Origin of the sequence: Lysinibacillus sp. 1 U-2021 (assembly GCF_029916965.1) — a bacterium.
Taxonomy (GTDB): Bacteria; Bacillota; Bacilli; order Bacillales_A; family Planococcaceae; genus Lysinibacillus; species Lysinibacillus capsici.
This window is the reverse complement of record NZ_CP123966.1, coordinates 1,153,432-1,614,804: the sequence shown is the minus strand read 5'-3', so window position 1 is coordinate 1,614,804 and position 461,373 is coordinate 1,153,432. Positions and strand designations below refer to the sequence as shown.

Sequence of the window (461,373 nt, the reverse complement as noted above, 5' to 3'; positions counted from 1 at the left end):
TTGGCAAAATATCACAAGAATAACGATGCCAACGTACAAATTGAACATTTGGGAATGTTTCATTATATAAAGGTTCATCTTTTTCTTCCATAAAAATAAGTGTTTGATATACATTGTTCTGCATATAATAAGATGAGTCTAATTCTGGATACGGATATTTAAGAGTATCTAAGCTTTCAGCTACCATACGATGATCGCCAACTGAGGCAATCATCCGTTTATCATCTAAAAACACTACCGGTTCGTTACGCGCCTCACCAAAGGCAATAATTTTAGCTAGTTCATCTTTCGCAATCCCATTTGTATAGACAACCTCACCTTTATAGACAACATATTGGCCATTGAAGGTAACATACGTATCGATCTCTAATTCTTCTAGCAATGACTCAATCATAAATGGTGCTCGACCAGTAGCAATCGCCAATTCATAACCATTACGTCGTGCTGTCAAAAGTGCCTCTTTTGCAGATGAAGGTAACTTTTTTTCACTGTTATAGAGAGTACCATCGACATCAAAAAATAAAATTTTGTTCATTCTATTAACCCTTTCCATAAATATTATCCTTTCAAGCTAAATGACTTTACATAGACAATAATTTTAATTATAATGATCCTAAGGAGTGATGTGCCATGCTGAAGAAACTCAAACGGAAATTGTTGAAGCAACTTCGCGGCGTACTCGGAAAAAAATCAATTGCCTAACATTTGCCCTTCATTATTTGAAGGGCTTTTCTTTATTTTAGAGGAAGTGCGTGATAATATAAAGGAAATGCATTTATTTGGCTATACGCAACCACTGTCTCACTACTTCCTATACAATTTTATAACATAGTGCACATCTGAAGCATTGAGATACAAGTATTACAAACGTACATTTCTTCAATAAAAGAAATTCGTTGTTTTCTTGTAGCACGTGTGTGGTAGTAGTCAAAGGTGCAAGAAAATTGTACGCAATTAAAGGAGAGCAAACTATGATTTACAAAGTTTATTATCAAGAAAATGCAAATGAGATTCCAGTTCGCGAAAATACTAAAAGTCTATACCTAGAAGCTACTTCAGAACGTGAAGTACGTGAAAAGCTAAAAGACCGAAACTACAACATCGAGTTCATTCAACTGCTTGAGGGTAACTACTTAGAGTACGAACAAGCAAGCCCGAACTTCGTCTTGGAGGAAATTTAACAAACATGAAGTTTGTTAAAAATGACCAAGCAGCTGTTTTCGCGCTCGGCGGACTGGGCGAAATCGGCAAAAACACTTATGGCGTTCAATTTCAAGATGAAATTATCTTAATTGACGCCGGTATTAAATTTCCAGAAGACGACTTACTCGGCATTGACTATGTTATTCCTGATTACACGTACTTAGTACGTAATGTCGATAAAATTAAAGGACTTTTTATTACCCATGGACATGAGGATCATATTGGGGGTATTCCATACCTTTTACGTCAAGTAAATATTCCTGTCTACGGTGGTAAGCTTGCACTTGGCTTATTACGTAATAAATTAGAAGAACATGGCTTGCTACGTACAACAAAACTCATTGAAATTAAAGAAGAGGATGTTATTAAATTCAGAAAAACATCTGTTAGCTTCTTTAGAACAACACATAGTATTCCTGATGCTTATGGAATTGTTGTTAAAACACCACCTGGTAATATCGTTCACACAGGTGACTTTAAATTTGACTTTACACCAGTGGGTGAACCAGCCAACCTAACAAAGATGGCTGAAATTGGACGTGATGGCGTACTTTGCTTACTATCTGATAGTACGAACGCTGAAAAGCCTAATTTCACAATGTCAGAGCGCACAGTTGGAAAAAGTATCGATGAGATTTTCCGTAAGGTGGATAGCCGTATTATATTTGCTACCTTTGCATCAAATATTCACCGTTTACAGCAAGCCACAGACGCAGCCGTAAAATACGGAAGAAAGATTGCTGTCTTTGGTCGCTCAATGGACAATGCTATTACGATTGGTCGTGAGCTAGGTTACATTACTGCTCCAAAGGATACATTTATTGATGCTCAAAGCATCAATCGACTTCCTGCAAACGAAGTGATGATTTTATGTACAGGCTCTCAAGGTGAACCAATGGCTGCCTTGTCACGTATTGCCAACGGGACACATCGTCAAATTCAAATACAGCCTGGCGATACAGTTATCTTTTCTTCTTCACCAGTACCAGGTAATACCGTGAGTGTTAATAAAATCATTAATTTATTGTTCCGTGCAGGTGCAGAAGTCATTCATGGTGCATTAAACAACATTCATACATCTGGTCACGGATCTCAAGAAGAACAAAAACTGATGCTTCGTTTAATGAAGCCTAAGTTCTTTATGCCTATCCATGGTGAATTCCGTATGTTAAAAATGCATACACATTTAGCTGAAGATTGCGATGTTCCACTAGACAATACATTTGTTATGGAAAATGGTGATGTTCTAGCACTAAGTGCCAATGAAGCACATGTAGCTGGGCGTATTCCTTCAGGAGATGTTTACATTGATGGCAATGGTATTGGCGATATCGGTAATATCGTGTTACGTGATCGTCGTATTCTTTCTGAAGAAGGTCTAGTGATTGTAGTTGTAAGTGTTGATATGGAAAACCAAAAAATTGTTTCTGGCCCTGACATCATCTCACGTGGATTTGTCTACATGCGTGAATCAGGTACGATGATCAACGAGGCACAAAAAATGCTAAACCGTCATCTGAATGAAACAATTCAAAGCAAAACTCCTCAATGGACAGAATTGAAGAATGAAATTACAGACGTTTTGGGACCTTATCTATTTGAAAAAACAAAACGTCGTCCAATGATCTTACCGATTATTATGGAGGTTTAACCTCGTAAAAAGAAACTATGTAAAATTTACATAGTTTCTTTTTTATTTTTGAAACCTCCTTTTTATTTTTGCGTATATAGTAATAACAACATCAAAAAGGAGCGTTTTTATGCTAGATAAAATTCTTCATTCCTTATTCAATAGTAAATCCAAACGCCATTATTCTTCATCAAGTAGCCGTAGTAGGTATTCAAAGCGACATAATTATTATGGTCACAAGCATTATAAGCGTAGCTCTCGTAAAAGCTCACGCAGTTTTTTCAGCTCTATGAGTTTCTTTAGTAGCTAATGTGGTGGAAACGACTTTCCGAAAAAAGTTTTGACCAGGCTGTGGAACTTTACATAGCAGAGCATCCCGATTTTTCTTTTAAAAAATTTCTTGGCTATGGCTCATATGGTCGTACGTATTTAATTGAAGATTGCTCATCAGCAAGTCTATTTGTTTTAAAATGCTTGCGCCCCAAACATCGTCACCACCAGAAAACCATTCATAAATTTCAACAAGAAATTCACATACTCCAGCAACTTTCATTGTCCTATGTTCCTACCATCCATTCAGCAGGAACAATTTCAGACAGCCCATTTTTTATCATGGACTATGTTAATGGGCAAACTTTTGAGCAGCTTATTTTTCAGAACGGTGCCAAATTTACAATCGCTCAATCCCTTGCTATTACAAAGCAACTATTAGAACAAATTGTACAGTTACACAATTATGGTATTGTACATCGAGATTTACGTATTCCAAATATATTGTTAGTGGGTCAACAATTGCATATTATTGACTTTGGTCTAGCTACCACTTATCAAAAGCAAATCGATATCTCTACGATTGAAAATCCAAAACGTGCTGAAAATCATATAAGCGATCTTTATTTTGTCGGCCATTTTTTATTATTTTTACTATACTCAGACTACAAGCCAAGCAAGAAAAAAGAGAAAGCTTGGCAGCAGGAATTAAAATTACCAATCGAAGTCCAAGATTTTCTAGAGCGCTTATTATGGATTCAAGAACCCTTCGCAAGTGCTTTAGAGGCCTTGCAATCTATGCCCCCATTCATAGATAAAAACCATTAAAAATAGAATTGTTCACCGCCAATCGTGAACAATTCTATCCTAGAGTTCAAATATTAAAGTATTTTGCAGTTACATATGCAATCCAATGATACGCTGGGTCTACACGTAGATTTTCAATTAGCCCCTTAATGATTGCTTTACCATAAGTAGGATTTTCTATTTCTTGCTTTAACAACTCAATGGATTCTTTTTCTATAGAATCCTCAGTATGATTTATATTTTGCTCCAACAATTGTAGTAAAGCATCTTTTGACACGTCTTGCTCACACGGCTTTGCAATAAACGGCACAAGATCTGCTGTAATAAATGGAATGGTTGTATGATGGGCAATAATATCTGTCTTTTCTGCTAAAGATTTAGCTAATTGCTCTAAATCAAGTGGCATATCTGAAAAAATAAAAAGCTCAGCATAGCTCTTCATAAATCCTTTTATGCAGTACATTACATCATATTTCATTTCTTGTAATTGATCCTGATAAAGCTGCTCAAGCATATAGAGAATTGATTTCGACATTTCTGCTTCATACGCTGTTATTTTATGAAATAGCTCTTTTTTTGTTAAAAAGACCTTTTCATTAAAGAATACACGTGCGGATGCGGAATGGTCTTTGAATGCTTGAAAAATGCTTTTATAAAATTCAACCAAAACAGTTTCTTTGTTATACGTTCCTCTGACTACTTGGTCAACATCTGTAATAAACTGCTGTAAATAGTAATCAACCATTGATATTACAAGCTCATCTTTGGTTTTGAAAGATAAATAAAATGCACCTTTAGAAATCCCGCAGCGTTCTGTAATTTGTTGTACTGACGTAGCTTCAAAACCCTGTTCAGAAAACAGTTCTAACGCTTTCTCCATAATTAATTGCTTTTTTAACATATTTTTAACTCTCTCCTAATGCATTTCGTTGACAAATGACCGATTAGTCATTAGTATAAATAATTGAATTTAGATAGTCAATAAAGGGTAGGTGTGAAGGTGAAAGGTTTAGTTAATTTCGTATTAAAGAACAAATTGGCAGTGTGGTTATTAACAATTATCATCACTGTCTCTGGTATTTATTCGGGTACACGGATGAAAATGGAATCGATACCCGATATTTCGATCCCGTATTTAATTGTCATGGGCGTATATCCTGGCGCAACGCCTGAACAAGTCATGAATGATCTTTCCATTCCGTTCGAAAAATCCATAGAAAGTTTAGAAGATGTGAAGGCTGTTTACTCAACTTCCTCTTCCAACGTAGCACAAGTTCAAGTGGAATACGACTATGGAATTGATATGGATGAGAAAAAACGACAATTAGAAGCAGCTTTAGATAATCTTAAACTACCTGAAGGTGCTCAAGAGCCTACTATTATGGCAATCAGCATGAACATGATGCCTGTAGTCGCTTTATCTGTAAGTAGCTCTAAGGAAGATATTGTTGATTTAACTTCAACAGTTGAAGATGTTTTACTGCCTAAAATCGAAAAGATTGATGGTGTTGCATCCGCTACCATCACAGGTCAGCATATTGAACAAGTATCGTTTAAATATGATGAAGAAAAAATGGCAGCACTTGGTTTAACAGAGGATACTGTTAAACAAATGATTCAAGCAAGTGATATGTCACTGTCACTTGGTTTATATCAATTTACTGTCGGGGAACAAGCAGTCTCAGTAGACGGTAAGGTAAAATCAGTGGATGAACTGAAAGACTTATTAATTCCAGTTACACCTTCAGCTACGAATCCTTCACCTTTCGTTCGTCTAGGTGATATTGCAAAAATTGAAGTAGAAGGTAAAGTGCAATCTGTTTCACGTACAAATGGTCAAGATGCCATTGCTATTCAAATCGTTAAAGGCCAAGATGCGAATACCGTAACAGTTGTTAATGCAGTAAAAGACCTTATGAAGGATGAGGAAAAACGATTAGACGGCTTAAACGTAGAGATCTCTCTTGACCAAGGTGCCCCAATAGAAGATTCTGTATTTACAATGATCGAAAAAGCAGTCTTTGGTGGCGCAATTGCCGTATTAATCATTTTACTATTCTTACGTGATTTCAAATCAACGATTATTTCAATTATTTCTATCCCAGTTTCTATCTTCATGGCATTACTCCTATTAAACTGGATGGATATCACATTAAACATCATGACCCTCGGCGCGATTACCGTCGCAATCGGTCGTGTTATCGATGACTCAATCGTAGTTGTAGAAAATATTTACCGACGAATTCACTTAAAACAAGAAAAACTTACAGGTCGTGCCCTAATTCGTGAAGCAACAATTGAAATGTTCAAACCAATTCTTTCTTCAACATTGGTAACGGTCGCTGTATTCGCTCCTCTTATTTTCGTAGGTGGTATGGTAGGCGAATTATTCATGCCATTTGCCCTTACAATGACATTTGCATTAGGTGCATCATTATTAGTTGCGATCACAATCGTACCTGCTTTATCTCACTTCTTATTCCGTAAAAAGTTATACGGTGAGAAGACTGAAAGCCAACATAAAGAAGTTGGTAAACTTGCTATCTGGTACAAAGGTGTCTTAGAAAAAGTATTAAATCACAAAATTATTACATCTGTCCTTGCGATTCTTTTACTTGTTGGCTCTCTTGCATTAACACCACTTATTGGTTTTAGTTTTATGGGCTCACAAGAAGAAAAAGTTATGTACTTAACGTATACGCCTGCAACGGGAGAACTGGCTGACGAAACGGCAGCTAATGTTGAAAAAGTAGAAAAAGAATTAATGAAACGTAAAGATGTTGATATTTTACAAGTTTCCATTACAGATGCGAACAATGTCGATCCATCAGCAATGATGATGGGTGGAGGTGCTGGCGGTGCCTTAATGTACCTTATCTTTGATCCGGATATGGAAGACTTCCCTAAAGCTCGTGAAGAGGTTGAAGACTATGTATTTAACATCGGGCAATCAGGAGAATGGAAGTCTCAAAACTTCTCTTCTATGTCGATGTCATCAAACGAAGTCAGCTATACACTGTATAGTGATGATTTAGATAAACTTCGAGATGCTGTGAAACAAGTAGAAGGCGCTCTAAAAGAAGTGGATGGCTTAGAAGATATTAAATCTGATAATGAAGATCCATATGTAGAGCATGTGCTAAAAGTTGAACAAAAAAATGTCCTTCAATACGGGCTAACGACAGCTCAAATCGTGATGGCATTAAATTCAAATACATCACAAGAAGTATTAACTACCGTGAAAAACGATGGTAAAGATATCGATGTCATCGTTCAACGAGATGCTAAAGCAGCTGCGACTTCACTTGATGATGTCTTAGCCACTGAAATTAAAACAGCATTGGGTACAACAATGACTATCGGAGAACTAATAGATGTTGAGGAAGGTACAACACTTAACTCATTATCTCGTTCAAAAGGTGAATATTTCGCAACAGTATCTGGAACGATTATCGGTGACGATATTTCAAAAGCCACTACTGCTGCTGATAAAAAAATTGATAAATTAGATTTACAAAAAGGTGTAACACTTGGTGTTGCTGGTGTTGCTGCTGATATGCAAGAAACATTCACTAAGCTTGGTATTGCGATGTTAGCAGCCATTGCCATTGTTTACTTCATTCTAGTGGTAACATTCGGAGAAGGTTTAGCTCCATTCGCTATTCTTTTCTCACTACCATTCGCAGTAATTGGTGCATTCATTGGATTATTCGTTACAGGGCAAACTATTTCTGTATCTGTCATGATGGGTCTATTGATGTTGATTGGTATCGTCGTCACAAATGCCATCGTATTAGTTGACCGTATCATTCATATGGAATATGATGGTCTTTCCATGCGTGAGGCGATCCTTGAAGCAGGAGCAACACGTTTACGTCCTATCCTGATGACAGCCATCGCTACAATTGGTGCTATGATTCCAATGGCACTTGGTACTGGCGGTAGTGGATTAATTTCCAAAGACTTAGCTATTACTGTAATTGGCGGTTTATTATCTTCTACCCTATTAACACTTGTTGTTGTACCAATTGTTTATGAAATGCTATCTAAAATGTTAAAGAAAAACCGTAAAGATATTGAAGAAAATTAATAAAAAAAACAACCACTCATGCAATCTTTGCGTGAGTGGTTGTTTTTATCCTAATCTTTTTATTGATTTTCTATTACTACAAAAACTTCCTTGCTTTCCACACCTGTATTTGATACAGCCTTAATGCCGTATGTATAGCTATGTTTAGTAAGAGCTGACTTGTCCACAAATTTAGTGAGGCCATCCATATTATAAACAACATCCACGATATTTCGAGGGTCATCATAAGAACCTTCTTTGTTTCCTGTAAAACGATAAATGACATACTTGCGTGGCTGTGGTTCATTTTCGTCTATAATCTCTATCTTGCGACCTGCCGCTTCCTTCGTCACTTGCACAAAAGTCGGTACGTTCGGCACTGTGTCATCATCCCAAGTTGTTTCGGGTGTCAGTGCTGTGTAATTATACAATTGTTGACTAACAATCGTTGCATAGCCTAGTTTATTGTTTTGAAAGCTTCTTAAGGAGAAATGCATTTGCCCCTCAGCAGCTACCTTTTCCGAACGATTCGCTAGTATTTGACTTGGTAACTCCATTTTATTTTTCCATGCTGCATCACTATCATTGCCAACTTTGTAATCAGCAAGCCCAATGTATAGATGCACAGGGTGTGTTGTTGCGTAGGTTTGCACTTCATGGCTCCACCAATCTAGCAGCGTTCCATATTTCGCAACAGATAATGTTCTTGACCAATAAATCTGTGGTGTAATGTAATCAATTGTGCCATTTTGAATCCATGTTCTGACGTCTGCATATAAATCATCGTAATTATTAACACCAGCCCTTGTATCGCTTCCTGTTTTATCTAGCGATTTATTGCGCCATACACCAAATGGTGAAATACCAAATTGAACATATGGTTTTGTGTCTTTAATGGCCGTGTAAAGATTTTCTACAAGACGGTTGACATTATCTCGTCGCCAATCCTCCACCTTTTTAAAGGAAGCACCATAGTTTTTAAAAGCTGCTTGATCTGGAAAAACTTCATTAGCAATTTTATATGGATAAAAATAATCATCCATATGCACTGCGTCAATATCATAATTACCTACTAGCTCTCTTACTACTTCAACTAAATAGTCTTGAACTTCTGGTAAACCAGGATTTAAATAATATTGCTTACCATATTTGATAACCCAGTTTGGATGTGTTCTAGCCACATTATCAGCAGCAAGGTCTGTCAGTTTTTGTCCAGACATTGTTACACGATAAGGATTCATCCAAGCATGCAGCTCCATACCCCGTTTATGACTTTCCTCTATCATGATCGCAAGAGGATCGTAGCCTGGATTTGTGCCTTGCTTTTTGCCTGTTATGTAAGATGACCATGGCGCTAGATCAGAGGCATACATTGCATCATTTGTTGGTCTTACTTGATAAATAACAGTATTGAATTTATTGGCTTTTAGTTGATCCAATGTTTGGCGTGTCCAAGTCGTGTACTGCTCCTTCGTCATACCTGCTTTCATATCAAGATTAAGAACGGTTGAAATCCAGACAGCCCTCATTTCCCTTTTTGGCTGTGTCGTGCTTGCCAAAGCAGTCTTTGTAGGGATTGTCGATAGACATAACACAAAAATCATCGCGACTAAAGTTAATATTCTCCATTTACTATTTTTCTTTCTCATATTTCCTCCATTTGCTATTTTTCTATTTTAGTATATGACAAGTACTCGCTATATGCACGTCTCCAAAGCAACTTTATCGGAATCAATGAAGCAGATAATTAGTTTCAACTCTAACAAACGTTCCCGATAGATTCAAAATATGTATACTAACCATTAAAAACTACTGAAAAGGCGATGAATCGTACTTTTCCTTTAAAGAAATCGATAAATATGTCATTTTATTAGATGAATTTCACAATTTCCATATTTTTAAAATTCAACCTAGTTTTTGCTTCATTCCTTCTTTACGCAAAGATGAACTTTATGCTACAATCAACACAACTTATATAGAACGGAGGGTATTCCCAATGACAGCATCAATTAGACTACGATTTCATCTTACTAATTAAATATGTGTACGCTTTGCCTGCTGTGCAAGGGAAATGGAATTAGGTCTAGTCTGTTTTAGGAATACTTGAAAAGAGGGGGCTTCTACTCCCCTCTTTTTTTGTGTTGTCTTTTACTTTCCACACAGGCACTACTGTTAGAAAGGGATGACGAAATTGGAACATTGGAAACGTAACACAATACTTTTTTTAAGTAGTCAAACGATTTCACTTTTTGGCTCTGCTCTTGTGCAATATGCCATTACATGGTATATCACACTTACAACACAATCAGGCAGCATGATGACCATCGCGATCATTTGTGGCTTTTTACCAACCTTCTTCTTAGCACCTATTGCTGGTGTCTGGGCAGATCGCTATAACCGTAAATGGCTTATTATTTTAGCAGATGGAATGATTGCCTTATCTACGCTAATTCTAGCTATTTTATTTTTAATAGGCTATGATGAGCTCTGGCTACTATTTGTAATATCAGCCGTACGCGCAGTTGGTGCAGGTATTCAAACACCAGCAGTGGGCGCAATTTTGCCACAATTTGTGCCTGAAGAGCATTTAATGAAGGTTAATGGTGCAAATAGTAGTATTCAAGCCTTCATCATGATTCTTGCACCTATGGCAAGTGGTGCATTATTAACGATGGCTTCTATTGAATCCATTTTCTTTATTGATGTGACAACAGCGGCTATTGCCATCGCTATCTTCTTATTATTTCTGCATATCCCTGCACATGCAAAAGCTAATCAGCCACAAACAACAGGCTATTTTAGTGATATGAAACAAGGCTTCATCTATATTAAAGAGCATGCTTTCTTGAAACAATTATTCTTGTTCTTTGCCTTTTTCATGCTGCTTGCTGCACCTGCTGCCTTTTTAACGCCTTTACAAGTTACACGAACTTTTGGCAATGATGTATGGCGTTTGACTGCCATCGAAATGGCCTTTGCCATTGGGATGTTAATCGGTGGTATCGCAATCGCAACATGGGGTGGCTTTAAAAATAAAGTGCATACGATGACATTATCTGCTTTGTTATTTGGTCTTTGTACAATGGCTCTCGGCGTCATTCCTATTTTTTGGTTGTACCTCGGAATCATGGCCATTACTGGCATAGCCATGCCAATCTTTAATACACCTGCAACGGTGTTATTACAAGAAAAAGTGGAAAGTGACTATATGGGAAGAGTATTTGGCATTCTTAGTATGATATCTACCTCTATGATGCCTTTAGGAATGCTAATTTTCGGGCCAATTGCTGATATTATTGCTATTGAGTGGCTACTCATCGGTACAGGATTATTACTCTTCATCCAAGGATTTTTCCTTCTGGGCAGTAAAGTCTTATTAAAAGCTGGTAAACCTACTGCTGAGCATGTTGACTCGCTAGAAAAAAAGTGAAGATTTTATTTCAAGAAAATTGTTAATAAAAAATAACATTTAAATTTAGCCTATACACAATCTCAAACGAATCTTGACGTTAAAAAAGCCTTGCTTTATGCAGGGCTTTTTCCATCTTTATTTATGTCTTGGGAATAATTTTTTGTGCTTTAGCATCTTGCTTCCCACAATATCTGAATTATAATTATTTGCTTTAAAATTTAAATGGTCATGAAGATCTCTTCCAATACGCAACAACTTCGGTATCCAAAAATTTTAGATGTTGCCCTTAAAGGAATTTAAAGATATGTATTAGGAAATAGGACGCTTAGAATTTATCTGTACATTTTTCACCATAACTTATTTAAAATACGCACTTTAATCTAATTGAACTAAATATAATAACGATGAATAGGACGTCCTACGTTTCCATATTGTATATCTACTTTTAATAGTTTCTGCTTTTCTAAAAAGTCTAGATAGCGTCTAGCTGTAACACGTGCTGTACCTATATAAGCTGATACCTCCTCCGCTGATACTGCCTCGCCACTTTTTTTTATATATGCAAGTACCTTATCTAAGGTAGCTCGATTAAACCCTTTGGGGAGTTCTTCTATAAGAATGGCATCCATTCCTGTTGTTTCTACTACAATTTGTTCAGGAAGACGTTGTTGCATTAAATGATCGACATCATGCTGAGTTAAATCTTGCATGCCGCTTATTTTCCTTCTATAGCTTTGATAATTTTTTAAAGTCTGCTCAATCCGCTCAAACGTAAAGGGCTTCATAATATAATCATAGACACCTAAGTGTAATATTCGCTGCACAGTGGGCATATCATTCGCAGCTGTTACAGCAATAACATCAACATGAAGATGCTCTTCTCGTATTTTCCCTAACGTAATAATGCCATCCTGCTCTGGCATAAAAATGTCCATAAAGACAAGCTCTGGGGTTAATTGTTTAATTTTTTGAATTCCCTCAATTCCATTGCTAGCATAGCCAACTAACGAAAAACCTTTGATTTGTTCAATAAATTGTCTGTTCACTTCTCGTACCATTGGATCATCTTCAATCAATAAGACACTTATTACATCCATCTATACTTCTCCTAACTCAAATAAAATTAAGAAACTGGTTCCTTTCATAAATTCACTTGTTACTTCAATATCTCCATTGCCTTTTCTTACAATTTCATAGACTAAATGCAAGCCAATGCCTCGATTTTCACTAGCCTTTGACGAAAATCCATTTTCAAACATACGCTCCTGCACCTCTTTGGTCATGCCAATCCCGTTATCGGTAACTGCAATCGCTAAGACGCCATCATGCTCGTCTACAGAGATGGCTACATATTTATCTTCCTTAGAAAGTACATTTAAAGCCTCAAAAGCATTTTCAATTAAATTGCCAAACAACACAACAAAATCATGATGATCTAATAGAGGTGGAAAGCGTTTAAAATGACTTTTCCGATCAATTTCAACCTCGATACCCAGTTCTTTTCCATAACTTACTTTACTTAATAACAAACCTGAAATATTTTCATTATGAAAGCGTTCATTTAAAAACTTCGTCAATGAGGCTTCATTTTCAGTAGTAACAGTAACATATTCAAGTGCTTGCTTTGTATGTCCCAATTGCAGTAGTCCCGCAATCGTATGAATCTTATTTTTATGCTCATGGGTTTGTACACGTAATGCTTGAACAAAGGCCTTTACACCTGTTACTTCCTCCGCAAGCTTTTTCACAGCTGTTAAATCTTTAAACATAGCAACTGCACCAACTAGCTCTCCATTCACAATAATAGGTACACGATTACTTAAGATACTATGATGATTAATGTAAAGCTCTTGATCATAAACAGGTGTTGCTGTTTCAACAATTTCAGGCAGACGGGTATCAGGCAAAACGTCATAAATCTTTTGTCCAATACATTCCTCTATTTTCCTAGTAACACCTAAAATATCGGCCGCTTTTTCATTAAAAATGGTGATATTCATTTCCTTATCTACCGCTATTATTCCCTCATGCATAGCATTAAAGGTTTCTGTTCTTTCCACATACATTTTTGCAATTTCATGAGGTTCAAGCCCAAACATTTGTTTTTTTATATGTCGTCCTAGTGTATAGGCACCGAAAATACTGAAAATCAGTGATATAACAATAGTTATCATAATTTCTCGCTCATAACTTTGTAACATTTCCAGAAAATCTGGTAATGAATAGCCAACGACTACAATGCCCACTTGTTCCCTTTTATCATTAATAATTGGCACGAAAGCCCGTATCATAACACCCGATTCTCCACGTGCCTTTGATACATAATAATGTTCACTAAATGCGGCGTTTAAATCCTGGGACTCACTGCGTTTTCCTATTTCCTTACTTACTGGGTGTGATAGTTTAATACGCTCCATATTCATTACAACAATATACTCGGCCTTATGAATCACTCTAATGCCATCTACAATTTTATTAATATTTTTTGCAGATTCTTTTATATTGGCATTTTCCAGATGTACACTAAGCTCTGGTACATTTGATACAGTTCTTGCCACAAGCATTGCTCGCTGTCCAAAATCTTTTTCCTGTTCAGATAATAGGTTACCGAGTAAAAAAATACCACCTAGTAAAAAGGAGAGTGCAATGATTAAAAATGTCACTAACAGTATTTTGCCGTTCACAGGCATTTTCATCATTAAAAAATTCCTTCCTTTCAAATTTGCATTCTCGTAATCAGTGGCACACATATTTAGTTTTAAGATTATCTGCAAAAAAATCTTTTGACAACATATTTAGTCTATCTAAGTAGCAGAAAATATTGAATTTAATGAACAATATTATAAACTGATAATTTAAAAAGAACTTAATTATCACTCTATGTTTTTGTATTATAACAATAATTAATTAACTATAGCGTACCATAACAGATTTAGTTATTGATATTACTATATTTATATGTAAATGTAAGTAAATGTACTTAATGAACGATATGTTTCTTATTTTCTAAATCTCTTTTTTAAAGAAATATTCGCTATGATACTTTTAGTGAAAGCGATATCAAAGAGAAAATTTAGAAAAGAGGTAGCAAAAAATGAAATTACTGAAAAATTTGACTGTTCAGGTTATAGTGGCTATCATACTTGGGATTATTGTCGGAGCCATTTTCCCCGAGTTCGGTGCCAGCTTGAAAATCTTAGCAGATTTATTCATCAAATTAATTAAAATGTTAATTGCTCCTATTATTTTCCTAACAGTTGTTATTGGAATCGGCAGTATGGGAGATATGAAAAAGGTCGGGAAAATCGGAGGTAAGGCATTGCTTTACTTCGAAATAGTTTCCACAATTGCATTAGCAATCGGAATTGCTGTTGCTTTAATCGTAAGTCCTGGTACAGGCTTGGATACATCAGGTGCATCTGATGCTGATATTTCAAAATATACAACTGCTGCAGCTGAATCTGAGCAAGGCTTGGGTGCCTTCATTTCTAGTATTATTCCAGAAAATGTAGTTGGTGCATTGGCAACTGGTCAATTATTACCAGTCCTATTCTCTGCTGTTTTATTTGGCTTAGCAGCTGCCTCAATCGGTGCACCCGCAAAACCAGTCATCACATTCTTTGAGCAAGTAGCAGAGATATTCTTCAAAATCGTAAGTATGGTTATGAAAATATCACCAATCGGAGCTTTTGGTGCAATGGCCTATACAATTGGAAATTTTGGTTTAAAATCTTTAGGTAATCTAGGTTTATTAATGGCTGCCGTATATATAACAATGTTTTTATTTGTTGTCTTTATTTTAGGTGCCATTGCAAAGTTCTTTGGATTCAACATCTTTAAATTTATCGCTTATATCAAAGATGAGATTTTCTTAGTAATTGGGACTTCCTCTTCTGAATCAGCACTGCCATCTATGATGCGAAAGCTTGAGAACTATGGTTGCTCGAAGCAGGTTGTAGGTTTAGTCGTTCCTACAGGGTACTCCTTCAATCTAGATGGGACTTCCATCTACCTGTCCATGGCTGCATTGTTTATCGCACAAGCATATGGAATGGAACTAACTTGGATTCAAATCATTACACTGCTCGGAATTTTAATGATTACTTCTAAAGGTGCAGCAGGTGTAACAGGATCAGGATTTATTACATTAGCAGCAACTTTGGCTGCCTTCCCAATGATACCAGTGGAAGGAATAGCGCTGTTAATCGGTGTAGATCGCTTTATGTCTGAGGCTCGAGCTGTTACAAATTTAATTGGTAATGGCGTAGCTTGTGTTGTCGTGTCAAAATCTGAAAAAGAGTTTGACACAGCTATGGAAGAACGTGCACTTCAGGGAAAGACCACTATATCTTCCTAAGAAAAATGGTAGAAATGATAGCCATCTCTGTTTCACTATACTCATTATCATTCGAGTAAAAGCTATGTCCTTATGGATTGATGCTGACAACAAACAATTAGCTTACACTATCACCCAAAATAAAATGTTTACACTCTAGTAAAAAAGTGAAAGTTAATAGTAAGAGGTGATAGTGAATGAATGATAAAAAACAGGCAAAAACACGTAATACGAATAACCCTGATGTATTAGATACAGATAAAGAAAGCATTTTTGATAAACACGAGGACATGAAAACAGTAGATCCAATACCTGTCGAAGAATTGAATGAAAAAGTGAAAGATGAACAACATAAAACCAAAACGAAGGATTCCTCTGCAACAGATAAGCGCTATCCATAATGTGAACGCTGCAAAAATGAATAAATATAAAAAGTCGACCTAATTCATAATTATGGGTCGACTTTTTTATATACTATTTGTTAAAGGGGGTAAATCATGAGTAAAATACCAATTATGAAAACGGAAAGGTTACTATTGAGACCTATTACACATGGGGATTTAGAAGCAATGTATGACTACTCTTCCAGTGAAAATGTGGCGCGTTATGTGACATGGCAAGCACACACGAGCTTAGAGGATACAAAGGCTTTTATGGCATTAATTTTTAATGGCTATCAGCAAGGTAATTTGATGTTATGGGGTATTGAATATGCAGGCACAATTATTGGAACGATTGATATTGTGACGATTAATGACACCCATAAATACGCGGAAATTGGCTATGTGCTTTCTGAGGATTTTTGGAATAAGGGGTTCACAACAGAAGCAACAAAAAAACTCATTGACTTCGGTTTTAATGAATTAGATTTAGTACGTATCCAAGCACGATGCTTTGAAGAAAACATTGGCTCACAAAAGGTTATGGAGAAGTCAGGTATGCAGTTTGAAGGGTTATTACGGAAAAGTATGCTTGTTAAGGGACAATACCAACATGTAAAAATGTACGCTATCACTGATGATGATTATAGGAACCTCTAGAAAATAAAGCCTTGCTACGATTTGCAAGGCTTTATCATTACAACCATCTTTCCAAACAGTATATCTTCTTAGCTGTGGCATCTATCCTTACTCGTTTGCCTATCGCAATTGGATGCATAGGATGTGTATGACAAATATCCACCTCTGCTAATATAGGAATCTTTATTCCATCCAACTGTTCAAGTAGAATATGATATGGCTGTCGACCCGTTCCTAAATCATCGTAGCATTCATGTTTCCCCAAAATAATCCCACTAACTTTGTTAAAGACACCATGCAATTTTAGCATTGCAAAATTCTTTTCAACAACAGCAGCATTTTTTAAGCAGTCCTCCACTAATAAAATATCACCTTCCACAATTTTAGGGAAATACGGCGTACCAATAAATCCATACATGGCATTGGCATTCCCGCCAATTAACCTTCCTTCAGCAACCCCATCCTGAATCGCTAACCATTCATTCTTCTTGAGTTTTTTATCCACTGTCTTCTCTAGCCAATTAACAGGTTCATCCGACCAATAAGAAGGCATTGGAATTTCGTATGGTAATGCTTGAGGCTTAAAGAAATAATGCTCAAAAAATTTGAAGGTATCATTTACTAATGGTTCAAACTCACCAAAGGAAGGTACGAGGGCTGGACCATAAAAAGTTGAGATTCCCGTCTTTGCATAAAGTGCCAGTAGAACGGCCGTTGCATCCGAATAACCTACGACCATTTTGGGATGTTGACGAAAAGCCTCATAATCAATATAAGGTAGCATGCTATTAGCATTGGTGCCCCCTATCGTAGACATAATCATATCCACATTTGGATTACGTAATAACTCATTCAATTCTTCTGCTCTTTCTTTTGGCGAACCTGAACGATAATAATCAGTTTTACCAGTTAAAGAACCTGTCACGATTTGAAAATTTTTATTCTCGAGAAATGCTTTAGCACGTTCATATCGTTCCAAAGCCGTCACCGTTGCTGGGGAGGACGGGGAATAAATGCCGATGTTTATTTTTGAAGTCATACGGTAGTTCCTTTCCCAATCAATAGTTTTGACATGTAGTATTCATTAATATATTGTCCATCTACATACAGCGAAGCCCGCTTCGTTCCTTCGATATCAAAGCCCATTTTCTTATACAAAGCAACACCAGCCTCATTATTTTCCATGACGGTTAATTCTAGACGATGTACACCATTCACTATTGCCCAATTTTCTACGTGTTGAAATAAAGCTGTTCCAATTTTTCTTCCTCTATAGTCACTATGTATGCCTATGACAAGATAAGCACGGTGAGCAATTCTTGACGGCTCATTGCCTTGTACAATTAAGTACGCCACAACCTGCTCATCCATTTCAGCTATGAACAAAGCTGAGTGGTGACTATGATATAACTTGTCTATATACTCTCCAAATGGCTTAGGTGCTAAATTGCGCTCACCTGGTCCAAATAACATAAAATTTGATGCCTCTGCATTTGCCATAACAGCTATAATTCGTTCACTGTCATGTCGGGTTGCTTCTCGTATGATCATGTTGAACACGCTCTCCTTCTAAAATATAGTCACTTCAATGCTCAATTCTTTTGTATTGTTTGTTCAACCAACTCTACTTTTAAAACTTGTACACTACTACTTGGAGCAATTACACGTATCTCATCACCCAGTGTTAGTTTTGCTGGAATTCTCATACTTTTCTTCGTCCCTTCTAGTAGGTTTGAATTTTAGCTACTAGTTTTTCATCTCTAAAATGGAGTGTCTCAGTATCTATGAGTGTGTATGCTTGTAATGTGGGATGATTTTCTATCCAGCGATCAAATGCCCACCTTCTCTCTTGATTATTATAATGGGGACAATAGGTACCTGATAATAACCCTAAGCCATTCCATTCCTCAAAACCATCATATGTATTTTCACTATAGCATTTTTCAAACCAACACATTGCCCCAGCACTGATGCCAGCTAATATAATCCCTTTTTGATAAGCTTCCTTTAACAATTTATCAAAACCATATTCTCGCCACTTTTCAAGAAGATAACCTGTATTCCCTCCACCCACATAGATAATATGCTGCGCTAGTACTTTTTCTCGAATGCTTCTATCATGCATATCTTTTTGCAAGATATGGGTTGCATCACAATGATGGAATGCTGCATAAAACTTCTCGATATACCCTTGTGCATCATTACTTGCTGTGGGAATAAAACAAATTTTAACTCGTTCATTTTTCTGCGTTTGTCGTAAAATGTACTCATCGATAAATGAAGGGTTCTGCTGAGAAAACCCACCACCTGATAGGGCGATGATTTGTCTTATCGATTCATTATTTTTACTTAATTCATAGACAGCTTGTTCCTGCCCAAATCTTTCTAACATCTGTACATTCTTCATTCCTAATTTTTCGAGCAAGCGACATGATGCCTTGTTCGCTGTTTGTGTTTCTGCCACAATAGATTCTATATTCAGATAATTCAAACCATCCTGAATTACCTGCGTGAGCACTTCAAAAGCTAACCCCTTCCCCCAAAACTGAGGTAAAAATTGATAGGAAAGCTCATATAACTCCTTATCATGGTATTCATCGATCGAGACAAGACCTATAAATTCACCTGTCTCCTTTAAAGTAATATATAAATATGTATTAGGGAATGGCGCTTCTAGCATGCCTTTAAAAGATGCTTCTATATAGCTGTTTGATGGAACACCACCGAGATAAGTTCGAACTTGTTTATTAGAGTAGAGTTTTTGTATATCTGTAAAATGCTCTGGTTGTAATTGTTCGATTACACAATTAGTTGACATGATTTTCATTACATCTAGCCCCCTTCTTTATGTCAAAGTTTAATCGAACTCTCTCGATGAAATCAAATATTCTTTCCAATTTTTATTAAAAATAGAATAAAAAGTAGTGACCAGCATGAATTGCTGTATCACTACCTGCATTATTGCCCGTATTGTTCAAGTAATCGTTGCGTGTTGGTCGATTGTTCGAGTACCTTTTTCTCTTTTGCCCAATAAACCAAATATTGTGCATCATCCACACGAAAAACCATTTGCTGTAACTCTTCATCAAGTTCAGAACTAATAGCCACTTTTAATATTTCTACCTCATAAAGAGGCTTATCCTTCATTTTATAAACGATATGATATACAGGCTTTTCTTCAAAAATAGTTCTTTCCTTTTTGGAAAGCTTCCTTACATGACTTAAAGGATATTTCTCAATAAAGTCTTGTGCTTCATCGCCTGTAGCATGAAATAGTGATTGATCTCCTTGGAATAATTCAATGTCGTCAATTTCTGTGGCATGATCTAGAACAAAAGAAATTGCTTCATCTTCACTTTTTTCTCTATTTTGCATAATAAAAGCACCAATTAATAAAATACCAGCGAATATAATAAGTCTCCATCTGCGTTTCGTCATTTGCTCTTACCCGTTCAAGGCCTTTTTAACAAAGCGATTTATATCAACATCAGCGCCTATAACAAGCATAATATCTCCTAATAAAATCTTGTCACTCGCCTGTGGAGATACGATAATATCAGCCCCACGCTTAATTCCTACAATGTTGATGCCATATTTAGCGCGAATATCTAAATCCATTATGGAATAGCCAGCAATTGCATCATTAGCCTTTAATTCCATAATGGAGTGTTCATCTGATAGCTCTAAATAATCTAAAACAGTATTCGACAACATATTATTAGCAATACGAATACCCATATCTCGCTCAGGATGGACGACAAAATCTGCGCCAATTTTACGTAAAACCTTTTCATGGTAATCGTTTTGAGCTTTTACTGTAATTTGCTCAACACCAATTTCCTTCAAAATGATTGTTGTTAATATACTTGCTTGAATATCTTCCCCAATTGCTACAATCACGTGCTCAAAATTACGTATACCTAACGAATTCAACACCGATTCATCGGTTGAATCTGCAATAACAGCTTGTGTGGCAATGGAAGCAAACTCATCCACACGCTCTGAAGAATGATCAATGGCCATTACCTGTGCGCCCTGACTCATTAATTCACGAACAATACTGCCTCCAAAACGTCCAAGCCCTATGACTGCAAACTCTTTTTTCATCATAAAAATCCCTCCGAAAACTACTATACCACCATTGTAGCCTATTCTCTGCGATATGTATTGTCAAAACAAGAGTCAATTCGTCAATGGTGGACAACAAAAAAGACGAGGACCTTAATCCCCGTCTTCAACATATCATTATTATTCTGCGTTACGCATCTCATCTAGCACGCGGTTTACTCGCTTTTCTAGCATTTTCATACCACTACCACCAGCTTGCATATGACGCAGCTGACCATCTTTATCGAACACAAAATATGCTGGAACATATTGGTTTTCAAAAGCATCTGTTAGCTTCATTTCACTATCTACAAAGATTGGTTGCACAATATCATGCTCTGCTGCTACTGCTTTAATTGTGTCTAAATCAGTATCTGCCTCAGAACGTGGCATATGTACTGCTACAACGTTTAATTCATCTTTATATTGATCGCGGAAATTGTTCACATCTGGCATTGCTTCTTTACATAAATGACAGCTTACTGACCAGAAGTGGATTAATGTTGGTTTTTTGCCTACTAATTCTGCTTTCGTTACTTCACCATTTAACCAAGTCGTTGCGCCAACTAATTCAGGCATTTGTTCACGAAGTTTCATAAAAATCCTCCTCTAAAAGATCGTTTGTCTTCAAATATTTAGATAACGGTATAAAAACTCTTTCCCAAAACAAAAATTCAGTTAAAAGTCCCCACAAACTTGTCGTGGGGACTTTTAATTTTTCGCATAATCCTCTATTTAAATTATAGAGTTGCTTGGCCTGGACGCCAGTTAGCTGGGCAAAGACCACCAGTTTGTAGTGCTTGAAGTACACGTAGTGTTTCATCAACATCACGGCCGATGTTGTTATCAAATACTGTTTGGTATTTTAATTCGCCTTCTGGGTTGATGATGAATAAACCACGTAACGCGATACCTTCTTCTTCAATTAATACACCATATTCTTTAGATACTTGATGGTTTGTATCAGCTGCTAATGGGTATTTTAATTCACCAAGACCATTTTGCGTACGGTCTGTGTTAATCCATGCTAAGTGTGTATGGATTGTGTCAGTAGAAACACCGATTACTTCTGCATCTAAGTCTTCGAACTCGTCATAACGATCGCTCATTGCAGTGATTTCAGTTGGACATACAAATGTAAAGTCCATTGGGTAGAAGAAAAGAACTGTCCATTTATCTTGTGCTTTAATATCTTCTAGTGATACTTTACCAAATGATTTGTCTGAAAGTACTGCTTCCATTGTAAAGTCAGGTGCTTGTTTACCTACCATGCGTTCTGCCATAATAAATCCCTCCGAATAAATATGTAGTTTATATATTCCATTCGCACTAGCGAACTCGTCTTCTACGATAGCAGAGTAACCGCAGTTTTTCAAACAAGTAAACTCCGCCCGTTTGGATGATTGAAATGGATTGACAAAAATTCGTCAAATCCATAACTGGAATTATTGCTACTGTCTATCTACAAGCTATTTTTGACAATAATATTCTACACTATTCAAAATTTTTCTCACTTTCATTTATACCCCATTTTTCAACTTTTTATAGCTATTTTTTTCACGAAAAACGATTGCAAATTTTTTATTATTATGTATAATTGTAATGGTTTTAGTAAACTAAAAGTTTCGTTAAAGTAAACTTCATATTTCAAAAGTTTATCATTGCTAAACTTCTCTTAGGAGGGAAAAGATGCAAATAGGAGCAAAAATTAAAGCGCTTCGTTTAAAAAAAGGTCTTACCCAAGAGGAACTTGGAGAACGTACAGATTTAAGTAAAGGTTATATTTCCCAATTAGAACGTGATCTAAACTCACCTTCAATTGAAACATTATTTTCAATATTAGAAGTTTTAGGGTCGAGACCCAAAGACTTTTTTGATGATGAATCACCTGAACAGAAGGTTGTTTATACAGAGGAAGATCAATCTACCTATACAGATGAAGAAAAAAAATATGAAATTCAATGGCTGATTCCTACTTCGAATGAAAAAGAAATGGAACCCATTTTCTTAACCTTTGCTGCAGATGGCGAGTTCAAACAGTTTGAGCCTTCGCTCTCTGAAACATTTATTTATGTGGTTAAAGGGCGTATTCGTCTCGTATTAGGGAATGAACAGTATATCGCAAGTGAAGGCAATGCACTTTACTATGACGCGACAGACCATCATCAGATTTTTAATGCACATGATGATGAAACAAAAATTTTACTTGTCGCAACAGATTCTTATTTATAGCTTAAGGAGGCGCATCCATGACAACCAATTCAATTATCCGCTTTGAAAATGTTTCAAAGTCATATAGCGACGGTACCGTCGTTTTAAAAAATATCAATTTGGAGCTTGAAAAAGGGAAGTTTTATACACTCCTTGGTCCATCAGGTTGTGGTAAAACAACCATTTTACGAATTATTGCAGGATTTACAGAACCTACAACAGGAAATGTATTTTTCCATGATAAAAAGATTAATGCAGTTCCTGCCAATGAACGTCAAGTAAATACTGTTTTTCAGGATTATGCGCTGTTCCCTCATTTAAATGTGTTTGAAAATGTCGCATTTGGCCTACGTATTAAAAAGCTTCCTGAAAAGGACATAAAAGAGCGTGTAGCTGAAGCCTTAAAGTTTGTCAATTTAGCAGGCTATGGTAACCGCGAAATATCTGAAATGTCTGGTGGACAACGACAACGTGTCGCGATTGCACGTGCCATTGTCAATGACCCTGAAGTAATTTTACTGGATGAGCCACTTTCAGCTTTAGACTTAAAGCTACGTACAGAAATGCAATATGAGCTACGTGAATTACAGCAACGTCTTGGCAAAACATTTGTTTTTGTTACACATGATCAAGAAGAAGCACTTGCTATGAGTGATGAAATTTTTGTCTTAAGTGAAGGCCAAATTCAGCAGTCAGGTACACCCGTGGATATTTATGATGAACCGATTAACCGCTTCGTTGCTGACTTTATAGGTGAATCCAATATTGTACCTGGCGTGATGATTGAGGATTTCAAGGTTGAATTTGCTGGCAAAGTTTTCGAATGTGTCGACCAAGGGATGAAGCAAAATGAAAAAATAGATATTGTCATTCGTCCAGAAGATTTAGAAATGACAACAATTGATAAAGGCAAACTTGTGGTAAAAGTGGATACACAATTATTCCGAGGGGTACATTATGAATTATCCACATACGATAAAGATGGTAATGAGTGGCTAGTCCATTCATTGAAGAAAGCAGAAGTAGGGACTGAGATTGGCTTAGACTTTGATCCTGAGGCAATTCACGTAATGCGCTTAAACGAAACAGAGGAAGAGTTTGATAAACGATTAGAATCGTATGGAGACGATGAAGATGCAAACTAAAACATCGAAATCAGCGTTATTTCCATATGTGTTATGGATTGCCTTTTTCGTTATCGCGCCAATTGCACTCGTTGTTTATTATTCCCTGCTTGATTTACATGGCAACTTTACGCTCGATAACTACAAAGCGTTCTTCTCTTCTGTTTACTTAAAGATGACTTTGAGCTCGTTTTGGTATGCATTTTTAATTACATTCTTTACACTATTAATTTCATACCCAACTGCCTATTTTTTAACGAAGACCAAGCATAAACAACTTTGGCTTCTACTTATTATTATTCCTTCATGGATTAATCTTTTGTTAAAAACATATGCCTTTATCGGCATCTTTGGGTTATACGGGCCTATTAATGCATTTATCGAAGTATTTGGCTTCGATCCAAAGCAAATGCTCTTTACTGATATTAGCTTTGTCTTTGTGTCGGTCTATATTTTTATTCCATTTATGATTTTACCGATCTTCAATTCTTTAGATCGTTTAAACCCAACGCTCATTTATGCAGCACGGGATTTGGGTGCTTCGGCTTTTACAACCTTCCGCCGTGTTGTTTTACCATTGACAATGGATGGCGTTAAATCTGGTATTCAAGTTGTCTTTATCCCTGCCCTATCCCTGTTCATGATTACTCGCTTAATTGCAGGGAACCGTGTCATTACTCTAGGCACAGCGATTGAACAGCAATTCCTTGTGACACAAAACTGGGGTATGGGTTCCACTATTGCTGTATTCTTAATTTTATTCATGGTGATTATCATGCTAATTACGGGACAAAAGGATAAAGGAGGTCGCGTACGATGAACAAACTATCTGCTTCAGCCAAAGTCTATTTAACAATTGTTTTTATCGTTCTCTATGCTCCAATTTTCTATTTAATCTTTTACTCGTTTAATAGTGGCGGCTCCATGAATAATTTTGAATCCTTTACTTTGGAGCATTATCAAGCTGTTTTTGAAGATTCGCGTCTTCTTGTTATATTAATAAATACGGTCATCGTGGCATTACTTTCTGCTCTCATTTCTACTATTATTGGTACGCTAGGAGCAATTGGAATTGTGACGGTTAAGGATTCTAAGATGCGTAATACTTTATTATCCTTAAACAATGTCTTAATCGTCAGCCCAGACGTAATTATCGGGGCTAGCTTTTTAATTTTATTTACAATGGTAGGTATTAAACTGGGCTTTGCATCTGTTTTATTAGCACATGTTGCATTTAGTGTACCGATTGTTGTATTAATGGTTTTACCAAAGCTACTAGAAATGAATAACTCATTAATCGATGCAGCATTAGATTTAGGGGCAACGAAAAAGGACGTTATGATGCGTGTCATTCTTCCTTATATTCAGCCAGGGATTTTTGCAGGCTTCTTCCTTGCCCTTACGTATTCATTAGATGATTTTGCCGTGACATTCTTTGTAACAGGTAATGGCTTTAGTACTCTATCCGTAGAAATTTATTCAATGGCCCGCGCAGGAATTTCTCTAACAGTGAATGCAATTTCAGGTTTAGTATTCTTCGTTACGGTTTTAGTTGTTGTTGGTTATTATTTCATGACAAGTCGTACGAGTAAAAGAATGGAGGGGCAACGATGAAGTCACTAATTCAAGCTACCATCGCCATCCTTGTCGTTTCAGCCCTTTTATTCTATGCGGCTGATGCCTTAAGTGCGGGTGGCGGTAAAAGTGGAAAAGACACGTTAACCATCTTTAACTGGGGAGAATATATTGATCCTGATTTGTTAAAAGAATTTGAAAAAGAAACAGGCATTCATGTCATCTATGAAACATTCGATTCCAATGAAGCTATGATGACAAAGATTCAGCAAGGCGGAACAGCCTACGATATTGCTGTCCCTTCTGAATATATGATTGAGAAGATGAAGGAAGAAGAATTATTGATTCCTTTAGATAAAACGAAAATCCCTAATTTTAAAAATATTGATCCTTACTTTTTAGATTTACCATTCGATGCTAACAATAAATATTCTGTCCCTTATTTTTGGGGAACAGTAGGTATTGTCTACAATCCAAGCCTTGTTGGAGACTTAGACTTCTCCTCTTGGGATGATTTATGGGACCCTTCTTTAAAGCGAAAAGTCTTTTTAGTAGATGGTGCGCGCGAAGTCATTGGGATGGGCTTAAACAGTCTTGGCTATTCTCTGAATTCACTAGATAATCAGGAACTTCGTGAAGCTACTGACAAACTAATCACCCTTGCACCAAATGTAAAAGCAATCATTGGAGATGAAATTACACCATTAATGATCAATAATGAAGCAACCGTTGCCCTTACGTGGTCTGGCCAAGCAGCTGACATGATGTATGAAAATGAAGAGTTAGACTTTGCTGTACCTGAGGAAGGCTCAAACTTATGGTTTGATAATATGGTCATCCCAAAGACATCGAAGAATATTGATGGTGCCCACGCCTTTATAAACTTCATGCTAAGTGCTGAATCAGGTGCTCAAAATGCCGATTTTGTAGGCTATTCTACGCCTAATCTTGCAGCTATGGACTTAATGGACGAAGAAGTTGTTTCTGACGAACGCTACTATCCTTCTGAAGAACAACGCGATACATTAGAGGTCTACAAAAACTTAGGACCTGATTATTTAGGGAAATACAACGAATTATTTTTAGAATTTAAAATGGGTATCCGATAATTCAACTAGCGAATTGACTTTTACATCAATTCGCTAGTTTTTTTCTCTGCTTATTTAACTGACTATTAAATAAGAACATTTTCAATTGACTATTTGCATTATTATATTTAGAAAATATTTTGTCTGAATTTTAATAGATTTTCACATCAGTATTCTTGTGATATTCCTTCTGATGCGCTATAACATCGCTACAATTTATAGCCATGCTTTATGCCATTACAGACAGACTCTCACATTTTTTAATTCTCACTTTATAAGAGAAGTCCATAGATTGTTGTTGCTTTACTAATTTATCCCCATAGCTTCTTTTCCCCTCAATTTTTATGACTAACATCTATTATTTCTTCATGCATAGGTGCGCGGATGAAAACTTTTGTGGAAAACCATTCTAAATATAGAACCAGTACGATAATCTTAACTATTAGCCAAGCAATAATTCTTTATGATAGACTGTACTATATTTGATTACAAAAAGGGGGTTCATTCGATGACCCAGCAGAAGTCCAATAAGGCGGCTTTGTATATTTTAATGTTTAATATGTTTATCGCAATGGGAAGTATTGGCATTATTATTCCTGTCATGCCAGAGTATTTAAAAATATTTGGTGCAGCAGGACAAGTTCTAGGTATGCTAATCGCAACGTTCGCCTTAGCTCAATTCGTATTTTCTCCTATTGCTGGGAATCTTTCAGATCAGTACGGACGAAAAAATTTAATTATTTTCGGTCTTATCGTAACAGGTCTTGCACAAATCGGATTTGGCCTTGCTACAGATGTATGGATGCTCTTTTTAGCACGATTTTTAGGTGGTCTAGGTTCCGCATTTGTTGCACCTCCTATTATGGCTTTTGTCGCTGACGTCACAACCTATGAAGAACGTGGGAAAGGTATGGGGATGTTGGGTGCCGCTATGTCTCTTGGCTTTATGATTGGACCTGGTATTGGTGGCTTTTTAGCAAAGGTAAGCTTACATTTCCCATTTTTCACAGCTGGAGCTGCAGCCATTGTAGCATCTATTTTATCTTACTTTTTATTACCTTCTACCAAACCAAACACTGCGCAACAGAAACAAAAGCAAGACAATCTGGCGAAGCAAATGGCTCGTTCCATACATATGCCTTATTTTGTTATGCTCATAATTATGCTGGTGTTCTCGTTTGGAATTGCAAATTTCCAAACGACATTGTCATTATTTGTGACAGAAAAGTTTAATTACACACCTGTAGATATAGCGATTATATTAGTTGTTGGTGGTGCTTTTGGAGTAGTAGTACAAATGTTTATTATTACACCACTGTTCAATCGTTATGGTGAAATGAAAGTAGTACTAGTAAATTTATTTATTGCATCCGTTGCTATTTTCTTAATATTATTTGTTTCTGGCTTTGCCCTTATTTTAGTTGTAGCAACAATTTTCTCTACAGCAACGACATTAATTCGTCCAGCTGTTAATACACTCATCTCAAAGCTTGCAGAGAAAGAGCAGGGATTTGCTGCGGGCTTGAATAATGCCTATATGAGCCTCGGAAATATGATTGGACCCGCTTTGGCAGGTTTATTATTTGACTGGAATATGAATAGCCCATATATTTTCGGTTCTATCATATTATTAGCCTGTTTCTTCCTTGCGCTCATCTGGACAGTGAAAAAAGCACCTCATTTAATGCATCCCGATACAAAATAGTCTGAAAAATCATTGACTATTTTTAGCAGTATGGTACATTATTGTTGATTCACAAAATTGAATGATTTTAACCACTAGGGGAGTCTTTAAAAGGCTGAGACGTATATGGTAATATACGGACCCTTTGAACCTGATCTAGTTCACACTAGCGGAGGGAAGTGGCGCTACTTGCTGTTGTCACTATATACACGCAAGGCCGCTTCCTATTGTTTAAAGGGGGTGGCCTTTTTATTTTTCCTCACGAACTTTACCAAAAGGAGTGAACTTTATGTCAATTCGTAAATTAACAGTCATGGCTTTATTAGTAGCCGTTGCTGTTGCAGGCTCTACTTTCGTATCCATCCCAACAGGCATCGCACGTGCTTACCCCGTTCAGCATGCGATTAATGTGATAGGAGCCATTATACTTGGGCCTGTACCAACTGTTATAGTTGCCTTTGTCACTGCCATCATTCGTATCCTTACTGGAACAGGCTCTCTACTAGCTATCCCTGGTAGTATCATCGGTGCGGTCTGTGCTGCTCTTGCCTATAAATATAGCAATAAAATGTGGTTAGCTGGTATCGGAGAGGTTATCGGAACGGGCATTCTGGCTTCACTTATTGCCGTCCCTTATGCAAAATTATTCATGGGAACATCTGTAGCAGCATTCTTCTTCCTACCAGCCTTTTTAACATCAAGTACGATCGGTGCTATTTTAGGTGTAATGGTTGCGAGTAGCTTGCGTAAAACAGAGCTCGTAAAGAGATTTAATTCTTCTCTTTATTAAGAGGTATTGGATTATGAGCATTCATTGAGCTGCGGGCAGTCCAATTTGGAGCGCCTTTCTCCTCCTTATGAGAAAAAGAGTCCACTTTGTAGATCATCTTCCCCTCTCTACAAAGGGGATAACTCTCTATTTCAAGCAACATAAAAAAAGCAGTGCAAAACTATTCGAGTTTGCACTGCTTCCTCTATTTAAGATCGTTTTTTCATGCCTTTTAACAACTGTGCTACATTTGTATCTTCTGCTTGTATAGTTTTTTCCTCAACCAGCGGCTCTTTTCTCTTCACATTCGTTAGGAAATTCCAACCAAAGCGTCTTATGGTAATATCAATAAAGAAAAGAAGCATACTTGCTAAGAGTAGCCATGTGGCAATATTTTGCCGATCTGCTCCTTTTGTCGTAAAGTCACGGAAAACATCTTGTGGTTCCTTTAAAACAGTGCCTCCTGTTCGTTTAGTTAACTCTTCTATCAGTTGGTTATTTACAGGGAGTAGTTCGTATTCAGCACTATAAGGAACACTTAGCCCTGCCTGATAAATGGCCTTCTTTTCATCTGCTACACGGAAGAAAATTAATCCAGGTTCAGCTTGTACTACAGCTCGAACTTGGGATGCGGAAATGGTTTCAAGTTGTGTTTCTAGCTCCTCCCCTGCCTCATTTACCGCTACAATATCTAAAAATGCAGCTTCATTTGTAGGGTCTGTAATCATAAAGGAACCATCTGCTTCCAATCTTACATCATAGGCTACATCATTGTAGCTTGGTAGCATCTGAGAAATAAGTGTTTGCCAAAATGCTCCCCAATTCTGCCATCTTGCCCAATCTCCTGTCCATTTACCCGTTGAATCAGATGTAAAGGCAAATGTTTTACCAAGACCATATTGCCACTGCGCTAACACAGGATCTTCCTTCTCGCTTTCTGCTACAACAGTAGCCCCCTGTTTTGCCGTTGTCCCAATATATGCATTCATTTGTGGGACCCCATTTGCAAACAGCGAGTTCCATCCTGCTGCATTATAAATTGCTGGATAGAATGGATTGTCCTCAATATAGGTGCGGGAAATCATAGCTGTTTCACGAGATAAAATAGACGGAATGGTTTGCTCATCTATGACATCATAGAAACGTCCACTACCCATGTCACTAAGCGCTTCTAATAAGTTCGCATCAGCATCTTGTCCAATCGCTACTGTCGATAAGGTTATACCATTTTCTTTTCCTTCAGTAATTAAATCCTCATAATTCCCTGCCTGTGATTGCCCATCTGTTAAGAGAATAATATGCTTACGTTGGAGCTTTAAATCAGCAAGGTTCTCGTAGGCTTTAGCTAATGAACTATAGATTTCTGTTCCCCCACCAGGTGTTACTGATAAAATAGTATCCACAGCCTCTTCTTTACTGCTAAGAGGCCCTGTCTCTATAATCTCCCAAGGACGATCATCAAAGGCAATGAATCCTAATGTATCCTCGTCTCGCAACATCTCAACAGAACGTGCCGCTGCTTCCTTAGCAAGCTCAAGCTTCGAGCCTTGCATACTGCCAGAACGGTCAAGTACAATCACTAACCCTAAGGAAGGTAATTGCTCTTTGCCCTTAATTTCCATTTCCACTGGCAATAAGGTTTCAATCGGTGTTTTAAAATAGCCGCCTAGACCAAAACTATTTTCTCCACCCACCATTGTAAAACCAACCCCAAAGTTTTTGACTGCTTGCTCAATAACACTCATTTTTGCTTCACCCACTAAATGACCTGGCACATTTTCGAAAATAATAGCATTATATTGCAAATAGCTGGACAGTTCATTTGGTAGACTGTCGGGCGCTACAACATCATAGGCAATGGATTGACTACCAAGTGCTGCTGCGATGGGTGAAGCTGTTTCATAACCATTAACGATTAATAAATGTGGTTCACTTTGAACCATTGTGACACTAGTTAACTTATTGTTTTCAAAAATGGCATCCTGACCAACTTGAACAACGGCTTCATATTTTACAAGTCCTTCAGCTGTTGCTGCATGTTTATAGGTAAACACATTCGTGCCTTCAGTCAGCTCAACTGCCTCTTTATGAATAAGCTCATCATTTTCATATAGTAATAGCTCGCCTTGGCCTGCTGATGTTGCATGTATGTCTGTCACTAATTGTTGTTGCTCTCCAACGTAAGCAACCTGAGGGGATACAAAGCTTTTTAGTGATACATCATTGACAACTGGTTGACTAAAAGGCTTAATATCCACACTAATATTAGAGCCTTTCAACTTCGTAGCAAATTCTAAAGCATCGCCCTTTGTCTCATTACCATCTGTTAATAGCACAAGACGAGTTGCTTTTTTAGGATCTATAATCCCTGAAGCAAGCTGTAGACTTTGTTCTATATTTGTTTGATCGGTAGCTTTAATTTCAGTTAGTTTCGGTACTTCCTTTAATGTTTTAGATAAAATGGCCTCTGTTTGTAAAGTAGAGGAAAATGAATAAATGCCCGCAAGCTGTGGTTCTTTTTTTGATTGGAGGCTCTCCTGTATAAACTGAACCATCTCATCTTCCGTACCATTCATAGAAGCAGAACGGTCTACTAAATAAATAATTTGTTCTTCTTTGATTGGTAATAATAGATATGGACCTGCGAGTGCAAAAACTAAACAGCCTGCTGCCACTATGCGAATAGTAAGTACAACAATATGACTTCTTTTAAGTCGCTGTCGCTCATGAAAGTATGTCCATCCAAAATACAAGAATAATGGAAGGAGTAACAACAATACTAACGGCATATCAATTCGTAAATCCACGACGTCGTTGCACCTCCCACTCTGAAACAAGCAATAGTAAAATAATTACAATTAGCCAAGGCACGAAAGAGGTCATCGACACTTCTTCCTTTCCATTGTCTGAAATATCACCTAATGTAAAACTTGTTCCTTGTTCAATGACACGTTCTTGTGCTTGCAATTGGACAATCAATTGTTTTTCCTCATTATTTGAGCGTACCATATAAATGCCTGGCTGTTTGGGCGCAGTTAGCATCCCCTTCGTAACAGACGAAAGAAACTCGTCTTCTTGCGAATAAACATTCCAGTCTCCTTGCGCTAAAGCAACTGCACGTTGTTCATTGGGTGAAAAAATCCCAAGTGACCCAACTGATTCTGTTAGCTGCTGCTCTGTACTCCATAGAAATAGTGGGAATGATGGATGTAAAGGCCAATCTGTATCAGCAATATCGGCTAAAACAACGATATCTCCTTTTGGGGAGCGTTGGATGAACGGCTCTTCTCCAACAGAAGCAATCGTTTCATAGTCCGCAAAGCCAGGATAAACAGCACTAACATAAACATCCTTTAGTTCACTAAAGGCAAATAATGCATCACTTCTAGTGCTTACCGTCCCATTCGCATCTACTTTTTCTGCATCATCACGACCAAATAATACGAGGGGATTGTCCATCTTTTCCAATAAGGCTGATTGGTTTGTGATTATGGTAGCATCTTGATTGTCAGCTACTTGCAAGGAAGGGACGATTTTTACGCCACTACTAACTGTTTGAAAACCTTTCTGTATCAGTTGATGCAAGCCTTGATCAACAATAATTTTTGACGTAGTCGTTTGTAGTAAAACTGTTTGTTGATTGTCTATGTCATAATCATCATTTGCATCAATAATAGCTGTCATGGATTTTGCTAAAGGCAAATCTTTAAATGTTTTCGTAATGGCTTCATTTGGAGGCACAACGACACTTTCTGCTACCAGCTCCTCACCCTCTGCATTATTCAATGCGAGTGTTACCTTTTGCTCGGTATTTGTATCATTATGGAGTTGTACAAGTGCCAGCGTAGCTTGTCCATCTGTCGTAGCAGCAAAGCGGGTGATAGCGATATTTGTTAAGTCTTTTGTAGCACCTCTTACTAGCCATTTCACAGAATCCTTGTCCATCGGTAATTGCTTTTTATCAAGTGTATCTGTAAAAACATAGATAGAAGTTGGTGTATCGCCCACAAATGCCTGTGCTACATCCAGCGCCTTATTCATTTCAGCAGTTTCATAGGTTATTTGTAAATCTTGAATAGCTTTTTTTATTTCACTCGTGTTTGTTTCTTGCTGTAAAACAGCTTTTGGTGCAGCACCAGTTGTAATTAATGTGACAGGTCGACCATTCAATTCATTCATCAAGTTCAGCATTTCCTGTTTATGAGCGTCAAAGGTTGATTGCTCTTTACCTGCCAGCATTGTGGCTGAAGTATCTACAATAAATATGGTTTGTGCACCAACAATGGTTGATTTTTTTATATAAGGATTCATCAATGCCAAAACAAGTAGCACTAAAGCAAGAAGCTGTAAATATAGTAGGGCATTTTTTTGTAGATGCTTTAAATAAGGCGATACTCGCGTTTCCTGCATAATCTCCGACCAAAAAAGCGTCGAAGAAACTGTTTGATCTGTATATTTTTTTCGAAAGAAATAATAAAGTAGGACAATGACCGGGATGATGGCCGTCCAGCTAAATATAATTTGACTAAAGCCCAATACGGCTCACCTCACCTAATCCAATGTGCTTTTAATAATTGCTGGAAAATCGCATGTTGCAATCCATCTTCCACTTTCAATTGTAATTTTCGAACACCAAAGCGACGGCAAATGGCTTCAAATTCTTCTTCATGTAGTATGCGTCTTGCATGGTAGGACTCTAATACTTTAGAGGACATCGTCACATTCACATCATTACCTGTTTCACGATCAAGGAGACGTACATCACCCGAATAATTTGGTGACAGTTCTTCTTGCGTTACAATTTGCAAAATGCGAACATCTCCAGCATAGCGTGGTAGCCTTTTTAATAGCTGTTCCCATTCCTCAATTGGCTCTAATCCATCTGTAACAATGAATAATACGGTACTATCTTTAGGTAAAGCTTTAAGTGCATCCTTGGCAAAACGATTAGAGTAATTAGCTTCCTCTATATCTGTTACTAGCTGTAAAAAAGCTCGGCGATACATGGTACCCTTCCGTCGAAATGGTGGCTTCACTTCATCTTGGACAAAAGAAAAAGATAGACGATCATCTCGACCTAATACCATTAGACCGAGGGAGGCCACAATTTGACGAGCAAATAACCACTTAGCATGTTGCCCCATCGATTTGGTAGCATCTAGTAGAATATGTACACGCATCTCTTGCTCATCTAAAAACCTTTTTATAAAGTATTTATCTGTACGAGCAAAGACGTTCCAATCCACTTGGCGTACATCATCTCCTAAATGGTATTCTCGAAAATCCGAGAAATCAAGGGATGCCCCGAAGCGTTGAGAACGGTGCGAGCCCTTATGTTGCCCGCGTAGTTTGGAGGCCGTCGCTACTTGAAAGCGACTGATTTTCGCTAACCAGTCTTCGGGCAATAAGTATTTTGCTGTCACTTGCTAATACCTTGCTGAACTTTTTCTAAAATAACATCAATCACATCGTCTGCTGTTTTTCCTGAAGCCTCCCCTTCATAATTCAACAGCATGCGATGACGTAAAACAGGCTTAGCAACAGATTTAATATCCGCTACAGAAACATGAAAACGACCATTCATTAAAGCTCTTGCCTTTGCCAATTTGATTAAGCTCTGCAAACCACGTGGACCACTGCCATACATTGCATATTGTTTAACCTCATCAAGCGCATCTGTTCTCTCAGGATGCGTAGCCACTACTAGATCAGTTGCATACTCTAGCATTTCATCAGCAACCATCACTTCCTTTACCATTTGCTGAGCTTGAATGAGAGCATCTGTATCCATCTGTTTCTGTAAACCAATTTCCTGGGCACCTGTCGTTCGCTTCATAATTTCCATAAGTTCGCTTTTTTCTGGATAGGGTACAAGAATTTTACAAAGGAAACGGTCCATCTGTGCTTCTGGTAATGGGTATGTTCCTTCCATTTCAATAGGGTTTTGAGTTGCCAACACGAAAAATGGTCTCGCCATTTTTTTTGTATCCCCTAATATGGTTACCGTTTTTTCTCCCATTGCTTCCAACAAGGCACTTTGGGTTTTGGGTGTTGCGCGATTTATCTCATCAGCCAATACCATTTGACTAAAGATTGGCCCAGGTTGAAAGGTAAATTGCTGCTTCCCATCGGGTGTACGTTCAATCATGCTCGTACCTGTTATATCTGCTGGCATAAGATCTGGTGTAAATTGAATACGTGAAAACGACAGATCCAGTACCTCTGAAATGGTACGAATTAACATCGTTTTTCCTAAACCAGGTAAACCTTCTAACAATGCATGACCATCCGCTAATACTGCATACAGGGTATAATCAATTGCTTCTTCCTGTCCAACAATGAAGCGATGAATTTCTTCTTTAACTTGCTGTAATTTCGTACTCATATCTACATACTGTTGCTCTGTAAAGGCCATTTCTTTTCCTCCTACTGCGACTCAATTGACGTGAAATAAGATTGCACGACATTTTGTAAATCCTTCGGTAATTGTAAGCGCTCTGAACTCTCTAAATAGCTGTCTTTATAAGAGCCAATTACTTCTTCATAAGGTCGAATAGAACCTTTTGTTATCGGACCATTTCCTTGTTGCTCAGATACATGGGAACCATCTCCTAATGCGCCACCATCTACTGATGTCTCACTTGCCCCACCTATTCGATTCGGTGTCGTTAGCAAATTCCGACCGCCTTGGCCACTTCCTGCTCCTTGACCACCTTGTCCCTGACCTTGGCCTTGGCCCTGTCCTTGACCCTGTCCCTGTCCTTGGCCTTGACCTTGGCCTTGGCCTTGTCCCTGGCCTTGGCCTTGTCCCTGTCCTTGACCTTGTCCCTGCCCTTGACCATTGCTCTGGCTACTACCATTTTGCTGTTGAGAACCACTTTGAGCATTAGTTTGACTAGACTGGCTTTGTTGATTACTAGGTTGGGAATTACCAGATGACTGTTGACTGTTTTGATTGTGGCTGCTGGCATTATTGGCACTCGCAATTGCATTTTGTAAGGAGTTACTTGCTGGTTTACCAAGTTTACTCATAGCAGTTTGTGTGGCATTTGCATTTTCTGTCAGCCCTTGCTGCATTTGGGCAAGCTCTTTTAGCTGCTCAACCTCTTCCTTCGATAATCCTTGGCCTTCTGTTGTGCCATCTTGACTAGCCGTTTGTTTATCCTTTAATTGCTGCTCCTTTAATGCTAGCTCCTTTTGCTTTTTGACAACTTCTCGTAAAGCTTCTTCTGCTGTTTCAGCCTCTTTTAAAGTATTTTGAAGTTCTTGCAATTGCTCCTTTACTTCTTTTGTTTCCGCCTTCTTCTCTAATTCAGCAACTTCCTTCTTCATATCTTCGATAACTGCTTGCTCCTTTTCAACCTCTATTGCTTCAATTTGCGTAGCTGCTGGGAACATATAAAGAATGGCTAGTACAACTGTTGTAATAAATAATCCGATAAACGCCTTTGGACGAAATAGATTTTTCTTTCGAGCCTTAAAGTCTGCGAAAGCTTTTTCAGCATTTTGGATAGCTTTCGATAATAATGATTGAACAAGAGGATCCTGATCATCTTTAAATGATAAAGCTGTCACTAATTCATTATGTGAGAAATAATGATCCAGTTTATGCAATGCCTCTTTCTCTTTGACCCGTTCCCACCAAATATAAGCAATGGTTGCAATAATAACGGTAATAAAGGCTCCTAATGCTATTTGGCGATAATATGGCCAGACAAATAGTCGGGAAATAAGTACGAGAGAAGCACTCGAAAGCAATGCCAAAAACAAACCGTATTGTGCAATGGGAATGCTTCTTTCAAGAGTTAATCTCGATTTTGCACGCTGAATATATTTTCGTAATTGCTTACGACGCTCCATACCAATTCCTCCTCATCGGTTACTTTTCATGTTGGCACGCAATTTTTTAATCGCAATCGTTAAACAAAGCACAATGATGAATACATAAGCAATTAAATAAGTAATCCATACAGGTAGTTCTACTCCCGAAAGCTCTGCTAATGCATCCCCCATCTCTGGAGAAATAAGTGTCAGCATCAAGGCACCTGGATTAATAGATGCCCAGAAATAGGTCATAAAGGAGGCACCTGTTCCAATGGCATTGCCCATTTGATGAAAGGCCATTGTTAAAAAGAAGAAGAATGCTGTAATACCTCCTAAGAAAATGATTGAGCCGTATGTGGCAATCATGGCAACAATAGTCCTCTTAGTAATCGTAGAAAACATCACGCCTATACTACCTATTGCTACTACAGTGACTAAATAAAATAAAAATATAGAAATAAGCTGTGAAGGCGACACACCACCGAATAGAAACACTAGACTGTATAGTGGTAATCCTGCTACCAGCATCAATACTAGAAATGCTACGGAGGATAGTAATTTTCCAATAACAATTTGTGTAGAACTTTGTGTCGTTGTTAATAAAATATTTAATGTTTGCTTTTCGCGCTCACTACTGATAGCACCTGCAGTCAAACTTGGTGTAATGAAAAGAACTAATGCCATTTGCAAGATGGTTAGCACAGCAAACATCATAAAGCTTGTCTCTGGTCTAAAGAAGCCTCTGCCAGTAAATTCAGTTGTAAGCAATAAAAACCCTGCAATGAAAATACACAGTACAGCTAAATAAAACATTAAACCTGAAAAGCTTTTAAAAGAACGGAAGCGTAACTTCAATTCTTTAACAAGTACTGGATTATAAAATCTTTCCATCATTGATTGTCCGCTCCCTTCGTAATCGCCATAAAGACATCCTCTAAATCCTTCTCTTCTTCACTTAATGCATAGATTGGTAAATCTGTAAGCATAGCTTTTTTTAGCAATGCCACCTGCTCAGCATCTGTTCCTCGATAGTTAAAGGCTATTTCTAAACGACTTTCAATGACATCAATTGATGAAATATGCGGATCTTCCTCTAAAAACGCTCGTACTGCATCCAATTGATCTGTCACTTTTAATACAATACGCTTTTCTCCTTGTAGCTGGGCCTGAATCGCGGCTACATTTCCATGTGCAATTAATTTACCATTATCAATAACACCGATTTCATCACACATCTCAGCAAGTTCAGGCAAAATATGCGACGAAATTAAAATTGTTTTTCCCATAGACTTTAAATTTCGTAAAATATCTCGCATTTCCACACGAGCACGTGGATCTAGTCCTGAAGCAGGTTCATCTAGAATCAGTACCTTTGGATCATGGATAAGTGCACGAGCTAAACATAAGCGTTGCTTCATACCACGTGATAATAAATCAACATATTCATAGCGTTTACTTGATAAATTCACTAGTTCTAATAATTGTGGAATTAACACTTGACGCTCTGCTAATTGGATACCGTAGCTCGCTCCATAAAAATCTAAATATTCATCTACTTTTAACTGATCATATACACCAAAGAAATCGGGCATATAACCAATTTGCTTTCGAACTTCTTTAGGTTCCTTCACAACACTTTTGCCATTTATCAGAGCATCTCCTGAAGTCGGTGACAATAGGGTCGCTAAAATAGAGAATGTCGTTGATTTCCCTGCTCCATTTGCGCCAACAAATCCAAATACAACGCCTTCTTCTAAAGATAAGTTTAAATGATCTAATGCTGTAAAGGAGCCGTATCGTTTCGTTAAATCACGAATTTCAATCATTATTTTGCCACTCCTTTCAGCTCTATGTCTGGTAATTTCGTTTGTTCTCCTGATGGATCGGGACCATATTTGATTTCAATTCGAAGCTCTCCATCTTGATTAAAGTATGTTGAAACCTTGTCTGTAAACACTTGCTTTGTATCGACTAAAGGCTCATATATATTCGTTTCATTATTCCAAATGGATAGCTGCATACGTGAGACATCCTTATTAGAAATTGTCAGCTCATTAAGTGATTCAACGGCATCCATAAATTGATCTGGCATGGTCATCGTTACTTCGTACAACCCTTCAGATAGGTACCATTTATTCAATTCTTCCTCGATCTTTTCATAATAGCCATTTACTGATAGTGGCTCTACTGAATACGAGAAGTTATTACGCTTCATTGTAAATGGACCTGTTAGCTCAACTTTTCCTTTAAATGGTTGAACAAGCATCGTAATTGGTGACATATTGGCACTTGTTTCTAATTCAACTCCTACCACCGCTTGATCTGTCCAAGCTGTAAGTATTGGTTGGTTATCCTTTTCTACAAGCGGCAATGCTAAAGTTTTCATTCGTTCAATCCGCATTGGGTCTACCTCATCCTTTTTCGATGGGTAACTATAATTATAATTATTGAAAATAGATGGTTTTTGAAGAACCGTTGTTTTCAGTTCCTTATTTACCTGTAATGTTCCGTTTGCTTCAATATCACCTAGTTTTACTTCTTTCACACCCGAGATTAATGTGACATCTTTTAATGCAAACGGGAAATTATTTTTAACTGTTCCTGTTAGTTTTTCATTTTTCAGTGTTATATCTATATCCATCTTCCCGATATTTTGTGCTGATGTTTTTCCACCAAAGGATTGCACAGACCAGTAGCTTAAATCACGTAATGTTAGTGTTGAACCGCTAGCATTTTCTTTTATATAAGAAGATTCATGTAATGGCCCCATCGTGCCTGTGAAGTTATTATAATTTCTTAATGCAACGGCAGTTGTATTTTGGTCAGCATTGACCACAAAATCCCCACTGCGATTCGTTAGAATGGACTCTACATAATAGCCATTTACACTATTGTCTTCATTTACTTTATAGAATGCAGATTGTTGAACTTGTGGCTGTACAATACGATCCTTCGCTCCGACAATAAAGAGAACAATGGAAAGAACAACAGAGATGGACGGTATTATCCACCATGCATGCTCACGCTTGTCCGCTTTTTTCAAGATAAAATAAAGGATTGGCCCGATTATTAAAATATAAAGAATAATGACAATTAGCATATAGCTCACTGATACTTCGAAAGATGGAAATAGTTCATTAATGTTACGAAGCTCATAAGATATTTGATCGAGAGGAGATTGTCCCTGTCTCATCATTCCTTGCTGTGAAATACTTTGAATATTCATCACTTTGGCTAAAAGTGCTCCATAGCCGTCCATAGAAGCAAGTGGTTGATCACCTAAAGAGAAGGTTGTTTGAATCACTTCCCCGCTACCCACTTTTTTCTTTGCTGCTAACACTGCATTATTTTCTGTTAGTACAGGTAAACTTCCTTCACTACTAGTAGCTGCGTAAACTGAAATCGGCTGTGTAAAAATGCCGCCACCTGACAATTTAGTTAAAGCTTCTGCAGAAATCGCAGTCGTTTCTTGTGATAATGACAAAGGTAAATACTCTTTAAAAATCCCTGCTGTAGCATTGATTTGGTCAGCAGCACCTAGAAGTAAGGTACCACCATCCTGTACCCATTTTAGTAATGCTTCTTGTTGTTTCGGTGTTAAATCAGCAATAGCCACTTCATCTACAACAATGACATTGGCCATCGCAAGTCCCTGCGAGTCTTCTGGAAGTGTATAATCTTTTAATTGATTGATATTAAATACTTCCACATTACTTTGAGCTACAAATGTTGATAAACGTAATAGTGCTGAAAGTCGATCACTTTTATCTGTTAATGTATAAATGAATGTTGATGAGGGATCTAAAAAATTTGATTGCAGACGTTTAGTTCCCTTATAGGCAATCTTTTTTCCTTTTTCAATGTTTCCCTCATAAAAGGCAAATAAATCTGTGTCCGAGTAACTATAGTCAGCTAAACCATCAAGATAGAAAGTAAATGTCTTTTCCTCTCCTGCTGCTATATCTATTGGAACGACAAGGGCTGAAGCTGCCTCATAAGAATTTGATGAATTAATCGCCATATCTCCTGAGAAGTCAGCTCCATTATTTTTCACTGTAACTTGAAGTGGTACTACTGATTGATATTTCGCTTTACCAGAAACACCAGCTGTTGCTTTCACCTCTAGTGTAGCAGCAGCACTCGCCTGAGTTGTAGGCAAGATAAAGCTCATTACAAGCATGACTAGTAAGGTCAGTGCCGTCCATTTTGTCTTTTTCAAAAGCTCAACCCCTTTTTATGTAAATAGATGGTTACATAATTATACGATTTATATTGCATTTTGTTCCATTTCTTATGTTATCTTCATTAATATTCATAAACTCTTAAGAATTCTACAATGCAAAAAGGCAACTCCAAAACAACCTAGAGCTGCCTGATATTCTATTTAGTATAATCAAACAAACATCGTGCATGATCCTGCACTACTTCAACAAATGCCTCTACTTGTCTTAATTCAAAAGAGGATTCATAACCAATTAGCCAAGTATCGCGTGTAAGACCAAACTCTTTTTCATCATTTGATAGAGGAATTTTATGAATGGCATCATGGTCATTTAATGTAATAGAAGGTAAGATCGCATAACCGATCCCATTTAAAGCCATTTGCTTACAAATTTCAATTTGATCCACTAAAATTTGTTTTCTTGGATTTGAAGCAAAATGCTGCTGCCACCATTGTTGAATTTCTTGATAATAGTTGGAATCACTCTTATATTGAATAAATGGACGGTCTGTCTTTAACACATCTTCAATTGTTTTAACCTCTTTGTCCACCAAATAAAGAGTATCTCTGAAAAGGTGGATCTTTTCTCCTTTCCAGTCAACTTGGCCTCGTACAATACCTACATGTGCCTCGCCCTCATAAAGAGCTTTCACAATTTCAGAACTCCATCCCGTCATCAGTGATATTTTAGCCTCTGGATATTTGGACACAAAATCCTGCAAGATTTTTGGTAGCCAGTTCTGCCCAACAATGGATGCGCAAGCAATTTTCAATGTCCCGTTTACTTTTGTCGTTAAGGATTGAATCGTTTCAAAAATTTCTTCCTTTTTGGCTAGCATTTCCTTTGCATAAGCAATAACTTGTTCACCAGCAGGTGTCGCTGTTAAACCTTTTTGTGAGCGAATAAATAATTGTGCACCCCAGTCTTTCTCAATCGTTTGTAATCGTTGTGAAAGGGCTGGTTGGGATAAAAATAGACGTTCTGCTGCTTTCCGCATATTGCGTTCTTCAGCTAAGATTTTTAAAATTTCTGCCTCTGTTGCCATCAATCTGTAAACCTCCAATACAAGCAAAGAGGGCCTCATGATTTTCATCTGAGTTCCCTCTTAAGCTACTACTCTTTTTGATAAATATATTTTTTCAATTGCTTTAAAATAACACGTCTTGTTAATATCCCTGCGAATGTACCATCTTCGTCCACTACACATAAAAAGGCGTGGTTAATAACTAAATCCAAAGCACGCTGGAAAGTATCCGTCAGCTTTAATACAGCGATCTCTTTTTCCATAATAGAGTCAACCTTAATATCAGGTAGCTTTTCATATTCAATATGCTCAAGTCCAAGAATCGATTCGGTAATCATTTTCATGCTAAGTAAACCTTGAAGTCGATATTTCAAATCTAATACAGGTATGGACGAGTACCCTGTACGTGTTAGTACAAGGAGTGCATGTTCCGCACTATTTCCACTTTGTACATGCGCAACTTTTTCAGAGGAAATGATAAAATCACTAATTGGCATTGCTAATAAGTCTTTGCTGTTAGTTGAAATCATGAACTTCTTCTCCTTTTCTGTCCTCACTGTGTAGAACAGTCCTTCCCTTTCATCATATCACAACTTTTCTATGTATGACCATGACCAGGCCGAGAAGAGTTTTCATGAACAATGAATTATTTTAGCCTTTACAGCAAAAACTTAGAATATCTTCATCCAGTCAAGTTTTTCACGACCGAATGAAGATGGTTCTTAACTAATAGCCAGCCTTACTCCAGTAGTAAAAAATCATGATCCCTAAAAAAAGTAAAAAAATTGCATAGACCCAAACAATTGGGTTCAACATCGTTGCATATTCTTCAACCGTTTCTGAAATAGGGGTATCATTTTCAGATTTCCGTTCAGAAGTCATTTTAGCTATTTTTAACGTATAGACAAACGAAATAGCAGAAATGATCACAATGGCAATAATTGCTGGTATTAACCACATACCCATCGGCAAAACTCCTTTCTTTACCCTTAGTATGCGTCAACCCAGCTATTCGTTATGCAAACATTTTTAGAATGGATATTGATTGAGCCACTGCCCACCATCCAAAGTTACACATTCTCCATTCATATAACTTGCTTTGTTAGACATCATAAATGTAGCTAAATCAGCAATTTCTTCTGGTGTTCCTATTCGGCCTAGTGGAACAGAATCTAGTGTACGAGCTGCCGCTGCTTCTGATTCCCAAAGCTTATCGGCTCCACCAGTACGCTCGATTGGACCTGGTGCAATAGCATTAACCCGAATCCCATACTGTTTCCCCCACTCAACAGCTAGCGTTCTCGTCAATGATAGTACCCCTGCTTTTGCTGCAGCAGAATGGATCACACCTGCTCCTGCATTCCAAGCATACGTCGCTACCATATTTAATATAGATCCTTTGATCTTATGTTCAATCCAATACTTGCCTACTACTGAAGAGCAATAAAATGTACCATTTAATACAATATCTACGACAGCCTTCCAGCCGTTCGGTGATAAATCTTCTGCACGTACAATAAAGTTACCTGCTGCATTATTCACAAGCCCATCAACTTGACCAAATTTTTCAATAGCAAATGCGAGCATAGCCTCAGCATGCTCAGGTACTCGTACATCCATTTGGAATGTCTCAATTGAGGGGCCAGCCTCCGCTATAAATTTCTTTGCCTCTGCTAATCGTTCTTCGTTACGACCTGTTATGACAACATTAGCTCCCTCAGTCACGAACTGCTTTGCCATATACAGCCCCATGCCACTTGATCCACCCGTAATAATAATCGTCTTTCCTTGCAACATTCCATTTCCCCCTTTGTTAAAAATGAATGATGATTCACTAAAAGTTTACTATATATTCTCGGATATGTCATATTAATTCTATAGAATGCGAGTTTATTTTCTAAGAAAATATAAAAGAGCCATTCATTCGATTGAATAGCTCTCCAGTATCATTAAAACTCATACGTATAGGCAATTTTATATAGCTCCATTATCTCTTCTAAAGTGGGTATCTTCGGATTGTTACCAGGGCTTCCACTTGCAAGTGCATCCTCAGCCATTTTAGGAATGGCCTGATAGTAAGCATGCTCCTCGATTCCCCACTGCTTTAAATTGCCAATTTTCATATACTGACACATATCTTTAATGGACGTAATAGCAAGCTGCGCAAGCTCCTCTTGCGATAGACGTTCTTTTGTTTTATTAAAAAATTGTCCTAAATCTGCCAATCGATCTATACAAGCGTCTTTTGAATAGTCTAGTACAGCTGGTAAAAGCATCGCATTGGAGATGCCATGTGGTACGTGGAAAAGTGCCCCAATCGGACGAGACATTCCATGTACAAGGGCAACAGAAGCATTTGAAAATGACAGCCCTGCCTGCATCGAACCCAACGACATCGCTTCCCTAGCATCAACATCATCTCCATGTTCATAAACCCTTACGATGTTATTCACAATTAATTCCATAGCAGATAAGGCGAGCACATTCGAATAAGGGTGAGCTAAACGCGATAAATAGCTCTCAATGGCATGGCTCAATGCATCTATTCCAGTTGCTGCGGTAATTGCTGGAGGTGAAGTAATGGTTAATATAGGATCAACAATCGCTATAGTGGGCATAAAAGCTGGTTGCTTAATCATCATTTTCACATCACTTTTTGTATTGGTAATAACAGTGGCATCTGTTGCTTCAGAGCCTGTACCTGCTGTTGTTGGTATCGCAATGTGTGGAATTGGTGCATTAGCTGCAACCTTTGCCATTTTCATATAATCTCCTATGTAGCCGCCATTTGTAGCCACTACTGCAATCGCCTTCGCCGTATCAATACAGCTACCACCACCAACAGAAATAATGACATCACAGTTTTCTTTCTGTAAAAGCTGCAATCCCTCTGCTACATACGTATCATCTGGCTCAGTTGTCACCCCTATATATGAAACGACGTCTATCCCTTGGGTCTTTAACAGTGTATGGCATTTCTTGATAAGGCCTAAACTGTCCATAATTGGATCACTAATGATTAATGCCTTTGAACCTAGTTTTTTCGCATACTCTCCTACTTCTTCAAATGAATCTCGACCATATACAATCGTACCTGGTGAATGAACAGTAAAGATGGTTTTTGTTTGAATCATATTTTCCCTCCTAAGCTATTGAGCTGTATAGCCACCATCTAATAGAATGGCCTGGCCGGTTAACCCCTTTGCTACATCACTTGCTAAATATAATGCAAGTCCTGTAATTTCTGAGACATCAAGTAAACGTTTTTGCGGTACAAGTGGATATAACACTTGTTCAAGAACTTCTTCCACTTGAATTCCCCGTGTTTGTGCTAAATCCATAAACTGATTACGTACTAATTCCGTGTCAACATACCCTGGACAAATAGCATTTACCGTAATTCCCTCTGTCGCCACCTCTAGTGCCGTTACCTTAGTAAGCCCAATCACACCATGCTTTGCTGCATTATATCCTGCCTTCCCAGCAAACCCAATGACGCCATTGATGGAGGCCATATTGATAATACGACCAAATTGATTCTTCTTCATATGTGGTAACGCATACTTCATCGCCACAAAGGGAGCAACGACCATCACTTTTTGCATTGACTCAAAAATTTCTGTCTTAAAATCCTCAATAAGCGACACATGTTGAAATCCTGCATTATTGATTAAAATATCTAAGGTTGAGAATTTATGAATCGTAAAATCAATGGCTTCTCTTATGGCTTGTTCTTCTGTCACATCACATATATAGGAAGTTAAAGAGGGGTATTGTGCGACGGCTTCCTCAAGAAGCTGTTCATTTTTATCTGTTATTACAACATTAGCCTCTTGCTCAGCAAATGCTTGTGCCATAGCAAGACCAATACCACGAGCTGCCCCTGTAATAAAAACCGTTTTTCCTTGCATACTTCATCCCTCCTACATCCCTAATGAGAATAATATGATTGCAAGTATTGTACCTATGATAGGGATAATAACCGTCAAGGCTCCAAATGGCATATATGCATCCTTATGCTTTTCATTACATACTGAATTGATGGTTGTCACCACATATCCTCCGTGTGGCAATGAATCTAGCGAACCAGATGCTATAGCGATTGTCCGATGCAACGCTTCTGTATCTACACCCATCTCGATATAATGCGGTGCTAGTAAGGGCATTGCAATTGTTTGTCCCCCTGATGCTGAACCTGTTAAACCAGCAATAACCGCAATGGCTAAGGCTCCTCCAATTAGCGGACTGCCAGGGATATTGGTCATTACATCAACAGTTGCAACAAAGGATGGTGTTGCTTTTACTACCCCGCCAAAACCGACAACAGCCGCCGTATTTGCAATGGCAATAATAGCACCCATTGCACCTGCTGCTAATGTTGCACCAACTGACTTTGCATATTTGTAACTCACTAAATAAGCCACGATACAGCCACTAGTTAAGGCTACAATTAAAGCAGAGGTTCCAAGTGAATCATGGAAAATATAAGAAATGACTAAAACAACTAATAATGGTACAAGACTCAAAAGGGGACTCGGTAGCTTACGTGTTGCATCAGCTACTGGATCGGTAGAGCGCTCAATGAAAACTTCCCCCTTGTTAACAGCGCGTTTAATCATCCAATTCAGCCAAAGCGAGCCACCAACGGCCATAAAAATAGCCACGACAATACTAACTTGCCAACCTGCATATGGAGTTGTACCAAGATATGGAATTGGTATCCAATTTTGAATCTCAGGTGAGCCTGCTGATGTCATCGTAAATGTGACAGAACCTAGGCCCAGTGCAGCAGGAATAAAACGTCGTGGAAAGTTTGCTTGTTTAAATAAACTAATAGCCATTGGATAAACAGAAAAGGCTACGATAAAAACTGAAACACCACCATATGTGAGTACTGCTGCAGCTAAAACTACAGCATATGTGGCATATTTCACCCCTATTTTTTCTACAATCCATTTTGAGACACTATCTGCAGCGCCTGTATCCTCCATGACTTTACCGAAAATGGCACCCGCCATGAACATTAAATACCATGAACCAACAAATCCGGTGAACCCATCCATATAGCTCGTTAGAAAGTTTGCCTGATCTTTATCAGCTGTTTGAGGAAAAAATGCAAGACCGTTTGTTAAGGCTGCTAACAGCGCAGTTAACGGTGCTGAAATAAGTAGATTTACACCCTTCATTGTTAAATAAACTAATAATGCTAAACTACCAAAAAGACCAATATACGCTAACATTTACACCCCACCCATCCCCTTTTTTAGAAAAAGAGCTGTATAACTCTACAGCTCTAGGTTTTATTAGTCGTTATTGCTTGGGAATGCAAATGTGGATGCTGAAGAGGCATTACCAGCCATCCAACGCTCTGAAATTGTTTTAGTTTTTGTGAAGAATCGTGCTTGGTCTGGACCAAACATATGCCCCTCACCAAAACGAGAGCCTTTAAAGCCTGCAAAGTTATGGTAGCCAACAGGAATTGGAATTGGTACATTGACACCAACCATGCCAACATCAATTTCTGTTGTAAATTTTCGAGCTGCTAATCCATCATTCGTAAAGATTGTGACACCATTACCTAGCTCATGCTTATTTATTAGTGTAATAGCTTCCTCTAAGGAATCTACACGAACAACATTGCGAGCTGGACCAAATATTTCTTGCTCGTAAACTTCCATGCCTGGTTTTACATGATCTAATAATGTAGGCCCTACATAAAACCCTTTAGACTCTTTGACAATATCAAGTTCTCGTCCGTCACAAATTACTGAAGCTCCTTCGGCTTCCCCTCGATCAATTGCAGTAAGAATTGCTTCTTTTGATTGTTGAGAAATAACAGGGCCAAAATCTGAATCAGGATTTGTATAAGGGCCAACCTTCAGATTCGCGATTTTTTCCTTCAGAATCTCCACGAGACGATCTGCAGTATCCTTTCCTACAGGCATAATGGTAGATATCGCCATACAACGTTGTGAGGCTGCCCCATATGCTGCTCCAATAAAGGCATTGGCTACCTGTTCAAGGTCGGCATCAGGCATTACAACCATATTATTTTTACCCCCACCAAGCGCTGTAACACGCTTTCCATATTTTGATCCAGTTTCATAAATATATTTTGCAACTGGTGTTGATCCAACAAATGAAATCGCTTGCACAGCTGGGTTTTCTAAAAGTTCATTGACCGCATCTTTATCACCATTGATTACTGTCCAAATACCATCAGGCAATCCCGCCTTCTTCCAAAGCTCACTAACATACAATGCTGTCATTGGCACACGCTCTGATGCCTTTAAAACAACCGCATTTCCTACAGCAATGGCCATACTCGTTTGTGCTAGAGGCACCATGATAGGGAAGTTAAATGGAGAAATTGCTGCCACAATCCCTAATGGATATTTTGCAGAATAAGCATTTATTTGACCTCCAACATTTACAGAGTATTCTCCCTTCATTAAGTGTGGTGCACCAATGGCTAAGTCAACAGATTCAAGTCCTCGTGTAATTTCACCTTTAGCATCTTCAATCGTTTTACCGCTTTCAGTACAAATGATTTTTAATAGTTCCTCCATATTTTCAGTGATAAGGTTACGGAACTTTAGTACAATTTCTGCACGCTTAGCCACTGAAGTATCACGCCAAGCTGGAAATGCTGCTTGAGCTTGCTCGATTGCATCTTGTGTTTCTTCTATTGTTGCAAGGGGTACCTTAGCAATGACTTCACCTGTTGTTGGGTTAAATACCGAACCGAATCGGCCACTTTTTCCTTCAACCAATTTGCCACCAATAAAATGTGTTAATGTTTTAACCTCTTGTGCTGTTGTCATATCCATTTCCTCCTCTTAAAATTGTTCTAGTTTACATGTTTCCTTTAAGCTTAAATAAGCTGCAGACATATCTTTTTCTCCATAGCCCTGCTGAGCAATTTCACTATAAAGATCCACTAACTTTTCGCCGATTCGCAGCGATACGCCTGCTTCATCCGCCATTTCCTTAGCTAACTTCAAATCCTTTAATAGTAGATTTGTCGAAAAGCCTGGCTCATAATTATCATTTTTCATATATTCCAAATAATTACGTTCATAAATACGGCTTTGCCCATAACTATTGTTTAATACTTCATAGAGCGTGTCTGCCTGAATACCCATTTTTTCGCCAAGTACAATCGTTTCAGCGACTGCCTCTGTGTAAAAGCCAATCATTAAGTTATTGAGTAATTTAATTCGCGTTCCTATACTTGAAGATGTGCCCAAATGATAAATATTTTTACCGACTATTCTGAATATTTCGCTAGCACTTATATAATCATCTGTGTCACCACCAACCATAATAGTTAATGTCGCATTGATAGCCCCTATGACACCCCCACTGACAGGTGCTCCCAAATAACGTAATCCCGAAGCTATAGCTTCTGTATGTAACGTATCATTCAATTCGGGATTAACAGTACTAAAATCAATCAGTAGGCACCCTTTCTTTGCATGTTGTAAAATTCCTTGCTCTGACTGATAAACCCATTCTACAACCTGAGGGGTAGGCAAGCTTGTCATAATAACATCACATTGCTTCGCGATATCCAGAGCTGTCTCAAGGGCGAAACCACCTGCAGCTGTGAATTGTTCCATTGCTTTCGTATTCGTATCGAAACCATATACCTGATAATCTGCTTTTAATAAGTTAATAGCCATCGGTAAACCCATATTTCCTAAGCCAATAAAGCCTAATTTTTCCTTCATTGTGACCTCCCCATTCCTTGAAAATACAACAGAAAACTTGATGATCTACTAGCCAACTTTCATTTTTTAAAGTAACATTAATAACGAGATAATCTCATTGACTGCAGTCATTGACTTCGGTCATTTAAATCATAATCAATCGAAATCCATCTCGTCAATTAAAAAACTAATATTTTCAGAATATTTTTTACAAAAGATATTTTACAATATTTTATATAGGAGGTATTAGCTGCTAATGGAAACGCTCACAAGCAGACAGAAAAAGGCATTAGAAACACGTGAAAAATTATTGAAAACTTCTTTAGCTTTATTTAACAAGCATGGTTATGAACATGTTTCTGTTGAACAAATTACGAAGGCATGTAATGTTTCAAAGGGGACATTTTATACACATTTTCCATCTAAATATGATGTTATTTTAGAAAAATTTAAGGAGCTTGATAATTTTTATCGTACAGTTGAAAAAAATATTGATTCCACATTACCAGCAAGTGAAAAAATACTATTAGTGTATCAAGAGCAAATGAACTATTTAACAAATATTGTGGGAAAGGATTTATTACGTACAGTGTATACGGCTGCTATGACAAACCAAGTAGAACAGGATCATTATTTAATCAATCCACAACGTAAGATTTTTCAGATAATGAACACATATATCGAGGAAGGTATTCAACAAGGAGAATTTAGACAAGATGTTTCTGCTACTACCATACAAACACTTATTCAGCGCTGTATGCGTGCCAATGTCTATGATTGGTTAATACATAGTGAAGACTTTGACCTAGCCTCTGAGATGGGGCAATTTACAGCAATTGTCTTAAACGGTCTTAAAAACGGCAAATAAAAAAGTAGCACTTCATCTATTTTGTGATGAAAGTGCTACCGTTTTCTAGCTTACAAAATATTGTTGTACAATTGTTTCAACTGGTAATGGTTTATTATACAAATAGCCTTGCCCTTTTTGACAACGATGGCGTTTGAGAAAATCGACTTGTATTGGTTCTTCAATTCCCTCAGCAATGACCTCTAATCCTAAATTATGAGACATCGAAATGATGGCTTTTATGATGGCTTCATTTTTATCATCCTTTGCTATATCTGCAATAAATGACTGATCAATTTTAATAATATCAATCGGATAACGCTTGAGATAACTTAATGAGGAATAGCCTGTCCCAAAATCATCCACAGACACATAAACACCTAATTGCTTCAGTTCTGTAAGAATCGAAAATGTTTCATGAACATTTGTCATAGAACTTTCAGTAATTTCTACTTCTAACAATTCAGGTGGTACACCATATGTCTTTAAAGCTGTTTTAATTTTTCGGGCAAAATTTTCTTTTCTAAACTGTTTTGGGGATATATTGACTGCAATCCGTACAGGACGATATCCCTTCGATTGCCATTCTTTTTGGTAACGGCATACCTCATCAATAATCCAATCACCGATTTCAATAATCAACCCTGAGGCTTCCGCAATAGGAATAAATTGTGCTGGTGAGACAAAACCAAATTTACGGTTATTCCATCGTAATAATGCTTCAAAGCTATCGATGCTATTATTTGCTAAATCCATTTGCGGTTGAAGATGGAGACTTAGCTCATTAAATTCAATTGCTCGACGTAAATGTGCCTCCATCAATGCTTCGTTTGGAAAAATGGCCGTCATATCTTCACGGTAGTAGCGGTAATGTGAACGACCATGTTCTTTGACAGAAAATAAAGCTTTATCTGCTTTCCGTACAAGTGTCTCGATATCTTTACCATCTGCTGGGCTAAGTGAAATCCCAATCGATACGCTAATAAAATATTCCTGTCCATCTATCATAAATGGCTGTTTTAATACGTCCATAATCAAGTTTGCAGTTCGTTCAATTTTTTGGATGGTTGCATCTTTTAGCACAAAAATAAACTCGTCACTATTATATCGATATAGCGAACACTTTGAGTAGCAAAGCTCCCGTAACCTATGACTAAACATACGCATCAAATCATCTCCCTTGCTCTCTCCAAGGGATTCATTAAACTTTTTAAAACGGTCAATGTCAACTAAAATAAGAGCTGCTTGCTTATGCTCTTGCTTTTTATCATTTAAATGCTGTAGCCAATGCTCCTTAAAAGCTTTTCGATTCCAAATACCTGTTAATTCATCCATTAGTGCTAGGTAATAGAATGCTTCATGATCATTCATAAATGAATTAGCATCTTTAACAAATAGGTGGACACCCACAACTTCACCATTATAATAGGTTGGATGCGTTCTTAAATAAAAGGGCTCCTTACTTAGTAAATCACCTTTCAATAAGCATTTAGGCATGCCAAACGCTGAACCTTCGATTGTTTTGGTAAATAATAGTTTAAATTCATTGAGATATTTACTTTCTAGTAATGAAAAAATATCTAGTCCAATTAGACTGTTCTGCTCTCTCGATAGTGTAGCAGTAGCAGCAATATTTTGATGAATTATTCGACCTTGTAAATCTGTCGTTAACACTGGACTTATATGTTGTTCAATGAACTGTAAATAGGGATTTTCTTCAAATGATGTCGCTCGAAGAATAATGGCAACTATTGATTCAGAAAAGTGCTGAACATGAAGCACAAATGTTTTCTCTTGAAGACCGTTACCTAATTTAAGAGTATGCTGTTTATTGATTTCTTCAATTAGAAATCCCGACAATTGCAGCCAGCATTGCTTAGTAAAAAAGTTCTCAGCGTTTTTGGCTGTTATATCCTCCAACTCAATCATTGACGATAGCTTTTCATTAAATTCAACGACCTCAAACACTGTCTTATCAACTTGTCTCAAACAAATGATTGCATCAAATGGATTTAGTTGCATGAGCTGTTGATATTCTGCAAATGGCGCTACATTTTCTCTACATTTTTTCATTCTATCCCTCACTAAGTAGCGTGTTTGCTCTATTCTTCGTCTAGCGTAGGCTTTAATGCATCCTTCAAGAAAATTTCCTGGCTATTTAATGGATCTTCGCTACGATCAAACTCTTTATAATGATACTTACCATTAGAGTCTTGAATACGGGCTTTGGCAGTATCCATTAATTGTGCATTCATTATGTCAATAATACGAGTTTTTGCTTCACTTGCATATACAGGGAATAAAATTTCTACACGTTTAATCATATTGCGTGTCATCATATCCGCAGAGGATAAATATACTTTATTTTCCCCATTATGATGGAACCAATAAATACGAGAGTGCTCAAGGAAACGACCAACAATACTTGTTACGGTAATGTTTTCACTAATACCTGGGATTCCTGGTCTAATACAGCATATACCACGAATAATAAGTTCGACCTTTACACCAGCAATTGATGCCTCATAAAGCTTCATCATTAAATCTTTGTCTGTCAATGAATTCATTTTTGCACGAATAAAACCATTTCCATATTTTTTATGACAGGCAATTTCCTCATCCATTAAACGAATAAATTCATCTCGTATATCAAATGGAGCAACGACTAAATGATTAAAGGTTGGCTTTTCTGTATAGCCACTTAAGTAGTTAAAGAAATTTGTCGCATCAATGCCAAACTCTTTATCTGTCGTTATTATGCCCATATCCGTATAGATTTTTGCAGTAGCATCATTATAATTTCCTGTACCCAAGTGGACAAAACGTTCAATTTTGCCGTTACGACGACTAACGACTAGCGTGATTTTTGAGTGTGTTTTTAAATTATTCATCCCATAAATCACAAGACAACCTGCTTGTTCTAATTGTTTTGCCCAGTGCACATTGTTTTCTTCATCGAAGCGAGCCTTTAGCTCCACTAATACCGTTACTTGTTTACCGTTTTCAGCGGCAAGCTTTAACGCTTGAATAATCGGTGAATTCCCACTTACTCGATATAATGTCTGTTTTATAGCCAGCACATTCGGGTTGACAGCGGCCTCAGAAATAAAATCAACAATAGGGGCAAAAGATTCATATGGATGATGGAAAAATATATCCTGTTGAAGTGCTTTTTCAAAAATATTTTCGTCAGACTGTAAATCTAAAGGTGGCTGTGGGATAAAGCTTTCATATTCTAAATGCTCACGACCTACTGAAATACCTTTCACAAAAGAGAACATAAACGTTAAATCCAAAGGACCATCAATATGGAATACATCAGATTCTTCTATTTCGAATTCATCTAGTAAGTATTGCAGCACTTCCTCGTTCATTTCTCCAACTCGAACTTCTAAACGGCTTCCTAGACCCCATTTTCGCTTTTTCAGCTCTTTTTCGATCTCCACAAGAAGATCTCGAGCCCCTTCTTCATGGATAGTTAAATCTGCATTTCTTGTTAAGCGGAAGGCTTGTGCTGATTTTACGCTATAGCCATAAAACAGCTTTTCAATATGCGCTACTATCACATCCTCCAATAAAACTACAACTGTCTTTCCTTCTTCGGACGGTACTTTTATATAGCGATCTAACACAGATGGAACCTGGACAATCGCCACTTTTTCACGACTTTCAAGATCTGACTCATCCTGCTCTAACAGCACTAGTAAATTCAAAGTTTTACCAAGTAAAGTTGGGAAAGGACGATAGGCATCCACTGCAACAGGTGTTAAAACAGGGAAGATAGTTTCTGCAAACATTTCATTGATAAATGATTTTTGCTTGCTATTTAAATCTTTCATATCCGCAATATGTACATTTTGTTGAGGTAGTAAATCATAGATTAAATGTCTATATACCTCAGTTTGTCGTCGCACTAATGCTTGTGTGCGTTCTGCTATTTTGGCCAACTGTTCCTTCGGCGTTAAGCCAGATTTGTTTTCAGGCTTATGAAAACCAGCACGTACCTGATCCTGTAAGCCTGCCACACGTACCATAAAAAATTCATCTAGATTGGAACTAAATATAGCTAAAAATTTTAAACGCTCGAGCAGAGGATTATTAATATCCTCTGCTTCCTCTAGCACTCGCTCATTAAAGGCAAGCCAGCTTAATTCACGATTATTATAATATTGAGGCTTTGCAATTTCCTCTAACAATAGATTGTAGTTTTCGGAAAATTCTTCCCCATGTAGCTCGTTTTTCGTTACTTCAGTTGTCATCCATTGTTCCACCCTTCTTCAATAAAATTGATCTTCATTGGGATTTTTAATGCACGTTCTAAATGCTTTCTATGTCGATTGGCTTGATACTTTTCAGCCGCGGCATTTTTTTTTACATAAATATTAAGCTGAACATGATCTTCTTCGGTGTGCATTTCAATAGCATGTACTATGTTGCGTTTTGAAACATTTAATGCATAGACAAATTTTAATAGCGCTCCGAAATCTCTTATTTTACGAAGTTCCTCCCGACTCATCCATGTAGCAAATGGAGCAGCAAATCGTTCGAAATAATCTTTATTTTTATAAGAGGCAAGAAGTGCTAGTTTTACTCGTTCTAAATGATTTAAACCATCAATAGATTGATTCGCAATTAAATAAAAAGTATGTTGGCTTGAAGAGCTTAATTCGATATACTCTCCTATATTAAAAACCTTCGCCGCTTTTGCCAATAAATGCAAATCATCTGGATGATATTGCAAATAGCCTAAATGACAACATTCACGATACAATTGGTCTGCTAAATGCATTAAATAATCTACTTCCATTTCACTCCGACCATACTGCCGTGCTAAGCTTCTAGCATTTCCTTCAAAGACATTATATTTATCAAATGCCTGCGTATCTGTTTGCAAAATCCGTTCAATAATGAGTCCCTCACGTAAACCTCGCTTTGTCAGTTGGAAAGTCTCACTACCAACTACCTCCATCAACACTTTAAATACCTCTAATGCGGGAACAATGATATCTGCACGGTCCGATGAGAGACCATCCAATTGTTTCAATTCCTGAAAGCTTAATTGCCCTAAAAATAAGCTTAAATCATCCAAATTTTCCTTTGTCATTTCATAACCATGAACGCTGGCAATAGGGTAATCATGCTTTTGCTGATGTATTTGAGCAATATTCCGCGCACTACCACCAATTGCGATAATAGGTAGCGCAACATTTTTTATCCAAGGGAGTGTTTGGAACTGCTCTTTGACAAAGGTAAGAAGCTCTTTTTTCTCACTACTATTGATAATGTCACCTTTTACAAAACGTTGCTTTAAAGAAACTGTCCCAAAAGGAAAACTATGTGATTGCTGAATTTCTTTATTTTCAAACAGCGTAATTTCGGTACTACCCCCACCGATATCGATCGTTACGGCCGATTTCGTACCCATGGAGTAGGCAACAGCAACGTAGCCAAAATAGGCTTCTTCCTCTTCTGATAAAAGCTCTATTTGGATACCAGTCCGTTCTTTCATTTCCTCTATAATTTTGTCTCGATTAGTGGCTTGTCGAATAGCCGCAGTCGCCGCAGCTTTTACATCTGTTACTTCAAAATCCTCAAGCATGGCTTTAAATGTTAATAAAGTTTCTGATAACACTTGAATACCTTCATCAGACATCTCTCCTGAGGGCTGTAAATATGTACGCAATCGTGCTACCGTTTTAATATTTCCAAGCTCACGAAGTCCCTCTTCATTAGCATATTGATATAATACTAATCGGATCGTATTGGAGCCGATATCAATAATAGCTGTTTTTAATTCATTCAAATAATCACATCCTTCAAGCATCTACCATTTATTTTGTTCATATTATTTGGACATATACAAAAAATCGGACCCTCTTAATTCAGGCATCCGACTTTACTTTCATTTATTTATACTTGCAGGATACCCATTATTAAAATTGAGAAGTATCAAGCCATGGTGATTACAGAATAAGTTGGTCAACACGTAAAATGAGCTCTGCAATTTCTGGCTTACTTATTTGATCCTCAGCCCCTACTTGATCACCTTTATGACGAAGGTCATCTGTAATTAGACTTGAAAAAATGATAACAGGAAGCTTTTGAAGATCGGGATGCTCTTTGATTTTTCGTGTTAAATGATGGCCATCCATTTGTGGCATTTCAATATCCGTTACCACCAATTGAATATGCTCAGCTATGTCACTACCACTCTTTGCAATTCCCTCTAAATATTCATAAGCATCGCGGCCATTTTCAAAGAATTCAACATTGTCATAACCAGCTTCACTCATTGTATCGAACAGTAATTTACGTAATAACGGTGAATCTTCTGCAATTAAAATTCGCTTTCCAGATCGCTCACGTTTACCGAGCTTTTTAACAGATTCCACACTAATTCCTGATGCAGGATTGATATCCACCATAATTCTTTCGAAATCTAATAATAGAATCATTTGCTCATTCTGTTTAATCACTCCGATTACTTGCGATGTACCTCCCTGATACATATCTGAAGGCTTTTCAATTTGATTCCAAGAAATACGATGAATTTGTGTTACATTATCTACATGGAAAACGACACGTTGTTTATTAAATTCTGCTACAATATATTTTTGTTGTGGATTACGCTCAGCACCTTGAATCCCTAATACTCGTAGCATATCTACAACAGGTAATACCTCACCTCGTAATTGAATGATTCCTTCTACATGCGGGTGCGCGTGTGGGATAAACGTTACTGGGATCGGTTGAATAATTTCTTTTACTTTAATAACATTGATGCCGAATTTATTGTTTGCTACTTCAAATTCAACAATCTCTAGCTCATTTGTGCCACTTTCTAATAATATTCCTTTATGTTCCAATGCAACCCCGCTCCTTTCTCTACATCTGTTTATAATTCAATTGTATCATAGGCAATACATTTCTCCTACTTGCTATTTCCATTTTTATCATTAACTTTTAGATGTACCAATAGACCAACGACAGTCATAACGATCAACGTTGATAATGCTACACGACTAGCAATAGTACCATAATCCTTCATCCACAATGTAACCGTTCCATATATGGCTGGACCAATAATGGATGAAACTTTACCTGAAAAAGCAAACAACCCAAAAAATTGTCCACGTTTCTCATTCGGTGATAATTCAATAATATAGGTCCGAGATGTCACCCACATTGAGCCAAGTGATATACCAAATAGACTACCAGCAAGCCAGAACATCCATTGTGCTGAAGCAAAAACAGCGAATATCAAAGCAACAATCATAATAAGGGCAACAATTGTAATGGCACGTTTAGCGCCTATTGATTTCGTAATATACCCAAAGGCAAGTGACCCAATGATTGTTGAGACAGTAGAGACCAAATAAAGAACGATAAATTGGCCAGAACTAAAGCCAACAATTGTTGTCGCATAAACAGCCATCATAGCAATCGTTGTAGCAATGGCATCATTTAGAAAGAAATAAGCAATCATAAAGGTAAAGATTGCTTTATATTGCTTCATATCTTTAAATGTTTGAATGATTTCTTTATAACCATCTAAAAACTTTAAGGACTTCCGTTGTGACTTTGGGATCGGTGTATCTTTATTAATTAAGAATAATGGCAATGAAAAGAGTAAATACAGAATGGCTGTTGGAATAAACGCCCGATGAAAATCGCTGTTACCAACATACAAGTAAACAAGTAATCCAAAAAGTGTACCAAGATACCCAATTGCAACACCATACCCTGAAATGAGGGGCATCTCTTCTTTTGTTCCTAGATCGCCCATCATAGAATCATAAAATACTAAACTTGAATTAAAGAAAAATTTTGCTATGACAAAACTTGCAACTACCAAAAATAAACTAAGAGGCACACCAGAGTAATTGACAGTGGTTTGTACATTCGCAAATATTCCCATCATAAACGTAAACACAATAGATATGGAAGCAAACCATACAATAAATCTCTTTTTATAACCTGTGTTATCAATCCACACACCGAAAAGTGGTGAAAAGATAACGAGCAACAAGCTTGCAATGGCATTTGCATAAGATATAAAGGTGCTCGCAACTTGTTGCATGACTTCATTTGTTCCTAAAACCTCATCCATGTAAAAGGGAAAAAATATTGTATTTATATTTGAAGAAAAAATTGTATTCGCAAAATCATAAAATGCCCATGAAAGTATCGGTAATGATAAATAAATGGCTAATTGACTTCGATGTTGTACGTCTATAGCTGTACTCTTCTTCATAAAACCCTCCTCTCCATTCTCTATAATAAACAATTAATTTCTCTCTGAAATAAAAAATACCTTTTTTTAAAGAAAATTAATATTATTTACAATATAACAGTAAATTCACTGAAAAATAACTGCCAAATGGTCGATAATTGAACACTTGTTTTCTGTGTAAAATCAAAAAAGGTATTCAAGCCCCTCGCTTGAATACCTTTTTATCATTCTATATCTATTGTCACCCATTCAGAGGACCATTGCTCAATCGCTTTTAACACGGGTGCAATAGCATACCCCTTTTCCGTCAGTTCATACTCAATGACAACTGGTGTTGATGGAATTACTGTACGTAGCACTATTTGCTCAGTCTCTAACTCCTTTAAACGTTCTGTTAATACACGACTACTAATATTCAGCTGATTTTTAATAGTCGAATACCTTTGCGGACCATCTAGTAGCTGATAAATAAGTAGTGTATTCCAACGATGATTTAATATCATGAGTGCTTTTTCAAATCGTGGACAAATATTTTTTTGATCCAAATCACTTACCCCCTTTGTATATTAGTTCCTATTTAACAGTATATCACTTTTTTAAAAAGTCTGTTCTAAAAATACATTAAGTTACTTGACAAAAGTTGTTTTTAAAAATAAACTAAGTTACGAATTGTAAGCAAAAAAGAAAAGGAGTTACTTTATTATGCAAAATATTGGTTCAACAATTTTACGTATCGTTCTAGGCGTTATTTTTGCAGTGCATGGTTTCCAAAAATTTCAAGGTGGTATTAGCTATACAGCTGACTTCTTTGAAAGCCTAGGTATACCAGGATTTATGGCGTATATCGTGGCAATTATTGAATTAGTAGGTGGAATTGCAATTATTTTAGGTTTAGCAACAAGAATATTTGGTGCTTTATTAACCATTACAATGATTGTGGCGATCTTTACAGCAAAACTTAGCATCGGCTTTATCGGGGCAGATGGATTGGCTGGTTATGAATTAGATTTAGCTTTAGGTGCAATAGCTCTTTACTTTGCTCTCGCAGGCGCATCAAACTTCTCACTGGATTCTCAACTTTTCGGGAAAGAGTAAAACAAAAAAACCTGAAGGTCTTCCATTTAAGGAGTCTTCAGGTTTCCTATTCATATTCGCATCGAGAATTATTTATAATACTTTAAGAGTGCTTGTGTACCATTATCACCATAGCCTGCTGCGATTAATTTCTCATACATTTCATAGGCTAATGCAAGTCCTGGTAATGTGATGCCCATTTTGTTTGACTCATCTAAAGCTATTTTCATATCCTTTACAAAATGTTTAATATAAAAGCCTGGTGCAAAATCTTCTTTTATCATACGTGGGGCTAAATTGCTTAAAGACCATGAACCTGCTGCACCTGAAGAGATCGATTGTAATACGGTCGGTAAATCTAATCCTGCCTTTAGTCCATAAGCTAGTGATTCACACACGCCAATCATACCAGAGGCAATGACAATTTGATTGCACATCTTTGCATGCTGCCCAGCTCCTGCTTCACCCTGATAAATTATATTTTCACCAAATTGCTTCATAATGGGCAATACCTTGTCGTATGTGTCCTGATCGCCACCCATCATGATAGACAAAGTGCCATTTTGTGCACCAATATCCCCACCTGAAACAGGGGCGTCTAAAGCCTCTACACCAATGGATTGAGCATGCATATAAATTTTCTTTGCTAAAGATGGCTCTGAAGTCGTCATATCAATGACAATGTTGCCTTGTTCTGCTGTTTGGAAGAGGCCATTTCCCCCAAAATATACTTCCTCTACATCTGAAGGATAACCAACCATTGTAAAGGCAATTTCATGATTTTTAAATGCTTCAGCAGGTGAGCTTGCCCATGAAGCCCCTAGAGCAACAAGAGGCTCTGCTTTTTCTTGCGTACGAGTATAGACGGTTACTTCATGACCATTTTTTAATAAATGCTTAATAATACTAGCACCCATTACTCCAGTTCCAATAAATGCAATACGTTTCTTTGTCATATGTACATGCTCCTTTGTTTTAGAATGTGTGTACTCTCCGTGGGAGTCCAACTCTCTATCTTTTCAGTTTAGGTGAATGAATGGAATAATTCAAACTCTTCCCACAACTTGTACTAAAATTTATATGTAGGGCATATATACCGAATAAGCAAAAAAAGAGAGCAAGTGATTGGGGGATCACTGCTCTAAAGGGGGAAATGAGAATGTTGCTGTGTTCATAGTAAGTTATTCCCCATTGAAATGCATTTTAAACATATATGTTAAAATGTTTTTTACTCTGAATACTGGAACAATCTTTTTTAGTTTTCTTGGTCTTTTTCTTCTTCAAATGCCATCTGTCTATAATAAGTATTCATTAACTGATCTAATCTGCGACTCAGTTGAATGGTTTTTGCATTTTGTAACCCGTTTTCTACACCTGAGCGAATCATCATCTCACGAGTTTGTTCCATTTGTTTCAAGAGTAGATTGACCATTCATACAACCCTCCACACACAAATAATCATACCATTATTATACATTTATATTTCATTTCTTACAGCATTAACTTACGACAATGTTCGACAAATTAACTTCTAGGTGTTTCAGTATAAGTATAGATAATTCGCCCATTTTGCTTGGCCTCACCTCTGAAATGTTTAAATAATGGGTGTTTTACAAGAATTTCACGAAATTCGTAAAATTCTTCCTTTTGAATTTCAATACTTTCCCTTTCCCCATTTTGTAATTGTTTAAGCATATTTTCGTATTTTTCCATGAACTTTATTCCTCTCTTTGCCTCATTTGTGTAATAAATTATGAATTATTTAAAAAAAGCTTTACGTTTACCAATTTTTCATGCAAACTGTATATTATTAGTCGATGAAGGAGCTGACTGTCTGTGAAAATAGCTGAAGTTGGAAATATTATCGAGTTTAAAAATGGTCTCCAAGGTATTGTAGAAAAGGTAAATGAAAATTCGGTGATCGTTAATTTAACATATATGGAGAATTTTGATTCCCTTGAAATTGAAGAAAAAACGGTCGTCAATCATAAACGATATAAAATTTTATATACTAATGAAGCTTAATAGTCTGAATAGTCCCTATTTGTCTTAATAGATGATAAGGGACTATTTTTTTGATAAGATTAAGGTATGGAGGTCGAATATGCTAACAAATTCGAAACAAACAATACTATTTCTCCTTTCTTTATTATTCGTTTATGGCATGCTTGCTTTTACCTTTGCTAACCAAGCTGTATTTTGGTACATGTATGCATTCACTTTACTAGTATGTATTGCCATTGCCATTTTAGCTGGCTCCATTGAAGATCAATTACCTACATGGCAATTTTTACTCTTCGGTATTGGATACGGTACCATCACATATGGTATTATTCGCTTTGGTTACTGGCTCGCTCCATATATTAATAATAACTTAGTACAATCCGTTCAAAAATTTTTAGCAAGCTACGGACCACAAAATATTTGGCACTATGTTTTACTCGTATTTATCGTCGCCATAGGTGAAGAATTATTTTGGCGTGGTTATATCCAACAACAGTTAAAACGTTTTATGCGTCCTCCGCTGGCTGTCATAGTTACCGCAGTATTATGTGCTGTATCAATTGCCCTTAGCGGATTTATGCTTGGTGTCATTGCTGCATTGGTAACAAGCATTGTTTGGGGCTTCTTATATGAATGGCGTAAAAGTATGCCACTTGTTATTGTAGCTCATGTCGTTTTTGTACTATTATTATTTTTAGTGTTGCCTTTAACATCATAACATTAATATTTGGAAACATTTTATCTTTACTAACGTTTAATTTAGAAAAGGAGGGTTTTTTATGCAAAAAAAATTAATTTCTATTCTTGCATTATTACTAACAGCCGTATTAGTTGTAGGTTGTAATACATCTGATAAAACAGGGGATTCAGATGCTCAACAAAATGAGCCATCAAATACTGCTGCCGATCAAAAACCATCTGGAGATGATACAGCAGGTGAATCAAACGAGGAAGAAGAAGAGACACCTGCATCCAATGAAACAAATACAGAGGATGCTTCTAAACAGCCTCAACAAGATGTAAAATACGTCCAAAATGGTGTAGATAAAACAGAAAAGGCAACTGAATCAGCAAGTGTTGATCAAAGCTATAAACTACAACAGCTTCCTGGATTTACACTGACACAAGAAGAGCCTGGTAAAGACATGTTAGTGTCCAATGATGATGACGAAGTGTTTATGCGTATTGAAACAATTGAAGCTTCACAATCAAGCTTTGAAGAAGTAAAAACAACTATGCAAGATTATATGAACGCAGTAGGTGAAACAGTAGCTCTAACTGCTGAGGAATTAGCAGCATTCAAAGACGTTCAAAATATCGAGGGTTATGTTGTGGACTTCGACACTGAGAAAGTAATTGGAGTCGTCCTTGAGAAAGATGGTCTCATTACAAAATTAACTATTCATGATAATGATGAACAGGATTTAACAGATGCTATGCTTAATATGGCAGCGACTATATCTAAAAAATAATAAAATGCTAAGGACGATAGACAAAGTCTATCGTCCTTCTATTTGATCATAAAAAAGTTGTCTCAAATCAATGAGACAACTTTTTTAATAAGATAGGTCCTTTATAGAAAGACCAATTTTCTTCAATAACGTAATCGCTTGTTCTTTTTCTTCTGGGGATAGTACACTCATTAATTCATGCAAATGCTGTTCATGTTTTGGGAACAGCTCTCCCATAAAAGCTTCACCTTCAGGGGTGATTTCTGCATACGTAACACGACGATCAGCAGGACAAGATACTCTTAATAAGTAACCTCTCTTCTCCAGCTTATCGATGACATACGTAATAGACCCACTGGCTAACAAAATTTTATTGCCAATTTGCTGTAATGGCTGTCTTCCTTTATGATAGAGAAGTTCTAGAACAGCAAATTCAGTTGGGTTTAAACCATTATCCTGAAATAATTGATGTGTTGTTTCATTAATTGCTTTTAGTGCACGTGATAATACAATATATAATTTTAAAGATTGTTTTAGATCTTCTGACGGCATATTCTTTTCCTCTCACTTCGCTCTTTATACATGACATTATAGCGACATTAGAAAAGCATTGTCAAAAGCAATATATGATTTAGAAGGTTTTGTTGTCCATTATGGAACCATTTTTACTTTCTTTATGTTACTAAATAAGCAGAATCCTTTGTGGATACTTCCATTGTATCCATCTGATTAAATGTGTAAATTGGAAACTGCAGATGGAAGCATGTCCCCTTCTGTAGTTCACTACTAACGCCAATTACACCTTCATGTTCTTCAATTACCTTTTTCACGAAAGCAAGGCCCAGTCCTGTCCCTGTTGATTTTGTCGTGTAAAAAGGCTGGAATAGGTTTTGAAGTGTCGTGCTGTCCATACCAACACCTTCATCTTTTATCATCAGTTCGACAATCGCACAGTCATTTGTTGCCATTTCGACGGTAATCGTACCACCATTATTCATGGATTCCATTGCATTTTTAATTAAATTCATCAGCACTTGCTTTAGTCGATTCTCGTTGCCACCAATATAGACTTGAGTAGAGGTTGAAATATACTGAATCATAATATTTTTCATGAGTGCATCTGGTAGCATAAACTCAATGACTTGCTTTACAATATGATCCAGTTCTAATAATTCCACTTTCATCGTTGTTGGCTTAGATAATACTAATAATTCGGATAAAATTTGCTCCATCCGTTGAAGCTCACTGTCAATAACAGAGAGATACATGCGTGATTCATCATCAGCATTTAACTTTAGTAATTCAGTAAAACCCTTTAAAGAGGTTAATGGGTTACGTATTTCATGTGCAATGCTCGCAGCCATCTGTCCAACCACGTTTAATGCTTGCTGATGCTCAACTTTATGCTGAAGTTGCTTTTTCTCTGTTTCATCATTAATTACAGTGACAATAATATTATTGTATTCGTCAAAAATACTTGAAATTTCATAATAGCAAGTTCTGCTCACTTGTGTTTCATCGACTACATGAATGCTTGCATGTTTTTCACCCATTAACTTAGAAAGGTAGGATGTAATTTGCCCTTTTTTTAATGTAAATGAATCAAATATATGCTGATGTGCTTTATGAAGGAGCTGTGAATTTTCAACTTTCAGAAACATTTCGGCATATTTATTAAGCCCAAGAATAATACCGCTAGCGTCACTAACAATAACAGCATAAGGTAAGTAATCGTAGGCATTAAAAGATTGCGCTCTTTCATGTGCTTGGCTAACATATAATTTATGGGCAACATCATCATTTAATGTTGAAATTTGCGCAACAATTTCCTCTGTATTGGGATCGTAAAAACATTTGAAAGATAACATTTCGTATTCATTTCCAACTGTGCGAATATTGAAAATTTCCTCTGAACGTAAATCATTCTGTAACTGTTTGACGAACTTAGTCCATTTAAAATTAGATGGCTCGTCCATAGCTAAATAGCCAATATAGGTTAAATTAAGATTGAAAAGTTTGATAGCAGCCTCATTGACGTTCAAAATTTTCCCTGCTTTATTGAGTATAAGTGTTGGTGACGAAGTACTTTTCATAAGATTTCCAAAACATTGATTAATATCATTTTGCTTCAACTTTCTCACCGAACCTTTCAAAAGAGTAAAAAACCTCTAAAATCGAATTTTGAGCCTTTACTATACTTTATGACAGCACGATTCTATTATTACAAAATTTAGTAAATTTAAGTATTTTAAATTATTTCACGAACCGTTCACAAAATAAATAGGTAAAAAGAATTATATTGTATGTCAGATACTTGACTGATACAATAGGATGTTGAAAGGAAGATTATCGCATGAATACTATTTTAACTACTTTGAATGCAAAGTATATTCACACAAATTTAGCATTGCGTTATTTAAAAGGTGCAGCTTTACCGGAGTTTAATCCAATTATAGCAGAGTATACTATTAAAGACCCTGCTTTTAATATTGTATCAGATTTATTCCAAAAAAAACCTGATATTGTTGGATTTAGTTGCTATATCTGGAACATCGAAGAAACCATACACGTTATCAAGATGTTAAAAACTGTCTGTCCAAATGTTAAAATTCTGCTCGGGGGGCCTGAGGTATCTTATGATTGCCACCATTGGTTACGTCGAATACCTGAGGTAGACTTCATTGTAATGGGTGAAGGTGAAACCTCATTTAAACAATTACTGCGCTACTTCCATGGTGAAATATTGTTAGAAGATGTTCCTGGTATTTGTTATTTAGAGGACGAGAAAGTTAAGATTCACGCTATGCCTCCTAAAATTGATTTACGCGAATTACCAAGTCCTTTTCGTTTTGAGGAGGATCTTCCCTATCTAGGAAAGCGAATTCAATATATTGAAACGAGCCGAGGCTGCCCATTTAGCTGCCAATTCTGTTTATCTTCTATTGAAGTTGGCGTCCGATACTTTAACCGTGAAAAAATAAAAGAGGATATTCGTTTCTTAATGGATAATGGAGCTCGTACAATTAAATTTGTGGATCGCACCTTCAACATCAGTCGTAGCTATGCAATGGAAATGTTCCAATTTTTAATCGATGAACACAAACCAGGTGTTGTATTCCAGTTTGAAATCACGGCTGATATAATGCGCCCTGAAGTCATCCAATTCTTAAATGATAATGCACCAAAAGGTTTGTTCCGATTCGAAATAGGTGTTCAATCTACGAACGATTTAACAAATACCCTTGTAAAACGCCGTCAAAACTTTGAAAAACTAAAGCGAACAGTAACTATGGTAAAAGATGGCGGAAAAATAGATCAACATTTAGATTTAATTGCTGGTTTACCAGAGGAAGATTACGCTAGTTTTCGTCAAACATTTAATGACGTTTTTGCAATGCGGCCAGAGGAATTACAGCTTGGATTTTTGAAACTTTTACGCGGCACTGGACTTCGATTAGAAGCCGAAAAGTTTGGCTATACCTATGTGGATCTATCTCCTTACGAAATCTTCTCAAATAATGTTCTAACATTTGATGATATCGTTCGCATTAAACATGCAGAGGATGTTCTTGAAAAGTATTGGAATGATCACCGTATGGATCATACGATTGAATACTTGGTTACAGAGGTCTTTGATACACCATTTGATTTCTTCCAAAACTTCGGAACATATTGGGAAACAAAAGGTTGGTCTCGTATTGGCCATCAGCTAGAGGATTTATTCCGTCGTTTATTAATGTTTTTAGAAACGATTGATGATGTGAATTTAAACATTGTCCAGAGTTTAATGCAACTTGATTATTTAATGGCTCAGCAGTTCCAACCACGGAAGCTATGGTGGAATGAGCGTCCTACAGAAGAGCAACAAAAAGCCCTTTATCACGCTTTACGAGAAGATCCAGCTATCGCAGGCGAGGAATTTGCTAACTTTAAGTTAACAGAAAAAGAATTGTTTAAGCATACCTTGATTATCCCTCATGCTCTTGACTACCAAGAGTTCGCAAATGGCAAAATTGTACAAAAAAATGGCTATCTGTTAACCTATTTCCGACATGGTCAAGCACCTTACTTTGCAACAATCTACTCAAACTAATAAGAAACGCTAGTCCTGTTATAACTATCAGGACTAGCTTTTTTTATTACTTAAACGATTCTTAAATCCTCATAGTAACAGTAACTACTACTAAATTTATTCCTTCTGCGCTTCATTCTTTTGGTTAGTTAAGTACTCATAGCCTTTCTTACAAATCTAGGTCAAATTCCTTAAACAAAGATTGATAAAACTTTGTAAAAAATGCCCAAAAAACAATCTATCCAATCAGGAAATAAAAGTTTAAATTTTTTGAATATTTTATGACAAGATATTAATTTTTACTTTTATATGAGGTTTACGATGGAATTATTCCTTACTTAATGCCTCACATACTTTAAAAATTTAACCAATGATTACTCGTTCCTTCGGATAGTGGAAGCCTGATTTCTTTCCTCTTCCGCCACCCCCAAGAGTATAAAGGAATGATATTAATCCAACTCGACCAATAAACATTAAAATAATGATAATGATTTTACCAACCACTGATAAATCAGATGTTATGCCTAATGACATACCACATGTACCGAACGCTGAAGTAATTTCAAAAATAATTTGAATAAGAGATGCTTGTGGCTCTGTTATAAGCAAGATAAGGGTTGCAACTAATACCATGAAAAAGGCTAATAAAATTACAACAAATGATCGGAAAACATCAATCAAATGAATTTCTCGTCCAAATACTTGAATATCCTCTCTACCTCTAGCAAAGGTAATTAAGAATAAAATGGCCAAAGCAAAAGTTGTGGTACGAATACCTCCACCAACTGAGCTTGGGGAAGAGCCAATGAACATCAGGAAGCTCATGAATATATCTGTAGCTTCACTAAAAGTCGTGACATCGTAAGTTGTCAGTCCAGCTGATCTCGTTGATACGGAATGGAACATTGCTGAAAATAATGCCTCATGCCAAGACATTTCCTTAAAAGAATGGAATGATTCAAGTAGTAAAATGACAAGCGCACCAACTATGAATAAAATAGCGTATGTTGAAGTAGTGATTTTAGTAAATAAACTAAAACGGAAATTCTCGCGTCGATTAAGCAAAAAAGTTTTCAATTCAATTAACACCGGAAATCCAATAGCACCTAATACAATGAGTACCATGGTAACCATCTGTACAAAATAATCATCATGGAATGGGAGTAAGCTCATTCCCGTTATATCGAATCCACCATTTGTCGTAGCAGAAATAGAGGCAAAAATTCCATGTAAAAAGGCTTCTTCTAAAGTATCAAAATAATTGGTAAAATGTAGCGTTAAAATAATGGTACCCGTTAATTCAATGCCAAATAAAATTTTTAAAATTTCGCGGATTAATTTAACAACACCAGAGACACTGTACTGGTTATGATCAATCATGATTAACTGACGCTCACGCATGCCTATTTTTTTCCCAACAAGCAGCCACACAAAGGTACCAAGTGACATAATACCAATGGCGCCTAACTGTAAAATAACAAGAATCATTACAAGCCCAAAGGTAGTATAGGTTTCCGAAATATTAATGGTTGTTAACCCAGTAACACTTACTGCACTTACTGCTGTAAACAAGCTATCTAAAAAAGAGACTTTTACACCTTCTTGATGAACGCCTGGAAGCCGTAATAACAGGAAGGAAATCGCTATTGCTATAAAATAATAAGAAACAAGTACCTGAAATGGTGTGACTAGTTTATTTGATGATTTTTTCCAAGGCACTTTAACAACTCCTCCCACATATGATGCCCAACTAGATAGATTATAGTATAGAAAAAATACATAAAAAAAGAAAGAGGAATAGTGATAACTATTCCTCCAACGTTCATCTACTTATTTTTTCTTTCTTACACCGACTAAATAGCCGACAAAAGCAATACCTACTAGGACAATCCAGAATGTTAACTCCCATGCCGTGGAATGTGGAAATTCTTTAGGCAATATTCCCACCTTCTCATGTGCCAATGTTAAGACAACTAACTTCACACCTACCCAGCCAACGATTAGAAATGCCGCTGTTTCAAGTGAAGGGTAATCATTTAATATTTTTACAAACCATTGGGCCGCAAACCGCATCATAATGACACCAATAAATCCGCCAAGGAGCATCACAATGAACTGACCGCCATTGATGCCACCAATATCAAATTCACCTAAGTGTGGCAAAGTGACGGCAATTGCAACGGCTGCTAGCATCGAATCAATAGCAAATGCTATATCGGCCGCCTCTACCTTTAGTACTGTTAACCAGAAACCAGAACCCTTTTTTCCACCATTTTCGGTTGCTGCTTCTTCTTCATCTTTATGTTTTCGTAAATCATATATATTTTTCGCAGACATAAATAATAGATAAGCTGCACCGACCGCTTGTATTTGCCAATAATTTACTAAAACTGTAATAACAAATAATGCGGAGAATCGGAATATCAATGCTCCAAATAGTCCATAAAATAATGCCTTTTTTTGCTGCTCTTGTGGTAAATGCTTCACCATAACAGCCATTACTACCGCGTTATCAGCTGCTAGTAATCCCTCTAATACAACAAGGACAATTAACACCCAGCCATATTGTAATAAAATCGCTTCCATTCTAGTGCCTCCTCTAAGCTCTCTATACCCTCAATGACCCTGTCATTCAAGTATAAAAGAAAAAAACCCCTGCCCTAATTCAGGCAAAGGTCTCGCTAAGTAAATTCGTACCCTTTCTATTTATGGTACTTCAATCTACACGTCATACGTATAGAGCCATTCACTATCACACCCGATGGTTGTACCATGTCTTGACGAATGTGAAACCAGGGAAAGTTAATTACCTGTTAGCTACTCCCCTTTGACAAATTGTCGAAGGTATCTTCTTTCAAATATTATAGCACTATCATTTACAACTGACAAAAATATCTATATGTTTTTTTCGTTACTTAATCTGAATTTGATAGCTCTTCTCTTCCTTATGTGCTAAATAAAACTCAATCATTTTTGGCATCGTCTGTAAAAAATCAGGGCATGTAATACCACCTTTTTGTAAGATATGATGTGCTTCAGTCGTATCAAATGAGGCATTCCATGTTAAATAATCTAATGTTTCTTGTTCGACACCTAATTTTTTTCGAATAAATGGAATCTGCAATGAAAGCTTAGCCAATGTAAATGGTAAACGTCCTTTTGGATAAGAATTTGTAACTAGTTTCACCATTGTACGGTATACCTCCTGTACAGGGTGAGGATTAGGATCAGTTAAATGAAGTGTCTTCCCTTCTGCACTCTGTTCACTAACCAAAAAAGTAGAAGCATTTATAATATAATCAACCGGCACTACATTAATAGTTGATGTAGTTTGACCAATATACGGAATAAAAGGTAAACCCTTTAAACGTTCAACTAAGTTTAAGAAGAAATAAGGACCATCAAATTTAATGGTTTCACCAGTTTGGGAATGACCACGAACAATTCCAGGTCTAATTATTGTCAACGGTATTTCCGATTTTAAATCTTCTACTCTGTGCTCAGCCTCATATTTTGTTTCCTCATAGTGGTTTTTAAATGCTCTTGGTCGAATTAATTCATTTTCACGCAGTACGCCCTCACGTGTACCAGCCACATAGGCAGTGCTGAAATACATATAGCGCTGTAAATTTGGTAAGGTGCGAACAAAATCATTTACCATTGTTGTACCATGAACATTTACCTTCCAGGCAATATCACGTGGTACAGCTAAATCATAGATTGCAGCTAAATGCCAAAACACTTCAATTTGCGGTACAATTTCTTTAAGGATTTGATTTTCTAATCCAAGGTTTGGTAGTGTAATATCGCCTTCCACAATGCGAATCGAACAGTCAGGAAAATCCTCTAATATTTTATTTTTTTCTTTATATGCCTTTATGGTTTCACCTGCCAATACGATTGCAATGACTTGTTGTGCTTGTTTCTTTTGAAGTAATGCTCGTATTAGTTGACTTGAAATGAAACCAGGAAAACCTGTAAAAAAATGAACCTTCATCTCCCATTCCCCCTTGAACCTAGTGCAACTTTCTTGTTTCTTTATCCATTAAACTGTAAATGATCGGTACAATATACAGCGTCAGTAAAGTAGAGGTCACAAGCCCTCCGATAACAGCAATCCCCATTGGCTGATTCATCTCGGTACCTTCTCCAATACCCAGTGCAAGTGGTAATAGCCCTAAAATAGTTGTTAAGGCTGTCATTAAAATTGGACGAAGTCGATCTTGGGTAGCAAGTAAAATTGCCTCATAAGCTGGCATGCCCATTGCCTTTTGCTGATTAATATAATCTACCAACACAATACCATTATTTACGACTATTCCTACTAGCACTAAGATACCGATAACTGAGGTTACACCAATTAAAGTATTTGTTAGGAACATAGCTATCGCTACACCAATGATCATTAATGGGACAGTAAACATGATAACAAACGGAAATTTAAATGACTCAAATTGAGCTGCCATCACAATATATACAAGCACGATTGCTAGCATCACAGCTAGTAACATATCATCAATTGCACTATCATAGAGCTCTCTGTCCCCGCTGAATACAACTTGAGTAGTAGTTGGTAAACTAACTTGTTCTAATGCTTGATCTACTTTTGCAGAGATTCCTCCCAACGATTCCTTTGTTTCATAATCTACAAAAAAGGCCACTGCTGCTGCTTGATCAGAACGACGAATGGATACTGGCCCCTCTTGTATAGAAACAGTAGCCACTTCCTCTAATTTTACAAATAATCCTGCTGGCGAACGCAGCTGCATGGCTTTTAAAGCATCTATACTCGTATTAAATGACTGCCCAAAACCTGTATAAACGGGTAATACTGCGCCGTCATCAGTAATCAATTGGGACGTTAATTGACCTTTTGTCATTTGATTTACAGTTTGAGCGATTTGTGCTGGAGCAAAACCATAGTCTTTTGCTTTTTCACGATTAACCTCAATTTGAATCTCTTGAACAGTATTATCTAAATCCGTAGAGACATTTGTCACTTGCTGAATCGCTAGTAGTTCCTGCTGCACTTTCTTAACAGTTTGCTGTAGCCTCTGTTCATCGGAATCTGTTAAACGGAATGTTAAAGTGTGTGGTGACGATCCTGTAGCTGTCGATACATTAAATGTAATTTCAGCTTGCTCTTCAAGCTCTCCCTGTATATCTTGTTCTAGCTCTTCTACAAATTTGAAAATGGAACGTTGCCTTTCTGCTAATGGGACAAGCTTTACATATATCTCAGCTTGGTTGGCGCTAGTTTGTCCACGTGCTTGGGATTGTTGTGTACCGCCAATTAAACTAACATACACATCTACATCCTTTTCCTGCTTTAAACGTTCCTCAATTTGCTTAACAATCTTTTCTGTTTCTGATACAGCGACACCTTTTTCAAGATTGACACTTATAGAGGTGAACCCCTCATCTGTAGGCGGTAAAAATTCAGTACCTATTCTAGTCAGTCCAAACAAAGAAAGACTAAAGCAAACCACTGTAAAAAGCAGTATAAGCATTCGATGCTTTAGTACCCATACAATTGACGCCTTGTAATGCCTATAAAAACGTGATTTACTGCGTTGTACATAAAAATTATTGTTTTTCATTTTTAAAAGTCGACTTGCTAGCATCGGAACGACTGTAAGCGCAACTACTAAAGATGCAATTAAGCTGAATGAGATTGTTAAGGCAAACTCTGTAAATATTTGACCAATCAATCCTTCGATGAACATAACAGGAATGAATACTGCTATTGTGGTTAAAGTGGAAGCTGTAATGGCAAGGGCTACTTCCTTTGTTCCTTCCTTTGCTGCAGTTATCGGGTCTTTTTCTAGTCCTAGATGTCTTTCTATATTCTCAATAACGACTATGGCATTATCCACAAGCATACCAATTCCAAGTGCCAGAGCACCTAATGTCATAATATTGAGGGAAAAATCCGCAAAAAACATCAAAACAAATGTGACAATAACGGAGTAAGGAATCGCAATACCAATAATGATCGGACTCTTTACACTACGTAAAAAAACAAATAGGATGAACATCGCAAATAATCCACCTAAAAGTAAGGAAGAGCCAATATTACTAATCGCTAAATCCACATAATTACCTTGATCAATTAAAATATCTGCTGTGATACCTTTATACTGATCTTTCTTTAGTAATGTCTCTAAGGCCTTCTGGAAATCCTTAGAAACCTCTGCCGTATTTGCACCAGATTCCTGTAATACAGACATAAGAACTGCTGGAAGCTCATTTGCTCGTGTTGTGGTAATAGATTGTTGTTCTGTCCTCTTAACGGTTGCAAGATCACCAATGGTTAATGATTTGCCCGTTAAAGGGTCCACCGAAACAATTAAATTGGCAATGCTCTCCGGAGAAGATAATGTGCTAACTATACGTGTTGTTAGCATTTTGCCAGCATCTGTTGAAACAGGCTCACCAGGAAGAGACACATTATTCGCTTGAACTATTTGCATCACGTCTGTCTGAGTCAAGCCTTTTTCAACTAGCTTTGCTTCATCCAATTCTATTTGGATTTCATCAATCAATTTGCCAGAAACATTCACACTGGCAACACCCACTGTCCGTAGCAGTTCCTTCTCTAAGTGCTCTGCTAATACACGTACATCTACTTGATTATTTTCCGCACGTAAAGACAGCTGAATAATAGGAAATTGAGACGGATCAAATTTTAGGAAACTAGGCTTGCCAGCATCATTAGGCAATGGGGTCATATCAATTCGCTGTAAAATATCAAGTTGGACAACATCCATATTTGTGGACCAGTTGAACTCAAGCACAATTAAATTGGAGCCTTCCTGGGAGGTTGACTGGATTTTTTTGATACCAGGTAAGGTGGCAAGTGTAGCCTCTAATGGCTTCGTTATCTTTTCATTTACCTCCGTCGGGCTTGCCCCAGGATAAGAGGTGACAACCACTCCAATAGGTGGATTTAACTCTGGAATTAACGTAATCGGTATTTTTAATAAAGATACACCGCCTAGTATGATGACAAAAAGCATAGTAACAATCGTAAAGACAGGTCTTTTAATAGAAAAATGACTAATATTCATATAAACAAACTCCTTTTCTACCTCTTCCTTTCTATGATAGCCGAAAAGGAGATTATTTTATAAATAAGCTCCCGTTATTGAGATACTATCTCTAAGGAAACTTATATTTCCTAATAATGTATATATTCTACAAACAGTGTCATTTTTCCTTGCAAAAAAACACGAATCGCAAAATTGTCGATTCGTGTTTTATAATTATAAAAGGCTATAAAGTTTAATGCTTTCGTTTTTATCTGCAAACCAACGCATAGCGAACTCATTTTCAAATAGGAAAACAAGATTGTCAAAACGGTCTTTTACAAGCATTGATCGACCTGATGACATTGATTCTTTGACATCCTCTTCATTTTCAATCCAGCGTGCGATTTTCGAACCAATTGGCTCCATTTTTACTTCCACATTGTATTCATTTTTCATACGATGTTCAAATACTTCAAATTGTAATTGACCAACTGCTCCAAGTATAACTTCCTCTGTATGCAGCGTTTTATAGTATTGAATAGCACCCTCTTGCACTAATTGTAAAATCCCTTTATGGAATTGCTTTGATTTCATAACGTTCTTCGCCGTGACACGGACGAATAATTCTGGTGTAAACTGTGGTAATTTTTCAAATTGGAATGTTTTCTTGCCACCTACAACAGTGTCTCCAATTTGGTATGTTCCTGTATCGTACAAACCAATAATATCACCAGCAACTGCTTCATCTACTGTCTCACGATCGTCTGCAAGGAACTGTGTAGATTGTGTGACTTTAAATGACTTCCCTGTACGAGATAACGTCATATTCATTCCACGTTCAAATTTACCAGAAACAATACGTACAAAGGCAATACGATCACGGTGTGCTGGATTCATATTGGCCTGAATCTTGAAAATAAAACCTGAAAACTCATCATGCTCCACAGGATCAATAAACTGCTCATCTTCAGTAATTCTTGGCTGCGGCGTCGGAGCGAATTGTAAATAGGTTTCCAGGAAAGTTTGAACACCAAAGTTCGTTAATGCTGAACCAAAGAATACAGGTGTTAATTCCCCACGACGAATTTTTTCCTCAGAATATGCATTTCCCGCTTCATCTAAAAGTAAAATATCGTCCATTGCTTGTGAATAATAAGAAGTCACCTTCATTGGATGCTCCACAGCAAGCTCCCCATTGTCGTCAATTGGTAAGAAACGTTCCGCTTCATCTGTACGGAATTGCTCAATGCGTTTATTGTAACGATCATAAATACCAAGGAACTCTTTACCCATACCGATTGGCCAGTTCATAGGATATGCATTGATACCTAATACCTCTTCAAGCTCTTCGATCAATTCAAGCGGCTCTTTCCCTTGACGGTCTAACTTATTAATAAATGTAAAAATAGGAATACCACGCATTTTACAAACCTTAAATAGCTTTAAAGTCTGTGCCTCGATCCCTTTGGCAGCATCCACTACCATGACAGCACTATCTACAGCCATCAATGTACGATATGTGTCTTCCGAGAAATCTTGGTGACCAGGGGTATCCAAAATATTCACACGAGAGCCGTTATAATCGAATTGCATGACAGATGAAGTAACCGAAATCCCACGTTGTTTTTCGATCTCCATCCAGTCCGATGTTGCAAATTTACCTGTTTTTTTCCCTTTTACTGTACCTGCATCTCGAATGGCACCACCAAAAAGTAAAAGCTTTTCTGTAATCGTCGTTTTCCCAGCATCAGGGTGACTGATAATGGCAAAAGTACGACGCGATAGTATATCTTTTTCTAAATTTGAATTCATCTCGTCATTCTCCTTTTTTCATACTTAATAATAATAAAAGAAGACTTGCCTTTCGTACAACCTTTTTACATGAAATCTCAAAAAAGAAAACCCTTTAGTTACAACTAAAAGGGTTTCCTAAGAATTTAGCTTTCATCACACGAATTTTAATCGGCCTGCTTCTATCGCAATTTCTGCATCACTATGTGGAAATTTGGTATTTTCGATAATTTGATAATCCTCATGGCCTTTACCAGCAAAAATAATCATGTCACCCGGTTCAGCAATTTCAATCGCATGGCGCACTGCCTCTGCACGATCTCCAATACAAGCATAATTATCATGAAGCATACCTTTAGCAAGGTCGCCTGTAATACTATCGTAGTCTTCATAGCGTGGATCATCTGTCGTTAAAATGACATATTCCGCAGCAGACGCTTTTTCAGCCATGGCAGGACGCTTCGATTTATCACGATTGCCACCTGTTCCAACTAAGAAAATCAACTTGCCCTTTTTATAAGGTTGCGCTGCTTCAATTGCCTTTTCAATTGCATCTGGAGTATGGGCATAATCAATAAAAATCTGCACAGGTAGATCTGAACATACTTTCTCCATACGACCCTTGACTGGCGGTAGTTGCTCAATTTGTTCAATAATGGACTCCATTGAATAGCCCCTACCATAAAACGCAATCATGGCTGCCAATACATTATAAATATTAAATTCCCCAAGCAGATTCATTTTTACACGATAAATTCCTTCAGGCATTTCCACATCAAATGATGTCATATAGTCGTGATATTCACAGTTAATGGCACGGAAATCAGCATTTTCATTTTTTAAACCATATGTCCACACTGGAAATGGTGTCATTGCAGCATATCGCTCTGCCCAAGCATCGTCAGCATTCAATACAACAAATTTATTTTTTTCTAAATCTTGTCCAAGTTGGGAAAATAATAAACCTTTTGCATGCCCATATTCCTCCATCGTACCATGGAAATCAAGATGATCGTGCGTTAGATTCGTAAAAATAGCGATATCATAATCGACACCTGCTAAACGTCCAAGTGCTAACCCGTGTGATGAAACTTCCATTGTCATTAATCGACAGCCTTCCATTTTTGCACGGAAAATCATTTGTTGTGTCGATAACGCATCACTCGTTGTATTAGCTGATTCATATAAAATTCCATTTAAATTAAAGCCAATTGTGCCGGTTAAAGCTGATTTCTCGCCCATACCATGCATGATATTTTGAATAATTCCTGTTACGGATGTTTTACCATTCGTTCCTGTTACACCAATCATTGTTATGTCCTTAGAAGGATAATCAAAGAACTTCGCAGCTAGTAAACCTACTGCACGATCTGTATCTTTCACAATGACTTGTGCAATCGTCTCTCCTAGCGGTAATTCTCGCTCCGTCACAACAATTGTTGCGCCACCATCTACAGCCTTTTGTGCATAATCATGCCCATCTACTGTATAACCTTTGATACAAACAAACATGCTATTTGGTTGCACACTTCTTGAATCTACTACGATATCGCTAACCTGATCAGGCAGCACGCCAATTATTTTTTTCAAAGGTAATGCGCTTAACAATTCCTCTGCATACATTTCATAGTCCTCCAATCAATCTCTACACTCATGTCATCATTTTTAATAATCGACAAAAAACGACAATATGAAATCCCCCACGTTCTATTGAACTTATTTTACTACTTATTTCATAATAAATAAAATGCCTCTCTTGTATTTTTTCAACGAAAACGCTTTCATTTTGAAGAAAAAATCATGTTTTCTTTAAATTTTTAATTATAATCACCAATCGGCATTTTTCGACATAACGAGAAAGGGTTATTTAGAGAACAATTGTCTATGCATCTTAAGCTTATAGTTACAATGGAGGTATCTTCTGATACCTCCATTGCTAAGCTATTTCATAATTGAGCGCACAATTTTCACTTTCTGTTTATATGGCGGGAATAGCACATTTGTCTCCAGCTTGGAAGATTTTTTCAAGATAGATTTCGGATGAGTAAAGTTTTCAAAGCTTGCTTTGCCATGGTATGCTTTCACACCTGATGGACCTACACCACCAAATGGTAAATGTAAATTCCCAACATGTGTGATAGTGTCGTTAATACATCCCCCACCAAATGGTAATTCTTCTAAAAAGTATTGCATGGCTTTTTCATGTTCTGAGAAGAAGTATGCCGCTAAAGGCTTCGGTAATTGCCGGATTTGATGAATAGCAAGTGGCAAATCATTATACATCATAACAGGTAAGATAGGACCAAATAGTTCTTCCTGCATGGATGGACTTGTCCATTTTACATATTCAACGATTGTAGGTTCAATATATAAATCATCCCGATCTATTCGTCCACCATATGTAATGGCATCACGTTCTTCCACAATTATTTGCTGTAAACGATCAAATTGTTTTAAATTGACGATACGTCCATAATCAGGGCTTTTTAAAGGATTTTTGCCATAAAATGAACGGATTGTTTCTTTTAATATTTTCATAAAACGATCATAAACATCTTTGTGTACAAGCAGATAATCAGGGGCCACACATGTCTGACCAGTATTAGTAAATTTACCCCATACAATCCGCTTTGCCGCTACCTCTAGATTTGCTGTTTGATCGACAATTGCTGGACTTTTGCCACCAAGCTCTAAAGCAACTGGTGTCAAACGTTCTGCAGCAGCTTTTGCTACTACTTTACCAACGGCTACACTACCTGTAAAAAAGATATAATCGAAAGAAGCATGAATAAGAGCCGTAACCTCTTCCTTTTCACCTTCCACAACACGTACATATGAAGACGGGAATGTTTCCTCAATGATTTTTTTCACAATGGCTGCTGTGTGTACAGAGGTTTCTGATGGTTTGACGATTGCTGTGTTTCCTCCAACTATAGCACCAATTAGTGGCTCCATTACAAGTTGGAATGGATAATTAAATGGCCCGATAATTAATGTTACGCCATAGGGCTCACGAACAATAAAGCTCTTGCCCATTTGATATTGTATCGGTGTTTTGACTGCTTCTGGTTCCATCCATTCTTCTACATGTTTTACCATATATGAAATACTATCTAATACAATGCCAATTTCTGTTGCATACGCTTCAAATTCACTTTTACGAAGGTCTACGTAAAGCGCATTCAATATTTCCTTCTCATATTTTAAAATTGATGTTTTTAATTTCTTTAATTGCTCTTTTCTAAATTTCACACTTTTTGTAGCACGGGAAAAATAAAATTGACGTTGCTCTGTAATCATATTTTCCACATCTTGTGACGTAAAATTCATCAATAAAGCACCCCTTTTTTAAAATGGCATACATAGTTTTTTCATTTTGAAACAAACTATCTTTGTCTATACGATACAACATCGAGAGGCAAAAATCCTCTTTCTACATCGAGGGGGTGAAATAGCAATATGTGAAATGAAATGTTTTAGTTTTTTCATCTCGGGAAATATACAACTACATATTAAAACCGAAACGGGGGCGTAGATGAATGACAACAACAACAGGAACATGGTGGGAGTCCATTTTTTCTGGACCATTATCGCATGGAATTTGTGAAGAAAAAATATTGCTATTGCAAGATGAGGCTTTCTTATATCTCTCTACAATACCTGTGGAGAATGAAGAAATTCCAGAAGGAAATTAAAAAATAACGCATTATAGGATGCCCCTATAATGCGTTTTCATTTATTCTAATTAACAATGCATACTTGTTGCAACTGATCTAATTGTGCTTTAAGTCTACTGATGGCCTCTTCTTCAATCGCAAAGCCGCCCTCTTCCAAACGTATAATTTGTTTATCTACAATGTAAACAGAATTAGTAATGGATGTGGCTCCTAATACAGCTAACACTGGCTTTAATGCATATTCCAATGCTAACAAATGACTGATCGAACCGCCTACAGCAATGGGGAGTATAGCCTTTTCGAGCAAGGCTTTTTGCGGCAGTAGATCCAAGTAAGTCTTCAAAATCCCTGTATAGGATGCTTTATAAATTGGTGTAAGGATAACTATAAAATCTGCTTCCTTAACATGCTCATTTTCAGACTGTATTTGCTTACTAGAAAAATTCGCTGTTACTAAATCTGTAGCTGGGAGCTCATGTATATAATTTGAGTGAACCTCTACTCCTTGTGCAATGAAATGATTCTCCACCTTTTCATGAATGGCGGTAACTCTAGAATTTTTCGAATTACTTCCATTAATAATGACTGCTTTTGTCATCTTGCCCACTCCTTTTATCAATATTATAAAAAAGGCCCCTACTCTACAAATTGATGAAACATCATTTTGTAAAATAGAAGCCTCTAGATGTCTAGTTAACTTAAAATTCCTAGTATTCTTATAAAATTAATTTATCATGAATTTCTAGAATGTCAACAGCTTTTTATTGGTGTATTGCTTTCCCAAACACAGCTTTAGCTACATCTCCAATATGCTCTGATACAGTAGGATGTGGAAAAATCATTTTTGCAAGTGATCGAGCTGTACCACCAGCATTTTTTGTTGCTAATAGGGCATTAAGCATTTCTGTTGCACCATCAGCTACTACGCAAGCCCCTAAAATTTCCCCATTATCCTTCGATGAAATTAGCTTCACAAAGCCTTCCGTATTCCCCTCCATTAATGCCTTTGGATTTGTTTGTAGTGGCATTTTCGTCACCATGTACGGTGCTTTGACTTGCTCTTCTAGTAAACCAAATGTAGCAATTTCAGGGTTTGTATAAACACAACGTGGAATGCTTGATTGATCAATTGGTATTGGTTGATTTCCTACAATATAATCGACAACGTAAATTCCTTCAGCACTGGCAGAATGTGCAAGTTGATAACCACCCACTAAGTCACCAATCGCATAAATATTCGGCAGGCTTGTTTCAAAATGCTCATTGACAGCGATTAATCGACCATCAAAAGCTAATCCTAGTTGCTCAGCAATTTCTATATTGGGACGACGTCCAGTTGCAAATAAAAGGTTTTCATATGTATAAGATCCTTTAGATGTATGAATGCTATTACCTTCAAATTTTTCAAATTGAAAATCTGTCACAAGTTCAATACCAAGTTTCTTCATCTTTTCTCGAATCAGCGGTCTTGCATCCGCCTCTTCCGTTTGTAAAATATCCTCGCTATGATTAAGCACTGTTACCTTTGTACCAAGTGGTGCTAAACTAAACGCCATTTCAATGGCAATTACGCCCCCGCCAATGATTGTTAGCTGGGCTGGAAGCTTGTCTATCTCAAAAAATGTGTCCGTCGTATAGTAGGTGGATGTCTCTAACCCTTCGAATCGTGGAACAAAGGGTTTACTACCTGTCGCTAAAATTATATCTGATGCCATTATCGTCTCATTCCCGATAGTTATCGTTAAGTCCTTTACGATTGAAGCTTCACCACGATATAAAGTTATATGATTATCGATAATATATTGCTCAATGTTTGTTAGTAGTTCATGAATAATTGTATCTTTCCGTTGCATTAGTCGAGGAAAATTAATTTCCACTTTAGGCACTTCTATTCCCCAGCTATTCCCTCTTTTTATTTCCTGCACAAGTTTACTATGCTCCAATAAAATCTTTGATGGAATGCAGCCAACATTATAGCAGGCTCCTCCCAATTTATCTCGTTCGATGAGTGCTACTTTTTTGCCATTCTTGGCGGCATGTATGGCAGCCACATAGCCACCTGGTCCCGCCCCAATAATAGCAATATCAAAATTTTCCATAATTTTCACCTCATGTACCACCATATCATTTGCAAATTTTGAATGCAATGACAGACATAGTAAAAGCCTTTCATTACAACGAAAGGCCTTTTGACTTATTTGTTAACGTTTATGAGCATACGTTTCTCTTTCGCAGGTATGAGGCTTACTCTCCGTGGGTATTCGCTTCTCTTTCGTGAGTATTCGACGCTCATTGATTTAATAAATATTTCGCTGCCAAAATCGTTGTTGAGCAATGGCAGCTACAAACTTTTTCGGAAAATCTTTATTACCTGTAGCTAAAATGATTCCCGGCCCTACATTGGCATTCGACATATTAAAGAAGGTTGTGCCAGATGCAGCAAATCCTATAGGCTTAAAGTGACGATATGCTTCATTTATATAATTGACGATATAAGTATTGAATTTCGCCTGATTACTTGCCTTTACTCCAACAACATATAACGAGTCAAATAATACAGCATCGGTTGTAATAAATGTGTCAGTAGCCGTTAATTGCACACCATTATTCCCTATTACCACACCTAGTCGATCAGAGATTATGCTATAGCGCACACCTTGTCTTGTTAAATATTTCAATACTTCCCCGACTTCATTTGCATCAAAGCCATCACCAATTAAAACGCCTACTTTCAGCGTATAAGGCAATTTAACGGTATTGGCTTGGCTCAGTGCAGGTGAAGAGGCCGTTACCTTAGACTGCTCACCATTAGGTCGATTAACACCAACGTTGTCTGCTACTGTGGTAGCCATTACTTTATCCACATGAACAAACATATCCACTACTTGCTGTCGAACAGATTTACTTTTCACTTTTCCTACTTCGAAGCTAAAGGCATCGATAATGTGTTGTTTTTCAGGTGGAGACATGCTGTTCCAAAATAGCCTTGCTTGTGAAAAGTGATCGTCAAAGGATTTACTCCGCGCTCTCGTAATTCTTCCCTCAACCTTTTCCTCGTAATGAACATATCCGCCTTCTCTTGCAGTAGAGGTGGCTGGTGTATTATTTGCTAATGAATTTTTATGATAGCTTACCCTGCCTAAATTAATGGTCTGTCGACTAAAGCCATTACGTTGATTGTTATGCACGGGGCAAATCGGGCGATTAATAGGAATTTCAGCAAAATTCGGTCCACCTAATCGAATCAATTGTGTATCTAAATAGGAGAACAATCGACCTTGTAGTAGAGGATCATTGGTAAAATCTATGCCAGGCACAACATTACCTGGATGAAAGGCAACTTGCTCTGTTTCAGCAAAGACATTATCCACATTGCGATTTAAGGTCATCTTTCCAATTTTCTTCACAGGTACTAGTTCCTCCGGCCAAAGCTTAGTCGCATCTAAAATATCAAAATCAAATTTAAATTCATCCTCAGGCTCTAGTATCTGTATGCCTAACTCAAACTCTGGATAATCTCCAATTTCGATGGCTTCCCATAAATCTCTTCGTTGAAAATCTGGATCCTTCCCTGCAATTATTTGGGCTTCATCCCAAACAAGAGAATGCACTCCTAGCACAGGCTTCCAATGAAATTTCACAAATCTTGATCTTCCCTTATCATTGACGAAACGGAATGTATGCACACCGAAACCTTCCATCATACGAAAGCTTCGAGGAATGGCACGGTCAGACATTACCCACATTACCATATGTGCAATTTCCTGATTACTGGCTACAAAATCCCAAAAAGTATCGTGTGCGGAGGCTGCTTGTGGCATTTCATTATGAGGCTCAGGCTTTACGGCATGAATTAAATCGGGAAACTTAATGGCATCCTGAATAAAAAATACAGGGATGTTATTACCAACTAAATCATAATTCCCCTCATCCGTATAAAATTTTGTGGCAAACCCACGTACATCACGAGCTGTGTCCATTGAACCTAAGCTCCCTACCACTGTCGAAAATCTGACAAAAACAGGTGTCTTCTTTTTCGGATCCTGCAAAAATTTTGCCTTCGTATATTCCGACATGGATTCATATAATTCAAACTCGCCATGTGCTGCAAAACCTCTGGCATGTACAACACGCTCTGGAATACGCTCATGATCAAAATGGGTAATTTTTTCTCTAAGATGAAAATCCTCCATAATTGTCGGACCACGAACACCTGCCTTTAACGAATCCTCATCATTGGACACCCTTAGTCCCTGATTCGTTGTCATTTTCGTACCCTCATTCTCGACACGAAACTGCTCTAATTGATGATCCTTTGGGTTTCCTTCTACATTTTTGGATTGATTCGACTTTGAGTTATCCACGCAATCCCCTTTCATACATGTACTAATTTCGCTCCATATACACTATATGTTTTGGAAAAAGAAACATGCCTTCCTTTCGACGAAGCATTATGGAAAGATAAAAACAGGCTTCTATTTGTTAATAGAAAACCTGCTCAATCTTAAAATATGTATCGTATCATTTCATGTATGTTACAGTATGGGTTGTCACGGCTCTCTGTCTCTCGGAGTGCCATCATATCTGTGCAATTTTTAATTGCTACCTCATGTCGTAATGCAATAGGGGCTATGATGGATTCATCAGCCTTATGCCGGAAATAACGACTCACACCAAGGTGCTGTTCCATTTTGTCATTGAGGACAGCACGGGGATATTTTTCTGTACTATCGACTTCCTCAAAATGCAAGAGTAACCACAATTCAAATGCTTCATTTGTATACGCAATATGAATACTTTTTTCCTCACAAAATTGATTTACTTCCTCTAGTTGCTTTTCAGTTAGATCATCCTTATCAAATACAATCCAAACTTCATCAAAGTATTGGTAGCTGGAATCTCGATAAGCATGTTGGGCAAGCTTGATCGCTGAACGTTTAACGTTTTTTATTTTGACGCTAACCATCTTAGAGCGCTTTAAAATACGCATTTGTTCAAAATAGATGCGTTCTGTTTCACCTTCACAATAAATTAAAATAGTTTTACGCAGTGTTCGGCTCCCTTGTTGACGTACTCTCACTGCTCAGATACCTCCGCTTCTTCTAAGTATTGTTCAGATAAATACTCATTAATGACAGGCGTTGCACCAAATTCCCCTTTCATATAGCGTTTCGCATAAGAAAGATCTCCACGTTTCTTTTGTAAATCTGCAAAATCAAATAAGGAATATAGTTCCGATTCATTTTTAAAGCTTTTATTAACAAACCAAATTTGATCGGCGCGTAGTGGCTGATCAAGTAATTCTATTTCATGACTTGTCACGACAAATTGATTACTGCTATTGCGTTTGCTATTCATAATGGCCATTAAAAACTCACAAATCGATACATGGAAGGCTGTGTCGAATTCGTCTATAAAAATGGTTTTTCCTTTATTATAAGCATCCACCATCACACAGGCTAAATGTAGCATTCGCACGGTGCCCTTAGAATCCATTGTCCAATTAATTGTTTTTGTCCCTATCGGTGCACCTGCTTCATCAAATGATAAATAATGTAGATCAATATCTACTTCTTGAATCACCTCAGGCGAATCAAATTCATAGCCAATTGTATTTTTCTCTCTGCGTTCCACACGTCTAGCCGTGACATCTTGAATGGAGAGGTCTGCAATTTTTAGCAGTTTGATCACTTCCTTTTTAAAGGGCTCCTCTTCAAGTTTACGAATAAGGGGATGACTTGATAACCGATTTGCTTCATCTAGGAAAAGAATTTTATGTAAAAACCAATCGAATATCTTTAAAGCGTCTGGATCATTAAAAACATGTAATACGGATAGAAAGGCTGTATTATTACGTGTATATTTTGTCAATTCCTGTGAAGCTGTTTGAAATGTCTCATAAGAATATTCTGTACCATCCCATTGTCTGACAAATAGCTCTTCCTTCAGTGACTTGTTCGTTTTCACAAGACGTTCATAGAGAACTTGAGAAGCATTATACTGTATTTCATAATCATATAAAGCTCCGTCCAAAAAAAGCGATATCATAAACTCTGTTGGTTTGTCTTGCTGACTTCCTAACTTAAACGGTTGATAGGGTAGACGTAACTGCTTTACATTATTTAAGTTTTCAAAATTAAAAAGCAAGGAACGTAATACTTTAATAGCCGTAAACAGATTAGATTTTCCGCTTCCATTTGGACCAAAAATAAATGCGCTTTTTACAAGACGAAGTGTATCAAACTGAATTGTATGGGTATCCTTCCATTTTCGTAGGCGACTTCCAGCTACCATTGAAAACAACGTATCATCTTTATAACTTAAACAATTCTTTACTCTAAAATCTACAAGCATATGTAAGCCTCCGTCCACAACCATTTCTTTAATGAATTATTATACTATAGACATAGAAAAAGACATATTACGCAATGTAATATGTCTTATTACTTTATTGTCCCTTTATCCACTTTTTTGTTGAATTTCTGCTAATGATTCATTTTGTAGCGCATGCAATGTACGTTCAATGCCTTCTGCAAAAGAAATTTTAGGCTTCCAACCAATTGCATTGGCTAACTTATTATTATTTAAAAACGAATGCTCAATATCCCCTTCTCGTGCTGGAGCATATTGAATTTCAAGTGGATGGTTTAAGTGTTGGAGCAGTAAGATGACCTGGTGAATAGACCAAGCCTCATTAGTGGATACATTATACGTGCCTTGTAAACGTGCAGATACACCTGCGTATATAGCATCAGCAATATCGTCTACATAAATAAAATCTCGCGTTTGTTCACCATCACCATAAATTGTAAATGGTTTACCTGCCATACTACTTTTTAACATACTTGGAATCACAGCTGCTTCACCTTGCATTTGCTGTCTTGGCCCGAAAACATTGGCAAATCTATAAATAAGAACGGGCAAACGATAATCTTTTTGCCATTTCTCACAGTAGGTTTCGCCAATGCTCTTGTTTAATCCGTACATAGATATTGGTTCACAGACATCTGATTCCTCTAATGGAGGATAGTGACTATCCCCGTAAACAGCTGCTGAGGAGGCAAAGACAAAGTGCTGTACCTTATACTTCGATGATAAAAAAAGCATTTGGCTAAGTCCAACTATATTTGTCAAAATATCCTTTACTGGCTCCTGGATAGATTGCTGCACGCTCGTTTGCGCTGCACAATGGACGACCACATCAAAGTTTATTTCCTTAAAGAGATGCTCGCAAACCTCATCCTCAACATTTAAAAGATAGGATTTATGCTCAAAGTCAACATTCCGTAGATGCCCTGTACTTAAATTATCAATAATATAAACCGTTGCACCTTCTTCAAAAAAACGCCTACCTACTGCACTGCCAATAAAACCATAGCCGCCTGTCACTAATACATTCATCCTATCGCCCCCAAAAACAATATGATGATTTATATGCAGTAATTACTAAAAATATGCAAGAAACTTATTTACTGGTAATTTTTCTCAAATTCTTTTTGCTAGATTGCTTCATTCCATAAGGATCTATTTTGAGCTACATAAAAAGCATGTTTGAAGGTTACTTCAAACATGCCCTAGCTATCTATTTTTAAGCTGGATTAATTTCTAATTCAACCGTTACTTTAATATCTTTCCCAACAAGGACTCCACCAGTTTCTAATGCCGCATTCCAAGTTAGACCAAAGTCTTCACGATTAATTGTTGTTTCAGCTTCAAAGCCGTATACTTCTTGACCCCATGGATTTGTGCCTTTCCCATTAAATTCTGTATCAAATGTTACTGATTTTGTAACGTCTTTAATTGTTAAATCACCAGTTACTGCATATTCATCGCCTGCTTTTTTAGCAATGTTTGTAGATTTAAACGTAATCGTTGGATATTTTTCGGCATCAAAGAAATCTGCTGCTTTTAAATGATTATCGCGATCTTCACTACGTGTATTTATGCTCGCTGGATCAATTGTAAAACTAATAGTAGCAGTTGTTAAATCTGCAAGATCTGCTGCTTCGATATCTGCTGAGTAATTGTCAAATACACCCTTAACTTTTGATACCATCATGTGTTTTACTTGAAAGTTAATTGCTGAGTGTCCTAAATCAATGTTCCATTTTGCCATTATAAATTCCTCCAATTGGTTGATTTTATCTCGATTTCGAGATATATTTTAAAATATGAAGCAACTACATCTTTTATGTTACCCAAAATTGGATAGGATAAACATTTGTAGTTACTTATTTGTTTACATCTTAGCTTATGAAAAGTTTTTAATTACTTTCTGTAACCTAATATATATTAATAATTTAGTTACGTCAAGTAATTAAAAATAAATTTTTAAAACATAAAAAAAGATGTCCGAGTCATCGGTACATCCCTCTCTATGTAATAAAAAGAATATCACCAATATTTGATAATATTTAAGCGTAGCAATAAATTATTTTGCAAAAACCTCAAAAATACCAATCATGATAAGTAGCCACCCTGATATTGCTGTAGAATGCTTGCCAATAAACGTTTTTGCTAGTAAAGAGCCACATCTACTTCCCACTCCAACTGTGATAAAGGAAAATACGCCGATGGAAATGACTGTCCAAAGGGCTGAGATGCCATTTGCGCCTATTGCAATACCTCCTGCTAAACAGTTCGCTGACAAGACAAAGCCAAGTGCCATTGCTTCTCTTGTTGAGATCACTAGATTTTTATCTTCATCAAATAATTCGGGATTTCCTGCTATCCGCTGATTAGAAAAATTATTGGACATCAAAGTCCATAGACCAATCACACACAGTAGTAAACTCCCTAGTAAATTGGCAGTATGCGGTGAAATATACTCAACAACTGTGCTACCAGCTGTTACTGCGACATATGTGACAATCATCGACATAATAGCAATCACAGCATTTGATAAAATTGGAATTTTAACTTGTTTAACTCCATAGGCTAGACCAATCCCCAAGTTATCTAAATTCGCAGCAATTCCTATTAAGATAATTGTAATCCAATGCATACTATGCCTCCTCAAATTTCCGACTCCATTTTCACCTATCGTATGTCAATAATAAAAAAATTAATGGGCACAACGAAGTTTAGTTGATTATGTTCCATCTTTTTAACACGGTATGACTAAACCATCAATTTGACAAAAGTGACAACTTGTTTATAGAATTAAGTTGTTACTTGTTAATATTTATACGTTTATGTAAGAAATAATAGAAAGGAGATGTACTATGAAACTCATCAAGTTATTGAAAATAGGCATAGCATTTATATGCCTTATTGTGTTAACTGCATGTGGTTCGGAAAATGAGGACACAAAGAATACGGATAAAGGTGAAATCAATTTAGCATATGTTGAATGGGATACTGAGGTTGCATCTACACATGTAGTAGGACAAGTACTAGAAGATTTAGGATATAAGGTAACACTGACACCTTTAGACAATGGGATCATGTGGGAAGCACTTGCAAACGGAGAGGTCGATGGTATGGTATCTGCTTGGTTGCCACAAACACATGCCCCACAAGTAGAAAAATACAACAATAAGATAGAGAACTTAGGAGAAAACCTAACTGGTGCTAAGATTGGTTTGGTTGTACCAAGTTATATGGATGTCGATTCTATTGAAGATTTAACAACCCAAGCTAATCAAACCATTACAGGCATTGAACCAGGAGCTAATATGATGGCTACGACAGAAAATGCCTATAAGGAATATAAGAATCTGGAAGGTTGGAATGTATTGACCTCGTCTGCTGGTGCAATGACCGCAGCCCTCAGTCAAGCTATCTCTAATAATGAAGAAATCATCATCACGGGCTGGTCACCACACTGGATCTTTAATGCCTATGATTTAAAATACTTAGATGACCCCAAAGGTTTGTATGGAACAGAAGAATATATTGGCACTTTTACGCGGAATGGTTTCAAAGAGGATGCCCCTGAAGCCTATAGTGTCCTTGACCGTTTCAACTGGAGTGCTGAAGATATAGAAAGTGTAATGTTTGATATAATGGAAGGCATGAGTGCCACAGATGCTGCGAAAAAATGGATTGCTAACAATCAAGATAAAGTAGCCGAATGGACGAAAGATGTACAAGCATAAAAAGAGAACCCATTTACTACTCATTAGTAAATAGATTCAGATTGTAGACGGCTCATTCTATAATAGAATGAGCCGTCTACATTTTTTAACGTTCCCAAAAATGAGGGGGGGTTCAGGAGCGTAATTATGAACTAGCAAACTTCTGGAGAAAAGTAGCTAAAGTTCATCCTCTCTACACTGTATTGTAGAACAAGGAATATTCTTTATATGATAATGATAATCATTATCATATTGATTGTCAACATTCATAAAAATGATTTTTTCATTTATCAGTAGCTATCTTCCATTTTTTGGAAAATAAAACATTCCTGGTTGGCTGCTTGCTTTCCTTTGTGAGATCGCCTTCTCCGCAACCGTGTACTGAACCTCTACAGTAGATTTTTACGACCAATATCATGCATTACATACAGAGAGACGACCTTGACCTCTCACCATGCCAAAAGCTTTTGAATAGGAAATTTAAAATAGGAAGCTGCTACCTATAAGATACTGGCAGCAGCTTCCTAGCTAAAATTAAAAGCATATAGTAAAGAATTTATAGATTATTGAACTATTTCAGGGTGAAAACCATCTTTTTGGAAGTAATCCTTATGTGACCAAATATTTAATTTTGCATTCTGAGCTTTTTGTTGAATAGCTCCAAATGCATCTTCAAATGTATTGTTTGGCTTATGAATATAACGTACAACTGCAAGCCCTTCGTTTAATAAAGATTCCTGTAATAAGACATCATCTACAAACACGTAGGCTAGAAGGCGATCATAATTGTCTGTTTCTGGTCCAACATCATAGACAGCTTCAATTTTATTAGCCCTTTCCAATAAATTGATCGTATACTCTTTTGCTTCTTCCGCATATGGCTGAGCGCCACCTTTATTGTAATTCATTTCAGGAGTATCCACCATTAATAGACGAATTTTTCGTTTCTCACCATTAATTGTCGCCTGAATCGTATCCCCATCATATGCTTTAATATAGTCTATCTCAAAGCGTTTATTACCTGTTTTTTCTTCCACTTGTTCAATGGTAATAGTACCTTGCTGATCTGTAACTGATTTAGTATCTTGATCTTCCGCAGGTGATCTGCCAAATATCATGTACAATGCTACAGCCAAAATAATCGTACCACTTGTTATTAATGTTTTTATGTCTTGCATTTTCATGTAGTAGGCCCCTCACAACTAATCATCATTGCTTATACTTACGATTCGTATAAGTTGTGCACCTCATCATCAAGAAGATGACAAGTTACACGATGTTTCTATTGTAAAATATCAAGCTACTACATTCAAGCTATCATCTATTCACAGCTACCCAATGATTAGGAGTAACCTCTACTAGTTGACTATTTTCTACCTCATAACGTATTTTCACATCTTCTGCATGTTCAGCTTCATTATATTTCTGCTTCTCTATTGCAGGATCTGGAATAGGAATAGAACGTAATAATGCACGTGTATATGGATGTTGTGGGTTAGCGTATAGCTCTTCACTTTCTGCCAGTTCTACAATCTTTCCACCATACATGACGGCTACACGATCGCTGATATGCTTTACCATGGATAAATCATGGGCAATAAATAAATACGTCAATCCAAGCTTTTGTTGTAATTCTTTTAATAAATCAACAATCTGCCTTTGAATGGAAACATCCAGTGCCGATAAGGGTTCATCACAAACAATAAAGTTTGGCTCAACCGCCAATGCTCTCGCAATACCAATTCGTTGACGCTGACCTCCTGAAAATTCATGAGGATAACGCATGGCATGCTCTTTTTTCAAACCAACAAGTTCAAGCAATTCCTCTACCCGTTGTCGCCTCTCCTCATGTGTCTTCACCAGACCATGAATATCTAGAGCCTCGCCAATAATGTCTAAGATTTTTTTGCGAGGATTTAACGATGAATAGGGGTCTTGGAAAATAATTTGCATATGGCGACGCATTGCCTTTAGCTGTTTTTTCGATAGCCTTGTTACAGGTATCCCTTGATAGAGAACCTCTCCATTTGTAGGTTGATGAAGTTGAAGAATCGTCCTACCTGTAGTCGATTTACCTGAACCAGATTCACCAACCAAGCCCAATGTTTCACCAGGATATATATAGAACGATAAATCATTCACTGCTTTTAACGTTTGACCACGACCTAATGGAAATTCTTTGGATAGATGGGTCACTTCTATTAACGGCTTATGTCGATCGATACCTGGCTGAATAGTAGCAATCTCTTTTGGCTGCTTTTTCTCATGCAGTTTTGGTAAGGCATTCAATAATTTCTGGGTATACGGATGTTGGGCATTTGCAAAAATTTCTTCTGTTGTGCCCTGTTCAACTATTTCTCCTTCTTTCATCACTATGATGCGATCACACATACCTGCAACAACGCCTAAATCGTGTGTAATTAAAATAATAGACGTTCCCATTTTCTTTTGCATATCGCGCATCAATTTTAGGATTTGAGCTTGAATAGTAACGTCCAGTGCTGTTGTTGGCTCATCTGCAATAAGCAGTGAGGGATTACAAGCAAGCGCCATAGCAATCATTACGCGTTGACGCATACCACCTGAAAATTCATGAGGGTATTGTCGATACCGTTCTTCTGCATCTCTAATACCAACCAGTTTTAATAATTCTATTGTTTGTTGATAGGCTTCGGTTTTTGACATTGACTGATGCTTGATTAAACTTTCAACCACTTGATCACCTATTCGAATAGTAGGGTTTGTGGATGTCATCGGATCTTGGAAAATCATACTAATATCTTGTCCACGTATCCCTTCCATTTGTTTTTCATTAAATTCAGTGAGTTCTTGCCCCTTAAACACAATTGAGCCAGATTTCAAAAATGAAGGTGGCGATGGTAATAAACGCATAATGGAGCGAGCCGTTACACTTTTCCCGCTTCCAGACTCTCCCACAATTCCTAGTGTTTCACCTTTATTTAAATGGAGGCTAACGTCCTTAACTGCTTCAAATTCTGTCTCCCCTGTGATAAAGGATACGCGAAGATTATTGATTTCTAAAAGCTTTTCACTCATTCGACCCATCCTTTTTAAAATTTGTGATTGACTTACTTTCAAGTATAATCCATACTTTACAATACTGATAGGAATTATACAATATAATGCTGAATATTTTATTTACGTTTGGAGGAAATGCATGGTTACTTCAAAAAATCATTTAAAACCCGAGAAATTTATTTTCTTTTCTACGGTTTATCAAAAACTAATGCATCAAAAGCCTTATCATCTACTTCTTTTTCTTTTTAGTATTTTAGTTCACCCTTTTACATACTTTATCTATCGGAAAAGGAAACTTTCAAACACTTATGATCAGGCTTTTGCATTGCGTAGTCAGTACTATATAGAGCATGGATTGGTTGCCCAGTGGCAAAAGGAATTTGAGCAACAAGAAATAGCAAAAGCTACATTTTTTAAAGAGGCTGTATTGGAATCACAAATTCAGCTCACAGCCAAGCACTTAGCTCAAAGGAAGCTTCAGCAGCAAGTGGATCAGGATTTACAAAAAGAGGACATACAACAACTATCCTATGCCCAATTTTTTAATCAGCAACTAACTAACAAACGTTTTGTGGCTCTTACCTTTCTACCAGCTGTTTTATTTTATGTAGTACTTATCTTATTTGCGAATCCATTTCTGCAATTTATCATTGAACGTATTTTACAAAGCTTCATTGTGATTGTTGGTGTGGCTACATTAGTGTTTACCATTTTATATTTATCACCTTTTGATCCAGCAAGAAACATACTCGGAGTTGAAGCAACACCTGTGCAAATAGAAAACTTTAATCGCATTCATGGTTTGGATCAACCTTATTTATCACAGCTATGGAACGCATTATCCGGTCTATTTACATTTGATTTAGGTACATCCTTTGCAGGTAAAGAAGATATCACACATAGCATTGCTACAAAATTTCCTGTCACTCTTGAAATTGCCGTATTGTCGTTGCTAATGGCTATTGCTATTGCCATTCCAGTCGGGATTATTTCAGCTGTTCGTCCAAACTCATATTTGGATTACACATTTATGTTCATTGCTTTAATTGGCTTATCCATCCCAAGCTTTTGGCAAGGTTTAATTTTTATTTTGACATTTGCTCTAAAGCTACAATGGTTTCCAGCTACCTATAATCCTCATAATTGGCTATCGCTCATCATGCCAATTGTCGTCTTAGGAACATCCATTACGGCATCTATTGCTAGGATGACAAGGTCAAGTATGCTTGAGGTGATTCATGAGGATTACATTATTACAGCAAAAGCTAAGGGCTTAAATGAATTCAAAGTGATTTCAAAACATGCCATTCGTAATGCTATGATTCCGATTATTACGGTGATTGGACTTCTTTTTGGAGGTATGTTGGGAGGCGCATCTGTAACAGAAAAGGTATTCAACATTAGTGGGATTGGTAGCTATATCGTCGATAAACAATTTATCCCTGATATTCCGGCCATTCTTGGCGGCGTTGTTTATATCGCCATCACCATTTCGATTGTCAATTTATTCATTGATATCATGTATGCCTTTTTTGATCCACGCATTCGCTCGAAAATGAAGAAGTCTTAAAGGAGGATCACCTGTGAAAAACATCTTACATGTCAAACTACTCTTGAAGATTACACAGGAATATGTCAATTCTCATTTTACTTTTGTCTTTTCCTTACTGTTTTCTTTACTATTTCTAGCCTATAGCTATAATTTTTCCAGCAATAGCTGGCGACCAGTGGTTCTGCTTCTTTTTGTTATTTATGCCATTATTACGGCATATGTTGCCTTCGTCAATTTACGAATTAAAAGGGATTTAGCAACGCATGGTGCCATTCAAAATAATACTCGAATGTTTGGCTATCCCCTTTTAATAACGATACTGTCAGGCAATATTTTTTCGACATCCTTTGCATTTATGCTTGTGTCAAAAAGAAAGACTGCAGAATATACTTTTGCTGCCTATGCCTTTATAACACAGCTATTTATCTTAGGTATTGCAGCATTGAATTTATTTAAGCCATATGTAACAGATACGTTTTTACTAGCAATGAGCGTTTTCCTAGTACTCTCGCTTCTTTATATCGTGATGGCCATTTTATGTACAAAGTATGTTACAGCAACTGAGGCACCTAAATGGATGCTTATTCCAGGTATTGTCCTCCTATTGGCGACTTTCACTGGTAATCTATTTGCGACTTTACTAGGATATAGCCTCATCCAAAAGGCTCGAAAAGCAAATCCATCTTCTATTGAGAAATGGCAAAAAATATGGGAGAAGATTTTACGCAATACAATGGCTGTTTTCGGCTTATTCTTCATTATTTTCATGTTCTCGTTATCCGTGACAAGCTCTTGGACTTTCGACTATGATTTCGCTACTGAAAATAATTATGGAGCATTGCTACAAACACCGACATTAGAATATCCACTAGGCACAGATAATTATGGTCGAGATTTATTTTCTCGTATTGTGTTTGGGGCACAAATATCATTAATCGTCGGATTTTTCTCCACGATTATCCCCGCAGTTATTGGGGGCGCATTAGGAGCATTTTCAGGCTATTATGGTAAATCCACTGATAATATCATCATGCGAAGTCTCGATATTTTATATGCCATTCCTGGGATATTGTTAGCCATTGCTATTATTGCTGCATTTGGTGCTAATACGGTAAATCTAATTATTGCACTTAGTGTTGGAGCCATTCCAACCTATGCCCGTACAATGCGGGCAAATGTTATGCAGCTTGCTAATTATGAGTTTGTAGAATCGGCTAGAGCTTTAGGTGCATCTGATGCAGCTATTATTTTCAAGCACATTGTCCCCAATTCTTTAGCACCAATGATTGTGAAAGCAACATTAACGATTGGCGGAGCTGTTATTTCAACAAGTAGCTTGAGTTTTTTAGGGCTTGGTATTGAGCCACATATTCCCGAATGGGGCAATATTTTAAAAGTTGGTAGTACGTACCTGGAAACACATTCATATGTCGCTATTTTCCCAGGTCTTTGTATTATGCTTCTTGTCCTCTCCTTTAATTTCTTAGGAGATGGTTTACGAGATGCTTTAGATCCAAAAACAAATTAATCGGAGGTAACTATGAAGAAATTACTTGTATTTTTATTCGTTGCAGTACTAGCTTTGGCTGGCTGTGTACAAACAAAAACTGACGTAGAAGGCGGTAAAGATTCAAAAGATAGTGACAAGAGCAATGACAAAATTGCCATTGAAGTATTAGGAATGGCAGCTTCTGAAGAAGACATGAACATTGTACGTGACCAATTAGTAAAAAATGGTTTTGATGTAAAGCTAAATATTCAACCAGATTACGGTTCTTTCTCTGCTCAAAAAGAAGCAGGTAACTATGACCTTGCTCTTTCAAGCTGGACGACAGTTACAGGGAACCCTGATTATGCTGTTCGTGGTTTATTTAAAACTGGCGGTGACTACAGTGTGGTGGCAGATTCAAAACTAGATGCGCTGATTGATGAAGCGAGCACATTGACTGGTGAAGAAGCAGCAGCTAAATATAAAGATTTAGAACAATTATTAGTATTCGATCAAGCTTATATTGCACCTTTATATATTTCCAATAAGTACCAAGGTATCTACTCTGAACTTGTAAACCCTAAAACAGTACTTTTACCAAAATCTCGTGCACAGGTCTGGGAAAAAATAGAATTTAATGATACATCTAAAAATGCAACAGAACCTTTAATTTTACACCAAACAATCAATTCTCTTACTTCACTAGACCCGATCAAAGGGAATGATGGTTCAATCAACACATTAAACACAAATATGTATGTTCGTCTTGTTAACTTAACAGACACTGATGAAGTTGTGTCAGATGGTTCATTATCTTATAACCATGTAATGGCTGAAGGTAATCAAGAATATTACTTCCTTTTACGCGATGATATTAATTTTGCAGCAGTGAAAGATGGTGCAGCTGTTGATACAGGTGAATTAGTGTCAGCTGAAGATGTAGTCTTCTCATTAAACCGTGCGAAAGACGCTAATTCAGTACCAGATCATCGTACTTACAGCATTCATGAAAACATTGAAACAGTCGAAATCGTTTCTGATTTAACTGAATTACAAAATAAAAAAGTAGCAGGCTCTGAGCAATCCGTTTTAGAAGCATTATCACAAAATCTACCTGCTTCTGTAGCGCAATTAGCAAAAGATAAAGGTGCTGTTAATAATGCAGCAGGTGCATACCAAGTTGTTAAAATTACAACACCTACACCTTTCCCACAAGTATTAAACTATTTAGCCCACCAATCTGGTGGTATCGTATCTGAAAAACAAGTAACAAGTATTAATACGTATGATGTGGCTAACTACAACCCTGACAAGGACATTGCCTATGGTGATCAAGCTACTGTAACGGAAGGTTCAGCTACATTCAATAACCAATTATATGCAAGTGGTCCTTACATTTTAGTGAATAAAAATGATTATGAAGCACAGTTTGTGAAAAATCCTGCTTATCGAGCTGGCAGCGAATATGAGCCAAAAATTGCTAAAATCAATGTCCGTTTTATCTCTGATGTCGATAGCGCCCTATCTGCATTACGTAATGGTGAAATTCATGTTCTACAAACAGTACCAGAAACAAAACTGGATATTGTTAAATCAGATGCTAAACTAACATTAAATACGGCAGATAGTAATGCTGTGTCGTACCTACAAATGAATACATCTGGCCGTGCGGTGTCTGATTCAGCAGATTTACGTAAAGCAATTCTATACTCTATTAACCAAGATGAATTCATTAGCTATTATCAAGGCAATAAAAAACCAGCTGTATCCACAGTTTCTCCATTAATTGATACAGGTTTAAAACTTGAAGCAGACAGCGAAAAAGTAAAAGAATTTGTAAAAGCATATAATGATCATAAGTAATACAAAAAAGAGCCTTCTCAAAAAATTTGAGAAGGCTCTTTTTTAATGGAAGAAACTCATTTTATATTTCATTATGTGATTTTGGCTTTGGCCCTAGCTCTTCAGGTTCGATATCAGCAAATGTTTCGCCTTCCTCTTCTAAATCACGCATACGATGTGCAATACGTGAAGCCGCTGAAGCTGCTATACTAGCAACCAAATCATCTAAGAACGTGTTGACATGATGTCCAGGTTCTGTATCTAGTTTTTTGATAATCCCTATTTTTTGCTTGTCTAAGTGACCAAAAGTGGTAACGGCAATGCTGCCATATGTAAATACAGATCCTAGTGCAATTGTTTCGTCTACACCAAATAAACCTTCATCTGATTCGATAATTTGTTGTAGTGGTGAAGATAATAACTTCTTCTCTGCTAATTCATCTAATTCAATTCCTACTAATAAAGCATGTTGCACTTCTCGCTTACGTAATACACGTTCAACAGAATGAACACAATGCTCTAGTGTTAAACCTTCATTATAGGTTTTTTGCATTTCGTAAACAATTTCAGCGATATCCTCTATCGCTACACCTCTACGATTTAACGCGGCTTGAGCTGCCTTTGCTACTTCGTCAGAGTGCACACGAATACTTTTATTATGCATAATTAACCCTCATTTCGATTTTTATTGCTAGTATAATGCTAGCCCAACCTATTATACCTTTACTTACGTAATATGGTACAATTTTGTTACAAACACAAGAAGGAGTGTCATCATTGGATAAGGGAACAGTACAGGATTTAACATTTTACAGTGAGTCATTACAGGAAGAATTACAGCTCTATATTTATGTTCCTGCAAATTATTCTCCACTATATAAATACAATATTTTAATCGCATCAGACGGTAAAGATTATTTCCAGCTTGGTGGTATTACCAAGCTAGCTGATGAACTGATTGATGACTATGAAATCGAAAATTTAATTATTGCATTTGTTCCTTACAAAGACATAAAAGATCGACGTCATAAATATATCCCGAGCGGTGAGCAACATGAAGCCTATCTTCGCTTTTTAGCACATGAGCTAGTGCCGTATTTAGATCAGGAGTATGCCACTTACCAAATGGGTATGAGTCGTGGAGTGATTGGTGACTCTATGGCTGCTACTGCTTCCTTAATGGCTGCTTTAAAATATCCAAGTATCTTTGGCAAAGTCATACTACAATCCCCTTATGTAGATGAGGATGTATTAAAGGCTGTGGAAAATTTTAAAGATCCAGGATCTATTTCTATCTACCATATCGTCGGCAAAGGCGAAGATCAGGTTGTGACAATGGATAAAACCATCAAAGATTTTTTAACACCTAATCGTCAATTGCATGATCTCATGATAAATAAAGGGTTTACTACATTTTATGACGAGTTTGATGGCAATCATACATGGAAATATTGGAAACCAGACCTTCGTCGTGCATTAATTGAAAATTTCAATTAATATTAGGCGATTCAAATTACGAAAACTGAAATTTCTGTTATACTTAATGAGAAAAATTGTTTATTTTCGGGAGGTAATGGACTATGAAGTACGGTATTGTGGCATTTCCATCAAAAAAATTGCAAGATTTAGCGAATACTTATCGCAAACGATACGATCCTCATTATGCAAAGATTACACCGCATATGACATTAAAAGACAGCTTCGATGCGTCTGAAGAAGAGATTCAAACCATCGTCAAGCAATTAGATGAATTTGCTGCTAAATATGCACCTTTAAACATTCATGCATCTCGCATTAGTTCGTTTTTCCCTACAACAAATGCGATTTACTTCCGCATTGAACCAACAGAACAATTAGCAGCATTTCAACATGAACTTCAAGAAAAAATCCCTTATGGGGAAATGAAGCATGTATTTGTTCCACACATTACAATCGCTCAAAAAATGTCAGATTCAGAGCATGATGATATTTTTGGTCAATTACGCATGACAGGCGTTGATGAAAAAGATACAATTGATCGCATTCATCTTTTATATCAATTAGAAGATGGTTCATGGACAACTTACGAAACATTCCGTTTGTCTGGAGCTGAGTGATTGTTGTATAACGTTAAAATTGTTGAAACAAAGCAAGAACACGATGATGCCTTTGCTATTCGCAAAAAAGTATTTGTTGAAGAGCAAGGTGTTCCGCTTCATCTAGAATGTGATGCTGAGGATGCAACTGCAACACATTTCATTATGTATGATAACGATGAGCCTGTAGGTGCAGCACGTTTACGCAGTATTGACAACAATACAGCTAAAATTGAGCGTGTTTGTATTTTACAATCTCAACGCGGCAAAAAATTAGGCGCGTTAATCATGAAGGAAATGGAGAAGCATGCCATTTCCATCAATAAAAAAACCTTAAAACTTCATGCACAAAGCTATGCAATTCCCTTTTACGAAAAGCTAGGCTTTACAGTTACCTCACCTGAGTTTATGGATGCAGGTATTCCCCACCGTGCTATGGAGAAAAATATTTAATGAAAGGGTGTTACGATATTTATAATGTCGTAACACCCCTTTTTTATGAGACGAATTCGCTTGCCACCATTTATCTACTCTATCGTAACAAGCTGCATTGCCAAGTAGATATGCCATGCGCTACTTCATCATTCTAGTGATTTTATCGAAATCTAGTGATGCTCCATCTTGAATAATAGATTGTACTAATTTATCTTCTAACTCTTGCGTAATCGATCTGTTAGATATTTTAGCAACACGTCGTACAATTTTTCTTACTTGTTTTTCACTGGTAAAATCCGCATGTTGAATGGCATTGGCTAATGCGAAGATTTCATCCATCGATACACCTGTTTTTTGCTCAATCGAATTAAAAAACGAGCGATGCATGTTTTCCCTCCTATCATTAAAACTCAAAATGACCTTGCGTCTTGCACGAAACATTTCGCAAATGGTGGAGGCCTTAACTTTATTTAGAATTTCCTAAATAAAAGCTAAAGCCTTTATTATGTTCATCAAATTAGATGTAAGTAGCGCCAACAATAATTAATAGAATGAATAGTACAACAATTAGAACAAATGTAGAACCATAACCATAGTTGTTGTTGCCTCCAGAGTATCCTCCGCAGTAGCTATTGTTCCACCCACCAACGTTATTTCCGTACGGTTGTGAGCCCCAGCCTTGGTATCCCATAAAAGCACCCCTCCCTTCTACAACCTATAATATGTTTCGGTCGTAAAAATGGGAGGGGTATTCGTCTAGTCAATATTCCCTTTTGGTCTAAATATTAAGGCACCAATAAAGCCGAACACAATAGCAGCACTGATTCCTGAGCTTGTTACTTCGAACATGCCTGTTAATACGCCAACAAGTCCATGTTTTTCTGCCTCTGCCAAAGCACCATGTGTTAATGAATTCCCGAAGGATGTAATGGGCACTGTCGCCCCTGCTCCAGCAAAATTAATTAATGGCTCGTATAAGCCCATACCATCCAAAATCGCACCTACAACCACTAACGTACTTAGTGTATGGCCCGGTGTTAAATTACCAACATCCATTAATAATTGGCCTATGACACAAATAATGCCTCCAACAATAAATGCAAATACAAAAGTCATAACCATGTTTTTTGCCTCATTTCATCGTAATTTCTATCGCATGTGCTGTACATGGAATCGTCTCGCCTTGCTGATAGGATAGCGGAGATAATAACGCCCCCGTTGCTACTAGTAAAACTCGCTTATAGCTCCCTGCACGCATTTGTTGAATAACATAACTAAAAAAAACAGCTGCCGAACAGCCTGCTCCACTTGCACCAGATTGGAATGCTTCATCCTGTCCATAAAATTCAGCACCTGCATCACGTAATAATGAGAGCTCTTCATTTTTTACGCCATTTTCCACAAGCATACCTTTCAATAGCTTTAAGCCAAGCTGTCCCAAATCGCCTGTTAAAATTAAATCGTAATGATAAATTTTTTGATTTCTCTGTTGTAAATGAGATTGAATCGTCTGGAAAGCAGCAGGTGCCATTGCAGCACCCATATGGAAAGGATCATCCATACCATAGTCAACAGACTTGCCAATTGTTGCCGCTTCTATAGAAGGATATTCCTCGCGATGCTTCCCAATTAACGCATAACCAGCAGCAGTTACAGTCCACTGGGCTGTTTGCGGTTTTTGAGCGCCATAATTGATGGGGTAACGAAATTGGCGTTCAATTGCATTATGTTGACTAGAGGCACCTGCTAATGAAAAATTAGCAGCACCTAACTCAGTTAACAGACATGCAATAATGACTGAAGATACGGAAGTGGCACATGCAGAGAATAGTCCAATAAAAGGGATTTCTAAATCCCTAGCGGCAAAATTAGTTGGTGTCATTTGATTGACTAAATCTCCGCCCATTAAATAATTGATATCACCTTTTTGCACGCCCATTTTTTTCATAGCGTATTCACAAGCTTCTTCAATCATTTTGCGATGACCCTGTTCATTTGTTTTCATTTGCCAACGTTCATCATCATAAACGGAGTCAAAATACTGACTAAAAACACTCCGATTTTCTAAAGGACCCGCTACCACTCCACCAGCTAAAAGAGAGGGTTTCGATTGAAATACAATTACCATGAAACCACTCCTATCGTTACGAGGATATATTTAATGAGCGCTACAAAAAATGCTGACACTACGCCAAATAAAACAACTGATCCTGCTAATTTAAATAAATTTCCGCCAACTCCCAAGACTAGCCCTTCAGAACGATGCTCGATAGCTGCCGAAATAACAGCATTCCCAAAGCCTGTTACTGGAACTGCCGATCCAGCCCCAGCAAATTGACCAATTCTTTTATAAAGGCCAAGACCTGTTAATATCATGGCGAAAAATACCATCGTTGCAACAGTTGGATTTCCTGCTGTTGCCTCTGTAAAATTGAAGAAAATAATATAAAAAAGAGACACAGCTTGACCAATTGCACAAATAAAACCGCCAACGAAAAAGGCTTTTGCTACATTCTTTAAATAAGGGGGCTTTGGTGTAACATTTTGCTCTAACTGTTGATATTGCTCTTTTTCCATTTATGTCTCCTCCTTTGCAAGCTCTTTTAGTTCTGTAATTTTATCGCTTAATTTATTATCTTCCATCTGATCCTTTTTTATTTTATTGGCTTCATAAAAAATTTTGTAATCAGCGGAGACAAACACATCTTTGTTTGGATATTTCTCTTCAAATTTCTTTTGCAATTTTTTCTCTAACTTAGTTTTTTTCCACTTTTCCCATGGTTTAATTTGTACTGCAATAAGCATACTATCGTCATATTGGATAACCGTTGAGCGATCAACATAGTCTTCTTCTTTTATAAGGGTTTCGACTTCACTTTCATTTTGTGGAGACCCATAGACGATAAATTTTTCCTTTTCAGCACAACCATTTAACAGCGATAAAACAACTAAGAGAGGTAACGTCATTCCTAGTAGCCTCAAGTTTTACCCTCCTTTTCTTTACAGTTTCTCCACACATAAAAAAACTATTCATTCAAAGAAATACACAAAAGCCCGAGTCCAGTTTTCAAAAGTACATATTGTAGAAGTAGTAACAAGGAAAGGGGGTGACAATATGGGTTGTGGTAAGCCAACAAATCCTATTGGACCAATCCATTCAGCAGGCTGCGTTTGTGACGTAGTTCGCGCTATTTTAGATATTCAAAATCAAGCGGTGCGAGATGAGTGTTCTCCATGTACAGCAAACTGTTTCTTAGAGCCACTAGGCGGGATTGTTAGTCCTGCTCGCTCACAAGCAGATACACGTGTTTTCATGTTAATTACAAAAGATGGTACTCCTTTCAAAGCATTCTTTAACTCTCCAACAGCAGATCCTTGTATTTGTACATCCGTATTCTTCCGCGTAGAAGATATGTTTGATGAATGCTGTGCTACTTTACGTGTTTTAGAGCCTTTATGTACATTTGACTCTAGTGAAAGTACAGTAGACTTACTAAGCAAAGATGGTTGTTGTATCAACATGAAGAAAATCTGTAAAGTAGATGACTGGAGCTCAACAGATAGCTGTATTACTGTGGATTTATCTTGCTTCTGCGCTGTACAATGTATCGCTGATGTTGACTTAGGGATTTGTGACTAATTCTTTCACCTTTGACACACACACATAAAAAAAGTGTACAGCATCCTCTGCTGTACACTTTTTTTATAAAGTTGGCAATTTTCTTCCGCGCCAAAGTATTTGCTGTATATCTTCAAAATGAATGATTTCCTGTATTTTTAATTCTAATGATGTGAGCATTAAAGAATCATTCTGTACATCTGAAGCTGTCCCAGTTAATTTTCTACCATCCTTTAAACAAACTAATAATGGCTGATAGGCTCTCTGACGAAATGGTTTTTCTAAAAACTGGAGCTGTTTCAGTAAATAAGGATCTATTTGTACTTCATCCACTGCCTCTTTTTTTTCTTCAGCTATTTGCTCATCGAACATAGTGTCCTTTACATAGACAGATGTACTTTCATCCAAATCAAGTTCATGTAACACCTTAGAAATATTTAAAAAATATGATGGTGATTTTATAAACAAGCGTGGTTCTTGATCCACTTTACTCACTTCCCTTTTTTCCATACAATATGCGAAAGTAAGCAAATTGGTTCTTAGCCTATTTGGCTTAAGAAAACTGTCGCTAAGCCCAAATAAATTAAAATACTTGTAATATCATTTAATGTAGTAATAAAGGGTCCTGATGCAACAGCAGGGTCAATTTTTAGTCGATGCATTAACAATGGAATAAATGAACCAGCTAATGTTGCCACTAAAATAGAACCACAAAGCGCTGCCCCTACTAACATACCTAGGACAAGTTCATGTTTCCAAAAATAAACGATCCCAATAACAATTAATCCACAAACAATGCCTGACATTAAGCCAGTACCTGCTTCACGTAATAGTAACTTCAATTTACTATGTTCTTCTACATCACCTGTTGCAATCCCTCTAATGGCCACGGCCAATGCCTGTGTTCCACTATTACCTGAAGTTCCTGAGATTAATGGAATAAAGACAGCTAGTAAGGCAACCTTATCTAAAGTATCCTCAAATTGCCCCATTAGGTTAGCTGTTAACATACCTAGAAACAGTAGAACTACTAGCCAAGGCAAACGTTTTTTAGCCGCTTGGAATGGTGTTACATCAAATTTATCCATATCCGAAATACCGGCTAATTTAGAGTAATCCTCAGAAGCCTCTTCATCAATAACATCAATAATATCATCAACCGTGATAATACCAAGTAATTCTCCTTTATCATCAATAACAGGTGTCGCTAAGAAATTATAATCCTTCATAATTTGCGCGACTTCTTCTTGGTCATCGCCTACATGTACCATCACGACACGTTCATTCATAATGGAACGAATAAGTGTATCCTCATCAGCAATGATTAAATCTCGTAACGATATCACACCCGTCAGACGATGTTCTTCATCCACTACAAAAATATAATAAACAGTTTCAGCATCTGGTGCCTCTTTACGCAAAATGGCCATAGCTGAACGAACTGTTGAATTTTCTGGTATAGCGACATATTCAGTGGTCATGATAGAGCCAGCAGTATATTCATCGTAGCTTAGTAGCTCATTAATATCTTCTGCCGCTTCTTCATCCATCATTTCTAAATAGCTTTCGCGCTGTGCTGTATCCAGTTCATTTAAGACATCTGCCGCATCATCCGCGTACATATGAGATAGCATTTCTGCACCGTATGATGGATCCATTTCAGCAAGATATGCTTTATACTCATCATCTTCAATATCGATTGCCTCAAAAATATCAGCCATTTCTGTTGGAGACAAGAACGAATAGATGATTTTCCTTATATCAGGTTCCACCTTTTCATAAAACGTTGCCTGATCATATGGATGAAGTTCTAAAAACTCATCACGGAATGCGTCAATATTATGTGCTTCTAGCATTTCTCGTAGATGTGCCTCATCAAATTGCACATCATCCTTTTCATTTCTTTCCTCTATCATGCTTGTCCCCTCCTTCCGAGCTTTCAATCATTTTACGGGCAATACCTGCCGTAAATCTACCTTCTATATAATAGAGTGTAATGTACCTTTTCTGCAAACTCTTTTTTAAGTTATATTTATGAGCAATTGGGCAGATTTTTATAAAATTCAATATTACGCCTAAAATCATGACGATTCTATTTTACTATACCTTACCTTTGTCACGTTGTTATGAAAAAGGTGTAAATAATCTACTTCTCTAGCAAACCCCAGGATAATTTTCGTTGACACGCAGATAAACGATACGTCCTATTTTCCCCAATGTGTCGACCATACGACCTGTGATGTTAAGAATTTCCCTCGTGAAGAAATACGCAGTTTAACCTAAATCAAAAAATGATAAGGAGATGCTCGATTGCGCGAACACCTCCTTTTATCAAAAATTTATGCTGAAGATTCCTTCAGTAATCTTTGCATGTCTTCATTTAGCATACTTGTAAAGTGTAATGGCACACTTGTTAAAGGATGTTCCATACTTAAAGATACACAATGTAATGCTTGTCGATCAATTTGAAGACGACTACCACCATAAAGGTCATCCCCCACAAGTGGATGTCCAAGATGCGACATGTGCACGCGAATTTGATGTGTACGCCCTGTATGCAGTTGAAGTCGTACATATGTCATTGGTTCAGCACCCAGTGAAAAACGCTTCAGAACCTTTACATCCGTATGTGCATATTGCCCATCTTCTCGTACTTCTCTTTCAATAATACTAGCTTCTTTACGACCAATCGGAGCTATAATCGATTGAAAGTTTTGTTCGATATGTCCATGTACAATGGCTTCATATTGTCTTGAAATCTCTCTCTTACGCTGAGCAAGCCCTGTTAAATGATGAATATGAGCATGCTTAGCTATGCATAGTAAACCTGATGTATCTCGGTCTAGCCTTGTAACAATATGAGCCGTAGAGGCCAATCCTTGTTGCTGAAAATAGCCACAAACTAAATTTGCAATGCTGTTGGTTGGATGCTCTCGTGAGGGTATCGTACTTTGATGAGCTGGTTTGTTGAGCACTAAGATGGCATCGTCTTCATATACAATGGTCAACTCACCATGCTCGATAGCAAGCCCTTCACTTTTTTCTTCAGGAGGAAACGTTACTCTCACACAATCTCCAACTTGCAGGATATGTCTTACATTACGTTCGACATCATTCACAGTCAACATGCCACCATCAAACTTAATAGCTGTTAGAGCTCGCTTAGAAATACGCCACTCTTGAAGAGCCTCTCGTAATAATTGGCCATTTTTCTTCGCCTCAAATTGTAATGTAAATCTTGTATCCACGTTATTCATTTGCAACAAATGATTCATGCACTCGCTCCCAAAATGGGAATGGTCGGAAACGGGCAAAACGTACTCTTTCATTTGCTACATTAAACGCAATGGCTTTGACATCACCTTGCGTAATTTGCAAGTGATCAACAGTCATATTAAAATTTTGTTCATTTACAGGACGCAATACACAATGATGGTGTGCTGGTAAGATTAATGGCGATCCTACTGTCCTGAAAACGCGGTTATTAATTGAGGCAATTTCAGTGACTTGGAGTGCCGCTAGTGTAGGATGTATGATGGCTCCACCTAGAGCTTTATTATAAGCCGTACTACCCGAGGGAGTGGATACACAAAGACCATCACCACGGAAACGCTCAAATTGATTGCCATTTAACTCTACATCCATCACAAGTGTAACATCTGGCGATTTGACGGTTGCTTCGTTTAAAGCCAGATACGTATTTGATTCGGCATTATGATGCTCTACCCTTACTTCCAGCAGTGGATATTCCACAACATTAAAATCCTTCTTAGCAATGGACAAAACTAATTTTTCTAATTCAGATGGTTTCCAATCCGCATAAAATCCTAAATGCCCTGTATGGATACCAACGAAGGCTACCTGATCTAATAAATGGGAGTATCGATGAAAGGCATGCAATAGTGTGCCATCTCCTCCAATCGAAACAACAATTTCTGGCGTCTCTTCATCATAGGTCAAGCCAAAATCCTGTAAATAGGTTTTAGCAAGTTCCATCAGCTCGTTGGATTGTGCATCTCTACGTGATTGAATCGAAAATTTCATTGTGCGTCACGCTCCTTCTCCGTTAGTAAATTAGGATTCGATGCTTCTTTATATTCGCTAAAGTAGGCCTGTGCCTCTTGAATTTCACTACGAATGGATGACATTTCTTCATCCAACCGAAATGCTGCCTCGGCAGCACTTTGCAAGCGATTCTTAATTTCTTCTGGGAACATGCCCTTATATTTATAATTTAAAGAATGCTCTATTGAAGCCCAGAAATTCATGGCTAGTGTACGAATTTGTATTTCCGCTAATACTACTTTTTTTCCTTGAATTGTTTCAACAGGATACTCCACTATCATATGGTAGGAGCGATAACCACTAGGCTTATTATGTGTAATATAATCGCGTTCTTCCACTACACGCATATCTTTTCGCTGACGAATTAGCTCAGTTACCGTTGAAATATCATCAACAAATTGACACATAATCCGAAGGCCAGCAATATCACCAAGTTCATCACCAAGTTGTTTAGAAGGCTCAAAAGCTAGTCCTTTTTCTAACGTTTTGTCATATATACTTGCTAAAGGCTTGACACGTCCTGTGACAAATTCAATTGGCGAATTGGCATTAACAATACCAAATTGCGAACGCATGCCCTTTAATTTTACTTTTAATTCGTCTACTGCTTGTTTATAAGGACTTAAAAAAATTTCCCATTGTCCCATTGTAAAAACCTCCCGACAATCGGTATCGAACACCACCGTCTGTTCGTTTTGTCTTTCTATTCAGCGAGAATAGCCTTGAAGTGTTGTTCCACTGCTTGGACAAATTCTGCCCCATAATTGTAATTTCCTTCAATATTATACACGAGCATTTCTAATTCCTCGTAGAAATTTGTCAGTTCGATCACTTCTTCACCTATTCGTAGCAATGGATTTTTCCCTTTTTGTAAAATATGTACAAGATTCTCCCAACTACTCGGTGGAAAACGCAAGTAATGATAGTCTTCACCTGCATCAAGTAAATAAATGAATGCAAAATCATCTGAATCTGCAATGAGTTGTCCAGCAGGTTTTAACTGTAAATTTACTTCATTGTCGTTTAAACTAAAATGAAGTTGATCTTGTTCAAAATTCGATGTATCTATTGTATAAATTTTACGCACATGCGGTTCCCCTTTTCGTTGTACTCTTCCTCTTATTTTAGCACACAGGGTAAATAGTTGCAGTGTGTAAATATTAATTCGAGCGAAACAACGGATGAAAAATAAAAAATAAATAGGTGACTATAAATGACACAAGAAATTGAAATTGAATTTAAAAATCTATTAACAAAACAACAATACGAGCAATTATTACAAGAGTTCCACATTAGTCAAAATGCTATTCATCGTCAAACAAATCATTATTTTGACACACCTAATCAAGCAATTCGCAACCTACAAAGTGGTCTTCGTATTAGACAAATTGGTGATTATTTCGAATGCACGCTCAAAGAAAAAAACGCCGAGCATGCTCACCTTGAAACGACGGATGAAATAACAGCAAGAGAGGCACAACAAATGTTAGATGGCAATGGATTTTATGCTCAAGAGGTAACTAAAAGATTAGCTCTTTATAACATTCCTTTAGAACAATTGCATGTATTTGGTTCTCTCACTACAGATCGTGTCGAAATCCCCTACAAAGAGGGACTTCTCGTTTTTGATCATTCTTTCTATTTGCAGTGCGACGATTATGAGGTAGAATATGAAGCAAAAGATGCAATAAAAGGAAATATAATTTTCGACGAATTTTTACAACAATATGGTATTGATAAGCAACCAACTGATAAAAAAATTGCCCGTTTTATGAAGGCACTAAAAGCACAAAATTTATAAAAGTAGAAAAAGGAAGGTGTCTGACTCCTTGGATATTCAATCATTCAAATCTTTATTAGAAATTCGGGCATTGCAAACACTTGGATCTAGCGAAAGTTCACCCACAGACAATGAGTCTATTTTTTCTGACATGATTAACGAATTATTAGGAGAAACTTCGACAGCAAGTAATGCTAAATTATCAAGCTTGCTTGCTACAGGAACAGCAAATAATTCAAATTTCGTCAACAAATTGGCTACTTTGGAGCAAAATCCAGTAGAATCATTACTTTACAAAGGCTCTAATGCTGTGTTTATACCTGAATCAGTCAAACAAGCTTTAGCAAACACATATGCTAATAACAAACTTGATTCCTATGTTTCAGACGATGTAATAGGCTCTACAGCATATGCCAATTCACTAGCAGGATCAAATGAGTATACTGCCATTATTGAAAAAGCAGCAGCTACTTATCAGATACCCGCGAAGCTTATTGCGGCGGTTATTAAACAAGAATCTAATTTTAATCCAACTGTAGTAAGCCATGCGGGGGCGCAAGGTTTAATGCAACTCATGCCCAAAACAGCACAATATTTGGGTGTGACTGACGCTTTTGATCCAGAGCAGAATATTATGGCTGGTGCAAAATATTTGCGGCAAATGCTAGATAAGTTTAATAATGACCCTTCACTAGCATTAGCAGCTTATAATGCTGGTGCATCTCGTGTTACGAAATATGGAGGAATCCCTCCTTTCAAAGAAACACAGAATTATGTCAAAAAAGTGATGAATTACTTTACAGTGTAATCGCATCTTTCCCGTTATCTATGTCATTTCCAACAAATTTCACCCATAGTGGTGAAATTTGTGCTTTTGTAGCGAACAGCAATTCGAAAGAGCTCTTTGTTTGTGTTAACGAAAAGACGTTGATAGAATGAAGGTAGTCACAAGAATTTCACAATTTGATGAGGATGAAGTATACAAAATGGTACTTTACGATATAAAGAATTAAAGGAGCATATAACTTATGAGTCGAAAATACACTGTTCCTTATGAGGAGCTGGGAGCTGAAAAACTGTCAGAACTCATTCATGCGTTCTATAAAAGAGTTGCTCAGCATCCTGATCTTATTCCAATCTTTCCAAAGGATTTAACAGAAACAGCCCGTAAACAAATTCAATTTCAAACACAGTATTTAGGGGGACCAAATCTTTTTACTGAGGAGCATGGTCATCCGATGATGCGTGCACGTCACATGAATTTTCCTATTACACCTGACCGCGCTCAAGCTTGGCTAGAGTGTATGTCAGAAGCAATGGATGAGGTAGGTTTGGAAGGGAAGTTCCGTGAAACTTATTATCAACGTTTAGTATTAACAGCTCATCACATGGTTAATACGCCAAATGACGATGAGGGGGAATTGTTACGTGAATAATATTCAAATGTTGCAAGAGCCAACGCCAACGATTTCTACTGCAAACAAGCCAATTGAATTGTATATTTTCGTAGATCCACTCTGCCCTGAAGCTTTCAGTATGCAAGCAACTCTTCGTAAATTACAGCTTGAATACAACCATTACTTCACATGGCGCTTTGTTTTAAGTACAGAACTTACTTCTTTAAATTGCTTAAGTAAACGTGTCAAAGGCTGTATTTCAGGAATCGAACTTGATATTAATCACCCTGTTTTACCTTCTATCGCTATTAAAGCAGCTGAATTGCAGGGGAAACGTGCAGGTGCACGTTATTTATCGAAACTACAAGAATACGTATTATTAAGTCATCAAGATGTAAACTCCTATGCAACGCTTTTAAAAATAGCTGAGGATGTTCAACTCGATATGAATGAGTTTACTGTTGACTTTGGTTCAAAAGAGGCAGCACGTGCTTTCCAATGCGATTTATATATTAAACGCGAAATGGACGTAGATGAAGTACCAAGTATCGTATTTTTCAATGAATGTATTGAAGATGAGGGACTAAAAGTTAGTGGTAGCTATTCCTATGAAGTTTATGAACATATTTTACAAGAAATGCTGAACGAACAGCTTGTCCGTCAGCCTTTACCATCAATAGAGGACTTATTTTCTAAATTCCATACTCTTTCTACAAATGAAATAGCTTTTATCTATTCATTAACAGAGCAAGCAGCAGAGCGTGAATTAAAGAAACGCATGCTGCAACAAAAGATCGAACGAATCCAGACTACTCACGCTACGTTATGGCGTCTTAAATAATAAAATAAACAAAAGGGACTCCAATCATCATGATGGAGTCCCTTTTTCAAGCTAACGCAAAATACAAAGAAGCGCCTCTATCCTCGACCGATAGAGACGCTTCTTTTTCACAAAGGGGATGGGAGAAATGTTCACGTTCAAACAAAGGGGTGTATGTTTGTTTTGTGATTTATTTCACAAGAATTACTCTATCATGGAATAATATATTTAGCAATGAAACCAATACTAGATTCACAAATTTGTCAAATAGAAAGCGATTACAAACAGTATTTTTCCAAGATGCACACTTTTAAACTATTTAGAAATCAAAAAAAAACATTATTCTTTCCTTCTAATTTATGCGGTTAATAAAAAGAATTGGGCTATAGGAATGTTCCTATAGCCCAATCAATTAGTTATTTAACAATAATTTTTCTAATTCATTTAAACGTTCTTCAAATACTTTACATGCATCTTCAATTGGCTTAGCTACGTTCATATCAACGCCTGCTGCCTTTAAAACCTCAATAGGGAAATCAGAGCATCCCGCTTTTAAGAAGTTATTAATATAACGTTCTACAGCTGGTGCACCCTCCTCTAAAATTTGTTTACTCAATGCTGTAGCGGCTGATTTACCAGTCGCATACTGATAAACATAGTAATTATAGTAGAAGTGTGGAATACGAGCCCATTCTAAGCCTATTTCCTCATCTACCACCATATCATCACCGAAGTACTTTTTGTTTAATTCATAGTAAACTTCTGTTAAACGATCTGCTGTCAAGGATTCACCGTTCTTATCCATCTGATGAATAAGGTGTTCGAACTCTGCAAACATTGTTTGTCTGAATACCGTACTTCTGAAGCCATCTAGCCAATGGTTTAATAAGTATATTTTTTGTTGTGGATCATCAATTGTTTTCAGTAAATAGTCATTTAATAGCTCTTCATTGCAAGTAGAAGCGACCTCTGCCACAAAAATAGAGTAGTCTCCATAAACAAATGGCTGGTTGTTGCGTGAATAATAACTATGAACACTATGGCCAAATTCATGTGCTAATGTAAATAGATTGTTCACATTATCCTGCCAATTCATTAAAATATACGGATTCGTACCATAGGCGCCTGAAGAATAGGCTCCACTACGCTTTCCTTTATTCTCTAAAACATCGACCCAGCGATTATCCAGTCCATTTTGAACGATGCTTTGATATTCCTCCCCTAATGGAGCTAAAGCCTTTACTAAAATATCTTTCGCTTCATCATAAGAGACCTTCATTTCCACCTCTTTAACTAGTGGCGCAAATAAATCCCACATATGCAATTCGTCTACACCCAATAATTTCTTACGCAACGAAATATAACGTTGCATAGCTGGTAAATGCTTATGAATTGTTTCCACCAGCTGATCATAGACATTTTCAGGAATGAAGTTATTAGACATGGCAGCGTGGCGTGCAGATTCATAATGACGAATTCGAGCACTTACATTATGCTTCTTTACATTACCAGTTAGCGTAGCTGAGAACGTATTTTTAAACTTGCCATATGTTTCGTACATAGCCTTAAATGCGCCTTCACGTACAGAGCGATCCTTGCTCTCTAAAAACTTGATATAATTACCATGCGTAAGTTGTACTTCTTCTCCCTCTTCATTTTTCACATGAGGGAATACCATATCGGCATTGTTTAACATGCTGAATGTATTCGAAGCTGTACCTGTCACCTCAGACATTTGCGCTAGCAATGCCTCCTGTTCGGCTGGTAATACATGTGGACGTGCCATTGTAATTTCTTTTAAAGATTGCTTATATAGTTGTAGGTCTTGATTTTCTGTTAAGTAGCGTTCAATCGTTTCTTCACTTAATGACAGAATTTCTGGCGTTAAATAGGAAAGGCCAGCTGAGATACTCGTTGCCAATGTTTGAATACGGCTGTTCATATCTTGATAAAAGCTATTTGTCGTATCTTGATCATAGCGCATATGAGCATATGTGTAGAGCTTCATTGCACGTTCATATATATGATCATGATACTGTAAAGCTGCTAATAATGCCTCTGCCCCATTATTTAAAGTACCTGCATAGCTAGGTGCTTGTTTAGCAAGCTCTGCAACCTCCTTCAATTCCTCTTCCCAAGCTGCATCTGTTGCAAAGATGTCTTCTAAGCGCCATGTTAATTCTTCTGGTACTTCTTTTCGAACCAAAACCTGATTACTGTTACTAGCCATATATGCCAGCCCCCTTTATATGTGCTTTTTTCCTTTTACTCTCATATTTTCTCAGTATATTGTGGCAATTGCAAATAAATGTACATAGACTTGCTCACAATTATCTAGTAAACCATCCTCATGATGCATACCCTTAAGAAGATACCCATAATTTTGAATAGCCCTGAGTGCTTGTTCGGTTACTTCGAGCTGATGCTTACATAAAAAGTTTTCCATCTGCCCCTTTGTTAATTCAAATGGAAGACGTCCTAATTGTTTACTAAAATAAAACAGCATTATTTGCCACTCGCTCGTAAACAAAGGGATAGCTGCTCCTTCTTTCACTGGAATACCAATGTATGGTGGCAGAGCAGTAAGAGAAAGATTTAATTCATAGCAATTACGTAAAAATGGATCTTGTGCCCCCTTCTTGCTATGTAAAAGACGACTATGCGCAAATTGCCTACAAGTCTGTTTATAGAGCTGCCAATAGCGTTGAAATTCTTCTGGGGTAATACGTTGAGGTCTATAAAAAGGGAAATGTTGTAGATCGACCGAAATTTTCTGTACTTTACCTATGAAAGTATGCCCATGAACATGAAGAAGATTCGTCCAATAAACAAACTGGGCTGTCACCGGGTTGTACGTCAATAAATAGGGTAAATCCGTTGTCGTTATAAACGCTTTTTGCAAGAGTGGAGAGATTCTAATTTTTCTGATGCCGTTGACAGCTTCTTTGCCTTGCGGAGTTTGAAAAAGCCAAATTGCTTGTATATCGTTTCTTTCATAGCCCATTGTTCGTTGGTGCCATTTTTCATGAGAGATAGTACTACATTGAAATTCAACTGCAAACTGCTCCTTATCGAGTGTAACAAGCAAATCTGGGCGCTGAGAAAGCTCCTTTAAATATGGTTCTAGTTTCACCTGATGTCCATGCTTTTGGAGCCACTCATATAATTGCACTTTACCTTGTAAATGTATTTTAGATTCACCTTCTGCGAACAGCTGTGAACATTGATTTTTTGTGAAGTGAGCAAAGTGGGGAATATTATAGTTACCTATTTTCAATTGAACTTTTTCTAAACATTGAGGGCAATAAAATTTCATTTGCCGCCTATATCGCTGTAAAGCTTTCCTCGTATATTGATATGGGAGAAATAGTTGCTGTTGATTGTTATAGGCAATCAGCATAGTATCAGCTCCTTTTTAGCCAACTATAATAGAATGGATTTTCACTAACAAAAATAAAGCACCTTTTTCTTGAAATTTTAAAAATGCGCTCTTATTCAAGCTCTTTGATGCTGAAAACATAAAAAAGGACTGTAGCGAAACTCGATTCATTTACGAGTTTCACTACAGTCTAAAATAATTAGTGTTTCATTGCCTATGCAAAGTATTTTCGAACTGTTTCAAAGCAATTGAATTCCATAATCTTTTCACCGTACTCCTCTAGACGATGAATTGTAAAATTGGATGGTGTTAAAAATTCCTTGATAACTGCATTTCTATCATGACGATTTAAATCCTCATCTGCGTTTCCGAAATCAACAACTAGATAGTACCAATTTTCATATTTGAATAATGAGGAATCCACTAATTCGTCTGTCATTCGTTTTGCGACAGGGATTAACTCATCAATATCTTTAAATTTATAAACATAAATGTCTGTATCCATAAATAATTCTGACTCATCCATGTCACCAAATTGAGTTAGTTGGCTAAGAAGATCCTCTCCAACTTCATCGAATGGTGCAAACATATCTTTGTGTTCATCAAAATTCGAATGACCATCTAATGTTTCACCGTCTTTTAAAATATGTGCACGTGTGACAATGATTTCTAAGCCTACTTCAGATGCATTGATATGAATCCAAATCGGACCCTCTACATCAAAATAATCCTCCGTGTTTACTTCATCAATCATATCCCAAAAAAGTTGTTCACCCTTTGCTCGATTGTACCAAATTTCTTCACGACTATAGCCGCGATCCTCTATATCATTGTACGTAATAAAGAGCTTGAGTGTATTTTCATTTACACGTTCGATGTCCACTAGACCTCATCTCCCTTCACTGTCATATGTCGAAAAACAGTTTGTTTCATTAGTATGCTTTTATTCTTTGTTTTTAACCTTCATACTGCATTTGTTTTTCAACCTTTGACCACACTACAGTAAAACCATCGAGTAACTGTCAACATGAATTTTTGTGTTCACAGTTGTCTCTAACTCTATTGTATGCTGTTCTGTCATAAAATGAAAAGGATATACACCGTTTCACAGAAGATATTTGAATTATTGAAATTGTAGTAAACTATTTAACTTAAATCAAGTTTAACATACTTTTACGGAAATATATGACTTTTCCCTATTAATTATTATACTTCATATAGAAGGTTTTACAGAAGTAAAACATAAAAAAAAGATGTCACAACATGTATTCCACATCTGTAACATCTATTACATATATTATTCAGAATAGAAAGGTTTAATTCACCATTCGTTGCGCTTCTTGTAATTGATATGCTCGAACTTTTCGAGGTAAGAAACGACGAATTTCATCTTCATTGTAGCCAACCTGCAGACGTTTTTCATCTAAAATGATTGGTCTACGTAGTAAGCCAGGATATTCCTGAATTAACTCATATAAACGTTGTAATGGTAAGCTTTCAACGTCCACATTTAATTTTTGGAATATTTTGGAACGAGTGGAAATAATTTCATCAGTTCCGTCTTCTGTCATACGTAAAATTTTTTTTATTTCACTTATGCTAAGCGGTTCAGAAAATATATTACGTTCTGTATATGGAATTTCGTGCTCCTCTAACCAAGCTTTCGCTTTACGACAAGAGGTACAACTTGGTGATGTAAATAGGGTTACGATCATTCTGACACATCCTTTCATTTCAAAATTATTATCTATAAACCAGAACCAATGTGTTAAATTAGAATTAATGTAATGTAAAATACACAGTACCATTATACAGTACTCCGCTGTATTTGAATATAGTTCCAATAAAAAAAATCTGAAACTATCCATAAATATTCTGTCTATTTATACAGCTTTCAAATATGGTGTATTTTCTTCAAACTTATGTGCTACTACTACCATTCCCATTTTTAAAGCATTTTAAACATCTAAACAGATAGCTCAGTTGTTCTCATTTAAGAAAAATAATCGAGAAAATTGTCAATCCCACGTGTACATCTAAACAATTTTTTAATAAAAAATTATAAATTTATAACAAAATTACATAACAAAAAAAGCATATAATTTTTTCTAGAAAAAAAACACCGTCAAAAGTCTGACTTTACACAAAGGAATCTTTATAATATAATTCTTTGCAATCAAATCAATTTGAACAATTTAAATTGAGAAAAACGCTGACGAAGAGTAGTACATATGCTAATTCACGTATAGAGAGTCTGTGGTTGCTGTAAACAGATCGTGGATGCATGTGGAATGGACTTCCGAGTTAGCTTTGTGAACGCTACTTGAAGCTATTAGCAAAGCTCGTCCCTTCACGTTACGAAGCTGAGTGGCCTTTTTAGGCAAGCTGGGTGGTACCGCGGATTCAAACATCATTCGTCCCTTCATTAGAAAAAATCTAATGAGGACGCATGATGTTTTTTTGTCTTCATCACCAAGTGGAAAGGTGAAAACAACGCTGTGACACAAGTTACAGCAATTGAATTCGAGGAGGAATTTTTAATGACAACTATTTTTTCTGGCGTACAGCCTACAGGTATCGTAACATTAGGGAACTATTTAGGAGCATTCAAGCAGTTCCCGGCACTACAAGATGAAGGAAACGCTATTTATTGTATCGTTGATCAACATGCCATCACTGTTGCACAAGATCCGAAAGAATTACGAGAAAGTATTCGTAAGCTTGCTGCTACCTATATTGCTACTGGCATTGACCCTAAAAAATCGACATTATTTATCCAATCAGAGGTGCCAGCGCATGCTCAGGCAGGATGGATGTTACAATGTGTTGCGTCTATCGGTGAGCTAGAACGTATGACACAATTCAAAGATAAATCACATGGTAAGGAAAGCGTATCTGCTGCTCTGTTAACATATCCACCGCTAATGGCTGCAGACATTCTACTTTATAACACAAATATTGTCCCTGTCGGCGATGATCAAAAGCAGCATATTGAGCTAACTCGTGACCTTGCAGAACGCTTTAACAAACGCTTTGGCGATGTTTTAACAATTCCAGAAATTCAATTACCTAAAGCAGGCGCACGCATTAAATCCTTACAAGAGCCAACAAAGAAAATGAGTAAATCAGATCCAAATACGAAAGCAACAATCCGTTTATTAGATACTGCGAAAGATATTGAGAAAAAAATTAAATCAGCTGTAACTGACTCTGATGGCATCGTTGCATTTGATGTGGAAAATAAACCAGGTGTTTCAAATTTATTGACAATCGAATCAGCTATTTCAGGGGTAGCCATTGAAGATTTAGTCAAAAAATATGAGGGAATTGGTTATGGTGGATTCAAGCAGGGTGTAGCAACAGCAGTAATTGAACACCTAACACCTATTCAAGAGAAATTCTATCATCTAGTAGAATCATCAGAATTAGATGTCATTCTAGATGAAGGTGCTGAAAAGGCGAATGCGATTGCTAGTGCTACATTAAAACGTATGGAAGATGCTATGGGTCTTGGTCGCGCACGTCGCTAAACTTACGGCTTGTCTGAGGATCGATCAAAGCCCAAATCAAGCACAACTGCGCAGATGATGATACAGGCTCCTACCGCCATATAAAATTCTGTTGTTTGAAAAATAAATTTGAAAACAACCTTCCATGAATAACCTAGTGTGCGGTAATTTAAATACAATATGAGATTCCCTACAGAGAGGATCATTAAGCCATAACTTACTAAAAATAAAAAGAGACGAAACATAGTAATGGCATCCTTTCTATTTCTTCTTACTTATCATTTATTCACAAAACTATAAAAAAAGACGTCAGCCATTTAAATTTGGCTGACGTTTTTTTATGTTTATCTATTATGCTTCATATTTTTTGAATAGAAGACTTGCATTATGACCACCAAAACCAAGAGAATTACTCATTGCATATTGAATATTTGCTTCTCTTGCTTCGTTTGGAACATAGTCTAAATCACATTCAGGATCAGGATCTTTTAAATTGATTGTAGGTGGTAAAATCCCTTCTTTAAGGGCTAATGCTGTGAAAATAGCTTCCACACCACCCGCTGCTCCTAATAAGTGACCCGTCATAGATTTAGTTGAGCTCATCGCAAGGTTATACGCATGATCACCAAAAGCAGTTTTCACAGCTTGTGTTTCGAATAAATCGTTATATGGCGTACTTGTACCATGGGCATTGATATAGTCAACTTGTGAAGGCTCTACGCCACCATCTGTTAACGCTTGCGTCATCGCACGTGCTGCACCTTCACCCTCTGGAGCTGGAGCCGTAATGTGATGCGCATCCCCAGTTGCACCATAACCTAAAACTTCAGCATAGATTTTGGCACCACGAGCTTTTGCATGTTCATATTCTTCTAATATGACAATACCCGCTCCTTCTCCGATAATAAAGCCATCTCGGTTTTTATCGAATGGGCGACATGCTGCTTGTGGATCTTGATTTAATGATAGTGCTGTATTGGCACAAAAACCTGCAACCGCCATTGTTACGATTGGTGATTCAGCACCACCAGAAATCATAACATCAGCGTCTCCACGCTCAATTACTTTAAAGGCATCACCAATAGAGTTTGTGCCTGAAGCACATGCCGTTACAGAACAAGAATTAATCCCCTTTGCACCAAAGTGTATAGAGACTTGGCCCGATGCCATATCAGGAATCATCATTGGGATAAAGAAAGGACTAACACGTCTTGCGCCACGCTCTTGGAATGTTAAAAATTGTTGTTCATATGTTTCCATTCCACCGATACCAGAACCAATCCATACACCTGCACGTGGAGCTAGCTCTTCATCAATTGTTAGCTGTGCATCTTCCATTGCCATAATAGAAGCCGCTAATGCGTATTGTGTGAAACGATCCATTTTACGTGCTTCTTTACGATCAATGTATTTTTCAATATCAAAGTCCTTTACTTCTGCGGCGATTTTTGCGACAAAAAGATCTTTATTTAAACGTGTCAGCTCACCAATGCCAGATTTACCAGCTTTAATGTTTGCCCATGTTTCTTCGATGCTATTTCCTAGTGGTGTAACTGCGCCAATTCCTGTAATTACTACTCGTCTTTTACTCATTGTCTTACTCCCCTCAAGCATTTTTCCTACTTATTTTCCCCATCTCATGGCTACGGCACCCCATGTTAAGCCGCCACCAAAACCTACAAGGACTAATAAATCATCCTCTTTAATCTTACCTGCTTCGAGCTCATCTACCAAGGAAATACCAATAGATGCTGCTGAAGTATTTCCATATTTATGAATCGTTTTTGACATTTTTTCTGGTGGTAGCTCTAACCGCTCACGTGCAGATTCCATAATACGTATATTTGCCTGATGTGGCACTAGGAAATCAACGTCTTCTTTTGTTAAACCCGCTTTCTCTAATACATTAACAGCCGATTCACCCATTTGTCGAACAGCAAATTTAAACACTTCACGACCATTCATCGCAATTGTATCTTGCTTCGTTAAATAAAGATTCTTTCCGCCTGTACCATCTGCACCAAGTTCGAAGGATAGAATACCTCTACCTTCAGAGACTTGCCCAATGATAGCTGCACTGGCACCATCGCCAAATAATACAGCTGTATTGCGATCTTCCCAATCAACGACTTTCGACAGCTTTTCAACACCTACTACTAAGACATATTTATAAGCATTTGCCTCAACAAAGTGCTTTGCTGTCACTAAACTATATATAAATCCTGCACATGCTGCTGCTTGATCCATTGCTGCAGCATTAACTGCTCCGATTTGTTCCTGAATCATACAAGCTACACTTGGAAAAGTTTGATCCTGCGTGACAGTTGCTACAAGAATTAAACCAATTTCCTCAGGCGTAATCCCCGCATTTGCAATAGCTTCTTTTGCAGCAGCTACTGCCAAATCTGAAGTTTCCTGATCATCTGCCGCAAAATGACGTTCTTCAATGCCTGTTCGAGTACGAATCCATTCATCAGAAGTATCCATGATTTTTTCCAAATCAAAATTTGTAACGACCTTCTCAGGAACATATTTGCCTATTCCTATAATACCAGCGTTCATATAGCAACCCCTCAGCTTTCTTACTATCAATTATTAGTAACTGGTCATAATTATAACGCATATAAAAGGAATGACGCAAGATGATTTAAAATTTATGCGGCTGAGGGTAGTGTTCTTTGCATATAGAAGTGAAGAATTTTATGGAATGAGGTTATTCTGTTTAGAGCTTTATCTATCGTATTTTGTTGAGCTTGTTCATTATTTTTCAAAGCACCTTGCATCATGTATGAGCGGTGTTCTTCCCTTTTGGAGCGCTTTTCACCCGCTTAGGAGCGCATTCCCCTATTTCAGAGCTGTTCCTAAATACTTTACATTACTAAACATAAAATACTAAATCTCATATTTGTTGTGACAAAATCGCCATGTTTCACATAAATGGTTCATTTTTTTTTGATTTATGTTATGATATGATAATGAATATGAGTAAAACCTTATGATGAAAAAAGTTCGGTTGAGGTGAAATTAATGCAATATATCGTAACGTTCATATGGTCATTCCTACTAGTTTCTATGTTAAACTACGTAGTCAGCTCTGTACTTGGTGTACCATTTGATTTCAAAACTGGGGCAATCGTTTCTGTTGTATTCTCCATCCTTATCTTTATTATTGGAGCAATCATTCCAAACGACCCTACACCAGAAGCTGCAGACCATCATTAATTCAGCTAGAAAAAACCTGTTCAGCTTCATGCCGAACAGGTTTTTTCTGTTATTTTTCCACAACACATTGACCCTCATGCATTTTCACATGCAATGTCTCCCCTGGTAAAACTTCTCCGCGTAATAGTTCTTTAGCAACGGCTGTTTCGATATGTCGCTGTACAAAGCGTTTTAGTGGTCTTGCTCCAAATTGGGCATCTGCACCTTGCTCTACTACCCAATCAATGACTTCTTGCTCGACAGATAAAGTAATTTCTTGCTCTGCGACACGTTTAATCAATTGCTCCACATACTTCCAGGCAATCGCAGTAAAATGTTTAGTAGATAATGCATGGAAGAAGATGATATCATCCATTCTGTTTAATAGCTCAGGTTTAAAATGTTGTCGTAGGGCTGACATGACTAAGTCCTCCACAGCCGCATCATTTTCCTTTGCCTCCATTAAATAACTCGATCCGATATTCGAAGTTAAAATGACTACTGTATTTGTAAAATTCACCATTCGTCCCTGACTATCTGTAATGCGCCCATCATCTAAAATTTGCAATAAAATGTTCGCCACATCAGGATGAGCTTTTTCAATCTCGTCTAGTAGCACCACAGAATAAGGATTTCGGCGAACTGCTTCCGTTAGTTGTCCACCTTCCTCATAGCCCACATAGCCTGGAGGAGCCCCAACAAGTCGAGACACACTATGTTTCTCCATGTATTCACTCATATCAATCCGAATAAAGTGATCTTCTGAATCAAATAACTGTGCAGCAAGTGCCTTGGCAAGTTCTGTTTTACCCACACCAGTTGGACCTAAAAATAAAAAGCTACCAATAGGTCGGTGTGGATCTTTGATACCTGCACGTGCACGCCATACCGCTTCTGTCACTAATTGAACTGCTGTATCTTGTCCAACCACACGTTCATGTAATGTATCCTTTAAACGTAATAATTTTTCACGCTCACCCTCTACTAATTTTGTTACAGGGATTCCTGTCCAACGTGAAACAATTGCTGCGATTTCATCTGCTGTTACCTCTTCACGTAAAATACGAGATTCTGCACCGTTCTCTAATTCCTTTTCAAGTACCTGAATATCTTTTTCAAGTGTTGGAATTTTACCATGACGTAATTCAGCAGCTTTATTTAAATCATATTTACTTTCTGCCTCATCTAGATCACGACGATATTTATCCAATGTTTCACGTTTTTTCTGAATATCGTGTAGTTTTTCTTTTTCTGCTTCCCATTGTTGTCGCATGCCCTTAGATGACTCTTTTAACTTTGTTAATTCTTCGCGTAATTGCTCCAGACGTTTTTTACTTGCCTCGTCCTTTTCCTTACGCAATGCCTGTTCCTCAATTTCAAGCTGCATAATACGACGTGTGACTGCGTCTAATTCCTGTGGCATTGAATCAATTTCTGTACGAATCATTGCACAAGCCTCATCAATTAAATCAATGGCCTTATCAGGTAAAAATCGTTCTGTAATATAGCGATTGGATAGCTCTGCTGCCGCAACAATTGCTCTGTCATGAATACGTACTGCGTGATGTAATTCAAAGCGTTCCTTTAAACCACGTAAAATGGATACCGTATCCTCTATAGATGGCTCACGCACTAGTACTTGCTGGAATCGACGTTCTAAGGCAGGATCCTTTTCAATATACATACGATATTCGTCTAAGGTAGTAGCACCAATACAGTGTAATTCACCACGTGCTAGCATAGGTTTTAGCATATTTCCTGCATCCATAGCGCCATCTGTTTTTCCTGCGCCTACGATCGTATGAATTTCATCAATAAATAGAATGATTTGTCCTTCTGATTCTTTTACTTCTTTTAGCACACCTTTTAAGCGTTCTTCAAATTGTCCACGATAACTTGCACCAGCGATTAACGCACTCATATCTAATTCATATAATACACATTCCTTCAAGCCTTCTGGTACATCACCTTTAACAATACGCTGTGCTAAACCTTCCACAATTGCCGTTTTACCAACTCCTGGTTCACCGATTAATACAGGATTATTTTTTGTTTTACGTGTTAGAATACGAATTACATTTCGAATTTCTTCATCACGCCCGATAACAGGATCCATCTTGCCGTTTTTTACTTCTTCAATTAAATTGCGTCCAAATTGTTCTAATGGTTTTTTATTGTCTGTTTGTTGAAATTGCATAGCTAGCACTCCTTTTTTTCATATTTCTCATTATTTATATACCCATTCTTATTCATTAGAAAAAAGTTTGACCTTTTTTGACTAACTTTATTTTACATCACTCGACAATGCTTAGCAAAGAAATCGCCCTAAAATTTTTTCACTTATTATGGAAGTTTACGTTATAATAATGGTATGTTTCTATGTTTTAGTATCGAAATCCACTATCCTTTTGTAATAATCGCCATTTATTACAAAAAGAAAGCGATGTGTTGGAGATATGGTTTTAATGGATAATATGTTTGAAAAAATTAAAGATCTTTTTCAAAACCACGGTGTTTTTATCAAAGTGAATAAAGGAAATAAAATTTTTCTAGAGGGTGAACGGGCAAAAGAAATTTATTACATCCAATCAGGAGTTATTTCGATTAGCCAAGAATCCGAGACGGGTAAGGAATTAACCATTCGTATTTGTGGCCCTGACAGCATAATAGGAGAAGGTTCGTTATTTTGTAATCTCGTCTATAATTCGATGACTGCCAAAGTTTTAGAACCCTCTACGTTGTATGTTTTGAGTCGTAAATCTTTGGAGCATTTATTAGAAGAGCAGCCGACAGTTATGGTGGAATACATGAAGTGGCTACAAACAGAAAACTTAAAGCATCAGAGTCGTTTGCGCGATTTAGTGTTAAACGGTAAAAAAGGTGCTCTATTTTCAACGCTCATTCGGCTGTCCAATACGTATGGTAAACCTGTAGAAAATGACTCGATTTTTATTGATTTTCAGCTAACAAATACAGAAATTGCAAATTTGTGTGCGACAAGTCGGGAAATGATTAATCGTATGCTGAATGATTTAAAAAAACATGAGATTATCACTTTTGATAAAGGATTTATTACCATTCATGATTTACAATTTTTAAAAAATGAAATTGCCTGTGAAAATTGTCCATTACAAATATGCCGTATCGATTAGTTTCGTTACAAGCAAAAACCCTGCTTATTTTTCAATAAGCAGGGTTTTAAATAAGCCATTTTAACGTACGCCCAATGCCATTTTGGCATAGCGTGACATTTTATCTTTCGACCACGGTGGATTCCATACAATATTAACATTTGTACTTTTTACTTCAGGAAGTTCACCTAACGCTGTATTCACTTGATCCACAATGACTGGACCAAGTGGGCAGCCCATAGAAGTTAGTGTCATCGTAACAGTTGCAACACCTTCATCATCTAATTCCACATCATATACTAAACCTAAGTTGACGATATCAATGCCAAGCTCAGGATCAATTACGTTTTCTAAAGCACCTAACATGCTATCTTTCATATCCTGATCCATTTGTATTTCTCCTTCCATCATAGTGTTAACCTTATCATAGCAGATGCATCCTGTTATGCCAAATGCTGTGCAAGCCATGCTGTAGCTGCTAGCATACCGTCACGCGGTACAGCATGTCCAGCCCTTTTGTTCACCATAAACTTTAAATATTCAGGGTTTGCTTCATAGTATTCCCGTAATGTTTCATAAAATTTATACGTTTCGTGAAACGGAACTGTTTTATCTAATTCTCCATGCCAAAAGAACACAGGGCGACCCGCGAATTTTTCTGGTGTTAAACTGACATCATATTTAGCAAGGGCTTCATTAATTTTTTCAACGTCTTTCTCTGACATTGGCCAATTAACTCCACTTTTAGAAAATTGTTGCAATTGGTATTCACCCAGTTTAATAAAACCAGGTGCACCCATGCATATTGCAGCAGTTTGTATCCAATCATAAAGTTTCAGACAGCCTGATGTCACGATGCCACCCATTGAAGTGCCTCCTATGCCAATTTTATGACTAGCTAATAAATTTTTATTCTTTAATTCATCATATAATTGTTGTACTTCATGAATAGAATTTAAAACAATGTCCCAAAAATTTAAATTCATTTGCATTTCCGTTAGGCCTTCGCTACGTTCACCATGAAATTTTGCATCTGGCAATAGGACACGCACCCCTTCATGCACCAATTGGTATGCATAGTGTAAGTTATGTTCTTTTGCACTCATAAAGCCATGTAAAAAAATGACTACCGGGGTTTCTTCATTCATATTGTCTGTATGTATATGTAATAAAGGAATATTTCCCCACACTTCTTTTTCTACAAACATTATTGTCACTCCCAACTATTCTCTCATCTTTATGTTAGCAAACTTTTTTCACTGTGACAAAATTTTGACGAATGTAAGACAAAGAGATACTATTCAAACTATAGGAAAGGGGCAACGAGCTATGAAACCGCATTTAATCGTATTAGACTTAGATGGAACTTTATTAACAGATCAACAGCAAATTTCTGCAAAAACGAAAAAAACATTATTGCAGGCTAAGGAACAAGGGCATCAAGTGATGATTGCGACGGGACGTCCATACCGTGCAAGCGATCTTTATTATCATGAACTTGGGCTCACTACACCCATTGTTAATTTTAATGGCGCATATGTGCATCATCCTAAAAATGTCTCTTGGCAACATATGCACACACCAATTGATTTAAGTGTCGTACATGATGTCGTTGATTCTATTAACAGTTATGAATACGAAAATATTATCGCTGAGGTAAAAGATGATATTTATGTCCACACAGAAGACGATCGTATTTTAAATATTTTTAATATGGGTAATCCAAAAATTACACTTGGGGATTTATACACACACCTCCTGGATAATCCCACAAGTTTATTAATTCAGGCAAATGAAGCGAATTCAGTTATTATACGTGATCATTTGCAGGCTGTGCACGCAGAAGTCATTGAACATCGTCGATGGGGCGCGCCACTTCATATTATTGAAATTGTGCGTCGCGGCTTAAATAAAGCTGTGGGTATTGCACATGTGGCAAAAGATTTAGGTATTCCTCGTGAGCGCATCATCGCATTTGGTGATGAAGACAATGATTTAGAAATGATTGAATATGCTGGACTTGGTGTAGCGATGGGGAACGGTATTTCAAGTCTTAAAAACATTGCCAATGAAATTACGACAACGAATAATGATGATGGAATTGCAAAAATACTCATTGAACGCTTGAAATTATCATAGTTAAGTAGTAAGTTCAAGTTAACATTCCATTTTTACCAGTTTAACTTTATTCAGTGGTACCCCTTCTATTTATCTAAAGTGAGTATCTACTGAAGAAAGTTAAAAAGCTTTAAAAGTAAGTTGAAATTAGGGGGACAAGAGAATGAAGATTTTTACGGATAGTGGATGTGATCTACCAAAATCTTACTATGAAGAAAATGATGTCGTGCTACTCCCTTTACGAGTGCAATTGAACAACAAAGAATATGAAGATGTGATTTCAATTGATTCCAAAGAGATCTATGATGCAATACGCCAAGGTGCTCAGCCAAAAACATCACAAGTGTCACCTGAGCTCTTTTTGAAGCATTTTGAGGAGTTAGCCAAAAATGATGAAGAAGGTATTTATATCGCGTTTTCATCAGAATTATCAGGCACATATAGTACTGCTCAAATGATTCGCAATCAGGTACTTGAGCAGTATCCTTCCTTAAAATTAGTCATTATCGACTCTAAATGCGCATCACTAGGACATGGCCTTGTCGTGGAAGAAGCTGTTCGACTGCGAAATATAGGAGTATCTCTAGAAGATATGGCCTCTAAAATAAATACCCTTGCACCTCAGGTTGAGCATTTATTTACAGTAGAAGACTTAGATTACCTTGCAAAAGGTGGTCGTGTATCAAAAGCAAGTGCATTTTTAGGCGGTCTTCTTAGCATTAAGCCTATTTTAAATGTAGAAGATGGCAAACTTGTACCGATTGAGAAGTCGCGCGGTCGAAAAAAAGCACTTAATCGTATGTTAGATTTAATGCAGGAGCGTGGTGGCAGCTTTACAAATAAAATTGTAGGTATTAGCCATAGTGACGACGCTGCCTTTGCGAATGAAGCAAAAGCCTCTATACAGGAGCGTTTTTCACCCCAAGCTGTGCAAATTACCATGATAGGTTCCGCGATCGGCTCACATGTCGGACCTGGCACTATTGCGATTTTCTTCACAAATAAAAGCTTTGAAGGTTAATAAAAAGCATGCTAGGATGTCTCCTGGCATGCTTTTTTGTCGTGTTATTATTAGTGGACGTCTTGCTCCTGACGACGAACTTTCCCTCGTTTAATGATGATGACAACAAAGCCAATAAAGATCACCCATACTAAGCCAAGAGCCACCATATAAGGCGTGTTTAAGCCTTCATCATTGCGAACTTGATAAATTTCAACCATTTCTCGGTCTAAAATAACAGGATAGACTTCTTTTTCATTTATGCGAACTTTTTCCTCATGTAAAATACCGTTCAGCATCTTCCCTTCACCAAGTTGTTCAGGTGTTAAGTCGACGCGTTGTGTTTTACCAGTATTATTAACCATGATTACCCACTTTTCTTCGTCAGAAGAACGTGTAAAGACAAGAAGGCCATTTTCATTTGTAATGACTTCAAAATCACCATTACGTAAAGTAGCTGATTGATTACGTAAAGATTGAACATTTTTAATATAATCAATCAGTTCTTCGTCTGTTTTAAAGTTATAAAGCTGGTGTGTATCTGGTTTTGCTTCCCCATTCATAGCAATTTCTGTCCCGTATTGTACGACAGGAATTCCTGGTAGCATAAATAAAGCACCCATCGCCATTTTTAAGCGGGTAGGTGGGAACATATTTTCATTAGCAGAGTCAAATGTAAAACGATGAGTTTCAAGTGAATCCACCATAATTTGTGTCGGTTTTTCTCCTGTGAAAGGTTCCATTAATTTTGAAGAATCCATATCCACGTTTTTAAATATATTACGATAGATATCTGCCGTTACAGGTGAGAAAGTTGCATCAAAATCAGCATCGCTTTCTTCATTTGCTATCACATAAAGTGATGTTTTTGTCTCTTTTAATGCAGCTATTACTGCATTGATAAACGCTGTATCAGCCCCTGCGATATTTGTTAAACGAATACCACCGATGTCATATGTAGAAACAAATTCAGTTACTGCTTGAATAAGTGCTTCTTGCACATCCTTATTCGATAAATCCCACTGTACTTGTCCATCATTGGTAGATGCAATCCAATCCGCTTTCGATGCATCCTTTGCCCACTCATGATTTGGACTCACATTTGTAAGTGGAAAATCCACCATAATGGACATATTTTTAGCTTTGTAGGCCTCTACAATACTTTGGAATTCTTCCGTTGTTCCAAAATGACGTTCAATTGTAGTATAACTTGTGGGCATTGATCCATCATACTTCTCTGTAGAAAAAATAGGCCCAATGGAAACAATTGTATAGCCCATCTCACCGATAAATTTCAGTTTATCCTGTAAACCTGTAAAATCGCCCCCCGCAAATTTCGAAGGATCCTGCGTATTTGTATCAAAATCGTTTGTGCCCGAGCCATTAAAGAAACGGTCAACGAGTAAATCATAGATGCTTTCTTCTGCTATTGTTCTAGTCGCTGATTCATCCGCATGTGCTACTGGTATAGTACTTACGAATGAAGTTGCTAATAAAAGTGATGCAGCCGTCGCACTTATCCACTTCTTAAATTTCACTGTTATTCCCTCTCTTTCAAACCAATCAACGTCATTTTACCAAATAACTCTGTCACGTCGCTATCTTTTCCAAAGATTTTGCGTAAAAGCGAATAAATTACGACAAAAAGGTGTCAATTCCGTCTTCCGTTTTCGTTTACAAAATAAAAGCCGTGAAGCAACTACTTCACGACTTTTAAATCATTATGCTAAGAAATCTTGACCCATTGGCAGTTTGAATCCTAGGAACAAAGTGATTAATAGGAATACTGCAAATAAAATCCAAAACATAGCTGTTGGTTTATTTTTCTTTTGACGCACTAATACCATTTCCATCATGCCAATTACAAGTATGCCACCTAAGAACTTAAATCCGTAAAGCATACCTTTACCATAGTCCATTGCCTCGATAAATAATGCCCCACCTGTGATGATTATTAGTACATAAAACAGACGTAATGTCATATGTAAGCCTTTTGATTGCTTGCCCATTAGTGCCGCAATTAAAAAGATGACAATACCTACTACCCACGTAGTAATATGCAAATGCGTTTGGCTAGTTAAAAAACTCATGTTTGTCCCCCTCATTCTTTTTCTATCAAACTCTATCCTACCATGCGATGGAAAGGGTTTCAAATATTACAATAGTGTTCACACAATTTACATCATTTAAAACTTGGAATCCTTGCATCTCATAGTTTTTACTTCTGTTACTATGCCTTAAAGCAGTAAAAAAACCCGCGGAGTATAGACTCTCGCGGATTGATATCATCATTATTCAAAATGGTTGACTAAAGTACCAATTCCTTGAATAGATACTTTTACTGTATCTCCAGCTTTTAAGAATTGCGGCGGGTTCATCCCTTTGCCAACACCAGCTGGCGTACCTGTTAAAATCACATCTCCTGGCTCTAATGTTACATGCTGAGATAGGATGGATACTAACGTTTCAACAGAGAACATCATATCTTTCGTAGAGCCATTTTGACGTACTTCATCATTGACCTTTGTCACTACTGTTAAGTCTTGTGGATTTGGGATCTCATCCTTTGTCACAAGGTATGGTCCAAGAGGGCAAGTACCATCCAAGCTTTTACCCAAGAAGAATTGTTTATGTTTCTCTTGTAAATCACGAGCTGTTACATCATTGGCAATTGTATAACCAAATACGTAATCAAACGCTAAGTTTTTAGGAATGTTTTTGCCACGTTTACCAATAACAATAGCTAGCTCACCTTCATAATCCATTTTTGAAGAAAGATCTGCATGAATGGAAATTGTTTGTCCATCTGCAGCAATTGCAGTTGGTGATTTTGTGAATACCATTAAATCCGTTGGTGCTGCCTCTGCGCCCATTTCCTTTGCATGTTCATCATAGTTTTTACCAATACACATAATATTTTTAGGGGTACGTGGAATTGGTGAAAGCCATTCGATCTCTGTAAATTCACGTTTAAAACTATTAGCATTATCTGATTTTTCTGCTGCTTCTACTAATTTACGAATCTGTTCCACAAAATCAAAGCCTAAAGCAATGCCATCCACGATTGAACTTGAAAAAGAAGGGAGAACTTGAAGTTCACTTTGAATAGCGAGTACATCCCATACCGCTTCTTCTTTTTTTACTTTTGGTCCAAAGCTTACATGTCCACCTAATTTGAATGATAAAATTTTCATGATTGAAAGAGCTCCTTCTTTTTTCTACATAATACAACAATATGATAGAAATTACCTCATTTTTGCGACAACATTTTTATAAGTTGTTATATCTTCATAAAATATGCATGTAAAGAGGAATATATTAACGCACTTCTATTTTTTGCTTATATGTTAATTTACGCCATATTGTCTCTAACGGCCCTTGTTTCCACTTAGATAACCAAATTTCTGCTATGATCATTTGCACAACAATAATGCCGACAGCAATTAATACCCCTGTTTCTACACTTACTTTACCATACCAACCAAAGCCAAATTGGTAGAATAAACAAGTACCTATAATAGATTGAAGAATATACATCGTTAAGGACATGCGTCCGATTTTAGCAAAAGGACTAAGTAGTTTTGGCATTATTGGCACTAAGCAAAGTAACACAATGACCCCAATATAGCCCACCGATAGAACTGGGCCCCCTATGTATACCTTTAAATAATCTAGTAAATATGTTCTTGTAAACATAATAGATAAGCTTTTTATACCAATACCGATGACCAATCCAGCAATTGCAAACGTCAGCCAGAGCCACTTCAATTCTTTAGCCCGTTCTACTAAACGCCATTTAGAGGCAGCGGCACCTATTAACATATACGGTAAAATCGTGAACAGTGCAACAAACCACATCTCGATGCCTGCCTGCGTCGATAAATCTGTTAAGCGTTGCATAAAGGCATCTACCCAGTTTCCTGTCCCATAAGCCGTGATGGCCTTCTCTACTGAAACGATATCTAAGTAATCATCTACTTTTGTGTTAAAATTTACAATCCCTACTACAAAGAGCATAAAAGCTTGCATCAAGCCATTAATAATTAAAGCACTCGCTAATAGCCAGATGGGACTCAATCGTAGTAAAAGCACTAAGAAAACGCCACAAAATGCATACATCATTAATATGTCGCCCCACCAAATTAGCACAGCATGGATAAAACCAAAGGCAAACAGGATGGACAGTCTACGAAGCCCCAGCGTATAAAAGTTTTGGTCACGACTTTGTGCCTTTTGCCACTGCATGGCTAGCCCATAACCAAATAGCATGGCAAAAAGCGGGTAAAAGCTACCTTGCACATAAATATCAATATTTTTCTGCCAAACAATATCCGATGGGGTTGTAAACCATGATGCCAAATCAATATGCGGCATTGGCAAATAAAAGGTATACATATTTACAAGTAAGATACCTACTAAACTAATACCTCGTAAAATATCTAATGTTGCTATGCGTTCCTGCAACATTGTTGGTTTTAACTCCACAAAATAGCCTCCTCTTAACTAGCAGCTATGGTGAAAGCAGGGCAAGAAAAAACTTTGCCCTACTTTGCCCGTAACAAGTTCTTTATGCATGTATTGTCTGTTCATTATCGAATAAAAATAATACTTTATCGCTCACCTTGATGTGTAAAATAGATTCAATGGCTTCGCTATAAACACGAAGCTGTACGGCATAACGACCTAGTATTTCCTTTGACAGGGCTGGCTCCTGCGCAAAATGAGATTGTATATGATCCGTTTTATAATCCAACAAGACCCAATTACCGTATTCATCCTCAAATAGGCAGTCAATGATCCCTTGCACAATTTGAGCATCACCATCTTCATCGATTCTACTAATTGTAAACGGCATTTCTCTACGTATCTGCCTTGCGCGTTGAAAGCGTTGCCCTATTTCTGTCTCAAAAAAACGATAAATTTTCGTCTGCGGAACTACTTTGCCCTCCGCCTCTGTTAAAAGCTGTCTTGCCACTAAATCCTCCACAAAGTCCCCTACAGCATCGATATGACTAAAGCCATATTGAGGAACATGCTGCATCACTGTGTGCACAGCTGTACCAATTTCAGCACCAGTTAGCTGTTGCTCCTGTAAAAAAGCGGGTCGAGGTGCAATGGACGAAGCCTTTTGCTTGATAGGAGAGGCAAAATAAAATTCAGGTTCCTCCTGGCGCTGTAAATTTTCTAATCGCTTTATTTCACTAACAGATGTTTTAGAGCGCTTTCTTGTAGATTTTTGATAGACATACTGCGCTTGAAAGCGGGTAGTGATTTCAGCCAGCAAGTCCTCATCCTCTTGCATCGCAAGCACTTGCTGTACTTCATCGCCCATCGCCTCTATCTCATATGAATAATGCTTTGTATCGATGGCTTGAACCCACCAATGTGATTGATCCTCCACTTCTTTATAAGATGTGCTTGCTACTGCTGCAAAATCTCCATGTCTTGCTACTGCTGGGCCAACCCAGTCCAAATAGCTATTAGCTCTTGCACGTAAATATTCTTGAAGCGGTGCATCCATTGGTAAACTTTGGGCGTCCTGCCAGTTGTCGCGTGTTTTCTCCCAGTTCTTCACTGAGCCTACTAAAATCAAACGCTCCTTCGCACGAGTCATCGCAACATATAAGACACGCATTTCTTCTGCACGCATCTCCAGTTCTTTTTTCTCCTTCAATGCTAAAAACGGTAACGATGTATAGGTGATACGATTTTCGGGATCAATGGCCTTAACAGCTAGTCCAAAATCTTGATCAAACAAATAGGGCTGATGAAAATCCATTTTATTAAACGGACGTCCCATTCCTGCAACAAAGACGACTGGATATTCTAAACCCTTGGAAGAGTGGATTGTCACCAGACGTACTACATCGTCCTTTTCGCCAATTGATTTGGCAGTACCTAAATCATCGCCACGCGTACGCATACGATCAATAAAGCGTAAAAAACGGAATAGTCCACGAAATGCCGTTTTTTCATACATTAACGCACGATCATGTAATACGCGTAGATTTGCTTGACGCTGTTTGCCATTCGGCATTGCCCCAACCATTTCATAATAATGTGTATCTAAATAAATTTTCCAAATTAAATCTGATAATGATCCACGACGTGCTAAATCACGCCAATTTTCAAAGGCCAGCATAAAGCGTTGCAACTTCTCAAATGTAGTGGTTTGCACACCATGTCCTTCACTACGAATAAATTGTCGTAAAGCATCATAAAAAGGTACCTTTTGATCGGCTAAACGAATTTTCGCCAGCTCATTTTCCGTTAAACCAACAAACGGTGCGCGCAGTACAGAGGCTAAGGGGATATCCTGATAGGGATTATCGACTACCTTCAGGACATTTAACATAATCATTACTTCAAGTGCGTCAAAATAGCCTTTAGAGGATTCTGCATAGAGTGGAATCCCTGCCAGCTTAAATTCCTCCACTAAGTCTGTTGACCATGTCATCGAACGCATTAAAATCACAATATCACTATACTTTAATGGGCGCTCTGTTTTTGTTTTCGTATCGTATACGGTTGTTCCATCTTCCATCATCTGACGTATACGATCGATAATAAATCGTGCCTCGTATTGTGATTTTTTTAATTCCTCTAGCTCCGTTGCCTCATTACCTAGTTCTTCCAGTTCTTCTGGTGTTTCCTCTTCCTGTGGTGGATGCAATATGACCAGCTCAACAGGTATTTCTTTATCATCATAGGGCGCAGCCGGCTTTAGTGACGCATTGTCATCATACAAAATCTCACCAACACGCTCACCCATAATTTGTGCAAAAACGTAGTTTGTAGCATTTAATACTTCTTTTCGACTTCGGAAGTTAGCGTTTAAATCAATTCGCATCCCCGTTACATCAGGTGACTCCAAGTATTCACTATATTTTCTCATAAAAAGCTTTGGCTCAGCTAATCGGAAACGGTAAATACTTTGTTTAACATCCCCAACCATAAAAAGGTTGCCATCTTGTTCTTCACCCGTTTTGACAAGCTGTAAGATGGTTTCCTGTAGCATATTGGTATCCTGATATTCATCCACAAGTACTTCTTTAAAACGCTTTTTCATATCTAGCGCAACCGGTGATGGATGAAGTGCACCATCTATCTCTACCGTTAAAATTTGAAGTGCATAATGCTCTAAATCTGAAAAGTCAATGATTCCCCGTTCTAACTTGGCTAGTCGAAATTGTTCACTAAATGTAGTGGTCAATCCAACTAGCGTAGTAATGGTCGGTGCCATTAACCTTATTTCCTCAAGTAGCCGTGCAGGCGTACGAACAAAATATGTCTCCTTGATTTTATTCATCATTTTTTTGGCTGCTTCTCGTTTTTTCTTCGCGAGCTCCTGTAGCTCTACATTAACTAGTGCATCCTTCGATACCCGCTTTAAGGTAGACCATTTTACCGTTGCAAAATAATCAAATAGCGCCTGCCATGTCCCACTTTGACTAATGCGAATACCTTCCTGAATCATAGCAAAATCTACCTCTGCCGTTTCTGCATAGGGTGCAGGTCCATCTGGCTGTAATGTAATTGCGCGCATTTCAGAAATTAACATAAACGCCTCTTCCAGGCTATGACGTACGGTTAATTTGACATATTGAGATAGCTCTAAATCATCGATTGTCACTTCCTCAGCTAATTCATATGCTTTCGGCAGGCTCCAAAGCCATTTTTGAGGCTCAGCATGGACACGAGACGTATCATAAAGTTTACTAATCAGCGTTTCGATGGCTTGATCATCACGATCTGAGGTAAAGCTATCGACAAGACGATAGATGGCTTGTACGTGAGCCTCATCCTCAGCATCGTAGGCATCTTCTAAAACTTCTGCTAAAACATCATCTCGCAATAATGCTATTTCTGCTTCATTGGCAATACGGAAGCCTGGGTCTATATCAAGTAAGTACGCATATTGCTTCACAATTGCTAAACAGAAGGAATGTAGCGTAGAAATTTGTGCTTTATTCACAAGACTTAGCTGCCGTCTTAAATGATTAGATGTTGGATTTTCTGCTATCGCCTTTTCTAATGCCTCAGACATACGATGGCGCATTTCAGCGGCTGAGGCATTTGTAAAGGTCACTACCAATAGTTCATCTACATTGATCGGGTTTTCAGTAGCAATGACTTTTTCAATCATACGATTGATCAGAACCGCTGTTTTCCCCGACCCTGCTGCAGCCGAAACGAGTGTATCTTGACCGCTAGCATAAATAGCCTTCCACTGATCGTCTGTCCATGTGACATCTACTGGCTTAACAGGAATTGTTTGTACCATGCTATTCTATCTCCTTCCGAATTTTATCGACAATATCATTCGGCTTTGCTTGCATTAATTGACGATAGTTTTGTTTACCATCTGATGGATCAAACTGGCAAACCGCAGCAAATTGACAATAATCACATGCCGTTTTGGCTTTTAATTTATAGGGGCTAATGGCCGTATCACCAGATAAGATACCATTCCCTGCCTCCTGATGTTTACGACGAACAAAATGCTGCAACTTTTTCATATCATTGACAGGAACTATACGCGATTGTGACTCAGACGGTGTCCCATCTTTTTTCATATAGACAGGAATGATTTTTGAATGTCCGCTACTTTCTTCCAATTGCTCGTCCATCGATAAAATCGCTTCAGCATTTTCAGATAGCAAACCTTTCATTTTATACTGCTTTAAACGATCCTCTTCTACTTCACTGTCCGTCAAATCTTTATCCAGCTTCAGCATCGGATTATGGACATGGACATACAGTACCCCTGCTGGCTCTGCTTCACCTGATAGCCAGTATGAACTATTTTCCATTGCCACATCTAAATACGTTAGGACCTGTAAGGATAATCCGTAATAAACCTCATTTAAATCAAGGTCACGAGCTGAGGATTTATAGTCGACAATCCGCAAATAAGAGCGGTCATCTATCGTTGCACTATCCACTCTATCAATACGTCCACGCATAAACATTTTCTTGCCACCAGTCAAATCAATCTCTAGTGGTGGTAGCTGTTCATGTTGTCCAGGACCAAACGACGCCTCAATTGCAATTGGTTTGAAGTGTGATACATTTGCATGCTGTGTCAGTGCTGTCATTGTACGCTCAACAATTCGAATTAGCTTACGCTGAATATAGCGATAGCGGGCACTGGATAATAGGATTTGATGGGAAAAGACTGGAACAATTTGTTCTACTGCTTGACGTGCTAATTGTTTAATTTGCTTTGTTGTTAAACGAATCCAAGATAATTGCTGACGATGTGTTTCCTCTGTAATCCACTTTAATGCCTCATGGAATAAGTCACCCATTGCAAACGTTTCTAGACGATACTCAGCTCGCTCTTCTAGACGTAGGCCATACGTAGTGAAATGAGAAAAAGGACATCTGAAGTATTTCTCAATTCGCGACACACTGGATGTTAGCTTCTGACCATATAATTCCTGTGTAATATAGGTTTCAAGTGGCTCAGCCTCATTTTTATGGGTAATTGGATAAAGTACGCGGTCGAAAATGAGTGCCCAATAAGGATCTTGTTTATAAAATCTTTGTAAAGCTAGCCATTCTGGAGCTAGTTCACGGCTATGTTCAGCTTGACGTAGCTGTACCATTAGATGTGCCAATGCAGTCCTTGGATGGCGTAAATATGGTAAAACATCTCCATCTAGTAATTCAATCGGGTCGATTACCACTCGTTCTATTGATACACCACTTAATAACCCAGCCTTTTTGTCATTTCCTATTATTTTCTTCATATAAAGTGAGGCTAGGAGTGCCTTGCCTTCCTCATCCGCCGTGGGATAGGTCATATACAATTTGTTAGATGGCGTTGTAATAGCACGATAGAACAAGAAATTTTCCTGTAATAAACGATTAGTAGAGGTAGGGGCAAGTTCATAGCCAATTTGACTAAACCATTCACGTTCGATATCTGACAACAAGCCCTCATACTCCATCCGAGTTGGATAAACACCATCATTCATTCCTATTACAAAAGCGACTTTGATATTGGATAAACGAGCTAAATCAACAGTAGCCACCATTACTTCATCAAGGGTTGGCGGAATTCTTGAAAATTCTAATGTATCAAAGCCTTCATCAAGAATTTTGGCTGCTTGCTCTACAGACATCTCCTGCTCACCAAACATATAAACGAATTGGTCCAGAACAGCAATCCATTCATTCCAAGCTTGTTCATGTTCACTTGCAGCTAATGCGTCACCTCGCTCTAGCTCACGGTCTTTCATGGCTTGTAGTTTATCATATACCTGTAATGACTCTATAAGTTCAAATAAAGCAGTCGCAATATCCCTGCCATTCTTGGCGCTATCAAGTTTGTCTTGTAAAAGTTTTAGAGGTTGGCGAATTTCATCTCGAATGGCCTCGATTTCTGCCTGCATTGCACGCTCTTCATCTGTTTGTACACGCGAATGGAATTCTAGACCTCGATATTTTTTATAAAACCAACGTGCCTCCTCAAACCATCGTTCACCATAGATGCCTTGTGCCAAGCAATAATTTTCTAATCGATCTGCTCGCTCACGCCAAATTGTTAGCTCCGCTTGTAATGGGAAAAACAAATCGGTTTTAACACTACGGAAAACTGGCTCATATTTCCAATTTGAGGTCATAACCTCCAAGGCTGAACGACTTAGCTCTATTAATGGATGATGTAGCATTGTTTTTTTTGTATTTGTAAAAATAGGAATTTCATATTGTTGGAAAATACTTGTAATAAGTGGATCATAGAGATCTGCTTGTCTATACAAAAGTACGATATCCTGATAGCGAAAACCGTCTTCTCTTGTCAGTTTTGTTATTTCCCGGGCAATCGCATGTATCTCTGCTCGACGATTGGATGCTTCAAGCACGGTTACATCTCCTGAAGTTTTTTTCGTTTGGGGCTCCAAATCAGCAAATTTTGCCTCCACATGCTGTAAATCTTTAGAATGAAATCTTTGAGTGTTATAAAAATGTAATGGTAATTCAACATCAATGCCCTCTTCTTTTGCCATATCATGAAGACGTTGATTCGTTAAGGCTGCTTCATGGAATAAAGCTTGTTCATCAAAGGCTTCATCCATATGATCAAAGGGAAGGACGACAGTTACTTGCTTCGTTACCTTCAACAATTCACGAACCAGTTCTAACTCTCGCACAGTGAAAGCGGTGAAACCATCAATATAAATGGTCGCTTGCTTCATCGTTTCTGCATATTTCAGGTGCTCCGTTAAAATCGGATAATAGCCCTCGCTGTCAACATACGTCGTACCAAGTCGTTCCTCTAGTGCCTGCAAAACAACATGTAAATCATTCGCTTTCGCCTGCAATGTATTTGGTGCATCTATAGCCTTTAACGATTCCGTTACCTCTGCCAAGACTGAGCTATTGACGCTATAGCGACTAAATTCTCTTAAAAGGGTTTCAATTTCCTCCGTAAAGCCACGTTTTCCTGCTGCTTGTCGAAATAAGGAAAACTCGCTTTTTTGTTCCTCCAAAAGCTTACGAATAAGCATTCGATAGCCATAGCCATTTACTTCTTTACGAGCAATACCTCCTGTTTCCTGTAAAACCAACCATGCTAAACGTTTAAACGTCATCACCTGTGCTCGAATCAAGCCTTGTAAACCATGCTTATTTGTCAGCTCATATTCCGTAGAATAAGACATTTGGTCAGGCACTATCATGAAAATCGGATGCCCCAATGGATCAGTCTTTAATTGCTCAACAATTTCCTGATGAATAAATGCCGATTTCCCTGTTCCCGAACGTCCTGAAACAATACGCAATGTCATTTGCTTTCCCCCTCCTCATTAACTTGCTGTTGCGAGTGTCTCTTTTAATGAAATAAAGATTTATACTTTTATTTGAGCGATTCTTTCACTGAATTGATTACTTCTCATCTATTTTGGAGCGGCTTCTCCAGACTATTGATCGCTTCTCATCTATGGTGAAGCAGTTTTCCCAGCCTACTAAAAACAACATAAATCATCTATCTTAAATTCTATCGAAAAAAACTAGTAAATACTATCTATCAACCTTCACCTACCTATAAAAAGGTTAATTTATTACACAAAAAAGCAGCCTCTTCAGATAATGAAAGAGGCTACAAATTTTTACTAACTGGCATGGTGATCCTGCTTTTTCGTCAAATTTCGCGCTTGCTTTAAATCTCTTTCTACACGGGCATTCAAACGCTTCTCTATCAACTTTCCAACCCACCATAAAATAACAATGGCCACAGCTGCAATTATCAATCTCACTGGGCTTGTCAAAAGCGATTTTAAATCATAGCCCAATACACTCATACCTAAAATCATGACAAACTTTCCTGCAAGCAAAACGATTAAGTAAAATTTTTTATGGATATGTGACAATCCCGCTACAATATTGACAATCACAGATGGTGTAAAAGGGAAGCAGAGGAGGACAAAAAGAGGGCTGATGCCATTCATATCCACCCATTTAATAAGCTTCTGTACTTTTTTACTACCTGTTAAAAATTTTAATCTTGGATGTTTGCCAAAATGACGCACAAGTAAGAAAACTGCATAGGAGCCAGCTACAGAGCCTAGCCAAGATAATAGAAATCCTAGCCATAAGCCGAATGCACTGGCATTCGCCACAACGAATACGACTAATGGTAGGAATGGTAAAAACGCCTCTAAAAACGGGAGCAGTAAACCAATGATTGGGCCGAACGTTCGATACTGTGCCGCAACCTGTTCAATATTTTCTACAGTAAACCATTCATTCAATATCGACACCTCTATTTATACTGTAAAATTAAATGAAAAATTGTTAACCCTTCTGAAGTATTGCGATATTCATGGGGTTGATGCCCTGAGAATACTAGTGTATCCCCTTCATCTAGTAATTCATGCATGTCTCCAGCAGAAATAACTGCTTGTCCTTTAATAACCATTACAGTTTCCTCTACCCCTTCTGTATGGGCTTCACTCCTACTAACTGCCCCTGGCTCCATTTCAACCTTATAAAACTCCCAGCCTCGCTCTGGATTATACGGAATTATAGAGTAAACACGATAGCGTCCCTCATCCTCATCGACATGTGGTACATCTTTACTGCTATAACGCATGTAATGGGCAGTTGGCGGCTGTAATAATGAAGAGAATGACATACGCATACCCGCTGCAATTTTCCAAATTGTTGAAACAGTCGGATTGGCCTCCCCTTTTTCGATTTGTGCAAGCTGTGCTTTACTGACACCTGTCGCTTTGGCCACATCATCGAGACTTAAATGACGTTGCTGTCTAATTTTCTTTAATTGAAATGCTAAATTTCGACTCATTTGTTCCATCTTTACTCACCAATTTCTATTGTTTATTTTATCAGACATATGTATACTTTAATAAACACCAAGAACTATCAAACAATTCCATCAATAGTATACATGGAAATTATCAAGAAAGGATGACCTATTTATGACAAGTACAACAGAGCTTCAACATGATGACACAACAAGCTCTTCCAATGACAGTTTTTTACAAGGCGTGAAAGATTGCGTGCCTACATTACTCGGTTATATTAGTATAGGACTTGCATTTGGGGTTGTAGGTTCCGCTTCAGGGTTATCTGTCCTTGAAATCGCGCTATTAACGATACTGATTTACGCAGGTTCTGCACAATTTATTTTTTGTGCACTACTTTTAACAAGTAGCCCTGCCTCTGCTATCATTGTAACCATTTTCGTAGTGAATCTACGCCATTTATTAATGAGTTTAACATTAGCACCTCACTTTACGCGCTACTCCATGCTTAGAAATGTTGGCTTTGGTACATTATTAACGGATGAAACCTTTGGTGTAGCCGTAACAAAGCAAATGCAAACAGGTAAATTATATGGTAAATGGATGGATGGGTTAAATATAACAGCCTATATCTTTTGGATTCTTTCCTGTGTTACGGGTGCCTTTTTAGGACAGTGGGTAGCAAATCCGGAAAAATGGGGTTTAGATTTTGCCTTGGTTGCCATGTTTGTTGCACTTTTAGTTTTGCAATTGAGCAGTGTTGGTAAAAGTAGAATCATGCATTATATCAAGTTAATTGGCTATATGGCGGTTATTATGTACGGTCTTTCTTATGTAGTCCCTTCACATGTGGCTGTACTACTGGCAACTGTGATTGTCGCAACAATTGGGGTGGTGACAGATAAATGACAACAACTTCTTATATGGTCTGGCTTATTATCGGCTGCGCACTTGTAACATGGCTACCGCGTGTCATTCCATTTATTTTTGTGCGTAGTGTAACACTACCTGATGTTGTGCTAAAATGGCTTAGTTTTATTCCTGTTTGTATATTAAGTGCTCTTGTCATTGAAAATTTAATAGATACTGAAAGCGGCAAAGTAGTGACACTTGATTGGCCAGTCTTTATTACATTTGTTCCTACTCTTATTATTGCCCTTGTCACAAAAAGCTTATCGATTACAGTAGTTGCAGGAGTAATCATTATGGCAGCCGTGCGATTTTTCATGTAAAAAGGTCAGTCCTATTGCCTGGACTGACCTTTCCTTATTTATTCATTTTACTTGCTAGCCAAAAGCCTACTGTTAATGAAAATGCATCGATAACGAAAATAATAGGTGGGGATGTATAGCCTGCATATACAGAGGCAGCAATAAGTGCAATGGCTAATAATAATGCAACATAGCGGTTATAGGTAATTCTAGTGAATAGTAATACCAATAAAGCTGGTATGAATAATGCTAGCATCATCTTCCCAAAAACGTCCATTATACTTCCCTCGGCTCAGCTAATAATAAGCCAATACGGTAATGATCATTGCTATAAATCACATGTTGTGTTAAACGTAATTCATTGTTTCTGTCTAAAACCTCTAGACGACAATGAGCTGCATTTAATTGCAGTGCTTCGTATAACTCATTTTCTGTAAAAATTGACACACCATTTACTTTGCGGATACATTCTCCTGCAAGTAAGCCCATCTTCTCAGCAGGTGAATCAGGAAGAACGGCTGCAATAATAGCACCCTTCGTACTTGGCGCAACTGCATAATGATCTGTTTTTTCCTGTTGTGCAAAGTAGATAGCAATTATAATCCGGATAACTACACCAACAGCAAGTGTAATGAAGCCAATCACTGGCTCAAAATATGCAGCCAATCCTCCTATTAAAATAAGCTGTCCAAGTAAAAAGACAGGTCGGCCAATTTTTGGATACATGTAAGCTGGTAATTCCTTTCTTGTCAGTTTAGTAAAGCCAATGACAAGTGGAAATAACACAAGTGCAAAGCTATTATGACCTATCGTAAACTGTGGCCAATATGGGAATATAGCCGAAATCGCATCACCAGGAATAACAAAGAAAATAGGTAATACCCATACATTTTTTGACCGATAGACAATTGCCTGCATACCCCGCTTCGTTTTCTCAATACAAGGTGTTGTAACCTTCATCGCCATACGTCGAATTAATAGCCCTTCTGCAATAACACAAAGGCCCGCAAGAATGGTAATTGTCACAATTGCGCCACTCTCTAAATGGACAGCCTCTACCGAAATTTTCCACCAGGAAAATGACCAATTGTAATAGGACATACCCCATATTGCAAGTGTGGCAATCCCCATTGTCAAAATAGGCGACATTGCATTCATGACAAACAAGATAAGTGCTACTATAGAAACTGCCGTTAAAATGATTAAAAATTCCTTTGGGACAGTTAGACCTGCTCCAATACTAATGATAGAAATAATCAGTGCATAGAGCCACCCATCTTTCCATTGTCCGATTAGCTCCGTCCAGCCCCAAATAATACGTCTATTAAAATATTTACGCTCCTGTTTTACTCGACGATAACCTAAAATAATAGCAAATATTATGAGTATATACAGTAATGGGTTGAGTAAAAAGCGGCCAATCGCTGTTACAATTTCTATTAATATCTCACTAACCATACGAACACCCGCCATTTCTATCTTGAATACTATGAATTTATTGTATCAAAGGACTACACGCTTGCGTAGTACAAACTCATAGAAAGCTTTGTATTATAGTATTTTTGTTCTGTCAGCAAGTTTTATTGGTCAATCGTATGCAGTAAAAAACTAGTGGCCATTTGGAATTGTTGATCATTTTGACGATCGGCTTTAAAATCCTTTAACGTTTCGTTTAAACTATTAAAGAAAGTCGTGTCCATATAAAATTCGTCCTCTGCTAGCTTTAATTTTTTCTGTTTACGATAAAGATTAACGGCTTCTGCGGTTGTTTCATCCAGATAGCCATCTAAACGATCGATTTGATAGCCTAGTTTCTGCAAGGCGTTTTGTGAATAGGAAATCTCTTCACTCATATCGCCCACTTTAAACTTACCTGTTAGTGGATGAAGTTGAAAAGCAAATAATTCATTTTGTTCGATCATTAAACTGGCTTCAATGCCCTGCCCATGAATCCATTCACGTTTTGGTGTTAGCCATTTGTTGGTTGATAATTTAAGCTCCCCGCCATTGGAAAGCTCCCAAGATTCTTGTACAGTCCCTTTTCCAAAGCTCTTAACTCCAACAAGTGAAGCGCGTCCCCAGCCTTTTAAAGCACCGCTCAATACTTCACTAGCAGATGCACTCCCTTGATTTTGCAAAACAACAATTGGAATTTTATTCATCGTTTCTATATATTTTTCATCAAAGCCTTTTGTTTGCGTTTTTAATGGTTCCATAGCACCTTCCGCATTTTGCATATATGCAAATACTTTGCCATTGTCCAATACTGTGCTCAGTAGCGCTGCGACGCTATGTAAATAACCACCTGGATTATCCCGTACATCGATGACAATTCCTTCCACATCTTTACGAAGTAATTTACTCGTTTCTGCCACCCATTCATTGGCGGTTTTTTCACCGAATAATGAGATCACTACATAGCCAATGGCTGTATCTTCTACCTTCACTACCTCACTAGTTACCGTTTTATTAGATATTGCTGCGCGCTCCATCGTCATCTTAATATGCTTATCTTCACTTGGACGATAGACAACAATGGTTACTTTCGTTCCCTTTTCACCTTGAATTAAATGCATTAATTCACTCATTGTTTTCCCATCTATCCGTACCCCATCAACTTGTACAATTTCATCGAGTGAACGCATGCCCGCTTTCTCTGCTGGTGACGAACGAACAGGTGACACAACGATAAACTTCCCTTTATTTTCTGTTAGTTCAATACCGATGCCTACCCGTTCCTCCGCTAGCATTTGCCGATGTTGCTCAGCCTCTTCCTTGGAGTAATACGTGCTATAAGGATCTTTAATGGCATCAGCCATCCCACGAAGAGCCCCCTCCACCAATGCATCCTTTTTTGTACTGTATACTGATTTTTCTTCAATGATTGTCATAGCCTCACCAATAGTATCAACCTCCGTAACAGGCTCCTTTTTATCGCCAATATTAAACCAATCAAAGTAAATACCACTGCCCACCACCAAACTACTAAGTAGGACTCCGACACCGGCTGTTAATTTGCGCAAATCTTCCCTCCTCCGTCTCTTTTACTGTATGACTCTATTTTTTCAAACATACAAAATTACCTTTCAAATTTGTTAAGAGAGAATATTTCACTTTACACATGCATGTTGGTTGTTGATTCGCATGGATATACCTTGGTTCATGAAAAATAAAAAAATCTGCTCGTTTCCACTATAGAAAACGAACAGATTTTTTATCAATCAATCTAGTGCATCTACATAATCATTTAACATATCCACGTCCATTGGTCCTCTGATGGCGCGTTGAATGAGACCCTTGGAATCAATAAAATAAGTGGTTGGAATCGTGATGACTTGATAATTCAAGCCAGCTTCATTGTCTGGGTCCAATAAAATAGGGAACGTTAGCTCGAAGCTATCTCTAAATGTCATCACTGTGTCCACTTTGGCATCAGCAGTCACATCACGTTCAGCTTCTGTTAAATTGACCGCTATAATTTCAACGTTTTTCTCTTTTGCATACTCATCATAGAAGCTTTGCATATGCGGCATTTCCGCCTTACAAGGTGGGCACCATGTCGCCCAGAAATTTAAAACGACTTTTTTTCCACGAAGATCACTTAACGTGATATCTTCCCCATCTAAGCTTGTTAAGGTGAAATCAGGCGGTATATCGCCTTTGCTTAAGCCGGTTTCTAGCTCCTCCATATCCTTACCTAGAGCCGATTTATCTATGGCACGTTCTTCGTCAATTTGTTGTTTTACATATGTACCAATCATCGCAACCACTAATAGCACAACGACCAGCAGTCCAATATTTTTTTTCATTTCTTACCTCCCACATTGATTCGTTCATGCTGTATAGTTAAGCCCAAACAAAGTAGTATGACACTGACACCTACAGCTGTTTGCCCTATACCAAGCGGCTGTAAGATAGCCACGATCAAATAGCTAATTGTATAGAGTATGAGAGCTTGTTTCACCGCTACTAATCTCCATAATATGACGAGCGTGACTACACTTAGCACAGCTAATGTTATAACTTCACTCGATGTGTTGTTGTCATTAAGTAGCACAGCAAGCATTTGATAAATGGATTGTGTTAGAATAATAGCCCAGCTACCAGCTACCATCTCTTGTTCCTCAAGCTGTATACTCTGTCGCTTTCTCAATATTTGCAAAGATGCTACGATGACACCGAGAAGAACACCCATTGTTCCGCCATTAAAATAAAGCAATGTAATTGGATTGTTTACTACTGTTTTGAAATCTGTCACAAGCAAACTTAACTTCCAAACAATAATAAAGGTGAAAATGGCATCACTATATAGCTCAGACCACTTTTTAGAAAATTGTAAGCGCAAGATAAGCCACACAATGAAAAAAGTAATTAGTAAAGCGACTGCAGTAGCTGGTAAAGTTAATGTTCGGATTGAGTACCACTCTGTATTTATCAATTCAACGAATCCTCCTCCGAAAGCATAGCATAGAACCTTTTTAAAAAAAGACTATTTCACACTGTTTTAAGAAAATCTTCAGAAATAACAATAATAAAAATACCCCACTAAGTATATATTCATCATAACATTATTTAGAATCTTATAATAGCGATGAAACTTTCAATCGAATATTTCGCAAAATGAGAAAAGGGAGGAGTTATACTTTCAAAGCGACTTAATTACTTGGGGAGTAAAAAGAACCTTATTAAATAACAAATAAGCTGATGTTGCCTATTAATTGGCTATTACTTATTCAAAAAGGGTTTATTGCCTATTAATGGGTAGACCTATAAGTGTGAATGGTGAAACATTCGATGAAATATTAAAAGCTATACACTAGAAAATGCTAGTGTATAGCTTTTATGCTTACAACGGAATATATTTCAGTGGATTTACACTGCCGACTGCTTGTCCTTTCCAAGGACCGATATGCACTTCAAAGTGTAAGTGTGGGCCAGTAGAGCGACCTGTACTACCCATGGCTGCAATTTGCTGACCTTGTGTTACTTCTTGTCCTACACTAACATTAAATGCACTTAAATGTGCATAAACAGTTGTGTAAATTTGTCCATCGATAGAGTGCGTCAGAATGACAACATTACCATACGAACTAAGTGGTGCTGCGTAAGAAACTACGCCATCTGCTGCTGCCCATATTGGTGTTCCTGTTGCATTTGCAAGGTCGACACCATAATGGAATTCAGGACCTGCTCCAAGATTTCGCCAACCATATGGTGATGTTAAGCGACCATTTGTTGGTTTAATCCAAGTTCCGTTTGATTGAGGCGCATGGACTGTACCACCAGATGATCCGCCATCATTGTTAGCAGCAGCTGCTGCCGCGGCCGCTGCAGCTGCTTTACGTTTCGCCTCTTGCTGACGCGCAATTTCAGCCAAACGATTTTGTTCAGCAATAATTTGATCTTGCAATTCCTGACTTACTTCCAAAGCCTCTGAGTATTCTTTTTCAAGTAATACCTTTTCTGATTTCAGCTTTTCTTGCTCTTTTTCTAATTGGTCGACTAGTTTATTTTTCTCAGTTTTTTGACTATCTAATGATGCTTTTAATCGTTCAAGCTCAGCTTTTTTACCCTCTAAGTTTTTACGTTTCTCTTCTACAATTTGCTTTTGCTCTTCTAATTTTTGTTTATCATCTTTTTGATCTTGAATAATTTGACGATCCGCTTCCAATAATGCATTAACTGCAGAGAAACGATCAATAAAGTCTACAAAACTATTAGAGCCTAGCAATACATCTAAATAACTAACAGAGCCCCCAGCTTGAATGGCACGTGCACGTTCTTGTAACAATAAATCGCGCTCTTCAATTTTATGCAAAAGCTCTTCAATAGAAGCTTCTAACTTTTTAATTTCCTCATTTGTTGCCCGAATATCTGCTTGTACTTTTTTAATATTACTATTAGTTTTGTCGATTTCAGCGTTCAATGCCTGAATTTGATCTAAGATTTGTTGTTGCTTTTCTTGATTAGCTGTAATTGCATTTGATTTATTGCTGATAGATGAATTTAACTGATTCTTCTTTGTCTCAACTTGTTTCTTTTCTTCTTTTAAATCCGATAGACTTGTTGCATATGCTGATGGAGTTTGGATAAAAAGAATTAGAGCAGATGCTACTGCAAGTGTTTTTAATGTGTTTTTCGCCTTACTTTTCACCGATTGAACTCCCCTTCGACTATTCTTTTCTTTTTCACAAATATCCGTTGTCCCTAAATTTTTAAAAACTTACGTACTGACATGAAACTTCCCCAAATACCGATCAGTACACCAATGAGTAACAGAAGACCGCTTACCTGATACACAAGTGGAGAAAAATCTAGTAATTGAACAAGCTCTCCTTGTAAACGTGGTGCAATAATTTTATATATATTGTGGTAAAGGGTTGTGACAACCGCAATCGGAATAATTGAACCTAAAATTCCAAGCCACATACCTTCTAATAAGAATGGGATACGCACGAATGAATTTGTAGCCCCTACAAGTTTCATAATTTCTATTTCATCACGACGAGCTATAATCGTTATACGAATTGTATTCGAAATTAAGAAAATTGCTGTAAATAATAACCCTAAAATAAGTACGATTCCTACATTACGACTAATATTTAAGAAGTTAAATAGTTTTTCAACTTTTCCTTCGCCATACATTACATCATATGTATACTCATATTTATCAATGGTTTTCGCAACTTTTGCTGTTTGCTGTGGATCAGCGGCTTTTACATAAATAACGTTACGTAAAGGGTTACTCTGTTCAAATAGTTTAAAATCATCACCGAAGTCTTTTACTAGCTTGGTTAACTCATCTTCCTTAGTGGAATACGTCATCTCGGAGACACCAGGCAATTTTTTGACTTTTTCGATGAGTGCTTTTTCCGCAGCTTCATCTGCTGTTTCATCAATTAACACTTTAATTTCGACATCGTTTTCTAAATCCGTTGCTACTTTATTTAAATTCATCATAATAAGCGCAAAAACACCTACTAGAATGAGCGTAACGGTAACGGCACTGACAGAGGCAATGGTCATCCAGCTATTTCGACCAAGTGATTTGATACTTTCCCGGAAGTGGCGCTTTACTGTACTAAATTTCATAGCCGTATTCACCTCCGTGTTCATCACGGACAATTAAGCCGCCTTCAATTGCAATAACACGACGACGAATCGTATTTACAATTTCACGGTTGTGGGTTGCCATTACAATCGTTGTCCCACGTGCATTAATTTCCTCAAATAAATTCATAATTTCCCATGATGTTTCAGGGTCAAGGTTCCCTGTAGGTTCATCTGCAATCACAACTTTTGGAACATTGACGATTGAACGAGCAATCGATACACGTTGCTGCTCTCCACCTGAAAGTTCATTTGGAAACATTCTCGCTTTATGCTTCAATCCAACTAGTTCTAGCACTTCCATAACCCGACGGCGGATTTCATCAGGCTTTTCCTCTATTACTTCAAGCGCAAACGCTACATTCTCATAAACATTTAAACGAGGTAGCAATTTGAAATCTTGGAAAACTACACCAAGTTGACGGCGCAAAAAAGGGACCTTCTTATTCTTTAAAGTTGCTAAATCAATACCATTTACAATTATTTGTCCTGATGTTGCTTTTTCTTCACGGTACATCAATTTAATAAATGTGGATTTCCCTGCCCCACTTGGGCCAACTACATACACAAATTCGCCTTGCTTTATATTAACGGAAATACCATTTGTCGCAACAACACCGTTTGGGTATTTCTTTGTCACATTTTTCATTTCTATCATGATTAAACCACCTAAAACTCTCATCTATGTAAGAGGTATTTCTTTTACTATTATAGCACTCTATTTCTGTTTTTTTATTACAGTTTCATTTCAATCCGTGGCAGTTCCTTCTATTTCATTCTTTCCTTGCCATTATCCTTAAGAATATGACAAAAATAAAACAAGATTCGCCTCTATATGCTAGGTCGAATCCTGTTTGAAAAGAAAAAGCATTCAAGCTTTAACTTGAATGCTCCTACTGTTAAATTTGTTGTTCATCTGTTGTTGTGTAGCGCACTAAAACAGCACCAGTTTTCGATTCACCTTCGATAAATAGGCGATTCGCATTTTCAACTTCTTTGTCGAAACGGACTACTTTGGATAAGAATTGATCTTGCGACTCTATTTTAGAAACATCCTGGATCCCCACATCCACTTTACCGAAATTCGTTACGACTTTACCGCTCAATGAAATTGTTCGTGGGACATACAATTCTACTGCCCCAGCAACTGTTTGCGCTTTAATTTTTGAAGAATTTGTCGAGCATGTTGTGACGACTACATGTCCATTGACAGACTTAGCTTCAACTTCATCCAATGCACCATCCAAATAAACACGTCCATTCAATGTTTCAGCCTCTAAATCCTTACCTCGAACATTCGTTAATTCAATGGAACCATTAGAAGAATCCACTTCAGCTTTTCCAAAATTAAACTTCGTTCCTTTAATGGCACCGTTTAACGTTTTCACTTTTAATTCTTCAAATTCTGTATCCTGTAATGAAACACTACCATTCATTAGACGAACAGATAATTTTTCAAGTTTATCCTTTGGTACTAGCACCTTCACATTCACTTGAACAAGCTTTAATTGGCTCAAAATACGAAGTGATTGCTCTTCCTCTTTCACAACAAATTGCTCTAAGAAGTGATTACGAGTTTCTTCTTCACTTTCGTTCATCAAAGGTGCCTTTACCTTGCAAATCACCTGAATCGTTTCTCCTTCACTGGATTCCAATGAGAAGTTACCATTAGGTAGTTCAGCGATAATATTGTCCACTTTGGCAGCAGCCACTTCTTCTGTATGGGTAAATTCAATTTTATCTCCAAATGGAGAAGCTACATCAAATTCCTTTACCTTTTTAACAGCCGTATTCATCATATCCATAAAAAGAGAACCGATTTGTGTTAAATCCTTACGAAAATCTTGCATTTCATCTTGGAAGTATTTCATAAAATCATCTTTTTTCTTGTCACCATCTTTTGATTTTTCTTCAAATAATGGCTCTTTTTCACTTGAAAAGGATTGCGTCTCTTTCGACACATCATTCATAACATGTTGAGTAGACTTGCCAGGTTGCTCTAATGCTTCTAATAATGTAATCGCCTCTTGTGCCGAAATTGTTCCTTTTTCTACAAGTTCTAAAATTCGTTGACGTTCATTTTGCATAAATAAATAGCCTCCCTCAGTTCGTTATACTATTTATACGATTCATCATGTGAAAAGTTTCACTGCAAAATTGAATAAATGGGGTCTTTTCATTCCAACATCGTCAGGCTTTTACCTATGAAGATTTTATTGCTCGTTTTTTAGATTAGTTGGATCACTTCTAACCTTTATTTGAGCGGGTTCTTCCCATTTTGGATTATTTTCAATCTGGATTGAGCGACTTTCTCCAATTTCCGATCACCTTTCAATCCAGATTAATCATTTCAGTTCGAATGTAAAATCCTTAAGATTTAGAAGCTTCTGCTAGCAATGCATCCATTCTCATACGATCACGTTCCAGAATTGGTTTTAAGTATTTGCCTGTATAGGAGCCAGCTACTTCTACTACCTCTTCAGGTGTACCAGTTGCAACAATCGTACCACCTTTGTCTCCACCTTCTGGACCTAAGTCAATGATATAATCAGCTGTTTTAATCACATCTAAGTTATGCTCAATAACTAATACCGAATCACCGTTTTCAACAAGTCGCTGCAACACGACAAGTAAACGAGCAATATCATCGGCATGTAATCCTGTTGTTGGTTCATCTAAAATATAAAAGGATTTCCCTGTTGAGCGTCGGTGTAATTCAGAGGCTAGTTTTACACGCTGTGCCTCACCACCCGATAAGGTTGTGGCTGGTTGCCCTAATTTCATATAGCCCAACCCAACATCAACAATCGTTTGTAGCTTACGCTGGATCTTTGGAATATTTTCAAAAAACACTACTGCATTCTCAATCGTCATATCGAGAATATCTGCAATACTCTTATCTTTATACTTCACTTCAAGTGTTTCACGGTTATAACGTTTGCCGTGACATACTTCACATGGTACATAAACATCAGGAAGGAAATGCATCTCAATTTTAATAATGCCGTCACCACGACATGCTTCACAGCGACCGCCCTTGACATTAAAGCTAAAGCGTCCTTTTTTATAGCCTCGTACCTTTGCTTCATTTGTTGCTGCAAAAACATCGCGAATATCGTCAAAAACACCTGTATAAGTTGCTGGATTTGAACGAGGTGTACGCCCAATTGGCGATTGGTCAATATCGATTACTTTTTCAAGCTCATCGATACCTGTCACTTCTTTATGCTCGCCAGGCTTAACCTTTGAACGATTGAGCTTCTGTGCCAAAGATTTATATAAAATTTCATTTATCAGTGTAGATTTCCCTGAACCAGACACGCCTGTCACTGCTACAAATAAGCCTAGTGGAACGTCTACTTTAACATTGCGTAAGTTATTTTCCTTGGCACCTTTAATAGACAGCTTTCGACCATTTGGTTGGCGTCTTTCTATTGGTAAAGGAATAAACTTTCTACCGCTTAAATATTGTCCAGTTAAGGATTTTGCATTATTCATAACTTCCTGCGGTGTTCCTGCTGCCACAATTTGACCGCCATGGACGCCTGCTCCAGGTCCTACATCGATGAGATAATCTGCTGCAAGCATCGTATCTTCATCATGCTCTACCACAATTAGCGTATTCCCAATGTCACGCATATTTTGTAACGTGCTAATCAGCCGATCATTATCACGCTGATGCAAACCAATCGAAGGCTCATCTAAAATATAGAGAACTCCCGTTAATCGTGAACCAATTTGCGTAGCAAGGCGAATACGTTGTGCCTCTCCACCAGATAATGTGCCTGCTGCACGACTCAATGTTAAATAGTCTAAACCAACATTCACAAGGAAGCCCAATCGTTCTTCGATTTCTCGTAAAACTAATCGAGCAATTTGCATATCCTTTTCAGTGAGATCAAGCTCTTTGAAGAATGTGTCTGCTTCCTGAATCGAATATTGTGTAACCTCACCGATATGTTTATCAGCTACTTTCACTGCTAGCGTTTCAGGCTTTAAACGATACCCTTTACATGAAGGGCAAGCCTGCTGTGCCATGTATTTTTCCATCTGCTCACGAACATAATCGGATGTCGTCTCTTTAAAACGTCGCTCAACATTGCGCACGACACCCTCAAATTCAATCATTTGATCTCGCACATTGCCAAACTCATTTTCATAATGGAAGTGTATCTTGTCTTTTCCAGAGCCATATAAAATCTTGTCCATTTTTTCCTTTGGCAAATCCTTCACAGGCATGTCCATTGGAATATCGTAATGATCACATACAGCTTTTAGTAATTGTGGGTAGTACTGCGAACTAGTTGGCTCCCATGGTGCGATGGCATGCTCTAACAAGGAACGATCCCAATCAGGCACCACTAAATCTAAATCCACCTCTTGTGTTGAACCTAAGCCATCACAACTTGGACAAGCACCAAACGGACTATTAAATGAAAACATACGAGGCTCTAACTCACCAATAGAAAAACCACATAATGGGCAGGCATGATGCTCACTAAATAGTAACTCTTCATGTTCCATCACATCGACAAGCACACGTCCATCCGCTAGACGTAAAGCCGTTTCTAAAGAATCACTCAGACGAGCAGCCATCCCTTCCTTCATAACAACACGGTCGACTACTACTTCGATGGAATGCTTTTTATTTTTATCAAGTTCGATAGCATCATCTAAATCACGCAATTCTCCATCAATTCGTACACGAACAAACCCCTGCTTTTTTAAATCTTCTAGCAGTTTAACATGGGTACCCTTACGTCCAGAAACCATTGGTGCAAGGAGCTGCATCTTAGTTCTCTCAGGATAGGTTAATAAACGATCCACCATTTGCTCAATTGTTTGTGAAGTGATTTCTATACCATGATTTGGACAGATTGGTTTACCAATGCGGGCATAAAGTAAACGTAGGTAATCATAGATTTCCGTTACCGTACCGACAGTAGATCGTGGGTTACGACTTGTCGTTTTTTGATCAATGGAAATAGCAGGCGATAAACCTTCTATCGCATCGACATCTGGCTTATCCATTTGTCCAAGAAATTGACGGGCATAGGCGGAAAGGGACTCAACGTAACGACGCTGGCCCTCCGCATAAATTGTGTCAAATGCTAAAGAAGACTTTCCGGAGCCCGATAATCCTGTTAAAACGACTAATTGGTCACGCGGAATTGTGACATTAATATTTTTTAAATTATGAGCACGTGCACCTTGCACGACGATTTCAGTATTTTTCACAAGTCATTCACCCTTCTACCTTCAATTCAAATATTGTATCTCGTAACTCAGCCGCACGTTCAAAATCAAGCGCTTTTGCTGCTTCCTTCATTTCGACTTCTAGAGAAGCCAAGAGCTGTTCTCTTTCCGCCTTTGTCAGCTTTTTGCCTTTTGTGGCCTTTGTTACATAGGATTCCTCTTCTTCTGCTACTTGTGTTGCGCGAATCACATCTGGGATTTTCTTAATGATCGTTTGAGGTGTTATGCCATGCTCCTCGTTATAAGCCATTTGTAACGCACGACGACGTTTCGTTTCATCAATTGCCTTTTTCATCGAGTCTGTTACATGGTCTGCATACATAATGACATGACCATTCGCGTTACGAGCAGCACGACCAATGGTTTGAATCAATGAACGCTCTGAACGTAAAAATCCTTCTTTATCAGCATCTAAAATGGCCACAAGGGACACTTCAGGAATATCAAGACCTTCACGCAATAAATTAATACCAATTAGCACATCATACGTTCCTTTGCGTAGCTCACGGATAATTTCAATACGCTCTAGTGTCTTAATTTCTGAATGTAGGTATTCTACTTTTAAGCCCATTTCCTTCAAGTAAGCCGATAAATCCTCAGACATTTTCTTCGTTAGCGTTGTCACTAAAACTCGCTCATCTCGCGCAATTCGATCTTGTATTTCATCAATTAAATTATCGATTTGCCCTTCGATAGGACGTACATCAATTAATGGATCTAATAATCCAGTTGGTCGGATAATTTGCTCTACCATTTCTGGTGTATGCTCCAGCTCATATGGACCAGGTGTGGCTGATACATAAATTGCTTGATGTACACGATTTTCATACTCTTCAAAACGCAAAGGACGGTTATCAAGTGCTGATGGCAAGCGGAAGCCGTGTTCTACGAGCACACCTTTACGCGCTTGGTCACCATTGTACATTCCTCGAACCTGTGGAAGTGTTACGTGACTTTCATCAACCACGAGTAAAAAATCTTCTGGGAAGTAATCTAGCAACGTATATGGAGTAGCACCTGCTTCACGCAATGTTAAATGACGTGAATAGTTTTCAATCCCAGAGCAAAAGCCCATTTCACGCATCATCTCTAAGTCATAACGTGTACGTTGTTCTAAACGTTGTGCCTCTAGTAATTTATCTTCTGCACGTAATAATGCAAGTCGTTCCTCTAATTCTTTTTCAATATTTTCAATCGCTTTACGCATTTTCTCTTCTCGTGTAACGAAGTGGGATGCTGGGAAAATAGCAACATGCTCTCGATCCGATAAAATCTCTCCCGTTAGTGCATCTACCTCACGGATACGATCGATTTCATCCCCAAAAAATTCCACACGAATACAATGCTCATCACGAGAGGCTGGGAAGATTTCCACTACATCTCCACGTACCCGAAATGTTCCGCGAGTAAAACTAACATCATTTCGCTCATACTGAACGTCTACAAGCTTGCGTAATAGCTGATTACGTTCAATTTCCATACCTGTACGAATGGAAACAACCATTTCTCGATATTCTTCGGGAGAACCTAAACCATAAATGCAGGACACAGATGCAATAATAATGACATCCTCACGCTCAAACAATGCAGAAGTAGCAGAGTGACGCAGCTTATCAATTTCATCGTTAATACTAGAGTCTTTTTCTATATAGGTATCTGTCTGCGGTACATAAGCTTCTGGTTGGTAGTAATCATAGTAGCTGACAAAATATTCAACAGCGTTATTCGGGAAGAATTCTTTAAATTCACTATACAACTGGCCAGCTAGTGTTTTATTGTGTGCCATGATTAGTGTTGGTTTTTTGACTTGCTGGATGACATTCGAAATGGTAAACGTCTTACCTGTTCCAGTAGCACCAAGCAATGTTTGATGACGTTTGCCTGCTTTCACACCCTCCACTAATTCCGCAATGGCCTGTGGCTGATCCCCGTTAGGCTGATATGGCGCTTGTAAATCAAATGTTTGCACTCATGTCCCCGTCCTTTCCTTCCAATTTGTACATATATTTTAGCATAGCAATATTAAAATTTCGAACATTTAACGAACGAATGTTTGTAAAAATTTTTTTCATCTCTAAAATTTTTATTACATAATAATAAGGTCCATTTAACTTGTTACTCTTATAATAGCCGTTTTATTAGATTTTCAAGCTTCATCGATGGATGAGATTTCCTTTTTGCTTCATGTGTAGCTCATACTCTCTCAGGAGCCTGGCTCTCCTCCTTTTATGAGCGGATTCTACTTTATCGGAGCGCTTTCGCTTTTTTATAAACAGAGGCTCAAACTTTTTGAATGACTTTCCTCATTCTATAAGCAAAACCACTTCTTCTAATCAAAACATACACTCTTTATATCCACTGCAACTATTTTCAAAAGCAAAAAAATCCCACTCTCCAATAGATATGGAGAGCGGGTTCGTCAATAGGATTCTTCTTCTGTTTGGAGTAAGGAAGTTAGTTCGGATGCGTATTGATAAAATGCGTTTTCATCTTTTTCATCGAGTGCTCTATCAATCAGAACCATGAGCTGCTCTTGCCGATGCATACGCTGGATACGATTTAAAAATAAATCTAAATAAATCTCGTTTAATAATTTCTCTGCCTCATCAACTTTTTTCGACTGACCAACGGCTTTCAGAAAATCGGTATACGAATAATATTTATCCAACGATCTCACCTCGATCCTTTTCTAAATTATATGAAAATTGAAATTAAAAAGCAATGCTTACGATTCGAAAATATCTTAGATTAGCTATTAATCAATTGATATTTAGAGCAAATTCTCTAGGCATTTCGTGCTTTTATGAACGATTTTCAACTATTTCATCCAATTTAAGAAAGTCATATTCTGTTTTACACTACCGTTATCACTAGAAAAAAGGAGGCACTCCCTATATGACAACTAACTTTGTAAACGGCTACTTAATGTCATTCAATACTTATTTGCTGCAACCTATTCAGCATGAATCCAAAGTCTTCACGCATGTTATTGATAAGCATAATGAGCTGATTGTTACACGCAAACCGATGCATGTCCTTCGAAAATCCTGTCTCTCATTAGGATCTACCTATGAAGCCGCAAAACAATCGGCTAAACGTTTTTTCGGCAATCAACACAAGCTACCAATCGTCGTGGCCTTTGATTACGGTTATCCCTGTATTTTTCTGCCAACTTATTCTCCCAGCTCCATTCATAATATATGGATAGGGCTTCATGCAATTATTAATATTACACCTAGTGAAATGGGGTGTATTGTAACGTTAAAAAATAATAAACAAATCGAACTACCTATTCGATATGCTTCCATTAGTAAACAATTTCTTAACGCTTCTATGCTGTATAAATATTACATGAGTGAACGAAAACAGCTTAGCCAAGATGCACCCTATCACCCACCCTTTTAACAAAAATTCCCCAAGAGCATCTCACTCTTGGGGAATTTGGGTATTAATTTATTTTTGAACGTAAATAGGCATTAATAAATGGATCTAAATCGCCATCCATCACTGCACCCACATTACCTGTTTCTTCATTTGTACGATGATCCTTCACCATTGAGTATGGGTGGAAGACATACGAACGAATTTGGGAGCCCCAGCCTATTTCTTTTTGTTCACCACGTATTTCATCTAATTGTGCCTGCTGTTTATCAAGTTCTAATTGATATAGCTTCCCTTTTAACATCGTCATCGCTTTTTCACGGTTTTTAATCTGGGAGCGCTCAGCTTGACATTGTACGATCGTACCAGTAGGAATATGCGTAATACGAACGGCAGAATCTGTCGTATTAATATGCTGACCACCTGCACCTGTAGCACGATACGTATCAATTTTTAAATCCTCTGTACGAATATCGATTTCAATATTGTCGTCAAACTCTGGCATAACATCACAGGAAACAAAAGACGTATGACGGCGGCCCGACGAATCGAATGGAGAAATACGTACTAGACGATGCACACCCTTTTCCGCTTGTAAATAACCGAAAGCATTGTGACCTTTAATCGACAATGTTACAGATTTAATTCCGGCTTCATCTCCTGGTAGATAGTCCACTGTTTCCACTTTAAATCCACGCTTCTCAGCCCATCGTGTATACATACGTAATAGCATTGAACCCCAGTCCTGTGATTCCGTACCACCAGCACCAGGATGCAGCTCTAAAATGGCATTGTTTTGATCGTATGGGCCACTTAGCAGTAATTGAAGCTCAAAATCAGCCATCTTTTGTTGGAATTCTGCTAGTTCTTTGCCTAGTTCTTCTTGTAATTCTTCGTCTGGTTCTTCACGTAAAAGTTCCAGTGTCATATCTAAATTTTCATGTGTTTCCACTAAATCTTTATATTCATTGACAATAGCTTTTAAGCCATTTCCTTCATTGATAATCACCTGAGCACCCTGCTGATCATCCCAAAAGCCTGGCTCTAGCATCATTTCATCTAGCTCCTGAATACGTGCCTCTTTGTTCTCTAAGTCAAAGAGACCCCCTAAAGTCCGCCAATTTTTTGGCTGTAGTGTCTAACACATTGCGTACATCTGCTAATTCAATCATCGTTAAATCCTCCGAACGTTAGTCATGGAGCTAACACTTTATTCATAAAGCCCCGTATCTTTTTATTATAACGTTTTTAGAAACGAAAACATACTATATAGCAGATGTTTTGTGCAATTAAGTCAACTATCCTGCGTCTCGTCCTCAAACATATTTTTGGCAAGACGTTGAAATACTTTCACACGGTCATACTGAACAAGTAAATATTTTGTTCGTTTCTCTAGTCTATATTTTAATAAAAAAGCTCTTTGTATCCGAGACTCTAACGCATTCACACTGACATCCACAATAAATTCCTTGCCATTCATAAAAGTAACCTTTGTCATCTTTTTATCCACAGCGACATAGTCATCTATATGATGGACAGCGAACCAGATACAGTCAGGATGTAGAGGAGACCTACTAGGGAACCATAAAATATTACAACGTTCGTGCACGACAATAGGATTTTTATTAAGCTTGCCTAGGATCATTTTTGAACCATCGAACGCTCCTCTTAAACTAGAACCAAAATAACGCAGATTAAAGTCCAATAATTTCGTTGGTGGTAGCGTAGATATATACTCATTATTTTTCTCAAACACCTGCGTACATAAATTTCCAAAGGAATCATACACAGGCATATACATCATTGTTTCACTATTCATAATATCTTTTTTATGCATCTATAGTCCCCCTTCATACATTTTATGTTGCTTCCAGTCAAAATAAAAAGGAATATACTAATCTACATTCCCGCTATTTTCAATGAGTAAGATTGCTTAAAAATTCCAATCTTCCTTAAGACTTAGTCTCACAATCAAAAATTCAGGATAATAATAGGATAAATAACTTGTACTAAATACCTATTATTACAGCTATTGTATACCCATATTTTTCAATTGTCTATAAATTCTGACTTTTTATACTAAAATTTCTTCATTTTTGAGTTATTTTAAAAAAGAAAAAATCACTTCAACACGTAGTTAAAATGATTTTTTCACCTAGATATTATTGAGCTGTGCCATGACAGTTTTTAAATTTCTTGCCGCTACCACATGGACATAAATCATTACGGCCAATGTTTTCAGCTTTACGTACTGGTTGCTTTTTCGGCGCAGAGCCACCTTCTTCTTTTGGATTAACAGCCTGCCCCTTCGCCACCTCTTCACGCTCCAGATTATTGCGGATTTCTGCTTTCATCGCATATTTCGCAACATCCTCGCGAATAGAGGCTACCATATCCTCAAACATTGCAAAGCCCTCTTGTTGATATTCACGAAGAGGATCGTTTTGACCATAAGCACGCAGATGGATACCTTGACGTAGTTGATCCATTGCATCAATATGATCAATCCATTTTGTATCGATTGATCGTAATAAAATAACCTTTTCAAACTCACGCATACGCTCTGGTGTCAGTTCTGCCTCTTTTTCATCATAACGAACATGAACAGCATCAGAGATTAACTGATTAATATCTTCAGCAGACTTGCCTTGGAAATCAGATACTTTAAGTTGACCTTCCTCTAAAAGATTAGCCGCTACAAAGTCTTCAATAGCCTTTAGGTTCCAATCCTTCTGTTCACCTTGAGTATACAGGCTAACAACATTATCGATTGTTTCTTGAATCATAGACTCAACAAGCACACGCATATTTTCTGTTTCAAGCACATCATAACGCTCTTTATAAATAATCTCACGTTGCTGACGTAATACATCGTCATATTGTAATAATCGTTTACGCGCATCAAAGTTATTACCTTCGACACGTTTCTGCGCTGATTCTACAGCTCTCGACACAACTTTAGATTGCAATGGCTGGGAATCATCCATACCTAACCGCATCATCATCGACTTCATATTATCAGAGCCAAAACGACGCATTAAATCATCCTCTAGGGATAGGTAGAATTGTGTAACCCCTGGATTCCCTTGACGACCAGAACGTCCACGAAGCTGATTATCAATACGACGTGATTCATGTCGCTCTGTACCGATTACCGCTAAACCGCCAATTTCAAGTACTCCTTCGCCAGGTTTAATATCTGTACCACGTCCAGCCATGTTTGTTGCAATTGTCACTGCACCCTTTGTACCAGCGTTCGCAATGATTTCAGCTTCTCGTTCATGGTTTTTCGCATTTAATACATTATGAGGAATTTTATGTTTATCCAATAATTTAGAAATGATTTCAGACGTTTCAATAGCAACTGTACCAACAAGAACAGGTTGACCAGCTCTATGACGCTCTGCGATATCAGCAGCAACTGCTTTATATTTCCCTTCCATCGTTGCAAAAATCAAGTCAGCACGATCATCACGAGCAATCGGTTTATTCGTCGGAATAGCGACAACATTCATATTGTAAATATTACGGAATTCCTCTTCCTCTGTTTTCGCTGTACCTGTCATCCCTGCAAGCTTTTGATACATGCGGAAGTAGTTTTGGAAGGTAATGGTCGCCATAGTCATCGATTCATTTTGAATCTCAACGCCTTCTTTAGCTTCAATTGCTTGGTGTAAGCCATCAGAATAACGACGACCCTTCATCAAACGACCAGTAAAGCCATCAACAATCACAATTTCGCCATCCTGCACAACATAATCGACATCATTATGCATACTAACATGCGCCTTTAATGATTGATTGATCGCATGATTTAAACGAACATGTGTCAAATCAAATAGATTATCGATGCCAAATGCTTTTTCTGCCTTTTCCACACCTGCATCTGTTAATGTAACACCTTTTGTTGACTCTTCATACGTATAGTCTGTCTCTGCATTTAACATACGTACAAACGCATTAGACTGTTTATAAAGCTGTGCTGATTTCCCAGCTTGACCCGAAATAATTAATGGCGTACGCGCTTCATCAATTAAGATCGAGTCCACCTCATCAATGACAGCATAGTGTAATGGACGTTGGACACGTTCCTCTTTGTAAAGCACCATGTTATCACGTAAGTAGTCAAATCCTAGTTCATTGTTTGTACTATACGTAATATCAGCCTCATATGCAGTTCGTTTTTCATCTTTTGAAAGGCTATTCAGATTAAGCCCAACAGATAAGCCTAAGAAATTATAAAGTTGTCCCATTTCAGCAGCATCACGACTCGCTAGGTATTCGTTGACTGTTACAACATGTACACCTTTACCAGTGATGGCATTTAAATAAACAGCCATTGTCGCTGTTAAAGTTTTACCTTCCCCGGTTTTCATCTCTGCGATATTCCCCTCATCAAGAGCAGCAGCCCCCATGATTTGAACGCGGAATGGGTACATCTCTAATACACGTTTTGCCGCTTCTCTACAAACAGCAAAAGCTTCGGCACGAATCGACTCTAAATGCTCACCCTCAGCATAACGCTTTTTAAATTCATCTGTTTTCGCTTGTAATTGATCATCTGAAAGCTGTTCCATTTGAGAAGCGAAACGCTCAACTTGGTCAGCGATTTTTTCTAATTTTTTTAGCTCACGTTTATTGAAATCAAATAATTTATTTAATAGGTTTGCCATGAATGTTTTTCACTTCCTATATAGATTCAACTTTCATTTTACCATTGTGTAACAGTTTCATGCAAACTGTCACCCCAGCTACATATGATTGTCATACCAAAAAAAGGCCCTCGCCATCGCGAGAGCCTTCGTCATCATGAAGTTTTAAGTTGTTTCAATTAAGCCATATTTTCCATCTTTACGTTTATATACAATATTTGTGCCGTTCGATTCAGCATCGGTAAAGACATAGAAATCATGTCCAAGCATATTCATTTGTAGAACTGCCTCTTCTTGATCCATCGGTTTTAAATCAAATTGCTTTGTACGAACAATTGAGTATTCTTCTTCCTCTGACACAGCATCAGCGGCTGCTTGAGTAGTAGCAAAATAAAGGCCTGCACCTTCACGCTCGCGGAATTTACGGTTTACTTTTGTTTTATGCTTGCGGATCTGACGCTCTAATTTATCAACAATTAGATCAACAGCAGCATACATATCATTATGACGCTCTTCAGCACGAAGAGTTAGGTTTTTCATTGGAATAGTGACTTCCACTTTCGTTTGTTTGTCATTGTAAACCTTTAAATTGACATTAGCGTTGGCATTAACATCTTCGTTAAAATAGCGTTCAACTTTATCGATTTTGTTCTCAACATACTCTCGAATAGCTGGAGTTACCTCAATATTTTCACCACGAATGTTAAAGTTTAACATGTAAACTCCTCCTTTATAACTGCTATACTATCTATTTCTACACAAGTGTGTGAAATTCCTCTAAAATCATTCTTTTTTTTACAAAAATTTTTATAAATTATTATTTTGTTTTTTCGCTTCTGCTGCTTCCTTTTTTCGTCGAAGCTTTAGTTCTTCAACAATCAAATCTTCCACGGGTCCTTGATTATTAAAATAGATGCCATATTGCTTGCCACTCCCAAATGGACGACTCCAAATCACTTCTCCATAAGCACGAACTTCTTGTGTATCAAGCACAAAATGGATATCTAATGGAGGAGGATTTATACCTAAATCCACTTCCGTAAACATCTTTAATCCACGTGGACTTATATCCAACAAGTCAGCCATAGCCGTTTGTCCATGATTGACCTTTCCATTCTCATAAATAGCAAAAGTTATTTGAATAGGCTCCTTAAATTTAAATCGGAAACCTTCTTGACGCTTAAAGATCATATTCCCACCCCAGTACTCTTTTAAACATGTTTATTGCTTTGATTATGCCATGATACCCAACTAACAGCCACAGGGAATAAGTAACATATTTTACCTTTGAATAGCCTAATTTATGACTATTTCATGATAATAACGATTTAACAAAAAAGAGACCATCACTTTCGATGGTCTCTAATTGTGTCTAAATTTGTCCGCTGTTTCCTTGACCAAATTGCTGTTGTCGATTAATGCGAATTACTTCCTTCCACGTATCGCGAAATTCCGTCACAAATCCTTCCACTTCTTCAATAATGGCTACATCATTTTGAATGTTGGCTTCTACTAAACGATGATTCATATATTCGTAAAGAGGTAGCATTTGTTTTGAAATCTCAATATCCATATTGAGTGTAGACATTAGTTCACTAATAATCGCCTGAGCTTTTTGAATGTTTGTATTTTTCTCTTGAATATTCTTATCTTGGATAGCTTGTTTCGCCTTATGCAAGAATTTCAAGCATCCATTATAAAGCATTAATGTCAGTTCGCCAGGTGAAGCTGTAGTCACACTATTTTGTTTATACGCGTTTTGTGCTGTTAAATTTGCTGCCAATAAAGGACAACTCCTTTGAAAGGTTACTTATTTACTAGTTTAAACCATTTTACGAAGAAAAGCTATTTACGTCTCAGCGTAATTTTGTCTGGTTTTTGAATTGTAAGATCACAATTCACTCCTTTTAAAATCCATGACATCTGCCATTCAGCTAGCAACTACTACCACGTTGATTGAAGATAAACGATTAATTTTTTTTGTCATAATACATGCCATCCATTACGCGAACATTTGAGTAAGGATTATAATATTGCTGTTCACTTTTCTTCGTTTTTTGTAGGTTTGCCATGTCTTGTTTAACTGCATCCATTACATCTGCTAAACGCTTTTTAATACCATTATCTAATTCTAGCAATGTTCGATGAATATGATTTTGTTCATCAAAATGAAATCCCTCATCCATTATGCCTTTAATAATCATACCACGCTTGTCCAACATGTTATTAATAGTGTTGATATATTCATCACGGTCTTCACCTTTAGGAGTTTCACCCAAATGCTTAAATAAATTTGCTGATGCTTGCAATAGTTGATCTATTTGCTGCATATTTTTCCCCTACCTTAATTAGAAGCCTCCGCCTTGCATAAACATACTAGACTGTTGATTTGCTTTGTTTATTGCTTGCTCCATAGCAGCGAATTGTTTCCAATATCGTTTTTCTATGTTTTCTAATTTCACTTTCCAAGCAGCAATTCTATCATCCACACCAATTAAGCTTTTACCGATTGAGTAATTTTGCTCTGTCATTGTTGTTTTACCAGCTTTTTTCTCAATTGTGGCTACAGAATTTTTAATGGACCCACGGAGCTTTTGGACAATCCCACCATTACCATTTTCTAAGGATTTTGTGAAAGTATCGGATACTGCTTGTGGATCTGCCGTAATTGCTGCACGTAATTTTTCTTCATCGATTTCTAATTTACCGCCTTCAAGATAGGATTTTGTAGTAGTTATACCCATCTCAGATAAAGTATCGAATAAGGCATTATTACTTCCACCCTTTTCATACATAATGCCACGCATACTTGACAATGCATTTCGTACAATTGGATCACTTCGAAGCATACCGCTTTTCGCTTTTTCTTCCCATTTCTCAATATCTTTTTCTTCCATATCAGCTTTTTGCTCTTCTGTTAACGGTAAGAAATCACGATATTTCTTCTCAGATGTTAAACTATTTAACGAAGCAACTAGACCATTATATGTTTCTACAAACTTTTTAATTTTATCTATCATTGCATCAGCATCTGTAGTGGCTGTCAATGTAATAGGTTTACTATCTGAATATTTATCTTTTAAAGTAACATTAAAGCCATTAATATCAAATGTATTTGAGCTACGTGTGATTTCAGCACCATTCACAGTTAATTTTGCATCTTGTCCACCTTTAGCTAATACATTTGCATAATTCGGGTCACTAGGATCGCTTGAGGTAAACCCTAATTTAGAAAATAATTCTTGACCAGTTTCTAGATATGCACTTACCCCCTCATGGTCACCATACTTGACACCTTTACCAGTCGCTTGTGTTGTCAACGAAAATTGCCCAGTCGCTTCATCGTAGAAAGCATTTAATCCAGTATCTTTATTTAACCCTGCGACAACACTTTCAATAGTGTCAGATGTTTTAAAGGTTTTTGTCACTTCTTTCATGCTACCATCATTTTGTAGCACCTTCATTTTTATATCAATTTTTCCATTTGCATCACCAGTAACACCAAGGCTTTTTAGAGTAGTTGTTTTTGCCCGATTTGATTCTGCCACTAGCCCTACTCTATTACCTGCCGTTGCGAGTTGATCGATTTTATCAATTTGTAAAGTACCAGATGCAGATGTGTTAGCAGTGACAGAAACAGCATCATGTGAAGAAGTCGCACTTTTTTTATAAAAATCTCGTTGTAACGTCATTTCATCTAATAAAAACTTATCAAATGATGCTAATTGTTTATTTACATCTCGATAAGCATCACGTTGCCATTCATATTTTTGCTTCTGTTGATACAGTTTATTTAACGGTGCCTTCTCTGCAGACATTAACTTTTCTACCAGACTGTCAATATCCATTCCTGAAGCTAATCCACCAATTCTTGTAACCATTATAAAAACCTCCAATATTTTCTATATTTTTTCGTCTATAATCATCCCTGCAAGTTTTTTCATTTCGTAAAAAGCATCAAGTAATTTTTCAGGAGGAATCTCTTTAATTACTTCCTCCGTCTCAGAGTTAACTAAACGTACGAAATACTTATTTAATCCTTCGTGTAATACAAATTTAGACTGTTTATGATCTAAATTTAAAAATTCACCAATAGAATCAATCGCTTTTTCAATATTTTCTTTTGTAACTTTTCTTGCGCCAGTCTCTTGTTGTTGATCTTGCTTCAAAACATCTGTTATTTGTTGAATCGGCTCTGCTGAATTCTGTTCAACATTACTTTGTGACACTGTCGAGATAGTTTTCATAGATGTATCTAAATTTTGAGTATTGATACGCATAATTACCTCCCATTTACTTTCATCTTAGTTACAATTAGTATCGGCTAAAAGATTGATAATTTCATAGTGATATTAGAAAATCAAGGAAAAATGGCTATTTTAGCTCTGTCTGCTATCACAGTTAGTAGAATAAAACATGCCATTACCTAAACAAAAAATGTCTCAAAATTATTTTGAGACATTTTTTCCTAATTTATTATTGATTGAACATCTTGAATAATCTTATCTATAGTAGATTGAACCTCATTAATGGTATTTTTACATACTCCCACATAAATTTTACATTTCGGTTCAGTCCCTGATGGTCTTATACATATCCAAGAGCCATCTTGTAATATATATTTTATGACGTCAGCCTTCGGTAGATGGAGTGGCTTTGTCGTACCATTTAGATAGGAGATACCCTTACTGTAATCCTCCATTGCAACAACAGGAGTATTACCAATTTCCTCGTATGGTGATATGCTAAGACGATTCATTATGCTCTTCATTTTTAATTGCCCATCCAAACCATCATATGTAAATGTTAATAATTTTTCACCGAAATAGCCAAATTGCTGATATAGGTGATTTAGTACCTCTATTAATGTTTGATTCTGTTTTTGGTAATATGATGCCATCTCTGCGGTTAGAAGTGCAATCTGCACTGCATCTTTATCCCTGACAAAACTTGCCGCTAAATATCCATAGCTTTCTTCGTAGCCAAATAAAAATGAATACTCACCAGTTGTCTCAAATTCTTCAATTTTCTCAGCTATAAACTTAAATCCAGTAAGCGTATTTATCGTTTGAACATTAAAACTTTTGGCGATTGCTGTCCCTAACTCAGATGTTACAATGGTTTTTAATATAACACCATTTTCAGGTAGTGTCCCCTCAAGTTTTCCTTTAGTAAGAATATAGTTTAATAAAAGTGCTCCTAGTTGATTACCTGTCAATAGCTGGTAATTGCCCTTCGTTGAAATTGCTACACCTAAACGATCTGCATCAGGGTCTGTCGCAAGGATTAGATGAGCACCGACTTGTTTGCCAAGAGTAATTCCCATTTCAAACGCTAACGCTTCTTCAGGGTTTGGATAACTCACCGTTGGAAAATTACCATCTTGTATAGCTTGTTCATTTACAATATGGACATTAGTGAACCCTGCTTCTGCTAATGCACGCTTTGTTGGTTCTAGACCTGCACCATGTAAAGGTGTATAAACTACGTTTAGATCTGCATTTTCATTCTTTTTCTTTACTAGTGTCTTTAAAGCTTCATTGTATGCATTATCTAAATCCTCTAAGATTTCTATGCAGAATTTCGATTCAAGTAACTCTTTTTTTGTAAAGGAGTGAATTGTAAATATATCATCCACCCTTTTCATATGTTCTATAATCTCATTAGCAAACTTTGGTGTTAGTTGTGCTCCATCCTGACCATACACTTTAAATCCATTATATTCTTTAGGATTATGACTTGCTGTAATAACTACCCCTGCATAAGCTGTTAAATAACGAACAGCAAAACTTAGCTCAGGGGTAGGTCTACTTTCTCGGAAAACATAGCTTTTAATACCATGTGTAGCTAAAACGCCAGCTGTCTCATATGCAAATTCTTTAGAAAAATGACGCGTATCATAAGCTATGACCACACCATTTTTTTTTGCAAGATCGCCTTGATCTTCAATTTGCCTGGCCAAACCTTCCGCAACTAATCGAATCGTATGAACGTTAATACGATTTGTTCCAGCTCCTAGTTTTCCTCTCATACCACCTGTTCCAAACGGAATATATTGATAAAAATGATCCTTTATCAATTGGTCATCATTAATAATCTTACTTAACTCTTCTTGATAACTACAATTAGCTTTGTGTAACCATTCCTCATATAATTCCTTATGCACGTACCTTCACCATATCTTCCTTTAATAACTCTAGCATTTTCTCTTTATATGCCTCCACACCTGGCTGATCGTATGGATTAACCTCTAGTAAGTTAGCACTAATCACACACGCCTTCATAAAGAACATCATTAAATAGCCAACATGATAAGCATCTAATTTTGGTAGTTCAATACGTATTACTGGTACGCCACCTTCTTCATGTGCTAATGCAACACCATCTTTAGAAGTTGAATTTATACTATTCATTGAACGCCCTGCTAAATAATTGAGACCATCTATATTATCTACTGAAAAAGGAATTTCAATATCGCCTTCGATAGTGTCAAAATGAATAAGCGTCTCAAACATAATTCGACTTCCATCCTGAATAAATTGCCCGATGGCATGTAAATCAGATGAATAATTTACAGTTGAAGGATATAATCCTTTGTGTTCCTTCCCTTCACTTTCCCCAAATAACTGTTTCCACCATTCATGTAATTTATTTAGTCTAGGTTCAAATGAAGCAAGAAGTTCAACAGAATAACCTTGTTTATATAAAGCATAGCGATTCCAAGCATAATCAATCGCACTATTCGATTCACTTGAAAAGTCCAACTCCGCTTGTCGTCCCCCACGAACAAATGCCTCTATATCAATGCCTGCAACAGCAATTGGTAGTAAGCCAACTGGAGTAAATACTGAATAACGTCCTCCTACATCAGACGGAATAACAAATTGGCGATATCCTTCTTTGTTTGCAATTTTCTTCAAAATACCTTTTTCAGCATCAGTTGTCACAATAATTCGCTTACGGGCTTCTTTTCCATATCGTTTATCCATGTATTTTTTCACAACTCGAAATGTTAAGGCTGGCTCCATCGTAGAACCTGACTTTGAAATAACATTGACATAAACTTCTTTCGTATCTAAATATGTTAATAATTGGTTTAAGTATGCACCGCTCATATTATTTCCAGCATATAAAATTTCAACATCATTTTTTGTAGTGAAGTAGGGTGTTAGCGCATCAATTACTGCACGTGCACCAAGAAATGAACCTCCTACACCAATAATTAGGAAAATTTTCGCTTCAGAAATTACTTGATTTGCAACATTTTGAATGGCAAAAAGCTCTTGCACTGTAACAGGATTGTAATGCTTCATACTCGGGCAATCAGTATTTTTCATTCTAGGAAACTCACTTAATGGCTGAAAATAGATCATCTTGTCATCTCCTGTTAAACAGCTTACCATTTTAAAGTAAGCTGAATGTAGTACTACTTATTTCGGCTGATTTAGTAATTCTTTAATATTCGACACAATAATTGCTAAATCTTCTATTGTCATTTGAGGATGGATCGGTAAAGTTAAGGCCTTTTCATACCAATTTTCTGCAATTGGACATAGGCCACGTTCGTAACCTAACTTTTGGTAATAGGGATGCCAATAAACAGGAATGTAATGTACATGTACCCCTATATTCATGGATCTCATTTTTCCGAAAATTTCCTTACGCGATTCCTTTTCAAGCTGAATCATATACAAATGCCATCCTGAATTCGTTTCGTGTAGTTGTTGAGGAACGACAATTCTATTCTCATCTTGAAAAGCTTCTGTATAAAAATCTGCAATTTCACGACGTTTTTGGATAAATGCGTCAATTTTCGTCAATTGCGACAAGCCAAGTGCCGCTTGTAAATCCGTCATTCGATAATTATAACCAAGGTCTGTCATTTCATAATACCAATCACCTTGTTCAGATGAATACTCCGTTTGCTCGATACCATGACTGCGGAATAATTGTAGTTTTTTATAATACTCTTTGTTATTCGTTACGATGATTCCACCCTCAGTTGTGGTAATTGGTTTAACAGGATGAAAACTGAACATGGTCATATCTGCTTGTATTCCAACTTTTTTTCCTTTATATTCAGCGCCAAGGGAATGAGCACCATCTTCAATAACAACTAAGTTATGCTCTCTCGCGATGGCATTGATTGCGTCTAAATCAGCAGGCTGACCTGTAAAATCTATAGGAATGATTGCCTTTGTTTTGGATGATATCTTTTTTCTAATTTCGGTCGGATCAATATTGTATGTACGGGCATCAATATCGGCAAAAACTACAGTTCCTCCCATATAACGTACACAATTCGCACTTGCCGCAAAAGTAATGGGCGATGTAATGACTTCATCCCCTTCACCTATTCCAGCTGCGTAACAAGCTGCATGGAGGGCTGCCGTTCCATTACAAAATGCCACTGCATATTGAGCACCAACATAATTAGCAATTGCTTGTTCAAACTCTTTTATTTTAGGGCCTTGTGTTAAAAAAGGAGAACGCAATGTTTCAATTACCATTTGAATGTCTTCTTCATCTATAGATTGGCGACCGTAGGAGAGAAATTCATTGCGCTTTTTCATAGTAATAACTCCCAACTTAAAGGCGTTCCTTTTTTCACATCTTGATTAATGTGCTTACCAATGATCAAATCATAGTATTTTGTCGGCAATCCTAGGCCAGGTCTTATATTTCTCACATTTTCTTTGGTTAGTAGGTCCCCTGCATTTAAATTTTCACTTATATACAACGAGCGTCTAAATTTTGTAGAATCCTTTTCAGCATCTGTTGGTCCATATTGTACTTGTCCCAAGCTTTGCCATGCTCGCTCTGTTTCTTCTACTAGCATTTTTAGCTCATGGGGTTCCATTGAAAAGGCTGAATCGACACCGCCATCAGAACGAGAAGTTGTAAAATGTTTTTCTATTACAGTTGCACCAAGAGTAACTGCTGCCACTGATACACCCACACCCAACGTGTGATCTGATAAACCAATTTCAGTTCCAAATAATTCTCTCATATGGGGAATGGTAACTAGATTAGAGTTTGCAGGAGTAGCAGGGTAAGTACTTGTACATTTTAATAGTACAATTTGTTGATTCCCTTCAGCTCTTGCAGCACCAACTGCTTCATCTAGTTCTCCTGCTGTTGCCATACCTGTAGAAATAATAATAGGTTTTCCAGTTCGAGCAACTTTTCGAATTAAAGGTATATCCACATTCTCAAAAGAGGCAATTTTATAAGCCGGTACGTTTAAAGTTTCTAAAAAGTCAACAGCTGTTTCATCAAAGGGTGAACTAAATGCTAGTAGACCATGTTCTTTTGCACGATTAAAAATTGCCTCATGCCATTCCCAAGGGGTGTAAGCTTCTTTATATAAATTATAAAGAGAATTTCCCTTCCAAATATTTTCATCATCTTGAATATAAAATTCCCCTGTATGGACATCTAATGTAATCGTATCTGGTGTATATGTTTGTAGCTTTAATGCATCTACACCTGCTTCTGCCGCTAGATCTACTAAGTGCAATGCTCGCTCTAACGATTGATTATGATTGCCGGACATTTCTGCAATGATAAAAGGTTTGACATGCTTCCCAATTTCCTTATTTCCAATTTTAATCATGCTAACAACTCCATTATTTGTGATAACCAAGCATTTGGTTGTGGTGCTGCTGTTAATTGTAGACTAATATTTCCCAGCTTCTTTACATTCACGTCTCGTAAACCCTTTAGTAGGTTTCTATACTTTTCTACAGTCACATCTTCATGCCATCCTAGATTTATTACTGCGCCTAGTTGTGCAGCATAGGTAGTAGTAATGAGTTGGTTAGCAGCAACAATCGTACTAGAGGAAGGGAGTCCCACATAGCAACGTTCCCACATAGTTCCACCACCAGCACCTATGCAAAAATCTGCCTGCTGCATAAGCTGTGCCATATAAGATATTTGACAATGATATTGATAATTACGCTCATTGCAAATTTCCTTGATTTCCCCTTTATGTACATTCCCGTTCCCAACAACGATATCTATTTGAGCAAATGAGTAATCTTCTAGCGCAATTAAAATTTTCATTGTCTCATTTGTTGGATCAGTTCCCCCCATAAATACAAGTAGACGTTTAATATTATTATGGCGCTGTGACATTTGGTTTCGAGCCATTAAAAACTCTTCACGCATAATTAAGTACTTTGGTCCAAGTAATTTCACACAATGGTTCGGGACAAGTCCATCGTAACGACTTTCAAAATCAGGGACAACATTTTGATCAAGTAATAAGTCACAATCGTGAGTTCTTGCTAAATCATCAATGATCATTATTTTTTTCGTATATTGTCGAATATACTTCTCCCAATCAATATTCAATTCATAATGATCAACTATATAAAGATCAGCTTCTTCTGCACTCGAAATCAACCCAAAGCCCTGCTGTGCAACATAATTGATTAAATTGCCTGCAAGAGGTTCCATCCAAAATTGAACGTAAAAACCTAGTTCTTTCAATTTGTGAGCAATTGTCAAGCATCGCATTACATGACCGCTTCCAATTGCAAATGATGAATCTGTACGAATTATTATTTTTTTCATTAAATCACCGGCTTTTGTTCAATATGTGCATTTAATGCAGCAACCTCAGGTGTTTCTCTTAAATATTGAATCACCTTTGAGCTAGACACTAGCGAGTCGTCAAAATGATTTGCTATAGCTGAAACTAATTGATAGTCTTCATATGTATCTAATGTGATACGCAGTTCTGGTGCAATACGATTTGAAGGTACCTGATATGTAACTGAATTGAACTTTTCAGCATGTTCATACGCAAAATATGTTACATGTTCACGATGTCTAGGTTCTTTACCAACTTTATGAATATGTAATAATGCTTCATAAGATAGCAGTTCAACCGCTAAGCCACGAGGAGGATTTCCATCTAGTAACACGATATCTTTCTGCTCTTTTTTCATTAGAGAGACCATCTCACTTGCCATTTCGTAATCAACAAATGGGCAATCTGATGTCACACGCATTACATATTCAGGTTTATACATGTTAGCGCATTGCACATAACGATCTAATACATCATCTTCTGAGCCACGGTAATAAGCTACCCCATATCTTTCACACCAATGTGCAATAGCATCATCTTGGGGTAAATCACTTGTGGCAACGATTACTTCACTTATCCCCTCAATTGCACGACAACGCTCTATATCATATGTAAGGACCTCCACATCGCCAAGTTTCTTTAAAATCTTTCCTGGCAAACGAGATGAGCCCATTCTTGCTTGAATAATCACGATTGTTTTCATGACATCACCTCTGGAATATACTTTTTATATTTAGTGCCAACTTCTAGCCAGCGATTTTTTGTCATTTCGTATACATAAACATCATGCCATTTATTATTTTTGCATATATGTTGTTCAAAAACTCCAACAAGACGCGCCCCCTGTTTTAAATGAAGCTTTTGTACGCCTACATTTATATCCATTACTTCACCAATTAACTTTTCTAAACCAAGCTCTGTAAATGCATAATTGTACATGTATGCTCCTAAAAAGCCTGCAAGCATTGCATATTTCATATCACCAATATAAAAATTCCAGGCTCCACGTTTATGTCTCCAATCGATGTCAGTGATTGAAATAAAGCCTATAATGTCACCTTTATATTCCATTAACCAGTAAAAACCTTTTTGATCAGCCCGAATGGTATTCAACCATTTCTTTTGATTTTCTAAACTATATTCAATATCTGTATACATATAGCGAGTTATATCTTCTCGTGTACGCCAATCTAAAATTTGCTGAAGATGTTGCTCTTCAATTGGTATCCATTTCATATAATGATTACTTCCCTTGTAAATGATGTTAAAAAGCTTTGACCATCCCATACTCCTGTAAATTCCAAAGCTTTACCAATCGGAACTATGCGATCGATTCCTCTAGTTGTAATAGCATCCACTAAATTTTCAAGTTCCTCACGTTCAAAACCAAAATAAGCAATTGTTTGATCTTTATCTATTAGTACACCTGCTAAATCTTTCAGTGTCTCTACAGTATATTCGTAAAACATTCCGCCGCCGCAATGACGTTCACGGACATCTGCTGGCACATCAGCTAGCTTTACACGTGAAAAATAAAGTCCATTTTCCAAATTACCTACAACACTTTCAGTTGCAAGTACGAGACTAGTAGTGTATTTCAACACTTGTGTTGCTGCCATTAATTCATATTGCTTTTGCTGAATTTTTTGTGCGAACACTGTCCAAAACTTATTGATTGCTTCTTGGTTATCACCACTCCAGACGATTAATCTTGGAGAAGAACACGCCATTTGATCAAACCAAAAAACATCATTATAAAACTGCTCTACAAGATTGTCTAATTCCTTCTCATTTAACTTAGAGATTATCTCACTATTTAAAACAGCCAATGAGAATCGGTCTGGAAAAGTAAGTTCATTTGCTAAGGGTGCTAGTGGTACACTGCGGATAGCAGAAATCGTTACATCTCCACCCCAAATGACACGTGTCTGACAAGCAGAACTTAAGACGGCTGTTGCATTTTCCTCATGCCCATATGTACATATTATCGTCTGCTGAGCAATTTTTTGAAATTCAGGACGAGTTAACTCCTCTATAATTATTTGCAAAAGCACGTTTAAGCCCTTTTGCTCCTTACTAGAAATTCGAATGATGTTTCGATTGCCTGCTAACAACGACAACATCCAAGAATAAACAAAAATTGTATCAACATTCGATGGCGCAATATGAAACACAGTTCCTCGCGCCCTTACTTTCTTTTGTGCAGCCCCTTGTTCAAATGCAGCTTGCATTTCCTTGATATTTGCCTTTCGAAGCCAGTAACCTAATGCTACAATTTCAGGCAATTCTCTTATACGAAGAAAACGTTTGGATAGAGCCTGTGTAAATGCCACTACCTCTTGGTCAAAAGGTTTATTTGGTTTATAAAAGGAAAGCTGTTCCATAGCAGACTCAAATGCAATATTTTCTGGCCAAAATAGATTCATCGCTTAGTCCCTCCTTGAAAAGTATCACTACAGCCCCGGAGCTCCGCCTTTGGAATTCTCCCTGCTACAGAGAAATATTTCCCTTTCCAACCACAAAGGCAATCATCTTCCCCATGAATGGTACCTAGATCTTCTGTCAGCAATGAATGGCCCGGATAGCTTTTGGGTAGCTCACTTAACACCTGAATAAGCCCCTGTTCTCCATAAGGAATTGGCTCAAATGTAATGGGGTTACGAATAATAATATCTGCATAGCTAGGTGTATGAAGATGCCCCATACTACACTCAACAAAAATGGATCCAACTTGTTCGACCATTCCGTAATAATTATGTACCTCTCGAATGCCTAACTGCTCATGTAGTAAGCGATTAAATGTAGAGGAATCAACCGCTTCATCCTTCAGCTTCTTCCAGCCACCACCGTGAATTAAAATACTGTCTCCACAGTCAATCTTTATGTCGCTTGCTATTACTTCTTTATAGACATACTGCCAAATCATAAACGTAAAGCCGAACAATAAAATTTTTTGCCCCGCAAACTCCTTTAAAAATGCCTGTAAGCCCACAATATCTAAGCTCATATCATCATTTAATGCATAAAAATGCTTACGACCAAAATTGGAGAAGCCTAAAATGCCAGCACCACGAGCACTAAATGATTTACGATCTTTTAGCACTGATTTCGTATCTAAAATAATCATCGGTAAACGTTTACTGCCAAGCAAAGGTTTCATCACTTCAACCAATATTTTAGTTTGTGCAACAGAAGTTTCTTTGTCTAAGTAGATTTTAGACACCTGTTGCCCCGTTGTACCACTTGAAGTCAGTACTTTTACGATTTCTTCTTGTGAAATCGACTTTAACTCTAAAAGCTTAAATACTTGCACCGGTAAGTAAGGTACTTCTTCTAAAGTGTCAACTTGTTGTACAGCATCACTTTTTTCTAGCATCGCCTTATATTCTTGGCAATTGTCCATATGCCATTTTGTTAATGCATTAAGTTTATCTAATAGCTGCGCTGATTTTTGCTGTCGTTCCAAATGATATGGGGCAATCATAAACAGCTCTCCTTTAATTTCATATAATCTGTCTTACCATTAGCCAAGCGAGGAATTTCTAATATGACCACCTTATAAGCTGACCTATGCAATTTATATAGTCGTTCAAGGTTTTCTTTGACATGGCCCATCTGTTCTTCTTTTTCAATTACCACCACTAACTTATCATCGTTACCAGTACATGCTATTGGTGCTTGAATGACTGCCTCTAACTTCTTCTCTACATCATCTAAATTAATCCTTAATCCAAATAACTTAATAAAACGTTTCATTCGTCCTGTAATAGTAAAATACCCTTCATTATCAACAGTTGCAGTATCTCCCGTATATAGTATGCCGGATAGTTCATCCCCTAATGATAAATCTTCTAAGCATTCCGCATATCCCATCATTACATTAGCACCTTTATAGATAAGCTCACTCGTCTCACTATCTATAGTCAAGTTTCCACCTGGTATGGCAATACCAATCGAACCTAATTTAGTAAGTACACGTTCATGGGGAATATAAGACATGCGAGGTGATGCCTCTGTTTGCCCATACATGACAAAAAACCGCTTATTATTTTGCTGTGCATATTCACCAAAAACTTTTACTAATTTTTCATTTAGTCGTCCACCAGCTTGCGTGAGCGTCTTTAAATACGGTAAATCCATTTTCATAAAACCAATACGTTGAAGCATCTGATACGTAAAAGGAACACCTGCAAGTGAAGTAGCTTTATGCTCACGAACTTCCTCCCAAAATGACTTCTCCATTACACTTTCTTCAGATAATATTAACGCTGCTCCCGCTAATAGATGACTGTTCACAATTGACATCCCATACGAATAAGACAATGGTAAGTTCATAACAGCACGCTCATTCTCATCGATGGCTAAATATTCAATAATTGATTGTGCATTTGAACGTATATTACCGTAAGATAATCGAACAAATTTTTGACTTCCTGTTGTACCAGATGTGCTAAGTAAGATTGCTAGGTCCGGATGAATATGAATAGTCTTTTCTTTTATTCTAACTAATTGGTTTTGGTAAGTTTCATAACTTTTAAAACTATTCAATCCGACAATCCATTTGGGTTGAAATGTCTCTACTATGTTTTCTAACAATTCCTGATTAATATCTGAAGCAAGTAGCATAACAGCATGTTTGCTATTTATCGCTGATATATAAGCTGCTAAAATATCGATTGTATTTTGACATAAAATTAACACCATCTCTTTTTGTTCACTATTAAACTCAACTTTAGGAATTTCATTGTATGCAAAAGTTTGTTCATCTGTAATAATTGCTAATTCAGTACCTTCTAAATTAAAAAAACTCATATACTCGCTCCTTTCAAAGAAAAAAGCATGGCTAAATAACCATGCCTCCATCCACTCCGATGACTTGTCCAGTGACATAAGAAGACAAATCTGATAATAAAAACGATATCACATTTGCAACTTCCTCTACCTGTCCAAATCGGCGCATCTTTATGTCATTAAGTACTTTTTCTTTACGTTCACCTTCATAATGGGCTGTTAAATCTGTTTCAATAAAGCCAGGTGCTACTGCGTTGACACGAATGTTTTTTGGAGCCCATTCTTTAGCAGCTGATTTTGTAAGTCCCACAACTGCTGCTTTACTTGCTGAATACGCCGCACTCCCTGCTGCCCCGTTCATGCCAATAATTGAACTAATATTAACGATTGCACTCGAATCATTTTTTGTCATTAACTTTGCTGAGTATTGCATTTGTTGTAAAACAGCTGTGACATTAACACTCAACATATTTTGGATTTTTTCTGTTTTTACCATACCAAGTAACCCTTCATCCATAACACCAGCATTGTTAACTAAGCCATCAAGGCGCCCAAATTGCAGTTTTATATCCTTAATAGCTTGTTTCATTCCTACCTCGTCTGTCACATCATAAAGAACTATATAGGGCTCACATCTTGTTTCACGGATAAGTGCAACTGTTTTTTGCAAACTTTCTTCTGTACGACCATGCAATATAACTTGAGCTCCTTTTTTCGCTAAAGTAATAGCTGTTGCTTGTCCAATTCCACGGCTAGCACCTGTCACTAAAATAATTTTATCTTTTAGCATGAACTCACCCGCTTAAAATTTAATATCATATTTGGATAAAATCTCTTTTACTTTTGCAAATGAGCTCATATCAAGTACATCGTCTGTATCTAACATAATGTTAAATTGCTCTTCGATTTCAGCTACTAGCGCCATATGTGCGATAGAGTCCCATTGTGAGATTGTGTTATAAGTTAATTCATCAACTACTTCAGTTTCATTTATTTCTAATACTTCTTTAAAGACTGTTTTTAATTTTTTTTCATTACTCATCGTTCCATATTCCTCCAAATACTTTTCTTTCCTTATTAAATTATTCGATAGTAGTCTTTGTGTAATGAATAATTCTCCTTCTATGTTATTAGAGATAATATCCAAATTAGTACTACTATCTATATAATTTGGATTAACATTACAAGCCTTCTCAATTAGTTTTTTTGCTTTCTCTTGATCTTTATGAACTATTAATGCACCCAAATTATTTAATACAACAAAATTATCTGGTTGTAATTGGATTATTTCATTCCAATGATTAAATGCCTCTTCTTTTTTCCCATCATTATTTTTTATGATGCCTTGATAAAAGTAATATTCAATCAGGGATTGTTCCTCTAAAGAGTTTTCTTTTGTATTAATTTTATTTAAATAGTTTTCTGCCTCTGCTTCATTTCCTTTAAATAATTCGAAAATTCCCAACGCTAAGTAAACCTCTTCTTGAGAATTTCCTAAATTTAATATCCACTCAAATTTTTTGGAATCATATTGTTTTAATGTTGAAAGGGTTTTTAAATGAAGTTCCTTTTTCCTAGCACTAACACTTTGTGAATGAACTCGATATTGTAATAAAACCTTTTTAAGTGGATATATCTTCATTCCCTCTAACATAAAATCCAAGCCAATTTGATAATCATCAATTAATTCAAGAAAATCTTCTTTAACAAATAAATCCTGTCTGTTTCTAATTGCCATTGTAGCTCCTAGACAGTAATTTCTTTTCAATTGATAAAGAAATGCATTATCTACATTAATACTAGCAGGTAAACAGTAATACTCTCCCGTTTGTTGATCATTCTCATTAATAATTTCTGCTTCACTAATGACAACCCCTACATCTTCAAACTTTTGAAAAATATTTGTAACTTCCCTTACACGATTTTTAAATGTAATATCATCAGCGGCTGTAAATATAATAATCTCACCAGTTGAAAATTGGAGAGCCCTTTTTAAAGCTTTCGCTGGTCCTAAATTATTTTCATTCACTAATAATTTAACAAAATCATATTTGTCAGTATAATGTTGTGCAATTTGAACACTACCATCATTACTACCATCATCAACTAATATTATTTCGACTTTATCAGGATTAACAATGCTATTCAACACACTCTTTATCGCCTTTTCTATATATCTTATATTATTATAAAAAGGCATCACAAATGAAACTTCTATCCGTTCTGGTGAAATATTAATAATAATTCTCCCCTAACTTATATCCGTTATTCTCCAACCACCCAAATATTTCATCGACATATGTGCTTAAGACTAAAATAAAAACATCACTAGTAGAAATTTTAAGCAATTCACTAGGTTGATTGATCAACTTATCCATAAATTTTGTGTCCTTTTTTTCGGGATTAGAATCAATAAAAAACTCAATATCCTCTTTAACTAAATGAACATTATTTTTACAGTATTCCCCTGTCCCCCAAACAATCACTTTTTTATTTTTATAATCTATATGACTAAAATCCAGAGGTAATAAAACTCGCTTTATAAAAATTAGCCATCTTTCTAACTTTTGCTTATGTACATCTTTTATAAAAAAGTTTGATTGAGTATACTTTTCAATCATTTGTTCAACACTAGTAATCATTATATCTGGCATATAGCCGGCATTTTTATCATGCAATCGGTGTATGGCAATATTTTCATCCAAATATAAAAACCTACATTCTTTCGAGAACCTTAAATATATATCCATATCTTCACATCTTAAATTTTCATCATAAAGACCATATTTGTCGAAACATTCCTTTCTAAATAATACGGTCCATGTTGACATATGTGGTAGTATATCGTATAAGTGATCATGAATATTTCCAGAAATATATTTGGCTTTTTCTGAGAATTTTGTACATTTAGTTAAATCAACTTCAGTTAATGCTTTCTTCTCTGCGTGTACATAGTAGCCATCTGCATATGCAATATCAAAATTTGGTTCATTTTCTAAAGCATTTACTAATAACTCTATGGCATTTTCGAATAAGAAATCATCTGATGCAAACGTTTTAATATACTTCCCTTTTGCTTTTTTAATCCCTAAATTGAAATTTTTACTAATTCCTTCATTATCTTTATTTATATACTGAAATGATGGGAAACGCTCTACTAGTTTTGATTGTAGACCCAAAATTTTAGCGTGTGTATTATCTTTTGAACCGTCATTATATAAAATCAACTCAATGTTTCGGTATGTTTGGTTCATAATACTTTCTAAACATTCTTCAATATAAGTTTCATGATTATAAGCAGAAATTATTAAACTTATCAATGGTTGATCGTTCATTTTTTTTCCTCTCTTTTGCTCCATTTAATTACTAGTGATTGATATTTTAATAAGGAATCTGGATGATATCCCTCTAAATTAAAGATTTCATATACCTCTCGATTAACTTTACATTCACCAGTTTTTATAAATCCAAAGCGCTTATTAATCGATTTCATCTTTTCATTATCTAATTTTGTACGAGTTATTAACTGATGAATTTTCAATTTTTCAAATGCATATTTGATAATTAATAATTCTGCTTCTAAAACATATGGCTTTCTTAATGATTTATCTTCATCTACAATAAGTCGCCCTTTTTCAGCCTTATCACTTGTTATATCATATAGAGCAGTTGTTCCTATAATGTCTTTCGTTTCTTTACATTCAATAATCCAGTAAAAATCATTTTCTCTAGCAAAATATCCTTTTTCCCATTCAATTTGCGTTTCAATAGTTGAGGCAAATCCTTGATTTAGAAAATATTGACCTCTACCAGAATTTCTTAATTGAATTACTTTATCTCTATCTGCAAATGTATAAGGTCTTAGATTTACAATTTCACCTTCTAGAAAAACTTGGTGCATTCCCTCTCCACCTTTTGAATATTTAATTTAACTTATTAGAATTTGTAATTATTAGTTATTTTAATTATAGCTGTAATTTCTTCATGAGTATGGACTGGCGAAATTGGAAGACTTACAATATTTTCATGAATATCTTCTGTAACTTCTAACTTTAAATTATTAAATTCCTTGTAGGCCTTTTGTTTGTGTGGCGGAATTGGATAATGAATTAATGTTTCTACACCATTTTCTTTCATATACTTAATAAACTTAGAACGCTCTTTCACAAGTATTGGAAACACATGCCAAACGTTTTCATTACTTTTACTTGAAGCTGGTAATGTTACGAGTGGATTGTTTATTTCTTCTAAATATATAGTAGCAAGTTTATTTCTAATAAGATTGTCTTCATCCAAGTCTTTTAGCTTAAGTATTAAGAAAGCAGCTTGTATTTCGTCTAATCGATTATTATATCCTTGATATAAATTTTCATACTTCACAAATGACCCGTAATTCCTTAGTGCAATAAGTTTTTTAGCAAAATTAACATCATCTGTTGTAATTGCGCCAGCATCCCCTAAAGCACCTAAATTTTTTCCTGGGTAAAAGCTAAATGCAGCTGCATTTCCAAAACTCCCAGCTTTTCGACCATTTATTGCTGCACCATGAGCTTGGGCCGCATCTTCAAACAATTTCAAAGCATTTTTTTCACAAAAGTCTTTAATTTCTTCAATTTCAGTTACGATTCTCCCATACAAATGTACTACCATAACAGCTTTCGTTTTATTTGTAATAGCAAGTTTAATATTTGCTAATGTAATATTAAATGTACGAGCATCTGGTTCTACGAATACTGGTGTTGCACCTACTTGAGTAATTGCCAATATAGTTGCGATATAAGTATTAGCTGGAACAATTACCTCATCACCAGGTCCAATATCGTATGCTCTTAATATTAATTTTAAAGCATCCAACCCATTGCTCACACCTATACAATGCTTTGCTCCACAATACTTTGCAAACTTATCTTCAAATTCTTCAACCATACTACCGTTAATATACCAACCACTTTCTAAAAACGTTTGTAACAAATCATGAAATTCTTTTTCATATTTAAGGTTAATACTTTTTAAATCTAAAAATTTAATCATTTTTTTCATCCTTAACTGTTCCTAAAAAGTCCTGATAATTGCGAATATAATCATCTTCATGATATTCTTGATCAGCTAGTACTAAAAAAATACAATTATCGCTAAAATCAAACATTTTATGCCAAATTTTATTTTTACATAATAACATTTGATTAGGTGCATTCATTTCATATATTGTTTGATTTTCACCATCATCCAATAAAACTTTACAGCTTCCATTCAAACAGAGAAACGCTTGATTTAATATTTTGTGTGCGTGAAATCCTCTCGCTTTATCATCCCTTAAATTATATAGGTAATAAACTCGCTTCACTTCAAACGGAATTTCCTTCAAGTTCTCTATTACAACTAGGCTTCCTCTTTCATCACTTATATCTTTAAGTTCAACAAAACAATTATTCATTTAATCCCTCTTTATATTTTATTAAATACCAATCGATTGTTTCTTCTAACGCTTTTTCAAAGGCTATTTGAGGCTTCCAGTTTAATTCTCGTTGAATTTTTGCAGAGTCGATTGCATAACGATAATCATGACCAAAACGGTCAGCTACAAATTTAATTTGATTACGATAAGATACATCCTTAGGTACTCTTTCATCTAAAATGTCACAAATAGTATGAACTAGATGTAAATTCTTTTTTTCATTATGACCACCTATTAAGTATGTCTCTCCAACTTTGCCCTGATGTAAAACTGCATTAATTGCTGTACAATGATCTATAACAAATAACCAATCTCGAACATTATCTCCATCCCCGTAAATCGGTAGATCTAATCCTTTTAAAGCATTATAAATAATTTTTGGAATTAATTTTTCTTTATTTTGAAATGGTCCAAAATTATTGGAACAGTTTGTAGTAATCACATTCATTCCATAAGTATGATAATAACTTCTCACAAGTAAATCGGATGCTGCCTTACTAGCACTATATGGACTATTAGGTAGATATTTTGAAGCCTCAGTAAAATAACCTTCCTCTCCGAGAGTCCCATATACCTCATCTGTTGAAATATGAATAAAACGTGAATTGCGATATTCCTCTTTTATTTCAAATGGCTCAATAAACCATTCTTTATATGCTTGTTGTAATAGGTTAAGTGTTCCCATAATATTAGTTTCGGCAAAAATACAGGGATTTTCAATCGAATTATCAACATGTGATTCAGCGGCGAAATGGATAATGGTATCTATTTCATGTTCAATCATAACCTTTTCTATTATGTCCTGATCACAAATGTTAGCCTTCAAAAATTTATAATTTTTATACTGTTCTAATTCTTGAATATTTGAATAATCGCTAGCATATGTTAAATTATCAATATTTATAACAAAATATTCAGGATACTTCTCGATAATATATTTTAAAAAATTTGCCCCAATAAACCCTGCTCCACCTGTTACTAAAATTTTTTTCATATTTTAATCACCTTTTTTCAGCTGCAATTTCTAATAAATACTGTCCATAAAGAGATTTTTTCAACTCTTCTCCCAATCGAATTAAGTGCTCTCTTGAAATATACCCTTGCCTATATGCAATTTCTTCAATACAAGCTATTTTGAAGCCTTGTCTCATTTCAATTGTCTCAACAAATGATGATGCACTTAGTAATGATTCAAATGTACCCGTGTCCAACCAAGCAAATCCTCTTCCTAATAGTTCAACATTTAAACGTTTCTCATCTAAATATAAGTTATTTAAATCAGTAATTTCTAACTCCCTTCTACTAGAAGGCTTAAGCAATTTAGCTTTTTCTATAACATCATTACTATAAAGATATAAGCCAGTAACTGCATAATTAGATTTTGGATATTCTGGCTTTTCTTCTAGAGATTTCACTTTAAAGCTATCGTCAAATTCAACAACACCAAAACGTTCAGGATCTCTTACTTGGTAGCCAAATACTGTAGCTCCAGTGTTATTTGCCACTGCATTTTTTAGTATTTCAGATAAACCTTGTCCGAAAAAAATATTATCCCCTAATATTAGGGCTACATCATCGTTACCGATAAACTCTTCACCTAAAATAAAAGCTTGTGGCAAACCGTCAGGATTTTCTTGTATCTTATATTCAATATTCAACCCCAACTTTGCTCCATTAGATAGAATACTCTCAAATAGTGGAATATCCCTTGGAGTAGAAATAATTAAAATATCTCTTATTCCTGCTAACATCAAAACAGACATAGAATAATAAATCATAGGTTTATCATAAACAGGTAAAATTTGTTTTGAAATAGCTGATGTTAGAGGATATAATCTAGTTCCTTGACCACCTGCTAATATAATTCCTTTCATTATTATATACTTCCTCTCTTATGCATTTTATGTAATATCAGATATGAATTTTAAATTTATTTCAGAAAATGATTTCTTTAATTCTTTGTTAATAGCTAACATATATTTTTCACGTAACATTTCTTTTTCTAAATAACTTTCAACTTTAAATCTAAATTCTTCTATATTCGAAAAAACTGAATAAGGGTTATTACTTAATGATTTTTTTGGATCATACATAAAAGTTAGTTTATTTCCCATCAATACTTCAAAATAGGCTGTAGATTTTGCTGAAATTACAATATTAAAATCATTCACTATATCACTAACAAATTTTTCTTTAATTAAAATAAAATCAATCTTTTCTTTGAATTCACTTTTGGTTTCTGGATGAGGTTTAATATAGACATTTTGTACACCCATAAATTCTTTTAATAAAATTGCACATTCTATTAATAATTCACAATCTTTTTCGTTCTTATTTAATATAACCAACAAGTTATTTCTTTCAGATAGTTCATATTTAAATTTCTCAACTTTTTTGTACTTTAAATTACCAACTACCTTAATATTTTGATTGCCATTCATCCACATTTGTAGGTTCTTCTTCCATTTTTCTCCCCAGACTAATCTATATTTAGATGGTGGATGTAAATAGTAAATTTCCTCCCATGGTGTAATATTTTCAAAAGCACTTTTATCTTCATAAAACCCATGTTGCATAGAACAAGTAATAATATTATGGCGATTAAGCAGCGAGGCTAAAATATATTCATCTCTAAAATAATCTAGTATAAATATACTTTTTTTCACATTTAATATTTTTTTTAATAGGTCTTCATAAAGATAAATTAGAGAAATTGCATGTTTTATATGATTTGTTAACCATATTTTGATTTCATCCGACATATTAAAATCACATTCTTTTAAAATTGATGAAATTATCTCATACCAACAAATTTTATCAAATTCGTAATTTTCGATATTAAACTCTAAAATCATCTTCTCCCCATCTAAATTTCCCATACTAACATAATCATCATAAAACACTAATCTCGTAACATTCTTACACCCTAATTCAGTTACAAATTCATCCATTAAACGAATGTGATCGTATCTTTTATACATTAATGATGATACTAATATATCACCACTTCCAATTAAAACGAATTTTAACTTTTTAGGCATCAATATTTCATACAATTTTGTATTATATTTATTGACTAAAAACCAACATAAATGATTTATTTCGGTTTTCATTAAATCCCCAATTAAAATCCCTTTAACATTAAATTTATTTAATTTTACAACCAAAGTTTTATTTAATTCTTGAATATTATATTTTTGATATTCCTTTAAAAATAGATCTCTTTTTATTTCCATAAAAAGCCCTAAATAATATTCAGGATCTTCATAGAGATCCCAGACTGTAATCACATTTTCAAAATCACTCAGTAGGGGGTCCTTTTTTATATCTTCATGAAATTGGCTAAATACCACAATCATTGTTGAATTAGGATTTAATTCATTTAAGATAGTGGGAGAAGACAACATTATTGATTTTACATCACCTTTAGACAAATAGTCTCTATCAACAAATTCTAAAAAAAAATTCTTCATTATAGGAAACTCTTTGATAAAATTAATATAAGCAGAGCCATATCCCCAACCTATAAATCTTTCTATTGTAGACACTTTTAATGCTCCCATTCTATTATTAATTTCAATTACACAAACAAATAGGATAAGTAATTATTTCTTCCTTATCTTGTTGTAAATTTCAAAATTAATTAGTGCCTCATCGGCACTTAATAACTGACTGGAACTTGTATTATTTAGTAAAAAACTTTTAAGTTGCATATATATCCCCGGCTTAAATTCCCTATCAAACCGATCTTCTAACTCTATTTCTTCTATTGAAACTGAACCAATCTTTTGTACATGCAATTTCTCAAACGGTCTAAATATATATCTATTTTTTGCAGTTAGAAGTTCTAATTTCCAACTTCCAGGAGCTTTCCAATTTGCATGATATGAAAATAAAATATTCTTTTCAGTAATCCCACATCCAGTATAAATACAACCACTAGGATGCCAATCAGTTTGACCTTGCAAATAACAACTAATTTCTTTAGGTTTTCCTCCAAAATAGAATGCTGTATCTAATACATGGGTAGAATTTATAACAAACCAGTTTTCGAGTTGAAACTTTGTCTTATTAGATTTTTCGAGTAAATGTCCCCATTCTGTAAACTCAAATATAAATGATGTAAGTCCTCCATCGTCTAATATTCTTTTTCTTGCTTCTAGTACCGATGAATAAAATCTTCTATTATAAGCAATATACACATTAACATCTTTATTTTTTGCGATTGTTGCAATTCTCCTAATACCGTCCTGTGTTATAGCTCCAGGTTTTTCCAACAATATATTCTTTACACCTTGCTCAAGTAAAAAAATTGCATTCTCTTCTAAACTTTCTACTGTTGTTGCTATTATTGCATGGGTAGGAGTTGGATGATTAAAAAAACAGTTTTCTAATCCACCTTTTTCTACTTTTATCTTTAGTTCATTTTCAAAAGTTCTAGCACTTTCTTCTCCTCGTCCAATTACTCGAAAAGAAATATTCAATGCTTGTAATACTTTCGTATACTCTCTTGACATGTAACCTGACCCTACTAATAAAACCGACATTATGTTATTATCCCTTCTCTTCCATTTAGAAAACTATTGAATGCTGTTAATAACATTATATGTTCATCGACTGCTGTTTTAAAATCTACCAAATCACAATTTCCACGGTGACATAATTGCAAATAAACTTTATTAGTCAGATTACTTTGATAGTACAATTTAAATTCCATTTCCTCTCCGTTTACTTTGCATTTTTCTTGTACCTCAAAGATTTCAATTTTATAATTATTGCTAGTTATTCTTATTTGATATGGTTCTGTACTATTTGATTCTGATGTTAAAACCAATGTATTTAAATTTGGAGTTATCATCTTCAAAGTTCCCGTGAACTCTATATAACCGTCTCTTTTATTTTGGGACAAATCATTATCTAGTAATGTGGTATCTACATGAACAACAGTTTCATTTATCAAATATAAAAAGAAATCAAGAAAATGAATTGCGTTTGAAGCTAAATTCCATTGTCCTCCAGAAAGTTCAAAATGGATATTTTTCTCAAATTTTAATAAGGACTTTAACTCTTGATAATTTGGCCACATCCTTTTTACACAATTGACATATGCTTTTGTTTTAGTATTATTCAATAATTGTTTAGCTTCTTCATACTCACAAATATGCGGAAATAAAAACTTTTCTAGTAGAAGATAATTAACTTCTGCATGATTTAAGAGTTCACGTAAAACATCTAATCTTTGTTTAGAATTTGTTGAAATTATAACAAACTCTAAAATTCTAGGTAATTCAGATATATTATTTAATGCCTTTAATAATTTATTATCATGATTCACTTCATTAAAACGTTCTACACTTGCTTCTAATGATTGTTTTGAAGGATCTACAATATAAAGTGATACATCTTCCTTTAATTGTGCTAATGCTTGTAAATGTCTACTTCCTAATTGGCCAGCACCTATTATAGCTATATTTTTTTTCACAATGCTTATCCTTTCTATTTGAAACTACATTTTCCTCAAGAGAAGTAGATTCATAAACATCATCGATATGTAAAATTGTTTTTAGAAATACTACTTTAAATATTCAGTTAAAGTAGTTATAAATATCCCTGTATTAAATCAATAATTTCGGTTCATTTATGCTGAAGGCTATTTACTATATCCTCTTTGCTTTTAAAAGTATTATTCCACCAGCAAACTCTTTATCATCTTGTAAGAAATTCTTCATAATATCTCGAATATTGATTCTTATAAACGGTTATAGTCATCTTCAATTCTAATAATATCGTCCTCGCCAAAATATGTTCCTAACTGAATTTCTGAAATAGTTAATAGCTCATTTTCAGATAAATTTTTAATTCGGTGCTTGCATCCTTTAGGTATAAAAATATAGCTGCCTGCGCTTACTTCACGAATGCTTTCTTCTATGGTTATCTTACCTTGACCTTTTATTATGATCCAGTGTTCTTCTCGCTTTTTGTGAAATTGTAAACTTAATTGTTGACCAGGAAATACTTGGATAATTTTAGCCCGCACAAATTCACTCAAAAATACAGTTTTATAAAACCCCCAAGGTCTATTGAAAATTTCGAAAGATTTCATTTTTAATTCTATATCTTTAAATCTTTCTACAATATTTATCTTCTTTCCTTCTAACAAAAAATCATGAAATTGTGCTTTAGTTATGATATTCTTCAAAATAAATTTCTTATCAACAACCGGTAAAAAATCTATTTTCTCTGATTTAAATTTCTCTACAATTTCAACAAAAGTTGCTGTAGTTAATAAATATTCAAACGATAAATTAATAACTTCTTTAACTGTAGATGATATATCTTTACCTGCTATTAAAGCTCTACGTATATCTCCATCTGTCATTGTTCCAACTACAGTGTGGTCTTCTAAAATAATAATAAAGCCTTGCTTGTTTTCTTCAATTTTTTTCATTGCGTCCAATAAACTTTGCTCAACTTGTATTACATATTTGTCTATCGTCAATTTTCTCATTCCCTTGAATCTAATAGGTATTCGATAGCTTCTCTAACCGCACCATGCCCACCAGTACAATCAATTACATAATGGACCTCTCTCTTTACTTGCTCTATAGCATCCGCTACCGCAAAACTATAACCGACCTGTTTTAAAAGTGGTAAATCATTTAGATCATCACCTATATATGCAACTTCATCCATCGTTAATTGATATTTTTGTAATAGTTCATTCATAGCAGCTACTTTATCTTTACATCCTAAAAATACTTCGTCTATTTTTAATTTTTCAGCCCTTTTTGCAACGATTTGTGATTCTTCACCTGTTAAGATGGCTGTAATAATTCCCTTTTCTTTTAGGAGAGAAAAGCCCATACCATCTTTTGTATTAAACTTTTTCATCACATCTCCGTCCTCTGTATAATACATACCCGCATCTGTTAAAACACCATCACAATCAGTTGCAAATAGCTTAATTTTTTCCAAATCCGCCACTTTTCTCGTTCTTTTTTCAAGGAGCTTTTCGACAATTATCCAGTCTGTAGGTTCGTCAATTTCAAAATATGTTTCCTCCGGCATCTCATAAACCCCAATATTACCTGATAATCTATTTTTCGATTCTAGTAATAATAATGTTTTGGTAATATAAAATGCACCATTTTCTACAAAATATCCTTCAAAGTCTTGACGTCTTGGACGTGCCGATGGATTATAATTAATCGGTTGTCCTTCTTTCGACCATATAAAACGTTTTTGATTGACAACTGTCAATAAGCTATCTATTTCATCATCAACATACTTTTGAAATGCTTCATCTAAATGCTTACTTTCTGTTAACGGACTTGTTGCTTGCAAAAGAACAATTGTGTCACTTATTACTCTATTAGCGAACTCTAACATGACAGATTCAGTGGAAGCAGTATCAGTAGCTGTTTCAATAGAGCGATTTATCAGTTGTAATTTACCAAGATGTTCTTTATCATATTTGAAAACTACATCTTTAATCACTTCACTATCAGTTGATACATACACTTCATCAATCCATTTACAATTTACTGCTGCATCAATAGTCCAGTAAACTAAAGGACGCCCGTTAATTAACTTTATATTTTTTAAAGTGATTGATTTACTTCCTCCGCGGACAGGAATAATTGCTACTGTTTTAATAACATCACCTCATATCCAATCTATTGAATTACTTTTTTTATTTTTGCAGGAATACCTGCTACAACGGAAAAATCAGGAACATTTTGTGTAACAACACTTCCAGCAGCTACAACAGCATTTTTTCCCACAGTTACTCCTGGTAAAATAATCACATTTGCTCCTAACCATGCACCGCTTTTTATAATGATATCTCCTCCCACTTGATATCCCTGATCAAATATCGGTATGGATATATCATTAAATTCATGATTTTCTGTATGCATTTGGACACCTGAAGCAATTAAAACTTTGTCCTCAATAGTTATTCGATTATTTCCAGCTACAATATAACTTCCTGGTCTAATATATACATTTTTCCCCAAAGAAATCTTTGAACAACCTATTACTACTGCACCATGTCTAACTTCAGCATTTTCACCGAAATGATAAAATTTCTTCTCACATATTTTTCTTGCAAGTATTGGTGAATACATTAAGAAATAAGTAGAAATTATATCTGGTCCTAATCTATCTGCCTTATAAGACCATATAACTCTTTTATAAATTTCTCGAATAATTTTAAACACCATTTTTTGCCCCCACCTATTATACTTGAGGCTTGAACTTCAGTTTTTCTTTTTGTACTAATTCAATCTCTAAAACTTCACTCTTTTTGTACGTTAATGCCTCTTTTACATTTTTTAAAGATTTTACTAGCGTTTCAAGCTCTAAAGGTTCTAAAGATGCACCATGATCAGTACCTTTCCAAGTTTTATCAATAGTAAAGTGACGTTCAATCCATTCCGCCCCCAATGTGTAAGCAGCAATGTCAATAGCTGTACCTAAATGATGTCCAGAAAAACCAATTGCTTTCACTTTGTCTTTATATTTTTCTTGTAATCTCGTTAACTCCAATAAACAAATATCCTTATATGGTACTGGATATCCTGAAGTACAATTATAAATAACTACATCTTTATTACGATTTTCTTTCGTAAAAAATTCTACCATTCGTTCAATTTCTTCATAATTCGTCATACCTGTTGAGATATGAATTTCACCATTATAATTGTCACACAACCACTTTAATAATTCATAATGATTGTTCATTGCTGAAGGGATTTTAATCAACTTTGGATTTAAAGATGCAATCTCCTTTGCAGAAGTCATATCCCATACAGACGTAGAATATTCAATTCCCTTCGACTCACAATATTCCTTTAACTCCAGGTGTTGCTCTATTGTAAGTTCCAAATATTCACGGTGCTCACCATATGTTTCCCCATAAGAATTAATTGGATTTGGATGAGGTGCGTTATACTGTTCTTCAGATAAAAGCTCCTTATTATTTCGCTTTTGAAATTTAGCTACATTAGCCCCTGCTCTTATTGCCTCATCAATTAGTTGCTTTGCTATTTCCATTTCACCTTTATGATTGCATCCTATTTCAGCAATTACTTTAATATTTTCCATTTTCATTCTCCTAATTTAATTATCAAAAAATTATCAACCGACCATAGAATCTAACAATTATTATTAATACCATCTTATATTAAGATGAATATCTATTTAAGATCAAAAGATGCTTTCCCATTAAGTTAATGTTCGGTCTAGAATCTTCTTACACGTATATTTTCTATAAACGTACCACTTCATTTTTCTAGAGAAGCCGCCGTTATTGCCAACAACACTATTAGTTTGCAAAATATAACATTGCAGAATCTTTTAGTTCAAGCAATCTTTCTTTAATTTTTAAATATCTATTTTCTTCTATTTTATATTTATCTAGTTCTTGGATAGCTATTTCAGTACATTTCTCAATTGAGGTTAGCAAATTAGTCTCTTCTATTGATAAATTAAAATAATCCATCAGTTCTTTATTATCAATATTCCTTTTCAACTCTAATAGAGTGCTTCGAACCATTCTATACAACTTCAATAGCATATTTATACGAATATCTAAATCTGCATTTAACATAGTAGACAATGTTAAATCTGTTTTGAATTGTTCCACTCTTGCTAATGGATGGTTAAACATTTTACCATTTTGCTTTTCAATATAATTTTTTCCTTTCTCTCCTTGTTTGCAAATAAAATTATCTATGGTAATAATATCCCCTAGTAAAGTTAATCTTGTGAGGATATAGCGGTGAGGATACAAATGTAAAAATCCATTGTTAGGTTTTAGTAGTTGTTGATTCAAATCCTGAAAGTCTATTAAATCATTATTAAATATAACACCCGAAATATAGAAATTAGAAAACGCTATATTTTCCATAGTCTCCTTTCCCTCGATATATTTGTTTCTAGCATACTGAATATATGGTCTGTTTTCTTGATCAAGTACCCCACCTAAAATAGCAGATATATTTGGTGTATCATCTATTATTTTTTTGATAGTAGAAATAGTAGAAATACATATTATATCTTCATCGCTTATTAATAAAGAAAATTTACCTTTAGCCCTTTCTAATACTCGAACAATATTTCTTACTGCTCCTATGTTTTCTTGATTTTTAAAATACTTAATCCTAGGGTCTTTCAAATCCTTTATTACTGAGTATGTATTATCCTCTGAATTATTATCAGAAACTACAATCTCAATATCATCATCAATACAATCTAAAACGTTTAATAGAGTATTTTTTAGAATTTGTGCCCTATTATATGTTGGTATACATATACTTAACTTTATAGATTCCTCATTCATTTATTTCACATCCCCTAAAGAATTGAATAATTTCCAATGCCATATACTCTATCATTTCTTCAGTTAGCCCTGGATAAACCCCTACCAAAAATGTATTATTAACAATCCTATCTGTATTTTCCAACTCACCAACAACTCTATATTCAATGTCTTTAAAAGCTGGTTGTTTCATTATATTTCCAGCAAACAACATTCTAGTTTGAATCCCCTTGCTTTCAAGGTGATTCACAATTTCATTTCTCTTAACTTTCACATCATCCTTTATTGTCATAATAAAACCAAACCAACTAGGATTTGTATTTGGAGTGGCTTCTGGTAATATAACATAATCCTCTATTTCTTTTAATTTTTCTTTTAATAAATTAAAATTATTATTTCGCTTTGTAATAAAGTTAGGTAGTTTCTCTAACTGTTGAACTCCAATGGCAGCCTGCATATCCGTAACCTTCAAATTATAACCTAAATGAGAATATGTATATTTATGATCATAACCATCTGGGAGGTCACCTAGTTGCCAATCAAAACGTTTATTACATGTATTATCGCATCCAGAAGGACACCAACAATCTCTTCCCCAATCTCTAAATGATTCAATTATTACTTTCAATTTAGGGTCATTTGTATAAAGTGCCCCTCCTTCCCCCATGGTAATATGATGAGGCGGATAAAAACTTGAAGTTCCAATATGTCCATGTGTTCCGGTATACTTCCCGGCATATTTTGCACCTAATGCATCACAGTTATCTTCAATCACCCATAAATTGTATTTCTCTGCTAAAGCCATAATTGCCTCTAAATCAAATGGGTTACCCATTGTATGTGCGATCATGATAGCTCTTGTTTTTTCTGAAATTGCTTCTTCTAATAAATCTACTTTAATATTATACGTACCTAATTCCACATCTAAAAAAACTGGGATTAAACCATTTTGTACAATAGGTGCAATTGTAGTTGGAAAGCTAGCTGCAACAGTAATCACTTCATCACCGCGTTTCAGACGCTTTTCACCAAGTTTGTAAGATGTTAAAGCAGATATGGCCAAAAGATTTGCTGAAGACCCCGAGTTCGTTAATACTGTATATCTAACTCCTAAATACTTTGCAAGTTTCTTTTCAAATTCAATGCAATAACGACCCGATGTAAGCCAAAAATCCAGAGAGGCGTCTACTAAGGCAACCATTTCATCTTTATTATAAATCTTACCTGCATAGCTTAATTGACTTTCACCCGCAACAAACTCTTGCTTCCGATGAAATAAATCATGGAACTCTGCTACTTTATTAAAAATGGCTTTTCTCTTAACCGATTCATATTCTGCATCATTTATTTGACCAACTTCTTGAAAAGTTAACTGATTTAATTCATCATGAGTCCATTCTATAAAATCGGAAGTTACTACCTTAATACCATCATCTTGCTTGATACATTCAACGGCCATGACCGACTTTAAATTTAATTCAATAATTGCAAAATACTTGTTCAAACTATTTTTATAAACATTTTTTTGTTTATAAATCATGATATCCACTCACTACCTTATTCAAATATTTGCTTTTCTAAAGATCTCGTTAATTTACTCTAATCTCTTCCTATTGTATATCTATATATCTACTGAATATCCACTTAAAAAACTTTGATCACTCCACAAATAATCCCATTCACCAAATCTACCTATACTTTTAATTTTTAATTTTCCTAAATAATCTAATACAATTTTACGATCATGCTCCATACCATTGTAGAAAACAACATTTGCATAATCTAAATGCCGTGTATCTATTATTTCAATATCTAATTTGGATGCAATATCCATTTTCTCAATCGCATCTATTACTTTTTCTTGAAGTTCATTATCTGAAAACTGAAGGGGATTATTTTTAGAATAATAAATTTCAAATTGTAAAGAACTCTTTCCTTCTGGGGCGTTATTTTTAGATTTCATACTTGGAGAATATGCTCTTGCAAAAGGGATATCCTCGTCATATACATAAAACCATAAAGATGGGATATCTATTTCCTTATTAAATCCAACAGAAACTAAGCAAACTGAAGTTGCACAAAGATTATTTGCAGCCTTTTGTACTTCTGTTGGACAACCTTGTAATAATGAAATAATAAGGGGTAACGGTAAACTACTTATTAATGTTTCGTAAAAAACTTGTTTTCCATTTTCAAAAAAAATATTTTTATTATGAGCATCTATTTGAACCACTCGATGATTTAATTGAATATTCAAGCCACTCGCTACCTGTTCTATAAAAGAACGATACCCCCCATTAGCAGGATAACGCATTTCTTGTGTATAATATGTATTTGGTGTTTCAGCAGTCATTGCTCCTTGCAGCACTTCATCAATAGAAGGCTGATACATGCGATTTTTAATCCACTCTACTGAAAGATTAGCAGGCTCACATCCCCAATATTTCCTTGTGTATCTTGTTGGATATTTATCTGCGAAATACTGACCAAATTGATATTTCAACCATTCTTCGTAGTTTGATATAGAAGCAGTATCAGTTCTGTTTATAAAACTATTGATAATATTAATTCTTTCTTCTACTGGTAAAGCAAATGAATTATTTTGAACAGGATGTTTTACCCAATAACCATCACTATAGTTCAGGGCGGTGGGTTGATGAATATAATAAGGCACTTGATCGAAAATACTTCGAACTAATTGATTTTTGGTAAATGATAGATGTATAGCATGATCAAATCTAAAACCGTTTATAATAAAATTATCAATTAACCCTCCAAAACGATTACGTGCTTCATAAATAATTGTATTTTCACCCAATTTAAACCCTGCTCCAATACCAGCTATTCCTGCTCCTAAGATAACATTTTTAATCATACTAACAATCCTTTTTTATTTTCTGTATACCCTTTTCTAAACCTATTTTCGCCTCCCAATTCAATACTTCTTTATTCTTAGCAATATGTGCTACAGACTGCATAATATCATTTTGTCTGTAAGGTAGAGCTCCCCACTCAATATTAGTGGATCTAGAATAGGTTGTCTCAATAACATGTGCTAATTCTCTAATACTCGTTCCTTTCCCAGTCCCTAAATGCAACTCTATAAAGTCTTGCTTGATATTCTCTATTTTGTTAATTAAGGTAATAAAAAAGTCAACAACATCTTCTATATGAATAAAATCTAACTTCTGTTCACCAGCAGTCATTGGAATCTTATTTTTAGAATCTAAAGATGAGATAATATAATCTATTACCTTTTTTTGAGAGTCTCCTTCACCGTAAACAGTATACGGTATTACATTTATCCACTGGAAATTTAATATTTGTTGATAGTATCTCAAAATCGCTCTAAAAGCTGTTTTTGTGGCAGAATACAAATAAGCACTTCTCAACTCCCCATCATTGTAATAATACTCTGCACATGTACCTACGTTAATAAAATATTTAATACCTGTGCCTTTTAGAGCATCAAGTAAATGAGTGCCCATTTCTATATTTACATCTAGTATCTTGTTAATATTTTCTTCATCATCTTGGCTAGTCAAATAAGAGGCAAGATGTACTACTAAATCTGGTTTAAAATCCTTAATCTGCTCTTTATAATTAGTGTTTAATAAATCGAAATATTGTATATTTTGAAGTTCCCCAAATAATTCAATTGCCCTTTTCTGATTTCGTATTAAAAGAGCAATATTATCTTTGCTAAAATAGTTTTTGTAAATTGTGGGTACAATATGACTTCCAAAAAAACCAGTAGCCCCCGTTATTAAAATTCTCATAAAATTTTAAACTCCTTATGAAGAGGATCAATTCATAATCCATATAACTTTTATCCAATTTGAATATAATTACATTATTTTTCCCCATTCAACTCCAAAGATACTTACTTTATTCTGAAGTCATATTGGCCGTATAGTAGCCACAATGAATAACAGATTCTTTAATTCTCACTTTTATTGACAAAAGATTGAATTTGTTTTTTACAAAAGTCATATACATCATGCTTTTTATAATGTTTATACCAATCTACTGTATATTCAATAGTTTCATCGATATTCAGCGTTGGTTTCCAACCTAGTTCAAACCAAGCCTTAGAAATATCTAGTGCCAATAACTTTGCCTCATATGCTTCATTACGATGAGAAACATCAATTAGTTTTCCTTCCCCATAAGCTTCGACAACTTTATTAGCAATATCCCAAACATTCACTACTGAGTTTAACTGTGGCCCAAAGTTCCATGAGCTACTATATTTTACTGGATTGTCCCACATTTTTTGAGCTAATAATAAATATCCACTTACCGGCTCTAGCACATGTTCCCATGGTCTAATTGCATGTGGACTTCGAATTTCAATTGGTTTCTGATTTTCAATAGCACGAATACAATCTGGAATAATTCGATCCAATGCCCAATCACCGCCACCAATCACATTTCCAGCTCTGACACTTGAAATTGCTTTTCCATGCTTTTCATATTCATTTGGATTAAAGTAAGACCTTCTCCAAGAGCTAATAGCGATTTCTGCTGCTCCTTTAGATGAGGAATATGGATCATATCCACCGAGAGAATCTGATTCTTTATAACCCCAAATTTGTTCTTTATTTTCGTAACATTTATCGGTAGTAATAAATATACCCACTTTTGTTTCGGCACAAGCCCTTATTGCCTCTAGTACGTTAATAGTTCCCATTACATTTGTTTCATACGTTTTGACAGGTTGTTTGTATGATAAACGCACCAATGGTTGAGCAGCCATATGAAAAACAATCTCTGGTTTATATTCATTGAACACTTGATGTAATTTTTCTTGATCTCTTATATCAGCACGGATATCAACAATCTTGTCACCAATATTCGATAAAACAAAGTTGTCTTTTTTTGTATAAGGATCTAAAGAAAATCCAATAACTTTAGCCCCAAATTCATGTAACCAAATGGATAGCCATGAGCCTTTAAAACCCGTATGACCTGTAACTAATATTGTTTTACCTTTCCAAAAATTAGAATCAATCATTTTAGTCTACCCCATAAATTCCAGGGAGCTTTTTGTTTTTTCCATAAATCCTCAAGATAATTTTTATCTCTTAATGTATCCATTGGTTGCCAAAAGCCAGTATGCTTAAATGTTTGTAACTGACCATCTCTTGCTAAATTAATAAGCGGTTCTTGCTCAAACGTAGTACCGTCAGCATCAATATAATCAATTACTTCTGGTTGTAATACAAAAAAACCTGCATTTATCCATCCACCATCCCCTTTAGGTTTTTCTTGAAACCCGAATACTTCATTGTTATTTCCTAAATCTAAAGCACCAAAACGTCCACCAGGCTGGACAGATGTAACTGTAGCAAGTTTTTTATGATTCTTATGGAACTCTACTAATTCTTTAATATTCACATCTGAAACTCCATCGCCATATGTAAACATAAATGGTTCATTTTCTAGATACTCTTTTACTCTTTTTAAGCGACCACCAGTCATCGTCTCAAAACCTGTATTCACCAGTGTTACTTTCCACGGCTCTACATGAGCATGGTGTATAATTTGATTGTTATTATTACGGAAATCAAATGTCACATCTGACTCGTGTAAAAAATAATGCGCAAAGTATTCTTTAATGACGTAACCTTTATAACCTAAACAAATAATAAAATCGTTAAAGCCATAATGGGAGTAAATCTTCATAATATGCCATAAAATTGGCTTACCACCAATTTCAATCATTGGTTTTGGTTTAAGATGGGATTCTTCGCTAATTCTTGTACCAAAACCTCCTGCAAGTATAACAACCTTCATATTATTTCACATCCTTTACTAGTAACATTGGCCTCAAAGCTGTATTTTCATTTATGTTTCCATAACTTCCTAGCGTAAAATTTGGATATTTAATATTTCCTCTTTCTTTCTTTTTAAATATATTAATTAGATCTCCTCGAATTGTGACTCCCATATTTTTAGTTTCAATAATACAATGGTCCATTTCCTTCATCCAACTTAATGGGACATTACCAACATTCCACTCAAACCAATTATGATTTATATATCTATCCCAATCATTATTCTTATCATTCATATAACTAAAATGACCACCAGTCAGCATTGTTAGTAGCGAATTAGGAATAATACTTTTATGTCATAATTGCTCTGAAATAGTTTTCCACGAAACATAATTTTGAATATTTCTATCTGCAATTAATTTTTTTTCACCATTATTTTTATCAACTATAATATAATAAAAATCACCATTTGGTTCAGGCATAGCTTCAATTGGTAATAGCATAGCAGTTTCCTCACCTAATCTACTAAACTCTCCAACTGTATTAAAAGTAGCCTCATAATGACAGCGTATCCTCTTACCAACTTCTAAATCCTCAATTCTCTCAACCTCATGAATATGATAAGCACGACCACCAGTATTAATTGCAATACCCATAAAGCTAAAGTTTGGGTTCTCTGATACAATCTCAACCTCCACTTCATGCATTATGTTTTTTAAATTTAACTTTTCAAATAAGATTTGCTGTCGGAACGAGCCGTATAGTTCTTTATCAAAAGTAAAAGTATTTTTAATCTTTACTATTTTTGACTTCCCATCAATTGTTACTTTTATCTCCAGTGGTTCTTTGGCATGATTTGCTCCTAGGATTCGTATTTTAGAGCCTTTGAATTTAAATTTTAGCTGTGTTTCAGTATTTGCCGTGTCTACACTAAAACCATATCTTTCGAGTTCAACTTCTTTTTCTTTATCCTCGTCTTCACCAGGTACTTCAAAATTCGTTTGTATTTCTAACAAATGCTTTTCCCAGATGCCTTCAAAATGGAAAATACCTGAAGTTGCCTCGTAATATTTATAACTGTTGCTAACTCTCAATGGTTGATATACTTTTACATGGAAAATAGGTGCTAGCTTTTGATAAGCATCAATCGTTAACAATAGGTACTGACGATAAACCTGTACAGATGCATATAGTTTCTCCGATAACACAGACATTTTATTGCAAATACTTAAATCTGAATAAAATTTACTTTCATAGTATTGAATCACAGGCATGATGAGTGTATTGACAAAATAATTTTTCTTAAAGGTCTCAAAGTATGCATAAAAATCTTTTAAAATAGCATCTATTTTTTTGATATCTGTTGACTTGCTATAGGTCTCTAACTCTGTCAAAGCCTTCAGCATTTTATTGATCAATTTAGTAAAGGATAAACTTCCTTTTTCTAGGTTCCGTAATTCAGCTTGATTAGCTTTTCTTCCATGATGCTCCAGCCGCTCCCACCACTTAGATGGAACGACTTTTTCTTTTAATTCTTGTTTTATAGTACTTCCAAGACTTTGGAAAGGAGCATTTGCAATTTTCGCCCCGCCGATAGTAGCATTAACAATATTGAGATCTGGTAAAGTTGAAATATATAGTTCCATCTCTCTCCGCATTAAATCAAACGTTGGATTTGTCTGAACGTAACCACCATCTACAGATTCTACGTCAAACACAGCTACTAAATCTTTTTCAAATAATTCGCCGTCTACTTGTACAGGCTCTTCACCTTTTTGTTCTTCTTTTGGTGTCCATCTTGATATACCCTTGGCGTAAAACTGATTCCCTCTATAGGCAAAGTTTTGACCGACCAATATGATCTTACCAACATTTAATTTACTTAATAATTGCAATGTCACATTGGCAATTGTTGCTGAATCATTAATAGTTGTCGATTGTACATTATGTAAAAGAGGTGTTAGCTTATCCTTTTCCACCACAAAATGCGCAAGCGGTCCTGGGAAGGTTCGTACTGTTTCATATCCTACTGTAGTACCGTAAAGTAAAGGAATATCCTTTATCGCCTTTTCTCGTAGCTCTTGAAACACCATATGGTTATGCGATTGTGGATCATAAGACAATACAGCATCAGGATGAATATCATTGGCAATTAATGCTCGATTGGCTGAGCCTACCGCAAATATAAAAGCAAGTCCATTTTTTTTAATGTAACGAATATTTTCAATTTCATCTGATAACGAAGGACCTGCTGAAACAAGTAACACAGGTTTACCTTTAAAAATGTTGTTTTTCTGTTCTAAAATATTTGGGGTTTCAAATGTCGATTTGACATTTATTAAGGCATTAATTGCCCAACGATCTTTAAACCTCGCTTCAACTCTTGTATTACTATATTTATCTTTTAAAAAACGTCTATATAACTCAGCGAAATATGCATACTCATCTTTAGCGATTTTTTCGTAAATAGGTAGTTGCAGTAAAAATACTCTTTGTGCAAAGTTAATACTAAAATTACCTAAATGCTCAACTAAGTCACCTTCTGAATGTTCCACATATTGATTGGTAATGTCATTTATAGAAACACCTATTTTAGCCGCATTTTTTTGAAATTCCTCATATACTTCCACAATCGGTTCATATATTGAGATTATTTTTTCTGGATATTTCATTTGTACTTCTTTTACATGGTAGCCTAATCCCACACCATAAAATAAAATATGGTCAGAGGCTTCAATTTGTGTGGCATTCGCTTCGATAAAACGTTGTGCCTCGTTGACAGGATTATATTTACTATGTATCGGAAGCATGTGGCCTTCATGCTCTACTTGAATAATTGGTAGATTTTGTTTACTTTGCAGTAATTCAATCTTTTTATGTGCCAACTTTCTTCCTCCCTTTTATGCTTGTCCTATACTTTTATACTGCCAATTTGCTTGAATTTCTTCATGATTGCTTAAAATATTTCGCCCATCAAATAAAACTTTACTATGAACTAATTGACTTATTTCCGACCAATCAGCTGTTTTAAACTCATCCCATTCAGTTACTAAAAGTATAGCTTCCACTTTTTCTACACATTGTTGTATAGATTTTGTTGATGTTACACCTATAATAGCTACTTCTTTAACGATCGGATCGTATACTGTAATTTCTGCACCTCGTTTTTTGAGTTGTTCAATTAAATATAAGGACGGTGCTTCTCGTAAATCATCTGTATTCGGTTTAAAGGCAAGTCCAAGAAGGGCTATTTTTCTTCCCACTAAATTGTCATTGAAATGTTGCAATACTTTTTCTAAAAACAATTGACGTTGTTTAGTATTTACTTGTATCGCTTTCTCAACAATTGTCAATGGTGCGAAATTTTCTTTAGCTAAATACGCTATTGCCTCTGTATCTTTTGGGAAACAAGATCCACCATAACCAAGTCCTGCATTTAAAAATGCGCGCCCGACACGGTGATCCATCCCCATACCATCTGCTACGTCAGCTACATTTGCCCCTACTGCTTCACAAAGATTAGCAATCTCATTAATATAACTAATTTTCACAGCTAAAAATGCATTCGCAGCATATTTAATCATTTCAGCACTTTTACGATTCGTACGTACAATTGGTATACTTAATGGTTTAAACAATTGTTCTATTATCCTGCCACTTTTTTCAGTCTCTGCCCCAATAACAATTCGGTCTCCATGAAACGTATCATGAATAGCATGACCTTCTCTTAAAAATTCTGGATTTGAAACGACTTCTACTTTTAAATCAGCTACTATATTTTCTTCAATAATCGATTGAACTAAATCGTTTGTGCCCACGGGAACAGTACTTTTCACCACAACAATTGTATCGTTCACAATATGTAATGTTATATCTTTTGCAGCTTGTTTAATATAGGTTAAATCTGCGGCACTACTCTCACTTTGAGGTGTACCAACAGCTATAAATACGATTTCAGCATCTAGAAAAGCATCTACGTGATTCGTCGTAAAAGTTAATCGATTTGCTTCAATATTTTTGACCATTAATTCATCTAGACCTGGTTCATAAATAGGGGATTTACCCGCCTTTAGTTTGTTCACCTTACAACCATCAATGTCAATACAAGTCACGGTATGACCTATCTCAGAAAGAACAACCCCTGTGACAGTACCAATCACAGCTACATTAGTCATCCTTTTTCCACCTTATCTACCACTTGTCTAATATAAGCAAACACTTCATCTTTTAAATCTTCACGCTCTAACGCAAAATCAATTGTCGCTTGGACAAAGCCAACTTTACTACCACAATCATATAGCTTGCCCTTCACATCATGTGCTACTATACGTTCAGAATGGTTAAGCAATTCTATGGCATCTGTTAATTGGATCTCTCCACCAGCACCTGGCTGCGTAACCTTTAGTGCATTAAAAATTGTAGGCGTAAGTACATAGCGTCCCATTATTGCAAATTTGAAGGTGCTTCCTCTGCCTTTGGCTTTTCAACAAATCCCTTAACTTCAATGGCTTTCCCATCCGACCTCTCACCTTCTGGATCAATCACTCCATATTGATGGACAACACTCCTATCAACAGCTTGTACACCGATAACAGAAGCTTGTTCATGTTTATATATTTCAATTAACTGTGCTAGTGCTGGTGTTTCAGCTTGTAAAATGATATCGCCTACGGATTAATAGGTTTCTGTGGATGTCTTTCTGTAATTGGTAATTCCAAGGGATTACCATATGTTGCACATGTTGAAGAGAATACGATGTTTGTTACATTATGTGCTAACATTGTATCTAATAATTGTATAGAATTCACAACATTATTTTGATAATATTTTGCAGGCTGTATGACAGATTCTCCTACATATGCAAACGCAGCAAAGTGAATAACAGTATGGATTTGCGGATAATGATTAAATAGATTCTCTATATCTACTTTTCTGGCTAAGTCTCCTTCTACAAAAGGAACTTGTTCTGGGACAAACTTACGATGCCCTGTACTTAAATTATCAAAAACCATAACTTCTTTTCCCTGCTGCACTAAATATTACAGTGTGTGATCCTATATAGCCTGCTCCTCCAATTACTGCAATCATCTACATACCCTCCGCTAATTTACGTAACTCCTCAACCGTTAACCAATCGTTATTATTATCACTTGTATAAGCAAATCCATCTGGTAAGGCTTTCCCGCCCTCTGCATAATTTTTGGACCACCATGAAAATTCCGGTTGGATTATATAATAGTCATCAAATTCAACGGTATGCCTTGCATCATCTTCCATAATCATTGCTTCATGCAGTTTTTCACCAGGGCGAATGCCCATAATTTCGATTTCACATTCGGGAGCAATAGCACGTGCTAAGTCCATAACCTTCATGCTAGGAATCTTCGGTACAAAGATTTCTCCACCATGCATGCGTTTTAAATTATCGAGTACGAATTGTACACCTTGGTCAAGTGTAATCCAAAAACGTGTCATCCGTTCATCCGTCACTGGTACTCTTCCTGTTTCTTTAACTTTTTTAAAGAAAGGAACAACACTACCCCGGCTGCCCACAACATTTCCATAACGTACGACAGAAAAACTTGTCTTTTTATCTCCTACATAGGCATTTGCAGCAACAAAAAGTTTATCTGATGCTAATTTTGTAGCACCATATAAGTTAACAGGTGCACATGCCTTGTCTGTAGACAGTGCTATCACTTTTTCTACACCGCAGTCTATAGCTGCCTCAATAATATTTTGTGCACCATGAATATTGGTTTTCACAGCTTCAAATGGATTATATTCACAAGCATCTACATGCTTCATTGCTGCTGCATGAATCACAATATCGACACCATCAAATGCACGATGTAATCGATCCTGATCACGCACATCACCAATAAAGAAACGTAAACGATTGTCCGTAAATTCCTGTTTCATTTCATATTGTTTCAGTTCATCACGGCTAAACACAATAATTTTTTTAGCTCCCTCTGTTAATGCCTTTTTAATAAATTTCTTTCCAAAGGAGCCAGTACCTCCAGTAACTAAAATGACTTTATCTTTTACAGTCACGTTTTTCCCTACCTTTATGTATCAGTTTTCTACCTTTTCAAAAATCCACTCAGATGCACTTGCAAACATGGGTGCAATTTCATATTCAAATAAGTCAGCTACAGTGACAAAATCGCTAATTTCTAATGCATGATTTATTTCATTTAGCATATCAAGCGCTTCTTTTGTTTGACTATTGACTTTGTAGTTTTGTTCAATCATATAATGCTCTACTGATACTAACCAACCCATTCCTTCACTTAAATCGATGATCATTTGTAAAGCGTCTGCTTGTTGGCCAATACGTAACATGTTAGCAATTTGATGGCAGCCTTGTTCAATTCTTATAACATATTCATAATAGGATTGTTGTGTCTCTTGCATTAATTCATTCATGGATAAATCCTCCCATTCTCTACTTACTATTATATCGGTTTTTTTTCTTAATTATATAGGGCGATAACACGAAAAAACCTTGCGACATAAAAGTCGCAAGGTTGAAAGTATTAGTAGGATTAACCTAATAATTGAAGAACGCCTTGTGGTTGTTGGTTTGCTTGAGCAAGCATAGATTGAGCAGCTTGCGTTAAGATGTTGTTCTTCGTGAATGCCATCATTTCAGCAGCCATATCTGTATCACGGATACGAGATTCAGCAGCTGTTAGGTTTTCAGAAGATGTACCTAAGTTATTGATAGTATGTTCTAAACGGTTTTGAACCGCACCAAGTTTAGAACGTTCGTTAGATACTTTAGATAGAGCTTTGTCAATTGTAGAGATTGCTTTATCTGCAGCACCTTGTGTAGAAATATCAACACCAGCTTTTTTAGTTGTTGCATCTGCTCCAGTAGCTCCTAAATTAGTACTAGCAAGACCAGTTGGAATTGTTCCACCTGCTCCAGTTAGATCAGTACTAGTAAATGAATCTTCTACTTTTACGTTAATAGACCCAAGTTGCTTTAATGCATCGACAATATCTTGTGTTGTTGTTTTTACATCACCAGCATTTGTGCCATCACCAGCTGCTTGAGCTAAAGTAATTGTAATTTTTGTTCCATCGTTACTCATAGAAGCAGTAGTTTGTGTAATCGCAGCACCAGATGGATTTGTTACAGGATCTTTAAACTCAATTTCAATAGCTTGACCTGTACGGTTATTAACTTGAACTCCAGTTATCCCATTTAGATCTTCGAAACCTCCTGAAAGACCTGTTACACCTAGCGCATCTGCACCTAAATCAGTTACTTCTAATTTAATGTTTTGAGCAGAGTTTGCACCGATATGGAATGTTAATGAGTTTGCTGTACCAGAAAGTTCACCGTTTAAAAGTTTACGAGTGTTGAATTCTGTATCTGTAGAAACACGAGTGATTTCTTGAGATAATTGGTCCATCTCTTTTTGTAGTTCTGCACGGTCTTGAGCAGTGTTCGTATCGTTTGAAGATTGAACTGCTAATTCACGCATACGTTGTAGGATTGAGTGTGTTTCGTTAAGTGCTCCCTCAGCAGTTTGGATTAATGAGATTGAGTCTTGAGCATTCTTAGTTGCCATATCAAGACCACGGATTTGACCACGCATTTTCTCAGAAATTGCTAAACCAGCAGCGTCGTCACCAGCACGGTTGATTTTGAAACCTGAAGATAACTTCTCAAGGTTTTTAGCAGATTGAGTGTTGTTAAAGCCAAGGTTACGGTGTGTGTTTAACGCTGAAATGTTGTGTTGAATTCTCATTTGGAATTCCTCCTTGAATAATAGTTTTTGTCATCTCACATCCATGTGAAATGTTGTTGGTTTAGGTTGTATTGTATGTACTTCCTGCCCCCTACACTATCTATATCGTATCTATTAAAAATAGTTTAATAGTATTTCAAAAAATATTTTATTTTTTTCTAAACAATTTGATTATAAATTTCTAAATTGCTCCAATAGATTTGAAGTAGTTGACAACGCTTCTTTATTTTGCTCTTGAATCGCCTTAAAAACTTCAGATCGATGTACTTTAACAGTTTTAGGTGCAATTATCCCTAACTTGATTTGATCTCCGTCTACAGATAAAATTTTGATTTCTATTTGATCACCAATCATAATAGATTCATCTTTTTTTCTAGAAAGCACAAGCATCATTTAGCACTTCCTTCCAAGGAGTGCATTGGGAAACGTAATGGATAGGCCATACCATCCTGTAAAACAATTTGCTTACCACACTTTTGTTTAACATTAATAACAATGGGTGCTAATAAATTCATCGTAGAATCTTGAAACGTTTCTTTCAAAGTTACGATGGAGTAAGTAATAACATCTTCTTCGGTTTCTATATGTAGCTGTTCTTTATCTTCGTCACTAATTTCAAAACTGTAGTCTTTTTTAAATACAAAGGGGTAGGCAACAACAAAACCTATCTCTACTTTGTTCACTGACTGTAATACTGCGAGTGGTAGATTAGCATCAATCGGTAGAAGCACAAACTTTTTTTCATCTTCTAGCCCTAGTAAACCATGTTCAAATGTAAGTATCTCTTGTTCAGTAATTTCTACTTCACCTAAAAATTTTGTGTTTAGCTTCATTAAGCGTTGACACTCCTTTATCCAATAACATCAATTTCCACATTAGGTCTTTGAACCATTGTACCAGTTACTTTACCAGGTGTGTATTCATGAATAGGTTTGTTCACTTTTGCGTCAATAATCGGTTCTCTTCTTTGAATATTAACGTCAGTTGTGCCTGGTGTGTAGTCTATTTTTACTGACCCTACTGATGGTACAAATTTAATATTGAATTGCACACGATGGGGTCCATGATTTTGCTTGGCGATATTTTGAATAGTCGCTCGTCCCTGCCCTTTTCCAGCTGACATCATCATTTTTCGTCCTTCACTCGCACGTCTTGCAGCTCCACTCAAAGCAGCCTGTTGACCTTCTTTAGCGGTATTTTTTGTGGCTTCAATTGGTCCAATTATCCCCAGGTCTCGTCTTGCTTGCGAAGAATCAATTTTTAATACACCTTTTGTAGTATTGATTTCTAAAATGGCTGCTGGTTGCTCAATATGTTGCGTAGCCTTTGGTTGTTCAATGTGCTGGCTAGGTTTTCCAATATGAAGATCTAGTTTGGCATCTGTTGTATGGATTTGAATTTGAGGGAGTCTCATATCTTTTTCTCCTTTTAAGAAAAGCGTTTGGATTTAAACAGTCCAAACGCTTACTTTCAAATTTTTAGCGAATAAAATCAACTAATGTTTGTTGAATAATTCTAGATCCTACAGAAAGTGCAGCCTGATGTATGGACTCTGACGTCACCATTTCTGTTATAGCCTTTGAGTAATCAACATCTTCATTGTTCGATAGTTGTTTAGTAACGCTAATTTCTCTAATTGATAAACGATTTTCCATTAATTCAACACGGTTTTGTCGTGCCCCAACATTCGCTTGAGCTTCTAGCACTTTATTGTGCATATTAGTGATATCATCTGACTTACTATCCGTTGAAAACCCACCCAATGCTTCACTAATTTCAGCACCTGTAGCAGGTCTCGGTACAATTTCGGGAGGAACAATGCGTTCTGGATCTAATAAATCAGAAATTTTACCCATTAACGTATCGATATTACCAAATAAATTTGCACCAGGGGTATTCACTTGTAACGTTATTCCATCATAAACCTCTATTTGTACATCCCCATTTGGGGAAGTTATTTCATCTGCAGTACCAGCATTAATATTCGTTCCGTCATAAAGTTGATAATCAGCATTAATTATTTTTAAACCATCTGGGTTTGGTGGTGTAGCTTCTACAAACAATGGTTTACCAGTATTCGTCCCACTAAAAATATAACGATCAGCAATTTTAGTATTTGCTACGTCTTGAATTTGTTGACGAATTTGATCAATTTCTTCCTTTATTTTCGCACGTTCGTCAGGTGTATTTGTATCATTAGAAGCTTGAATCACTAGTTCACGTACACGCTTCATTTGCTCACCGACTTGGTTAAGTGACTCGTCTGTTGTATCAAGCCAATTATTTACTTCATTCATATTCCGTGTATACTGCTCAACTTGACCTAAATCACGACGATATCCCATTCCTTTTATAGCAATCACTGGATCATCGGAAGGTCTAGTGATTTTTGAACCAGAGTTAATTTGGTCTTGCAGCTTGGACATTTTGCCATAGCTTCGATTTAAGTTTAAAAGCATATTATTGGATAACATCGATTGTGTTACGCGCATGTTTGTAAAAACTCCTTTCTAGTGTTTTTATAATCCTACTCGACCCATTCCATTTATGATTTTATCTAATGTTTCATCGACAACTGTGATCATACGAGCATTCGCGTTATAAGCTTGTTGGAATGTAATCATGTTTGTCATCTCTTCATCTAAAGAAACCGAGCTAACCGACGCACGACTGTTAGATATTGACAATAGTAATGTTTCAGATGTTTTGTTTAAACGATAAGACTCTTCACCGTCTGTTCCCATCTTCCCTATCATTCCTTGATAGAAAGAGTTGAAAGTTGCCCCATCTAAGTCACCTGTTGTTATCGTTTTCCCTAATATAGTTATTGTTCCACCATTTTGAACCATCGACTGAAGATTCGCCAGCTCAATAGCCCATTTACCATTTCCTTCTTCATCCTTTTCAGAAGAAGCAGCTAACTTGGATGGATCAGCAATAAGGTTATCATTTACTTTAATATTCCCTGCTGTTATGACACCCCCTGGAGGATTTGTTGTAAAGAAATCAGGAGCACCCAGATTCCCCGATAAATCATATCCTTGTGCATGCATAGCATTAAATACTTTGGCAAATTCAGATGCTAATTTGTCTAATTTGGCAATTGTTTCGGGGTAATAGCCATGACTTACATCATGGCCATAAGAGTCGACTAATGATAAAAGCTTCCCTTTGCCTGGCTCCAGTTGATTGTATGTAACATTCCCTGAATTAGTATTTCCTGACCCAGTTATAGTAATGTTATCGAATAAATTTGTTAAATTATTACCATCGATTTGATTTGTACCACTATTAACTGCAATACTGGCAAAGTCTTTACCATCGACTAACTTAATTTCCGTTGTTGTACCATATGGTTTAAAAATGATCGTAACGCTTCCTTCAGCTACATCACTTGCCAAACCACCCGATTCCACATTTTTGATTGATACAGGGATGTACTCATTTAATTCGTCAATTAAAATATCCCGCTGATCATATAAATCATTAGGCACAAGTCCATTTGGCTCGACTTCTTGTACTTGCTTATTAATCGCTGCTATTTGCTTTAAAATAGAATTAATGCGGTCTGTCGCTACTTTTATTTCATTTCCTAAATTTCCTTGAATTCGCTTCAACTGGGTATCCATGTAGTTAAAGGATTCTGCCAAATGGTTTGCTCGCTCAATCGCTACCGTTCGTGATGAACTCTGTTCTGGATTCGTACTAACATCTTGAAGTCCTTTCCAAAATTGCTCTAATGCTGCATTCAAACCAAATTGAGATGGCTCATCCATAATATCTTCCATTTGGGAAATAGCATTTGAACGAGATTCCCAATACCCCAGCTTGTTTGTTTCCTGACGATATTGTCGATCAATAAACTCATCGCGAATACGTTGGATAGATGTTGCTTCGACACCAGTCCCTAGATGGCCAGGATAGTAAGGTGAATTTAAACCAGCCGTTGGAAAACCTGGTGTAGCTTGCATATTTACTCGTTGACGAGAGTAGCCTAATGTGTTGGCGTTGGAAATATTGTGACCTGTTGTATATAAAGCAGTTTGCTGTGTGAAGAGGCCACGTTTACTAGCTTCTAAGCCCATAAATGTTGAGCGCATTTTTCTTCCTCCCTTGTTATGCTTGTGAATCGAAATATGATTTTTTAGCTATGGTATTAGTTCCACGTACTTCGTTGCTGGAATAGTTCATTTGCTCTGTACGGGGTCTTACTGTATCTAATGTTAGGTTGACGACTTGTAAGGATTGGAAAACGAGTTTTTGATTTAGATCATTTTGTTTTCGTAGGTCATTGATAATTTGCATTAAACGTTCGCGAACTGCTGATAGTGTTGCTTTGTCAGCTTGTTGTTCAGCAGCCTCGATGACATCCGCGACAGTTGTTTTGTCAGATGAAGCAAGTCCCTTTGCTTCAAGGTAGTCCGTTACCTGTTTCTGACGCTGTTGCTCGAGCTTATCGATGGCTGCTACATGTGCCTGCTCGTCCTTGAGCAATTGGTCTAAAGCTTCGATATCGCCACTTTTAATAATTTCTGTTTTTTTAAAGGCTAGTTCGAGTAAGCTTTTATGCATTCTCTCTAGCATTGTTAGTGTAGAACTAATTGCTTCTACAGACATATCGTTATACACCCTTTCTGCTATTCCCTAGAAACGATAATATTTCAGCATATCCTCTGCCACTTTACGAGCGTCTACTTTGTATTCACCAGAAGCGATATCCTTTTTCAATTGTTGAACATGGTTTGCTCGCTCTGTACTGTATGTTGAAACCCCTTGCATTTCCTGCGCAGCCTTTGAAATTTCAATTTTATCGGCGAAAGATGCCTTGTTTGTATTTGATTTTGCATTGCGTACTTGGTTTTTATAGGCGTTTACTGCATTAACTCCATAAGATGTAATTTTCATTTCAATACCCCCCATCTCTAAATCCTATCTTACTATTATTTCGGATTGTCTCACATAATGTTAAGTTTTCACATAGAAAAAAGTGTGCTAATTTTGTTTAAAATTAACACACTTAGCGTAATTAACGTTTACGTTCTGAGTGATAGGTTACACGGTCACGTTCTTCAACACTTTGGCGAAACTCTTTGGCAGCTTCAAATGTCCGTAAGTCTGCTTTTAATTCATCCTGACATTTCGAGCAGAGCTTTCCTGTAGTCGTTAGATGGCCACAGTTATCACATGGATAGCCAAGGTTAGGGAACATGGCTGGCTGCAGACGCCCCTTACGAACCCATTTATACAATAGTTCCTCTGCTGCTCCCGTGGCTTCCACAATACGTTCTACAGTTGCCGCACGGTTTTCACGTTTACGTAAGAAACGATAAACGATTTGATAAAGCTCCTCCTCTGATTGTGCACACTTATGACACACTTCTCGGACTCCTGTATAATTAAAAAACTCATTACATTTAGGACAATTACGAACTTCTGCCATTGGCCTTTCCTCCTCTTTCTAGCAAATTTATCTACGAATGCTGTCTCATTAACTATTATACATAATACATTGGTATTTTCATCCTTCAATTAATGTGAAGTATTGGACATTTTTAGCACCCGCTTGCATTAAAACCTGTTCAGCATGCTGTAAAGTTGTCCCCGTAGTTTTTATATCGTCAAAAAGAAGATAATTTTTATGTTCGACTTGTGCACCCTCCATTAAGCGAAAAAGTGGAGCTGCTTGTATACGTTGCTCTCTATTTTTAGAGCTTTGGGTTTCTGTCGTTGTCTTTTCTAATAATTGTATAAAAGGAATATGCGCTGCCTTTAATAGTTCATCCGTATGCGAGAATGTACGCTCCTGTTGTTTGAGAGGGTGCATTGGAATGGGTAGAATCATCGCTTTTTCTTTGGTGAGACGATTATGAAGCTCCTGCCGAAATACCTTTGCTAGAGCCACATCTTGAAGAAACTTTAACTGGTGTAAGTAATCCTTCATCGCCTCATTATATTGATAAAGGGATGTAGCAGATTGAGAAGGTACAAAACGAGCGGCACATCTTTCACATATAGTCGGCGAGAATTGCTTGGTTAGAATCATTTTCCAGGAAATAGTTATTTTTAACGGCTGGGTGCATATTAAACAATGAGTTTCTATTTTATTCATTCAGAAAATCCCTTCTTATTATAAAATTGAATTTTTTCGCATGCCTCATCCATCTCTGCCGTGATGCCGTGATGAAAGAATAAGACCTCCCCATCTGGAAATTGAACATCTCGTCCAACTCGGCCTGCAATCTGAATGAGGGCATTGGCGGTAAATATCAATGATTCTGCCCCAATAACAGCCACCTGTACTTTGCTGATTGTAATGCCTCTTTCTAATATCGTAGTGGTTAATAAGCCCGGAACTTCTTTATTTCGTAGCTTTAACACCTTCTTCTTCCGCTCTGGGTCAGCTGCATGCACAGCTAATATGTCTTCATTTAATCCTTGAAAAAGAAGAGTTGCACTATTCATTAAGTCAATTGTCGGGAAAAATAGTAAAAAGGGTTCCTTTTGGTGTAAGCGCTCCTCCACCCACTTTTTTAACCTTTTAGGGATTTTACCTCGCTTGAAGCATTTATTATAGCTCCATAAAGAACGAACTTGGGGGACTGGTAATGGATAATTATGATAGCGTTTTGGAATAAAAGAGTAGCTTTCTTGCTGGAAGGTATGGAGTAATGCTGCTGATGGGGTTGCTGTCACAAATACCAGAGGAGCCTTTTCCTTTTTAGCCTTTTCTACTGCTCTTTGTAGAGTTTCATCAAATGTATAAGGAAAAGCATCTGCCTCATCTACAATAATGACATCAAATGCCTTGTCAAATCGGTAGAGCTGATGGGTCGTTGCTATAACAAGCTGGGCATAGCCATTTTGGTAAGGAGCTCCACCGTATAAAGCATGAATAACTGTTTCAGGAAAAGCCTGTTGAAAGCGTGGATACAGTTCTAACACTACATCTGTTCGTGGTGTAGCAATACAAACACGTAGCCCCCGCTTTAATGCATCATACACAGATGGGAAAAGTATCTCTGTTTTGCCTGCACCGCAAACTGCATGAATTAAATGGGATCGTTTTACTTTCACACTTGCCAAGGTTTCATTAGCTGCCCGTTGCTGGAGTTCAGTGTATTGCCCGGTCCATTTTAATGAATGCTTGTTAATTTTTATCGTCTTGGGACCTGTCCAAATCATCAATCGTGTACAACTACTGACTCTCCCCATCTTAATACAGTGTCGGCAGTACACACATTGTTGCTGACATTTTGAGCAATCGAATTTTATGAATAGGTGCGGATCTGTATTGTGGCATCGATTGCATTTTATAACTGGCTTCATTTGAATTCCTTCTATTATACAGACGTATTTTCGCTGTATTGCTTTCTCAATATCTTCAGATGAAAATGGCGAATGTTCTTTTAACCAAATGCGACCTTCATGAAAATCACGTAATGCTGGGGGCAACAACCAACCCCTATATCTCATCAAAATCTCCCCTTTCATAGAAAAAAGCCTCTACTTTTGCTGTAGAGACTTCTCACAATTCGTTATTTTTTTGTCCATCCTAATCCCATCGACCCTTCACCTAAATGAGTACCAATAACAGGACCAAAATAGCTCAATTTAAAGTTTACGTTTGGGTACGTTTCGGCTAATTGCTCTAGCCATTCTTGGGCTTCAGCAGGGCAATTGCCGTGAATGACAACAGCGTCCATCGCTGCATACTTTTTTGCATCCACTGCTAGCAATTCTTCTGCACGCTTTAATGCCTTTTTACGTGTTCGGATTTTTTCGAAAGGTACAATTACCTTATCCACAAAATGTAAAACAGGCTTTACTTGTAATAAGCCACCGATTAATGCAGCTGCAGAAGATAAACGCCCACCACGCTGTAAATGTGCTAAGTCGTCTACAATGAAGTAAGCACGAATAGACTGCTGCATGTCCGCTAATGCTGCAAGTATGTCTTTTGCTGAATGGCCCTCTTTCGCCATTTCCGCTGCTCTTAATACGTAAAAGCCCTGAACCGCACAGGATATTTCACTGTCAAAGGCATGAACATTAATGCCTTCCACCATTTCACCAGCCTGTACTGCACCTTGGTATGTTCCACTAATACCACTCGATAAATGGATGGAAATTATCTCATCGTAATCCTTTGCTAGCTCTTCAAAAAGAGCCACAAATTCTCCAATTGGAGGCTGTGTTGTTTTAGGAAATTCTTTAGCTCCACGCACCTTATCATAAAATTCAGATGCTGTGATATCTACTTCTTCTGCAAATAATTGACCTGAGATATTAACACTTAAAGGTATCATATGAATGTTTAAGCGTGCACGTTCCTCAGCTGTAATATATGCAGTACTATCTGTTACGATTGCCGTCCTCATCCATGTCCACTCTCCTATAATTCTTAGTTTACAATCTATTTCTACTTGGTGCAATTGTTGTTCGTTGTTGTTGCTGGCGCTTCGCTTTCGCACAGACAAAATCTTGTTGTTGCTGGCGCTTTGCTTTCGCACAGACAAACCTGTTGTTGCTGGCGCTTCGCTTTCGCACAGACAAAATCTTGTTGTTGCTGGCGCTTCGCTTTCGCACAGACAAAATCTTGTTGTTGCTGGCGCTTTGCTTTCGCACAGACAAAATCTTGTTGTTGCTGGCGCTTCGCTTTCGCACAGACAAAATCTTGTTGTTGCTGGCGCTTTGCTTTCGCACAGACAAACCTGTTATTGCTGGCGCTTCGCTTTCGCACAGACAAAATCTTGTTGTTGCTGGCGCTTCGCTTTCGCACAGACAAACCTGTTGTTGCTGGCGCTTTGCTTTCGCACAGACAAAATCTTGTTGTTGCTGGCGCTTCGCTTTCGCACAGACAAACCTGTTGTTGCTGGCGCTTCGCTTTCGCACAGACAAAATCTTGTTGTTGCTGGCGCTTTGCTTTCGCACAGACAAAACCTGTTGTTGCTGGCGCTTTGCATAAATTACGGAAAACAAAAAGAAATGAATGTGAAATGAATGACGAACGTCGGATTCCCGTTCTCGCCCTTCTTGAGTTGTGCTAGTAAGCAGCTTTCATTTCACATTCATTGTCTATGTATAATAGGCATATCTTCACTCAATTGTTATGTTGAATGAAGATAGCTTCTGTTAATTTCCTGTACTTGACTGTGAGTCATCGCCAATATAAAAGACACTCGTCACTTTCCAATCATTGTCCTCTTTCACAAAGACTGTTACCTGACGTCCTGCACTTTCATGTTCGACATTTGTCTCAAGCTGAAGTGAGTGCATTTTCATGTTGGCAAAAACTTGCGCCTCTTCTGATTCATACTTTGCAATTGTTACATTTTCTACTTCACGCTTAATATCAAATTGATCAAATACTTCTGATGCATATGTTTTTTCTTCATCGTATTTAAAACCTTTTGGGTTTTTCGAGATTGTATTCATATAACGATCAATTTCTTCAGCATTTAATGCAGCAATATACTCATCAAAAGATGCTAAAATCGCCTTTTCATCTTCCGCTGGTACATTATCAGCCTTTTCTACGTTTCCACCCATCATTTCAAAGCCAACTGTACCATCCTCTATTACTTTATCTCGTTCTTCATCACTCATCTTCTCATCTTTATTACCACAGGCAGTCAATACTAATAAGATTAGAACTGCTAGAAAACTTTTCTTTAACATCAAAAAACCTCCCGCGCATATTGTAGCATATAAATGCTTTCGTAGGAATTTTGTTGTGCATTTTCAACATTTAGGTGCTACATCTTCCTTATGACGCATTAGGCTGTAAAATGTTGCACGAATTGCTAGTTATCATATTAATACTAATGAATAGTAATGTTACAAAATTGTGAATGACCTATTCTTCATCAAGTTAGCCCAATACAAATTATTACCAAAAAACAATAAAAAACTGTTTTAAAAACTACTTCAATAAAAAGTAGCTTTTAAAAACAGTTTTAGCAATTAGCGTACTTCAACCCAACCATTTTTAATGGCTGTTACAACTGCTTGTGTACGGTCATTCACATTCATTTTTTGTAGAATACTTGATACGTGGTTTTTAACCGTTTTCTCAGAGATAAACAGTGTCTCACCGATTGTACGGTTGGATTGACCATCTGTTAATAATTGTAATACTTCACATTCACGCTTAGTTAGCAAATGGAATGGACGACGAATTTCAGTTTGATGGAAGTTTCCTTTATTTTCATGTTCTGAAAGTCGCTTAAATTCTGCTACTAGGTTTTTCGTTACTTTTGGATGTAAATAAGAACCGCCGTTGGCAACAACTTTAATCGCCTCAACGATTTCATCTGCATCCATCTCTTTTAACATATAACCAAGAGCACCTGATTTTAATGCATGCGTAACATATGTTTCATCGTCATGTATAGACAACATAATCACTTTTGCATCTGGAAATTCAGTAATTAACTCTGACGTTGCTTCCACTCCATTTTTACCTGGCATGTTAATATCCATAAGTACAACATCTGGTTCATTTTCAGCATATAACGTAACCACATCTGTACCATCATCACCTTCTGCTACTACATCAAACGTATCTTCAAAATCTAAAATGCGTTTTACTCCTTCGCGGAATAGCTGGTGATCGTCTACAATAATAATCTTTGTCATTTGTCTTTACCCCCTAGATTTCTGCGACAGTTACATCATTCTACTTCAAACGGTATTTTAAATAACACCGTTGTCCCTCGATTGATTTCACTCGTAATGGTGATTGTACCATTTAAAATTTCAATACGTTCTTTCATTCCTAAAATCCCAAAGGAATGATCTTTTACTACTTGTGGGTCAAAGCCTATGCCATCATCTTTTACAACAATGTTGACGGCATCTTTTAACCATTCAAGCTTTACCCAAATGTCTTTACACTTTCCATGCTTCATGGCATTGGTTACACATTCTTGTACTAATCGGAAAATGGATACTTCATAATTTGAAGGTATACGTTTTTCTGTACTTCTCGATTGGAAATGAATTTCAACACCTGGATTATATTCAGTCACTGTCGATAAATACTTCTTTAATGTCGGAATAATTCCCAAATCATCAAGTGCCATTGGTCGTAGATCATAAATAATACGTCGCACTTCAGATAAAGCATTACGTACCGTTTTCTTTAAATCGGCAATTTCAGCCAAAGCCTTTTCAATACCTTTTTCACGATACGTTCTATCTATTAAATCAGTGCGCATAAGGACATTTGCAAGCATTTGAGCAGGTCCATCGTGAATCTCTCTCGATAAACGCTTACGCTCTTCCTCTTGAGCTGCAATAATACGTATCCCAAAATCCTGCTTCATTTTTGCTTGTTCAAGGGCTAAACCAACATTTCTTAAATCTGAAGTTAAGTAATTCAAAACGACATTTACCTGATTAACAATATGATCAGCACGTTCAATTGTATCGAGTAATCCTCTTAATCTTCTCTCTAGATCATCTCTTTTATCCCGTAGCTGTTTTTCTTGTGTTCTAATAACGGAGAGCTTTACTTGAAAATCATGTGCAGTTTCATAGGCTTCTCTAACTTGTTCTTCGGTATAATTATCAAAAGCTTTACTCACTAGCACAAGTCGTTGCTTAGCAAGCTGCGTACTTTTTTCCAATGCATCGCCATCATCAATTACGATTGATATTTGTTTTCGAACAATTTCCAGCTCTTTTTGCATATCTTCAAAGCTTCTGCGGCTTTGTTCACTTATAATAAAGATATCATCCTTTGAGCTCATGATTGTATCTAACATTCGATTAAAAATGTCATCAAGCGACTTTAAATCGAAGGTATCATTTGAAAACATAGTATACTCCCCAGTCTAATGTCTTATGATTACTTACTAATTTAATAGACTAAAATCACATATTCCATAGTCTACACCTATTATAGCATTACCATGCTAAAATTTAATGCTTTTTCTTCATGAAAATTATAGAATAGAACTCTAGTTAAAAGGAGATTGATACGAATGAGAGAAAACTATTTAACAGTAAAAGGATATGGTGAAAGCGAAATTGTCATTTCCAAATCTCGCTTTCTCACTTATATAGAACGTGCAGAAACGGAAGAGGATGCAATTTCTTTTATAGATGGTATAAAAAAATTGCATCATAATGCAACACACAACTGCTCCGCATATATTATTGGAGAGCATGATCATATTCAAAAGGCAAATGATGATGGGGAACCTAGTGGTACTGCTGGCGTCCCTATGTTAGAGGTCTTAAAAAAACAAGGGTTAAAAGATACGGTCGTTGTTGTGACCCGCTATTTTGGAGGCATTAAGCTCGGCGGTGGTGGCCTTATTCGTGCTTATGGAAAAGCAACTACAGAGGGATTAATTGCTGCACAGATAGTTGAACGTAAATTGCATCATTTCATGAAAGTAGCTATTGATTATACATGGCTAGGAAAAGTCGAAAATGAAATAAGAAGTTCATCATATTCTTTAGAGGAAATACGTTATTTGGAGGGTGTTGAAATCATTGTTTCTGTGCTAAAAGAGGACGAGGAACAGTTCCGAAGTTGGATAACAGAAATGACTAATGGACAAGCTTCCATCACTTTCGAAGATGCTCAATTTGTAGAATTTATTGTCAATTAAATAGTTTTAATTGTCGAAACTAAATATGCATAGTATAATTTTTTTGTTAAGCTATTTTATTGTCCACACAATTATTTAGTTAAAATTGAATAAAAGTTAGCTTTATCGCATTATTATTCCCAATAATTAGAGGAGAATATATCTATTATGAAAAAAAGATCTGTTAGTCCGACTAAAAAGAGGTCTTCTAAAGCTTCATTAATTATAAAAGTTACACTTCTATTAGTTGCCAGCTTGGTAATTTGTGTAACGGCTTATGCTGTTTACCTGACTAAACAGGTAGAGCATGCTGCCGATTCTGCACATGAAGAATTAGAAGGCCGAGAAGTTTCTACACTTCGCGAAGAAAAAGTAGAGCCAGTACATGATAATGTATCCATTTTATTTGTCGGGGTTGATGATAGTGATAATCGAGGACAGGGTTCGGACCATTCACGTTCCGATGCACTCGTTTTAGCTACATTAAATAATAAAACACAAACTATTAAAATGCTAAGCATACCCCGTGATTCATACGTTTATATTCCTGAAGTAGGCTATAAAGATAAAATTACCCATGCTCATGCATATGGTGGCACACTGGCATCAATTGATACTGTTGAAAAATTATTAGATATTCCAATTGACTATTATGTACGTATGAATTTCAATGCTTTTATTGATGTAGTTGATGCATTAGGCGGTATTGAAGCTGAAGTACCTTATGCTTTACATGAATTAGATGAATTCGACAAGTATACAATCAACCTACAACCAGGTTTACAACAGTTAAACGGTAGCCAAGCACTTGCACTTGCAAGAACACGTAAACAAGATAATGATATTGAGCGCGGTAAACGTCAACAAGAAATTCTTTCAGCTATTATCAAAAAAGTTGCCTCTGTTAAGACAATAACAAAATACGATGATGTTATTAAGGCACTTGGTGATAACATGAAGACTAATATGACATTTACTGAAATGAAATCTTTCTTGTCCTATTTATCAGAGGGTGTACCACGAATCGATACTTTAACATTAGATGGTACTAATGATACATCAACTGGGATATATTATTATCAATTAAATCAAGAATCTGTTAATGAAGTGAAAGAAACATTAAAAAATCATCTTGGATTAAATGAATCTTCATCAAGTCTTACTAGTAACCGTACTGAAAGAAATGCCATAAGCGAAGAATCTTCGACGAATGAGCAACCTCAATAAATCTAAAAAGCCTTTCCATTTTAATTCATGGAAAGGCTTTTTTATATGAACTCTTATTAGACACTACTCCAATGTATTAACAACAGTCACTCTAAGAACGCTTATTTCATCATCAAGATAGTGCTATCCGTCTATTTGCCTCTTATACTCACCTCTTGACAGTTTTTATAGCCCCATAATTAACTGCCGATCAAAGCCCAACAGCTAAGTGGATACATTATTAAACAAACAAAATAATTTATAATTTCTTATCATCTACAAGAAAGTTTAGTGATATTCACTATCCGCTAATTTTCCAATCTTAAAATTAACCTTACTGTTCTGTCTTGTCTAATAACCATAAGAGAGCTCTACTCTTCAAACGTATTGTGAAACTATACTAATTAACATTATAAAGTTTTACCACTTATTACTATAAATAAGATTGATTGTTAGAAGTTTATTTAGTAATATAAAAATTGTCATATTTTGAATTATTTGTTATTTACAAAGGGGGCTGCATGTATTTTTTCTAGTTTAGAGAAACGAATTACAAATATACTTATTCAAGAAAGTCATTTTGAAGTTGAACGGGAGAAAATTTTATTCGGTGTCAGGATGATACTGAATGATTTTTGGAAATTTATTATCGTATATATAATCGCTATGCTGTTAGATTGTTTCTTAGCAACTTTGGTAGCACATTTAGTCTTTTATTTCTTAAGGCAAGTTTGTTTTGGATTTCACTTTCAAAATAATCTCGTTTGCTTAATTGCAAGTATCACAACTTTACCAATTAGCGTTTACATCATCAAGAATATGAATTATTTTCAAGAATATATGACAATAGTAGCTGCAATCTCATCGCTAATTCTAGCTATATTTGCTCCGGCCGAAACTAAGAAAAGGCCTGTATATAATCAGCGCCATAAAACTTTTTTAAGAAAGAAGTTACTTATTCGTTTATTAATTATTTGGGCAATAATTTTTGTACTCTATAATAATGTCATTACGAACTTTATTTCATTTGGCGTTACTTTAATAGCAGTATTCGTTCTTTTTCAAAAACTAGCAGGAGGTAAACTAAAATGAAAATAAAAAAAACAATTCTTAATAAAATATCAGGTCTGGTAATTTTATTTGCAAGTTCAGCAACAGTCCTTGGCTGTACTTTTTTATTTAATGAGTTAGATGTTCCTGAGTCTTTACGAAATCAACATGAATTTAACAAATAGTAGGAGGAAGACCAATCGAAGAAAAGCTTGTTTTTACAATTTTATTGGAGTTTCTTACTATTGGAATATCACTTTTCTATTTGCAAAAATTAAAACCTAGCAGAATTACATTTTTAATTAGTGTAAGTATTTGTATATTGACTGTGATAACCTACGTATTTCTTGTACCCTGGATGGCTATAATCGTGTTTTTTTGTACAAGTTTCATTGCTTTATTACTCAATTCTAGCTTTTTTAAAATTTGTTTAGACTTTACTGAAATTATATTTATTGGGATGGTATCAGACCATTTAGCCCAAATTATATCAGGTACAAGTGCTATAAATAATGACTACTTGCAATTATTAATTTTCATTTGCTTTTATCTAATTCTGTTTTATCTATTACAATTTTTTGTACATAAATTTTATACAAATAATCAATATACATCTCTAGCAACTATTTCAAAGGTATTCCTTTCCTTATTATCTTGTATAACTATTATTGTCCTTTACTTAAATATTTTTGTACCTAGTACATTTGAAGAACAGCAATTAACCAAAATTAATTTAATTATTCAATTAAGTTATTTAATTATCATTTTCGTAGTATCAATGTTTCTAATTAAAAATAATAAAGAAAAAAGCCGATTAAAATACCAAAAAATAAAACATTCCCAATTCAACGATTACATGAAATCTTTAGAAAAAGTTAATAGTGATATGCAAATGTTTAGACATGATTATTTAAACATTCTAACAACGATATCTAGTTATATTGCAAACGAAGATATGGAACAACTAAAAAATTACTTTAATCATAAAATTATAAAAGTGGAAAAAGAAACATTTAAAAAAAACTTGATGATGAAAGACTTTAGCAATTTAGAAATCATTGAGCTAAAAGGGCTACTAACGACAAAACTTATTTTATCGACAGAAAAGGATATCAATGTCCAGATTGAAATTCCGGATAAAATCAAAGATATTTCAATGGATATAATAGATTTTTCTAGAATTTTAGGTATTTTAATTGATAATGCAATAGAAGCTAGTGAAAAATCCAATGAACCAGAAATTAATATCGTATTTTTACAAACACCAAATAGTTGTATATTTGTCCTTGAAAACTCCTTCAATGGAGAAGTTGATATTAGTAAAATTTTTCAAGAAGGCTTTTCCACAAAAGGTGGTAATCGGGGCTACGGTTTAAAAAATGTTTTAGATATAAAAAAAGGGTATCCGAACCTTTTTTTAAATACAAGATTAGAAAATAATAGATTTATTCAGGAACTCGAATTAACAAATAGGAAGTGATTTAATGAGAGTTATCATTTGTGAAGACGACTATTCTCAGCGTCAATTTATTCAAAATGAGATAAAAACGTATGCAAGTTTTCATTTACCTAGTATTGAAATTGCCTTAATAGCTTCCAACGCAGAAGATGTTGTTAATTATACTAGTCATACTCAAGGAGATTGTTACTTCTTAGACATCGAGTTAGAAGGTGATATGAATGGTTTAGAGTTAGCTAGATTAATTAGAGAAAAAAATCCACTTGCTAATATTATTTTTATTACTGCATTTGCCAATAAACTAAAACTGACCTTTAAATATAAAATAGCTGCTATGGATTATATTGTTAAATCAATAGATAAGGCTATTCTATCTAAAAATATTACTGAAGCTCTAGATACTGCTTATAAACGGTACCTAAGTTTAGGTAAAACCCAAACTGCTAACATCATACAAATCAAGATTGGTGATAGCATTAAAAATATTAAGTTTGAAGATATTTATTATTTTGAAACAGCTTCAGTAGCCCATAAAATAAAATTACATACAAAAAACGGAATTTATGAATTCTATGGTAAATTAAAGGAATTGGAAAAACTTGATAGTAGATTCTGTAGATGTCATAATAGCTATTTAATTAATATTGAATATGTAAAAGAATTTACTCCTAAAAGTGGATCTCTACTAATGAATAATGGACATGAATGTTTAGTTTCATATAGGTATTCAAAAAACATAAAAAGAAATACTCATATACGCGTCCTATAAAAAACCTCTAAATAGTAACGGGACTGATCCCAATAAAATAATACAAATAAAAAAGCATCTTGGATTGAATTTGGGATTAAAAACTTAAACTTCAATTAGGAGGTGCTTTTTTATGAGAAAGTGAAAAAACATAAACAAACAAGACAACCCTACTATATCGCCATGAATTTATTCAATCGTGACTTTGCGACAACGGACCTTTCAAGTATTCAAGATTTATATAATGGTGAGATTAACGCTTATTCAATTGGTGTGAGCACCATGATACGATTTTCGTGTTGCATACATTAACCCAACTAAATCATTTGCCTGAAGGTTGTACGTAGCCTAGTATTAATGCTCGGTATACACATCTATCGTTACCAATAAGCCTAAAAGGGAAAGGCATTATCAGCATGTCCTGTAAAGGTTCACCGGCTGATAATGCCTCAATCAAATCGTTTCATTTCTGCATTAATGTCTGAAACGTTCTACTTAGAAAATTGAAAGCGTACTACAATAGCCATCGTAGAACAAAACGTCAAAGACTATATAAATTATTATAACTATATTCGAATATAAACGAAATTAAACAACCAGTTGCCGGTTCATCCTGTCTTATATAAAGGGATTAGTCCCAAATTTATTCGCAGTTTTTTATGGGTTACATAAAAATGAATTTGATTCGGAACTAGCTATAACAAATACAGTTATACCATTAACCTTCGTTTTTTTCAGTCCAGTTACAAATAATTTTTTAATACTGATATAGCCATTTTTTCTGTCTTACCAAACAAATCCCACCGGCCAATTTGCAATTTTATAGTGACCAGAGAGATTATTCCTCTCCGCTATCTCTTCCATTAAATCAACTGTATGATCATAGGTAACATCATTAATTTTATCAATTGATTCTGGAATTCGAATATAACCTGATAGCAATTCACCGAGGTGGAATGCATGTTGAAATACAGCTGCTTCACCAACAGGTTCGTACTCTGGTATAAAATGTGGCATAACTATAGTATGATCAAAATTCACATGATGGAATGCCCCAACATCATTTGAAAAACCAACGCCTGCCTTATAAAAACCAACGACTTGAAAATTCATTACTTCAGAAATCATTTCCAAGGAAAACGTATCGCCGAGTTCATAAATATCCTTATATGCACTTCCCAATACAACACTAATTGGCTCACTCGGTGCCGTAAGCGTAAAATCAGACGTCCGAAGGTTTCTTCCCTCATCAATACTGTCATCGAAGCGATCGAAAATGCTTTCACTTAATAGAACCGTCTTTAGTGGTGTCGTTAAAATTTCATTGCCTTCCCTATCTTGCTTCACAACATTAATTAGGTTTGAAGTCACCATCTCAGCATTAGAAGTTTGATTCTGATCATATCCATCCACAAAACTTGTATTGCGTCCATAATACCCCCTATAAATTAAGGGATATTCGGCCACATGAATATAATCAAAAGTTGATTTCATTTCCTCATACATAGCCTTTACCTCATCAATTGGAACATTTGTTATACCACCGGAAACCTCTTCAAAAGCAAAAACGGTTTTATAGTACGGTTCAAATGCAGGTATGCCAGAGATATAATTTATGTAATCCTTGTAATCTTCAAATGTCGGAGGTTCAAGTGTCATAGTTTGGGATTCTTCCGGTACAACTGTTTCGGTCTGAGTTTGTTGTATATCTGATACACTAACTTCATCTGTTTTGCTACATGCTATCAACATAACAAGTAGCATCATTCCTATAATGAAATAAATAGGTTTTACTAAGCGTAACAATAAATTTACCATTTATTACCAAGCGTAGAAAATACGAGGTGTCGCATTTGGAACCAGACCTATAGCTTGATTAGAAAATGCATAGGCGATATCACCTGAATTTAACTTATTTGGACCTGTAGTGTTAACCTTCCCATTGGACCAAATTTCAGCTCGAGCTGTGAAAGTTGGCGCTGTTGTTCTTACCCAGCCATACGCATAATGATCACCACCATGGTTATTTTGATTAATGTATAACCCAACGTCACTACCCAAAAGTTTATAAGAAGCAAAAGTTTGAACCTTACTCATACTATTGTCATGTGTTGCCGTATCGCTTCCACCACCTGCTGTCTCATCCATGACATACTCTTTGCCATCAATAGTAATTGACTTTGGCAATTCTGGCGATTCTGGCGATTCAGCAGCCAAAGCTGGAATACTAGCAAACATCATTCCCGCAACTGCCATGCTAGCTGCCATGCTACGTAAAATACTTTTTTTCTTCATTCTAATCTTCCTTTCTTTTCTCTCAATTTCATTTTTTCATTCATCCTATAACATTATAGAACTACAAATATTTTAACATTTATAGAAAAAAAAGGGTGTTCTTCTCTTAACTGCGATTTTTTTAATCCTATCCGCATTCATTATGAATGAAAAACACTTTAAAGAAATTTGAAATTATCATATTACTAGTTTTAAACATATATAAGTATTTTTGTACTTATTATTAACTGGGTTTAATTTAGTAACTTGTCTATTATTAAATATGGATAAATAACATTAACTAAGCAATATTAATAAGAATCTCTAACTCTAACGAAACGATAAATGAACATTTCATATATAGTTCAGGGTTTTCAATTTGATAAAATCCTTATATCCACGCTATTTATAAATACAAAAAAGCAATCATACAAATTGTATGATTGCTTATATTTTATTTACTAAATATCCGTACAAAATTTAATAATGGTTTATAGTTTTTACCAGCCAATCCGATGACCTCTACAAAGATTTCAATAGCTGTTAGGATGACCGCTACAAGTAATATAGCTCCCCAAACCTTTGCCATAGAGAAAATGATAGCTGCTAATCCAAACATTACTGCAATTCCGTAAATAATTAGAACTGTTTGTCGATGTGTAAAGCCCATATCGAGTAATCGATGGTGTAAATGGGATTTATCTGGGTCAGACCATTTCTTCTTCATGCGAACACGACGAACAATCGCAAAGAATGTATCAGAAATCGGAACACCAAGAATAATAATTGGGATGATTAAAGCTACGAATGTAATATTTTTGAAACCAAGTAACGCTAACACGGAAATCATAAATCCAAGGAACAATGCTCCTGTATCACCCATGAAAATTTTGGCAGGGTGGAAATTATAAAATAAGAAACCAAGTGAAGCTACAGCTAAAATGGCTGCTAACGCTAAAACAAACACATTGCTCAAAATAAACGCCATGACAGCTATTGTTATCAGCGCAATCGTAGAAACACCTGCCGCTAAACCATCTAAGCCATCAATTAAATTAATGGCATTTGTAATACCGATGATCCAGATAATCGTTAATGGAATACTCAGTAACCCAAAGTCTAATGTACCTAAGAACGGTAGATTAACCATTTCAATTTCAATACCGCCTACAAAAACAACAATCAGTGCTGCAACTAGTTGACCAAGCATTTTTGCTTTCGCAGAAATCTCACGCATATCATCAATAACACCCGTGATAACGATTATACAAGCACCAATAATGATAGCTAATAAAGCCTCGTTACTACCATGTTTTGTATGAACTAAAAATGAGTATAAAATCGTCACGCCAATAATAAAGGCAAGGAAAATGGCTAAACCACCAAGTCTTGGCATAATTCGAGCATGTACTTTTCGATAGTTTGGTGCGTCGACTGCACCTATTCTAAACGCTAAACGTTTCACTAATGGAGTTAACAAAATGGATGCAACAAATGCTGCTATTAAAGACACGTAAAGCATGTCTCTCCTCCTCAAATAAATAATCTACATTGAAATCCAAATTGATTATAGCATGAACAAGCATTGAAATATACTTTTTCTAAACATTTTCCACGATTTCACAAATATTTTGTACATTTTAGCATTAATAGATTCCTATACAGTCAAATGTAGTCACCATTCGCAAAATTTGATAGAATAATGGAGTGTCTAGCATGTAGACAACTTTAAAGGAGCGTATATTTCATGTTCTCAATTTTCAAAAGTAATAAAGAGCAAACTAGTGCTCGTCAATTAAAACGCTACTACAAAATAGTAGATCAAATTAACAATCTTGAAGAAAAATATGTTAACAAGTCAGATGCCGAATTACGAGAAATGACTTTTATTTTCAAAGATCAATTAGAACAAGGTGAGCCTATTACATCAATCATCCCAGACGCATTTGCTGTAGTACGCGAAGCCTCAAAGCGTGTATTAGGAATGCGTCATTTTGATGTGCAGCTTATCGGTGGTCTAGTATTAACAGAAGGTAATATTGCTGAAATGCCTACTGGTGAAGGTAAAACACTTGTTGCTTCTCTCCCCTCTTATGTGCGTGCATTAGAAGGTAAAGGTGTTCATGTCATTACAGTTAATGATTACCTAGCGAAACGTGACTATGAGCTAGTCGGTCAAATCCATCGTTTCCTTGGCTTAACTGTCGGTTTAAATGTACCGATGATGGAACCTGGTGAAAAGAAAGAAGCCTACAATGCAGATATTACATACGGTGTGGGTACTGAGTTTGGCTTCGACTATTTACGTGACAATATGGCTTATAGCTTAGCAGATAAAGTACAGCGTCCTTATCACTTTGCTATTATTGATGAAGTGGATAGTGTATTAATCGATGAAGCAAAAACACCGTTAATTATCGCAGGTAAAATGCCTTCTAACGATGAATTGCATCGTATTGCTGCTATGTTAGCGAAACGCTTTAAAGCAGACGAAGATTATGATTTCGATGAAGAAACAAAGGCTACTTCTCTTACAGATAAAGGAATAGAAAAGGTTGAAGCAGCCTTCAATGTAGACAATCTGTATGACTTAGAGCATCAAACACTTTTCCATTATGTAATCCAAGCTGTGCGTGCACATGTTATGTTTAAGCGCGATGTTGATTACATTGTAAAAGAAGACAAAATTGAGCTTGTTGACATGTTTACTGGTCGTATTTTAGAAGGTCGTTCACTTTCTGATGGCTTACATCAAGCAATTGAAGCTAAAGAAGGCGTAGCCATTACGGATGAAAATAAATCCCAAGCGCAAATTACTATTCAAAACTATTTCCGTATGTATCCTAAGCTTTCTGGGATGACAGGTACAGCGAAAACTCAGGAAAAGGAAATTCGCGAAGTGTACGGCATGGAAGTTATCCAAATTCCAACAAACCGTCCACGTCAACGTGTTGATCAGCCTGATATTATTTTTAGCACACAAGAAGCAAAATATAAGTATGTTGCAGCTGAGGTGAAAAAGCGCCACGAAAAAGGCCAGCCAATTCTTATTGGAACAACATCGATATTACAGTCTGAAACTGTAGCTGACTATCTGAAAAAGGAAAAATTAACATTCCAATTACTTAATGCAAAAACAGTTGAACAAGAAGTTGAACTTATTTCACAGGCAGGTCAAAAGGGTCGTATTACTGTAGCGACAAACATGGCTGGTCGTGGTACAGATATCATGCTAGGTGATGATGTCCATGAACTTGGAGGTTTATATGTAATCGGGACTGAAAAACATGAAAGTCGCCGTGTAGACAATCAGTTACGTGGACGTTCAGGTCGTCAAGGTGATATAGGTGAAAGCCGCTTCATTCTCTCTATTGAAGATGATATGTTCCGACGCTACGCAAAAGAAGAAGTAGAAAAATTCTCTGCAAAAATGATTGTAGATGATAAGGGCATTATTCAAAATAAAGAGGTACAAGAGCTTATAGACCGTACACAGCGTATTGTTGAAGGTTCACAGTACAGCATGCGTGAATACAACTTAAAGCTAGATGATGTCATTAATGACCAGCGTGCGGTTCTTTATGGCTTACGCGACAAAATTTTAGCTGGTGAAGACTTGATGGGTGAGCTAAAAAAAATGCTTCGTGAAACCGTTGAATTTGCTGTTCATGACGCTGCACCTGAAGATGTATCTTCTATTGATTGGGATTATGATCAAATGGAGTACTCACTTAACTCCCTGTTCATCACACCCGTTACAATCGATCGCGAAGTTGGAAAAGTAAAGCAAATTTTAATGGATGTTCAGCCTTCTGAACAAGAACTGTTAAGTCATATGGAGAAATTTGCTGAAAACGAAAGAGTAATGGAAGTACTTCCTCAAATCATGCTTAGCCATATTGATAGTGGTTGGGTAAAGCATCTAGAGGCAATGAGTCATTTAAAAGAAGGAATCGGTTTACGTCACTATCAGCAAGAAGATCCAATGCGTATTTACCAACGTGAAGGACTTGAATTATTCGGTAAAAATTTCCAGGAATTACGTCGTTCAATAATCATTGAAATTACAGGCTTCATGAAAACAGTTGAGGCACAACAGGAGGCACAATAATGGGCTTATTTTCATTCTTTAAAAAATCTGATAAAGTTGTTCAGGAAAACACAATTGATTCAAAAGATTTATTAGGAAATACTGCAAAAAACACGGGTGATAATCGTGATGTAGAAACAAAATTATCATTCCATCCTGAGTGGGATGTGCCACAAGAACAAAAATACATTTTTAACTTCCTAGCGAATGAGCTAGAACCATTGAAACCAAATCAATTATCACTATCTTCTATTAGTATTGAAGAAGACATACTCACTCGTAAATGGCTTGTTCGTGCATTTTTCCGTTCATCCTTACCCCAAGCAATTGAACTAGGTGAAATTGAGCTTTTCATCTTGGATAAAAACGATGAGCTTGTAGCATCTAAAAAATTCGATTTTAAAGCACTAGGTACAATTCCAGCAGAAAGTGCCCGTCCATGGGTGTTTGAGTTTGAAAATGCTACAATTAAGGCAGATGAAGTGCCAGAAGATGGTTGGAAAATTGCCTTTAACCTAGTTTCCCTTCGTGGTCATCAATTAGAATTAGATCCATCATGGGAAGAACAATTACCAGAAGCACAAAAAGAAGAGCTTGCGAAAATCGTCAAAACTTTACCAGAGTTAGGCGAAACAGAGGTAAACTTCACTGGTTTACAGGCAAAACTAGCTGAAAATGGTAATTTAAATGCAACCATTTTTATCCGCAATGGGCATAAGAAAGCAATCAATTTAGAGCAATTACCGTTAGAAATTATTGATGCAACAGGAAAACAAATTGCAAAAGGTTCATTTAAAATGAATCCAATTTTAACTGTTCAACCAAACTCTACAAAGCCTTGGACGTTTATTTTCCCAGCAGAACTTGTGAATGCTAAAGACGCTGACCTCTCTCGTTGGACAGCACGTGTAACACAATAACCTAAAACCCCCTTCTCCTAAAAAAGAGAAGGGGGTTTTACTAAAATTAAAAGCGATTTTTGCCTAGACAAAAATCGCTACTTTTTATTTCACACTATCAAAACGTTTGTAGGCTACTAATTTAGAAGACCAGTAAGAGTACGTAACATCCGAAACTTCTACACCATCTGTACCTGCATGAATGAATTTATTATCACCAAGATATATTCCCATATGAGAAATACCTTCTTTATACGTATTCTCAAAGAACACTAAATCGCCAGGTACTGGATTTTCTACATGGGTAGTATTCCCGTAAAAATAGCCCTCACTGCTTGCTCTTCCTATTTTTAAACCACCTTGATTAAAGGCATAAAAAATAAAACCACTGCAATCAAGCCCTACAGGTGTATTTCCACCATATAGATAGGGTGTTCCAACCAATGTATTGGCAACTTCCACTGTTTTGTTATAAATCGCTTGTCCATTAGCTGTAGGGTCTTTCGCAGTTACTTTTGACGGAGTGCCCGTACCTGAAGTCACATTATTATGTATAGTACCGCCATCGGGTATTACTGCGCCTGGAGAAAGCTTCAACACTTGCCCAACAAAAATTTTGTCTTTTTCAAGCTTATTCCAATCCATTATCTCCTTAATTGTCACATTATATAGCTTTGCGATTTTTGATAATGTGTCACCTTTAGCTACTGTATGAGAACTTGCTGCTGGTTTTCCAGATGTTGATGGAGTGGAAGGCTTTACTTCCTCATTCGATGATTGTTTTGGAATCTCAAGCTTTTGAGCTACATAAATCGTATCTTTCGATAGATTATTCCACTTCATAATATCCCCAATCGTGACTTGATGATTTTGAGCGATTTTCGTTAAAGTATCTCCTTTTTGTACAGTATATGTTGCTGCTTCTGCTGTTTGTAATGCTAAAAATGAAGTTGCTAAAGTACTTAGAACAAGAATTCTCCATTTTTTTGTCTTTTGCATACCAAAGTGCCTCCGTTCGTGCTAGAATATTCTCTTGTGTGTCTATCATACTAGATAATTATTGCATGAAAAATCGGAAAAACTGACTATTTTTCAAACATTATAGGAAACTTATAGAATACGACGAAATCCGACTATATTGAAATACTGTTTTCATTGCAAGATTAGTGCTCCTATGATAACATACATTTCTGTATTTAAAATTTTTAGAAAGTTTTATCTTTTCAATCTTAAAGGAGTTAATATACTTATGAAAAACATCTTGCATTTCATCAAAGGAAATTTAGCAGTAGGATTACTACTATTTGCCTTGTTCTTGGGTGCTGGTAATATTATTTTCCCACCATTATTAGGCCAACAAGCAGGTGAAAACGTCACTGTAGCCATGATTGGTTTCCTGATAACAGGTGTTGGTCTACCACTGTTAGCGATTGTTGCTGTTGCCAAAGCAGGAGGCGATTTACAACTGCTTGCTAACCGTGTTAGTCCTGCTTTTGGGGTGATTTTCACCTCCATTGTTTACTTAGCAATTGGACCGTTCTTTGCTGTACCACGAACAGGATCTGTGTCCTACGAAATAGGCATTGCTCCGTTTCTCTCTGAAGGTATGAGGGATCATTGGGCACCACTTTTTATCACATCTATTTTGTTTTTCACGTTAATTCTCTATTTATCTATTAATCCTTCGAAGCTCGTTGATCGAGTAGGAAAAATTTTGACACCTGCCCTTCTTTTCGTTATTTTATTGCTTGCTGTTAAAAGTTTTATTTCTCCTATGGGAGAACCAGGAGAAGCTGTAGGAAACTATAAAGTGTCACCTTTAGCTGAAGGATTTGTACAAGGTTACTTAACGATGGACGTTCTAAGTGCTCTTGTTTTTGGTATCGTCATTTTACAGGCCTTGCGTGATATGGGTATGAAAGATACAAGAAAACAAGTTAAAACAACGATTTTTGCGGGGGTCGTTGCTGCAATAGGTTTATCCTTTGTCTATATCTCTCTAGGGCATATTGGTAATACAAGTATCAATGCAATCGGTATTTCTGATAATGGCGGAAATATTATTGCAAAATCAGCTGAGGTGCTCTTTGGAAATCTTGGAAGTATTATTTTGTCTGCGACTATTTTACTAGCTTGTATATCCACAGCTGTTGGTTTATTAACTGCTAATGCACAATTTTTCCATAAGCTATTCCCTCAAATTTCATATAAAACGTTTTTAGTTGTCTTCACTATTTTTAGTACAGCTATTACAAATGTGGGACTTTCAACAATAATTAGTGCATCACTACCTGTACTATTAATTATTTATCCTTTAGCTATGGTATTGATGGTCTTGTCACTAGCAGATCATTTCTTTAAAGGTGGACAAATTGTTTATATTTTAGCGCTCGTTCCAACTTTCCTTGTCAGTCTATATGATGGCTTAAAACAAATGAAAGTTGAAATTACACCTTATGAAACTATCCTAAAAGCATTGCCAATGTATGAACAAAATTTAGGCTGGCTTTTACCAGCTATTGTTGGTGCATCAATTGGTATTATTATTCATAAATTGATAAAAAAATAATTTACAAGAATCTACTTGCCCATAGCGACAAGTAGATTCTTTTTCTATCTCATAAGTCCACCACTATAGCTATGGCTTCATGTATAATAAAAAATAGATACTCAATTGCATAATGTAACCATCCATTTAATACCTAATAAGGATACATTCTATTTTGAGTTCTAGAAAAGAGGTGTCCAATGAAAAAGTTATTATGGTCATTCGTATTTGTTCTAGGCTTCTTCCTTCTCCCTTTTACAACTACTCACGCTGCTGAAAATGATCAACAGCTTATCAAGGAAATTAAGGAGATTGTGAAAGATACTTACGTTGGAACAATTAATGGAAACTTAGAGAAGGCTACATCCATCTCAGAAATCATGAGTATGCTTGATCCTTACTCAACCTACTTCACTAAACAAGAATTTGAAAATTATATGAATAGCATCAACCTAGCTACTATAGGTATAGGTGTGGTGATTGAAGAACGCGAAGATGGAATTCATATTTTACAAGTAATTGAAGGCAGTGGCGCATTTGAGGCTGGTGTTCAGGCTGGAGATATCATCATTGGGGTTAATGGTGAATCCATTATCGGGCGTTCTACACAAGAGGCCTCTTCCCTTTTAATCGGTAATGAAGGGACTAAGGTGGAAATTACATTAAAGAATAGTGACGGTTCAAAAACTACCAAAACTATTACACGTAAAACATTCACATTACCGAATGTACAAACTGACCTGCTATTTGGGAATGTGGGCTATATTTCGTTGGCTTCCTTTTCAGAGGATGGTGCACAGCTTGTTAAAAATGCACTGATAGATTTAAAAAAACGGGGTGCAACATCGTTCATCTTAGATTTACAAAATAATGGTGGAGGTTATGTGACAACAGCTGAAGAACTAACAGGATTATTCCAATCTGCTAAAGTGGCGTATTTATTAGAAGAAGCGCATAACTCTTATACCATTCCAGCAGTTCAACAAGATACAAAGTTTCCTAAAGATACCCGTATCCTTGTAAACCGCTATAGTGCCAGTGCTTCTGAAATGCTTTCCGCATCATTGAAAGACCAAAAGGCTGCTATTTTATACGGAGAAACAACCTATGGGAAAGGTGCTATGCAAGGCTTTTACACATTACAGGATGGAAGCTATTTAAAGCTTACAGTTGGTAAATTTACGGGTCCTGCGGGTCATACTATTCATGAAGTAGGCGTTAAGCCGAATGTTCCAACCTCAACAGCACCTATTTTCCAGGCACATTATGATGCATTGAAGGAGAAATATCCTAAATATAAACAACTTTCCACAGTAAAAAATATAGCTGACACACAAAAATTTACCGTGAAAATTCCTACAGGGCTTACTTCTCAAATTGCTAAAAGTAACATTCAACTGGCTGCTTTAGGAGCTAAGGAAGTACCCGTAGCAGTTAAAATTGAAGGGCGTTCAATAACTGTTACACCTAAGAGTGCTTTATTAGCGAATCAGGAATATATGCTACTTATTCACCCAAAGAGCAAAGATCAGAAGGGCTACTATCAGCATATAAAAATAAGCAATTAAAAAAACTGTCATCGATAATAAGTATCGATGACAGTTTTTTATATCACTTTTTTGGTTTTCCAAAAATATAATTGTACAATATCATTCGCAAGTTCTGCAGGTAACCTTTTTTCTTCTAATAAATTCGTGATGATGAGTCTTTCTACTGAGCCTACTAAACTATCGATCATGATTTTTATATCCACACTATACAATTGTAGATCTTTGTCACAATCATGCAGATAAATAAGGTGGATCAATTGCTGTGTCATTTGGTTTTTTACCAAATGTGCTTGCTTGGATTCAATAAAACCTATTTTTGTTAATTCAGGATTTTCAATTATGTATACGAACAAGTTCAATAACTTTTGCTCTAAGAGCGTGATAAAACCCTGTAATCCATATTCAATAATGTCAGTTGACTTACTATTCATTACTGCCAAGAATCCGCTTTGAAATTGCGCATTCAAATCGTTATAAAGGGCATCCTTGCTTTTAAAATAGAGATAAAAGGTAGGCTGAGTTACATTGGCAGCCTTTACAATGTCACTAATTTTTGTGTGATGATAACCTTTATCAGAAAATAGCTCTATCGCTTTTTCAAGTAATAGTTGTTTACTTTGTTCGCCATTTGAATTAACTTTTCTGCCTCTTGCCATACTTTCCACCTTATCTTAGTTTAGAGTAGTCATTTTCCCTTTTGTATTGCTTATATAGACACACTATTCTAAATCAAAAGTAACTATAAATTCACAAAACGTACATAATTTAATCTTGATTATATACCATTTTATTATAATACACCCTGTCCTTTTTTACTATAAACTACTATTAATATGATATTTAAATTGAAAAATGAAAAAGTGGATATCTAAGAATCACTTCTAAGAATACCCACCAATAAATTATATTAAAAAACTAATAGTTCTATATTTTAAGTCTAAATACTCTCTTGCCATTCAAGTAACCCACTATCAAAAAGCCCTATATTATACATATGCGCAAATTTAGACATATACTAATCACCATAAAGCAAATCTACTATTTTGAAAAGTCCTTTTTTTTGAAAAAAATTTTTTAATTAAAAATTTTTTTATGAAAAAGTCAATGACTGCAATAGTTTATCTCACTAACTGACTTTGAAAAATATTTTTTCTGAAAATCAAACTATTTTACCTTTCAAAAAAAGTGTTATAATCGCCAAGAATTTAAATTTTTCATTTTTGGAGGCATATGATGGTATTACGTGACTTTTTCATTTACTTATCAGAGAACAAATTATTAAACAGCGCTGCACAAAAATATGGTTTAAAAATGGGTGCGCAAAGTGTTGTTGCTGGCACAAGTCTACCAGAAGTTGTGCAATCGATTAAAGAATTAAACAAGGCCAATATTTCTTGTACAGTCGATAATCTAGGCGAGTTCGTCTACGAAAAATCAGAGGCAACTGCTGCCAAAAATAATATTTTAGCTGTTGTACAAGCAATTCATGATGAACAGCTTGATGCACACATCTCTCTTAAACCTTCACAACTGGGTTTAGATATTGATTACGCATTTTGCTATGAAAACTTAAAAGAAATCGTAGCTCTTGCACATCAATATAATATTTTCGTGAATTTTGATATGGAAAACTACGAGCGTTTACATAGCTCTTTTGAGTTATTAGAGGAATTACACAAAGAGTATGATAACGTAGGGACAGTTATTCAAGCTTACTTCTTCGAATCAGAGGAAAATATTGAGAAATATAAAAACTTCCGCTTACGTATTGTAAAAGGCGCTTATAAAGAACCTGAGAATGTGGCTTATCAATCTAAAACTGATATTGACCATAATTACTTAAAACTAATTGAATATCATTTGCTACATGGTAAATTTACTTCGATTGCAACACACGACCATAATGTGATCAACCATGTAAAACAATTTGTGAAACAACACAATATTCCAAATGAAAAATTCGAATTCCAAATGCTATATGGTTTCCGTAAAGAAATGCAGCTAGACCTTGCTCGTGAGGGCTATAATTTCTGCACATACCTACCATTCGGTAATGATTGGTACGGTTACTTTATGCGCCGTTTAGCTGAGCGTCCACAAAATGTAGCACTTGTGACAAAACAAGTGTTTAACAAAAAAACGAACATGGCAATCGGCTTAGGAGCAGCAGCATTTGCGCTTGGTCGCCTTTCGAAAAAAGGAAAATAATTATACAAGCATGAAGCTATCCATCAGTTTCAGGAACCTATCCAAAAAGCGAAAACATTGTTAATCATTGTTTTCGCTTTTTTTATTGAGCTTATAGTTTTTAACTCGATACTGTAAACTTTGTCGACGAATCCCCAAGGCAGCAGCTGTTTTGGAGATATTGCCTTGATGAAAATCCAATGCCTTTGAAATATAGTACTCCTCTACCTCTTTCATATAGACATCTAATGGTCGAATATCCTGTTGATTTTTAATGACAAACAAGTCACTCGTAGAAACCTCTTTTTCCGTCTCCTCACAAGAGCTTTGGATTTTCCATTTGAAATGCACTGGCAGCATATGTGATTCAACTATCGTCTCATTGGTGATCAATGAGGTTATTTCATCCAGCAGTACTTCTAATTCCTTTAAATTTCCTGGCCAATCATATTTTAAAAAGGTATCTCGCACTTCTTCTGAAAGCCCGTGAATAGATGAGCCAAAGCTATCACGATGTCTTTTGAAATAATCATCGATAAAAGGCATAATATCTTCTTTTCTTTCTCGTAAAGGAGGTACATAAATCGTAATACCCGAAAAAAGTCTGTAAAGCTTTTTGGATAGCTCATGCTTTTGAATCAAATCAATTGGATCTTTGCCAACACTAGCAATTAAAACATGCTGATGATTAGGATAATTATTAAAAAGTTCAACAATCTTTTCTTGTGCTTCTAGAGATAAATATTCAATGCGCTCAGCAAAGAAGGTTATTTTCTCCTTTTCCACAATATATTTTTCAAATTGCTTTAATACCGTTTTCTCATCTCGACGGCAAATTAAAGCAATAAACATATCATTTTGTACCTTTAGATCATGATGTATTCCCTCTGCAACCATATCAATCCCAGTACCTGATTCCCCTATTAACACAACAGGCATTCTACTTAGTGCCACAATTTTTGCTTTTTCAATGACATCCTTCATGACTGGTGATACAGCCGTGATGATGTCAAATGTCAATGGAGCGCCATACCTTCTCAATGGCTGATACATCATGTATTCAAGCTGTGTAATATCTCGGGCAAATTCCACAGCGCCTATTAAAGAGCCTTCATAGTGCAACGGATAAATATTGCTTATGTAGGTCACTTCTTGATTTTTTTTATTCCAATACGTTTTTTTTATATTGTGCACTGGCGTTTCAGAGCTGAGGACCTTATAAATATCGCTTTTTTCGATTTCAAAATCAATAATCTCTAAGGCTCGCCTCTCCTCAAATTCATCCTCATTAACGCCTTCTAATTCTCTCATTTTTTTATTGTATATAAGCAATTTGCCCTCTGTGTCTACCACACAAATTCCCATATCGCCTTTTTCAATGACGTATTTATAAATACTTAGTAGTACATTGTTATCCATTTTGTCCTCCTGTATTCCATTAAGCTTATTCTAACACCAATATGAAAAGCAGATGCAAAAATTAAAAAAGTTTTAAAAATTTGAGTTGATTAATGCCAAATTATATTGCATTATATAATTAACACAATCCAAAAAGGTGCATAATCATTTGGCACTATTTATACCTGGGAGGAAACTGACATGATTCCATACAAACACGAACCATTCACAGATTTTTCACAAGAGGCAAACTACAATGCTTATGTAGAGGCTTTAAATAAAGTTGAAGGTTATTTAGGTCAAGACTACCCACTAATTATTGGTGGCGAGCGCATTACAACAGAAGATAAAATCGTTTCGTACAATCCTGCAAAGAAAACAGAAGTCATTGGTCGCGTTTCGAAAGCAAGCAAAGATTTAGCTGAAAAAGCGATGCAAGCGGCAGATGAAACATTCAAAACATGGAAAGCGATAGTAGATGCAAGACAGTTCTTTAGCGAACACCCGGAATATATATCATCAGCAGAACTGGAGCAAAAGCTATATCGCGAATTTGCACAGGTTACTACAGTTCCAGCTTATAAAGAGATGAGTATGTATCAATTGCTTGTCATTTCGCAAGATCGTTTAACTCATTAAATAATGAATCTACACGCTTTTTGCGTGTAGATTATTTTTAAATTTCTGACTACGATAGATATTTAATTTATTCAATTATTATCTTTATTCTCGATTTCTGTGTCTTCACCCTCAATGAATTTATCTTCTGAAGAGAGCTGTTCATCTGGAACAGGTTGTCCGGCATTCTCCACATCTTCAAGCCACAGCAGAAGACGTAATATTTCATCTATATTTTCGAAGCTAACATAATCGTAGCGACGATGGGTAGCATAAATTTTTCGTGCTAATTTTTTATCTGTGATAATTGGTATTCCGATTTCCTTTGCATATTTCCTTACGCCTAAGGCCACCTCATTAGTTACTCTTACAGAAATCAATGGAATAGGTGAAAGATGTGGCTTAAAGTATATCCCTATTGCAATGTGAGTAGGGTTGGCAATCATCAAACGGCTATTACTGACATCAGATTTCAATTGCTCAGAAAGAATTTCCTGATGGCGCTCTCTGCGTTTAGACTTAATTTCTGGATTTCCTTCTTGCTCCTTGTATTCTCTTTTAACTTCTTGTTTATCCATTTTCATATCTTTCATAAATAAAAAATATTCAGCGATAAAATCAAAAATTAAGACAATTATCATACTGCCGAGACAATACAGTATGAGAAGGAATAGCATCTCTCCCCAATCTGATAATAAAGATATGATATCTCCATCAAGAGTTTTAAAAAGCAGTGATTTATGATTACTCCAAAATACTTTGATCGCCAATGCAAAAAAACAATATAAAGAATTGCTTTAACAAATTCTTTTACGGTTTTTAAGCCAAATATACGCTTTAAGCCATTTACTGGATTCAATGAATCAAACTTAAATTTAACAGCTTCAGTTGCTAATTGCATTTTACTTTGAAACCAGGAGACAAGTATTGTTGTGAACATGCAAACCAGCAAAAAAGGAATGTTCGTTTTCAACCAACCAACCCCCATAGCTTTAAAATAGTCCCAAATATCTGGTTTAGCGTTATGATCAAGGATGTATTCAAGAATCGACATAATGTGATGCACATCAAAAACATATCCGAGATATAAAGTACCCACAAGCATTATTACAGAGATGGTTAAGTCTCTACTTTTTAGAATTTGCCCTTTTTTAGAAGCATCCTGGAGTTTCTTTTGTGTTGGCTTTTCAGTTTTATTGGCCATGAAACACTCTATTTCTCAATGTATAGTTGCAATTGTTCTGGGAAAAAGGATAACGGCATTACTCGTTCAGCCAGTATTGGGGCAAAATAAATAATTAATATTAAAAATGCCAGCGCACTTTTGACAGTCAGTGAAATGGCAAAAGCATTTAGTTGTGAAGCATAACGTGCCAGCAACCCCAGGACAGCCTCACCGCCCAGCATAACGGCAATCACGGGGCTTGCGTAAACGATAGTATGAGTCATTATGTTATTAATATATGAGAATAAAGGCTCTAATTTAGGAAAATTAAAATTGCCTGAAGGCCATAAATTATAACTTTGCCAAAGAGTTTCCAGAATAAAGTTCATTCCACCTTTAGTAAGATAAACCGCAGCAGAGAAAAGGTTAAATAATCTTGCTAATTCCGAAGTATCGACACCAGTAGCAGGATCCAAAGTACTACTTAATGTTGCACCGCGTTGGTTATCGATAAAGCTACCTATAGCAAGGAAAATCCAAAACGGGGATGCTAATAAGCATGCAATAAACAGCCCTATGATAATTTCTCTGGCAGCGAACAAAGCAATATCGATTTCATTTAAGTTCAATAATTCATAGTGGTAATGCTGAACTAATGCACATGATACCACTATTATTATTGGGTGACGAACTACTGTTGGTATATTCCCACTGGCGAAAAATGGTAACAAATAGAAAGTTGGTGCCAATCGGCAAAAACCGAGCGCTGTAGCAGCCAGCAGACTATGCAACTGATAGAGTATCGCCTCCCCCATGCTATCCTCTCGCGAATGCTAAATTCAGCATTTCGATACCAAATGAATATAATTTTTCACCATACCACCCGCTCATTAAAAAAAAGCAAATACTTACGCACAATAATTTCACGCCAAATGGCAACGTCTGTTCTTGCAACTGCGTTACCGTTTGAAAAAGCCCTACCAATAAACCAACAAATGTCGCAACTGCAATAGGTCCTGCAGACATAACTAAAATCAGATACAGCGCCCTATTCCCCGCAAAAACAATATCGTCCATATTTTTTCCTCAGGGATTAATGGATAGGTCAAAATATTGTAAAATGAGCCCTTTTGATAACATTGTCCAACCGTCCATCGCGACAAACAAAATTAATTTTATCGGTGTAGATATGGTTACCGGACTCATCATCATCATACCTAACGTTAACAGAACGCTGGATATAACCAGATCCACTACGACAAAGGGTAAATAGATATAAAAACCTATAATAAATGCACTTTTTATCTCACTCAATGCATATGCGGGCAGTAACGAGAAAATTGAAATATTATCATCATCGATTATCTCTTCATTGTCTTCAGAACTATTCACCTTCTAAATCTTTTCAAAAAAGCTAACCAACTCAGGTTCAGAATATTTTATCAAATATGATTTATAACCACTCATGCCTGTCTCAACAAAATTAACAACCGATGCTACATTATTGAATGAAAGATTCTCATTCTGACTGTTATTATATATTTCCTTCCCAACCGGCATCATTACGAACATTGACAATAGCAAAGCAACCCCATTAAGTGTCATATTTGATGGCACTTGCTGAAGTCCCAGCGCGTTTCGGACAATAACAAAAACAATCGAGAATTTAATAAAACATGTCCCGGATGCTATTATAAACGGCAATAGTGTAAATAATGATAATATCGCTATCAGCGAAATGCTATTTGACATTATTATTCCCTGATAACCAAGAATGAATTTCTACGCCCAATTTATCATCCACTTCAACAAGTTCGCCATAGCCAGTTAGCGCACCATTTACACGTATCTCTATATTTTTCTCTGATTCTGGAAGCAGAGATATTATTCTTTTTGCACAGAGTTCGTCTATTTCATATAGATTCATTATTTTCTTACCAAGAACAAACTCAATTTTTACAGGCAAGTCTTCAAAACTATTAATCATCTGATCGTCATTTTCATCATAAATCTCACTCTCGTTTTTTTTGATATCAAAATCATCTGTTTCAAAATCTTCCTCGTACTCAAAATGATCAGCCATTTTTAACTCCTCTGGATAAATTAAATCACAAATTTTTGTATTATAAATAACCGCATAAGCCAAATTATTTGAGATTAATAAAACATCACCAACTTCAATATCAACAAGACTTCTGTAACATGTTTTACTAAATCCAATTACAAAATGAATGGACCAATATAATGATTTTTTGTCTAACGCTGGAGCGTTTCCGTATTGGCAGACTGTGACTTTATCTAACCAAAGATTCAATTCTCCTGTTCATATTCTTATTAGTGGTTGAGCAGGGCTCAATACTCCATCAAATACTTTACCTACGTGCAAACGATTATATTTTAGTTCAGGATGCTTTAGATTTAACGGGGAACTGGATAAACTGAGCCATTCCCCTATTAACCTTTCCGTTTCTGGCATTAAAGCCATCCCAGCGAGCTCAGATGAAATTAAGGGAAATATTTCTCCAAGCAATACCCATCCAGACCAGCTGCCACTCTCTTCTGCTATTGGTAGCCATTTAGCACTAAATTCGGGCATTAATAATGCAACATCTTCGCCATTTTCTTTCCAATTTTGAAAAGTGGTTTCAAACGTATGAGTGTTTCGATTTACTTTCCTCAGACCGAACATTAACTTTCATCCTTCTGATCGTTTTCGAATTTGCAAAAGAAATTTGATTAGCTCAAATTGTTTTGCTGGCATCATGTTTGATGTCCAAAATTTTTGTTTTGTTCACTAACCGAAGCTAGTTACTTAAAACTTTATTGATTACGTTTTGCTTGTTCAGTTTTCAAGGTTCATGTTTTGCTTTATTTTAGCGTGTCACCCTGGCGACTTGTATAATACTACACCCTTATTTTTAAAAGGTCAACACTTTTTAATAAAAAACTTTATTATTTTTATTACCAAAGTAAAACTTCCTATATTAATAACTATAAAATCTATTCACAAGCTAGTTCAATATTAGACCATGAACTAGAAAATAATTTTATCATAATTTCCTACAAAAAAATAATAGATCTTTAAAAAAACAAAAAACTCGGTAAAGAAACCGAGTTTTTAAAATGGGAAAAAGAACGGGATGGCTATCATCATCACAATAAACATAACAAGCTGTAACGGAACCCCTATTCTTACGAAATCCATAAATTTATAGCCCCCCGCCGTCATTACCAGTGCATTCGTAGGGGAAGCAATTGGCGTAGCAAATGCCATACTTGCTGCAACTGCGACTGCAATCATAAATGTTGTGGGACTAACCTCCATTGCAATGGCTGCACTCATGGCAATGGGTGCAAACAATACAGCAGTTGCCGTATTACTAATAAATTGACCGAAAATAGCTGTCAAAATATAAACTCCTATGAGTACACCGTATGGTCCGAAACCACCTAAAGCATTAATAATACCATCAGATAAAATGGTCATGCCCCCTGTTTTTTCTAACGCTGTCGCCATTGGTAACATCGCAGCCACTAACACAATACTTTCAAAGTTCATATTGCTATAGGCATCTTCCATGTTTCTCAAGCAGCCTGTTAAAATCATAAGTACAGCACCAATCATCACAGAAATGACAGCAGGGAAAACTTCAAATGCCATCAAAATAATCATGAATAACATAATAATCCCCGCAATTCCAGCTTTGCCTGTAGCTGCTGCCACACTTGCGTGTTCTTTCGGCTGTCCTACAACCACGACATCTTGCGTTTCTCTTGCTAACAAAAGAATTTCATCCCATGCTCCCTGTACTAATATTGCGTCTCCAAATTTTAATTTGTGAGACACCATATCCTGAAGCTTGTAACCACCCTTATGATTAATACCAATGATATTTAGATTGTATTTTTCCCGGAACCCAAGGGAACTAACCGTTTCATTGATAAAGCTCGAATTTGGGGTAAGCAATACCTCTGCAATACCCAGATGCTTCGATACCAATTCATCGGCTTCTCCTTCAACTAATCCTTGCATCTCAAGATGATAATCCTCAACAAAACGCCGAATATCCTCTATTTCTCCTTGAACATATAACTCATCCTTGGCATGAATGACACTAGTTGGTCCTGCCATTTCTTGATAAGTCATCGGTAGTAAATTAATGCCCTCCTGTGATTTCCGATGAATTTTCATCATACAAAGCATATACTTAGCTGGTAGTTTTAATTCCGCTAACGATGTTTCAATAATAGGTGACTCCTCAGGAACGGAGATTTTAAATAGACGATTATTTAAATCATATTGCTTAATAATTTTTTTCGGCGAAAGTTTATAGCCTTCATTGGTCTGTGTACGGTTTTGATCCTTTGGTAATAAAATATTTCTTACAAGTACTAAATAGGAAATGCCAGCAATCATCCCCACGATACCAATAGGAGTTACTTCAAAAAAGCCAAGTTTGTTATAGCCTCGATCAACCAATAACTGACTGACAATTAAATTGGTTGGGGACGCAATCAGTGTCATCAGACCAGAAAGACTTGCTACATAGGAGAGTGGTAGTAGAAATTTAGAAGGGCTGACTTTCATACTTATTGCTATACTTACAACGATTGGCATCATTAAGGCGACAGTACCCGTATTACTCATAAATGCACCAACCGACCCTACAATAATAAGCAGTAGCACAAATAACTTCAGCTCACTATTGCCTGACCATTTTAGTAAGAGTTGCCCCGCCATGCCTGCCAGGCCCGTACGTAAAATCCCTGCACCCACGACAAATAACCCTGCAATCATTAAAACTACAGAGTTTGAAAAACCAGCTAATGCCTCCGCGGGCGTCAAAATATCCATAATAACAAACGCTAATAGTGACACAATTGCTACAAGATCTGCTCGTATTTTATTGGTCACAAATGCGAAAATCGTTGCTCCTAAAATAAGAAATGTTAATGTAAGCTGCACATTCATGAATTCCTTTCTAACATTAATCATTACAAAAAATTGACAGCAAAAAATTGTACTTCATTACTATTTTTATTATAGCTTACCCTGAGCTCTATATGATAAAATTCACCATCTTTTCAAAATTAAAATAAGTGTGGTAGTCATCCACACTTATTAATGATAGCTTCACTATTTTATTTTTGGTAAAGATGATGTTCTTTAATATAGTTGTAACAAGCAGTAGGCAAGAGATATCTCGGTTCTCCTCCCATTGCGAATTCTTCTCGAATATAGGTAGAGCTAATTTCCATCGCTAGCCCTTTATCGATAAGATGAAATCTTCCATCATCATTATTTCTTAAAATCGGAGAACGACTAATGGTTGAGAGCATATCAATGCCATGTCGTGCCATTACAATAAATTTATTCTCCGCTACTAATGCGTCGCCCTTTTTCCATAAACCCGCACCAATATCCACTAATAAATCAGCACCCATAATAAAATGCACCTCATCCTCTGGGTTCTTCTCTCTAAAGTATTTCATAGTGTCATATGTGTAGATATTCCAGCCTTCTTGATCCATCTCATAGGAATCTGCTATAAAACGATCGTCTTTAGCAATAGCTAACTGAAGCATATTCCAACGATGTGTATCAGCTGTTTTGATGGTTTTATCTTTGCGTTTATTTGAGCAAGGCAAAAAAATAACCTTATCTAACTTACATCGATGTGCTACAGTGCTTGCTGTCCAAAGATGGACATTGGTAATAGGATCAAATGATGAACCATAAATACCTATTCTCGCCATCGTCTCTACCTCCTAGCAGTTACTTTTAAATACGTTGTGAAACCTTTTCTTTTATTGCCTGTATGCTTGCCATTTTATTGTCCCAACAAGCTTGACTTAAATCGACTGGATATTCTTCAGGATTCATTGTTCGCTTATACTCACACCACAATAAATGTAAGTTTTCCTGTACATATTTTTGTATTTCTTGAATAGTTGGCTCCTCATAAACAACATTTCCATTTTCTACAATACTTTCATGTAACTCTTTCGCGGTAAAATTTGTAACAAATTTACTAATATACGTATGAATAGGGTGGAACATTTTCAATCTTTCTTCTTGCTGTATGTTTTCATTATCTAACGCAATATAATCTCCTTCAGCATGACCATTCTCTGCATTAATAATACGGTAAACACGTTTACGTCCAGGTGTAGTCACTTTCTCAGGATTTGCTGAAATTTTAATGGTATCAACTAGTTCTCCACTTTCGTCTTCTATCGAAACTAATTTGTATACTCCACCAAGAGCTGCTTGATCATAGGCTGTAATCAACTTAGTTCCGATTCCCCAAGCATCAATTTGCGCCCCTTGTGACTTTAAATGCATAATTGTATATTCATCCAAATCATTCGAAGCCATAATTTTAGTTGTTGTAAATCCTGCATCATCTAGCATTTTCCTTGCCTGTTTTGAGAGATAGGCTAAATCTCCACTGTCTAAACGGATACCAATAAAATTAATTTGATTCCCTAGCTCCTTCGCTACGCGGATAGCATTAGGAATACCAGAACGTAGTGTGTCATAAGTATCTACTAGGAAAACACAGTCTTTATGGGCTGCTGCGTATTTTTTAAACGCAGTATATTCATCTCGATAGGTTTGAATCATCGCATGGGCATGTGTTCCTGACACAGGAATACCGAATAATTTTCCTGCTCTTACATTGCTTGTTGCAGAGAATCCACCTATATAAGCAGCACGAGTTCCCCAAATAGCAGCATCAAATTCATGTGCGCGGCGGGTTCCAAATTCCATTACAACATCCTCACCCGTCACTTGTTTGATACGTGAAGCTTTTGTCGCAATCAGGGTTTGGTAATTAACGATATTTAACAACGGCGTTTCAATTAATTGAGCCTCTGCTAATGGTGCTTCAATTCGCAGGATAGGCTCGTTTGCAAAGACCAATTCTCCCTCTCTCATCCCCTTAATTGTCCCTGTAAATTTAAGTTCTTTTAGGTATTCAAGAAATTCCTCGGGATACTTCCCCTCTTCTCGTAAATATTGAATATCGCTTTGAGAGAAACCAAAGTTATTAATAAACTCAATCACTTTTTTCAATCCAGCGAAAACTCCATAGCCATTGCCAAATGGAAGCTTTCTAAAATATAGTTCGAAAACAGCTTTACGTTGATGAACACCATCTTGCCAATAAGTTTGAACCATATTAATTTGGTATAGGTCCGTGTGTAACATGAAACTATCATCTACATATTTCATATTTTCCCCTCCATTCATGTCAAATAATAGTTGCACCTAGAGTATGCTCGAAATGATTTAACGCCCACTCATGTCCAGCTTGATTAAAGGAGGCGACAGCATTTTTATGAATGACGATATCGAACCCTTTATTATAAGCATCTACTGCTGTATGAAGAACACAGATATCTGTACAAACGCCGATTAAATGCAGCTCAGTAATTCCTCTTTCACGCAATTTCAATTCTAGATCTGTCCCTGCAAAAGCAGAATAACGCGTTTTATTAATGTAATAGACGAAATCTTGATCTTTATTTTCTTCATATAATGCGTTTAATGCACCATATAACTCTCTACCTTCTGTATGACGAATATTATGAGGTGGGAATAGCTTTGTTTCTGGATGATAAACATCTCCCTTTTCATGAACATCTATCGCAAATACTGTAAAATCCCCCCTCTTAATAAACTCCTTTGTTAAATCAACATTTGCACGTTCGAGCAATTGCCCAGGCTCTCCGCAAGTAAGAGCCCCATCCGTCGCAACGAAATCCACTGTATAATCAATATTAATTAATGCACGCTTTTTCATCATTTCATCACTCCATTTAATTAATTAGTAATACTAAAATTACAAATTACATTTATTAAAATAAACAGGAAAGACGGATCTTTCCTAATGATAGATAGACTCTACCATTTCAAAATCATTAAATGTATAGAGCTGGGAAGGCCGGAACGAATTTCTTTTTGTTTTCTTCGGTTTTCCTTCTTCATCCAATGCTTTTTCGATAAATGGTAATTTAGGTGCTTTTGTAAAGAATACGGAATCGTTAGAGATTCGTGGATCTTCTCCAACTGTTAGTAGTACTCGTTGCAATTCGGACAATGTAAACTCTTGTGGTAAAAAGTTTTTGGCAACAGTTGTTTGTATCATATCCCTTTTAATAAAATGCAACGCATCGGAAATGATTTTTCGATGATCGAAAGCTAATGGAAGCGTAAATACACTTTCTATATCGAACAGTTCTACATCATCTGCATCATCATTCGCTTGTCGTTGCTCAATATATGTCTCAGGAACAATGGCATAAAATGCATTTGAAATCATCCAACCGCGTGGATCTCGATCGATCTCATCATAAACACCAAAATGTTGAACATGTAAACCTTCTACATTTGTTTCTTCTTTTAATTCTCTCTTTGCTGCGATAAAGGCAGTTTCTTTTTGATTTGCATCTACAAAGCCCCCTGGAAGTGCCCATTTTCCTCCTTCAATATTGGGATTTCCTTCAGCATCCTTAGTAGCACGTTTAATGAGCATAATCTTTAGCGTCATGTTCGGCGGTGCTTTTTCTTCTTTTTTTTCTGAGACAATTGTAAAAATAGCAATATCTGCGGTATATCCATCAGGTGTTAGATATTTTGAGGAATCATAATGTGCAAGCACTTCTTCTTCAGTACGAAATTTTGTCATTGTATAACCCCTTCTATAATTACAAGCTTTAAGTAATTTGTAATTCTATAATTACTATTTATTAGAATTATAATCTTTCAGCAAAGCATTTGCAACTAATTTATAAAAAAAGCATAAATAAAGCTACTCCGCCTTATTTATGCCCATTATTATTATTGATCTTTCAGCAGAATTCCGTTTTTTACAACAACTTGCCCATTTTTGATTACTGTATGTGTATGATTCATGCCGTAGAAATATTGCAGTTGCTTGTAATTCGCAACATCAAGGATAAGTACGTCAGCTTTTTTATGTGCTTCAAGGGAACCAATTTGCTCGCCTCGATTTAGGGCATATGCTGCATTAATTGTTGTTGCCGTTAATACTTCCTCCAATGTCATACCCATATGCATGCAAGCTAAATTCATAATGAAGGGTAGGCTCATTGTTGGGGATGACCCAGGGTTAAAGTCTGTTGATATCGCCACAGGCACTCCCTCGTCAATCATTAGACGCCCTCTTGCAAAGGGTGCACGTAAAAAGAATGCAGTACCTGGCAGCAATACAGCAATTGTACCCGCTTCAGCCATTTTTTTAATTCCCTTATCAGAAGCAACTAACAAATGCTCCGCAGAAATGGCCTCTACTTCCGCAGCCAGCTCTGCGCCTTGATAAGGTTCAATTTCATCCGCATGTATTTTTGGGGTTAAGCCTAGTGCTTTTCCAGCCTCTAAAATGCGTCGGGATTGTTCGGGTGTAAAGACGCCTTTTTCACAAAATACATCATTAAATTCAGCCAACTCTAGTTCTGCTACTTTTGGCAGCATCTCATTGACCACCACATCCACAAATTCATCCTCACGCCCCTTATAATCACGAGGAACTGCATGAGCTCCCATAAACGTGCTAATGACATCAATATGATGTGCAGCGTGTAATTCTTTTGCGACCTCTAGCTGTTTCTTTTCCGTTTCCCAATCCAAGCCATACCCTGATTTTGCTTCAACTGTTGTTACGCCATGCTTTAAAAATACATCTAAATGCTGCATCGTTTTTTCATATAATTCATCAAAGCTTGTTTCTCGTGTACGCTTTGTTGTAGCATGAATGCCACCGCCTGCATTCATGATTTCCATATAGGTAGAACCATTTAATCTCATATTAAACTCTTGCTCGCGTGTTCCACCATGCACTAAATGTGTATGACAATCCACTAAGCCAGGCATAACAATCTTACCAGTAGCATCAATCGTTTCTGCCTTCTTTATTAATTCTGGAAAGTCAGCTTCTAGTTGCTCATACGCTCCTACTGCTACAATACGCTCTTCTTCAATTAGAACACTGCCATATTCTATTACTGCAATTTCCTGCATTTGTTCTTTTGTACGTGGTCCTTGTACATTACTTTTCAAGGTAATTACTTCATTTGCATTTTTTATTAGAATAGTCACTTCACATCACCCTTTAACATTGGTATATGGACACCTTTGTTTTTTGCTGTATCGATAGCAATATCGTAGCCTGCATCAGCATGACGAGCAACGCCCATTCCAGGGTCTGAAACTAATACACGTGCAATTTTTTCAGCGGCAAGCTCTGATCCATCTGCTACTAAGACTTGACCTGCATGCTGTGAATAACCCATTCCTACACCACCACCATGGTGTACGCTTACCCAGCTTGCACCACTTGCAGTATTAACTAGAGCATTTAAAATTGGCCAATCCGATACCGCATCCGAACCATCTAGCATCCCTTCTGTTTCACGATTTGGTGATGCTACAGAACCTGAATCTAAGTGATCGCGACCAAAGACAATTGGTGCTGATAATTCACCATTTGCAACCATTTCATTGACCTTTAATGCAAAACGATGACGATCACCATAGCCTAACCAGCAAATGCGTGCAGGTAGCCCTTGCCATTTCACCATTTTTTGTGCCATATCAATCCAATTGACTAGCCCCTCATCTTCAGCGAACATCTCTTTTGCCAGTGCATCTGTTTTATATATATCCTCAGGGTCTCCTGAAAGCGCCGCCCAACGGAATGGGCCCTTTCCTTCACAGAATAACGGACGAATATACGCTGGTACAAAGCCTGGGAAATCAAAGGCATTTGTCACACCCATTTCTTTGGCATAGGCACGAATGTTATTCCCATAATCAAATACTTCTGCGCCTGCCTCTTGGAACTCTAGCATTGTACGAACATGCTCTGCCATTGTTTCTTTTGCTTTACGCTCATATGTTTTTACATCCTCTTTGCGAAGTTTTAGCGCTTCTTCAAAGGTCATGCCATTAGGTACATAACCATTAATCGGATCATGTGCAGATGTTTGGTCTGTCACAAAATCTGGAATAATTCCACGATTCAACAACTCACGATTAACATCAGCACAGTTACCAACAAGGCCAATGGATGCTGGCTCATTTTGGTCACGTAATTTATTAACTAATGCAATTGCTTCATCTACAGTTTCTACAATATAATCACAGTAGCCTTCTTTGATTTTACGTTCAATGCGAGCACGTTCAACTTCAACAACTAAGATTACAGCACCAGCCATTTTCCCTGCTAATGGCTGTGCACCACTCATACCGCCCATACCACCTGTAAGGATGAATTTACCCCGTAAATCAGCAGTACCAAATACCTTTTTTCCTGCTTCTATAAAGGACAGATAAGTGCCTTGTAAAATTCCTTGAGCACCAATATAAATCCAGCTCCCAGCAGTCATTTGACCATACATCATTAAATCTCTTTCTTCTAATTCATAAAAGTGATCCCAATTTGCCCATGCTGGTACAAGGTTTGAATTAGCAATCAACACTCGAGGGGAATGCTCATGTGTACGGAATACAGCTACTGGCTTTCCAGATTGGATTAATAGAGTCTCATCATTCTCTAATTCTTTCAAAGAGGCAATGATTTGCTCATAGCTTTCCCAGTTACGAGCAGCCTTACCAATACCCCCATAAACAATCAGTTCATCTGGATTCTCTGCCACCTCTGGGTCAAGATTATTCATTAACATACGCATTGCAGCTTCCTGTGTCCATCCCTTACATGTGAGTTCATTTCCACGTGGTGCACGAATATCTGTCTTAAATACCATTAAAAACACGCTCCTTTTCCTATTAAAAATAACGCTGTCTAAAACTCTAAAATAACTGAATATTCAGACTTAATTACATATAAATATTTTCAAAGCAGAGGCTACTCGGTGTATAACCGAGCCACGCCTTTGCTCTTTCATATTAAATTAATCCAATTTACACATATTCATTTACTAATTCATTACTTGATAGTAAATATTTCGCCAATGCTTCAATTTCATCGCCAATTGGTTGATCGGCTAGTAATGGTGGACAAAATTCTCGCACTTTCTTTAAGAATTTACTTGTAGTAGGAGATAATTGCTCTTCTGCCTTGTCTAAATGAATAGCCTGTGATGCACAAATCAATTCGATAGCTATAACGCGAGCAGCGTTGTGAACAATCTGACGTACTTGTCGTGCCGAAGTTGTTCCCATACTTACATGATCCTCTTGGTTACCTGATGTAGGAATAGAATCCACACTCGAAGGATGTGCTAAAACTTTATTTTCTGAGACAATAGAGGCTGCTGTATATTGAGCAATCATAAGTCCACATTCAATCCCAGGATTTGTTGCTAGAAACGGCGGAAGCCCTTCATTAAGCTGAGGATTTACCATACGTTCTGTACGGCGTTCTGAAATATTGGCCCACTCACATACACCTATTTTCAAAAAGTCCATTGCCAAGGCTATTGGCTGTCCATGGAAATGCCCACCCGATAAAACCTCCCCGCTTTCTAAAACGATTGGATTATCAGTTGTTGCATTCATTTCAGTTTGAACACGATCCTGCGCGTAGAAAAATGACTGCCAAGAAGCACCATGTACTTGTGGTATACAACGTAGTGAATAAGCATCCTGCATGCGAATTTCACCCTGCTTTGTCACACGTTTACTACCATCAAGCCACTTACGAATACGCCCGCCCACTAGTTCTAACTCAGGATGTGGTCTTACTGCTAAAAGTGCTGGATCAAATGCAGAGGTAATGCCCTTTAAAGCTTCCAGTGTTAAGCTAGCAGCCATATCTGCTGCAAGACCGATTCGTTCAGCTTCATTGACCGTTAATACACCTATCCCCGTCATAGCTTGTGTACCGTTAACTAATGCTAGCCCCTCTTTAGCTTGAAGTCTAACAGGGGTTAATCCTGCTTGCTTTAGCGCGTCACTACCACTCATGATTTCTCCGTTAAACTCAGCCTTTCCTTCTCCCACTAACACTAATGCCAAATGTGATAAAGGCGCTAAATCACCACTTGCTCCTACTGAACCTTGTGACGGAACAATTGGATGAACACCTTTATTAATAAGATTCAACAATAGTTGGACAGTTTCCTCACGAATGCCAGAAAATCCTCTGGCCAAAGCATTGGCACGTAACACCATCATTGCACGTACAACATCTGTTGGGAATGGTTCACCAACACCGGTTGCATCTGATCGTAATAAATTTAGCTGCAATAGCTCAATGTCTTCTTCTTCAATTTTTATATGGCTGAGTTTACCAAACCCTGTATTCACACCATAAATTGTTTGGCCTTCAGCTAAACGCTTTTCGATACGCTCTCTACTTAAACGAATACGTTCCAAACTCTCTGTAGCAAGTGCAACTGTTGCTTGCCCCTTCACGATTTCCTCTATTTGTTGTCTTGTTAATGTATTGCCATCAAGCTCGATGATTGACTTCACATGACATCCCCCTATTCCCTATATGGCTATGTAAATAAATTATCTTCATTCATATTTTCGTAATACGAAAACATCAGTATCAAACTTTCTAAGCGTTTTTATATCCAAAGTTGATTGTTGCTGATGATCAATTACTCTATTTACATTGTACTAACTACCTTTTTCAGAATATAGAGAATTTTAATAGAGAAAACAAGACTTTTTTCAGATTACTATGTTATTTTTATTAATATAATCGTACTTTTATATGAAACTGTATTTTTTTAAGAAAGGTTGATGGTATGAAGCTGTTATTAATTGATCGCGATCCTACTGACCTAGCAGGAATAAAGTGGTTTTTACATACATACTTCCCTGGAGATGTTGTTATTGAAATGTGTACAAGTATTTCAGAAGTGCCCCAAATTATTCGACAATTTGAACCAGACGCCATACTGTTAAATATCGATTTATTTCCTAATAATCGCTTAGCAGGTCTTTATCGCGATTTACAGAAGCTTTCTGGTGCCATTTTAGCAATGACAACAGAGCCATTATTTAAAAATGCTTTGAAGGCAATTGATTTACAAGTGGCTCATCTTTTTGTGAAGCCTATTGATTTAGAGCTATTAAAGAAAAAACTCACAACCATTTCTCTTCGCACACCCCAGATTACAGAAGATGCTCAAGAGGCTACAAACGATTCCTTTTATAATCAATTATTTTTAGATAATAAATCTAGTTCAATTGAGACCACGATACATTTCACAATGATTGAACCCGAGCATACTGAAACCTTCAATAAGCTTTACAATTGGCTTCAACAAACACCGATTCACTTTCATATGAAAACCTACCCTCTATCTAATAGAATCGTATGTCTTTTTCAAACAAATGATATAAGGATTGTGGAAAAAGATGTACGTACACTAATGAAGGAATGGCGTTTGATTAGTAATAGTTCTTTAAATATCGGGATATATGATGGAACACCTACAACCATTAAAAATATGTATACATTAACAAAGCGTGCACTACATCAAAGTTTTTATGAGGGCTTTGGCCATATTTTTTATGCGAGCAAACAATTTGAAACTCAGCCCTTTGATCCCTTACTGACACCTGAAGAGCAACAATTACTAATAAGTAGTTTGGAAGATGGAAACCTAGAGGCCGTTAAAACATTTTTATATCGGCTTTCTAATGAAGGCATATATTATGAGCAAGATGATTTACGCATTCATCTGACGAGTGTCTTAGCACAAATTAGACGCTTTATGCTGAAATATAAATTACATGAAAAAGCGGTTATCGAACAAAACTACCGTCAGCTATTTCACTTAATCATTGAGCATCCTATATTTTACACGATACTCAATGAGATTATTTCTTTCACGCAGACATTAATTGAGTTAGCAAGGGTAGCCCGAATAGAGAAACGAGCTGATTATGTTGAACTAGCTATAGAAATAATTGATCAACAATTTAAAGATAGTGCACTGTCTCTTCCCTTTGTTGCTCATAAGCTTGGAATAAGCCCCAATTATTTAAGTACGATTTTCTCAAGAAAACAAGGCTTGCCATTTAAGCGCTATTTACAGCAAGTAAGAATTCATCATGCCACAAAAATGCTGCTAGAAACAGATTTTGCTATTAGTGAAATTGCTCATTTAAACGGTTTTGATGATCCAAATTATTTTATAAAATTATTTAAGCAACAAATTGGTATTACACCTAACCGATATAGAAAAAAATAAAAGATTGATTAAAATAGTTTTCAATTAGTTGATTTTATTTTCAATAAAGACTCTTATCATGATGTCATTATCCTAATCTTAACGTGAGAATTATCTATAAAATTGAGATTAAATAAAATAATTTTAAGTTAAAAACTATGTATAAACCCTATGTCTAGCGCATATATTTATAGTTTATACTTAAATACAAAAATTCTTTAACGATAATTATTATAATGTACTAGCAATTCTATTTTATATTTGTTATAGTTATAGACGAAGAGTTTGACTCACATTTTTTTCAGGAGGTAAACTAATATGACAAACGCAAATGATCGTAGCCGTCGTTTTACAACAGCAGGTGGCGCTCCAGTAGTAAGTAACCATGACTCTATGTCAGCAGGTCCACGTGGCCCTCTTTTACTTCAGGATGTATGGTTAGTTGAAAAACTAGCAAATTTCAATCGTGAAGTAATTCCGGAACGTCGTATGCACGCAAAGGGCTCAGGTGCATTTGGTACTTTTACTGTAACGCATGATATTTCACAATATACTAAAGCGAAAATCTTCTCAGAGATCGGCAAGAAAACTGAAATGTTCGCACGTTTCTCTACAGTAGCGGGTGAGCGCGGTGCAGCAGATGCAGAGCGAGATATTCGTGGCTTCGCCCTTAAATTTTATACAGAAGATGGAAACTGGGATTTAGTAGGGAACAATACACCAGTATTCTTCTTCCGCGATCCTTTACACTTTACAGATTTAAACCATGTGGTAAAACGTGACCCACGTACAAATATGAAAAATGCCAACTCTAACTGGGATTTCTGGACTTCATTACCTGAAGCACTTCACCAAGTGACAATTGTTATGTCTGACCGTGGTATTCCAGCTGGTTACCGTAATATGCACGGATTTGGTTCTCATACGTATAGCTTTATCAATGCTAATAATGAACGTGTTTGGGTTAAATTCCACTTCCGTACAGAGCAAGGCATTAAGAATTTAACTGGTGCCGAGGCTAATGAGATTATTGGTCAAGACCGCGAATCTTCACAACGTGATTTATATGAAGCAATTGAAAAAGGCGATTTCCCTAAATGGAAAATGTACATTCAGGTAATGACAGAGGAGCAAGCTCGTGAGCTACCATACAACCCATTTGATTTAACAAAGGTATGGTATAAAAAAGACTTCCCATTAATTCCTGTAGGTGAATTCGAGTTAAACAAAAATCCAGACAACTACTTTGCAGAAGTTGAACAAGCTGCATTCGCACCATCTAACATTGTTCCTGGCATCAGCTTCTCACCAGATAAAATGTTACAAGGTCGTATCTTTGCATATGCGGATGCCCAACGCTATCGTCTTGGTGTAAACCACTATATGCTTCCTGTCAACGCACCAAAATGTCCATTCCGTACTTTCCACCGCGATGGAGCAATGCGCTTTGATGGCAATCTTGGTTCGACATTAAGCTATGAACCAAATAGCTATGGTGAGTGGGAGCATAATTTAGACCATAAAGAGCCTGAATTACGTATTGATGGTCATGCAGGTATTCATGATTTCCGTGAAGACGATAATAATTACTTTGAACAACCAGGTAAACTATTCCGTCTATTGACTTCGGAAGAGCAGCAACGCTTATTTGAAAATACCGCGAACGATATGGCTTCTGTTGAAGAATTCATCAAACGCCGTCACATCCTTCACTGCTATCTAGCTGACCCAGCATATGGTGAAGGTGTCGCTAAAGCGATGGGTCTTTCCTTAGAAGGTATGGACCTTACAAATCCATATGTAAAACAACCAACAAACGTTTAATATTCCACGTTATTATTGATATCCAAATCCAACTTTTACTCCATGTGAATCCACTATTCACATGGAGTTTTTTGATTAAGAAAAGGCCTATGTCTATTTTTCTGACATAAGCCTTTTCTTTCATTATTGATAAATTTGACTGCCTGCTTTTTTAAACTCCTCAGCCTTTTCTTTCATACCTTGATGGATCGCTTCAGTCGTATTCAAATCCTTATCTTTCGCATAATTACGAATATCCTGTGAAATTCTCATGCTACAGAATTTAGGCCCGCACATAGAACAAAAGTGTGCTGTTTTTGCTCCCTCTGCTGGCAGTGTCTCATCATGATATTCCACTGCACGCTCGGGATCTAGTGACAGATTGAATTGATCACGCCAACGGAACTCAAAGCGCGCTTTAGACAGCGCATCGTCTCGTTGTTGTGCACCTGGATGACCTTTTGCTAAATCAGCAGCATGTGCAGCAATTTTATAAGTGATAACGCCCACACGAACGTCCTCGCGATTCGGTAAACCAAGATGCTCTTTCGGTGTCACATAACAAAGCATCGCTGTACCAAACCAGCCAATCATGGCTGCCCCAATGGCTGATGTAATGTGGTCATAACCTGGAGCAATATCTGTTGTGAGTGGTCCTAATGTATAGAAGGGCGCTTCCTTACAAGCCTCTAATTGCTTGTCCATATTTTCTTTAATCAGATGCATTGGTACATGACCTGGTCCTTCAACCATCACCTGAACATCATGCTGCCAAGCAATTTGTGTTAGCTCACCTAGTGTTTCAAGCTCTGCAAATTGTGCCTCATCATTGGCATCTGCAATTGAGCCTGGGCGTAAACCATCACCTAAGGAAAAAGCAACATCATAGGCTTTCATAATTTCACAGATTTCCTCAAAGTGTGTATACAGGAAGTTCTCTTGATGATGATATAAACACCACTGAGCCATGATAGAGCCCCCTCGTGATACAATGCCTGTTACACGATTTGCTGTAAGCGGTACATAGCGTAAAAGGACACCTGCATGAATAGTGAAATAATCCACACCCTGCTCAGCTTGCTCGATGAGGGTATCACGATAAACCTCCCACGTTAAATCCTCTGCTACACCATTTACCTTTTCTAAAGCCTGATAAATTGGCACTGTTCCCACTGGTACTGCAGCATTTCGAATAATCCATTCTCTCGTTGTATGAATATGTTTACCAGTCGATAAATCCATAATATTATCTGCGCCCCATCGAGTTGCCCAGGTCATTTTCTCAACTTCTTCTGCAATGGAAGAAGATACAGCAGAATTCCCGATATTCGCATTGATCTTTACATGAAAATTACGCCCAATAATCATTGGCTCTGCCTCAGGGTGATTAATATTAGAAGGCATTATAGCACGCCCAGCTGCAATTTCTGAACGTACAAATTCAGGATCCATATTTTCACGAATCGCTACAAACTCCATTTCATGGGTTATAATTCCCTTTCGTGCATAGTGAAGCTGTGTCACATTTTTACCTTTTTTAGCACGCAAAGGCTTTCTCGCCAACTCAGGAAAGACATTTTCTTGAATACGCGGGTCATCAACATGACGAAAGCCATTATCCTCAGGTTTAATGGAGCGTCCCTCATATGCTTCTACATCCCCTCGCTCTTGAATCCATGCATTTCGTAAGGCAGGTAAACCTTTCGTAATATCTACTTGGTAGGCTGGATCTGTATAGGGCCCACTTGTATCATATACTCGAATAGGAGCATTTTCTTCATTTCCAAAGCTGCCTGTTGTCGGACTTAATGCAATTTCTCGCATAGGTACTAGAATATCTGGGCGTGATCCTTCCACATATACTTTTTTGCTTCCTTCAAAGCTAGACATAATGGTAATATTCTTTTCACTTATTGCTGACATGAGCTACTTCTCTCCCTTAAATATATTTTGATACAAGGACCGAATCTAGCTCACCCAACAATCCAAAAAATAAAGGCCGAATCCAAAATAATTATTTGGATCCGGCCACGAATGTAAAGGTCTATTGATTGCATACTCTGCAATAGCTTCTTAACTTTCCCACGCTGGTATGAGCCAGATCAGGTCCAAAGGGTCAAGAAACTTCGTAGCGTTTCCCTCTCAGCCTGACTCATCAGACTCCCCTAGTTAATACTATTTAGTTTGATGCTAGTGTAGCAGATAATACTAAGAGATGGAAGTTATTTTTTATCTTACTAGGTAAATAATATTTCCGCAAAATAGATCACAATGGTTACAGTTATACAGCTTACAATGGTTGAAAATAAAACAGCTTGCGCGGCTGTTGCTGATTCTACATCATATTCCAATGCTAGACTAGAACTATTACGAGATGTTGGAAAGGCACTAGCTATAAACAGTGATTGTGCGACGACTCCATCTAATCCCAATATATAAATAATGGCTAATGCAACAGAAGGTCCAATAATTAATCGCGTAAAACAGCTGATAAAGACGGTTTTATTAAACATTGATTTCATCTCTAGTTGTGATAATTGCGCGCCTAATGTAATTAAGGCCACAGCAATAAATCCATCTGCCACATGTTCTACTGGTATTTTGATAAACTGTGGAATACCAATATCAAAATAATTCATAGCTGCACCTATAATCAGCGCATGAATAATAGGCATTTTTAAAAAATCCTTAATGATTATCATACCTGACTTTGTAGAAGAAATTAAATTGTATAAACCATATGTATACGTAGTCATATTTTGAAAGATTACGAGCATGACCTGAATGGCTACCCCAATAGGTTGCGTGGCAAATATCATTTGAGCCACTGGAATACCGTAATTGCCCGAGTTAATAAGCACCACACTATTTTTAAAGACAGCTGCCTCTGTTCTAGGTAAACCTAACCCTTTTGCCATAAAATGACTGAGCAACATTTGACTACCGATAAAAAGTACAATAAATAATCCGACCTCTGCCAGTACAGATAACTCCACATGTGTTTCATATAAATTTATAAAAACAGCTGCTGGCATAAAGCAATATGTAATAAGCTGAGACAATGCTTTTAAATTAAAGCGAAATTTCTTTTGTAGTATAGCGCCTATTACAAGTAACACTAAAATAGGTACAACAATTTGAAAGAAAATCATTCCGAGATACATCATTTCAATGTCCCCCTTCCAGTGTGAATAGTAGTGTTGAATTCCTTCTAGGTCAATTTCTCTGGCTTTCACCATAAAGAAGACTGCCTCTATATTGAAGGCAGCCTTTCTTTTTAAGCAAGCTTAAATCGGTTTACAACTTCTTGTAGCTCGTTTGAAATATCGTTCATATTTTGAATAGACTCAGCTACTTTTTGTAATTCTACTTGTTGATCCATTGCAGAAGCACTTACTTGTTCCGCAGAGGCTGCTGTTTGCTCTGAAATAGCCGAAATACTTTGGATAGCCATGATTGCTTGATTTTTATGCTCTAACATGCTAGATAGTTTATTCATTAATTCACTAATAGAATTTGCAATTGAACCTGACAAGTCACTGCTATCTTTAAATGCTAGTTGCGTGCTTTGTACGGACTCATTTTGAGATTGCATTAAATCTGCATTAGATGCAATCACAGCAACCGTCTGCTGAGAATTTTCAAGAATGCTTTCTACTGTACTCTTAATAATTTCTGTTTCATTCTTAGATTGTTCTGCTAGCTTTCTAACTTCCTCTGCAACTACAGCAAATCCTTTACCATGTTCACCAGCACGTGCAGCCTCGATACTTGCATTTAAAGCTAGCAGATTAGTCTGCTCGGTAATACTTTGGATCGAAGCAATAATCTGATTAATATTGGCAATATTGAAAGCTAATGATTCCATTTGCTGCTGAATACGCCCATTCATTTCATTTGTCTCCATATTACGCTCTCTTAAACTTTCAACCTCATGCAATCCTTTTTCTGTTGTTACACCTGTTTTATGAGATAGCTCATCCATTTCATTAGATAGAGCCGTAATCGCATCAATCTGATCTGATAAATCCATCATTCGATAATTTGTTTCTTCTGTATCCTCTGATTGCTTCGAGGCTCCTTGTGCAATCTCGTTGATAGCTACAGAAACCTCTTGACTAGAAGCAACTACCTCATTAAATGCCTCATTTACCTGATTAGAAGATTGGTTCAATAACCTCGTGGAATTTAGTACAGTTTGAATCGCACTATTGGTTTTATCTAACATATTATTATAAGCCACAGCCACTGCACCAATTTCATCAGGCTTAATATATCGCTCTTCTACCTTTTGTGTTAAATCCCCTTCGGCTGCAGTTTCAATCGATGCACGTAAAAATTTAAGTGGTTTTAGTTGTTTATAGATGAATAACACACTTGCAGCTGTCATCAAAACCACCATAATAATGGAAGCAATAATCGTAAATACAAATACATGATTATATGTTTCTAGAATCTTTGATTCAGCTAACACGACTTGAACAGTCCATGTTTCGTCAATACCCTCTAAAATCATTGGAGCAAAAACATTATAGGCCTTTTCCTTCAGTTGATTAGAGTCAACGTACATACTTGTTAGTTCACCATTTTCCATTGTCTTACTAATACTTGTCCAAGTAGGATCCTCTTGCATATTGCGCCCAACTAGCTCATCACCAAAACTGTTAGCTGTTAGCACACCTTTATTCGTAATAATTGCCGCATAACCGCCCTCTGGGGCATTCGATTTTGTTAAATCATTTAAAAAATCTATTGATACATCGGCTGTCAATACACCGAAAAATGATCCGGAAGCATTGATCAATGGCACCGAAATCGTTGTCATTAATACAGATTGTCCGTTGACATTATAATCATAGGGCTCTGTCAAAACTGCACGTCTCTCTTCTTTTGGTACCCAATACCATTCAGAAATACTCTTATCATCAATACCTTCGATTAGAGCAGTCGAGATATCATTTCCGTTCTTACTTAAATAAGGGATAAAGCGATTTTTACTATCTACTAAAGAAGCCTCAGTTGGTTCTAAAATAATAGATTCTTGCTCAAAGATTGCTCCTACTCCAAGAATGTCATTATTGCTAGCTAAATTTTTTTCCATTATGTCTATGACACCTTTGGTAGACAACGTATTATTCTTCTCCATGCTTTCTATGATACGCTTTGTTGTTTGTAATGTCGTATTGGCTTTCTTAAATCTTTCACTCATAATAGCTGCAGAGGATTCAGCAGTTTGCAATGTTCCATGCTCTGCGTCTTCAACACTTTGCTTTTTTATAATAATTCCCGTTATGACAGTATAGGATAAAAATAAAATGAGAAATAATCCTATTATAAGGGAAGAAAGTTTTAAGGCAATTCCTCTTGATTTTTTCATAACTAACACCCCCACTTTTATACTAATAATAATAGATGGATGATTGTATCACAATAAATTATTTAGCGAATAAAGTAGAAAATTTACAGAATTATAGAGAAAAATACCGATACTTTGCTAATCAATTATTTTTCAATATGAATGACTAATGACTTATTTGAATTGAGATTCATAGTAAAACATCCTCTTTGAATTCTAAATTATAGAAAAATATGATATATTAACTATTAAATAGTATGATTGGAGTGACTTACATGAAAAATAAAGCGCTATCAACATTAATGGCCACGGCTATTACAGCGACACTAGTATTACCAATGTCTACTGCGAATGCCGCATCATCTCAAATACAATCAAATTCATATGAGACACATGTAGCAGCAGCCAAAAAAGTAATAGGTGAATCCGTAACGATCAAAAATATAACAAAAGATACTGTGATAACATCTAATGGTACATTTAGAATTCAATCGGCATTAAAGCCCCTATTTGATACTTCAAATAAAGCTGCATTAACCAATGCCCGAGCTACCATTGTAGTGAAAAATGGTCAAATTACGGACGTTACCTCATTAATATTAAACAAAGCAGGTACTAGCAAAAAAACTGTCTATTTTGATGGAGGTGACGCACTAATCTCGGGAGATCTTACTGTAAACGCTGACTATGTAAAGGTTCAAGATGTTAGCGTAGATGGACAGCTTATCATTACAAACAGAGTAAAAAAAGCCGTTACACTCGATGAAGTAGTAGTAGATGAAACAATTACACTAAAACCAATTGTCACGAAAAAGGTAAGTTGGCTATACGTCAACCTAATCGATATGAAATCATCAAACATCAATTTGGGACGTACTAAAGTCAATATATCTTCTGACCAAACTCTTGCCAAAGTAGATGTAGTAGGTAAAGTGGAATCTTTTGAAGCAATGACTAATATAGAAAAGCTTACAATTGATGTAGCGAAAGATTTTAACCTTTATGGTGAGGGTAAAATTGAGCAAATTGTTGTAAAAGGCGGTACTAAAGTAGCTTTAGATTCAGGACATCTGGTAAACAATGTACAGGTGGACGATAGTCGTGTCTCCGTGACGCTTCCTGTCATTGATAAAAAGGAACTTAATACACTTATCGCATCCCCACCATATGTACAAGTATCTGTGAACGGCTATGATGTTTTAAATACGGACAAATGGACAACACAAGCAGACCGTACAGTGTTTGATTCTGCTGTAGCAAGTGCGAAAGCTATAGCAAATAATTCAAATGCCTCACAAGAACAGGTGAAAAATGCCATCAATCAGTATAAAAATGCACTAGCAGTCTACCAAGCTGCTCAGAAGAGTGGTACAAAATATGGTTATGGTGATAAAGCTTCCCTTCAATCTTTAATTAATTCTGTTCAATATGTTACGGTTTCATGGGACGGTTCAAATGTCCCTTATAATTCGCCTTGGACTACTCAGACGGAAAGAAACGCCATCGAAGCTGCTGTTTCGTCTGCACAGTTAATTGTCAATAATTATTATGCGACTCAAACTGATATTGCCAACGCGATCAATAATTTAAACAATGCTATTCGCACTTATAAAAATGCTTATAAGTATGGCACAAATGGTGGTTATAATGTCGAAAAATCTTATTTAGAGTCCCTTATCACTTCAGCCTATAATGACCTTGTGTCAATATCGTACAACGGAGATGGCAGTGATGTACCTTATTACTCAAAATGGACTTCACAAAATGACTGGATCTATATAAATAACTATATTGAACAAGCGAAATCTATTGTAAACAATTATTACGCAACTCAGCTTGAAGTCGTAAGTGCTTATAATAATTTGAACAGCGCATTGAGCTATTACAACTCTGCTAAACGTGATGGTTTATTACACTAAAAGAAGGACTCTGCGTCATGCAGAGTCCTTAAAATTTTAACTAATTAAAAGCATCTACTTGAGACATGGTATTAATCTGTTTCCAGCTTCTATACCAATCCTCAATCTCCTCACTTGGTTCCACTGCCAAATGCTCTTGAAGCGTCTTTTTTAACAGCCAATATTGCTCCTCAACGGCGGCTGTATTATTAAGTAGATCGTAAAGTTTCATTAAAGTAAAATAACCAACCTCTGCATCTTTAATCTATTAACTTCTTATATTATTTTTCCAAAATAACAAAAATCTCTATAACAATAGGCAATTTTAAATTATTCTAGCATTCAGAAATATACATCTTCTATACCACACATCTAAAAACCTCTTCAATCTTATTTCATGGTAGATATTAAGCACATTTGCATATGGTATTTTAAAGCAAAAGTACTTGAAGAAGTTGCAATGTTCCCTTTGTCTCTCCAACCTTTTTCTACTTACTGAGCATTTGCAATACAAACAGCACAAGTTCAACTAATAAATACAAAAAAGATTCTAGACTATGTTAAGATTAAATTAACACCATATATTGTATATATTGCCTTCAATTAACCAAGAACATTAAACACAGGAGGATTCTACATTATGAAATCTAAAAAGAAACTTGTCTTACTGTCTTTAGTGGCAGTGCCTTCACTTCTTTACACCGCGCCAGTATCGGCTGCTGAACTACCAAACTCAGCCTACATAACTGCTAACTACAATGCTAACGTGGCAAATGTTGTACAACTTATTAACAACATTAACAATACAACAGCTACCTTTCAAACAAACTTAGAGGCCGCTTTAAAAGCTTATAATGCTTTAACAGGCACGGAAAAACAGTATGTCACGAACTACTCCACTTTGTCAGCACATCAGCAAACAAGAATTGCTTATCGTAAGCTGGCAGCACAAATTGAAGAGAAATTGTATTCTGTGGATTCTACGTCCCCTAATTATTATCAAAATGTTACTGATACAAAAGATTGGTATAATACCCTGAATGCAGCGCAAAAAACATTTGTAAGTGCATCTGCGCAAAAAATTCTAACTTCCTATATCGCGCCAAATACATCTGTTGACAAGGTGGTCAATAAAATTCAATTGATTAATTCATCTCGTCTCTCGTTCCATAAAGATGTAGCCAATGCCCGAGCAGAGCTTAATGCATTACGAAGGTTTTCAAATATTTCTTTACCTGCAGGTATCGAGCAACAATTACTTGATGCAGAACAGCTGGTTGTAAAGGATAAAGCAGCAGCTAAAGAAGTTGAAAACGCTATTGCAGCTTTATCACCAAAAACATCGACAGCTCAGGATGTGCAGGCAGTCAAAACTTCTTTTGAAGCATTAACACCTGTTCAGCAGCAACTCGTCCCAAATGTTTGGACTTTAGTGGATTTTGTACAAGGAAAGCATACACTTCCTACAAAAGACAACATACCTAAAAAACCTGATTTATCAGATACGGCAGCTATTCCAGGAAAAACAACTGCGATGACAAAAAATAAAAATACTTATAGAGCCAAAATTAATGTAGCCGCATCAGAAATTGACACGGAACGTTATATTCTTACAACAAAGGACAAAATGACCATCATCATTCCGCCACTTTATACACTTGTCAATGAAGATGAAGGAATAATGGATATTCAAGTAACTAAAAAGGCAAACCGAATTACACTTCAAGCGACATTGAATAAAAAACCAGTAACCTTTGATGCCAATATGGAAATCATAATTGAAGGTTTAACAGCAAATTCATCCATCGTCCGCTCAAATGATTTGGGCAAGCGAGTTCCTGCCGATTTCATTATCAGTGGAAATCGCCATATTATCCAAACAACTATATCTGACACATTCCAAATCCTAAACAATTAAAATAAAAGCACTAAAGAAATACCAACCTGAAACGATGTTGGTTTCTTTAGTGCTATCTTTTGAAAGTGGGCTATAAAAACAATAGACAAAGTCAACTAATCGACTTTGTCTGATCGTAAATGAAAATATCTGCTCCATAAATGTTATGTATCAATAAATATTTATGGGGTAAACCATCCATTTTTTAATTTAATTTGTTGTAGCAACTAGTTGATCCACAATGAAATCTAGCTGTTTTGATAATGAATAAATGTCGTTGTAGTAACAAAAACCAAAATTCATTTCAATAAGCCTTCCTTCTTTAATGGCTGGAATATCAGCCCAAACTGGATGATCTGTTAAATCTACCATTCCTTCATAAGATGAGCGGAATACATAATCTCCTGCATAATCTGTTAAAACTTCTAAAGAAACATCGATTGCCTCATTGGTGTTGTATTTATCATCTATTTTCTTTTGAATAATATCTGGTGCTTTCATTCCTAAATACTCATAAATAGCTTGAGAACCACGTCCAAAGGTATAGCTTGTCACAACGGACATTTTTCCTTTGCCGCCCTCCATAATACTAACCGTTTTATCCGAAATACCTGCCTCTTTTAGCTTCTTTTGACTATCCTCTACTTTTGTATAGAAACTAGCTAAAAGCTCTTTTGCTTCTTTCTCTTTCCCTAGTACTTCACCAATCTTTGTTAAACGTTCATCGAGTGAGATTGAGAAATCGATCATGATTGTAGGTGCAATTTTCTGCATTTGATCGTAAAGCTCATCCTTACTTGGAATAATGATGACATCAGGTTTTAATTGGATCACTGCCTCGACATTTGGTTCAAACCATTCACCTAAACTTTCAACTGTTTTTAATTCTTCCTCAAATGCTGCTCCCTCTTGTATTTTAGAAGAACCCACTGGTGTCACATCAAATGCTAGTACATCACCTGTATAATACATCACCACTACTCGCTCAGGGTTAACAGGTATTTCTACGTCTCCTTTCATAGTAGAGACAGTTTTTGTTTGTGATTCGCTTACTGTTTGAGTGGTAGAGGCTTGTTTTTCCCCGCCCTGTGTACTGGTTGATGCCCCACTACTGCAAGCACTTAATAAAAGCGTCAGACATAGAAAGAGTGTTGTAAAAGCTGATAAACCTCTTTTATTCATTGGTTCATACTTCCTTTCATTATATTGATAACCATTCTCAATATAATCTTGGAAGCTCCAATCGACAATGGAGTATCTTTCAGACATTGAAGGACTATCTTTTATCAGATCACTTACTTTTTGCTTTTGACGGAATTTTGTAGGAGAAACGCCTACTCTCTTTTTGAAAAGTCTACTAAAATAATAGACATCACTATAGCCGACACCCAAAGCGATATCGCGTAAGCTAGCATTTGTCCTCTCAAGTAAAATAGAAGCTTTTTCAATACGTAGCTGAATTAAATACTCAATCGGGCTGCAACCTAATTGTTGCTTGAATTGAATGGATAAATGAGATGGACTATAGCGCAATGCCTTCGCAATGGATTCTAAGGTTAAAGGCTGTGCATAATTTTGCTCTAGATAGGCTTTAATTTGACTAGAGACATTTAGCTTTTGAATGTCGTCACTGTCCTGATCTAACTGCATGAAAATTTCATTTAATAATTGATAGAATAGCGATTTAACAGTAAATTTGCTGAGGTTATTGGCATTTTCCCACTTCTTATACATAAAATATATTTTTTCAAACATTGTAATAGGTGAGTTAGGAACAAGACTGTATTGATAGTTGAAAGGATTATTTGTTTGTAACGCCCTTGCTATCATTTTATTTGAGGTTAAAGGAATGGAAGCTCGATAAAATATTAAAAAATATTCAAAGCCTTTGTCTGTAGCCATTATTTGTAGTGTGGTGCCCTTTCCACCGTGAATAAGATGAAAGCCCTCTAGTGTATAGTTTATTAAATCGATTTGAACTTCCGCACCACCACCTGTGGCATAAAGAAACATATTTGCAGGCAATCTATATGATTTTCCAATTTCCCCAGGTTTGAATAGCTCATATCTTATATCGAGCACTTTGATCGTTGCTTGATTCCAAAGAAATAGAAACTCCTCTTTTGGTAGCATCCTACATCATTCCTTCCAATTCTTCACTACCTACAAGCTTATTATAATTGATAATTATTCTCAATATAAACCTGTATAAGCATAGAAAAATCACTCAAACAATCCAATGGCTGAGTGATTTAATGGAATTTCACTTAATTTTGTTTAGTATGTTGTACTAGCATATCCAATAATTTAGCTTATTTTTTATTCGTTAGCCAGTTTGTTAATTCCTCTACCTGAGCCAACACGGCTGTTGGGTCATATACCATGAGCGCTCCTCTGGCCAAACATAAAGATGATCATTTTTTACGGCTGGCAAGCTATCCCATATAGGATCTTTCTTAAAATAACCTAAAAACAGCATTGTTCCTAAGTAACCAGATTGAGTGGTCTTGAAACTCATTCCCTCCTGCATAAACGGCAATATAACTCCATATACCATTCGACCAAATCTCCTAGTTGTAACAATTAATAGCATTCCTGTTATGACAAACACCCAATAATTTTTCATTTTTACCCCCTTTCATTACACGAATCTTAGTCCAATGAAAGGTCCATTCTCCACCAATGGAAGGATACTTATACGGTAAAACGGATTTTAATTTAAGGTTACAGTTAGATTTTTGGATAAACCTTAATGGCCCTTTTTCATTTTATCCATTGTTCTAGGTCACTGACTAATTTATGCTAGCCTATATCGATAATGATTATCATTTACGGAGGAAGAGACATGAAAAAATTAAAGCGACATATGCTCATTTATAGCTTATTACTACTGGTTAGTATCATACTGGCTGCTTGTGGTTCTACCAATGAAGAAACGAAGAAGGAAGAGACAACAGCATCAGCATCAACCACTCGGGTCTATAAGGATTATTTAGGTCATGAGGTTGAAATTCCTGTAGATCCTGAGAGAGTGGTTTATCATGGAGAAGGATACGGTGATTTACTTGCATTGAATATCAAAACAGTTGGTGCTGGCTTCTCTTGGATTACAAATTACGCTTGGGAAGATCGCGTAAAAGATGTGGAGGACGTTGGTTTTCCTATTAATGTGGAAAAAACATTGTCATTAAAGCCTGATCTTATCATTATTGGTACTTCAGATGAAAAAACATATTCACAGCTTTCTAAAATCGCCCCTACTATCGTGTTTGATACTTTTGCGCCCTTAAACCAACGCTTAACAGAGCTGGGCGATATACTTAATAAAAAAGAAGAAGCAACTCAATGGATGGATGCTTATACAGAAAAAGCGGATAAAATGTGGGAGTCGCTTGTAGCTGATGACATCATTAAACCAGATGAAACGGCATCGGTTTTAACATATTATCCAGGAGATCGATTATTTGTCATGGCACGTGCTGGACTTTCTCAAGTTTTATACGATTCAAATGTGCTTAAGCCTGGCGACAACATACAAAAAATTCTTGATGATGGAACAGGCTTTGCTGAAATCTCCACAGAACTTCTTCCTGAATATGCTGGTGATCGAATTTTCATCCTTACACCAGTCGATGATGAAGCAAAACAATCGACAAAAGAAATGATAGAAAGTCCAATTTGGAAGAACCTACCAGCAGTGAAGAACGGTCATGTCTACACATTTGATATTGAAAAAAGTGATAGCGATGCCTCAACAAGAGAATGGCTGTTATCACAATTACCTACTATGTTAAAAAAATAACTAACAAGAGACATTTCATCTTTGTTGAAATGTCTCTTTACTTTTTATACAATACAGTTAATTGATAATCATTTTCATTTACTAAGGAAGTGAACAGATGGAAGACAATAAATCAGCTTCTATTAACAATGATTTACTATTTCATTTAGAAGATATTGACTGTATTTCGCAGAGCTATCCGTTTATCTCGACTTCTCATCATACGATGATACTTTTTACAAATGGCTGTGGGACATTAACGATTGATGATATACCCTATTTGGTGACGAAAGGAAAAATTTTTCTTGTTCAGCCCCATTCTATGATTGATTTATCGGATATAAATCATGGTTACCGTTTCTATAAAATTGCCTTTTCAGCCTTTCAGCTAAAACATAAGCACCCTTCCCCACATCTAGGATCTATTTTTTCTGATGAAGTGGAATATACAATTTATCCGTATACACGATTAATTCGTCTTAGCGAAGATCTGTATAATTTAAATCCTAAATTGGATTTTCTTAAACAACAAGGAGTCTTGTATGAACTCTTAAATTTATTATATGAACATCAGCTTCATATGAACTACCAGTTGACAATGACAAAGGCGGTTGAAGAAACTATTGACTATATACATAACTATTTTCGACAGCCTTTAACAGTGAAAAAGCTAGCGGAACTCGCTCGTATAGCTCAATGGCAATATAGTACGATCTTCCAAACCTTAACTGGGAAGAAACCGCTTGATTATATTACAGATTTACGTCTTACAAATGCCAAGGAATTATTACTACAAACAAATGAGCCATTAAAAGATATTGCGCAGCAAGTGGGATTTGATGATGAATATTATTTTAATCGCCGCTTCCGACAGGTAATTGGAATACCTCCAAAACAGTTTGCACGACAATATAAACAAAAAACTGTTGTAAAAGATTGGACAGGACACGAGGTAGCCATTCCTCGTTCACCACATCGTGTTATTTATCATGGAGAAACGTTTGGGGATATGTTGATTTTTGATGTGCAGCCAATAGGTGGTAACAAAAACTCTATTAGTAAATCCTTCTATAAAAACCATGTTCCTTATATTCAAGATGTTGCCTTTCCAATCAATCTTGAAAAATCTTCGAAGCTGAACCCTGATTTAATTATCTTTACAAATAATGACGAGCAGCAATATCAAGCACTATCTTCTATTGCACCAACAGTTACCCTAAATTCCTGGGATTCATTGGAGGAACGCGTTCTTTTATTAGGGCAGTGGCTTAGCCAACAACAGCGTGCAGAAGATTGGCTAGAATATTTTAAAATCCAAGAAAATACTATGTGGCAGCAGCTACAAACAGTGATAGAGCCTGGTGAAACAGCATCTGTTTTGACTTTTGATCATGGCAAACGCCTTTTTATTATGGGCTGTACAGGTCTATCCCCTGCCCTTTTTCATCCAGATGGTTTTCAGCCTCACCCACAAGTCAAAAAGCTACTTCAAGCAGGCGAAGGGTATAGAGAAATACCAATAGATCACTTACCTCAGTATGCTGGTGACCGCATCTTTATGTTGTTATCTGATAAACCCGAATCGCAAATGGCTACGATGGAGTTGATTAATAGCGATATGTGGAAAGGACTCCCTGCTGTCCAAACTAACCATACTTATTTAGTGGATGCAACAAAGTGGAATTACGGAGATGCCTTTACAAGAGAGAAGTTACTCGGTGCATTACCAAAACTATTGGTTACTGCCAAGTAATTCTCATACCTATAATAAGGGGTGACATTTATATGAAAACGGGAAGTATAACAGATACGACAACTCAAATATCATTAAAGGATATTCGAGATTATATTGCTAAAAACCATCATCAACCTCTCACGATTAAGCATCTAGCACTCATTTCGGGTCTGAGTTCCAGCTACTTTGGAGAGGCATTTAAAAAGGCATTCGGTCAAAGTGCCACAGATTATTTAACGGCGCTACGTATCGGACATGCCAAGCAATTACTGCGTGATACCGATTTATTACTTCGTGAGATTGCTAGAAAAGTAGGTTACAGTGACGAATTTTATTTTAGCCGAAAATTTAAAAAAGAAGTTGGGATTTCACCTTCTGCTTATAGTAAGATGGCTCGCCAGCGTATTTCTACTTTTTCGGTCTCCGCTACCGGAAATTTATTAGCGCTTGGTATCATACCAGTTGCAGCTCCGCTGAATGCTAAATGGAGTCCTTATTATTACAATCATTATCAAGAGAAAATTCCCGTGCATGTTAATATATTCGATACAGAATCAGAGGACAACTTCAAAAAATTAGCCTCCGTTAAGCCAGATATTCATATTTTTCAAGAGGAACCCTCCCTCTCCATGCTTAATTGGCTTCAAACTATTGGCATCAAAAGTGTCTTTATACAAGCGAAGGATTGGCGAACACAGCTGAGAGAAATAGCTGTAGCTGTTAAAAAGCAAAGCGTAGGTGAGCACTTCATTCAAACATATGAACAAAAGGTATTACAGGCGAGATTAGAAATTAATCAAGTTGCTGAAAATGATACGTTTGCTGTTCTTCGTTTATGCGGTGATCAATTATTTATGTATTGTAATAAAGGGATTCAGGATGTACTGTATACAGATTTACAGCTTCGCTCTGTCGATGCTCACCAACAAACATATAATGAGCATATTACACTTGATCAGCTAGTAAATATAGACCCTGACCGTTTGCTATTTATCATTTGTCCCGATTCACCAACCCGAAATTATTGGCTTACTCTACAATACCTTGATCGTTGGAAAGAGCTCCGTGCTGTAAAAAATGGACATGTCTATGTTTTACCTTCGAATCCTTGGTTCGAATACTCAGCTATTGCTATAAGCCGAATGCTAGATGAAATGTTACTTATGCTAACCGGAAAAAATCCAAATCCTTTTCCTGTCCCCGTCCATGGTAACGTATCAGACAGTGATTTATAATTTCATTTGAGAATGATTATCACTGGAAGGAGACTTTGATGAACAATGAAACAAAATTGTCCTATTCAATGTCATACAATTATAAAATCTGCCTATTTATCAGCGATGTTTTTGCTTACTATCGGCATACTTTCCGCCTGCAATACCCAATCAAGCAATAAAGTGGAACAGGTAGAAACGCAGGCATCCTCAGAAAGTACAAAGGAGCAAAGTATTTATCCGTTAACACTAAAAGATGAGGTTGGTAATGAGGTAACACTACCAGCTAAGCCTACTAAAATTTTTGCACCTGTCATGGAGGATTCATTACTAGCTCTTGGTATCAAGCCTACTATGCAATGGTCTAATGGTGTTAAGCCACAGCTTTATTTACAAGATCAGCTACAGGGTATACCAGAAATTAGCTTTGCAAGCGGTCCCCCATCAGCCGAAGCCATTATGGCAGATAAACCAGACTTAATTATTTTGCACAATTCATTTTATATGGAAAATGGCACCTATGAAAAATATGCAAAAATCGCACCAACCTATGTTTTTAATAATGCTGCAAGTGATTTAGAAGGCTCTATTAAAGTTTTAGGGCAACTACTTGATGAAACAGACAAGGCTGAGCAAGCCATACAGGATTATCAAGAAAAAGTAGATGTAGCAAAAACAAAGCTATCCTCTATAACAGAGGGTAAAAAAATTGCGTTAATTCGCTTTAATGCAAAAGGTATGTTTTTCATGACAGATGAGTATTTTAGTGGGTATGTCTTAACACATGAATTAGGATTTGAACAAAGCAGCTACGTGAAAAATGGTGCCTTCGAAGTATCATTGGAGATTCTACCTGAACTGGATGCCGATTATATTTTCCTAATCAATGATGGTAATCTTGGGGATGAATTTTTAAATGAGTTGAAGAACAGTAAAATTTGGCAAAGTACAGCAGCCTTCAAAAACAATCAAGTATTTGAGACATCCGCGGATTACTGGCTAAATGGCGGTATTCATGCTCAAGGAAAAGTGATAGAAGATGTATTGGAGTTTTTAGCGCCATGATAACAATGACAAAGAAACCTTATACATCAGAAAACTACTTTGAAGTTGCCATGACATCTCGTCAACAGCTAGATTATCGCATTTTAATTGCAAGCCCAACAGATGAACCACCAGCAGATGGTTATACTGTCATCTACGCCTTAGATGGGGACGCCCTTTTTCCAACACTTGCAGAGGCAGTGAAATTACAAACACGTAAACCAAAAGGCTATGATCCTATTCTTGTTATTGGCATCGGTTATCCCTCAAAGGAACCTTTTGATATGGAGCGACGCTGTCTCGATTTTACACTACCTGTTACCAAAGAACATCTGCCTCCACGTCCAGATGGAACGCCTTGGCCTCCAAATGGCAAAGCTAATGAGTTCTTAGATTTTATTGAACATGAGCTCATGCCTGCTATAGCAAAGGAATGGCCTCTCAATAAAAAGAAGCAAGCGATTGTTGGTCATTCCTTAGGCGGTCTTTTCACACTATATGCTTTATGTGCAAGACCTCACTTATTCAGTCATATTGTAGCTGGCAGTCCCTCTGTTTGGTGGGCAGACAATGCAGTACTAAAAGTAATAGACAGATTTTTTGAAGATTGGAACGGTCAGCATGCTATTAATCTCTTACTTACAATCGGTGCTAACGAGTTGCCAGATATGTTAGAGGGAGCTGATCTAGCGGCTGAACAACTGAAGCGTTTAAGCGACCAAAACATTCTTACTAATTATGTGAAGTTTGATGAGGAGGACCATGTGAGCGTTCTACCCTGTATGCTTGGCCGCCTTCCTCGGTTTTTGGATTCCTAGTAGAAAAACCCAAGTGGTAATCATTCCACTTGGGCATTTTTATAACATTTACTTCTCTTTCTCTAAATGATCCTTAAGTATGCTAGCGATTTCCTCAACTTGTGATTTTAAAGCAATGGATCATAAGGCCAGAAACGCACTGGGTTTAAGTTGATACGCTATTATTTTTGACAGCTTCAATTGTCAATAGTAAAATTGTGAGGAACCAGTCATGTTAGTTCTAAGATCATTTAACCAAGATTAATACTTTTTTAAACTAAATGAATTATTAATTTTTCGCATTCTTTATTTTCTTTTTACGGATAACCTTAAATAAAATTGCTACGATGATTATGATCATTATAAAACTTAAATATGGGATCCACCATTTAATAGTTTCAACTATTCCCTCCGATAATCCAAAACCCATTAGAAATTCAGTCATAATATCTTCTCCTTTTATTTAAGTCTACTGTCTAAAATTACCTGTTTTGCACTCTGATAAGTTGCCATGAAATATATTACATATAGCAACAAAATAATACCAAAGCTTAAAAACATATTCTGTTTGATAGAAACTTCAAAAAATGGTTCTAATTTTTCTAATACAACCTTAGTAGTAAAGATCGATATGAAACTAGCTAAAATTAAAGGTGAAATAAAATAAAATCCAATTTGTCTAAATAACAACCTATTAATCATTTTTTTATCTGCACCAATTTTCGATAATGTCAGGTATCTTTCTTTGTTATCCTGTGTTTCTGTTAATTGCTGTAATGCTAGTATGGATAACGTGACAATCATTAAAATTATTCCTAAGTAACTACTAATAAAAGCTATTACTCCAAATACGCCAAAGTAAGTGTCTTGTATCACACTCTTAGTTACATAATAAATCTCTCCATCAAGAGATTTTTCGACCCATTTATTATTCATTATTTTATAGACCGTACCCTCAATTTCTTGAGAGGGAAAAACGCCATTCAATAAGAAACTATCAGGATTCATATAATTTTTCATATTGTCTGGAACAACCACTGTTCCTACATCATTTGCCCTGGTTGAATTTGTTAAGTAAGTAATGTTACCAAATATTTTTTTGTTTGCAGGAGTGAGCTCCTTATCACCAATTCTTATTTTCCCTTCTTTATTTAAGAAATATTGAATATGTTTATTAAAGGGTTCATAATTTGCATTAATAATGAATTTATTTTCTCCTAACCGAATTCCCTCTTCTCCAGATAGTTCCAATATTTTATTGTAATCTGTTTCAGTTATTAAAGTAACTTGTGACATAAGTATCTCTTGCTCTAAATCAGATAGTTTTACTTGTTGCTCTTTAAACAATTCTCCATAAGTTAAATCTGCATTAAACAACATTATCTCTACATAACTTTTAAGATTTTCTTTAAGTGGAATGCCATCTTGTTTTGCTGTTTCTAAAAGATTTTTGTTATCCTCATATGGTTTTACAATTGTTAAGTCAAATGGGGTAGCCGTGGTAACTTGTTTATTCATAGAACTTGTAACACTAAATCCTGTACCTAGAACAACCAGTGAAGCTATCAGTAATGCACTTAAGATACTTATTACTAGAAAATTGATTTGCATTTTACTTCCGAATTGTCGAAACAAAAATGAATTTAGTTCTTTAAAATATAGCTTTTTGTTTCTTTTAGCCAAGAACACCATCACACCGGAAATTGTATAATAAAACAAAATAATACCAACACCAAGAAGCGAGACTATTACAGTTAAATAATTCTTATCAAGTCCGAATTTCATTAACAATAGTATTCCAGTAGTTATTAAAGTAATTGCTACTAAAAAAAGGCTACTTGTCGCCCATTTGTTATAGACCTTTAACTCTTGATTTTTACGATTCGCAGTTAATAAATCGATAAGTTTAATGTTCATAATATTACGAGTATTAAAAAGTGCTACTATAATATAAATAATTGAAAAACTTATAATAGTTTCTTTTATAGCTTCTTTTGATAACAGCAATTTATATCCTACTGCATCACCTACAAACATTTTTAAAGCTAATATCGAAATAACTTGTGACATTAAAAATCCTAGCCCAAGGCCTATAATTAAAGCAAATAACCCTACCAAAAAGGTCTCACCTACAAAAATAAAGGATATCCGCCATTTACTCATCCCTAATGTCATATAAATACCCATTTCTTTTTTTCTTCGCTTCATTATGAATTGATTGGCATATATGATGAGAAAAGCAAACACAATTGCAATGAACCTTGTTAATAGTCCAATATACGTAACTAATGCATCCCCAAAAATCTCCATAGAATAATTTAAATCATTTAAAGCTGGTTGTGATGATACTGAATTAAATGCATAAAATAGGCTGACACCTAAGACAAGAGTTAGAAAATAGATAGCGTAATCTTTAATACTTCTGCCTACATTTTTATATATCAATTTAAAACTCATCATTGATATTTCCTCCTAGTAGTGCAACGACCTCCATTATTCGATTAAAGAAAGTTTTACGATCATCTTTTCCTCGTATTAGTTCATTAAAAATTTCTCCATCCTTTAGAAAAATAATCCTTCTGCAATAACTAGCATTATAAGGATCGTGAGTAACCATCAAAGTTGTAGCATCTTGTTGCTGATTTAATATTTCTAAATTTTTCAGCAGCATTTTAGCAGATTTACTATCAAGAGCCCCTGTTGGCTCATCGGCTAATAATAATGTAGGCCTTGTAACAATGGCTCTTGCTGCCGCGATTCTCTGCTGTTGTCCTCCTGACATTTGATATGGATATTTGTACAATACTTCCTTTATATCCAAAGCGGCGGCAACTCTATCGACTTCATGTTCAATTTCATTCACTGGGTAATTAATTATAGATAATGCCAAAGAAACGTTTTCAAAAGCAGTTAGTGTATCTAGTAAATTATATTCTTGAAAAATAAAACCTAACTTCTCACTTCTAAATTTTGACAATTTATGTCCCTTTAATTTTGTGACATTTTCGCCATCTATAAATACATGACCAGCTGTAGCAGTATCAATGGTTGAAATACAATTAAGTAAAGTCGATTTACCACTTCCACTTGGTCCCATAATTGCTATAAAATCGCCTTTTTGCACTTCAAATGAAATGTTTTTTAATGCATGGGTTACGTTACCCTTATTACCATACACCTTTTCAATATTCTCAACTTTTAATATTGTATTCACTTCCCATTTTCACTCCTTTTATGGATGACTTATCCTTTTACTACCATAATTTTACCATTCAATGAATTTACAAAAAATCGATTATTGTATCATAATATTACCGTTTTGTAAGATTACTAACTATGCACTATAATATAATGAAAATGTATAAATAATGGAAATAAAACCAGCCATTGGTTCTGTTGGGGAGAGATTAAAAATGAAAATATTCATTATCGAAGATGATCCAATTATCAGAAAGGAACTTTTTGACTTTCTAGAGAGGTATGGGTATGAATGCATAAGTGGCGATGATTTCACAAAAATTGTAGAAGATGCTCTACTAAGCATGCCTCATTTAATTATTTTAGATCTTAACCTTCCTTTTCAAGACGGTTTTCAGGTGTGTCGTGAAATTCGGAAATTGTCTTCTGTACCCATTATTATAGTGACTAGCCGTGACACTTCCTTTGACGAACTATTAAGTCTCCAAATAGGAGCAGATGACTTTATTACAAAACCATATGATTTACAAATCCTTTTAGCTCATATTCAATCCGTTTTAAAGAGAACTTACGAAATTTCCAAAAGTGCTATTCTTTCTTATAAAGATTTAACACTGGAAATATTAAAGAGCAAAGCTATTTATAATAATATAGAAATAGAACTTACAAAAAATGAATTATGTATTCTTAGATTATTGATGATGAATAAAGGAAACGTAGTTTCTAGAGATGAAATAATGAATGAGCTTTGGCAAAACGGAGATTTTGTTGATGAAAACACCTTAAATGTTAATATATCGAGGTTAAGGCGCAAATTGGAATCAATCGGTTTAAAAAAATATTTATTAACGAAGAGAGGACAGGGTTATCAGTTATGAGTTTAATTGAATTTTTTAAGGAAAAACAGTTAGCAATACTTTTTCATTTACTATCATTGCTAATTATCTCTAGTATCCTCTACTTGTATAATGAAAATGGAAGTTTAGTAATAGTAATAGATTTACTTCTTCTATTTTTCTTTTTCACACCAATTATAGTTAAATACTATCAATTAAGGAAATATTATAATGAAATAAAAAATATTTCAAAACAAATCAAAGAAAAAACATATATCGCAGATATTGTAGAGGAGCCCCCTTTTTTTTCAGGGAAATTCTTCTACAACATCTTAAATGAAGCAACAAAATACATGAATGATTGTATGTTCTCTTTGAAAAACTCTCAACGTGATTATACCGACTACATTGAACTTTGGGTGCATGAAATAAAAACACCAATCACTGCCCTAAAATTAATTATAAGTAACCATAAGACACCTGAAAACATCCTTATTCAAGAAGAACTATTAAAAATAGAAGGTTATGTTGAACAAGCTCTATACTATGCAAGAAGCAGTACTTTAAATCAAGATTATAGAATAGAAACATTTACACTTGATAAGGCTGTAAATTTAGCCATTAAATCACTATCTCTAAGTATTATTCGTGCCAACGGTAGTATATATAAGGATAACCTCGATTTGAAAGTCACATCTGATTCAAAATGGATTATTTTTATTTTGAAGCAATTAATAGATAATGCTATCAAATATCGTCATAATCCACTTAAATTATCCTTTATTGCTAAAAAAGTAGAAAACGGTACTTTATTGTTAATATCAGACAACGGTATAGGTATAGCTTCATCTGATATTGAGAGAATTTTTAAACGTGGATTCACAGGAACCAATGGTAGAAACTATGTTAAATCTACTGGTATGGGTTTGTACCTTTGTGAAACCTTGTGCAAAAAATTAGGGTTACGCATAAGTGTAGATTCTCAAGAAGATACTGGCACTACATTTAAAATATATTTCCCTGATAAACTGCGATTATTCCAAGAATCTAAATAATAGAGTTTATTTATTTCAAATCTCTTTTTTTGAGTACATAGAGACCTATTATATAAATTACTACTGAAAAGAAGCTTAAGTAAATAATATCATTAATATTGTAGTATAGAGTAGAAAAACCATCAGAAGCAATGTAAAAAGGTGTATTCTCCATAATCGTCTTTATCCAACTGTCATCTCTTTCTACAATTTGTATACCAATGTTATATAAAAAAATATATAGAACATATCCAATTATTAATGAGTAAACGCGATTGAACGTAATAGAAATTGTAAATATACCTAATGATAAGATAGAAGCGAAATAAACTATATATACAATCCAAACTGAAAATAGCGTACTTAGGATCTCCATACTAGAGAAATGTTTACCTATGAAAAGTTGAACAGTTAATCCAATTAATATATTAAAAATGCCATATAAAGAAGTATAAAATAAAAATGAAACACTTTTAATATGAATTATTTGACTTCGACTGAACATACTACTAAATACCATTTTCGAAGTTCCAAAACTAAACTCGGATCCTATCATATTACTGCCTAAGTAAATAAAGTAAATTTGTATAATAAATAAGGAAATACCAATATTTCCGCTTAACTCTACGCTTTTACTTAAGTTCATCTGATAATAAAGAACATTATCAATAATTGTAGCAATAAATAGTATTATTAAGAAAACGCATGTTGATGTATCAAATATTTTCTTTATTTCCATTCGGCTTATAGAAAACATACCAGTCATATTATCAATCTCCTAAATTTCCCTTTTATTAATAATTATTAAAGCTATTAAAAATAATACTAAGCCCGTTAATGCTAAACAAATATTATTGGACATTGATAAATTATTATATTGCATTCCCTTATAAACCAAAGCCAGTGGATTCTCTTTAATCCAAAGAGCTAATTTTGTTGTAGCGTCTAATTTTATTAAAATAATACCTCTAATCATACTCTCAAATGAAAACATAGAAATAATGGAAACTATTGTTGCAATTTGACTGAACGTAATAAACCCAATGATGAAAGATAAACTAGAAACAAAAAAGGAAATAAGTATATAATTTGTTAGATTAGTAAAAATATCGTGTGTAAGGTTATTCAGAGTAAATTTATTATGTTCCAATATCCACAATAAATTGGCTAGTAATCGGTGAATAGTTCCTACAATACATCCAATTAAAATCAATGAAAGTAATTTTGATAGGACTATATTTATACGTGAAAAAGATCCTGTGAATATAATTCTAGAAGTTTTTAATGAAAACTCTCTGGACATAATAAAAGAAGGCATAATGAGAATAATATAGTATGAAATATCACCAAAGTAATTGAAATATGTATCCAAATCCGAAGGGGTTGGGTACATGGGCCTTTTTAGATAAATTGTAATAGTGTACAAAACTGCAATAAATAAACTTGACCAAATGCCATATCTTTTGAATAATTGTTTAACCTCTAATATTGATATTCTTATAGTGCTATTCAATCTTATTTCCTCCCATTAACTCAAAAAATCTCTTTTCTAAATCTTTGCGAAGTGGATAAATAGCATTTATACTAATTTTATTTTTTACTAAATCTACTATAAGGGAATCAGAATCTTTATAAAGATATTGAAATTTTACTTTATCTTGATCAACTTCTATAAAAGGAATGTTTTGTATATCATTTAAATAGTTTTTTACCATTTCTATTTTTTTAGTTTCTATGATAAATTCATGTAGCTCTCTATCACTCTGTTTTTCTGTTTTTAAATCAATATAATCTACTACTGTTCCCTTCTTCAAAAATAAAACTTTATCACAAACAGCTTCAATTTCTGATAAAATATGGCTGGATATAAGAATTGATATCCCTTTCTCTTTTGAAACTTTTCCTAATATTTCTCTTATTTCAGCAACTCCTTCTGGATCTAATCCATTTGTAGGTTCATCTAAAATCAATAATTTAGGATTATTAACTAATGCCTGTGCAATTCCTAACCTCTGTTTCATTCCTAAAGAATACCTTTTTACCTTCTTATGAACAAAACCTTCAATCCCCAATAAATGGACTACAGATGAAACATTATCTCTATCATATCCCCCTGAAATCTCTGCAAAATAAATAAGGTTATCCATTCCACTCATATGGGGATAAAAACTAGGGTATTCAATCAGTCCTCCAATACGTTTTATATGTTGTAAAGGTTGCTTTTCAATATCAAACCGAACCTCCCCCTCAAACTTCGTTATTAATCCCATAATTATTCGCATAAGGGTTGTCTTTCCTGCACCATTTGGTCCAACTAAACCTATTACTTCACCTTTTGGAACTGAGAAAGAAACATTATTAATTACTTTATTATTTCGATAACTTTTTGTGATATTCGTCAATGTTAAAATATTACTCATTTCTTCTCCTCCTTGTAACGCATTTTATCAATTACACGCAACAATTTTACTGATTTCCCATAAAAATGGTTTATAATAACATTTTATTAAAATAAGTATTTATTGTAAAATAATAACATTTATAAATATTATTCTTTCATAAAAAAGATATAGCAAATTGTAATTTAGTAGTCTTTCTCCCTAGCTGAAAAGCCCAAGTGGATACATCCACTTAGGCTTTGTTGTAACTTCTGTTTGTAGGAAAAAATAAGGTCTAACCTTGCCTCTCCTTCACAGTAGGTAAGGAGTTCCACAATTTCGTATAAATTGGTATATAACTATATTGCAACTGAAAGAGATTACATCATGAGTTTTGCTATTTCTTGATTTGTAGGACAGGCATGGTCGCTTTAAAAAATTCAAATAATACTCCAGCTCATCCTCTTATAGAACAATATCTTAGAGCGTTCCTTTGCTACCATGTATGACTTAAAATAATATACTCAATTTAATCTTCCTAACATAAAGCACTTTGATAGCAGCATGAGCCCACAGATATATAGAATTCAACACCCATAATGCACCTAACTCCTCCTATCTCCTTTCTTGCTACTACTATATTTGAAATGATACTCGAATAAAAGTCTGCGAAATGTTCACAATTTGACAAACGATTGAGCACTGTGAAATTTAATTGACTAAAAAAGCACCCCTCAGTATACGCTGAAGGGTGTTGGTAACTATTATGGTTTAATATCAGAGCCAATTTCAAAGTAACTATTATTCATATTATTTTGATTTTTGGCTAATACAACATTACCGAATTTATCTAAAGTGAATATAAAGAAATTATTTCCTTTTCTAAAGATAGGATTATATCCAGGAGTAGTCGATACAGGAGCAGTTAAATCCAATGTAAATTGCTTTCCTGCAGGGTTTGTTGCTGATAATACACCAGTTCCATAGACTAGTATAGAATTGTTAGGTGTGTTAGGGTCTTTAACCAAATCAATTACTAGCTGTGGATCAATTTTAGTTGCTGAGCCCGTAACTGCATAATAATATCTTTGTTCGTATGATAAATCGGCATCAATATTTACAATAGCACGCATTGTTTTTGAAGCTGGAACATTGCTTGTACCTATATTTGTACCCGTCACTACTGCATCCTCAATGCTATTTGTAACTGTACCTTGATGTACATATTTACCAAAGTCATTGATATCAAATTTATTACCAGTAAAGCCTGTAATTTGATAGTCTACTGCATCATCCTTCATTTTCACTGTAAACGTTTTGTCCATTGTACCAGACGAAGATGGTTTTATAATTAAATAACTTTCATCTGTGGTTTTTGTACCTCTTGTGTAAGAAACAAATTGATATTCTGATGTTATGTCATCACCATTTTCATTTTCAATACTTAACAAACCTAAATCATTTATAGTAGATTTGCCACTTGAATCACGCATAATAGCTTCACTAAATGTGATTGTAAATGTTTCATTAGGATTACGATAAACTATGTTCTGTTTCTTTTTCCCATCGACAATTTTTTCAAACCGTGGTGGTGTACCATCTGAATAAAAGTTTTGTTTCATCCAGCCATTTTCTGATTCATCATGATTATTACCGCCAGAATCAGCTGTGTAAACAGTAAAATTACCGTACGTATCTTGTGCACCAAAGTAGACAACATATTCTGTATGAGGGGTTAAGGAAATTCCACTCATATCTAATATACCCGAGGCACCTTTACCACTCTTTTTAATAGAAGGACTGGATTTTAGTTTATCTTCTAATTGTTTTCTTTCTGCAGCTGTGTTTATTGTAAGTTTTGCATCTGGATTTTCACTACCGTCAGCATTTTTCTTTGGAACAAACCAATAATGAAGTTCTGTTGTCTCATCAGTATTAAAGCTAATAGTAGCTTGTTTATCATCGGGTCCTTTTATAGTACCTGATTTTAACACTAAATCAGAAATTAAAGGCGCCTTAGAATCTCCAATCATTTCTCTCGATGTGATTTTAGAGACTTCTCCACCACGATCTTTTAAAACCATATAAACAGAGTAGCTTATGAATGGGTTAAGTTTGTCTTTCGAAATAGTAATTGGGAATTTTTTTGTTTTTTCTTCTAAATCAGCTGGTCCAGAGCCCATTTCAATATAAATATCTTTTCCACCTATTTGGAAATATCCGGATTTTGATGATGAATCTGAAGCAAATTCATTTACAAAATCACGCTCTGTAATTCCTTTGTCCGTTAAATATTGTTTAAATGTTTTAGTTTCACCATTATCAACAACAGTATCAGGTAGCATCATATAATAGTACGTACCAGCCTTACTTGGTTTAAACTCAACTTCTACTCGTTTGAAATTATCCGATTCATCCGGTTTATTTACAATATTCTCTATTTTAATGACAGGCATTTCAAATTTTTCATGTACGTATTCCGCAAAGTTACGGATATTTTCACCAGATTGTACTGTATTCGAATTCTCAAAGTCATTCCCTGCTAAATCCTTGACACCAGGTAAAATCGTTACACGTAATGTATCCTTGTAAACAAAACCGGTTCCTGAAGGGATGGTAAATAATACTTTTTTGTCACCTTCTTTGTATTCCACAGAAGAAGGTTTAATTTTTTTCTGACCTGTTGTATTAACAATAACTGTTCCGGATAATTCATAATTATTTACATCTCGCGCACTTTCAGGATCTAAAGCCTCATTAAGATAAACATAAAATTGGTTTTCCTTACCAGCAGGTTCGAGTTTCACATTGTCTACAAACGGATGAATACTATCAAGCTCTTTCGTTGTAAAATCCTTTGCTACAGCAGGGTCTACTGAAAAGTTGCCAGACTCATCTTTCATCACAACATAAAGCTGATAGCCTGTTTCAGCCTGTAAGCCTGTTAAAATTTCTGTTATGCCTAATGCGCCAGCCTTTGCTTTCCCTTTACCCGTTGGATTGGCAACAATATCTGCTGTTGTTGGGTCAGGCGCTGTCGTTTTTGGGCGTAAATAATAGTAATAGTCTCCAGGTTCACTAGCAGTGAATTTTAATTCAGCTCTTGTTCCACCATGTAAAGGCGTAACTTGTAAGGATTTTACTGCTGGTGGTGATGCATCTTTCATTTGGAAAGACTGTGATGCAATATCTGATGCATTTTTCGATCCATCCACTACCATAATGTAGATAACATATTCTTTTTTCTCACCTAAATTAGAAACCTTAATAGTATTCTTATCTTTAATGGCTGCACCAGTTCCATGTGCTACGTTCTTGTTTGAAAGACGGTTGACCATTTCACTTTTATTTGGTGCCTCTACATCCTTTTCACGCACAATATAGTAGTAAGTACCGACCTCATCTGAAGTGAAATCTACTTGTATCTCACTACCATTTAGTAATTGGAGTTCCGTAATACTAACGAGAGGTTTTGTTTTATCATCAGGATTCTGGTTCTCATTATCATCTTTATCGATTGGTTTGCCATCTGGATCAGTAATTTCTCCAACATTATCTTTATCATCTAAGAAATCATCAAAGATATCATTTGGTGACACGTCCTTAGGTAAAATAACTTTATCAATATACGTATAATCTCCAATATCAATCTTGCCATATGAATTATCAACAAATAATGTGCCAATTCGGCCATCAATATACAGCTCAAGATCTTTGTAGCTATTGTAATTGATCCAATCGATATTCCCTGAACCATAAATTGTAAGCTTTGTTTCGGTATTTAAATTTAAAGTGCCAATATTCCCTTGAATTTCAAACTCTCGTACATTTCCAATGATATCTACACGTGGTAATTTTGTATTTGTTTCAATTTTTGTACCAGTTTGAGATACTACTAGTCTAGAAACACTGCTGTTATAGAATTCAAGATACTTTTCAACATTTTTCATTTCCTCTTTTTCTTTAGACCAGTTGACGAACGGCTTGTCATTATCATTATTGGGTTTTGTCCAATTTTGAAGATCGTTCGAATTGTTAGTTGACGAATCTTCTCCTTTATTGTTATCTGGATTCGACCAATTGATGAATGAGATATTGTTACTTGCCACACGTCCAAGAGCTAATGGTTGATGGTTTGCAGCCCCTATATGCAATGGTGGGCGAACTGTTTCATTGACAAACATTGTCCCTGTCAATGTCATATTAGAGAATTCGATATAATTACCATTTACTACAATCGTTGCACCTAAAGAACCGTAATTTCCATCAAAATCGAGAGAACGAGAACTTGTTCCACTTGCATTCAGCGTTAGCTTTGAAATGGATCGAATTACTTTCCCTGAAAGATCACCCTCAATATAGGCACCTTTTAAGACAGGTGCATTATAGTCGTTAAAAATATGAGAAAGGTGTTCTGGAATTGTGTAAGATTCACCATTTACATAAACTGTATCATCTTCAACACTTGTAATTTTGAAAGATGTTTCATTGCTCTTCTTCTCCTGTGAACCTACAACAAACGAAGCAAACTGTCCACGGGTTACTGGAGCAAACGGTGAGAAAGTAACTGGGGTTGTACCCTCGGTAATATTTAAGTCAATAACTGTTTGAATATAGAGGGCGTTACTTGTTTGGCTATTAACATCCTTAAAAATATTATTATAATTTTGGGATACCTCTAGATGGAATCCAACCACTACCATTTTGGCAAGTTCGCCTCGAGTAATAACTTCATTTGGCATAAATGTTCCGTTTGAATAGCCCGACATGATGCCTGCGTTTTGCAATGCAGCGACATATTTATAATATTCGCTACCTTTAGGTACGTCTTTAAAATAAGGATCTTGGATATTTTTCGTATCCAATTTTAAAACAGTTGCCAACATTTTCGCTGCCTGTCCACGTGTTACATTCACATCTGGACGAAATGTATTGTCAGCAAACCCTTTAATTACGCCTTGTGAATATAATTTTAAAATATCGTTATAATGATCTGTGTACTGGTTAATATCCGTAAAGGGAGAAGTAGCCGCTGCTGCATTTGGTGGAGGTACTACAACAGCAATCCCACTTGAAGCAAATACTGTTGCAATCAAGGCTTTATTTACTTTTTGGATTTTAGATTTATCCATTCCACTCTTCCTTTCGCTTATGTATTTTGATACGCACAAATATCATTTTGCTCATATCCTTTATATCGACCAAAGGCTAGTGTACCTTCATAGATAAATCTAAAATAGTAGGGTAAATTTTAGGGTATTGCTAAGGAGCAACAAATTTGTTGTCATCAAAAGGAAAGCTAAGTTTTCCTTAAAGGCTCCTTGTACTAATCACCTTTCTATAATTCGTATCAAAACCACAGCTTGCCAGGCTTAGAATATTCCAAAATGCAAAAAAGCCAAGGAGCATCGGTGCTCGCTTGGCTTTTGACGATATATAGGCATACATCTAGTCGTACTTGGGGTGTCATAAGGGAAAGGGGGATAACCTTACGTCTTGTCAAGTCGATCAAGAGATGTGGCCCGAGTTACATATCATTTGAACATAATTTAAAAGTCATGTGGCTGATGACTTATATACAGCTTGCCCAAATGATGTTTGCATTAATCATTACCCCAAAAATTAGGGTTGTAAGCTCTTTTGTTATATTTTTTTATTCCTTTTTTGAGACGCCAACTTTTACCTGATTTCGCCCTTCTTGTTTCGCAAGGTAAAGTGCGTCATCAGCCGCTTCAATTAGCGCTTCAGTTGTATGTGCCATTGCTGGATAGGCAGCTATTCCTGCAGATAATGTTATTGGTCTACCACATGGACTGACCGTATCGGCCAAAGTTTTTCGTAATTGTTCTGCGACTAGTGTGGCTTCCTCTATCGTCGTGTTCGGCAGAAGTATGACAAATTCCTCGCCACCGTAACGGCAACATACATCGCCTTCACGAGCTACTGATTCCATTTGTCTAGCCAAAAATTGTAAAACTTTATCACCTACTGCATGTCCATATGTATCATTCACACTTTTAAAGTGGTCTAAATCTAACAAAATAATTGCATGTGGTACCTTACTTGCTAACCATTCAGCAAGCATTGAATCCATTGTACGTCGGTTCGTAATCCCCGTCAGTGGATCAACAGTAGATTGATCTTTGAAAAAGGAGACCTGTCCATGTAGAAACGATAAACTTCGAACCAATGCATTCTTCAAAGAATAGGCTTCAAAGTACCATCCACTAACAGATTTTAAACCTTCTACATTTTTCTTATCTAAACTTTCTTCTGTTAATGATGCTAATTGTTGTAAGGGATTCGCAATACGTGCTGCAGCCCAAAGTACAATGATAATGGAAACAAACATAAGAGGCACAGATTTTATAATGACCTCCTGTACACGATCAAATGAAGGGGCTAATGCTACTTCTAAAGGTTTCTGCGCAACAACTCCCCACCCTGTCGATGCCACTGCACTATAGCCAGCTAGCATTTTCACTCCTTTTGTATTCTCAACCAGTTGGGCACCATCCTTGCCAGATGTAACAGCTTGAACGACTTTATTTTTCGTTACAATGTCATTAATACGACTTGGATCTTGATGATAGATAACTCGTCCTTCTGAATCAACTACATATACGTAAGAACCATCCTTACTATAATGTTCTCCCAACAAGGTTTTAAAGGCATTAGGTTCCTTTAAATAAATAGTGCCAGCAATCATTCCTAGATATTCATTGGACTCCGAGAAAATAGGATGCGATATAAAAATGATGAGCCGCCCTGTCATCGCCTCATATGGCTTAGAAATAATTGGTGTCTTTTTGGCTAATGCCTCTTTAGCGCCAATTGATGTTAAAATCTCTCCTTTAATTTCTATAGAGGGCGGAGAGACAGATAAAACAAGCCCCTTTGCATTTGTTATAACCACCGAATTGAACATTTGATTTTGCAATCTCAAACGCTCTGTTTCCTGATTCAATACTTGTTCATCATCCATTTTCGTCCTAACCTGATCCGCGCTATATCCTAATATTTGGAAAGCTTCGTGGAGATAGGAATCAGCAGTTGAGGCCAATTTTTGAGCATAAACTCTATTCGTTTCTAGCGTATTTTCCTTAATGGAATCAATGTTCATCCTGTAGCCGCCCCAAACACTACCTATGCTTGTTAAAAAGAATGCTGCCATTGCTACGCCCATTATAAGATGCTTTAATTTTAATCGGTGCGATTTCATTTTTCCCCTCCTATTTATGATTTTTTAATATGTATATTTTGAGAGATTCTTAAACAATTAGTGCCTATTATAAGCAAAGACTCCTATAGGTAAAAGTAACATGTATTTATTGTGTAAGAAGAATCCAACACACCTCTAGGATTGTATCAATAAACGAGGTTGTATCAAATAGAATCTGGCAAACAAAATTCCAACATTTTAGTTATTTAGATTAAAAATTGCAACAGCTGACGCTAATTATCTGAAATTTGATAGAAAATCTAAATTCTAAATTTTTTTACTTTTATTGTTATTCTGACATATAAAAGTTGAAGCGTTTATTCTATAATAAAAATTAGCATAGGCAAGTTAAGATTTAATCTGTTATAATACTCATTAAAATATAATAAACTGTAATAATACAGTATATAGAATTCGCTTTTCGCACAATGGGGATTATGAAAAAAGCGCTACTCGCCATCATCATCCAGATGGTTGTGTAGCCTACACAAAAAGGGGTTGGAAGATTTGGGTATTTTAAAGGGGTTAAAAATTCTCGATTTTTCTGCATTACTACCAGGACCAATGGCGACAATGATATTTGCTGATTTAGGAGCAGATGTCATCCATGTTGAATCTTCAAAGCGGGTTGATTTAACGCGAATTATGCCTCCCTATGACGATGATCACGAGGCATATATCCATCAACATTTAAATCGATCAAAAAAATCTATAACGCTAAATTTAAAATCACCAGAAGCTACCGACATTGTTAAATCACTTGTACAGGAGTATGACGTTATTATCGAAGGATTTCGACCTGGTGTAATGCAGCGACTTGGCATCGGCTATGAAGCGCTTAAAGAAATAAATCCTAAGGTTATTTATTGTGCGATTACTGGCTATGGACAAACAGGGCCTTATAGTAATCGACCAGGACATGATAATAACTATCTATCCTTAGCTGGCTTACTCGACTATTCCCGCCATAAGGATAAAAAGCCTGTTTCCATGGGCGTTCAATTAGCAGACATAGCTGGAGGGACAATGCATGCAGCAATAGGTGTGCTGGCTGCTGCCCTTCATCGTGAAAAAACAGGAGAAGGACAGTTCATCGATATTAGTATGACAGATGCTGTCTTTTCACTTAATGCTATGTATGGTGCAGCATTTATTGGAGGTGGACGTGTACCACAGCCAGAGCAAGAAATTTTAAATGGAGGCAGTTACTATGATTTTTACAAAACAAAGGATGGGCGCTTTTTCTCTGTCGGTAGTTTAGAGCCTCAATTTCGCAAATTGCTCTGTGAAGCACTCGATATTCCCGAATTGATCGATAATACCTTCAATGACTCCTACTATACGCAAATTCGTTTTAAAGAGGCTGTTCACGATGCCTTCTTGTCCAAGACATATGAGGAATGGCTTGAAGTGTTTAACGAGGATTTTGAAGGTTGTGTAGAGCCAGTTCTAACATTTCCTGAAGCATGTGAGCATCCACAGCTAAAGGCACGAGAAATGATTGTGACTATTCCCAAAAGCGATGGCACTATGCAAAAACAAATTGCCTCTCCGTTTAAATTTGATGGTACGCAGCCTGAATACAAGCATGTTGGTGCTAAATTAGGCGAGCATAATGAGGAAGTTTTACTATCTCTAGGCTTTGATGCTGAACAAATTGAGGCTTTGAAGGAAAAAGGCGTTTTAGAGTAAAAAAGGTGTCTAATACTGTGACGTATTAGACACTTTTCATGTTGTTGAAAAAGATCATGTCACTAGCAGAAAAAGATCTTTTAGCAAGGCGAGGGGTTGATTTCCGTTCCGCCAGCGTCCTTTCCAGGGGGCGTCCGATGAGCCGCTTCACTCACTTACGTTCGCTCCAGGGTCTCATCTGTGACGCTAAATCCCCTAGGAGTAACGCTGGCTCCACTCCAATCAACCATTCTGCAAAGTGTCTTTACTTTTCATAGAGATTAAATCTCCCATTATCTGTATTCTTAGAGGGGATAAGCTTTTATTTTCAATGTGGGAAAGTGAAACCATCAATGACATGGGTAGTGAACACTCCATTTTATTTGTGTAACCTTTGCCAAAAAGAAAGCACTTTTGTGGGTTGGAGTGGAGGGCTACTTGACTCCCGTGGGATAGCGAGACAGGCGAAACCCTGCACGGAGCGGTAGCGGAGGAAGCGATTCGGCGCTCGCCCACAGGAAAGCAAGTAGCCTGCAACAGAAACCATTTTCACCTTTCACAAAAATTCTATTGATGTTTTGTTTTTCAACACTATGAAAGGTGTCTAATACTGTGACGTATTAGACACCTTTTTTATACATACGCACTAATAAACATACGAAGGCTTTCAAAGTGATCATCTATTAGTAGATATTTTTTGTAAATCTCCATTAACTTTTCAAAAAGCTCGTACTGCTCTGTTACAAACAAAACTCTTAAAATATTTAACATATGCAGGGAGGCACTTTGTGCTACAACATAGTATGGTGCATTTGGTTGACGATAATTGCGTCGCCACTCTTCCACAGACAAGCCAATATGTTGTAGAGAGTTATTCACATGAAGTGCTATATCCTGTTGAACATATGCTTCAATTGCAATAAGCTGTTCACTACTAAAGTTTTTTTGTACTAATGAAGAATTAATTTTTTTATTCGATGCTAAAACATGCTCTTTTAATAAAAGTAAGCCATCCTCATAACGTGCCATTTTTACATAATGCTCTAGTAGAATGGCATATAAATTTTCTAAATAATTTAACTGATAATTTTTAATAATGGCAGGTGGTGTTGGTTTACGATTTGGTAATAGCTCTTTATACTCTAGTAATATTTCAATGGCATAATTATTTATTCGTTCATCCTCTAATAAATATTCACCATAATGTATAACGTTTTCACTCTGCTGTTCTCTATTTGCTATATGAAATAAAATATAGGCAATTAACACTTTTTCCTTCTCTGATAGTGCATACATTGAGTAGCGCCATTCCGCTTCAAATGAGGTAATAAACGATTTGACACGATTAAAATCACCTTCTGATAAGCAATAATGAGTAACAATTTGATAAAGACGTAACTGTTTCTTTGCCAAACAGCTAGCATTATGCTTATCCACATGAGTTATACACTTATCCAGTATCGCTTTATAGTTATTCACAAAGTTATCCACATGTTCACAATTTTCTCTCACAGAATGCTCGAAATGTCCCATTATTTCATAAAGAAATGTGAATTGCTCTAAAGGTTTGTGGATAAGCAGTGAATAAACTTTTTTTGTGAAAAGCCAATGCCAAAAAGATGCATGCTCTTTATACATCATATGCACTAAATATTCATCTTGAAATTTATATAAAATAATTGATTGTAGCTCATTAACTGGCATAGCTATTTGCATTCTTTTCCCAAAGACTAACCAAATTAATCGTTCTAAGTCTATTGTATGTTGTGCAAAAAGCTGCTCAAAAAAAGTATCTTTACCTTTTTGTGTATAGAAAAAAGCACTGAGACGCTCATTCACAAATTTTGAATCTAAGCCATATTTGTCAAAATATATTTGCATTTCTGTTGATACATGACCCCAATATTTACGTGCTGTGGAAAAGGCAATATTCTTAGCCGTTTCTTCGTTTACTAAAAATAGATTGGGTGAAAGTGAAGTACCAAGTATTTTTGGATCTTCTTGCAGATTTGACTCTGCCTCCAGCCAAGTTGCTAGTATATTTTCAGCACCCTTTTTACTTCTTTGTTTATAAGCCATGAATAATTGCTCATCACAGTCCAACAGCATAAAAATGGATCCTCCCATCAATTTCTACCAACAAAGATCTTCCCCTATCATTCAAATACATGATTTTTACACTCTTTCTTCAATATAACAAATCTTAACTAACATATGCTAAAAAAATATGGGTATGCATAGCAAAAACGTTAACAAATATAAAAAACCATCTATATAAGTGAACACACTACATAGATGGATATCATCTTTACCAAAACAACGGATATTTTCTTTTTTCTCGTAAATTATTGATCAACAAACCGAAAAATACAATGATGATTGCTCCAATTAATACAGGGGTTAGTAAATAACTCCAACCATAACCTCCTAAAATAATAATTATAGGATTGGCGCCTGCTGGAGGATGGATGACCCCTAAAAAGGCCATAAAAAATATAGTTAATCCAACACCAAGACTAATAGACAATATATTGGAGCCTAGTAATGAATACATGGCCAACCCGATAAATGCCGAAATGAAATGACCTCCAATTATATTTCGAGGCTGGGACAAAGGTGCATTCCAGACGACAAATATAAGGACACAGCTACCGCCTAATGATGCCATTAACCATGGTGAATCGGTAAGGTTAGTTAACCATAGCAACACAAAAATGCATATTAATCCTCCCAATGCTCCAGTAAAGGCATCAGCGAAATTTGTTCGAGAAGGAGCATGACCTCCTCCTCTCATTTTTAATATAAAAGGTTTTATACTATTCTTTTTCTCTATTTTGTTTTCTACACCTATAATTTCTGTCATTAGACACCAACTTTTCTCATCTATACTCATCTATTTTATATAAGGTCCTGTTAATCATTGTTAAACTTTAACTATTATATCAACACAACAATAGATTTCAATCCAAACTTCAAATTTCAGACAAACATTTACTTATCTGACTTGTAGCTCATACAAAAAAGCAAACTTTTAAAAGTTTGCTTTTTCAAGAAATCATTATTAGTCATATTGTTTTTTAATAGTTTTATATATTCTTACCTTTTTCAATACAGTTTTAGGTACTTGGAAAGTGGCTGTAACAACCCCTGGATGGCGTCCGATTTCAATGGAGCCTGTGATAGTTGCTCTGTTTAAAACCTCTGGTTCGCTCATCTCAAATAGCTTCGCAGCTCGACTAATCGCGTTATCAGTCGCCTCATTTAACGTTTTACCAGAACCAACCACTGACACTGGGAATGCATCCTCTACCTGCTTAACACCAAATTCCTCCGCTAGCTCACGTGCGCGACGTTTTTCTTCCTTGGTAAAGGGCTTTGCTGTATAAGGTAAGTCTTCTACGTTTGGTAGTAAAATTGGGCCTTCCAAAGCTACTTTCTTCAATACCTTAACTTGAAGCTGCACAATACCCGCTACATCGGTTGTATGTCCTGCAATCTCGCCGTCCCCTTGCATAGCATGCATGTCTCCAATATATACACCACCGCCTGGTACCTTGACTGGACAAATAATAGTCGCACCTTCTCGTACTCGGCTGATATCCATATGTCCATCGGTACGATGTAAATCCAATTCTTCTTGAGTAAAAGCATATTCATGTGGTGCTCCAATTAAAAATGAACCAAAGTCACCTGCATTATGTGAATCAGGCATCGCTTTAGAAGGGGTTGTCCCAAGCTGACCTAAAAATGGTCGCATTCTCGCCAATACACCTACTAAGTCGCTTGGAGCCAATGCAACAACAGGATTTTGTACAGCGTTTTCAGGTGTTCTCATGTAGTTTCTAGCATCAAGTGCAATTCGTCTAGCACCCTCTCGCCCAACAGTTACACCCATTTGCCCTTTATGATCTAGTGCCATCGTATAGCCGTTTGTCATTTTAAAGGGTGCCGTTTCTGTATCACATGTAGAACATCGAATTGCATGTGGGCCTATTCCTTTTACAACTGTGCTTGGATGAAGCTTGCCACAGCCTGGACATTTTACAGAAACAAATGGATCACCAATGAATCGATCTACAATTGCTTCATCATGGCCAGACGAAGTTGCAAGAGATGTGACCTGAATAGATTTAATTTTTATAACAATGGCGTCTCCCACCTCTGCTCCTTCTACAAACACGGGCTTCGTTACTTCATGTCCTCCACGAATAGTAGGAGTAAGCATGGGTCCCCAACATCCAGGTGTTGTATTGGCAATAATCGTTCCACCATCCTTAAGCGGCCCTAACATCTTCTGTGATGGATCTAAAATACCATCAATAAACTCATTTACGAACAATGTTTCAGCGGCTTGAGGTTGCTGTATAAAATCATCACTTTCTACTTCTTCTTTTTCTAGCACATGCATGTCGTTTGTCATTTTCTAATCACGCTCCTAGAATAATTTTTATGTATATCGTTATATGTTAAAAATGCTCTCTACACTTGCAGAGAGCTATTTTTATCAATTGTTCATATATAAATCAAAAATATGTGAGAAGTCTTCTTTTTTATACTTATCTTTATGATCGATCATCCAAGTATTCGCAAAGCTTGTAATTTCTTTGAATGACGACGCAGGAGATATATTGTCATTGCCAATTCGACCAAGTGATGATGATGCTATGTTTAAACTTTTTTCCGCTACTTCTAGCTTATAAGCATTGTTCTTTTGTTCATAGCTAATGGCATGTAGTGCTTTATATAAATCTTTAATGTCATCAATAAAGCGTTTATGAATGTCGATGGATAGTGGGGAATTGCCGATTGTAAACTTAATTTCGACATCAAGGTCGATTGTTCCTGCTGTTTCGAGAAAAACTTCTGTCACAGTATACATTGAGTAGTCATAGCGTCGCAGTAATCGTTTCTTGCTCATAGCACTTTCGCCATCTACATGAATAATCGCACGATTTGTAAAGCAATACTCATCTGCCTTCGTTTTAATTAAAAAGTAAATTTTTTCATCAATTTCATGTAAGATAAAATCATCTGCATCTGTCTTATCATAGTCCTCTCTTGGCACAACCACACCAATATCTGAAAGTCCAAGTGCATCTGCTGCTATTTTTTTAAACATCGTCATTCCTCCTAATTTGTCATACTCTTTTTACGCTTTAGAATCTGTAAAGGTTTCATCAGGTATTGATTTATATAAAAAATGTTCTTCTTCTCTTGTAGAATAAAAACATTTACTGGTTAAGCTATATAACCCAACATTTCCTCTTTTCTATACATTTCATTTATAATAATTGTCAGTAAAGATTCTTCCAAATCGAAAGGTCGTGTGAACAAGTGCAAGAACCAACCATTTTAGTAGTGGATGATGAGGCAGATTTAGCGAATCTACTAAAAGTAAGTTTACAAAAAGAGGGCTACAAACAAATTTATACAGCTGGTACCATTCACGATGCTTGGACAAGCTTTCAACAAACAACACCCGATATTATACTTCTAGATGTCATGCTTCCCGATGGTGAGGGCTACGATTTATGTAGACGTATCCGTGAAGTATCCCATGTCCCTGTGCTCTTTATGTCTGCTAAAAATGAGGAAATTGATAAAATTTTAGGACTAGCCATTGGCGGAGACGATTATATTACAAAACCTTTTAGCCCGAAAGAAGTAGCCTATCGTGTGAAGGCGCAATTACGTAGAGCTGGCTATCAAACACAAGATACCCTAACGAATATTGTTGAAAAAGCACTCCAAATTGGGCCATTTCAGTTGAATGCCGATGAAACTGAAGTGCATAAAAATGGCGTATTATTGGAGTTAACAGCTAAGGAAATTGGATTAATGGCGTGTTTTATGCACAATCCCAATCGAATCTTAAGTAAAGAAACATTGTTTGAACGTGTATGGGGAGAGGATTTCTTCGGTTCCGATAACACTGTTATGGTGCATATTCGCCGATTGCGTGAAAAAATTGAGGAAGATGCCTCTAATCCTCTATATATCACAACGGTAAAAGGACTTGGCTATAAGTTTGTCATGCCAAAAGAGGCACAAGAATGAAGTGGAAATTAACCGCTCGCTTTCTCCTTTCTGTACTTTCTATCGTCATCATTGTTATTTTCGTCAATACAGCTATCTTCATGGGACTCCTTACTTATCGGCTAGCAACTGACTCTGAAGGCGTTTCTGCCACCAAAGAGGAGCACTTTGTGCGGGAATTTCAAAAATATATCGAGTTAAAAAATGGAGCAACCTCCATACGTGCAGACGGAATCGAAGAATTGCATCAAAGAAATGCTTGGATACAATTGCTTGATGAAAATGGTCAAGTGATTGATGCTCATTTTGCACCAGCTAAAGCACCATTGCACTATGCACCTATCGACTTAATTCAAGTATATAAATATAAAGAATTCGATTCTGATACTACGGTGTATATCGGCAGTAAGGATTCCATTAGTTATTTAATCGGTATTAAAGGTAGCGGTGTTACAAGGTTTGTTACGCATGTTTCTGGCACATCACTTTTACAGTTTATAGGGAAATTTGGCCTGTTCATCGTAATTGCGGACTTGTTAGTAGCTACATTAGTAGGGTGGCTTTTTGGTCGCACATTAACGAAACCTCTTTATGCGATGATAGATCGCATTCATCATTTAAAGAACCATGATCATACGTCTATTAAGTCTCCTGGTGGTGTCTACAAGCCGGTTTTTGAAAACTTAAATGAAGTATCACGAGAATTGGCAGCCCATGAACAGGAGCGAAAGAGACTAGAGATTATGCGTGAAGAATGGATTAGTAATGTCTCACACGATATGAAAACACCACTTGCCTCTATTCGAGGTTATGCAGAACTATTGAATGATGCACAAATAACAAATACTGAGCAAATGGAGTATGCTCGAATCGTAGAAAAGCAATCATTGCATATGCAAAATCTGCTGGATGACTTAAATTTAACGATGCGTTTAAGACATCAACAGCTTCCACTTACACTAAATGAAGTGAACATGGTGCCTTTTATTCGAGAGATAGTGATTGAAACATTAAATACACCACAATATGAACAAGCTAATCTTATGTTTGAGGCGACAACCGAGAAAAGTCTGCATCAAATCGATGAACATTTTATGCGCAGAGCTATCATGAACTTTTTACACAATGCATTGCTTCATAATGCTCCCGATGTATCTGTCCATGTGTCTGTTGATGAGCATACTCTTACAATTTCTGATAATGGCAAGGGAATAGACCCAGAGGATCTAGAACATATTTTTGAACGCTATTACCGAGGCACAAATACAGACAATACTGCTGGGACTGGTTTAGGTACAGCTATTGCTAGAGATATCATTGAGGCCCATGGAGGAACAGTGACCATCACCTCGGAAAAAGGAAAAGGTACATGCGTTATTATTGATCTACAAAAGGAATACTAAATAAATAAACCAAATTTAACCAGTTGAATTTAAACGCTAAATACTTTGCACTGAACTTTCGTGTGGAAAAGAAGGAGTCTCAAATGTTGAGACTCCTTCTTTGTGCTATTTCATTTGATCCTGCACTTTAGCAGGTAATTCATGGAATTTCACTTCATCAAATGAAGTAACTTCTGTTTCCTTTTTCACGTAAAGCTTTAAATAAGCATCCTGGCGTAAATTTTTATGAGCAGAAAACTTTAATGTTTTCTCTTCCCCATTTTTATCGTAAGTAGGTAGCTCGTACCAATACATTTTAAAGATTTCACCACTATCTGCTTTATACTCCTCTACCTCACCATCAGCCGTGATATGAACATAGTAGGTATCTTTATTTAATCGGTTAAAATCTACAGTCATCAATACAATTAACCCTGCTACGAATAAGATAAACAATGCACCTATTCCGAAAAATACTTTTTTCATATTAATTCCCCTGTCTCACTATTTTATAAAACGAACGAACGGTAAAGATATAATAAATAAAGTAAATAGCTGAATATGCAATCATCCACAAGATGACTGGTTTTGTAATATTCATGTTAAATAGCTGTGAAAATGCTAGTAATGCAAACACACTATGTGCAATACCCACAATAAGCGGCGCACTAAAGATAACAGCGACCTGTCCTGCTACTGTCTTTAAGATTTGCTTACTATTTACACCAATTTTATTTAAAATAGCATATTTTGCCTGATCTTCTTCGGCTTCCGTTAAAATTTTGAAGTAGATAATACTGCCTGTTGCCGCTAGGAAGACCAATCCTAGGAAGCTTCCCACAAACAATAGGGCACCAACTGTTGCTAAACTATCCTCATAGCTTTGCGGTACACTAGAAAATGATTCTTGTTGTTCAGAAGACAACTGCTGGTAAATGTCTTTCGACACGTCCTGTTGTTTCAAATCATTGTCCAATCCAACAACCTGCATCATAATCTCATCGGCATCAGTAGCTTTAAACTCTTGATCATTCACAACGAGAACTGTTCCAGCTGCTATAAAGTTTAATACGCTTTCCGTGTACATCTTCTCTACATGGAAGGAGTCTCCGTTTTGTAGCTTAAAGTCCTCACCTGTAAAATCATGTGAAAATCGTTCATCATAGGCTGCATCCAGTAAAACCGTAGAACCCTCTGGAATGTGTAGCTCTTTATCCTTGCCTTGTAATTTCGCTAAGCGATTATAGTCCGATTCCTTAAGTAATGTATATTCGAAAAATGAGAATTCATTATCCACACGTAAATTTTTCACAGCCAGTGCTTCATTATATAAGACATCTTGTTGTGAAAATTCTACTGTCTCGCCTTTCCACATAAATGTGTTTGGCAGCATCTGACGTACAGAAGCTTCTGCATTATAATACATACCGAAGACACCGCCACCTGCTGTAATCGTAGTGGCACTTAAAATTGCAATGATTGACAACGATTTGGCATTGGCTCGAATACGATACAATAGCTGAGAAACACCGATTAAATTTAAACCCTTCCAGGACCATGATGTTGCTTTCTTTAATGCTGTTAATACAAAGACACTCACACTATGGAATAGAAGGTATGTCCCTGCAATTGTTACCCCTATAACCATTAATGGCGTACCTAATACCGTAAAGAATCTCCATATTTCACTCGTAAACATATCAGAGGCAGCTGTATAATAACCAAATGCAATAAGTACAGTGCCAAGTAAAGCAGCTACTAATGATGCACGTGGAATTTGCTCTCCCTGTTTGTCTGCATGGAATAAATCAATTAGTTTAAATTGATAAATCACACGGTAACCTTGTAAGGATGTGAATAAAAACAGTAGTGTAAAAATACCCGTTGTATTAATTAGCGCCTCCATTGAAAATGTCAGGCTACCAACCACTTCATAGCCCATTAAGCGTACTAGTATCATTAATAGCCCTTGGGACATAAAGAAACCTAGAAGGATACCAAACACAAGAGAGACAAGCCCTATGACTAAATTTTCAAAAAAGAGCATTAAGCCAATTTTTTGCTTACGTACACCTAGTAACGAGTAAAGGGCTACTTCCTTTTTCCGCTTCTTCATAAAAAACGAGTTGGAATAGGCCATAAAGATGACAATGAAGAACAGAAGTACGACTGACGAGGCACTCATTAAACCTTTAATTTGTTGTGACGATTGCTTTAAGGCTGAAAGATCATCATTATATTTGAGCGTCACAAATGTAAAGTAAATAACGATACTAAATACCATTGAGGCAATATATAAAAAGTAATTCGATAAATTGCGTTGAATATTTTTACGCGCTAAACTAAATAACGTCATTTACTCCACCCCCGATGCTAGATAGCACCTGCAAGATCTCTTGGAAAAATTGCTTCCTCGTTAGAGTCCCACGTTGAATTTCCTTAGATAGCTGTCCATCCTGAATAAATAGAATGCGCTGGCAGAAGCTAGCGGCAAAGGCATCATGTGTAACCATCATAATCGTTGCGGCTTGAGATTGGTTTAAATCACTTAAGCTTTCTAATAAATCGGTTGCAGATTTTGAATCTAGCGCACCTGTAGGCTCATCGGCAAAAATTAGTTTTGGTTCTGTCACTAATGCTCGCGACGAGGCTGTACGCTGCTTTTGCCCACCTGAAATTTGATAAGGATATTTGTTTAACAAATCACTAATTCCAAACAATGCAGCAATTCGATCAACTCTTGCATTAATAGCCTTTGTCGGCATTTTTGCAATCGCTAGTGGTAAAACAATATTTTCTCGCACTGTTAAAGAATCGAGCAAGTTATAATCCTGGAAAATAAACCCTAAATTGTCTCGACGAAAATCCGCTAATTCAGCATCCTTCATACGTGCCAAATTAGTATCTTCAATAATAATTTCACCAGTTGTTGGCGTATCAATCGTTGCTAATACATTAAGAAGCGTAGATTTTCCAGCCCCAGAAGGACCCATTACCCCAACAAACTCTCCCTTTTCTACTTCAAATGATATATTCGATAGCGCTGTAAAAGTATTTGCGCCTTTGCCGTAATTTTTCCCAACGTTTTGTACCTTTAATAATGGCGTCATATACGCTCACCTCTTCTTTCTGACTTTAGTATACGACCTCAAACTTACAGCAAATTTGTCGCAAACTTACAGCAACCTTAAATCATCTGCTTTTTGAAATGTGTAGACAAAAAAAGATTCATACACAAACTGTGCATGAATCTTTTTAATCTATTGTGCTAATACTTTTTGAACATCTTCCTCAAAGCTACTTGGCTTATCTGCTGAAGCGTATCGTCCAACAACCTCTCCATTACGGTTTACAAGGAATTTTGTAAAGTTCCATTTAACACTATTGCCTAAAAATCCTTTGGAGTGGGAAGTAAGATAATCGAAAATAGGATGTGCTTCTTTACCATTCACCTTAACAATCTCATGCATGGGAAATGTCACACCATATGTTAATCGACATTGGGAGGCCGCTTCTTCAGCTGTCGCTAGCTCTTGTTTAAATTGATTGGATGGGAAACCAAGTACAACCAGACCTTGCTCCTGATACTTTTCATAGAGACCTTCTAATTCTTCAAATTGTGGTGTAAAGCCACATTTGGAAGCTGTATTAACAATTAGCATCGGCTTTCCTTTATAACGTTCAAGGCTATAGATAGTACCATCTTCTAAAGTTACATTAATATCATAAATGCTCATCTCTCTACCTCCTATTATAAACGTCCATTCATTCTTGCCACCTGCTGCAAAGGGTCCCAAACACCATTGAATGGTGGTGCATAGGCCAAATCTAAGTCTAGCAAATCAGGTAAGGTCATTTTACTATATAATGCTGTCGCAAACACATCGATACGCTTATCGACTCCCGCTGGTCCCACGATTTGTGCACCCAATAACAATTGATCACGCTTGCGAACGACCACTTTTATAAACATACGTTGTGCACCTGGATAATAGCCGGCTATGTGGCGTGCAGATAATTTAAATGCCTCATAGTCAAAACCAAGCTCTTTAGCATCGCGCTCATTAATACCTGTTGTAGCAATAGTTAAATTGAAAAATTTTAAAATAGAAGTGCCCACAATTCCTCTAAACGGGGCAAATTTGCCTGACATGTTGAGACCTGCTAAACGGCCTTGCTTATTGGCAGTCGTTCCTAAAGGTATATAATCTAAACGTTCTTTCACAATATTAAAGTGAGTTGCACAATCGCCAGCTGCATAAATATTTTCAAGGGAAGTCTCTAAATGGCGATTTACAATGATCGCTCCATTTTTTGCAAGTGCAATCCCAGTATCCTTTAAAAACTGTGTATTTGGTTTTATGCCAGAAGCGACAATGACTAAATCCGTCTCTAGAACGCCGTTATCTGTAATCACACGTTCCACTCGTTTATTTCCTTCAAAAGCTTCAACGCTCGTATTTAATAACAGCTCTACATCGGTCTTTTTCGCTTCCTCATGAACATGCTGAGCAAGCTCTTCATCTAAAATACGAGCCACATGACTTCCGCGCTGAATAAGTCTTACCTTTTTCCCACAGGCTTGTATGGTTTCAGCCATTTCTAAACCAATATAGCCACCACCTATGATTGTTACCTGCTCAATCTCTGGTGTTAAATCTGCCATCAAATCTTCCAGTTGAGGAATTGTTTTTACCGTATGGATACCATCTAGCTCATTCCCCCTTTTCACAGGCATGACTGGACTAGCCCCCGTTGCAATAAGAAGTTTATCGTAGGCAATCTCAAATTTATCGCCACTTGCTTGTGTACCTGTAATAACCTTCTTCTCTATATCTACATTCTCTACCTCATAGCCAACTCTTGCATCAATGCCATACTTATCTCGAAAAGTTTCGACATCTCTTGCAATTAGACGTTTGGTTGATGAAATACGACCATCTACAACATAAGGCAATCCACATTGCCCATATGAATAAATAAAACCACGTTCTAAAGTAGTTATTTCTGCTCCTGGAACATTCCGATAGATTTCCATTGCTGCAGACATACCTGCAGCATCTCCCCCAATGATGACGTATTTCATTCTACAAGCCCCCTTATTTTTTCCTTGTTGCCATTAAATCTGCATATTGATCGATATACAAACGTCGTTTTCCACCACTTACGATGACCCGTACCACATGAATAGCTATTATCATTGTAAGTGCAAAACCTGCTATTGCAGCAAGTAGAGAAATGACAATTTGTAGAACATAAAATGGTGAATCCATATCTAATTGGATGTCACCTAATGTTGTAATGGCTTCTGATAAACACAAGGTAGCGATAATAGCAATACAACGACGCCATGATTGCTTTACAATACTTTTGCCATTCTTGTTGACCATTGTAAAACGCATCACCTTCATACCGAGTGTTGCACCATTCATCATACTTGGTAACACCCCAAAGAGTACCACGTACAGAGCCATTTGCACTAAGAATTCAAAAGTACCGCTATACCCTGTCAGAACACCAATAATCATCCAAACTGATTGGACGATAAATAAATCAATGGCCAAAGCTAATAAAATAGAAATCGGCTTAACAATATCATTTTTTTCCATTTCAGCAGCTTTAGCCTCAACCTCTTCATGAGAGGGGAATAATGCCCAAACAATTGGTGCTAAGAAGAAACCTAGGAGCGCACCTACACTGTTTAGTAATAAGTCATCAACATCAAAGATTCGGTATGCACAATTAAAGATGCCATATATGCCTGTTCTTTGTGTGACCTCATAAAACAATGTTAGCAAAAAGCTAATTAAAAATGCACGTTTCCAGTACCTTCTTTCTTTAAGAAAATATCGCAAGTAAACGCCGAAAGGCATTAGTAGTAAGAAATTAAAGAAGGCTTGAAAAAATGCCTGTTGTTTTGTGATAGCAAGCCATGTAGATGGATTTGTTACTACAACGCCACTATCCTTTAAAACATCATCAACAAATTGAAAAAGTCGCAAATTAGTATGAACGGTGTCCGCGGATTGAAGTGAGCAAGTATCTCTTGTAGACGGAAATGGTAGTAATACTAAACAAAGCGCAGATAAAAAGTAAAAAATAAATGAGAACATGATAATGGTTTTGGACATCGATAAGTATCCATACTTGCGATACGTATAAATCAGCCATGGTATAAAAAGTACAAAGGATAAAATAATGGTTATGAAAAATGCTATAAAAATGGATTGCGTGTACGTTGACATAGAAACACCTCTCTCTTTAAATTGCCCTATTTTCTGAACACTAAAACTAAGTTTAGTCCTTCAATACGACATGTATATTTCATCAAGCTTACATAATCCTTAATTCAATAAAAAAACAGGTAAAGAATATTTACTCTCTACCTGTTACTTACTATGCTTTCGCTATTTCTTCTTTACAGAATGTCAAAACTCCTTCTAGTTCATCATCCTCTAATGCAAAGTCTAAATATTCACCTTCAGCCTTTTCCATGATGAAGTAATTTAATATAAATGGTTCTTCGTCTTTTTCACCAATTAGGACACGAATTTCAATGCCAGCTTCGTGATAAAGCTCATCCTCTTCATCAATTTCTACATCCAGAATAAATTCATAACGCTTACCTTCAATAATATTTGTTGGGTCTAAAATTTCTTCCATTGAGAATTGTGTAATTTCCATTATATTTGCTCCTTTTTCTTTAGCTGTTCTTTTCTATATTAAATCAATTTCAGCATGGGTCAACTAGAAAACCCGTATACACTTGTAGTTAATTATGCCACAATGAAATGGAATTAATTTAGAACTAAATTTCCCTACATACAAGGAGGCTTTTTCATGAAAGAGCTATTATATTATCAAGACGTTATGTTACAAGAGTTTGATGCAACTATTATTAGTAAAGGAACTGACGAATCCGACCGTCATTATGTTGTACTATCGAACACCGCTTTCTATCCAACTGGTGGTGGTCAACCTCACGATACAGGTACATTGAATGCGTTGGAGGTCATAGATGTTGAAAAAGTGGATGATGAAATTCGTCACTATATTGAAGGTGATCTATCGACTTTAGATGGTGTGGTACATGGCAAGTTAAATTGGCCAAGACGATTCGATCATATGCAGCAGCATGCTGGGCAACATATTTTAACAGCTGCTTTTGTAGAGCTTTTTAATGCGCAGACTGTAAGCTTTCATCTAGGCAGTGAGCAAGTTACAATTGATCTTGCTATAGAAACGATTTCTGAACAACAGCTTGCAGCGGCAGAAGCAAGAGCCAATGACATTATTTTAGAGAACCGCCCCATTCAAACTATCTGGGTTACAGAGCAAGAGCTGTGCAACTATAATCTTCGTAAAGAAGTTGCAGTGACGGGAGACATTCGACTTGTGATTATCCCTAATTTTGATTACAACGGTTGTGGTGGCACTCACCCTACATCCACAGGGCAAGTTAGTACCATCAAAATATTAGGGACCGAAAAAATGAAGGGCAATGTGCGCGTTTCTTTTGTGTGTGGTCAACGCGTTTTGACTGAGCTTGACATGCGGAAAAAAGTATTAGCGGACGTTGCTCGCCAATTAAGTGTCCCTGAGATTGATGCTGCCACAGCACTTACAAAAGTTTTATCTACTCAAAAAACTACAGAAAAAGCACTCGCTGCTGCGAAAGAGGAATTACTCACGTATGAAGCAAAGGCACTTGTTAATAGCGAAGGTGTCGTAACGGCTGCTTTTAATCAGCGAACAATGCAAGAGCTACAAAAAATAGCCCGTATGATTGTTACGGAACAGAAAGATGTAATAGCTCTACTTGTGTCTGAAAATGAAGGCAAACTACAATTCGTTGCAGCAAGAGGTAATAATGTTTCAAAAAGCATGAAGGATGTTGCCCAAAAGGCACTGCCGCTTATTAATGGTAAGGGTGGCGGAAATGACCAAATGGTACAAGGCGGTGGCGATTGCGCCATTTCTAAAGAAGAATTATTAGCAGCGATGCAAGACGCTTAATTGCATTATAATAGAGGAGCTGTTATTAATAGACAGCTCCTCTCTAATTTAATATTTAAATTTTTGAATGGCTTCATATAAACGTTTTGCCATTTCTGATAGTTTTTCAGTTTGATTGTTCATTACTGCTACCGTCTTCAACTGTTCCGTTGTTGCATCTGTTACCTCATGCACATAATCACTTGCCGCATGTGCAGTAGCTGCCATTTCTTCCATAGATGCGGAAACTTCCTCCGTATTGGCAGACATTTGTTCAGCTGAAGCATTCATTTCTTCAATTTGACCTGCTATTTCTCCTACTGCTTGAACCATTTCCTCGAAGCGTTCTCCTACTGCCTCAATGGAAGCTAAACCACGCTCAACATTATCTTCACCAGATTCTGCTGCTTTCACTACTTCTAATGTATAAGATTGAACTTTTTCAATGAGCACATTAATTTTAGTAGCTGATTCTGCTGTTTGCTCCGATAGCTTGCGAACTTCTTCTGCTACAACGGCAAAGCCTTTACCAGCATCTCCTGCCCGTGCTGCTTCTATAGAGGCATTCAATGCCAATAAATTGGTTTGATCGGAGATATCGGTAATCATTTTTGAAATTAAGCTAATTTCTTCTGACTCTTTTTCTAGCTTGTGAATAATTGATAGTTCATCTGTTGTGCCTTGCTGAATCTCATTCATACGTAAAACGGATTGTTGAACTGCATGATTGCTTTCACTAATTTTCTGGGAAATAAAATCTGTATTACAAGCAATTGTGGAGGCAACTTCAGCTACGTTTTGTATCCCTATCGCCATTTGTTCCATTGCTGAGGCACTTTCCTCTGCCATCACAGTTTGGCTTTGTGCCCCTCGATCTACTTCACTTATTGCACCAGCAATTTGCTTTGAACGCTTTGTTACTCCATTTACATCTCCCATTAAATCACACGCAGCTTCATTCACTGCCGTTGCTTCTCGACTCACTTTGGCTATCATTTCCCGCATATTATCAGTCATGCGATTTAATGCACGTGCCATCGTTCCCATTTCATCAATACGTTTCAAATATTTTTCTGGAATTTCCTGTGTAAAGTCACCTTCCGATAAGCCCTCACTAATGCGAAGTACATGTCGAAGTGGTCTACTAACAGAGCGAGAAATGGCAAATGAGATGCATAGCCCAAGTATTGAAACTATGATCGTAGTGACAATGAAGTTCGTCTTAAGCTTAGAAAGCCCTGAAAACATCTCATCTTCTAATGCGATAACCCCCATTTTCCAACCATTATCGAGGGTATGATAGCCCATTAGACTAGTTCCTGTATCTTCCGTTTCAAAAGAAAAATAACCGTTATCATTAGCAATCATTTCTTTAGCAGCCATTGCTCTGCCTGTCTTGATACCTGTTTCGTCTGCTTCCTTAATTGGATTGTATTGCTCCTTCACATACGAGTGATTATTATGTCCAATAATTGTTCCGTTAGCGTCTAACATAAATGCATAGCCACTGTCTCCAACCTTAATGCCTTCTACAATTTTAGATAGGTAATAGCCGTCAATACGTGCTAATAATAAAGCTTTTTCACCTGTCACTGTGTCAATTGGAGAAACGATTAAAATGACTGGTTCACCTGTTACACGACTAATCGTAATGTCAGACATGACAGACTTACCAGTAAAACCTTCTTTTACATAATCACGATCCCCTAGATCAGCTGTTGTATCATCCAGATAATGGGCAACTCCATTAGCATTGATAATGCCAAAACCTAAGTAATTTTCATTACTGGCAAGACGTTTCGATAGATACTGTTTCTGCTTTTCAAAGTCCATGCTCCGAACTGCCTCTTGCTCTGCAATTGCTTCCACCTCTACAAGTGTTAATTGGAAGTGTTCTTCTATGTATTGGGAAACATCCTCTGCTCTAGATACCAAATTAGATTCCACCTGCTCATTCACAGCTTTTGTACTATTTATCCAAGTAGAGAGCCCAAGCGTGCCACATGTTACAAATACAAGAGCTATAATTGCAACTATTAATTTACCGCCAATACCTTTTAACCACATTTCTCTTTTTCTCACTTCTTCCATTATTAGCTATGCAATTCGCAAATTTTCACATAACTTCAGAGTAAAGTCACTAAAAGTAGAAGTCAACAAAAGTTTTCCAATATGATTAATAAATGTATAATAATACCATTTTCACTATCTTTATAGTGCTAACAATTTTCTACAAAATTTTCAATTCATAGATCCATCTTGTCATTAAAAAAGAGAGTACATCATGCTAATGGAGGAAATTAAAACATTTTCCAACAAAAATTGATTATAATTCACATTTTTTGCTGATTATTAAAGATAGGATCCGTTTAACACATTTTGAGGGGAGGATTTCCATGAGTTCAGACAAAAATAATGTTTCTCGTCGAGATTTTTTAAAAACTACTGGTATTGCTGCTGGTACATTAGTCGGTGGTGGTCTAATTGGAGGATTAGTAGGTTACAACATCAATGGTAAAGGTACTTCTACCCTAGAGCATGGTGGTCATGAAACAACGAATGAGGCCACAGGCTCACCAAAAGCTAAGATGTTTTTCAGAAATGAAAAAGATTTTAGTATCTTATCAAAGGCCACGGAACGTATCTTCCCAGAGGACGATTTGGGACCAGGAGCTATTGGTTTAGACGTTCCCTATTTTATCGATCATCAACTTGCAGGAAATTATGGGAGTAACTCTAAAGAATATATGCAAGGTCCATTTGATGTAGGTGCCCCAACTCAAGGCTACCAGAGCCGTTTAACGCGAGCAGAAATTTTTAGACAGGGTATTCAAAAAATGGAGGATGAAGCACAAAAGCGTTATAAGAAAAGCTTTAACGATTTAGATGGTAAACAAATGGATGAAATATTAACTGCCTTCCAAAAAGGTGACATAGAAATGGTTGGGGTTACTTCCGCTTTCTTCTTTACATTATTACGAGCGGCTACATTAGAGGGAGCTTATTCTGACCCTATGTATGGAGGAAATCGCAATATGGATGGCTGGCGTATGAAGGGCTTCCCTGGTCACCAGATGGCTTATATTACACAAATAGAAGATGCCAAGTTCCAAAAAATTGAGCCTAATCCATTAGGCAATCACTAAGGGGGGATACAAAATGGCTAAAACATTACCGAGTGTAGACGTTGTAACAGTTGGTGTAGGTTGGACTGGCGGTATTGTCGCTGCTGAATGTGCTAAAGCTGGCTTAAAGGTAGTTGGTTTAGAGCGAGGTCAAAAGCGTGGGACCGAGGATTATTTAAATGTTCATGACGAATACCGTTATGCCATCCGATATGATTTAATGCAAAATCTTTCTAAAGAGACCGTAAGCTTTCGGAATGATCGCAATATGAAGGCATTACCAATGCGTCAGCTTGGCTCCTTCTTACTTGGAGAAGGTCTGGGTGGATCAGGAACACATTGGAATGGAATGACTTATCGATTTTTACCCTATGATTTTCAAATCAAGACATTAACAGATAAACGTTATGGACCAAATAAGCTTGGACCAGATTATCTGATTCAGGATTGGGGATTAACATATGATCAGCTTGAGCCCTATTTCGATAAGTTCGAGAAAACAGCTGGTATTTCGGGTGATGATAAAAATAAATTTAGTGGAAAGCGTTCGAATCCCTATCCAACACCGCCTATGAAAAAAACGCCTATGCTTTCACAATTCGAAAAAGCTGCAACAAACCTGAAGCTAACACCTTATATGGTTCCATCAGCTAATGTATCAGAGGTTTATAAAAATCCTGATGGCGAAACAATCAACGCTTGCCAATATTGTGGTTTTTGTGAACGCTTTGGATGCGAATATGGTGCAAAGTCGTCCGCAGAAATTACTGTTGTCCCTACAGCCCTGAAGACAGGGAATTTTGATTTACGCTTTAATTCCAATGTTGTTGAAATTTTAAAGCAGGGTAACAAGGCTACAGGTGTAAGATATATCGATACTGTTTCGGGAGAAGAATTTATTCAGCCAGCTAATGCTGTTGTATTAACTAGTTATGTCTTTAATAATGCCAAGCTATTAATGGTCTCTGACATTGGTGAAAGGTATGACCCTACTACTGGCAAAGGAACACTTGGCAGAAACTATTGCTATCAAATCTTGCCTGGTGCCGCTGGGTTCTTCGAGGAACAATACAATACATTTATGGGTGCAGGTTCGTTAGGCATGTGTATAGACGATTACAATGGGGATAATTTTGACCATAGTGATTTAGATTTTATTCACGGAGGTAATATTGCACTTACACAGACAGGTACGCGACCAATCGGCTCAAATCCAACACCGCCTGATACGCCTACTTGGGGACCAGAATTTAAAAAGCAATCCATTTATTACTATACACGTTCATTTGGGATTGGTGCGCAAGGTGCATCTATGCCACATAAGGAAAACTATATATCACTGGACCCTACCTATAAGGATGCTTACGGGCTGCCATTAACTCAGTTAACATACAATTTTACTGATCAGGATCGAGCTCTTCATAAATATATCTCTGCACGTGCAGCTGACATTATGAAGGAGATGGGTGCAAAAACTATTGTCCCTAACGCGGAAATTACTGATTACAATATCGTGCCTTACCAAACAACGCATAATACAGGTGGTACGGTAATGAGCTTAACACCAGAACAAGGTGTTGTGAATAATTACTTACAGCACTGGGATGTTGATAACCTTTTCGCAGTAAGTGCTGGCAACTTTGCACACAATAGTGGTTATAATCCAACAGGCACATTAGGGGCACTTGCCTACCGTTGTGCTGAAGGAGTCATTAAATACAGTCAATCAGGTGGTTCATTAGTATAAAAAATCATTCTAAAGGAGGCAAGACTTATGGGAGGTCTAGGAGCAATTGGAGTACCTGGGTTAATCATTATTTTAGTGATTGTATTAATTGTATTTGGCCCAAAAAAATTACCAGAAATCGGTGGAGCGGTTGGTAAAACGTTTGCCGAATTTAAAAAGTCTACTAAGGGACTTATAGATGATGAAGATGATACCGTGAAAAAGGTCGAAAAAAAATCTGATGCTTCGTAGGAGGGTTTCCTATGGATCCATATGAAGACGGAAAAAGAAAATATTTAAGCCCCCTAGATAAACCACAAGCCGAGCCTCCAAAGCCAGTGGAGGCTTTAGTTGAAATACCTACGGTAGCAATTGAAGAGGATCATGTGTCAGATGAACCCCTGATACCTGTTACCTCATTATTGGAGCATCTTAGTGATTTACGTAAGCAAATTATCAAAGGGTTAACGGTTTTTATTTTATTTTTCATTGTTGTCTTTTCTACTATTAATATTTGGTTTCCCTTCATAACGCGAGGTCACTCACTCGTTATTTTAGGACCACTAGAAGTAGTTAAATTTTACATGACGATTTCAACAACTTTAGCTTTTGGTCTTGCAATGCCTTTCCTCGTCCACTTTCTTTGGAGCTTTATTAAACCAGGCTTAAAAGAAGAGGAAAGTCGATTTTTAGGCCTCTATGCACCAATCATGTTAGTTCTATTTTTAGTAGGAGTAGCTTTTGGCTATTTCGTCGTTAACCCACTTAGCTATACATTCTTAGTAAGCATTGGGGCTACCAATTTCGATGTCATGGTATCAGCAAATGAATATATGCACTTTTTAATCATGACTACAGTACCGCTTGGTCTATTATTTGAGTTACCGATTGTTGCCCTATTCTTATCAGCCATTGGTGTACTGACTGCTGAATCCATGAAAAAAATACGAGGCTGGTCTTATATCACAATGGGCGTAGGCTCCGCTGTTATCACGCCACCAGACTTTTTAAGTCAGTTACTCGTATTAATACCAATGATTATTTTGTATGAAATAAGTATTTACCTCGTTAAACGTATAGAACGCAAACAAATTGAAAGCACTGCGTAAATTTTACGCAGTGCTTATTTTTTCTTTAGATCCATCACAATAATTTCTGGTAGATTAAAAATGCGATATGGTACTGAGCTATTACCCAGCCCTCTACTAACTACCATTTTCGTCGCGCCCGCTTCGTAGACACCAGCTGTATATTTTGGGAACAGACCCTGTCCTGGTGCAACAAGTCCTCCAAGCCCAGGAATACGAACTTGCCCACCATGCGCATGTCCCGAAAATACTAAATTTATGTGATAATTTACATACGTATTAAATATTTCTGGTCTATGTGCTAGTAACAACTTAAACATATCGTCTGGCAAATTGGCCGTTGCTATGTCCAGCATATCTTCTGTTGTTCTACCCATTAACGGATCCTCAATACCAACAATCGCCAAGCGCTCCCCGTCGCGCTCTAACACGGTCGATTCGTTGGCCATAATATGTACCCCTAACGATGACAGCGCCTCATAAATTTCATTCACCTTATTCGTCGCTACCTCATGGTTTCCTAGTACATAATAAACATCCGCTATTTTTACTAGTCCTTCCACTGCTTGTAGACTTTGTTTTAAATTATAGCGATTACTATCGATTACGTCACCTGTGATAAAAATATAATCAGGCTTTGTATCCTTTACCTTAGCAATCAATTTTTGTTGCTTGTCACCAAAGACAGCGTCATGTAAATCCGAAACTTGTACAATGCGTAGCCCATCAAAGCTGTCAGGCACACTTTCTGATTCAAACACATGCTTACTTACAACTAGCCAGTGATTGTTTACGTACAAAAAAATGACTATAAAAACAACAAAGAAGATCCCATATAATAATTTTTTCAATCGCAATCGCTCACTTTGTGGCTACTTTTTTCAGAAATATTTCTGACTTTCTTATTATAAGCAAAAAACAGAGTGATTGTAAGTATATGCACTTTAAATACACAAAATGCACAAATACACTGAGCTTTAAATTTTTCTCATTAGCTTATGATACACGGTTTAATCTATTTTTTGTTAACTATTGCATGCTATACTATGGGTAGAAAGGCATATTTTATTATCCACTCATAATACGCCACGATTTGGGAAATGCATCTCATTTACTAAAGTGCGAGAATACTAATAAACTTAAATCAGTTAAAGGAGAAAAAATTGCTGTACTGTAGGTAATGATCCAATTAGATTGGACGGTATATGGTGTTTTACCACCTAATAAATTACATAATTTTCAGAATTGAGTGATTTTAGAGTCCAGCTTCCATCGCTACATGCAAGTAGAAAATTGATGAAGAAAAATTATTTAAAGCCAGTTACGCTACATAATATTCTAAATTTAGATGATAAGAGGTGAAAAAATGTTAAAAGCCATCATAGTAGATGATGAAATTTTAGCAATTAATTTATTAGAAGCCACGTTACATGATAATAGCGCTGTTACTATTATTGGAAAATTCATAAATCCACTAGAAGCTATAGCAAACATTCCTACACTTAAACCTGATATTCTTTTTTTAGATATAGATATGGCCGAAATGAATGGTATTGAATTTGCTAATAAGATTGCAAACTTTCCTTTTTTAATGGACATTGTATTTGTCACTGCCTATGAGCGTTTTGCAATAGAAGCTTTTAATGTACAGGCTGTTGACTATATTTTAAAGCCTATTGAGAAAGAGCGTTTAATGAAGACAATCAAGAGAATATTCATGCGTAGAAAGCAATTTCAAGTTAAAGCTGCTGTACACCACATAGAGGAAGATGCTCATATAATAGAGGATTTTCACTTTCATGTTCATTCTGGAAGAGTATATATCGGTAACACAGCATTAGCCCTATCTACAAAGGAATTTCAAATTTTTTTCTTTCTAGCACAACGACCAGGACAAATTTTTCCCCCATCAGAGCTGTATAAGCTTATTTGGGCAGAGGAAAGTATCGGGCATACACAGGCATTGAAGGTTCATATTAGTAATTTACGAAAAAAGCTAGAATCCGCTGCTGGCCATAGAGCAAAGATTATAACAGTGAGGGGTTCGGGATATAAATTCCATTTCGAGCCATGAAAAGAAGGGCACTGCGATTACATTATGAATCGCGTACCCTCTTTTTTGGTTATTTTTTTGCGGCTTCTTGAATCTCATAAAATGCCCAATGGTGTTTTGGAACATCTTTAAATAATGGTGTTTGATCTTCAATGAGGACTTGACGTTCAAACAGTCGATTTAGTACCTTCACTGCTTGTGCACGTGTTAACAATCCATCTGGATTGAATGTATCTGCTGTTATTCCTGTCATAATTTCCGCTGCATTGACAGTATCAATTGCTTTTGCTGCCCAATGATGGACGCTCACATCTTTGAATGCTGCACTTTGTGAAGTTGGTGGACAGAAATCTGCATCAGGACGTTCTACACATTGCTGTTCTATCCAGCGCGCAGCCACTGTAGCCATCTGTGCACGTGTAATCAAGCCGTTTGGATTAAAGTTAGTTGCTGTAACCCCTTTAAACAGACCCTTCTCCTTCGCAAATTCGATTGCATCTTTAGCATCGTGTTGGAATGTATCTGTATAGGTTGCCTTTGCTTGCGGAATGGCATTACCTGTTAATTGACGAGCAAACATACTTGCCATCTGTGCCCTTGTAACAGGTGCATTTGGACGGAAGGTACCATCTGGATAGCCTTGAATGTAAGGTAGATGTGTAACACCCTCAGTAGTTGGTTCCTTCACTTCTTCTTCCTTCTCTAGTAAGTAGAGAATGGAGAAGGTGGAGAACTTATTCACCTCAAACTGTAAACCTGTTATTCCCTTTTGATATTCTACACTCTTCCCACGCACAACTTCTTTTGTGCCATCACTATGCTCGATAAAGATCGCCAAATTGGCAAGTTGTTCATCTGTTAAATCTGTAGGCAATGGCAATGTTAATTTAACAGGACGGCTTTGCATATTGGTTTCAATGGTCATTGGGCGACCAAGCAACTCAACAACCGCATTTCCTGCCAACTGCTGTACAACCCTTTCCTTTTAGCTTGTTCTTTAATATCCAATTGATCAGCCAGCCCTTTTATAGGGACAAGTCGGAAATAGAGATTATCATTAAACGTTTCCAACGAAGTTTTCGGCACTTCAATTCTAACGTTATCGGTAACAATTTCGAGATGGACTGCTCCATTTTGCAGAAGTGACAGCACATTTTTCGGAATGGACACCTGGACTTGATTTACTTGATCCTTCTCATCTGGAATGATAATCCTTGCTTTATCATTCCCTTGTTCCTTTAATTTCCTAATTGTCTCTGTTGCGCTCTGGGCCGTTAATGTCACTTCATCGTTTATAGTGTTATCTACATTTTTTTTTCGTTTTATTGTTGTTTTAGAAACTAGGTCGCCATCACCAGACTCAACATCTACCACAATTTCCTCTACATTGGTTGAAGGTGTTGATGCACCAGAATCAGGATTCGCTGAAGGATCGGTATTACCGCCACCTGTATCATTACTAATCCATTTTGCATAGATTACTGTGCTAGCTGTAATTGCAGTATCAAATTTAAATGGTGTTGTATAGGCATTATTTGTATACCAGCCAACAAATGTATAGCCGGCTTTCGTTGGCTCAATCGTAGGCTGACTTGCTTTTTTACCATGTTCTACCGTTTGATTTGAGATAGCACTACCGCCGTCGACATCAAAACTCACTGTATACATCACAGGATTCCATTTTGCATAGATGGTTGTGCTCTCGGTAATGGCACTATTAAAATCATATGATGTTGTATAAGCATTACTTGTATACCAGCCACCGAATATATAGCCCGCTTTCGTTGGCTTTTGGGCTGGCTGACTTGCTTTTTTCCCATGCTCCACCGTTTGATTTGAGACTGCACTTCCTCCGTTGACATCAAAACTCACCGTATACGTTATTGGTATCCATTTTGCGTATATCGTTGTGTGCTTAGTAATGGCACTATTAAAATCATATGGTGTTGTATAGGTAGTACTCGTATACCAGCCACCGAATGTATGTCCCGCCTTGGTTGGAGGCGGTGGCTCCGTCGCCTTCTCACCATGAGCTATTGTTTGTGAAGCAACCGTACTTCCTCCGTCTACATTAAAGCTCACTGTATGTGTCACAGGACTCCATTTGGCATAAATCGTTGTGTCTCCTGTTATCGCAGTATCAAAATTAAAGGGTGTATTTCCCGTACTGCTTGGGTACCAGCCACCGAATGTATGTCCCGCCTTGGTTGGAGGCGGTGGCTCCGTTGCTTTTTCTCCATGAACTATTGTTTGTGCTGGGACTGTACTTCCTCCGTCTACCTCAAAGCTTACAGAATATGCTTTAAGTGTAGTTACATTCACCATAGTATAGGCTGTTTTATTTCCTGCTGCATCCTTCACTATGATGTTAAAATAGTAGGTTGTATTTTGTAATAAATCAGGTATATCAAATGTTGCGATATCCTTTGAATAGTTTCCTAAAGCAATGCCATTTGTCTCTATATGACTAACTGTATCAATATTGTTACTTGTAGATTGATAAACTTGATACTCTAAATCTTCTGTAGAAGTAATATTATCTGTTGCTTTTAGCCAGTTTAATCTCACGCTATTATTACTATTATTCTTAACAAGAATAGATGGATTGCTTATTTCTGGAGGTATTAAATCTTCTATACTCGTAACTGGTGCACTTACATCCAAATGATAAATCCTCACAAATATATCTGCAACTCCATCTGTTCTACTAATTCTAATTTCATCGATATTTTGCCATGGTTCTCCCGTTAATGGAACTTCAATTTTTTTAAAAGGCATGTACTGATTTATAACTACAGCTCCGCTAACAAATGTATTATCTCTATATCCTTCTATTTTGAGTTCTACAATTTCATTAACCGCACTTTCTAATCGTAATGAGTTTAGCTTAAAATTTCCTTTAATAGACTTAATAGAAGCTGTAGTAACAATACCAGGGTAACCCGACATCCCTAAACTCTTATCAGTTGGATAAAAATCGTCAATATCATTGTTACTATTATTTGAATCATCAAAAGTACCATCAATTTTTAATAATGCAAATTTCCAATCTCCTATAATACGGGGATTTGTTCCCACGCCGTCACTAGATTCAAAATCCTCGCTTGATGGAAATGTAGTTGCTGAAACTCTTGGAACCTCTACAATTGTCATCGAAGAAAGATTTAGTACCATCATACAAATGCACAGAATGCCTATCTTTAACCTAGAAAATATTTTCATCATAACACGCCCCTAAATTACTAAGGTCTCGGTGGATATAGTCCTTCGATACAAATAATATAGTTCACTGCTAAATAAGGTTGGCGATTATCAAATGAAGTACCACTACCTGTCTCTCCTATTATCCCACTAATTGATACATCACCAGTTACCGGGGCATCAAAGGACTTTAGAGTGCCGTTTGAAGTATTCTTACTATAAATATTAGCGTCCCTGCCATTAGAAATGCCTTTTCCGAGGGTACTGTTATCATCTGGAATATTAGTCGTACCATCATTATTTACAACTGGAATAGCCACACTAGCACTAGCGTTTTTAAGGATACCACCTGCGCTACTAAAAAGATGATTGTGTCTAGGTAAATTATTTATACTTAAAGTCGTCTGCTCTGTACCACCCTTACTACCATTCGAATAAGATGATATTCCTGCATCTCTTTGTCCCCCCATATCGGCACCTACTGGAACACGGCCATTAAGGTTGGGCAAATTAAAAACCGTTTTTCCATCCCCTCCGTATTGAAATCCAATCACTGCATACAAAGCTTGGTATTGATTAATTTGTAATTGTTGTCCATTACAAAATAACCATCCTCTTGGGGCATATGTTCCTGCCCAAGGTAAAATTACACCTATAAATGCTTCCATAAATATCTCTCCTTAAGTTTATTTTCTCCAGTACATATCAAATGTTGCTTCTTTATCCATGACAATCTTAAACCCTAGCTTTTTATATAACTGATAGGCAGCTATATTAAATTTAGCCACTTCAAGTTCTATGCCCTTCATATAATGAGTTGCTTCCTTCATCATAGATTGAATAATATACTTCCCAATACCTTTGCTTCTCCACGTATGAAGGAATCCTATCCAAATTAATCGATAGTCTGTATTTGTTTTATCAATGGTATATCTCCCGATTGGCTTCCCTTTATATTGAACAATTATCTTTTCTGCCCTCGGGAACATCTTCTTAGTTTGTACATCATCTAATTCATATTGTTGTTGTACAATACTTTTCCTTACATTTTCATCCTCTATATAGGATAACTCCATTCGTGATTCTTCAAATATTCGATATAATACCGCTTGGTCTTCCTTTGTAGCGAGACGTAAGCTTATTTCACCAAAATTTATCGAATTATCAGAAAAATTAGATGTAATTCCTTTCATATTTATCACCATACAATCAATTACTCTTAGGAGTTCTTATTTGTAACAATGATGGAACGCACAAAGTTATGCCCTTTTTCCGGTAGTTTTTCCCAACTATCTATATGAAATTGATGATCAGCCAAGCATTCAGCTCTATTTTGACTTTTTTGCGGTACGTCTAATGATAACGAGATGGTACCATAGGATTTTTCACCTGGCTGTACCTTATCTCGCCAAGAGCACGAACATTCATAGCCATTAGGCCCTGTTGAAGCCTTAATTCCTAAAGCCTGAATAGTTGTATTAGGCGGAACATTCATAGGCTCTTTGCCCTCAATATCCTCTGTATTCCAAATACCCCAAGTTCTCTCCTTATGAAAAACTTCTAATTCACGATCTGTTGCATTTGTTATCATTAACGAAAAAGTCCAAGTTGCCATTTTAATTCTCCCCTCCTGTTGTTACTTTTATCTTTGCATTATCCATAACATCGAATTCATGTGTACGGTTCAAAATTGCGTAATCCCATTCGGATGCTCCGATTAAGGTTGTCACATTTTCTTTATCAGTTCGATATAAAAGAATCATCTTACTAAAAATCCAAGGTATAACATCCATATCTTTATCGTTTGGTGCTTCAAATTCTCTATCAATTGACTTTCTTTCTGTTTGTTGTTGTTCTGTAGTCACAGAATTTAATATATTAAACTTCGCTCTTAATTCCGTCTGTAATTCTTGCTCAACACTCGCCTTCACTATCTTATCTTCAGAAACTGAAGCTTTTTCCGAAAATTTCAGTGCGGTTTCAATCGTGCTAACCTTTTCTATTACTTTTTTACTTGTAGTCGATATAAATCGTTCATCTTTTACTTTTATTTTTCCTCTTCTAGTGACAGTTTCAATTTTTGAAGCATCTGCTCTTATGCAAGTAACCTCAACAGAAAAATAATCATTAACTTCACGCTTTTTTAAATAAAGGCTATCAAAATCTACATCATTAACCCCATCCCAAAGTTTTTTCGAAATTTTAAATATAGATGTTTTAAATATTGCTTTCTTTTCAAAGTTAACTCCGCTAGGAATATACTGATTTAGATCAATAGTTTCTACATTCTCAACAACTTTTAATGAGTCTATTTTGGACCAATCTGTATATAAACTATTAGGTACTTCCTTTTTTCTAATCCTGTCCATCTTATTCGAAATCTGTATATCTCGAACAAAGTTATGTCCATCATGAGTAATACCCTTCCATCCATTCACTTCAAAATACCCATTCGCTCTGCAAGTTGCTTCATTGGGATTGTTATATGGCACATTAACATAAAGGCTTACTACACCATATGGTTCCAGCATATTCCCTTCATAATTCTTGTTATTATCCTTCCATGAACAAGAAAATTCGTAACCATTCGGACCAAAGGCAGATTTGACCCCAACGGCCTGTATTGTTTGTCCTGCTTTAATTGATTGGGGTGCTTTATCCTCTTCACCATTTGTATTCCAGTATCCCCAGTGCAATTGTGATTCCACCAATTCTAAATCTCGATCTGTGTCATTTGTAACGTTTAAACTAAATGTCCATGCCATAGCTTGGTACCTCCGATTAAAATATTTTAATATTCAGAAATCAATTTATATAAAAATAATTCTTATTACCTAATAAAAAATCTAAATGTCATATTTTTTAGTTCTTTATAACTTTTTTTCATTATATTATAGGTCCATAGATTCCGCTATGAGTTTATTCCATTTTTTAGGTTAATTTTTCTTAACCTTTTAACTTCTAATCAGAAATCTACTGATTAAAATGCTAATAAACAAAAGAATCTGCTAGAGAGCTAGCAGATTCTTTTGTTCAACTTATTAATCTAATTGGAAGCGGCAGAAGATCTTCCATACTAGCTCATTCCGATTTGAGACATTTACTTTTTGAAAAATTACCTTTAAATGATCTTGTACCGTGTAGGTTGAAATATCAAGATTATAAGCAATCTCTTTTGTAGGAATCCCTTTAATAACTTCAAATACTACTTCCTTTTCTCTAGGGGTAAGATTATAGGCCGTTATTAAGAAATTGAGCATTTCTCTTGATGATGCTTCATTTATTAATAAAGCAATTTGCTGTTCTTTTTGGCTCGTCAGCAAAAGTGATGCCCGAATAGCGATATAGCCTGTATCTTTGATAGGTACTATTAAAGAAGTATTTGAATTGTAATTGTCAGCAAGTAGTTTTGCGCAGATAGCTTGAATAGGCTTAGGAACTTGAATTTCTGCTAAACTTTCATACTTTCTTAAAATGGATAGCAATTCACAAGCTTTGGTATTACTTGAAAGAATTTTTAACCCTTTATCAAAAATAACAATGCCTTGTTCTCCTTCTACAGCTGGAATTCTCTCCTCAATAATATAATGATGGAACTTCTTTAATGATTCGCCCATAATTGGCATCAGTCTTTTTAAAAGCACTAGATCTTGATCTTTAAATAAAGACTGCTCATTTTTAGCTCTTTTGAAAAGTGTTAAAAAACCATAGCATTGTCCTTGGTAAGTTAATACGGCTCTTACTTCATCACTAAAACCATTGGGCATTAAAACTTCTCTATAGCGAAAGCTTCGACTTGAGGAATCACTTAACCTGCCTATGTTTTGCCCACTGTGCACTAAGAATCCATATTTATTTACATCTTCTGTCGTATATTCCAAATCCATAATTTCCTGATGAATCGCCTCTATTGATTGTTCAGTGACTGCTCCTACAGAAAAAAGTGTATGTGTATCCGTTAATGTACAGCAATACGCATCAAAATTTATATGTGTCCGTAGAGCTTCGATCATCAATTGGCGATATTCGAATGAATTTTTGCTGTGCTTTAAGCAATGGTCAGATTTTTGTTGCCAATATTGTGTTTCCTTCATAAACACCTACCTCCCCCCAGAAATATGGGATAGTTCTTTTTTTCTGAAAGTTTATAATTGAGAATAATTCTTAATTGAATTGTACAGAAGTTCAACAAGGAGGAATACTATTTTGAAGTAAATGTTTACTTTTTATTGTCTTGCTAGCTACTTCCGTTATTAGTGGCTGCTCAGAGAAATCGTCTCAAGCAATTGTGGGTGGTGAGAATTCAGATTAAAGCTACTATTAGTGCCCCTAACTCACCTGCTATTTTTCCAAGCATCCTGTTGGCAGAACAAAAGAGGATATTGAACTTATTACCTGGGAAACAGTAGATACCCTTTTAGCTCAAATACAAAAAACAAGCACAATTTATGGTACTTCCTCTTAATATGGGAGCTAATCTATATGCAAAAAGAGTGCCATTACAACTTATAGGAGGTTTAGCACATCAAACTATTTTCGTACCTAGTCAAGGTGGTCTACCAGATATTTTTATGGAATAGTCCACACAAATACTAGGTGACTTCACTAAACAATCATCAAAATGATTGCTTAAAGATGAAGAAATTGCTCTCAAAATCTTAACGCATAAAAATAAATTGTTTTGGAGGTATTTTAATGAATAGATCTATACATAGCTGGGACAGTCCTTCTGTCAACAATTATCAACAGTCCATTCGACAAAAAATCATAGGCTATGATCTTATTTATGACATGATGGTCAATATACTTCAGAATTTCACTCCTGCAAATAAATTTTTAGTGGTAGGTGCTGGAGGTGGACAGGAATTACTCACTTTAGGCAAATCATTTCCTTCTGCCCATTTCACAGCAGTCGATTCCTCAAAGGAAATGCTGGAGCTGGCTGCTAAACAAATTGAATCGCTACCACATCGACCTACTATTATGTGGGTTGAGAAGGATCTACTATCCTTAAGAGTAAATGAGGTCTTCGATGTAGTTAGTTGTCATTTGGTTTTGCATTTCATAGAAAGCCTTGATCAAAAGAGAACAATGCTTCAAAAGATTGCGGATAGCTTAAAAGAAAATGGAGTGTTATTTATTTCATCGATAAATGCTGATTTAACTTCGCAAACGTTCAAACATGAGCTTTATTATTGGCGAAGCTCCATGCTTCATAACGGAATAGGTGAGGATCATTGGCAACGCTTTGAGCAATCCTTTAGCGTCACAACCCATCCTATTAATCTTGAATTGCTTATTAATTTACTGAAAGAGGCTGGCTTTACAACAATCCTTCCCTATTTTAAAACACATATGATTGACGCTTTAGTCGCTATTAAGGGAGAAACTACTATATGAAAAATGGGAATATCTTAATCATCGGAGGCTATGGTGAAGTGGGAGGGAAAATTGCAAAATTATTGTTGCAAAGCTATCCCAGCAGAATATGGATTGCCGGAAGAAATATAGAAAAGGCTAAGGATTTCTGTGTCCAGCACAAAAACTTAGTAAGACCTCTTCAATTGGATGTGTCAGAAAAAATGCATCCAGAGCAATTAGAAAATGTAGCAATGGTCATTATGTGTCTAGAGCAAAAGGATACTGCATTTGCACAGCTCTGCTTAAATGAAGGGATTATCTATATCGATATTACTGCAAGCTATACCTTTCTTAAAAAGTTAGAGGCACTCCACTCACTAGCGGTACAAAAACATTCTACAGCCATTTTTAGTGTTGGTATGGCTCCAGGATTGACCAACTTAATGGCCATGCATGCTGCAAGGCAATTATCCTCCCTCGAGAAGATGCATATTTCCATCTTACTTGGGGCAGGCGATACACATGGCACTGCGGCAATTCTTTGGATATTACAACAATTAAATAAACCCTTTAGTAGCTACAACAATCAGAAGGTTGCTAATTTTACTAATAAGAGAACCGTGAAATTTAAAAAGATTGGGAAACGAAGTGTGTATCAATTTAATTTCTCTGACCAGCATACATTAACAAAGCATTTCCCTTCTATTCCTATCGTCACAAGATTAGGCTTTGATGTTGAGCCACTCAATAAATTCGTATCCTTTTTACAAAAGAGTAGAATTGCTTACTTATTAAAATTTAACCGTATACAAATCTTGCTCGCTTCACTTATTCAAAAATTTAAAATTGGTTCTGATGTGTGTGGCATACAAATTGAAGCCATTGGGAAAAAACATCATAAAGAAGTAATATTTACATTAGACTTTCTTGATCGCGATGAATCTCTCGTAACAGCGAAAGTAGCAGCATTTATAGCTAAAGAATTTCTTAACAATAAACATCCAGCAGGAGCCTATCATATTGAGGAATTATTTACATTAGACACCTTACAGACTCAATTTGATATGTCCCTTCAATAAAAAAGGCATTTAGCTCTCATCTAAACGGAGAAGCTAAATGCCTTTTGTTTTTTTATAAGACCTTCTCTAAAAAATCCTTTGCACGCTGTGTTGATGGCGCTGAAAAAAACTGTTCTGGAGGAGCATCCTCAATGAGCTTGCCGCCATCAAGGAAAAGAATACGATCAGCAACCTCACGAGCAAAGCCCATCTCATGTGTCACAATCAACATGGTCATCCCAGAATCTGCGAGGTTTTTCATAACAGCCAATACCTCTTTAACCATTTCAGGGTCAAGTGCCGATGTAGGCTCATCAAATAATATAACTTTAGGGTCCATGGCAAGTGCTCGCGCAATAGCAACACGTTGCTTTTGTCCTCCCGATAAACGATTTGGATATTCTAGACGCTTCTCAAACAGACCTACCTTCTTTAGTAACTCTTCTGCTTTGTTGATAGCTGTAGCCTTATCCAAACCCTTCACATTGATTGGCGCATATGTTAAATTTTCAAGCACAGTTTTATGAGGGAAAAGATGAAAATGCTGAAATACCATACCTACTTCTTCACGTATTTTCATTATATTTGTCCCTTTATCTGTCAGGACATCCCCTGCAATCGTTACCTTCCCACTTGTCGGAGTTTCCAATAAATTTAAGCAACGAAGAAATGTCGATTTACCTGATCCTGAAGGTCCGATAATAGCAATTACTTCTTTTTCTTTAACTTCAGTTGATATACCCTTTAGTACTTCATTCTGCCCATAAGATTTGTGTAAATCTTCTATTTTAATCACTTTTTCTCATTCCTTTCTCGATTCGTTTACCAAGGAACGTTAAAACAAGCGTCATAATGTAATAGATTACCCCTGCAAAAAGTAATGGCTCAAGATAACGGTATGTCGAACCTCCTACAATATAGGCACGACGCATAATATCTAATGCACTGATTACTGTCACAACTGCTGTTTCTTTATTTAATGTAATAAATTCATTTACTAAGGATGGTAAAATATTTTTTACTGCTTGCGGAATAATAATATCCTTCATCATTTTTGCATATGGAATACCCAATGCTTGTGCAGCTTCCATTTGTCCTTTATCAACTGCATTGATACCAGCACGGATAATCTCCGAAATATATGCACCTGAATTTAAACCAAAGGCAATAATAGCTGTTGGAATAGGCTCAATTTGGATATCTAGTAATTGCGGTACTGCATAATAAATAATTAGTAATTGTAATACAAGAGGTGTACCGCGGAAAATCGACGTATAGAAATCAGCAAACCAACGTAAAAAATTCACTTTACCAATTTTACATAATGCTAAAAGTATACCTACGATAAAACCAATGATGGATGCACCAATTGCAATTTGAAGTGTAACACCTATCCCTTTTAAAATATAAGGAATAGAGGGAACGATAGCTGTAAAATCTAAATTCACAGCGCTCCCTCCTTTCTTTTTCATCATGATGTAGCTTTGTTTTTTGTACCAAGCACAAATTTAGAAGAGGCTTAAAGGATAATAATGAAAAGCACAAGCGATAGCCCAAAAGTAGAGCTATCGCACGCAATTATTATTCAGCTTTTTCTAACCATTTTTCTTCTAGCTCTTTGATTTTGCCTTCTTCAGCTAGCTCTTTTAAAGCTTTATTAATTTTATCTTTTAAATCGCTTCCTTTTGGAACAGCGATTGCTTTGAAATCTTCAGGCTGTTCTTCTACAGGAAAAGCTTCTAATTGATCATTCGTTTTTAAATAGCCTTTCGCAACGCCACCCTCTAAAATACCTGCGTCTAAACGTTTAGACATCATATCTTGCACAATCTCAGGGATTCGCGTACGTCCTTCTACTGTTACATCAACCTTTTTCGCAATTTCATTACCTAAGTTTTCCTGAATAGATGCAGTTTGTACACCTATTTTTTTACCAGCTAAGTCAGCTTCTTTTTTAATACCGCTATCCTTTTTAACAAGGATTACTTGCTCTGTTTCATTATATTTATCTGAGAAATCTACCACTTTTTCACGCTCTGGATTCGGTGTCATACCAGAAATAACGACATCAATTTTCCCTGCTTGAAGTGCTGGCACTAAACTGTTAAAGTCCATATCTTGCACTTGCATATCAACGCCTATTTTTTCTCCAACTAATTTGATTAGATCAATATCAAATCCAATAATTTCTTCGCCTTTTGCTGCATCCACATATTCAAATGGCGCATAGTCAGCTGATGTACCAACTTTTAATACTTGCTTACCCTCTGTATCCGTAGTAGATCCTGTATCGCTTGCATTATTGTCTTTAGTGCCACATGCTGCAAGTACACCTATTACTAGTACCAGCATCATGATGAATAACTTGTTCTTCATAAACTGTAACTCCTTTTATTTATAATTTATTGTGTATGAGAATACATTTCTCGAATATAGTTGATTGGATATTTATTCATGTTGAAGAATAAAAAATCTATCTGCTAATTAAGATATACTCTTTTGAAATAATAATCAAGATAAACTAAAAAAATTTTAGCTAAATATTATATGCATAATTTTCTGATAAGTCAATTTATTTTTGTTTTCATTCATTTTACATAGTAACTTTACTATTTTCCGTTTTAGCATTATTTATTCCTCCATCATAAAAACAACTTAATTTCAACAGTTCAGAGATAGAGATTATCGCCATCCTTTAAGCTCGCAATATTTAGATTTCATCGCTAGTAGGAATTTTGTATGAATGCCGTAAGTTATCTTGTATAATCCAAATAAATCATTTGAAAGGGATTTTTACGATGAAAAAATTATCGTTATTGCTCGCAATTATTATTGGCTCAGTGCTGATAGCAGGCATTACCTTTTTCTTAACTCAACCTAAGTCGCATGGGCCGCAAGCGATTGAAGGTGTGATGGATTTACGTCATCATTCATTTCACGATAATACGCCTATCAAATTAGATGGGGAGTGGGAATTTATCCCGAATCATTTAGTGGACGGTGAAGCCTTTGATTCCTATCAAAGCTATCTTGTTAATGTCCCTTCAGCTTGGACAAAATATACAATTGATGGGCAACAAATACCTGTATTTGAAAGTGGGACTTATCGTCTCAAGGTTTTAATCGATGATACCGAAGATATTTTAGGAATTAAAACGAGTAACATTCGAATGTCGAACGCATTGTATATTAATGGAAAGCGAGTTGGACATAGTGGAGAGCCAGCTGAGGATAACAGCTATACACCCCACAATACCCCATATACCGCTTATTTTTCGCCTGATAAAAAAGAACTTGAATTAATTGTTCATGTAGCCAATTTTGATTATGCGCCAGGAGGAGGAATTATTAGCTCCATTTTTTTAGGGGATCAATCTAGTATTGCAAAGCTTCGAGAGGGTGCCATATTCTACGATTTAATTACCCTAGCAGGTTTTTTAACAATGTTTATCTACTTTTTTGGCTCATATCTTTATTCAAAATTTGGTATAGAACAGCTTTACTTCTCTATATTTTGTTTCGCAAGTGGGGTTTACACCCTTACTCATGGCGAAAAGTTATTACTAGACTTTATAAATATTTCCTATGCTCCATTTCAGAAAATGCAAATGATCTCTAGTATAGCTGTAGGCCTTTTTATATTGTTGTATTTTTATCGTGCTCTAATAAAACATATGAATCGTTTAGTTGTGAAAGTGTTTTGTGCAATAGGTACCCTTCTAATGCTGGTTGCATTGCTTCCAACATCCATTAATTCACTATTTCAGAATATCAACTCATTGTATGTATTCGCAAATATTGTTTATATCTTCTATGTACAAATTATAGCAATTTACAAACGTGCTACTGGAGTAATGTATTTAACATTAAGCTCTCTAGCCATTTTGCTTTATTTTATCGTTGCTACTTTAAATACAAATATTAATCTTGAACTGAGTGCTCTACCACCATTGTTGCCATTTATTTGCCTGACAATGCTTTCCCTATATATTTCTCATCGTTTTGCAGATTCTTATTTAGAAAAAGGCAAGCTAACGGAGGCACTGATACGTGTAGATAAATTAAAGGATGAGTTTCTCGCTAAAACATCTCATGAATTCCAAACGCCCTTACATGGCATTATAGGCATTTCACAATCTATGCTGAAGGATAATAGTTTACCTATCTCAGCGGACGAACAAAAAGAAAAAGTATCACTTATTTTCAATATTGCAGAACGTCTATCCTATTTAGTCAATGATTTACTTGATTTTTCAAAGCTGAAGGAGAATGAATTAACATTGCGGATGGCATCTGTTGATTTATATGCCATTACACATATGACTGTTGAAGTGCTTTCCTACACGATTAGCAAGAATGTCAAAATTTATAATCATATAGAACGGGGAACCTTTGTCCAAGCTGATGAAAACCGTCTTCGCCAAATTTTATATAATTTAATTCATAACGCAGTGAAGTATACAAATGAAGGAAAAATTGATATAACTTGTTATGAGAAACAGTCATTCCTTGTGATTGAAGTTAAGGATACTGGGTGTGGGATAGCACCAGAAAATTTAAAAACCATTTTTAACCCGTTCCAACAATTCAATTATTCAATCGGTGGCAGTGGATTAGGTTTACATATTACAAAGGAGCTTGTCGAGCGGCAGGGTGGAAAAATATTTGTGGATTCTATTGTCGGACAAGGTACTACCTTTTCATTCAAATTACGAAAAGGTCTGCCGACAAATGAGGAATTACCTTCAATGCCAATCCAAACATACCAGCATCCTTTCCTAACATTCCCACATATTGTTGAAAAAATAGGAAAGAAAAAAATTCTTATTGTGGATGACGATGCTGTTAATTTAAAGGTACTAATAGATATATTGACCCAAGAAAACTATTCCATTATAGCAATTGATAACGGACATCATGTATTTGAGTACCTTACACAACAACCTAGTATTGATTTATTAATTTTAGATATTATGATGCCCTCTATTTCTGGCTATGAGATATGTCAACAGGTTAGACAAAATTACACGTCTACAGAGCTACCTATTCTAATGTTGACTGCGGCGGTTCGACCAGAGGATATGATTGCAGCCTTTCAATCTGGTGCAAATGATTTTTTACATAAACCTTTAGATGCTACCGAGCTAAAGACTAGGGTTCGCAATCTTCTTTTATTGAAGGAGTCTGCAGAAACAGCTGTGAAAATGGAGACCGCGTTTTTACAAGCACAAATTAAACCTCATTTTATTTATAATGTCTTAAATTCCATTCTGTCCCTAAGCTATTTAGACTTAGATAAATCACGGGCAATGATTACAGATTTTGCTACATTTTTACGTAATAGCTTTGCCTTTGAAAATGCCAACAGTCTTGTCCCTTTGGAAAAGGAGCTTAGTCTTATTGAGGCCTATGTAAATATTCATCGCACTAGATATCCTGAGCAATTAGAATTTAATATTTGCATGGATGAGCCTATCCAATGTCTTATTCCTCCTTTACTGCTTCAGCCTTTAGTTGAGAATGCCCTTCTTCATGGTTTGAAAGTCAGAAAAGAGCTTAGCGAGCTACAATTAGTTATAAGGCAGGAAGAGCATATGGTGATTTTCCAACTGATTGACAACGGCATTGGGATATCTTCAGAGCTTTTAAGACAAATTCAAAATGGTGAAAAAACAGCTAGTCAAGGCATTGGTATTTTAAATATTTCCAAACGATTAAAAAAATTCGACAACGCTACTATCCATTTTGATAGCCACGAAAACAAAGGAACGACTGTTGAAATAAGATTTCCAATAATTACTTTATAGAGGATGTGAGCAGCTTGTTAAAAGCAGTTATTATAGATGATGAAATTTTAGCCATTCGTTTATTAGAATCCATGCTAAAGGCAAGTGACTCTATTGAGATTATTGGAACCTTCCAGAATCCAAAAGATGGTTTAGTAAATATCGGCATGTTAAAACCTGATATTTTGTTTTTAGACATTGAAATGACTGAAATGACTGGTCTTGAATTTGCTTCTAAAATAGAAGATGTCTCAAGCTATATAGATATTGTCTTTGTTACAGCTTATGAAAATTATGCGTTAGAGGCCTTTAATGTTCAGGCTATAGATTATATTTTAAAGCCAATTGACCACACCCGACTCTTAAAAACAATTGATAGGCTACTTGAACGAAGGCAGCAAAAAAAGCTGATACAACCAATTGATCATGCTTCTGTAAATGAAGGGACCAAAATTATTCATACATTACACTTCCATATACACTCAGGAAAAGTTTCAATTGGTGATACTGTATTAACTTTATCAACAAAAGAATTTCAAATTTTGTTCTTTTTAGCACAGCATTGCAATCAAGCTTTTCCAGCTGTCGAGCTGTACCGACTTATTTGGGACGAGGATAGCTTTGGACAAACACAAGCCTTACGAGTTCATATCAGCAATTTAAGAAAGAAACTCGAAGCAATTCCAGGACACACAGCTAAAATTTCTATGGTAAGAGGCTCTGGCTATCAATTAATTTTTCAAGCTGAATAATTTAAAAGGGAAGTTGATTAAACCGAGCAACTTCCCTTTTCCTCTTGAATTGCCCAATGATTACTGATTAGAATCCACTGCTCTCTCATCTAGTTCAAAAATTTTATCCCCTTGGAACAATCAATTCATCAATTTTACAATTCTATTTTTCATTTTTTTTGCACTAAAAAGACTGTTTGCTTTAGGGCAAACAGTCCTCCTTCTATTTTATCGTATGTTCTTCAGGGAACAATTTTGACTTTAATTCATCTTCACCAGAGCCCTTGGCTAGTGGAACGCGAGAACGATAGGCTGCACGACAAATTAAATGCCCTGCAACGGGTGCTGTCACAAAGACGAAAAGAATACCTAAAATGAGCCGTACACTAACAAAACCATCATGTACCCAAAAATAGATAAACGCTCCTAACAAACAGGTTAAAACTGATAATGTAGAGCTTTTCGTAGCAGCATGTGATCGTGTATAGACATCTGGTAGGCGAATCATTCCAAATGCGCTAATAACACTCACAATGGAACCTATAAGAATAAGGATAACTGCTGCCCATTCAATCATTTGATTTACGTTCAACAATCACACCTCTTTCTATATATTTTGTAAATGCAATCGTTCCGATAAACGCTAAAATGCCCAAAATAAGAATAGCTTCTAAATATGCTTTAGTCTTCAATATTATAGAGACAATCGCAATAGCTGATAATAAATTAACTCCAATTGTATCGAGAGCTATCGCTCGATCAGGCAGTGACGGACCACGGATAACACGATATAACGACAGCGCAATGGAAATACTGAAGAAAGCAAGTGCAAGAAGTAATATATTGTTAATCATTAGCGTGTCACCTCCATTATTGCTTGTTCGAATTTTCCAATTGATCGTATAACTGCATCCTTTGACTGTTCGATGTCCATAGCATGGATATAAAAGACATCTCCCTCTTCCGATACCTCCATGACGACAGAGCCAGGTGTTAATGTTAACAATAAGGCAAGAGCTGTAATCTCCCAATCACCCTTTAATACAGTTTTATATGTGAAAATACCAGGTGTAATATTTAGCTTAGGCGTAGTGATTTGTCTTAATACACTATAGCTTGATAAAAATAGCTCCCAGTTAAACAGCCATAATAACTTGATAATGGAAAAGACTCTCCGCATGTAAAATTGAGTACCATAAAAGCGATGCATCGCATATAGAATACCCATACCTACTACAAAACCCATTAGAAATGTCGAAAATTGTGGTGTCACTTCATCCTTTAGAAGTAACCAAAGTGTTGCGATAAATAAATTTAAAATAAACTGCATCGCCATTATTTATTCACCTCACCTTGCCATTGTTCGCCATCTAAAACTGCATCGATATAGATAGATGGTGTATAAAGTGTTTCAGCTGCATCTGTGACAAATGGTGCCAGTTTTTCTGCCCCAATCCCTAATCCAAATGTGCAAACAGCCAGTAATGTTAAAGGCAACAATATACGTTTAGGTAAAGGTTTTTCATCCTCTAAGCTAATAATGGTTTCGCCGAAAAAGGAAGAAAGAAATATCCTTAACAATGAATATAAAACAATTAAACTAGAGAAAAACCCTAGACCTAATAGAACGAAATGGCCACCTTCTATCGCACCTTGTCCAATTAAAACCTTTCCTAAAAAACCACTCAGTGGGGGTATACCAGCTAGTGAACACATTGCTATAAAGAACAACCATCCAAAAATGGGGTAGTTACGAATAAGTCCACTCATCTTATCAATTACTGTTTCCCCAGTGAGATATATCATCATGCCAACAGCTAAGAACAACATAGCCTTAGCTATCATATCGTGCATTAAATAGTAGATAACACCTTGTAAGGCTGACTCTGTGCCTACAGCTAGCCCAATTATTATAAAACCAACACCAATTAGTACATTGTAAGAGGCTATTGTTCTAACATCACGACCTGAAAGTGCACCGATACAGCCTGCTATAATTGTGAGTCCAGCCATGATGCCAAGAGCTGTGTGTGTGACTTCAGGATTGTTAGGGAACAGCAATGTAAAGGAACGTACAAGTGCATACATCCCTACCTTTGTTAATAAAGCAGCAAATAAAGCAGCAATGGCAGTTGGTGGTACACTATACGAGCCTGGCAACCAGAAGAATAATAAAAGCCCAGCCTTCAAGCTAAAGACGATTAAGAAAATAAGCGCTACTGTTGTAATAAGAGGATTAGCTCCTGCCTCCATTACACGAACTGAAATATGTGCCATATTTAATGTGCCTACCGTTCCATACAGAAAAGCTAGTGCCACTAAGAAAATCCAAGAGGCAACAATGTTGATGAGCACATATTTCAATGCTTCACGTAGCTGAATTTTTTCGCCACCTAAGCTAATCAATGCATAGGAAGCGAGCAACATTACTTCAAAACACACAAATAAGTTAAAAATATCGCCCGTCAAAAATGAGCCATTGACACCTGCTATCATCAGCAAGGTAAATGGATAAAAATACATTTTTTCATATCTTAGCTCCATTGTAAAAATTGCATATAGCATACAAATGAGGGCTACAATATTTGCAACTAACACTAATAGTGTCGCAAATGAATCGGCTACAAATGAGATTCCAAATGGTGGTGCCCATCCACTAAAATCAATGCGCATCACTCCCTGTTCTTGAATCTCTACTAATAAAATGACGCTAATGATAATAATAAAGCTCAATGTCAATAAGCTGATGATACGTTGTAGCGTCACATGCTCTTTTAAAAACACCAGTAAAATAGCCGTAATTACTGGTACAATTAATGGTAAAACAATCATATTACTCATCAGGCGTACCTCTCAATTCATCAAAATTCCCTGAACCATTTGTTTTGTACGCGCGATACCCTAAAACGAGAACAAAAGCAGTGACAGCAAAGCTAATCACAATCGCTGTTAATATTAATGCTTGAGGTAATGCATCTGTATATGGTCCCTCTGATTCTCCTAATAACGGGACATCCCCTTTTTTTAAACCTCCCATAGTCAAAATCAGTAAGTGGGCAGCATGAGATAAAACAGCGGTGCCTAAAATAACACGCAATAACTGCTTCGAGAGGATTAAGTACGTCGCAACAGCTACTAATATACCTACTAAAACAAGTATTAAAGACTCCATTGGCTACTCATCCTCACTTATACTTAAAATAATTGTTACAACAACCCCCACCACTGTTAAAGCCACACCTGCTTCAAAAATAGTGACAGTTGAAAAGCCCATTTTCCCAAAGATAGGAACATCTATATACGTATGTGCTTGTGTTAAAAATGGGACATCAAAAAACAACGAACCTATTGCTGTTCCAGTTGCTAGCAATACACCAAGAGCTGCAACTTTTTTGAAGTCGAAAGGCATCCCTTTATGAACAGTTTCAATATCATAGGCTAGATATAACAAAACAATGCCTGAGGCTAACACCAGACCACCTATAAAGCCACCACCAGGAGCATGATGCCCAGCAAAGAATAAATACACGCCGAGTGTTAAAATAATGAACACAACGGCTTTGGTGACGGTTCTTAAAATCACATCATTAATTTTCATGATCTGCTTCCTCCTTTCGTGGCTTAAGCTTTGTCAGAGCATAGACCCCTAAGCCAGCAATTAGAAGAACAACAACCTCTAGCATCGTATCAAAAGCACGGAAATCCCCTAGTATTGTATTAACGATGTTGGAACCGCCAGCCAATTCATAGGCATCATTGAAGTAAGTAGCCACTGGTTCAAAGCGATCATAGTGTACGACGGCTAAACCAACAATAGTTACGGTTGCACCAACAAAAATAGAAATTAATGCTTTTGACCATTGAACCCTTTTACGTGGTAGCTCTGGCATTAAATCTGGCAAATATTTAAAACATAAAAGGAATAAAGCTGTTGTGACCGATTCAACAACTAGTTGTGTTAAAGCTAGGTCTGGTGCACGGAAAATAACAAAGAAGAAGGCAATAGAATAGCCTAGTACACCATTTAGCAACATGGCTGTCACCCGACCCTTTGCGAAAATCATCCAAACAGCAGCAAAAATCATGACAAACACAAGGATTAACTCGTAGGATTCTATAGCGGAATCTTTGTCAAAATTAAAGGTCATGGCATCTGACCAAACAAAATAACCAGCGATAAGTGCAACAAAAAATACATATATATAGACAAAATAATGTGTTAAATTACCTGTCATATATTTATTGGTAAGCTTCTGTGAGCCATTTTCACTCATCTCTATCATTCGATTGTAATACGTATTAAACGTATACTTTTGTGAAAATAGACGATAAAGTGGCTTCCAGCTTTTTAATGTTTTAAATAAGATAATTCCAATAATAATGACACCTACTGTCATCAATAACTCTGCATTGATGCCATGCCATGCATGAATATGTGGTGTTAACTCACTTGTAGTTGGGAATGTTGGATAAATACTAGCCATAGCAGGCTCTAAAATATAATGACCTAATATATTAGGGAAGAAAAAGATACCAACTACCAACAAGCATAAAATAATTGGCGATATTAACATGCCAAGTGGAGCCTCGTGTGGTTTTTTATCAATCTTCTCTGGCTGTAGTTTACCCAAAAATGTACGACTAATTAAAATCAAACTATAGACAAAGGTAAAGATACTTGCCACCCATGCTACTGTAGGAAAAAACAGCCCTATATCAGCAATAGAGAATGCTTCTACATCACGAATAGCCAATACTGCTGCAAAAAACATTTCCTTACTTAAAAAGCCATTAAATGGTGGCAATCCTGCCATTGAGAAGCTACCTATCACTGCGATTGTAAAAGTGATAGGCATGAAAGACATTAAGCCACCTAAACGACGAATATCACGAGTACCTACTTCATGATCGACAATTCCAACCATCATGAATAAAGCTCCTTTAAAGGTCGAATGATTCACAAGGTGGAATAGCGCTGCAAAGCTTGCTTGAGTGTAAAGAATTGAGTTTTCCTCATAGCCATAATAATGACCAACAGACCCAAGACCAAAGAGACTCATAATTAAACCAAGCTGACTCACTGTTGAAAAGGCTAATAATGCTTTTAAATCCGTCTGACGGACAGCATTAAATGAGCCCCAGAATAATGTAACAAGGCCGATAACACTAACTAGCCAGAACCATACTGCCTCTCCTCCAAAAACTGGTGAAAAACGAGCAACTAAATAAATACCTGCCTTCACCATTGTTGCGGAATGTAAGTAAGCACTAACTGGTGTTGGGGCCTCCATAGCATCAGGCAACCAAATGTGGAATGGAAATTGTGCAGATTTTGTAAAGGCCCCTAATAAAATTAGAATAAGGGCTGGCGTAAATAAGGCATGATCTCGTATAACCTCTACATTAGCTACAATTTCACGAATACTAAATGTATGAGAAGCCACATAGAGCATTAAGAAACCCGCAAGCATTGAGAGTCCGCCAAAGACTGTAATCATCATCGCTTTTTTAGCTCCTGCGCGAGAAGCCTTTCTATGATGCCAAAATGCGATTAATAGGAATGATGACACACTTGTTAATTCCCAAAATGTGTATAATACCATTAGGTTATCTGAAAAAACAACGCCAAGCATAGCGCCCATGAATAGTAATAAATAGCAGTAAAAATGATGAAGAGATTCTTTCGTTGATAAATAAAAAATAGAATATAAAATGACTAAACTACCTACACCTGTAATCAGCAGACCAAAAATCATACTGAGTCCATCTAGGTAAGTTGTGAAATTTATATTAAAAGAGGGAATCCACTCATATGTATGAATAACGGTTTTACCCTCGGCTAATTGAGGAATATAGCGAGCGAGTAAAAGAAACAAGATGAATGGAACAGATAAAACAAACCAGCCAAGATGTGTGACACGCCTTAGTCGCCTGTAAAGCAATGGAATTAGAGCAGCACAAACAAATGGCAAAAGTATCGCAATGAGAACTGTGACCAAATGAAAACCTCCTACTATCTAAATCATCTAGCAAATTTTTGTGGTGATGGGCATGTAAAGTGCTAAGACTTTAGAAATTTGTTCAAGCTAAGTAACATATTAGATGTATTCTTGAAATTATTTAATGGAATATGGTGGGGTGTTAAAGTGCTTAATTGTTTATTAAAAAGGTTATTTTAGTTATTTAGTCACTTCTAACCCGATGCAAGCCTAAATAACTTGTGGAAAATCAGATAATTTATACAGTTACAATTCAGTTAATATCAGCATGATGAAGACACTTGACTATCTATTTAACTCACTGCATAATAGTGTGGCATATGAAAGCAAAGTAGCATAGATGCACAGAATGCATAAATTAAATAATCTCTAATTATCGATTTAGGCTTAATCCTTCAAGGGTTTTCCAATACATTTTCGTTAACTTTTATACATTTTTAAGTATACAATATAAATGAGCATAATGCACTGTAACAGCATCGATTTTAGCTGTTTTAGGATAATTTTTTCAAAATCAACAGTGAAATTAACAAAATACCAACAGATAAGAGGTGTACATTTTTTATGAAGCATGTAAAAGGGCGTTTGGATGAAAGTATATTAGTTTGTGTTTACTACGGCTTAAATGGCGAACGTTTGATTCGTCGTGGTCATAAGATGGCCACAATGCTTGATTGCCCACTCTATATTCTTTCAGTCGATTCGCAACCCCTTGATGCATTTGACGCAGAGAAATCTAGTTATATAGAGCAATGGAAAAAGTTATCAGATGAACTTGAGGTTGAAAAATTTATTTTGCAAGATAATGAAAAACGCCCCATACAAAAGGTTATTGCAGAGGTCGCAAAGAATTATAGTATTTCGCAAATAATCGTAGGGCAAAGCGCACAAAGCCGTTGGGAGGAAATCACTAAAGGCTCGTTCTTAAACGTACTGTTAAAGGAAGTTCCTTTTGTTGATTTTCATATCGTAGCTGTTCAACGCCCAACCGATGATGATGCAAATGAAACATATGAAAAAGGAGTACGTGCTTACTTAATTAAAGAACAGGAGAACTTTAAAGTAGCATTTACATGTCCTAAGTATGTATCGATTGAAGGTATATTCTTTAAAGAAATTGGCACAGATTTTGACAACGGCATCTTTAAATTTACTTACAACGATAAAATGTATGAAGTTCATATTTCAGAGGGCTATGTAATTGATCAGGAAAAATTGCCAGCAGAATTTTTAGCTCCATTAAGACAATAAAAAAACGCGTAGATACGCGTTTTTTTTATTAGACAGCAGCTGAAGCAGGTTTATCTTTCGGTAAGAAGAAGGCAACTAGTAATAATAAAGGTAATAATGAAACAACAATCATTGTAAAATCAATGCCTTTATGATCCATTAAAACGCCGATAACCATTGCCCCTATTGCGCCCATACCAAAAGCAAATCCTGTTGTTAAACCAGCCATTGTGCCAATTTTTGTTGGGACTAACTCTTGCGCATAGACCACTGTTACGGAGAAGCTAATCATAATCAACGTACCAATAATAATCAAAAATATCATAGCCGCCCATAATGGTACATATGGCAATGCTAAACAAAATGGCATAGGGCCAACTACAGAAAGGATAATAACATTTTTCCTACCAATACGGTCTGATAAAGAGCCTCCGAAAAAGGTACCTACTACACCAAATGCCATGAAGGTGAAGATTAATATTTGCCCTAGTCGAAGGCTGACTTCATAGTGATCCATTAGATAAAACACATAAAAACTTGTTATATTTGTTGTATAAAATGATCGTGCAAAAATAATTGTAAATAATAATGTTAATGCGATTCCAACTTGTTTTTTTGTTAATGGAGGCAATGTTGAAACGAGTACACGCTTTTTCTTGGTTGTACGCTCCTGCTCCAATTGTTTTTTATACCATGTAGCAATTTTACTTAATAAAAGGATACCAAACGTTGCAATGACTAATATGATCGCAGCCCCACGTTGCCCTAGAATATCAAAGATGTAAGCACTAATTAATGGTGCTAGTGCTTGCCCTGAATTTCCCCCCACTTGATAAATTGACTGTGCAAGTCCTCGTTTAGATCCAGCTGCCATAAAGGAAACTCTCGATCCCTCAGGGTGAAAAATAGCTGACCCGAAGCCTATAAATAATACCGCAATAATAATAATCCAATACTGCGTTGTGAACGCTATAATAGCAATCCCTATAAATGAACTAATCATACCGATAGGTAAAGCATAAGGCATTGGTTTTTTATCACTGATAAAGCCTACCGCAGGCTGCAATGCAGAAGCAAATATGTTTAATACAAAAGAAATCATTCCAATTTGTGTAAAGGTCAATCCTAATTCACTCTTAAATATCGGAAACATCGCTGGGATAACAGCTTGCATCGTATCATTTATTAGGTGAGCAACACCGATTGCAATCATTATTGGATAGATTGGATTGGTTACATTTAATTGTTTATTCATGTTGCCACCTCACTCTTATTTTGTTTAAACATGATTGTCGCATACTATCGACCATTTTGCACAAGCTATAGTTCGACAGCTGTAAAAGGAGTTGATATATGCATGGAAAGCTTTATTCATGCTCACTTTTGGGAAATGATTCTACGAACAACACTTTCGTTTTTTGCCTTACTAATTCTGGCACGTCTACTTGGTAAAAAACAATTAGGCCAGTTAACGTTTTTCCATTACATTACAGGTATTACATTTGGGTCGATCGCTTCAGAAATTGCCTCTCAGGAAGAAACACCATTTTTAGATGGTATGATTTCCCTCGTTTGGTGGAGTGCTTTAACGTATTTGATGACCGTTATTACGATTAAATCTAAAAAAGCTCGCGTTCTCATTGATGATAAACCAACAATTGTTATTCAAAAGGGTCTTATTTTAGAATCAGCACTACAAAAAAACCGTCTTCATCTAGATGAGCTTACAATGATGTTACGTGAACAAGCCATTTTCTCCGTACAGGACGTTGAGTATGCTTTACTAGAAACGAATGGAAAGCTCAGTGTGCTACAAAAAACCTCTGAACAAGTGGCTACAAAGCAGGATGTTAAAGCCGATGTATCACCACCTACCTACCTTCCTACAGAAGTTATTTCTGATGGTCAACTTATTACCGAGAATATTGTTGAACTTGAGCTGACAGAAGACTGGGTAATAAAGAAATTGAAAAAGCAAAATGTGCATTCTGTAGAAGAAGTTTATTTTGCTCAAGTCCAAACAAATGGTTCCTTGTACATCAGCTTAAAAGATAAAGCGAGACATTCAAGCCCTTAATTGCTTGTCTAGTCTCGTTTTTTTGTTAATCAATTTTGACAATATCTAAGGGCGTAATAATACCGAGTAATCTTTGATGTGGTTGACCATGCTCCGTTATTAATAATGCCTCAAAGCGTCTCCCTCTTTCGACTCCTTGTTTAAATATTTCCTCAGCCTCATAGATGGATATCGTTCTACTGACAAATTTGTAATTCACTCTATTTTTCTCATGCAATAAGATATCATGCAGTGTTGGTATTCTTTTCGGTAAATGATCACCACCCATCTTTGACGCAAGCCAATTTGTGATTCCTACTGTTGTGATGAGCCCCTTAAACTGCTTATTATAATAAACAGGAAATTGTGTATATTTGCGCTGACGTATCACTTTTAAAACATGTTTTAAAGAATCATTTTCTTGAAAAATCAATACTCTTTTACGGAACATTTGCCCCACAAGCGTTGGCTTAGCAAGGGTAGCATCTATGTATTCAATTCGTTCTACAACATCAGTATGTGGTTCTGCAATCACATAATGTAATGATGTACGATGATGCACAATCGCATTTCGTAAGTCTGCATATGAGCGGAGATCATCTTCATATTTCTTCACCAAGACATCCTTTTTCTTTGCTTGATCAATCAGCCGATAAAAAGGCATAAAATCCTTCGCACCTACAATATCTCTCAGTCTATGATCTATTCGATTAAACGCTGTCAGGAAACGATCGGAATTTTCAGTTCCCACTTTTCATGTCCCTTCTTTCTATAGTAGTCTATATATTTTCCGAGTTATTTGACAAATTTCGAGTTACACACCCATTATATTCCTAAGTTATAGAGATTCCAAGAAAGGAGTTTTACAATCCCTCTTGAAAGTGACGTTACGTCATTTTATATAATGTCATTAACAGAGAGGAGGAGTGATTACCTTGCTTACGATTCACAATGTATCAAAACAAACTGGCATTTCTGTTCGAACGTTACGTTACTATGAGGAGATCGGCTTGTTACTTCCTATAGCAAAGACTGAGGGGGGACATAGGATTTACGGAGAGAACGAGCTCAAAACGTTACAACAGATTGTATTTTTAAAGGCATTGGGCTTCAAGTTGAAAGAAATTCAGACACTTATCAATAATTCATGGAACTGGGAAGCAAGTTTAGACCATCAGTTAGCTTTTGTAGCAGAAGAGCAAAAGAAACTACAGCAAATGAAGAACACTATTCTTGGATTAAAGAATGCTTCGTCTATCGAAGGTGGGTTGACAGAGTCCCTTATCCAAAAGTACATTAAGCTTTCAAATCAAGAACGAGATAATAAGCAAGCCTTCCGCCAGCAGATTTTCGCAGCTACAGAAATGGAACTACTTAGAAAATTACCCAATTTAAATAAAAATGATCCTAATTCTTTAGAGTGGATTGGTTTATTAGGTCAATTAAAGCAGCTTCATAAGGAAAGTCCTGAAGCCGATTCCGTTCAGTTTATTATTAAACGAATGATGGAAAAAGCCGAGGTAGAATATAACGGAAATGATGAATTTTTAGAGAAGATGTGGACCATAAGAAAATCTACTTATAAATCCGAACAAATTGGATTATATCCTTTAGAGGAAGAATTTCTACATTTTATAGAGCAGGCTTTTCATGTTTATGAAACAAAAAAACAGGCGTTAGGAAAATCACAATCATGAACATAGAAATGTTGCTACTGATTGGTACTTTAGCTTTGTTAGACATGTTTAGTCCTTCTATAATTGGCGTATCCGTCTATGTATTGCTTGTGGCTAAAAAACAGCAGATCCGCCTTTTATTAACCTATTTAATGACTGTTGGGTTGTTTTACTTTAGTACTGGGATTTTTTTAATGTTAGGTCTAGGTGTCATATTCAACCCTATTTCTAATTTGCTAGATAGTTACTCAGCTCGATTAATCATGACCATGGTAGGGGGAATTTTATTTATTGGCAGTTGGTTAGTTCCAAAAAGAAAGGCAAATGGATCCCCTAAACCAAAATCTTTACATGTGAGCTCTATGGTAGCTTTAGGTTTCACAACTTCTATTTTAGAAGTTGCAACTGCTCTTCCTTATTTCGCGGCAATAGGTATTTTAACGAGTAATCAAATAGTGTTTTATGAATGGTTACCTTTATTGGCAGGATACAATTTAGTAATGATTGCACCAGGGATCATCCTACTATGCTTTCATCTATTATTCCGCCGATTTATGAATAAACCTTTAAGAAAAATTCAAACGCTTTTTGATCAAAGAACAAGCTCGACACTTTCTTGGATGATGTTCTTTGTAGGATTGATTTTGCTTATAAATGGTAGGATGATTTAAAATAAAAAACGGTAAAAATCCATTTTTACCGTTTTCTCTTCAGATTTTTGTCATAGACGCATTTCTTTTCATCATCACGATACCAATGCCGATGCAGATAATTGTCAATGCTAGCGTAATGACTAAGCTCCACCAGTAATCTGATATCTCTATTGTTCCTCGAAATTTTGCAATTCCGTAGCTTGCTAGTTTCCACGGTGATATTGTCCAAAAGATTCCTATAATCATATCGATAATTTGCCCAACAAAGATCACTGTAAAGGCACATGTTGTAGCAATAACTGTTTTAAAGCTGGCACTCATCATTAACGTAACAGCTATCACAAATAGCAACCAAATATAGTACGTAGAAAAGCTTACTAACAGTGCACCTATATCCAACGTTCCATATAAAATAGTTGTATAATAGACACTTGCACCAAACCCAGCTAAAATACTAACAAAACAAATGGTGCTCATAACAACAAATTTACTCAAAAAATATGCGCCAAATGAAATAGGCCGAGCATATAGTAATGTTGCCATACCATTAGCACGTTCCTTACTAATAGCTCCTACAAACGAAGCCATCATCACCAATAAGCCAATTGTTTGAAATTGCCCGATAGATGCTTGAATTAAATCCAGTGGCATTAATTCTGGCATCAACATTTCAAAGCCCTCTGGAACATTCCCAACAGCCTTTAAAATATCCATCATATAATAGTTTGTTAGTGGATCACTCATTCCAAGCAAAGCAAACACTAGAGGAATCCATAGAAACTTCCAACTCCGCCATGCTTCTCTAAATTCCTTTTGAAGAAGTACATTGAATCCTCTCATGCCTTTTTCGCCACCTTCATGAAAATTTCTTCCAAAGATGCTGTCTGTCGCTCTACCTTTCTAATTGTATAAGGACATTCACTTAACCGTTGAAGCAACATTTTCATCGTCGGCTCTTCATTCACGATCTCAATATACACATTACAACCTATTACATGATTAAATGGATTTGCAAAAAGCTTAGCCTCTTCTTCACTGCCAAATTCAATGACATAATTTTGCTCATCATAACGTTGCCGTACTTCACGTAATGTTCCCTGCTCTACTAGTTTCCCATTTTGCAAAAATAATAGTTGATCTGTCATTTCTTCAGCATCATTTAAAATATGCGTTGAGTATAAAATAGTCGTCTCTTGCTGTAGTCCTTTTAATAAATCAAGTACTTCTCTACGACCAACTGGATCTAATGCTGAAACAGGTTCGTCTAATAGCAGTAATTTAGGCTTATGCACTATTGCTTGGGAAATACCAAGTCGCTGCTTCATTCCACCTGAAAAAGAGGCTATTTTTTTATGTTGTACGTCCCCTAACCCTACAAATTCTAAGGTTTTTTGTGCTTCTAATTTAGCTTTTTTGGCTGCTACACCATTCAACTTTGCAGCCATTTCTGTAAACTCTAACGCAGTTAGCCAAGGATGAAATTGTGGATATTGGGGTAAAAAACCTATATTCGCACGTAAATCATTACCTAGCATCTTTACATTTCCAGCAGTCGGTCTTAAAAGCCCCGTTAACATAGATAAAGTGGTTGTCTTGCCAGCTCCATTTGGACCAATTAAAGCCGTAGAGGTTTTTTCCTCTAAGTTGAAATGAATGGCATCTACAACTTTGTGCTCTGCAAATTGCTTGGTCAAACCTATAACTTGAAGTAAAGTTGTCATGACTGCTTTCTCCCCACTATAAAGTACGCAATTGACCCTAATAGATTAGCAAAAAGAATTATAAACACCCAAAGAATTTTAGGGCCATTTGTTGCATGAATTTTTCGTAAATCAATAAGTGCTACGATCATCAAAATAATTTGAACGATGATGAGCGGTGCTATAACTGCCCATGGAACTTTTGCTAATTCCTCCATCATACAGATCACCTCATTATTTGTTATATACTAACTATAACAAATTTGTTCTAATATGTATAGAACAATCTATCTCTTACATCATAAAAAAAGATGTACCTTAATTAGTACATCTTCTCAATTATTTATAAAGTTTTTGCAGAGCATCTTCCATTTTAGGGCGTATAGTTACCACTGGACGAGCTTTTTTGACAGCTGCCTGTGCTGCTTCTAATGAATCAGCTATTCCCAACTCCATTAATATAGCGGTAGCTGCAACCCCTGCACGTCCACCACCACTTCCACAGTGAACATATATTTTCTGCCCTGTCTCAAAGGCTTTAGCAGCTTCTTGCGCGACTTGTTGGATGGATGATGCTACCTCACTATCTTCATCTGCTATAGGCATATGTTTATAAGAATAAGGAACTGTCTCCTGGTCTTGAGGGGATAGCCCTTGAACACGAACATCTATCACAACATCAATGGATTCTTGTGTAAATGCAGCCTCTGCATCTTTTGCACCGCCAAAGAACAGTTGATCCTTTACTAAAACATCGTAGTCTTTCCCCATATTCTCCACGCCTCACATGTTTATTTTAGTAAATGCTTAATATCCTCATAATATGGTAGAGCCGTTAAAGCACCTGCTTTTGTTGCGGCAAACGCTCCTAATTTGTTGCCAAAGCTTGTACAACGCACTAGTTCTTCTTTTGTTGTAGGTAAACCATTGTAATGGACATCACGTAGGACACCTGCCATAAATGCATCTCCCGCACCTGTTGTATCCACAGGCACTACTTTCTCAGTCGGTACATGTATAACTTCACCATTAAGGACTGCATAAGTCCCGTTTTCTCCTACGGTAATTAAAATAATAGGCACTAAATAGCTATTTAATTGCTCGATACCTTCTTCTAAGCTACTTGTCTCTGTCAGGAAGAATAGCTCATCATCCGTCACCTTTAAAATATCGACATCCTCAAAAAATGATGTAATCGTATCTCGACAAATTTCTTCACTGCTCCAACGTAAAGGACGAATATTTGCATCCATTGCAATAATCGCACCCTTGTCCTTAGCCATTTCTACTGCAGCTCGTGTTGTAGCAAGAGCTGTTGGATGGAACATTGTGCCTGAACACACCGTTAAAGCAGAGGCATGCTTAAAAGCTGCTTCATTTAGCTGTGATGGTTCAACTTGTAAATCAGGTGTTTCATCAACATAATCCTTAAAAATTCGCTCACATGCTTCTGTTAGATGCACATATACACCACTTACTCGTTTTGCTGGATCAAATACGGCATAATCCAGTTTCACACCCTCTTGGGCAAGCCCATCTCGCACAAATTGTGAGCCCTCGTCATCCCCCGTAATTGTAATCAATGCGGAAGGTGCACCAATGCGGCTAATACCCGCTGCAACATTAACCGTTGCGCCACCCATATATTTAGTAAATGATGTGTTTGTTACATCATCAGCAATATAGTCAATAAAAGCATCTCCATAGACTAATATAAAATCCTTCTCTTGCTTTGTCATGATAGTCCTCCTGAAAGTCTAGTCATTATAGATTAACACGAAAATTGTCATTCTATAAAGGTTTTTACTTTTGGCATTTCTTTATGAGAGGATGGATAACTTGAGTCATCCCCTATCTTTGTTATACTTGCCTATAGAAAGGTAGGGATTATCAAAATGAGTATTACAATTCGACAAGCGCAACCACAAGATGCCCATGCCGTTGTGCCTTTAATTATCGACGCCATTGGCGATATTGCTAATCGCTTAACTGGTGAGCAATCAACGGAGGCTGTTATGCAGGAGCTGACTGTTCTTTTTCACCAAGAAGACAATCGACATTCTTATTTAAATACTTTTGTTGCTACTGAAAATGAACAGATTTTGGGGATTCTCGTTTATTATCACGGCGAACAAGCCGTTCACATGGACGCTAACCTTGTTAAATGGCTTGAAGCAAAAAATGCGCCATCCATTGTTATTGACCAAGAAGCCCATGAAGATGAGGCTTACATTGATACAGTTTGTGTTGCACCAGCTGCACGTGGTAAAGGAATCGGAACATTGCTATTACAATTTGCCGAAGAGCTGACAAAGCAACGCGGCTATACAAAATTATCATTAAATGTTGAAACCCAAAAAGAAGAAGCGCGCCGTCTTTATGAACGACTAGGCTTTGTTATTACGGAGCCTTGGTCAATTATTGATGAGCCTTTTCATCATATGGTTAAACAGTTTTAGGAAGTGAATAACTAATATATGAAAAACAATTTGATTTACCCTCTTTTGATTGTTATTGCATCTAGTAGTTACGGGATATTGTCGACTATTGTCAAAGTAGCTATGCAGCATGGCTTTACATCAGCGGAGGCTGTATCAAGCCAGTATATTATTGGCTTTTTACTCGTAATATCCATCTTTATTTTTACTGACAGAAAATTACCAAGACCGTCCAAGAAGGGCTTACTTATTTTAATATGTGCAGGAATTTTTACAGGGACAACAGGTATCGTATACGGAGAATCTTTAAAGTATCTTCCTGCTTCTCTTGCAGTAGTCATGCTATTCCAATTTACATGGATTGGTCTACTGATTGATTGTGCCCTCCATAAAAGATTACCAAGTAGACCTGAAGTAATTTCGATCGTGATCTTATTTATCGGAACGATTCTAGCTGCAGGTGTATTAAATGTAGATTTAAGTGACATTCCTATTCAAGGATGGCTATTCGGTTTTACAGCAGCCGTTACTTTTGCATGTTTCATTCAATTTAATTCTCGACCTGTCGAGGGCGTGACTACCACATCAAGGGTATTAATCGTTTCCTCTGTGGCGCTTATTATGATCAGTATTTTCCTAAGTCCTGAGGTTATTTGGAACGGTAAACTATTCATGCAAGGCCTGTGGAAATACGGACTAGCACTAGGTCTTTTCGGTATCATTTTACCAATTTATCTATTTTCAATTGCTATCCCTAAAATCGGTGGTGCGATTGCTTCTATTTTAAGCGCCATTGAATTACCAGTGGCTGTTACTGTTTCTGTTATTGTTTTGCATGAACCTTTAACTACTGTACAAATTATCGGGATTGTACTGGTGATTGCTGGCATGATGCTGCCAACCATTGTTGCACAACGTCAACAAAAGGATAGCTTATTAGAAGCACATTCATAAAACGACAAAAAACTCCCTAAAAATGGAACGATTCCTTTTTAAGGAGTTTTTTTGAACTTTAATGAAATGCCATTGCTTACCATTATGCACTTCGCTATGATGAATGCAAATGTAATTTTTTAATAATTCTAACATTAATGTTCCCCTTCAGTATTATACTGCAATATGCAAGTAACTTACTTTAAGAAAGGGGAAGTTGATGAAAAAAGCCTATGTTCTTGGTTTTTTCCTTATGTTAATGCTTTTCGTTTTAGCTGCTTGTAATGGCAAAGATCAGCAAAATTCTACAAATGATGCAGCAAGTAATGACGAGGCATCGGATGGTAAAAAAACAGAAGTAGCAGCAACGTCGCCTTCAGGCAAGCTAGTAATTTACACTGGACGTGACGAAGAAATGGTGCAAAATGTGATCGATCAGTTTAATGAAAAATATCCAGACATTGAAGTAGAATTTCTAACGATGGGTGCTCAACAAATTTTAGAACGTCTTCGTGGAGAGAAAGCCAATCCTCAAGCAGATTTTTGGTGGGGCGGAACGCAATCAGCGCTCATTGTTGGCGCCAATGAAGACTTACTACATGCTTGGCAGCCGAGCTTTATTGACGCTATTGATACCACACACAAAGATGTAGATGGACGATGGTTCGGCGAGATGCTGTTACCAGAAGTAATTATGATTAATAGTGATTTACTAACAAAAGAAACTGGTCCACAGGACTGGGATGACTTATTAGATCCTAAATGGAAGGATCAAATTTTAATCAGAGGTGTACTTGCGTCAGGCACAATGCGTACGATTTATTCTTCCATGATCGTACGACAAGGTGCAGATTCACCTGATAAAGGCTATGAATGGTTACTACAATTAGATGCCAACACAAAGGAGTACACACAAGACCCTAATGCCTTGTATTTAAAGCTAACACGTCAAGAAGGCAGTGTCTCCCTATGGAATCTACAAGATATTTTGTTAAAAAAATATACGACAGATTATCCTTTTGATTATATTTATCCTAAAAGTGGAGCACCTATTTTAGTAGACGGTGTAGCAGTTGTAAACAATGCGAAAAACCTAGAAAATGCAAAACTATTTGTAGAGTTTTTATTTGAAAAAGAGATGGTAACACAATTAGCTAATGATTACTATCAAATTCCTACACGTTCTGATATCGACAAAGCCTCCATGCCAGAATGGTATCAGGAATTAGATTTAAAAACATTTGATATTGATTGGCAGCTAATGTCTGACAAAGAAGCAGAATGGATGGAATACTGGGATAACAATATTAAAGGGCGCGGTAAATAGTAGAACGGGTAAAAATTCGGCTTATACAGCGAATTTTTACCTTCCTGTATTATCTAGATTCTTTGTTAGAGAGGAGTTAATGATTGAGAAGTGTCAGAATCGAAAACGTCTCGAAACAATTTGGTCAAGTGTATGGTGTGAAAGACTTAAACCTTGAAATAAAAGCTGGTGAATTTTTTACTTTTCTCGGTCCTAGCGGCTGTGGCAAAACAACCACTTTAAGAATGCTTGCAGGCTTTTATTATCCTACTAAAGGCAAAATTCTTTTTGATGATCGAGATGTCACTCGACTTCAGCCCAATAAGCGCAATATCGGCATGGTATTTCAAAATTATGCCCTTTTTCCCCATATGACGGTTGATGAGAATATTGCATTTGGTTTACAAGTTCGAAAATTTTCAAAAGCTGAGATTCAGCACAAGGTTGATCGAATTAGAGGTCAAGTGCATCTTGCTGCTTACGGCAACAGAAAAATAAATGAGCTATCTGGTGGGCAGCAGCAGCGTGTTGCTTTAGCTAGAGCACTCGTGATAGAGCCAGATATTTTATTGCTTGATGAACCTCTCTCCAATCTAGATGCAAAATTGCGTGAGGAAACACGTATTGAAATCAAACGAATCCAATCTGAGCTTGGAGTCACAACGATATACGTTACTCACGATCAAATGGAGGCCATGTCTATGTCGGATCGAATTATGGTCATGGAAAATGGCTATATCAAACAAATTGGGACTCCTCAGGAAATTTATCATCAACCCAAGGATCGTTTTGTGGCAAATTTTATTGGGGAAACTAATTTAATTGAATGCTCAATCCAAGCTATTGATGGGGAAAATGTACAAGTACGAACAGTGAATGGACATAATTTAACTGGGCGAAAGCAACAAAGCTCTCCCTCCTTAACGCATATGATTGGAGACAAAGTATTTATTTCTATTCGTCCAGAATCGATTCAACTTGGTACTGGTGAAAACACATTAACAGGAAAAATTACATTTGTTGAATTCACAGGTATTAGCGTTAATTACATTGTAGATTTTACTGCGTTCTCACTTAAAGTAATGCTTATTAATTCTTATGACCAAATCAAAAAGATCGGTGAAGATATTACAATCCATATGGCACAAGATTCACTATACTTTTTAGGGGAATAGGAGGAAGCCAATATGGGGAAACAGTCTGAAAGTACGTGGACGCGAATTTTTCATGCTAATTGGTTTGTCTATGTTTTAATATCGCCATTATTTTTAGTGTTATTCGCCTATGTGGTTTATCCCTTCTATCAAACTTTCATCCAAAGCTTTGCTGGTGATGAAGCATTCTTTCATTATAAGAAATTTTTTGATATAGCTAGTCCAGCAAATTTAGAGGCCTTGTGGACCAGTATTTATATTTCATTTATCAGTGTTATTTGCTGTGCACTTGTTGGGGTAACAATGGCCTTTTTACTAGAACGCTATAATTTCCCTGGGAGACGGATATTGTCTGTTTTAGTTTTGGTTCCAATGGCACTTCCTCCTCTAGTAGGTGTTTTGTCCTTTTCATTTTTATATGGTGATAGCGGGATTTTTCCACGAATTTTTCAGCATCTATTTGGGTTGGATCACGTTCCTTTTGCCTTGAAGGGAATATGGGGCGTCATCGTTGTTCATACATTCACAATGTATACGTACTTCTATTTGACTGCCTCTGCTGCTATTAAGGGGCTTGATCCTGCTCTTGAAGAGGCAGCTACTAGTCTGGGTGCAGGGCGTATTCGCGTATGGACAAAGGTTATTTTACCAATGCTCACACCTTCTATTGTTGCCTCATCCTTATTGGTGTTTATGATTTCTATGGCTTCTTATACTGCACCTTTGATGTTTGGTGTAGAGCGTACTATGACGATGCAAATTTATTTATCACGTACAAATGGGAATCTTGAGATGGCTGCAACACAGTCGATGATATTATCTTTTGTATCTATCACTTTTTTAATCATTATGCGCTGGTATCAAAATCGCAGAAATTATCAAAATCTAAGTAAGGGAATTAGTGTTCATCGTTCAGAGGTATCCTCAAAAAAAGTAAAAATTATCGCAACAATTGCTTCTTTTGTTGGCACATTAATATTGATACTGCCTATTTTAGTGTTGATATTGATCTCTTTCTCTGTGGATGGAGCGTGGAAAACGCAAATTCTCCCAACCGACTATACAATCGATCATTATATTGCCCTTTTTACTGATGAACGCACATGGCGACCTATTTGGAACTCCATTCAAATGGGTGTTATTGCAACACTGGGCAATATCATCTTTGGTGTCGCGGCTGCTTATGCTATGGTGCGCTTAAATTTTAAAGGGAAAACCATGCTCGACATTTTGATAATGGTACCTTGGGCTTTGCCAGGAACAGTTGTTGCTGTTAATTTAATTGCTGCCTTTAGTACAGAAAGTATCTTTAGTTTTAATCAAGTATTGATCGGGACATTTTGGATTTTGCCATTAGCCTACTTTATTCGACATTTACCACTTGTTTTTCGATCAACATCCGCCTCTCTTGTACAGCTAGATCAATCAATTGAAGAGGCATCACGTGGCTTAGGGGCCAACTGGTGGTATACATTTAGACGTATTGTCGTGCCTTTAACATTCACCGGGATTTTAGCAGGGACACTCTTAGCCCTCGTGCAAAGCTTTGGTGAATTTGTTGCATCCATTCTAATTTACAGTACATCCACTATTCCATTGTCTGTAGCGATATTCCAAAAATTATATGCATTTAAATTTGGGACCGCCTGTGCTTATGGTGTCTTACAAATTTGTTTAATTTTAGTTGTCCTTATTATTTCTGAAAAACTATCAAAAGGCAGTGCTGGTACAGCCATCTAGCTGCCAATCTATTAGGGGGCCATGACAATGTTTGAAGATTTTCGCAATAAAACACAGCTGGAAGATGGGATGATATTCCCTTCTAACATCTATCGAAAAATTGTTTTACAGCCAGCTTATGATGAAGCAAAGAAAAATTTTTTAACAATTATGCTACAAATCAATATTGCTCATTTAAAAATGTTAGAAGAACAAGGACTTGTAAAAAAAGATGAAGCAAAGCAAATTGGGATAGCTCTAAAAAAAATTGACTTAAACTATTATCGTATAGAGGATTACAGTCCCCAATATGAGGATTTATTTTTCCGCATTGAAAATAAATTAATAGAGCTTGCTGGTGATATTGCTGGAAATCTTCACATTGGCAGAAGCCGAAATGATATGGGTATCGCCATCTATCGAATGACATTAAGAAAAAAATTATTATTATTAATGCGCGAGTTACTAACATTACGTGATGATTTAATCGCTGCTGCAGAGGAACATGTCGATACCATTATGATTGGCTACACACATACACAGCAGGCCCAGCCTACAACCTTCGCCCATTATTTAAAGGCCGTCATCGACCAGCTAGAGCGTGATTTTGAACGAATGCAGCATGTCTATAAAACGGTCAATCGTAGCAGTATGGGAGCCGCTGCCTTAACAACGACAGGCTTTAATATTAGTAGAGAACGTATGCGTGATCTACTAGCTTTTGATGATATTATCGAAAATGCATGGGATGCGGTTGCAGGGGCAGATTATATAGCTGAGGCTGCAAGTATTATACAGCTCGCTGCACTCAACCTTGGCCGTACTTCTCAAGATTTTTTATTATGGGCTACTCAGGAGTTTAATGCGTTTACACTCGCAAGTCCATATGTGCAAATAAGCTCTATTATGCCTCAAAAGCGTAATCCTGTTTCTATAGAACATACACGCTCATTACTATCTGCGGTTGTAGGAGATGCAAGTACAGTATTACAGATGGTACATAATACACCTTTTGGAGATATCGTAGACACTGAGGATGATATGCAGCCTTATTTATGGCGTGCCATTGACCGCTTAATTGGTATTTACAAGTTGTTTGGTTCGCTTGTTGTTACAATGGATGTCAATAAGAAGAAGTTAAAAAATCGCGCTGAAAATAGCTTTGCGAATGTCACTGAGCTAGCTGATACATTAGTCCGTTCAGAGGGAATTTCCTTCCGGCAAGCACATAGTATTGTTAGTAAATGTATTAAGGTTCTACTTGCTCATGGAGAGGAATCATTAGCTAGTCTTACATGGGGACTTGCAAATACACAATCGAAATTGATCACGGGCAAGGAATTAACTATTTCAGAAGAGGATTTCTATAAGACATTAAAACCAGAATCTTTTGTTGGTGTACGAACATTACTAGGTGGACCCGCTCCAGCCACTATGAAAGCTGCTCTTGAACGCTCCAAACTGAATGCACACGATTTTTATGAATGGATTCGCTTAAAGGAAAATTCCATTATTGAAGCAGAAAAAGAGCTAACAGCCTTTCTAGAGGAATGGAATCAATGAAGCAATGGTTATTAATTATTGATGGTGGGGCGACAAAAACAGCATGTGCAGTTGTTCATGCTGAATCTGGTGACATTGAATATTCTATATCCGCTAAAGGCTCTAATTATCAAGCCATTGGTGTTGAATCAGCTACAGCAATTTTACAAGAGCTTTTAGCAAATGTTGAAACATTTTTGCAAAAGTATCCTAATTCTCAAATTGCTGTAGCTACCTTTGCTCTAGCGGGTATTGATTCTCCGAAGGATCATGCAGCTGTCGTAGCTATTGTTCAAAATGCTCTTAAGTTCACACAGCTACAAATAGACACAATGATTATTGAAAATGATGCTGAGGCTACACTATTAGGTGTGACTGCTGGACAGGCAGGTGCACTACTCATCGCTGGAACAGGAGCTATTGCCTATGCCTTTGATGGGCGGCGGATTGTACGTGCAGGAGGTTGGGGACATCGGGCTGGCGATGAGGGAAGTGGATATTGGCTAGGGCAGGAAGTCGTAAGAGCTATATTTAAAATGGAGGATGGTCGCGGGAAACCAACACTCTTAAAGGAAGCTGTCTATCAATCTTTAGGTATACAAGATGTTACAGAGCTCGCTGAATGGCTCTTCCGCCCTTCCTATACAAATGCACAATTGGCCAAGATGGGTTCCTTTGTGGCAAAGGCAGTCGAGCAAGAAGACGCATGCGCCATCCAAATATCTCAGCAAGCAGCCCATGAACTAGCTATTCTGGCGAATGCTGTATTGAAAAAAATTAACTATCAGAATTCACCATTTACTCTATATTGTAATGGTGGAGCCATTAAACATAATCCACTCATTTTAAAGAATTTCACAGATGAAATAACCTGCATGTATCCTCAAGTGGACATTACCCTTTGTCAGCATCAGCCTATTACTTATTTAATTGAACGAACTAAAAGGGCATATGACTGTTTATAAGTCATTGCCCTTTTCTTTTTAAAGTGCCAGTCTCTTCAATTCATTCGTCGTAAAATAGAGATACCCATCCTTTATAAATAAATCCTTCGAATCCTCCCTATTTAGTACCTCTTCTCCACTACCATCCGGACGAATCTTTGTTAAATACGCCCCTCGGGAATAATTACTAAAGTAGAGCCAACCATCCGAATAAACAATATATTGTGCACGAGAATTTGTGACACGCTTCGTTTTACCAGTTTTCATATCTAGTACATATAGCTTATTATCATCTGCAATATTACTATAAAACAATTGGTCTCCAACCTGTGCTGGGAAATCTATATCATGATAATAACTATATAGTGTGCTTGTTGCTTTTGGATAGTCTTCAGCAATCCACGTGTGATCCTTCGCCATTGTACGGTCATCTACTAAAAAGTATTGATAGCGTATTGCGCCCTTACGATCTGGTACTGGATCATTCCATGTTGTATCAAGATGATACCACTGTCCATCCAACTTGACTAGGTTCCACGCATGTCCCTCTTGACCTACATAGCCCACGATATATTTTGTTTCAATACCCAATTTTTGAAGCATAGAGTGAGCAAGTAAAGCATAGCCCTGACATACTCCCCCGTGCTCGGCAAGAACCGTATAAGCGCTGTGTGGGCTAGAATTCGTTTGTTCTGTATAGGAAGTATTGGCCACAATATAGTCATTGACAGCTCGTACCTTTTCTACATCCGTCATAGATTTTTTACTAATCTTAGCGATAATTTCTTGAACATTCATCTCTACATATGCCGCCTGCTCTGGCGTCATTAAATAGCTCTGTTCTCCAAAAATAGTCGCTTTATTTCGCCCATATTCATATCGAATTGAATGTTTACTTACATGGCCGTAAACATAGTCATCGCGTTTGATAGCATTGTTATAGGCCTCTTCTACAATTTGTTCAATTCGCTGTGTATTCCCTTTATATTGAATTTCAAGCTTTGGTGAAAAGCTATTATAATACGCATACATCGCATCAGCTAGCTCCTTGGCATTTGTCACCACTAACTTTGTTTCAGGTTTCTGTATAGGTGGAGCTGTAGGGGCTACCTCCGCTTCATGGACATCTTCTATAGGTAGGGCTGTTTCAATTGAGGCATTATCTGAAAGTCTTGCAGTAACATCTACGATCTTGTCCTTTGTTGACAGTAGCATAGTTTCTATTTCATCATTATTTGTCCAATCGACCACCTGCTGAACAACAGCCTTACCAGCCGTATAAATAGGATCAATAAAAATAATAATAATGGCAATTATAGCCAATTTCTTCCACAAACTCCTCACCTCCAACCGTCTTCCTTACATTATATACAAAAAAAGCACAAAGAACTCACTTAAGGGTCCATTTGTGCTTGTTAATATTTGTTTGTTGATTTCAGAAAGTTTTTAGTCACTCTACTTTATATTGTTGTTACGAAATTCATATCTTTTATCTACTTTTCACCACTAAATTAACTGCTTCCTGAATGGCTTCGTTCATTTTTTCGCCATCCCCTTCAGCATTCTGTACACATTCCAATAGGTTTGTGCTAACAATAACCCCAACTGTACGGTCTACAGCAGAGCGTACTGCTGATAATTGTGTAATGACTGCCTTACAGTCTTTTTCCTCCTCCATCATTTTCAAAATGCCACGTAGCTGTCCTTCCATCCGTTTCACACGATTTTTCACTTGATCTGAATATTCCATATACATTGCTCCTTCTCTTATACTCGCTACGCTCTAATGAGTGATCGTTATTCTTTATCCTAGCTCATTATTTTAAATTTAAACCTAGCCGTTACTATTCCTTGGCTTTAAATAATTTATGAGCATTCTCGTAATAATCGTACCAGCGTTTGTTATTTCATCGTACTGAATTATTGAATTCTTCTTTATACGTAATTGCCCAATTTCTACCTCGAAAACTGGACACTTTCTTTTAAGTGCAGCAATTAACATGTTTGTATCATAATCATAGCGTTCACCTTTTACTTTCATTAACCAAGGCAACTCATTGATGGAAATATAACGTAAACCTGTTTGTGTATCCATTAATTTCTTATGATACAGTAACTCGAAAAATAAGCTTGTTGCACGATTTCCCCAGTAAGAAAGAAATGTACTATCAGTTGAACGAAAGTTACGTACACCAAGCACAATCCCTTCAGAAAACACCTTTGTCATTGTTAAAACAAGCTTCACATCTTGTAAAGTATGTTGCCCATGGGCCCCCACTGTAAGGACACCATGGCACCTTGCTTGTTGTTCTCGTATATATGCAAAGGCGGTCTTAAGTGCGCTACCCTTACCAATATTGCAATCATGCTGGAGTACTTGGCAGCGTTCAATTTTATCTAGGTTTTCAAAAATATCTTTATATTTTTGATCACTCCCATCATTGACAATGATGATTTGAGTAATAGTCGTTGCTAATAATTGATGTACATAGGTAATGAGTGATTGTTGTGGATTATATGCTGGTATAATAGCTGCAATATTTTTCATTTCGATCCCCCACCTAAAGGCTGACAGGTTCTCCGTAGCTACGAATCTCCCTTATATCAAATAGTATCATGTAACAGCAACAATTCAACTGATGAATCCCATTAAAACATATCAATAATATCGATTTTTCTCCGATATATGAACAAAGAGATGAAGAGGCGCTTTGTAAAAAGGTTTAATAGGAAAATGCTTGCAATGACGCCGAGGTAATTAACTGAAAGAGGTGAGTACTTTCGTCATGCATTATGAAAATCTTGAAGAACAATGTCAAAAATTAAGACAGCTGTCCTTCACAATATTAGCTAAAAATTTACAGGATGCTAGTTTGCTCGCCATTTCAACCCCAGCAGAATCCTTACAGAAGTCACTTTTTGTATTAGAGGAAATTTTATATGAGATTTATCGATTGGAAATGCATACCGAACCTAAATTCAAAAATGTCCGAATGCTATTAAATAATCGAAGTTTTGTAGGGCAAATTCATCCTCGTCGGATTTATTTATTGATGAATCTAATTCATAAAATGACAAGCCATACTAGTAATGACATTGTAGAAGCCAAAGCAGCTAAAATTGTTTTAGATTATCTTAGCGATATTGTTGAATGGTTTATGAAGCGCTATGATCGTAGCTTCAAATCCAACCGCCTGCCTTCTCATATCACAGAACTTCCTTCAATATTTGATGAAAATATACTTCAGCATGAGCAGTCTCAAGAGGCTTACGAACATGCTGTCAAATGGTTTGAAGTAGCTGCCCAGAACGGAGATGCAAGCGCTCAATATAACTTAGGTGCTCTTTACAATCATGGTCGAGGGGTAAAAAGGGACTATAGGCTTGCAAAAATGTGGTATGAACGAGCTGCCGCACAAAATGACGCAAATGCTCACTATAGCCTCGGTGTACTTTATCATCTAGGCCAAGGTGTTATACAGGATTATCTAGAGGCTGCACGTCATTACCAAATAGCGGCTGATTTAGAGAATGCTGACGCCCAATACAATTTAGGTGTACTCTATAATCAAGGCTTAGGCCTATCTCAAAATTTTAACGAAGCTGCCAAGTGGTATACCTTAGCTGCCAATCAAGGTAATACTAGTGCCCAAAACAATCTAGGCTTTCTTTATCATAATGGCACGGGTTTGGAGCAAAGCTATGATAAGGCCGTCGCTTATTTCAAAATGGCTGCCCTAACTGGAGATGCAAGTGCTCAATACAATCTCGGCTATATGCATCTTAAAGGGCGTGGTATTCCCCAAAACCAAGAAGAAGCGGCAAAATGGTTTCATATGGCTGCTTTACAGGACCATGTGAATGCAGAGTTTCAACTGGCCATGCTCTATAATGCTGGGCAAGGAATGATGAAAGATCATATAGAAGCTCTAAAATGGTTTAAGCTAGCGGCACATAAAGGACATTTAAATGCTCAATACTGTCTTGGCCTGCTGTATGAAAAAGAGCAGAATCTTGTGTCAGCAGAAAAGTGGCTACTACTAGCTGCTGACAATGGCCATATCAGCGCTGGCTTCGAGCTAGGACGTCTATATGTATATCAGCTTCAAGACCCAGCCAAAGCAATGTCATATTTTAGGACAGCCGCTGAAAAAGGCTATGCAGATGCACAGTATGAGCTTGGCCTATTACTGACATCTGGCACTGCTGTTCCTATAAATTATAAGGAGGCCGTGAAATGGTGGCGAGCAGCAACCGATCAATCACATATTCAAGCAGAATATCAATTAGGCCTACTATATGAACAGGGATTAGGGGTAGCCTTGAATCTTGAGGAGGCACGCAGATGTTATCGCCTTGCAGCCATTCAAGGACATGCAGGTGCGCAGTATCAACTGGGCAATTTATTTGATAAAGGTAAAGGGGTAGAACAGGATTACACAGAGGCAGCTAAATGGATTGAACAGGCTGCGTCACAAGGACATATGAAGGCACAATACCAATTAGCCCAAATGCACATTCATGGACAGGGCGTACCAAAGGACTTTGCAAAGGCTGCCCAGCTTTATCGACTATCTGCTAATCAAGGGCATCAAAAAGCTCAATTCCAGCTTGGTATGCTCTACAAAAAAGGGCATGGTGTTGCACAAGACTATCAAGAGGCGACAAGATGGCTGAAAAAGTCACTTGAAGAAATTAAATAAATATATTAAAACCTACCGCATCACATAAGACACGGTAGGTTTTATTAATGACTGCTAGTATCCTTTTGTTGTTGAATCATAAATGTTACAACAATAAATAAAGCAAAGCTAATTAATAGCGTAGTTCCTCCTACAATAAAGAAGACTAATGTAAAAGTGCTACCAAAATTAAATGGATTTATATTGTAAAACCACATGCCTAACGTTAAGCCCAGAACACCTACAATAGCTGTCCAACCATGAATGGTTACTAATTTTTGTGATTTCACTTTGAAGGCTCGATAAAAAATACCCCAGGCAAACATACTAAGCCAGCCAACAAGTAAAATATGTGCATGTATCGGTCTATATTCATAGCTACCTGATCCCGACATATGTGAACCTAAATACGTGCCGATTAAAGCAAAAATTGCCGCTAATCGAATAAGGCGTATGCTCCACTTTTGTTCCATACGATAACCCCCTAGTTATGTTTCAACTAAGTAGCAGTTTATCGTGTGAACATGAACTTTATATGAACTCCTTATGACAAAATTGGTAGATGGATATAAACCTTTGTGCCTGCATGCACCGTACTTTGCATCTGTATGGTCCCTCCATGTAGCTCAACAATTTGTTTGACAATCGCTAATCCTAGTCCTGTCCCTTGCTTGGTTCTAGACGCATCAGCGCGATAAAAACGGTCATATACTTTTGCTAATTGATCCTCAGTCATTCCTATCCCACTGTCCTCAACAAGAATTTCAAGTGAAGTAGATCTTTTTTGTAAACGTAGATGTATTTGTCCACCCTCTACATTGTATTTAATGGCATTTGTCAGTAAATTATCCCATACATTTTGTAAAAGCCCTGCATCGCCATCAAAAATAATTTGCTCAAGCTTATACGATATTTGAAGCTGTGACTCTTCCATTTGCCAACGATACTTTCGTACGGTTTCCTTGAGCTGTTCATCTAAACGATAAGACTCACGTTTTACAATTCTTGTCGATTGGTCAAGGGAGGTTAATAATAATAACTGCTTGGTTAATGTAGATAGGCGTTTTGTTTCTAGCTCAATGATTGCTGCATATTCCTGTCTTTCCTGTTCAGTAAGGGAAGGATTTTTCAGTAAATTTACATACCCTTGAATATTTAATAAAGGCGACTGAAAATCATGTGATACATTACTAATAAATTCCTTCCGTGTACGATCAGTTTCCTGTAATCTCTCGGTCATCCTATTAAAGCTTGATGCTAATTGGCCAATTTCATCTGCACGATCAATATCTAGAACTGTATCAAATTTTTCATGCGCTAGCTGTTGAGTGGCTGCTGTTAATTTCGTAATGGGGCGAATTAATGCTTTAGCAAATAGTAGCATGGCAAGAAGGCTCAGTACTGTCATAACCAACATTAATCCTGCAAGTATTGTATGCACCTCAGAAAACAATAAACGAATATCTGGTCTTATGAACAATGCATAGGACTTGCTTTCATAGGTAAATGGCACACCAATTGTATTATTCAGTTCGTTAGCAAAAAATCCTGTTACAAAGGTTTCTTTAGGAAAATCTCGCATACCATGATAGGTTTCCCCATTTAAAACATGCTCCACAACAGATGTTGACAATGTTTTATCACGATATGGACCGCCAAAAAAATGCCCCTCCTCACCAGTTGTCACATATATTTGATAGCCGATTTCACCCAATGTTGTTAGATAGCTATTTAAATCTTCTGGTTTGTTTGTCTCAATATAATGCACAATATCCTGTGCTATGCTAACGTTTTTCGCATCATTTTTTTCTTTTACAACTTGATGGTAATAGGTATTCGTTGCCAGAAAGCCCATACATAAGCTTCCGAGCATTACTAGCATTGTGGTTACAACAAACTTACTATATAACGTTTTCATGTTGTTTCCTCTAGCTTATAGCCAACACCTCTTACTGTTGTAATTTCAACAGCCGTGTCATATCGGTTTAATCTTTCACGAATCCGCTTCACATGCGTATTTAACGTTTGCTCATCTCCATCATAGTCATAGCCCCATACTTGTTCCATAATATAGCTACGAGTAAACACTTGATGGGGTCGTGATGCTAACAAAGCCAGTAATTCAAATTCCTTTAAAGGTAATATAAGTGTATCTTCCCCTATTACAACCTCAAAGCTTCGTCGGTCAATTACTAGTTTACCTACTTGAATGGTTACTTGATTTTTTTTATCAAATCTCCTCAAAATTGCAGCTATACGAAATAATAATTCCTTTGGTTCAAAGGGCTTTACAACATAATCGTCAGATCCTGCTAAAAAGCCACGTTCTTTATCCTCTAGCTCACCTTTTGCTGTTAATAATAAAACAGGAATATCATAATCTTGAGTTAAATACTCTGTTAGTGTAAAACCATCCATTCCTGGCATCATCACATCGACAACAGCTAAATCAGGCAGATTCCCTTCGAGTAAGGCTAGTGCCTGCTTTGCATTTTCAGCAAGTAGCACCTGGTAGCCTTCCTTTGTAAGATAAATATTGACTAGCTGTAAAATATGAACATCATCATCGACAACAAGGATCTTCATCTGCCCACCTCCAGTTAATAAGAAAATCCGATCATATAGAACGAATTTTTTCAGCACAAATTACTATTATTTTATAACGAAAATATAGAAATCAACAGCAATAAGAGAAAAGGTAAACCAATTACAATATAGCCTCTAGGATTGGCAAGGTTCATGGTCCATCCTACCCCGAAGCGTTTCTCCACAAAAACGGATGGGTCTTGTCGATTCATATAAATTAAGCCGCCCTTCCAATAACGATCCTCATCCACGTCCATTACTTGGGAATCTATATTTGCTTCATAGCGTACTTTATGTTTATACTTTTTCACCACATATATCAGTAATGAACCCAGCAAAACAACTAAGAACAAAATAAATACTGGTAATAGCTTATAGCCTACTGTCATAGAAGGATAGATGTTGCTTAATTGTAAAATTGTTAATAAAGCTGTTAATGCAGAACTTATCAGTAGTATTTGCCAACTCATGTATTTTCGTGTTTTTAGCTGATCCTCCAACGATTCCTCTTTGCGATTTACAGCTAATTTAATTGCCGAACGTTTAATGGAGTCGGTAATTCCCCACATCATACATTGCATCATTAGCATTACCAGTGGCAGTGAAATAGCCGTAAAATAGGTCTTGCTTCTCCAGGCATCCGCTTCGCCACTTGGCCCCCAATGTACTGCTATATTATTTGGCATGAGATCGTAATGAAGGTATGTGTAAATGATCAAAAATACGGATATTCCTAATGGTACAGCAAAAAAAGACCAAGGAAGCATTTCATCACGGCTTCTTGCAGTTAAATCCACTGCCCGTACTTGTTTAATATTTGCACCCCACTGCTCTTGTTTTTTTAACTTCGATACCTTTTGATGATTTATCCAATACAACGCCATACTTACTGTAAGCATACTAAACAAACAGCTTAATAAAACAATACTTTGAATAGCTTCAGAAGGAGCAAATTGATTGTAACTTATAATCATGATGATTAGAAATACTATACCTGTGCCCCCTACGAACTGCACATACTGTTTTTTCAACTGAGCTAAGAGGGGATGCTTAATAATTTGATCAGGCACTGTGACTCCAAAAACGATAGTCTCTCTTACAATATAGGGAACGACTATTTGCAAAGCTAATGTCATGATGTAAATGGTTATAAAAACGCCAAGTAGCATTTTGCTACACTCCCTCTGCTGGAATTTGCAAATCGGCAAATACTTTTTTCATCATGTGCTCAATTTGTTCAGCTGTTGCGCCGAGCACCATTCCTTCTGCCACAACAGGTTTCAAATTCTTTTCGATTTGACGTAGTTGCTCAGGTGATAAAGCTCTCTCCTCTGCTGAACTTATAATAGCTCCAGATTTTGGCCGAATGGTAATAATCCCTTTCGCCTCTAATTCATGATAACTCTTATTAACAGTATGCATATTAACACCTAAATCGGCAGCTAAACTCCGCACAGACGGCAAAGTATCACCTGGCTTCATTTCTCCTCTAGCAATTCCTTCGATAATTTGACGTGTTACCTGCTCATAAATAGGTACGTCTGATTGAAATTCTATTTGAATAAACATGTTTATCAGCTCCAGATTTGTTATATAACTAATATAACAAATTTCTCTACACCTTGCATGAGATTCAAATGTTTAAATGGGGGAATTTTTTATGGTTTCAATAAATCTTTGCACAAGTAAATTCTGCTTCTCATTATTCCTTGTACAAATTGCAATTTTATGTTTAATGGCATGTATATCCTTCACATAAACTCTCGCCAATTGCCCACTCTCTACATACTCTCTAACCGCAAGAGGAGAAATAAAATTTGCATCATAGCCCGCCATGACTGAACGAATTGTTTCATGAATGCCATTAAATTGGAGTGCGATATTTGATGGTCTCACTTGGTAGGTTTGACATAATGAGAAAAGATGCTCTTTCATTTTAAAATGCTTTCAAAATTGATATGTTGCGCATCTATAATGACACGACACCCACTATTCGTCTTTCCTGATTTGTTTCTGGAAAGGATAATAGCTTTGATTGCTCCATATACTTAAAAGCTGTTGAGATTGTATTGAATCCTACCTCTAATTTGTTACTCAAATGCTCTCGGCTTACTTTGATAATGCCATTGTATGTAAAATCATAAATCAATTTTTCTAGCACCCTATGTACTTTCCCACCAGGATAAATACCTTGTGCTGCTAAAGTTTCTTCTAGTTGCTGCAGGCGTTCTTCTTTGAGTTGCCGATCTCCTTTTTGATTGCCGTATGTAATAAATGTTTGGACTGCTTGGTTTGGTGAAGTTTTTAGTTTATTTTTCATGATAGTTGCTCCTTTTTTGAAGCAAAAAAGCATTTTACATCGCTGTAGTAACGATACAAAACGCTTTCGATGACGGAAATTTTTTTAATAAATTTACGCATTCGGCGAATAACCGTTCAATGATCTCGATGCCTTCTTTAGTGTTTTGAGCAAATCGATCCAATTTGGTTACAACAAGCTTGTCACCTTTATTTAATTTAGACAGCAGCTCATTTAATTGTGGCCGGTCTGTTTTCGTTCCTGTGAATTTCTCTTTATAAATAACAGTCGCTCCTTCACTCTCCAACACTTGAAGCTGAACCTCTAATTCCTGTGATACAGTCGATACCCTTGCATAACCGTAAATCATAGAAAAATACCTCATTTCTGCACTACACTTATAGACCTAAGTTATGACACCTTTTTACACCTTGATATTACTGCATCAACATTCTGGTGTCAAAACTATATTAAGTTTTGGCACTGTATAAATAAAAAAGACCACCTCGTATGAGATGGATACATCATTCTATCTATTTAATTAAAGCACCACGTTTGTTGAACAAGGAATTTTGTTTACCCTTCAACAATTGCAAGATATTTTTTGATTTCTCCTTCAGATTCAACAATTAAAATATCTCCTCGTTCTTTGGTGGAAAAAATCTTTGTACCAACAGGAAAGATTTCCCATTACGCAAGTAAGTAAGATCCCTCAAAGACGATGAGGTAGATAGGTTCGAGGTGGAAGTGTGGTGACACATGGAGCTGACGAATACTAATCGATCGAGGACTTAACCAAAAACGTTTGAAGCATTCAATGCACCGTTTATCCAGTTTTGAAAGAACAACTCTTTCAACAAAAAAAGAGAGCTTCAAGACACAAGTAGTACAAGGAAGCAAACGAGTGATTGAAGGAGCGTACTTATGTACGTGACTGATTGAACGAGAGCAGCTGACGCAGTAATACGCCGTGTATTGGAGGTCGAATAAGTCTAGTGATGATGGCAAAGAGGTCACACCCGTTCCCATACCGAACACGGAAGTTAAGCTCTTTAGCGCCGATGGTAGTTGGGGGCTTCCCCCTGTGAGAGTAGGACGTCGCTAGGCGCAAAAAGTCGCTACTGATACACTCAGTAGTGGCTTTTTTTATTTGAGCCGACTATTTTTAATTCATCAATACATAAAAGAAGGCATCCTCAATGGATGCCTTCTTGTTTTAAATACTTAACTTAATGTGTATGAACTGTAGTAGCTCGGAGTTCGATACGGCGAATTTTCCCTGATGTCGTTTTTGGTAACTCATCAAGAAAGACGATACTACGAGGGTATTTATAAGGGGCTGTTAACGCTTTTACATGCTCCTGTAGCTCCTTTGTTAACTCATCTTCATTACATTCTTTGAAGCCTTCTCGTAAGATAACAAATGCCTTTACAATATGCCCTCTAATTTCATCTGGCGCAGCTACAACTGCACACTCTTGTACAGCTTCATGTTTGTTTAATGCATCTTCAACTTCAAATGGTCCGATCGTATAACCAGATGAAATAATAATGTCATCTCCACGACCTTCAAACCAGAAGTAACCGTCTTCATCACATTTTGCTTGATCACCTGTAATATACCAATCCCCACGAAATGCAGCTTGTGTGCGCTCAGGTTCTTTATAATATTCTTTAAATAAAGCTGGTGAAGATTTGTGAACAGCAATATCACCAACTTCGCCAACTGGCGCTTCATTCCCTTCATTGTCGATAATACGTACAATATTACCTGGAGTTGGAACACCCATAGATCCAGGACGTAATTCTGTGTTTTCGAGTGTACCAATTAATAGTGTGTTTTCTGTTTGTCCATAGCCATCACGTACTTTTAGTCCAAAATGATTCATAAATGTTTCGATAACTGGGCGGTTTAAAGGCTCACCAGCAGAAACGGCACTACGTAGAGATGATAGATTGTAGTCTTGTAAATTATCGATTTTCGCCATAATCCGGTATTCGGTCGGTGTACAACAGAGAACATTAACTTTTTCATCCTGCATTAATTGAAGATAGGTTTTTGCATCGAATCCACCATGATAGACAAATGCAGTAGCGCCCAGCATGATTGTTGATAAAAAAGGACTCCATATCCACTTTTGCCAACCAGGAGCAGCTGTTGCCCACACGAGGTCTCCTTCACGTACACAAAGCCATTTTGAAGCCGCAGTTCTAATATGTGCATATCCCCAGCCGTGTGAATGAACAACGCCCTTAGGTTTACCAGTTGTACCAGAAGTATAAGATAGGAATGCCATGTCATCGCGTGTAGTAGCTACAGCTGTAAATGTAGCTTGCTGCTTGCTTGCTAATTCATCTAAAGAAGTCCAATCTCCTTTCGCAGCACCAATCACTAGTTTATTTTTCAATGTGTCTACAGAAGAAGTAATTTGATCAACTTCACTAGTAAAAGCCTCATAAGCAATAACTGCACTAGCAGAAGAATGTTCCATCCGATATTCTAAATCGCTTGCACGTAGCATCTCTGAACATGAAATGGGTACGATACCAGCCTTTAAGCAGCCTAGAAAAACGAAATAAGCTTCTGGAAGTCGAGGAATAATAACTAATACACGATCACCTTTTTGAAGCCCCTTCTCCGTAAAAGCGTTTGCGTATTGATTCATTTTTTGGCTAAGTTCCACATAAGAAACTGTACGTCTCTCTTGTTGTGTATTCAACCAACGTATTGCTTGGCGATCACTATCTTGCGAAAATTTTTCTAATTCCTCTGTGATGTTATAAAATTCAGGTGCAATTAAATCATTTGATACCATCTTGAACATCCTCCCCCAGAAAATTTGATAGAAAATTCATAAAACTATTTTTATTTTAACAATTACAATAATATACAGCAAGAATATTTAGTACGTTAAATAGAAATATTAGAATTAATAGAGAACTATTATGCTTTCAGACGAATGTAGAAGCAGACTTCGACAAAAAATATAAAAATTTTCACAAAATGTGTTGCATTATTTAGAATGCTTGCTATAATAATAAATGTACTTAAGAGGTTGTTTAAAACCGAAGTGAATAGCATTGTTCCGAAGTAGCTCAGTTGGTAGTAGCACCTGACTGTTAATCAGGTTGTCGCAGGTTCGAGTCCTGCCTTCGGAGCCATTTTTTTGTCCTTTTTTCAATCACTATAATACATAAAATAATTTGTGAAAAAGCATTGCAATTATTAATTAAAAATGTTATTATAATTCTTGTCTTGTTGAGACGTAATATTGGCCCCTTGGTCAAGTGGTTAAGACACCGCCCTTTCACGGCGGTAACACGGGTTCGAATCCCGTAGGGGTCACCATTTAAAAATTTAGGCTTTATAAAGAATATAAACTGTGATATAACACCTGTTTCTATGGAGGATTAGCTCAGCTGGGAGAGCATCTGCCTTACAAGCAGAGGGTCGGCGGTTCGAGCCCGTCATCCTCCACCATTCTTATTGTGTTATTTCGGAGGGGTAGCGAAGTGGCTAAACGCGGCGGACTGTAAATCCGCTCCTTAGGGTTCGGCGGTTCGAATCCGTCCCCCTCCACCAGTTTTATAAATGATTGGGGTATAGCCAAGCGGTAAGGCAACGGATTTTGATTCCGTCATGCCTAGGTTCGAATCCTAGTACCCCAGCCATTTTTTCTTTTATGAGACATTAGCTCAGTTGGTAGAGCATCTGACTTTTAATCAGAGGGTCGAAGGTTCGAGTCCTTCATGGCTCACTTTTTTAGAATAAAATTATTCAAAAGTGTTATATTAACTACAGATAACTAATCTCTTGCTGAAAACAGTAGGAGATTTTTTTATGTTATTTATAAATGAATAAATATACAACTTTTTGTCGAGTTGAGCCAAGTGGTATATAGGCTTTACAATATTCTTATAACTTTTAGGGGGTATAAAAACATGAATAAACTTAATATTTCTATTATTGGAGTACCAACAGATTATGGACAAACACGCCGTGGGGTAGATATGGGACCAAGTGCTATTCGATATGCAGGTATTGTTGAACGTTTAGAGGCTATCGGACACGATGTACAGGATCAAGGGGATATTCGTGTTAGTCAAAAGCTTGCAGACGGAGCTGTGGATGAAAAATTACTAAATTTAGAGGAAGTTGTAGAAGTTAGTACTGCATTAGCAAATAGTGTGCATGAAGTAGTGGAACAAAAAAAATTCCCACTCGTATTCGGTGGAGACCATAGCATTGCTATTGGAACATTAGCTGGATTAGGTGAGCATTACAAAAATCTTGGTGTTATCTGGTATGACGCTCATGCAGATTTAAATACACCTGAAACAACACCTTCAGGCAATATACATGGGATGCCGTTAGCCGTTAGTATTGGGCTAGGACATGAACGTTTAGTGCAAATTCGCAACTATGCTCCAAAAATTAAGCCAGAAAACGTGATTATTATTGGAGCTCGTTCAGTAGACCCAGGAGAACGTGAATTGATACGTCAACAAGGAATTAAAGTATATACAATGCATGAAATCGACCGACTTGGCATGACACGTGTGATGGAAGATGCACTTGCTTATTTAAAGGAACGAAATGTTGATGGCTTACATTTATCACTTGATTTAGACGGATTAGATCCACTTTATACGCCAGGTGTGGGTACACCAGTTCCAGGTGGAATTACGTACCGAGAAAGCCATTTAGCAATGGAAATGTTACAAGAATCAGGCATGGTAACTTCAGCCGAGTTTGTAGAGGTAAATCCTATACTAGATGAAAAGAATACAACAGCAAATGTGGCTGTTGCATTAATGGGATCTTTATTTGGTGAAACACTAGTTTAAAGAAAATTTGACAAAAAATTGCCTGTTGTCACATTGCATAAAAATCTTTTGCTATAATTGAATTAAAACGAAACTTTTCTTATCGGTGCTTCGTATAGTATAAGACAGTTGTAAAGGTGGAGAAGTCAACACAATGGATGCGTTAGTAAATAAGAGAATAAAACAAGTGCTTAAAGGCGATCAAAACGCATTTGCCGATATTGTGAGTCTCTATCAGCACAAACTGTACCAAGTATGCTATCGAATGTTAGGCAACAAACAAGAGTCTGAAGACATTGCTCAAGAGGCTTTTGTGCGAGCTTATATGAACTTGCATACATTTGATCAGAAAAGAAAATTTTCAACGTGGCTTTATCGCATAGCGACAAACCTCTGCATTGACCGTATTCGAAAAAAGAAACCGGATTATTATTTAGATGCAGAAGTAGCTGGTACAGAAGGGCTTGATATGTATTCGCAAATCGCAGCAGATGACCAGCTACCAGAGGAGCAGTTAGAACAAATGGAGCTGCAAGATCGCATTCAATATGAAATTGGACGATTGCCGGATAAATACCGTTCGGTTATAGTATTGAAATATATAGAAGAGTTATCGTTACAAGAGATTAGCGAGATTTTAGATATGCCGCTTGGAACGGTGAAAACGAGGATTCACCGCGGACGTGAGGCATTACGTAAGCAATTAAACAATCTGTAGGAGGGGGAGCGTCATGAATACTTGTCCAGAGCATATTATAGACTATATGCATGATTATTTAGACGGTGACATTAGTCGTGAGCATGAGCAAGAGTTGAAACAACACTTGCATACATGTAATGATTGTAAACAGTTGATGCAAGAATTGAGTGAAACAATCGCCTTTGTGAAGAGTGCTTCCCATATTACAGCGCCTCCGGGTTTTGAAGCAGCAGTTATGGCTCGTTTACCAAAACCAAAAAGTCGAGTAGGTATACAAAAATGGATTCGCCGGCATCCGTTCTTTGTGGCAGCAGCAGTATTTTGCTTATTCATGAGTGCTACATTATTGGGTAGCTTCATGGATGACCAGCATTTCTCAGTGACCAAGCAACCTAATTTAGTTGTGGATGGTCAAACAGTGATTGTACCTGAAGGGGAAGTGGTGAAAGGCGATATTGTTGTAAAAAATGGCGATTTGATTGTTGAAGGTGAAGTTGATGGTAACGTCACAGTAATCAACGGGCAATATATGGCATCTTCAGCGGTAGTTTCAGGGAGAATCGAAGAAATTGACGAAGTATTTGAATGGTTATGGTATACAATTAAAAATTCTGTTAAGACAGCCATGACATTTGAGGAAAAAGAAGAAACTAAATAACACTCTATACGTCCTAAAAAATAGTGCACGTGAGAGGCTGAAAGGTCTACTCTTCTGAGTAGACTTTTTATTTGAAAAAAGTTACATTTGATAAGAATGTGATATACTTGAATGTGTATGGATTCGTAATGAAAAGTGGGGGATGCCACGTGCAAATTATCGAACATTTCACGGATTTAACGCCTGTGAATATTGTTATTAACTTCATTGATGTACTGCTCGTTTGGTACGTTGTTTATAAAGTCTTAACCCTCATTAAAGGTACGAAGGCTGTCCAATTACTTAAGGGAATATTCGTCATTATTATTGCACGAATTGCAACAGACCTTTTAGGGTTACAAACACTTGGTTGGATGCTACAACAAGTTATTGAGTTTGGTTTCCTAGCGATTATTATTATTTTCCAACCTGAAATCAGACGTGGTTTAGAACAAATTGGGCGAGGAAAGCTATTCCAACGCTCATCTAGTCAAGAGGAAGAAGAACAAACAAGACTTATTGAGGCAATGAAGAAGTCTGTAAGTTATATGGCTAAACGTCGAATAGGTGCGTTAATTTCTATTGAAAAAGAAACAGGTCTTAATGAATATATTGAAACAGGTATAGGGCTAAATGCTGAAATTTCATCAGAATTACTGATTAATATCTTTATACCAAATACCCCGCTACATGATGGGGCTGTTATTATGCAAAAAGATAAAGTTACAGCAGCGGCTTGCTATTTACCTTTATCTGAAAGCCCATTTATTTCAAAAGAGTTAGGGACACGCCACCGTGCTGCTCTTGGTTTAAGTGAAGTTACAGATGCTATTACAATTGTTGTTTCAGAAGAAACAGGCGCAATTAGTATAACATTAAATGGTAATCTCCATCGAAATCTTTCTCTAGAGGAGTTCGAAACATTATTAAGAAAAATGTGGTTCGGATCAGTACAGGAATCAAATGCATCCTCTAAGTTGACTTGGAGGGGGAAAAAGAATGGATAAAATGATGGATAGCCCTTGGGTACTTAGAATCATCGCGCTATTTTTAGCGTTTTTGCTTTTCTTCTCAGTGCGTACCGAGTTGTCACCTTTAAATAAAGCTACCTCAAATGAACAAACGGATGTTATTCGTGATGTTCCAGTGGATGTTTATTACGATAATGAAAATCTTATTGTGACAGGTTTACCTGAAACTGTGGATGTAACGATAGAAGGTCCGATGGCATTGGTTTTAAAAGCAAAGGGAGCTAAGGATTTTTCTATATTTGCGGATTTGAGCAATTTATTGCTAGGAGAGCATGATGTAAAACTGCAATACGAAAATATTTCAGAAAAGTTAAAAGTGACATTAGACCCTGCAACTGTTCATGTGAATATTGAGGAAAAGGTCACGCAGGAGTTCCGAGTGGACCCTGAAATGAACAAACGTTTAATTGAAGAAGGTTTTATCTTAAAAGAAATGACAGCCAACCCGCCAACTGTTTATGTAACAGGTGCAAAAAGTGCTATTGAAAGCATTAGTTATGTAAAAGCAACTGTTACAGGAGAGCAGGGCTTGAAGCAATCATTCACGCAGGAAGCAGCTGTAAAAGTATTAGATAGAGATTTAAATAAGTTAGACGTGACTATTGAACCTGAAATTGTGAAAGTTCAAGTAGATATAGCGGAGTATAGTCGAGAGATCCCAGTTGTCCTTAACGAAACAGGGCAAGCTGCCGAGGACATTACCATTAACTCATTAACATTTTCACCGAAAATGATTAAAGTGTATGGAAGAAAATCCATTATTGACAGTTTAACATCCATTCCAATAACAGTTGACCTGTCAAAAATTACTGAGTCCAAAACTTATGAATTTGATGTAAAATTACCAGATGGTGTGACAAAAATATCTGACAAGAAAATAAAAGTGAAGGCAGATATTACAAAGGTTGAACAAGAAGAACAGCAGAAAACACCAGCTTCTACAGAGGAAACGCCACCTCCAATTGAAGAACCTGATGTGACAGATGAGAGTACTCCAACTGATAAAAATACGTCAACTGAGGAATCGGAAGATATTGATTCTTAAACAATATGTGACTATAATTTTATTTTGATTCTAAATCAAAAATCCAATCAGGTTTGTAGTTCAGGTTTCATCCAACAAACTGGCAGAGTGGAATATTAATAATTACCAATGAATGAACAAAGGCAGACTTTTCCAAAAGTAAGCGGACAAGTGTCTAATGCTTGATAGAAACTCACTAGGCACTGTCTTGCATTGAAGGAGAGAATAAGTAGAATGGGTAAATATTTTGGAACAGATGGCGTCCGTGGCGTCGCGAATAGTGAATTAACACCAGAATTTGCATTTAAACTTGGTCGTATAGGCGGCTATGTTTTAACAAAAGATGCAACTGACCGTCCAAAGGTTTTAATTGGTCGTGACACACGTATTTCAGGTGAGATGCTTGAAGGTGCACTTGTGGCTGGTCTTTTATCAATTGGGGTAGAGGTAATGCGTCTTGGTATTATTTCAACACCAGGTGTGGCATACCTTACTCGAATTATGAGCGCAGATGCGGGCGTCATGATTTCAGCTTCACATAACCCAGTTGCAGATAACGGTATTAAATTTTTCGGTCCTGATGGCTTTAAGCTAACAGATGCACAGGAAGCGGAAATTGAAGCGTTAATTGATGCGCAAGAGGATAAATTACCACGTCCTATAGGAGCAGATTTAGGATCTGTAAGCGACTATTTCGAAGGTGGTCAAAAATATATTCAATACTTAAAGCAAACAGTGGATGAAGAATTTGATGGTATCCACGTAGCGCTTGATTGTGCACATGGTGCAACTTCATCTTTAGCTACACATTTATTTGCTGATTTAGAAGCGGACATTTCTACAATGGGAGCTTCTCCAACTGGCTTAAATATCAATGATGGTGTAGGCTCAACACACCCAGAAGGACTAGCTAAGTTTGTTACTGAAAAAGGTGCAGATGTTGGTTTAGCTTTTGATGGCGATGGAGACCGTTTAATTGCTGTAGATGAAAACGGAAAAATCGTTGACGGTGACCAAATTATGTTTATCATTGGTAAGCATTTAAATGCGGTAGGGCGTTTGAAGAAGCAAACAATTGTTTCAACAGTGATGAGCAATATGGGCTTCTATAAAGCTGTGGCTGACAATGGTATGCAAAGTGTACAAACAGCTGTAGGTGATCGTTATGTTGTGGAAGAAATGCGTGCGAATGAATACAATTTAGGTGGCGAGCAATCAGGGCATATCGTCTTTCTAGATTTTAATACAACAGGTGATGGCTTATTGACAGGAATTCAGCTTGTCAACATTATGAAGGCGACGGGTAAAAAGCTTTCAGAACTTGCAGGTGAAATGAAAATCTACCCTCAGCGTCTTGTCAATGTGCGTGTAACAGATAAGCATGCTGTGACTGATAATGCGAAAGTAGCTGCAGTAATTGCAGAGGTAGAAGCTGAAATGGCTGGAAATGGTCGTGTTTTAGTACGTCCTTCAGGTACAGAGCCATTAGTACGTGTCATGGTGGAAGCAGCAACAGAAACGGATTGCGAGCGTTTTGTCGAGCGTATTGCAGATGTTGTACGTGTAGAAATGGGCCTAACAGAATAAGAAATAGAGTGTAAACCCGATTTCCGTAAACAGGAAATCGGGTTTACTTATTTGAAAGGAATGTTTTAAATAAGCGAGATGGGGAACAGTAATTAGGAGTCACAATAACAAGGAGTGTTTAATTGATATGGCTAAAATTGCTACAGTTATAACAGATATGTTTGAGGACATTGAGTTTACAAGCCCTAAAGAAGCTTTGGAAGCAGCTGGGCATCAGCTAGTAACAATTGATATCGAAGCAGGCAAGGAAGTTAAGGGTAAGCATGGAGAGTCCGTGAAAATTGATAAAGGCATTGATGAAGTAAAAGCTACAGATTACGATGCATTATTTATTCCTGGTGGTTTTTCTCCTGATATATTACGTGCGGATGATCGTATAGTAGCATTTGCAAAGTCCTTTATGGATGAAATGAAGCCTACCTTTGCCATTTGTCATGGACCACAACTTCTTATTACTGCAAAGACATTAAATGGGCGTGACGCCACAGGCTATAAATCCATCCAAGTGGATTTAGAAAATGCAGGGGCAATCTTCCATGATGAAGAAGTATTTGTCTGTCAAAAACAGCTTGTAACAAGTAGAACGCCAGATGATCTTCCTGCATTTAATAGAGAAATTGTTAAATTATTAGACAGTAAATAAAGGATAGGCACAAGCATTTAAAATGCTTGTGCCTATTTTGTATTATCAAAGTGCTTATGTATCGCTTTGTCTACATATTTGTCACGAAAAAGCTTTAGGGCTAGGTGTTTTTTATAACGAAAATTTGACGGATAGCATATGATTGAGTATGATGGAGAAGTTGAAGATGAGGTCCGACCTTGTCCTTTAACGAGCGCCTAAGGAGGGAAGAAAGCGCAAAATCGGAAAACAATTATAGCGCCTGAGCTGAAGAAATCGGACGAAAAGATCTTCAGCAGACGAGGTGGAGGTTTATCGAAAATTCGGCGGATGCCTCCCAATCGACATACCCGATTGTCATTTTTCATTTTGAAAGCATTTGAGTGATTGAATGTACAGAAAATGGAGAAGGTATTGTAAAAGCAATAGATAAATAGATGAAGCTTCACATGTCGAAGATCTCTATTCAGGTGGCTGAGTAGCGTGAGTAGCTTGTGTGTATTGGAGTGCTTTATTTTTATAAAAATAAAGCATCGCTTGTGCATTCAAAAAATTCGATAGGATGAGGCCTAGTTTGTCATTGCATTAAATTGACATTATCGGAGGACGAGAATTATGTGTGGAATTGTAGGATATATTGGTGAATCAGATGCAAAGGAAATTTTATTAAAAGGCTTAGAAAAGCTAGAGTACCGTGGTTATGATTCAGCGGGTATTGCAGTACGTAACGAGGAAGGCGTAACGGTTTTCAAAGAAAAAGGGCGTATTGCAGATTTACGAGAAGCGGTAGATGAAGATGTTGCAGCGAAAATAGGGATTGGTCATACACGTTGGGCAACACATGGTGTGCCAAATCGTTTAAATGCTCACCCACATCAAAGTGCATCAGGACGCTTTACACTTGTGCATAATGGGGTTATTGAAAACTATCACTTATTGCAAAAAACATATTTAAAGGGCATTCCAATGAAATCTGATACAGATACAGAGGTTATTGTGCAATTAGTAGAGTTATTTGTGAAAGATGGTCTAAGCACTGCAGACGCTTTCCGCAAAACATTATCTCTATTACATGGCTCCTATGCACTGGCACTATTAGATGCAGAGGCAGCAGATACAATCTTTGTAGCAAAAAATAAATCACCACTTCTAGTTGGAATTGGTGAAGGCTTCAATGTTGTTGCGTCAGATGCAATGGCGATGCTACAGGTAACAGATCAATACGTAGAGCTTCACGATAAAGAGGTAGTTATCGTACACAAAGCAAGTGTGGAAATTACAAAATTAGATGGTACTGTAGTAGAGCGTGTACCATATACTGCTGAGCTTGATATGAGTGATATTGAAAAAGGCACATATCCACACTATATGTTAAAAGAAATGGATGAGCAGCCTACAGTTATTCGTAAAATCATTCAAGCATATGAAGGTGACAATGGTGATTTAACGATTGATGATGAGGTTTTAGAAGCATTACGAGCAGCAGATCGTTTATATATTATTGCAGCGGGCACAAGCTATCATGCGGGTCTCATCGGTAAACAATATTTCGAAAAAATGGCTGGTATCCCTGTAGAAGTGCATATTTCTAGTGAATTTGGCTATAACATGCCATTACTTTCAGAAAGACCATTATTTATCTTCATTACACAATCAGGTGAAACAGCAGATAGCCGTCAAGTACTAGTAAAAATTAAAGAGTTAGGCTATCCAACTTTAACGATTACCAATGTACCTGGCTCTACGTTATCACGTGAAGCTGACCATACCTTGTTATTACATGCAGGTCCAGAAATTGCTGTAGCTTCTACAAAAGCTTATGTGGCACAAGTAGCAGTCCTGGCATTAGCAGCCTATGTGACAGCAAAGTCAAATGGCAAAGGCTTAGAATTTGATTTAAAACAAGAGCTCGCGATTGCCGCTAATGGCATCCAAACAATAATTGATTCTAAAGATGTGCTAGAAGACATTGCAGAAGATTACTTAAAAATCGCACGTAATGCATTCTTCATTGGCCGTAATATGGACTTCTATGTTAGCCTTGAAGGTGCCTTAAAACTAAAAGAAATCTCGTACATCCAAGCAGAAGGCTTTGCTGGTGGAGAACTGAAGCACGGAACAATTGCCTTAATCGAAGAAGGTACGCCTGTATTTGCACTTGTCACACAAGCATCAGTAGGATTAAACATCCGTGGTAATGTCAAAGAAGTAGCAGCTCGTGGTGCATATCCATGTATTATCGCGATGGCAGGCATTGATGAAGACGGCGACCGTTTAGTCATTCCGCATGTTCATGAATTACTAACACCACTTGTATCAGTAGTACCTTTACAATTAATTAGCTACTATGCTGCACTTCACCGTCGCTGTGATGTAGATAAACCACGTAACCTAGCTAAATCGGTAACTGTTGAGTAGGAACAAAAATTAGATTTAATATGTTTGTCCATATACAACTCAAACGTGATGCACACAACTTAGTCTCGATGTAAACAACTCTATCGTGACATACACAATTTAGTCGTGACGTCAAACGTTTGGAAAATATAAAAAATGATTAGTTTAGATATGGAATAAAATTTTAATTTAACGATATTAACCTATATATGAGAAAAAATCTAAAGAGCATGTTTTGATTAATCTTTTTCCAAAACATGCTCTTTTTGTAGCTTTGGAATAAAAATTGATTAAAAAATATCCCTCACCCCTTATCTAATTGCAACTCCAAAAACTCCACTTTGAAAAAAGGTTGATCAAAATGGAGTTACTCTTTTTATATAAGTATGAGATTTTTATAAAAAGGTTGATCATTTTCCAGCTATGTTACTCAACAATCGCGCCCGATTGTGGAAGATTATAAGCATAATTCTTGTAAAACTAAAGCCTTCTGTTACCTCACTGGCAATAATACAGTTTATTATGTAAACCTTAAAAAGGTGTAAGTGGGATACTGCTCATACTCACTTTTCAGAGAAATATAAAAATTATCCTGAAGGATGTTATAGAACAATTCTAAATTTAATCACTTACAAAATATTTTCAAGGACAGTTTCAATATCGAGCAATGAATCTGTTGGTTCAAAACGTGCAACTGTTTTCCCTTTTGTATCAACTAAAAATTTCGTGAAATTCCAACGGATATTTCGCCCATCTAAAAAACTTGGTTCTAATTGTAAAATATTTTCAGCTAATATTTTCTCTTCCATATTGAGCTTGCCAAATTCACGGAAATCTACTTCATGTTTCAAATAATTAAATAGTGGGTGAGTCCCTTCTCCATTTACCTTAACAAGTTCAAAGATCGGGAATGTTACACCGTAATTCAATTTACAAAGCTTTGTCGTTTCTTGTCCATCTTCGGGATTTTGGTTGCCAAATTGATCGCATGGTAACCCTAATACAATAAAATTATCATTTTTATATTTATCATACAATTTTTGTAAATCCTCAAATTGATATGTAAATTGACATTGGTTTGCCGTATTCACAATAAGCATCGGCTTTCCTCGATATGTTTCCATCGACAAAATTTCACCATTTGATTTCTTTACTAAATAATTATAAATACTCATAACAAAACCTCCATCTTTAAGAGAAAAAACTTCCGTATAATATCGGAAGTTCTTTCTGATTTCTTCAACTAACACATCTCGTTAGCTCAATTGGTAAACCTTATTTAAGCACATTAAACTGCAAATTTCCGAAAGTCTACTATCATGGTCGCCATCTAAGCTTATAAAGCTATTACTCAGTTGTCAGCATTTTAAGTAATTCACGAACTGACTTGTTATAACTGTTAATTTCTTCTGCATTACAACCGGTTTTATCAAATACTGCATTAGGAATCAATGTTACTTTTTCTTTAAACTCGTTTCCTTCTTTTGTTAACGTAATAATTACACTTCGTTCATCCTCTTTTGAACGCTCTCTTATAATCAGACCTCGCTCCTCAAGTCGTTTTAAAACTGGAGTTAGCGTTCCAGAGTCTAGATATAATTCTTCGCCTAAACCTTTAACAGATACTTTTTCCTTTTCCCATAAAACAAGAAGAACTAAATACTGAGGATAAGTAATTCCTAATTCTTTTAAGAGAGGATGGTATAACTTTATCATTTCACGGGAAGCTGCATAAATCGCAAAACATAGATGATTACTTAACAGTAAATTATCATTTTTCATGTTAAATCCCTCACAATACTTATATTCACTAGTACAAATAATAGCATAGGAATTAGATTAAGTAAAATTGAATTATTAACAATTAAATTAATCACAATATATAAAGCATCACTCTTTATTTTAACCATTACTTGTTTGAGTGCATTCTTAGAAATTTAGTACAGATATATTGATACATCTAAACCTAGACAACATTAGTTAGGAGTTATAGATTTTTTGAGCTACCAATAATTTATCAATAATTTAATTTAAAAATAAAACGGATATAATAATCTACGTTAATTTTAAATTGAGCACAATTTAATTTTTAAAAATTTAATTGACAACGCTATTTTAATTGTTTAAAATTCAATTGTGTCAAATTTAATTTTTTAAAAGGAGTGTTTGATGATGACAGTATATTTTACAGCAGAAGCTACAACAAAAGGTGGAAGAGAAGGTCAAGTAAAATCTAACGATCTTATTATTGATTTGGATTTAGCTATGCCAAAACCAAATCAAGTTTCCACTGCTACAAACCCTGAACAATTATTTGCAGCAGGCTATTCAGCTTGTTATGATGGTGCTCTTAATTTAGTAGCCCAAAGAAAACGATTAAAAATTGAATCAGCTGTTACTGGTAAAGTAAGTTTATTAAAAGATGAGAGTGATAATGGTTATAAAATTGGAGTTGTGTTGGAAGTTGAAATTCAAGGGGTAACTCAAGAACAAGCAGAAGAATTAACACATGCGGCTCATCAAGTATGTCCATATTCTAAAGCTACTCGTGGAAATATTGATGTGCAAATCATTACAACAGCAATGTGAGACTAAAGAAGCCAAGATCAATAGTTAATGTAATGAGAAAAATTATGATTAAAACATATAGGTTACCAACCTTCAAATAAGGAGAGATATTTATGTTAGAGAAAGTACAATTAGAAAAAGAAGCTCAAGAATTTGTAGAAGCAACCGCGATCCCACCCTATCTATTCGACCTTGGACCTGTGAAGGGACGAGAAACTGTAGATGAGGTTCAATCTGGCTCAATTGATAAACTACCGGTTGATATTGAAGATATTATGATTTCAGGAGGACCAAGTGGACAGGTATCAGTAAGAATAATGCGCCCACAGAATGCGCCTGCTGACCTTCCTGTCATTGTGTACATTCATGGTGCCGGTTGGGTATTTGGTAATGAGCATACACATGATCGCCTGATCCGTGAGTTAGTGGTTGGATCACAAGCCGCTATTGTCTTTCCAAATTACACCTTGTCTCCAGAAGCAAAATATCCGACAGCCATTGAAGAAATCTACGCAGTAGTGAAGTGGGTAGCTGAAAATGGCCGTGAGAACAGCATGAATCCTGAGAGTTTAACAATTGCAGGTGATAGTGTTGGAGGCAATATGACTGCTGCTATCACGCTAATGGCAAAAGCACGAGGTGACCTAACTATCCGACAACAATTACTTTTCTATCCGGTAACAGACGCTTCTTTCGATACGGAATCCTATAACCAGTTCGCTACAGGATACTTTTTACGCCAGGACGCGATGAAGTGGTTTTGGGATCAGTACACAACCAATTCGAACGAGCGCGCTGAGATTACAGCATCACCTCTACGTGCAACAACTGAGCAACTTCAAGGGCTTCCACCAGCATTGATTATCACTGCTGAAGCTGATGTACTTCGTGACGAGGGAGAAGCATATGCCAATAAACTTCGTGAAGCAGGTGTTCCGGTTACTGCAGTACGTTTCCAAGGTATCATTCACGATTTCGTGATGCTCAACGCCTTAGCTAATACTGAAGCCGCACGAGGAGCAATTAATCTTGCTACAACCTGGTTGCGGAAAGGATTTTGATTAATCTATTTTTTAAGACGACATGAAGTAAATAAGTTCAGTTATTAGCGGGGGAAATAAAAATGAAATGTATGAAATTAGGTTTAGTGAGTGCAGTATTTGCAATTAGTCTTGCAGGATGTGCAACATCAGGTATTGATGCAAATACTAAAGAAAGTCAGACTAAAGGACACATAGCCAAATCAGCTGAGAAAAATAACTTTCCTAAAGTAGTATTAGAGCCTGAAGCACAAGCATTTGCTGATGCAACAAAAAAACCACCGTACCTTTTTGACTTAGGTCCTGAAGAAGGTAGAAAAACAGTTGATAAGGTTCAATCTGGTCCAGTTGAAAAATTACCAGTAGACATCGAAGATACATTTGTAGAAGGCGGAAAACTAGGGAAAATTTCGGTTAGAATTTTTAAACCTAAAAATTCACCTGATAATTTACCTGTAATTTTATATACGCATGGTGCGGGTTGGGTTTTTGGTAATGCACATACACACGATCGACTTGCTCGCGAATTAGCAGTGGGTTCAAACTCAGTAGTAGTGTTTACAAATTATAGCTTATCACCAGAAGCAAAATATCCAACAGCAATTGAAGAAGTGTATACAGTATTAAATTGGGTTTCTAATAAAGGAAAGAACTATGGAATGAATCCTAATAAAATCTCTGTTGCAGGAGATAGTGTAGGTGGAAACATGTCAGCAGCAATTACATTAATGGCTAAAGAGCGTAAAGGTCCAAAAATTGAAAAACAATTATTATTCTATCCAGTAACTGACGCTTCTTTTAATACTAATTCTTACAAACAATTTAAAGAAGGCTATTTCTTACGTAAAGATGCTATGAAATGGTTCTGGGATCAATATACAACATCTGAAAAAGAACGAAATGAAATTACAGCATCTCCATTACGTGCTACAGTTGATCAACTTAAAGGATTACCTAAAGCTTTAATTATTACTGCGGAAGCTGATGTGTTACGAGATGAGGGTGAGGCTTATGCTAATAAACTACGTGATGCGGGAGTAGATGTAACCGCTGTAAGATTCCAAGGTATGATTCACGATTTTGTAATGCTCAATGACTTAGCCAAAACTGAAGCTGCACGTGGAGCAATTGATCTTTCCACAACCTGGTTGCGTAAATGATTTTAATTAATCTATTGTTTCGTCACACAGAGACTACTGCAAATAAATAAAAAACAAACAGATCCACTCAAATAATTGAATATTTGAGTGGATCGTATATTTACCCAATAACTTATCTCAAATATATCCCCTTCTGCAGTCACATAACTTGCCTCCCAATCGGCAAAACCATCTGTAATTAAAAACCAAGAATAGTTGTATGCCCTCTTTATTTCTTAATTATAATTGCATCCACAAACAACTTTTCTCCCTGTGTTGCTTATATTATGTGATCTTTAATTTCATATAAGTCTGCTTAGAATAGTCTTCAGCAAAGTCACATCATTTTTTAAAAATCTTCTAGAATACTTCACTCCTTCTTCTTCAACTAAACTGCCGTTAGTTTAAGTATTCTTCACAATCCCCGTCCAATAATTATTGTATTTTGTTCTATTAAATGGCCCTTTAAAAGAAAAGGACGCGTTCTTAAGTAAACGCGCCCTTTAATGGAAAAACATAAATATTTAAAAGAGCTAGAGCTTTAGAAAATAAGATTGACCTAAATCTCACTATTTTACTTCCTTATCATTTTTATCCCTAATAATAATTTCGTATGGAATTTCTTCAATCGATAACTCTTCTATTTTCAACTCTATGATTTTATCTACATATTCTGTAATTTGATTTATCTTTTTATCAGAATTCCCGAACCATTTAGATGAATGGATGTTAGTTTTAATAATAATTTGTAATGGTTCGGGGTGGAATGAATAGGCAAACCCCCGATATTCCTTAAATCTCTTGTTCGTTTCTTCTCTTATCGCATCAAAGATTGGTTGCCAATCTTGATCACGTAATGCAAGTTTGCTTTTTTTCCTTATCTTAACTGTATAATCTAAGTCCGTATTTGAGTGAATCGTTTGACCAATGATTTTTTTGAGTTCTTCAATTTCTTTACTTTTCTCTAAATCTTCCTTCATTCCTTGTATTTCAATAATGATTTCATTATTTGGATTAGTTGAGATTGAGTTAGAATGGTATCCCTTTTCCTTTAATAAAGCCGAAATCTCTTCAAATACTTTCGTCATAGATTTCCTTAACTTTTCATCTTCTTCACTTAATGTAGGATAGCTATCTAAAGTGAGAAAATCTACTTTAAAATCTTGAAATCCAACCTTTTTAGCAGTGGTATGAATGATCTTTTCAATGTTTATTTTATTCGCTTCTAATAACGCCTTATTCTGGACTTGCACAGTTAAGTTTCGTTCTTCATGTGAAAAATTTAAACCAACTTGATACCCACTATCCTTTAGTTCCTTAAAACTCTTTGTTAAAAACTGCTCTAATAACTTCTTTTCCGTTTTAGATTCTTCCATACTTTTAACTAAAGTATTTTCTATTTTTTCAGTATTTACAGATGCTGATTTATTTGACTCTTTTTTATGTAACATATTAGATGCCGTAATTATGAGTAATAACACAACAAAACCTGTTAGGACTTTTTTCAAAATACCGCCTCCTATTAAGAAGGTATGTCGGTTTTTTCACATTATTCTCATTGCCATTCCACATAATTGTAAATGTATTTCTTTACTTTATCCCACTCGCGTTATTCAACAATTGGCCCGATTGCTGAATAAAGAAAAAATCCTGCATATAACAGGATTTTTGATTAAACTATTATAAATTATCATTCTAAGATCTAAAAAACAGTTCATCTTTTTTATAAACTGTACAACTTTATTACAAACGGTTAAACTTTGTTTTAAAGATACAAAAGGAAATAATTTCAGAAATGGAGTGATTATATGAACAATTATAATAAAACAGAACAAATCATGGATAATCATAGAACCGGATTTTTATACCCATATCATATCAATCACGATTTAAGACAGAGTGATTATTATACTGAATTTCACGAGCATGATTTTCAATCTATTGTGTTAAGAATTTCAGAAGAACCAAAAGCATTTTACTTAACAGAAGATGATAAGAAATATTATTCCACGCAAGAACTTGAAGTGGTAGAGAAAATCAGTAAATAAAATGCTGTTTTTATAAGGAGAGAATAAAAGAATTGAAAAAGAAGATATGACAGTTATCGTTTTTTTATTTTAGATATTATAAATTGTGTGTTGTTCAACAATCATGGCCCAATTGTTGAACAACAAGTTAAACAACACTCTACAACTTAAACTTCAATAAACGCAACAATTAGTTAAAATAGGCTTAATGTCGTTTCTCTTCTTTATTTCTCCGTGATATTTTTCACGGAAAGTAATGATAATGAGTAAAATACATCCAAACAGCAAAACTCCCTATGTGTGTTGTTCGGGTTTAGATGAAGTTTATCTTGGATTATAGCTAATTCAACGTGATTGCAAATTCCGAGTTCGGTGCGCCAGCAAATACAACCATTCCATTGTTCGGCAGTTTTACTTTATTATTGCCGTTTACAACGCTAAAATTGATACATACTCCCTTCTCATCATACACCGCGAAAGAACTCTTCGATGGCAAAGTAACGGTCATTATTTTCCCTGTTGCCTCATGCGGGATTGCAAACCATTTCGCATGCCCATTTGCTGCAAGAGTAACTTTGGACGATTTGCCTGCATCAAGCAGTTGGACATTAGATCCACTTACGTATACCAATCCGGGCATTTCCATATATTCAATGCCGCCTTTTGTATAAAAACGAGCTTCCGTCATATCACGGCCATTCATCACGGGGATTTGGAGTTGATGCGCCGCTGAGTTGGGACCTGTAATTTTTCTACCGTCCCAATAGCCTGTCATACCCTCCTTGAAATTAATTTGTGTGGTAAGCATCAATTGTACGAGATACTCAGCAGAACTAAATTTCTCGTTCACAAGATAGAACTTGACACCCTTCCGCTTCTCCCATGCGGCAACAGTTTCCTTTGATAGGACATTGTCTTCTAGTTTCTCGGCTAAATAGTGAGTCATCACATCTTGCCCTAACCCTGGCATTGATTTATAAGTACTCTCCTCTAAATAAGTTCGGCCATTCTTCTCAGTGACAAAGTTAAGCTTGGAGGTCCCCTCCTCATTAATAAAGCTTCCATCTGCGGTATATACAAACTTTTCTTCTGTATAATTTGGTAATAATAATTCCCCATTTTTCGTAATTTCTATTTTAAAATTACTGTAACTATTGCCGTATAAACCCGCTTTCTTTGCTACATCATGAGGCATCTTTGCCTTGACCGGCTTGCCAAAAGATTTGTTCGGTTTAATGTCTTTAATTGTGCCCTTCTCTTTGAGAGCAGCGACCAACAATTCAGTTGCCATCAATCGATTTGTCGCGCTACTGCCTCCGGATGATAATACAGCCGCTGCCATTTGCTGTTCCGGAAGCACGACCATACTAGCATGTTGTAGTGTCGTGTCGCCGCCTTTAACCAATGCCTTAATCCCATATTCACTAAATGGATACAGTTTCACACTATCCCAGCCAAGACCATAGTTAAAACTATAATCTCCATCCCCTGACCACATTCCTTTTTTATATTCCTCTTGCTCCATCGCATTCACTGCTTTATCAGAGAGAATTCCTTTTCCCTGCCCCATAAATAATTGGGAGAACCGCACCACATCTTCTGCAGTGGAATAGATTCCTCCTGAACCAATATCATTCACAAATTCAATAGGAAGCTGACCTTGGTATGTCGGAAAATAAAGTCCAGCCAGCTCATCTCCTTCCAATTTGTCCTGCGGCGTTTTCGTATGATTTAGCTTTAATGGTTCTGTAAACCGTTGATGCAGAAATTCGGTAAAGCTAATGCCACTGACTCTTTCCACCAATATCTCGGCCAGGGTAAAGCCGTCATTGCAGTATACCGAGAACTCTCCGGGATCCGCTTTTAAGGTCTGGTTGGCCAATTGCATCAACAAGTTATCATGAGCATAGGTATCATTATCTTTAAATAAAAATACATTACTTGTTGAGGTACCTTGTAAGCCGGAGGAATGGTTCAACAGCATACGCGGTGTAATGCGTTTGTACCGTTCGTCCTTCATCTTAAAATCAGAAATATAATGAACGATAGGAACATCCAATTCGACTTTTCCATCATCTACTAATTTCATCACAGCCGCAGCTGCATACATTTTACTGACAGAACCAATCCCGTATAGGGTATCTTTAGTCAGAGGCTGTTTCCCTTTCATATCGTTCTTGCCTGTCTGACCCGTCAAAACGATTTTCCCCTTATCAATTAGCGCATACTGCACACTAATCGTCTCATATGAATTCATGAGTAACGCAGCCTTCTCTGCTGCAATCTTTTTCAATTCTTGGCTAGCCACTACTTCTTGACTAGCTACAATGGTAGTCTGACTGCCACTAGAAAAAGCCATCGCATTAATTGGTAGGTATATCGTTAGCGCTAATGAAGCGGCTAACACTCCAGATAATTTACTTTTCATGTCAGAATTGCCTCCTTAGATAAGTGATTGATTTCAATACTTTTATTGAGTTTGCAACTTCAGACTAATCCCCCCTTTTACCGTGTACTTTAATTGTAAGAATAAATTTTTTCTTTTCCCTTACCAATTCCTTACAAATTTATTAATTGTAAAAAAATTTGTCTCAAATGGCTTTTGGGGGAGTCTCGTTTTAATGTACGGGATAATCCTCTTCGTAATCAACACTCACACCATTGCTACAAGCCGTTTGCGTATCTGTCCACTGGGTAAAATAAAATAAAATAAAAAAGCTTAGGAACTAAATCCTAAGCTTTTCATTCTTTTATTAGTGGGTAACGCTCGATTTAAAATCGTCTAATGATGATTGATCCGCATGATAAAAGATAACGTCACCTTCCTGCAGATTGAAGGTATTCATTAATCGTTTCAATGTCGAAATTCACGATAATGTATCCATCTTTTAAGAACAATTGATGATTTTCATTCAGCATCCCTACACGCCCCGCTTCTTGAATGTTCGAATTCTTTGGCACCACGTATAGTTTAGCTGGCAGACTGTACTCACCATACCACGTTTGTTCTTTAGTCACGATTTCTTTTGGTGGAACCATCGTATTTGGAAGAACTTGATTTGCTAAAGGACCTCTGTAAGTGCGAAGCTTCCAATTCTGAATTTGCCATCCATAAGGGCCTGTTTGTACAGGTTCTTTGGACATATGTTTGGCGTAATAACGTGCAAATGCCGTTTCATAATACTGGCTTGTAATTTCCTTTAAGTTGAAACGATCAGCAAAATTGTAATAGTGCAGCGCGTTATTTGTGATTTCATTTTTTGGAAGGTTTCTCATTGTTTCATTCAAAAAATTCTTTTTCTGTGTCTTTAAAGGAATAAAAAAAATAAACTTGCCTATCAAGACTAACGGTCTGATGATAGTTAATATCTATATAAGGGTAGATACTAAGAATATTTCCATCAAAAGTTATATAATTTAATCTCTCTACCTCATTGAACAATAATTTTTTTCTAACATTTACAGATGCATCAGGCATTTCTTTAAAAAGAACAGTATCCAAATGCCTTTGCTGTTGCTTTGGCTTCTGCTTATATCTTTGATAAACCTCCTGATGTATAGGATACTTTAGGTTCCTTAATGCCTGGTAAAATCTATCTACAGTTTCATCAACAACTTTTTCCTTATTTGCAGGATATAAATATTCATTATTATCTGAAGGGTTAGTTTGAGAATGAACAGGACTTTCTAATAATATAGAAAAACTGAACAAAAATATAATCACAAACGAACTAATTAAGAATGGATTTTTCATTTAGATTACTCCTTTTTAGAAGTAACGTACCCTAAATGTTCTTTAACTATCCTGCTTCGTTAGTTAGTGAGAAACTTCACTACCTTACTCTATATTTCAACAATAATATTTAATTTTACTGAAAACGTTCCTCCACAATCTGGCCCTTTAATGGAATAACTTTATTATCACTTAACAGGTTCTAAATCCACAAGAAAAACCGAAATCCCTTCCTTATAGAGATAGGAAATTCCGGTTCATCTTTTTTTATAAACGGTTAAACTTTTTTATAAACAGTTTAACTTTATTTCAAAGCCACAAGAATTACTTTCAATTTTGAAACGACTTGATTGCTATTAAGGTATATTTAAAAAGCGAAAAATCATTCGGAAGTAAATGTTTTAATGAATTATCTATACATTAAATAAGGAAGGTGTCCAAGGACACCTTCCTTATTACTAATACTTCTAATGTATTTCATTATTTGTAATAATCATGATTTTAGAGAATAAACCTTATAGAATTAGTAAGTAAGATAGCGTTATAAAAGGGCTATTAAAATAGCTTAGAATCTCCTTTACCTTAGAAAAACGTATTTTCTTTTTATTAAATCATTTCCCTCAAACGCTGTATGTCTTTCATTGGGGACATGCCAAACTTGCGACTGTATTCCCGACTGAAATGCGAGGGGCTTTCGTAGCCTACCTGGAACGCTGCTTCAGCCGCCTCCATGCTTTCCGTTAAAAGCATTCGGCGTGCTTCCTGCAGCCGAAGCTGTTTCTGATACTGGATTGGGCTCATGCCTGTGATTTCCTTGAAATGGTGATAGAAGGATGAGGGGCTCATTCTGGCCTCCTTCGCTAAGTCATCTACCTTTAACGGTTGAGCGAATTCACGGTTTAATACCCCGATTACCTTTGCGATGCGCTGGGCCTGACTGCCTACAAGGGCAAAGTGTTTCAAGGAGTTGTTCTCATCATTTTGTAGAATCCGGTAAATGATTTCACGTTTAATACTTGCGGCAAGGACCGATATATCCTGCGGAGTCTCCAGCAGCCTAATCAGCCGTAATACCGCTTCCAGGAGCGATTCATTTATAAGGCTGATTTCCAGACCCCGACCTGTGGAATCATTAGAAATTCCTTGATTCGATGATTGAATGACTTCGAAAATCTGATTCATGTCCAGCTGCAAATTCACACATAAATAAGGCTTTTCGGGTGAAGCCACCATGACCTGTCCTGTAATCGGCAAATGAACAGACGCGGTCAAATAACTGGCCGAATCGTACTGATAGCTTTCTTCACCGAGCATGACCAATTTTGTTCCCTGAGCCACAATGCATAGGGAAGGTTCATAAACAGAGTAAACAGGTTCAGAAATCCGGGAGGCACGAACAAATTGCAAGCCTGGTATAGATGTCTCAGACGTTCCATCCAACGTTACATTTCTCTCAATCAACTCTGCTAATTCCTTAATCCGCTCCATGGCAGTTCCTCCACCTTTTCCATTAACACATATGGATTTCTTATTCACTATATTATATTTTGTTGGAGTATTAGGCAATCATTTCATAAATACCGGCTACCTCCCCTTCGGCACAAAGATTCATAATGTGTTTATGGTCAGGCACTTCAATTGGATAGTACAGAAATGGAGCAGGTTTCCGTTATGCTCTCCGGTCACTTCATTTTCATTTTTAACCTGTCGAGTTTTAGTGCTGCCTATCGTTTACATGTGGGAGGAGATTATAAAATGAAAAAAGAACATGCTAATTTACATCCCTATACAGGCATCTGGGTAACCGCGGACGGTCATATTCGGCACGAGCTGCTTCCGAACGGACGGTACGACGAAGCACGCGGCAGCAAAAAAAGCGCCTATCAAGGCAGCTACTTTATCGAGGGCAATCATATCGAATATGTCGATGATACAGGCTTTACTGCTGATGGTGATTTTACCGATGGAGTGCTTTACCATGCAGGTATGGTGCTATATTTAGAAGAACCTAGCGAAGGGGGCAACGAATGATGTCTGTACTTAATGGAAAAGTAGTAGTGATTACGGGAGCAAGTAGCGGAATCGGTGAAACAACAGCCCGACTGCTCGCAGGTCTAGGCGCCCATGTTGTCATCGGGGCAAGGCGTGTCGAAAGACTGGAGGCATTGGCATCTGACATTCAGGCGGATGGTGGTTCTGTAGTCGTCCAGCGGCTTGATGTGACGGAGCTGGAACAGATGCAAGCGATCATTGAAGCAGCCCAAAGTCATTTTGGACGAGTGGACGCTGTAATCAACAATGCAGGGGTGATGCCGCTCTCTTCGCTGGAAGCACTGAAGATCGAGGAATGGAACCGAATGATTGATATCAATATTCGCGGTGTCCTCCATGGCATTGCCGCAGGTCTTCCGGTCATGAAAAAACAAGGTTTCGGCCATTTCATCAATATCGCTTCCATCGGCGCCTACGAAGTGAGCCCGACAGCAGCTGTCTACTGCGCGACCAAATATGCTGTACGTGCCATAACGGATGGATTGAGGCAAGAAACTGCAGGCCAAGGCATCCGTGTAACCCTTGTATCGCCGGGGGTAACGGAATCAGAACTAGCCGAGAGCATTACCGACAACGAGGCAAAGGAAATCATGAAGGAATACCGGCGTACCACTCTCCCAGCAACGGCTATTGCCGGTGCTATCGTCTATGCGCTGGAACAGCCAGAGTATGTCGATGTAAGTGAACTGGTCATTAAACCCGCAATATAAATTAAACAAAGGGACATTAGGAGTCCAACTAGCAAATCTAGACTTCTCTGTTCTGGAATCCATTCTTGGAGATTCCTCATTTTTTCTGGCTTTCTCTCGTAGTTGATGTAGCTTTAGAATAATGTTTGTTCAAAAACAACCCACAGACCCATAATTTAAGCTAAATTAAAAGAGCCCGTTTTGAACAAAGTTTGTTCAAAACGGGTTAATTCTTTGTGAAACAATGTGCAATTTTTATAAAAAGTTTAATCATTTTCTACTCTTGATGTTCAACAATCGCGCCCGATTGTTGAATAGTGCTAAATGCGAAAAAGCTGCAAAAATGACACCTTAGTTATTTTATTTTGCTAAAGCACCCGTTAATTTAATACATTTATTCATAAAATAATCTTTTTTCAGGTCATTTAGTGGTAGCCCCAGGAAAATATGAATTTACATCGATAAGCAAATCCAAACATAAAAAAAGTCGAATTCCCTGTCCTTTAAGGAAACGACTTTTTTATACGACTTCTTCAAGTAAATCCCATTAACCTTTTTCGGGGACTATTTGTAATCTCTGCCAGTGAAATTATACCTGTGCTAGCCCGCCATCTACGAACAATTCAACACCCGTCAAGTAACTGCTTTCGTCTGAAGCAAGGAAAGATACAGCGTTTGCTACTTCTTCAGGTGTCCCAACTTTTCCAGCTGGAACAGTATTTCTGCTATTTTCCAGTACCTCTTCTAGTGCCTCACCAAAAAGCTCATCGTATGCAGGTGTAAGAATACCTCCTGGACTTACCACATTTACACGGATTTCAGTACCTTTTAGGTCAAGAATCCAGTTGCGAACTAGTGCTCTTAATGCTGCTTTAGATGCTCCATATACACTAAACGCTGGGTTGCCAATTGATCCAGCAGTAGAGCCCGTTACAATAATAGAACCTACTTTGTCCGGGAATAGTGATAATGCTTTTTGAACAGTAAAGATGGTTCCTTTAACGTTAATGTCGAACGTTCTATCAACCTGCTCTTCAGTAATTTCACCTAATGGAAGGAAGTTGCCGGTGCCTGCATTAGCAAAAAGAATGTCCAACTTACCTTTTTCCTGCTTTATAATGTCATATAGTTTGTCTAAGTCTTCAAGTTTAGAAATATCACCTTGAACACCGGTTACGTTCTTGCCAATTTGGTTAACGGCTTTATCAAGTTCGTTTTGTCTACGTCCCGTGATATAAACATATGCACCTTCGTTTACAAATTTTTGTGCTGTAGCAAGACCAATCCCACTTGTTCCACCCGTTACAAGCGCTATTTTACCTTCAAATTTACCCATACTTAACACTCCTTTAGAATTAATTTTATTTTATGTCTAGTACCTTTAGTAAGTTACTTAAAAGTTGATATAGAGGCATTTAGGCTTTCTGAGCTTGTTCTTGACCCATTCGTTAAATTACTTCCCCATTCTCCGTTTGGTATTAAGTAACTTATTATTCTATCCTCAAGTAGATCACCAAGAATTTCTTCATATTTTTTTCGATAAGGCTTTGGCAATTCTTCCTGTAACCAACTGTCTTTTGTGCCTTGCCAGATTTCATAAATTACAAGATCATCCGGCTTTTCAATATCATCGCTTATAATAGCATTTATAAAGGTAGGTTCTTTCGACATCACTTCAACAAGTGAATAAAGTGAGTTCCGAAAGACTTCCTTTTTACCTGGTTTAACTTTGAAACGAATGTTTAGAACAACTTGATTAGTATTGCTAGTCATCTGTAATATTCCCCCTTTTGTAATCTCTGCCTTGAAAAACACCTTACAAGGTATATTATCCATCTATAAACTATATTATTGGAAGTACCCACTTTTTTGTTATATACTAACTAAAAAGTAACAATTATATAATATGGGGGTTTAGACATGAAAAAAGTTAGTTGTGGTTTTGAAATGACAATGGAAGTTATTAGCGGAAAATGGAAAGGCCTTGTATTATACTTTTTAAAGGATGGACCAAAGAGAACGAGTGAATTAAAGAGCATTATCCCAAATATAACTCAGAAAATGCTGATTCAAACACTTAGAGAGCTTGAAGCCAGTGGACTTGTAAGCAGAAAGATATATAATCAAGTACCGCCGAAGGTTGAATATTCATCCACTGAACTTGGAGAATCTCTTAAACCTATCTTGCAGGAGCTCTGTCAATGGGGAAGCCATTATGCGGAGCAAATTTATGCAGAGGATGAAATCGAAATCCTACTATCCGAAGAGGCTTCTTTTTAACACACCTTATATGTAAGGTGTTTTTTTGTTGCACTGGGATGAGGTTAGGAGGATCAATTAGTAATAGAAAAAGAGGTTCTCGTGCAAATATGATTTGTTAGAAACAAAGTACCTCATTAAGATTTGAGTGGAGATACAAGTACACGAATGTTGTTAAATCAACATTTGTGCCTTTGCGCTTGAACCATAAATTATACAGTTTACTATACATATGGCATAAACAGTTGAAGTAGCAACGTTTATACTTGCGGAGCTTGTTCATAAATTGGCATATAAACTTGAATAGCATTTCTTATCGTCAAAAGTGTTATTCAACAATCTGGCCCGTTTGTTGAACAAAAAAAATCCTATATATCAACACAGTATTTTTAATCAAACTTTATTATAAATGATCAAGTTTTTTTAAAACTACACTTTTTAATTCATAACTTATATTCATATAAAAGATGCAAACCTACTCATTCTCTCTAATCCATATGATTTGCACAGCATGCAGTATCGGAGAACATCTTCGAGAACAGCATCAAACATTTCAAGTAGTTCATGAATACGTTCATTTCTTAAGCTATAGTAGCAATACTTCCCTACATTGCGGCCGACAATTGCTTCCCTTTCCCACCCTAAGCCATGTTATCATACCCCACTTTATTGACCATTTACCCAGAATCAATAAGTTTCATAACAATAAAGCTATACAAAATTCTTAAATGAACATTCGCAATAATAATCAGAGCTTGTAAATTTTCTGAATATTTGCTATTAATAGTGGAAAGAAGTCGATTGGTGGTGATATTTTGTCGATTAATAAATATACTTGGACAGAAGAAAAAATAGCAAAATTTTATAAAGAAGGAAGAGGTTCAGGAGAGTTAAATCATTATATTCCTTGGATTAAAACTAATGAAATACCAAGTAAAGGACGAGTCCACCGACCATTGGGCTGGAAGACAAATAGAATTCATCATTTATTGTCTGATTTAGAACTTTCTTATTTTTATTATTTGGAATGGAGTCACAAGGTAATTGATATTAGAGAGCAATTCCCACTAAAGCGTGAAAGAACTATGAAAATTGCGTCAGAAAAAGGTATAAAACACCCTTTTGAAAACAAAACCCAAACAAATATTGTGATGACTACCGATTTTTTGATTACAACACGCATTAATAATGAAATTGTCCATTTAGCGAGGTCTATAAAACCCAGTAGTGAGTTAGAAGAAACCCGTGTTTTAGAAAAACTGGAGTTAGAAAGACAATATTGGGCAGACAATGATATTGAATGGTGTCTAATAGATGAGAAAGTTATGTCAAAGCCATTTGTAAGCAATATGGATTATATACATGAATATTATTATCTTAAAGAAAAAGATGAAGAAACAATTAGTTTATATTTTCTTGAGTATTTAGCTAACGCTAAACGTTTAAGTTCTCAGCAGCTGTTAGTAACGTGTTGTAATGAATTTGATTCCTTATATAACCTTGAAAATGGCTCAGGAATTTATTATTTGAGACATCTATTTGCAAAACAATATATATTAGCAGCAAATATGGAGAACCCGATTCAACCATTCAAAATAAATTTAACTGAAATAATTGTAAATAAGGGAGGTATTAATGGCATTTATGATAACTCTATCAGTTAATGAACTTATTGTAGATATTGATTTGAAAATTACTTATAGAATCTTATGGATTGATAGTGGTTATGTGATTGCCTATGTAATTGATATTAATGATGCAAAAGCTACCCCTTTTATTATGAAAATTTCAGAAATTGAAGAACGAATAAATAACGCTATTTATGTGGTGGAAATAAGTAAAAGCACATCTTTGAAACGAATACCAACTCAAAAAGATCTCAATCATAGAGATAAAACTTGGGAAATGATTAAAGAAATAGTTAATCAGGAACCCGACATTTATATGAAGGACCGAAGACATAAGTTAATTGAAAGTGCGATGACTACAAATAATGTGAAATCCCGAAATACTTTCTACAAAAATTTAAGAAAATATTGGCAAAGAGGCATGATTAAAGACAGTCTATTCCCGGATTACTCTTTAAATAAAATTGAATTGGTATATAAGAAAAAAACAGGAAGGCCAAAAGCGAATGGAAAATCCGGAGTTATTATAACCTCTGCGATTAAAAACCAATTTGAAAAATCCTTAAAAAAATACTACTTAAGTACAAAAAAGCCTTCTTTAAAATTTGTTTATAAAATGTTGATTCGCGATTACTATACAAAATTTAGATATTACGATGAAGTAAAAAATGAAAAGATAGTCTTAAAATCTGAAGAGGAGATCCCTTCTTTTAGGCAATTTGAGTACTGGTATAGTAAAGAATTTAAAAATGATGAAGTAACAATCGCAAGGGAAGGATTAAAAAAATTTGAACAAAATTTTAGACAAGTTCTAGGGTCTTCAACAGCTGAAACACAAGGCCCAGGAGATATATATCAAATTGATGCGACACCTAGCAATATATATTTAGTTAATCGATTTAATCCTAATTGGATTGTAGGTAGACCAACAACTTACTTTATTGTTGATGTCTACACACATTTGATTACAGGACTTTATGTAAGTTTAGAGAATGCTTCTTGGAAAGCCATGATGAGTGCAATTTTAAATGCATGTACAGATAAGACAGAATACTGTAAAAAGTATGGGATAAATATATCGCATGAAATGTGGCCTTCAATGCATTTACCTAACAATTTTATTGGGGATAGAGGTGAATTAGCCAGTAGTGGTGTTGATCACTTAATTGAAGGATTAGGACCGAGAATTAGTAATACACCACCCTATCGCCCAGATTGGAAAGGAATAGTCGAAAAATTATTTGATTCTTCTCAAGAAAAAATAAGACCCTTTCTTCCCGGGTATGTTCAAAAGGACCATGGTGAGAGAGGAACAAAGGATTATAGATTAGAGGCGAGTCTTAATATTGAGGAATACACGAAAATATTGATAAATTTCGTACTCTACTATAACAGCAATTTTTATATGAATGATTATGTTAGAAGTGAAGAACATATAAGGGATAATGTAGAACCAATACCTATCAAATTATGGGAATGGGGAGTTAAGAATGCAGCAGGAAAACTTCATAAACACGATATAAATAAGGTCAAATTTTATTTATTGCCAAGAGATCAAGCAACTGTAACGGAAAAAGGAATTAGGTATAAAAAGATGTTTTATACTACTCGGAAAGCCATAGATGAACAATGGTTTTCAAAAGCCAGAAGAGATGGAAGTTGGAAAGTGAATTTTTCCTATGACCCAAGAAATATGAACGTAATTTATTTACATTCCAATGATGGAGATCTATATATATCCTGTACACTTATAGAACATCAGGTGAGATATAAAGACAAGACAATAGAAGAAATAAATCAATTATTAGAATATGAAAAAGATGGCCAAAAAGAATTTGAACACACTCAATTAGAAAATGAATTGAATTTTTACTCAAACATTGAATCAATTGTTAGACAGGCCGACAAGAAGAAAGAAGAGAAAATGGATAAAACCATAAGTAAATCTGAAAGAACAAAAAATATAAAGGAAAATAAGCGTAATGAACGTAATCAAATGCTTGAAGAAGTGGCATTTAAATTAGAAGATAAGAATCAAAATGTAATTCCTAATACATTAGCAAAAATTGAATCTGATACAGAAGAAACAACTAGATTTTCTATAAAAAAATTATTTGAAAATAAAGGGAAATAAAAGATGGAAAATTTAATTCAATTAAATAATGGAGAATATGCCATAAGTGCGGTATATAATGATCAGGTTATAGCAGATTATCGTGATAATCCATTAATTGAAGCTCTTCCCCCTATTCGATCAATTGAAGAAGCTTTTGTTCAATTAGGATATTTACCTGAATATGATGAAAATGAAATTCAACTTTCTGCTCATTATCGATTCACTTACAAGATTAACTCGTTTTTATCAACCATTAGAGAAAACGTTAGAGCTAGAAATACGATTCTCAAGATTATTGAGAGATGGTTATGTATATAGAAACCCAAGAAATAAAACTCATGCTGAAACGTTAATCGAGTTACATCGAAGATTGGAAAATAAAGAGCCATTAGGGCTTCCTCCTGATATCAGAAAAACAGCTTCTAGTTTATCAATTATTGGATTTTCTGGTATGGGTAAATCATCAGCTATTGAAAGAGTTCTATCGTTATATCCAAAAGTAATTATTCATAAATATCCATTAAATATTATGCAAGTCCCCTGGCTTAAACTAAACTGCCCTAATGACGGATCACCTAAAACCTTATGTTTAGATTTTATTACAAAAATGGACGGTATATTGGGGACAAATTACTTTAAACAAGGACTTAAAAGAGAATCGCTTAGTTATTTAATAATACACATTGGTCAATTAGCGAGAGCGCATTGTTTGGGTGTATTTGTAATAGATGAGATTCAGCATATGCTTACAGCAAAATCAGAAGTTTCGAATAGCATGATGAATTTTTTGGTCACTTTAGTTAATGAAATTGGTATTCCAATTGTAATTATTGGTACTACAAAGGCAAAGCAATTACTTCAAGTGAATTTCCGCCAAGCAAGGAGAGCTGGAGGTCATGGAGAGCTAATCTGGGAACAAATGAAGAAGGATGATAATTGGGAAGTACTTTTAAGTAGTATGTGGAAGTATCAATGGACTAAGGAAAAGGTAGAGCTAACTAAAGAGTGGCAAGACGTTCTTTATGAGGAAAGTCAAGGTATTGTAGATATAGCTGTAAAGTTATTTTTGTTAGCACAATCATATGCTATAGAAACTGGAATAGAGAAAATCTCCACTAGTATGATTAGCCATATTAGCAAAAAGTATTTAAGTATGACGCGTAAAATGCTTCAAGCGTTAAAAGAAGGAAATTTAGACGATATAGCGCAATATGATGATATTACACCATTTGACATTGATGATTTTCTTTTACAAAGAGAAAAATCAGTGAATATGAGGGATTTAATAACTAAACAAAAAGAAAAAATGGCAGCTAAAAGAGAAGAAAAAGAAATCTCTGTTTTACAAAAGGTTATCTTAACATTAATTAACCTTGATATTGATGCTAAGTATGCAGAGACAGAAGCGAAAAAAGTAATTAAAGAAAATCCAAAAATTTCTTCCCAAGAGGCAGTTCAATTAGCATTAACAAATATTAACCAACGTGTTCAATATGAGAATGAAAAAATGAAAAATAAAAAGAATAAACGGTCAACGAATATTATCTTTAAAATAGTCGATAATGGTCGCAAAGAGAGAAATTCAGCGCATGATTCCTTAATTAATAAAGGGTTAATCATAGCCCCCTTCTCTGACAAAAAACTATTTTAGGACGGGATAATATTGATTGGTTGGTTTCCATATCCATATGAAGATGAGTTGCTTTATAGTCTTTTCGCTAGATATTCTAATAGAAGTACTGAGTTAAGTTTAAGACATACACTAAATAAATTATTTAATGACAGTCGATCTAAACTAACACCTGATTTCCCATCTAATTTGGAAACAGTAATGGGACATTTACGTTTTTTTGGATATCTCGATTTTGAGTCTATATTATTTAAACATACTCCATTTTATTATTTTACAAACTTTCTTATTAATTCAGATAAAAAATTAATTATTGAAGCAGTTAAGTTAAAGAAATCGAATAACATTCAAATGATACTAGGGCAGATTCAAAGTAAAGTGAAAGAAACTAAATACTTTAAATACTGCCCTTCTTGCCTTAAGAATGATATCCAAGAGTTTGGTGAGGCGTATTGGCGTATATCCCATCAACTCCCTAGTGTATTTATTTGCTTACAGCATAATGAGTCTCTCCATTTTAGTTCTGTACTATATAGAAATAAAAATTCACAGTTAGTAACACCTAATAAAAATAATTGCTTCGCCTCTATTAATACCAAATGTATTCAAAATAATGTAACTTTTGCAGAGACCAATCATTTAATTGATATAGCCAATAATAGTAAAAGGCTGTTGATGAAAGATATACATGTTAAGTCCTTAAATTTAGTGTCTCTGTATAAAGACAAGCTAAGAAAAAAAGGATTAATTACAGCGGGAGGACATGTACGCCAAACCGATTTATATAATGAATTTATAAAATTTTATGGTATGAATATTTTGGGTTATTTTCAATCAGTTCCAATATTAGATCAAGAGTCGTGTTGGTTAAAAACCATTACACGTAAACATCGAATATCTTTCCATCCTGTAAGGCATTTATTATTAATGAATTTCTTGGAGATAGAAATTAATACTATTGAAACGGATTATTTTGAAAGTCCATTTGGAAAAGGGCCTTTCCCATGTTTAAACCCTGCTGCAGAACATTATAAAGATTTTGTAGTGGATAATCTAAGTATAAAGAGATGTACCGATACAGGGAGACCCATTGGAATATTCAATTGTAACTGTGAATTTAAATATACCCGTTTAGGTCCAGATACTTCTCAAGAAGGTATGTATGAATATAGGTTTGTTAGAAATTTTGGAAGTGTATGGGAAAGTAAATTGTTCCAATATATTGATAACGAACATTTAAGTTTTAGAAAAGCAGCTAAATTATTGAAAGTAGACGTTGGAACAGCAATTAAGTATTATAAAAAAAATAAAAATAAAGTTGTAGCAGTTAAAAATTCGACAAATATATTAGACTATCGCTGCAGTTGGTTACGTACTCAAAAAGAAAATCCAACATATTCAAAAACCCAAATAAGAAAATTGATTCCTAACATTTATTCATGGCTATATAGACATGATAAAGCGTGGCTATATTATAATTCACCAGCGTCTATAAAAAGTACAAAAATAGTATCAAGAGTAAATTGGCATGAAAGGGATTTGGAAATTCAGGAGATGGTTAAGGGGTATTTATTAACTATAGATATTGATACAAAGCCCGTACGTTTAACAAAAAGACATATAGGGATTGCGATTGAGAAATTAGCTTTAATCGAAAAGCAGCTAGAGAAAATGCCTTTAACAAAAGAGCTAATTGAATCAGTAACTGAATCAAATGAACAGTATAGAGAACGGCTTAAGATGTGGAGAATAAAATGTTTATGAGGTGATTACGTGAACTCATTCATTCCAAATATTCAAGAAGATGAGTTGCTCTTTAGTTTGTTTGCTAGATACCATGAAAGAAGTCTAAATAAGAATGAAAAAACTACATTAACTGAACTAGGTTCACCTAAGATAAATCCTTTGCTACCAAATAATATTCAAAGTTTTATTGAAATGTTAGGACCTTTTGATACACGTGATGAGGAGTATTATTTAAAATACCATACTCTTTTTATTTATTATTGTAATTTTCTCCCTCCTATTCAATATAAATACTTACTACAATATATGATTTATGGCTTAAAAGATAAAAAATTAAATGTAAAACACCAAATATTGATGAACTCATTTAATTTAAAGTTTTGTCCTAACTGTGTTCGGGATGACATAAAAACTCTGGGTGAATCATATTGGCGGTTGTCCCATCAATTACCCACAAGTTTTATTTGTTTAGAACATGATGTTATTTTAGAAAACTGGAATTATAGTAAGACTTCTTTGAAAACATTAAAAATTAGAGATTTAAGCTCTGAAGTATTAGAGAAGTTCTCGAATAAAACCGTGTTTTATGCACAAATATTTACAAAACAAAGTTTGAATTTAAATATGGAAAATTTGAATTTGCATTTTAAATTTAGATACGGTAAGTTCTATTTGTTTTTAATTGCTAATGGATATGTAAAATCTACAGGACATGTTGATGTAATAAAACTTAGAATAGATATAGAGAATTACTATGGGAATGAATTAATGAAACTTTCGGGATTTAATGAACGAATATATGAACGTATTGTAGATAACCCTTTAATATGTAATATACATTTCACCTATATTGAGACAATAATCTTTATTAATTTCTTTTTTAACTCTTTATCAGATTTTATGAAATGTAATTTAACTCTTCCAACAGGAGAAATTGGGCCTTTTCCATGTTTGAATTATTTCTGTAAAAGCTTCAATCAATGTAATATACAAGATGCCGAAATATATTTTGATAATCAAAAAAGAAGGTTAATAATATATTTCAAATGTGATCAATGTTATTTTGAATATGAAAAGATTTTCAGAATAAAGGATTGGCGCTTGATTGTAACAAGATTTTATAAAACAGAAGAATGGAAAATCAATGTATTATCATTAATTTATAATAAGGGTTTTAGCATAGAAGAAGCTTCAAATAAATTACATATCAATTCAATTGAAATTGAAGAGTTGCTTAAAGAAAATGAACGAGAGAAATGGTTTAAACCAGAGGACTTATCAGTATTTTCGAGGACCCCTATTAATTGGATTAAAAGAGATAAACAAGTACTGTTATATTTAAAATCACTTGTTAGTAAAGGTATAGTGTTGGAAACACCTAAAGTAAGCTCATGGATTTATATGACACTTGATAAGACAAATATAAAAGCAGAACTGCAATATCTCTTGAAAACAAACGAATACATAGAAAAACATAAATTGTTTAATGAATATTTATATAATAAAAGTAAATAGAGAACGACTTAGAATAGATAATCGAAAAAACGCCTTTAATGAACAAATGCTACATCACGTTTAAGTTGTGGTTAAAATAATTTCATTTCTAAAATTACATCATGATTAAGTTGCGTTTTTATAAATTTAGGTTGCGTAAGAAACTGTGCTTGTAGCTAATATACATCACGACTAAGTTGAGTGTAGACAATGTTGTTGATTTGAAATAAAGTCATACCGTTTGTAAAAAAATCACACCATTTTACCCCTTTGGATACTATTAATCTAAAGGGGTGTTTTTATCCATAGCGAAACACCCCTTGAAACAGAATAGGAGAGCAACATTTCAAATAATGTCCCTTGATATAATTCTCTATGTAATCTAACTATGATTGAACAAGGAGATGGAAGCATGGGTAAGTTAACAGGCAAAATCGCTTTAGTTACAGGATCAAGTCGAGGAATTGGCCGTAGTATTGCATTGCGTCTGGCACAAGAGGGAGCCTTTGTCGTCGTTCATTATGGGAAAAGACGTAATGAGGCAGAAGCAGTTGTTCACCAGATCAAACAAAGCGGAGGAAATGCTTTGGCGATTGGTGCTGACCTTAGTACACTAGATGGTATTCAAGATTTATTTACTACTTTGGATGATACTATTCGGGAATATATGGGCTGTTGCGGATTCGATATTCTTGTCAACAATGCTGGAATTGGTCAAATTATCAGTTTAGAAGAGACGACGGAGGTATCATTTGACGAGGTAATGAAGATAAATGTTAAAGCACCACTTTTTATTACTCAGCAAGCTTTGCCACGTTTAAAAGATGGGGGACGTATTATTAATATTTCATCTTTTGTGACACGTGCAGCTTCACCAAGTGTCTTCACGTACAGTATGTCCAAAGGTGCAATCGATACGTTTACGCGTCTTCTAGCCAAACAACTAGGGAGCCGGAATATTACGGTAAACGCCATCCAGCCTGGGATTATTAATACAGAAATGAATGCTGAGACTTTGAAAAACCTTGATGGACAAAAATATGCGGCTGGTCTTTCAATTTTCAACAGATGGGGAGAGCCCGGGGATGTGGCAGATATTGCCGCCTTTCTTGCTTCATCAGACAGCCGTTGGGTAACTGGTCAATTGCTCGATGCAAGTGGAGGATCACATCTATAGAACATTAATTATCAAGCTTTGTATGGCATAATCCTCCTCAATCAGGCGCTATTGTTGTATAGGCTGTTCTGTTCTTCTTGAATTCACGGAGCGGCGGATTGTTAAGTTAATTAAAAACAAAGTAAAAGCGGTCCTCCACAGATATGATGTGGAAGACCGCTTTTTTGTTATAAGCACATTCACCATTTATTATTGGTTACATCTGATTCGCTTAATCGTATAGTAATAGATTAAGAGATCTATTTAGCTTACGAAGCATTACGCAATGATTTCAGAATTAAACTCAAAATGAAAACTAGTATAATTGCTCCAATGAGGGCAGGGAAGATATAGAAATCAGAAATTTTAGGACCCCAACTTCCAAGAAGCATACCACCAATCCATGCGCCGATAATACCTGCAATAATATTACCAATAATTCCACCTGGGATATCTTTACCCAAAATTATACCTGCAAGCCATCCGATAAGCCCGCCAATTATTAAAAACCAAATGAAACTCATACTATCCATCTCCTATTTTGTATTTTAAATATTTTGTTATAGTGTTTTATAACCTTTATTGAACTCTTTCAAACTATAAGGAGAGAAAAAATTTGTGGAAGTTTCAATGGGGATGATTTTTACTTCTATAACTGTTACAGTAACAGTACATGAAACTACTGAGAAGTTTGCTGCAAGCAAATATCCTCATTTATTTGCTTGTTCCGACTAGAGATACGGCTTTGTCAATATATACAATTGTTAAAAGGAGGTGTTGATACATCAGCTCATTTTACATTATTTGTTACACGCTATTATCATCGGTTTAAATATTAGTTAAGGCTGTAACTACACATAATTAATCTCTAAATCTTCCCTGTTAGATAAACAAAGTATCTGAATATCTAATAGGTGTTTTTTATATTTTTAATATATAAAAGCCTCCCGATGTAAGGGAGACTTCTAAGGTTTTAATGAATTCTAGGCCCCTTTGAATTATAGTATAATCAAGAAATTAAGCAAAATTTAAACAAGGCCTTCCTTTGCTATTTTAGTAAATTCTTAAGATTTTTCTAATCAAAATAATCCTACCATTCAAATTACAATCGGTTCGCCTATACTACTTAATCACTATTAACCTTTTGATTAAGCACAGTGGGAAGCTATTCTGCAATTAAAAGGAAATTATTAAAATAGGAGAAAGGGGTATGAAATATGAAAATCCGTAAGATTGATCATGTGGGAATAATCGTGAATGATCTTCCTGCAGCAAAAGCATTTTTTCTTGACTTTGGCCTTGAGGTGCTAGGGGAAGGAAAAGTGGAGGGTGAATGGGTGAAGAGGATGGAGCGAGTAATAGGGCTTCATGATATCAAAGAGGACGTTGCAAAATTGCGAACGTCAGATTAATTGGATTGAGTTTTTGCCATTAATGTATAATTGCTCACATATAAATTTAAAAAATATCCTGATATAAAAATCTTTAAAGGCTGTATGAAATTTCTGGTATAATTACATATATCTATGTTTATTTTAAGGAGTGATTTTATGAAAAAGCTATTTATAATAACTAGTTACTTAGGGTTTTTTATAGTAGGAGGTTTGACTTTTACCTACTTTTCAACAACGGAAGCAGCAAGTGACATGAAAAAAATTAGCGTGTTTCAGGATCCAATTAATTACTATGTAGATAAGGTTGAGAAAGTACCGCCAGAAGGTCAATTTGGATTTAATTATCAAGGTACGATATATGTCCCAATGCGATTTATTGCTGAATCTTTAGGTGAAAAAGTAACATGGGATGGGAAAACAAAATCCGTTTATATTGGTGATGTTCCAAAATTCATCGCTTTAAAAGATGTAAAACCTATTGGAAGTGATGAAGACCACTTCTTCCACAATCCAAGCTCTGTCATTATTAGTACAGGTGAAAAATTTGAGCGATCCTATCAGTTTGGTGGTTATCATGGAGGAGGCGCAGTTCAAGACCATACAGTTGAATATTTAGCTAATGGAAATTACAAGGGATTCGAAACCTATTTGGCACCCATTAAAAAATTAGCAGCTAATTCTTTCGGAATAGGTTTCTTGAAAATTTACGCAGATGGGAAATTAGTTTATGATAGTGGAGCAATCAAAGACAAGGTAAAGGTTCATGTTAATTTAGATGGAGTTTCAAAAGTGAAGTTTGAACTTGAAGGCAGTGGTTTAGGTATATTAGATCCTAAATTTATTCAATAAACCTTCTCTACTAATAAACAAAAAAGACGATGACATCATAATTTGTCATCGTCTTATTAAATTTGACCTCTTCATAACTATTTCAAAATAGAGAAATGCCAATACATATTTGTCAATATTTACACTTTTACTTATAAAATAGTTGGATGTTATATGGTATAATTTCATACGATACTGATACATAAAATAGGAAAAGGGAGAGAAAAGAATTTGATGAAAAAGATGATGAAACGAACGAGTGCAGCATTGCTTGGTGCCTCATTAATGCTGACGACAGTTGTTCCTGTGATTCATGCTGAGGAGCAAACAACACCCCTAGTACCGTCGATAAGCGAATGGGCGATAGAAACATTAAATGAGGGCGAAAAATACGGGATTTACTCAACTGAATGGTACTTTGATGGTTTCCTTCAGGAAATTCCAGTGGACAAAGTAAATGAGCTACTAGCTTTAACAGAAAAGAAGGTTGCCTCTCTAGGCTTAGCTGAAAATAAACAATACAAGCCACTAAGTGTGAAAAACGATAATACACGTGGTGATATTGTCAATCGCTTGTATAATATTGTAGCGCGGTATGATTTGCCTGTTGGTACAGATGCTGTGCAATTTATGAAAGAGCAAAATATATTACAAGGCTCTCCAAATGGACTGCAGCTAGAGAAAAAAGCAACCACTCAACAGGCTGTTTTGCTAGCCGTTCGTTTCATTCAGAGTACATATGCACTTGCAGAACAAGGCTCTAAAGGGGTTGCCTGGGTAGTAGAGGACGAGGATACGCTTATCTACTTATTAGGCTCTATTCATTTAGGAACACCAGACTTATATCCATTCGATAAAAAATTAGTAACGGCATTTGATGAATCGGATGCACTGCTGGTAGAGGCGAATATCTTGGATACGGAAGCACTTGAATACTATTCAGAGAAAGCAATGTATACAGATGGCTCAGCATTGAAAGATGCTGTTGCACCAGAAACATATGCGAAGCTTGAACAAGTGGCAAAGCTGTATGGTCTACCAATGGACCAACTAACAGTTCAAAAGCCATGGATGCTTTCTAGTGCATTATCGATGCTGGCTATGGATGATTCATTTGGTATGACACCTCAAGAAATGGCTATGCACGGTATCGATATCTACTTTTTATTAAATGCACAGTTGCAGCAAAAGCCAGTGATTGAATTAGAAGGTACAAGAGCACAGGTTGATATGTTTGAAGGATTATCACCAGAGGCGCAGGAAGAGTCATTAGTCGCTGTACTGGATAGTATCATTCATCCATCGGAAGAAAATCAATCTGAAGTACTTCAAGAGTGGTTTACAAGCTGGAAGCAAGGAAATGTTGAAGAGTTTGCAAAAAGCTTCCAAGCAATGGAAGGTACATCGTCTGAATTTAATGAAATGCTATTTGGTCTACGTGATGAACAAATGGCCAAGAAAATCATGAATGTATTGGAAGAAAAAGAAGGTAAGTACTTTGTTGTTGTTGGTTCAGGTCACTTCCTAATCGATAAAAATATTCGCTATCATTTGGAGAAAAACGGCTACAAGGTAAAGCCATTTTATCAATAAAATAGATTCCCCTCGTAAAAGGATAGATTATTATCTGTCTTTTACGAGGTTTTTTTATGCATGTAAGACAAAAATGGTTATTTGATTCTAACTATCTAAATAATCGGATTATTGTTGCAACGTAAAAAAAATCGTGTTAGTATAAGTAAAACGTTTTACTAAAACGTTTTACTTATGAAGGGGATGAACATATTGGCAAATAAACGAATTGCAACGATTGGAGATGCAATGGTCGTTTTTAATCCATCTAAGACAGGTCCTCTACGTTTCGTTCCTTCCTTTGAGCGAGCTGTGGGTGGTGCAGAGTTAAATTTTGCGATAGGTGTTACGCGTTTAGATATGGAAGCAAAATGGATTAGTTGTATTGGAGACGATGAATTTGGCAAATTAATTTATAACTTTGCGCGAGGTGAAGGGATTGATGTATCACATGTCTTACGAACACCACATATTCCAACGTCTATCTACTTTAAGGAGATTCGGGAAGACGGTGCAGGTAAATCGTTTTACTACCGCAACCCATCCCCTTTACTTGAGCTGACAGAAGATCGTATCGATGAGTCAGTATTGGATGATGTGGACTTATTACATATTAGCGGCGTGTATTTAGCGGTATGTGAACATAACATTGAAGTTGCATTGAAATTAATTGCTTTAGCACAAGCAAAACATATTCCAATTTCTTTTGATCCAAATTTACGTTTAAAACTATGGACTATAGAAGATGCCCGAGCAGTATACGAAAAAGTGTACCCATCTATCAATCTTCTTTTAACAGGACAGGATGAATTTGAGCTTTTATTTGAAGGGCGTACAGTTAAAGACATTCAAGAGAGTTATAAAATAGATGAAATTATTGTGAAAAAAGGTGAAGAAGGCGCCACGGTTTATACAGCCTCTCAACAGTATAATCGAGAAGCATTTTCCATTCGTGCCATTGATACAGTTGGAGCAGGGGATGCATTTGATGCTGCATATGTCTATAGCTATTTAAATGGTGATGATATTGTAGAACGCCTCCGTTTAGCCAATGGTGCAGGTGCATTGGTAGCAACAATTAAAGGAGATAATGAAGGGCTTCCATCCCTACAAGAATTAAGGCAATTTATTGGTGATGAAAAACTAATTGAGCGTTAGGAGTTGTTAGGAATGCAAAAAATCAAAATTTTGAAAGCGTTGTCAGATGCGAAAATTGTAGCTGTTATTCGCGGAAATTCACCTGAAGAAGCGACGGAAATTTCAAAAGGTGCTATCTCAGGTGGCATTCGAGCAATTGAAATAACGTATACAACACCTTTCGTTGAAGAAACTTTTAAAGCCTTACGCAATAGCGATGCAATAATTGGAGCTGGCACAGTATTGGATGTTGAAACTGCACGTCACGCGATTTTAAACGGTGCCAAATTTGTAGTTAGTCCAAGCTACAACGCTGCAATTGCAAAGCTCTGCAATCGCTATAGTATTCCATATTTACCAGGCTGTATGACCATTACAGAAATGGTGACAGCACTTGAAGGGGGAAGTGACATTATTAAACTATTCCCGGGAAATCAATTTGAACCAAACTTTATTAAAACCGTTAAAGGGCCTCTACCACATATCACAATTATGCCTACAGGTGGTGTTGGTTTGGCTAATATGAATGAATGGTTAGAAGCAGGCGCAGTTGCAGTTGGGATTGGAAGTGATTTAAATAAAGCATTTGCAAAAGATGGCTATGCAGGTGTAGTTGAACGTGCCAAAGCATATATCGAAAATCTATCAAACTAGGAGGTAACGACGTATGAATATGACATTTAGATGGTATGGTCGTGGCAATGATACAGTGAAATTAGAAGATGTGAAGCAAATACCAAATGTAAAAGGTATTGTTTGGGCACTCCATCACCTACCAGCAGGAGAGGTATGGACTAAAGAGGCTATTCAAGATGAAGTTGACTATATTCAATCGTTCGGATTCCATACAGATGTCGTGGAAAGTGTCAATGTCCATGAAGATATTAAATTAGGATTGTCCACAGGTGATCAATATATCGAAAACTATAAACAATCGATTCGCAACCTTGGTGAAGTGGGTGTCAAAGTTATTTGCTATAACTTCATGCCCGTATTTGATTGGACACGTACAGACTTATTTCATCCACTAGAAGATGGCTCAACGGCTCTCTATTTTGATAAGGAAAAGGTCATGAACTTAGATCCACAAGAACTAGTGAATGAAGTAAGTGCTTCTTCAGATTTAACCCTTCCAGGATGGGAACCAGAACGATTAGCTCGACTCTCAGATTTATTTGAACAGTACAAAGAAGTAGATGAAACCAAACTTTGGGACAACTTAGCTTACTTTTTACAAGCCATTTTACCAGTTGCGGAAGAGGTAGGTATTCAAATGGCAATTCATCCAGATGATCCACCATATACCATCTTTGGCTTACCTCGCATTATTACAGGAGCAGAAAGCTATGAAAAATTAATTAAAATCTCTGATTCAAATGCAAATGGCTTTACGTTCTGCTCAGGTTCAATGGGAGCAGACCCACAAAATGATATGGTAGCCATCGCTGAAAAATATGCATATCGTGCTCCGTTTGCTCATATCCGCAATGTCAAGATTATGGAAAATGGTAGTTTCTTTGAAACATCACATTTTACATCGGATGGTTCAATCGATATTAAAAATATTGTACGTACATTAAATGACCAAAACTATGAGGGTTATGTACGTCCAGATCATGGTCGTCATATTTGGGGAGAACAATGTCGTCCAGGCTACGGCTTATATGATCGAGCACTTGGCATTATGTATTTAAATGGACTTTGGGATGCTTATGAAAATCTGAAGAAATAGGTGACATGTATGAAAGCACTACAAGTAATCAAACCTTTTGAAATGGCTTTAATTGACGTAGCAGAACCAGTAATAACAAAGTCAACAGATGTCCTTGTTCAAACAGAATATGTTGGTATTTGTGGCTCAGACATGCATATTTATCATGGCTCGAATCCATTAGCGACATTGCCTCGTGTACCTGGGCATGAAGTTGCTGGCCGAGTGTTAGAGGTTGGTCAAGACGTACAAGGTTTAAAAGCTGGTGACAAGGTTGTTGTCGAACCAATTCGTTATTGTGGTGAGTGCTATGCTTGCCGTAAAGGACAACCAAATGTCTGCGAACAACTTTCTGTTTTTGGTGTTCATGAAGATGGAGGCATGCGTGAGCGTTTTGTTGTTGCTGAAAAGCAATTGCATAAAGTAGCAGACAACACCTCTTTAGAAGAGGCAGTCTTAATTGAACCTTATACAATTGGCGCGCAGGCAGTATATCGTGGTGAATTACAGGCTGGTGAGACACTATTGATTCAAGGGGCCGGACCGATTGGCATTTGTATTTTAAAGATGGCTAAATTAATAGATGCACGCGTGATGATTTCTGATCTAGATCCAGCAAAGCTCTCTTTTGCAAAAGAACTTGGTGCAGATGTAGTTGTCAATGTAAATGAGCAAGATTTATTAGAAGCTGTTAATCATTGGACAGATGGAGTAGGTGTCAATGTATCTATTGATGCAGTTTGTATTCCACTAACATTTAAGCAATCTATCGATGCTGTTTCAGTTGCTGGGAGAGTAGTAGTCCTTAGCTTTGGTGAGGAAGCCATTGAGCTTGCCCCACTACCGATTACGAAAAAGGAATTATCGATAAAAGGCTCACGTTTACAAACATTTCAATTTGAAAATGTAGTGAAGCTTGTTGATGCTGGAAAGTTACAGCATCAAGGTTTAATTACACATACTTTCTCACTACATGAAGCAAAAGAAGCATTTGAATATATAGAAAAAAACCAAAATGAAGTACGTAAAGTTATTTTAAAAGTAGGTGAGTAAGGTGCATGAAGCATTGCAAAATAAAGTGGCTGTTGTAACGGGTGGTAGTGGTGTTCTTTGCTCAGAGATGGCAATGGAATTGGCTAGGCAAGGTATGCGAGTTGCTATTTTAAATCGTACGGCGCAAAAAGGAGAAGCAGTCGTCCGATCGATTACAGAAAATGGCGGAGAAGCAATTAATTTTTCTGTGGATGTTTTAAACAAAGAGTCGTTAATAGCAGCGAGACAAGCAATTTTACAGCAATATGGTCAAATTGATGTACTGATTAATGGGGCGGGCGGCAATCATCCAGATGCCATTACGGCTGATGAAGTATATAAAGAACAATCGGCTACACCAAATTTCTTTGAATTAACACCAAACGGTTTTGAAAGCGTCTTCTCGAATAATTTTACAGGAACATTTTTGGCTGCCCAAGTTTTTGGTGAAGCATTACTGAGAACGAAGGGGACAATTATTAATATTTCATCCATGAGCTCCTATGCCCCTATGACAAAAGTGCCTGCATATAGCGCGGCAAAGGCAGCGATTAATAACTTTACGCAATGGATGGCGGTGCATTTTGCAGAAGCAGGTTTACGTGTTAATGCCATTGCACCTGGATTTTTTATTACCGAACAAAACCGTAATTTATTGCTAACAGAGGATGGTTCATTAACTGCACGTTCAGAAAAAATTATTACAGCTACACCACAAAAGCGTTTTGGAAAACCACAAGATTTATTAGGAACTTTATTATTTTTAGCTGATGATACATACTCAGCATTTGTCACTGGCGTAACAATTCCTGTTGATGGTGGATTTATGGCTTATTCAGGCGTTTAACAAAGGGGATTTATTTCAAATTTAGGGGTGAATGATATGAAACAACAAGGTATTTTTGGAGATGGCAAAACGGTTGTTATTGTCATGCTATTTTTAGCAGGTGTCATTAACTATTTAGATCGTTCAGCCTTATCAATTGCAGCACCATTTATTCAAGAAGATATTCATCTAACGTCAACCCAATTAGGGATTATCTTTAGTAGCTTCTCTGTTGGGTATGCCATTTTTAACTTCTTAGGTGGAATGGCTTCCGATAAATTTGGTGCCAAGTTAACGCTATTTGTAGCAATGATTGTATGGTCTTTATTTAGTGGAGCAATGGTTTTAGTCGTTGGGTTCGCATCGTTGATTATTGTTCGTATTGTATTTGGTATGGCGGAAGGGCCATTGTCATCAACCATAAATAAAATGGTGAATAACTGGTTTCCTGCTGATAAACGTGCCTCTGTAGTAGGGCTAGCCAATAGTGGTACGCCACTTGGTGGTGCAATCGCAGGTCCAATCGTTGGTTATATTGCATTAGCATATGGATGGAAATATTCATTTATTGCGATCATGATCCTTGGATTTATTTGGGCAATCGTATGGTTTAAAGTGGTGAAAGAAAAGCCAAACAAAGAAGACAGTGTAGAATCAATGGCAAACTTAGAGATTGCAGCAGAAGATATCAATCATAGTCGTGGTCTATCTTATTATTTAAAACAACCAACAGTATTATTTACTGCTTTTTCGTTCTTTGCCTATAACTATATCCTATTCTTTTTCTTAACTTGGTTCCCAAGCTATCTAGTAGAAGCTCGTGGAATGGCTGTAAAAGATATGAGTATTGTAACGGTTATTCCGTGGATTTTAGGATTCCTAGGTTTAGCATTGAGCGGAATTGTCTCAGATTTCATTTACAAACGCTTTATGCGTAAGGGAGTTTTATTCTCTCGTAAAGTCGTTCTAGTGACATGTTTATTCTTAGCAGCTGTATCGATTGGCTGTGCAGGTATTGTAACAACAACAGTTAGTGCTGTTGCGCTTGTTGCTACCTCTGTTTTCTTCTTATATTTAACAGGGGCTATTTACTGGGCAATCATTAATGATGTGGTGGAATCTAAGTATGTTGGATCTGTTGGCGGCTTTATGCACTTCCTTGCAAACACAGCTGGTATTATTGGGCCAACTTTAACAGGTTTCCTAGTAGACAGAACAGGAACATTCTCCGCAGCTTTCCTACTTGCAGGCGGCTTAGCGGTTATCGCTTCATTAGCAGTTATTAAATTTGTTACACCAATAGTTCATAAAGAAATAGCTTAGAAATAGAAAGGATGGATTCAAATGAACAATCAATCAGTTATTAAAATTCATCCGATGGACAATGTTGCCATAGCCTTGAGTGATCTTCCTCAAGGCTTTTTACTTCCATTGGATGGAAAGGAAATAACGTTACAGCAACAAGTACTACGTGGGCATAAGATTGCCATCAAGACTCTTTCTAAAGATGCACACATCACGAAATATGGTTTTTCAATTGGTCATGCGACAGAAGAAATCCTAGCAGGTGGCTGGGTTCACTCCCATAACATGAAAACCAATTTATCGGGTGAATTAAGCTATGAATTTAATCCAAAAACACATCCCGTAGCCGAGTCTCGTCATGCACAGCGCATGTTCAAAGGGTATCGTAGAAAAGATGATCAGGTTGGTGTTCGAAATGAAATTTGGATTATTAATACTGTTGGATGTATTAACAAAGTAGCTGAAAATTTGGCGAAGTTAGGCAACCAATTATTGAAGGCTGACAATTTTGATGGTGTACAGCATTTCGCTCATCCATATGGTTGCTCACAACTTGGTGATGATTTAATGTATACACAAAAAATCTTAGCTAATTTAATTCATCACCCTAATGCAGGGGCAGTCATTGTATTAGGGCTAGGATGTGAGAACAATTATATTGAGCTCTTTAAGAAAACAATTGGTCATTATGATGAACAACGCGTTTCCTTTTTAAATGTTCAAGAATCAGCAGATGAAATGGAAGAGGGTCAACAACTGCTTGAAAAAGCCTTTGACTATGTGACGACATTTGACAGACAAACATTACCTATTTCAGAACTGAAAATTGGTTTGAAATGTGGTGGTAGTGATGGTTTCTCTGGCATTACCGCTAATCCGATGATTGGTGTATTTTCTGACCAGTTGATCTCAGCTGGAGGTGCAACGGTGTTAACGGAAGTTCCAGAGATGTTTGGTGCTGAACAGATTTTAATGGAACGTGCAAAAGATGCCTCTGTTTTTGAGGATATTGTGCATTTAGTAAATGACTTTAAACAGTATTTTATGAAATATAATCAACCTGTCTATGAAAATCCCTCTCCAGGAAATAAAGCGGGTGGAATAACAACATTGGAAGAAAAATCACTTGGCTGTATACAAAAAGGGGGCTTTCAAGAGGTAAAAGAAGTGCTTGATTATGGCGAACGTATGACAACAAAGGGGCTACATTTACTAAACGGTCCAGGAAATGATCTTGTTTCAACAACAGCACTGGCCTCAACAGGCTGCCAAATCGTCCTTTTCTCAACTGGTAGGGGAACACCCTTTGGAGGACCTACACCAACAGTCAAAATTTCAACAAACACACCACTTTATGAACGAAAAAAAAATTGGATTGACTTTAACGCAGGGCAGTTAGTGGATGGGAAGCCGATGGATATATTAGTCGATGAATTTATGGATTATATAGTAGCGCTAGCTTCAGGTGAAGTGCAAACGAATAATGAGAAATATGGATTCAAAGAAATCGCCATTTTTAAAGATGGCGTGACGATGTAGGAGAGAAATGACATGAAACATCCTATTAAAATTATGCAAATAGGTGATGGGAATTTTATCAGAGGCTTTTTTGACCTAGCAGTTGAAAAACTACAAGTCCCTTGCAGTATTGTTTCTGTCGCAGCAACAGCAAGAGGAAAAACAGTTAAACTGCTAGAAGAACAACAGCTGCAATTCACTGTGATGGAACGTGGGCTAAAAAACGGTGAGGTCGTAGAAGAAGAAACCACTGTTAAGATTATTCAAGATACTATTCATCCATATGAGAACTGGCCTACATTTTTACAATATGCACAGTCTGAGACATTAGAAATGATTGTGTCTAATACAACAGAGGCAGGGATTTATTATGAAAATATTCCTTATCCAACGGCTTGTCCAACAAGCTATGCAGCAAAGTTAACCGTCTTTCTAGAACAATATTACAAACATTTTCAAGGTGAAAAACAAGTGGCAATTGTGCCTTTGGAATTAATAGAACAGAATGGCTCTACATTAAAAACAATTTGTCTACAGCATGCTAAAGACTGGAAGTTGCCTACAGCATTTAATGATTGGCTTGCGACGTTAACTTTTTGTAATACACTTGTAGACCGTATTGTAACAGGTTATCCACAGGATTATCAGGGGGAGGATGCCCTTTACACAGTTTGTGAACCGTATTTCTTATTTGTAATTGATCAAAAAGAGCCATTTAAACATTGGCCAACAAGTCATGATTTCCCTTTTGTCTTTGATGATTTAGACATGTATCGAAAACGCAAAGTAGCCATTTTAAATGGTAGTCATATTTTGCTTTCAGCATTCGGCAAGATTTTTAACTATAAAACTGTAAGAGAGGCATTTTCTCATGCAGGTGTTCGAGCCTTTATTGAAAAAGTAACAAACGATTTTACCCAACGCTTCCAAGTGGATGAGCACTATCAGCAAGATGTCTTTGAACGTTTTTTAAACCCATTTATTGAGCATCAGCTATATGATATTCAATTAAATGAGTTATCCAAGTGGCAAACACGTATTGCCCCTTATGCTGAAACAGAAATATACTATCAAGCTTTAGCAATAGGGATATATGCAATGAATCCAACACGCTTTTCCGTGCGTGAATCTGATCAAATTATTGAAAAACTGACTGAAATCCATAACTATTTTGAACAAGGTCAGTCAGAGCCAATGCAACAATTTATCGAACAATATTTCCAGTGTGATGCAGCAGAGGTTATTCAGCAATTATCTACAATTACTAGTTTATTGGAGGCAATAGCATGCGACAATTAATCATTAATGAACCGTTTCAAATGGTGGAACGTGAAGTAGACAAGCCTAGTATTGAAGGAAGTCATGATGTTTTATTAAAAATCACGCATATTGGTGTATGTGGAACAGACACACATGCTTTTGCAGGTAAACAACCATTCTTTAGTTATCCACGAGTGTTAGGCCACGAACTAGCTGCTATTGTGGAAGAAGTCGGTGAAGCAGTTAAGGACATCCAAGTAGGAGATCGTGCAACAGTTATTCCATACATCCATTGTGGAGAGTGTGCTGCATGTCGTCGAGGTCAAACAAACTGCTGTAAATCTTTGGAAGTATTAGGTGTACATATGGATGGTGGTATGGGCGAATATATCGTAGTTGATGACAGTATTGTAATTACTGATAATGCTGTGTCAGGTGACCAATTAGCTACTGTGGAACCATTAGCTATTGGTGCCCATGCAGTACGTCGTTCGGAACTAACAGAAAATGATACGGTACTTGTTATCGGTGCAGGGCCAATTGGATTAGGAGCAGCACGTTTTGCTAAGTTACGCGGTGCAAAAACAATATTAATGGATTTGAACGAAGAACGTTTAAAAGAAGGACAGGCATGGTCGGAAGCGGATGGTGTGATTGTTGGTAGCCATGACATAATGGCGCAGTTACAAGAAAAATGTAATGGTGAACTTCCTACGGTTGTCTTTGATGCAACAGGCAATCAACAATCAATGGAATCCTCATTTCAATACGTAGAAAATAGTGGGACATTAGTGTTTATTGGTTTAATGAAGAAAACTATTACATTTAATGATCCTGAATTTCATTCAAAGGAATTAACATTGAAAAGCAGCCGTAATGCTACGTTAGAAGATTTTGAGACGGTTATGAACTACATGCAGTCAGGAGCTATAAAGAAAGGCTATGTCACGAAGCATATTGCATTCGATGAAGCGATTTCTTACTTTGAGGCGAAACAATACAACACAAATAAAACACAAATCTATTTTAAATAATGAGGAGGATTTTCAATGAATATTTCTGTACCAGCATTAAAAAAAATAGTAGTTCAAAAATTCACAACTGAAGGTGTTGAAGCTGAAACAGCAGCGCAAGTAGCAGATGTTTTGATTTATGCCGATTTACGAGGTGTCAGTTCTCACGGTGTTATGCGCGTGGAGCATTATATCACACGTTTACAGGCAGGTGGCATAACGAAAAATCCTCATTTTTCAGTAGAAAAAAGAGGCACAAATCACCTTCTTTTTAAAGGAGATAATGGCTTTGGGCATGTTATTTGTAAGGAAGCGATGGATGAAACCATTAAAGTGGCTAAGGAACATGGCTCATGTACAACGATTATTCAAGAGAGTAGCCATTGTGGGGCACTCGGCTATTTTCTTGAACAAGCCACGAGTGAAAATTTAATTGCTATTATGTGCTCTCAAACGGACTCCGCAGTTGTTCCTTTTGGCGGAAAAGAGCCTTACTTTGGTACGAATCCAATTGCTTACGGTTTTCCAACCAACGATAAACCGATTATTTTGGACATGGCAACAAGCAATGTAGCGCTAGGGAAAATTCTATATGCACGTGAAAAAGGGGAGACAATTCCAAATACATGGGGAGTTGATGCACAAGGAGCACCAACTACAGACCCACACCAAGTAAAATCTTTAACACCGTTTGCAGGGCCAAAAGGATATGGTATGGCACTTGTAGTAGATGTTCTTTCTGGAATTTTAGCAAGTGCAGCTTTTGGTCCACACATTTCAAAAATGTATGGTGATTACGAACAGAAACGTAATCTAGGACAATATTTATATGTATTAGATCCAAATATTTTTGGAGATGTAGATCAATTCAAAGCAAATATCTCACAAATGATGAACGAATTACATGATGCGCCAACCGCACCAAATTTTGATCAGGTACTAGTGCCTGGTGAAATTGAACAGAAACGTAGTGTGGAAACAATGGATAAGGGAATTGACTTACCTGAACAAGTCTATAACTATTTGACTAGTTAATTTAACCAGTAAAGTATGCTATGCTACATAATACCAAGGAGAGTTTTCATATTATAGGTAGGAGATTGATTTTAGTGAAAAAAACAACAATTGCCGATGTTGCACAATATGCAAATGTTTCGAATAGTACAGTATCGCAATATTTGAATAAGCGATATGAATATATGAGTGCAGAAACTCGTAAGAAAATTGAAGAGGCTATTGAAGCATTGCAATATCGTCCGAATTTAATGGCTCGTAGCTTAAAACAGAAATCTACCTTTACAATTGGTATTATTGTGGCAAATATTATCCATGACTTTTCAACAAAAATAATAAATGCATTGGAAGCAGAGTTCAATAAAGAAGGCTTTCATATGATTGTGTGTAACTCAGCGGATAACCCTAAAAAAGAGAAAAAGCATATCGAAACTTTACTAGAAAAACAGGTGGATGGCTTAATCGTTTTTCCAACAGGAGAAAACAAAAATCTCTACATAAGACTTCATCAACAAGCAATGCCAATCGTTTTTATTGACCGTTTTATTGAGGGAGTAGATATTCCTGCAGTGTTGCTTGACAATTTTTCTGCCATGGATACGGCAGTGGGGACATTTCGAAAGCAACCAATAGCCTTTATCACTACTTCTTTAGCCTTACCGATTACTCCTCGTGTCGAACGTTTAGAAGGATTTCGTCAAGCGCTCAGAAATAGGGATCTGTTGATTGATGAGCGCTATATAAAAAATGGTGAGCCAGCTGAGATGACAGAGATTTTTAATCAATTATTTACATTGGAGCAACCACCCAGGGGAATCATTGCGGCAAATGATCGTATTTTTCAAGAATTAATGCTTTATATTAAAAAAAGAAACATACATGTGCCTAATGATGTACAAGTAATCGCTGTGGATGATGTACCATATGCCAACTTTTTAACACCTTCCATTACAACATTGCAACAACCCATTTTACCAATGGCACAGAAAGCGGCATCATTGCTCTTAGCAAAAATAAAAAAAGAACATCTAGCTGATGATGACCAAAGACTATATCGCTTCAAACCGATATTAATCGATCGAGATTCAACTAACTAAAAAGGCAACCCAAAGCTATGAACTTAGCTAAGGGTTGCTATTTTTAGTTGCACCGATATTCTTCAATAGATATGATTATCTAAAGGAATACTTTTATGTCAAAAAAGACCAATCATTCATTTAGGTGATAGAAAGGGGACTTATGAGCATTGCTAGGAAGTATTGGCTCATTCTATTTGGCTTTGGTTTCTCGTATTTAGGAAATTGGGTGAATCTAGTCGCCCTCAATTTATTAGTTTGGCATTTAACAGAATCGCCTACTGCTATGGCGAGTATATTTATTGTAGGACCGATTGCTCGAATTTTAACAAGCTTTTTTGCAGGCTCCATCATTGATCGATCGAATAAACAAAAATTAATGATTTATAGTGATATTATTCGTGGCATATTGATTTTATTGTTACCTTTTACGTCCTCTCTTTGGCTCATCTATTGCGTTTTATTTTTATCTAATATAGCAAGTAGCTTTTTTGGGCCAAGTAGTACCTATTATATTTCGAAATATATACCAGATGAAGATAAACAATCCTTTAATGCCATATTAGGAATGTTTAGCTCAGGCTCATTTTTAATTGGGCCCGCATTGGCTGGGTTTATCATTGCCATTTCCGATGTATCTGTAGCGTTTTGGTTTAATGCATTGACGTTCTTTATCTGCGCGCTCTCCATTTTTAAGCTTCCCACAGTAGAAGATCATCAGAATATGCACCGAAAACCCATTACTTGGAGGATGCTAAAAGAGGATTATGGTATTGTCTACGCTTATATTAAAAAAGAGTATGTCTTTGCCAAAGTATTTCTTTATTTTCAAGTTGCCTTGATGATTGCCTTTGCATTAGACTCACAGGAAGCTACATTTATTAAACAAAACCTTCAAGCTTCGGATAGTCTATATGGTGTCATCGTTAGTATCGCTGGAATTGGAGCTATTATTGGTGGAGTAATGGCTGCTCGCTATGCTAAAAGATTTTCAACAAGACAATATATTGTCTATGGTCTGCTTTTGACCACACTTTGCTATACATTGTTTTACTCTTCACCGAATGTGACAATGGCGATTATTAGCTTTATAGCATTAGGAGTATGTATGTCATTTTGTAATGCGGGCTACAGCACCTTTTATCAAATAAGTGTACCGACATCAATTATGGGCCGTTTTGGTAGTGTTTCAACGATGGTCATTAATGTGCTACAGATTGTCTTTACGTTAGCCTTAGGGTTGCTAGCGGAATGGCTCTCCCTACAAATGGTCTGCATTGTCTTTGGAATTGTAGCTATTTTCCTCTCCACAGTTTTATATGTATTGATGCATTCAAAATCTGCCTATGAAGGTTTGAAGGAAGAGATTGTTTAAAAATCCTGTCAGGTGGAAACTTAATTGCTTTTAATGAAGGTAGAATTATTGGATAGATAGCGTTTAAAGGATGTTATTTTAGTAAAAGTTAGCACTCATATAATGATAAAATCATTCCAAAATAACCTTATGTCATAATTTGAGGAGGTTAACATGGCTAATTCAAGACATCGAAAATCAGATGATCGCTCCAATAATGTTGAACGCATTCGTGATATTGTTAAAAATACTGAGGAGAAAGTGCAGGAAGCAGAAATTAGTATGGAATTTGCAGATCCTCTAGAAAGTAACAGGCTAAAGGAAAAAAATAAGCGACGTAAACAGTCAATTGAAGCTTTAAAAGATGAAATGAAAGATGAAATGACAGCACGAAAAAAAGGTGAAGTTTAAAATTAGTTTCTAGAAGAATCAAATGTGATTCATGATATTGCCTTCGCTCACCATTTCCCAATAGCCAAAAACAGATGGATTAGATGTTCCATAACGGACCTCTATTGCCATCTGTTTTTTTTTTGCACATTAACTGGATCTTTTTACATAAACACTAAATTAAAAAAGTACGTATATGAATTCTTAAAAAAATGAACCTTTTCAAGTAGTCATTTGTTTATAACGTAGAACCATCAGAAAGGAGTGCCTTGGATTGACAGAACGTGAATTATTCGATTCATACAACAAAGATGTTTACCGTACCTGTTATTACATGCTACGGAATGCCCAAGATGCGGAAGATCTCTGCCATGATGTATTTGTCACCGTCTTTCGTCAGGATTGGAGAAGTGTAGAGCATACACGTGCTTGGATTTTACGGATTGCGATGAATCAATGTTTAAATTTGCTTAAAAGAAAGCAGGCTCAGTTAAAAAAAGTGAGTCAGGTACAGTTGCTACAGGAGCAAACTACGGCATCAGTTAAATCTGTAGACACCATTGTACTGGAGAAGGCAGCTGAGGAGGAGTGGGAGGCACTACTCAGACAGCTACCAGAAAAGTTAATGGCTGTTGTCACCCTCCGCTACATTGGTGAGCTATCATTAGTGGAAATTGCGGAAACGCTAAAGATTCCAGTGGGAACGGTGAAATCGAGACTCCATAAGGCATTGAAAATCATGCGCAAAAAACTAGAACAAAAACAAAATTTATGGTTGAAGGGAGAGAATCAATTTGGAACGCATTGAAAAGAAATTGAAAAAAGAGATGAACGCAGACCATAACATGAAGTATCCTGACTTTGAACAAATGTGGAATGGTATCCAGCAGGATGAACTAAAAATGGTAAATGAACCGATCGAACTTCTACCTCGAAAAAGAAAGAGATTTGTTTTAGTTGCAGGATTAGCTGTCGCTCTAATGGCTACACCTGTCTATGCAGCACTGAACTATGATTGGTCAACTATTCTATCTTATAGAGCTGGTATTCAGTCTGCATTAGACCAGGGCTTAGGGCAGACGATTGAACAATCTGTTACGAAGGATGGGTTTACGTTGACCGTACATACGGCGTTTATCGATGATAACAGAACCTTTCTTTTGTATAGTTTGAAACCTGATGCCTCTTGGGATGGAGAGGATATAGGCTTTGAACATACCGGGCTTAAAGATTCAAAGGGTAACTTTATTGAAGGGAATTATACACATTCTTGGAATGAGGAGCTTGGTACCTTTCAGGGTTATTTTGAAACGGATTGGGTTGCTGAAGGACAGATGACAGATGTGGAGCTTATGATGGAGAATATTCAATTCATCAGCGATAAAAAATATTCTATCGACTATAATCCAAATGACTTAACTACGCAAGTGTTCCCTATTCAAAAGGACGGAGTTGACACAGTGTCTATTCAATCTTTTGCACAAGATAAGGGTAAAATATTGCTTAAAACGGCAGTTACACTTACAGATTTAAAAGTCCGAAATACAGGGATATTCATTGAGGCGATTAATAATACGAATCATTCAATTGAAACAGGGAAAAAATCTTTCATGGGAAGACAGGGAGCAAAAGGAGAATATTTTAGTCAGCAACTATTCGAGTCTGAAGCCTTACAAGAAGAGGGAACTAAATTCCAAATTTCTTATAACCGCATACTAGAAACAAAAGAAAGCACTTGGAATATGCAACTAAATCTCTCTAAAACACAACTGGAAAATACATCATTTAAGCAAGTATTAGATATTCCAATTGACAATGTGCCTGGTGGCACTAAAATTCATGAAATGACGGTTACACCGACCCAAGTTCGATTAGTTCTTACTCAAGAAAAATACGAAACTTTCCCTTATATGGATTATCAACTGGATATAGGTGGAACATTATTGACTGGATATATTTCGGGTAAAGTTGGAAATCCTAATGAAACAGAGCTGCGCTTTGAAATAGTTGGACTAAATGCAGCTTCTTTGGAAAATCAACCTTTAACTTTCGTTGCTAAGAACCGTGTTGAAGGTTTATACGGAGACGATAATTCAATCCAATTAACGAACATATCAGCAAAGCCTCAAAGTGTAACATCTAATATAGCAGGGTATCCAATTTCATGGACGTATTATATGAAGGACAATAACCTTTATGTGGAATCATTAAGCCCTGATCCAGGGTTTGCTGGAGTCAATCAAACCTATTATTTAGAGGGTAAAGAAGAAATCTATGGGACGCCTGAATTTATGGGCATTCTTGAAAATAATAAAAGAATGGATGTTTATGAGAATTTTGACAAGGAGGAGCTAGAAATTCTCATTTATAAATATTTAACTAACAAGCCAAATGATGAGCTACGTATACCCCTTACATTTGGAAAATAACTAAATTAGTAATCCCATCTATTTGACTCTCACTAGTCAAATAGATGGGAATTTTTGTTATAAAGATTAAAAAGCTTTACATAAAAAGAAATGTATCATATAGTTTAGTTAACTTAAATAAATTAATTATTACAGGAGAAGATACATGACCTCTAACGAAAAAACACAAAAATCTTTTGCTTATAAGCTTGGATTAGGCATTATTATCTTTTCACTTTCTTTATGGTTAATCCCAATTATTACACCTTTCACACCGATACCTACAAAAGTAAAGGCAGGGATTATACCAGGAAGTATTATTATGGCTGAAATCTTATTTTGGCTTGGTGCTTTACTTGTTGGAAAAGAAGTAGCCAACAAATTTAAAAGCTATCTAAATCCTAAAAAATGGCGAGAAAAAGGTGACACTCAAAAAAATGAAGAATAACCAGGTAGCAGAGCAAATAAATCAAACCATTGAAGATATTTGGATCATGCTTGAGAAAATGGAAAGGGCTTATACTAATTTCTCCTTAAATAATCAGCAATATGTTCTTTTAACATTAGTAATGCGTCATCCATCCTGCTCGCCTTCAGAACTAGCAGATAAAATGGCTATTACAAAAAGTGCAGTGAGTCAGCAATTAACCAAGCTTGAACAGGATGGCTATATAATGAAAAGGCAGCATGAGGAGGATAAGCGTGCCTTTTCTGTCGAATTAGGTGAGAAGGGTCTATTATATAAACAGGAAGTCGAAGCCTTTAATCAACAGATTACAGAAAAGTACCATGCTCACTTAACAACTGAAGAGTTAGCTGAAATGTTAGCTACTCTAGAAAAAATGAAAAAAATACTGTGTGAATTTTAGAAAAAATTTGACATTCTATTGGGTGTGTCTTATAGTAACCCTTAATATAAAAGGGGGAATAAACATGGTCATTACTCTTGTCCAATCATTCACAATAAAACATCATCATCATCACTAGTCTTGCTATCCTTATTAACTTATTAATATTGAATAGGAAGACTATTTCTCATGTAATCGTATAAATAAAGCTGATTTGAAGCTTTATCGTTATACGGTTTTTTTATTGCTCAAAAAATGAGGAGGAGCTTATGATGAAAAAAATGGACTATCAGAATGTTCGAGGAACACAAGATTATTTACCAGAGCAAGAGGCTACTCGTCGTGTGATACGACGTACGTTAGAAGATACATTTATAGCCTATGGCTGCAAGCCGTTAGAAACACCTATTCTTAACTATACAGAGTTGATGGCTTCTAAATATGCTGGTGGTGCTGAGATTTTAGAGGAGATGTATACATTAACAGATCGAGGTGAGCGAGATTTAGCGTTACGCTATGATTTAACAATTCCATTTGCAAAAGTTGTAGCGATGAATCCAGCGATTGCTATGCCATTTAAACGATATGAGATTGGCAAAGTGTTTCGAGATGGCCCCATCAAGGCTGGTCGTTTTCGCGAATTTACACAATGTGATGTAGATATTGTTGGGGTAGAATCACAGGCTGCTGAGGCGGAGCTAATGATGATGGCGATAGATGCCTTTGATCAGCTTAAACTTAAAATTAATCTCCAATATAATAATCGCAAGCTTTTAGTTGGTTTACTGCAATTATTTGAGGTTGAACAGGAACAAATGAATCGAGTTATTTTAACATTAGATAAGATTGAAAAAATAGACGAGAAAACAATGCTCGCAGAATTGAAGGCATTGGGGTTATCAGATAATAGTATTCATAAAATAAAGCACTTTTTAGATGAACGTCCTCAAATAAGTATGGCGTATTTTGAAGGATTCGCGACCGAGAATGTCTTTTTACAACAAGGTTTACAGGAATTAATGGAATTAACTTCTTATTTAGAGGCACTTGAAATAAGTGACCAATGTATTTTCAATCCATTTTTAGCGAGGGGACTTGAAATTTACACAGGAACAATTTATGAAATTTTTTTAGCAGATGGAACAATCCGCTCAAGTATTGGTAGTGGGGGACGCTATGACAATGCTATTGGTGGCCTTTTAGAGACAAATCAAACCTATGCTACTGTTGGTATTTCATTTGGTTTAGATGTCATCTATACAGCACTAGAGCTTTCGGGAAAAATAGAGCAAAACGCTCATAGCGTGGATATTTATATTATTCCTCTGGGAACAGAAAAAGAGGCACTAAAGCTAGCAACTGCATTACGGCGAGAAAAATATAAGATAGAAGTTGAGCTAAGTGGGAAAAAAGTGAAAAAGGCGATGGAAAAAGCCAATCGTGAAAACACACCGAAGGTTATTGTATTAGGAGATAACGAGGTCAATCAAAATATGTATAAAATAAAAGATATGAAAAGCGGTGAGGAAGAAATCGTTGCATTTATCTTTTAAACATCATGGCATGGAAAAAACGGCTGATCCCACTCTATTATAGGATTTGAGCCGTTTTTTGGTTTATTTTTTCGATTTAAAAACCAGTTTCCATATCAAGATGTTGATGAAGAAAAGCACAATGAAATATATAGTAGAGCCGTATGTTATCTGACTAGCTATTATATAGTGCAGCCCTACAAGTAAACCTAAAGGGAGCAATAACAAAAGAATCTTCCAGCCTTGTGCATCATTAACTTCATCATAGGGTTTGGTAAAGGGTAATTTGTTTGTCATCATGACGAAACAAAGGATGGTATATAACCAGCTTGTTACCAAAACAGCTAGTAAATCAGGGATAATTCGAATACCATAAATATAGCTAAAGACTATACTTAGTACTAAAAATAACGGAGTATACAATTTAATTAAAAATGCCTTTAAGCTACCTTTTTGTAAATCTGTATAATCTTTAAGCGGTAGCGTTTTATAAATCCATGCAGCCTTATATTTAGCAGAGTGACCAAGCATAAGGACAGCGGATGGTATAATCATCATACTAAAATAGATATTTAAATAGCTCATACTACTAGCATAATCGACTTCTTCCCCTCTGCTAAAAGTAAACATGAAAATAAAGGGAATAATAAATGAAAAGCCTAAAGATGGGTAGACCTTTAGCTTAAACTCTCGCTCTTGCTTCATCATCAGAGCTGCGAAGCGATAGAAAGCTCGTTCCTCGTGTGTTCTACACACAATGGTTAATAAAAACGACTTTAGTCGATTGTTCTTTTCCTTTTTAGACTTACTTGTACTTAGCAGTTTTTGGAGATTGCGTTCAAAGGTTGGTATGAGTTTAATATAGATCCAAATCGAAATAATAGGTACAATCACTGCTAAGATGGTATAAATGACGGTCAATAAGGATGTGTCACCATGCAGTATGAGTTCATAAGGGGCAGCGAACCACATCGGTATTAAGAAGAGGTTCCACCAATGAAACGACACTACCATATCTAAATTGACAAATTCAAAGGATCGAATAAGAACTTGGTAGCCAATCATCAGCATTAGAGATAAAGCGATTTGTACATAATTAATCATATCCTTCAGCTTTTCACCATCGAAGAAGCGTAAAATGGCAATATATAAAATGGCTGTGATGGCAACTATAAATAAATTCATTAATAGAATCTCAAGACCTGTTAAAATAAAAAACACAATACCTTGAGTAAAAAGGCTGACTATTAGAGGGATGGCTGTTAGGGCCAATGTTAAATAGGATAAATAAATAAAAATATGCATAAATTTTGCTGCATTAATTGTTTTAGCTGAAATAGGCTTAGTTGAAAGTATGCTTTTATCTCGTACATCTAAAAGCACAGAAGAAAAGTCAGAAATCAATGAAGTCATAATCAAAAAGATGATCATTGCAAAGGCGATACTCATCTGAAATAGAAAATTTTGACCAAATCCCATAAGCGGGATGAGTATAAGCCCGAATAACATATAAATCCATAGAGACTTAATGTAGCCATACTTTTGATTGTCTTTCTTTTTGTTTTGATTAAATAGGGTAGGTACTTTCCGTTCATCCATTGTTAATTTTATATGGAGGATTTTTCTCATCATGTCATAATCAATGCCCATTTTTATAAAAAGCCATCGGAACTTATCAAGCAATCGTAGCGTTTTGAAATCTGTCATAATTGTCCCCCACGAACGACGGACACAAATTTTTCTCCGATTTCCTGATGTTCATGAAATCCTGTTAACTGGTTAAAAATTCTTTCTAATGTTCCTTCAGTATTATCTGCTTGTAATTGGGCAAATGTTCCGTCCGCTGCAATTTTTCCATCATACAGCAAAATGATGCGGCTACTGATTTTTTCAACGACATCCATAATGTGTGATGAGTAAAATATAGTCTTTCCATTGGCAGCTAGTTGCGTTAAGATTTCTTTAAAAATCATGACACTGTTTGCGTCTAGGCCATTGATTGGTTCATCTAAAAATAGCAGGTCTGGATTATGTATAAGGCTTGCAATAATTAGTAGTTTTTGACGCATGCCTTTAGAATAGGAAGAAATTCTAGAATGGTATGCTTCACCAACTCCAAACAGTTCCATTAGTGATTTGGATTTGTCAGCCGCCTCCTCTAGCTCTAATCCATATAGCTGGCCGATGAAGGTTAAATACTCATAGCCTGTTAAGTTATCATAAACATCAGCGATTTCAGGGACGTAACCAATTCGCCGTTTATAATCAATTTGGTCTTGTCCTATGCTTTTCCCAAAGAGCTTAATCTCGCCACCATAATCACCTTCTAGCCCTAGAATAAGTTTTACAGTTGTACTTTTACCCGCGCCATTGGGACCGATATAACCGATGATTTCACCTCTAGCTGCGTGAAGGTCAATCCCTTTCAAAATTTCCTTGTTTCCATAACTCTTCGTTAAATTCGTAATTGTTAAAATCTCTTCCATTTTATAGCCCCTTTCAATTATTTTGGAAAATTAACCATAATTACACTATATCATATTAAAAGAGATAATATTCCTTATGCTAAAATGAAACCAGTTCAATCAAATATAGAGAGATCTTCTTATATAAAGGGAAATTTAAAAACGAAATAGATTTATTATTTTAAGGTAAATACGCTTTATTTATAGTTGGCTTATTTCAAAAAAGTGAGGTGAATGACACATGAAAAAAATTGAAGTGGTATTGTCTGACTATGATCCAAATTGGGAAGGACAATTTTTAGATGAAAAAAGGAGTATACAAGAAGCTATTGGTCCTGCAATATTAGGGATTGAGCACATAGGTAGCACATCTATCAAAGGTTTAAAGGCTAAGCCCATTATTGATATTCTTCTAGGAGTCCAAAGGATAGAAGGAGTCTCGGAATTAATAGAGGCTTTAAGAATAATTGGGTATGAATATGTTCCTAAACCTGAGCTAATGGATAGAAGAAGATTTTTTAGAAAAGGGCTATGGGGCCAAGGAACATGTCATTTACATATATGTGAATATAACAGTAGTGAATGGATTGACAAATGTCTGTTCCGAGATTATCTTCGATTAAATGCTCAAACGGCGGATGAATATGAAACGTTAAAAGAACAGCTTGCTGTTCACTTTCAGTATGATCGCCAAACCTATACCAAGAAAAAGGAACCGTTCATTCAAAATACTATTGCTAAGGCGAAGAATAAAGACTTTCTATAAAAGCCACTCTCAACAATTTAGAGAATGGCTTTCTTCTATATTATGGGCTATTTAGAGAGTTCGACAACAGTATCATAAAAAATATTAGTTGCTACAACAATATCCTCATCTGAGCTGTATTCTAATGGATTATGACTAATGCCGTCCTTCGAGCGGACGAATAGCATTCCAATCGGGGCAATTTCAGCTATATTCATTGCATCATGCCCAGCACCACTTATGAGAGAATAAGGACGTATACCTTGCTTTTCAATACTTGTAGTAAGTTGCTGTTGTAGTAAGGCATCGGTTTTTGCAGGCTTAATGCGCTGTAATACTTTGGAAGCCAATGAGACATGTCTTCGTTCAGCAATTTGTTGAAGCTGTTGCATAATTTCCTGCTCTAATGCACTTACTTTATTTTCGTCAATATCACGAAGATCAATCGAGAACGTAACTTTACCTGGTATAACGTTTGTCCCATTTGGAGAGACCGTTAGCTTACCAACCGTTGCAACGGAATCTGTTGTATTGTTTAATAGTTGCTCAATAGCTAAAATCATTTCACTTGCTGCAGTTAGAGCATCCTGACGAATCGGCATAGGTGTTGCACCAGCATGTTCACTGACACCCGTTACGGTTACCTCTAGCCATAATGGGGCTGCAATACCTGTGACAACACCGACTGGTAGGTCTTCATTTTCTAACACTTTTCCTTGCTCGATATGCATTTCTAAATAAGCTTTTATGTCATTACGATGCACTTGTGTTAAAGGATAAGGTGATAAATGGAAATCTTTCATGGCTTCTTCGATGGAAATGCCAGCTTCATCTGTATGCTGTAATTGCTCCTCTGTTAAAAGACCAGCCATTGCACTACTGCCAAGAAGCCCAAAGCCAAATCTCGTGCCTTCCTCATCCTTAAAAGCGACGACTTGAATTTTTTTAGAGGGTATCAACTGTTGCTCATGCATAGTATGTACCACTTCAATAGCTGCTAGCACCCCTAATGCTCCATCATATTTGCCACCCTCTGGTACTGTATCGATGTGAGAACCTAGCATAATGGTTTCATTTCCTTCACCATATGTACCAATAAGGTTTCCAACTGCATCGATTGTGACATTCATACCTGCTTGCTCCATATAAGTTGTGACTAACTCAATTGCCTGCTTTTCTTCTGGTGTGAACGAGAAGCGGTTAATGCCACCTGTCTTTTCATTACGACCAATTTGACTTAAGTCTTGAAGATGCTGTACGAGCCTAACTCCGTTAATCATGACATCACTCTTTCATTTGGAATTGGAAGTGGCACTGTCCTTCACGTAAAACAAATTGATCATGTACCACCTCTAGGCTTTTATTGTACCCTTTAGCAATAGAGGGGTCGATGACTTTACAATACAAAATGCCGTATTTACCCATATCATCATCTGCCCATTGTTGACCTAATGGGCAGTGAGTAAACGTTTGTTCAACCTCATTTTCCTTATAAACTGTATCGATTTCAAACAAATCACTACGACCCATATCATAGTTAGTTAAATAATGCTCCACGGAATTTTCTAGACCGTTTGTGCGAGCACGTTGAGCAATACCTTGGCCTCGTTTATGACCAAAACGTTCTACTGCCCGCATAATCACTTGTTCACCAGCTTCACCATATTCATCTACAACTTGCTTGGCAATCTGTGCAAACATTTTAGAAAATCGAGCAAACGGTGTTAAATCGGCAAATTTCTCTTCACCTACAACGATTTGGGGTAAGTATTCAAAGAAAGTATGATTTTCCCCTTCTGCTGTTGCTTTTTTCGCCATTGCTTCAGCATCCTTTAAACCAAACGCATCTAAGCCTTTTTGTACTAATCTCCGACCATGCTCGCCATACTGCTCTGTAATGGAGAGATGTAATTCTGTAAACATTTTTGCGGTAATTATGTCCATAGATAAAGCCTTCATCATTAATTTGTCCTCTGCCATTTTATGAGCCCCCTCATTAACAAATCATATTGATTTACTTGGATTTTATTTTTATTATAGAGGTGGCTAGTAATTTAAATCAAATGAATATTTACACAATCGAATATGAAAAAAAATCATAAAAGGAGCAGAATAGCATGGCTACATTAGCACAATATATTGCGTTCCATACACTTATCGATACAGGAAATTTTACAGAAACAGGCTTAAAGCTCAATCTCACACAGTCTTCAATCAGTCATACGATTAGTAATTTAGAGGCAGAATTAGGGCTTTCTCTAATTATTCGAAACCGCAATAATATTGTTTTAACGAGTGAGGGGAGAATTGTTTACGAACACATCTCAAAAATATTGCAGCAACAACAGCAGCTTGAAACCTCTGTAGCAAATTTAAAGAATCTCATTGGTGGGATGTTATCGGTTGGTATTCTACCAAGTGTTTCCTTGGTCTTATTACCAAAGGTTTTAGCGTATTTCGAACAGCATTATCCAGACCTAGAAATACGTTTGATGGAGGGAGATTATGATCAAATCGAAGAATGGCTTCATAATGGCGTTGTAGATATCGGTTTTTTAGTGCAGCCAAATTCTAAATATCTTGTATTCGATGCGATTTTTAATGATGAGCTTGTTTGCATTATGGCACAGGAACATCCATTGGCGAAGGAAGAAAGGCTCTCTCTAGAGCAATTGCAGGATGAACGTTGGATTATGCCTAAACGTACGATTGATCGAGATGTATCAAGGATTTTAGCTAAACATAAAATCCATCCCAATGTAGTCTATGAATTATCAGTTGATCAAGTCATTTTGACAATGGTCAATGAAAATTTAGGCATTTCTGTTGTGCCCAACTCCCTTTTACTACATGCACCAAGTAACCTGATTAGAAAAAAATTTTATCAAGCATATGTTAGACAGGTTGGAATTGCACACAAACACAGTATTCATCTTTCTCCAGGAGCTTTGAAGTTTGTAGAAATATCGAAATACTTTGCCTCCTTTTTACAAAATTAGTTATTGACAATTAAAAAAACCCGAACTATTATCTGATAAAACCAATTGGGATTGTTTAGATTAATCAGATGGAGGACTTTGGGTATATGCATACAATTGTTTATGTTGAAATATTTGTCTATTTACTCGCTATGCTAGGAGTAGGGATTTACTTCAGTAAAAAAGATTTATCACATAATGATTACTTTCTAGGGGGAAATAAACTACCGGGCTGGGCGTTAGCCTTTTCAGAGCGCGCAACGGGTGAATCCGCCTATATGTTTTTAGGGGCAATTGGCTTTATTTATGTGGCTGGGCTGTCAGGCATTTGGATTTTATCTGGCATGCTTTTAGGCGTTGTTGTGTCATGGCTATTTTTATCAAAGCGCTTTATGACAGAGCAACAAAAATATATGGTGAATAGCCTAACAGATTATATTGCTGTTAAATTTCCAAAGCACGCAGATATAATTCGTTGGTTAGCTTCTGCAGTAATGGTATTATTCTTTGTTTGCTATTTAGCAGCTCAATTCTCTGGGATGGGTAAAACGATTTATTCATTCTCAGGATTCAACATCACATGGGGAACAATTATTATTGGAGCAATAATAATTGCCTATTCATGTATGGGGGGGTTTATGTCCGTTGTTTGGACAGATACAATCCAAAGTTTTTTAATGCTGATCTCGTTTGTTATTGTTCCAATTGCTGCTTATATGGAAATTCAACATCAAGGTTTAAGCATTTCAACAGAGCTAGCTCAAATGGGCAATGGTGCAGATAGTTGGGTTGGAGGCTTAAATGGACTTGCCTTAGGGGCGATGTTATTTACAAATCTATCCTGGTTCTTTGGCTGGCTTGGGGGGCAACCTCAATTGAGCTCTCGCTTTATGGCTATTACGACTGAAAAAGAGCGAATTACTGGCCGTAATATGGCGATTATTTGGACATTAATTGTCTATGTGGGTGCCTTTTTATCTGCGATTTTCGCCTCAACTTTGTATAAGCAAGGTTCTATTGAAGATCCTGAAATGATATTGCCACATATGGTATTTGAAATTTTACCGCCTTGGGTTGCAGGAATTATTGTGGCTGGTATTTTAGCAGCTATTATGTCAACGGCTTCGTCTCAATTGTTAGTCATCACAACATCGATAAGTGAGGACATAATTCATAAAACATTACGTTGGAATATTTCTAGCAAAAAATTAGTTCACCTTTCGCGTCTAGTGGCTGTTATTAGTGGGATTGTGGGTATTATGATTTCACTCAAATCAGGTTCTGTAATTTATAGCTTAGTATCCTTTGCATGGGCAGGGATTGGCAATACATTTTCGGTTGTGATCCTTTTAATCTTTTTCTGGAAACGTGTGTCAGGCATTGGGGTTATTGCTACAATTATTGTCGGTTTTATTAGTGCGATTGTATGGTCCCTGTCACCTATGGAGGCTGTAGTGTCAGCCAAGGCAGCGACATTCTTTATTTGCTTAATTGTTGGAGTTGTGGTGTCCTTAGTATGTCCTGATAAAAAGGAAAACGGTCTGGATGATATTTTAAAATAATAATAAAACTCCTTTTTTGCTGATATATTTCTCAAAAGAGGAGTTTTCTTTTTATGCTTATGACCATATTGAAATATGATAGAAAGAAGAGCAACCACTCTAACAGGAAATTACATAATGTGTGGACCTTTTTGGTTATCAGGGTTTATGCAAAAATGAAGCAAGGGGGTTAGGAAGTGTTTAGTGATTTTAAGCTTATGGATGAACGACCAGTTTATGTACAATTGAAGGATTATGTTCAAGACATGATTGTCAAGGGGCATCTGTTGGAACATCAAAAGCTTCCATCTACCCGTGAACTTAGTAAGTTATTAGCGGTCAGTAGAAACACGGTGCTGAACGCATATGCCGAATTAGAGCTAGATGGCATCATCTATGCAGTGAAAGGAAAAGGGCATTTTATCGGAAAGGTTACTACATTGAAAACTTCTTCTATTGAAATAGATTGGAAACAAAGGCTGAATGAAACAACTTTATTAGCTGATGAAATTGATTTAATACGACAAGATATACACTGGAAAAAAGGCATGATTTCATTTACTAGTATAGCTCCAGAAGAAAAGCTTTTTGATGTTGAAAATTTCAAAAGGGCATTTCTCACAAGGATGTCCATTGAAGGAGATATTGTCTTAAACTATGGCTATGCCAAGGGCTATAAGCCCTTAATTGACCACCTTCTTAGCTATATGGAGATGAAAGGTGTGGACATTTCTAATAAAGATATTTTAATTACAAATGGTTTTACAGAAGGTCTAGATATTTTATTGTCCTCTTTAGCTAAAAAATCAGGGCGTGTACTATGTGAAAATCCTACACATCATGCAGCATTGAAGCTTTTCCGTTTGCATGGGTTAGACGTACATGGCATCGATATGCAAGATGACGGGATTGACATGGAACAGGTGGAAAAAACATTAGCAGATAAGGACTTTGATTTTGCCTATCTTATCCCGTCCTATCATAATCCAACAGGAATTGTCACTTCCTCCGAGAAAAGGAGTGCTATTTTTCAGCTTTTTTCCAAATATCAAATACCCATTATAGAAGATGGCTTTAATGAGGAATTAAGGTATTCAAGCTCGCATTTGGCACCACTAATCGCTTTTAGCGGTATAGGTAATAACATTGTCTATATTGGTAGCTTTTCTAAAATTCTTTTCCCTGGCTTACGTGTTGGCTGGATTTTAGCAGATAGGGAGTTAATTGATAGCTTGGAAAGTATGAAAAGAGCTCGAACAATTCATACATCAACACTGGATCAGGCAGTGTTATATCAATATTTACAGGATGGTTACTTTGAAAAATATTTAAAGAAAGCAAGATTTGTTTACAAGAAAAAATATGAGCTTGCCCGTCAAGCTTGTATGCAATACATTCCCTATAGCAGGATAACAGGGGATGGGGGGCTTCACCTTTTTATAGAACTAAAAGAGGACGTAGATGCACGATTGTTGCTTGAGAAATGCTATGACAAGGGCGTGGTATTTTATCCAGGTGATGTATTTTATACAAATGGAAGAGGTAGTCATACATTTCGTTTAGGCTTTTCTCGTTTAGCAGATGACGATATTGTTCGAGGTATTCAAATCATTGGTGATACATTGAAAAACGTTATGAGGAGTTGAAAAAATGAAGGTTGGCGTAATTATGGGTGGTACTTCCTCTGAAAAGCAGGTTTCCATTATGACAGGTAAGGAAATGGTCACTCAATTAGATAAGCAAAAATACGAAGTTGTGGCCATCACATTAGATAACAACAAAGAGGTAATTGACAAGGTGGGTGATATTGATGTGGCTTTGTTAGCACTTCACGGTAAGTTTGGGGAAGATGGTACGATTCAGGGGGTGCTAGAAACGTTGGGTATTCCTTATACAGGAAGCGGTCTTCTAGCAAGTAGTTTGTGCATGGATAAAAATATGGCTAAAAAAATCCTTCGATATGAAGGTGTTGCAACGCCAGATTGGGTGCATCTCATAAAAGGAGAGGAGTTGCCCTTACAGGATATAGAGCTTATGGGTTATCCACTTGTAGTTAAGCCAAATGCTGGTGGTTCTAGTGTGGGTGTTCAAATTGTCCATGACCGGAGTGCCTTATTAGCTGCAGTTACAGAGGTATTTAAGTGGGATAACGAAATCATTATTGAGCAGTACTTGATTGGCGAAGAAATTACATGCCCCATCCTTAATGAACAGCTATTGCCAATCCTGTCAATCAAACATACAGCAGTATTTTTTGACTACCAGGCAAAATATGACGATGCTTCTACAGTAGAGGAGCCTGTGGAACTACCACTTGCAATTCACGACCGAGTTGCAAAGGCTGCGATGATCAGTTACAAGGCTTTAAGATGCACTGTCTATGCAAGAGTAGATATGTTAATTAAGGATGGCGTTCCTTATGTGTTGGAGGTTAATACATTGCCTGGCATGACGCAAAATAGCCTCCTACCAAAAAGTGCCCTTGCAGCGGGGATCAGCTATTCAGCACTATTAGACAGTATTATCGAAAGCTCCTTACAGATTGATAGAAATAGGTAAATAGAAAAACAAAATCACCAATAGAGTTTTTGTGAAAGGTGAAAATGAATATCCGTTCCAAGCTACTTCTAATTGGGGAGCGGAAATCAACCCTTCGCTTTGCCAAAGGTTCTTTTTCTGCTCGTGAAATCTTTCAACAATATAAAACACCTTTTGTTGTTATCTACAAAAGGTGTTTTGACTGTTTTATGATTTTGCTAATTCAATAAAGCCTTCTCCGAAAACGTCCCTTACATCATGAATGGCAATAAATGCGTCCTTGTCTACTTCCTTGACAATTTTTTTAAGCTTTACAACTTCTTGCTTACTAATAACAATATACAGGATTTCCTTTTGTTCCTTTGTATAATAACCATGACCTGATAGTACAGTTACCCCACGATTCATATAAGCAGTTACCTGTCCAGCAATGTCTTCTGGTTTTTTGGAGATAATGGTAACTGCCTTTTTAGGGTTAACCCCTTCAATAACAAACTCCATTACCTTTGTACCAACATACAGCATAACAATTGTTAGCATTAATGCCTCCGCACCAATGATAAAATAAGATGAAAAAGCAACAATTAAATCGAAGAATAAAAGTCCATAGCTAATACTCCATCCAAGATATTTGTTAGTGATTCTCGCTAAAATTGTAGAACCTGCTGTTGTACCACCAACTCTTATAATTAAGCCAATACCGACTCCTGCAAATACGCCACCAAAAATTGTATTGACGATAATCTCATCTGAAGAAATAGACCACGTTTCTGTTAAATGTAAAAATAAAGAGTGGAATGAGACCGCAATGATTGTATAAATTGTTGTTTGTCTATTTAAAAATTTATAACCAACGATAAGTAAAGCTGCATTCATAACAAAGCTGACAATACTTGGCGACCATCCGAACAGATAATAAGCAATAATCGTTAAGCCTGTTACGCCACCTTCACCTAAATCATTAGGAATAACAAATAAGTTAACTGCTAGGGCAAAAAGCAGTGATCCAAGCATAATCATTAAAATATCGATAACGTATTTCTTCATTCACATAACACCACCAAATCAAATTTTATTTTTTCTTAAATTCCATACTATATCAGGTTTTCACCAAATGATATACTTTTTGGAATGTTCATTTGTGATATATCGACAGTAATTAGTGTGTCTTTAGAGAGAACTTTGGAAACTTGACATATTATAGCTAAAATTTATAATAGTCGTAACACTGCTAGGAGGGTTATTAAAAAATGACACATGCTATGAGACTACGTTTCCCAATGTTGAACCAGTAACTGAATAGGGCCAAACTCTGTTTTGTACACCAGAGTAAATGGGATAGTCTGTCCTTTTTTAATCATCTTCATCATCATGAGAAAAAAGACGCTTGTCTTACAATCAATCTCTTTTACTTTACATCACAGGCAAATTGTCTGTGTTTTTTTATTGAATGTAGGGAGGAAAGTGAAATGTATAGTCTATTATTCTTTTGATACGAGCTTTGATTAAAAGCTCGTATCGATACCATCGCTATCGATACGGAATGATCAATTTCGGGAGGTAGCAATATGGAAAAGGTTTGCTTTGAGTTAGAGAATGTAGTCGTTACTTATTTAGATAAAGAACTATTAAATATTGAAAAATTAGCTGTGCATCAATTTGACCGGATAGGTATCGTTGGCAAAAATGGTGTAGGTAAAAGTACGTTGATGAAGTTACTTGCTGGCAAGATACAACCGATAAGTGGGAAATTGAAAAGTCATGTTCATTTCGGATATTTTGAACAGATGAAGGCACCAACGTTAATAGAGGCCGATCCACAGTTATTAGGGAAATTAGCAGTACCTACGTATTCTGAAGGATTAAGTGGTGGAGAGCAAACAAGATTAAAGCTAGCACAATTATTTACTTCTTATGAGGAAGCTTTGCTTATTGATGAGCCGACAACACATTTGGATCAACTTGGAATTTCATTTTTATTAGATGAATTACGTTATTATTATGGGGCCCTCATACTCATCAGCCATGATCGTGCTGTACTAGATGAGCTGGTTACAACGATATGGGAGGTAGATGGTGGTAAGGTAACGATCTACTCAGGAAATTACAGCAATTATGCCATGCAAAAGCAATTAGAGCAAGATCAACAAAATCAGGCTCATGATCAATATTTGAAAGAAAAGAGCAGACTTGAAAAAGCTGTAGATGAAAAAATGAAAAAAGCTGAAAAGATTGCTCAGGCAGGCAATATGTCTAAAAGAGAGGCTAACGCTAAACCTAATCGTATGTTTATGACAAAGTCCAAAGGCACAAGTCAAAAAGCTGTACAGCGTGCAGCAAAAGCTATCGAACATCGGATAGGGAAGCTTCAAAAAGTAGAAGCGGTGCAGGAGGAAAGAAAAATTGTTTTTCGGCAATCAAAAGCCTTGGCATTGCATAATAAGTATCCCATTATGGCAGATCGATTCACTTTATATGCTCAAGATAAGGTACTATTACACGAGGTCAGCTTCCAAATCCCGTTAGGTAAAAAAATTGCGCTTAAGGGTAAAAATGGTAGTGGTAAAAGTACATTACTAAAACATATAGCTAATACTGGTGAGGGAATAACTATTTCTCCAAAGGCTAAAATAGGTTATTTTCATCAGATGAGCTACCAATTTGCTGGTGAGGAAACAGTGCTACAATTTTTAAAGAATCGCTCTGAATATGATGAAAGTTTATTACGAAGCGTACTTCATTCCATGCAGTTTGCTGGCACTGATTTACAAAAGAAAATTATCACACTTAGTGGTGGTGAGGCCATACGCCTTCAGCTTTGTCGGCTATTTTTAGGAAATTATAATATTTTGCTGTTGGATGAACCAACTAATTTCTTAGATATTCAAGCACTCGAAGCCCTTGAACAATTTATAGCTGCTTATGAGGGAACAATAATCTTTGTCACACATGATAAAAATTTTATCGACAATGTAGCAGATATTCAGTTGACTGTTCATAATAAAAAAATACTTTAAGTGACAAGGTGCGATTCCATTAGGAGAATCGCACCTTTTTTAGTGAATTTTTATTAGGAAGGAAGGTTAATGGAAAATTTCGGCGAAGGTGTAGATAGACAATATGAAAAAGGATGATGAAGGATGATAAATACGGATGTGACGACGAAACTAAAAATCAATCAACCAGCCCATAAAGTATTTGTAGCCATTATTTCCCCTACTGAAATCGGTCATTATTGGTTTTCTAGCAGTTCCGAAAGATGGGCAGAAGGTAAAAGAATCACGCTTAAATATGAGGAGTATGGTGCAGAGGGTGTGATCACTGTGCTTGAAATGGAGATGAATAAAAAAATTGTGTTTGTTTGGGGAGAAGAGCATGGTGAAGTGACAATGGTTACCATCACTTTTGAAGAATCACAAAGTGAAACAATTATTACTGTTGTAGAATCTGGGTTAAATGCACATGACCCAGAAATTGTGACAAAAATGATGGGCCAAAAAGAGGGTTGGGTCTATACATTAACGTGCCTCAAAGGATATTTAGAAAATGGGGTTAGCAATTTACGAGCTTCTCTAATTCATTAAGGAGGAGAGGTATGTCAACGATCGATATCATCGAGCAATTGGAGCTGAATTAGTTTGTGCTAAGAAGAGTTATTCGAGGTGAATCAAGCAAGGGATTCTGTATGCATACTTGTTGAAGTGATGCCTCCAGAAATAAAAACAGAAATAGCATTACGATTAAATAACCAGTCGTCTACAGTATTACAGCAATGGTTGTTAGAAGCAGCTGAATGATGGAGGGATGAATATGAAAAAGTTGTATTGGATGATTGGCAGTGTTTTGGTTTGTATAGGTTTTGTATGTAGCATTATTTTTTGGAAGTTTCAAAAAGAAATCAAGAAGAACGATCCTGAATATATCGTGCAATTTATCAAGGAACATAAAGAGGATAAAAATATTTCCGTAGCCATTCAATATAATCAACAACATTGGGTGGAGCTAAACACCAAGGAACAGCTACCGTTAGCAAGTACGGTTAAAATAATCGTAGCCATCGCCTATGCGCAACAAGCAGCTGATGGCCGTATTAATCCTAAAGAGCAAGTAAATCTAAAGGAGTTAGAGGCATTCTACATTCCTAAAACAGATGGCGGCGCACATAAAGCATGGTTGGCGCAGTTAAACCTTCAGGGTGCAGATAGTGTACCTTTAAGTGAAGTAGCAAATGGCATGATTGCCTATAGCTCCAATGCAAATACGGAATATTTAATGCATGTATTAGACTTTCAAATAATTAATGATGTGCTTACACAGTTAAATGTAGAGGATCATGAACCTTTGTATCCAATTGTAAGTGCACTTTATATTCCCATTCACTTGATGGAGGAAAAAAATTTAACGAAAAAAGCAACATTAACTGCTTTGCGAAAAATGGATATGGTTGAATATCGTGAGCGTGCATTGGCTATTCATTCGAATTGGATAGAACATCCTTTAACAATTGAGGAGAAAACAAAAGCTCAAAAAATGCTCAATATGGATTTTCAAAAGATATGGTCTGATCGTTTAATAAGGGCCACAACAAGTGATTACATCTCTATTTTAGAAAAATTGAATGGTAAAAATTTCTTTAGCGCAGAAGTACATAAATATTTAGATCCCGTGTTGGAGCAATTGATGCAGAATCCTAGAAATCAAGCATGGTTAAAACATGCTGGTCAAAAGGGAGGATCGACGGCATTTGTGTTAACACTAGCAGCCTATGCGGAAGATAAAGATGGAAATCAAACAGAAATAGCCTTTTTCGCTAACAACTTAAATACAATGGAGCAGATTAAGCTCTCAAATAGTATGAATAGTTTTCAATTGAAATTTCTTACAGATGATAAATTTCGTAAGCGTTTGAAAGAGGAATTTTCCGAGTTGTGAGTTGCCCATAGATAAGGCAACTCATACTATTGACTACGCTCATCAATCAGTTTTTCAAGAAATTCTGAGAAAGAAGAGGCATATTCATAGATCATGTCATTCATTAGTCATAGCACATAACTGGAAATTCGCCGTGTTCATCTTTAGACGAACGATCAAAGAAGTACAATTCGTCAGAGTCTGGAATAAATAAATCCAATCTATTCGGAAATTGTTTACACCACTCCTCGTCAGCCAAGTTAAGACGATGTATATAGAGAATATCATGATCATTGATGTCTCTGTATGCTGGTGGGCCGATTGAGAGAATAGATCCACCATTCAGCTGCCCATTGCCATAATTTTTTAACCACCAGCAATAGGATGGTGGTAAATCGAATCCTAACTCTGCTCAACGTGTCCAGAAAACCATTTAATCGCAGGATTACCTGCAAGCTTTTTTGTTAATCTAGCATACACTGTATCTACCTCCAGTCTATATATAAAGATTACTCAATTAAGTCACACTACATGTGAGTACCTTCTTTCATTCAGCTGCATACTATAGCGTTATCATGCATGAGAGGATTGAGATAAATGTACCACCCTTATTACGGTAATTATCAATCGTATCATTACGGTTATCAACCTGTTTATTGGGCCTATCCAAATCAGGCAGAACGAGCGCCAAGAAGTAATGTCCAGAATGATTTTGGACCAACACCATTTGTTATCGACATTGAAGAGGCTACAAAGCGCAATAAAAATTATCGTACAGCATTGTGGACAGGGTCAAACTTACAAGTAACGGTGATGAGTCTTAATGTCGGAGAAGATATTGGTTTAGAAGTACACCCACATGTGGACCAATTCATTTGTATTGAGGAGGGGCATGGATTAACTCAAATGGGGCCAACTAGAGATTATTTAAACTATCAGAGACATGTCGCAGAAGATACGGCTATTATGGTACCAGCAGGAACATGGCATAATGTTACGAATACAGGGGATAAACCACTAAAGCTTTACACGATCTATGCGCCACCAAATCATCCATTTGGGACTGTACAAGTAACAAAGGCTGATGCTCTTGCTGGAGAAGCGGGTTATGGACAGCATGACTAGGGATCATAAAAGCGTGTTTTCATACAAAACATGCTTTTTTCTTGAATTATGATAGAATGTGTTTTAATTGCAGATAATAAAGGTCCTGAATGAAGGGTGATGAATGATGAAGTATTCAAAAGCAACAAATTATGCTTTACATACAATGGTGTTTTTAACACGCAATCCTAAAGGGAAATCAATGAGTGTAGAGGCTTTAGCAGAAATGCAAAAATTATCTCCAACCTATCTTTCCAAAATATTAACTAAGCTTGTGAAGGCAGGTTTAATTGAGTCAAACCCAGGTGTCAACGGTGGTTACCGCATTTCTAAGCGCCCCCAAGAAATTTCGTTTTTAGAGGTTATTTATGCGATTGAAGGACAAACCTCATTATTTAGTTGCTCTTCTGATCACGAAGATTCCTTCCATCATCAAGGCTGTCTCATTGAGCAAGTGATGGTGGATGCTGAAAATAATATGAAAGAAGAGCTTAGTAAGAAATTTATTATAGATATAGCTAATAAAATGGAATTAAAAGGATAGCAGCTGGAATAGGAACTAGGGTTTCGCCCCTAGTTCCTTATTATTTTAATTGCATGAGTGCGCCAAAATATTGCTGTGCTGTCGTGAAGCAAATAAATGCTAGTAGCTCACTAATCTCCGCTTCTGTTAAATAGTCCTTTAATACAGCCGTGACGTTGGGGGCGGTGTGCCCCTTAGCAGCTAAGAATGCTTCCGCAAAACCTGTGCATACTGCCGTTTTCTCATCATAGTTCTGGGGATCAGGCTTGCCTTTTGCCTGACAATACTGACAGCCATTTTTTTGAGCTAAAGTTTTTCGAACCTCTTCTTTTAATGAAGTGGATAGATGCCCGTCTTTTTCGAGTACCTCCCCCAACTGCTGCCAGTGCAGCTGAATTCCCTTGTTGTAGCCTAATAATTGTTGAAAGGGTGTTAAGCCCTTGTCATATAATTGAATAAGTGTCATCAATCATTCCTCCTTCTATTAATTAGTGTAAAATGTTCATAACGAAGTTAACATATCAATTCAAAGGGAAATATGATTGTTTTCCTTCAAAAAGAAGGGGTATTTACAAAATGGATTTCATTAACGAAATGATACTTAAAGAATTAAAAGAAGATAGTAGAATTTCTATGAGCGAGCTAGGAAGAAGGGTTCACTTATCTGCACCAGCAGTTCGTGAAAGAATAAGACAATTAGAGGAACAGAAGGTCATTAAGAGATATACGTTGGCTATTAATAAGAAAGCATTGGGTTATCCAATTGAAGCGATTGTTGAGGCGACAATCAAAAATAACCGCTATGCAGACTTTAAAGAACATCTGAAGGTTTATACAAATATAGACTTCTGTTATCGCATTTCAGGTGAGTCATGTTTTTTATTAAAGGGGCATTTTCAATCTTTTCCTGATGTAGAGCAGTTTATTGATGCATTACAGCCATATGCACATACAAAAACTAATTTTATTTTTTCAGATATATGTGAGGACGTTTAGATGAAAGGAGATATGTATGGAAATAAAATTATTTGAAGAAGAAATCGATGATTTAGTTCATTTATTAACGCAAAATAGATGGTTGTATCACACGAATTCCTACATAAAAGAAGAGGCTATTCGAGCTGCATATGCCGAAGGATACTATCAGAACAATCGTGAAACACATTGGATACTAGAAGATGGAGAAAAAGTTGGCGTTATCTTTATTCATGATATAGACGATACGATCCCTCTTTTTGATCTCCGTTTAGATGCAAATTATCGAGGCAAAGGATATGGTGTCAAAGCACTTCATTGGCTACAAGAATATCTGTTTGCCGAAAGAAAGAAAATTCGTATTGAAGGCTACACAAGAGTTGATAATATAGGAATGCGAAAATGCTTTAGTAAAGCTGGCTTTGTGAAGGAAGGGTATTTAAGAAATGCTTGGGAAAATGAAGATGGTACTGTGACAGATAGTATTGTCTATGGTTCAATTAAAGATGATTGGGTAGTTGGGAAGTCAACACCAATAAGAATGGATGAAGTCCCATTTTAACGTGTTTGAAAGGAGTTTTTGCATGGAAAAAGATGTATTAATTGCCTTAAGAAAATCATGGTCCATTCAATCAAGTTCTAAATGGAGTGTGGACAACCCTGCAAAAGGACAATGTGGCGTCACTTCATTAGTTGTGCAGGATATTCTTGGCGGAGAAATTAGGAAGACATTTCTTGAGGAAGGCTGGCACTTTTATAATATTATTAATGGAGAAAGAAAGGATTTCTCCGAGGAACAATTTCCATCAATAATCGACTACCAAGATATTGATTCAAATAGAGTAGAGGCTTTTCAAGATACTAATGATAGTCAATATCGCTCTTTAAAATCACAAGTTTATAAGCTTTTAGGGGAGGCAGAGAATTAATTATCTCTGCCTTTTTAATTTTCAAAACAAAGTTGTTGACGTTTATAAAAATATCGTGTTATTATTATCTCGAATTCAAGATAAATAAATTCAAGATAAATGAATTCGAACCTTTAGCTTCGCCAGGAGGTACAATTATGGGGTTTTTTAATAAATTATTTCGTACAAAAAAAGAGGAGGAACAAACAATGGCAGAATTAAATATCGGTATTATTATTGGATCAACTCGTGAGGGGCGTGTAAGCCCTCAAGTAGCACAGTGGGTAAAGGAAATTGCAGATCAACGTGGAGATGCCAATTATACAGTGATTGATATTGCTGATTATAAATTACCATTATTAGGTGAGCCAGGACAGGATGCTTCAGGAGCACAAGGTTGGTCAGAAATTATTGCTAAACAAGATGGTTTTGTATTCATCGTACAAGAATACAATCACTCTATTACAGGTGCATTAAAAAATGCACTAGACTACTTACGTGTTGAATGGAATAACAAAGCAGCTGGAATCGTATCTTATGGTTCTGTTGGCGGTGCTCGTGCAGCAGAACATTTACGTGGGATTATGGGTGAGCTTTTAATCGCAGATGTGCGTGTTCATCCAGCACTATCATTATTCACAGATTTTGAAAATGGCACAGAATTTAAACCAAAAGAAGTACAAATAGATTCAGTAAACCAAATGTTAGATCAATTGATCCCATGGTCTAAAGCGTTGTATACAATTCGCTAAGCTTTTACAGATTGAGGTAGGTATAAATAGGGCATAGTATAGGTGGGAAATATAGTCATGAAAGGGCTTGTTAACATGAAAAAACATACAGCAGGTATACACCATATCACAGCGATCGTAGGACATCCGCAAGAGAATATTGATTTTTATGCGGGAGTATTAGGCTTACGTTTAGTAAAACAAACAGTAAACTTTGATGATCCGGGCACATATCATTTATATTTCGGTGACAAAGGTGGGAAACCAGGAACAATCATTACCTTCTTCCCTTGGGCTAATGCTTATCAAGGACGTATTGGTGATGGTCAGGTTGGCGTTACAACGTATGTTGTACCAGAAGGAGCACTGCCATTTTGGGTTAATCGCTTAGCGAAATACTCGATTCCTTTCCAAAAAGCTGAACGTTTTGGTGAGCAAGTCATTCAATTCGATGATCCACATGGTTTGCATATTGAACTCGTGGCACGTGCGAAAGGCGGGCTCAACGAATGGTCATTTGGTGAAGTAACACCTGAGGTTGCTATCAAAGGATTTGGTGGAGCTACACTATTCTCAAGTCACCCTGAAGAAACTGCCAAAGTTTTAACAGAAGTAATGGGTCTTGAAAAGGTAGCGACGGAAGGTGACTATACGCGTTATACTTCTAGTGCAGAAATCGGCAATACAGTGGATTTAAAAACAGTTGCAGGTCAACGTGGCCAAATGGGTGTAGGAACTGTGCATCATATTGCGTGGAGAGCTCAAGATAATACAGATCATTTAGAATGGCAAGAGTATGTGATGAATCATGGACAACATGTAACAGAAGTAAAAGATCGTAATTATTTTAATGCGATTTATTTCCGTGAACCTGGCGAAATTTTATTTGAAATCGCTACAGATCCTCCTGGATTTGCTCATGACGAGACAAAAGAGACAATGGGTAGTCAATTAATGTTGCCACCTCAGTACGAGCAGCACCGTGAACAATTGGAAAGAACATTAATTCCGATTAAAGTACGTGAGCTTGATTAAGCAGGCTTGCAGGATCAAACTAAGCTAAAGTTGGAGAGATTTTTGAGAGCCTAGCCCATAAAAAATTTGTGTGATAGTAATAATCAAACCAATAATTGATTGATCAATAGCAAAATCATTCGATAATTCATCTAGCAGCGGCTGAGCAAAATAAATATTGGCAACAGACATTCCGCAGGCTGTAGCGAATAATAATGTTACAGCGCGGGATATAGAAGATGATTGATTTATATGAATCGCCTCATTTGCAGTGAGCATCAACTCTATCTATCAGTAATTTTTCAGGAGACAATTGAACGGGGAATTCAATCAGGAGAACTAGAGGCGAACACGGATTCAAAGTCTTTAGCGCAAGGATTAATTGTTGCGTTAATAGGGTTAACAGTTATGCTGAAATCGCAGCCACAACGCTCGTTTGCTGATAACGCTATTGCAACGACGCTGACATTACTTAAATAATAAGGCAATACCCCTTTAGCACTGCTAAAGGGGTATTGAAAAATAAAAAAAATGCACAAATTTAGTTTATAAAACATAGGATGAATTTATAAATCCTTACAAGCCCATGCGTCAATCTCAACCTTTAAAGCTGGCGTAGCGAGTGCAACGACATACATTAATGTTGTACATGGAAGATGTTCCCCCAAGAAGTCACTGATAATTTCCTTTCGTTGAATAGCATCCATATCCCCCACTAAATAAAAGACGAGCTTTGTAATATCTTGAACTTCCATATCGGCACTATCTAGATTTCTTTTAATATTTTCAAGTGCTATCTTCAATTGAGCTATTGCATCTTCAGGTATAGATCCATCAGCTATCATGCCGATTTGTCCAGATAGTGTTAACCATCTCTGAGGCCCCGTCACCTCAATTTGATGAACATAAGGAGCAACGGGTGGATGAATGTTCTGAGGGTTTCTCGCAATTTTCATAGAATCAGTCCTTGTCTCTGTTTAATTTATATCTCTAATCAAAATAGCATAAAGTAATAGTTGATAAAAGTTCTATACAAATACCATTATAAAAGAACATACAAATTGGATATGCTGGTTTAAAGGGTTATAATAGATTTATAGAATTTTGGCTAATACGCTGGTAAAGCTTTCACAAAGGATAAGAGTTTCGACTTTTTAATTTGACAAGACATACAATTCACTTCAACCCCGCCTTAGGTTTTATACAGACACTTCTAAAAGAAACATATATTTCGTCTTATTTTGAAGGTAGATGGCTATACTCAGTAAATGAGAGGGAAATTTTTACATAAGAATGATGCGTATTGTTATAAATCAATTTTATAGTGTAGCCCTAGGTAGCAGAGGCAGCGAGGCCGTTTTGTAGAAGGAGTGAATAAATGAATAATTTCTTTCGGAGTAATGGATTTAAGCGTTTTATTATTCTAGTTGGGATTGCTCTTGCATTATATTTAATGCGTAGTATGATCAATCTAATTTTACTTACGTTTATTATTACTTATTTGATGAACCAGCTTACTACCAAGACAACGAAAAGCATTAGAAAATATACGCCGATGAATGAAAAAGCTGTGACGGTAACATTATATCTTTTACTTGTTGCGGGTATTGTAGCTGTTATTTACAAATATTTACCGATTGTGACCCAGCAGATCACACAGCTTTTTGACCTCATTGCAAGTTTTAATCTCGACCCAGATGACAATGAGATTGCGAGATACTTAGCACCGACTTTTGAGAAAATAGAGCTCGGGAAATATTTAGAGCAAGGTGTGGATTTAACTCTTAAAAATATTACGAATATTGGTAAAATCATTATGCAAATATTGATTTCTCTAATTTTGAGTTTATTCATCTTGTTAGAAAAGAATCGTATTATTGAGTTTACAGCTAAGTTTAAGGATAGTAAAATTGGACCGCTTTACGATGAGCTTCATTATTTCTCAAGAATATTCATCCGCTCATTTGGTAAAGTAATTGAAGCACAATTTATTATTGCTGCTGTTAACTGTGTGTTATCCGTCATCGCCCTTTCTATTATGGGCTTCCCACATTTGATTGCACTTGGGATTATGCTCTTTATTTTAGGCTTAGTTCCAGTCGCAGGCGTTATCATCTCATTAATACCATTAAGTATTATTGCATATAGCATTGGTGGTTTGATGTACATCGTCTATATTTTAGTTATTGTTATGGTTTTACATGCCATTGAAGCGTATTTCTTAAATCCAAAGCTTATGTCTGCCAAAACAGATTTACCGATTTTCTATACGTTTATGGTCATTCTCTTTTCTGAGCATTTCCTTGGTGTATGGGGACTAATCATAGGTATTCCACTATTTATGTTCCTGCTTGATATTCTAGGTGTAACCTCCTCGGAAGACCCTGCGAAGAAATCGGTGAAGGTACACACTGAAAAACAAATGGAATAGTTCTAACAAAGGAATCATCTACATACATGATGATTCCTTATTTAATGCACAAGAGGTGTTTATATTGATAAAAGGTCAACAGGTCTATTTAAGAGAAATACGTGAAGATGATTGTGATAGTATTATAAGATGCTTTCAAAATGAAGAAATCATGTATATGACAGGAACACGGAACATCTTAACAAAGGAACAAATCAAAGAGGCAATCAAACGCTTTACAGTAGATTCTTCTCGCTATGATTTTGCTATTTGTTTAGTTGATAATGATCAGGTAATTGGTGATTTGGCGATTATGGAGGTTGATTTAGATAATAAAAAGGCAGTGTTCCGTATAGCTTTACATAATATAGAGAACTGTGGCAGAGGTATGGGTTCAGAAGCAGTTAGGCTTGCTCAAAGATTTACATTTGAGGAGCTAAATCTGAATCGCTTAGAATTACAGGTATATTCACACAATAGTAGAGCAATTAAATCCTATGAAAAGGTCGGCTTTAAAAAAGAAGGTGTTTTGAGGCAGGCCTTGTTTATGAATAATACGTTTTCTGATGAAATCATTATGAGTCTGTTGCGTGATGAGTATATGAAAATTCAAAAGTAGAAATTTAACCAGCGCAGATTTTTGTGTTGGTTTTTTTTCTGAACACAAGTATAATTGGTAAAAATTTCTGTTTCTGTGTGAAGGACAGAAATAGTGTTGAAACTTACATAGCTGTATTTTTAGTTAAAATGTATTCTAAAAATGATATACGAAACTAATTAAGAGACCCAAAATCGTCTTGTTGTTGTAAAACAATTATTTTTTGAAGGCACAAAGGAGAGATGGTAAATGAAAATACAATATCCTACTTTAAAAACACCTCTTACGATTGGCGTGACAGCACCCTCTAGTGGAGTCGAACAGCATCTCCATCTATTACTAACAGAAGCTGAAAAACAATTAATACAAAGAGGAATGAAAGTTATTATTGGAAATACTACCTGGACGCAGCTTAAAGGTAGAAGTACAACAAAAGAAAAGCGAGTCTCTGAACTTATGGACTATTTATTAGATGAGCGTATAGATGTCGTCATGCCACCGTGGGGAGGCAGTTTTTTAATGGAGTTATTACCTTTAATCGATTGGGACGAATTAAAAAAAGCGGGACCCAAATGGATATTAGGGTATTCAGATATTAGTACTTTATCTTTTGTATACACAACCATGACGGGGTACGCATCCGCACATGGGGTGAATTTTACTGAATTATCTGCACCTCAATGGGATGAACTTTCTTCTAAATGGATAGACGTAATTACATGTAAGACTGGTCATTCAATAACTCAAAGCTCTTCTCACTATTTTCAATCGAGCTGGGAGCAAGTTTATAAAAATCCTGCTACAGGATTTTATTTTGACAGTGCAACCGAATGGAAAGTTCTAAACCAAGATCGTAGTAATCGTATGACAGGTAGGTTGATAGGTGGCTGTTTAAATACATTGCAAATTCTTATAGGTACGCCCTTCGATTACGTTCAATCATTTATTAACGAATATTGCTCTGAGGAAGGAACAATATGGTATTTAGAAAGTGTTGGTATGGATGCAGCAAAAATCTACCGAGCTTTGTGGCAATTAAAGTATAATGGTTGGTTCAATAAATGTAATGGTGTTCTAATCGGGCGAGCAGGACTATATGAAAATCTAGGGGACTTTACATTGGTGGATGCATTAGGGGATATTTTTGACGAGATGGGAATACCAGTTTTCTATGAAGTAGATATTGGACATGTCCCCCCTCAATTAATTCTAGTGAATGGAGCAGTTGGGGAAGTAATAGTAGAAGAAGGAAGAGGTACGCTAAAAATGCAATTTTGTTAGGCAAACATATTAAAAGGGGACCTTGATGAGGTCCCCTTTCATTTAAGCATGGTCAGGAGATGAAAGCGTTCTTGGATTTTTCCTAATGAACAAGTAAATAAGCAATGCTGTAATTCCTTCTGCTACTGGGAAGGTCCACCAAATAGCCTGCGAGCCAAGTATCTTGGGTAGTATGATGAGAGTAGGGATAAATAAGATAATACTGCGTAGTAACATAATTGTTGTAGCAATACGAATTTTTTCAATGGATTGAAAGAATTCTGCGAACACCATGTTGATCCCTAAAAATACATAGCCAATGGCAAAATGAACAAAGCCCTGTGCTGCCATACTGCGAATTTCCAATGAGCTATCTCCGAATAACGCCATTAATTGAGAAGGGAAAAGAAGAGCTATAAGAGCTGTTGTTAATCCTAAAATAAACGCGGTAGCTAAACCGATTTTCAATAAAGCTGTTAATCTTTCTAGTAATCTTGCCCCGTGGTGATAGCTAACTAAGGGTTGTAGAGCCATACCGACGCCAAGGAAAATAGTCAGTAAGACAGTATGGATGTAATTGACCATTGCATAGGCAGTAACGCCATTCGCACCTAAATAATGTAAAAATGTAACGTTATACAAAATAACGATAACTGCAACGGAGGCTTCAACAATAAAGCTAGGTAAACCTATAGCAAAAATTTTTTTCAAATCTGATAGATTTAAAAATGAAGTGACAAATTTTAACTCAGATTGAGGACGGAAAAAATGGAGACATAGCACAGACGTACCTATAATTGTAGCTATTGCTGTCGCTAAGGCACAGCCAGTCACACCATAGTCTAGTACAAAGATGAAAACATAATTTAAGAGTATATTCAAAGCCGATGTTGTAATTAAGCCCAGCATAGCCAATTTTGGATTGCCATCATTTCGAATAAAGATGCTTAATAAATTTTCAATTGTGTAAAATATCCCAAAGAGCAAAATTACATGTAAATACTCCTGCACATAAGGATACGTATCATCACTCGCTCCGAATATATAAGAAATATCCTTTAGATTTAACGCGAGAAATCCAATAATCGTGATCACAACCACAAGCATTGTAGAAAACGCCAATGTAAATAGTTGATGGGCACGTTGCTTATTTGCCTCTCCTAGAGAAATCGAGAAAAGAGTAGCTCCTCCCATACCAATCCATAGAGAAATAGAAAGCAAAATAGAGAAAATAGGAACAGCTATATTAACCCCAGCTAAAGCTGTAGGTCCCACGCCGTGACTAACGAAAATGCCATCTACCAATATATTGACGGACATTAAAAGCATCCCGATCATGGCAGGGAATAAGTATGATAAAAATAATGGTTTCAGTGGCTTTGTTTCAATTGGATTAATGGTTGTCATAACCATGCACCTCCAAAACCATTACTTTTTCCCCTTTATCATCTAGCTCACCATTAAATATAAAACCGAATTGTTTATACAGCTGGATAGCTACAGCGTTATTGTCATAAACACTTAAATATATCTGAAGACAGTTGAACTTTACTGTTAAATATTGAATAAGTTGCTGTAAAAAATGTTTTCCCAAACCTTGTCCTTGGTATTGTTCTGCTATTAGATAGCGATCAAGCCATACTCGTTGACTATAATCATCATGAGGGAATAAGCCGTACATAGCGAAGCCTATAGCGGTGTTATCTTTATACAGACCTAAAGGCGTAAAGTGTCGATCCATTTCCGCCTCTGCTAAGCATTGTTCTGTAGATTCAATAAAATGTTGCTGATTGTCAGCGATACGTAATGCTAAAATTTCTTTCTTGTTAAAAGCTGTAATGTCACGAATCTCCGTGAACATAATGTCAAAACCTTTCTATTTTTATTTTGAATAGGTACAATCTAAAGTATATAGTAACTATATAGTCAAGGGAGGAAACTCAAAAAATGCTTAATAAAAATGTAAAGTATTTTACAACTGGTGAATTTGCTAAATTATGTAAGGTGAATAAACAGACACTTATTTATTATGATCAAATTGGTTTATTATCTCCCATCATGAAGGATAGTAAGGATTATAGGTATTATTCACTTGCTCAATATGATTTTTTCGGTGTTATTGAATTATTAAAGGCAGTGGGGATGTCCTTAAAGGATATTCAGCATTATATGGAAGAGAAATCACCTGAAAATTTTTTAGAATTGATGCACCAACAAAAAGAGCATGTTGCGAAGAAACGTAGAGAACTAGAAATGATTGAGAATATTATTGATGTCAAAATCAAAATGACAGAGGAAGCACTGCATCTAAATTTTAAGGACATCACGATTGAGTATTTTCCTGAAGACACATTATATTTGAGTAAAAATATTGAGAATTCTACAGAAGAGCAGTTTGTGAAGGCTGTATCTGACTTTATTGAGGAATTGGATCGCTCTCAGTTAGATACAGGGTATCCCATTGGAGGGATAACAAGAAGAGAGCAAGTGTTAGCTGGGAATTACGATAACTATAGTTATTTGTATATTGAGCAGCCTCATCCAAGAGAAGGGCATCCTTATTTTAAGGCGATAGAGGGTGATTTTGTGATTGGTTATCATGTAGGCCCCTCCTCAAAACTTGGTGAGACATACACACGGCTATTTAATGTCATGCATGAAAAGGGTTATGAGCTAGGTCAGTATGTATACGAGGAATACATTTATGATGCCGTAATGAAAAATCGAGAAGAAGACTATGTAACCAAAATTATGATGGAAGTAAAGAAAGTAAAATAATTCATTAAGACGTAATAGAAAAGAATGAATATAGCTGAGACATTTATCATATACGAAGGTTTAGATGGCAGTAAAATAATAGCATTTTGTCATTCTTTTTAAAGTTAGCCTAATCAGTAAATGATTTCCTGACGATAAATAAGAAGTATGACATCACATGAGCCTTATATGGAGGTTAGAGACAATGTGGATTGAGCGTTGGAATCATTTAGTAGAGCAATTGAAGCAGCAGGGAGCTTGTGTACATCCGATTGAAATACGGCCAGTCGCTACCGAGCAAGAGTTACAGCAGGTTGAGGAAAGACTTGGTGTACAAATCCCTAATGGGTTTCGTCAACTGTTGCAAAATTGCTCAAAGCAAGTAAGTATTTATTGGTCATTACCAGATGAGGCGATACTTCCCACTGAATTGCTAGATACGCCTTCTGGTGAGTTTGGCTGGAGCCTAAAAGCTCTAGACTTTCCTTACTTTGGAGAAAATGATGAATCGTATGAACAGCAATATTTACAATTTTTTACGGCTGGTAATGGAGATGCTCTTCTTCTTAAGCTTGACGACGAAACCGTTTGGTATTGGAGCCATGAAGAAGATGAGCTTGATTTGCTTGCTGCCAGCTTTCATTCGTACGTTGATAATATGACGGCTTTAGGCTGTATTGGAGTAGACTGCGGACAGCATCGTCAATTTTGTAGTGAAAATGGATTGGATATTGAATTGGATCGCTCACAATTATGGCTAACTTGGCTAGAACAATATTTAAGCTCTAATTTACAGCAGGCTCAATCCAGCTTAGCATCTTTACTTCATTATGTTTCCATGCATGGTGTCAAAAAAACAAGCGTGCAGGAGGCATTTTTGCATTTTGATGGAGTACAGGTGTATCAGGCACTTCAACATAAATTAGAGCGAGCTCAATCTCCATCAGAACAAAAGGCGTGGAGTGAAGTTTTAGTCAAGATATGTCCGAGTGAGGCGGGAAATTGGGCAAGAGAACTTTGGCAAGTACAGAGTGACATACCAGACTGGCTGCGTGATTATGTAACAGTACATTGTTTGCCAGTTAATGAGGGACAATCTTTCATCTTAATGGATATCGAAAAAGATAGAATTGATGCCTATACTGCTCTATATCGTCTACGCCAATTTCACCATCCAAATATTATAGACTGGATGAGACCCTATGTCACGTTTCCTATTGATGGGTGGGATACACTTTTGGCTGAGTCACAGCCAAGTGCAGAGACGTTATATGAGTGGTTAAATGGCAACGAAGTAGAGAGGCTAACATCCATCCGAGCTATTTGTCAAATGATGCAGCGGGGAATCACACCTACAACTATGATAGACGAAGAAAAATGGCGTCCTTTGCTGGCGTATTGGGTTGAACATGAGGTGCTACAGAAAAATAAACAGCTGTTTAGCCAAGCGCTTAGTTGTTTGGAAAATTGGTTATTAAAATGCTATATGCGACTAAGGAGAGAGTAGATTGAACCAGTTTACGATATTCGCTTCCAAAAATGATACAGATGATATTCAGGATAAACTATCCGATGTATTGGCAAAAAGCTTCATTATTGAAAAAGATGAAAACGAATATTTATTAAAATCAAGAGGTTTATTTAATAAATATAAATGCTCTATAAACATTTTAACTGAAGATACGAACCCTGATTATTTTGCAAAAAATATACCTGGGATGATGGGCTTTTACGATAAAATTCCATTTAAAGATGAACAGCTAAAAGAACGCATAATGATTCAAATAGCAGTGCTCAATACGGTCGTTGCAATCGAAATGGACAAAGAGATGACAGAAGACCATATGCAGCAATTTATAAAATTACTAGCAAGCATAGGGGGGATTGGTTTCCTATCAGATGGTACTTTGTTGGATCAGAACGGTATGGTTATTGTTTATCCTAATGGAGAATCAGGTCCATCTGATTTTCAACCACATGCTTGCACAAGAAAGATACATGCACAAGAGGTCACATCAGCACAGGGAGAGGCACGAAAAAATAGAACGATAGCTTTTTTAACAGAGAAGGAGATACCTTATGCGTCATCGCTTCCTCAGCTACCACCAGTAGAAAATCTCCAATTTAAAAGCCAAGAGGATATTGCAAGAAGAGCGGTTGCCCTGTTGATTGTTATTCAATTTGCTTGTGATGTAGCACAGAAGGGTGATATTGAGGAGTCTAGAGAGTTCTTTACCAATATGCTACGTACATATGAGGTGCATGAATTTTTAACGGAGCATGAAAAATTCTTTCTTGAGGCTCAGCATCCTGGTGCTCAAGAAGCAGTCAATATATCATGGCAATATGAAGCCTATTGGACACTTATTTGGGCATTGGGACTTGTGGAAGAGCTAAATTTCCCTGACGATGTATGTGATTGTGAATATGCAATTCAAGTAGTTTCTCGTTGTGAGACATTTGAGCAATTTTATGGTCAAACGGTATTGCGCAGTAAGGAAGATATAGTGGATGAGGCGGATAAAATTTACAGATTACATTGGGCTTGTGTAGATAGCCGCATCAATGGACAAGAAGCTCCTTTAGCATTAAATGAAAGTGTTGTGATGGAAAGACGTAGAGGCTTATTTTGGATGATTGGATATCAAGGCGAAGAATGGGATACTATATCGATGAATACTTAAAACAATAGCAAACTAGATTTCCTAGTTTGCTATTGTTTAATAAGAGAGATTATTTGATATAGGTTGGTTTATCCACCTGATCTATTAAAAGTATACCATCGTATTGGTCGCGCGGAACAAGACTTTCCTGGATCATTCCCCAACTATAGGATAAGCGTGGTTCAAACATCCATGAGTTGCCTCGTTCATTTTGACGATTGCGTAAATCGATGAATGTGTAAGGGTTATTTGTTGAAGACAGAATATCTTCAATAGATCCTTTGACAGGAGGTAAAACAGGCATAGGTTCTCCCATATTATTTGCTGTCTCTCCACTAGCCATGTATAGACCTAATACATAGCTATATTTCTTATAGATATCAGGTAAACGTTCCCCCATTAATTTAACTGGGTAAGGAGATCCCATTACATTCGATTGTGCTTTACGAATATGATCGTTATGAGCCCATACAATAAACTTTTCTGTTGGATACACCTCTTCAGCTAGCCAAAGTAAGTTCTCCATCATTGCTTGATCTCGCCATTCCATAGTTTGCAAAAATGATTCTATATTATTTTGTTCAATGTCGATATTGGACTGAATTGTTAACTCTATATATTCGTCTGCTAGTCGAATACGATCTGCTAGAGTGCGATCCATTAGTTTTACAATATGAGGCTCTTTTGGATAAGCTACCTGTAGCTCTTTTTCTTTGATTTGTATTTGTGATTTTACCTGTTTATACACATCAATTATAGTAGTTTTTACTTTTTGATAGCCCTTCAAATCTTTCCCCGAGCTCCATTCAGCAAGCTGCTTCTCAGCTTCATTGAATTGCTGAGCCAACTTGGGGTTTTGCAGCCAATCTCCGTTCGTAAATGCTCCTTGCTGTTGAATATCAAAGCCAGTAAGTACAAGAGGTTGCTCTGTTGCTTGAGTTGATTTTGCATAGTCAAACAGAGGCAAAGTTTCTTTTGTCCACCAAACGCCGAAAATGGCATCTTTCATTGTTTGTAGAGCTGCTTGTTTATCAATTTGTCCTTGAGCATTCATCACATTACCCATACCACTTTCAAAGGCAAGGACATTATAGCCCATATCTTGATGTAAAAATTGTATTAAACGTGTTTTCGCTAGATTGAATTGTGCCACTCCATGAGAGCTTTCCCCTAAAAAGACAATACGTTTATCATGTAATAAAGGTTTTAGCATCTCTAAATCCTCAAATTTGTTAGCGGGAATTTTTTGTCCATTAAACGTTTCAGGCTGGATGGATGCCAGGCTGTATGCATGGTCATTCGCCCATTTTTTCCAATCAAGTAATGTTTCATTAGAAGTCCTAGCTTGTTTGACAGCAGAATCGTTTTCCGTAATCTGCTCATTTACAGGGACAGCAGCAGAGACATTCACTACTCCACTTATTGTCATTAAACTGGCCAGTGCAAAACTTAATAAAACCTTATGCTTCCTAGCTTTCCTCATTAGTTATCAGCCCTTCACTTTATATTGATACTAATTATAGGAAGGGAAGTTTAAAGTTTAGGAAGAATTTGTTTAAAATTAGTTTAAATTTAGTATGTAAAAAAGAAAAACACCTCCAATTGATGGAGATGTTGGAATGCTATTTATAGTGATAAGTACTTGCTCTTACATGGTTACGTTGAATTTGGTTAAACCATGCACGATCCTTTTCTTCTTGTTTTAATGTCCCAACAATGGAGGAAGAGCAGCTTACGCAAATTTTAGCCTGGGTAATCTGTCCACATCGTTCGCATGGAGCCCCTAAATTAGGAAAAATGGAGTTCTTTAATTTTCCTGCTTTTACCCATTTGTAAAGCAACTCAGATGACACGCCTGTTAAAGCGACAACTTCATCGTTTGTTAGGTAGCGATTATTTTTTCTTAATAAAAAATGATGCAGCTCTGAAAATATATCCTCTTCTCTCACATCAATTTTCCTTTGAAATAGCAACATAATTAATCATCTCCTCGTCCCATTAATGAATGATTTCATTAATTGTTATAGGTTGTTCGTCATATTTATAATTTTCCCAACGATTGCGTGCAAGCTTGCGATATTTCGGCGAAACATTTCGATCAGCGATTAAGCGTGAAAATCCTTTTTTAGCTTCAGGAATATCATCAAGTCGAAGGCTTAATTCAGCATGTAAAAACTGAATTCTCTCTCCACCTTCTTGATTAGAGGCAAAGGATTTACTATAAAAGTCTCTCGCTGCAAAAAGATAGCGCTTTTCGGATTCTTCGTCTTTTTTTAAACGATAGAGCCAAGCGATTTTTAAAGCGAAATTCGCCATTAAAAGAGATTCTTCCATTGACGCACGGGATACTAAATAGGCGAGCTTAAAACTGATAATGGCATCATCAATTGTACGTTCCTGACAGATATCCATAGGTTTCTGGAGCTCTTTAATGTATAGTTCATCAATGAGTAGCATGAAAGGTCCGTATGTCCGTGTCATAGATTTATGGTAGGCATAGCCACAATGTGGACATACGGCAACTTCATATAGCAAAGGGTTTAGGCCATCGTAAACAGGCATGAAATCCGTTTGTTCTTCGATAATTTTATATCGATTAGGGCGAACTTTATATGTTGTAAACTGCTTTTTGCAAAATTTACAATCCACACTACTTTCATAGTAGTAAATGTTAAATGCCATAAGAATCAACTCCTTTGCGTACTCTAAAATTTTATTTCTTTTGTTCTATTTATACGTAAGATTTTATCATTCAATGTATTTAAGATATTATCTTTTATTTTAACAATTTTGTGTTCTTTGGTATACTCCTTTAGAATTATTAAAATAAATATATTCAAAGAATTTTTAGTTAAATATTATTATAAATACGCTTGTAATAGTTTTTATCGGAGGTGTAAATGGAAGTTATATAGTTTGCTTAAAGTTTGTCAAAATACTTTCACATATTTCAAGAGAGAAGAATTGTAAATTTAAATCAATTGGTTCTAAAAGACTATGATGGAGGTGCTCAAAATGAAGTGTAATATCGTGATTTTTGATGTAGACGGCACATTGATTAATTACGAGGATGGCTGTGTGGAAGAAAGTACAAAACAAGCTATTCAGCTATTGCAAGAAAAGGGAATTCATCTTGTAGCGGCTACTGGAAGACCCTTATCTATGTGCTATGAATTAAAAGCGCTGGGGATTGAAACCTTTATTACAGCAAATGGGGCCTATGTGAAACATAAGGAACTTGTCATACATAAAACTCCGATTGCCAAAGAAATTGTCTACAATATACAGGCTTTTGCACAGGAACAGCAGCATAGCCTAACATTTTTTACAGAGGAGTTATCTATGAATAGCATACAAAGTCCAGTAGCTTTAAGAGCGATGCAAGAAACTTTATCTTTACGGGATTTTCCACTTATAAATGAAAAAATTGTAGATGAAGAGGTTTTTCTCATGTGTTTATATGCGGATGAGCTGGCTGAAAAAAGATATACTAGCCAATTTTCGAATATATTTTTGCAGCGTTGGCATCCTTATATTGTGAATGTCTTACAGCAGGATGTTTCGAAGTCTATAGCTATTAAAGCGGTGCTTGATCATTTTAACATTGACCCTGAGAATGCGATTGCCTTTGGGGATGGGGATAATGATATTGATATGTTGGAGTATGTAGGAGTAGGAATTGCCATGGGAAATGGCAGTAAAGCTCTAAAAAGTGCTGCCAATTTTGTTACAAAGAAATCTACGGATGGCGGTATCAATTTTGCTTTACGTCAGCTTCAAGTCATTTAGAGCGCTGAGGCTACACTATATATAGCAGGTAGATTTTAATAAATTTTAGGTGGGATGATTTATGGCACATCACGTGCAGTCTCTAATTGAACATTACGGATATTTTGGGATTATCGTGATTCTAATTGGAGGTATTGTTGGGGTGCCACTTCCTGATGAGGTGTTTCTGACTTATGTAGGCTATAGTGTTTACCGAGAAAGTCTTGAACACATTCCTGCTTTAGTCAGTGCAATGATTGGTGCGATTGGAGGCATTACCTTAAGCTACTATATTGGTTATCGTTTTGGCTTACCGTTATTGCAGAAATATGGCCCTAAAATTCATATTACCGAGCAAAAAATTGACTTTACGAAAAAGATGTTTACAAAAATAGGACCTACCCTATTATTAATTGGCTATTTTATTCCAGGGGTACGCCATTTGACAGCTTATATTGCGGCTATTAATAATTATCCTTATAGAAAGTTTGCTCTTTTTGCCTATACAGGGGCATTTATTTGGACGTTCACATTTATATCATTAGGAAAGATGCTTGGAGAGAAATGGCGATTTGTTGGATACTATTTAACCCATTACAGTATCTATCTTATTCTTTTATTTATTATAGGGATGCTCATTGCTTATTTTTTATTTAAAAAAAGAAATGGACAAAAATAAAAGTCGGTATACGCTATACCGACTTTTATGTTATGGCAAAATAGCAAAAGATCGCACAGGGAAGCCAGATGCTTTTTCTGGCTTAGGTACGATATTGAAGATGATAGCGCCTTTCGCAGGTAGCTTGTCCAAATTCGTCATTAGCTCAATTTGATAGGTGTCTTGGTCAAGCACAAAATATTCGCCATCTAGCTTGCCATTTTTACGAAAATCAGCAGCAGAGTCCGTATCGAATGTTTCATGACCAATTGCGCTTACCTTGCGTTCTTGTAGTAAAAACTGTAAAGCTTCTAAACCCCAGCCAGGGATATGGTTATGTCCATCTGCATCCTTATTACTGAAAGCCTCTTTATCTGGCCAGCGCTTACTCCAATCTGTACGTAATGCTACAAATGTTCCTGCTTCAATTTCTCCATGCTTGTCCTCAAAATCAAGAATATCTTGAACACTTAATGAAAAATCATGGTTGCTCGCAGCCTCCTGTGATTTATCAATAACAACAAGGGGGAGAACAAGCTCTTTTAGTTCTAATTCTTCTAAGTAGCGAGTATCTCGCACAAAATGAATGGGTGGGTCGATATGTGTGCCATATTGACCAGGGAACGTGAATTGTTGAGCGAAGAAACCATCCTTATGAGAAAATAACGTTTCAAATTTAGCGTCCTCAAACATAAAAAAATGTGGAGAATTAGGGCCGAATGTATGTGTTAAATCAACCCACTGTTTCGATTTTAGTAATTGCAATGCTTGCAAAAGTTCATTAGACATCGATTTCCCTGCTTTCTGTAAAAAAT

At 36.4% G+C, this 461,373-nt stretch carries 424 protein-coding genes, 6 tRNA genes, 1 rRNA gene, 8 pseudogenes, 2 riboswitches and 1 other annotated feature (1 of these 442 only partly in view); of the genes and pseudogenes, 168 read left to right on the top strand and 271 right to left on the bottom strand.

Annotation, left to right across the window (positions count from 1 at the left end):
• On the bottom strand, positions 1-535 hold the 5' portion of the coding sequence (locus QH639_RS08265) for a Cof-type HAD-IIB family hydrolase (protein ID WP_054549831.1). It extends 236 nt beyond the left edge of the window; 535 of the gene's 771 nt are visible here — the first part of the coding sequence; it begins with the start codon at positions 533-535; its stop codon lies beyond the left edge, outside the window.
• Positions 536-971: 436 nt separating this feature from the next.
• Between QH639_RS08265 and QH639_RS08260 the strand changes: the two genes are divergently transcribed.
• The 3 genes from QH639_RS08260 (at position 972) to QH639_RS08250 (ending at position 3,931) form a co-directional block, all read left to right on the top strand.
• Positions 972-1,181 (top strand): DNA-dependent RNA polymerase subunit epsilon, encoded by a 210-nt coding sequence (locus QH639_RS08260; RefSeq protein WP_004224712.1) that lies wholly within the window; start codon positions 972-974, stop codon positions 1,179-1,181.
• Positions 1,182-1,186: 5 nt separating this feature from the next.
• Complete coding sequence (rnjA, locus tag QH639_RS08255; protein WP_004224711.1) at positions 1,187-2,854, top strand: ribonuclease J1; 1,668 nt, start codon at positions 1,187-1,189, stop codon at positions 2,852-2,854.
• A gap of 288 nt (positions 2,855-3,142) precedes the next feature.
• Positions 3,143-3,931, top strand: coding sequence for a protein kinase domain-containing protein (locus tag QH639_RS08250; protein ID WP_131521668.1), 789 nt, complete (start codon positions 3,143-3,145; stop codon positions 3,929-3,931).
• 46 nt (positions 3,932-3,977) lie between these two features.
• Here the strand turns inward: QH639_RS08250 and QH639_RS08245 are convergent, their stop codons facing one another.
• Entirely contained in the window at positions 3,978-4,811 is an 834-nt protein-coding gene (locus QH639_RS08245; protein WP_131521669.1) for a TetR/AcrR family transcriptional regulator, read from the bottom strand.
• Between the two features lie 99 nt (positions 4,812-4,910).
• On the opposite strand from QH639_RS08245, the gene QH639_RS08240 reads away from it, so the two are divergent.
• Complete coding sequence (locus QH639_RS08240) at positions 4,911-8,000, top strand: efflux RND transporter permease subunit (RefSeq protein ID WP_281115952.1); 3,090 nt, start codon at positions 4,911-4,913, stop codon at positions 7,998-8,000.
• 59 nt (positions 8,001-8,059) lie between these two features.
• Here the strand turns inward: QH639_RS08240 and QH639_RS08235 are convergent, their stop codons facing one another.
• Positions 8,060-9,628, bottom strand: a complete 1,569-nt coding sequence (locus tag QH639_RS08235; RefSeq protein WP_131521671.1) for a glycoside hydrolase family 10-like protein — start codon at positions 9,626-9,628, stop codon at positions 8,060-8,062.
• A 533-nt stretch (positions 9,629-10,161) separates the two neighbouring features.
• Here QH639_RS08235 and QH639_RS08230 point away from each other — a divergent pair.
• Positions 10,162-11,409, top strand: coding sequence for an MFS transporter (locus QH639_RS08230; RefSeq protein WP_048391958.1), 1,248 nt, complete (start codon positions 10,162-10,164; stop codon positions 11,407-11,409).
• 371 nt (positions 11,410-11,780) lie between these two features.
• Here QH639_RS08230 and QH639_RS08225 read toward each other — a convergent pair whose 3' ends face one another.
• Positions 11,781-12,488 carry a response regulator gene (locus QH639_RS08225; RefSeq protein WP_281115951.1) on the bottom strand — a complete coding sequence of 236 codons (708 nt, stop codon included), beginning with the start codon at positions 12,486-12,488 and terminating at the stop codon, positions 11,781-11,783.
• Entirely contained in the window at positions 12,489-14,090 is a 1,602-nt protein-coding gene (locus QH639_RS08220; RefSeq protein ID WP_281115950.1) for an ATP-binding protein, read from the bottom strand.
• 395 nt (positions 14,091-14,485) lie between these two features.
• Here QH639_RS08220 and QH639_RS08215 point away from each other — a divergent pair, with 395 nt between their 5' ends.
• The 3 genes from QH639_RS08215 to QH639_RS08205 all read left to right on the top strand — a co-directional run bounded on the left by QH639_RS08215 (position 14,486) and on the right by QH639_RS08205 (position 16,767).
• Positions 14,486-15,748 carry a dicarboxylate/amino acid:cation symporter gene (locus QH639_RS08215; RefSeq protein WP_048391960.1) on the top strand — a complete coding sequence of 421 codons (1,263 nt, stop codon included), beginning with the start codon at positions 14,486-14,488 and terminating at the stop codon, positions 15,746-15,748.
• Between the two features lie 176 nt (positions 15,749-15,924).
• Positions 15,925-16,128, top strand: a complete 204-nt coding sequence (locus QH639_RS08210) for a hypothetical protein (RefSeq protein WP_004224696.1) — start codon at positions 15,925-15,927, stop codon at positions 16,126-16,128.
• A 96-nt stretch (positions 16,129-16,224) separates the two neighbouring features.
• On the top strand, positions 16,225-16,767 hold the full coding sequence (locus QH639_RS08205; RefSeq protein WP_281115949.1) for a GNAT family N-acetyltransferase: 543 nt from the start codon (positions 16,225-16,227) through the stop codon (positions 16,765-16,767).
• 37 nt (positions 16,768-16,804) lie between these two features.
• On the opposite strand, the gene QH639_RS08200 is transcribed toward QH639_RS08205, so the two are convergent.
• The 7 genes from QH639_RS08200 to QH639_RS08170 form a co-directional block, all read right to left on the bottom strand.
• A complete protein-coding gene (locus QH639_RS08200; RefSeq protein WP_131521676.1) occupies positions 16,805-17,785 on the bottom strand; it encodes a S66 family peptidase in 981 nt (326 codons plus the stop codon).
• Positions 17,782-18,297, bottom strand: coding sequence for a GNAT family N-acetyltransferase (locus QH639_RS08195; RefSeq protein WP_237899494.1), 516 nt, complete (start codon positions 18,295-18,297; stop codon positions 17,782-17,784). The genes QH639_RS08200 and QH639_RS08195 overlap by 4 nt, the downstream gene beginning before the upstream one ends.
• A gap of 172 nt (positions 18,298-18,469) precedes the next feature.
• Positions 18,470-19,573: a GNAT family N-acetyltransferase gene (locus QH639_RS08190; RefSeq protein WP_281115948.1), complete on the bottom strand. Its 1,104-nt coding sequence runs from the start codon at positions 19,571-19,573 to the stop codon at positions 18,470-18,472.
• 131 nt (positions 19,574-19,704) lie between these two features.
• Positions 19,705-20,184, bottom strand: coding sequence for a hypothetical protein (locus QH639_RS08185; RefSeq protein WP_281115947.1), 480 nt, complete (start codon positions 20,182-20,184; stop codon positions 19,705-19,707).
• A gap of 6 nt (positions 20,185-20,190) precedes the next feature.
• A complete protein-coding gene (locus tag QH639_RS08180; RefSeq protein WP_004224679.1) occupies positions 20,191-20,853 on the bottom strand; it encodes a potassium channel family protein in 663 nt (220 codons plus the stop codon).
• 141 nt (positions 20,854-20,994) lie between these two features.
• A complete protein-coding gene (locus QH639_RS08175) occupies positions 20,995-21,450 on the bottom strand; it encodes a TlpA family protein disulfide reductase (RefSeq protein WP_004224678.1) in 456 nt (151 codons plus the stop codon).
• A 143-nt stretch (positions 21,451-21,593) separates the two neighbouring features.
• A complete protein-coding gene (locus tag QH639_RS08170) occupies positions 21,594-22,136 on the bottom strand; it encodes a peroxiredoxin (protein ID WP_004224676.1) in 543 nt (180 codons plus the stop codon).
• Between the two features lie 406 nt (positions 22,137-22,542).
• Between QH639_RS08170 and QH639_RS08165 the strand changes: the two genes are divergently transcribed.
• The 7 genes from QH639_RS08165 to thiW all read left to right on the top strand — a co-directional run bounded on the left by QH639_RS08165 (position 22,543) and on the right by thiW (position 29,325).
• On the top strand, positions 22,543-23,085 hold the full coding sequence (locus QH639_RS08165; protein ID WP_004224674.1) for a helix-turn-helix domain-containing protein: 543 nt from the start codon (positions 22,543-22,545) through the stop codon (positions 23,083-23,085).
• 17 nt (positions 23,086-23,102) lie between these two features.
• Positions 23,103-24,209, top strand: a complete 1,107-nt coding sequence (locus QH639_RS08160; protein WP_131521681.1) for an ABC transporter ATP-binding protein — start codon at positions 23,103-23,105, stop codon at positions 24,207-24,209.
• Positions 24,199-25,008 (top strand): ABC transporter permease, encoded by an 810-nt coding sequence (locus QH639_RS08155; protein WP_048391965.1) that lies wholly within the window; start codon positions 24,199-24,201, stop codon positions 25,006-25,008. Before QH639_RS08160 ends, QH639_RS08155 begins: the two co-directional genes overlap by 11 nt.
• A complete protein-coding gene (locus QH639_RS08150) occupies positions 25,005-25,802 on the top strand; it encodes an ABC transporter permease (protein WP_237899475.1) in 798 nt (265 codons plus the stop codon). Before QH639_RS08155 ends, QH639_RS08150 begins: the two co-directional genes overlap by 4 nt.
• The gene (locus tag QH639_RS08145) at positions 25,799-26,872 is read left to right on the top strand and encodes an ABC transporter substrate-binding protein (protein WP_259419902.1); all 1,074 of its coding nucleotides are present in this window, start codon (positions 25,799-25,801) and stop codon (positions 26,870-26,872) included. The genes QH639_RS08150 and QH639_RS08145 overlap by 4 nt, the downstream gene beginning before the upstream one ends.
• Positions 26,873-27,359: 487 nt before the next feature.
• Positions 27,360-28,556: an MFS transporter gene (locus tag QH639_RS08140; RefSeq protein ID WP_048391968.1), complete on the top strand. Its 1,197-nt coding sequence runs from the start codon at positions 27,360-27,362 to the stop codon at positions 28,554-28,556.
• A gap of 66 nt (positions 28,557-28,622) precedes the next feature.
• A riboswitch (TPP riboswitch) is annotated at positions 28,623-28,730 on the top strand.
• A 94-nt stretch (positions 28,731-28,824) separates the two neighbouring features.
• Entirely contained in the window at positions 28,825-29,325 is a 501-nt protein-coding gene (gene thiW / locus QH639_RS08135) for an energy coupling factor transporter S component ThiW (protein ID WP_131521684.1), read from the top strand.
• Positions 29,326-29,513: 188 nt separating this feature from the next.
• Here thiW and QH639_RS08130 read toward each other — a convergent pair whose 3' ends face one another.
• The 17 genes from QH639_RS08130 to QH639_RS08050 all read right to left on the bottom strand — a co-directional run bounded on the left by QH639_RS08130 (position 29,514) and on the right by QH639_RS08050 (position 50,108).
• On the bottom strand, positions 29,514-32,111 hold the full coding sequence (locus QH639_RS08130) for a VWA domain-containing protein (RefSeq protein ID WP_281115946.1): 2,598 nt from the start codon (positions 32,109-32,111) through the stop codon (positions 29,514-29,516).
• Positions 32,095-33,840 carry a vWA domain-containing protein gene (locus QH639_RS08125; RefSeq protein ID WP_237899454.1) on the bottom strand — a complete coding sequence of 582 codons (1,746 nt, stop codon included), beginning with the start codon at positions 33,838-33,840 and terminating at the stop codon, positions 32,095-32,097. Before QH639_RS08125 ends, QH639_RS08130 begins: the two co-directional genes overlap by 17 nt.
• 11 nt (positions 33,841-33,851) lie before the next feature.
• On the bottom strand, positions 33,852-34,727 hold the full coding sequence (locus tag QH639_RS08120) for a DUF58 domain-containing protein (protein WP_066037221.1): 876 nt from the start codon (positions 34,725-34,727) through the stop codon (positions 33,852-33,854).
• On the bottom strand, positions 34,724-35,719 hold the full coding sequence (locus tag QH639_RS08115; protein WP_048391973.1) for an AAA family ATPase: 996 nt from the start codon (positions 35,717-35,719) through the stop codon (positions 34,724-34,726). The genes QH639_RS08120 and QH639_RS08115 overlap by 4 nt, the downstream gene beginning before the upstream one ends.
• An 11-nt stretch (positions 35,720-35,730) precedes the next feature.
• Complete coding sequence (locus QH639_RS08110) at positions 35,731-37,164, bottom strand: hypothetical protein (RefSeq protein WP_281115945.1); 1,434 nt, start codon at positions 37,162-37,164, stop codon at positions 35,731-35,733.
• 12 nt (positions 37,165-37,176) lie between these two features.
• Positions 37,177-38,022 (bottom strand): ABC transporter permease, encoded by an 846-nt coding sequence (locus QH639_RS08105; protein ID WP_103117519.1) that lies wholly within the window; start codon positions 38,020-38,022, stop codon positions 37,177-37,179.
• The gene (locus tag QH639_RS08100; RefSeq protein ID WP_131521688.1) at positions 38,019-38,954 is read right to left on the bottom strand and encodes an ABC transporter ATP-binding protein; all 936 of its coding nucleotides are present in this window, start codon (positions 38,952-38,954) and stop codon (positions 38,019-38,021) included. The genes QH639_RS08105 and QH639_RS08100 overlap by 4 nt, the downstream gene beginning before the upstream one ends.
• Positions 38,954-41,347: a DUF7408 domain-containing protein gene (locus QH639_RS08095; protein ID WP_281115944.1), complete on the bottom strand. Its 2,394-nt coding sequence runs from the start codon at positions 41,345-41,347 to the stop codon at positions 38,954-38,956. The genes QH639_RS08100 and QH639_RS08095 overlap by 1 nt, the downstream gene beginning before the upstream one ends.
• Before the next feature lie 161 nt (positions 41,348-41,508).
• Positions 41,509-42,396, bottom strand: coding sequence for a transcriptional regulator CcpC (locus tag QH639_RS08090; RefSeq protein WP_112117431.1), 888 nt, complete (start codon positions 42,394-42,396; stop codon positions 41,509-41,511).
• A gap of 68 nt (positions 42,397-42,464) precedes the next feature.
• Entirely contained in the window at positions 42,465-42,905 is a 441-nt protein-coding gene (gene cbpB / locus QH639_RS08085) for a cyclic-di-AMP-binding protein CbpB (protein WP_004224640.1), read from the bottom strand.
• Positions 42,906-43,101: 196 nt separating this feature from the next.
• Positions 43,102-43,341 (bottom strand): hypothetical protein, encoded by a 240-nt coding sequence (locus QH639_RS08080; RefSeq protein WP_048391979.1) that lies wholly within the window; start codon positions 43,339-43,341, stop codon positions 43,102-43,104.
• A gap of 63 nt (positions 43,342-43,404) precedes the next feature.
• Positions 43,405-44,172 (bottom strand): 2,4-dienoyl-CoA reductase, encoded by a 768-nt coding sequence (gene fadH / locus QH639_RS08075; protein WP_036075751.1) that lies wholly within the window; start codon positions 44,170-44,172, stop codon positions 43,405-43,407.
• Between the two features lie 152 nt (positions 44,173-44,324).
• Complete coding sequence (locus tag QH639_RS08070; protein ID WP_281115943.1) at positions 44,325-45,509, bottom strand: iron-containing alcohol dehydrogenase; 1,185 nt, start codon at positions 45,507-45,509, stop codon at positions 44,325-44,327.
• Positions 45,510-45,524: 15 nt separating this feature from the next.
• The gene (locus QH639_RS08065) at positions 45,525-46,286 is read right to left on the bottom strand and encodes a 3-hydroxybutyrate dehydrogenase (protein WP_281115942.1); all 762 of its coding nucleotides are present in this window, start codon (positions 46,284-46,286) and stop codon (positions 45,525-45,527) included.
• Positions 46,287-46,298: 12 nt separating this feature from the next.
• Positions 46,299-47,615: a GntP family permease gene (locus tag QH639_RS08060; protein WP_131521692.1), complete on the bottom strand. Its 1,317-nt coding sequence runs from the start codon at positions 47,613-47,615 to the stop codon at positions 46,299-46,301.
• Between the two features lie 63 nt (positions 47,616-47,678).
• A complete protein-coding gene (locus QH639_RS08055; RefSeq protein ID WP_259419908.1) occupies positions 47,679-49,199 on the bottom strand; it encodes a CoA-acylating methylmalonate-semialdehyde dehydrogenase in 1,521 nt (506 codons plus the stop codon).
• Positions 49,200-49,214: 15 nt separating this feature from the next.
• Positions 49,215-50,108, bottom strand: coding sequence for an NAD(P)-dependent oxidoreductase (locus QH639_RS08050; RefSeq protein ID WP_131521694.1), 894 nt, complete (start codon positions 50,106-50,108; stop codon positions 49,215-49,217).
• 235 nt (positions 50,109-50,343) lie between these two features.
• Here QH639_RS08050 and QH639_RS08045 point away from each other — a divergent pair, with 235 nt between their 5' ends.
• Complete coding sequence (locus QH639_RS08045) at positions 50,344-50,955, top strand: TetR/AcrR family transcriptional regulator (RefSeq protein WP_131521695.1); 612 nt, start codon at positions 50,344-50,346, stop codon at positions 50,953-50,955.
• Between the two features lie 45 nt (positions 50,956-51,000).
• Here QH639_RS08045 and QH639_RS08040 read toward each other — a convergent pair whose 3' ends face one another.
• The 6 genes from QH639_RS08040 to QH639_RS08015 all read right to left on the bottom strand — a co-directional run bounded on the left by QH639_RS08040 (position 51,001) and on the right by QH639_RS08015 (position 59,712).
• The gene (locus QH639_RS08040) at positions 51,001-53,007 is read right to left on the bottom strand and encodes a GGDEF and EAL domain-containing protein (RefSeq protein WP_259419909.1); all 2,007 of its coding nucleotides are present in this window, start codon (positions 53,005-53,007) and stop codon (positions 51,001-51,003) included.
• 29 nt (positions 53,008-53,036) lie between these two features.
• On the bottom strand, positions 53,037-55,193 hold the full coding sequence (locus QH639_RS08035; RefSeq protein WP_237899420.1) for an RNA degradosome polyphosphate kinase: 2,157 nt from the start codon (positions 55,191-55,193) through the stop codon (positions 53,037-53,039).
• Positions 55,190-56,737: a Ppx/GppA family phosphatase gene (locus QH639_RS08030; protein ID WP_281115941.1), complete on the bottom strand. Its 1,548-nt coding sequence runs from the start codon at positions 56,735-56,737 to the stop codon at positions 55,190-55,192. Before QH639_RS08030 ends, QH639_RS08035 begins: the two co-directional genes overlap by 4 nt.
• Positions 56,738-56,897: 160 nt before the next feature.
• Positions 56,898-57,800: a chemotaxis protein gene (locus tag QH639_RS08025; protein WP_048391990.1), complete on the bottom strand. Its 903-nt coding sequence runs from the start codon at positions 57,798-57,800 to the stop codon at positions 56,898-56,900.
• Positions 57,801-57,865: 65 nt separating this feature from the next.
• On the bottom strand, positions 57,866-59,188 hold the full coding sequence (locus QH639_RS08020) for an MFS transporter (RefSeq protein ID WP_131521699.1): 1,323 nt from the start codon (positions 59,186-59,188) through the stop codon (positions 57,866-57,868).
• Positions 59,189-59,391: 203 nt separating this feature from the next.
• Positions 59,392-59,712, bottom strand: a complete 321-nt coding sequence (locus QH639_RS08015; RefSeq protein WP_016992449.1) for a winged helix-turn-helix transcriptional regulator — start codon at positions 59,710-59,712, stop codon at positions 59,392-59,394.
• A gap of 157 nt (positions 59,713-59,869) precedes the next feature.
• On the opposite strand from QH639_RS08015, the gene QH639_RS08010 reads away from it, so the two are divergent.
• Entirely contained in the window at positions 59,870-60,262 is a 393-nt protein-coding gene (locus tag QH639_RS08010; protein WP_131521700.1) for a DoxX family protein, read from the top strand.
• Positions 60,263-60,330: 68 nt separating this feature from the next.
• Here the strand turns inward: QH639_RS08010 and QH639_RS08005 are convergent, their stop codons facing one another.
• From QH639_RS08005 to QH639_RS07995, 3 genes are all read right to left on the bottom strand, one after another.
• Positions 60,331-61,197: an NAD(P)-dependent oxidoreductase gene (locus QH639_RS08005; RefSeq protein WP_131521701.1), complete on the bottom strand. Its 867-nt coding sequence runs from the start codon at positions 61,195-61,197 to the stop codon at positions 60,331-60,333.
• A gap of 299 nt (positions 61,198-61,496) precedes the next feature.
• Positions 61,497-61,673, bottom strand: a complete 177-nt coding sequence (locus QH639_RS08000; RefSeq protein WP_080717115.1) for an aspartyl-phosphate phosphatase Spo0E family protein — start codon at positions 61,671-61,673, stop codon at positions 61,497-61,499.
• A gap of 92 nt (positions 61,674-61,765) precedes the next feature.
• Positions 61,766-61,954, bottom strand: a complete 189-nt coding sequence (locus QH639_RS07995) for a hypothetical protein (RefSeq protein ID WP_016992451.1) — start codon at positions 61,952-61,954, stop codon at positions 61,766-61,768.
• A 123-nt stretch (positions 61,955-62,077) separates the two neighbouring features.
• On the opposite strand from QH639_RS07995, the gene QH639_RS07990 reads away from it, so the two are divergent.
• The 3 genes from QH639_RS07990 to QH639_RS07980 all read left to right on the top strand — a co-directional run bounded on the left by QH639_RS07990 (position 62,078) and on the right by QH639_RS07980 (position 63,717).
• Positions 62,078-62,266, top strand: coding sequence for a YkvS family protein (locus QH639_RS07990; RefSeq protein ID WP_004224583.1), 189 nt, complete (start codon positions 62,078-62,080; stop codon positions 62,264-62,266).
• A 79-nt stretch (positions 62,267-62,345) separates the two neighbouring features.
• Positions 62,346-62,963 (top strand): CPBP family intramembrane glutamic endopeptidase, encoded by a 618-nt coding sequence (locus tag QH639_RS07985; RefSeq protein ID WP_131521702.1) that lies wholly within the window; start codon positions 62,346-62,348, stop codon positions 62,961-62,963.
• A gap of 61 nt (positions 62,964-63,024) precedes the next feature.
• Complete coding sequence (locus QH639_RS07980) at positions 63,025-63,717, top strand: hypothetical protein (protein ID WP_131521703.1); 693 nt, start codon at positions 63,025-63,027, stop codon at positions 63,715-63,717.
• Positions 63,718-63,801: 84 nt separating this feature from the next.
• Here the strand turns inward: QH639_RS07980 and QH639_RS07975 are convergent, their stop codons facing one another.
• Together QH639_RS07975 and QH639_RS07970 are read right to left on the bottom strand one after the other, a co-directional pair.
• On the bottom strand, positions 63,802-64,248 hold the full coding sequence (locus QH639_RS07975; RefSeq protein WP_004224579.1) for a MarR family winged helix-turn-helix transcriptional regulator: 447 nt from the start codon (positions 64,246-64,248) through the stop codon (positions 63,802-63,804).
• A 122-nt stretch (positions 64,249-64,370) separates the two neighbouring features.
• Positions 64,371-65,738, bottom strand: a complete 1,368-nt coding sequence (locus QH639_RS07970; protein WP_237899417.1) for an ATP-binding protein — start codon at positions 65,736-65,738, stop codon at positions 64,371-64,373.
• A 311-nt stretch (positions 65,739-66,049) separates the two neighbouring features.
• Here QH639_RS07970 and QH639_RS07965 point away from each other — a divergent pair, with 311 nt between their 5' ends.
• On the top strand, positions 66,050-67,789 hold the full coding sequence (locus QH639_RS07965) for a B12-binding domain-containing radical SAM protein (protein WP_048391998.1): 1,740 nt from the start codon (positions 66,050-66,052) through the stop codon (positions 67,787-67,789).
• 342 nt (positions 67,790-68,131) lie between these two features.
• On the opposite strand, the gene QH639_RS07960 is transcribed toward QH639_RS07965, so the two are convergent.
• From QH639_RS07960 to QH639_RS07930, 7 genes are all read right to left on the bottom strand, one after another.
• Positions 68,132-69,487: a TrkH family potassium uptake protein gene (locus tag QH639_RS07960; RefSeq protein ID WP_036075771.1), complete on the bottom strand. Its 1,356-nt coding sequence runs from the start codon at positions 69,485-69,487 to the stop codon at positions 68,132-68,134.
• A gap of 111 nt (positions 69,488-69,598) precedes the next feature.
• A complete protein-coding gene (locus tag QH639_RS07955) occupies positions 69,599-70,354 on the bottom strand; it encodes a TerC family protein (RefSeq protein ID WP_054549805.1) in 756 nt (251 codons plus the stop codon).
• A 325-nt stretch (positions 70,355-70,679) separates the two neighbouring features.
• On the bottom strand, positions 70,680-71,765 hold the full coding sequence (locus QH639_RS07950) for an SDR family oxidoreductase (protein ID WP_259420250.1): 1,086 nt from the start codon (positions 71,763-71,765) through the stop codon (positions 70,680-70,682).
• Positions 71,766-71,784: 19 nt separating this feature from the next.
• Positions 71,785-74,838: an efflux RND transporter permease subunit gene (locus tag QH639_RS07945; protein ID WP_281115940.1), complete on the bottom strand. Its 3,054-nt coding sequence runs from the start codon at positions 74,836-74,838 to the stop codon at positions 71,785-71,787.
• Between the two features lie 195 nt (positions 74,839-75,033).
• A complete protein-coding gene (locus QH639_RS07940) occupies positions 75,034-76,611 on the bottom strand; it encodes a peptide chain release factor 3 (RefSeq protein WP_281115939.1) in 1,578 nt (525 codons plus the stop codon).
• A 135-nt stretch (positions 76,612-76,746) separates the two neighbouring features.
• On the bottom strand, positions 76,747-78,213 hold the full coding sequence (locus tag QH639_RS07935) for a UDP-N-acetylmuramoyl-L-alanyl-D-glutamate--2,6-diaminopimelate ligase (RefSeq protein WP_131522045.1): 1,467 nt from the start codon (positions 78,211-78,213) through the stop codon (positions 76,747-76,749).
• A gap of 318 nt (positions 78,214-78,531) precedes the next feature.
• Entirely contained in the window at positions 78,532-79,920 is a 1,389-nt protein-coding gene (locus tag QH639_RS07930) for an aldehyde dehydrogenase (protein ID WP_259420248.1), read from the bottom strand.
• 209 nt (positions 79,921-80,129) lie between these two features.
• Here QH639_RS07930 and QH639_RS07925 point away from each other — a divergent pair, with 209 nt between their 5' ends.
• Complete coding sequence (locus tag QH639_RS07925) at positions 80,130-80,285, top strand: hypothetical protein (protein ID WP_193767414.1); 156 nt, start codon at positions 80,130-80,132, stop codon at positions 80,283-80,285.
• A 46-nt stretch (positions 80,286-80,331) separates the two neighbouring features.
• Here QH639_RS07925 and ssuE read toward each other — a convergent pair whose 3' ends face one another.
• The 8 genes from ssuE to QH639_RS07885 all read right to left on the bottom strand — a co-directional run bounded on the left by ssuE (position 80,332) and on the right by QH639_RS07885 (position 89,271).
• Positions 80,332-80,865: an NADPH-dependent FMN reductase gene (gene ssuE, locus QH639_RS07920; RefSeq protein WP_281115938.1), complete on the bottom strand. Its 534-nt coding sequence runs from the start codon at positions 80,863-80,865 to the stop codon at positions 80,332-80,334.
• Positions 80,866-81,028: 163 nt separating this feature from the next.
• On the bottom strand, positions 81,029-82,366 hold the full coding sequence (lpdA, locus tag QH639_RS07915; protein ID WP_281115937.1) for a dihydrolipoyl dehydrogenase: 1,338 nt from the start codon (positions 82,364-82,366) through the stop codon (positions 81,029-81,031).
• A gap of 198 nt (positions 82,367-82,564) precedes the next feature.
• A complete protein-coding gene (locus tag QH639_RS07910) occupies positions 82,565-84,646 on the bottom strand; it encodes a catalase (RefSeq protein ID WP_193767415.1) in 2,082 nt (693 codons plus the stop codon).
• A 125-nt stretch (positions 84,647-84,771) separates the two neighbouring features.
• Positions 84,772-85,347, bottom strand: coding sequence for an RloB family protein (locus tag QH639_RS07905; protein ID WP_131522050.1), 576 nt, complete (start codon positions 85,345-85,347; stop codon positions 84,772-84,774).
• Complete coding sequence (locus QH639_RS07900) at positions 85,344-86,621, bottom strand: AAA family ATPase (RefSeq protein ID WP_259420244.1); 1,278 nt, start codon at positions 86,619-86,621, stop codon at positions 85,344-85,346. The genes QH639_RS07905 and QH639_RS07900 overlap by 4 nt, the downstream gene beginning before the upstream one ends.
• A gap of 105 nt (positions 86,622-86,726) precedes the next feature.
• Positions 86,727-87,668 (bottom strand): NAD-dependent epimerase/dehydratase family protein, encoded by a 942-nt coding sequence (locus QH639_RS07895; protein WP_131522052.1) that lies wholly within the window; start codon positions 87,666-87,668, stop codon positions 86,727-86,729.
• Between the two features lie 187 nt (positions 87,669-87,855).
• Positions 87,856-88,383, bottom strand: a complete 528-nt coding sequence (locus QH639_RS07890; RefSeq protein ID WP_131522053.1) for a YceI family protein — start codon at positions 88,381-88,383, stop codon at positions 87,856-87,858.
• Positions 88,384-88,698: 315 nt separating this feature from the next.
• A complete protein-coding gene (locus tag QH639_RS07885; protein WP_131522054.1) occupies positions 88,699-89,271 on the bottom strand; it encodes a manganese efflux pump in 573 nt (190 codons plus the stop codon).
• A gap of 220 nt (positions 89,272-89,491) precedes the next feature.
• On the opposite strand from QH639_RS07885, the gene QH639_RS07880 reads away from it, so the two are divergent.
• Positions 89,492-90,367, top strand: coding sequence for a glycine betaine ABC transporter substrate-binding protein (locus QH639_RS07880; RefSeq protein ID WP_131522055.1), 876 nt, complete (start codon positions 89,492-89,494; stop codon positions 90,365-90,367).
• 542 nt (positions 90,368-90,909) lie between these two features.
• On the opposite strand, the gene QH639_RS07875 is transcribed toward QH639_RS07880, so the two are convergent.
• Both QH639_RS07875 and QH639_RS07870 read right to left on the bottom strand, forming a co-directional pair.
• The gene (locus QH639_RS07875; protein WP_131522056.1) at positions 90,910-91,530 is read right to left on the bottom strand and encodes a thermonuclease family protein; all 621 of its coding nucleotides are present in this window, start codon (positions 91,528-91,530) and stop codon (positions 90,910-90,912) included.
• A 133-nt stretch (positions 91,531-91,663) separates the two neighbouring features.
• Positions 91,664-93,403: an ABC transporter ATP-binding protein gene (locus QH639_RS07870; RefSeq protein ID WP_281115936.1), complete on the bottom strand. Its 1,740-nt coding sequence runs from the start codon at positions 93,401-93,403 to the stop codon at positions 91,664-91,666.
• Positions 93,404-93,524: 121 nt separating this feature from the next.
• Between QH639_RS07870 and QH639_RS07865 the strand changes: the two genes are divergently transcribed.
• From QH639_RS07865 to QH639_RS07855, 3 genes are read left to right on the top strand one after another with little or no spacing between them, the layout of a single operon-like run.
• Positions 93,525-94,955 carry an ABC transporter permease gene (locus QH639_RS07865; RefSeq protein WP_131522058.1) on the top strand — a complete coding sequence of 477 codons (1,431 nt, stop codon included), beginning with the start codon at positions 93,525-93,527 and terminating at the stop codon, positions 94,953-94,955.
• Positions 94,956-94,968: 13 nt separating this feature from the next.
• Positions 94,969-96,465, top strand: coding sequence for an ABC transporter permease (locus tag QH639_RS07860; RefSeq protein ID WP_281115935.1), 1,497 nt, complete (start codon positions 94,969-94,971; stop codon positions 96,463-96,465).
• A 12-nt stretch (positions 96,466-96,477) separates the two neighbouring features.
• Positions 96,478-98,289 carry an ABC transporter substrate-binding protein gene (locus tag QH639_RS07855; protein WP_281115934.1) on the top strand — a complete coding sequence of 604 codons (1,812 nt, stop codon included), beginning with the start codon at positions 96,478-96,480 and terminating at the stop codon, positions 98,287-98,289.
• A gap of 61 nt (positions 98,290-98,350) precedes the next feature.
• Here the strand turns inward: QH639_RS07855 and QH639_RS07850 are convergent, their stop codons facing one another.
• Positions 98,351-98,932 carry a phosphatidylglycerophosphatase A family protein gene (locus QH639_RS07850; RefSeq protein WP_259420221.1) on the bottom strand — a complete coding sequence of 194 codons (582 nt, stop codon included), beginning with the start codon at positions 98,930-98,932 and terminating at the stop codon, positions 98,351-98,353.
• A 113-nt stretch (positions 98,933-99,045) separates the two neighbouring features.
• On the opposite strand from QH639_RS07850, the gene QH639_RS07845 reads away from it, so the two are divergent.
• The 3 genes from QH639_RS07845 to QH639_RS07835 all read left to right on the top strand — a co-directional run bounded on the left by QH639_RS07845 (position 99,046) and on the right by QH639_RS07835 (position 100,796).
• Positions 99,046-99,765 carry an alpha/beta hydrolase gene (locus QH639_RS07845; RefSeq protein WP_131522062.1) on the top strand — a complete coding sequence of 240 codons (720 nt, stop codon included), beginning with the start codon at positions 99,046-99,048 and terminating at the stop codon, positions 99,763-99,765.
• A gap of 83 nt (positions 99,766-99,848) precedes the next feature.
• Positions 99,849-100,364: a YjcG family protein gene (locus QH639_RS07840; RefSeq protein WP_131522063.1), complete on the top strand. Its 516-nt coding sequence runs from the start codon at positions 99,849-99,851 to the stop codon at positions 100,362-100,364.
• Positions 100,365-100,367: 3 nt separating this feature from the next.
• A complete protein-coding gene (locus QH639_RS07835) occupies positions 100,368-100,796 on the top strand; it encodes a GNAT family N-acetyltransferase (protein WP_054549889.1) in 429 nt (142 codons plus the stop codon).
• Positions 100,797-100,916: 120 nt separating this feature from the next.
• Here the strand turns inward: QH639_RS07835 and QH639_RS07830 are convergent, their stop codons facing one another.
• From QH639_RS07830 to QH639_RS07805, 6 genes are all read right to left on the bottom strand, one after another.
• Positions 100,917-101,165: a stage VI sporulation protein F gene (locus QH639_RS07830; protein WP_004230969.1), complete on the bottom strand. Its 249-nt coding sequence runs from the start codon at positions 101,163-101,165 to the stop codon at positions 100,917-100,919.
• 130 nt (positions 101,166-101,295) lie between these two features.
• Positions 101,296-101,469, bottom strand: coding sequence for a YjcZ family sporulation protein (locus tag QH639_RS07825; protein ID WP_004230967.1), 174 nt, complete (start codon positions 101,467-101,469; stop codon positions 101,296-101,298).
• Positions 101,470-101,534: 65 nt separating this feature from the next.
• Positions 101,535-101,894, bottom strand: coding sequence for a stage V sporulation protein AE (gene spoVAE, locus QH639_RS07820; RefSeq protein ID WP_369700615.1), 360 nt, complete (start codon positions 101,892-101,894; stop codon positions 101,535-101,537).
• Between the two features lie 16 nt (positions 101,895-101,910).
• A complete protein-coding gene (locus tag QH639_RS07815) occupies positions 101,911-102,906 on the bottom strand; it encodes a stage V sporulation protein AD (RefSeq protein ID WP_131522064.1) in 996 nt (331 codons plus the stop codon).
• Positions 102,900-103,355 (bottom strand): stage V sporulation protein AC, encoded by a 456-nt coding sequence (spoVAC, locus tag QH639_RS07810; protein WP_004230957.1) that lies wholly within the window; start codon positions 103,353-103,355, stop codon positions 102,900-102,902. The genes QH639_RS07815 and spoVAC overlap by 7 nt, the downstream gene beginning before the upstream one ends.
• The gene (locus QH639_RS07805) at positions 103,356-103,760 is read right to left on the bottom strand and encodes a YhcN/YlaJ family sporulation lipoprotein (protein WP_227744986.1); all 405 of its coding nucleotides are present in this window, start codon (positions 103,758-103,760) and stop codon (positions 103,356-103,358) included.
• A gap of 133 nt (positions 103,761-103,893) precedes the next feature.
• Here QH639_RS07805 and QH639_RS07800 point away from each other — a divergent pair, with 133 nt between their 5' ends.
• A complete protein-coding gene (locus QH639_RS07800) occupies positions 103,894-104,418 on the top strand; it encodes a CotY/CotZ family spore coat protein (RefSeq protein ID WP_004230953.1) in 525 nt (174 codons plus the stop codon).
• 63 nt (positions 104,419-104,481) lie between these two features.
• Here the strand turns inward: QH639_RS07800 and QH639_RS07795 are convergent, their stop codons facing one another.
• From QH639_RS07795 to QH639_RS07770, 6 genes are all read right to left on the bottom strand, one after another.
• On the bottom strand, positions 104,482-104,883 hold the full coding sequence (locus QH639_RS07795) for a hypothetical protein (protein WP_281115933.1): 402 nt from the start codon (positions 104,881-104,883) through the stop codon (positions 104,482-104,484).
• A gap of 53 nt (positions 104,884-104,936) precedes the next feature.
• Positions 104,937-106,313 (bottom strand): magnesium transporter, encoded by a 1,377-nt coding sequence (gene mgtE / locus QH639_RS07790; protein WP_048392024.1) that lies wholly within the window; start codon positions 106,311-106,313, stop codon positions 104,937-104,939.
• A 423-nt stretch (positions 106,314-106,736) separates the two neighbouring features.
• Complete coding sequence (locus tag QH639_RS07785; RefSeq protein WP_281115932.1) at positions 106,737-107,672, bottom strand: RluA family pseudouridine synthase; 936 nt, start codon at positions 107,670-107,672, stop codon at positions 106,737-106,739.
• Positions 107,647-108,441 carry an NAD kinase gene (locus tag QH639_RS07780; protein WP_004227435.1) on the bottom strand — a complete coding sequence of 265 codons (795 nt, stop codon included), beginning with the start codon at positions 108,439-108,441 and terminating at the stop codon, positions 107,647-107,649. Before QH639_RS07780 ends, QH639_RS07785 begins: the two co-directional genes overlap by 26 nt.
• Positions 108,438-109,109 carry a GTP diphosphokinase gene (yjbM, locus tag QH639_RS07775; RefSeq protein WP_004227437.1) on the bottom strand — a complete coding sequence of 224 codons (672 nt, stop codon included), beginning with the start codon at positions 109,107-109,109 and terminating at the stop codon, positions 108,438-108,440. Before yjbM ends, QH639_RS07780 begins: the two co-directional genes overlap by 4 nt.
• A 56-nt stretch (positions 109,110-109,165) precedes the next feature.
• Complete coding sequence (locus QH639_RS07770; RefSeq protein ID WP_004227440.1) at positions 109,166-109,549, bottom strand: UPF0738 family protein; 384 nt, start codon at positions 109,547-109,549, stop codon at positions 109,166-109,168.
• Positions 109,550-109,675: 126 nt separating this feature from the next.
• Here QH639_RS07770 and QH639_RS07765 point away from each other — a divergent pair, with 126 nt between their 5' ends.
• From QH639_RS07765 to QH639_RS07750, 4 genes are all read left to right on the top strand, one after another.
• Positions 109,676-110,263: a CYTH domain-containing protein gene (locus tag QH639_RS07765; protein WP_131522067.1), complete on the top strand. Its 588-nt coding sequence runs from the start codon at positions 109,676-109,678 to the stop codon at positions 110,261-110,263.
• 28 nt (positions 110,264-110,291) lie between these two features.
• A complete protein-coding gene (locus tag QH639_RS07760; RefSeq protein WP_131522068.1) occupies positions 110,292-111,050 on the top strand; it encodes a lytic transglycosylase domain-containing protein in 759 nt (252 codons plus the stop codon).
• Between the two features lie 220 nt (positions 111,051-111,270).
• On the top strand, positions 111,271-111,678 hold the full coding sequence (locus QH639_RS07755) for a globin domain-containing protein (protein ID WP_004227447.1): 408 nt from the start codon (positions 111,271-111,273) through the stop codon (positions 111,676-111,678).
• Positions 111,671-112,480 carry a DsbA family protein gene (locus QH639_RS07750; RefSeq protein ID WP_281115931.1) on the top strand — a complete coding sequence of 270 codons (810 nt, stop codon included), beginning with the start codon at positions 111,671-111,673 and terminating at the stop codon, positions 112,478-112,480. The genes QH639_RS07755 and QH639_RS07750 overlap by 8 nt, the downstream gene beginning before the upstream one ends.
• Before the next feature lie 391 nt (positions 112,481-112,871).
• On the opposite strand, the gene pepF is transcribed toward QH639_RS07750, so the two are convergent.
• From pepF to spxA, 4 genes are all read right to left on the bottom strand, one after another.
• A complete protein-coding gene (pepF, locus tag QH639_RS07745) occupies positions 112,872-114,689 on the bottom strand; it encodes an oligoendopeptidase F (RefSeq protein ID WP_112117412.1) in 1,818 nt (605 codons plus the stop codon).
• A 51-nt stretch (positions 114,690-114,740) separates the two neighbouring features.
• Positions 114,741-115,859 carry a competence protein CoiA gene (locus QH639_RS07740; protein ID WP_281115930.1) on the bottom strand — a complete coding sequence of 373 codons (1,119 nt, stop codon included), beginning with the start codon at positions 115,857-115,859 and terminating at the stop codon, positions 114,741-114,743.
• Positions 115,860-116,052: 193 nt separating this feature from the next.
• The gene (mecA, locus tag QH639_RS07735) at positions 116,053-116,721 is read right to left on the bottom strand and encodes an adaptor protein MecA (protein ID WP_004227456.1); all 669 of its coding nucleotides are present in this window, start codon (positions 116,719-116,721) and stop codon (positions 116,053-116,055) included.
• Positions 116,722-117,154: 433 nt separating this feature from the next.
• Positions 117,155-117,550 (bottom strand): transcriptional regulator SpxA, encoded by a 396-nt coding sequence (gene spxA, locus QH639_RS07730; RefSeq protein WP_025116803.1) that lies wholly within the window; start codon positions 117,548-117,550, stop codon positions 117,155-117,157.
• Positions 117,551-118,041: 491 nt separating this feature from the next.
• Positions 118,042-118,263, top strand: a binding site (T-box leader).
• 115 nt (positions 118,264-118,378) lie between these two features.
• Between spxA and trpS the strand changes: the two genes are divergently transcribed.
• Positions 118,379-119,368 carry a tryptophan--tRNA ligase gene (gene trpS / locus QH639_RS07725; RefSeq protein ID WP_016994331.1) on the top strand — a complete coding sequence of 330 codons (990 nt, stop codon included), beginning with the start codon at positions 118,379-118,381 and terminating at the stop codon, positions 119,366-119,368.
• Between the two features lie 2 nt (positions 119,369-119,370).
• On the opposite strand, the gene QH639_RS07720 is transcribed toward trpS, so the two are convergent.
• The 3 genes from QH639_RS07720 to QH639_RS07710 all read right to left on the bottom strand — a co-directional run bounded on the left by QH639_RS07720 (position 119,371) and on the right by QH639_RS07710 (position 121,909).
• Positions 119,371-119,592 (bottom strand): YuzI family membrane protein, encoded by a 222-nt coding sequence (locus QH639_RS07720; protein WP_016994330.1) that lies wholly within the window; start codon positions 119,590-119,592, stop codon positions 119,371-119,373.
• A gap of 106 nt (positions 119,593-119,698) precedes the next feature.
• Positions 119,699-120,940 (bottom strand): beta-ketoacyl-ACP synthase II, encoded by a 1,242-nt coding sequence (gene fabF, locus QH639_RS07715; RefSeq protein ID WP_281115929.1) that lies wholly within the window; start codon positions 120,938-120,940, stop codon positions 119,699-119,701.
• A gap of 30 nt (positions 120,941-120,970) precedes the next feature.
• On the bottom strand, positions 120,971-121,909 hold the full coding sequence (locus QH639_RS07710; RefSeq protein WP_048392032.1) for a beta-ketoacyl-ACP synthase III: 939 nt from the start codon (positions 121,907-121,909) through the stop codon (positions 120,971-120,973).
• 465 nt (positions 121,910-122,374) lie between these two features.
• Here QH639_RS07710 and QH639_RS07705 point away from each other — a divergent pair, with 465 nt between their 5' ends.
• Positions 122,375-122,569, top strand: coding sequence for a YjzD family protein (locus QH639_RS07705; protein ID WP_004227469.1), 195 nt, complete (start codon positions 122,375-122,377; stop codon positions 122,567-122,569).
• Between the two features lie 49 nt (positions 122,570-122,618).
• Here QH639_RS07705 and QH639_RS07700 read toward each other — a convergent pair whose 3' ends face one another.
• Positions 122,619-124,745, bottom strand: coding sequence for an ATP-dependent Clp protease ATP-binding subunit (locus QH639_RS07700; RefSeq protein WP_082148127.1), 2,127 nt, complete (start codon positions 124,743-124,745; stop codon positions 122,619-122,621).
• A 268-nt stretch (positions 124,746-125,013) separates the two neighbouring features.
• On the opposite strand from QH639_RS07700, the gene QH639_RS07695 reads away from it, so the two are divergent.
• Positions 125,014-125,700 (top strand): Crp/Fnr family transcriptional regulator, encoded by a 687-nt coding sequence (locus QH639_RS07695; protein ID WP_103117492.1) that lies wholly within the window; start codon positions 125,014-125,016, stop codon positions 125,698-125,700.
• Between the two features lie 60 nt (positions 125,701-125,760).
• Here the strand turns inward: QH639_RS07695 and QH639_RS07690 are convergent, their stop codons facing one another.
• Both QH639_RS07690 and QH639_RS07685 read right to left on the bottom strand, forming a co-directional pair.
• A complete protein-coding gene (locus QH639_RS07690) occupies positions 125,761-126,069 on the bottom strand; it encodes a metal-sulfur cluster assembly factor (RefSeq protein WP_004227477.1) in 309 nt (102 codons plus the stop codon).
• Positions 126,070-126,122: 53 nt separating this feature from the next.
• Positions 126,123-126,887: a prolyl oligopeptidase family serine peptidase gene (locus QH639_RS07685; protein WP_237899381.1), complete on the bottom strand. Its 765-nt coding sequence runs from the start codon at positions 126,885-126,887 to the stop codon at positions 126,123-126,125.
• Between the two features lie 121 nt (positions 126,888-127,008).
• On the opposite strand from QH639_RS07685, the gene QH639_RS07680 reads away from it, so the two are divergent.
• Both QH639_RS07680 and QH639_RS07675 read left to right on the top strand, forming a co-directional pair.
• Positions 127,009-127,818: a Cof-type HAD-IIB family hydrolase gene (locus QH639_RS07680; RefSeq protein ID WP_066036276.1), complete on the top strand. Its 810-nt coding sequence runs from the start codon at positions 127,009-127,011 to the stop codon at positions 127,816-127,818.
• Positions 127,819-127,960: 142 nt separating this feature from the next.
• Positions 127,961-128,818 (top strand): DegV family protein, encoded by an 858-nt coding sequence (locus tag QH639_RS07675; RefSeq protein ID WP_036076685.1) that lies wholly within the window; start codon positions 127,961-127,963, stop codon positions 128,816-128,818.
• 50 nt (positions 128,819-128,868) lie between these two features.
• Here QH639_RS07675 and QH639_RS07670 read toward each other — a convergent pair whose 3' ends face one another.
• The 8 genes from QH639_RS07670 to QH639_RS07635 form a co-directional block, all read right to left on the bottom strand.
• Positions 128,869-130,335, bottom strand: a complete 1,467-nt coding sequence (locus QH639_RS07670) for an alpha-amylase family glycosyl hydrolase (protein WP_237899379.1) — start codon at positions 130,333-130,335, stop codon at positions 128,869-128,871.
• Between the two features lie 183 nt (positions 130,336-130,518).
• Entirely contained in the window at positions 130,519-130,887 is a 369-nt protein-coding gene (locus QH639_RS07665; protein ID WP_004227486.1) for a YisL family protein, read from the bottom strand.
• Between the two features lie 201 nt (positions 130,888-131,088).
• Complete coding sequence (locus QH639_RS07660; protein WP_048392038.1) at positions 131,089-131,991, bottom strand: fumarylacetoacetate hydrolase family protein; 903 nt, start codon at positions 131,989-131,991, stop codon at positions 131,089-131,091.
• Between the two features lie 124 nt (positions 131,992-132,115).
• Entirely contained in the window at positions 132,116-133,282 is a 1,167-nt protein-coding gene (locus QH639_RS07655) for a DUF418 domain-containing protein (protein WP_237899370.1), read from the bottom strand.
• Positions 133,283-133,364: 82 nt separating this feature from the next.
• A complete protein-coding gene (addA, locus tag QH639_RS07650; protein ID WP_281115927.1) occupies positions 133,365-137,081 on the bottom strand; it encodes a helicase-exonuclease AddAB subunit AddA in 3,717 nt (1,238 codons plus the stop codon).
• Between the two features lies 1 nt (position 137,082).
• The gene (addB, locus tag QH639_RS07645) at positions 137,083-140,592 is read right to left on the bottom strand and encodes a helicase-exonuclease AddAB subunit AddB (RefSeq protein ID WP_237899366.1); all 3,510 of its coding nucleotides are present in this window, start codon (positions 140,590-140,592) and stop codon (positions 137,083-137,085) included.
• A gap of 324 nt (positions 140,593-140,916) precedes the next feature.
• Positions 140,917-141,555 carry a TVP38/TMEM64 family protein gene (locus QH639_RS07640; RefSeq protein WP_131522080.1) on the bottom strand — a complete coding sequence of 213 codons (639 nt, stop codon included), beginning with the start codon at positions 141,553-141,555 and terminating at the stop codon, positions 140,917-140,919.
• Between the two features lie 11 nt (positions 141,556-141,566).
• A complete protein-coding gene (locus tag QH639_RS07635) occupies positions 141,567-142,118 on the bottom strand; it encodes a helix-turn-helix domain-containing protein (RefSeq protein ID WP_048392043.1) in 552 nt (183 codons plus the stop codon).
• Positions 142,119-142,242: 124 nt separating this feature from the next.
• On the opposite strand from QH639_RS07635, the gene QH639_RS07630 reads away from it, so the two are divergent.
• Entirely contained in the window at positions 142,243-142,977 is a 735-nt protein-coding gene (locus QH639_RS07630; RefSeq protein WP_131522081.1) for an AzlC family ABC transporter permease, read from the top strand.
• Positions 142,974-143,300, top strand: coding sequence for an AzlD domain-containing protein (locus tag QH639_RS07625; protein ID WP_048392045.1), 327 nt, complete (start codon positions 142,974-142,976; stop codon positions 143,298-143,300). The genes QH639_RS07630 and QH639_RS07625 overlap by 4 nt, the downstream gene beginning before the upstream one ends.
• A 34-nt stretch (positions 143,301-143,334) precedes the next feature.
• Here the strand turns inward: QH639_RS07625 and QH639_RS07620 are convergent, their stop codons facing one another.
• From QH639_RS07620 to QH639_RS07565, 12 genes are all read right to left on the bottom strand, one after another.
• The gene (locus QH639_RS07620; RefSeq protein ID WP_004227503.1) at positions 143,335-143,556 is read right to left on the bottom strand and encodes a DUF2198 family protein; all 222 of its coding nucleotides are present in this window, start codon (positions 143,554-143,556) and stop codon (positions 143,335-143,337) included.
• Positions 143,556-144,737, bottom strand: a complete 1,182-nt coding sequence (locus QH639_RS07615) for a PDZ domain-containing protein (protein ID WP_281115926.1) — start codon at positions 144,735-144,737, stop codon at positions 143,556-143,558. Before QH639_RS07615 ends, QH639_RS07620 begins: the two co-directional genes overlap by 1 nt.
• Before the next feature lie 122 nt (positions 144,738-144,859).
• The gene (locus QH639_RS07610; RefSeq protein ID WP_131522083.1) at positions 144,860-146,302 is read right to left on the bottom strand and encodes a S41 family peptidase; all 1,443 of its coding nucleotides are present in this window, start codon (positions 146,300-146,302) and stop codon (positions 144,860-144,862) included.
• Between the two features lie 198 nt (positions 146,303-146,500).
• A complete protein-coding gene (locus tag QH639_RS07605) occupies positions 146,501-147,088 on the bottom strand; it encodes a redoxin domain-containing protein (RefSeq protein ID WP_131522084.1) in 588 nt (195 codons plus the stop codon).
• The gene (locus QH639_RS07600; RefSeq protein ID WP_259420214.1) at positions 147,085-147,717 is read right to left on the bottom strand and encodes a hypothetical protein; all 633 of its coding nucleotides are present in this window, start codon (positions 147,715-147,717) and stop codon (positions 147,085-147,087) included. Before QH639_RS07600 ends, QH639_RS07605 begins: the two co-directional genes overlap by 4 nt.
• A gap of 408 nt (positions 147,718-148,125) precedes the next feature.
• Complete coding sequence (locus QH639_RS07595; RefSeq protein WP_281115925.1) at positions 148,126-149,433, bottom strand: murein hydrolase activator EnvC family protein; 1,308 nt, start codon at positions 149,431-149,433, stop codon at positions 148,126-148,128.
• Between the two features lie 53 nt (positions 149,434-149,486).
• Positions 149,487-150,371 (bottom strand): permease-like cell division protein FtsX, encoded by an 885-nt coding sequence (ftsX, locus tag QH639_RS07590; RefSeq protein ID WP_004227513.1) that lies wholly within the window; start codon positions 150,369-150,371, stop codon positions 149,487-149,489.
• Entirely contained in the window at positions 150,361-151,047 is a 687-nt protein-coding gene (ftsE, locus tag QH639_RS07585) for a cell division ATP-binding protein FtsE (protein WP_016991524.1), read from the bottom strand. The genes ftsX and ftsE overlap by 11 nt, the downstream gene beginning before the upstream one ends.
• A 241-nt stretch (positions 151,048-151,288) precedes the next feature.
• The gene (locus QH639_RS07580) at positions 151,289-152,476 is read right to left on the bottom strand and encodes a DUF4097 family beta strand repeat-containing protein (protein WP_131522087.1); all 1,188 of its coding nucleotides are present in this window, start codon (positions 152,474-152,476) and stop codon (positions 151,289-151,291) included.
• A gap of 283 nt (positions 152,477-152,759) precedes the next feature.
• On the bottom strand, positions 152,760-155,627 hold the full coding sequence (gene uvrA / locus QH639_RS07575) for an excinuclease ABC subunit UvrA (protein WP_281115924.1): 2,868 nt from the start codon (positions 155,625-155,627) through the stop codon (positions 152,760-152,762).
• Positions 155,628-155,634: 7 nt separating this feature from the next.
• Positions 155,635-157,614, bottom strand: a complete 1,980-nt coding sequence (gene uvrB, locus QH639_RS07570) for an excinuclease ABC subunit UvrB (protein WP_259420212.1) — start codon at positions 157,612-157,614, stop codon at positions 155,635-155,637.
• A 450-nt stretch (positions 157,615-158,064) separates the two neighbouring features.
• On the bottom strand, positions 158,065-158,313 hold the full coding sequence (locus QH639_RS07565; protein ID WP_131522090.1) for an IDEAL domain-containing protein: 249 nt from the start codon (positions 158,311-158,313) through the stop codon (positions 158,065-158,067).
• 227 nt (positions 158,314-158,540) lie between these two features.
• Here QH639_RS07565 and QH639_RS07560 point away from each other — a divergent pair, with 227 nt between their 5' ends.
• Positions 158,541-159,050 carry a competence protein ComK gene (locus tag QH639_RS07560; RefSeq protein ID WP_281115923.1) on the top strand — a complete coding sequence of 170 codons (510 nt, stop codon included), beginning with the start codon at positions 158,541-158,543 and terminating at the stop codon, positions 159,048-159,050.
• A 43-nt stretch (positions 159,051-159,093) separates the two neighbouring features.
• Here QH639_RS07560 and prfB read toward each other — a convergent pair.
• The 60 genes from prfB to QH639_RS07265 form a co-directional block, all read right to left on the bottom strand.
• Positions 159,094-160,198, bottom strand: a protein-coding gene (gene prfB / locus QH639_RS07555; protein WP_237497242.1) for a peptide chain release factor 2 whose coding sequence is annotated in 2 segments (ribosomal slippage) — positions 159,094-160,122 and positions 160,124-160,198 — 1,104 coding nt in all. Because the reading frame shifts where the segments join, the coding sequence is not laid out codon by codon here.
• A gap of 122 nt (positions 160,199-160,320) precedes the next feature.
• On the bottom strand, positions 160,321-160,863 hold the full coding sequence (locus tag QH639_RS07550; RefSeq protein ID WP_131522092.1) for a competence protein ComK: 543 nt from the start codon (positions 160,861-160,863) through the stop codon (positions 160,321-160,323).
• Positions 160,864-161,188: 325 nt separating this feature from the next.
• The gene (gene secA / locus QH639_RS07545) at positions 161,189-163,699 is read right to left on the bottom strand and encodes a preprotein translocase subunit SecA (protein WP_066036288.1); all 2,511 of its coding nucleotides are present in this window, start codon (positions 163,697-163,699) and stop codon (positions 161,189-161,191) included.
• Positions 163,700-163,843: 144 nt separating this feature from the next.
• Positions 163,844-164,395, bottom strand: coding sequence for a ribosome hibernation-promoting factor, HPF/YfiA family (gene hpf / locus QH639_RS07540; protein WP_004227537.1), 552 nt, complete (start codon positions 164,393-164,395; stop codon positions 163,844-163,846).
• Between the two features lie 90 nt (positions 164,396-164,485).
• Positions 164,486-164,869: a PilZ domain-containing protein gene (locus tag QH639_RS07535; protein ID WP_048392058.1), complete on the bottom strand. Its 384-nt coding sequence runs from the start codon at positions 164,867-164,869 to the stop codon at positions 164,486-164,488.
• A gap of 181 nt (positions 164,870-165,050) precedes the next feature.
• The gene (fliS, locus tag QH639_RS07530) at positions 165,051-165,461 is read right to left on the bottom strand and encodes a flagellar export chaperone FliS (RefSeq protein ID WP_048392059.1); all 411 of its coding nucleotides are present in this window, start codon (positions 165,459-165,461) and stop codon (positions 165,051-165,053) included.
• A 187-nt stretch (positions 165,462-165,648) separates the two neighbouring features.
• On the bottom strand, positions 165,649-166,008 hold the full coding sequence (gene fliT / locus QH639_RS07525; RefSeq protein ID WP_281115922.1) for a flagellar protein FliT: 360 nt from the start codon (positions 166,006-166,008) through the stop codon (positions 165,649-165,651).
• Between the two features lie 18 nt (positions 166,009-166,026).
• Positions 166,027-167,559: a flagellar hook-associated protein 2 gene (locus QH639_RS07520; protein ID WP_281115921.1), complete on the bottom strand. Its 1,533-nt coding sequence runs from the start codon at positions 167,557-167,559 to the stop codon at positions 166,027-166,029.
• 21 nt (positions 167,560-167,580) lie between these two features.
• Complete coding sequence (locus QH639_RS07515; RefSeq protein ID WP_281115920.1) at positions 167,581-167,958, bottom strand: flagellar protein FlaG; 378 nt, start codon at positions 167,956-167,958, stop codon at positions 167,581-167,583.
• A gap of 188 nt (positions 167,959-168,146) precedes the next feature.
• Positions 168,147-169,844: a phospho-sugar mutase gene (locus QH639_RS07510; protein ID WP_281115919.1), complete on the bottom strand. Its 1,698-nt coding sequence runs from the start codon at positions 169,842-169,844 to the stop codon at positions 168,147-168,149.
• Positions 169,837-171,051: a glucose-6-phosphate isomerase gene (locus QH639_RS07505; protein WP_281115918.1), complete on the bottom strand. Its 1,215-nt coding sequence runs from the start codon at positions 171,049-171,051 to the stop codon at positions 169,837-169,839. The genes QH639_RS07510 and QH639_RS07505 overlap by 8 nt, the downstream gene beginning before the upstream one ends.
• Before the next feature lie 57 nt (positions 171,052-171,108).
• Positions 171,109-172,251 (bottom strand): UDP-4-amino-4,6-dideoxy-N-acetyl-beta-L-altrosamine transaminase, encoded by a 1,143-nt coding sequence (gene pseC, locus QH639_RS07500; RefSeq protein ID WP_281115917.1) that lies wholly within the window; start codon positions 172,249-172,251, stop codon positions 171,109-171,111.
• Entirely contained in the window at positions 172,248-173,294 is a 1,047-nt protein-coding gene (gene pseI, locus QH639_RS07495) for a pseudaminic acid synthase (protein ID WP_281115916.1), read from the bottom strand. Before pseI ends, pseC begins: the two co-directional genes overlap by 4 nt.
• Positions 173,291-174,259 (bottom strand): UDP-2,4-diacetamido-2,4,6-trideoxy-beta-L-altropyranose hydrolase, encoded by a 969-nt coding sequence (gene pseG, locus QH639_RS07490; protein WP_281115915.1) that lies wholly within the window; start codon positions 174,257-174,259, stop codon positions 173,291-173,293. Before pseG ends, pseI begins: the two co-directional genes overlap by 4 nt.
• On the bottom strand, positions 174,259-174,981 hold the full coding sequence (locus QH639_RS07485; RefSeq protein ID WP_281115914.1) for a glycosyltransferase family protein: 723 nt from the start codon (positions 174,979-174,981) through the stop codon (positions 174,259-174,261). Before QH639_RS07485 ends, pseG begins: the two co-directional genes overlap by 1 nt.
• On the bottom strand, positions 174,978-175,514 hold the full coding sequence (gene pseH / locus QH639_RS07480; RefSeq protein WP_281115913.1) for a UDP-4-amino-4,6-dideoxy-N-acetyl-beta-L-altrosamine N-acetyltransferase: 537 nt from the start codon (positions 175,512-175,514) through the stop codon (positions 174,978-174,980). Before pseH ends, QH639_RS07485 begins: the two co-directional genes overlap by 4 nt.
• Positions 175,511-176,704 (bottom strand): acyl-CoA reductase, encoded by a 1,194-nt coding sequence (locus QH639_RS07475; protein WP_281115912.1) that lies wholly within the window; start codon positions 176,702-176,704, stop codon positions 175,511-175,513. The genes pseH and QH639_RS07475 overlap by 4 nt, the downstream gene beginning before the upstream one ends.
• Positions 176,701-177,762, bottom strand: a complete 1,062-nt coding sequence (locus QH639_RS07470) for a LuxE/PaaK family acyltransferase (RefSeq protein ID WP_036076753.1) — start codon at positions 177,760-177,762, stop codon at positions 176,701-176,703. The genes QH639_RS07475 and QH639_RS07470 overlap by 4 nt, the downstream gene beginning before the upstream one ends.
• A complete protein-coding gene (locus QH639_RS07465) occupies positions 177,759-179,090 on the bottom strand; it encodes an AMP-binding protein (protein ID WP_281115911.1) in 1,332 nt (443 codons plus the stop codon). The genes QH639_RS07470 and QH639_RS07465 overlap by 4 nt, the downstream gene beginning before the upstream one ends.
• A 31-nt stretch (positions 179,091-179,121) precedes the next feature.
• A complete protein-coding gene (locus QH639_RS07460; protein WP_281115910.1) occupies positions 179,122-179,859 on the bottom strand; it encodes an SDR family NAD(P)-dependent oxidoreductase in 738 nt (245 codons plus the stop codon).
• A 12-nt stretch (positions 179,860-179,871) separates the two neighbouring features.
• On the bottom strand, positions 179,872-181,269 hold the full coding sequence (locus tag QH639_RS07455) for a glycosyltransferase (RefSeq protein ID WP_281116190.1): 1,398 nt from the start codon (positions 181,267-181,269) through the stop codon (positions 179,872-179,874).
• Between the two features lie 34 nt (positions 181,270-181,303).
• Entirely contained in the window at positions 181,304-182,404 is a 1,101-nt protein-coding gene (locus QH639_RS07450) for a glycosyltransferase family 2 protein (RefSeq protein WP_281115909.1), read from the bottom strand.
• Positions 182,401-182,970 carry a GNAT family N-acetyltransferase gene (locus QH639_RS07445; RefSeq protein WP_281115908.1) on the bottom strand — a complete coding sequence of 190 codons (570 nt, stop codon included), beginning with the start codon at positions 182,968-182,970 and terminating at the stop codon, positions 182,401-182,403. Before QH639_RS07445 ends, QH639_RS07450 begins: the two co-directional genes overlap by 4 nt.
• Positions 182,971-183,005: 35 nt before the next feature.
• The gene (locus QH639_RS07440) at positions 183,006-184,109 is read right to left on the bottom strand and encodes a DegT/DnrJ/EryC1/StrS family aminotransferase (RefSeq protein ID WP_348638176.1); all 1,104 of its coding nucleotides are present in this window, start codon (positions 184,107-184,109) and stop codon (positions 183,006-183,008) included.
• On the bottom strand, positions 184,093-184,503 hold the full coding sequence (locus QH639_RS07435) for a sugar 3,4-ketoisomerase (RefSeq protein ID WP_281115907.1): 411 nt from the start codon (positions 184,501-184,503) through the stop codon (positions 184,093-184,095). Before QH639_RS07435 ends, QH639_RS07440 begins: the two co-directional genes overlap by 17 nt.
• Complete coding sequence (gene rfbB, locus QH639_RS07430; RefSeq protein WP_281115906.1) at positions 184,496-185,518, bottom strand: dTDP-glucose 4,6-dehydratase; 1,023 nt, start codon at positions 185,516-185,518, stop codon at positions 184,496-184,498. Before rfbB ends, QH639_RS07435 begins: the two co-directional genes overlap by 8 nt.
• A gap of 7 nt (positions 185,519-185,525) precedes the next feature.
• On the bottom strand, positions 185,526-186,398 hold the full coding sequence (rfbA, locus tag QH639_RS07425) for a glucose-1-phosphate thymidylyltransferase RfbA (RefSeq protein ID WP_281115905.1): 873 nt from the start codon (positions 186,396-186,398) through the stop codon (positions 185,526-185,528).
• A 27-nt stretch (positions 186,399-186,425) separates the two neighbouring features.
• A complete protein-coding gene (locus QH639_RS07420; RefSeq protein ID WP_281115904.1) occupies positions 186,426-188,072 on the bottom strand; it encodes a hypothetical protein in 1,647 nt (548 codons plus the stop codon).
• Positions 188,073-188,129: 57 nt separating this feature from the next.
• Entirely contained in the window at positions 188,130-189,071 is a 942-nt protein-coding gene (locus QH639_RS07415; protein ID WP_281115903.1) for a Gfo/Idh/MocA family protein, read from the bottom strand.
• The gene (locus QH639_RS07410) at positions 189,071-190,006 is read right to left on the bottom strand and encodes a Gfo/Idh/MocA family oxidoreductase (protein WP_281115902.1); all 936 of its coding nucleotides are present in this window, start codon (positions 190,004-190,006) and stop codon (positions 189,071-189,073) included. The genes QH639_RS07415 and QH639_RS07410 overlap by 1 nt, the downstream gene beginning before the upstream one ends.
• Before the next feature lie 267 nt (positions 190,007-190,273).
• Positions 190,274-191,023 carry a CBS domain-containing protein gene (locus tag QH639_RS07405; RefSeq protein WP_281115901.1) on the bottom strand — a complete coding sequence of 250 codons (750 nt, stop codon included), beginning with the start codon at positions 191,021-191,023 and terminating at the stop codon, positions 190,274-190,276.
• 5 nt (positions 191,024-191,028) lie between these two features.
• Positions 191,029-192,162 (bottom strand): acylneuraminate cytidylyltransferase, encoded by a 1,134-nt coding sequence (locus tag QH639_RS07400; RefSeq protein ID WP_281116188.1) that lies wholly within the window; start codon positions 192,160-192,162, stop codon positions 191,029-191,031.
• A 38-nt stretch (positions 192,163-192,200) separates the two neighbouring features.
• Positions 192,201-192,749 carry an acyltransferase gene (locus QH639_RS07395; protein ID WP_281115900.1) on the bottom strand — a complete coding sequence of 183 codons (549 nt, stop codon included), beginning with the start codon at positions 192,747-192,749 and terminating at the stop codon, positions 192,201-192,203.
• Positions 192,750-192,765: 16 nt separating this feature from the next.
• Positions 192,766-193,632, bottom strand: a complete 867-nt coding sequence (locus QH639_RS07390) for an N-acetylneuraminate synthase family protein (RefSeq protein WP_281115899.1) — start codon at positions 193,630-193,632, stop codon at positions 192,766-192,768.
• 220 nt (positions 193,633-193,852) lie between these two features.
• On the bottom strand, positions 193,853-194,869 hold the full coding sequence (locus tag QH639_RS07385) for a glycosyltransferase family 2 protein (RefSeq protein ID WP_281115898.1): 1,017 nt from the start codon (positions 194,867-194,869) through the stop codon (positions 193,853-193,855).
• Entirely contained in the window at positions 194,862-196,388 is a 1,527-nt protein-coding gene (gene rfbH / locus QH639_RS07380) for a lipopolysaccharide biosynthesis protein RfbH (protein ID WP_281115897.1), read from the bottom strand. Before rfbH ends, QH639_RS07385 begins: the two co-directional genes overlap by 8 nt.
• Positions 196,389-196,469: 81 nt before the next feature.
• Complete coding sequence (locus tag QH639_RS07375; RefSeq protein ID WP_281115896.1) at positions 196,470-197,723, bottom strand: protoporphyrinogen/coproporphyrinogen oxidase; 1,254 nt, start codon at positions 197,721-197,723, stop codon at positions 196,470-196,472.
• Position 197,724: 1 nt separating this feature from the next.
• Positions 197,725-198,627, bottom strand: a complete 903-nt coding sequence (locus QH639_RS07370; protein ID WP_281115895.1) for an NAD-dependent epimerase/dehydratase family protein — start codon at positions 198,625-198,627, stop codon at positions 197,725-197,727.
• 161 nt (positions 198,628-198,788) lie between these two features.
• Positions 198,789-199,865 (bottom strand): CDP-glucose 4,6-dehydratase, encoded by a 1,077-nt coding sequence (gene rfbG / locus QH639_RS07365; protein ID WP_281115894.1) that lies wholly within the window; start codon positions 199,863-199,865, stop codon positions 198,789-198,791.
• Complete coding sequence (rfbF, locus tag QH639_RS07360; protein ID WP_281115893.1) at positions 199,862-200,647, bottom strand: glucose-1-phosphate cytidylyltransferase; 786 nt, start codon at positions 200,645-200,647, stop codon at positions 199,862-199,864. The genes rfbG and rfbF overlap by 4 nt, the downstream gene beginning before the upstream one ends.
• Before the next feature lies 1 nt (position 200,648).
• Complete coding sequence (locus QH639_RS07355; RefSeq protein WP_281115892.1) at positions 200,649-200,924, bottom strand: hypothetical protein; 276 nt, start codon at positions 200,922-200,924, stop codon at positions 200,649-200,651.
• A gap of 60 nt (positions 200,925-200,984) precedes the next feature.
• Positions 200,985-203,513 carry a motility associated factor glycosyltransferase family protein gene (locus QH639_RS07350; protein ID WP_281115891.1) on the bottom strand — a complete coding sequence of 843 codons (2,529 nt, stop codon included), beginning with the start codon at positions 203,511-203,513 and terminating at the stop codon, positions 200,985-200,987.
• Between the two features lie 15 nt (positions 203,514-203,528).
• A complete protein-coding gene (locus QH639_RS07345) occupies positions 203,529-204,803 on the bottom strand; it encodes a UDP-glucose dehydrogenase family protein (RefSeq protein WP_281115890.1) in 1,275 nt (424 codons plus the stop codon).
• The gene (locus tag QH639_RS07340) at positions 204,800-205,072 is read right to left on the bottom strand and encodes a hypothetical protein (RefSeq protein ID WP_281115889.1); all 273 of its coding nucleotides are present in this window, start codon (positions 205,070-205,072) and stop codon (positions 204,800-204,802) included. Before QH639_RS07340 ends, QH639_RS07345 begins: the two co-directional genes overlap by 4 nt.
• The gene (locus QH639_RS26490; protein WP_481817325.1) at positions 205,072-205,287 is read right to left on the bottom strand and encodes a sugar phosphate nucleotidyltransferase; all 216 of its coding nucleotides are present in this window, start codon (positions 205,285-205,287) and stop codon (positions 205,072-205,074) included. The genes QH639_RS07340 and QH639_RS26490 overlap by 1 nt, the downstream gene beginning before the upstream one ends.
• A gap of 8 nt (positions 205,288-205,295) precedes the next feature.
• A complete protein-coding gene (locus tag QH639_RS07335; protein WP_281115888.1) occupies positions 205,296-205,661 on the bottom strand; it encodes an NAD-dependent epimerase/dehydratase family protein in 366 nt (121 codons plus the stop codon).
• Positions 205,662-205,716: 55 nt separating this feature from the next.
• The gene (gene pseB, locus QH639_RS07330) at positions 205,717-206,685 is read right to left on the bottom strand and encodes a UDP-N-acetylglucosamine 4,6-dehydratase (inverting) (RefSeq protein WP_281115887.1); all 969 of its coding nucleotides are present in this window, start codon (positions 206,683-206,685) and stop codon (positions 205,717-205,719) included.
• Positions 206,686-206,706: 21 nt separating this feature from the next.
• Positions 206,707-207,060: a DUF8042 domain-containing protein gene (locus QH639_RS07325; protein ID WP_281115886.1), complete on the bottom strand. Its 354-nt coding sequence runs from the start codon at positions 207,058-207,060 to the stop codon at positions 206,707-206,709.
• A gap of 119 nt (positions 207,061-207,179) precedes the next feature.
• The gene (locus QH639_RS07320) at positions 207,180-208,394 is read right to left on the bottom strand and encodes a flagellin N-terminal helical domain-containing protein (RefSeq protein WP_281115885.1); all 1,215 of its coding nucleotides are present in this window, start codon (positions 208,392-208,394) and stop codon (positions 207,180-207,182) included.
• Positions 208,395-208,565: 171 nt separating this feature from the next.
• On the bottom strand, positions 208,566-208,784 hold the full coding sequence (gene csrA / locus QH639_RS07315; protein WP_281116187.1) for a carbon storage regulator CsrA: 219 nt from the start codon (positions 208,782-208,784) through the stop codon (positions 208,566-208,568).
• Positions 208,784-209,227 (bottom strand): flagellar assembly protein FliW, encoded by a 444-nt coding sequence (gene fliW, locus QH639_RS07310; protein WP_281115884.1) that lies wholly within the window; start codon positions 209,225-209,227, stop codon positions 208,784-208,786. Before fliW ends, csrA begins: the two co-directional genes overlap by 1 nt.
• A 17-nt stretch (positions 209,228-209,244) precedes the next feature.
• Entirely contained in the window at positions 209,245-209,808 is a 564-nt protein-coding gene (locus QH639_RS07305; RefSeq protein WP_281115883.1) for a DUF6470 family protein, read from the bottom strand.
• A 64-nt stretch (positions 209,809-209,872) separates the two neighbouring features.
• Positions 209,873-210,886: a flagellar hook-associated protein FlgL gene (flgL, locus tag QH639_RS07300; RefSeq protein WP_281115881.1), complete on the bottom strand. Its 1,014-nt coding sequence runs from the start codon at positions 210,884-210,886 to the stop codon at positions 209,873-209,875.
• A gap of 27 nt (positions 210,887-210,913) precedes the next feature.
• Positions 210,914-212,494 (bottom strand): flagellar hook-associated protein FlgK, encoded by a 1,581-nt coding sequence (flgK, locus tag QH639_RS07295; protein ID WP_281115880.1) that lies wholly within the window; start codon positions 212,492-212,494, stop codon positions 210,914-210,916.
• Between the two features lie 16 nt (positions 212,495-212,510).
• Positions 212,511-213,011 (bottom strand): flagellar protein FlgN, encoded by a 501-nt coding sequence (locus tag QH639_RS07290; RefSeq protein ID WP_281115879.1) that lies wholly within the window; start codon positions 213,009-213,011, stop codon positions 212,511-212,513.
• Between the two features lie 27 nt (positions 213,012-213,038).
• The gene (gene flgM, locus QH639_RS07285) at positions 213,039-213,299 is read right to left on the bottom strand and encodes a flagellar biosynthesis anti-sigma factor FlgM (RefSeq protein ID WP_016994952.1); all 261 of its coding nucleotides are present in this window, start codon (positions 213,297-213,299) and stop codon (positions 213,039-213,041) included.
• 121 nt (positions 213,300-213,420) lie between these two features.
• Positions 213,421-213,834, bottom strand: a complete 414-nt coding sequence (locus tag QH639_RS07280) for a TIGR03826 family flagellar region protein (protein WP_131522739.1) — start codon at positions 213,832-213,834, stop codon at positions 213,421-213,423.
• A 78-nt stretch (positions 213,835-213,912) separates the two neighbouring features.
• Positions 213,913-214,503, bottom strand: a complete 591-nt coding sequence (locus QH639_RS07275) for a ComF family protein (protein ID WP_259420186.1) — start codon at positions 214,501-214,503, stop codon at positions 213,913-213,915.
• On the bottom strand, positions 214,500-215,885 hold the full coding sequence (locus QH639_RS07270) for an ATP-dependent helicase ComFA (RefSeq protein ID WP_281115878.1): 1,386 nt from the start codon (positions 215,883-215,885) through the stop codon (positions 214,500-214,502). The genes QH639_RS07275 and QH639_RS07270 overlap by 4 nt, the downstream gene beginning before the upstream one ends.
• 44 nt (positions 215,886-215,929) lie before the next feature.
• Entirely contained in the window at positions 215,930-216,772 is an 843-nt protein-coding gene (locus tag QH639_RS07265; RefSeq protein ID WP_131522742.1) for a DegV family protein, read from the bottom strand.
• 64 nt (positions 216,773-216,836) lie between these two features.
• Between QH639_RS07265 and QH639_RS07260 the strand changes: the two genes are divergently transcribed.
• Positions 216,837-217,394, top strand: a complete 558-nt coding sequence (locus QH639_RS07260; protein WP_281115877.1) for a hypothetical protein — start codon at positions 216,837-216,839, stop codon at positions 217,392-217,394.
• A 132-nt stretch (positions 217,395-217,526) separates the two neighbouring features.
• On the opposite strand, the gene QH639_RS07255 is transcribed toward QH639_RS07260, so the two are convergent.
• The 3 genes from QH639_RS07255 to QH639_RS07245 all read right to left on the bottom strand — a co-directional run bounded on the left by QH639_RS07255 (position 217,527) and on the right by QH639_RS07245 (position 220,216).
• The gene (locus QH639_RS07255; RefSeq protein ID WP_004227588.1) at positions 217,527-218,072 is read right to left on the bottom strand and encodes a DUF3225 domain-containing protein; all 546 of its coding nucleotides are present in this window, start codon (positions 218,070-218,072) and stop codon (positions 217,527-217,529) included.
• A 285-nt stretch (positions 218,073-218,357) separates the two neighbouring features.
• Positions 218,358-219,032: a response regulator transcription factor gene (locus QH639_RS07250; RefSeq protein WP_131520840.1), complete on the bottom strand. Its 675-nt coding sequence runs from the start codon at positions 219,030-219,032 to the stop codon at positions 218,358-218,360.
• A 35-nt stretch (positions 219,033-219,067) separates the two neighbouring features.
• Entirely contained in the window at positions 219,068-220,216 is a 1,149-nt protein-coding gene (locus QH639_RS07245) for a sensor histidine kinase (RefSeq protein WP_131520839.1), read from the bottom strand.
• A 165-nt stretch (positions 220,217-220,381) separates the two neighbouring features.
• On the opposite strand from QH639_RS07245, the gene QH639_RS07240 reads away from it, so the two are divergent.
• The 7 genes from QH639_RS07240 (at position 220,382) to QH639_RS26485 (ending at position 226,041) form a co-directional block, all read left to right on the top strand.
• Positions 220,382-221,017 (top strand): YigZ family protein, encoded by a 636-nt coding sequence (locus QH639_RS07240; protein WP_131520838.1) that lies wholly within the window; start codon positions 220,382-220,384, stop codon positions 221,015-221,017.
• Positions 221,018-221,164: 147 nt separating this feature from the next.
• On the top strand, positions 221,165-222,223 hold the full coding sequence (locus tag QH639_RS07235; protein WP_004227597.1) for an LCP family protein: 1,059 nt from the start codon (positions 221,165-221,167) through the stop codon (positions 222,221-222,223).
• Positions 222,224-222,691: 468 nt separating this feature from the next.
• Entirely contained in the window at positions 222,692-223,294 is a 603-nt protein-coding gene (locus tag QH639_RS07230; RefSeq protein WP_281115875.1) for an accessory gene regulator ArgB-like protein, read from the top strand.
• Entirely contained in the window at positions 223,291-223,437 is a 147-nt protein-coding gene (locus QH639_RS07225; protein ID WP_193767357.1) for a hypothetical protein, read from the top strand. Before QH639_RS07230 ends, QH639_RS07225 begins: the two co-directional genes overlap by 4 nt.
• Positions 223,438-223,622: 185 nt before the next feature.
• A complete protein-coding gene (locus QH639_RS07220; protein WP_281115874.1) occupies positions 223,623-224,732 on the top strand; it encodes a sensor histidine kinase in 1,110 nt (369 codons plus the stop codon).
• Positions 224,733-224,736: 4 nt separating this feature from the next.
• The gene (locus tag QH639_RS07215; protein ID WP_131520835.1) at positions 224,737-225,480 is read left to right on the top strand and encodes a LytR/AlgR family response regulator transcription factor; all 744 of its coding nucleotides are present in this window, start codon (positions 224,737-224,739) and stop codon (positions 225,478-225,480) included.
• A gap of 498 nt (positions 225,481-225,978) precedes the next feature.
• Positions 225,979-226,041, top strand: coding sequence for a hypothetical protein (locus tag QH639_RS26485; protein ID WP_131520845.1), 63 nt, complete (start codon positions 225,979-225,981; stop codon positions 226,039-226,041).
• A 204-nt stretch (positions 226,042-226,245) separates the two neighbouring features.
• On the opposite strand, the gene QH639_RS07210 is transcribed toward QH639_RS26485, so the two are convergent.
• The 3 genes from QH639_RS07210 to QH639_RS07200 all read right to left on the bottom strand — a co-directional run bounded on the left by QH639_RS07210 (position 226,246) and on the right by QH639_RS07200 (position 229,255).
• Positions 226,246-227,211: a hypothetical protein gene (locus QH639_RS07210; RefSeq protein ID WP_281115873.1), complete on the bottom strand. Its 966-nt coding sequence runs from the start codon at positions 227,209-227,211 to the stop codon at positions 226,246-226,248.
• A 69-nt stretch (positions 227,212-227,280) separates the two neighbouring features.
• A complete protein-coding gene (locus QH639_RS07205) occupies positions 227,281-227,727 on the bottom strand; it encodes a hypothetical protein (protein ID WP_227744924.1) in 447 nt (148 codons plus the stop codon).
• A gap of 460 nt (positions 227,728-228,187) precedes the next feature.
• Positions 228,188-229,255 carry a glycosyltransferase family 4 protein gene (locus QH639_RS07200; RefSeq protein WP_131520833.1) on the bottom strand — a complete coding sequence of 356 codons (1,068 nt, stop codon included), beginning with the start codon at positions 229,253-229,255 and terminating at the stop codon, positions 228,188-228,190.
• A gap of 225 nt (positions 229,256-229,480) precedes the next feature.
• On the opposite strand from QH639_RS07200, the gene secA2 reads away from it, so the two are divergent.
• Together secA2 and QH639_RS07190 are read left to right on the top strand one after the other, a co-directional pair.
• On the top strand, positions 229,481-231,844 hold the full coding sequence (gene secA2, locus QH639_RS07195) for an accessory Sec system translocase SecA2 (protein WP_281115872.1): 2,364 nt from the start codon (positions 229,481-229,483) through the stop codon (positions 231,842-231,844).
• The gene (locus tag QH639_RS07190; RefSeq protein WP_131520831.1) at positions 231,844-232,743 is read left to right on the top strand and encodes an accessory Sec system S-layer assembly protein; all 900 of its coding nucleotides are present in this window, start codon (positions 231,844-231,846) and stop codon (positions 232,741-232,743) included. The genes secA2 and QH639_RS07190 overlap by 1 nt, the downstream gene beginning before the upstream one ends.
• 84 nt (positions 232,744-232,827) lie before the next feature.
• Here the strand turns inward: QH639_RS07190 and QH639_RS07185 are convergent, their stop codons facing one another.
• Positions 232,828-233,721 carry a C40 family peptidase gene (locus tag QH639_RS07185; RefSeq protein WP_281115871.1) on the bottom strand — a complete coding sequence of 298 codons (894 nt, stop codon included), beginning with the start codon at positions 233,719-233,721 and terminating at the stop codon, positions 232,828-232,830.
• Positions 233,722-233,971: 250 nt separating this feature from the next.
• Between QH639_RS07185 and brnQ the strand changes: the two genes are divergently transcribed.
• Positions 233,972-235,291, top strand: a complete 1,320-nt coding sequence (gene brnQ / locus QH639_RS07180) for a branched-chain amino acid transport system II carrier protein (protein WP_131520829.1) — start codon at positions 233,972-233,974, stop codon at positions 235,289-235,291.
• A 179-nt stretch (positions 235,292-235,470) separates the two neighbouring features.
• Positions 235,471-236,838 (top strand): S41 family peptidase, encoded by a 1,368-nt coding sequence (locus tag QH639_RS07175; RefSeq protein WP_281115870.1) that lies wholly within the window; start codon positions 235,471-235,473, stop codon positions 236,836-236,838.
• A gap of 38 nt (positions 236,839-236,876) precedes the next feature.
• Here QH639_RS07175 and QH639_RS07170 read toward each other — a convergent pair whose 3' ends face one another.
• A complete protein-coding gene (locus tag QH639_RS07170; RefSeq protein ID WP_131520827.1) occupies positions 236,877-237,476 on the bottom strand; it encodes a TetR/AcrR family transcriptional regulator in 600 nt (199 codons plus the stop codon).
• Positions 237,477-238,053: 577 nt separating this feature from the next.
• On the opposite strand from QH639_RS07170, the gene QH639_RS07165 reads away from it, so the two are divergent.
• On the top strand, positions 238,054-239,028 hold the full coding sequence (locus QH639_RS07165) for a proline dehydrogenase family protein (RefSeq protein ID WP_036074906.1): 975 nt from the start codon (positions 238,054-238,056) through the stop codon (positions 239,026-239,028).
• Positions 239,029-239,088: 60 nt separating this feature from the next.
• Here QH639_RS07165 and QH639_RS07160 read toward each other — a convergent pair whose 3' ends face one another.
• Entirely contained in the window at positions 239,089-240,426 is a 1,338-nt protein-coding gene (locus QH639_RS07160; protein ID WP_281115869.1) for an AAA-type ATPase lid domain-containing protein, read from the bottom strand.
• Positions 240,427-240,606: 180 nt separating this feature from the next.
• On the opposite strand from QH639_RS07160, the pseudogene QH639_RS07155 reads away from it, so the two are divergent.
• Positions 240,607-240,873 (top strand): annotated as a pseudogene (locus QH639_RS07155) (L-glutamate gamma-semialdehyde dehydrogenase); the annotation flags it as partial.
• Positions 240,874-241,115: 242 nt separating this feature from the next.
• On the opposite strand, the pseudogene QH639_RS07145 reads toward QH639_RS07155, so the two are convergent.
• The 14 genes and pseudogenes from QH639_RS07145 to hutH all read right to left on the bottom strand — a co-directional run bounded on the left by QH639_RS07145 (position 241,116) and on the right by hutH (position 255,653).
• A pseudogene (locus QH639_RS07145) lies at positions 241,116-242,227 on the bottom strand (EscU/YscU/HrcU family type III secretion system export apparatus switch protein).
• Between the two features lie 8 nt (positions 242,228-242,235).
• Entirely contained in the window at positions 242,236-243,003 is a 768-nt protein-coding gene (gene sctT / locus QH639_RS07140; protein ID WP_000503288.1) for a type III secretion system export apparatus subunit SctT, read from the bottom strand.
• 1 nt (position 243,004) lies between these two features.
• Positions 243,005-243,265, bottom strand: coding sequence for an EscS/YscS/HrcS family type III secretion system export apparatus protein (locus tag QH639_RS07135; protein WP_000341004.1), 261 nt, complete (start codon positions 243,263-243,265; stop codon positions 243,005-243,007).
• 9 nt (positions 243,266-243,274) lie between these two features.
• A pseudogene (locus QH639_RS26480) lies at positions 243,275-243,940 on the bottom strand (EscR/YscR/HrcR family type III secretion system export apparatus protein).
• Positions 243,930-244,502 (bottom strand): YscQ/HrcQ family type III secretion apparatus protein, encoded by a 573-nt coding sequence (locus QH639_RS26380; RefSeq protein WP_348638175.1) that lies wholly within the window; start codon positions 244,500-244,502, stop codon positions 243,930-243,932. The pseudogene QH639_RS26480 and the gene QH639_RS26380 overlap by 11 nt, the downstream one beginning before the upstream one ends.
• A 9-nt stretch (positions 244,503-244,511) precedes the next feature.
• Positions 244,512-244,877, bottom strand: a complete 366-nt coding sequence (locus QH639_RS26375; RefSeq protein WP_000467446.1) for a hypothetical protein — start codon at positions 244,875-244,877, stop codon at positions 244,512-244,514.
• 429 nt (positions 244,878-245,306) lie between these two features.
• Entirely contained in the window at positions 245,307-247,160 is a 1,854-nt protein-coding gene (locus QH639_RS07120; RefSeq protein WP_257962135.1) for an SLC13 family permease, read from the bottom strand.
• A 170-nt stretch (positions 247,161-247,330) separates the two neighbouring features.
• Entirely contained in the window at positions 247,331-247,945 is a 615-nt protein-coding gene (gene nadD, locus QH639_RS07115) for a nicotinate-nucleotide adenylyltransferase (protein ID WP_048390705.1), read from the bottom strand.
• A gap of 25 nt (positions 247,946-247,970) precedes the next feature.
• The gene (locus tag QH639_RS07110) at positions 247,971-249,428 is read right to left on the bottom strand and encodes a nicotinate phosphoribosyltransferase (protein WP_281115867.1); all 1,458 of its coding nucleotides are present in this window, start codon (positions 249,426-249,428) and stop codon (positions 247,971-247,973) included.
• A 19-nt stretch (positions 249,429-249,447) separates the two neighbouring features.
• On the bottom strand, positions 249,448-250,002 hold the full coding sequence (locus QH639_RS07105; protein WP_281115866.1) for a cysteine hydrolase family protein: 555 nt from the start codon (positions 250,000-250,002) through the stop codon (positions 249,448-249,450).
• A gap of 81 nt (positions 250,003-250,083) precedes the next feature.
• On the bottom strand, positions 250,084-250,884 hold the full coding sequence (locus tag QH639_RS07100; protein ID WP_131522203.1) for an NUDIX domain-containing protein: 801 nt from the start codon (positions 250,882-250,884) through the stop codon (positions 250,084-250,086).
• Positions 250,885-251,036: 152 nt separating this feature from the next.
• On the bottom strand, positions 251,037-252,314 hold the full coding sequence (gene hutI, locus QH639_RS07095) for an imidazolonepropionase (RefSeq protein WP_131522202.1): 1,278 nt from the start codon (positions 252,312-252,314) through the stop codon (positions 251,037-251,039).
• A complete protein-coding gene (gene hutU, locus QH639_RS07090) occupies positions 252,311-253,981 on the bottom strand; it encodes a urocanate hydratase (protein WP_237899104.1) in 1,671 nt (556 codons plus the stop codon). Before hutU ends, hutI begins: the two co-directional genes overlap by 4 nt.
• Before the next feature lie 157 nt (positions 253,982-254,138).
• The gene (gene hutH, locus QH639_RS07085; RefSeq protein ID WP_259420364.1) at positions 254,139-255,653 is read right to left on the bottom strand and encodes a histidine ammonia-lyase; all 1,515 of its coding nucleotides are present in this window, start codon (positions 255,651-255,653) and stop codon (positions 254,139-254,141) included.
• A gap of 281 nt (positions 255,654-255,934) precedes the next feature.
• Between hutH and QH639_RS07080 the strand changes: the two genes are divergently transcribed.
• Together QH639_RS07080 and QH639_RS07075 are read left to right on the top strand one after the other, a co-directional pair.
• The gene (locus QH639_RS07080) at positions 255,935-257,389 is read left to right on the top strand and encodes a helix-turn-helix domain-containing protein (protein WP_281115865.1); all 1,455 of its coding nucleotides are present in this window, start codon (positions 255,935-255,937) and stop codon (positions 257,387-257,389) included.
• A 297-nt stretch (positions 257,390-257,686) separates the two neighbouring features.
• On the top strand, positions 257,687-259,192 hold the full coding sequence (locus tag QH639_RS07075; RefSeq protein ID WP_048390717.1) for a catalase: 1,506 nt from the start codon (positions 257,687-257,689) through the stop codon (positions 259,190-259,192).
• A gap of 123 nt (positions 259,193-259,315) precedes the next feature.
• Here the strand turns inward: QH639_RS07075 and thiC are convergent, their stop codons facing one another.
• The 3 genes from thiC to QH639_RS07060 all read right to left on the bottom strand — a co-directional run bounded on the left by thiC (position 259,316) and on the right by QH639_RS07060 (position 264,548).
• Positions 259,316-261,094, bottom strand: coding sequence for a phosphomethylpyrimidine synthase ThiC (thiC, locus tag QH639_RS07070; RefSeq protein ID WP_237899102.1), 1,779 nt, complete (start codon positions 261,092-261,094; stop codon positions 259,316-259,318).
• Between the two features lie 139 nt (positions 261,095-261,233).
• Positions 261,234-261,348, bottom strand: a riboswitch (TPP riboswitch).
• A gap of 60 nt (positions 261,349-261,408) precedes the next feature.
• A complete protein-coding gene (locus tag QH639_RS07065; protein ID WP_237899100.1) occupies positions 261,409-262,338 on the bottom strand; it encodes an AEC family transporter in 930 nt (309 codons plus the stop codon).
• 110 nt (positions 262,339-262,448) lie between these two features.
• Complete coding sequence (locus QH639_RS07060; protein ID WP_237899098.1) at positions 262,449-264,548, bottom strand: methyl-accepting chemotaxis protein; 2,100 nt, start codon at positions 264,546-264,548, stop codon at positions 262,449-262,451.
• Positions 264,549-264,802: 254 nt separating this feature from the next.
• Between QH639_RS07060 and QH639_RS07055 the strand changes: the two genes are divergently transcribed.
• Complete coding sequence (locus tag QH639_RS07055) at positions 264,803-266,446, top strand: S-layer protein (RefSeq protein ID WP_131522195.1); 1,644 nt, start codon at positions 264,803-264,805, stop codon at positions 266,444-266,446.
• A gap of 40 nt (positions 266,447-266,486) precedes the next feature.
• On the opposite strand, the gene QH639_RS07050 is transcribed toward QH639_RS07055, so the two are convergent.
• On the bottom strand, positions 266,487-266,657 hold the full coding sequence (locus QH639_RS07050; protein WP_237899095.1) for a bacterial transcriptional activator domain-containing protein: 171 nt from the start codon (positions 266,655-266,657) through the stop codon (positions 266,487-266,489).
• Between the two features lie 408 nt (positions 266,658-267,065).
• Between QH639_RS07050 and QH639_RS07045 the strand changes: the two genes are divergently transcribed.
• Positions 267,066-268,343, top strand: coding sequence for a hypothetical protein (locus QH639_RS07045; RefSeq protein WP_131522194.1), 1,278 nt, complete (start codon positions 267,066-267,068; stop codon positions 268,341-268,343).
• A gap of 189 nt (positions 268,344-268,532) precedes the next feature.
• Here QH639_RS07045 and QH639_RS07040 read toward each other — a convergent pair whose 3' ends face one another.
• Together QH639_RS07040 and QH639_RS26370 are read right to left on the bottom strand one after the other, a co-directional pair.
• A complete protein-coding gene (locus tag QH639_RS07040; RefSeq protein WP_281115864.1) occupies positions 268,533-270,455 on the bottom strand; it encodes an ABC transporter substrate-binding protein in 1,923 nt (640 codons plus the stop codon).
• A 328-nt stretch (positions 270,456-270,783) separates the two neighbouring features.
• Positions 270,784-270,948: pseudogene (locus tag QH639_RS26370) on the bottom strand (MFS transporter); the annotation flags it as partial.
• Between the two features lie 219 nt (positions 270,949-271,167).
• On the opposite strand from QH639_RS26370, the gene QH639_RS07030 reads away from it, so the two are divergent.
• The 5 genes from QH639_RS07030 to QH639_RS07010 all read left to right on the top strand — a co-directional run bounded on the left by QH639_RS07030 (position 271,168) and on the right by QH639_RS07010 (position 276,914).
• Positions 271,168-272,124, top strand: a complete 957-nt coding sequence (locus tag QH639_RS07030) for an ABC transporter substrate-binding protein (RefSeq protein ID WP_193767423.1) — start codon at positions 271,168-271,170, stop codon at positions 272,122-272,124.
• 97 nt (positions 272,125-272,221) lie between these two features.
• The gene (locus tag QH639_RS07025) at positions 272,222-273,856 is read left to right on the top strand and encodes a helix-turn-helix domain-containing protein (RefSeq protein WP_281115862.1); all 1,635 of its coding nucleotides are present in this window, start codon (positions 272,222-272,224) and stop codon (positions 273,854-273,856) included.
• 32 nt (positions 273,857-273,888) lie between these two features.
• Positions 273,889-275,073 carry a helix-turn-helix domain-containing protein gene (locus QH639_RS07020; RefSeq protein WP_131522191.1) on the top strand — a complete coding sequence of 395 codons (1,185 nt, stop codon included), beginning with the start codon at positions 273,889-273,891 and terminating at the stop codon, positions 275,071-275,073.
• A 45-nt stretch (positions 275,074-275,118) separates the two neighbouring features.
• Positions 275,119-276,117: an ABC transporter substrate-binding protein gene (locus tag QH639_RS07015; RefSeq protein WP_281115861.1), complete on the top strand. Its 999-nt coding sequence runs from the start codon at positions 275,119-275,121 to the stop codon at positions 276,115-276,117.
• Positions 276,114-276,914, top strand: coding sequence for an alpha/beta hydrolase (locus QH639_RS07010; protein ID WP_131522189.1), 801 nt, complete (start codon positions 276,114-276,116; stop codon positions 276,912-276,914). Before QH639_RS07015 ends, QH639_RS07010 begins: the two co-directional genes overlap by 4 nt.
• A 268-nt stretch (positions 276,915-277,182) precedes the next feature.
• Here the strand turns inward: QH639_RS07010 and QH639_RS07005 are convergent, their stop codons facing one another.
• From QH639_RS07005 to QH639_RS06995, 3 genes are read right to left on the bottom strand one after another with little or no spacing between them, the layout of a single operon-like run.
• Positions 277,183-277,338, bottom strand: a complete 156-nt coding sequence (locus tag QH639_RS07005) for a hypothetical protein (protein ID WP_193767422.1) — start codon at positions 277,336-277,338, stop codon at positions 277,183-277,185.
• 14 nt (positions 277,339-277,352) lie between these two features.
• Positions 277,353-279,353: an FtsX-like permease family protein gene (locus tag QH639_RS07000; protein WP_131522188.1), complete on the bottom strand. Its 2,001-nt coding sequence runs from the start codon at positions 279,351-279,353 to the stop codon at positions 277,353-277,355.
• On the bottom strand, positions 279,340-280,107 hold the full coding sequence (locus QH639_RS06995) for an ABC transporter ATP-binding protein (RefSeq protein ID WP_237899088.1): 768 nt from the start codon (positions 280,105-280,107) through the stop codon (positions 279,340-279,342). Before QH639_RS06995 ends, QH639_RS07000 begins: the two co-directional genes overlap by 14 nt.
• Positions 280,108-280,306: 199 nt before the next feature.
• On the opposite strand from QH639_RS06995, the gene QH639_RS06990 reads away from it, so the two are divergent.
• On the top strand, positions 280,307-280,969 hold the full coding sequence (locus QH639_RS06990; protein WP_131522186.1) for a response regulator transcription factor: 663 nt from the start codon (positions 280,307-280,309) through the stop codon (positions 280,967-280,969).
• The gene (locus tag QH639_RS06985) at positions 280,966-281,982 is read left to right on the top strand and encodes a sensor histidine kinase (RefSeq protein WP_131522185.1); all 1,017 of its coding nucleotides are present in this window, start codon (positions 280,966-280,968) and stop codon (positions 281,980-281,982) included. The genes QH639_RS06990 and QH639_RS06985 overlap by 4 nt, the downstream gene beginning before the upstream one ends.
• A gap of 10 nt (positions 281,983-281,992) precedes the next feature.
• Here the strand turns inward: QH639_RS06985 and QH639_RS06980 are convergent, their stop codons facing one another.
• The 5 genes from QH639_RS06980 to QH639_RS06960 form a co-directional block, all read right to left on the bottom strand.
• On the bottom strand, positions 281,993-282,727 hold the full coding sequence (locus QH639_RS06980; RefSeq protein WP_259420354.1) for a hypothetical protein: 735 nt from the start codon (positions 282,725-282,727) through the stop codon (positions 281,993-281,995).
• Positions 282,728-282,739: 12 nt separating this feature from the next.
• A complete protein-coding gene (locus QH639_RS06975; protein ID WP_131522183.1) occupies positions 282,740-283,474 on the bottom strand; it encodes a hypothetical protein in 735 nt (244 codons plus the stop codon).
• Positions 283,467-284,381 (bottom strand): ABC transporter ATP-binding protein, encoded by a 915-nt coding sequence (locus tag QH639_RS06970; RefSeq protein WP_281115860.1) that lies wholly within the window; start codon positions 284,379-284,381, stop codon positions 283,467-283,469. The genes QH639_RS06975 and QH639_RS06970 overlap by 8 nt, the downstream gene beginning before the upstream one ends.
• A 722-nt stretch (positions 284,382-285,103) precedes the next feature.
• The gene (locus QH639_RS06965) at positions 285,104-289,471 is read right to left on the bottom strand and encodes an S-layer homology domain-containing protein (RefSeq protein WP_281115859.1); all 4,368 of its coding nucleotides are present in this window, start codon (positions 289,469-289,471) and stop codon (positions 285,104-285,106) included.
• Between the two features lie 521 nt (positions 289,472-289,992).
• Positions 289,993-291,561 carry a sensor domain-containing diguanylate cyclase gene (locus QH639_RS06960; protein WP_257962155.1) on the bottom strand — a complete coding sequence of 523 codons (1,569 nt, stop codon included), beginning with the start codon at positions 291,559-291,561 and terminating at the stop codon, positions 289,993-289,995.
• Between the two features lie 507 nt (positions 291,562-292,068).
• On the opposite strand from QH639_RS06960, the gene QH639_RS06955 reads away from it, so the two are divergent.
• Positions 292,069-293,253 (top strand): CaiB/BaiF CoA transferase family protein, encoded by a 1,185-nt coding sequence (locus tag QH639_RS06955; RefSeq protein ID WP_281115858.1) that lies wholly within the window; start codon positions 292,069-292,071, stop codon positions 293,251-293,253.
• A gap of 612 nt (positions 293,254-293,865) precedes the next feature.
• Here QH639_RS06955 and QH639_RS06950 read toward each other — a convergent pair.
• The 4 genes from QH639_RS06950 to QH639_RS06935 all read right to left on the bottom strand — a co-directional run bounded on the left by QH639_RS06950 (position 293,866) and on the right by QH639_RS06935 (position 298,351).
• Positions 293,866-295,341, bottom strand: a complete 1,476-nt coding sequence (locus QH639_RS06950; protein WP_131522179.1) for a hypothetical protein — start codon at positions 295,339-295,341, stop codon at positions 293,866-293,868.
• Between the two features lie 199 nt (positions 295,342-295,540).
• The gene (locus QH639_RS06945; RefSeq protein ID WP_131522178.1) at positions 295,541-296,095 is read right to left on the bottom strand and encodes an HPP family protein; all 555 of its coding nucleotides are present in this window, start codon (positions 296,093-296,095) and stop codon (positions 295,541-295,543) included.
• A 198-nt stretch (positions 296,096-296,293) separates the two neighbouring features.
• Positions 296,294-297,652 carry an acetamidase/formamidase family protein gene (locus QH639_RS06940; RefSeq protein WP_131522177.1) on the bottom strand — a complete coding sequence of 453 codons (1,359 nt, stop codon included), beginning with the start codon at positions 297,650-297,652 and terminating at the stop codon, positions 296,294-296,296.
• Between the two features lie 84 nt (positions 297,653-297,736).
• On the bottom strand, positions 297,737-298,351 hold the full coding sequence (locus QH639_RS06935; protein ID WP_048390761.1) for a PH domain-containing protein: 615 nt from the start codon (positions 298,349-298,351) through the stop codon (positions 297,737-297,739).
• Positions 298,352-298,566: 215 nt separating this feature from the next.
• Here QH639_RS06935 and QH639_RS06930 point away from each other — a divergent pair, with 215 nt between their 5' ends.
• Positions 298,567-299,289, top strand: coding sequence for a response regulator transcription factor (locus tag QH639_RS06930; RefSeq protein ID WP_131522175.1), 723 nt, complete (start codon positions 298,567-298,569; stop codon positions 299,287-299,289).
• Positions 299,286-300,671, top strand: a complete 1,386-nt coding sequence (locus tag QH639_RS06925; RefSeq protein ID WP_237899073.1) for a sensor histidine kinase — start codon at positions 299,286-299,288, stop codon at positions 300,669-300,671. The genes QH639_RS06930 and QH639_RS06925 overlap by 4 nt, the downstream gene beginning before the upstream one ends.
• Before the next feature lie 105 nt (positions 300,672-300,776).
• Here QH639_RS06925 and QH639_RS06920 read toward each other — a convergent pair whose 3' ends face one another.
• From QH639_RS06920 to QH639_RS06890, 7 genes are all read right to left on the bottom strand, one after another.
• Positions 300,777-301,136, bottom strand: a complete 360-nt coding sequence (locus QH639_RS06920) for a YxeA family protein (protein ID WP_004233888.1) — start codon at positions 301,134-301,136, stop codon at positions 300,777-300,779.
• A 1-nt stretch (position 301,137) separates the two neighbouring features.
• Positions 301,138-303,006, bottom strand: coding sequence for an ABC transporter permease (locus tag QH639_RS06915; protein ID WP_131522173.1), 1,869 nt, complete (start codon positions 303,004-303,006; stop codon positions 301,138-301,140).
• The gene (locus tag QH639_RS06910) at positions 302,993-303,760 is read right to left on the bottom strand and encodes an ABC transporter ATP-binding protein (protein WP_054548905.1); all 768 of its coding nucleotides are present in this window, start codon (positions 303,758-303,760) and stop codon (positions 302,993-302,995) included. The genes QH639_RS06915 and QH639_RS06910 overlap by 14 nt, the downstream gene beginning before the upstream one ends.
• Before the next feature lie 150 nt (positions 303,761-303,910).
• A complete protein-coding gene (locus QH639_RS06905) occupies positions 303,911-304,387 on the bottom strand; it encodes a glutathione peroxidase (protein WP_131522172.1) in 477 nt (158 codons plus the stop codon).
• A 14-nt stretch (positions 304,388-304,401) separates the two neighbouring features.
• On the bottom strand, positions 304,402-305,736 hold the full coding sequence (locus QH639_RS06900) for an FAD-dependent oxidoreductase (protein WP_131522171.1): 1,335 nt from the start codon (positions 305,734-305,736) through the stop codon (positions 304,402-304,404).
• 13 nt (positions 305,737-305,749) lie between these two features.
• Positions 305,750-306,895 carry a VanZ family protein gene (locus QH639_RS06895; RefSeq protein WP_131522170.1) on the bottom strand — a complete coding sequence of 382 codons (1,146 nt, stop codon included), beginning with the start codon at positions 306,893-306,895 and terminating at the stop codon, positions 305,750-305,752.
• Between the two features lie 151 nt (positions 306,896-307,046).
• Complete coding sequence (locus QH639_RS06890) at positions 307,047-307,334, bottom strand: DUF6509 family protein (RefSeq protein ID WP_237899071.1); 288 nt, start codon at positions 307,332-307,334, stop codon at positions 307,047-307,049.
• A gap of 156 nt (positions 307,335-307,490) precedes the next feature.
• Between QH639_RS06890 and QH639_RS06885 the strand changes: the two genes are divergently transcribed.
• Positions 307,491-308,666, top strand: coding sequence for an alanyl-tRNA editing protein (locus QH639_RS06885; protein WP_281115857.1), 1,176 nt, complete (start codon positions 307,491-307,493; stop codon positions 308,664-308,666).
• A 48-nt stretch (positions 308,667-308,714) separates the two neighbouring features.
• Here QH639_RS06885 and QH639_RS06880 read toward each other — a convergent pair whose 3' ends face one another.
• A complete protein-coding gene (locus tag QH639_RS06880; RefSeq protein WP_281115856.1) occupies positions 308,715-310,712 on the bottom strand; it encodes a methyl-accepting chemotaxis protein in 1,998 nt (665 codons plus the stop codon).
• 329 nt (positions 310,713-311,041) lie between these two features.
• On the opposite strand from QH639_RS06880, the gene QH639_RS06875 reads away from it, so the two are divergent.
• The 4 genes from QH639_RS06875 to tatC are packed head-to-tail and all read left to right on the top strand — an operon-like array spanning position 311,042 to position 314,605.
• Positions 311,042-311,791 (top strand): gluconate 2-dehydrogenase subunit 3 family protein, encoded by a 750-nt coding sequence (locus tag QH639_RS06875; RefSeq protein WP_131522166.1) that lies wholly within the window; start codon positions 311,042-311,044, stop codon positions 311,789-311,791.
• A 13-nt stretch (positions 311,792-311,804) separates the two neighbouring features.
• Positions 311,805-313,517, top strand: a complete 1,713-nt coding sequence (locus QH639_RS06870) for a GMC family oxidoreductase (RefSeq protein WP_131522165.1) — start codon at positions 311,805-311,807, stop codon at positions 313,515-313,517.
• A gap of 27 nt (positions 313,518-313,544) precedes the next feature.
• Positions 313,545-313,748, top strand: coding sequence for a twin-arginine translocase TatA/TatE family subunit (tatA, locus tag QH639_RS06865; protein ID WP_237899067.1), 204 nt, complete (start codon positions 313,545-313,547; stop codon positions 313,746-313,748).
• An 11-nt stretch (positions 313,749-313,759) separates the two neighbouring features.
• Positions 313,760-314,605, top strand: a complete 846-nt coding sequence (gene tatC / locus QH639_RS06860) for a twin-arginine translocase subunit TatC (RefSeq protein WP_281115855.1) — start codon at positions 313,760-313,762, stop codon at positions 314,603-314,605.
• A gap of 14 nt (positions 314,606-314,619) precedes the next feature.
• Here tatC and QH639_RS06855 read toward each other — a convergent pair whose 3' ends face one another.
• The gene (locus QH639_RS06855) at positions 314,620-315,435 is read right to left on the bottom strand and encodes a metallophosphoesterase (protein WP_131522162.1); all 816 of its coding nucleotides are present in this window, start codon (positions 315,433-315,435) and stop codon (positions 314,620-314,622) included.
• 515 nt (positions 315,436-315,950) lie between these two features.
• On the opposite strand from QH639_RS06855, the gene QH639_RS06850 reads away from it, so the two are divergent.
• On the top strand, positions 315,951-316,658 hold the full coding sequence (locus tag QH639_RS06850; RefSeq protein ID WP_237899059.1) for a response regulator transcription factor: 708 nt from the start codon (positions 315,951-315,953) through the stop codon (positions 316,656-316,658).
• Positions 316,659-316,707: 49 nt separating this feature from the next.
• On the opposite strand, the gene QH639_RS06845 is transcribed toward QH639_RS06850, so the two are convergent.
• The 7 genes from QH639_RS06845 to QH639_RS06815 all read right to left on the bottom strand — a co-directional run bounded on the left by QH639_RS06845 (position 316,708) and on the right by QH639_RS06815 (position 323,932).
• Positions 316,708-317,601 (bottom strand): S-layer homology domain-containing protein, encoded by an 894-nt coding sequence (locus QH639_RS06845; protein ID WP_281115854.1) that lies wholly within the window; start codon positions 317,599-317,601, stop codon positions 316,708-316,710.
• Complete coding sequence (locus tag QH639_RS06840; protein ID WP_281115853.1) at positions 317,559-319,862, bottom strand: InlB B-repeat-containing protein; 2,304 nt, start codon at positions 319,860-319,862, stop codon at positions 317,559-317,561. Before QH639_RS06840 ends, QH639_RS06845 begins: the two co-directional genes overlap by 43 nt.
• 17 nt (positions 319,863-319,879) lie before the next feature.
• Complete coding sequence (locus tag QH639_RS06835) at positions 319,880-320,506, bottom strand: phage tail protein (RefSeq protein WP_131522158.1); 627 nt, start codon at positions 320,504-320,506, stop codon at positions 319,880-319,882.
• 18 nt (positions 320,507-320,524) lie between these two features.
• A complete protein-coding gene (locus QH639_RS06830; protein ID WP_131522157.1) occupies positions 320,525-321,043 on the bottom strand; it encodes a GNAT family N-acetyltransferase in 519 nt (172 codons plus the stop codon).
• Positions 321,044-321,057: 14 nt separating this feature from the next.
• Complete coding sequence (locus tag QH639_RS06825; protein ID WP_131522156.1) at positions 321,058-321,453, bottom strand: hypothetical protein; 396 nt, start codon at positions 321,451-321,453, stop codon at positions 321,058-321,060.
• Between the two features lies 1 nt (position 321,454).
• Positions 321,455-322,603 carry a hypothetical protein gene (locus tag QH639_RS06820; RefSeq protein WP_131522155.1) on the bottom strand — a complete coding sequence of 383 codons (1,149 nt, stop codon included), beginning with the start codon at positions 322,601-322,603 and terminating at the stop codon, positions 321,455-321,457.
• 276 nt (positions 322,604-322,879) lie between these two features.
• Entirely contained in the window at positions 322,880-323,932 is a 1,053-nt protein-coding gene (locus QH639_RS06815) for a helix-turn-helix transcriptional regulator (protein WP_237899056.1), read from the bottom strand.
• A gap of 601 nt (positions 323,933-324,533) precedes the next feature.
• Between QH639_RS06815 and QH639_RS06810 the strand changes: the two genes are divergently transcribed.
• A complete protein-coding gene (locus tag QH639_RS06810) occupies positions 324,534-325,238 on the top strand; it encodes a class I SAM-dependent methyltransferase (protein ID WP_237899055.1) in 705 nt (234 codons plus the stop codon).
• The gene (locus QH639_RS06805; RefSeq protein ID WP_237899053.1) at positions 325,235-326,278 is read left to right on the top strand and encodes a saccharopine dehydrogenase family protein; all 1,044 of its coding nucleotides are present in this window, start codon (positions 325,235-325,237) and stop codon (positions 326,276-326,278) included. Before QH639_RS06810 ends, QH639_RS06805 begins: the two co-directional genes overlap by 4 nt.
• A gap of 52 nt (positions 326,279-326,330) precedes the next feature.
• On the opposite strand, the gene QH639_RS06800 is transcribed toward QH639_RS06805, so the two are convergent.
• The 3 genes from QH639_RS06800 to QH639_RS06790 all read right to left on the bottom strand — a co-directional run bounded on the left by QH639_RS06800 (position 326,331) and on the right by QH639_RS06790 (position 328,633).
• Positions 326,331-327,053 (bottom strand): amino acid ABC transporter ATP-binding protein, encoded by a 723-nt coding sequence (locus QH639_RS06800; RefSeq protein ID WP_054548544.1) that lies wholly within the window; start codon positions 327,051-327,053, stop codon positions 326,331-326,333.
• Positions 327,046-327,705 (bottom strand): amino acid ABC transporter permease, encoded by a 660-nt coding sequence (locus QH639_RS06795; RefSeq protein ID WP_036075291.1) that lies wholly within the window; start codon positions 327,703-327,705, stop codon positions 327,046-327,048. Before QH639_RS06795 ends, QH639_RS06800 begins: the two co-directional genes overlap by 8 nt.
• A gap of 133 nt (positions 327,706-327,838) precedes the next feature.
• Positions 327,839-328,633, bottom strand: coding sequence for a transporter substrate-binding domain-containing protein (locus QH639_RS06790; protein ID WP_131522150.1), 795 nt, complete (start codon positions 328,631-328,633; stop codon positions 327,839-327,841).
• Positions 328,634-329,055: 422 nt separating this feature from the next.
• On the opposite strand from QH639_RS06790, the gene QH639_RS06785 reads away from it, so the two are divergent.
• Together QH639_RS06785 and QH639_RS06780 are read left to right on the top strand one after the other, a co-directional pair.
• Entirely contained in the window at positions 329,056-332,064 is a 3,009-nt protein-coding gene (locus tag QH639_RS06785) for an ATP-binding protein (protein WP_281115852.1), read from the top strand.
• A 14-nt stretch (positions 332,065-332,078) separates the two neighbouring features.
• The gene (locus QH639_RS06780) at positions 332,079-332,795 is read left to right on the top strand and encodes a DNA-binding response regulator (protein WP_237899047.1); all 717 of its coding nucleotides are present in this window, start codon (positions 332,079-332,081) and stop codon (positions 332,793-332,795) included.
• Positions 332,796-332,997: 202 nt separating this feature from the next.
• Here QH639_RS06780 and QH639_RS06775 read toward each other — a convergent pair whose 3' ends face one another.
• Genes QH639_RS06775 through QH639_RS06745 form a run of 7 tightly spaced genes read right to left on the bottom strand, consistent with a single transcriptional unit; the run spans position 332,998 to position 338,773 of the window.
• Positions 332,998-333,366 (bottom strand): Na+/H+ antiporter subunit G, encoded by a 369-nt coding sequence (locus QH639_RS06775; RefSeq protein ID WP_004233152.1) that lies wholly within the window; start codon positions 333,364-333,366, stop codon positions 332,998-333,000.
• On the bottom strand, positions 333,344-333,628 hold the full coding sequence (locus QH639_RS06770) for a Na(+)/H(+) antiporter subunit F1 (RefSeq protein ID WP_131522147.1): 285 nt from the start codon (positions 333,626-333,628) through the stop codon (positions 333,344-333,346). The genes QH639_RS06775 and QH639_RS06770 overlap by 23 nt, the downstream gene beginning before the upstream one ends.
• Positions 333,628-334,110: a Na+/H+ antiporter subunit E gene (locus QH639_RS06765; protein WP_131522146.1), complete on the bottom strand. Its 483-nt coding sequence runs from the start codon at positions 334,108-334,110 to the stop codon at positions 333,628-333,630. Before QH639_RS06765 ends, QH639_RS06770 begins: the two co-directional genes overlap by 1 nt.
• Positions 334,110-335,615, bottom strand: coding sequence for a Na+/H+ antiporter subunit D (locus QH639_RS06760; protein ID WP_131522145.1), 1,506 nt, complete (start codon positions 335,613-335,615; stop codon positions 334,110-334,112). The genes QH639_RS06765 and QH639_RS06760 overlap by 1 nt, the downstream gene beginning before the upstream one ends.
• Positions 335,608-335,946: a Na(+)/H(+) antiporter subunit C gene (locus QH639_RS06755; protein WP_004233143.1), complete on the bottom strand. Its 339-nt coding sequence runs from the start codon at positions 335,944-335,946 to the stop codon at positions 335,608-335,610. The genes QH639_RS06760 and QH639_RS06755 overlap by 8 nt, the downstream gene beginning before the upstream one ends.
• 3 nt (positions 335,947-335,949) lie before the next feature.
• Entirely contained in the window at positions 335,950-336,372 is a 423-nt protein-coding gene (locus QH639_RS06750) for a Na(+)/H(+) antiporter subunit B (protein WP_004233141.1), read from the bottom strand.
• Positions 336,362-338,773 carry a Na+/H+ antiporter subunit A gene (locus QH639_RS06745; RefSeq protein WP_237899045.1) on the bottom strand — a complete coding sequence of 804 codons (2,412 nt, stop codon included), beginning with the start codon at positions 338,771-338,773 and terminating at the stop codon, positions 336,362-336,364. Before QH639_RS06745 ends, QH639_RS06750 begins: the two co-directional genes overlap by 11 nt.
• 564 nt (positions 338,774-339,337) lie before the next feature.
• Here QH639_RS06745 and QH639_RS06740 point away from each other — a divergent pair.
• Positions 339,338-340,024, top strand: a complete 687-nt coding sequence (locus tag QH639_RS06740) for an adenine nucleotide alpha hydrolase family protein (protein WP_281115850.1) — start codon at positions 339,338-339,340, stop codon at positions 340,022-340,024.
• A gap of 28 nt (positions 340,025-340,052) precedes the next feature.
• Here QH639_RS06740 and QH639_RS06735 read toward each other — a convergent pair whose 3' ends face one another.
• On the bottom strand, positions 340,053-341,258 hold the full coding sequence (locus tag QH639_RS06735; RefSeq protein WP_131522143.1) for an MFS transporter: 1,206 nt from the start codon (positions 341,256-341,258) through the stop codon (positions 340,053-340,055).
• 102 nt (positions 341,259-341,360) lie between these two features.
• On the opposite strand from QH639_RS06735, the gene QH639_RS06730 reads away from it, so the two are divergent.
• The gene (locus QH639_RS06730) at positions 341,361-342,080 is read left to right on the top strand and encodes a DUF421 domain-containing protein (protein ID WP_237899044.1); all 720 of its coding nucleotides are present in this window, start codon (positions 341,361-341,363) and stop codon (positions 342,078-342,080) included.
• Between the two features lie 25 nt (positions 342,081-342,105).
• On the opposite strand, the gene QH639_RS06725 is transcribed toward QH639_RS06730, so the two are convergent.
• Positions 342,106-342,810: a CBS domain-containing protein gene (locus tag QH639_RS06725; RefSeq protein WP_048395772.1), complete on the bottom strand. Its 705-nt coding sequence runs from the start codon at positions 342,808-342,810 to the stop codon at positions 342,106-342,108.
• Positions 342,811-342,985: 175 nt separating this feature from the next.
• On the opposite strand from QH639_RS06725, the gene QH639_RS06720 reads away from it, so the two are divergent.
• Together QH639_RS06720 and QH639_RS06715 are read left to right on the top strand one after the other, a co-directional pair.
• Positions 342,986-343,756, top strand: a complete 771-nt coding sequence (locus QH639_RS06720; RefSeq protein WP_233732282.1) for a MerR family transcriptional regulator — start codon at positions 342,986-342,988, stop codon at positions 343,754-343,756.
• A complete protein-coding gene (locus QH639_RS06715; RefSeq protein WP_237899042.1) occupies positions 343,753-344,406 on the top strand; it encodes a GAP family protein in 654 nt (217 codons plus the stop codon). Before QH639_RS06720 ends, QH639_RS06715 begins: the two co-directional genes overlap by 4 nt.
• A 39-nt stretch (positions 344,407-344,445) precedes the next feature.
• Here QH639_RS06715 and QH639_RS06710 read toward each other — a convergent pair whose 3' ends face one another.
• The 5 genes from QH639_RS06710 to QH639_RS06690 form a co-directional block, all read right to left on the bottom strand.
• Positions 344,446-345,228 (bottom strand): ABC transporter permease, encoded by a 783-nt coding sequence (locus tag QH639_RS06710; protein ID WP_237899041.1) that lies wholly within the window; start codon positions 345,226-345,228, stop codon positions 344,446-344,448.
• Entirely contained in the window at positions 345,225-346,109 is an 885-nt protein-coding gene (locus tag QH639_RS06705; RefSeq protein ID WP_131522139.1) for an ABC transporter ATP-binding protein, read from the bottom strand. The genes QH639_RS06710 and QH639_RS06705 overlap by 4 nt, the downstream gene beginning before the upstream one ends.
• Positions 346,106-346,309: a PLDc N-terminal domain-containing protein gene (locus QH639_RS06700; protein WP_004233126.1), complete on the bottom strand. Its 204-nt coding sequence runs from the start codon at positions 346,307-346,309 to the stop codon at positions 346,106-346,108. The genes QH639_RS06705 and QH639_RS06700 overlap by 4 nt, the downstream gene beginning before the upstream one ends.
• Positions 346,310-346,427: 118 nt before the next feature.
• A complete protein-coding gene (locus QH639_RS06695) occupies positions 346,428-346,859 on the bottom strand; it encodes a protein-tyrosine phosphatase family protein (protein WP_131522138.1) in 432 nt (143 codons plus the stop codon).
• 20 nt (positions 346,860-346,879) lie between these two features.
• Entirely contained in the window at positions 346,880-347,827 is a 948-nt protein-coding gene (locus QH639_RS06690; RefSeq protein WP_054548551.1) for a carbohydrate kinase family protein, read from the bottom strand.
• Positions 347,828-347,983: 156 nt separating this feature from the next.
• Here QH639_RS06690 and QH639_RS06685 point away from each other — a divergent pair, with 156 nt between their 5' ends.
• The 7 genes from QH639_RS06685 to QH639_RS06655 all read left to right on the top strand — a co-directional run bounded on the left by QH639_RS06685 (position 347,984) and on the right by QH639_RS06655 (position 356,145).
• The gene (locus QH639_RS06685) at positions 347,984-348,547 is read left to right on the top strand and encodes a GNAT family N-acetyltransferase (protein ID WP_131522137.1); all 564 of its coding nucleotides are present in this window, start codon (positions 347,984-347,986) and stop codon (positions 348,545-348,547) included.
• A gap of 18 nt (positions 348,548-348,565) precedes the next feature.
• Entirely contained in the window at positions 348,566-349,480 is a 915-nt protein-coding gene (locus tag QH639_RS06680; protein ID WP_281115849.1) for an EamA family transporter, read from the top strand.
• Between the two features lie 199 nt (positions 349,481-349,679).
• Entirely contained in the window at positions 349,680-350,786 is a 1,107-nt protein-coding gene (locus QH639_RS06675; RefSeq protein ID WP_131522135.1) for an extracellular solute-binding protein, read from the top strand.
• A gap of 83 nt (positions 350,787-350,869) precedes the next feature.
• Positions 350,870-351,940: an ABC transporter ATP-binding protein gene (locus tag QH639_RS06670; protein ID WP_131522134.1), complete on the top strand. Its 1,071-nt coding sequence runs from the start codon at positions 350,870-350,872 to the stop codon at positions 351,938-351,940.
• A 12-nt stretch (positions 351,941-351,952) separates the two neighbouring features.
• Entirely contained in the window at positions 351,953-353,659 is a 1,707-nt protein-coding gene (locus tag QH639_RS06665; protein ID WP_131522133.1) for an ABC transporter permease, read from the top strand.
• Between the two features lie 27 nt (positions 353,660-353,686).
• Entirely contained in the window at positions 353,687-355,201 is a 1,515-nt protein-coding gene (gene argH / locus QH639_RS06660; RefSeq protein WP_131522132.1) for an argininosuccinate lyase, read from the top strand.
• Positions 355,198-356,145, top strand: coding sequence for an N-acetylglucosamine kinase (locus tag QH639_RS06655; RefSeq protein WP_131522131.1), 948 nt, complete (start codon positions 355,198-355,200; stop codon positions 356,143-356,145). Before argH ends, QH639_RS06655 begins: the two co-directional genes overlap by 4 nt.
• Positions 356,146-356,163: 18 nt before the next feature.
• On the opposite strand, the gene QH639_RS06650 is transcribed toward QH639_RS06655, so the two are convergent.
• From QH639_RS06650 to QH639_RS06640, 3 genes are all read right to left on the bottom strand, one after another.
• The gene (locus tag QH639_RS06650; protein ID WP_281115848.1) at positions 356,164-357,468 is read right to left on the bottom strand and encodes a transglutaminase domain-containing protein; all 1,305 of its coding nucleotides are present in this window, start codon (positions 357,466-357,468) and stop codon (positions 356,164-356,166) included.
• Positions 357,469-357,613: 145 nt separating this feature from the next.
• Positions 357,614-357,874, bottom strand: a complete 261-nt coding sequence (locus tag QH639_RS06645; RefSeq protein ID WP_004233098.1) for a metal-sensitive transcriptional regulator — start codon at positions 357,872-357,874, stop codon at positions 357,614-357,616.
• A gap of 84 nt (positions 357,875-357,958) precedes the next feature.
• The gene (locus QH639_RS06640) at positions 357,959-358,672 is read right to left on the bottom strand and encodes a glycosyltransferase family 2 protein (protein ID WP_259420333.1); all 714 of its coding nucleotides are present in this window, start codon (positions 358,670-358,672) and stop codon (positions 357,959-357,961) included.
• A gap of 238 nt (positions 358,673-358,910) precedes the next feature.
• Here QH639_RS06640 and QH639_RS06635 point away from each other — a divergent pair, with 238 nt between their 5' ends.
• Positions 358,911-360,827, top strand: coding sequence for an SEL1-like repeat protein (locus QH639_RS06635; protein ID WP_237899038.1), 1,917 nt, complete (start codon positions 358,911-358,913; stop codon positions 360,825-360,827).
• 44 nt (positions 360,828-360,871) lie between these two features.
• Here the strand turns inward: QH639_RS06635 and QH639_RS06630 are convergent, their stop codons facing one another.
• The 8 genes and pseudogenes from QH639_RS06630 to QH639_RS06595 all read right to left on the bottom strand — a co-directional run.
• Positions 360,872-361,279 (bottom strand): hypothetical protein, encoded by a 408-nt coding sequence (locus QH639_RS06630; protein ID WP_131522127.1) that lies wholly within the window; start codon positions 361,277-361,279, stop codon positions 360,872-360,874.
• A gap of 71 nt (positions 361,280-361,350) precedes the next feature.
• A complete protein-coding gene (locus QH639_RS06625) occupies positions 361,351-362,724 on the bottom strand; it encodes a HAMP domain-containing sensor histidine kinase (RefSeq protein WP_237899037.1) in 1,374 nt (457 codons plus the stop codon).
• Complete coding sequence (locus tag QH639_RS06620; protein WP_131522125.1) at positions 362,721-363,392, bottom strand: response regulator transcription factor; 672 nt, start codon at positions 363,390-363,392, stop codon at positions 362,721-362,723. Before QH639_RS06620 ends, QH639_RS06625 begins: the two co-directional genes overlap by 4 nt.
• A 71-nt stretch (positions 363,393-363,463) precedes the next feature.
• Positions 363,464-364,561 carry a DUF1648 domain-containing protein gene (locus QH639_RS06615; protein WP_131522124.1) on the bottom strand — a complete coding sequence of 366 codons (1,098 nt, stop codon included), beginning with the start codon at positions 364,559-364,561 and terminating at the stop codon, positions 363,464-363,466.
• Positions 364,562-364,565: 4 nt separating this feature from the next.
• Positions 364,566-364,961 (bottom strand): GntR family transcriptional regulator, encoded by a 396-nt coding sequence (locus tag QH639_RS06610; RefSeq protein ID WP_048395924.1) that lies wholly within the window; start codon positions 364,959-364,961, stop codon positions 364,566-364,568.
• A gap of 72 nt (positions 364,962-365,033) precedes the next feature.
• A complete protein-coding gene (locus QH639_RS06605) occupies positions 365,034-365,327 on the bottom strand; it encodes a LysR substrate-binding domain-containing protein (protein ID WP_281115847.1) in 294 nt (97 codons plus the stop codon).
• 34 nt (positions 365,328-365,361) lie between these two features.
• Complete coding sequence (locus tag QH639_RS06600; RefSeq protein ID WP_281115846.1) at positions 365,362-365,712, bottom strand: hypothetical protein; 351 nt, start codon at positions 365,710-365,712, stop codon at positions 365,362-365,364.
• Between the two features lie 88 nt (positions 365,713-365,800).
• Positions 365,801-366,061, bottom strand: a pseudogene (locus QH639_RS06595) (recombinase family protein); the annotation flags it as partial.
• A 621-nt stretch (positions 366,062-366,682) separates the two neighbouring features.
• On the opposite strand from QH639_RS06595, the gene rrf reads away from it, so the two are divergent.
• Positions 366,683-366,798: ribosomal RNA gene (rrf, locus tag QH639_RS06590) — 5S ribosomal RNA — on the top strand.
• A gap of 122 nt (positions 366,799-366,920) precedes the next feature.
• Here the strand turns inward: rrf and mbcS are convergent.
• Entirely contained in the window at positions 366,921-368,507 is a 1,587-nt protein-coding gene (gene mbcS / locus QH639_RS06585; RefSeq protein WP_281115845.1) for an acyl-CoA synthetase MbcS, read from the bottom strand.
• A gap of 269 nt (positions 368,508-368,776) precedes the next feature.
• Here mbcS and QH639_RS06580 point away from each other — a divergent pair.
• The 14 genes from QH639_RS06580 to glmS all read left to right on the top strand — a co-directional run bounded on the left by QH639_RS06580 (position 368,777) and on the right by glmS (position 378,537).
• Positions 368,777-368,853 (top strand) — tRNA-Asn (locus QH639_RS06580).
• A 112-nt stretch (positions 368,854-368,965) separates the two neighbouring features.
• A tRNA-Glu gene (locus QH639_RS06575) sits at positions 368,966-369,040 on the top strand.
• 56 nt (positions 369,041-369,096) lie between these two features.
• Positions 369,097-369,172: transfer RNA gene (locus QH639_RS06570), tRNA-Val, on the top strand.
• Between the two features lie 18 nt (positions 369,173-369,190).
• Positions 369,191-369,274 (top strand) — tRNA-Tyr (locus QH639_RS06565).
• Positions 369,275-369,288: 14 nt separating this feature from the next.
• Positions 369,289-369,363, top strand: a tRNA-Gln gene (locus QH639_RS06560).
• A 13-nt stretch (positions 369,364-369,376) separates the two neighbouring features.
• Positions 369,377-369,449, top strand: a tRNA-Lys gene (locus QH639_RS06555).
• Between the two features lie 184 nt (positions 369,450-369,633).
• Positions 369,634-370,539, top strand: a complete 906-nt coding sequence (rocF, locus tag QH639_RS06550) for an arginase (RefSeq protein WP_131521039.1) — start codon at positions 369,634-369,636, stop codon at positions 370,537-370,539.
• Positions 370,540-370,672: 133 nt separating this feature from the next.
• A complete protein-coding gene (sigW, locus tag QH639_RS06545; protein ID WP_004225410.1) occupies positions 370,673-371,236 on the top strand; it encodes an RNA polymerase sigma factor SigW in 564 nt (187 codons plus the stop codon).
• A gap of 13 nt (positions 371,237-371,249) precedes the next feature.
• A complete protein-coding gene (locus QH639_RS06540) occupies positions 371,250-371,876 on the top strand; it encodes an anti-sigma factor family protein (protein ID WP_004225400.1) in 627 nt (208 codons plus the stop codon).
• Between the two features lie 149 nt (positions 371,877-372,025).
• Positions 372,026-372,862 carry a diadenylate cyclase CdaA gene (cdaA, locus tag QH639_RS06535; RefSeq protein ID WP_009370548.1) on the top strand — a complete coding sequence of 279 codons (837 nt, stop codon included), beginning with the start codon at positions 372,026-372,028 and terminating at the stop codon, positions 372,860-372,862.
• Entirely contained in the window at positions 372,855-373,931 is a 1,077-nt protein-coding gene (locus QH639_RS06530; RefSeq protein ID WP_131521037.1) for a CdaR family protein, read from the top strand. Before cdaA ends, QH639_RS06530 begins: the two co-directional genes overlap by 8 nt.
• A 213-nt stretch (positions 373,932-374,144) precedes the next feature.
• Positions 374,145-375,497: a phosphoglucosamine mutase gene (glmM, locus tag QH639_RS06525; RefSeq protein ID WP_131521036.1), complete on the top strand. Its 1,353-nt coding sequence runs from the start codon at positions 374,145-374,147 to the stop codon at positions 375,495-375,497.
• Positions 375,498-375,624: 127 nt separating this feature from the next.
• Positions 375,625-376,140 (top strand): type 1 glutamine amidotransferase domain-containing protein, encoded by a 516-nt coding sequence (locus QH639_RS06520; RefSeq protein ID WP_054549732.1) that lies wholly within the window; start codon positions 375,625-375,627, stop codon positions 376,138-376,140.
• A 594-nt stretch (positions 376,141-376,734) separates the two neighbouring features.
• The gene (gene glmS / locus QH639_RS06515; RefSeq protein ID WP_131521035.1) at positions 376,735-378,537 is read left to right on the top strand and encodes a glutamine--fructose-6-phosphate transaminase (isomerizing); all 1,803 of its coding nucleotides are present in this window, start codon (positions 376,735-376,737) and stop codon (positions 378,535-378,537) included.
• A gap of 608 nt (positions 378,538-379,145) precedes the next feature.
• Here glmS and QH639_RS06510 read toward each other — a convergent pair.
• Positions 379,146-379,691 carry a glutathione peroxidase gene (locus QH639_RS06510; protein WP_281115844.1) on the bottom strand — a complete coding sequence of 182 codons (546 nt, stop codon included), beginning with the start codon at positions 379,689-379,691 and terminating at the stop codon, positions 379,146-379,148.
• A 172-nt stretch (positions 379,692-379,863) separates the two neighbouring features.
• Positions 379,864-380,298 carry a MarR family winged helix-turn-helix transcriptional regulator gene (locus QH639_RS06505; protein WP_281115843.1) on the bottom strand — a complete coding sequence of 145 codons (435 nt, stop codon included), beginning with the start codon at positions 380,296-380,298 and terminating at the stop codon, positions 379,864-379,866.
• 387 nt (positions 380,299-380,685) lie between these two features.
• On the opposite strand from QH639_RS06505, the gene QH639_RS06500 reads away from it, so the two are divergent.
• From QH639_RS06500 to QH639_RS06490, 3 genes are all read left to right on the top strand, one after another.
• Positions 380,686-381,105 (top strand): organic hydroperoxide resistance protein, encoded by a 420-nt coding sequence (locus QH639_RS06500; RefSeq protein WP_281115842.1) that lies wholly within the window; start codon positions 380,686-380,688, stop codon positions 381,103-381,105.
• 92 nt (positions 381,106-381,197) lie between these two features.
• The gene (locus QH639_RS06495; protein WP_281115841.1) at positions 381,198-382,145 is read left to right on the top strand and encodes an alpha/beta hydrolase; all 948 of its coding nucleotides are present in this window, start codon (positions 381,198-381,200) and stop codon (positions 382,143-382,145) included.
• A 62-nt stretch (positions 382,146-382,207) separates the two neighbouring features.
• Entirely contained in the window at positions 382,208-383,284 is a 1,077-nt protein-coding gene (locus QH639_RS06490) for an alpha/beta hydrolase (RefSeq protein ID WP_281115840.1), read from the top strand.
• Positions 383,285-383,832: 548 nt separating this feature from the next.
• Here QH639_RS06490 and QH639_RS06485 read toward each other — a convergent pair.
• Positions 383,833-384,771 (bottom strand): hypothetical protein, encoded by a 939-nt coding sequence (locus tag QH639_RS06485; protein WP_281115839.1) that lies wholly within the window; start codon positions 384,769-384,771, stop codon positions 383,833-383,835.
• A gap of 300 nt (positions 384,772-385,071) precedes the next feature.
• Between QH639_RS06485 and QH639_RS06480 the strand changes: the two genes are divergently transcribed.
• Positions 385,072-385,311 carry a hypothetical protein gene (locus QH639_RS06480; protein ID WP_281115838.1) on the top strand — a complete coding sequence of 80 codons (240 nt, stop codon included), beginning with the start codon at positions 385,072-385,074 and terminating at the stop codon, positions 385,309-385,311.
• Positions 385,312-385,630: 319 nt separating this feature from the next.
• Here the strand turns inward: QH639_RS06480 and QH639_RS06475 are convergent, their stop codons facing one another.
• From QH639_RS06475 to QH639_RS06460, 4 genes are all read right to left on the bottom strand, one after another.
• A complete protein-coding gene (locus QH639_RS06475; protein ID WP_281115837.1) occupies positions 385,631-387,718 on the bottom strand; it encodes a serine hydrolase domain-containing protein in 2,088 nt (695 codons plus the stop codon).
• A gap of 389 nt (positions 387,719-388,107) precedes the next feature.
• A complete protein-coding gene (locus QH639_RS06470; RefSeq protein WP_281115836.1) occupies positions 388,108-388,566 on the bottom strand; it encodes a hypothetical protein in 459 nt (152 codons plus the stop codon).
• Positions 388,567-388,570: 4 nt separating this feature from the next.
• Positions 388,571-389,044: a hypothetical protein gene (locus QH639_RS06465; RefSeq protein WP_281115834.1), complete on the bottom strand. Its 474-nt coding sequence runs from the start codon at positions 389,042-389,044 to the stop codon at positions 388,571-388,573.
• Positions 389,045-389,629: 585 nt separating this feature from the next.
• The gene (locus QH639_RS06460; RefSeq protein ID WP_269898025.1) at positions 389,630-390,511 is read right to left on the bottom strand and encodes an AraC family transcriptional regulator; all 882 of its coding nucleotides are present in this window, start codon (positions 390,509-390,511) and stop codon (positions 389,630-389,632) included.
• Positions 390,512-390,778: 267 nt separating this feature from the next.
• Here QH639_RS06460 and QH639_RS06455 point away from each other — a divergent pair, with 267 nt between their 5' ends.
• Together QH639_RS06455 and QH639_RS06450 are read left to right on the top strand one after the other, a co-directional pair.
• Positions 390,779-391,054: an Atu4866 domain-containing protein gene (locus QH639_RS06455; RefSeq protein WP_269898024.1), complete on the top strand. Its 276-nt coding sequence runs from the start codon at positions 390,779-390,781 to the stop codon at positions 391,052-391,054.
• Positions 391,054-391,785 carry an SDR family oxidoreductase gene (locus tag QH639_RS06450; RefSeq protein WP_269899058.1) on the top strand — a complete coding sequence of 244 codons (732 nt, stop codon included), beginning with the start codon at positions 391,054-391,056 and terminating at the stop codon, positions 391,783-391,785. Before QH639_RS06455 ends, QH639_RS06450 begins: the two co-directional genes overlap by 1 nt.
• 568 nt (positions 391,786-392,353) lie before the next feature.
• Here the strand turns inward: QH639_RS06450 and QH639_RS06445 are convergent.
• Together QH639_RS06445 and QH639_RS06440 are read right to left on the bottom strand one after the other, a co-directional pair.
• A complete protein-coding gene (locus QH639_RS06445) occupies positions 392,354-393,100 on the bottom strand; it encodes an SDR family NAD(P)-dependent oxidoreductase (protein WP_269898023.1) in 747 nt (248 codons plus the stop codon).
• A 53-nt stretch (positions 393,101-393,153) separates the two neighbouring features.
• Positions 393,154-393,537, bottom strand: a complete 384-nt coding sequence (locus QH639_RS06440) for a putative quinol monooxygenase (RefSeq protein WP_269898022.1) — start codon at positions 393,535-393,537, stop codon at positions 393,154-393,156.
• Between the two features lie 147 nt (positions 393,538-393,684).
• Here QH639_RS06440 and QH639_RS06435 point away from each other — a divergent pair, with 147 nt between their 5' ends.
• From QH639_RS06435 to QH639_RS06400, 8 genes are all read left to right on the top strand, one after another.
• The gene (locus QH639_RS06435; protein WP_269898021.1) at positions 393,685-394,044 is read left to right on the top strand and encodes a winged helix-turn-helix transcriptional regulator; all 360 of its coding nucleotides are present in this window, start codon (positions 393,685-393,687) and stop codon (positions 394,042-394,044) included.
• Between the two features lie 794 nt (positions 394,045-394,838).
• Entirely contained in the window at positions 394,839-395,687 is an 849-nt protein-coding gene (locus QH639_RS06425) for a TnsA endonuclease N-terminal domain-containing protein (RefSeq protein WP_281115833.1), read from the top strand.
• Entirely contained in the window at positions 395,659-397,785 is a 2,127-nt protein-coding gene (locus QH639_RS06420; RefSeq protein WP_269898018.1) for a Mu transposase C-terminal domain-containing protein, read from the top strand. The genes QH639_RS06425 and QH639_RS06420 overlap by 29 nt, the downstream gene beginning before the upstream one ends.
• A gap of 3 nt (positions 397,786-397,788) precedes the next feature.
• Complete coding sequence (locus QH639_RS26365) at positions 397,789-398,085, top strand: hypothetical protein (protein ID WP_348638174.1); 297 nt, start codon at positions 397,789-397,791, stop codon at positions 398,083-398,085.
• A gap of 52 nt (positions 398,086-398,137) precedes the next feature.
• Positions 398,138-399,418 carry an ATP-binding protein gene (locus QH639_RS06415; protein ID WP_348638173.1) on the top strand — a complete coding sequence of 427 codons (1,281 nt, stop codon included), beginning with the start codon at positions 398,138-398,140 and terminating at the stop codon, positions 399,416-399,418.
• A 12-nt stretch (positions 399,419-399,430) separates the two neighbouring features.
• Positions 399,431-401,161, top strand: a complete 1,731-nt coding sequence (locus tag QH639_RS06410; RefSeq protein WP_269898016.1) for a TnsD family Tn7-like transposition protein — start codon at positions 399,431-399,433, stop codon at positions 401,159-401,161.
• 9 nt (positions 401,162-401,170) lie between these two features.
• Complete coding sequence (locus tag QH639_RS06405; RefSeq protein WP_281115832.1) at positions 401,171-402,658, top strand: TnsD family Tn7-like transposition protein; 1,488 nt, start codon at positions 401,171-401,173, stop codon at positions 402,656-402,658.
• 391 nt (positions 402,659-403,049) lie between these two features.
• On the top strand, positions 403,050-403,814 hold the full coding sequence (locus QH639_RS06400) for an SDR family oxidoreductase (protein ID WP_237898891.1): 765 nt from the start codon (positions 403,050-403,052) through the stop codon (positions 403,812-403,814).
• A gap of 248 nt (positions 403,815-404,062) precedes the next feature.
• Here the strand turns inward: QH639_RS06400 and QH639_RS06395 are convergent, their stop codons facing one another.
• Positions 404,063-404,317 (bottom strand): GlsB/YeaQ/YmgE family stress response membrane protein, encoded by a 255-nt coding sequence (locus tag QH639_RS06395; protein WP_016991561.1) that lies wholly within the window; start codon positions 404,315-404,317, stop codon positions 404,063-404,065.
• Positions 404,318-405,010: 693 nt separating this feature from the next.
• Here QH639_RS06395 and QH639_RS06390 point away from each other — a divergent pair.
• The 21 genes from QH639_RS06390 (at position 405,011) to QH639_RS06290 (ending at position 426,032) form a co-directional block, all read left to right on the top strand.
• Entirely contained in the window at positions 405,011-405,205 is a 195-nt protein-coding gene (locus QH639_RS06390) for a VOC family protein (protein WP_281115831.1), read from the top strand.
• Positions 405,206-405,343: 138 nt separating this feature from the next.
• Entirely contained in the window at positions 405,344-406,036 is a 693-nt protein-coding gene (locus QH639_RS06385; RefSeq protein ID WP_281115830.1) for a stalk domain-containing protein, read from the top strand.
• A gap of 213 nt (positions 406,037-406,249) precedes the next feature.
• Positions 406,250-407,608: a TraB/GumN family protein gene (locus QH639_RS06380; RefSeq protein WP_281116185.1), complete on the top strand. Its 1,359-nt coding sequence runs from the start codon at positions 406,250-406,252 to the stop codon at positions 407,606-407,608.
• A 183-nt stretch (positions 407,609-407,791) separates the two neighbouring features.
• Complete coding sequence (locus QH639_RS06375) at positions 407,792-408,745, top strand: sugar kinase (protein WP_131521028.1); 954 nt, start codon at positions 407,792-407,794, stop codon at positions 408,743-408,745.
• A 12-nt stretch (positions 408,746-408,757) separates the two neighbouring features.
• The gene (locus tag QH639_RS06370) at positions 408,758-409,378 is read left to right on the top strand and encodes a bifunctional 2-keto-4-hydroxyglutarate aldolase/2-keto-3-deoxy-6-phosphogluconate aldolase (RefSeq protein ID WP_131521027.1); all 621 of its coding nucleotides are present in this window, start codon (positions 408,758-408,760) and stop codon (positions 409,376-409,378) included.
• Between the two features lie 13 nt (positions 409,379-409,391).
• Positions 409,392-410,456, top strand: coding sequence for a mannonate dehydratase (gene uxuA, locus QH639_RS06365; protein WP_281115829.1), 1,065 nt, complete (start codon positions 409,392-409,394; stop codon positions 410,454-410,456).
• 9 nt (positions 410,457-410,465) lie between these two features.
• A complete protein-coding gene (locus QH639_RS06360; protein ID WP_131521025.1) occupies positions 410,466-411,488 on the top strand; it encodes a zinc-binding alcohol dehydrogenase family protein in 1,023 nt (340 codons plus the stop codon).
• Positions 411,481-412,314 (top strand): SDR family oxidoreductase, encoded by an 834-nt coding sequence (locus tag QH639_RS06355; protein WP_131521024.1) that lies wholly within the window; start codon positions 411,481-411,483, stop codon positions 412,312-412,314. The genes QH639_RS06360 and QH639_RS06355 overlap by 8 nt, the downstream gene beginning before the upstream one ends.
• 36 nt (positions 412,315-412,350) lie before the next feature.
• Positions 412,351-413,616: an MFS transporter gene (locus QH639_RS06350; protein WP_112116856.1), complete on the top strand. Its 1,266-nt coding sequence runs from the start codon at positions 412,351-412,353 to the stop codon at positions 413,614-413,616.
• Positions 413,617-413,637: 21 nt separating this feature from the next.
• Positions 413,638-415,137, top strand: coding sequence for a UxaA family hydrolase (locus QH639_RS06345; protein WP_281115828.1), 1,500 nt, complete (start codon positions 413,638-413,640; stop codon positions 415,135-415,137).
• 12 nt (positions 415,138-415,149) lie between these two features.
• A complete protein-coding gene (locus QH639_RS06340) occupies positions 415,150-416,415 on the top strand; it encodes a mannitol dehydrogenase family protein (RefSeq protein WP_281115827.1) in 1,266 nt (421 codons plus the stop codon).
• Positions 416,403-417,410, top strand: a complete 1,008-nt coding sequence (locus tag QH639_RS06335; protein WP_281115826.1) for a zinc-binding alcohol dehydrogenase family protein — start codon at positions 416,403-416,405, stop codon at positions 417,408-417,410. The genes QH639_RS06340 and QH639_RS06335 overlap by 13 nt, the downstream gene beginning before the upstream one ends.
• Before the next feature lie 15 nt (positions 417,411-417,425).
• Positions 417,426-418,424: an ureidoglycolate dehydrogenase gene (gene allD, locus QH639_RS06330; RefSeq protein ID WP_131521020.1), complete on the top strand. Its 999-nt coding sequence runs from the start codon at positions 417,426-417,428 to the stop codon at positions 418,422-418,424.
• Between the two features lie 74 nt (positions 418,425-418,498).
• Positions 418,499-419,500, top strand: a complete 1,002-nt coding sequence (locus QH639_RS06325) for a LacI family DNA-binding transcriptional regulator (RefSeq protein ID WP_281115825.1) — start codon at positions 418,499-418,501, stop codon at positions 419,498-419,500.
• A 142-nt stretch (positions 419,501-419,642) separates the two neighbouring features.
• The gene (locus QH639_RS06320) at positions 419,643-420,854 is read left to right on the top strand and encodes an MFS transporter (RefSeq protein WP_281115824.1); all 1,212 of its coding nucleotides are present in this window, start codon (positions 419,643-419,645) and stop codon (positions 420,852-420,854) included.
• Positions 420,855-421,007: 153 nt separating this feature from the next.
• Complete coding sequence (locus QH639_RS06315; protein WP_131521017.1) at positions 421,008-421,244, top strand: small acid-soluble spore protein Tlp; 237 nt, start codon at positions 421,008-421,010, stop codon at positions 421,242-421,244.
• Positions 421,245-421,497: 253 nt separating this feature from the next.
• Positions 421,498-422,031 carry an RNA polymerase sigma factor gene (locus tag QH639_RS06310; RefSeq protein ID WP_048393966.1) on the top strand — a complete coding sequence of 178 codons (534 nt, stop codon included), beginning with the start codon at positions 421,498-421,500 and terminating at the stop codon, positions 422,029-422,031.
• Positions 422,018-423,652: a DUF4179 domain-containing protein gene (locus QH639_RS06305; protein WP_281115823.1), complete on the top strand. Its 1,635-nt coding sequence runs from the start codon at positions 422,018-422,020 to the stop codon at positions 423,650-423,652. Before QH639_RS06310 ends, QH639_RS06305 begins: the two co-directional genes overlap by 14 nt.
• 145 nt (positions 423,653-423,797) lie before the next feature.
• Positions 423,798-424,079, top strand: a complete 282-nt coding sequence (locus tag QH639_RS06300) for a transporter suffix domain-containing protein (protein ID WP_048393970.1) — start codon at positions 423,798-423,800, stop codon at positions 424,077-424,079.
• Positions 424,069-424,500, top strand: a complete 432-nt coding sequence (locus tag QH639_RS06295) for a MarR family winged helix-turn-helix transcriptional regulator (RefSeq protein ID WP_048393972.1) — start codon at positions 424,069-424,071, stop codon at positions 424,498-424,500. Before QH639_RS06300 ends, QH639_RS06295 begins: the two co-directional genes overlap by 11 nt.
• Positions 424,501-424,751: 251 nt before the next feature.
• Positions 424,752-426,032, top strand: coding sequence for a histidine--tRNA ligase (locus QH639_RS06290; protein WP_131521013.1), 1,281 nt, complete (start codon positions 424,752-424,754; stop codon positions 426,030-426,032).
• Between the two features lie 63 nt (positions 426,033-426,095).
• On the opposite strand, the gene QH639_RS06285 is transcribed toward QH639_RS06290, so the two are convergent.
• Together QH639_RS06285 and QH639_RS06280 are read right to left on the bottom strand one after the other, a co-directional pair.
• The gene (locus QH639_RS06285) at positions 426,096-427,718 is read right to left on the bottom strand and encodes a hypothetical protein (protein WP_066037933.1); all 1,623 of its coding nucleotides are present in this window, start codon (positions 427,716-427,718) and stop codon (positions 426,096-426,098) included.
• The gene (locus tag QH639_RS06280) at positions 427,715-428,497 is read right to left on the bottom strand and encodes an ABC transporter ATP-binding protein (RefSeq protein WP_066037934.1); all 783 of its coding nucleotides are present in this window, start codon (positions 428,495-428,497) and stop codon (positions 427,715-427,717) included. The genes QH639_RS06285 and QH639_RS06280 overlap by 4 nt, the downstream gene beginning before the upstream one ends.
• Positions 428,498-428,717: 220 nt before the next feature.
• Between QH639_RS06280 and QH639_RS06275 the strand changes: the two genes are divergently transcribed.
• On the top strand, positions 428,718-429,242 hold the full coding sequence (locus tag QH639_RS06275) for a GrpB family protein (RefSeq protein WP_131521012.1): 525 nt from the start codon (positions 428,718-428,720) through the stop codon (positions 429,240-429,242).
• 47 nt (positions 429,243-429,289) lie between these two features.
• Here QH639_RS06275 and QH639_RS06270 read toward each other — a convergent pair whose 3' ends face one another.
• Positions 429,290-430,501: a Zn-dependent hydrolase gene (locus QH639_RS06270; RefSeq protein ID WP_131521011.1), complete on the bottom strand. Its 1,212-nt coding sequence runs from the start codon at positions 430,499-430,501 to the stop codon at positions 429,290-429,292.
• A gap of 4 nt (positions 430,502-430,505) precedes the next feature.
• Positions 430,506-431,201, bottom strand: a complete 696-nt coding sequence (locus QH639_RS06265; RefSeq protein WP_131521010.1) for an L-2-amino-thiazoline-4-carboxylic acid hydrolase — start codon at positions 431,199-431,201, stop codon at positions 430,506-430,508.
• 137 nt (positions 431,202-431,338) lie between these two features.
• Between QH639_RS06265 and QH639_RS06260 the strand changes: the two genes are divergently transcribed.
• The 4 genes from QH639_RS06260 to QH639_RS06245 all read left to right on the top strand — a co-directional run bounded on the left by QH639_RS06260 (position 431,339) and on the right by QH639_RS06245 (position 436,299).
• Complete coding sequence (locus tag QH639_RS06260) at positions 431,339-432,220, top strand: LysR family transcriptional regulator (RefSeq protein WP_131521009.1); 882 nt, start codon at positions 431,339-431,341, stop codon at positions 432,218-432,220.
• A gap of 86 nt (positions 432,221-432,306) precedes the next feature.
• Positions 432,307-433,761, top strand: coding sequence for a sodium/proline symporter (locus QH639_RS06255; protein ID WP_131521008.1), 1,455 nt, complete (start codon positions 432,307-432,309; stop codon positions 433,759-433,761).
• A 176-nt stretch (positions 433,762-433,937) separates the two neighbouring features.
• Entirely contained in the window at positions 433,938-435,386 is a 1,449-nt protein-coding gene (pdxR, locus tag QH639_RS06250; RefSeq protein ID WP_131521007.1) for a MocR-like pyridoxine biosynthesis transcription factor PdxR, read from the top strand.
• A 4-nt stretch (positions 435,387-435,390) separates the two neighbouring features.
• Positions 435,391-436,299, top strand: a complete 909-nt coding sequence (locus tag QH639_RS06245; protein ID WP_131521006.1) for a D-alanine--D-alanine ligase — start codon at positions 435,391-435,393, stop codon at positions 436,297-436,299.
• Positions 436,300-436,485: 186 nt separating this feature from the next.
• Here QH639_RS06245 and QH639_RS06240 read toward each other — a convergent pair whose 3' ends face one another.
• The gene (locus tag QH639_RS06240) at positions 436,486-437,325 is read right to left on the bottom strand and encodes a YitT family protein (protein WP_036079667.1); all 840 of its coding nucleotides are present in this window, start codon (positions 437,323-437,325) and stop codon (positions 436,486-436,488) included.
• A gap of 203 nt (positions 437,326-437,528) precedes the next feature.
• Here QH639_RS06240 and QH639_RS26475 point away from each other — a divergent pair, with 203 nt between their 5' ends.
• The 5 genes from QH639_RS26475 (at position 437,529) to QH639_RS06220 (ending at position 441,210) form a co-directional block, all read left to right on the top strand.
• On the top strand, positions 437,529-437,573 hold the full coding sequence (locus QH639_RS26475; protein ID WP_112118014.1) for an erythromycin resistance leader peptide: 45 nt from the start codon (positions 437,529-437,531) through the stop codon (positions 437,571-437,573).
• A 273-nt stretch (positions 437,574-437,846) separates the two neighbouring features.
• Entirely contained in the window at positions 437,847-439,295 is a 1,449-nt protein-coding gene (locus QH639_RS06235; protein ID WP_281115822.1) for an Msr family ABC-F type ribosomal protection protein, read from the top strand.
• A 123-nt stretch (positions 439,296-439,418) separates the two neighbouring features.
• Positions 439,419-439,862, top strand: coding sequence for an SRPBCC family protein (locus QH639_RS06230; protein ID WP_281115821.1), 444 nt, complete (start codon positions 439,419-439,421; stop codon positions 439,860-439,862).
• A gap of 78 nt (positions 439,863-439,940) precedes the next feature.
• Positions 439,941-440,075, top strand: a complete 135-nt coding sequence (locus QH639_RS06225; protein WP_217492442.1) for a DUF4303 domain-containing protein — start codon at positions 439,941-439,943, stop codon at positions 440,073-440,075.
• A gap of 13 nt (positions 440,076-440,088) precedes the next feature.
• A complete protein-coding gene (locus QH639_RS06220) occupies positions 440,089-441,210 on the top strand; it encodes a serine hydrolase (RefSeq protein ID WP_281115820.1) in 1,122 nt (373 codons plus the stop codon).
• A gap of 103 nt (positions 441,211-441,313) precedes the next feature.
• On the opposite strand, the pseudogene QH639_RS06215 reads toward QH639_RS06220, so the two are convergent.
• Positions 441,314-441,538 (bottom strand): annotated as a pseudogene (locus tag QH639_RS06215) (SMI1/KNR4 family protein); the annotation flags it as partial.
• Positions 441,539-441,786: 248 nt separating this feature from the next.
• Between QH639_RS06215 and QH639_RS06210 the strand changes: the two are divergent.
• Positions 441,787-442,314 carry a cupin domain-containing protein gene (locus QH639_RS06210; RefSeq protein ID WP_048393994.1) on the top strand — a complete coding sequence of 176 codons (528 nt, stop codon included), beginning with the start codon at positions 441,787-441,789 and terminating at the stop codon, positions 442,312-442,314.
• A gap of 103 nt (positions 442,315-442,417) precedes the next feature.
• Positions 442,418-442,837, top strand: coding sequence for an Rrf2 family transcriptional regulator (locus QH639_RS06205; protein ID WP_281115819.1), 420 nt, complete (start codon positions 442,418-442,420; stop codon positions 442,835-442,837).
• Positions 442,838-442,877: 40 nt separating this feature from the next.
• Here QH639_RS06205 and QH639_RS06200 read toward each other — a convergent pair whose 3' ends face one another.
• Entirely contained in the window at positions 442,878-443,282 is a 405-nt protein-coding gene (locus QH639_RS06200) for a carboxymuconolactone decarboxylase family protein (protein WP_131521001.1), read from the bottom strand.
• Between the two features lie 110 nt (positions 443,283-443,392).
• Here QH639_RS06200 and QH639_RS06195 point away from each other — a divergent pair, with 110 nt between their 5' ends.
• From QH639_RS06195 to QH639_RS06175, 5 genes are all read left to right on the top strand, one after another.
• Positions 443,393-443,812 (top strand): Lrp/AsnC family transcriptional regulator, encoded by a 420-nt coding sequence (locus QH639_RS06195; protein WP_131521000.1) that lies wholly within the window; start codon positions 443,393-443,395, stop codon positions 443,810-443,812.
• Between the two features lie 16 nt (positions 443,813-443,828).
• Positions 443,829-444,353: a GNAT family N-acetyltransferase gene (locus QH639_RS06190; RefSeq protein ID WP_131520999.1), complete on the top strand. Its 525-nt coding sequence runs from the start codon at positions 443,829-443,831 to the stop codon at positions 444,351-444,353.
• Between the two features lie 22 nt (positions 444,354-444,375).
• Positions 444,376-444,720: a YunG family protein gene (locus QH639_RS06185; protein WP_281115818.1), complete on the top strand. Its 345-nt coding sequence runs from the start codon at positions 444,376-444,378 to the stop codon at positions 444,718-444,720.
• A gap of 137 nt (positions 444,721-444,857) precedes the next feature.
• Positions 444,858-445,451, top strand: coding sequence for an NADPH-dependent FMN reductase (locus tag QH639_RS06180; protein WP_004231581.1), 594 nt, complete (start codon positions 444,858-444,860; stop codon positions 445,449-445,451).
• A 75-nt stretch (positions 445,452-445,526) separates the two neighbouring features.
• Positions 445,527-446,465: a ring-cleaving dioxygenase gene (locus QH639_RS06175; RefSeq protein ID WP_193767365.1), complete on the top strand. Its 939-nt coding sequence runs from the start codon at positions 445,527-445,529 to the stop codon at positions 446,463-446,465.
• Positions 446,466-446,513: 48 nt separating this feature from the next.
• Here QH639_RS06175 and QH639_RS06170 read toward each other — a convergent pair.
• Positions 446,514-446,723, bottom strand: a pseudogene (locus QH639_RS06170) (MFS transporter); the annotation flags it as partial.
• Here QH639_RS06170 and QH639_RS06165 point away from each other — a divergent pair.
• A pseudogene (locus QH639_RS06165) lies at positions 446,706-446,924 on the top strand (TetR/AcrR family transcriptional regulator); the annotation flags it as partial. The pseudogenes QH639_RS06170 and QH639_RS06165 sit on opposite strands and share 18 nt — an antisense overlap.
• A gap of 86 nt (positions 446,925-447,010) precedes the next feature.
• Here QH639_RS06165 and QH639_RS06160 read toward each other — a convergent pair.
• Entirely contained in the window at positions 447,011-447,400 is a 390-nt protein-coding gene (locus QH639_RS06160; RefSeq protein ID WP_131520996.1) for a RidA family protein, read from the bottom strand.
• A 422-nt stretch (positions 447,401-447,822) separates the two neighbouring features.
• On the opposite strand from QH639_RS06160, the gene QH639_RS06155 reads away from it, so the two are divergent.
• The 3 genes from QH639_RS06155 (at position 447,823) to QH639_RS06145 (ending at position 450,733) form a co-directional block, all read left to right on the top strand.
• Positions 447,823-448,875: an AI-2E family transporter gene (locus tag QH639_RS06155; RefSeq protein ID WP_048394009.1), complete on the top strand. Its 1,053-nt coding sequence runs from the start codon at positions 447,823-447,825 to the stop codon at positions 448,873-448,875.
• 64 nt (positions 448,876-448,939) lie between these two features.
• Positions 448,940-449,473: a GNAT family N-acetyltransferase gene (locus QH639_RS06150; protein ID WP_237898864.1), complete on the top strand. Its 534-nt coding sequence runs from the start codon at positions 448,940-448,942 to the stop codon at positions 449,471-449,473.
• A gap of 228 nt (positions 449,474-449,701) precedes the next feature.
• Complete coding sequence (locus QH639_RS06145) at positions 449,702-450,733, top strand: S66 family peptidase (protein ID WP_131520994.1); 1,032 nt, start codon at positions 449,702-449,704, stop codon at positions 450,731-450,733.
• A 42-nt stretch (positions 450,734-450,775) separates the two neighbouring features.
• Here QH639_RS06145 and QH639_RS06140 read toward each other — a convergent pair whose 3' ends face one another.
• Together QH639_RS06140 and QH639_RS06135 are read right to left on the bottom strand one after the other, a co-directional pair.
• Entirely contained in the window at positions 450,776-452,119 is a 1,344-nt protein-coding gene (locus QH639_RS06140; RefSeq protein ID WP_131520993.1) for an MATE family efflux transporter, read from the bottom strand.
• The gene (locus QH639_RS06135; protein WP_131520992.1) at positions 452,106-452,573 is read right to left on the bottom strand and encodes a GNAT family N-acetyltransferase; all 468 of its coding nucleotides are present in this window, start codon (positions 452,571-452,573) and stop codon (positions 452,106-452,108) included. Before QH639_RS06135 ends, QH639_RS06140 begins: the two co-directional genes overlap by 14 nt.
• A gap of 86 nt (positions 452,574-452,659) precedes the next feature.
• Between QH639_RS06135 and QH639_RS06130 the strand changes: the two genes are divergently transcribed.
• From QH639_RS06130 to QH639_RS06120, 3 genes are all read left to right on the top strand, one after another.
• Entirely contained in the window at positions 452,660-453,490 is an 831-nt protein-coding gene (locus tag QH639_RS06130; protein WP_281115817.1) for a MerR family transcriptional regulator, read from the top strand.
• 184 nt (positions 453,491-453,674) lie between these two features.
• Positions 453,675-454,976 (top strand): SMI1/KNR4 family protein, encoded by a 1,302-nt coding sequence (locus QH639_RS06125; protein ID WP_237898860.1) that lies wholly within the window; start codon positions 453,675-453,677, stop codon positions 454,974-454,976.
• 1 nt (position 454,977) lies between these two features.
• Positions 454,978-456,153 (top strand): DUF4272 domain-containing protein, encoded by a 1,176-nt coding sequence (locus QH639_RS06120; RefSeq protein ID WP_281115816.1) that lies wholly within the window; start codon positions 454,978-454,980, stop codon positions 456,151-456,153.
• 49 nt (positions 456,154-456,202) lie between these two features.
• Here QH639_RS06120 and QH639_RS06115 read toward each other — a convergent pair whose 3' ends face one another.
• From QH639_RS06115 to QH639_RS06105, 3 genes are all read right to left on the bottom strand, one after another.
• On the bottom strand, positions 456,203-457,615 hold the full coding sequence (locus QH639_RS06115) for an erythromycin esterase family protein (protein ID WP_237898857.1): 1,413 nt from the start codon (positions 457,613-457,615) through the stop codon (positions 456,203-456,205).
• Between the two features lie 139 nt (positions 457,616-457,754).
• Positions 457,755-458,108 (bottom strand): hypothetical protein, encoded by a 354-nt coding sequence (locus QH639_RS06110; protein WP_131520987.1) that lies wholly within the window; start codon positions 458,106-458,108, stop codon positions 457,755-457,757.
• Positions 458,109-458,130: 22 nt separating this feature from the next.
• Positions 458,131-458,814, bottom strand: a complete 684-nt coding sequence (locus tag QH639_RS06105) for a DUF2225 domain-containing protein (RefSeq protein WP_131520986.1) — start codon at positions 458,812-458,814, stop codon at positions 458,131-458,133.
• Between the two features lie 333 nt (positions 458,815-459,147).
• On the opposite strand from QH639_RS06105, the gene QH639_RS06100 reads away from it, so the two are divergent.
• Positions 459,148-459,921 (top strand): Cof-type HAD-IIB family hydrolase, encoded by a 774-nt coding sequence (locus QH639_RS06100; RefSeq protein WP_131520985.1) that lies wholly within the window; start codon positions 459,148-459,150, stop codon positions 459,919-459,921.
• Between the two features lie 61 nt (positions 459,922-459,982).
• Positions 459,983-460,579, top strand: a complete 597-nt coding sequence (locus QH639_RS06095) for a DedA family protein (protein ID WP_131520984.1) — start codon at positions 459,983-459,985, stop codon at positions 460,577-460,579.
• Positions 460,580-460,609: 30 nt separating this feature from the next.
• Here the strand turns inward: QH639_RS06095 and QH639_RS06090 are convergent, their stop codons facing one another.
• Positions 460,610-461,347 carry a cyclase family protein gene (locus QH639_RS06090; RefSeq protein WP_281115815.1) on the bottom strand — a complete coding sequence of 246 codons (738 nt, stop codon included), beginning with the start codon at positions 461,345-461,347 and terminating at the stop codon, positions 460,610-460,612.
• Positions 461,348-461,373 lie beyond the last annotated feature (26 nt).

What these genes read in the sequence shown, in the direction of transcription:
- QH639_RS08260 (WP_004224712.1), top strand. Translation starts at nt 972, where the DNA reads ATGATTTACAAAGTTTATTATCAAGAAAATGCAAATGAGATTCCAGTT.
- rnjA (WP_004224711.1), top strand. Translation starts at nt 1,187, where the DNA reads ATGAAGTTTGTTAAAAATGACCAAGCAGCTGTTTTCGCGCTCGGCGGA.
- QH639_RS08250 (WP_131521668.1), top strand. Translation starts at nt 3,143, where the DNA reads ATGTGGTGGAAACGACTTTCCGAAAAAAGTTTTGACCAGGCTGTGGAA.
- QH639_RS08245 (WP_131521669.1), bottom strand. Translation starts at nt 4,811, where the DNA reads ATGTTAAAAAAGCAATTAATTATGGAGAAAGCGTTAGAACTGTTTTCT.
- QH639_RS08235 (WP_131521671.1), bottom strand. Translation starts at nt 9,628, where the DNA reads ATGAGAAAGAAAAATAGTAAATGGAGAATATTAACTTTAGTCGCGATG.
- QH639_RS08230 (WP_048391958.1), top strand. Translation starts at nt 10,162, where the DNA reads ATGACGAAATTGGAACATTGGAAACGTAACACAATACTTTTTTTAAGT.
- QH639_RS08225 (WP_281115951.1), bottom strand. Translation starts at nt 12,488, where the DNA reads ATGGATGTAATAAGTGTCTTATTGATTGAAGATGATCCAATGGTACGA.
- QH639_RS08220 (WP_281115950.1), bottom strand. Translation starts at nt 14,090, where the DNA reads ATGATGAAAATGCCTGTGAACGGCAAAATACTGTTAGTGACATTTTTA.
- QH639_RS08215 (WP_048391960.1), top strand. Translation starts at nt 14,486, where the DNA reads ATGAAATTACTGAAAAATTTGACTGTTCAGGTTATAGTGGCTATCATA.
- QH639_RS08210 (WP_004224696.1), top strand. Translation starts at nt 15,925, where the DNA reads ATGAATGATAAAAAACAGGCAAAAACACGTAATACGAATAACCCTGAT.
- QH639_RS08205 (WP_281115949.1), top strand. Translation starts at nt 16,225, where the DNA reads ATGAGTAAAATACCAATTATGAAAACGGAAAGGTTACTATTGAGACCT.
- QH639_RS08200 (WP_131521676.1), bottom strand. Translation starts at nt 17,785, where the DNA reads ATGACTTCAAAAATAAACATCGGCATTTATTCCCCGTCCTCCCCAGCA.
- QH639_RS08195 (WP_237899494.1), bottom strand. Translation starts at nt 18,297, where the DNA reads ATGATCATACGAGAAGCAACCCGACATGACAGTGAACGAATTATAGCT.
- QH639_RS08190 (WP_281115948.1), bottom strand. Translation starts at nt 19,573, where the DNA reads ATGAAAATCATGTCAACTAATTGTGTAATCGAACAATTACAACCAGAG.
- QH639_RS08185 (WP_281115947.1), bottom strand. Translation starts at nt 20,184, where the DNA reads ATGACGAAACGCAGATGGAGACTTATTATATTCGCTGGTATTTTATTA.
- QH639_RS08180 (WP_004224679.1), bottom strand. Translation starts at nt 20,853, where the DNA reads ATGAAAAAAGAGTTTGCAGTCATAGGGCTTGGACGTTTTGGAGGCAGT.
- QH639_RS08175 (WP_004224678.1), bottom strand. Translation starts at nt 21,450, where the DNA reads ATGAAACTTCGTGAACAAATGCCTGAATTAGTTGGCGCAACGACTTGG.
- QH639_RS08170 (WP_004224676.1), bottom strand. Translation starts at nt 22,136, where the DNA reads ATGGCAGAACGCATGGTAGGTAAACAAGCACCTGACTTTACAATGGAA.
- QH639_RS08165 (WP_004224674.1), top strand. Translation starts at nt 22,543, where the DNA reads ATGCAAATAGGAGCAAAAATTAAAGCGCTTCGTTTAAAAAAAGGTCTT.
- QH639_RS08160 (WP_131521681.1), top strand. Translation starts at nt 23,103, where the DNA reads ATGACAACCAATTCAATTATCCGCTTTGAAAATGTTTCAAAGTCATAT.
- QH639_RS08155 (WP_048391965.1), top strand. Translation starts at nt 24,199, where the DNA reads ATGCAAACTAAAACATCGAAATCAGCGTTATTTCCATATGTGTTATGG.
- QH639_RS08150 (WP_237899475.1), top strand. Translation starts at nt 25,005, where the DNA reads ATGAACAAACTATCTGCTTCAGCCAAAGTCTATTTAACAATTGTTTTT.
- QH639_RS08145 (WP_259419902.1), top strand. Translation starts at nt 25,799, where the DNA reads ATGAAGTCACTAATTCAAGCTACCATCGCCATCCTTGTCGTTTCAGCC.
- QH639_RS08140 (WP_048391968.1), top strand. Translation starts at nt 27,360, where the DNA reads ATGACCCAGCAGAAGTCCAATAAGGCGGCTTTGTATATTTTAATGTTT.
- thiW (WP_131521684.1), top strand. Translation starts at nt 28,825, where the DNA reads ATGTCAATTCGTAAATTAACAGTCATGGCTTTATTAGTAGCCGTTGCT.
- QH639_RS08115 (WP_048391973.1), bottom strand. Translation starts at nt 35,719, where the DNA reads ATGGCCTTTACAGAGCAACAGTATGTAGATATGAGTACGAAATTACAG.
- QH639_RS08110 (WP_281115945.1), bottom strand. Translation starts at nt 37,164, where the DNA reads ATGGAGCGTCGTAAGCAATTACGAAAATATATTCAGCGTGCAAAATCG.
- QH639_RS08105 (WP_103117519.1), bottom strand. Translation starts at nt 38,022, where the DNA reads ATGATGGAAAGATTTTATAATCCAGTACTTGTTAAAGAATTGAAGTTA.
- QH639_RS08100 (WP_131521688.1), bottom strand. Translation starts at nt 38,954, where the DNA reads ATGATTGAAATTCGTGATTTAACGAAACGATACGGCTCCTTTACAGCA.
- QH639_RS08090 (WP_112117431.1), bottom strand. Translation starts at nt 42,396, where the DNA reads ATGGCAACAGAGGCAGAAATTTTAAAAATCTTAGCTGAAGAACGCAAT.
- cbpB (WP_004224640.1), bottom strand. Translation starts at nt 42,905, where the DNA reads ATGATTTCAACTAACAGCAAAGACTTATTAGCAATGCCAATTAGTGAT.
- QH639_RS08080 (WP_048391979.1), bottom strand. Translation starts at nt 43,341, where the DNA reads ATGGGTATGTGGTTAATACCAGCAATTATTGCCATTGTGATCATTTCT.
- fadH (WP_036075751.1), bottom strand. Translation starts at nt 44,172, where the DNA reads ATGTTGCAAGGAAAGACGATTATTATTACGGGTGGATCAAGTGGCATG.
- QH639_RS08070 (WP_281115943.1), bottom strand. Translation starts at nt 45,509, where the DNA reads ATGATTCAAACAAAAACCATCTTTACTGTTCATTCACCAGGTACGATT.
- QH639_RS08065 (WP_281115942.1), bottom strand. Translation starts at nt 46,286, where the DNA reads ATGCAAGGAAAAACGGTTTTTATTACAGGGGCAGCTCGTGGTATTGGT.
- QH639_RS08060 (WP_131521692.1), bottom strand. Translation starts at nt 47,615, where the DNA reads ATGTTAGCGTATATTGGTCTTTTTGGTAGTTTAGCATTATTAGTTTAT.
- QH639_RS08055 (WP_259419908.1), bottom strand. Translation starts at nt 49,199, where the DNA reads ATGACAACAGCACAAGAGGTTAAAACATTAACACATTTTATTGGTGGC.
- QH639_RS08050 (WP_131521694.1), bottom strand. Translation starts at nt 50,108, where the DNA reads ATGAAGGAAAAATTAGGCTTTATTGGCTTAGGAAATATGGGTTTACCG.
- QH639_RS08045 (WP_131521695.1), top strand. Translation starts at nt 50,344, where the DNA reads ATGGAAACGCTCACAAGCAGACAGAAAAAGGCATTAGAAACACGTGAA.
- QH639_RS08040 (WP_259419909.1), bottom strand. Translation starts at nt 53,007, where the DNA reads ATGAAAAAATGTAGAGAAAATGTAGCGCCATTTGCAGAATATCAACAG.
- QH639_RS08035 (WP_237899420.1), bottom strand. Translation starts at nt 55,193, where the DNA reads ATGACAACTGAAGTAACGAAAAACGAGCTACATGGGGAAGAATTTTCC.
- QH639_RS08020 (WP_131521699.1), bottom strand. Translation starts at nt 59,188, where the DNA reads ATGAAGAAGAGTACAGCTATAGACGTACAACATCGAAGTCAATTAGCC.
- QH639_RS08010 (WP_131521700.1), top strand. Translation starts at nt 59,870, where the DNA reads ATGCAAAATATTGGTTCAACAATTTTACGTATCGTTCTAGGCGTTATT.
- QH639_RS08005 (WP_131521701.1), bottom strand. Translation starts at nt 61,197, where the DNA reads ATGACAAAGAAACGTATTGCATTTATTGGAACTGGAGTAATGGGTGCT.
- QH639_RS08000 (WP_080717115.1), bottom strand. Translation starts at nt 61,673, where the DNA reads ATGGTCAATCTACTCTTGAAACAAATGGAACAAACTCGTGAGATGATG.
- QH639_RS07995 (WP_016992451.1), bottom strand. Translation starts at nt 61,954, where the DNA reads ATGGAAAAATACGAAAATATGCTTAAACAATTACAAAATGGGGAAAGG.
- QH639_RS07985 (WP_131521702.1), top strand. Translation starts at nt 62,346, where the DNA reads ATGCTAACAAATTCGAAACAAACAATACTATTTCTCCTTTCTTTATTA.
- QH639_RS07980 (WP_131521703.1), top strand. Translation starts at nt 63,025, where the DNA reads ATGCAAAAAAAATTAATTTCTATTCTTGCATTATTACTAACAGCCGTA.
- QH639_RS07975 (WP_004224579.1), bottom strand. Translation starts at nt 64,248, where the DNA reads ATGCCGTCAGAAGATCTAAAACAATCTTTAAAATTATATATTGTATTA.
- QH639_RS07965 (WP_048391998.1), top strand. Translation starts at nt 66,050, where the DNA reads ATGAATACTATTTTAACTACTTTGAATGCAAAGTATATTCACACAAAT.
- QH639_RS07955 (WP_054549805.1), bottom strand. Translation starts at nt 70,354, where the DNA reads ATGGAAGCGATTTTATTACAATATGGCTGGGTGTTAATTGTCCTTGTT.
- QH639_RS07950 (WP_259420250.1), bottom strand. Translation starts at nt 71,765, where the DNA reads ATGAAGGTTCATTTTTTTACAGGTTTTCCTGGTTTCATTTCAAGTCAA.
- QH639_RS07945 (WP_281115940.1), bottom strand. Translation starts at nt 74,838, where the DNA reads ATGAATATTAGTCATTTTTCTATTAAAAGACCTGTCTTTACGATTGTT.
- QH639_RS07940 (WP_281115939.1), bottom strand. Translation starts at nt 76,611, where the DNA reads ATGAATTCAAATTTAGAAAAAGATATACTATCGCGTCGTACTTTTGCC.
- QH639_RS07935 (WP_131522045.1), bottom strand. Translation starts at nt 78,213, where the DNA reads ATGTATGCAGAGGAATTGTTAAGCGCATTACCTTTGAAAAAAATAATT.
- QH639_RS07930 (WP_259420248.1), bottom strand. Translation starts at nt 79,920, where the DNA reads ATGAATTTTACGTCACAAGATGTGGAAAATATGATTACAGAGCAACGT.
- QH639_RS07925 (WP_193767414.1), top strand. Translation starts at nt 80,130, where the DNA reads ATGACAACAACAACAGGAACATGGTGGGAGTCCATTTTTTCTGGACCA.
- ssuE (WP_281115938.1), bottom strand. Translation starts at nt 80,865, where the DNA reads ATGACAAAAGCAGTCATTATTAATGGAAGTAATTCGAAAAATTCTAGA.
- lpdA (WP_281115937.1), bottom strand. Translation starts at nt 82,366, where the DNA reads ATGGAAAATTTTGATATTGCTATTATTGGGGCGGGACCAGGTGGCTAT.
- QH639_RS07910 (WP_193767415.1), bottom strand. Translation starts at nt 84,646, where the DNA reads ATGAAAGGGGATTGCGTGGATAACTCAAAGTCGAATCAATCCAAAAAT.
- QH639_RS07900 (WP_259420244.1), bottom strand. Translation starts at nt 86,621, where the DNA reads ATGCTTGTAGATTTTAGAGTAAAGAATTGTTTAAGTTATAAAGATGAT.
- QH639_RS07895 (WP_131522052.1), bottom strand. Translation starts at nt 87,668, where the DNA reads ATGAATGTATTAGTGACAGGCGGCTATGGTTTTATTGGCAGTGCAGTA.
- QH639_RS07890 (WP_131522053.1), bottom strand. Translation starts at nt 88,383, where the DNA reads ATGGCAAAATGGAACATTGATTTAGGACACTCAGCAATTAACTTTCAA.
- QH639_RS07885 (WP_131522054.1), bottom strand. Translation starts at nt 89,271, where the DNA reads ATGCATTGGATTACAATTATCTTAATAGGAATTGCTGCGAATTTAGAT.
- QH639_RS07880 (WP_131522055.1), top strand. Translation starts at nt 89,492, where the DNA reads ATGAAACTCATCAAGTTATTGAAAATAGGCATAGCATTTATATGCCTT.
- QH639_RS07875 (WP_131522056.1), bottom strand. Translation starts at nt 91,530, where the DNA reads ATGAAAATGCAAGACATAAAAACATTAATAACAAGTGGTACGATTATT.
- QH639_RS07870 (WP_281115936.1), bottom strand. Translation starts at nt 93,403, where the DNA reads ATGAGTGAAAAGCTTTTAGAAATCAATAATCTTCGCGTATCCTTTATC.
- QH639_RS07865 (WP_131522058.1), top strand. Translation starts at nt 93,525, where the DNA reads ATGGTTACTTCAAAAAATCATTTAAAACCCGAGAAATTTATTTTCTTT.
- QH639_RS07855 (WP_281115934.1), top strand. Translation starts at nt 96,478, where the DNA reads ATGAAGAAATTACTTGTATTTTTATTCGTTGCAGTACTAGCTTTGGCT.
- QH639_RS07850 (WP_259420221.1), bottom strand. Translation starts at nt 98,932, where the DNA reads ATGCATAATAAAAGTATTCGTGTGCACTCTGACGAAGTAGCAAAGGCA.
- QH639_RS07840 (WP_131522063.1), top strand. Translation starts at nt 99,849, where the DNA reads ATGAAGTACGGTATTGTGGCATTTCCATCAAAAAAATTGCAAGATTTA.
- QH639_RS07830 (WP_004230969.1), bottom strand. Translation starts at nt 101,165, where the DNA reads ATGCATCGCTCGTTTTTTAATTCGATTGAGCAAAAAACAGGTGTATCG.
- QH639_RS07825 (WP_004230967.1), bottom strand. Translation starts at nt 101,469, where the DNA reads ATGGGATACCAAGGCTGGGGCTCACAACCGTACGGAAATAACGTTGGT.
- spoVAE (WP_369700615.1), bottom strand. Translation starts at nt 101,894, where the DNA reads ATGACTTTTGTATTTGCATTTATTGTTGGAGGCATTATTTGTGTCATA.
- QH639_RS07815 (WP_131522064.1), bottom strand. Translation starts at nt 102,906, where the DNA reads ATGGTAATTGTATTTCAATCGAAACCCTCTCTTTTAGCTGGTGGAGTG.
- spoVAC (WP_004230957.1), bottom strand. Translation starts at nt 103,355, where the DNA reads ATGGAAAAAGAGCAATATCAACAGTTAGAGCAAAATGTTACACCAAAG.
- QH639_RS07800 (WP_004230953.1), top strand. Translation starts at nt 103,894, where the DNA reads ATGGGTTGTGGTAAGCCAACAAATCCTATTGGACCAATCCATTCAGCA.
- mgtE (WP_048392024.1), bottom strand. Translation starts at nt 106,313, where the DNA reads ATGATAGAGGAAAGAAATGAAAAGGATGATGTGCAATTTGATGAGGCA.
- QH639_RS07785 (WP_281115932.1), bottom strand. Translation starts at nt 107,672, where the DNA reads ATGAATCATTTGTTGCAAATGAATAACGTGGATACAAGATTTACATTA.
- QH639_RS07780 (WP_004227435.1), bottom strand. Translation starts at nt 108,441, where the DNA reads ATGAAATTTTCGATTCAATCACGTAGAGATGCACAATCCAACGAGCTG.
- yjbM (WP_004227437.1), bottom strand. Translation starts at nt 109,109, where the DNA reads ATGGGACAATGGGAAATTTTTTTAAGTCCTTATAAACAAGCAGTAGAC.
- QH639_RS07765 (WP_131522067.1), top strand. Translation starts at nt 109,676, where the DNA reads ATGACACAAGAAATTGAAATTGAATTTAAAAATCTATTAACAAAACAA.
- QH639_RS07755 (WP_004227447.1), top strand. Translation starts at nt 111,271, where the DNA reads ATGAGTCGAAAATACACTGTTCCTTATGAGGAGCTGGGAGCTGAAAAA.
- pepF (WP_112117412.1), bottom strand. Translation starts at nt 114,689, where the DNA reads ATGGCTAGTAACAGTAATCAGGTTTTGGTTCGAAAAGAAGTACCAGAA.
- QH639_RS07740 (WP_281115930.1), bottom strand. Translation starts at nt 115,859, where the DNA reads ATGCTGATTGCCTATAACAATCAACAGCAACTATTTCTCCCATATCAA.
- trpS (WP_016994331.1), top strand. Translation starts at nt 118,379, where the DNA reads ATGACAACTATTTTTTCTGGCGTACAGCCTACAGGTATCGTAACATTA.
- QH639_RS07720 (WP_016994330.1), bottom strand. Translation starts at nt 119,592, where the DNA reads ATGTTTCGTCTCTTTTTATTTTTAGTAAGTTATGGCTTAATGATCCTC.
- fabF (WP_281115929.1), bottom strand. Translation starts at nt 120,940, where the DNA reads ATGAGTAAAAGACGAGTAGTAATTACAGGAATTGGCGCAGTTACACCA.
- QH639_RS07710 (WP_048392032.1), bottom strand. Translation starts at nt 121,909, where the DNA reads ATGAACGCTGGTATTATAGGAATAGGCAAATATGTTCCTGAGAAGGTC.
- QH639_RS07705 (WP_004227469.1), top strand. Translation starts at nt 122,375, where the DNA reads ATGCAATATATCGTAACGTTCATATGGTCATTCCTACTAGTTTCTATG.
- QH639_RS07700 (WP_082148127.1), bottom strand. Translation starts at nt 124,745, where the DNA reads ATGCAATTTCAACAAACAGACAATAAAAAACCATTAGAACAATTTGGA.
- QH639_RS07695 (WP_103117492.1), top strand. Translation starts at nt 125,014, where the DNA reads ATGGATAATATGTTTGAAAAAATTAAAGATCTTTTTCAAAACCACGGT.
- QH639_RS07690 (WP_004227477.1), bottom strand. Translation starts at nt 126,069, where the DNA reads ATGGATCAGGATATGAAAGATAGCATGTTAGGTGCTTTAGAAAACGTA.
- QH639_RS07685 (WP_237899381.1), bottom strand. Translation starts at nt 126,887, where the DNA reads ATGTTTGTAGAAAAAGAAGTGTGGGGAAATATTCCTTTATTACATATA.
- QH639_RS07680 (WP_066036276.1), top strand. Translation starts at nt 127,009, where the DNA reads ATGAAACCGCATTTAATCGTATTAGACTTAGATGGAACTTTATTAACA.
- QH639_RS07675 (WP_036076685.1), top strand. Translation starts at nt 127,961, where the DNA reads ATGAAGATTTTTACGGATAGTGGATGTGATCTACCAAAATCTTACTAT.
- QH639_RS07665 (WP_004227486.1), bottom strand. Translation starts at nt 130,887, where the DNA reads ATGAGTTTTTTAACTAGCCAAACGCATTTGCATATTACTACGTGGGTA.
- QH639_RS07660 (WP_048392038.1), bottom strand. Translation starts at nt 131,991, where the DNA reads ATGAAAATTTTATCATTCAAATTAGGTGGACATGTAAGCTTTGGACCA.
- addA (WP_281115927.1), bottom strand. Translation starts at nt 137,081, where the DNA reads ATGGTACAAACAATTCCTGTTAAGCCAGTAGATGTCACATGGACAGAC.
- addB (WP_237899366.1), bottom strand. Translation starts at nt 140,592, where the DNA reads ATGACATTGCGTATTGTTTCAGGACGTTCGGGAACAGGGAAATCGGCA.
- QH639_RS07635 (WP_048392043.1), bottom strand. Translation starts at nt 142,118, where the DNA reads ATGGAACAAATGAGTCGAAATTTAGCATTTCAATTAAAGAAAATTAGA.
- QH639_RS07630 (WP_131522081.1), top strand. Translation starts at nt 142,243, where the DNA reads ATGACAAGTACAACAGAGCTTCAACATGATGACACAACAAGCTCTTCC.
- QH639_RS07625 (WP_048392045.1), top strand. Translation starts at nt 142,974, where the DNA reads ATGACAACAACTTCTTATATGGTCTGGCTTATTATCGGCTGCGCACTT.
- QH639_RS07620 (WP_004227503.1), bottom strand. Translation starts at nt 143,556, where the DNA reads ATGGACGTTTTTGGGAAGATGATGCTAGCATTATTCATACCAGCTTTA.
- QH639_RS07615 (WP_281115926.1), bottom strand. Translation starts at nt 144,737, where the DNA reads ATGGTTAGTGAGATATTAATAGAAATTGTAACAGCGATTGGCCGCTTT.
- QH639_RS07605 (WP_131522084.1), bottom strand. Translation starts at nt 147,088, where the DNA reads ATGAAAAAAAATATTGGACTGCTGGTCGTTGTGCTATTAGTGGTTGCG.
- ftsX (WP_004227513.1), bottom strand. Translation starts at nt 150,371, where the DNA reads ATGAAATTTAGTACAGTAAAGCGCCACTTCCGGGAAAGTATCAAATCA.
- ftsE (WP_016991524.1), bottom strand. Translation starts at nt 151,047, where the DNA reads ATGATAGAAATGAAAAATGTGACAAAGAAATACCCAAACGGTGTTGTT.
- QH639_RS07580 (WP_131522087.1), bottom strand. Translation starts at nt 152,476, where the DNA reads ATGCAAAATGAACGTCAACGAATTTTAGAACTTGTAGAAAAAGGAACA.
- QH639_RS07560 (WP_281115923.1), top strand. Translation starts at nt 158,541, where the DNA reads ATGACAACTAACTTTGTAAACGGCTACTTAATGTCATTCAATACTTAT.
- QH639_RS07550 (WP_131522092.1), bottom strand. Translation starts at nt 160,863, where the DNA reads ATGCATAAAAAAGATATTATGAATAGTGAAACAATGATGTATATGCCT.
- secA (WP_066036288.1), bottom strand. Translation starts at nt 163,699, where the DNA reads ATGGCAAACCTATTAAATAAATTATTTGATTTCAATAAACGTGAGCTA.
- hpf (WP_004227537.1), bottom strand. Translation starts at nt 164,395, where the DNA reads ATGTTAAACTTTAACATTCGTGGTGAAAATATTGAGGTAACTCCAGCT.
- QH639_RS07535 (WP_048392058.1), bottom strand. Translation starts at nt 164,869, where the DNA reads ATGATCTTTAAGCGTCAAGAAGGTTTCCGATTTAAATTTAAGGAGCCT.
- fliT (WP_281115922.1), bottom strand. Translation starts at nt 166,008, where the DNA reads ATGCAGCAAATAGATCAACTATTGCAAGCATCAGCAAATTTATTTAAG.
- QH639_RS07520 (WP_281115921.1), bottom strand. Translation starts at nt 167,559, where the DNA reads ATGGTTACAAGAATTGGTGGATTAGCTTCAGGAATGGATATTGACAGT.
- QH639_RS07515 (WP_281115920.1), bottom strand. Translation starts at nt 167,958, where the DNA reads ATGCGTATCAATACTCAAAATTTAGATACATCTATGAAAACTATCTCG.
- QH639_RS07505 (WP_281115918.1), bottom strand. Translation starts at nt 171,051, where the DNA reads ATGATCTATTTTCAGCCATTAAGTGAGTTTCCTAGAATGAAAAATACT.
- pseC (WP_281115917.1), bottom strand. Translation starts at nt 172,251, where the DNA reads ATGAAAAAGCGCAATGAATTTCTCTCCTACGGTCGCCAATCTATAGAT.
- pseI (WP_281115916.1), bottom strand. Translation starts at nt 173,294, where the DNA reads ATGATTAAAATTGGAAATAAGGAAATTGGGAAGCATGTCAAACCTTTT.
- pseG (WP_281115915.1), bottom strand. Translation starts at nt 174,259, where the DNA reads ATGAAAAAAATAATAATTCGTACAGATTCATCATTTGCAATTGGAAGC.
- QH639_RS07485 (WP_281115914.1), bottom strand. Translation starts at nt 174,981, where the DNA reads ATGAAAACAATCGTGATTATTCAAGCAAGAATGGGCTCATCTCGTTTG.
- pseH (WP_281115913.1), bottom strand. Translation starts at nt 175,514, where the DNA reads ATGAAATGGATACCAATTGAAGAGCAACATCTTCAGCAAATTTTAGAT.
- QH639_RS07475 (WP_281115912.1), bottom strand. Translation starts at nt 176,704, where the DNA reads ATGAATCTATTTTGGCCAGAAAATATTGCATTTGAGTCTGCTATGGAA.
- QH639_RS07470 (WP_036076753.1), bottom strand. Translation starts at nt 177,762, where the DNA reads ATGATTGCCCCATATCATTTGGAACGACAGCAAAAATCAGCGCAGCTA.
- QH639_RS07465 (WP_281115911.1), bottom strand. Translation starts at nt 179,090, where the DNA reads ATGAGTTTTTTTAATTTAGAAGGTACTGAATTAGCAATTATTACAGAT.
- QH639_RS07460 (WP_281115910.1), bottom strand. Translation starts at nt 179,859, where the DNA reads ATGCTAAAAGATAAAATTATTTTAGTGACAGGTGCTAGCCGTGGAATT.
- QH639_RS07455 (WP_281116190.1), bottom strand. Translation starts at nt 181,269, where the DNA reads ATGCCTTTTTATAATAATATAAGATATATAGAAAAGGCGATAAAGAGT.
- QH639_RS07450 (WP_281115909.1), bottom strand. Translation starts at nt 182,404, where the DNA reads ATGAACGATCAACCATTGATAAGTTTAATAATTTCTGCTTATAATCAT.
- QH639_RS07445 (WP_281115908.1), bottom strand. Translation starts at nt 182,970, where the DNA reads ATGCACCAAGTTTTTCTAGAAGGTGAAATTGTAAATCTAAGACCTTAT.
- QH639_RS07440 (WP_348638176.1), bottom strand. Translation starts at nt 184,109, where the DNA reads ATGAAAAAAATGATTAAATTTTTAGATTTAAAAAGTATTAACCTTAAA.
- QH639_RS07435 (WP_281115907.1), bottom strand. Translation starts at nt 184,503, where the DNA reads ATGAATAATTGTTTTGTTGAACTTAAAGATATAAGTGATGAAAGAGGA.
- rfbB (WP_281115906.1), bottom strand. Translation starts at nt 185,518, where the DNA reads ATGAAAAAAATTTTAGTAACAGGTGGAGCAGGGTTTATTGGGGCAAAT.
- rfbA (WP_281115905.1), bottom strand. Translation starts at nt 186,398, where the DNA reads ATGAAAGGAATTATATTAGCAGGTGGTCAAGGAACTAGATTATATCCT.
- QH639_RS07415 (WP_281115903.1), bottom strand. Translation starts at nt 189,071, where the DNA reads ATGTCGGTTTTATTAGTAGGGTCAGGTTACATGTCAAGAGAGTATACG.
- QH639_RS07395 (WP_281115900.1), bottom strand. Translation starts at nt 192,749, where the DNA reads ATGGTGTTTAAAATTATTCGAGAAATTTATAAAAGAGTTATATGGTCT.
- QH639_RS07390 (WP_281115899.1), bottom strand. Translation starts at nt 193,632, where the DNA reads ATGGAAAATATTAAAGTAATTGCTGAAATAGGATGCAATCATAAAGGT.
- QH639_RS07385 (WP_281115898.1), bottom strand. Translation starts at nt 194,869, where the DNA reads ATGAATGAGGAATCTATAAAGTTAAGTATATGTATACCAACATATAAT.
- rfbH (WP_281115897.1), bottom strand. Translation starts at nt 196,388, where the DNA reads ATGATTTATAAACAAAAAAATGTTTATAAAAATAGTTTGAACAAGTAT.
- QH639_RS07375 (WP_281115896.1), bottom strand. Translation starts at nt 197,723, where the DNA reads ATGATTAAAAATGTTATCTTAGGAGCAGGAATAGCTGGTATTGGAGCA.
- QH639_RS07370 (WP_281115895.1), bottom strand. Translation starts at nt 198,627, where the DNA reads ATGAGAATTTTAATAACGGGGGCTACTGGTTTTTTTGGAAGTCATATT.
- rfbG (WP_281115894.1), bottom strand. Translation starts at nt 199,865, where the DNA reads ATGATTGATTCTAATTTTTGGAAAGGTAAAACAATATTAGTTACAGGT.
- rfbF (WP_281115893.1), bottom strand. Translation starts at nt 200,647, where the DNA reads ATGAAGGTTGTTATACTTGCAGGAGGTTTTGGTACAAGAATTAGCGAA.
- QH639_RS07355 (WP_281115892.1), bottom strand. Translation starts at nt 200,924, where the DNA reads ATGAATGATAAGAATAATGATTGGGATAGATATATAAATCATAATTGG.
- QH639_RS07345 (WP_281115890.1), bottom strand. Translation starts at nt 204,803, where the DNA reads ATGACTAATGTAGCTGTGATTGGTACTGTCACAGGGGTTGTTCTTTCT.
- QH639_RS07340 (WP_281115889.1), bottom strand. Translation starts at nt 205,072, where the DNA reads ATGGGACGCTATGTACTTACGCCTACAATTTTTAATGCACTAAAGGTT.
- QH639_RS07325 (WP_281115886.1), bottom strand. Translation starts at nt 207,060, where the DNA reads ATGAATGAATTAATGCAAGAGACACAACAATCCTATTATGAATATGTT.
- QH639_RS07320 (WP_281115885.1), bottom strand. Translation starts at nt 208,394, where the DNA reads ATGAGAATTCAACACAACATTTCAGCGTTAAACACACACCGTAACCTT.
- csrA (WP_281116187.1), bottom strand. Translation starts at nt 208,784, where the DNA reads ATGCTTGTGCTTTCTAGAAAAAAAGATGAATCTATTATGATTGGTGAT.
- fliW (WP_281115884.1), bottom strand. Translation starts at nt 209,227, where the DNA reads ATGAAGCTAAACACAAAATTTTTAGGTGAAGTAGAAATTACTGAACAA.
- QH639_RS07305 (WP_281115883.1), bottom strand. Translation starts at nt 209,808, where the DNA reads ATGAGACTCCCTCAAATTCAAATCCATACAACAGATGCCAAACTAGAT.
- flgL (WP_281115881.1), bottom strand. Translation starts at nt 210,886, where the DNA reads ATGCGCGTAACACAATCGATGTTATCCAATAATATGCTTTTAAACTTA.
- flgK (WP_281115880.1), bottom strand. Translation starts at nt 212,494, where the DNA reads ATGCGCTCAACATTTATGGGCTTAGAAGCTAGTAAACGTGGCCTCTTC.
- QH639_RS07290 (WP_281115879.1), bottom strand. Translation starts at nt 213,011, where the DNA reads ATGTCTGTAGAAGCAATTAGTTCTACACTAACAATGCTAGAGAGAATG.
- flgM (WP_016994952.1), bottom strand. Translation starts at nt 213,299, where the DNA reads ATGAAAATTACATCTTATGGAGTTAATGCAGTAAACGCCTATAAAAAC.
- QH639_RS07280 (WP_131522739.1), bottom strand. Translation starts at nt 213,834, where the DNA reads ATGGCAGAAGTTCGTAATTGTCCTAAATGTAATGAGTTTTTTAATTAT.
- QH639_RS07275 (WP_259420186.1), bottom strand. Translation starts at nt 214,503, where the DNA reads ATGAATAAAATAGAAACTCATTGTTTAATATGCACCCAGCCGTTAAAA.
- QH639_RS07270 (WP_281115878.1), bottom strand. Translation starts at nt 215,885, where the DNA reads ATGAAAGGGGAGATTTTGATGAGATATAGGGGTTGGTTGTTGCCCCCA.
- QH639_RS07265 (WP_131522742.1), bottom strand. Translation starts at nt 216,772, where the DNA reads ATGAGGACGGCAATCGTAACAGATAGTACTGCATATATTACAGCTGAG.
- QH639_RS07255 (WP_004227588.1), bottom strand. Translation starts at nt 218,072, where the DNA reads ATGTTAAAGAAAAGTTTTCTAGCAGTTCTAATCTTATTAGTATTGACT.
- QH639_RS07250 (WP_131520840.1), bottom strand. Translation starts at nt 219,032, where the DNA reads ATGACAAAGATTATTATTGTAGACGATCACCAGCTATTCCGCGAAGGA.
- QH639_RS07245 (WP_131520839.1), bottom strand. Translation starts at nt 220,216, where the DNA reads ATGTTTTCAAATGATACCTTCGATTTAAAGTCGCTTGATGACATTTTT.
- QH639_RS07240 (WP_131520838.1), top strand. Translation starts at nt 220,382, where the DNA reads ATGAGAGAAAACTATTTAACAGTAAAAGGATATGGTGAAAGCGAAATT.
- QH639_RS07235 (WP_004227597.1), top strand. Translation starts at nt 221,165, where the DNA reads ATGAAAAAAAGATCTGTTAGTCCGACTAAAAAGAGGTCTTCTAAAGCT.
- QH639_RS07225 (WP_193767357.1), top strand. Translation starts at nt 223,291, where the DNA reads ATGAAAATAAAAAAAACAATTCTTAATAAAATATCAGGTCTGGTAATT.
- QH639_RS07215 (WP_131520835.1), top strand. Translation starts at nt 224,737, where the DNA reads ATGAGAGTTATCATTTGTGAAGACGACTATTCTCAGCGTCAATTTATT.
- QH639_RS07210 (WP_281115873.1), bottom strand. Translation starts at nt 227,211, where the DNA reads ATGTTGATAGCATGTAGCAAAACAGATGAAGTTAGTGTATCAGATATA.
- QH639_RS07205 (WP_227744924.1), bottom strand. Translation starts at nt 227,727, where the DNA reads ATGGCAGCTAGCATGGCAGTTGCGGGAATGATGTTTGCTAGTATTCCA.
- QH639_RS07200 (WP_131520833.1), bottom strand. Translation starts at nt 229,255, where the DNA reads ATGCTTTACGTGTCTTTAATAGCAGCATTTGTTGCATCCATTTTGTTA.
- secA2 (WP_281115872.1), top strand. Translation starts at nt 229,481, where the DNA reads ATGTTCTCAATTTTCAAAAGTAATAAAGAGCAAACTAGTGCTCGTCAA.
- QH639_RS07190 (WP_131520831.1), top strand. Translation starts at nt 231,844, where the DNA reads ATGGGCTTATTTTCATTCTTTAAAAAATCTGATAAAGTTGTTCAGGAA.
- QH639_RS07185 (WP_281115871.1), bottom strand. Translation starts at nt 233,721, where the DNA reads ATGCAAAAGACAAAAAAATGGAGAATTCTTGTTCTAAGTACTTTAGCA.
- brnQ (WP_131520829.1), top strand. Translation starts at nt 233,972, where the DNA reads ATGAAAAACATCTTGCATTTCATCAAAGGAAATTTAGCAGTAGGATTA.
- QH639_RS07175 (WP_281115870.1), top strand. Translation starts at nt 235,471, where the DNA reads ATGAAAAAGTTATTATGGTCATTCGTATTTGTTCTAGGCTTCTTCCTT.
- QH639_RS07170 (WP_131520827.1), bottom strand. Translation starts at nt 237,476, where the DNA reads ATGGCAAGAGGCAGAAAAGTTAATTCAAATGGCGAACAAAGTAAACAA.
- QH639_RS07165 (WP_036074906.1), top strand. Translation starts at nt 238,054, where the DNA reads ATGGTATTACGTGACTTTTTCATTTACTTATCAGAGAACAAATTATTA.
- QH639_RS07160 (WP_281115869.1), bottom strand. Translation starts at nt 240,426, where the DNA reads ATGGATAACAATGTACTACTAAGTATTTATAAATACGTCATTGAAAAA.
- sctT (WP_000503288.1), bottom strand. Translation starts at nt 243,003, where the DNA reads ATGGGGGAGGCGATACTCTATCAGTTGCATAGTCTGCTGGCTGCTACA.
- QH639_RS07135 (WP_000341004.1), bottom strand. Translation starts at nt 243,265, where the DNA reads ATGGACGATATTGTTTTTGCGGGGAATAGGGCGCTGTATCTGATTTTA.
- QH639_RS26375 (WP_000467446.1), bottom strand. Translation starts at nt 244,877, where the DNA reads ATGTTCGGTCTGAGGAAAGTAAATCGAAACACTCATACGTTTGAAACC.
- QH639_RS07120 (WP_257962135.1), bottom strand. Translation starts at nt 247,160, where the DNA reads ATGAATGTGCAGCTTACATTAACATTTCTTATTTTAGGAGCAACGATT.
- nadD (WP_048390705.1), bottom strand. Translation starts at nt 247,945, where the DNA reads ATGGCGAGAATAGGTATTTATGGTTCATCATTTGATCCTATTACCAAT.
- QH639_RS07110 (WP_281115867.1), bottom strand. Translation starts at nt 249,428, where the DNA reads ATGAAATATGTAGATGATAGTTTCATGTTACACACGGACCTATACCAA.
- QH639_RS07105 (WP_281115866.1), bottom strand. Translation starts at nt 250,002, where the DNA reads ATGATGAAAAAGCGTGCATTAATTAATATTGATTATACAGTGGATTTC.
- QH639_RS07100 (WP_131522203.1), bottom strand. Translation starts at nt 250,884, where the DNA reads ATGACAAAATTTCGTACTGAAGAAGAAGTGCTTGCACATTATGATTCC.
- hutU (WP_237899104.1), bottom strand. Translation starts at nt 253,981, where the DNA reads ATGGTATTTAAGACAGATATTCGTGCACCACGTGGAAATGAACTCACA.
- QH639_RS07080 (WP_281115865.1), top strand. Translation starts at nt 255,935, where the DNA reads ATGAAGCTGTTATTAATTGATCGCGATCCTACTGACCTAGCAGGAATA.
- QH639_RS07075 (WP_048390717.1), top strand. Translation starts at nt 257,687, where the DNA reads ATGACAAACGCAAATGATCGTAGCCGTCGTTTTACAACAGCAGGTGGC.
- thiC (WP_237899102.1), bottom strand. Translation starts at nt 261,094, where the DNA reads ATGTCAGCAATAAGTGAAAAGAATATTACCATTATGTCTAGCTTTGAA.
- QH639_RS07065 (WP_237899100.1), bottom strand. Translation starts at nt 262,338, where the DNA reads ATGATGTATCTCGGAATGATTTTCTTTCAAATTGTTGTACCTATTTTA.
- QH639_RS07060 (WP_237899098.1), bottom strand. Translation starts at nt 264,548, where the DNA reads ATGAAAAAATCAAGAGGAATTGCCTTAAAACTTTCTTCCCTTATAATA.
- QH639_RS07055 (WP_131522195.1), top strand. Translation starts at nt 264,803, where the DNA reads ATGAAAAATAAAGCGCTATCAACATTAATGGCCACGGCTATTACAGCG.
- QH639_RS07050 (WP_237899095.1), bottom strand. Translation starts at nt 266,657, where the DNA reads ATGAAACTTTACGATCTACTTAATAATACAGCCGCCGTTGAGGAGCAA.
- QH639_RS07045 (WP_131522194.1), top strand. Translation starts at nt 267,066, where the DNA reads ATGAAATCTAAAAAGAAACTTGTCTTACTGTCTTTAGTGGCAGTGCCT.
- QH639_RS07040 (WP_281115864.1), bottom strand. Translation starts at nt 270,455, where the DNA reads ATGCTACCAAAAGAGGAGTTTCTATTTCTTTGGAATCAAGCAACGATC.
- QH639_RS07030 (WP_193767423.1), top strand. Translation starts at nt 271,168, where the DNA reads ATGAAAAAATTAAAGCGACATATGCTCATTTATAGCTTATTACTACTG.
- QH639_RS07025 (WP_281115862.1), top strand. Translation starts at nt 272,222, where the DNA reads ATGGAAGACAATAAATCAGCTTCTATTAACAATGATTTACTATTTCAT.
- QH639_RS07020 (WP_131522191.1), top strand. Translation starts at nt 273,889, where the DNA reads ATGAAAACGGGAAGTATAACAGATACGACAACTCAAATATCATTAAAG.
- QH639_RS07015 (WP_281115861.1), top strand. Translation starts at nt 275,119, where the DNA reads ATGAAACAAAATTGTCCTATTCAATGTCATACAATTATAAAATCTGCC.
- QH639_RS07010 (WP_131522189.1), top strand. Translation starts at nt 276,114, where the DNA reads ATGATAACAATGACAAAGAAACCTTATACATCAGAAAACTACTTTGAA.
- QH639_RS07005 (WP_193767422.1), bottom strand. Translation starts at nt 277,338, where the DNA reads ATGACTGAATTTCTAATGGGTTTTGGATTATCGGAGGGAATAGTTGAA.
- QH639_RS07000 (WP_131522188.1), bottom strand. Translation starts at nt 279,353, where the DNA reads ATGATGAGTTTTAAATTGATATATAAAAATGTAGGCAGAAGTATTAAA.
- QH639_RS06990 (WP_131522186.1), top strand. Translation starts at nt 280,307, where the DNA reads ATGAAAATATTCATTATCGAAGATGATCCAATTATCAGAAAGGAACTT.
- QH639_RS06985 (WP_131522185.1), top strand. Translation starts at nt 280,966, where the DNA reads ATGAGTTTAATTGAATTTTTTAAGGAAAAACAGTTAGCAATACTTTTT.
- QH639_RS06980 (WP_259420354.1), bottom strand. Translation starts at nt 282,727, where the DNA reads ATGACTGGTATGTTTTCTATAAGCCGAATGGAAATAAAGAAAATATTT.
- QH639_RS06970 (WP_281115860.1), bottom strand. Translation starts at nt 284,381, where the DNA reads ATGAGTAATATTTTAACATTGACGAATATCACAAAAAGTTATCGAAAT.
- QH639_RS06965 (WP_281115859.1), bottom strand. Translation starts at nt 289,471, where the DNA reads ATGGATAAATCTAAAATCCAAAAAGTAAATAAAGCCTTGATTGCAACA.
- QH639_RS06960 (WP_257962155.1), bottom strand. Translation starts at nt 291,561, where the DNA reads ATGAAATCGCACCGATTAAAATTAAAGCATCTTATAATGGGCGTAGCA.
- QH639_RS06950 (WP_131522179.1), bottom strand. Translation starts at nt 295,341, where the DNA reads ATGCTGTTGGACTGTGATGAGCAATTATTCATGGCTTATAAACAAAGA.
- QH639_RS06945 (WP_131522178.1), bottom strand. Translation starts at nt 296,095, where the DNA reads ATGACAGAAATTATAGGTGTAGAAAACAAAATAGAGAAAAAGAATAGT.
- QH639_RS06940 (WP_131522177.1), bottom strand. Translation starts at nt 297,652, where the DNA reads ATGACAAACGACATGCATGTGCTAGAAAAAGAAGAAGTAGAAAGTGAT.
- QH639_RS06935 (WP_048390761.1), bottom strand. Translation starts at nt 298,351, where the DNA reads ATGTTTAAAAAAATAGCAGCAGATGCACTTGGACTTTCAGATATTGGT.
- QH639_RS06925 (WP_237899073.1), top strand. Translation starts at nt 299,286, where the DNA reads ATGAAGTGGAAATTAACCGCTCGCTTTCTCCTTTCTGTACTTTCTATC.
- QH639_RS06920 (WP_004233888.1), bottom strand. Translation starts at nt 301,136, where the DNA reads ATGAAAAAAGTATTTTTCGGAATAGGTGCATTGTTTATCTTATTCGTA.
- QH639_RS06915 (WP_131522173.1), bottom strand. Translation starts at nt 303,006, where the DNA reads ATGACGTTATTTAGTTTAGCGCGTAAAAATATTCAACGCAATTTATCG.
- QH639_RS06910 (WP_054548905.1), bottom strand. Translation starts at nt 303,760, where the DNA reads ATGACGCCATTATTAAAGGTACAAAACGTTGGGAAAAATTACGGCAAA.
- QH639_RS06905 (WP_131522172.1), bottom strand. Translation starts at nt 304,387, where the DNA reads ATGAGCATTTATGATATTAATGTAACTTTAGAAGATGGTACTATCTAT.
- QH639_RS06900 (WP_131522171.1), bottom strand. Translation starts at nt 305,736, where the DNA reads ATGAAATACGTCATCATTGGGGGAGATGCTGCAGGTATGTCTGCAGCA.
- QH639_RS06895 (WP_131522170.1), bottom strand. Translation starts at nt 306,895, where the DNA reads ATGTCAACGTACACGCAATCCATTTTTATAGCATTTTTCATAACCATT.
- QH639_RS06890 (WP_237899071.1), bottom strand. Translation starts at nt 307,334, where the DNA reads ATGGAAATTACACAATTCTCAATGGAAGAAATTTTAGACCCAACAAAT.
- QH639_RS06885 (WP_281115857.1), top strand. Translation starts at nt 307,491, where the DNA reads ATGAAAGAGCTATTATATTATCAAGACGTTATGTTACAAGAGTTTGAT.
- QH639_RS06880 (WP_281115856.1), bottom strand. Translation starts at nt 310,712, where the DNA reads ATGTGGTTAAAAGGTATTGGCGGTAAATTAATAGTTGCAATTATAGCT.
- QH639_RS06875 (WP_131522166.1), top strand. Translation starts at nt 311,042, where the DNA reads ATGAGTTCAGACAAAAATAATGTTTCTCGTCGAGATTTTTTAAAAACT.
- QH639_RS06870 (WP_131522165.1), top strand. Translation starts at nt 311,805, where the DNA reads ATGGCTAAAACATTACCGAGTGTAGACGTTGTAACAGTTGGTGTAGGT.
- tatA (WP_237899067.1), top strand. Translation starts at nt 313,545, where the DNA reads ATGGGAGGTCTAGGAGCAATTGGAGTACCTGGGTTAATCATTATTTTA.
- tatC (WP_281115855.1), top strand. Translation starts at nt 313,760, where the DNA reads ATGGATCCATATGAAGACGGAAAAAGAAAATATTTAAGCCCCCTAGAT.
- QH639_RS06850 (WP_237899059.1), top strand. Translation starts at nt 315,951, where the DNA reads ATGTTAAAAGCCATCATAGTAGATGATGAAATTTTAGCAATTAATTTA.
- QH639_RS06840 (WP_281115853.1), bottom strand. Translation starts at nt 319,862, where the DNA reads ATGATGAAAATATTTTCTAGGTTAAAGATAGGCATTCTGTGCATTTGT.
- QH639_RS06835 (WP_131522158.1), bottom strand. Translation starts at nt 320,506, where the DNA reads ATGGAAGCATTTATAGGTGTAATTTTACCTTGGGCAGGAACATATGCC.
- QH639_RS06830 (WP_131522157.1), bottom strand. Translation starts at nt 321,043, where the DNA reads ATGGTGATAAATATGAAAGGAATTACATCTAATTTTTCTGATAATTCG.
- QH639_RS06825 (WP_131522156.1), bottom strand. Translation starts at nt 321,453, where the DNA reads ATGGCAACTTGGACTTTTTCGTTAATGATAACAAATGCAACAGATCGT.
- QH639_RS06820 (WP_131522155.1), bottom strand. Translation starts at nt 322,603, where the DNA reads ATGGCATGGACATTTAGTTTAAACGTTACAAATGACACAGATCGAGAT.
- QH639_RS06815 (WP_237899056.1), bottom strand. Translation starts at nt 323,932, where the DNA reads ATGAAGGAAACACAATATTGGCAACAAAAATCTGACCATTGCTTAAAG.
- QH639_RS06810 (WP_237899055.1), top strand. Translation starts at nt 324,534, where the DNA reads ATGAATAGATCTATACATAGCTGGGACAGTCCTTCTGTCAACAATTAT.
- QH639_RS06805 (WP_237899053.1), top strand. Translation starts at nt 325,235, where the DNA reads ATGAAAAATGGGAATATCTTAATCATCGGAGGCTATGGTGAAGTGGGA.
- QH639_RS06790 (WP_131522150.1), bottom strand. Translation starts at nt 328,633, where the DNA reads ATGAAGAACAAGTTATTCATCATGATGCTGGTACTAGTAATAGGTGTA.
- QH639_RS06785 (WP_281115852.1), top strand. Translation starts at nt 329,056, where the DNA reads ATGAAAAAATTATCGTTATTGCTCGCAATTATTATTGGCTCAGTGCTG.
- QH639_RS06770 (WP_131522147.1), bottom strand. Translation starts at nt 333,628, where the DNA reads ATGATTAACAATATATTACTTCTTGCACTTGCTTTCTTCAGTATTTCC.
- QH639_RS06765 (WP_131522146.1), bottom strand. Translation starts at nt 334,110, where the DNA reads ATGGCGATGCAGTTTATTTTAAATTTATTTATCGCAACACTTTGGTTA.
- QH639_RS06760 (WP_131522145.1), bottom strand. Translation starts at nt 335,615, where the DNA reads ATGAGTAATATGATTGTTTTACCATTAATTGTACCAGTAATTACGGCT.
- QH639_RS06755 (WP_004233143.1), bottom strand. Translation starts at nt 335,946, where the DNA reads ATGGAGTCTTTAATACTTGTTTTAGTAGGTATATTAGTAGCTGTTGCG.
- QH639_RS06750 (WP_004233141.1), bottom strand. Translation starts at nt 336,372, where the DNA reads ATGAAAATTAATGATGTGATTTTAAGAACCGTCACCAAAGCCGTTGTG.
- QH639_RS06740 (WP_281115850.1), top strand. Translation starts at nt 339,338, where the DNA reads ATGAAGCATGTAAAAGGGCGTTTGGATGAAAGTATATTAGTTTGTGTT.
- QH639_RS06735 (WP_131522143.1), bottom strand. Translation starts at nt 341,258, where the DNA reads ATGAATAAACAATTAAATGTAACCAATCCAATCTATCCAATAATGATT.
- QH639_RS06730 (WP_237899044.1), top strand. Translation starts at nt 341,361, where the DNA reads ATGGAAAGCTTTATTCATGCTCACTTTTGGGAAATGATTCTACGAACA.
- QH639_RS06715 (WP_237899042.1), top strand. Translation starts at nt 343,753, where the DNA reads ATGAACATAGAAATGTTGCTACTGATTGGTACTTTAGCTTTGTTAGAC.
- QH639_RS06710 (WP_237899041.1), bottom strand. Translation starts at nt 345,228, where the DNA reads ATGAGAGGATTCAATGTACTTCTTCAAAAGGAATTTAGAGAAGCATGG.
- QH639_RS06705 (WP_131522139.1), bottom strand. Translation starts at nt 346,109, where the DNA reads ATGACAACTTTACTTCAAGTTATAGGTTTGACCAAGCAATTTGCAGAG.
- QH639_RS06700 (WP_004233126.1), bottom strand. Translation starts at nt 346,309, where the DNA reads ATGATGGAGGAATTAGCAAAAGTTCCATGGGCAGTTATAGCACCGCTC.
- QH639_RS06695 (WP_131522138.1), bottom strand. Translation starts at nt 346,859, where the DNA reads ATGGGGAAAGACTACGATGTTTTAGTAAAGGATCAACTGTTCTTTGGC.
- QH639_RS06690 (WP_054548551.1), bottom strand. Translation starts at nt 347,827, where the DNA reads ATGACAAAGCAAGAGAAGGATTTTATATTAGTCTATGGAGATGCTTTT.
- QH639_RS06685 (WP_131522137.1), top strand. Translation starts at nt 347,984, where the DNA reads ATGAGTATTACAATTCGACAAGCGCAACCACAAGATGCCCATGCCGTT.
- QH639_RS06680 (WP_281115849.1), top strand. Translation starts at nt 348,566, where the DNA reads ATGAAAAACAATTTGATTTACCCTCTTTTGATTGTTATTGCATCTAGT.
- QH639_RS06675 (WP_131522135.1), top strand. Translation starts at nt 349,680, where the DNA reads ATGAAAAAAGCCTATGTTCTTGGTTTTTTCCTTATGTTAATGCTTTTC.
- QH639_RS06665 (WP_131522133.1), top strand. Translation starts at nt 351,953, where the DNA reads ATGGGGAAACAGTCTGAAAGTACGTGGACGCGAATTTTTCATGCTAAT.
- argH (WP_131522132.1), top strand. Translation starts at nt 353,687, where the DNA reads ATGTTTGAAGATTTTCGCAATAAAACACAGCTGGAAGATGGGATGATA.
- QH639_RS06655 (WP_131522131.1), top strand. Translation starts at nt 355,198, where the DNA reads ATGAAGCAATGGTTATTAATTATTGATGGTGGGGCGACAAAAACAGCA.
- QH639_RS06645 (WP_004233098.1), bottom strand. Translation starts at nt 357,874, where the DNA reads ATGGAATATTCAGATCAAGTGAAAAATCGTGTGAAACGGATGGAAGGA.
- QH639_RS06640 (WP_259420333.1), bottom strand. Translation starts at nt 358,672, where the DNA reads ATGAAAAATATTGCAGCTATTATACCAGCATATAATCCACAACAATCA.
- QH639_RS06635 (WP_237899038.1), top strand. Translation starts at nt 358,911, where the DNA reads ATGCATTATGAAAATCTTGAAGAACAATGTCAAAAATTAAGACAGCTG.
- QH639_RS06630 (WP_131522127.1), bottom strand. Translation starts at nt 361,279, where the DNA reads ATGGAACAAAAGTGGAGCATACGCCTTATTCGATTAGCGGCAATTTTT.
- QH639_RS06625 (WP_237899037.1), bottom strand. Translation starts at nt 362,724, where the DNA reads ATGAAAACGTTATATAGTAAGTTTGTTGTAACCACAATGCTAGTAATG.
- QH639_RS06620 (WP_131522125.1), bottom strand. Translation starts at nt 363,392, where the DNA reads ATGAAGATCCTTGTTGTCGATGATGATGTTCATATTTTACAGCTAGTC.
- QH639_RS06615 (WP_131522124.1), bottom strand. Translation starts at nt 364,561, where the DNA reads ATGCTACTTGGCGTTTTTATAACCATTTACATCATGACATTAGCTTTG.
- QH639_RS06610 (WP_048395924.1), bottom strand. Translation starts at nt 364,961, where the DNA reads ATGTTTATTCAAATAGAATTTCAATCAGACGTACCTATTTATGAGCAG.
- QH639_RS06605 (WP_281115847.1), bottom strand. Translation starts at nt 365,327, where the DNA reads ATGAAAGAGCATCTTTTCTCATTATGTCAAACCTACCAAGTGAGACCA.
- QH639_RS06600 (WP_281115846.1), bottom strand. Translation starts at nt 365,712, where the DNA reads ATGAAAAATAAACTAAAAACTTCACCAAACCAAGCAGTCCAAACATTT.
- mbcS (WP_281115845.1), bottom strand. Translation starts at nt 368,507, where the DNA reads ATGGTATCAAATGATTTAATTGCACCTGAATTTTATAACATCACAGAG.
- rocF (WP_131521039.1), top strand. Translation starts at nt 369,634, where the DNA reads ATGAATAAACTTAATATTTCTATTATTGGAGTACCAACAGATTATGGA.
- sigW (WP_004225410.1), top strand. Translation starts at nt 370,673, where the DNA reads ATGGATGCGTTAGTAAATAAGAGAATAAAACAAGTGCTTAAAGGCGAT.
- QH639_RS06540 (WP_004225400.1), top strand. Translation starts at nt 371,250, where the DNA reads ATGAATACTTGTCCAGAGCATATTATAGACTATATGCATGATTATTTA.
- QH639_RS06530 (WP_131521037.1), top strand. Translation starts at nt 372,855, where the DNA reads ATGGATAAAATGATGGATAGCCCTTGGGTACTTAGAATCATCGCGCTA.
- glmM (WP_131521036.1), top strand. Translation starts at nt 374,145, where the DNA reads ATGGGTAAATATTTTGGAACAGATGGCGTCCGTGGCGTCGCGAATAGT.
- QH639_RS06520 (WP_054549732.1), top strand. Translation starts at nt 375,625, where the DNA reads ATGGCTAAAATTGCTACAGTTATAACAGATATGTTTGAGGACATTGAG.
- glmS (WP_131521035.1), top strand. Translation starts at nt 376,735, where the DNA reads ATGTGTGGAATTGTAGGATATATTGGTGAATCAGATGCAAAGGAAATT.
- QH639_RS06510 (WP_281115844.1), bottom strand. Translation starts at nt 379,691, where the DNA reads ATGAGTATTTATAATTATTTAGTAAAGAAATCAAATGGTGAAATTTTG.
- QH639_RS06505 (WP_281115843.1), bottom strand. Translation starts at nt 380,298, where the DNA reads ATGAAAAATGATAATTTACTGTTAAGTAATCATCTATGTTTTGCGATT.
- QH639_RS06500 (WP_281115842.1), top strand. Translation starts at nt 380,686, where the DNA reads ATGATGACAGTATATTTTACAGCAGAAGCTACAACAAAAGGTGGAAGA.
- QH639_RS06495 (WP_281115841.1), top strand. Translation starts at nt 381,198, where the DNA reads ATGTTAGAGAAAGTACAATTAGAAAAAGAAGCTCAAGAATTTGTAGAA.
- QH639_RS06490 (WP_281115840.1), top strand. Translation starts at nt 382,208, where the DNA reads ATGAAATGTATGAAATTAGGTTTAGTGAGTGCAGTATTTGCAATTAGT.
- QH639_RS06480 (WP_281115838.1), top strand. Translation starts at nt 385,072, where the DNA reads ATGAACAATTATAATAAAACAGAACAAATCATGGATAATCATAGAACC.
- QH639_RS06475 (WP_281115837.1), bottom strand. Translation starts at nt 387,718, where the DNA reads ATGAAAAGTAAATTATCTGGAGTGTTAGCCGCTTCATTAGCGCTAACG.
- QH639_RS06470 (WP_281115836.1), bottom strand. Translation starts at nt 388,566, where the DNA reads ATGAGAAACCTTCCAAAAAATGAAATCACAAATAACGCGCTGCACTAT.
- QH639_RS06465 (WP_281115834.1), bottom strand. Translation starts at nt 389,044, where the DNA reads ATGAAAAATCCATTCTTAATTAGTTCGTTTGTGATTATATTTTTGTTC.
- QH639_RS06460 (WP_269898025.1), bottom strand. Translation starts at nt 390,511, where the DNA reads ATGGAGCGGATTAAGGAATTAGCAGAGTTGATTGAGAGAAATGTAACG.
- QH639_RS06455 (WP_269898024.1), top strand. Translation starts at nt 390,779, where the DNA reads ATGAAAAAAGAACATGCTAATTTACATCCCTATACAGGCATCTGGGTA.
- QH639_RS06450 (WP_269899058.1), top strand. Translation starts at nt 391,054, where the DNA reads ATGTCTGTACTTAATGGAAAAGTAGTAGTGATTACGGGAGCAAGTAGC.
- QH639_RS06445 (WP_269898023.1), bottom strand. Translation starts at nt 393,100, where the DNA reads ATGGGTAAATTTGAAGGTAAAATAGCGCTTGTAACGGGTGGAACAAGT.
- QH639_RS06440 (WP_269898022.1), bottom strand. Translation starts at nt 393,537, where the DNA reads ATGACTAGCAATACTAATCAAGTTGTTCTAAACATTCGTTTCAAAGTT.
- QH639_RS06435 (WP_269898021.1), top strand. Translation starts at nt 393,685, where the DNA reads ATGAAAAAAGTTAGTTGTGGTTTTGAAATGACAATGGAAGTTATTAGC.
- QH639_RS06420 (WP_269898018.1), top strand. Translation starts at nt 395,659, where the DNA reads ATGGCATTTATGATAACTCTATCAGTTAATGAACTTATTGTAGATATT.
- QH639_RS26365 (WP_348638174.1), top strand. Translation starts at nt 397,789, where the DNA reads ATGGAAAATTTAATTCAATTAAATAATGGAGAATATGCCATAAGTGCG.
- QH639_RS06400 (WP_237898891.1), top strand. Translation starts at nt 403,050, where the DNA reads ATGGGTAAGTTAACAGGCAAAATCGCTTTAGTTACAGGATCAAGTCGA.
- QH639_RS06395 (WP_016991561.1), bottom strand. Translation starts at nt 404,317, where the DNA reads ATGAGTTTCATTTGGTTTTTAATAATTGGCGGGCTTATCGGATGGCTT.
- QH639_RS06390 (WP_281115831.1), top strand. Translation starts at nt 405,011, where the DNA reads ATGAAAATCCGTAAGATTGATCATGTGGGAATAATCGTGAATGATCTT.
- QH639_RS06385 (WP_281115830.1), top strand. Translation starts at nt 405,344, where the DNA reads ATGAAAAAGCTATTTATAATAACTAGTTACTTAGGGTTTTTTATAGTA.
- QH639_RS06380 (WP_281116185.1), top strand. Translation starts at nt 406,250, where the DNA reads ATGAAAAAGATGATGAAACGAACGAGTGCAGCATTGCTTGGTGCCTCA.
- QH639_RS06375 (WP_131521028.1), top strand. Translation starts at nt 407,792, where the DNA reads ATGAACATATTGGCAAATAAACGAATTGCAACGATTGGAGATGCAATG.
- QH639_RS06370 (WP_131521027.1), top strand. Translation starts at nt 408,758, where the DNA reads ATGCAAAAAATCAAAATTTTGAAAGCGTTGTCAGATGCGAAAATTGTA.
- uxuA (WP_281115829.1), top strand. Translation starts at nt 409,392, where the DNA reads ATGAATATGACATTTAGATGGTATGGTCGTGGCAATGATACAGTGAAA.
- QH639_RS06360 (WP_131521025.1), top strand. Translation starts at nt 410,466, where the DNA reads ATGAAAGCACTACAAGTAATCAAACCTTTTGAAATGGCTTTAATTGAC.
- QH639_RS06350 (WP_112116856.1), top strand. Translation starts at nt 412,351, where the DNA reads ATGAAACAACAAGGTATTTTTGGAGATGGCAAAACGGTTGTTATTGTC.
- QH639_RS06345 (WP_281115828.1), top strand. Translation starts at nt 413,638, where the DNA reads ATGAACAATCAATCAGTTATTAAAATTCATCCGATGGACAATGTTGCC.
- QH639_RS06340 (WP_281115827.1), top strand. Translation starts at nt 415,150, where the DNA reads ATGAAACATCCTATTAAAATTATGCAAATAGGTGATGGGAATTTTATC.
- QH639_RS06335 (WP_281115826.1), top strand. Translation starts at nt 416,403, where the DNA reads ATGCGACAATTAATCATTAATGAACCGTTTCAAATGGTGGAACGTGAA.
- allD (WP_131521020.1), top strand. Translation starts at nt 417,426, where the DNA reads ATGAATATTTCTGTACCAGCATTAAAAAAAATAGTAGTTCAAAAATTC.
- QH639_RS06320 (WP_281115824.1), top strand. Translation starts at nt 419,643, where the DNA reads ATGAGCATTGCTAGGAAGTATTGGCTCATTCTATTTGGCTTTGGTTTC.
- QH639_RS06315 (WP_131521017.1), top strand. Translation starts at nt 421,008, where the DNA reads ATGGCTAATTCAAGACATCGAAAATCAGATGATCGCTCCAATAATGTT.
- QH639_RS06300 (WP_048393970.1), top strand. Translation starts at nt 423,798, where the DNA reads ATGACCTCTAACGAAAAAACACAAAAATCTTTTGCTTATAAGCTTGGA.
- QH639_RS06295 (WP_048393972.1), top strand. Translation starts at nt 424,069, where the DNA reads ATGAAGAATAACCAGGTAGCAGAGCAAATAAATCAAACCATTGAAGAT.
- QH639_RS06290 (WP_131521013.1), top strand. Translation starts at nt 424,752, where the DNA reads ATGAAAAAAATGGACTATCAGAATGTTCGAGGAACACAAGATTATTTA.
- QH639_RS06285 (WP_066037933.1), bottom strand. Translation starts at nt 427,718, where the DNA reads ATGACAGATTTCAAAACGCTACGATTGCTTGATAAGTTCCGATGGCTT.
- QH639_RS06280 (WP_066037934.1), bottom strand. Translation starts at nt 428,497, where the DNA reads ATGGAAGAGATTTTAACAATTACGAATTTAACGAAGAGTTATGGAAAC.
- QH639_RS06275 (WP_131521012.1), top strand. Translation starts at nt 428,718, where the DNA reads ATGAAAAAAATTGAAGTGGTATTGTCTGACTATGATCCAAATTGGGAA.
- QH639_RS06270 (WP_131521011.1), bottom strand. Translation starts at nt 430,501, where the DNA reads ATGATTAACGGAGTTAGGCTCGTACAGCATCTTCAAGACTTAAGTCAA.
- QH639_RS06265 (WP_131521010.1), bottom strand. Translation starts at nt 431,201, where the DNA reads ATGGCAGAGGACAAATTAATGATGAAGGCTTTATCTATGGACATAATT.
- QH639_RS06260 (WP_131521009.1), top strand. Translation starts at nt 431,339, where the DNA reads ATGGCTACATTAGCACAATATATTGCGTTCCATACACTTATCGATACA.
- QH639_RS06255 (WP_131521008.1), top strand. Translation starts at nt 432,307, where the DNA reads ATGCATACAATTGTTTATGTTGAAATATTTGTCTATTTACTCGCTATG.
- QH639_RS06245 (WP_131521006.1), top strand. Translation starts at nt 435,391, where the DNA reads ATGAAGGTTGGCGTAATTATGGGTGGTACTTCCTCTGAAAAGCAGGTT.
- QH639_RS06240 (WP_036079667.1), bottom strand. Translation starts at nt 437,325, where the DNA reads ATGAAGAAATACGTTATCGATATTTTAATGATTATGCTTGGATCACTG.
- QH639_RS06235 (WP_281115822.1), top strand. Translation starts at nt 437,847, where the DNA reads ATGGAAAAGGTTTGCTTTGAGTTAGAGAATGTAGTCGTTACTTATTTA.
- QH639_RS06230 (WP_281115821.1), top strand. Translation starts at nt 439,419, where the DNA reads ATGATAAATACGGATGTGACGACGAAACTAAAAATCAATCAACCAGCC.
- QH639_RS06220 (WP_281115820.1), top strand. Translation starts at nt 440,089, where the DNA reads ATGAAAAAGTTGTATTGGATGATTGGCAGTGTTTTGGTTTGTATAGGT.
- QH639_RS06210 (WP_048393994.1), top strand. Translation starts at nt 441,787, where the DNA reads ATGTACCACCCTTATTACGGTAATTATCAATCGTATCATTACGGTTAT.
- QH639_RS06205 (WP_281115819.1), top strand. Translation starts at nt 442,418, where the DNA reads ATGATGAAGTATTCAAAAGCAACAAATTATGCTTTACATACAATGGTG.
- QH639_RS06200 (WP_131521001.1), bottom strand. Translation starts at nt 443,282, where the DNA reads ATGACACTTATTCAATTATATGACAAGGGCTTAACACCCTTTCAACAA.
- QH639_RS06195 (WP_131521000.1), top strand. Translation starts at nt 443,393, where the DNA reads ATGGATTTCATTAACGAAATGATACTTAAAGAATTAAAAGAAGATAGT.
- QH639_RS06190 (WP_131520999.1), top strand. Translation starts at nt 443,829, where the DNA reads ATGGAAATAAAATTATTTGAAGAAGAAATCGATGATTTAGTTCATTTA.
- QH639_RS06185 (WP_281115818.1), top strand. Translation starts at nt 444,376, where the DNA reads ATGGAAAAAGATGTATTAATTGCCTTAAGAAAATCATGGTCCATTCAA.
- QH639_RS06180 (WP_004231581.1), top strand. Translation starts at nt 444,858, where the DNA reads ATGGGGTTTTTTAATAAATTATTTCGTACAAAAAAAGAGGAGGAACAA.
- QH639_RS06175 (WP_193767365.1), top strand. Translation starts at nt 445,527, where the DNA reads ATGAAAAAACATACAGCAGGTATACACCATATCACAGCGATCGTAGGA.
- QH639_RS06160 (WP_131520996.1), bottom strand. Translation starts at nt 447,400, where the DNA reads ATGAAAATTGCGAGAAACCCTCAGAACATTCATCCACCCGTTGCTCCT.
- QH639_RS06155 (WP_048394009.1), top strand. Translation starts at nt 447,823, where the DNA reads ATGAATAATTTCTTTCGGAGTAATGGATTTAAGCGTTTTATTATTCTA.
- QH639_RS06145 (WP_131520994.1), top strand. Translation starts at nt 449,702, where the DNA reads ATGAAAATACAATATCCTACTTTAAAAACACCTCTTACGATTGGCGTG.
- QH639_RS06140 (WP_131520993.1), bottom strand. Translation starts at nt 452,119, where the DNA reads ATGACAACCATTAATCCAATTGAAACAAAGCCACTGAAACCATTATTT.
- QH639_RS06135 (WP_131520992.1), bottom strand. Translation starts at nt 452,573, where the DNA reads ATGTTCACGGAGATTCGTGACATTACAGCTTTTAACAAGAAAGAAATT.
- QH639_RS06130 (WP_281115817.1), top strand. Translation starts at nt 452,660, where the DNA reads ATGCTTAATAAAAATGTAAAGTATTTTACAACTGGTGAATTTGCTAAA.
- QH639_RS06125 (WP_237898860.1), top strand. Translation starts at nt 453,675, where the DNA reads ATGTGGATTGAGCGTTGGAATCATTTAGTAGAGCAATTGAAGCAGCAG.
- QH639_RS06115 (WP_237898857.1), bottom strand. Translation starts at nt 457,615, where the DNA reads ATGAGGAAAGCTAGGAAGCATAAGGTTTTATTAAGTTTTGCACTGGCC.
- QH639_RS06110 (WP_131520987.1), bottom strand. Translation starts at nt 458,108, where the DNA reads ATGTTGCTATTTCAAAGGAAAATTGATGTGAGAGAAGAGGATATATTT.
- QH639_RS06105 (WP_131520986.1), bottom strand. Translation starts at nt 458,814, where the DNA reads ATGGCATTTAACATTTACTACTATGAAAGTAGTGTGGATTGTAAATTT.
- QH639_RS06100 (WP_131520985.1), top strand. Translation starts at nt 459,148, where the DNA reads ATGAAGTGTAATATCGTGATTTTTGATGTAGACGGCACATTGATTAAT.
- QH639_RS06095 (WP_131520984.1), top strand. Translation starts at nt 459,983, where the DNA reads ATGGCACATCACGTGCAGTCTCTAATTGAACATTACGGATATTTTGGG.
- QH639_RS06090 (WP_281115815.1), bottom strand. Translation starts at nt 461,347, where the DNA reads ATGTCTAATGAACTTTTGCAAGCATTGCAATTACTAAAATCGAAACAG.